The organism is Brevundimonas lenta (genome assembly GCF_014196335.1).
Lineage (GTDB): Bacteria > Pseudomonadota > Alphaproteobacteria > Caulobacterales > Caulobacteraceae > Brevundimonas > Brevundimonas lenta.
Genome location: NZ_JACIDM010000001.1, coordinates 834069 through 1218188, shown reverse-complemented (window position 1 = coordinate 1218188; position 384120 = coordinate 834069). Strand labels below are relative to the sequence as shown.

Annotated in this window: 371 protein-coding genes, 3 tRNA genes, 1 other RNA gene and 2 riboswitches (1 of these 377 cut by a window edge); of the genes, 152 read left to right on the top strand and 223 right to left on the bottom strand. The window is 69.2% G+C overall.

Annotated elements, in window-relative coordinates:
- Positions 1 to 158: 158 nt before the first annotated feature.
- On the bottom strand, positions 159 to 875 hold the full coding sequence (locus GGR12_RS06015; protein WP_183203436.1) for a WecB/TagA/CpsF family glycosyltransferase: 717 nt from the start codon (positions 873 to 875) through the stop codon (positions 159 to 161).
- A 47-nt stretch (positions 876 to 922) separates the two neighbouring features.
- Between GGR12_RS06015 and GGR12_RS06010 the strand changes: the two genes are divergently transcribed.
- On the top strand, positions 923 to 1369 hold the full coding sequence (locus GGR12_RS06010) for a hypothetical protein (RefSeq protein WP_246328739.1): 447 nt from the start codon (positions 923 to 925) through the stop codon (positions 1367 to 1369).
- A 224-nt stretch (positions 1370 to 1593) separates the two neighbouring features.
- Here the strand turns inward: GGR12_RS06010 and murG are convergent, their stop codons facing one another.
- The 14 genes from murG to sppA all read right to left on the bottom strand — a co-directional run bounded on the left by murG (position 1594) and on the right by sppA (position 16759).
- The gene (murG, locus tag GGR12_RS06005; RefSeq protein ID WP_183203435.1) at positions 1594 to 2679 is read right to left on the bottom strand and encodes an undecaprenyldiphospho-muramoylpentapeptide beta-N-acetylglucosaminyltransferase; all 1086 of its coding nucleotides are present in this window, start codon (positions 2677 to 2679) and stop codon (positions 1594 to 1596) included.
- 7 nt (positions 2680 to 2686) lie between these two features.
- A complete protein-coding gene (gene ftsW, locus GGR12_RS06000) occupies positions 2687 to 3865 on the bottom strand; it encodes a putative lipid II flippase FtsW (protein ID WP_183203434.1) in 1179 nt (392 codons plus the stop codon).
- The gene (gene murD, locus GGR12_RS05995) at positions 3862 to 5370 is read right to left on the bottom strand and encodes a UDP-N-acetylmuramoyl-L-alanine--D-glutamate ligase (protein WP_183203433.1); all 1509 of its coding nucleotides are present in this window, start codon (positions 5368 to 5370) and stop codon (positions 3862 to 3864) included. Before murD ends, ftsW begins: the two co-directional genes overlap by 4 nt.
- 4 nt (positions 5371 to 5374) lie before the next feature.
- Positions 5375 to 6484, bottom strand: coding sequence for a phospho-N-acetylmuramoyl-pentapeptide-transferase (gene mraY / locus GGR12_RS05990; protein WP_183203432.1), 1110 nt, complete (start codon positions 6482 to 6484; stop codon positions 5375 to 5377).
- Positions 6484 to 7884 carry a UDP-N-acetylmuramoyl-tripeptide--D-alanyl-D-alanine ligase gene (locus GGR12_RS05985; protein WP_183203431.1) on the bottom strand — a complete coding sequence of 467 codons (1401 nt, stop codon included), beginning with the start codon at positions 7882 to 7884 and terminating at the stop codon, positions 6484 to 6486. The genes mraY and GGR12_RS05985 overlap by 1 nt, the downstream gene beginning before the upstream one ends.
- The gene (locus GGR12_RS05980) at positions 7877 to 9331 is read right to left on the bottom strand and encodes a UDP-N-acetylmuramoyl-L-alanyl-D-glutamate--2,6-diaminopimelate ligase (RefSeq protein ID WP_183203430.1); all 1455 of its coding nucleotides are present in this window, start codon (positions 9329 to 9331) and stop codon (positions 7877 to 7879) included. The genes GGR12_RS05985 and GGR12_RS05980 overlap by 8 nt, the downstream gene beginning before the upstream one ends.
- Positions 9328 to 11037, bottom strand: a complete 1710-nt coding sequence (locus GGR12_RS05975) for a peptidoglycan D,D-transpeptidase FtsI family protein (protein WP_246328806.1) — start codon at positions 11035 to 11037, stop codon at positions 9328 to 9330. Before GGR12_RS05975 ends, GGR12_RS05980 begins: the two co-directional genes overlap by 4 nt.
- Before the next feature lie 41 nt (positions 11038 to 11078).
- Positions 11079 to 11525 (bottom strand): cell division protein FtsL, encoded by a 447-nt coding sequence (ftsL, locus tag GGR12_RS05970; protein ID WP_246328738.1) that lies wholly within the window; start codon positions 11523 to 11525, stop codon positions 11079 to 11081.
- Positions 11522 to 12472, bottom strand: a complete 951-nt coding sequence (rsmH, locus tag GGR12_RS05965; protein WP_183203428.1) for a 16S rRNA (cytosine(1402)-N(4))-methyltransferase RsmH — start codon at positions 12470 to 12472, stop codon at positions 11522 to 11524. Before rsmH ends, ftsL begins: the two co-directional genes overlap by 4 nt.
- The gene (locus GGR12_RS05960) at positions 12469 to 12954 is read right to left on the bottom strand and encodes a division/cell wall cluster transcriptional repressor MraZ (protein WP_183203427.1); all 486 of its coding nucleotides are present in this window, start codon (positions 12952 to 12954) and stop codon (positions 12469 to 12471) included. The genes rsmH and GGR12_RS05960 overlap by 4 nt, the downstream gene beginning before the upstream one ends.
- A gap of 345 nt (positions 12955 to 13299) precedes the next feature.
- Positions 13300 to 13712, bottom strand: an RNA gene (rnpB, locus tag GGR12_RS05955) — RNase P RNA component class A.
- Positions 13713 to 13780: 68 nt separating this feature from the next.
- Positions 13781 to 14482, bottom strand: coding sequence for an N-acetylmuramoyl-L-alanine amidase (locus GGR12_RS05950; RefSeq protein WP_183203796.1), 702 nt, complete (start codon positions 14480 to 14482; stop codon positions 13781 to 13783).
- Positions 14483 to 14551: 69 nt separating this feature from the next.
- The gene (locus tag GGR12_RS05945) at positions 14552 to 14872 is read right to left on the bottom strand and encodes a hypothetical protein (RefSeq protein WP_183203426.1); all 321 of its coding nucleotides are present in this window, start codon (positions 14870 to 14872) and stop codon (positions 14552 to 14554) included.
- 105 nt (positions 14873 to 14977) lie between these two features.
- Positions 14978 to 16759 carry a signal peptide peptidase SppA gene (sppA, locus tag GGR12_RS05940; protein ID WP_183203425.1) on the bottom strand — a complete coding sequence of 594 codons (1782 nt, stop codon included), beginning with the start codon at positions 16757 to 16759 and terminating at the stop codon, positions 14978 to 14980.
- A gap of 224 nt (positions 16760 to 16983) precedes the next feature.
- Between sppA and panD the strand changes: the two genes are divergently transcribed.
- Positions 16984 to 17340 (top strand): aspartate 1-decarboxylase, encoded by a 357-nt coding sequence (panD, locus tag GGR12_RS05935; RefSeq protein WP_183203424.1) that lies wholly within the window; start codon positions 16984 to 16986, stop codon positions 17338 to 17340.
- An 85-nt stretch (positions 17341 to 17425) separates the two neighbouring features.
- Positions 17426 to 17701 (top strand): hypothetical protein, encoded by a 276-nt coding sequence (locus GGR12_RS05930; protein ID WP_183203423.1) that lies wholly within the window; start codon positions 17426 to 17428, stop codon positions 17699 to 17701.
- 43 nt (positions 17702 to 17744) lie between these two features.
- Here the strand turns inward: GGR12_RS05930 and GGR12_RS05925 are convergent, their stop codons facing one another.
- Positions 17745 to 18539, bottom strand: coding sequence for an SIMPL domain-containing protein (locus GGR12_RS05925; RefSeq protein WP_183203422.1), 795 nt, complete (start codon positions 18537 to 18539; stop codon positions 17745 to 17747).
- A 208-nt stretch (positions 18540 to 18747) separates the two neighbouring features.
- On the opposite strand from GGR12_RS05925, the gene GGR12_RS05920 reads away from it, so the two are divergent.
- Together GGR12_RS05920 and GGR12_RS05915 are read left to right on the top strand one after the other, a co-directional pair.
- A tRNA-Ile gene (locus tag GGR12_RS05920) sits at positions 18748 to 18823 on the top strand.
- Between the two features lie 163 nt (positions 18824 to 18986).
- Positions 18987 to 19421: a hypothetical protein gene (locus GGR12_RS05915; RefSeq protein ID WP_183203421.1), complete on the top strand. Its 435-nt coding sequence runs from the start codon at positions 18987 to 18989 to the stop codon at positions 19419 to 19421.
- Between the two features lie 13 nt (positions 19422 to 19434).
- Here GGR12_RS05915 and GGR12_RS05910 read toward each other — a convergent pair whose 3' ends face one another.
- The 15 genes from GGR12_RS05910 to GGR12_RS05840 all read right to left on the bottom strand — a co-directional run bounded on the left by GGR12_RS05910 (position 19435) and on the right by GGR12_RS05840 (position 33522).
- Positions 19435 to 20349, bottom strand: a complete 915-nt coding sequence (locus GGR12_RS05910; protein WP_183203420.1) for a hypothetical protein — start codon at positions 20347 to 20349, stop codon at positions 19435 to 19437.
- Between the two features lie 11 nt (positions 20350 to 20360).
- Positions 20361 to 22994, bottom strand: coding sequence for a fimbrial biogenesis outer membrane usher protein (locus tag GGR12_RS05905; RefSeq protein WP_183203419.1), 2634 nt, complete (start codon positions 22992 to 22994; stop codon positions 20361 to 20363).
- A gap of 4 nt (positions 22995 to 22998) precedes the next feature.
- A complete protein-coding gene (locus GGR12_RS05900; RefSeq protein WP_183203418.1) occupies positions 22999 to 23751 on the bottom strand; it encodes a molecular chaperone in 753 nt (250 codons plus the stop codon).
- Positions 23752 to 23772: 21 nt separating this feature from the next.
- On the bottom strand, positions 23773 to 24303 hold the full coding sequence (locus GGR12_RS05895; RefSeq protein WP_183203417.1) for a hypothetical protein: 531 nt from the start codon (positions 24301 to 24303) through the stop codon (positions 23773 to 23775).
- Between the two features lie 99 nt (positions 24304 to 24402).
- On the bottom strand, positions 24403 to 25029 hold the full coding sequence (locus GGR12_RS05890) for a hypothetical protein (RefSeq protein WP_183203416.1): 627 nt from the start codon (positions 25027 to 25029) through the stop codon (positions 24403 to 24405).
- Between the two features lie 86 nt (positions 25030 to 25115).
- Positions 25116 to 25691, bottom strand: coding sequence for a hypothetical protein (locus GGR12_RS05885; protein WP_183203415.1), 576 nt, complete (start codon positions 25689 to 25691; stop codon positions 25116 to 25118).
- Positions 25691 to 26284 (bottom strand): hypothetical protein, encoded by a 594-nt coding sequence (locus GGR12_RS05880; protein ID WP_183203414.1) that lies wholly within the window; start codon positions 26282 to 26284, stop codon positions 25691 to 25693. Before GGR12_RS05880 ends, GGR12_RS05885 begins: the two co-directional genes overlap by 1 nt.
- Complete coding sequence (locus GGR12_RS05875) at positions 26284 to 26859, bottom strand: hypothetical protein (RefSeq protein WP_183203413.1); 576 nt, start codon at positions 26857 to 26859, stop codon at positions 26284 to 26286. The genes GGR12_RS05880 and GGR12_RS05875 overlap by 1 nt, the downstream gene beginning before the upstream one ends.
- Before the next feature lie 20 nt (positions 26860 to 26879).
- Positions 26880 to 27407 (bottom strand): hypothetical protein, encoded by a 528-nt coding sequence (locus GGR12_RS05870; RefSeq protein WP_183203412.1) that lies wholly within the window; start codon positions 27405 to 27407, stop codon positions 26880 to 26882.
- A gap of 86 nt (positions 27408 to 27493) precedes the next feature.
- Positions 27494 to 28123 (bottom strand): hypothetical protein, encoded by a 630-nt coding sequence (locus GGR12_RS05865; protein ID WP_183203411.1) that lies wholly within the window; start codon positions 28121 to 28123, stop codon positions 27494 to 27496.
- A gap of 40 nt (positions 28124 to 28163) precedes the next feature.
- Positions 28164 to 28670, bottom strand: coding sequence for a hypothetical protein (locus GGR12_RS05860; RefSeq protein WP_183203410.1), 507 nt, complete (start codon positions 28668 to 28670; stop codon positions 28164 to 28166).
- A 93-nt stretch (positions 28671 to 28763) separates the two neighbouring features.
- Entirely contained in the window at positions 28764 to 29333 is a 570-nt protein-coding gene (locus GGR12_RS05855) for a hypothetical protein (protein ID WP_183203409.1), read from the bottom strand.
- Positions 29334 to 29791: 458 nt separating this feature from the next.
- Entirely contained in the window at positions 29792 to 30406 is a 615-nt protein-coding gene (locus GGR12_RS05850) for a helix-turn-helix transcriptional regulator (protein ID WP_183203408.1), read from the bottom strand.
- A 149-nt stretch (positions 30407 to 30555) separates the two neighbouring features.
- On the bottom strand, positions 30556 to 32028 hold the full coding sequence (locus tag GGR12_RS05845) for a hypothetical protein (protein ID WP_183203407.1): 1473 nt from the start codon (positions 32026 to 32028) through the stop codon (positions 30556 to 30558).
- Between the two features lie 15 nt (positions 32029 to 32043).
- Positions 32044 to 33522 carry a tetratricopeptide repeat protein gene (locus GGR12_RS05840; RefSeq protein WP_183203406.1) on the bottom strand — a complete coding sequence of 493 codons (1479 nt, stop codon included), beginning with the start codon at positions 33520 to 33522 and terminating at the stop codon, positions 32044 to 32046.
- 270 nt (positions 33523 to 33792) lie between these two features.
- Here GGR12_RS05840 and GGR12_RS05835 point away from each other — a divergent pair, with 270 nt between their 5' ends.
- The 5 genes from GGR12_RS05835 to GGR12_RS05815 all read left to right on the top strand — a co-directional run bounded on the left by GGR12_RS05835 (position 33793) and on the right by GGR12_RS05815 (position 37670).
- Positions 33793 to 34287, top strand: a complete 495-nt coding sequence (locus GGR12_RS05835; protein WP_183203405.1) for a GAF domain-containing protein — start codon at positions 33793 to 33795, stop codon at positions 34285 to 34287.
- A 37-nt stretch (positions 34288 to 34324) separates the two neighbouring features.
- The gene (locus GGR12_RS05830) at positions 34325 to 35002 is read left to right on the top strand and encodes an SDR family NAD(P)-dependent oxidoreductase (protein WP_183203404.1); all 678 of its coding nucleotides are present in this window, start codon (positions 34325 to 34327) and stop codon (positions 35000 to 35002) included.
- Positions 35003 to 35164: 162 nt separating this feature from the next.
- Positions 35165 to 36007, top strand: coding sequence for an HpcH/HpaI aldolase/citrate lyase family protein (locus GGR12_RS05825; RefSeq protein WP_183203403.1), 843 nt, complete (start codon positions 35165 to 35167; stop codon positions 36005 to 36007).
- Between the two features lie 86 nt (positions 36008 to 36093).
- Positions 36094 to 37239 carry a beta-ketoacyl-ACP synthase III gene (locus GGR12_RS05820; RefSeq protein ID WP_183203402.1) on the top strand — a complete coding sequence of 382 codons (1146 nt, stop codon included), beginning with the start codon at positions 36094 to 36096 and terminating at the stop codon, positions 37237 to 37239.
- The gene (locus GGR12_RS05815) at positions 37236 to 37670 is read left to right on the top strand and encodes a Cif family virulence factor (protein WP_183203401.1); all 435 of its coding nucleotides are present in this window, start codon (positions 37236 to 37238) and stop codon (positions 37668 to 37670) included. The genes GGR12_RS05820 and GGR12_RS05815 overlap by 4 nt, the downstream gene beginning before the upstream one ends.
- A 178-nt stretch (positions 37671 to 37848) precedes the next feature.
- Here the strand turns inward: GGR12_RS05815 and GGR12_RS05810 are convergent, their stop codons facing one another.
- The gene (locus tag GGR12_RS05810; RefSeq protein WP_183203400.1) at positions 37849 to 39036 is read right to left on the bottom strand and encodes a M48 family metallopeptidase; all 1188 of its coding nucleotides are present in this window, start codon (positions 39034 to 39036) and stop codon (positions 37849 to 37851) included.
- Positions 39037 to 39184: 148 nt separating this feature from the next.
- On the opposite strand from GGR12_RS05810, the gene GGR12_RS05805 reads away from it, so the two are divergent.
- Together GGR12_RS05805 and GGR12_RS05800 are read left to right on the top strand one after the other, a co-directional pair.
- Entirely contained in the window at positions 39185 to 41404 is a 2220-nt protein-coding gene (locus GGR12_RS05805) for a TonB-dependent hemoglobin/transferrin/lactoferrin family receptor (RefSeq protein WP_183203399.1), read from the top strand.
- A gap of 49 nt (positions 41405 to 41453) precedes the next feature.
- On the top strand, positions 41454 to 42452 hold the full coding sequence (locus GGR12_RS05800) for a DUF6607 family protein (RefSeq protein WP_246328737.1): 999 nt from the start codon (positions 41454 to 41456) through the stop codon (positions 42450 to 42452).
- Here GGR12_RS05800 and GGR12_RS05795 read toward each other — a convergent pair.
- The 8 genes from GGR12_RS05795 to petA all read right to left on the bottom strand — a co-directional run bounded on the left by GGR12_RS05795 (position 42449) and on the right by petA (position 51447).
- A complete protein-coding gene (locus GGR12_RS05795; RefSeq protein ID WP_221212206.1) occupies positions 42449 to 44089 on the bottom strand; it encodes a DUF4166 domain-containing protein in 1641 nt (546 codons plus the stop codon). The two genes, GGR12_RS05800 and GGR12_RS05795, sit on opposite strands and share 4 nt — an antisense overlap.
- Positions 44086 to 44514, bottom strand: a complete 429-nt coding sequence (locus GGR12_RS05790; protein ID WP_183203398.1) for a thiol-disulfide oxidoreductase DCC family protein — start codon at positions 44512 to 44514, stop codon at positions 44086 to 44088. Before GGR12_RS05790 ends, GGR12_RS05795 begins: the two co-directional genes overlap by 4 nt.
- Before the next feature lie 79 nt (positions 44515 to 44593).
- Positions 44594 to 44983, bottom strand: coding sequence for a RidA family protein (locus tag GGR12_RS05785; protein WP_343053108.1), 390 nt, complete (start codon positions 44981 to 44983; stop codon positions 44594 to 44596).
- Entirely contained in the window at positions 44980 to 46617 is a 1638-nt protein-coding gene (locus GGR12_RS05780) for a M28 family peptidase (protein WP_183203397.1), read from the bottom strand. The genes GGR12_RS05785 and GGR12_RS05780 overlap by 4 nt, the downstream gene beginning before the upstream one ends.
- A 246-nt stretch (positions 46618 to 46863) precedes the next feature.
- Positions 46864 to 48513 carry a M28 family metallopeptidase gene (locus GGR12_RS05775; RefSeq protein WP_183203396.1) on the bottom strand — a complete coding sequence of 550 codons (1650 nt, stop codon included), beginning with the start codon at positions 48511 to 48513 and terminating at the stop codon, positions 46864 to 46866.
- Positions 48514 to 48680: 167 nt separating this feature from the next.
- Positions 48681 to 49556, bottom strand: coding sequence for a cytochrome c1 (locus GGR12_RS05770; RefSeq protein WP_425486207.1), 876 nt, complete (start codon positions 49554 to 49556; stop codon positions 48681 to 48683).
- A gap of 8 nt (positions 49557 to 49564) precedes the next feature.
- Entirely contained in the window at positions 49565 to 50893 is a 1329-nt protein-coding gene (locus GGR12_RS05765; RefSeq protein ID WP_183203395.1) for a cytochrome b, read from the bottom strand.
- 17 nt (positions 50894 to 50910) lie between these two features.
- A complete protein-coding gene (petA, locus tag GGR12_RS05760) occupies positions 50911 to 51447 on the bottom strand; it encodes a ubiquinol-cytochrome c reductase iron-sulfur subunit (RefSeq protein ID WP_183203394.1) in 537 nt (178 codons plus the stop codon).
- Between the two features lie 197 nt (positions 51448 to 51644).
- On the opposite strand from petA, the gene GGR12_RS05755 reads away from it, so the two are divergent.
- From GGR12_RS05755 to GGR12_RS05745, 3 genes are read left to right on the top strand one after another with little or no spacing between them, the layout of a single operon-like run.
- Complete coding sequence (locus GGR12_RS05755; RefSeq protein ID WP_183203393.1) at positions 51645 to 52094, top strand: tRNA (cytidine(34)-2'-O)-methyltransferase; 450 nt, start codon at positions 51645 to 51647, stop codon at positions 52092 to 52094.
- A 44-nt stretch (positions 52095 to 52138) separates the two neighbouring features.
- Positions 52139 to 52939: an aspartyl/asparaginyl beta-hydroxylase domain-containing protein gene (locus GGR12_RS05750; protein ID WP_183203392.1), complete on the top strand. Its 801-nt coding sequence runs from the start codon at positions 52139 to 52141 to the stop codon at positions 52937 to 52939.
- Complete coding sequence (locus GGR12_RS05745; protein ID WP_183203391.1) at positions 52936 to 53883, top strand: sulfotransferase family protein; 948 nt, start codon at positions 52936 to 52938, stop codon at positions 53881 to 53883. The genes GGR12_RS05750 and GGR12_RS05745 overlap by 4 nt, the downstream gene beginning before the upstream one ends.
- A 1-nt stretch (position 53884) precedes the next feature.
- On the opposite strand, the gene GGR12_RS05740 is transcribed toward GGR12_RS05745, so the two are convergent.
- Positions 53885 to 55147, bottom strand: coding sequence for a dipeptidase (locus GGR12_RS05740; protein ID WP_183203390.1), 1263 nt, complete (start codon positions 55145 to 55147; stop codon positions 53885 to 53887).
- Positions 55148 to 55353: 206 nt separating this feature from the next.
- On the opposite strand from GGR12_RS05740, the gene GGR12_RS05735 reads away from it, so the two are divergent.
- Together GGR12_RS05735 and hemF are read left to right on the top strand one after the other, a co-directional pair.
- Positions 55354 to 56184, top strand: a complete 831-nt coding sequence (locus GGR12_RS05735; RefSeq protein ID WP_183203389.1) for an outer membrane beta-barrel protein — start codon at positions 55354 to 55356, stop codon at positions 56182 to 56184.
- Positions 56185 to 56244: 60 nt separating this feature from the next.
- Complete coding sequence (gene hemF / locus GGR12_RS05730; RefSeq protein ID WP_183203388.1) at positions 56245 to 57117, top strand: oxygen-dependent coproporphyrinogen oxidase; 873 nt, start codon at positions 56245 to 56247, stop codon at positions 57115 to 57117.
- 3 nt (positions 57118 to 57120) lie between these two features.
- Here hemF and GGR12_RS05725 read toward each other — a convergent pair whose 3' ends face one another.
- The gene (locus tag GGR12_RS05725) at positions 57121 to 59610 is read right to left on the bottom strand and encodes an ATP-binding protein (protein ID WP_246328736.1); all 2490 of its coding nucleotides are present in this window, start codon (positions 59608 to 59610) and stop codon (positions 57121 to 57123) included.
- A gap of 71 nt (positions 59611 to 59681) precedes the next feature.
- Positions 59682 to 60368: a type 1 glutamine amidotransferase gene (locus GGR12_RS05720; RefSeq protein ID WP_183203387.1), complete on the bottom strand. Its 687-nt coding sequence runs from the start codon at positions 60366 to 60368 to the stop codon at positions 59682 to 59684.
- A 73-nt stretch (positions 60369 to 60441) separates the two neighbouring features.
- On the opposite strand from GGR12_RS05720, the gene GGR12_RS05715 reads away from it, so the two are divergent.
- Positions 60442 to 60744, top strand: a complete 303-nt coding sequence (locus tag GGR12_RS05715) for an antibiotic biosynthesis monooxygenase family protein (RefSeq protein WP_183203386.1) — start codon at positions 60442 to 60444, stop codon at positions 60742 to 60744.
- On the opposite strand, the gene rlmJ is transcribed toward GGR12_RS05715, so the two are convergent.
- Positions 60741 to 61559, bottom strand: coding sequence for a 23S rRNA (adenine(2030)-N(6))-methyltransferase RlmJ (gene rlmJ / locus GGR12_RS05710; protein ID WP_183203385.1), 819 nt, complete (start codon positions 61557 to 61559; stop codon positions 60741 to 60743). The two genes, GGR12_RS05715 and rlmJ, sit on opposite strands and share 4 nt — an antisense overlap.
- Before the next feature lie 94 nt (positions 61560 to 61653).
- Between rlmJ and GGR12_RS05705 the strand changes: the two genes are divergently transcribed.
- The 3 genes from GGR12_RS05705 (at position 61654) to GGR12_RS05695 (ending at position 63450) form a co-directional block, all read left to right on the top strand.
- Entirely contained in the window at positions 61654 to 61998 is a 345-nt protein-coding gene (locus tag GGR12_RS05705; protein WP_183203384.1) for a hypothetical protein, read from the top strand.
- On the top strand, positions 61995 to 62996 hold the full coding sequence (locus tag GGR12_RS05700; RefSeq protein ID WP_343053106.1) for a DNA topoisomerase IB: 1002 nt from the start codon (positions 61995 to 61997) through the stop codon (positions 62994 to 62996). The genes GGR12_RS05705 and GGR12_RS05700 overlap by 4 nt, the downstream gene beginning before the upstream one ends.
- A gap of 67 nt (positions 62997 to 63063) precedes the next feature.
- Positions 63064 to 63450, top strand: a complete 387-nt coding sequence (locus GGR12_RS05695; protein WP_183203383.1) for a hypothetical protein — start codon at positions 63064 to 63066, stop codon at positions 63448 to 63450.
- Position 63451: 1 nt separating this feature from the next.
- On the opposite strand, the gene GGR12_RS05690 is transcribed toward GGR12_RS05695, so the two are convergent.
- The 5 genes from GGR12_RS05690 to ispH form a co-directional block, all read right to left on the bottom strand.
- Positions 63452 to 63907, bottom strand: a complete 456-nt coding sequence (locus tag GGR12_RS05690; protein WP_183203382.1) for an opioid growth factor receptor-related protein — start codon at positions 63905 to 63907, stop codon at positions 63452 to 63454.
- Positions 63908 to 63922: 15 nt separating this feature from the next.
- Positions 63923 to 64975 carry an L-threonine 3-dehydrogenase gene (tdh, locus tag GGR12_RS05685; protein ID WP_183203381.1) on the bottom strand — a complete coding sequence of 351 codons (1053 nt, stop codon included), beginning with the start codon at positions 64973 to 64975 and terminating at the stop codon, positions 63923 to 63925.
- A complete protein-coding gene (locus GGR12_RS05680; RefSeq protein WP_183203380.1) occupies positions 64975 to 66165 on the bottom strand; it encodes a glycine C-acetyltransferase in 1191 nt (396 codons plus the stop codon). The genes tdh and GGR12_RS05680 overlap by 1 nt, the downstream gene beginning before the upstream one ends.
- Positions 66166 to 66211: 46 nt before the next feature.
- Positions 66212 to 67036 (bottom strand): DUF4232 domain-containing protein, encoded by an 825-nt coding sequence (locus GGR12_RS05675; protein ID WP_343053105.1) that lies wholly within the window; start codon positions 67034 to 67036, stop codon positions 66212 to 66214.
- 163 nt (positions 67037 to 67199) lie between these two features.
- Positions 67200 to 68171, bottom strand: coding sequence for a 4-hydroxy-3-methylbut-2-enyl diphosphate reductase (ispH, locus tag GGR12_RS05670; protein ID WP_183203378.1), 972 nt, complete (start codon positions 68169 to 68171; stop codon positions 67200 to 67202).
- Between the two features lie 147 nt (positions 68172 to 68318).
- Between ispH and GGR12_RS05665 the strand changes: the two genes are divergently transcribed.
- The 8 genes from GGR12_RS05665 (at position 68319) to GGR12_RS05630 (ending at position 77269) form a co-directional block, all read left to right on the top strand.
- Positions 68319 to 69014 (top strand): Tat pathway signal sequence domain protein, encoded by a 696-nt coding sequence (locus GGR12_RS05665; protein WP_183203377.1) that lies wholly within the window; start codon positions 68319 to 68321, stop codon positions 69012 to 69014.
- The gene (argS, locus tag GGR12_RS05660) at positions 69014 to 70816 is read left to right on the top strand and encodes an arginine--tRNA ligase (protein ID WP_183203376.1); all 1803 of its coding nucleotides are present in this window, start codon (positions 69014 to 69016) and stop codon (positions 70814 to 70816) included. The genes GGR12_RS05665 and argS overlap by 1 nt, the downstream gene beginning before the upstream one ends.
- Before the next feature lie 36 nt (positions 70817 to 70852).
- Complete coding sequence (locus GGR12_RS05655; RefSeq protein ID WP_183203375.1) at positions 70853 to 71866, top strand: adenosine deaminase; 1014 nt, start codon at positions 70853 to 70855, stop codon at positions 71864 to 71866.
- A 29-nt stretch (positions 71867 to 71895) separates the two neighbouring features.
- A riboswitch (glycine riboswitch) is annotated at positions 71896 to 71993 on the top strand.
- 4 nt (positions 71994 to 71997) lie between these two features.
- Positions 71998 to 72074, top strand: a riboswitch (glycine riboswitch).
- A gap of 54 nt (positions 72075 to 72128) precedes the next feature.
- Positions 72129 to 73244 (top strand): glycine cleavage system aminomethyltransferase GcvT, encoded by a 1116-nt coding sequence (gene gcvT / locus GGR12_RS05650; protein WP_183203374.1) that lies wholly within the window; start codon positions 72129 to 72131, stop codon positions 73242 to 73244.
- A 10-nt stretch (positions 73245 to 73254) separates the two neighbouring features.
- On the top strand, positions 73255 to 73620 hold the full coding sequence (gene gcvH / locus GGR12_RS05645) for a glycine cleavage system protein GcvH (protein ID WP_183203373.1): 366 nt from the start codon (positions 73255 to 73257) through the stop codon (positions 73618 to 73620).
- Between the two features lie 28 nt (positions 73621 to 73648).
- Complete coding sequence (gene gcvPA / locus GGR12_RS05640; RefSeq protein WP_183203372.1) at positions 73649 to 74995, top strand: aminomethyl-transferring glycine dehydrogenase subunit GcvPA; 1347 nt, start codon at positions 73649 to 73651, stop codon at positions 74993 to 74995.
- Positions 74996 to 75009: 14 nt separating this feature from the next.
- Positions 75010 to 76593, top strand: a complete 1584-nt coding sequence (gene gcvPB, locus GGR12_RS05635; protein ID WP_183203371.1) for an aminomethyl-transferring glycine dehydrogenase subunit GcvPB — start codon at positions 75010 to 75012, stop codon at positions 76591 to 76593.
- Positions 76594 to 76792: 199 nt separating this feature from the next.
- The gene (locus GGR12_RS05630) at positions 76793 to 77269 is read left to right on the top strand and encodes a DUF6789 family protein (RefSeq protein WP_183203370.1); all 477 of its coding nucleotides are present in this window, start codon (positions 76793 to 76795) and stop codon (positions 77267 to 77269) included.
- Between the two features lie 74 nt (positions 77270 to 77343).
- Here the strand turns inward: GGR12_RS05630 and GGR12_RS05625 are convergent, their stop codons facing one another.
- From GGR12_RS05625 to GGR12_RS05565, 13 genes are all read right to left on the bottom strand, one after another.
- The gene (locus GGR12_RS05625) at positions 77344 to 77856 is read right to left on the bottom strand and encodes a F0F1 ATP synthase subunit B (protein ID WP_183203369.1); all 513 of its coding nucleotides are present in this window, start codon (positions 77854 to 77856) and stop codon (positions 77344 to 77346) included.
- Positions 77856 to 78449 carry a F0F1 ATP synthase subunit B family protein gene (locus tag GGR12_RS05620; RefSeq protein WP_246328735.1) on the bottom strand — a complete coding sequence of 198 codons (594 nt, stop codon included), beginning with the start codon at positions 78447 to 78449 and terminating at the stop codon, positions 77856 to 77858. The genes GGR12_RS05625 and GGR12_RS05620 overlap by 1 nt, the downstream gene beginning before the upstream one ends.
- 72 nt (positions 78450 to 78521) lie before the next feature.
- A complete protein-coding gene (locus tag GGR12_RS05615) occupies positions 78522 to 78746 on the bottom strand; it encodes a F0F1 ATP synthase subunit C (protein ID WP_056451155.1) in 225 nt (74 codons plus the stop codon).
- A 55-nt stretch (positions 78747 to 78801) separates the two neighbouring features.
- Entirely contained in the window at positions 78802 to 79581 is a 780-nt protein-coding gene (locus tag GGR12_RS05610) for a F0F1 ATP synthase subunit A (RefSeq protein WP_183203368.1), read from the bottom strand.
- Positions 79582 to 79588: 7 nt separating this feature from the next.
- Entirely contained in the window at positions 79589 to 79951 is a 363-nt protein-coding gene (locus tag GGR12_RS05605; protein WP_183203367.1) for an AtpZ/AtpI family protein, read from the bottom strand.
- A gap of 888 nt (positions 79952 to 80839) precedes the next feature.
- On the bottom strand, positions 80840 to 81331 hold the full coding sequence (locus tag GGR12_RS05600; protein WP_183203366.1) for a hypothetical protein: 492 nt from the start codon (positions 81329 to 81331) through the stop codon (positions 80840 to 80842).
- A gap of 252 nt (positions 81332 to 81583) precedes the next feature.
- Complete coding sequence (dxs, locus tag GGR12_RS05595) at positions 81584 to 83494, bottom strand: 1-deoxy-D-xylulose-5-phosphate synthase (protein ID WP_183203365.1); 1911 nt, start codon at positions 83492 to 83494, stop codon at positions 81584 to 81586.
- A 117-nt stretch (positions 83495 to 83611) separates the two neighbouring features.
- Entirely contained in the window at positions 83612 to 84484 is an 873-nt protein-coding gene (locus GGR12_RS05590) for a farnesyl diphosphate synthase (protein ID WP_183203364.1), read from the bottom strand.
- A 47-nt stretch (positions 84485 to 84531) separates the two neighbouring features.
- Positions 84532 to 84885: a tRNA-binding protein gene (locus tag GGR12_RS05585; RefSeq protein WP_183203363.1), complete on the bottom strand. Its 354-nt coding sequence runs from the start codon at positions 84883 to 84885 to the stop codon at positions 84532 to 84534.
- Positions 84885 to 85133 carry an exodeoxyribonuclease VII small subunit gene (locus GGR12_RS05580; protein ID WP_183203362.1) on the bottom strand — a complete coding sequence of 83 codons (249 nt, stop codon included), beginning with the start codon at positions 85131 to 85133 and terminating at the stop codon, positions 84885 to 84887. The genes GGR12_RS05585 and GGR12_RS05580 overlap by 1 nt, the downstream gene beginning before the upstream one ends.
- A gap of 69 nt (positions 85134 to 85202) precedes the next feature.
- On the bottom strand, positions 85203 to 85793 hold the full coding sequence (locus GGR12_RS05575) for a peptidylprolyl isomerase (RefSeq protein ID WP_183203361.1): 591 nt from the start codon (positions 85791 to 85793) through the stop codon (positions 85203 to 85205).
- Between the two features lie 16 nt (positions 85794 to 85809).
- Positions 85810 to 86463, bottom strand: coding sequence for a histidine phosphatase family protein (locus GGR12_RS05570; RefSeq protein WP_183203360.1), 654 nt, complete (start codon positions 86461 to 86463; stop codon positions 85810 to 85812).
- Between the two features lie 36 nt (positions 86464 to 86499).
- On the bottom strand, positions 86500 to 87420 hold the full coding sequence (locus GGR12_RS05565; RefSeq protein ID WP_183203359.1) for a histone deacetylase family protein: 921 nt from the start codon (positions 87418 to 87420) through the stop codon (positions 86500 to 86502).
- Positions 87421 to 87503: 83 nt separating this feature from the next.
- Between GGR12_RS05565 and GGR12_RS05560 the strand changes: the two genes are divergently transcribed.
- From GGR12_RS05560 to GGR12_RS05545, 4 genes are all read left to right on the top strand, one after another.
- Complete coding sequence (locus GGR12_RS05560; RefSeq protein WP_183203358.1) at positions 87504 to 88031, top strand: GNAT family N-acetyltransferase; 528 nt, start codon at positions 87504 to 87506, stop codon at positions 88029 to 88031.
- A gap of 301 nt (positions 88032 to 88332) precedes the next feature.
- Positions 88333 to 88992 carry a hypothetical protein gene (locus GGR12_RS05555; protein ID WP_183203357.1) on the top strand — a complete coding sequence of 220 codons (660 nt, stop codon included), beginning with the start codon at positions 88333 to 88335 and terminating at the stop codon, positions 88990 to 88992.
- A gap of 56 nt (positions 88993 to 89048) precedes the next feature.
- Complete coding sequence (locus GGR12_RS05550; RefSeq protein WP_183203356.1) at positions 89049 to 90251, top strand: vWA domain-containing protein; 1203 nt, start codon at positions 89049 to 89051, stop codon at positions 90249 to 90251.
- Between the two features lie 35 nt (positions 90252 to 90286).
- On the top strand, positions 90287 to 90796 hold the full coding sequence (locus tag GGR12_RS05545) for a hypothetical protein (RefSeq protein ID WP_183203355.1): 510 nt from the start codon (positions 90287 to 90289) through the stop codon (positions 90794 to 90796).
- Positions 90797 to 90857: 61 nt separating this feature from the next.
- Here the strand turns inward: GGR12_RS05545 and GGR12_RS05540 are convergent, their stop codons facing one another.
- The 5 genes from GGR12_RS05540 to GGR12_RS05520 form a co-directional block, all read right to left on the bottom strand.
- Positions 90858 to 91043, bottom strand: a complete 186-nt coding sequence (locus GGR12_RS05540) for a CsbD family protein (protein ID WP_183203354.1) — start codon at positions 91041 to 91043, stop codon at positions 90858 to 90860.
- A 96-nt stretch (positions 91044 to 91139) separates the two neighbouring features.
- Positions 91140 to 91577 carry an NUDIX domain-containing protein gene (locus tag GGR12_RS05535; protein ID WP_183203353.1) on the bottom strand — a complete coding sequence of 146 codons (438 nt, stop codon included), beginning with the start codon at positions 91575 to 91577 and terminating at the stop codon, positions 91140 to 91142.
- Positions 91578 to 91599: 22 nt separating this feature from the next.
- Positions 91600 to 92646: a histidine kinase dimerization/phosphoacceptor domain -containing protein gene (locus GGR12_RS05530; protein WP_183203352.1), complete on the bottom strand. Its 1047-nt coding sequence runs from the start codon at positions 92644 to 92646 to the stop codon at positions 91600 to 91602.
- 10 nt (positions 92647 to 92656) lie between these two features.
- The gene (locus tag GGR12_RS05525) at positions 92657 to 93082 is read right to left on the bottom strand and encodes a response regulator (RefSeq protein WP_183203351.1); all 426 of its coding nucleotides are present in this window, start codon (positions 93080 to 93082) and stop codon (positions 92657 to 92659) included.
- On the bottom strand, positions 93079 to 94608 hold the full coding sequence (locus tag GGR12_RS05520; RefSeq protein WP_246328734.1) for a sensor histidine kinase: 1530 nt from the start codon (positions 94606 to 94608) through the stop codon (positions 93079 to 93081). Before GGR12_RS05520 ends, GGR12_RS05525 begins: the two co-directional genes overlap by 4 nt.
- A gap of 148 nt (positions 94609 to 94756) precedes the next feature.
- Here GGR12_RS05520 and GGR12_RS05515 point away from each other — a divergent pair, with 148 nt between their 5' ends.
- Positions 94757 to 95431, top strand: coding sequence for a hypothetical protein (locus tag GGR12_RS05515; protein WP_343053100.1), 675 nt, complete (start codon positions 94757 to 94759; stop codon positions 95429 to 95431).
- A 66-nt stretch (positions 95432 to 95497) separates the two neighbouring features.
- Positions 95498 to 95932: an endonuclease domain-containing protein gene (locus GGR12_RS05510; protein WP_343053099.1), complete on the top strand. Its 435-nt coding sequence runs from the start codon at positions 95498 to 95500 to the stop codon at positions 95930 to 95932.
- On the opposite strand, the gene flhA is transcribed toward GGR12_RS05510, so the two are convergent.
- The 10 genes from flhA to fliQ all read right to left on the bottom strand — a co-directional run bounded on the left by flhA (position 95929) and on the right by fliQ (position 106278).
- Positions 95929 to 98019 (bottom strand): flagellar biosynthesis protein FlhA, encoded by a 2091-nt coding sequence (gene flhA / locus GGR12_RS05505; protein ID WP_221212275.1) that lies wholly within the window; start codon positions 98017 to 98019, stop codon positions 95929 to 95931. The genes GGR12_RS05510 and flhA overlap by 4 nt on opposite strands.
- Positions 98020 to 98032: 13 nt before the next feature.
- A complete protein-coding gene (gene bla / locus GGR12_RS05500; RefSeq protein ID WP_183203347.1) occupies positions 98033 to 98956 on the bottom strand; it encodes a class A beta-lactamase in 924 nt (307 codons plus the stop codon).
- A gap of 2 nt (positions 98957 to 98958) precedes the next feature.
- Positions 98959 to 100359: a sigma-54-dependent transcriptional regulator FlbD gene (gene flbD, locus GGR12_RS05495; protein ID WP_183203346.1), complete on the bottom strand. Its 1401-nt coding sequence runs from the start codon at positions 100357 to 100359 to the stop codon at positions 98959 to 98961.
- A gap of 38 nt (positions 100360 to 100397) precedes the next feature.
- Positions 100398 to 100730 (bottom strand): flagellar motor switch protein FliN, encoded by a 333-nt coding sequence (gene fliN, locus GGR12_RS05490; protein WP_183203345.1) that lies wholly within the window; start codon positions 100728 to 100730, stop codon positions 100398 to 100400.
- Positions 100730 to 101383 (bottom strand): FliH/SctL family protein, encoded by a 654-nt coding sequence (locus GGR12_RS05485; RefSeq protein WP_183203344.1) that lies wholly within the window; start codon positions 101381 to 101383, stop codon positions 100730 to 100732. Before GGR12_RS05485 ends, fliN begins: the two co-directional genes overlap by 1 nt.
- Positions 101383 to 102408 carry a flagellar motor switch protein FliG gene (gene fliG / locus GGR12_RS05480; RefSeq protein WP_183203787.1) on the bottom strand — a complete coding sequence of 342 codons (1026 nt, stop codon included), beginning with the start codon at positions 102406 to 102408 and terminating at the stop codon, positions 101383 to 101385. The genes GGR12_RS05485 and fliG overlap by 1 nt, the downstream gene beginning before the upstream one ends.
- A gap of 14 nt (positions 102409 to 102422) precedes the next feature.
- Positions 102423 to 104075: a flagellar basal-body MS-ring/collar protein FliF gene (gene fliF, locus GGR12_RS05475; RefSeq protein ID WP_183203343.1), complete on the bottom strand. Its 1653-nt coding sequence runs from the start codon at positions 104073 to 104075 to the stop codon at positions 102423 to 102425.
- 95 nt (positions 104076 to 104170) lie between these two features.
- Positions 104171 to 105247 carry a flagellar biosynthesis protein FlhB gene (gene flhB / locus GGR12_RS05470; RefSeq protein ID WP_183203342.1) on the bottom strand — a complete coding sequence of 359 codons (1077 nt, stop codon included), beginning with the start codon at positions 105245 to 105247 and terminating at the stop codon, positions 104171 to 104173.
- Positions 105240 to 106010 (bottom strand): flagellar biosynthetic protein FliR, encoded by a 771-nt coding sequence (fliR, locus tag GGR12_RS05465; protein WP_183203341.1) that lies wholly within the window; start codon positions 106008 to 106010, stop codon positions 105240 to 105242. The genes flhB and fliR overlap by 8 nt, the downstream gene beginning before the upstream one ends.
- Before the next feature lie 4 nt (positions 106011 to 106014).
- Complete coding sequence (gene fliQ / locus GGR12_RS05460; RefSeq protein WP_183203340.1) at positions 106015 to 106278, bottom strand: flagellar biosynthesis protein FliQ; 264 nt, start codon at positions 106276 to 106278, stop codon at positions 106015 to 106017.
- Between the two features lie 117 nt (positions 106279 to 106395).
- Between fliQ and GGR12_RS05455 the strand changes: the two genes are divergently transcribed.
- Together GGR12_RS05455 and folE are read left to right on the top strand one after the other, a co-directional pair.
- Entirely contained in the window at positions 106396 to 107481 is a 1086-nt protein-coding gene (locus GGR12_RS05455) for a hypothetical protein (protein ID WP_183203339.1), read from the top strand.
- A gap of 171 nt (positions 107482 to 107652) precedes the next feature.
- Entirely contained in the window at positions 107653 to 108216 is a 564-nt protein-coding gene (folE, locus tag GGR12_RS05450) for a GTP cyclohydrolase I FolE (protein WP_183203786.1), read from the top strand.
- Between the two features lie 53 nt (positions 108217 to 108269).
- Here the strand turns inward: folE and GGR12_RS05445 are convergent, their stop codons facing one another.
- Positions 108270 to 109094 (bottom strand): alpha/beta fold hydrolase, encoded by an 825-nt coding sequence (locus GGR12_RS05445; protein WP_183203338.1) that lies wholly within the window; start codon positions 109092 to 109094, stop codon positions 108270 to 108272.
- Positions 109095 to 109342: 248 nt separating this feature from the next.
- Between GGR12_RS05445 and GGR12_RS05440 the strand changes: the two genes are divergently transcribed.
- Positions 109343 to 111652 carry an arylsulfatase gene (locus GGR12_RS05440; protein WP_183203337.1) on the top strand — a complete coding sequence of 770 codons (2310 nt, stop codon included), beginning with the start codon at positions 109343 to 109345 and terminating at the stop codon, positions 111650 to 111652.
- A gap of 45 nt (positions 111653 to 111697) precedes the next feature.
- Positions 111698 to 112843: an acyltransferase family protein gene (locus GGR12_RS05435; RefSeq protein WP_183203336.1), complete on the top strand. Its 1146-nt coding sequence runs from the start codon at positions 111698 to 111700 to the stop codon at positions 112841 to 112843.
- Positions 112844 to 113057: 214 nt separating this feature from the next.
- On the opposite strand, the gene GGR12_RS05430 is transcribed toward GGR12_RS05435, so the two are convergent.
- The 3 genes from GGR12_RS05430 to GGR12_RS05420 are packed head-to-tail and all read right to left on the bottom strand — an operon-like array spanning position 113058 to position 115269.
- Positions 113058 to 113507 carry a GFA family protein gene (locus GGR12_RS05430; RefSeq protein WP_183203335.1) on the bottom strand — a complete coding sequence of 150 codons (450 nt, stop codon included), beginning with the start codon at positions 113505 to 113507 and terminating at the stop codon, positions 113058 to 113060.
- A complete protein-coding gene (locus GGR12_RS05425; protein WP_183203334.1) occupies positions 113507 to 113893 on the bottom strand; it encodes a VOC family protein in 387 nt (128 codons plus the stop codon). Before GGR12_RS05425 ends, GGR12_RS05430 begins: the two co-directional genes overlap by 1 nt.
- A 56-nt stretch (positions 113894 to 113949) precedes the next feature.
- Positions 113950 to 115269, bottom strand: a complete 1320-nt coding sequence (locus tag GGR12_RS05420) for an amidohydrolase family protein (protein WP_183203333.1) — start codon at positions 115267 to 115269, stop codon at positions 113950 to 113952.
- A 120-nt stretch (positions 115270 to 115389) separates the two neighbouring features.
- On the opposite strand from GGR12_RS05420, the gene GGR12_RS05415 reads away from it, so the two are divergent.
- Positions 115390 to 116223: a prolyl hydroxylase family protein gene (locus GGR12_RS05415; RefSeq protein ID WP_183203332.1), complete on the top strand. Its 834-nt coding sequence runs from the start codon at positions 115390 to 115392 to the stop codon at positions 116221 to 116223.
- Between the two features lie 10 nt (positions 116224 to 116233).
- Here GGR12_RS05415 and fliE read toward each other — a convergent pair whose 3' ends face one another.
- From fliE to flgB, 3 genes are read right to left on the bottom strand one after another with little or no spacing between them, the layout of a single operon-like run.
- The gene (fliE, locus tag GGR12_RS05410; protein ID WP_183203331.1) at positions 116234 to 116533 is read right to left on the bottom strand and encodes a flagellar hook-basal body complex protein FliE; all 300 of its coding nucleotides are present in this window, start codon (positions 116531 to 116533) and stop codon (positions 116234 to 116236) included.
- Positions 116534 to 116542: 9 nt separating this feature from the next.
- Positions 116543 to 116962, bottom strand: coding sequence for a flagellar basal body rod protein FlgC (flgC, locus tag GGR12_RS05405; protein WP_425486206.1), 420 nt, complete (start codon positions 116960 to 116962; stop codon positions 116543 to 116545).
- Between the two features lie 19 nt (positions 116963 to 116981).
- On the bottom strand, positions 116982 to 117386 hold the full coding sequence (gene flgB, locus GGR12_RS05400; RefSeq protein WP_183203330.1) for a flagellar basal body rod protein FlgB: 405 nt from the start codon (positions 117384 to 117386) through the stop codon (positions 116982 to 116984).
- A 149-nt stretch (positions 117387 to 117535) separates the two neighbouring features.
- Between flgB and GGR12_RS05395 the strand changes: the two genes are divergently transcribed.
- The 3 genes from GGR12_RS05395 (at position 117536) to GGR12_RS05385 (ending at position 119030) form a co-directional block, all read left to right on the top strand.
- Entirely contained in the window at positions 117536 to 117811 is a 276-nt protein-coding gene (locus tag GGR12_RS05395; protein WP_183203329.1) for a flagellar biosynthetic protein FliO, read from the top strand.
- Positions 117812 to 117831: 20 nt separating this feature from the next.
- The gene (gene fliP / locus GGR12_RS05390) at positions 117832 to 118632 is read left to right on the top strand and encodes a flagellar type III secretion system pore protein FliP (RefSeq protein WP_183203784.1); all 801 of its coding nucleotides are present in this window, start codon (positions 117832 to 117834) and stop codon (positions 118630 to 118632) included.
- Positions 118633 to 118751: 119 nt separating this feature from the next.
- On the top strand, positions 118752 to 119030 hold the full coding sequence (locus GGR12_RS05385; RefSeq protein WP_183203328.1) for an HU family DNA-binding protein: 279 nt from the start codon (positions 118752 to 118754) through the stop codon (positions 119028 to 119030).
- A gap of 12 nt (positions 119031 to 119042) precedes the next feature.
- Here GGR12_RS05385 and GGR12_RS05380 read toward each other — a convergent pair whose 3' ends face one another.
- Positions 119043 to 121931 (bottom strand): tetratricopeptide repeat protein, encoded by a 2889-nt coding sequence (locus GGR12_RS05380; RefSeq protein WP_343053097.1) that lies wholly within the window; start codon positions 121929 to 121931, stop codon positions 119043 to 119045.
- Between the two features lie 125 nt (positions 121932 to 122056).
- On the opposite strand from GGR12_RS05380, the gene GGR12_RS05375 reads away from it, so the two are divergent.
- Positions 122057 to 122464: a DUF983 domain-containing protein gene (locus tag GGR12_RS05375; protein ID WP_183203327.1), complete on the top strand. Its 408-nt coding sequence runs from the start codon at positions 122057 to 122059 to the stop codon at positions 122462 to 122464.
- Positions 122465 to 122607: 143 nt separating this feature from the next.
- On the opposite strand, the gene GGR12_RS05370 is transcribed toward GGR12_RS05375, so the two are convergent.
- The 8 genes from GGR12_RS05370 to GGR12_RS05335 all read right to left on the bottom strand — a co-directional run bounded on the left by GGR12_RS05370 (position 122608) and on the right by GGR12_RS05335 (position 136890).
- Positions 122608 to 123138 (bottom strand): hypothetical protein, encoded by a 531-nt coding sequence (locus GGR12_RS05370; protein ID WP_183203326.1) that lies wholly within the window; start codon positions 123136 to 123138, stop codon positions 122608 to 122610.
- A gap of 59 nt (positions 123139 to 123197) precedes the next feature.
- Positions 123198 to 124781, bottom strand: coding sequence for a histidine kinase dimerization/phospho-acceptor domain-containing protein (locus tag GGR12_RS05365; RefSeq protein WP_183203325.1), 1584 nt, complete (start codon positions 124779 to 124781; stop codon positions 123198 to 123200).
- Positions 124778 to 125488 carry a response regulator gene (locus GGR12_RS05360; protein WP_183203324.1) on the bottom strand — a complete coding sequence of 237 codons (711 nt, stop codon included), beginning with the start codon at positions 125486 to 125488 and terminating at the stop codon, positions 124778 to 124780. The genes GGR12_RS05365 and GGR12_RS05360 overlap by 4 nt, the downstream gene beginning before the upstream one ends.
- Positions 125489 to 125490: 2 nt before the next feature.
- The gene (locus GGR12_RS05355; RefSeq protein ID WP_183203323.1) at positions 125491 to 127086 is read right to left on the bottom strand and encodes a DUF4153 domain-containing protein; all 1596 of its coding nucleotides are present in this window, start codon (positions 127084 to 127086) and stop codon (positions 125491 to 125493) included.
- Between the two features lie 108 nt (positions 127087 to 127194).
- Positions 127195 to 128166 carry an NAD-dependent epimerase/dehydratase family protein gene (locus tag GGR12_RS05350; RefSeq protein WP_183203322.1) on the bottom strand — a complete coding sequence of 324 codons (972 nt, stop codon included), beginning with the start codon at positions 128164 to 128166 and terminating at the stop codon, positions 127195 to 127197.
- Between the two features lie 115 nt (positions 128167 to 128281).
- Positions 128282 to 128491, bottom strand: a complete 210-nt coding sequence (locus GGR12_RS05345) for a hypothetical protein (protein WP_183203321.1) — start codon at positions 128489 to 128491, stop codon at positions 128282 to 128284.
- 145 nt (positions 128492 to 128636) lie between these two features.
- Positions 128637 to 135881: a peroxidase family protein gene (locus GGR12_RS05340; protein ID WP_183203320.1), complete on the bottom strand. Its 7245-nt coding sequence runs from the start codon at positions 135879 to 135881 to the stop codon at positions 128637 to 128639.
- A 346-nt stretch (positions 135882 to 136227) separates the two neighbouring features.
- A complete protein-coding gene (locus tag GGR12_RS05335) occupies positions 136228 to 136890 on the bottom strand; it encodes a LuxR C-terminal-related transcriptional regulator (protein ID WP_281378523.1) in 663 nt (220 codons plus the stop codon).
- A 232-nt stretch (positions 136891 to 137122) separates the two neighbouring features.
- On the opposite strand from GGR12_RS05335, the gene GGR12_RS05330 reads away from it, so the two are divergent.
- From GGR12_RS05330 to GGR12_RS05320, 3 genes are all read left to right on the top strand, one after another.
- Positions 137123 to 137344: a hypothetical protein gene (locus GGR12_RS05330; RefSeq protein ID WP_183203318.1), complete on the top strand. Its 222-nt coding sequence runs from the start codon at positions 137123 to 137125 to the stop codon at positions 137342 to 137344.
- Positions 137345 to 137427: 83 nt separating this feature from the next.
- A complete protein-coding gene (locus tag GGR12_RS05325; protein WP_183203317.1) occupies positions 137428 to 138108 on the top strand; it encodes a response regulator in 681 nt (226 codons plus the stop codon).
- Positions 138105 to 139184, top strand: a complete 1080-nt coding sequence (locus tag GGR12_RS05320) for a sensor histidine kinase (protein ID WP_221212204.1) — start codon at positions 138105 to 138107, stop codon at positions 139182 to 139184. The genes GGR12_RS05325 and GGR12_RS05320 overlap by 4 nt, the downstream gene beginning before the upstream one ends.
- A 472-nt stretch (positions 139185 to 139656) precedes the next feature.
- Here GGR12_RS05320 and GGR12_RS05315 read toward each other — a convergent pair whose 3' ends face one another.
- The 6 genes from GGR12_RS05315 to GGR12_RS05290 all read right to left on the bottom strand — a co-directional run bounded on the left by GGR12_RS05315 (position 139657) and on the right by GGR12_RS05290 (position 144754).
- Entirely contained in the window at positions 139657 to 140679 is a 1023-nt protein-coding gene (locus tag GGR12_RS05315; protein ID WP_221212203.1) for a SphA family protein, read from the bottom strand.
- A gap of 131 nt (positions 140680 to 140810) precedes the next feature.
- Entirely contained in the window at positions 140811 to 141839 is a 1029-nt protein-coding gene (locus GGR12_RS05310) for a sulfate/molybdate ABC transporter ATP-binding protein (protein WP_183203316.1), read from the bottom strand.
- Between the two features lie 5 nt (positions 141840 to 141844).
- Positions 141845 to 142690 carry a sulfate ABC transporter permease subunit CysW gene (gene cysW / locus GGR12_RS05305; RefSeq protein WP_183203315.1) on the bottom strand — a complete coding sequence of 282 codons (846 nt, stop codon included), beginning with the start codon at positions 142688 to 142690 and terminating at the stop codon, positions 141845 to 141847.
- Positions 142687 to 143535: a sulfate ABC transporter permease subunit CysT gene (gene cysT / locus GGR12_RS05300; protein ID WP_183203314.1), complete on the bottom strand. Its 849-nt coding sequence runs from the start codon at positions 143533 to 143535 to the stop codon at positions 142687 to 142689. The genes cysW and cysT overlap by 4 nt, the downstream gene beginning before the upstream one ends.
- Positions 143532 to 144548 carry a sulfate ABC transporter substrate-binding protein gene (locus tag GGR12_RS05295; RefSeq protein ID WP_183203313.1) on the bottom strand — a complete coding sequence of 339 codons (1017 nt, stop codon included), beginning with the start codon at positions 144546 to 144548 and terminating at the stop codon, positions 143532 to 143534. Before GGR12_RS05295 ends, cysT begins: the two co-directional genes overlap by 4 nt.
- A gap of 129 nt (positions 144549 to 144677) precedes the next feature.
- Positions 144678 to 144754, bottom strand: a tRNA-Arg gene (locus GGR12_RS05290).
- A 299-nt stretch (positions 144755 to 145053) separates the two neighbouring features.
- Between GGR12_RS05290 and GGR12_RS05285 the strand changes: the two genes are divergently transcribed.
- Both GGR12_RS05285 and GGR12_RS05280 read left to right on the top strand, forming a co-directional pair.
- Positions 145054 to 147534, top strand: coding sequence for a helicase-related protein (locus tag GGR12_RS05285; RefSeq protein ID WP_183203312.1), 2481 nt, complete (start codon positions 145054 to 145056; stop codon positions 147532 to 147534).
- The gene (locus tag GGR12_RS05280) at positions 147531 to 147815 is read left to right on the top strand and encodes an RNA-binding S4 domain-containing protein (RefSeq protein WP_183203311.1); all 285 of its coding nucleotides are present in this window, start codon (positions 147531 to 147533) and stop codon (positions 147813 to 147815) included. Before GGR12_RS05285 ends, GGR12_RS05280 begins: the two co-directional genes overlap by 4 nt.
- Here GGR12_RS05280 and GGR12_RS05275 read toward each other — a convergent pair.
- Entirely contained in the window at positions 147799 to 148425 is a 627-nt protein-coding gene (locus GGR12_RS05275) for a YceI family protein (RefSeq protein WP_183203310.1), read from the bottom strand. The genes GGR12_RS05280 and GGR12_RS05275 overlap by 17 nt on opposite strands.
- Before the next feature lie 146 nt (positions 148426 to 148571).
- Here GGR12_RS05275 and fdxA point away from each other — a divergent pair, with 146 nt between their 5' ends.
- Complete coding sequence (fdxA, locus tag GGR12_RS05270) at positions 148572 to 148913, top strand: ferredoxin FdxA (RefSeq protein WP_183203309.1); 342 nt, start codon at positions 148572 to 148574, stop codon at positions 148911 to 148913.
- A 344-nt stretch (positions 148914 to 149257) separates the two neighbouring features.
- Positions 149258 to 149809, top strand: coding sequence for a CarD family transcriptional regulator (locus GGR12_RS05265; protein ID WP_183203308.1), 552 nt, complete (start codon positions 149258 to 149260; stop codon positions 149807 to 149809).
- 57 nt (positions 149810 to 149866) lie between these two features.
- Here GGR12_RS05265 and GGR12_RS05260 read toward each other — a convergent pair whose 3' ends face one another.
- Positions 149867 to 150154, bottom strand: a complete 288-nt coding sequence (locus GGR12_RS05260) for a hypothetical protein (protein WP_183203307.1) — start codon at positions 150152 to 150154, stop codon at positions 149867 to 149869.
- Positions 150155 to 150332: 178 nt separating this feature from the next.
- Between GGR12_RS05260 and GGR12_RS05255 the strand changes: the two genes are divergently transcribed.
- Entirely contained in the window at positions 150333 to 151280 is a 948-nt protein-coding gene (locus GGR12_RS05255) for a DUF808 domain-containing protein (RefSeq protein WP_183203306.1), read from the top strand.
- 6 nt (positions 151281 to 151286) lie between these two features.
- Here GGR12_RS05255 and GGR12_RS05250 read toward each other — a convergent pair whose 3' ends face one another.
- On the bottom strand, positions 151287 to 151757 hold the full coding sequence (locus tag GGR12_RS05250; RefSeq protein WP_183203305.1) for a DUF3617 domain-containing protein: 471 nt from the start codon (positions 151755 to 151757) through the stop codon (positions 151287 to 151289).
- A gap of 198 nt (positions 151758 to 151955) precedes the next feature.
- Here GGR12_RS05250 and rpmB point away from each other — a divergent pair, with 198 nt between their 5' ends.
- From rpmB to GGR12_RS05235, 3 genes are all read left to right on the top strand, one after another.
- A complete protein-coding gene (gene rpmB / locus GGR12_RS05245) occupies positions 151956 to 152255 on the top strand; it encodes a 50S ribosomal protein L28 (protein ID WP_183203304.1) in 300 nt (99 codons plus the stop codon).
- A gap of 274 nt (positions 152256 to 152529) precedes the next feature.
- The gene (locus tag GGR12_RS05240) at positions 152530 to 152868 is read left to right on the top strand and encodes an MmcQ/YjbR family DNA-binding protein (RefSeq protein ID WP_183203303.1); all 339 of its coding nucleotides are present in this window, start codon (positions 152530 to 152532) and stop codon (positions 152866 to 152868) included.
- 58 nt (positions 152869 to 152926) lie between these two features.
- Positions 152927 to 154693 (top strand): M1 family aminopeptidase, encoded by a 1767-nt coding sequence (locus GGR12_RS05235; RefSeq protein ID WP_343053096.1) that lies wholly within the window; start codon positions 152927 to 152929, stop codon positions 154691 to 154693.
- Here the strand turns inward: GGR12_RS05235 and GGR12_RS05230 are convergent.
- From GGR12_RS05230 to GGR12_RS05210, 5 genes are all read right to left on the bottom strand, one after another.
- Positions 154690 to 155454, bottom strand: coding sequence for a transglutaminase-like domain-containing protein (locus GGR12_RS05230; protein ID WP_343053095.1), 765 nt, complete (start codon positions 155452 to 155454; stop codon positions 154690 to 154692). The genes GGR12_RS05235 and GGR12_RS05230 overlap by 4 nt on opposite strands.
- A 60-nt stretch (positions 155455 to 155514) precedes the next feature.
- Entirely contained in the window at positions 155515 to 155742 is a 228-nt protein-coding gene (locus GGR12_RS05225) for a hypothetical protein (RefSeq protein ID WP_183203301.1), read from the bottom strand.
- A 78-nt stretch (positions 155743 to 155820) separates the two neighbouring features.
- Positions 155821 to 156381 carry an HNH endonuclease gene (locus tag GGR12_RS05220; RefSeq protein ID WP_183203300.1) on the bottom strand — a complete coding sequence of 187 codons (561 nt, stop codon included), beginning with the start codon at positions 156379 to 156381 and terminating at the stop codon, positions 155821 to 155823.
- Positions 156382 to 156514: 133 nt separating this feature from the next.
- Entirely contained in the window at positions 156515 to 157162 is a 648-nt protein-coding gene (locus GGR12_RS05215; protein ID WP_183203299.1) for a trimeric intracellular cation channel family protein, read from the bottom strand.
- On the bottom strand, positions 157159 to 157818 hold the full coding sequence (locus tag GGR12_RS05210; protein ID WP_183203298.1) for a DNA-3-methyladenine glycosylase family protein: 660 nt from the start codon (positions 157816 to 157818) through the stop codon (positions 157159 to 157161). Before GGR12_RS05210 ends, GGR12_RS05215 begins: the two co-directional genes overlap by 4 nt.
- A 127-nt stretch (positions 157819 to 157945) precedes the next feature.
- Between GGR12_RS05210 and gluQRS the strand changes: the two genes are divergently transcribed.
- Positions 157946 to 158788: a tRNA glutamyl-Q(34) synthetase GluQRS gene (gluQRS, locus tag GGR12_RS05205; protein ID WP_183203297.1), complete on the top strand. Its 843-nt coding sequence runs from the start codon at positions 157946 to 157948 to the stop codon at positions 158786 to 158788.
- Here the strand turns inward: gluQRS and ppk2 are convergent.
- Entirely contained in the window at positions 158785 to 159531 is a 747-nt protein-coding gene (ppk2, locus tag GGR12_RS05200; RefSeq protein ID WP_183203296.1) for a polyphosphate kinase 2, read from the bottom strand. The genes gluQRS and ppk2 overlap by 4 nt on opposite strands.
- 84 nt (positions 159532 to 159615) lie before the next feature.
- On the opposite strand from ppk2, the gene GGR12_RS05195 reads away from it, so the two are divergent.
- Together GGR12_RS05195 and GGR12_RS05190 are read left to right on the top strand one after the other, a co-directional pair.
- Positions 159616 to 160377 (top strand): extensin-like domain-containing protein, encoded by a 762-nt coding sequence (locus tag GGR12_RS05195; protein WP_183203295.1) that lies wholly within the window; start codon positions 159616 to 159618, stop codon positions 160375 to 160377.
- 210 nt (positions 160378 to 160587) lie between these two features.
- A complete protein-coding gene (locus tag GGR12_RS05190; RefSeq protein ID WP_183203294.1) occupies positions 160588 to 160791 on the top strand; it encodes a cold-shock protein in 204 nt (67 codons plus the stop codon).
- Between the two features lie 15 nt (positions 160792 to 160806).
- On the opposite strand, the gene GGR12_RS05185 is transcribed toward GGR12_RS05190, so the two are convergent.
- The 5 genes from GGR12_RS05185 to GGR12_RS05165 all read right to left on the bottom strand — a co-directional run bounded on the left by GGR12_RS05185 (position 160807) and on the right by GGR12_RS05165 (position 168935).
- Complete coding sequence (locus tag GGR12_RS05185) at positions 160807 to 161715, bottom strand: DMT family transporter (protein ID WP_183203293.1); 909 nt, start codon at positions 161713 to 161715, stop codon at positions 160807 to 160809.
- A 234-nt stretch (positions 161716 to 161949) separates the two neighbouring features.
- Positions 161950 to 162525, bottom strand: coding sequence for a hypothetical protein (locus GGR12_RS05180; RefSeq protein WP_183203292.1), 576 nt, complete (start codon positions 162523 to 162525; stop codon positions 161950 to 161952).
- Between the two features lie 417 nt (positions 162526 to 162942).
- Positions 162943 to 164961, bottom strand: a complete 2019-nt coding sequence (locus GGR12_RS05175) for a hypothetical protein (protein ID WP_183203291.1) — start codon at positions 164959 to 164961, stop codon at positions 162943 to 162945.
- Positions 164962 to 165580: 619 nt separating this feature from the next.
- Positions 165581 to 167908 carry an excinuclease ABC subunit UvrB gene (uvrB, locus tag GGR12_RS05170; RefSeq protein WP_246328732.1) on the bottom strand — a complete coding sequence of 776 codons (2328 nt, stop codon included), beginning with the start codon at positions 167906 to 167908 and terminating at the stop codon, positions 165581 to 165583.
- A gap of 103 nt (positions 167909 to 168011) precedes the next feature.
- On the bottom strand, positions 168012 to 168935 hold the full coding sequence (locus GGR12_RS05165; protein ID WP_183203290.1) for a hypothetical protein: 924 nt from the start codon (positions 168933 to 168935) through the stop codon (positions 168012 to 168014).
- A gap of 179 nt (positions 168936 to 169114) precedes the next feature.
- Between GGR12_RS05165 and GGR12_RS05160 the strand changes: the two genes are divergently transcribed.
- Complete coding sequence (locus GGR12_RS05160; RefSeq protein ID WP_183203289.1) at positions 169115 to 169894, top strand: isocitrate lyase/PEP mutase family protein; 780 nt, start codon at positions 169115 to 169117, stop codon at positions 169892 to 169894.
- Here the strand turns inward: GGR12_RS05160 and GGR12_RS05155 are convergent.
- Positions 169891 to 170934 carry a mechanosensitive ion channel family protein gene (locus GGR12_RS05155; protein ID WP_183203288.1) on the bottom strand — a complete coding sequence of 348 codons (1044 nt, stop codon included), beginning with the start codon at positions 170932 to 170934 and terminating at the stop codon, positions 169891 to 169893. The genes GGR12_RS05160 and GGR12_RS05155 overlap by 4 nt on opposite strands.
- Before the next feature lie 91 nt (positions 170935 to 171025).
- Here GGR12_RS05155 and GGR12_RS05150 point away from each other — a divergent pair, with 91 nt between their 5' ends.
- Positions 171026 to 171535 carry a methylated-DNA--[protein]-cysteine S-methyltransferase gene (locus tag GGR12_RS05150; protein WP_183203287.1) on the top strand — a complete coding sequence of 170 codons (510 nt, stop codon included), beginning with the start codon at positions 171026 to 171028 and terminating at the stop codon, positions 171533 to 171535.
- A gap of 12 nt (positions 171536 to 171547) precedes the next feature.
- On the opposite strand, the gene GGR12_RS05145 is transcribed toward GGR12_RS05150, so the two are convergent.
- On the bottom strand, positions 171548 to 173047 hold the full coding sequence (locus tag GGR12_RS05145; protein WP_183203286.1) for a tetratricopeptide repeat protein: 1500 nt from the start codon (positions 173045 to 173047) through the stop codon (positions 171548 to 171550).
- 108 nt (positions 173048 to 173155) lie between these two features.
- Between GGR12_RS05145 and GGR12_RS05140 the strand changes: the two genes are divergently transcribed.
- The gene (locus GGR12_RS05140) at positions 173156 to 173980 is read left to right on the top strand and encodes a sulfite exporter TauE/SafE family protein (RefSeq protein WP_183203285.1); all 825 of its coding nucleotides are present in this window, start codon (positions 173156 to 173158) and stop codon (positions 173978 to 173980) included.
- A 133-nt stretch (positions 173981 to 174113) separates the two neighbouring features.
- Here the strand turns inward: GGR12_RS05140 and GGR12_RS05135 are convergent, their stop codons facing one another.
- A complete protein-coding gene (locus tag GGR12_RS05135) occupies positions 174114 to 174620 on the bottom strand; it encodes a TIGR02281 family clan AA aspartic protease (RefSeq protein WP_246328731.1) in 507 nt (168 codons plus the stop codon).
- A gap of 120 nt (positions 174621 to 174740) precedes the next feature.
- Positions 174741 to 174968 carry a DUF1289 domain-containing protein gene (locus GGR12_RS05130; RefSeq protein WP_183203284.1) on the bottom strand — a complete coding sequence of 76 codons (228 nt, stop codon included), beginning with the start codon at positions 174966 to 174968 and terminating at the stop codon, positions 174741 to 174743.
- A gap of 154 nt (positions 174969 to 175122) precedes the next feature.
- On the opposite strand from GGR12_RS05130, the gene GGR12_RS05125 reads away from it, so the two are divergent.
- The 3 genes from GGR12_RS05125 (at position 175123) to GGR12_RS05115 (ending at position 176802) form a co-directional block, all read left to right on the top strand.
- Positions 175123 to 175281 (top strand): hypothetical protein, encoded by a 159-nt coding sequence (locus tag GGR12_RS05125; protein WP_183203283.1) that lies wholly within the window; start codon positions 175123 to 175125, stop codon positions 175279 to 175281.
- Between the two features lie 224 nt (positions 175282 to 175505).
- Entirely contained in the window at positions 175506 to 175961 is a 456-nt protein-coding gene (locus GGR12_RS05120) for a hypothetical protein (RefSeq protein ID WP_183203282.1), read from the top strand.
- Positions 175962 to 176004: 43 nt separating this feature from the next.
- Positions 176005 to 176802: a crotonase/enoyl-CoA hydratase family protein gene (locus GGR12_RS05115; RefSeq protein ID WP_183203281.1), complete on the top strand. Its 798-nt coding sequence runs from the start codon at positions 176005 to 176007 to the stop codon at positions 176800 to 176802.
- Here the strand turns inward: GGR12_RS05115 and GGR12_RS05110 are convergent.
- Positions 176742 to 177941, bottom strand: coding sequence for an MFS transporter (locus GGR12_RS05110; RefSeq protein WP_183203280.1), 1200 nt, complete (start codon positions 177939 to 177941; stop codon positions 176742 to 176744). The genes GGR12_RS05115 and GGR12_RS05110 overlap by 61 nt on opposite strands.
- Before the next feature lie 53 nt (positions 177942 to 177994).
- On the opposite strand from GGR12_RS05110, the gene GGR12_RS05105 reads away from it, so the two are divergent.
- Positions 177995 to 178876: a LysR substrate-binding domain-containing protein gene (locus GGR12_RS05105; RefSeq protein WP_246328730.1), complete on the top strand. Its 882-nt coding sequence runs from the start codon at positions 177995 to 177997 to the stop codon at positions 178874 to 178876.
- A gap of 19 nt (positions 178877 to 178895) precedes the next feature.
- Here GGR12_RS05105 and GGR12_RS05100 read toward each other — a convergent pair whose 3' ends face one another.
- Genes GGR12_RS05100 through GGR12_RS05090 form a run of 3 tightly spaced genes read right to left on the bottom strand, consistent with a single transcriptional unit; the run spans position 178896 to position 181866 of the window.
- Positions 178896 to 179915, bottom strand: a complete 1020-nt coding sequence (locus GGR12_RS05100; RefSeq protein ID WP_183203279.1) for an HlyD family secretion protein — start codon at positions 179913 to 179915, stop codon at positions 178896 to 178898.
- A gap of 26 nt (positions 179916 to 179941) precedes the next feature.
- Positions 179942 to 180697 carry an ABC transporter ATP-binding protein gene (locus tag GGR12_RS05095; RefSeq protein WP_183203278.1) on the bottom strand — a complete coding sequence of 252 codons (756 nt, stop codon included), beginning with the start codon at positions 180695 to 180697 and terminating at the stop codon, positions 179942 to 179944.
- Positions 180694 to 181866, bottom strand: coding sequence for an ABC transporter permease (locus tag GGR12_RS05090; protein WP_183203277.1), 1173 nt, complete (start codon positions 181864 to 181866; stop codon positions 180694 to 180696). The genes GGR12_RS05095 and GGR12_RS05090 overlap by 4 nt, the downstream gene beginning before the upstream one ends.
- A gap of 161 nt (positions 181867 to 182027) precedes the next feature.
- Between GGR12_RS05090 and GGR12_RS05085 the strand changes: the two genes are divergently transcribed.
- The 3 genes from GGR12_RS05085 to GGR12_RS05075 all read left to right on the top strand — a co-directional run bounded on the left by GGR12_RS05085 (position 182028) and on the right by GGR12_RS05075 (position 186690).
- Positions 182028 to 184097 (top strand): S46 family peptidase, encoded by a 2070-nt coding sequence (locus GGR12_RS05085; RefSeq protein WP_183203276.1) that lies wholly within the window; start codon positions 182028 to 182030, stop codon positions 184095 to 184097.
- Between the two features lie 113 nt (positions 184098 to 184210).
- A complete protein-coding gene (locus GGR12_RS05080; RefSeq protein WP_183203275.1) occupies positions 184211 to 186286 on the top strand; it encodes a S46 family peptidase in 2076 nt (691 codons plus the stop codon).
- Positions 186287 to 186465: 179 nt separating this feature from the next.
- Complete coding sequence (locus GGR12_RS05075) at positions 186466 to 186690, top strand: hypothetical protein (RefSeq protein ID WP_183203274.1); 225 nt, start codon at positions 186466 to 186468, stop codon at positions 186688 to 186690.
- 19 nt (positions 186691 to 186709) lie between these two features.
- On the opposite strand, the gene pgsA is transcribed toward GGR12_RS05075, so the two are convergent.
- Positions 186710 to 187345 (bottom strand): CDP-diacylglycerol--glycerol-3-phosphate 3-phosphatidyltransferase, encoded by a 636-nt coding sequence (pgsA, locus tag GGR12_RS05070; RefSeq protein ID WP_183203273.1) that lies wholly within the window; start codon positions 187343 to 187345, stop codon positions 186710 to 186712.
- 63 nt (positions 187346 to 187408) lie between these two features.
- Positions 187409 to 188032 (bottom strand): carbonic anhydrase, encoded by a 624-nt coding sequence (locus GGR12_RS05065; RefSeq protein WP_183203272.1) that lies wholly within the window; start codon positions 188030 to 188032, stop codon positions 187409 to 187411.
- Between the two features lie 167 nt (positions 188033 to 188199).
- On the opposite strand from GGR12_RS05065, the gene GGR12_RS05060 reads away from it, so the two are divergent.
- A complete protein-coding gene (locus tag GGR12_RS05060; protein WP_183203271.1) occupies positions 188200 to 188991 on the top strand; it encodes an OmpA family protein in 792 nt (263 codons plus the stop codon).
- 28 nt (positions 188992 to 189019) lie between these two features.
- Here GGR12_RS05060 and uvrC read toward each other — a convergent pair whose 3' ends face one another.
- The 3 genes from uvrC to GGR12_RS05045 form a co-directional block, all read right to left on the bottom strand.
- The gene (gene uvrC, locus GGR12_RS05055) at positions 189020 to 190906 is read right to left on the bottom strand and encodes an excinuclease ABC subunit UvrC (protein ID WP_183203776.1); all 1887 of its coding nucleotides are present in this window, start codon (positions 190904 to 190906) and stop codon (positions 189020 to 189022) included.
- 198 nt (positions 190907 to 191104) lie between these two features.
- Positions 191105 to 191551, bottom strand: a complete 447-nt coding sequence (locus GGR12_RS05050) for a DMT family transporter (RefSeq protein ID WP_183203270.1) — start codon at positions 191549 to 191551, stop codon at positions 191105 to 191107.
- A 5-nt stretch (positions 191552 to 191556) separates the two neighbouring features.
- Positions 191557 to 192030, bottom strand: a complete 474-nt coding sequence (locus GGR12_RS05045) for an NUDIX domain-containing protein (RefSeq protein ID WP_183203269.1) — start codon at positions 192028 to 192030, stop codon at positions 191557 to 191559.
- Positions 192031 to 192057: 27 nt separating this feature from the next.
- Between GGR12_RS05045 and GGR12_RS16705 the strand changes: the two genes are divergently transcribed.
- The 6 genes from GGR12_RS16705 (at position 192058) to GGR12_RS05020 (ending at position 194834) form a co-directional block, all read left to right on the top strand.
- Positions 192058 to 192189 carry a hypothetical protein gene (locus tag GGR12_RS16705; protein WP_281378522.1) on the top strand — a complete coding sequence of 44 codons (132 nt, stop codon included), beginning with the start codon at positions 192058 to 192060 and terminating at the stop codon, positions 192187 to 192189.
- On the top strand, positions 192182 to 192937 hold the full coding sequence (locus tag GGR12_RS05040; protein ID WP_183203268.1) for an SDR family oxidoreductase: 756 nt from the start codon (positions 192182 to 192184) through the stop codon (positions 192935 to 192937). Before GGR12_RS16705 ends, GGR12_RS05040 begins: the two co-directional genes overlap by 8 nt.
- A gap of 3 nt (positions 192938 to 192940) precedes the next feature.
- Positions 192941 to 193336 carry a dihydroneopterin aldolase gene (gene folB, locus GGR12_RS05035; RefSeq protein WP_425486205.1) on the top strand — a complete coding sequence of 132 codons (396 nt, stop codon included), beginning with the start codon at positions 192941 to 192943 and terminating at the stop codon, positions 193334 to 193336.
- 59 nt (positions 193337 to 193395) lie between these two features.
- Positions 193396 to 194022: a hypothetical protein gene (locus GGR12_RS16525; protein ID WP_246328729.1), complete on the top strand. Its 627-nt coding sequence runs from the start codon at positions 193396 to 193398 to the stop codon at positions 194020 to 194022.
- A 12-nt stretch (positions 194023 to 194034) separates the two neighbouring features.
- Positions 194035 to 194439 carry a hypothetical protein gene (locus GGR12_RS05025; RefSeq protein ID WP_183203267.1) on the top strand — a complete coding sequence of 135 codons (405 nt, stop codon included), beginning with the start codon at positions 194035 to 194037 and terminating at the stop codon, positions 194437 to 194439.
- A gap of 107 nt (positions 194440 to 194546) precedes the next feature.
- A complete protein-coding gene (locus GGR12_RS05020; protein ID WP_183203266.1) occupies positions 194547 to 194834 on the top strand; it encodes a GNAT family N-acetyltransferase in 288 nt (95 codons plus the stop codon).
- A 42-nt stretch (positions 194835 to 194876) separates the two neighbouring features.
- Here the strand turns inward: GGR12_RS05020 and GGR12_RS05015 are convergent, their stop codons facing one another.
- The gene (locus tag GGR12_RS05015; RefSeq protein ID WP_183203265.1) at positions 194877 to 195863 is read right to left on the bottom strand and encodes an SDR family oxidoreductase; all 987 of its coding nucleotides are present in this window, start codon (positions 195861 to 195863) and stop codon (positions 194877 to 194879) included.
- 100 nt (positions 195864 to 195963) lie between these two features.
- On the opposite strand from GGR12_RS05015, the gene GGR12_RS05010 reads away from it, so the two are divergent.
- The gene (locus tag GGR12_RS05010; RefSeq protein ID WP_221212201.1) at positions 195964 to 196602 is read left to right on the top strand and encodes a DUF4126 domain-containing protein; all 639 of its coding nucleotides are present in this window, start codon (positions 195964 to 195966) and stop codon (positions 196600 to 196602) included.
- Here GGR12_RS05010 and GGR12_RS05005 read toward each other — a convergent pair.
- Together GGR12_RS05005 and dusA are read right to left on the bottom strand one after the other, a co-directional pair.
- Positions 196586 to 196900, bottom strand: coding sequence for a hypothetical protein (locus GGR12_RS05005; protein WP_183203264.1), 315 nt, complete (start codon positions 196898 to 196900; stop codon positions 196586 to 196588). The genes GGR12_RS05010 and GGR12_RS05005 overlap by 17 nt on opposite strands.
- A 163-nt stretch (positions 196901 to 197063) precedes the next feature.
- Positions 197064 to 198098 (bottom strand): tRNA dihydrouridine(20/20a) synthase DusA, encoded by a 1035-nt coding sequence (gene dusA / locus GGR12_RS05000; protein WP_281378521.1) that lies wholly within the window; start codon positions 198096 to 198098, stop codon positions 197064 to 197066.
- A gap of 118 nt (positions 198099 to 198216) precedes the next feature.
- Between dusA and GGR12_RS04995 the strand changes: the two genes are divergently transcribed.
- Positions 198217 to 198522, top strand: a complete 306-nt coding sequence (locus GGR12_RS04995; protein WP_183203263.1) for a UBP-type zinc finger domain-containing protein — start codon at positions 198217 to 198219, stop codon at positions 198520 to 198522.
- Positions 198523 to 198585: 63 nt separating this feature from the next.
- Positions 198586 to 199164 carry a DUF4142 domain-containing protein gene (locus GGR12_RS04990; protein WP_183203262.1) on the top strand — a complete coding sequence of 193 codons (579 nt, stop codon included), beginning with the start codon at positions 198586 to 198588 and terminating at the stop codon, positions 199162 to 199164.
- A gap of 19 nt (positions 199165 to 199183) precedes the next feature.
- Here GGR12_RS04990 and GGR12_RS04985 read toward each other — a convergent pair whose 3' ends face one another.
- Positions 199184 to 201046 (bottom strand): monovalent cation:proton antiporter-2 (CPA2) family protein, encoded by a 1863-nt coding sequence (locus tag GGR12_RS04985; protein WP_183203261.1) that lies wholly within the window; start codon positions 201044 to 201046, stop codon positions 199184 to 199186.
- 183 nt (positions 201047 to 201229) lie between these two features.
- Here GGR12_RS04985 and GGR12_RS04980 point away from each other — a divergent pair, with 183 nt between their 5' ends.
- From GGR12_RS04980 to GGR12_RS04960, 5 genes are all read left to right on the top strand, one after another.
- Positions 201230 to 203017: a vWA domain-containing protein gene (locus GGR12_RS04980; protein ID WP_343053092.1), complete on the top strand. Its 1788-nt coding sequence runs from the start codon at positions 201230 to 201232 to the stop codon at positions 203015 to 203017.
- 218 nt (positions 203018 to 203235) lie between these two features.
- On the top strand, positions 203236 to 204426 hold the full coding sequence (locus GGR12_RS04975; protein WP_183203259.1) for a DNA glycosylase AlkZ-like family protein: 1191 nt from the start codon (positions 203236 to 203238) through the stop codon (positions 204424 to 204426).
- A 272-nt stretch (positions 204427 to 204698) separates the two neighbouring features.
- Positions 204699 to 205247: a TetR/AcrR family transcriptional regulator gene (locus tag GGR12_RS04970; protein ID WP_183203258.1), complete on the top strand. Its 549-nt coding sequence runs from the start codon at positions 204699 to 204701 to the stop codon at positions 205245 to 205247.
- A complete protein-coding gene (locus GGR12_RS04965) occupies positions 205247 to 206938 on the top strand; it encodes an MFS transporter (RefSeq protein ID WP_183203257.1) in 1692 nt (563 codons plus the stop codon). The genes GGR12_RS04970 and GGR12_RS04965 overlap by 1 nt, the downstream gene beginning before the upstream one ends.
- A 32-nt stretch (positions 206939 to 206970) precedes the next feature.
- Entirely contained in the window at positions 206971 to 208092 is a 1122-nt protein-coding gene (locus GGR12_RS04960) for an HlyD family secretion protein (protein WP_183203256.1), read from the top strand.
- On the opposite strand, the gene amaB is transcribed toward GGR12_RS04960, so the two are convergent.
- Positions 208089 to 209582, bottom strand: coding sequence for an L-piperidine-6-carboxylate dehydrogenase (gene amaB / locus GGR12_RS04955; protein WP_183203255.1), 1494 nt, complete (start codon positions 209580 to 209582; stop codon positions 208089 to 208091). The two genes, GGR12_RS04960 and amaB, sit on opposite strands and share 4 nt — an antisense overlap.
- Before the next feature lie 114 nt (positions 209583 to 209696).
- Here amaB and GGR12_RS04950 point away from each other — a divergent pair, with 114 nt between their 5' ends.
- From GGR12_RS04950 to GGR12_RS04940, 3 genes are all read left to right on the top strand, one after another.
- On the top strand, positions 209697 to 210107 hold the full coding sequence (locus GGR12_RS04950; protein WP_183203254.1) for a CBS domain-containing protein: 411 nt from the start codon (positions 209697 to 209699) through the stop codon (positions 210105 to 210107).
- Positions 210108 to 210203: 96 nt separating this feature from the next.
- Complete coding sequence (locus GGR12_RS04945) at positions 210204 to 210779, top strand: hypothetical protein (RefSeq protein ID WP_183203253.1); 576 nt, start codon at positions 210204 to 210206, stop codon at positions 210777 to 210779.
- A 90-nt stretch (positions 210780 to 210869) separates the two neighbouring features.
- The gene (locus tag GGR12_RS04940) at positions 210870 to 212711 is read left to right on the top strand and encodes a PAS domain-containing sensor histidine kinase (RefSeq protein WP_246328728.1); all 1842 of its coding nucleotides are present in this window, start codon (positions 210870 to 210872) and stop codon (positions 212709 to 212711) included.
- Here the strand turns inward: GGR12_RS04940 and GGR12_RS04935 are convergent.
- The 16 genes from GGR12_RS04935 to GGR12_RS04860 form a co-directional block, all read right to left on the bottom strand.
- On the bottom strand, positions 212708 to 213214 hold the full coding sequence (locus GGR12_RS04935) for a periplasmic heavy metal sensor (RefSeq protein ID WP_183203252.1): 507 nt from the start codon (positions 213212 to 213214) through the stop codon (positions 212708 to 212710). The two genes, GGR12_RS04940 and GGR12_RS04935, sit on opposite strands and share 4 nt — an antisense overlap.
- Positions 213211 to 213639, bottom strand: coding sequence for a hypothetical protein (locus tag GGR12_RS04930; protein WP_183203251.1), 429 nt, complete (start codon positions 213637 to 213639; stop codon positions 213211 to 213213). Before GGR12_RS04930 ends, GGR12_RS04935 begins: the two co-directional genes overlap by 4 nt.
- A 4-nt stretch (positions 213640 to 213643) precedes the next feature.
- Positions 213644 to 214207 (bottom strand): RNA polymerase sigma factor, encoded by a 564-nt coding sequence (locus GGR12_RS04925; protein ID WP_183203250.1) that lies wholly within the window; start codon positions 214205 to 214207, stop codon positions 213644 to 213646.
- A gap of 66 nt (positions 214208 to 214273) precedes the next feature.
- Positions 214274 to 214888 carry an EF-hand domain-containing protein gene (locus tag GGR12_RS04920; protein WP_221212200.1) on the bottom strand — a complete coding sequence of 205 codons (615 nt, stop codon included), beginning with the start codon at positions 214886 to 214888 and terminating at the stop codon, positions 214274 to 214276.
- Positions 214889 to 214950: 62 nt separating this feature from the next.
- The gene (locus tag GGR12_RS04915; RefSeq protein WP_183203249.1) at positions 214951 to 217839 is read right to left on the bottom strand and encodes a bifunctional [glutamine synthetase] adenylyltransferase/[glutamine synthetase]-adenylyl-L-tyrosine phosphorylase; all 2889 of its coding nucleotides are present in this window, start codon (positions 217837 to 217839) and stop codon (positions 214951 to 214953) included.
- The gene (locus tag GGR12_RS04910) at positions 217836 to 219248 is read right to left on the bottom strand and encodes a sensor histidine kinase (RefSeq protein WP_183203248.1); all 1413 of its coding nucleotides are present in this window, start codon (positions 219246 to 219248) and stop codon (positions 217836 to 217838) included. Before GGR12_RS04910 ends, GGR12_RS04915 begins: the two co-directional genes overlap by 4 nt.
- A 9-nt stretch (positions 219249 to 219257) precedes the next feature.
- Positions 219258 to 219929 (bottom strand): response regulator transcription factor, encoded by a 672-nt coding sequence (locus tag GGR12_RS04905; protein ID WP_183203247.1) that lies wholly within the window; start codon positions 219927 to 219929, stop codon positions 219258 to 219260.
- Between the two features lie 84 nt (positions 219930 to 220013).
- Entirely contained in the window at positions 220014 to 221555 is a 1542-nt protein-coding gene (locus GGR12_RS04900; protein WP_183203246.1) for a trypsin-like peptidase domain-containing protein, read from the bottom strand.
- Positions 221556 to 221668: 113 nt separating this feature from the next.
- On the bottom strand, positions 221669 to 222160 hold the full coding sequence (locus tag GGR12_RS04895) for a cytochrome c-type biogenesis protein (RefSeq protein ID WP_183203245.1): 492 nt from the start codon (positions 222158 to 222160) through the stop codon (positions 221669 to 221671).
- Entirely contained in the window at positions 222157 to 224136 is a 1980-nt protein-coding gene (locus GGR12_RS04890; RefSeq protein ID WP_183203244.1) for a heme lyase CcmF/NrfE family subunit, read from the bottom strand. The genes GGR12_RS04895 and GGR12_RS04890 overlap by 4 nt, the downstream gene beginning before the upstream one ends.
- Entirely contained in the window at positions 224133 to 224603 is a 471-nt protein-coding gene (ccmE, locus tag GGR12_RS04885; RefSeq protein ID WP_183203243.1) for a cytochrome c maturation protein CcmE, read from the bottom strand. Before ccmE ends, GGR12_RS04890 begins: the two co-directional genes overlap by 4 nt.
- The gene (ccmI, locus tag GGR12_RS04880) at positions 224600 to 225418 is read right to left on the bottom strand and encodes a c-type cytochrome biogenesis protein CcmI (protein WP_183203242.1); all 819 of its coding nucleotides are present in this window, start codon (positions 225416 to 225418) and stop codon (positions 224600 to 224602) included. Before ccmI ends, ccmE begins: the two co-directional genes overlap by 4 nt.
- A gap of 19 nt (positions 225419 to 225437) precedes the next feature.
- Positions 225438 to 226799 carry a hypothetical protein gene (locus tag GGR12_RS04875; RefSeq protein ID WP_183203241.1) on the bottom strand — a complete coding sequence of 454 codons (1362 nt, stop codon included), beginning with the start codon at positions 226797 to 226799 and terminating at the stop codon, positions 225438 to 225440.
- Positions 226800 to 226874: 75 nt separating this feature from the next.
- Positions 226875 to 228323, bottom strand: a complete 1449-nt coding sequence (locus GGR12_RS04870) for an ATP-binding protein (RefSeq protein ID WP_183203240.1) — start codon at positions 228321 to 228323, stop codon at positions 226875 to 226877.
- Positions 228324 to 228346: 23 nt separating this feature from the next.
- Complete coding sequence (locus GGR12_RS04865; protein WP_183203239.1) at positions 228347 to 229027, bottom strand: response regulator transcription factor; 681 nt, start codon at positions 229025 to 229027, stop codon at positions 228347 to 228349.
- Positions 229028 to 229327, bottom strand: a complete 300-nt coding sequence (locus GGR12_RS04860; protein ID WP_183203238.1) for a PepSY domain-containing protein — start codon at positions 229325 to 229327, stop codon at positions 229028 to 229030.
- Between the two features lie 262 nt (positions 229328 to 229589).
- On the opposite strand from GGR12_RS04860, the gene GGR12_RS04855 reads away from it, so the two are divergent.
- Complete coding sequence (locus tag GGR12_RS04855) at positions 229590 to 229979, top strand: hypothetical protein (protein WP_183203237.1); 390 nt, start codon at positions 229590 to 229592, stop codon at positions 229977 to 229979.
- Positions 229980 to 230042: 63 nt separating this feature from the next.
- Here GGR12_RS04855 and GGR12_RS04850 read toward each other — a convergent pair whose 3' ends face one another.
- From GGR12_RS04850 to thiD, 3 genes are all read right to left on the bottom strand, one after another.
- Complete coding sequence (locus GGR12_RS04850; protein ID WP_183203236.1) at positions 230043 to 230858, bottom strand: PhzF family phenazine biosynthesis protein; 816 nt, start codon at positions 230856 to 230858, stop codon at positions 230043 to 230045.
- Positions 230859 to 231110: 252 nt separating this feature from the next.
- Complete coding sequence (locus GGR12_RS04845) at positions 231111 to 231686, bottom strand: nucleotidyltransferase family protein (protein WP_183203235.1); 576 nt, start codon at positions 231684 to 231686, stop codon at positions 231111 to 231113.
- A 3-nt stretch (positions 231687 to 231689) separates the two neighbouring features.
- The gene (gene thiD / locus GGR12_RS04840; protein ID WP_183203234.1) at positions 231690 to 232487 is read right to left on the bottom strand and encodes a bifunctional hydroxymethylpyrimidine kinase/phosphomethylpyrimidine kinase; all 798 of its coding nucleotides are present in this window, start codon (positions 232485 to 232487) and stop codon (positions 231690 to 231692) included.
- Between the two features lie 84 nt (positions 232488 to 232571).
- Here thiD and GGR12_RS04835 point away from each other — a divergent pair, with 84 nt between their 5' ends.
- From GGR12_RS04835 to GGR12_RS04810, 6 genes are all read left to right on the top strand, one after another.
- On the top strand, positions 232572 to 232883 hold the full coding sequence (locus GGR12_RS04835) for an ArsR/SmtB family transcription factor (RefSeq protein WP_183203233.1): 312 nt from the start codon (positions 232572 to 232574) through the stop codon (positions 232881 to 232883).
- Complete coding sequence (locus GGR12_RS04830) at positions 232880 to 233443, top strand: SRPBCC family protein (RefSeq protein WP_183203232.1); 564 nt, start codon at positions 232880 to 232882, stop codon at positions 233441 to 233443. The genes GGR12_RS04835 and GGR12_RS04830 overlap by 4 nt, the downstream gene beginning before the upstream one ends.
- Positions 233440 to 233916 (top strand): SRPBCC family protein, encoded by a 477-nt coding sequence (locus tag GGR12_RS04825; protein WP_221212199.1) that lies wholly within the window; start codon positions 233440 to 233442, stop codon positions 233914 to 233916. The genes GGR12_RS04830 and GGR12_RS04825 overlap by 4 nt, the downstream gene beginning before the upstream one ends.
- Positions 233913 to 234350 carry an SRPBCC family protein gene (locus tag GGR12_RS04820; RefSeq protein ID WP_183203231.1) on the top strand — a complete coding sequence of 146 codons (438 nt, stop codon included), beginning with the start codon at positions 233913 to 233915 and terminating at the stop codon, positions 234348 to 234350. Before GGR12_RS04825 ends, GGR12_RS04820 begins: the two co-directional genes overlap by 4 nt.
- Positions 234351 to 234365: 15 nt before the next feature.
- Entirely contained in the window at positions 234366 to 234860 is a 495-nt protein-coding gene (locus GGR12_RS04815) for a DUF1579 domain-containing protein (protein WP_183203230.1), read from the top strand.
- Between the two features lie 75 nt (positions 234861 to 234935).
- Positions 234936 to 236183 (top strand): NAD(P)/FAD-dependent oxidoreductase, encoded by a 1248-nt coding sequence (locus tag GGR12_RS04810; RefSeq protein WP_183203229.1) that lies wholly within the window; start codon positions 234936 to 234938, stop codon positions 236181 to 236183.
- Here the strand turns inward: GGR12_RS04810 and folP are convergent.
- From folP to GGR12_RS04700, 22 genes are all read right to left on the bottom strand, one after another.
- Positions 236140 to 236955 carry a dihydropteroate synthase gene (gene folP, locus GGR12_RS04805; protein WP_183203768.1) on the bottom strand — a complete coding sequence of 272 codons (816 nt, stop codon included), beginning with the start codon at positions 236953 to 236955 and terminating at the stop codon, positions 236140 to 236142. The genes GGR12_RS04810 and folP overlap by 44 nt on opposite strands.
- Before the next feature lie 11 nt (positions 236956 to 236966).
- Positions 236967 to 237566, bottom strand: a complete 600-nt coding sequence (locus GGR12_RS04800) for a YdeI/OmpD-associated family protein (protein ID WP_183203228.1) — start codon at positions 237564 to 237566, stop codon at positions 236967 to 236969.
- A complete protein-coding gene (locus GGR12_RS04795; RefSeq protein ID WP_183203227.1) occupies positions 237566 to 237868 on the bottom strand; it encodes a winged helix-turn-helix domain-containing protein in 303 nt (100 codons plus the stop codon). The genes GGR12_RS04800 and GGR12_RS04795 overlap by 1 nt, the downstream gene beginning before the upstream one ends.
- A 3-nt stretch (positions 237869 to 237871) precedes the next feature.
- A complete protein-coding gene (locus GGR12_RS04790) occupies positions 237872 to 238516 on the bottom strand; it encodes a hypothetical protein (RefSeq protein ID WP_183203226.1) in 645 nt (214 codons plus the stop codon).
- Between the two features lie 61 nt (positions 238517 to 238577).
- Positions 238578 to 239798, bottom strand: coding sequence for an acyltransferase family protein (locus tag GGR12_RS04785; protein WP_183203225.1), 1221 nt, complete (start codon positions 239796 to 239798; stop codon positions 238578 to 238580).
- Between the two features lie 1018 nt (positions 239799 to 240816).
- A complete protein-coding gene (gene ftsH / locus GGR12_RS04780; RefSeq protein ID WP_183203224.1) occupies positions 240817 to 242751 on the bottom strand; it encodes an ATP-dependent zinc metalloprotease FtsH in 1935 nt (644 codons plus the stop codon).
- A 34-nt stretch (positions 242752 to 242785) separates the two neighbouring features.
- Complete coding sequence (locus GGR12_RS04775; RefSeq protein ID WP_246328798.1) at positions 242786 to 243952, bottom strand: PP-loop family protein; 1167 nt, start codon at positions 243950 to 243952, stop codon at positions 242786 to 242788.
- Positions 243953 to 244071: 119 nt separating this feature from the next.
- On the bottom strand, positions 244072 to 244974 hold the full coding sequence (locus tag GGR12_RS04770) for a tetratricopeptide repeat protein (RefSeq protein WP_183203223.1): 903 nt from the start codon (positions 244972 to 244974) through the stop codon (positions 244072 to 244074).
- Positions 244975 to 245170: 196 nt separating this feature from the next.
- Positions 245171 to 245728: a peptidoglycan-associated lipoprotein Pal gene (pal, locus tag GGR12_RS04765; protein WP_221212198.1), complete on the bottom strand. Its 558-nt coding sequence runs from the start codon at positions 245726 to 245728 to the stop codon at positions 245171 to 245173.
- A 124-nt stretch (positions 245729 to 245852) separates the two neighbouring features.
- Entirely contained in the window at positions 245853 to 247226 is a 1374-nt protein-coding gene (gene tolB, locus GGR12_RS04760) for a Tol-Pal system beta propeller repeat protein TolB (protein WP_183203222.1), read from the bottom strand.
- Positions 247227 to 247355: 129 nt separating this feature from the next.
- Positions 247356 to 248156: a hypothetical protein gene (locus GGR12_RS04755; protein ID WP_183203221.1), complete on the bottom strand. Its 801-nt coding sequence runs from the start codon at positions 248154 to 248156 to the stop codon at positions 247356 to 247358.
- Between the two features lie 4 nt (positions 248157 to 248160).
- Positions 248161 to 248616 carry a protein TolR gene (gene tolR / locus GGR12_RS04750; RefSeq protein ID WP_183203220.1) on the bottom strand — a complete coding sequence of 152 codons (456 nt, stop codon included), beginning with the start codon at positions 248614 to 248616 and terminating at the stop codon, positions 248161 to 248163.
- Between the two features lie 3 nt (positions 248617 to 248619).
- Positions 248620 to 249321 carry a protein TolQ gene (gene tolQ / locus GGR12_RS04745; protein ID WP_183203219.1) on the bottom strand — a complete coding sequence of 234 codons (702 nt, stop codon included), beginning with the start codon at positions 249319 to 249321 and terminating at the stop codon, positions 248620 to 248622.
- A gap of 149 nt (positions 249322 to 249470) precedes the next feature.
- Positions 249471 to 249896 (bottom strand): hypothetical protein, encoded by a 426-nt coding sequence (locus tag GGR12_RS04740; protein WP_183203218.1) that lies wholly within the window; start codon positions 249894 to 249896, stop codon positions 249471 to 249473.
- 34 nt (positions 249897 to 249930) lie between these two features.
- Positions 249931 to 250386 carry a tol-pal system-associated acyl-CoA thioesterase gene (ybgC, locus tag GGR12_RS04735; RefSeq protein ID WP_281378520.1) on the bottom strand — a complete coding sequence of 152 codons (456 nt, stop codon included), beginning with the start codon at positions 250384 to 250386 and terminating at the stop codon, positions 249931 to 249933.
- On the bottom strand, positions 250383 to 250748 hold the full coding sequence (locus GGR12_RS04730; RefSeq protein WP_183203217.1) for a hypothetical protein: 366 nt from the start codon (positions 250746 to 250748) through the stop codon (positions 250383 to 250385). Before GGR12_RS04730 ends, ybgC begins: the two co-directional genes overlap by 4 nt.
- 50 nt (positions 250749 to 250798) lie before the next feature.
- Positions 250799 to 251833, bottom strand: a complete 1035-nt coding sequence (gene ruvB, locus GGR12_RS04725) for a Holliday junction branch migration DNA helicase RuvB (protein ID WP_183203216.1) — start codon at positions 251831 to 251833, stop codon at positions 250799 to 250801.
- 145 nt (positions 251834 to 251978) lie between these two features.
- The gene (gene ruvA / locus GGR12_RS04720) at positions 251979 to 252596 is read right to left on the bottom strand and encodes a Holliday junction branch migration protein RuvA (protein ID WP_183203215.1); all 618 of its coding nucleotides are present in this window, start codon (positions 252594 to 252596) and stop codon (positions 251979 to 251981) included.
- A complete protein-coding gene (gene ruvC / locus GGR12_RS04715) occupies positions 252593 to 253105 on the bottom strand; it encodes a crossover junction endodeoxyribonuclease RuvC (protein ID WP_183203214.1) in 513 nt (170 codons plus the stop codon). The genes ruvA and ruvC overlap by 4 nt, the downstream gene beginning before the upstream one ends.
- 106 nt (positions 253106 to 253211) lie before the next feature.
- On the bottom strand, positions 253212 to 265925 hold the full coding sequence (locus GGR12_RS04710) for an autotransporter outer membrane beta-barrel domain-containing protein (RefSeq protein ID WP_183203213.1): 12714 nt from the start codon (positions 265923 to 265925) through the stop codon (positions 253212 to 253214).
- A gap of 242 nt (positions 265926 to 266167) precedes the next feature.
- Positions 266168 to 266854 (bottom strand): MgtC/SapB family protein, encoded by a 687-nt coding sequence (locus GGR12_RS04705; protein ID WP_183203212.1) that lies wholly within the window; start codon positions 266852 to 266854, stop codon positions 266168 to 266170.
- A 72-nt stretch (positions 266855 to 266926) separates the two neighbouring features.
- Positions 266927 to 267646 (bottom strand): MgtC/SapB family protein, encoded by a 720-nt coding sequence (locus GGR12_RS04700; protein ID WP_246328727.1) that lies wholly within the window; start codon positions 267644 to 267646, stop codon positions 266927 to 266929.
- A 78-nt stretch (positions 267647 to 267724) separates the two neighbouring features.
- Between GGR12_RS04700 and GGR12_RS04695 the strand changes: the two genes are divergently transcribed.
- On the top strand, positions 267725 to 269149 hold the full coding sequence (locus GGR12_RS04695; RefSeq protein WP_183203211.1) for a M20/M25/M40 family metallo-hydrolase: 1425 nt from the start codon (positions 267725 to 267727) through the stop codon (positions 269147 to 269149).
- Between the two features lie 13 nt (positions 269150 to 269162).
- On the opposite strand, the gene GGR12_RS04690 is transcribed toward GGR12_RS04695, so the two are convergent.
- Both GGR12_RS04690 and GGR12_RS04685 read right to left on the bottom strand, forming a co-directional pair.
- Positions 269163 to 269648, bottom strand: a complete 486-nt coding sequence (locus GGR12_RS04690; protein ID WP_183203210.1) for an energy transducer TonB — start codon at positions 269646 to 269648, stop codon at positions 269163 to 269165.
- Entirely contained in the window at positions 269648 to 270421 is a 774-nt protein-coding gene (locus tag GGR12_RS04685) for a YebC/PmpR family DNA-binding transcriptional regulator (protein ID WP_183203209.1), read from the bottom strand. Before GGR12_RS04685 ends, GGR12_RS04690 begins: the two co-directional genes overlap by 1 nt.
- A 194-nt stretch (positions 270422 to 270615) precedes the next feature.
- Between GGR12_RS04685 and GGR12_RS04680 the strand changes: the two genes are divergently transcribed.
- Positions 270616 to 270816, top strand: coding sequence for a hypothetical protein (locus tag GGR12_RS04680; RefSeq protein WP_183203208.1), 201 nt, complete (start codon positions 270616 to 270618; stop codon positions 270814 to 270816).
- 3 nt (positions 270817 to 270819) lie between these two features.
- Here GGR12_RS04680 and GGR12_RS04675 read toward each other — a convergent pair whose 3' ends face one another.
- Positions 270820 to 272112 carry an acetamidase/formamidase family protein gene (locus GGR12_RS04675; RefSeq protein ID WP_183203207.1) on the bottom strand — a complete coding sequence of 431 codons (1293 nt, stop codon included), beginning with the start codon at positions 272110 to 272112 and terminating at the stop codon, positions 270820 to 270822.
- Between the two features lie 80 nt (positions 272113 to 272192).
- Positions 272193 to 272630 carry an acyl-CoA thioesterase gene (locus GGR12_RS04670; RefSeq protein ID WP_183203206.1) on the bottom strand — a complete coding sequence of 146 codons (438 nt, stop codon included), beginning with the start codon at positions 272628 to 272630 and terminating at the stop codon, positions 272193 to 272195.
- A gap of 160 nt (positions 272631 to 272790) precedes the next feature.
- On the opposite strand from GGR12_RS04670, the gene GGR12_RS04665 reads away from it, so the two are divergent.
- Entirely contained in the window at positions 272791 to 273930 is a 1140-nt protein-coding gene (locus GGR12_RS04665; protein WP_183203205.1) for a zinc-dependent alcohol dehydrogenase family protein, read from the top strand.
- On the opposite strand, the gene GGR12_RS04660 is transcribed toward GGR12_RS04665, so the two are convergent.
- The gene (locus tag GGR12_RS04660; protein WP_183203204.1) at positions 273927 to 274676 is read right to left on the bottom strand and encodes an NYN domain-containing protein; all 750 of its coding nucleotides are present in this window, start codon (positions 274674 to 274676) and stop codon (positions 273927 to 273929) included. The genes GGR12_RS04665 and GGR12_RS04660 overlap by 4 nt on opposite strands.
- 105 nt (positions 274677 to 274781) lie before the next feature.
- Here GGR12_RS04660 and GGR12_RS04655 point away from each other — a divergent pair, with 105 nt between their 5' ends.
- Complete coding sequence (locus GGR12_RS04655) at positions 274782 to 275210, top strand: hypothetical protein (protein ID WP_183203203.1); 429 nt, start codon at positions 274782 to 274784, stop codon at positions 275208 to 275210.
- Positions 275211 to 275222: 12 nt separating this feature from the next.
- Here the strand turns inward: GGR12_RS04655 and GGR12_RS04650 are convergent, their stop codons facing one another.
- From GGR12_RS04650 to GGR12_RS04630, 5 genes are all read right to left on the bottom strand, one after another.
- Entirely contained in the window at positions 275223 to 276440 is a 1218-nt protein-coding gene (locus tag GGR12_RS04650; protein ID WP_183203202.1) for a type II restriction endonuclease, read from the bottom strand.
- Entirely contained in the window at positions 276391 to 276888 is a 498-nt protein-coding gene (locus tag GGR12_RS04645; protein WP_183203201.1) for a very short patch repair endonuclease, read from the bottom strand. The genes GGR12_RS04650 and GGR12_RS04645 overlap by 50 nt, the downstream gene beginning before the upstream one ends.
- Entirely contained in the window at positions 276881 to 278059 is a 1179-nt protein-coding gene (gene dcm, locus GGR12_RS04640; protein ID WP_183203200.1) for a DNA (cytosine-5-)-methyltransferase, read from the bottom strand. Before dcm ends, GGR12_RS04645 begins: the two co-directional genes overlap by 8 nt.
- Before the next feature lie 113 nt (positions 278060 to 278172).
- Positions 278173 to 278934 carry an SseB family protein gene (locus GGR12_RS04635; protein WP_183203199.1) on the bottom strand — a complete coding sequence of 254 codons (762 nt, stop codon included), beginning with the start codon at positions 278932 to 278934 and terminating at the stop codon, positions 278173 to 278175.
- Positions 278935 to 279068: 134 nt separating this feature from the next.
- Entirely contained in the window at positions 279069 to 279641 is a 573-nt protein-coding gene (locus GGR12_RS04630; protein WP_246328726.1) for an OmpA family protein, read from the bottom strand.
- 295 nt (positions 279642 to 279936) lie between these two features.
- On the opposite strand from GGR12_RS04630, the gene GGR12_RS04625 reads away from it, so the two are divergent.
- Both GGR12_RS04625 and GGR12_RS04620 read left to right on the top strand, forming a co-directional pair.
- The gene (locus GGR12_RS04625) at positions 279937 to 280749 is read left to right on the top strand and encodes a hypothetical protein (RefSeq protein ID WP_183203198.1); all 813 of its coding nucleotides are present in this window, start codon (positions 279937 to 279939) and stop codon (positions 280747 to 280749) included.
- Between the two features lie 109 nt (positions 280750 to 280858).
- Positions 280859 to 281458, top strand: a complete 600-nt coding sequence (locus tag GGR12_RS04620) for a beta/gamma crystallin-related protein (RefSeq protein ID WP_183203197.1) — start codon at positions 280859 to 280861, stop codon at positions 281456 to 281458.
- A 6-nt stretch (positions 281459 to 281464) separates the two neighbouring features.
- Here GGR12_RS04620 and GGR12_RS04615 read toward each other — a convergent pair whose 3' ends face one another.
- From GGR12_RS04615 to GGR12_RS04600, 4 genes are all read right to left on the bottom strand, one after another.
- Positions 281465 to 282298 carry an enhanced serine sensitivity protein SseB C-terminal domain-containing protein gene (locus GGR12_RS04615; RefSeq protein ID WP_183203196.1) on the bottom strand — a complete coding sequence of 278 codons (834 nt, stop codon included), beginning with the start codon at positions 282296 to 282298 and terminating at the stop codon, positions 281465 to 281467.
- A gap of 77 nt (positions 282299 to 282375) precedes the next feature.
- Entirely contained in the window at positions 282376 to 283818 is a 1443-nt protein-coding gene (locus tag GGR12_RS04610) for an efflux transporter outer membrane subunit (protein WP_183203195.1), read from the bottom strand.
- Positions 283815 to 285422 carry a DHA2 family efflux MFS transporter permease subunit gene (locus GGR12_RS04605; protein ID WP_183203194.1) on the bottom strand — a complete coding sequence of 536 codons (1608 nt, stop codon included), beginning with the start codon at positions 285420 to 285422 and terminating at the stop codon, positions 283815 to 283817. Before GGR12_RS04605 ends, GGR12_RS04610 begins: the two co-directional genes overlap by 4 nt.
- On the bottom strand, positions 285419 to 286450 hold the full coding sequence (locus GGR12_RS04600; protein WP_183203193.1) for an HlyD family secretion protein: 1032 nt from the start codon (positions 286448 to 286450) through the stop codon (positions 285419 to 285421). Before GGR12_RS04600 ends, GGR12_RS04605 begins: the two co-directional genes overlap by 4 nt.
- A gap of 102 nt (positions 286451 to 286552) precedes the next feature.
- Between GGR12_RS04600 and GGR12_RS04595 the strand changes: the two genes are divergently transcribed.
- Positions 286553 to 287170, top strand: a complete 618-nt coding sequence (locus tag GGR12_RS04595) for a TetR/AcrR family transcriptional regulator (RefSeq protein ID WP_343053147.1) — start codon at positions 286553 to 286555, stop codon at positions 287168 to 287170.
- A gap of 12 nt (positions 287171 to 287182) precedes the next feature.
- On the opposite strand, the gene lepA is transcribed toward GGR12_RS04595, so the two are convergent.
- Complete coding sequence (gene lepA, locus GGR12_RS04590) at positions 287183 to 288991, bottom strand: translation elongation factor 4 (protein WP_183203192.1); 1809 nt, start codon at positions 288989 to 288991, stop codon at positions 287183 to 287185.
- A 225-nt stretch (positions 288992 to 289216) separates the two neighbouring features.
- On the opposite strand from lepA, the gene GGR12_RS04585 reads away from it, so the two are divergent.
- Together GGR12_RS04585 and GGR12_RS04580 are read left to right on the top strand one after the other, a co-directional pair.
- A complete protein-coding gene (locus GGR12_RS04585) occupies positions 289217 to 290374 on the top strand; it encodes an efflux RND transporter periplasmic adaptor subunit (RefSeq protein WP_343053089.1) in 1158 nt (385 codons plus the stop codon).
- 9 nt (positions 290375 to 290383) lie between these two features.
- Positions 290384 to 293485 (top strand): efflux RND transporter permease subunit, encoded by a 3102-nt coding sequence (locus tag GGR12_RS04580; protein WP_183203191.1) that lies wholly within the window; start codon positions 290384 to 290386, stop codon positions 293483 to 293485.
- Between the two features lie 3 nt (positions 293486 to 293488).
- Here the strand turns inward: GGR12_RS04580 and GGR12_RS04575 are convergent, their stop codons facing one another.
- From GGR12_RS04575 to nhaA, 3 genes are all read right to left on the bottom strand, one after another.
- Positions 293489 to 293953 carry a surface-adhesin E family protein gene (locus tag GGR12_RS04575; RefSeq protein WP_183203190.1) on the bottom strand — a complete coding sequence of 155 codons (465 nt, stop codon included), beginning with the start codon at positions 293951 to 293953 and terminating at the stop codon, positions 293489 to 293491.
- Positions 293954 to 294027: 74 nt separating this feature from the next.
- A complete protein-coding gene (locus GGR12_RS04570; protein WP_183203189.1) occupies positions 294028 to 296652 on the bottom strand; it encodes a TonB-dependent receptor in 2625 nt (874 codons plus the stop codon).
- Positions 296653 to 296881: 229 nt separating this feature from the next.
- Positions 296882 to 298096: a Na+/H+ antiporter NhaA gene (nhaA, locus tag GGR12_RS04565; protein ID WP_183203188.1), complete on the bottom strand. Its 1215-nt coding sequence runs from the start codon at positions 298094 to 298096 to the stop codon at positions 296882 to 296884.
- Positions 298097 to 298281: 185 nt separating this feature from the next.
- Between nhaA and GGR12_RS04560 the strand changes: the two genes are divergently transcribed.
- Together GGR12_RS04560 and GGR12_RS04555 are read left to right on the top strand one after the other, a co-directional pair.
- On the top strand, positions 298282 to 299685 hold the full coding sequence (locus GGR12_RS04560; protein WP_183203187.1) for a protein adenylyltransferase SelO: 1404 nt from the start codon (positions 298282 to 298284) through the stop codon (positions 299683 to 299685).
- A 220-nt stretch (positions 299686 to 299905) separates the two neighbouring features.
- On the top strand, positions 299906 to 300328 hold the full coding sequence (locus tag GGR12_RS04555; protein WP_183203186.1) for a DoxX family protein: 423 nt from the start codon (positions 299906 to 299908) through the stop codon (positions 300326 to 300328).
- A gap of 8 nt (positions 300329 to 300336) precedes the next feature.
- Here the strand turns inward: GGR12_RS04555 and GGR12_RS04550 are convergent, their stop codons facing one another.
- Positions 300337 to 301806 carry a S41 family peptidase gene (locus tag GGR12_RS04550; protein ID WP_183203185.1) on the bottom strand — a complete coding sequence of 490 codons (1470 nt, stop codon included), beginning with the start codon at positions 301804 to 301806 and terminating at the stop codon, positions 300337 to 300339.
- A 128-nt stretch (positions 301807 to 301934) separates the two neighbouring features.
- Here GGR12_RS04550 and GGR12_RS04545 point away from each other — a divergent pair, with 128 nt between their 5' ends.
- The 3 genes from GGR12_RS04545 to GGR12_RS04535 all read left to right on the top strand — a co-directional run bounded on the left by GGR12_RS04545 (position 301935) and on the right by GGR12_RS04535 (position 305541).
- On the top strand, positions 301935 to 302420 hold the full coding sequence (locus GGR12_RS04545; protein ID WP_183203184.1) for a MerR family transcriptional regulator: 486 nt from the start codon (positions 301935 to 301937) through the stop codon (positions 302418 to 302420).
- Between the two features lie 4 nt (positions 302421 to 302424).
- Complete coding sequence (locus GGR12_RS04540) at positions 302425 to 304209, top strand: acyl-CoA dehydrogenase C-terminal domain-containing protein (protein WP_183203183.1); 1785 nt, start codon at positions 302425 to 302427, stop codon at positions 304207 to 304209.
- Between the two features lie 168 nt (positions 304210 to 304377).
- Positions 304378 to 305541 (top strand): acyl-CoA dehydrogenase family protein, encoded by a 1164-nt coding sequence (locus tag GGR12_RS04535; RefSeq protein WP_183203182.1) that lies wholly within the window; start codon positions 304378 to 304380, stop codon positions 305539 to 305541.
- A gap of 66 nt (positions 305542 to 305607) precedes the next feature.
- Here the strand turns inward: GGR12_RS04535 and GGR12_RS04530 are convergent, their stop codons facing one another.
- Positions 305608 to 305940, bottom strand: a complete 333-nt coding sequence (locus GGR12_RS04530) for a GIY-YIG nuclease family protein (protein WP_183203181.1) — start codon at positions 305938 to 305940, stop codon at positions 305608 to 305610.
- 126 nt (positions 305941 to 306066) lie between these two features.
- Between GGR12_RS04530 and GGR12_RS04525 the strand changes: the two genes are divergently transcribed.
- From GGR12_RS04525 to GGR12_RS04510, 4 genes are all read left to right on the top strand, one after another.
- Entirely contained in the window at positions 306067 to 306786 is a 720-nt protein-coding gene (locus GGR12_RS04525; RefSeq protein ID WP_183203180.1) for a 16S rRNA (uracil(1498)-N(3))-methyltransferase, read from the top strand.
- Between the two features lie 88 nt (positions 306787 to 306874).
- Positions 306875 to 308236: a glutamate--cysteine ligase gene (locus GGR12_RS04520; protein WP_183203179.1), complete on the top strand. Its 1362-nt coding sequence runs from the start codon at positions 306875 to 306877 to the stop codon at positions 308234 to 308236.
- A gap of 31 nt (positions 308237 to 308267) precedes the next feature.
- The gene (locus GGR12_RS04515) at positions 308268 to 308687 is read left to right on the top strand and encodes a hypothetical protein (RefSeq protein WP_183203178.1); all 420 of its coding nucleotides are present in this window, start codon (positions 308268 to 308270) and stop codon (positions 308685 to 308687) included.
- A gap of 53 nt (positions 308688 to 308740) precedes the next feature.
- Positions 308741 to 309229 carry an ion channel gene (locus tag GGR12_RS04510; protein ID WP_183203177.1) on the top strand — a complete coding sequence of 163 codons (489 nt, stop codon included), beginning with the start codon at positions 308741 to 308743 and terminating at the stop codon, positions 309227 to 309229.
- On the opposite strand, the gene GGR12_RS04505 is transcribed toward GGR12_RS04510, so the two are convergent.
- Complete coding sequence (locus tag GGR12_RS04505) at positions 309206 to 309526, bottom strand: CC_3452 family protein (RefSeq protein ID WP_183203176.1); 321 nt, start codon at positions 309524 to 309526, stop codon at positions 309206 to 309208. The genes GGR12_RS04510 and GGR12_RS04505 overlap by 24 nt on opposite strands.
- A 132-nt stretch (positions 309527 to 309658) precedes the next feature.
- Between GGR12_RS04505 and GGR12_RS04500 the strand changes: the two genes are divergently transcribed.
- From GGR12_RS04500 to GGR12_RS04485, 4 genes are all read left to right on the top strand, one after another.
- A complete protein-coding gene (locus GGR12_RS04500; RefSeq protein ID WP_183203175.1) occupies positions 309659 to 310231 on the top strand; it encodes a TetR/AcrR family transcriptional regulator in 573 nt (190 codons plus the stop codon).
- The gene (locus tag GGR12_RS04495) at positions 310231 to 310596 is read left to right on the top strand and encodes a VOC family protein (protein ID WP_183203174.1); all 366 of its coding nucleotides are present in this window, start codon (positions 310231 to 310233) and stop codon (positions 310594 to 310596) included. The genes GGR12_RS04500 and GGR12_RS04495 overlap by 1 nt, the downstream gene beginning before the upstream one ends.
- Before the next feature lie 9 nt (positions 310597 to 310605).
- A complete protein-coding gene (locus tag GGR12_RS04490; RefSeq protein ID WP_183203173.1) occupies positions 310606 to 311115 on the top strand; it encodes a CYTH domain-containing protein in 510 nt (169 codons plus the stop codon).
- Positions 311116 to 311212: 97 nt separating this feature from the next.
- Positions 311213 to 311962 (top strand): DUF72 domain-containing protein, encoded by a 750-nt coding sequence (locus GGR12_RS04485; protein WP_183203172.1) that lies wholly within the window; start codon positions 311213 to 311215, stop codon positions 311960 to 311962.
- Positions 311963 to 311965: 3 nt separating this feature from the next.
- On the opposite strand, the gene GGR12_RS04480 is transcribed toward GGR12_RS04485, so the two are convergent.
- Positions 311966 to 312565 (bottom strand): hypothetical protein, encoded by a 600-nt coding sequence (locus GGR12_RS04480; RefSeq protein ID WP_183203171.1) that lies wholly within the window; start codon positions 312563 to 312565, stop codon positions 311966 to 311968.
- Between the two features lie 127 nt (positions 312566 to 312692).
- On the opposite strand from GGR12_RS04480, the gene GGR12_RS04475 reads away from it, so the two are divergent.
- The 3 genes from GGR12_RS04475 to GGR12_RS04465 all read left to right on the top strand — a co-directional run bounded on the left by GGR12_RS04475 (position 312693) and on the right by GGR12_RS04465 (position 315447).
- Positions 312693 to 313763: an NAD(P)-dependent alcohol dehydrogenase gene (locus GGR12_RS04475; RefSeq protein WP_221212196.1), complete on the top strand. Its 1071-nt coding sequence runs from the start codon at positions 312693 to 312695 to the stop codon at positions 313761 to 313763.
- Between the two features lie 97 nt (positions 313764 to 313860).
- The gene (phbB, locus tag GGR12_RS04470) at positions 313861 to 314586 is read left to right on the top strand and encodes an acetoacetyl-CoA reductase (RefSeq protein WP_183203170.1); all 726 of its coding nucleotides are present in this window, start codon (positions 313861 to 313863) and stop codon (positions 314584 to 314586) included.
- A 99-nt stretch (positions 314587 to 314685) separates the two neighbouring features.
- Complete coding sequence (locus tag GGR12_RS04465) at positions 314686 to 315447, top strand: DUF4908 domain-containing protein (RefSeq protein WP_246328725.1); 762 nt, start codon at positions 314686 to 314688, stop codon at positions 315445 to 315447.
- Here the strand turns inward: GGR12_RS04465 and gloB are convergent.
- Complete coding sequence (gene gloB, locus GGR12_RS04460) at positions 315444 to 316166, bottom strand: hydroxyacylglutathione hydrolase (RefSeq protein WP_183203168.1); 723 nt, start codon at positions 316164 to 316166, stop codon at positions 315444 to 315446. The two genes, GGR12_RS04465 and gloB, sit on opposite strands and share 4 nt — an antisense overlap.
- A 44-nt stretch (positions 316167 to 316210) precedes the next feature.
- Between gloB and GGR12_RS04455 the strand changes: the two genes are divergently transcribed.
- From GGR12_RS04455 to GGR12_RS04435, 5 genes are all read left to right on the top strand, one after another.
- The gene (locus GGR12_RS04455) at positions 316211 to 316972 is read left to right on the top strand and encodes a class I SAM-dependent methyltransferase (protein WP_183203167.1); all 762 of its coding nucleotides are present in this window, start codon (positions 316211 to 316213) and stop codon (positions 316970 to 316972) included.
- A gap of 9 nt (positions 316973 to 316981) precedes the next feature.
- A complete protein-coding gene (locus tag GGR12_RS04450) occupies positions 316982 to 317485 on the top strand; it encodes a SixA phosphatase family protein (RefSeq protein WP_183203166.1) in 504 nt (167 codons plus the stop codon).
- Positions 317482 to 317838, top strand: a complete 357-nt coding sequence (locus GGR12_RS04445; RefSeq protein WP_183203165.1) for a DUF952 domain-containing protein — start codon at positions 317482 to 317484, stop codon at positions 317836 to 317838. The genes GGR12_RS04450 and GGR12_RS04445 overlap by 4 nt, the downstream gene beginning before the upstream one ends.
- Positions 317829 to 318866 carry a quinone-dependent dihydroorotate dehydrogenase gene (locus tag GGR12_RS04440; protein ID WP_183203164.1) on the top strand — a complete coding sequence of 346 codons (1038 nt, stop codon included), beginning with the start codon at positions 317829 to 317831 and terminating at the stop codon, positions 318864 to 318866. The genes GGR12_RS04445 and GGR12_RS04440 overlap by 10 nt, the downstream gene beginning before the upstream one ends.
- A 66-nt stretch (positions 318867 to 318932) precedes the next feature.
- Positions 318933 to 320879 carry an ATP-binding protein gene (locus GGR12_RS04435; RefSeq protein ID WP_246328724.1) on the top strand — a complete coding sequence of 649 codons (1947 nt, stop codon included), beginning with the start codon at positions 318933 to 318935 and terminating at the stop codon, positions 320877 to 320879.
- Here the strand turns inward: GGR12_RS04435 and GGR12_RS04430 are convergent.
- Complete coding sequence (locus GGR12_RS04430) at positions 320840 to 321292, bottom strand: very short patch repair endonuclease (protein WP_183203163.1); 453 nt, start codon at positions 321290 to 321292, stop codon at positions 320840 to 320842. The genes GGR12_RS04435 and GGR12_RS04430 overlap by 40 nt on opposite strands.
- Positions 321293 to 321345: 53 nt before the next feature.
- Positions 321346 to 321831 (bottom strand): peroxiredoxin, encoded by a 486-nt coding sequence (locus tag GGR12_RS04425; protein WP_183203162.1) that lies wholly within the window; start codon positions 321829 to 321831, stop codon positions 321346 to 321348.
- 127 nt (positions 321832 to 321958) lie between these two features.
- Here GGR12_RS04425 and GGR12_RS04420 point away from each other — a divergent pair, with 127 nt between their 5' ends.
- Complete coding sequence (locus GGR12_RS04420; protein ID WP_183203161.1) at positions 321959 to 322528, top strand: YqgE/AlgH family protein; 570 nt, start codon at positions 321959 to 321961, stop codon at positions 322526 to 322528.
- A gap of 377 nt (positions 322529 to 322905) precedes the next feature.
- Here the strand turns inward: GGR12_RS04420 and GGR12_RS04415 are convergent, their stop codons facing one another.
- From GGR12_RS04415 to coxB, 11 genes are all read right to left on the bottom strand, one after another.
- A complete protein-coding gene (locus GGR12_RS04415; RefSeq protein ID WP_183203160.1) occupies positions 322906 to 324573 on the bottom strand; it encodes a putative bifunctional diguanylate cyclase/phosphodiesterase in 1668 nt (555 codons plus the stop codon).
- Between the two features lie 27 nt (positions 324574 to 324600).
- Positions 324601 to 325191, bottom strand: coding sequence for a GNAT family N-acetyltransferase (locus GGR12_RS04410; RefSeq protein ID WP_183203159.1), 591 nt, complete (start codon positions 325189 to 325191; stop codon positions 324601 to 324603).
- A 24-nt stretch (positions 325192 to 325215) separates the two neighbouring features.
- The gene (locus GGR12_RS04405; protein ID WP_183203758.1) at positions 325216 to 326427 is read right to left on the bottom strand and encodes a M16 family metallopeptidase; all 1212 of its coding nucleotides are present in this window, start codon (positions 326425 to 326427) and stop codon (positions 325216 to 325218) included.
- Between the two features lie 50 nt (positions 326428 to 326477).
- Positions 326478 to 327230: an SURF1 family protein gene (locus GGR12_RS04400; RefSeq protein WP_183203158.1), complete on the bottom strand. Its 753-nt coding sequence runs from the start codon at positions 327228 to 327230 to the stop codon at positions 326478 to 326480.
- The gene (locus GGR12_RS04395) at positions 327223 to 327612 is read right to left on the bottom strand and encodes a DUF983 domain-containing protein (RefSeq protein ID WP_183203157.1); all 390 of its coding nucleotides are present in this window, start codon (positions 327610 to 327612) and stop codon (positions 327223 to 327225) included. The genes GGR12_RS04400 and GGR12_RS04395 overlap by 8 nt, the downstream gene beginning before the upstream one ends.
- Positions 327609 to 328532: a cytochrome c oxidase subunit 3 gene (locus tag GGR12_RS04390; protein WP_183203156.1), complete on the bottom strand. Its 924-nt coding sequence runs from the start codon at positions 328530 to 328532 to the stop codon at positions 327609 to 327611. The genes GGR12_RS04395 and GGR12_RS04390 overlap by 4 nt, the downstream gene beginning before the upstream one ends.
- A 48-nt stretch (positions 328533 to 328580) precedes the next feature.
- Positions 328581 to 329156, bottom strand: a complete 576-nt coding sequence (locus GGR12_RS04385; RefSeq protein ID WP_425486214.1) for a cytochrome c oxidase assembly protein — start codon at positions 329154 to 329156, stop codon at positions 328581 to 328583.
- Complete coding sequence (locus GGR12_RS04380) at positions 329144 to 329323, bottom strand: hypothetical protein (RefSeq protein WP_183203154.1); 180 nt, start codon at positions 329321 to 329323, stop codon at positions 329144 to 329146. The genes GGR12_RS04385 and GGR12_RS04380 overlap by 13 nt, the downstream gene beginning before the upstream one ends.
- 5 nt (positions 329324 to 329328) lie before the next feature.
- Positions 329329 to 330294: a heme o synthase gene (locus GGR12_RS04375; RefSeq protein WP_183203153.1), complete on the bottom strand. Its 966-nt coding sequence runs from the start codon at positions 330292 to 330294 to the stop codon at positions 329329 to 329331.
- Between the two features lie 78 nt (positions 330295 to 330372).
- Complete coding sequence (ctaD, locus tag GGR12_RS04370) at positions 330373 to 332037, bottom strand: cytochrome c oxidase subunit I (RefSeq protein WP_183203152.1); 1665 nt, start codon at positions 332035 to 332037, stop codon at positions 330373 to 330375.
- Between the two features lie 23 nt (positions 332038 to 332060).
- Positions 332061 to 333071 carry a cytochrome c oxidase subunit II gene (gene coxB, locus GGR12_RS04365; protein ID WP_183203151.1) on the bottom strand — a complete coding sequence of 337 codons (1011 nt, stop codon included), beginning with the start codon at positions 333069 to 333071 and terminating at the stop codon, positions 332061 to 332063.
- A gap of 245 nt (positions 333072 to 333316) precedes the next feature.
- On the opposite strand from coxB, the gene GGR12_RS04360 reads away from it, so the two are divergent.
- Genes GGR12_RS04360 through tldD form a run of 4 tightly spaced genes read left to right on the top strand, consistent with a single transcriptional unit; the run spans position 333317 to position 336513 of the window.
- Positions 333317 to 333682, top strand: a complete 366-nt coding sequence (locus GGR12_RS04360; RefSeq protein ID WP_183203150.1) for a helix-turn-helix transcriptional regulator — start codon at positions 333317 to 333319, stop codon at positions 333680 to 333682.
- The gene (locus tag GGR12_RS04355) at positions 333679 to 334251 is read left to right on the top strand and encodes a DUF1700 domain-containing protein (protein WP_183203149.1); all 573 of its coding nucleotides are present in this window, start codon (positions 333679 to 333681) and stop codon (positions 334249 to 334251) included. Before GGR12_RS04360 ends, GGR12_RS04355 begins: the two co-directional genes overlap by 4 nt.
- 13 nt (positions 334252 to 334264) lie before the next feature.
- Positions 334265 to 335044 carry a GIN domain-containing protein gene (locus tag GGR12_RS04350; protein WP_183203148.1) on the top strand — a complete coding sequence of 260 codons (780 nt, stop codon included), beginning with the start codon at positions 334265 to 334267 and terminating at the stop codon, positions 335042 to 335044.
- Positions 335045 to 335082: 38 nt separating this feature from the next.
- On the top strand, positions 335083 to 336513 hold the full coding sequence (gene tldD, locus GGR12_RS04345) for a metalloprotease TldD (protein ID WP_183203147.1): 1431 nt from the start codon (positions 335083 to 335085) through the stop codon (positions 336511 to 336513).
- Here the strand turns inward: tldD and GGR12_RS04340 are convergent.
- The gene (locus tag GGR12_RS04340) at positions 336510 to 337490 is read right to left on the bottom strand and encodes a TraB/GumN family protein (RefSeq protein WP_183203146.1); all 981 of its coding nucleotides are present in this window, start codon (positions 337488 to 337490) and stop codon (positions 336510 to 336512) included. The genes tldD and GGR12_RS04340 overlap by 4 nt on opposite strands.
- 170 nt (positions 337491 to 337660) lie before the next feature.
- Here GGR12_RS04340 and GGR12_RS04335 point away from each other — a divergent pair, with 170 nt between their 5' ends.
- Complete coding sequence (locus GGR12_RS04335) at positions 337661 to 339697, top strand: TonB-dependent receptor plug domain-containing protein (RefSeq protein ID WP_183203145.1); 2037 nt, start codon at positions 337661 to 337663, stop codon at positions 339695 to 339697.
- Positions 339698 to 339894: 197 nt separating this feature from the next.
- Positions 339895 to 342006, top strand: a complete 2112-nt coding sequence (locus GGR12_RS04330; RefSeq protein WP_183203144.1) for a TonB-dependent receptor plug domain-containing protein — start codon at positions 339895 to 339897, stop codon at positions 342004 to 342006.
- A gap of 107 nt (positions 342007 to 342113) precedes the next feature.
- Here the strand turns inward: GGR12_RS04330 and GGR12_RS04325 are convergent, their stop codons facing one another.
- Entirely contained in the window at positions 342114 to 344051 is a 1938-nt protein-coding gene (locus GGR12_RS04325) for a peptide MFS transporter (protein ID WP_183203143.1), read from the bottom strand.
- A gap of 234 nt (positions 344052 to 344285) precedes the next feature.
- On the opposite strand from GGR12_RS04325, the gene GGR12_RS04320 reads away from it, so the two are divergent.
- The 12 genes from GGR12_RS04320 (at position 344286) to GGR12_RS04265 (ending at position 352900) form a co-directional block, all read left to right on the top strand.
- A complete protein-coding gene (locus tag GGR12_RS04320; RefSeq protein WP_183203142.1) occupies positions 344286 to 345236 on the top strand; it encodes a TroA family protein in 951 nt (316 codons plus the stop codon).
- Positions 345224 to 346222, top strand: a complete 999-nt coding sequence (locus GGR12_RS04315; protein WP_183203141.1) for an iron chelate uptake ABC transporter family permease subunit — start codon at positions 345224 to 345226, stop codon at positions 346220 to 346222. Before GGR12_RS04320 ends, GGR12_RS04315 begins: the two co-directional genes overlap by 13 nt.
- Positions 346219 to 346926: an ATP-binding cassette domain-containing protein gene (locus GGR12_RS04310; protein WP_183203140.1), complete on the top strand. Its 708-nt coding sequence runs from the start codon at positions 346219 to 346221 to the stop codon at positions 346924 to 346926. The genes GGR12_RS04315 and GGR12_RS04310 overlap by 4 nt, the downstream gene beginning before the upstream one ends.
- 50 nt (positions 346927 to 346976) lie before the next feature.
- Positions 346977 to 348062, top strand: coding sequence for an isoaspartyl peptidase/L-asparaginase family protein (locus GGR12_RS04305; protein WP_183203139.1), 1086 nt, complete (start codon positions 346977 to 346979; stop codon positions 348060 to 348062).
- Complete coding sequence (locus tag GGR12_RS04300) at positions 348059 to 348424, top strand: cupin domain-containing protein (protein WP_183203138.1); 366 nt, start codon at positions 348059 to 348061, stop codon at positions 348422 to 348424. Before GGR12_RS04305 ends, GGR12_RS04300 begins: the two co-directional genes overlap by 4 nt.
- Complete coding sequence (locus GGR12_RS04295; protein ID WP_183203137.1) at positions 348421 to 348891, top strand: methyltransferase family protein; 471 nt, start codon at positions 348421 to 348423, stop codon at positions 348889 to 348891. Before GGR12_RS04300 ends, GGR12_RS04295 begins: the two co-directional genes overlap by 4 nt.
- Positions 348888 to 349148 (top strand): hypothetical protein, encoded by a 261-nt coding sequence (locus GGR12_RS04290; protein ID WP_343053146.1) that lies wholly within the window; start codon positions 348888 to 348890, stop codon positions 349146 to 349148. Before GGR12_RS04295 ends, GGR12_RS04290 begins: the two co-directional genes overlap by 4 nt.
- A 113-nt stretch (positions 349149 to 349261) precedes the next feature.
- The gene (locus GGR12_RS04285; protein WP_183203135.1) at positions 349262 to 349987 is read left to right on the top strand and encodes a hypothetical protein; all 726 of its coding nucleotides are present in this window, start codon (positions 349262 to 349264) and stop codon (positions 349985 to 349987) included.
- 59 nt (positions 349988 to 350046) lie between these two features.
- Positions 350047 to 351054 carry a fumarylacetoacetate hydrolase family protein gene (locus tag GGR12_RS04280; RefSeq protein ID WP_183203134.1) on the top strand — a complete coding sequence of 336 codons (1008 nt, stop codon included), beginning with the start codon at positions 350047 to 350049 and terminating at the stop codon, positions 351052 to 351054.
- 273 nt (positions 351055 to 351327) lie between these two features.
- Positions 351328 to 351864, top strand: coding sequence for a CcdC protein domain-containing protein (locus GGR12_RS04275; protein WP_183203133.1), 537 nt, complete (start codon positions 351328 to 351330; stop codon positions 351862 to 351864).
- Between the two features lie 19 nt (positions 351865 to 351883).
- Positions 351884 to 352759, top strand: a complete 876-nt coding sequence (locus GGR12_RS04270; protein ID WP_183203132.1) for a hypothetical protein — start codon at positions 351884 to 351886, stop codon at positions 352757 to 352759.
- A 56-nt stretch (positions 352760 to 352815) separates the two neighbouring features.
- Positions 352816 to 352900, top strand: a tRNA-Leu gene (locus tag GGR12_RS04265).
- A gap of 53 nt (positions 352901 to 352953) precedes the next feature.
- On the opposite strand, the gene GGR12_RS04260 is transcribed toward GGR12_RS04265, so the two are convergent.
- The 7 genes from GGR12_RS04260 to GGR12_RS04230 form a co-directional block, all read right to left on the bottom strand.
- Complete coding sequence (locus GGR12_RS04260; RefSeq protein WP_183203131.1) at positions 352954 to 354138, bottom strand: lipid-transfer protein; 1185 nt, start codon at positions 354136 to 354138, stop codon at positions 352954 to 352956.
- Between the two features lie 37 nt (positions 354139 to 354175).
- Positions 354176 to 354556 (bottom strand): MerR family transcriptional regulator, encoded by a 381-nt coding sequence (locus tag GGR12_RS04255; RefSeq protein ID WP_183203130.1) that lies wholly within the window; start codon positions 354554 to 354556, stop codon positions 354176 to 354178.
- Between the two features lie 3 nt (positions 354557 to 354559).
- Complete coding sequence (locus GGR12_RS04250) at positions 354560 to 355903, bottom strand: MFS transporter (protein WP_183203129.1); 1344 nt, start codon at positions 355901 to 355903, stop codon at positions 354560 to 354562.
- Complete coding sequence (locus GGR12_RS04245; RefSeq protein WP_183203128.1) at positions 355900 to 357174, bottom strand: serine hydrolase domain-containing protein; 1275 nt, start codon at positions 357172 to 357174, stop codon at positions 355900 to 355902. The genes GGR12_RS04250 and GGR12_RS04245 overlap by 4 nt, the downstream gene beginning before the upstream one ends.
- A complete protein-coding gene (locus GGR12_RS04240; protein ID WP_183203127.1) occupies positions 357167 to 357907 on the bottom strand; it encodes a TetR/AcrR family transcriptional regulator in 741 nt (246 codons plus the stop codon). The genes GGR12_RS04245 and GGR12_RS04240 overlap by 8 nt, the downstream gene beginning before the upstream one ends.
- A gap of 65 nt (positions 357908 to 357972) precedes the next feature.
- Positions 357973 to 359586 carry an AMP-binding protein gene (locus GGR12_RS04235; protein ID WP_343053084.1) on the bottom strand — a complete coding sequence of 538 codons (1614 nt, stop codon included), beginning with the start codon at positions 359584 to 359586 and terminating at the stop codon, positions 357973 to 357975.
- A 61-nt stretch (positions 359587 to 359647) separates the two neighbouring features.
- Positions 359648 to 361822, bottom strand: coding sequence for a TonB-dependent receptor (locus tag GGR12_RS04230; RefSeq protein WP_183203126.1), 2175 nt, complete (start codon positions 361820 to 361822; stop codon positions 359648 to 359650).
- 195 nt (positions 361823 to 362017) lie between these two features.
- Between GGR12_RS04230 and GGR12_RS04225 the strand changes: the two genes are divergently transcribed.
- Genes GGR12_RS04225 through GGR12_RS04215 form a run of 3 tightly spaced genes read left to right on the top strand, consistent with a single transcriptional unit; the run spans position 362018 to position 366152 of the window.
- A complete protein-coding gene (locus GGR12_RS04225) occupies positions 362018 to 362824 on the top strand; it encodes an alpha/beta fold hydrolase (protein ID WP_183203125.1) in 807 nt (268 codons plus the stop codon).
- 2 nt (positions 362825 to 362826) lie between these two features.
- Positions 362827 to 365337: a beta-mannosidase gene (locus GGR12_RS04220; RefSeq protein ID WP_183203124.1), complete on the top strand. Its 2511-nt coding sequence runs from the start codon at positions 362827 to 362829 to the stop codon at positions 365335 to 365337.
- Positions 365334 to 366152, top strand: a complete 819-nt coding sequence (locus GGR12_RS04215; protein ID WP_183203123.1) for a GDSL-type esterase/lipase family protein — start codon at positions 365334 to 365336, stop codon at positions 366150 to 366152. The genes GGR12_RS04220 and GGR12_RS04215 overlap by 4 nt, the downstream gene beginning before the upstream one ends.
- A 4-nt stretch (positions 366153 to 366156) precedes the next feature.
- Here the strand turns inward: GGR12_RS04215 and GGR12_RS04210 are convergent, their stop codons facing one another.
- The 4 genes from GGR12_RS04210 to GGR12_RS04195 all read right to left on the bottom strand — a co-directional run bounded on the left by GGR12_RS04210 (position 366157) and on the right by GGR12_RS04195 (position 371776).
- Positions 366157 to 367152: an ABC transporter permease gene (locus tag GGR12_RS04210; protein WP_183203122.1), complete on the bottom strand. Its 996-nt coding sequence runs from the start codon at positions 367150 to 367152 to the stop codon at positions 366157 to 366159.
- The gene (locus GGR12_RS04205; RefSeq protein WP_183203121.1) at positions 367149 to 368666 is read right to left on the bottom strand and encodes an ATP-binding cassette domain-containing protein; all 1518 of its coding nucleotides are present in this window, start codon (positions 368664 to 368666) and stop codon (positions 367149 to 367151) included. Before GGR12_RS04205 ends, GGR12_RS04210 begins: the two co-directional genes overlap by 4 nt.
- Complete coding sequence (locus tag GGR12_RS04200) at positions 368663 to 369619, bottom strand: substrate-binding domain-containing protein (RefSeq protein ID WP_246328723.1); 957 nt, start codon at positions 369617 to 369619, stop codon at positions 368663 to 368665. The genes GGR12_RS04205 and GGR12_RS04200 overlap by 4 nt, the downstream gene beginning before the upstream one ends.
- Before the next feature lie 63 nt (positions 369620 to 369682).
- Complete coding sequence (locus tag GGR12_RS04195) at positions 369683 to 371776, bottom strand: phytase (RefSeq protein ID WP_183203120.1); 2094 nt, start codon at positions 371774 to 371776, stop codon at positions 369683 to 369685.
- Between the two features lie 196 nt (positions 371777 to 371972).
- Between GGR12_RS04195 and GGR12_RS04190 the strand changes: the two genes are divergently transcribed.
- The gene (locus GGR12_RS04190; RefSeq protein ID WP_183203119.1) at positions 371973 to 374360 is read left to right on the top strand and encodes a TonB-dependent receptor plug domain-containing protein; all 2388 of its coding nucleotides are present in this window, start codon (positions 371973 to 371975) and stop codon (positions 374358 to 374360) included.
- 200 nt (positions 374361 to 374560) lie between these two features.
- On the opposite strand, the gene iolG (GGR12_RS04185) is transcribed toward GGR12_RS04190, so the two are convergent.
- On the bottom strand, positions 374561 to 375538 hold the full coding sequence (gene iolG / locus GGR12_RS04185) for an inositol 2-dehydrogenase (protein WP_183203118.1): 978 nt from the start codon (positions 375536 to 375538) through the stop codon (positions 374561 to 374563).
- The gene (gene iolG / locus GGR12_RS04180; protein ID WP_343053083.1) at positions 375531 to 376535 is read right to left on the bottom strand and encodes an inositol 2-dehydrogenase; all 1005 of its coding nucleotides are present in this window, start codon (positions 376533 to 376535) and stop codon (positions 375531 to 375533) included. The genes iolG (GGR12_RS04185) and iolG (GGR12_RS04180) overlap by 8 nt, the downstream gene beginning before the upstream one ends.
- Before the next feature lie 153 nt (positions 376536 to 376688).
- Between iolG (GGR12_RS04180) and GGR12_RS04175 the strand changes: the two genes are divergently transcribed.
- From GGR12_RS04175 to GGR12_RS04150, 6 genes are all read left to right on the top strand, one after another.
- Positions 376689 to 377576, top strand: a complete 888-nt coding sequence (locus tag GGR12_RS04175; RefSeq protein WP_183203117.1) for a MurR/RpiR family transcriptional regulator — start codon at positions 376689 to 376691, stop codon at positions 377574 to 377576.
- 89 nt (positions 377577 to 377665) lie between these two features.
- The gene (locus GGR12_RS04170) at positions 377666 to 379609 is read left to right on the top strand and encodes a bifunctional 5-dehydro-2-deoxygluconokinase/5-dehydro-2-deoxyphosphogluconate aldolase (RefSeq protein WP_183203116.1); all 1944 of its coding nucleotides are present in this window, start codon (positions 377666 to 377668) and stop codon (positions 379607 to 379609) included.
- Between the two features lies 1 nt (position 379610).
- Entirely contained in the window at positions 379611 to 381449 is a 1839-nt protein-coding gene (iolD, locus tag GGR12_RS04165; protein ID WP_183203115.1) for a 3D-(3,5/4)-trihydroxycyclohexane-1,2-dione acylhydrolase (decyclizing), read from the top strand.
- Positions 381446 to 382336, top strand: coding sequence for a myo-inosose-2 dehydratase (gene iolE, locus GGR12_RS04160; protein WP_183203114.1), 891 nt, complete (start codon positions 381446 to 381448; stop codon positions 382334 to 382336). The genes iolD and iolE overlap by 4 nt, the downstream gene beginning before the upstream one ends.
- Entirely contained in the window at positions 382336 to 383142 is an 807-nt protein-coding gene (iolB, locus tag GGR12_RS04155) for a 5-deoxy-glucuronate isomerase (protein ID WP_183203113.1), read from the top strand. Before iolE ends, iolB begins: the two co-directional genes overlap by 1 nt.
- A gap of 25 nt (positions 383143 to 383167) precedes the next feature.
- Positions 383168 to 384120, top strand: partial view of a CoA-acylating methylmalonate-semialdehyde dehydrogenase gene (locus GGR12_RS04150; protein WP_183203112.1) — the 5' portion only. The gene runs 547 nt beyond the window's last position; only the first 953 of its 1500 coding nucleotides appear in the window; it begins with the start codon at positions 383168 to 383170; its stop codon lies beyond the right edge, outside the window.

Below are 384120 nucleotides of genomic sequence, written 5' to 3'. Positions count from 1 at the left end.
TGGCCCGCGGCCCCGTCCCCCCGGCGGAGCCGGGGGTGGGTAAACTTTCATTGTTCCCCCCCCCGTGGGGGTGGGGGCGCCCCGGGTCTGGGTGGGGCGGGGGGGGGCGCCCCCCTCCACCATGCTTCGCATGGTCCCCCTCCCCCTGAGGGGGAGGATCAGGACTTCAGCACTTCCGTCCTGACGAACCAGCCGAAGATCGCCGGCCCCTCCACCACATAGCGCCTGAACATCCGCCGCGGCTGGCTCAGCAGGCGATGCAGCCATTCCAGAGACAGTTGTTGGAACAGCTTCGGCGCGCGCTGCTGGCGGCCGGTGAGGAAGTCGATCGAGGCCCCGACGCACAGGGTGACGCCCGTCTTGCGGCCGGCGGCGCTCAGGGCGTGGGCGAACAGCTCCTGTTTGGGGAAGGAGACGCAGGCCAGCAGAACGTCCCACTCCGCACGGGCGGCGACGTCGACGGCCTCGATCCACTGCGCCGAACCAGGCGTCAACATGGGGGCTTCAAGAAAAGTCAGACGCCGTCCCGGATAGCGGGCGACCAGGTCGTCGAAGGCGGCGCGGTCGGGGCCGAAGACGGCGATGGTCAGATCATGCTCCGCCGCCAGCAGATCGGCGGTCAGGTCAGAGCCCGGATAGACGTCCAGCCGCTTGCCGCGCAGGCGCGCCAGGTGGGCCAGGATGCGACTGTCGCAGATGTGCAGGGCGGCCCCGGTATAGACGTCCGCATCGACGCGGCCGTCCATCAGCTTGATGACGTGGTCGACGTTGGGCGTGACGACATAGCCGTAGGGTCCGCGCGCCATTTCGCGCACCCGCCCCAGCAGGGCGGCGCGGTCGCCGTCGGCGAAGTCCAGCGTCATGAAGCGCGTCATGGGCGAAGCCTACTCGCGGCGCCGTCAACGCCCGGTTACGATGCCGGATGATCCTCGCCGCCCTTTCGCTGCTGCTGACCGACCCGGCCCAGGCGGAGCCGCACCGCTTCGTCTTCCTCGGGGCCGGCCGGTTCGCCCAGTACGCCGATCTGGCCAGCCTCCACGCCGATGGATCCGGAGGCCGCATCCGCGTCTTCCAGGTGGTCGCGCCCGACTTCCGCGCCGGCGGCGACGCCTACTGGGGCGGTTGGTCGTGGTGGTCGTTCGACTGCCACAGCGGAACGGTCGACCGGCTGGACTTCGCCTCGGTGCGCGAAGGCGGCCACGAGGGACCGGCCACGCCGGATCCGGCGCCGGCCTATCAGGCGGCACGGGGCGGCGACGCCTTCGAGATGCTCGCCGCCGCCTGCAATCCGGACGACTACACGGCCGACGCCGCGACGCTGGAAGAGGCCGTGGCGCACGGCCGGGCCAATCTGGCCGCGCTGGATTAGGTCGCCTTGTCATCCCGGACGCCGCGTCAGCGGCGATCCGGGACGCTGGAACGCTGAACGCTCTCCTCCCGGAAGCTGCGTCAGCGGCTATCCGGGAGACAGGCAGAGACAGTGCTTGCGGTGACCCGCCTCCCGGACAATCGCGCTGCGATTTCCGGGAGGTTGCTGCGTGGGGACGCCCCGTCCCGGATCGCCGCTGCGCGGCGTCCGGGATGACAAAAATGCTAGCTCGCCACCGCCTCGACCATGTCCGCCAGCGCGGCTGTGGCGTCCGGCAGGGCGGCCGAGCGGGCGGCGGCGCTCATCGCAGACAGACGCGCCGGGTCCGACAGGATCGGCTGAATGGCGGCGGTCATGCCGTCCACGGTGACATCGTCCTCAAGGATCATCACCGCGCCGCCCGGCTGCACCAGACTGTCGGCGTTGAAGCGCTGGTGGTCGTCGGTGGCGATCTTCAGCGGGATCAGGACCGACGGCAGGCCCGCCACCGCCAGTTCCGAACAGGTCGACGCGCCGGCCCGGCCGATGACCAGATGGGCCTCCGACAGCCGCTGGGCCATGTCGCGGAAGAAGGGCGCGACCTCGGCGTCGATGCCGGCCTCCAGGTAGATCTGGCGAGCGGCCTCCAGCGTCTCGGGACGCGACTGCTGCTGCACCTTCAGACGACCGCGGATCGCCTCCGGCAGGGCCGCCAGCGCGCGCGGCGCGGTCTCGGACAGGATGCGCGCGCCCTGGCTGCCGCCGGTCACCAGAACCTGAATGGCGCCCTTGCCTTTCGGGGCCACGAAGGGGCGCTCGTACAGGGCGCGGATGTCCGCCCGCACCGGATTTCCGATCAGGCTGACCCGCGCGCCCACGCCCTGCGGCACGCGCTGCAGATTGGGGAAGGAGGCGGCGACAGCGCCCACGTAGGGCGACAGCCACCGGTTGGTGCGGCCCAGCACCGCGTTCTGCTCGTGCAGCAGCGTCGGACGCTTCTGGCTGAGAGCAGCCAGCAAAGCCGGCGCAGACGGATAGCCGCCGAAGCCGACGACCACGGCCGCGTCGAGACGCTTCAGCGCCTTGCGGGCCTGGAGGACACCCTTCGTAATCGCGACGCCCGCCCTGGCCATGCCGATCGGGCCCTTGCCGGTGGCGGCGTCCAGGGCGATGCGCTCCTCGGCCGGGAAGGCATGGGCGTACTGCTCGCCCCGATGGTCGGTCGCCAGCACGATGCGCCAGCCCCGGGCGGCCAGTTCGCGGGCCAGCGCCTCGGCCGGGAACATGTGCCCGCCGGTGCCTCCGGCGGCGACGACGCAGACTTTCGACATGGCTGGCCTAGGGCAGAATGCGCCGGCGATCCGGCAGGGATGTCCCGGGCTCGTAGGCGCCGGGGCGACGACGGGTCAAGGCGAGGGCGAAGCCCATGGTCAGCCCCATCGCCAGCATCGACGAGCCGCCGTAGCTGATGAAGGGCAGGGTCATACCCTTGGTCGGGATCAGGTTCAGGTTCACCGCGATGTTGATGCAGGCCTGCAGGCCGATCAGCATGAACAGGCCCGCCGCCGCCGTCTGCTCGAAGCTGTCGTTCAGCTTCATCGCCCGCTTCATGCCGCGCACGACGATGAAGGCGTAGAGGCAGATCATGGTCAGGCTCAACACCAGGCCGAACTCCTCGGCGCCGACCGAATATATGAAGTCGGTGTGCAGGTCGGGCACGTGGCGCTTCATCACCCCCTCGCCCACCCCGCGGCCGACCAGGCCGCCGGCGCGGATGGCCTCCGAGGCGCGGTCGATCTGGTGGGTGTCGGTGGTCTCGGGCGACAGGAAGCGGCTCAGGCGGTCGCGCATGTGGCTGAAGGCGAAATACAGGCCCACCACCCCCGCCGCGCCCGCCGCGGCCAGGGCCGCCACCCACTTCAGCGGCACCCCGGCCATGAAGAAGACCGCCATGAAGGTGGTGGTGATCAGCAGGGTCTGGCCGATGTCGGGCTGGATCAGCAGCAGGCCGACGGTCAGGGCCCAGAAGCCGAAGGCGATGCTGACGCCGGGCACGCCCTGCCCCTTCTGCGCCTCGGAGAACATCCAGGCGGCGAAGACGATCAGGCTGGGCTTGGCGAACTCGGACGGTTGCAGGCTGAACGGCCCCAGGTTGATCCAGCGCGCCGCGCCCTTCACCTCATCGCCGATGAAAGGCAGGGCCATCATGGTGACGATGGCGCCGAACAGGGCCAGCACCGCGATCCGCCGCACGCCGCGCGGCGACAGCAGCGAGGTGGTCAGCATGATGCCCAGGCCCATCGAGGCCCAGACGATCATCCGCCACGAATAGTGGAAGGGATCGCTGATCGACTGGTCGGCGAGGATGGCGGCGGGGCTGGAGGCGAAGCTCAGCGCCACGCCCAGGCCCATCAGGGTCAGGGCGGCGGCCAGCAGGCCGCGGTCGACCGTCCAGAACCATTTGGCGATGGGGCTCTGGTCGTTGCGCGAGAATGCGGGGCTGTAGCCGTCGGTCATGATGCACTCGCGGGCCCGGAGAACGGTTGGGCGCCCAGGGCCAGGACAGCGGCGCGGAACGCCTCTCCCCTCGCCTCGAAATCGGGATACTGGTCGAAGGAGGCGCAGGCGGGCGACAGCAGGACCACCTGCTCGCCCCGCTCGGCGGCCGCGCCGGCGGCGGCGGCGGCCACGGCGGTCGCCATGTCGCCGCACAGGTCGTGACGAACGCCGTCCAGGGTGTCGGCGAAATTGCTCGCGGCCTCGCCGATCAGATAGGCGTGGCGGATGCGCGGGAAGAGATCGGTCAGGCTCTCGATCCCCCCGTCCTTGGCCCGCCCGCCGGCGATCCAGAACACCCGGTCGTAGGAGGCCAGCGCCTGGCGCGCCGCATCCGCGTTGGTGGCCTTGGAGTCGTTGATGAAGCGCACGGCCCCGAGCCGGCCGACCTCTTCCATGCGATGGGCGAGACCGGGGAAGGTCAGGAGGCCTTCGACCGCGGCGTCATGCGACACGCCGAGCGCGCGAGCAGCCGCATAGGCGAAGGCGGCATTCTGGGCGTTGTGTCGCCCGGGGAGCGAGCGGGCCGCGCGCAGATCGGCCACGACCTGTCCATCGATCCGGATGGCGCCGGGTCTGGCTTCAATCTTTCCGCTCATCCCGGCGAAAGCCGGGACCCAGTCCTTTGGGCGATCCGGCGATGGCGATGCGGTCGGCGCGCGATCCAGCTCTATGCGTTCCCGCGACAGAACTGGGTCCCGGCTTTCGCCGGGATGAGCGGATGTGGAAATGGCGGTGACGGCACGGCCGCTATCGGTGAGCGCGGACAGGATCGCCGCCCCCCACCGCTCGTCCGTCCCTACAAGCGCCAGCGACGCATGCTCGAAGATCCGCTTCTTGGCCGCGACATAGCCGTCCATGCCGCCGTGGCGATCCAGATGGTCCGGGCTGACGTTCGTCAGGATCGCCACGTCCGGCGCGAAGCTCGTCGTCAGGTCCAGCTGATAGCTCGACACCTCGATCACATAGACCGCGCCCGGCGTCGGCGCCGGCAGGGCCAGCACGCCGATGCCGATGTTGCCGCCGACGTGGACCGTTAGCCCGGCCTGTTTCAGCACCCAGCCGATCAGGGCGGTCGTGGTCGACTTGCCGTTGGTGCCGGTGATGGCGACGACCTTGGGGCGTTCGGCGTCCGGCAGGACCGCGATGGCGCGGGCGAACAGCTCGATGTCGCCGATGACCGGCACGCCCGCCGCCTTCGCCTTCACCACGGTCCAGTGCGGCTTGGGGTGGGTCAGCGGCGCGCCGGGCGACAGCACAAGGGCGGCGAAGTCCGTCCAGTCGGCGCGGGTCAGGTCCTCGACCGCGAAGCTCTCGGCCTCGGCCTGCATGCGGCTGGAGACGCTGTCGTCCCACAGCACCGGCAGGGCGCCGCCGGCCTTGAGGGCGCGCGCGGCCGTCAGTCCCGACCTGCCGAGGCCGAAGACCGCGATCCTCCGCCCTTCGAAGCCGGGAACGGAGATCATGCGCCTATCGCAGTTTCAGGGTGGCGAGACCGGCCAGGGCCAGCATGGCCGAGACGATCCAGAAGCGGATCACCACGGTCGACTCCGGCCAGCCCATCTTCTCGAAATGGTGGTGGATCGGAGCCATCAGGAAGATGCGCTTCTTGGTGGCCTTGAAGTAGGCGACCTGGATCATGACCGAGGCGGCCTCGATGACGAACAGGCCACCGACGATGCCCAGCACCAGCTCGTGCTTGGTGGCCACGGCGATGGCGCCGAGCGCGCCGCCGAGGGCCAGCGAGCCCGTGTCGCCCATGAAGATCTTGGCCGGCGGGGCGTTGTACCAGAGGAAGCCCACGCCCCCGCCGATGATGGCGGCGCAGAAGATGGCCAGCTCGCCCGAGCCCGGCACGTGGTGCACGCCCAGGTACTGGGAGAAGATGAAGTTGCCGACCAGGTAGGCGATGATCCCGAACGCGGCGGCGGCCATCATCACCGGCACGATGGCCAGGCCGTCGAGGCCGTCCGTCAGGTTCACGGCGTTCGAGAAGCCGACCATCGTGAAGGCGGCGAAGATCACATAGAACCAGCCGACGTTCAGCAGCACGGCCTTGAAGAACGGGAAGGCGATCGAGGTCTCGAGGTTCGGCGTGGTCGGCGAGGCCGTCATCCACAGCACGGTCATGACCCCGGCGATCAGCGAAACGATGATCTGGGCCACCAGTTTCTGCTTCGAGGTCAGGCCGGCGGACGTCTGTTTCGACACCTTGGCGTAGTCGTCGATGAAGCCCAGCACGCCGAAGGCGGCGGTCACGAACGAGACGATCCAGATGTAGGGATTGGTCAGGTCGCCCCACAGGAACACCGCCACGGCGATGCCGGCGAGGATCATCAGCCCGCCCATGGTGGGCGTGCCGACCTTCGACAGGTGGGAGACCGGGCCGTCCGAGCGGATCGGCTGACCCTTGCCCTGCTTGACCCGCATCCAGGCGATGAAGCGGCTGCCCATGGCCACCGCGACGATCATGGCCGTGGCCATGGCCAGGGCGACGCGCACCGTCTGGTACTGGACCAGGTTCAGCAGCGGGTAGTCGTTCGCGATGTCCGCGTAATACAGATACAGCAGGTAAAACATCAGGCGCTTCCTCCCAGAGCCCCCAGCGCCTTCGCCACGAGCGACGCCTTCGATCCGTTCGATCCCTTGACCATGACGATGTCGCCCGGCCGCACCAGCTTCGCGGCCTCGGCGGCCAGTTCGGCGGCGGTCTCGCGCCACAGGCCCCGACGCGTCGGCGGCAGGGCGTCATGCAGGCGGCGCATCTCCATCCCGGCGGCATGGACCAGATCCAGACCGGCGGCAGCGATGGGCTGGATCAGCCCCTCATGCAGCGTCCGCGACTGGTCGCCCAGCTCCAGCATGTCGGTCAGCACGACGACGCGACGGCCGCCCTCGACCACCGGCTTCGCGCCCAGACTCCGGAAACCCGCCGCCATGGACAGCGGATTGGCGTTGTAGCTCTCGTCGATCAGGGTGAAGGCCCCGCCTGGCGCTTGCACCACCGTGACCTGACCGCGTCCCGCCAGCGGCTGGAAGTCGCCCAGCGCCTGCAGGGCGGTGTCCAGCGGCACGTCCAGCGCATCCAGCATCAACAGCACGCACAGGCTGTTCAGGCCCCAGTGGAAGCCCGACTGGCCCAGCGTGAAGTCCAGCGGCTTGCCGTAGAACTCGGCCTTGATGCGCGCGCCGCCCTCGATCGGCTGGAAGTCCAGCAGGCGGGCGTCGTGACCGGCGCTGGTGCCGAAGGTGGCCAGACGGGCCCCGGCCTTGCGGGCGGCGGCGTCCAGCACGACGGCGAAGTCGACCTCGCCGTTGATGACGGCCACGCCGTCGGGGACCAGGCCTTCGAAGATCGACGCCTTCTCGGCCGCCACTCCGGCCTCGCCGTTGGCGAAGGCCTCGATGTGCACCGGACCGACGGTCGTGACGCAAGCGGCGTGGGGACGGACGAATTTCGACAGCGGGGCGATCTCGCCCGGCGCGTTCATGCCGATCTCGAACACCGCGCGCTCGACCGTGCGCGGCATGCGCGCCAGCGTCAGCGGCACGCCGATGTGGTTGTTGTAGCTCTTGATCGAGGCGTGGGCCGGACCCGCGAGGTCGAGGCCGGCCTTGATCGCCTGGGTCACGCTGGTCTTGCCGACCGAGCCCGTGACCGCGCCCCGGCGGACGTGGGGGCTGCGCTCGCGCGAGGCGACGCCCAGGGCTTCCAGCGCACGCAAGGTGTCGGCGGTGACGACGGCGGGGCCGCCCTCGACCGGGCGGACGGTGATAGCGCCCGCGGCGCCGGCTCCGAAAGCCGAGCCGGCGAACTCATGTCCGTCGCGCGCGCCCTGCAGGGCGACGAACAGGTCACCGGGAACGATCTCGCGGCTGTTGTAGGTGATGCCCGTCGCCTCGAATGGCGATCCGGACAGCTTTCCTCCGGTCGCGGCCTCGATTTCGGCGGACGTCCAGAGGGGTTTTGAATCAGGCATGGATACGCAGGGCTTCGGCGGCTTCGGTCGCGTCGTCGAACGGGTGAGTCACCCCGCCGACGATCTGTCCCTGTTCATGCCCTTTTCCGGCGATGACCACCACATCTCCGTCGCTCATCAGCGCGATGGCGTGGCGAATAGCCTGGCGGCGGTCGCCGATTTCCTGCGCATCGGGGCACCCCTCGCGGACCGCCTTGCGGATAGAGGCCGGATCTTCCGAGCGGGGGTTGTCGTCGGTGACGATGGCGATGTCGGCCAGACGGCCGGCGATCTCGCCCATCAGGGGGCGTTTGGCCCGGTCGCGGTCGCCGCCGGCGCCGAACACCACGATCAGGCGGCCGCGCGCGTGCGGACGCAGGGCGTTCAGCACCGTCTCGAGCCCGTCCGGGGTGTGGGCGTAGTCGACGTAGACTTCGCCGTGGCCGCCGCCGGCGATCCGCTCCAGCCGGCCCTGCGCGCCCTCGATCGTCTCCAGCGCGGCCAACACGCGGCCCGGCTTTTCGCCCGCAGCGATGCACAGACCGGCTGCCACCAGGGCGTTCGATGCCTGGAAGGCGCCGGCCAGCGGCAGCAGCACCTCGTGGATCTCGCCGCCCGCGTCGATGGTCAGACGCTGGCCCTCGGGCACGGCGACGCGACCGATCAGGGCCAGGTCGCGGCCGCGTTCGCCCACGCCCATCACGCCCAGGCCCGACATGATGCTGGCCGAGGCGAAGCTGGAATAGGCGTCGGAGTCCGCGTTCAGCACGGCGGTCCGCCCGCGCGGCAGCAGGGTCTCGAACAGCCGCAGCTTGGCGGCGCGGTAGGCCTCCATGTCGCCGTGGTAGTCGAGGTGGTCCTGGGTCAGGTTGGTGAAGCCGGCGGCCTTCAGGGTCACGCCGTCGATGCGCCGCTGGTCGATGCCGTGCGACGAGGCCTCCAGCGCCAGGTGGGTCACCCCCTCCTCCGCCAGCTGGGCCAGCATTCGCGCGGCGTCGGCGGCGTCCGGGCTGGTCAGGCCGGGGCCGGTCAAGGCTCCGTTAACGTTACCTGTCTGTTTCAAAACCCCAAGCGTGCCCATGCTTGCGGAAGACAGTCCGAGGCCGGCCCAGATCTGGCGGCAGAAGGCGGCCACCGAAGTCTTGCCGTTGGTTCCGGTCACCGCGACGCAGTTGGCCGGCTGGGCGCCGTAGAAGCTGCGCGCCGCGATGGCGTAGGCGCGGCGCACGTCGCCCGAAGTCACCAGCACCGGCGCCAGGGCGGCGTCGGTGTCGGCCGGGGCCAGCACGGCTGCGGCGCCCTGCGACAGGGCCTGCGGAATGAAGGCGCGGCCGTCGGCGGCGTTGCCCGGCAGGGCCACGAACAGGGCGCCCGGCGCGACCTTGCGGCTGTCGGCCGTGACCCCGGTGATGACCGGGTCGGCGGCGACGTCGCGGCGCAGCAGTTCGGACAGGCGCACGGGGCTCATCGGCCGTCGCCCTCCACGTCCTCGAACTGGGGAACCAGTTCGCCCAGGGCGGTGCGGTAGGGATCGGCGCGACGCTCCACGCCGAGGAAGGGCGCGATGCGGTCGGCGATGCGGCCCACGGCCGGCGCGGCGACGAAGCCGCCGGTGCGCGGATAGGTGCCCGGCTCGTCGACCAGCACCAGGATAGAGTAGCGGCGCGCGTCGACCGGACCGTCGGCCGGGAAGACGGCGGCGAAGGTGCCCACGGCATGCGAGGGGTCATAGCGGCCGTTGACCAGCTTGTTGGCCGAACCGGTCTTGCCGCCGACGCGCAGGCCCGGAGCCTCGGCGCGCCCGCCCGAACCGCGCACCACATTGCGGCGCATCAGGTCCAGCAGGGTCAGCGAGGTCTCGGGGCTGACCACCTGGCGGGCCTGGACGTCGCGACGGCCGCCCTTGCGCAGGGACAGCGGGATGAAACGCCCGCCGTTGGTCAGGGCGCCCATGGCGGCGCTCATCTGCAGCGGCGTGATCATGATGCCGTAGCCGAACGACAGCGAGGCCAGGGTCGAGTCGTCCCATTTGCGCGGACGGCGCGGACGGGCCGACTCGTGGAGTTCAATCGGGGCGGCGTCCAGCAGGCCGAAGCGGGTGAAGTAGTCGCGCATCACCTGCGGACCCATCTCGACCGCCAGGCGCGAGGTGCCGATGTTGGACGAGTGCAGATAGACCTCTTCCAGCGTCAGCACCTGGTTGGTGGCGTGGAAGTCGGTGATGCGGCGGTTGCCGATCATGAAGGCCTGGGAGGCGTCGAACTTGGTGTCCATGTCCGCCCGGCCGGTGTCGAGACCGGCGGCGACGGTGAAGGTCTTGAACACCGAGCCCATCTCGTAGTGGGCGGAGACGGCGCGATTCAGGTCCTCGTTGGTCGGCCAGCTGGCCATGCCGAGGACTTCGCCGGTCTGCACGTCGGTGATGATGCCCACGGCGCCCTTGGCCTGGGTCTCCATGGCGGCCGCGGCCAGTTCGTTCTCCAGCACGCCCTGGACGCGCAGATCGATCGACAGCGGGAAGTTCTCGCCCTTGGCGCCGGCGGCGCGGATGTCCTCGTTGAAGGCCAGCTCGGCGCCCGAGACGCCCTGCCCGCCCGTGTCGGCCACGCCCAGCACGTGCGAGGCCGAGCCGCCCAGCGGATAGACGCGGCGATCTTCCGGCTCGAAGGTCACGCCACCCAGGGCCAGGGCGTGTACGGCGGCCTTCTCCTGCGGGGTCAGGCCCGGCAGCACGATCAGGCGGCGATCGCCGTTCAGGACCTTGCGCAGCTTGGCGACCGAGACGCGCGGCAGGGCGCGCTTCAACTGCTGGGCGGCCAGCGGCTTGTCCCAGACCTGGGCCGGATCGATGTACAGGCCGTAGTGGGTGATGTTGGTGGCCAGCAGCGCGCCGTTCCGGTCGACGATGTCGGCGCGGACCACGGCGTTGGGGTGGCTGACCGAGCCGACGCCGCCCTTCGGCGTCATCAGGGCCGCATGGGCCGCGCCCAGGGCCAGGCAGATGAACACCGCCGAGAAGGCCGACAGGATGACGAAGATGCGGACGCGGGTGTCTTCCTCGGGCCGCGCGTCGGCGCGGGCGCGGCCGAACGAATGCTCGACCCACCACATCGCCTCGGCCAGCCAGCGCCACGACGGCAGCAGGCGGCGCGGCGTGAAGGCCGGACGCGGCATCTGCGGCGCGGGGCGGCCCCAGGCGTGAGGATCGTGCACGCTCATTGACCGGTCTCCACAGCGGGAACGGCGGCGTCGGTCGTCGCATCGGCCGGAGCGGCGGGAGCTTCGGCCGGAACGGTCGGGGCGACGATCACCTTCGGCTCGGGAACCGGCGCGAGGGTCGGCAGGCTGGCTTCAGTGGCCTGGCGATGCACGTCGACCGGCCCCAGGCCTGCGCCGCGCGACAGGGCTTCCAGACGACCGGGCTGCTCAAGGCGGGCGACTTCGGCGCGCAGCAGGCGGACGCGCTGGCCGTTCTCGCCGATCTGGCGCTCCAGGTCCGCAATCTGCGCGCCCTCGCGGGCGGCGGCGGCCTTGGCCAGGTAGACGGAGAAGATCATGGCCGCGACCATCAGCACGCCGATGATCTCGATCCAGCGGACGCCCCGGACCTTCCAGGCGAACAGACGATGGACGGCGCCGTGGGCCATGGTGGAGGCGCTCATGCGGCGATCCTCCCCCAGGGCGCGGCGTCGGTGCGCACGGCGGCGCGCAGCTTGGCGGAACGGGCGCGCGGATTGCCGACAGTTTCGGCCTCGCCGGCCTCGCGCGCGCCCTTGAACGTCAGGGTGAAGCTGGGCTTGCGGGTCTCGACGGCGGTCGGGGCGTGACGCGAGCCGCCCGGAGCATTGCCCGTGCGTTCAGTCAGGAAGGCTTTCACGATGCGGTCTTCCAGCGAGTGGAAGGTGACCACAGCCAGACGCCCGCCGGGCGCCAGCGTCGCCTCGGCGGCCTCCAGCCCGGCGCGCAGCTCGCCCAGCTCGTCGTTGACGGCGATGCGCAGCGCCTGGAACACCCGGGTCGCAGGATGGATCGGCGCGCCGCGGCGGCCGCCCAGCGCCTTCTCCACGACCTCGGCCAGATCCAGCGTCCGCTCGAACGGACGCTCAACGCGGCGGCGCAGGATGGCGGTCGCCACCCGGCCCGACTGACGCTCGTCGCCGTACAGCTTGAAGATATGGGCCATCGGCCCGTGGTCCCAGGCGTTGACGATGTCGGCGGCGGTGACGCCCTCATCGGACATGCGCATGTCCAGCGGCCCGTCGCGCATGAAGGAGAAACCGCGCTCGGCCTGATCCAGCTGCATCGACGACACGCCGATGTCGAACACGACGCCGTCCAGCTTCGCCTCGCCCGACTGCGCGAAGGCCTCGGCCAGGCCTGAGAAGGGCGTACGGATCAGACGGAAGGTCTGCGGATAGTCATTGGCGACGGCGTCGGCGTGCGGCTGGACGGTGGGATCCCGGTCCAGGGCGATGACGGTCGCGCCGGTCTTCAGGATGGCGCGGGTGTAGCCGCCGGCGCCGAAGGTGGCGTCGATGATCACGTCGCCGGCCTGCGGGGCCAGCGCTTCCAGCACTTCATTCAGCAGGACCGGGGCGTGCGGACTCATGCGCCCTCCCCGCCGATGCGACGGCCGGCCAGCATGGCGCGGCGACCGGCTTCGCCGCGCTCGCGCACGGCCTGACGCGCCAGCGCGCGGCGCTCGTCGCGGCGGGCGTTCCAGCGGGCGCGGTCCCAGATCTGGAAACGCGAACCGAGACCGACGATGACCACGTCCTCGCCCAGGCCGGCGTCCTGGCACAGATGTTCCGGCAGGGTGATGCGGCCGCCGCCGTCATAGGCCAGCGGGCGCTGCCCGGCGTAGAAGGTCTCTTCCAGCGCCGTGCGCAGGTCGTCGCCGAACGGCAACTCCTCGATCATCGAGACGTATTCGGCCATCAGCTTGTCGCCGCCGGCCTCGAGGCAATCGGACTCGATCGAGAAGAAGCAGAACACGCCGTGCTCGGCGCCGTTATCAGCCGTGCGGAATTCCTGCGGGATCAGCAGGCGGCGCTTGCCGTCCAATTGTTTCTCATAGGTCGAGAGAAACACGCCTGCCCAATCGGACCTTTCGATCCGCCCTCTGATATCCCGCCGCGCCACGAAATCGGCGCACCCCAACTACCCTGATGGGATAGCATGGGACGAACTGGGGGACAATGGGATTGAAGGGGAAGATTAACGATCTGAACTCCCGCAAAGCTCGCAAAAACAGGAACATACAGAGAACAGACAACCTATCGACAGCCTGTGGAGCGATTCTGCGCCTCATTCCGGACCAAGGCGTTAACGGGAGATTGCGGTCACGCGAGGCTCCGCCCGGACCGACGGCGCCCGCCCGCGCCTCAAGCAGCGAGCGACCGCGTCGCGAGCGTTAGGCGCCCAAAAGAGAGAGAGAAGGTCAGACGGCCTGTAAGCCGGGTTCTGTTCCGCACCGGAGTGCGGCGACGATCATTCCTCTGGACCGCCCATTGCTGGACGGTTCTCGCGACCTACCCGGACGCCTCGGGCGGTGAACCCTGCGGCCGAAACCGCGCGACGTCCCTATTCGGTCTTGCTCCAGGCGGGGCTTGCCATGCCGTCGCTGTTGCCAGAGACGCGGTGGGCTCTTACCCCACCCTTTCACCCTTCCCTGCCCCGGAGGGCAGGCGGTTTGCTTTCTGTGGCGCTATCCCTCGGGTCGCCCCGGGCGGGAGTTACCCGCCGCCTCTTCACCGTGGAGCCCGGACTTTCCTCGCCCCTTCGCCGAGGTTCCGGAGCGCAAGCGCTGCGAAGCTTTAGCGTAGAAGCGCGACCGCCCGGCCGTCTGACGGGGGCTAAGTGCGCGCGATGACGGGCGGCGTCAAATTCTCCCTCCCCGGGACGGGGAGGGAAAAACCTACGCCAGCACGCCCGTCGCGCTCTCCGCCGTCGCCAGTTGCAGCACGCCCATCAGCGTCGCCCGGGTTTCGCCGTCGGCGACGCCATCGACCTTGGCCGGCCGCCAGTGGCGCTGGAAGGCTTCCACCGTCAGACGCGTTTCGTCGTCGTAATCGCCGCCCGGCTTCAGCCCGTAGCCCAGCCGGTGCAGCCCGGCGCGCAGGACGATGACGCCCAGCCCCTCGTCGCCGACGCCCAGCGGGGCGCCCAGGGCGGCGATCCGCTCGTGCGCCGGTTCGAACCACAGGCCGTGGCCGACCGAGGCCAGCCGCTTCCACGGGAACAGCTCGCCCGGGTCCTGCTTGCGCTCGGGGGCGAGGTCGGAATGGCCGATGATGCGAGCGTCAGGGATGGTCCAGCGCGTACGGATGTCGCTGATCAGGCTGATCACCGCGTCGATCTGCTCTTCGGGGAAGTCGCGGTAGCCGAACTCGTGGCCCGGATTGACGATCTCGATGCCGATCGAAGCGGCGTTGCAGTCGGTCTCGCCCTGCCAGACGCCGCGGCCGGCGTGCCAGGCGCGCCGTTCCTCGGGCACCAGACGCAGGATGGCTCCATCCTCGTCGACGACGTAGTGGGCCGAGACCTTGGCTTCCGGATCCCGCAGACGCGCCACGGCGGCCTTCGCCGTCTGCATGCCGGTGTAGTGCAGGACCAGCATGTCGGGCGGGCCCCGACGCGGATCGAAATTGGGAGAGGGAGCCTCTTTGACGCTCAGCACGGCTCTGGACTATCGGCCCTGCCGCTCCCAGCCATAGGTCACCCAGGCGCCGTCGACCTTGCGGGCCTCGATGACGCCGTCGTCCGAGCGGCGGTTGCGCACGGTCATGGTGCGGCGGGCGCGCATGGCGAGGCCGGCGAAGAAGACCAGCACGGCGGCGATCAGGGCGATCACGGCGACGGCCGCGGCGGTCACCACCGCCAGTACGGCGCCGACGGCCATGGCCACCAGGGTGGCGATCAGGCCGCCAAGCCACATGACCGGCGCAAGCAGTCCGCTGGTCGGGCGACGGGCGGCGGGACCGAAGATCAGACGTTCGGACTGGGTCATGGCGTTACCTCACTGGCGCTGCGAACAACGCCGAAGCTCCAATGTCGGTCCATCGCGATGAAGGGTCAATGAACTACCCCTTCACGCCTAGGTGTCCGCTACCGCTCAATATGGCTGCTCGGCCAGCACGGAAGCCCCACTGGCGCGGGCGCGGTCGGTCTGGATGCGGCGAACCGTCGCTTCGGCCGCGGGGTCGTTCATGACCCCGCCGATGCCCACCAGAACCTGCGCCGCCTCGCCCGACACGCCGAACATGCGCGACAGGGCCTCGAACGGCGACTTCGGCTGCGGATAGCGCTTCAGGCGGACATTGGCGTCGGCGTCGATGCGGGCCAGTTGCTTGGCCTTGGCCAGCGCCTCTTCCAGACCGCCCAACTGGTCGACCAGGCCGATGCGATGGGCCTGGGCGCCGGTCCAGACGCGGCCGCGGGCGATCTCGCGCACGCGGGCCGGCGGAAGACGGCGGCCGGTCGAGACGCGGGCCACGAACTCTTCGTAGGTGCGGTCGATCTGGGCGGCGAAGGCGGCGCGCTGGGCAGGGGTGAAGCTGGAGGACGGAGAGAAGGCGTCCGAGTACTCGCCGCCGACCGTCAGGTTGCGCATGTCGACGCCGAAGCGGCCCAGCGCGTCGGCCAGCACGAACTTGCCGCCGAACACGCCGATCGAGCCGGTCAGGGTCGAGGGCTGCGCCACGATCCAGCTGGCTTCCGAGCTGATCCAGTATCCGCCCGACGCGGCGTAGTCGCCCATCGACACCACCACCGGCTTGCCGGCGGCCTTGGCGGCGCGGACCGCGGCCAGGATCTGCTCCGACGCTTCCGGCGAGCCGCCGGGCGACGAGACGCGGAAGACGATGGCCTTCACCGACTTGTCCTCGATGGCGTCGTAGATGGCCTCGGCCGTGTCGTCGGACATGATCGCCGAGCCGCTGCCGAACGGATCGGCGCCGCCGCCGCGGCCGGTCATGATCGCACCCTCGCCGCCGACGATGGCGATGGCGTCAGAGCCCGAGCCGGTGCGCTCGCCCTGCGAAGCGGCGTAGTCGTGGAAGTCCATGATCTCGGCGCCGCGGCCGGCGCGACGCTTGATCTCGTTCTCGGCCTCCTCGACGTGACCGATCTTGTCGATCAGGCGGCGCTGCAGCGCCTGGCCGGAGGAGTACGGACCGGCCTCGATGGTCGCCTTCAGGGCCGGCAGGGTGGTCTTGCGGTCCTGGGCGGCGTTGGCCAGGGCGCTGTCATAGATGGAGGTCATCCACGCCGTCATCGCCTCGCGGTGGGCGGGGGTGAAGTCGCTCTGCGTGTATTCGTTGACGGCGTTCTTGTACTCGTAGCGCTGCTCGAACTCGGCCTCGACGCCGAACTTGTCGAAAGCGCGGCGCAGGAAGATCGCGTCCGCCGAGAAGCCGGTCAGCTGGAAGCTGGCGGTGTTCTGCATCCACAACTCCGACGCCGAGGCGCCGATCATGTAGCTGGAGACAGTCGTGCCCACCGGCTGGAAGCCCTGGCTGTGGGCGATGACGACCTTGCCCGAGCGGCGGAAGCGGCGAATGGCCTGGCGGATCTCGTCGGCGGCGGCGGGCGTGACGCCGGCCTCCGGCAGACGGATCAGAAGCGCCTTCACCCGGCTGTCGTCCTCGGCCTGGGCCAGGGTGTCGACGATCTGCATGGTCGACAGCCCGCCGCCGCCGAAGATGGCGAACGGATTGGTCGGCGTCTGGTCGGTCAGGCCCTCGCGCAGGTCCAGTTCCAGCACCGTATGCGCCGGCGCGGGCTCCCGCGACGTGGCCGAGCTGATCGCAATGGAGATCAGGATGAACGGCACGACGATGAGGAACAGGAACAGACCGGCGAACACGCCGCCCATGGTCAGGAAGAACTGCTTCATAGGGTTGGACGCCGTCCGGGAGCGCGGGCCGGTGGTGGCCCAGGTTGCAACCATAGAACGGTGAAGCCTCGCGTCAAATGAACGTCGCGTAACGGGCGAACGCGCCGCAACAACCGTTCGCTGCGCCGCAACAGAGATGATTGATGGCGGCCCCCGAAATCCCTATATGAGCCGTCTGCGAGCGGGGGCCGATCGCCCCGCGTCATGTCCGGACCGCACTCCCCATGCTGGTCACGCTTATGAAGGCCAAACTTCACCGCGCCACGGTGACCCAGGCCGATCTCGACTACGAAGGCTCGATCGCCATCGACGCCGACCTGCTGGATGCGGCGGGCATCTTCCCGCACGAGCAGGTGGATGTGCTGAACATCACCAACGGCGCTCGCTTCACAACCTACGCCATCGAAGCCCCCCGCGGCTCGAAGGTCATCGGCGTCAACGGCGCCGCGGCCCGGCTGGTGCAGAAGAACGACAAGGTCATCGTGGTCACCTACGGCCAGCTGCCGCAGGAAGAAGCCCGTCAGTGGTCGCCGACCGTGGTGCTGCTGGACGACAACAACGACATCAAGCACGCCGCCTGATCGACCGGCCGACGGCCATCCGCTCACCCATCACGGCTTGACGCCGGCCCAGCTCCGGCCTCCCCTTCCCGGCGGAGGACCTGCGATGAGCCGTGTCGTGCGCACATTCTGGTGGACGCTGTTCATCGCCTACGCGGTGGCGGGGGCGGTCGCGCTGATGATGGCGACGCCGGCAGGGCTGGCCTTCCTGGGTCAGCCGGTCGACGCCCTGACCTTCCTGCCCGCGCGCATTCTGGCCCTGCCGTGGAGCCTGCCGTTGTTCTTCATCAACGAGGGGCCGGTGGCGACGCTGGCGATGCTGGGCATCTGCTATGGCCTGAATTTCGGCGTCACCCTGATGCTGGCGCGGAACGCCGAATAGAAACGCCCCGGTCCGCGAACGAACCGGGGCGCTTGCCTCAACCTCAGCGGTTCAGGTCGTAGATGCCGGTGATATCGATCCGCACCGTCAGTTCGCCGGCGGCGACCGGGGTGTTGCCGGCGTCCATGGCCATTTCGGCGCGCGCGTACATCGGCATCGGCGGACGCGGGCTGTAGCCGCCGCCTTCGGTCAGCGAACGGATGCCGCCCAGATCGACGCCCAGGGCCTGGGCGTAGACCGCCGCCTTGGCCTGCAGATTGCGGACCGCCAGCTGGCGCGCCTGGTTCTCGGCCGCCGACGGATCCTTCAGGCCGAAGCCGATGCCGTCGATCTGGTTGACCCCGGCGGCGACCACGGCGTCGGCGGTCGAACCGACCTTGCTGATGTCGTTGATCACCACCGTGACGCGGTTGTTGGCCTGGTAGCCCCGCAGACGCGGCGGCTCGTTCTGGACGTAGTCGTATTGCGCCGACAGGTTCAGGCCCGAGGTCTGCACGTCGCGCTCGCTGATCCCGGCGCGGCGCAGGGCGGCCATGACCTGGTTCATGCGTGCGGCGTTCTGGCTCATGGCCTCGGCGGCGGTGGCCGCCTCGGTGACCACGCCGAAGCTGATGGTGGCCATGTCCGGCACGACCTTCACCTCGCCATAGGCCGACAGGTTCAGCGACGGACGCTCGGTCACCGCCTGGACGGTCAGGGGCGCGCCGCCTTGCGGCTGCGACTGGGCGTGGGCGGCGGGGGCGGCCACCGTCAGGGCTGCGGCGGCCATCAGGGCGCCGCCGATCATCAGGGCGCGATTGGACAAGGCCGGCAGGGCAGCGGCGGCGGTGCGGGGCATGGGGAGACTCCGTTGGGGGAAGCGAACGATCCTTACGATCGCCGTGTCGAGCGACCGTGTTCGAACCTTGGCCTTGAACGCCTGAACGAGGACGGGGCTGCTTTGGCAGGAATCGTTCATCGGCGTGAAATCGCCGACAGGTCGGCGGCGCCGCGATGGCGCTTGGCAAGCCGCCGGGCCGCCTGCTAGGCGGAACTGCCGCCACGGAGGGCGCGTAGCTCAATGGTTAGAGCCGACCGCTCATAACGGTCTGGTTGCAGGTTCGAGTCCTGCCGCGCCTACCACCCTCCCCCGACCTCTAGGCCTGAAGCACTAGCCCCGGAACGGCCCGCCCCCATTAACTCTTTGGGCACGAAGCGGTGACGTCTCGGAAAGCATGCCTGCTCGCGCAACCTTAAGAGGACCCGCCGTACACATCAGGAAATAACAACGTCCGGAGGGCGACTGATGGTGGTGAAGTTCAAGAAGGCGGCCGTGTTGGCTGCGGTGATGGCGATGGTGGGCGCTTCGGCTCATGCCCACAGCGGCTCCAACCGCGCCAGCACCACGTTCCGCATCTTCGGCATCGTGCCGGTGCTGTGCCGCGTGCAGCTCAGCAATTCGATGAGCGCGCCGGACGAGGAAGGTGTCGCCCAGCTCGGCGTCGCCAGCGAGTTCTGCAACGCGCCGCGCGGCTATCGCGTGGTGGTCAGCCACCCGTCGGATCTGGAGGGCGCAGCCCTGATCGCGGACGGCCAGCGCATCCCGCTGTCGGCCGGCGGCGAGACGGTCCTGACGGACTCCTCGCACCCCGACCTGCGTCAGCTTTCGGTCGCGCTGGACCTCGGCGAACAGCCGGAGCGGTTCTCGTCGCTGGGCCTGCGGATCGAAGCCAAGAGCTGATCCGCGCCCGCGGTCAGTTGACCGGCGACAGGGTCAGGAAAATCGTGTCGGCGTAATCGCCGGCGCGATTGGCGGCCACGTCCCCGACGGTCACGCCGAGCGAGAACTGGCGCCCCAGCAGACCCGCGCGCGGCATCGGCTGACCGCCGGCGCCGTCCAGAGACAGGGCCGCGTTGTCGAAGGTGACGTCGTAGTTGATGCGATCCGCCTGATCACCGGCGCCGCGCAGGTTGTCGCGCAGCATGACGCCGCCGTTCTGGCTGCGCGCCGTGACGCGGTACGGACCCGTGCTGCGGACCGAGACCTGCAGTTCGCGTTCGCGGACGGCGAAATCCATGAAATCGATCTCGCCGCGCGTGGACGCGCCGGCGATGTTGGCGCTGAGCACGTTGGGCACGGCGACCGAGACGGCGATTGCGCCCTGGGCCTCGTACGGCAGGCTGGCCTGGTCGGCGTCGCCGCACCAGTAGCGAACCGTGTACTGCTCGCGATAGACGCCCGACGACAGGTCCGAGCGCAGGTCGGTCAGGCGCATGAACAGCCGGGCCTGAACGGACTGGTCGTCCTCGCCCAGCGTCACCTGGCCGGTGCGCAGCAGCGGATAGGCCTCGCTCCGGAAGGCGCCGATGTCGCGCGTCGAATCCGACGACTGCCACACCAGTTGCGGGCCCTGCGACAGGCCGACGCGCGAGACCACGAACGAGTCCTCGTCGACGATCTGGTAGCGGATCGTGACCGCCGAGGTGTCGACGCCCGCCCGGTGGAACGACAGAACCAGAGGCTGCATCAGTTCGCCGGGACCGGCGGCGTCCAGTGGATCCAGACGGACCTGCGGCGCGATGACCGGTTCGACGTTGGCGCATTGGGCCGCGGCGGTTCCGGCCCACAGGGCGGCCGCCGAAAGGCTGATCATGAAGACGCTTTTCACGGGGGTAGCTCCTATGACGCCGGTCGCAGATCGCCGACCCGGGCGACGCCGTCCGGCGCATCCGGGACGATCAGATCGTACGCCAATGGGTTGTCTCCCGATAGCTCGATCCGCCAGCGCCCGGCTTTGAGGCCCGAAGCGCCGAACGTGCCCTGACGGTTGGTGAAGACCTCGACCCGGCGACCTTCGCCGCCCTGCTCGATGGCCACGCCCGCCAGCAGCGGCACCGGCTGGCCCTGACCGTCCAGCAGACGGCCGATGGCGGTGACGCCGTAGTCGGAGCCGACGGTGACCAGATAGCCTGCGCGATACGGCGGCAGGATGCGCACCGCTCCCTGGCCGACGTCGAAGCCTGCGGGCGCCTCGGGCGCGTCATAGGCGAGCGAGCGCGGCGAATAGGCGGTGACCTGTCCGTACAGGGCCGGCCCCATCGCGCCCGAGCGGGCGTAGAAGCCGTCGGGCGAAGGCTCGACCTCGATCATGACGTTGCGCGCGCCCTTGTAGGGCTCGACGATGACGAAGCCGTCCGACACCGGGCGGCCGACCGCGAACCGGCCGTCGGCGAAGGCGATGCCGGTGGCGGCGCGCAGCGAGGTGCGCTGGTCGCTGATGCTGTCCAGCGTCTGCGAATAGGCCGTGGTGTGCGCCAGCCCCAGGTCCGCGCGGTTGGCGGCGTAGGAGGCGGCGGCGTTCAGGCCGCTGACGCTGTCGTCCATGTCGACGTTGGCCGTGGCGCTCCAGGCGCCCACGCCGCGTCCGCCCGAGGTCTGGTAGCCCAGGCGGCCGCGCTCGCTCTCGCTGTCGTATTCGGCGCGGACCGAGCCGGTGTCGCCGAAGCGATGGACCAGGGCGACGCGGAAGCCGAGACCGTCGGCGAACCCGCCGTCCGCCCAGTCGGCGTCGAGGATGATGTTGGTGTTCTCGGTGATCCGCTGGCCGTAGCTGACGCGGATAGACTGCTGGTCCTCGGTGTTCCCGCGGCCGGCCGCGTAGCGCAGCTGCACGCCCGCGAAGGCGGAGTCGCCGAACGACTTGTTCACCCCGACTGAGGCCGTCATCTCATAGGGGTTGTCAGGCGCCAGAAGACCCGGCGCGCCGAAGCGGCGGCTGCGGGCCTCAAGGGTGGCCAGCAGCGAGAAGCCGCCGCCCGCATCCTGGATCAGGCGTTCGAACGACACGTTGGCGGCCCAGCCCCCGCCGACTGCGTCATTGTCGCTGACCGCGACGTCCGCGCCGAAGGTGCCGATCGGCGAGCCCCAGACCGCTTCACCCGCGACCATCGACGAGGCGACCGAGCCGGTCTCCGCGTACTGGAAGTTGGCGCCGAGGGTCAGGGTGTCGCTGACGCCGCGGCGGTAGAAGCCGGTAGCGACCAGGTCGTCGGAATATTCGATATCGCCGCCGGCGCGTTCGCTGCGCACGCCGCCGTAGAAGCCGTACTCGGACAGGCCCTGCGACAGCTGGGTGCGGTCGATGAACAGCGAGAACGAGATGGTCTCGCGCTGGCCGGTGCTGTCCGAAATGATCAGGTCGACGTCGTTCGAGCCCTGGACGAACGGGAAGTCGTTCAGGTCGTAGGTGCCCGGCTGCAGCCGGATGGTCCGGATCGACCGGCCGTTGATGTAGGCGTCCACCGTCGACTCGCGGTCGAGGGTGAAGCTGCGGCCGCCGCGCGGGACGATGTTCCGCTGCGGATCCATCAGCGAATAGGATTTCACGACGCCGACGCCGGCGACGTCCTGCACGCCCTGGAAGCCGCGGGTCTGGGTCTGCAGGTCGCCGACCGTCCAGCGGTTGAGCCTCTGGGTGTCGTCGTAGACGAAACGGGTGCCGTCGCGCTGGAACTGGCTGTCGCCGCCGTCCCAGGCGCCTTCGGATTCCAGCACGATGCTGCCGAAGCGGGCCGCGCCGTCCAGCACGACCAGGCCCTCGCCGAAGCCGTTGTCGGCCGGGCCCTGGTGCACATAGTCGACCGCGCCGCGCAGATTGACGTAGGCCGAGAACATCGCCGGAGCGGTGAAGTCGCCGTACAGCTCGCGGTCCAGATCGGCCAGGCCGATCGACTGGCGTCCGCGCGCCGCGGCCGGGATGTCGATCACCAGCTCGAGCGTGCGGGGATTGAAGTTCAGCGGCAGGCCCGCGGCGGAGAACCGGTCCAGCGGCACGAAGACGCCCGGATCGGCCACGGCGCGCAGCGGCTCCAGCGCGCTCGGGTCCAGTCCGCGCGACAGCAGTTCGAAGGCCTGGGCGGCGGACACCTGGATGGTGTCGTCGGCGCCGACCTGGACCTCGATGTCGCCCAGATAGATCTCGGCGTCCTTCAGCGGGACGATCATCGTCACCGTCCGGCCGGACGGATTGATGCGTGGCGCGGCCTGTTCCTGGATGGAGCGCACGCTGGCCGTCGTCGGGGTCGCCCACCACGGCGCCGAAGGGGTGCTGACGTCGGCCCCGTCGCGGTCGATGGCGACCACGGCGGTGTAGACGGGCAGCATCGCCCACGGCGGTTCGCCACCCAGCTCGGCGCCGGTGGTGAAGGTGTCATAGATGGCGGCCGCCGACGCCGGGGCGGGCGCATTGAGCGCGACCACCGCCGTCAGGCAGGCCCCCTTGGCCAGTAGATTCAGACGCCCCCCGGCAAACATCAGTTCATCGACCGCGCGAGGAGGCGAGCGAGACTTCAGCCTTGCCGTCGGCGGTATCGACCTCGATCGGCGAGATGAAGCGGCGCGACATTTCCGGTCCGACCAGGCCGAAGCCGATCATCTGCTGGATGTCGTTGCTGGTCAGGGTGCGACGCAGGACTTCCTGGCCCGCGGCGTCGCGGTACACGAAGGTCAGGCGGTTGGCGCTGAGGTAGCCGTAGTTGCGGGCGGCGTTGCGGACCGTGAAGGCGATCACGTTCTTGCCGGCGTCGTTCTGGACCACCGAGGCGTCCTCGATCGTCAGGACCGGGTCGCCGCCGATCGGCGAGGCGACGTTCACCATCACCTGGAAATTGTAGAGGATCTGGATCGCCGACTGGCCTTCCGGCAGCTCGACCGGCAGTTGGGCCACTTCGGCGTAGTAGTGCTTGCTCTTGAACGAGCCCGGATCGCCCAGGTACTGCAGGCGGAAGACCTGGGTCTCGCCCGGCGGGATGATGGCCTGCGGCGGGAAGGCGACGACGTCCTCGCTCAGACGGTCCGAGGCGCGGACGCTGTCCGGACCGAAGTCGGTCTCGACGATGCGAATTTCGACCGGCAGCGGGTTGGGGCCGTTGTTCTCGACACGCACGGGGGCGCTCATCTCGCGCCCCGTCATCTTCATGTCGACGACGACCGGCTGCACCGTCATGGCGGCGACCGCCGAGACGATGAACAGGCCGAGGACGACGCCCAGGCTGGCGAGGATACGACGCATTACTGGTCTCCGTTCACCCGGTCAGAGGACCGAGAGTGTGATGGTGACGACATCGGCGTACTCGCCGGCCATCATGACTTGCGAGCCCGGCGCGGGATTGAGCTGCATGCGCAGATCGAAGCGGCGGTTGTCGCCCGGCGCCGGGAGGGATCCCGAGACGGTGTAGGTTCCGACCACCGACTGACCGGGCGTTCCCGACGTCGTCAGGGTCACGTTGGGCCCCATGTTCGCGCCGCCGGCCGAGCCGTTCTGGCTCTGGTGCCACTGGGCCGTGTACTGCATCGAGCGAACGGCCAGGAAGCCGGACGCGGCGCCGCCGGTGCGACGCAGGCCGCCGTTCTGGCTGCTGACGCGGATGGTGTGCGAGGTGTTGCAGTCGCCCTGGGTGATGACGCGGATCGCCGGCGTGCCGGAATTGCGCGCATAGCCCTGACCGTCGACCAGCAGGGTTTCAGGCACGGCCCAGCCGCCGCCCGCGAATTGCGAAAGCACGGCGCCGCCGCCGACGCTGACCGCCGACCAGCTGCCGTCCAGGGTGCAGCTGGGAGGCACGCTTCCGCCCGACTGGGCCATAACCGGCCCAGCCGCGAGAACGAGCGCCGCGGCTCCAAGAACTGTCCTGATATTCAACACGTCCCCGCGTCCCAGCAACTACGGCGCCAGGGTGATGGTGACGGTCACGGTGTCCGAATAGACGCCGGCGACCAGCGGCGCGGCCAGGGCGCCGCGGTTCATGCCCAGGCGCAGGTCGAAGGTGCGCACCCCGGGAGGAGCCAGCGAGCCGCTGACCACATAGTTGGTGAGGTTCGACTGCTGGCCGGGCGTGCTCGCCGTCAGGGCCGTTTGCGGGCCGAAGGCGCCGCCGCCGACGCCGCCGCTCCAGTAGGCCTCGTAACGGATCGGACGACCGTTGGCGAAGCCGGCCGGGACCGGAGCCGACACGTCGCCGGCGCGCAGGCCGCCGCGCGAGCTCTGCAGGCGGATGGTGTGCGAGGCGTTGCACGAGCCGGTGCCGCGGATGCGGATGGCGTACTCGGAGCCGGTCACGGCCTGTGAGCTGCCGTCGGCGAAGGCCGTTTCCGGAATGGTCCAGGTGTTGCCGCTGAACTGGCTGCCGGCGGCGCCGGCGGCGCCGGACACGAACGCCCAGCTGGCCGGCAGGGTGCAGATCTTTTCGGCGACCCCCGAGACGGTGACGTTCTGCGGGTCCTGGGCCAGCGCCGACGAGGCGACGGCGACCGTGGCGATGGCGGTGATGAGGCCGATGGTGCTTTTCATGGTTCGCGTCCCTGGGTCCCGAAGGCTGCCGGAGGCCGGGCCTCCGTTGGCGGTCATGCTGTTGCGTTTGAACATTGGCTGATCCCTCACCCGGCCGCGCCGAGTTCGAGGACCAGTTCGTCGGAGTAGGAGCCGGCCGCGAGCGGCGCGCCTCCCGACGGAATCTCGATGGTTACGGTGACCGGTCCGGCCGCCGCATCGCCGATGGCGAACGACAGCGCGCCGTTTTCGGTCGCGAAGGATTGCGTTCCGCCCGCCCACGACACGGTGACGGCGTAGGGTACGTTCGAGCGGAATGGCCCGCCGGTCAGCTCGGGACCGTCGCCCTGCAGCCCGCCGTGCAGGCTGTTCAGGTTGATGGTGTGGGCCTGGTTGCAGGCCGCCGGCAGCACCAGGACCACCGTCGAGCCGATCACCTCGCCGTCGTCGGTGACGAGGCGGTTGATCGAAATGTCGGCCGAGCCGGGCGACACGGTCGAGACCTGGGCGTTGTCGCTGGTCTGGGCCGTCGGATTGCTGATGCGGCAACCGCCGGGCACCACGCCGCGGAAGGTGGCCTGGATCTCGGCCGAGCCGTCGACGGTCTGCTGTGCAGCCGCCGGCAGGGCCAGTCCGGCCGTCGCGGCCAGGACGATCGCGGGAATGAGGGTGCGAAGGGCCATCACTGGGGCTCCACCGTCACGCGCAGCACGTCGGAATAGTCGCCGGCCACCAGAGGCGCGCCGGATCCGGCGTTGGTCGCGCCGGCGTCGATGGCGAACTCGATCAGCAGGTCGCCGGTCGCCGGGCGGCCGATGATGACCTGTTCCTGGACGAAGCCGCGCGTGCTGGCGTCGGCGTTCATGCGGTACTGCTGGTCGGCCCAGACAAGGTTGGCCTTGTACGGAACCGCCGAGCCGAAGCCGGCCGGCTGGGCGCCCGCGCCCTGGCGCCACAGGCCGTTGTTGTCGCTGGCGATCGCCACCCGGTGCACGCCGTTGCACATGGCCGGCATGCCCAGCGTCATGTTGGCGGCCCGGGTCGACAAGCTGTCCGGATCGGCCAGGCGGGTGACCGCGAAGACCGAGCCCGAGGGCGTGTCGAAATTGACCAGGGCGCCGTCGGCCTGCGTCGGCTGGCCGAGGGTGCACACCTTCTCCGCGTCACCCGTTACGGTCACGGTCTGCTGGTCCTGGGCCATAGCGGAGCCGGCGGCCGAAACCGCGGCCGCCATGGCCAGAACCGTCAGGAGTTGGACCGGGGCGACGCGTGACATCAGGGGTTGATGCTGAGCGAGAGGACGATGGCGCCCGAGTAGGTGCCGGCTTCGACGACCATGCCCGAGGCGACGGCGGTGCCGGCCGAGTTCAGGGTGTCGAGGCCCGAGATCTCGAGCAGCAGCGATTCCGCGTGGGCGCCGACCGCTGCGGTCGAGACGCCGGTGTCGCCGTTGACGGGCGAGTCGACGACCGGCGACGGCCAGCCGGAGACGGCCGCGTCATAGGTCAGCAGGCGCGAGAAGCCGGCGGGCGTGGCGTAGGCCGGCGCCGACGTGCCCATGCTCAGCACTTCGGCGTTCACCGAGAGCGTGCTGGGCGCGTTGCACCAGGCGTTGTCGATCTGGGCCGAGACCAGCGCCGAGGCGCCCGTCATCGTGGAGGTCAGCTTGCCGTCCGGGCCGGTCATGTCGCCGAGGCTGAGGGTGGTCAGCGACGGCGAGCCGAGGACGCACTGTTCCTCGACGTCGGCCGACAGGCTGACGGTCGCGGAGTCCGACGATTGCGCATGCGCGGCGACCGGGGCGAGGCACAGGACGCTGGCGGTCAGTGCGGCGAAGAGTTTGCGGTTCATGGTGCTGGGTTCCCGGTTCATCAGGGCAGCAGGGCGATGGTGAGGGTCACCGAGCCGGCGTAGTCGCCGGCCACCGGGCGGCCGACGGCCGTGGGGCTGGAGACCGACAGGGTCAGGGCGCCGATGTTGGCTTCCGAGGTGCTGAAGACCTCATCGCCGGCGACCGCCGTGTTCTTGGTGCGGTTCACATCGTCCCACACCAGGCTGGCGGTGTAGTCGACGCGGGTGGTGAAGGAGGGGTCGCCGCCGTCGTCGACGACGTCGACGTTCTGCAGCGGCGTGGCGGCCAGGGTCAGGTTGGCCGGCGCGTTGCACCAGTAACCCGGCACCGAATAGCTGGTCGTGGTTCCGGCGAACACGGAGACGACTTCGCCCGTGCCCGACTGGACCAGTTCACCCAGCGCCAGCGGCGCGGACGCATCGTTCAGGGCCGCGCAGCGGGCCGTCACGGTGGAGGTGACATTGACCGAGTCGCTGTCCTGGGCCGCCGCGGCGCCGCCGATTGCCGCGACGCCAAGCGCGATGGCGCAAAGCATTTGGGTTTTCACAGCCTTCTCCTCGTATGTCCCGACGAGCGGAACGATTTCGGTGGACGCATCGCCGGGGCGGCGTCGGAAATTCGGGGCGCGGAGGATCACGAGCGGACCTCCAGTTCGATGACGACGGTGTCCTGGTAGGCGCCCAGCAGCGGACGCTCCGACTGGTTCTCGGTCCAGCGCAGACGCAGCGAGCCGCGCTGGCCGATGGCCGTGGCCTCGCCCGACGACCAGCCGCGCTCTGCGGCGGTCGGGGCGTAGATGCAGGCCGAGTCGGGCGTGTCGGTGAGGGCCGCGGCCTCGCACCAACCCAGATCCTGGCGGCCCATGTCGGTCTCGACCTCGACCGCCACTTCGTAGGGCAGCACGGGCTCGACGCCGACCGAGGCTTCTTCGTTGGTGAAGCCGCCGTGGTTCGAACGGACCCGCAGGACGAAGGGCGTATTGCAGTCCAGGGCGAAGCTGGCCTGGGCCTGGCCGGGATCGGTCAGGTGCAGCTGGGTCATCGCCGCCGGCGGGGTCACCAGTTCGCAACGCGCCTCGATGCGACCGCGCAGGTCGATCCGCAGCTCGGTCGGCGCGCCCAGCGGCGCGTCAGACGCGCTGTAGCCCGGACCGAACGCGGCCAGATCGGCGGCCGCGAAGGACTGGGCCGAAGCCGCACCCGCCGACGCAAGCGTCGCCGTCGCCACAAGGGCTACGGTCAGCGATGCGAAGGACTGGTTCATCTGGCTTCCTGGACTGTCGACGGGATGGGCTGCGAAGGGCTCAGATGCCCGGGGTGATCGTCAGGCGGATCGCGCCCGAATAGTCGCCGGCGATCGGGCGCTTGGAGCCCGCGACGGTCGTGATGGTGAACTGGTCGTAGGCGCCGGTGCCGGTTTCGAAGGCCGGGATGTCCGTCACGGTCACCGTCGGGTTCGAGACGGTGTGCCAGGTCATCGGCAGGCCCGGGTTGCTGGTGGTCAGCTGGAACTCGACCTGGTTGGTGAACGAATAGGTGTCGACCACGGCCTGGGCGTTCTCGAGCGGCTCGACCGAAACGGTGATCGTGTTGCTGCTGCCGTTGCACCAGATGTTGCCGAAGTGATGCGTGGACGACTGCGAGGCGACGTCGCCGTTCGCGTCGACGGCGATCTCGCCGATGTCCAGGGTCTGGCTCGGATTGGCGACGCTGCAGACGGCGGTGACGCTGGCGTTGACGGTGACGTCGCCGGCGAAGGCCGGGGCGGCGATCAGGCTGAGGGCCGTAGCGGCCAGGGCGATGCGCTTCATGACGTAGTCTCCAGGTGCGGCCTGCAGTGGCCGTTGGAAAAGCCGAAAGGCCGGACGGACCGCGGGGGTCCGCCCGACCTGACGGTGTGGTGCTTAGTTCGCGGCGATCGAGATCTTGAACGAGCCCGTGTAGCCGCCCGAAACCAGCTTCTTGCCGGTGTCGACGAAGGCGATGTTGCCGTCGAAGCTGCCCGAGAAGACGCGGTTGGTCGGGATGGCGCCGCTGCTGGCGGTGTTGCCGTTCGACGTCGTGACGGTCGGGATGGTGATGCCGTCAACCTGCCAGCCGGTCAGCGACAGATCGACGTAGTTGACGAAGTCCGTGTCACCGGCGGCGGCCGGGTTCGACAGGCCATCGGCTTCCAGGGTCACCGACGAGCTGACGCCGTTGCACCAGGCGGTCAGTTGGCTGGCTGCCGGGCCGGCGAAGGCGCTCAGGGCGGCCGGAACCGAGGTGTTGGCCTTCAGGGTGCCGTCGGCGTCGACGATCGAGCCGGCGTTGGCCGGAACGGTGTTGATGTCGAACGACGAGTCGCCGGCGACCATCGAGCACAGCGGCTGAACCGAGGCGGTCAGGTTGACAGTTGCGCTGTCCGACGATTGGGCGAAGGCCGGGCTGGCGATCATGGCCAGAGCCGAGGCGGCGATAAGCATGCGCTTCATAGAGTAGTCTCCAATATCTGGCCCGGCGGGGGCCCGGTTTGGCGACCGGCGAGCCGGTCTAGAGTGACGAGGTCGAGCGACCCCTGCTCCGGCGAACCGGCGCGCGAACAGGTGGACGCCGTCGCCACGGAGGGCGGCGGCACCCGGATCGGGATCGCCGACTGCGGCTGGCGGACGGTCGGAACCGGACCCCAGTCGTCGTCTTCAGATTTTGTATGAACGGCGGCTTCCCGCCCTTCCCCCGAGTCAGAAGCTTAACGCTTCCTTAACGCCACATTACCTTTGCGCGTATCGGGATTGCGTCCCCACATTTGGTGACCCGCGTTACTTTCAACCAGCGGGACGTATCTTAACCACTTAATATACCAGCGGTTTCTCTCGCAAAGCTAGAGCGACGTTGTATTCGCTCGGCTTTTTTATCTCACGCGTCCGAAAGATCGTACGGGCTCCCGTCGAAATCAGCCGATGCGGAAGCGGCTGATGACGGCAAACAACTTCTCGCGGCTATTGATGGACAACTTTGCGTAGAGTCGTCGGATGTGCGTGCGCACCGTCTCGATGGAGACTCCGAGCGTTTCAGCGATCGCCTCGGCCCCTGCCCCGCCCACCATCCGGCGCGCGACGACGGCCTCTGACTTGGTCAGACCGAAGGCCTTGATCAGGTCGGCCCAGACGTAGCGGTCCTCGGATTGGGCGGCGATCAGCATCAGGGCCACGCCCGGAGGCTCGCCCTCGGGCTGCAACGCCTCGGCGCGAGCGATGATGTGGCGGTCCTCGGCGGCCTGGTACACCCAGGCGTCCCGATGGGTGACCTTCTCCACGAACGCCCGGAACTCGCTCGCCTGGGATTTGTCCGCGCAGGTGAACACGCCGTTGACGACGCAGAAGTCCTCGGCCCGTTCGACCATGTCCAGCGCGGCGCGATTGGCCCAGAGGATCTTCTGGTCCAGCGTCATCAGCACGGTCGGAATGGCGAACTTCCCGGCCCAGTCCGTGAAATAGGCTTCGGCGACCGAGTGCGGCTGCAGGCCCTCGGGCCGCGCCTCCTCGGCGAGCTTCAAAAGTGCGTTCATAGTTCCCCCGCGCCCCCGTCCCCCCGATACGCGGAGCGGAAGCGGCGTCTTTCAAGCACGTGAAGCTAGACGGTTACACAAGCGACCTTAATCATCAGTTTTGGGGATATTGTCGCATTTTGGCACGGCGCGACGCCGCACCCGGGGCCTTAGCGGCCCCAGCGACCTCCCCAGCGATCCTCGCCGCGATACCGGTCGTTGCGGATGTAGCGGCCGTCACGGTCGTACCAGCCGTTGCCGTCCTGGTAGTCGTCCCAGCCGTCCAGACGGTAGCCGTCGTCGACGTATTCGACGCCCAGCATGCCGTCCTCGTCCGCCCACCAGTCGCGCGGATAGGGGTTGTTCGAGCAGCTCCAGCCGTCGCCCGGACGCCAGTAAGGCTCGTAGCGGCCGCGGTAGCGATCGCGGAACTGCGGGCGGCAGACATGCTGCGACCAGACGCGGTTGCCGCGGGCTTCGACGCTGGCGCGCGGCTCGCGATAGATGACCTCGCGCACACCGGCGAAGACGTTGTCGATGATCACCGCATGGCCCGCCGCGGCGGCGACGCCCACGGTCGAGGCGCGCACCCGCGTATCGGTCAGGCTCAGCTCGCCGCTGTACAGCACCACGCCCTTGTCGGAGCGGCAGACGCGGCTGTTGGCCACGGACACCGAAGCGCCCTCGACCACCACGCCCTCGACGAAGCCGCAGATGGCGGTGTTGTCGACCTCGACCCGGCCGTACTCGCGGCCGGAGCGGACGATCAGGCCGATCGAGCGCGGACCGAAGGCGTTCGGCGCGCCGGTGCCCTTCATCGTCGTGGCGGCGATGCGCGACACCTGACCGGCGCCCGGCACGACCTCCATGCCGGACTGCGCGCCCGTCACGGTCAGCTCCCAGGCGTTCAGCACCGCGCCGTCGGCGACGATGGCGGGGGCGATGGTCTGGGCGTCCAGCACGGCGTTGCGGATATCCAGCAGACCGCCGTCGGCGTAGATCGCCGCCTCGTCGCCCGCATGGCGGAAGCCGACGCGGTTCATGACGATCTCGGCGCCGTAGCCGACGATGCAGGCGGCGTCGCCGGCGCGGGGCGAGGCGAAGACCATGTCGCGTATCTCGACGCGGACGCCCTGCGACACCGTCATGCACGGCAGACCGTCAGGGGCCTGCAGCGTCGGTTCGGACTGGCGGGCCCAGTCGCGCGGATCGAAGCCGCCCTCGCCGATGATGGTCATCGGCTTGTCGATGTTCAGCCAGCCGACGCAGGCGCCCGCCCGCGAACGGATGATCAGGGTGCCGCCCGGCCGCACGCGGCGAACCGCATCCTCGACCGCGCCGGTGCCCGGATTGCCGCCGCAGTCGACCAGCACCACCTCCTCGCCGCCCGGACGCAGCGGCGGATAGCCGGGGTTCCAGTCGGGGCGGTGGCTGCGATAGTCGTAGCGCCGGTGCGAACCGCGATTGCGATAGCTGCGCGCGGGCGGATCCAGCAGCAGGCCGAAGTTCGGCCGCGTCTGGCTCTCCACCTTGGCGGCGGTCTGCGCATAGGCAGGCGGCGCGTCCGTGAGGGCGAAGCCGGCGACCGCCGCGGCGATCACCGCGACGCCGCCGATCAGGCCGAAGCGAGTACGGATCGACATGGGTTCACGCCCTCCTTAGCGGCGCTGCGAACGGGAAACCTGGGCGAGGACCGCCTGCAGGCGGCCGGCCGAGGGGCCGAAACCGGACAGGGCGGACTCGATGCGCAGGACCACAGCCTGGGCCTTGTCCTGATCCGCCACGCCGGCGACGCCGAGCGCGAAGTAGCTGGACATGGCGAACTTGGCCTCGGGGCTGCCCTGACGGGCCGCCTCCTCGAACCATTTGAAGGCGCGGGCGTAGTCGGCCGGCAGGCCGATGCCCTCGGCGTACATGACGGCCAGCACCAGCTGCGCCTCGGACGAACCGTTGATCGCCGCCAGCTGGATGGCGCGCACGCGCTCGACGTAGGACAGCCGGCCTTCCATCGGATGGCCCAGCATGGCCTCCAGCGTCTCGATCTGCCGCTTGGACAGGTCTTCCGGCCGCTGGGCCGCCGTATCGGTCACGCCGAGATAGCGCAGGGCCCGGCCGACGTGGATGAACGGCAGTTCGCTGCCCATCCGGCTGAGGGCGTATTCATAGGCGTCGCCGCGCGGACGGCTTTCGTCCGAGAAGGGCACGCCCGACTGCGGCGCGGTGTTCGGATAGAATTCGAACGGCGGCGTCCACTGGCGCGCCTTGACCTCGACGAAGCGCTGGTAGCCGGCCCGGCTCGGCGCCGAGCGCTCGAAATCGCGCATCAGCACATAGGCGCCGACGTCGCCGGTCTGCACCGCCAGATAGTTATAGAGGTAGGCGTCGACGTCGTTGCGCTGGAACAGGTTGGTGGCGGCGACATAGCCGCGGCGACGGCGCTGGTCGTTGCCGTTGTTCCCGTTGCCCTTGCCCCAGGCCTCGCGGGCCTCGCGGTTGTCCTCGGGCTCGCCGAACGGGCCGTACAGGCCGTCGTGCAGGCGGGCCAGGGTGCGATAGCCCTCGGCGTCCTGGGTCGACAGCACATAGATCACCCGGTCGCGGACCGCTTCCTGCTCCTCGCGGGTCATGGTCGAGAGCACGCGGTCCAGCTTCTGGTAGGCCGAGTGCCGCTCGAACGCGCGGCAGTCGTCGTACCGCGACAGCGGCTTCCAGCCGCCCAGGCCGCCGCGATTGACGCGGTTGATCGGGGCGTAGCCCTCGTCGTTGGCCAGCGCCATGGCGTACCAGGTGGCGCTTTCGATCGGATCCTCGATGTTCTTGTCGGTCGCCCGCACCGCGCTGTAGCGGCCGCCCAGCTCCAGCTGGGCGAAGAAATCACCCTGGAAGGCGGCGCGGCGAAGCGCGCGCAGACCCGATTCCTGGGCGTTGAATTCCGATCCGGTCATCGACGCCGGACGCGGGCAGCTGTTCGAGCGGGCGTCGTCGCCCTGCCAGAAGCGCACGCCGCCGCGGTCGCCGCACGAGGCCATGGCGACGGCCGTCACCGCCAGCACGCCGGCGATGGCGGCGATCGCCACCGGCCCGCGCGAGCGAGCGAAGGCCGAGCGTCCGTCCTGTGTGGATTCGCTGTCGCCCATACTCCCCTCGCACACCCTGAACGGGCGTTCCCGCCCTTAAGCCCGTTAACCTTTGCGCAACCGTGACAGTCCGGTCCAGTTAAGGTCCTGTCAAGGTTAACGCCGTTTTGCGACAAAGCGTTGCCGGATACTGGCCATTTTGTGACGCTTCCTGAGTTCCCCACCGGAATCAGCGGGTTGCGATTCCCCTCTCCGGGGAATTACCAGGCCCCTCGCCAGTTTGAGCGCGGGCACCTATATCCGGCGGCCCGCCCACCGGAGTCTGCGTCCATGGCCTATGTCGCCCGCGATGATCGCCCCGCCGACAAGGCCACCCGCTACGCCGAGGTCGAGGCCGAGATTCTGGCCGTCCTGGACGGCGAACCCAACCTTGGCGCGCGCATGGCGACGGTCTCGTCGATGCTGGCGGACGCCTTCCCCGTGTTTTTCTGGACCGGTTTCTACGTCGTCGACCTGACGAAGTCTGACGAACTGGTCGTCGGCCCCTACCAGGGCACCTTGGGCTGCCTGCGAATCGCGTTCGGCCGGGGCGTCTGCGGGACCGCCGCCTCGACCCGCCAGACCCAGATCGTCGAGGACGTCCACGCCTTCCCCGGCCACATCGCCTGCGACAGCCGCTCGGCCAGCGAGATCGTCGTGCCGGTGCTCGACGCCTCGGGCGCCCTGATCGCCGTCTTCGACATCGACGCCACCGAGAAGGCCGCCTTCGACGCGGTCGACGCCGGGGCGCTGGAGCGGCTGCTCGGCAAGGTGTTCGCAGCCTGATCATCTGCTAAGCCGTCCGCCGAACAGGGAGGACGCCATGTCGGATCGGGTCATCGCAATCACGGGCGGGCACGGGGTGCTCGGCTGCGCCGTGGTCAAGGCCGCCGTGGCCGACGGGCTCAAGGTCGCCGTCATCGATCATGCGAAGGGCCTGCCGGTCCCTGAGGGCGTGCTGGAGCTGGGCGGCGTCGATCTGACCGACCCGGCGAGCGCCGCGAAAGCCATCGACGCCATCGTCGCCCACTTCGGCCGTCTCGACGCCCTGCTGAACGTCGCCGGCGGCTTCGTCTGGCAGACCTTCGACGACGCCGAACCGGCGTGGGACAGGATGTTCGCCCTGAACCTGACCACCGCGGCCAACGCCACCCGCGCCGCCCTGCCCCACCTGAAGCAGTCGGACGAGGGCCGCGTCGTCAACGTCGGGGCCAACGGCGCGCTGAAGGCCGCCGCCGGCATGGGCGCCTACGCCGCCTCCAAATCCGGCCTGCACCGCATGACCGAGGCCCTGGCCGAGGAGCTCAAGAAGACCTCGGTGACGGTCAACGCCGTCCTGCCCTCGATCCTCGACACCGAGCAGAACCGCGCCGACATGCCCGACGCCGACCCGACCAAATGGGTCCAGCCGTCCGACCTCGCCCGCGTCATGCTGTTCCTCGCCTCGCCAGAAAGCCGCGCGATCACGGGAGCGCTCTTGCCGGTGACGGGCCGGGTCTGAGCCAATTTTCAAACCGCTCATCCCGGCGAAAGCCGGGACCCGGTTCTTTTGTGAGGCAGGCTGGCTGGGGATTGCCGTTGATGCGAACTCGGTGGGCGCCGATCATCCAAAGGACTGGGTCCCGGCTTTCGCCGGGATGAGCGGAAATGAAGGGATTCAGCGATGAATGAACTGAAGCCGACCCGCTCCGTCCTCTTCCTGCCCGCCAGCAACCCGCGGGCGATCGAGAAGGCGCGGACGCTGGCGTGCGACGTCGCCATCCTCGACCTCGAGGACGCGGTCGCGCCTGACGCCAAGGCCGAGGCCCGCGCCGCCGCCGTCGCCGCGGTCCAGGCCGGCGGTTTCGGCCCGCGCCTCGGCGTCCGCATCAACGCCCTCGACACGCCCTGGGGCGAGGCCGACCTGCAGGCCCTGCAAGGAGCCGGCGTCGACCTGATCGTCGCCCCCAAGGTCGAGCATCCGCAAATGATCCTCGCCCTGCAGGAGCAGATGCCCGAGGGCGCCCACCTGTGGGCCATGATCGAGACACCGCGCGCCGTCGTGCGCCTGGCCGCCATCGCCGACGCTGGCGGCCCGCTTCGCGGCCTCATGCTGGGCGTCAACGACCTGGCGGCAATGCTCGGCACGGGCCCCTCGCCAGACCGCGAACCGCTGAAGCCCTGGCTGGCCGCCGTGGTCGCCACCGCCCGCGCCTACGGCATGCTGGCCATCGACGGCGTCTACAACCGCTTCAAGGACATTGAGGGCTTCGCCGCCGAATGCGCCCAGGCCCGCCTGTACGGCTTCGACGGCAAGAGCCTGATCCACCCGTCGCAGATCGACCCCACGCACACCGCCTTCGCGCCTTCGGAGGATGAGGTCGTCCACGCCCGCGCCGTGATCGCAGCATTCGCCGCCCCGGACGCCGTCGGCAGGGGCGCGATCCAGATCGACGGCCAGATGGTGGAGCGCCTGCATCTGGTCGCCGCCGAACGCACGCTGGCGCGTCTCGACCCGCGCGCCTGACGCGCCTATCTAGTCAGTCCAGAAACAGAACGGGCGCTCGCTCAAGCAGCGAGGCGCCCGCGTCGAGTGTTAGGGACGACCTGCCAGTGACCAAAGCCGTCATCGCCGCCACGGGCCTTTTCACGCCCGAGCAGTCCATCTCGAACGAAGAGCTGGTCGCGGCCTACAATGCGTACGCCGAGCGCTTCAATGCCGCCCACGCCGCCGAAATCGCCGAGGGCGACGTCGCCGAACTGACCCCCTCTTCGGTCGAGTTCATCGAGAAGGCGTCCGGCATCAAGTCGCGCTTCGTGCTCGACAAGACCGGCATCCTCGATCCCGAGCGGATGGTCCCCCACCTGCCCGCGCGCTCCAACGACGAGCTGTCGATCCTCGCCGAAATGGCCGTGAAGGCCGCCGAACAGGCCATCAAGGCCTGGGGCAAGCCGGTGTCGGAGATCGGGGCCGTCCTGTGCGCCGCCTCGAACATGCAGCGCCCCTACCCGGCCATGGCCATCGAGGTGCAGCAGGCGCTGGGCATCGAGGGCTTCGCCTTCGACATGAACGTCGCCTGCTCCTCGGCCACCTTCGGCATCAAGACGGCGGCGGACTTCATCGCCTCGGGCTCGGTCAAGGCCGTGCTGATGGTGAACCCGGAAATCTGCTCGGCCCATCTGAACTTCAAGGATCGCGACAGCCACTTCATCTTCGGCGACGTGGCCACGGCCGTGATCGTCGAGGCCGAGGATCAGGCGGCCCCGGGCGGATGGGAGGTCCTCGGCACGCGGCTGAAGACCGTGATGTCCAACAACATCCGCAACAATTTCGGCTTCCTGAACAAGGCCGCCCTGCCCACCGACGCCGTCGAGCCGCTCCAGTCGAACGGCCTGACCGACAAGATGTTCGTCCAGCAGGGCCGCAAGGTCTTCAAGGACGTGGTGCCGATGGTCGCCGACATGATCGTCGACCACGCCGCCGAACTCGACATCGATCCCACCGGTCTGAAGCGCATGTGGCTGCACCAGGCCAACATCAACATGAACCAGTTCATCGGCCGCAAGGTGCTGGGCCGCGAGCCCGAGCCGCACGAGAACGTCATCATCCTGGACGAGTACGCCAACACTTCGTCCGCCGGCTCGATCATCGCCTTCCACCTGCACCAGGACGGCTTTGAGCCGGGCGAAACCGGCCTGATCTGCAGTTTCGGGGCGGGCTACTCCGCCGGCACCGTCTTCGTGAGTAAGCGCGCATGAGCATCGACCGCAGCGATATCGGGGCGGTCGTCGACGCCATGTACGCGTGCATCTCGGGCCCGGCCGGTCCGCGTGACTGGGCGACCCAGCGCGAGATCTTCCACGACGAGAGCCGTCAGGCCCGCACCGGCCTCGACGCCGACGGCCGCCCGACCATGATCGTGATGGGCCGCGAGGAATACGAGGCCAACGTCACGCCCTTCTTCGCCGCCAACGGCTTCTTCGAGGTCGAGATCAGCCGCCGCATCGAGATCTTCGGCAACATGGCACACGTGTGGAGCGTCTACGAAGCCCGCACGGCCCTGACCGACGTCGAGCCCGAGCGCCGCGGCATCAACTCCATCCAGCTGGCCCGCGACCCCGACGGCCTGTGGTCCATCCTGCACATGATCTGGGACAACGAGCGGCCGGGTTTGAAGGTCGGCGGCTGACCACCCACCTCACCTCCCCATTCCATGGGGAGGTGGCGCGCCGCGAATACGCGGCGTGACGGAGGGGGCGTCGCCGGAATCTGCCTGTCGAGCTCCAGATCCCTCCCGCCGGTGCCGCCCCCTCCACCGCCGTTCCGGCGGTCCCCCTCCCCATCTGTGATGGGGAGGTGAGCGGCGACTACCGTCGGTTATTCGCCCGCGCCTGCTCCGCCTTCCACTCCATCGCCCGGCGGACCCGGTTCTCCACCGACGGGTGGTCGTAGAACAGGAACTCCTCCACCGCCGACGGCGACGGCGCGCGGTATTCCGCCGTCTTGATCAGCGCCTTCGACAGGCCGTCCGGCTCATTGGCGTGAACCAGCGAGAAGTGGTCCGCGTCCGCCTCGATCGTCCGGATCATGGTGTTGAACGCCGGCGTGGCCAGCAGCCCCAGCACCACCCCGATCGCCGCCAGCACGGGCAGGCCGGCCGGGTCCTGGATGTCCCCCACCCGCTTGGCGCCCAGCAGGGTCCGGGCCAGCGGATAGAACAGGTCGATCAGCCAGAAGCCGACCGCCGCCATGATGATCACGATCCCGGTCATCCAGAGCGAATGCATGTGCACATAGTGGCCCATCTCGTGGCCCACGACGCCGCGCACCTCCGCGATGTCCGCGCCCTTGGCGAACATCACGTCGCTCATCGCCACCCGCGCCGAGCCGAACAGACCCGAGACATTGGCGGTGTAGCGGTCGGACTGTTTCGAGCCGTCGTAGATGTAGATCTTGTCATCCGGCGTCCCGGTCTTGTGGGCCAGCTCGACCACGGCGTCGCGCACCTCACCGTTCGGGGCCGGGGTGTAGGTGTTGAACAGGGGCTCGATCAGGATCGGCGAGATCAGCAGGCCGAACACCACGAACACCGCCGTCAGGCCCGCCGCCCACATCCACCACAGCCGCCGCGCCCGGCGGATCAGGAAGTAGATGCCGACCAGCAGCAGGGCCGTGAACAGGGTCGAGATCGCCCCGCTCATCAGCGCCTCGGTCAGCCAGCCCGTCAGAGGCTGTTCGGTCAGGCCGTACTGCTTCTCCCGCCACCAGTTCTCATAGATCGCCCACGGCAGGGTCAGCGCGAAGCTCAGCGCCAGATAGACGATCCCGACCACCAGCGAGACCAGCACCGGCCGTCCGCGGCGGCGCTCCAGCCGGTCGCGAATCGCGCTCAGCCAGCCCAGGCGGATGATCAGCCATGCGACCACGATCCCGACGATCGCGCCCCACAGCAGCAGCCAGTGGCCGCCCTGGGTGTAGCTGACGGCGCGCGCCGTCTCCTCGGGCGACATCGTCGCCAGCCAGCGTGCGGTCTCGGCCGCGGGATCAATGGTCATGGGAGCCCCTCCTGATGCGATCAGAAGACCCCCGGTTGGCGAGTCTGTCAGCTTAAATCCGCGTCACCTGAACCCGCGACACAATTGCGGTTGCGTCTGATAATCGTTCGCAGTAATTGCCCTGCCTCTCTCAAGCGGGGCAATAAGAATGCGTTCTCTCCTCCTCACCGCCGGGCTCGCCGCCCTGACCGTCGCCGCCTCCCCGGCGCTGGCCCTGGAAGGCCCCACGGGCCCCGTGACGACGGCCGAGGATCCCACCGAGCTCGCCCCGCTCAGCGTGCTGGCGACCCGCGTCGGCACCCAGGTCGATGAAGTCCCCGCCACGGTCACCGTCATCACCTCGGACCAGATCGAAGCGATGCTGGCCACCGACATCAAGGACCTCGTCCGCTTCGAGCCGGGCGTCAGCGTCGTCAGCCAGCCGGCCCGCTTCGGCGCGGCGCTGGGCACCACCGGCCGCGGCCGCAATGAAGGCTTCACCATCCGTGGCATGGGCGGCGACCGCGTGCTGATCATCGTCGACGGCGTGCGCGTGCCGGACGGCTTCGTCTTCGGCGCCCAGAGCGTCGGCCGCGGCGGCTACGCCGACCTCGACCTGATGCGCAGCGTCGAAATCCTGCGCGGTCCGGCCTCGGCCCTGTACGGCTCGGACGGCGTCGCCGGCGCCGTGGCCTTCACCACCAGGGACCCGTCCGACCTGCTCCGCTCGGGCGAGAGCTTCGACGCCCGCGCCCGCGTCGGCTACAACTCGGCCGACCAGGGCCTGACCACCGCCGCCAGCATCGCGGGCGAGGTCGGCGACTTCTCCGGCATGCTGGCCTGGACCGGGCGCGACAGCCAGGAGCAGGAAACCAACGGCGACGTCGGCGGCGCCGGCCCGGCCCGCACCATGGCCAACCCGGAAGAGAACAGCTCCGACGCCTTCCTCGCCAAGGGCGTCTGGAATTTCGCCCAGGGCCAGAGCCTGCGCGCCACCTGGGACTACTTTGAAGGCGAGATGTTCGCCGACGTGCTCAGCGGCCGCACCGCCACCGTGCTGCAGCTGACCGCCCACGACACCACCACCCGCAGCGGCGGCAGCCTGGCCTGGCGCGCCGAGGAGGTGCTGGGTCTGGATCGCGCCCAGGTCACCGCCTACGGCCAGCAGTCCGAGAGCCGCCAGTTCACCTTCGAGGACCGCACCCCGGCCGTCGACCGGACCCGCGACAACACCTTCGACAACGCCGTCGTCGGCCTCGCCGCAGACGCCACCACCACCTTCGGCATCAACCGCATCACCTTCGGCGGCGAGTGGTCCGAGACCACCCAGGAAGGCGTCCGCGGCGGCACCGTCCCGCCGATGGGCGAGACCTTCCCCACCAGCGCCTTCCCGAAGACCGACTACGTCCTCGCCGGCGTCTTCATCCAGGACGAGATCAGCCTGCTGAACGACTCCCTGCGCATCATCCCGGCGGTGCGCTGGGACAGCTACGACCTGTCGACCGCCAACGACCCGCTGTATCCGGGCGTCCGCGCCGACCAGTCGGACGACCATTTCTCGACCAAGCTGGGCGCCGTCTGGTGGGGCGACACGTTCGGCGTGTTCGCCAACTGGGGTGAAGGCTTCAAGGCCCCGACGCCCAGCCAGGTGAACAATTTCTTCTCCAACCCGGCCTTCGGCTACACCTCGATCCCGAACCCGAACCTGCGCCCCGAAACCAGCCAGAGCATCGAGTTCGGCGCGCGCGTCCGCAACGTCGTCCTCCCCGGCGCCGGCGCCCTGTCCGGCCAGGCCGTGGTCTTCAGGACCGACTACGAGGACTTCATCGCCCAGCAGGTGGTGTCGGGCTCGTTCACCCCGGCCGATCCGGCGGTCTACCAGTACGTCAACTTCACCGACGTCGAGATCTCGGGCTTCGAGGCCCGCGCCGACGCCTGGTGGGAGAACGGCGTGAACGCCCGCTTCGCCTTCGCGTACGCCGAGGGCGACACCACCAGCGCCGGCGTCACCACCGCCCTGCCGACCATCGATCCGATCAAGGTCGTCTTCGGCGTCGGCTATGACGAGCCCCAGGGCCGCTACGGCGTCTCGGCCATCGGCACCTGGTCGCAGGCCAAGGACCCGGCCGATACCGACGGCCTCGGCTGCTACAACGCCAATCCGGCGGTCAGCAGCTGCTACGTCGGCGACGACTTCGCCCTGCTGGACCTGACCGCATACTGGAACATGAACGACCAGGTCACGGCCCGTGTCGGCGTCTTCAACGTGTTCGACGAGAAATACAGCTGGTGGAGCGACATCCGCGGGGTCTCGAACGCCACGACGTTCAAGGACGCCTTCACCCAGCCCGGGCGTAACTTCGGTCTCTCTCTGTCCTTGCGTCTGTAAGACGCTCAGTTAATAACGCGACTGACTCGCATTTGTACGGAGCCGCACCATGCGCCGCCCTCTTATGATCTCCACCATCCTTGCGGCCGCGCTCGCGGTCGCGGCTCCGGCGTTCGCCGACACGACGCCGACCGTTTCGACCACCCAGGCTCCGGCCGGCCAGTTCGAGCGGGATCGCCAGTCGATTCTCGCCCAGGCCGGCCAATGGCGCGTGCGCTTCGACATGCGCGAAAACGTCAGCTTCCGCGAAGGCTACGAGCCGCTGGAAGAGAAGCTGTCGGCCGGCGATGAGATCGTCCGCGTCGTCTACGACGACGGCAATCGCATCAGCCTGCAGCACATCCTCGTCATGGATGATGACATGGGGAACCACTTCATCATCAAGCACTGGCGCCAGGACTGGGTCTACGAGCCCGAAACCGTCCTGACCTACGCCGGTCCGAACCAGTGGACCCTGACCCCGGTCCCGGCCGACGAGCGTCGCGGCGCCTGGTCGCAGACCGTCTGGCAGACCGACGATTCGCCCCGCTACGGCGGCGTCGGCCACTGGAGTTACGAGCATGACATGGCCGAGTGGACCTCGGGCGCGACCTGGCGTCCGCTGGCACGCCGCGACGCCATCCGCGACGTGCCCTACGACCGCTACCTGGGCTCCAACCGCCACGCCCTGACCCCGGTCGGCTGGGTGCACATCCAGGACAATATGAAGATGGGCCCGGCCCAGGGCGATGAAGGCGAACCCGTCGCCATCGTCCAGGAAGACGTGGTCAACACCTACCGCAAGGTCGACAACTACGATCCCAAGCCGGGCGACGACTACTGGGCCGCCACCAAGGACTACTGGGCCGGCGTCCGCGCCGCCTGGGACGAGCGCATCGTCGCCTCGGGCGGTCTGTATCTGGAAGAGGAAGCCAACCGCGGCGCCGTCACCGGCAAGCCGCTGATGGACTGGGCCGAGGAAGTCCAGGCCGGGACCCTGACCACGGAAGCCGCCATCGCCCGGGCGCGCGACCTGATCGCCCGCGCCACGGTCGCTCCGACGCACTAAACCTCGCGGACCAGCCAGCCGCGATACCGCACCAGCCGCCCGATCAGCGGCATGGATATTTCGACGTCGAAGACGAACCGGTCTTCGGCGTCGATCTGTTCGTGGGCCCGGGTTGAGGGGGCCAGAAAGCGCGGCAGCGGGATCGGTCCCAGCCGCCAGCCCTCCACGGAATAGACCAGCCGCTCGCCTTCCGGCGTCAGCCGCAGATCCATCGCCGTCGCGCCGAACCGCTCGCGCACCCGCCCGCCTTCGCGCGGATGCGACAGCACGCTGGAGAATGCGTGCCCGCCGATCCGGCGTCGCCACTCCGACCGATCCCCGTCCGCATCGATCGACACCTCGGCGGCACAGTCGGCCTGCGCGGTCGGGAAGCCGATGATCCGCGCGATGATCGCCGCCAGCGGCCCGGCCGCCCCTTCCGTCATCGCCCTGCCCCGCCACAGCGACCGTCCCGGCGTCTCATGCAGCGCCCGGATGGGCGGCGGCAGCGCGTCGAACGCCGGCCCGATGGCGCGAGCGAAGATCGCGCCCCGGTCCGTCACGCTCTCCGTCGCCAGGCCAAGCCCCGCCATGTCGACGGTGATCTCCTCCAGCGCCAGCACTCCGACGCAGGCGCGCGCGCCAGGCGCGATCCGCCCGGCATCGATGCTCCGGATCGCCGCCAGCGTCGGCAGGGTCGGCGTCACCGGCCCCTGCCCCTCCACCGCGGTCAGCCGCCAGACGCCCCGGACCGCCCGCCCGTCGGCGTCCACGCCGAGCGACGCCACCCGCATCGCCCCGCGGTCCGACCCCAGGGCCGACAGCCACTCCGACATCGCGATCAGCGGCTTCGCCAGCGCGACCGGATCGAACCGGAAGGCCTGCACTAGCCGCCCCAGAACCCACGCCCCCAGATGCGCCGGCCACGGCTCCAGTCCGGCCAGGAACATCGCCCGGTCCCGCGGCGCGAAACGGGCGGGGAAGACGTCCAGATCGGGCGTCTCGCACAAGGATACGCGCCGCCGTCCGGCCACGCCGAAATCCCGCAGATACAGCCCGCTCCAGCCCGGCCGCGTCGTCCAGCCGCCGTCCTCGAACACCCGCACCGGACGCCCCAGCCACGACAGAATGGCCTGCATCACCGACAGACCGCGCGGCGCCCGCGCCCCGGGCGAGATCGCCGCCTCGACCGAGACCACTTCGCGCCAGCCTTCCGTCAGCTGGTCCAGCACCGCGTTCGACAACGCCGGCGTCGAACTGCAGCCGGTCAGGGCGACCACGCCCGCCGCCTTCGCCGCCTCGTCCAGCGCCGGAAAGGCCGCCACGAAATCGCGACCGTCGGCCAGATCGACATAGTGCAGCCCGGCCTCGATGGCCGCCCGCGCCGTCGTCGGCTGTGCGCCCTGAAACGGCCCGGCCATGTCGGCGACGATCGTCGCGCCCGTCGCCTTCAGATCGGCGGCGGTCAGGGTGGCGGTGTCCAGCACCGCGAAACCGACCCGTCCTTCCGGAAGCTCGTACCCGTACCAGTCCGCCACGCCCTCGGCCCGCGCGCGGTCCCGACCGGCGACGACGACATCGAAGCCGTCCCGCAGCAGGCCTTCGACCAGGCGCGAGCCGAACACCCCGCCCGCCCCGATCACCAGAACCCGCGTCACGCGACGAACCGCGCCCGGTCCGCCTCTGAGGGAACCATGCAGGCGTCGGTGCGCCCGAAGATGCGATAGCGATTGCGCGCGATCAGGTCGTAGATCGGGTCACGCCAGCTCCTCGGCACGACCTTCAGCCCCGCCAACGGCGCCGTCTCGACCAGCTGCCCCAGCACCGTCAGCGCGGCGTCGGACTTGAAGAAAATCCGGCCGCCGGAAATCACGGCGTTGGTCTCGGGCATGTCCGGATCGATGCCGTAGCGGACGGCCAGGGCCCGCCCCTTCTCCGACTGGATCGGCAGAAACCGGAACCGCGCATCCCGGTCGAGGCGCAGCACGAACTGCACCCAGCGCGAGCAGAACACGCACACCCCGTCGAACAGGATCAGACCGTCAGGTTCATCGGGGGCGGGCTGCGGCGACCAGCGGCTCATACGGTGACAGTGCGGTGCTTGGCCGTACCCGGCAAGGCGACATTCCGTCCGTTCCTCCCCCGCAGGGGGAGGAACCCGATCAGGCCGCCGCCACGGCCTCGATCTCGACCAGCCAGGCCTCGTCGAAAATGCCGGTGACGATCACCGTCAGCGCCGTCTGCCGTCCGCCCAGCCGGCGGATGCGGACCTCGCGGTTCTCCAGCGCGTACTTCCGGTCGGACAGGAAGGTCGTGACCTTCACCAGGTTGTCCAGGGTCATGCCCGCGGCCTTCAGCTGCGTTTCGACATTGTCCCAGACCTGGTCGCACTGGCCGGTGAAATCCGCCGCCAGCGAGCCGTCGGGCGCGACCGGAATCTGGCCCGACAGGTACAGCCAGCGGGTCGCCCCGCTGACTTCCGCGGCCTGCGCATACGCCCCCTCGGCCGGCGGCGAGCCGTCAGCGGTGAAGGGGCGGATGCTCAGGGTCACGGGCGGTCCTGTTGACGGTCGGCGTCCGAGCGGGCGCGCACCTGGGCGAACTCCGACGTCGGCTTCCAGCCCGGCCAGTCCTCGCTGTTCGCGAGGTCCAGACCCAGGTGATACAGCAGCGCCAGGTTCTCGGTCGCCGAGGTCAGGTCCCAGTCCGCCGACCATTCGTCCGACGGCTGGTGGTAGTCGGCCTTGAACTTGGCGCGCCAGGCCGCTTCGCCGGCTTCACGGCCACCGTCCACCCAGTCCCAGCCATGCCACGGCATGATCGCCGGCACGCCCATGCGGGCGAACGGGAAGTGGTCCGAGCGGTAGTAGAAGCCCTCTTCCGGCATGTGGTCGTCGGACACGTAGCGGCCCAGCGGCTGCGCCAGCAGCTCCAGACGATCCTCGAGGTCGTTCTGGCCCTTGCCGAAGATCGGGATGTCTCGCGTCGGACCCGACAGCGGCAGCATGTCGATGTTGATGTCGGCGACCGTGGTCTCCAGCGGCCACACCGGGTTGGCGGCGTAACCGTAAGCGCCCATCAGGCCCATTTCCTCGGCCGCCATGTGGGCGAACACGATCGAGCGTTCCGGCGGGCCGGCCTGGCTGATCTGGCGCGCCATCTCAACGACCGCCGCGGTGCCCGAGGCGTTGTCCCAGGCGCCGTTCCAGATCTTGTCGGCGCCCTGCGCGTCCGGATGCTGGCCCTCGCCGCCGACGTGATCCCAGTGCGCCGAATAGATGATCGTCTCTTCCGGACGCTCGGCGCCCGGAATGCGGGCCAGCAGGTTGTGGGTCACCAGGGTGTCGATGGTCTCGCTGACGTCGACCGAAAGGCGCACGCCATCCAGTTCGACAGCCTTGAAGGTCCCGCTGCCGATGTTCGGCAGCGCGCCGATGTCCAGACCGGCCGCAGCCGCCCAGGCCGCCGCCGCGTCGTGATTGATCGCACCCGAGAACTCCAGGTTCGCGGCGCCCGGCGTCATGGTGCGCCGACGGCCCGCGTTGCGCAGCACGCCCTGCCAGGCCTGCGACGACGCCGGCTGGGCCACCAGGGTGATGATGCCCACCGCGCCGCGGCGGAAGGCCTCGTCGGCCTTGTACTCGCCGGACTCGTAGTTGGTGGAATAGTCGCCGTTGAACACCGGGCCGTCGGGCTCGCCCGGTACCACGACCACGACCTTGCCGCGCACGTCGACGTCGCCGTAGTCGTCCCAGTTCCGCTCGGGCGCATAGATGCCGTGGCCGACGAAGACCACGCCCGCATCGCGGATCGAGGCCTTCCCGTCATTGGTGATGGCGCGCAGCGTCATGTCGGTCCCGACCGTCAGCGGATGCACGGTCCCGTCGGGGCCGGTCCAACTGGCGGTCGCGCCGGCGACCGGGGTGAAGCGCTTCAGCTCGACCGGCTGCAGCCACTGGCCGTTCGGGCCGCCGGGTTGCAGGCCCATCTGCTCGTACTGCGCCTGCAGCCACGCCAGCGTCATGCGCTCGCCGTCGGTGCCCGGATAGCGGCCCTGAAACTCATCGGCGCTGATGGTGCGGATGTCGTTGCTGATGCGCTCGGCCGAGAAATTCTGGGCGTTCGCGGCGCCCGCGGCCAGCAGCACGGCGGCAAGGGCGACACCGCCCGTCAGTTTGCGAAACATATGAGAGGCTCCATCCCCGATCTGATGGCGCGCACTGTACGGCGGCCCCGGGGGACCGCCCGTTAAGTTTTGGTCATGTCGGGGCAAGATTCTCCCTCCCCTTCTGGGGAGGGTGGCTGTCGCGAAGCGACAGACGGGTGGGGAGGGCCACAATTGACAAGGGCGGCGTGCGTTGCCGCAGCCGCCCCCACCCTGTCGTCGCTGCGCGCCGACATCCCTCCCCGTACGGGGAGGGAGAAGCCTCGCCTACTGCCGCGCGTTGGCGCTCGCCGCACGGGCCGGACCGAACTCCGAGCCGTCCTTCCAGCCCGGCCAGTCGCGGCTGTTCGCCAGTTCCGAGCCGACCTCGTAGATCACCTGCAGATCCTCGACCTGACCGCGCAGGTCCCAGTCGGCCGACCATTCGTCGTCGGCCTGGTGGTAGCGGTGGCCGGTGTAGTCGTCGCGCGCGGCGTTGCGGGCGGCGATCGGCTCGTCGCGGAAGTCGCCGCCGCCGTCGACGTAGGCCATCGGCACGCCGCGCTTTGCCAGCGGGAAGTGGTCCGACCGGAAATAGCTGCCGCCGGCCGGGTTGGCTTCCGGACGGGCGACGCGGCCCTGGGACTCGGTCACCGCGGTGACCAGCTCGTCCAGCTCCGACTGGCCGTGACCGATGATGTCCACCGCCGACACGCGGCCATAGACGTTCATAGCGTCGATGTTGAAGCCGGCGACCGTCGTCTCCAGCGGATAGACCGGGTTGGCGGCGTAGAATTCCGACCCCAGCAGGCCGCTCTCTTCACCGGTGAAGCTGATCATGACGATCGAGCGCTCGGGGCGCGGGCCGGCGCCGTAGACGCGAGCCAGCTCCAGCAGGCCGGACGTGCCGGTCGCGTTGTCGACGGCGCCGTTGAAGATGGCGTCGCCGTTCGCATCCGGCGCGCCGACGCCGATGTGATCCCAGTGGCCGGTGTACAGGATGGTCTCGTCCGGATGGGTCGAGCCCGGCAGGCGGGCGATGACGTTATGCGTCGTGACCTGACTGGTGGCCAGATCGTACGAGGCGCTGAAGGTCGCGCCGGTCAGTTCGACAGGGCGGAAGTCGCGGCTGCGGGCCTGGGCCTTCAGGGCTTCGAAATCGAGGCCCGAGCGGCGGAACAGGTCCACGGCGACGTCGCGCTGGATCCACGCCTCGACGGCGGTGCGTTCGGCGGCCGGGTTCTCGCGGACGATGTCGAACTGCGGCGCCTGCCAGCTGTTCTGGACCGTGCCCCAGCCATACGACGCCGGTGCGGATTCGTGGACGATCAGAACGCCCGCCGCGCCCTTCCGGGCGGCTTCCTCATACTTGTACGTCCAGCGACCGTAGTAGGTCATGGCCCGGCCGTTGAAGGTGTTCAGCGACGCATCCTCGAAGTCGGCGTCATTGACCAGCACGACGATGATCTTGCCGCGGACGTCGACGTCCTTGAAGTCGTCCCAGTTACGCTCCGGCGCGTCGATGCCGTAGCCGACGAACACCAGCGGCTTGTCGGCCAGGTCGACGTGGCTGCCCGGCAGGCGGGTCGAGATGACGATCTGTTCGCCCTGGTTCAGCGGGATCGACTCGCCGCCGACCCTCAGGCCCGCCTGCACGTTCGAGGCGGTGAAGCGGTTCAGCGTCACGTCCTGGGTCCAGGCGCCGTTCGGACCGCCCGGCTGGAAGCCGGCGGCGGCGTACTGCTCGCTCAGATAGCCGATGACCATGTCCTCGGCCGGCGTGGCGATGCCGCGGCCCTGGAACTCGTCGCTAGCCAGCACGCGCACGTGCTCCGACAGCTTCGCGGTGTCGAAGGCGACCGGGCCTTCAGCGGCGGCGGCGGTCGCCGAAAGCAGGGCGCCGGCGATGAGCGCGGCGGCGGAAACAGTCAGACGCATGGACGGAGACACCCTCGACCTTGGACAGGAGGCCGGGACGTTAGGGCGCCGGTTCCGGGCTGTCGATTCGATCCGGTCTAACGCCGGATTCCGTCCGCACCGGGCACGAAAAACCCGCCGGAGCGGGGCTCCGGCGGGTCTGTCGTTCCGTCAATCGGATCAGGGCGTTAGTGCGCCACGCCCTTCCAGATCCGGCGGTAGCTCATGTAGGTGATGCCCGCGAACAGCAGCAGGAAGATCATCACGCCGACGCCGGCCTGCTTGCGCTGCACCTGCTTGGGATCGGACGCCCAGGCGATGTAGGCGGCCACGTCCTTGGACATCTGGTCGACCGAAGCCTCGGTGCCGTCGTCATAGGTGACCTGGCCGGCGCGCAGCGGGTTCGGCATGGCGATGAAGCCGCCGGCCGGCACGTGGGCCGCGTCGCCCTTCCAGAACGGGGTCAGATCGCCCGCCATATAGACGTTGTAGTTCTGGCCCGGGCGGATGGTCAGCTCGGCCGGCGGCGCATGGTAGCCGGTCAGCAGCGAGTAGATGTAGTTGGCGCCGCCGTGACGGGCCTTGGCCATCACCGACAGATCCGGCGGAGCCGCGCCGCCGTTCGCCGCGGCCGCAGCCGTGGCGTTCGGATACGGGTTCGGGAAGCGGTCGGCCGGCGTGGCGTCGCGCATCACCGGCTCGCCGGTTTCCGTGTCGATATCCGGAACCTGGATTTCCTTGGCCAGCGCCTTCACGAAGCGGTTCTCGGCCGGGTTGGCCTGGTGCGCGTCGAAGAAGGGACCGCCCGGCTCGGCCAGGGTGCGGAAATGCATGAGGTTCATGCTGTGGCAGGCCGAGCAGACCTCACGGTAGACCTTGTAGCCGCGCTGCAGCTGGCCCTGATCGAAGGTGCCGAACGGCCCTTCGAACGAGAAGCCGCCGTCGCGCAGGGCGTGCCCGCCGCCCGAAGCGAGGGCGGGACCGGCGGCCAGCGAAAGGCCGGCCGCGGCGGCGATCAGGACCAGGGTCTTCTTCATGGAGTGCATCGAAGTCTTGAGGGTCATGGTCGCGATCAGCCCTTCTTCTCGGCCGAGGCCGCAGCGGCTGCGGTCATGGCGTCGCCGCCCGACAGAACCGGCTCGGAGATGGTCGCCGGGATGGCCAGCGGCGTCTCCTTCAGGCCGACCACCGGCAGGATGATCAGGAAGAAGGCGAAGTAGTAGGCGGTGAACAGGCGGGTCAGCCACAGGTAGCTGTTCAGGTCGCCGTCGATCAGGATGAAGGTCTTGAACGAGCCGACCACCGGAGCGTCCGGCAGCTGCGCGCCGCACCAGCCGAGGCCCATGCCCACCAGCACGAAGATGATGAAGAAGGTCCGCATCGTCGGGCGGTAGCGCATCGAGCGCACCTTCGACGTGTCCAGCCACGGCAGGATGAACAGCACGCCGATGGAGCCGAACATCGCCACCACGCCGCCGAACTTGTCCGGGATGGCGCGCAGGATCGCGTAGAAGGGCAGCATGTACCACTCGGGCACGATGTGCGCCGGGGTCTGCAGCGGGTTGGCCGGGATGTAGTTGTCGGCGTGACCCAGGGCGTTCGGCATGAAGAAGACGAACAGCGCGAACAGGATCAGGAACAGGATGACCGCGAAGCCGTCCTTGACCGTGAAGTACGGGTGGAACGGAACCATGTCCTTCTTCTCCCGATCCTTCGGGATCAGAATGCCGACCGGGTTGCCCTGACCGGCATGGTGCAGGGCCCACAGGTGCAGAACCACGCAGCCGGCGATGACGAACGGCAGCAGGTAGTGCAGCGAGAAGAAGCGGTTCAGCGTCGCGTTGTCGATCGCCGGGCCGCCACGCAGCCAGATCAGGATCGGCTCGCCGATCAGGGGGATGGCCCCGATCAGGTTGGTGATCACCTCGGCGCCCCAGTAGGACATCTGGCCCCACGGCAGCACGTAGCCGAGGAAGGCGGTGGCGATCATCAGGAAGAAGATCACGCAACCGACGATCCAGATCATCTCGCGCGGCGCTTTGTACGAGCCGTAGTACAGCCCCCGCAGCATGTGCAGGTAGACCGCGACGAAGAACATCGAGGCCCCGTTGGCGTGGGTGTAGCGGATCAGGTCGCCGCTGTTGACGTCACGCATGATGCGTTCGACCGAGGCGAAGGCCAGTTCGGTGTTCGGCACATAGTGCATCGCCAGCACGATGCCGGTGGCGATCTGGGTGACCAGGCAGAGGGCGAGGATGCCCCCGAAGGTCCACCAGTAGTTCAGGTTCTTCGGCGTCGGCAGCGACATGTAGTCGGCGCCGAAGCGGACGATCGGAAGGCGGCTGTCGAGCCACTTCTCGACGCCGGTCTTGGGGACGTAGGTGGATTCGTGATCGCTCATTGTCTCTTCGTCCGTCCTCAGCCGATCTTGATGCGCGTGTCGGACACGAAGTCGTAGGTCGGCACGACCAGGTTCAGCGGAGCCGGGCCCTTACGGATACGGCCCGACGCGTCGTAGTGCGAACCGTGGCAGGGGCAGAACCAGCCGCCGAAATCGCCCGAACCGAAGGTCGGGATGCAGCCCAGGTGCGTGCAGTTGCCCAGCACGACCAGGAACTGCTGGTGGCCCGGCTTGGTGCGGTCCGCGTCGCTTTGCGGTTCCTTGAGGTCATGAGCGTGGTCGTCGGCGATCACGCGCTGCAGCTCGGCCGGGGTGCGGTAACGCACGAACACCGGCTTGCCCTGCCATTTGATGACGACCTGCTGGCCTTCCTGGACCTTGGTCATGTCGAACTCGATCGACGCCAGGGCCAGGGTGTCAGCGGCGGGGTTCATCTGGTTGATCAGCGGCCAGACGACCATTGCGCCGGCGCCCACCGCGGCCGCACCGGCCGCGATATGGATGAAATCCCGGCGGGTGGCGTCGCCGCCTTCAGTCACGACCGATTCGGTCACGTCTCACTCCTCGTACACCGCATTCCGCGCCCGGGGTGGAGCGCGGCTGATCGGTATGAATGCTCTAGCGAAAACCCCGGACATCCTGTCCCGGCCTTTCACTGCGGCTGTTGACCGCAAGCTGCTGACGCTTCTTGCGAAACGGTCGCAAAACAGGCCGCGACAAGCCTCCAGGCCGCGCGTATGAGGGCCTTAGAATGCGTCTCGCCCTTTTTCAACCAGCCATTCCGCAGAACGTAGGCGCCTGCATCAGGCTGAGCGCCTGCTTCGGCGTCGAACTGCACGTGATCGAACCCACCGGCTTCCGTTTCGACGACCGGGCCATGAAGCGCGCCGCGCTGGACTATGGGCCTCTCGGGCACATGACGCGGCACGCCGACTGGGACGCGTTTCAGGCGTCGCGGAACACCGGTCGGCTGGTGCTGTTCACCACCCGGGGTGCGACACCATTGACCCAATTCCGCTTCCATCCCGACGACACCCTCCTGTTCGGCAGCGAGCCCACGGGCGCACCCGAATACGTGCATGAGGCGGCCGACGCCCGCGTTGTGATCCCGATCCGGGCTGACGCGCGGTCGCTGAACCTCTCGGTCAGCGCCGGGATCGCGGTCTGGGAAGCCCTGCGACAGATCGCGCCGGAGGGCTGATCGCCCGGCTGGACGTGCGTACGGTCAAGCTGCACTGTCCACAGATGATCGATCGGCTCCGCCTGCCCTTCGCCTTCGACCCGGTCGCGCTGCAGGCGGATCTCGCGGTCCTGTCGGCCGAGGGCTGGCTGCCCCACTTCAACCGCGGATCCTACGACGGCGACTGGAGCGGTCTGGTGCTTCGCGGCCCGGCGTGGGGCGACGGCCTGTATCCCAACGGCGCGGACGTGGAGGACAAGCCCCTGCTGGCGATCTGCCCGGCCTTCCGCGCGGTGATGGCGGCCTTCCGCTGTCCGCTGCAGGCGGTCCGCCTGCTCCGGCTCGGCCCGGGCGCCGTGATCCGCGAGCATCGCGACTACGACCTCGACCACCGGCACGGCGACGTCCGTATCCATGTGCCCGTCCGCACCAACCCGTACGTCGCCTTCCACGTTCGCAACCGCCGGGTCGACATGGCCGAGGGCGAGACCTGGTACCTGGACCTCAGCCAGCCGCATCGGGTCGTCAACGCGGGCGCGACGGATCGCATCCACCTGGTCATCGACGCCACGGTGAATGACTGGCTGCGCGACCTCATCCCCTTCGATGCCCCCGATCCCTTCCGTCACACGCCCCCGGCCGACCTGAATCCGGATGCGGCCACGGCTGCGCTGGAACGGTTCCGCTTGCTGGTCGACGCCCGACCCGACCTCCACGCCGTCCTGCGCGACATCGCTGACCGCGACCTGTTCGCCGAAGAGACCATCCGCCTCGGCGCCGAGCACGGCTTCCTCTTCACAGGTCGCGAGGTCGCCGAGGCCTCCGCCCGCGAGCGGCGCCGCTGGAACGACCGGTGGATGGCGTGACCCTTCGCGACTGGCTGCCGGGCCGCATCTTCTGGAACGACGCCGACGTCGAGGCCTCGACCGTCGAGTGGCTGCACTGCGACCTGCCCCGCTTCGACGAACCCTTCCTCGACGACACCTACGCCCTGCTGACGCGCCGCCCGGCGAACGTCCTGTTCCGCCGCCGCACCAGCCTGGCCGAGCTCGAGGCCTGGGCCGCGGACAGCCCGGGCATCCCGCCCACCGGCTTCGTCTTCCACGTCTCGCGCTGCGGCTCGACCCTCCTGGCCCGGCTCCTCGGAAGCCTGGACCACGCCCTGGTCCTGTCCGAGCCGGGGCCCGTCGATTCCATCATCCGCGCCGGCGACCGCCTCGGCCGCGATCGCCAGATCTCCCTGCTCCGGGCCATCGTTTCAGCGCTCGGCCAGCCGCGAACGCCGGGTCAGAACCGGCTGTTCATCAAGTTCGACGCCTGGAACACCCTGCACCTGCCGCTCGTCCGCGCCGCCTTCCCTGAGGTCCCCTGGGTGTTTCTGCACCGCGATCCGGTCGAGGTGCTGGTCAGCGCCCTGACCCGGCGCGGCGTCCACACCGTTCCCGGCTTCCTGCCGCCGGCGCATTTCGGCCTCGCCGACGCCGATGCGCGCGATCCGCAGGCGTACGCCGCCCGCGTGCTCGGCGCGATCTATCAGGCGGGACTGGATCACCATGATCCGGCCCGCGGCCTGGCGCTGAACTACACCGCCCTGCCCGGCGCGGCCTGGACCATCGTGGCGCGGCATTTCGGCCTGACGCCGACAGCGGGAGAGGTCGAGGCGCTCAGGGCTGCGTCCGCCGTGAACCCCAAGCAGGGCGACGCCCCGTTCCAGGCTGACGGCGCCGCCAAACGGGACGCCGCCTCGCCCGAAGTCCGGGCCCTTGCCGACCGCTGGATGCGGCCGGCGTATCAGGCGCTGGAAGCCTGACCTACTCCGGCGCGCCGGCCGGGGCGATCTGCGCCAGGCTGGGGCGCTCGCCGCGCTTGCTCGCGGCCACGGCCTCGACGGCGCGCATGACCCGCAGCACGTTCTCTCCGGCCAGCTTGCGGATGTCCGCCTCGGTCCAGCCGTTGGCGATCAGGGCGGCCAGAATGGCCGGATAGGCGTCCACGCCCTCGATGCCGTCCGGCAGGGCGTCGACGCCGTCGAAGTCTCCGCCCAGACCCACGTGATCGACCCCCGCCACGTCACGGACGTGCTGGATGTGCGCGACCACGTCGGCGATCGTGGCGTGCGGGATCGGATTGGCGTCCATCCATGCGCCCACGCCGTCCGACACCACCTTCGGCGCGCCCGGGTTCAGCGCGGTCAGCCGCGTCTCCTCCGCCGCCCGGGCCGCGTTCCAGGTCCGCACGGTCTCGCTTACGAAGCCCGGCACGAAGGTGACCATCACCACCCCGCCGTCCTCCGGCATCATCCGCAGCACGCTGTCGGGCACGTTGCGCGAATGGCCTGTCACCGCCCGCGCGGACGAGTGCGAAAAGATCACCGGCGCTTCCGACACCCGCATGGCGTCCAGCATGGTCTCTTCCGAGACGTGGCTCAGATCGACCATCATCCCCAGCCGGTTCATCTCACGCACCACGTCCTCGCCGAAGGGCGACAGGCCGCCGAACTTCGGAGCGTCAGTGGCGCTGTCGGCCCAGGTCGTGGTCTTCGAGTGGGTCAGCGTCATGTAGCGCACGCCGGCCTGATGGAACTCGCGCAGCAGGCCCAGGGAGTCGTCGATCGAATAGCCGCCCTCGATCCCTATCAGGCTGGCGATCCTTCCGCGGCGATGGATGCGCACGATGTCGTCGGCCGTGGTCGCCAGTTCGAACGTCTCCGGATGGGCGGCGACGATGCGCCGGACCATGTCGATCTGTTCGAAGGTCTCACGCGCCGCGTCGGTCGGCGACAGCGTCGCGGGCACATAGACCGACCAGAACTGGCCGCCCACGCCCCCGGCGCGCAGACGCGGAATGTCCGTATGCAGCTCGGTCGTGGCGTCGAGGTTGGTCGTCAGGTCGACCGCGTACGGGTCGCTGGCGTGCCCTTCCCGCAGCGCCCAGGGCAGGTCGTTGTGCCCGTCGATCAGCGGCGTCCGCTCCAGGATCCGCCGCGCCTGAACCTCTCCTGCGCTGTCCTGCGCGATCGCCGGAACGGCCATCAGGCTGAGGGCGGCGGCGGTCATCAAGGCGGATCGGAACATGGCGCACTCCCGGGCGAGGAAAGCGGGACAGTGGCAGACCGCATCAGCAGGTCAAACCCTTCGGCGCATTTCCACGAAACGCCGGTGTTCCCGGACTGCCGCAGCGGGCGAGCAAGCTACGTCGGCTGAGGGTTTCACCTGATACCCGCAAGGGGGGCGCGGCATATCCTTGATGCACCGGAAGAGGGATGGTGGAGGCTGGTCGCATGCGCGTTCGGACGGGTTTGATCCTTGGCGCCGCGGGCGTCTTCGTCGGGCTGGCGGTCGCGCCGCAGGCTCAGGCGCAATCGCTCAACGACCGCTGGTGGATCCAGGGCGCAGGCTACTGGGCCTCCGTCGACAGCCATGCGCGCGTCACCTCCGTCGGCAACACCAGCCTTGGCACCGAAATCGACTTCGAGACCGATCTGGGCCTCGACGAGAACGAGGTCCTGCCTTCCTTCAGTGGCGGCTTCCGGGCCATGCGCCGTCTGATAATCGGCCTGGACTACTACAAGCTCGACCGCTCGGCGACGCGGACGCTGTCGCGGGACATCGTCTTCGACGATGTCACCTACCCGGCCTCTGTCAGCCTCAGCAGTTCGATGGACACCGACATCTACCGGCTGACCCTCGGCTACGCCTTCATCCAGAATGACACCTGGGAGGCGGGCGCCGCCCTTGGCTTGCATGCCACTGATTTCGAGACCGAGCTGGTCGGCGAAGCCAGCGTGGGTGGCGTAGGCGGCACCGCGACGCGGCGACAGAAGGACTTCCTCGCTCCCCTGCCGACGGTCGGCCTGTTCGCCAACTGGCAGGTCGCGCCGAAGGTCACGGTCAACGGGCGCGTCGACTACATGTCGCTCGAGGTCGGCGACTACGACGGCGGCGTCACCAATGCGCAGATTTCGGCCAGCTACCGCTTCACGGACCACGTCGGCGCCGGCGTGTTCTACCGCTTCGTCTCCTATGACGTCGACATCACCAAGGACGACTGGACCGGCGGCGCGGACTACGAGTTCAGCGGCCCCGGCGTCTTCCTCGAGGTCGCCTTCTAGGGGGCGGCCCGGCGTCGCAGGGAGATGACGCGGGCGGCCGGACATGGTTCAAGCGCGACCATGTCCGACGCCGATCCCCTCGCCTCCCGGAAAGCCGAAGCCCGCGCCTGGTTTGAAAGCCTGCGCGACCGCATCCACGCCGCCTTCGAGGCGCTGGAGGATCAGGCTCCGTCCGACCTCTTCCCGGGCGAACCCGGCCGTTTCGTCCGCACCCCCTGGGAGCGCAAGGAAGGCGGCGGCGGGGTCATGGGCATGATGCACGGCCGCCTGTTCGAGAAGGTCGGCGTCCACGTCTCCACCGTCCACGGAACCTTCCCGGAAGACTACGCCCGTTCGGTCCCCGGCGCGGACCAGGACCCCCGCTTCTACGCCACCGGCATCAGCCTGATCGCCCACCCGGTCAGCCCGCGCATCCCGGCGGTGCACATGAACACCCGCTTCATCGCCACCACAAAGAGCTGGTTCGGCGGCGGCGCCGACCTGACCCCGGTGCTCGACGTCGATCGCCGCGACGACGCGCCCGACACGGTCGCCTTCCACGCCGCCCTGAAGACCGCCTGCGACGCCCATCACCCGGACTGGCACGCCCGCTTCAAGGCCTGGTGCGACGAGTATTTCTGGCTGGCCCACCGCAACGAACCGCGCGGCACCGGCGGCATCTTCTACGACCACCACAACAGCGGCGATCCGGACGTCGACTTCGCCTTCACCCGCGACGTCGGCACGACCTTCCTCGACGTCTATTCCCGCATCGTCGCCGGCCGCATGGTCGAGCCCTGGACGCCGGAAGAGCGCGAGGAGCAACTCGTCCGCCGCGGCCGCTACGTCGAGTTCAACCTGCTCTACGACCGCGGCACCACCTTCGGCCTGAAGACCGGCGGCAACGTCGACTCGATCCTCAGCTCGATGCCGCCCATGGTGAAGTGGCCCTGAGGCTCAGGCCGCTTCCAGCTCGCCCTCGGCCTCCAGCGCGCCGCTGATCGCCTCGAACAGACTGGCCAGGGTCACCGGCTTGGTCAGGTGCCCGTCCGCGCCCGCCTGCCGCCCCGCCTCTACATGCTCGGCCATCGCATTGGCGGTCAGCATCAGCACCGGCGTCCGCCGAGCCCCCTGCCCGGACTCGAACGACCGGATCGCCCGCGTCGCCGTCAGCCCGTCCATGACCGGCATCTGCATGTCCATCAGCACCAGGTCGAACCCGCCTCCGACGAAGGCGTCGACCGCCTGCTGACCGTCCTCGACCGTCACCAGATCCATGGCCGTCGCCGCCAGCATGATCTCAATCACCTTCCGGTTGGCGGGGTGATCGTCGGCCAGCAGGATGCGGATCGGCGCAGTCGTAATATCCACAGCGTTATCCACAGGTGCCGGTTCTGCCGGAACATGCTCCGCCCGGGGCAGCGGAATGGCGAACCAGAAGGCCGAGCCCTCGCCCGGAACGCTCTCGCAATCCAGCGTCCCGCCCATCAGTTCGACCAGGGCGCTGGAGATCGCCAGACCCAGTCCGGTGCCCCCGTAGCGCCGCGTGATCGACCCGTCCGCCTGCTGGAAGCGACTGAAAATGCGGCTCTTCTGCTCCGCATCGAAGCCCACGCCCGTGTCGCTGACCTGGAACGTGACCCTATCGCCCTCACCCGCCTCGACCGACAGCCGCACCACGCCTTCCGACGTGAACTTCAGCGCATTGCTGACCAGATTGGTCAACACCTGCCGGATCCGGATGCCGTCACCCTCGACAAAGCCCGTCAGGGCGGGGTCGAAGGCCACTTCCAGCGCAACATGCCGGTCCTCCGCCTTCACCCGCCACAGGGCGGCGACGTCGCTGACCGTCTGCTCCAGATCGAAGGCGGCCGGCTCGATCGTCACCTGCCCGGACTCGATCTTGGCGCTGTCCAGAATGTCCGACAGCAGCCGCTCCAGCGTCGCCCCGGACGACCGGATCAGCTCGACCATCTCATGCTCCTGCGGGTCCAGGTCCCGCCGGGCCAGGGAGTCGGCCATGGAGACGACCCCGTTCAGGGGCGTGCGGATTTCGTGGCTCATATTGGCCAGGAACTCGCTCTTGGCCCGGTTCGCCTCCTCGGCCCGACGCTGCGCCGTGCGCAACCGCTCCGCCTGCCGCCACTGCCAGCCCAGGGTGCCGACGGCGAACAGCAGGAAGACGATGCCGATGCCGATCACCAGCCGTTGCAGTCGGGTGTTGGCGCGCGCGGTCTCCAGTTGCTGGCGGCGCTCGGTGAGCTGCTGCTGCATGTTCCCGGTGACCTGGTGAATGCCGGCGCTGAAGCGCTTCGCCGCGGTGGCTTCGCTCTCCAGCATATGGCTGCGCATGACGCGGTAAGCCTCGTCCGGACGGCCTTCGGCGAACAGGACCTCCGCCTCGACATGCGCCACCTGGGACTGGGCGTCGGACGAAGATTCCAGACCACGCAGCCGTTCCAGATCGCGGCGCGCGCCGGCGGTCTGGCCCGTGCGGGCGCGGGCGATCGCGCGCAGCGGCAGGACCTCGTCCGCCAGGAACGCCGCCTCGCCCAAGTCTTCGCCGTAAGGCGCCAGGCAGGCCAGCACGGCGCGGGGCCGCTCGCGCGCGTTGGCGACCGTGGCGCACAGACTGGCGTCGTAGATCTTCAGGCTCGGCATGTCCGAGCGAACCGCCAGCCGGTGATGCGCGGCGTAGTAGCGGGTGGCGCCGCTCTGGTCGCCGACCTGAACCGCCATCATGGTCAGATTATAGAGGCTGTCGAAGTCCGGGCGCGGATAAGCCGGATTTGAATAGTCGATCTCGAACTTCCGGAACGCGGTCGCGGCGCCCAGCACGTCATTGAGCTCCTTCAGCCCCATGCCGGCCAGTTCCCAGATGCCGGCGCGGGCGGTCGCCGCGAACGGATCGTTATCGGGAATATCGGCCTCGGCGCCCTCCAGCACCTCCAGCGCCTCCCCGACCTGCCCCTGATCGATCAGCGTCAGCGCCGTCAGTCGGGCGGCGTGGGCACGGACGAACCAGTCGCGGCCGGAGACCGCCATCCGGGCCATCTCGCGCGCCACGCTTTCATCGCCCTGGTCATAGCGGATGGTCAGGGCGTTCAGCCGGGCGATATCGATGTAGCGGGCGTCGTTCTGGCGACGCGCGGCCGCCGCCAGGCGCTGGTTCCACACTGTCGCGCGCTCGAACTCTCCCTGGTTCAGGGTGGTCCAGGTCACGTGATAGAGGCGGTTCAGACCCTCGCGGTCGCTGCGTTGCAGGGCCGTCTCGCCGAAGGCGTTGAGCGCTGCGAATGTGGTCGCCGACGCCCGGTGCTCGACAAAGCGCGCCAGCCGGAGCGCGTCGTCATCACCGCCGCTCTGCGGCTGCGCAGACGCCGATACAGCTCCGCACAGCATGACGAAGAGGGCGAAGACCGCCGGGACGAAACGGGAAAGCGACATGGGTCTTCCAGCGGAACCCACTCACATCACACGACATTCGTTGAATAAGGCTTACGCAGCGTCCGCCGGGCTCAGGTGAGGAAGTTGCGGATCCAGCCGCCGACCAGTGCGCGATCGTTCGGCTCGCGCAGGCTTTCCAACGCGCGATCGACCAGGGTTTCGTCGATCCGACCGCGCCGCCCGCCGGTCAGATCGCTGGTGTAGGCGGGCGTGAACTCCGGATGCCCCTGGATGCTGATCGCATCGTCGCCCCACGCCAGTCCCGCCAGCGGCGCGAACTCGCTGGTCAGGGTCACGCGGGCGTCCGCCGGCTTCTCAACCACCTGGTCCTGATGGGACACAGGAATGGCGATGGTCGCCGCCTCAGGACGCATCCAGGGTTCCTGCGAGACGACGTCATAGCGATGCAGTCCAACGCCCCAGCCGCGATCGGACTTCTCGACCCGCCCGCCCAGGGCCTGGGCCATCGCCTGGTGGCCGAAGCAAACCCCGACCATCTTCAGCTCGCCGCGGGCCATCCGGATCCAGTCGAACAAGGCGCCGATCCAGGCGTCGCCTTCGTACACGCCTGCTGACGACCCGGTGATGATGGCCCCGTCGAACGCAACCGGATCGGGCCATTCGCCGTGCTGGATGTCGAAGGCGGTCGTCGCGAAGGGGTCGCCCAGCATCGCGCGGAACATGGCCGGATAGTCGCCGTGAACTTCGATCAGCGGCGCGGGCGGCGCGCCGGTCTTCAGGATCGCGATACGGGTCATCCGGGTCTCCTCAGGCAACGGGATATGGCCGGTCGAGCAAGACACGCAAGGCGGGTTCGGCTAGAGGCCGCCCATGACCGACGTCGACCCCGTAGTCCTGATCAACGTCTATCGCTGCGAAGCGGACCGGCAGGACGCGCTCATGGAGCACCTCGCCATCATGGTGCGGGCCCAGCGCGATCTCGACGGTTTCGTCTCCGCGGCCATCCATCGCGGCCTCAACGGGCGGGTGGCGGCGGTGCACGCCGTCTGGCGATCCCGCGAGGACTGGAAGGCGATGGCGCGCCATCCCCTGGTCGCCGGGGCGATGGAGCCGATCCTCGCCATCGCGACCTTCGAGCCGCACTTGTACGAACCCGGCGAAGTGATCGACTAGCTGGTCCAGACCTCGGCGCGCGCACCGGCTTCGCCCAGCGTGTCCGTGACCCAGCCGCATACCTCACGCGCGGCCTCCTCCGCCCCCGCAGGCGGGTTGAGCACGACCAGGGCGCAGCCGTTCATCTTCATCGGATTTGCCAGCGGGCGCAGGCGCGCCTCGGCGATGAGCGCCCGCTTGGCGCCGGCCTGATCCAGACGACGCAGGAATCCGTCGAACGTCTCCAGATCCTTCAACGGCGTCCAGATGGCCACCATGGACCGGGGATCGGCGCGCACGATGGCCGCGGCCGTGTCAGCGGCGCGGATGTAGTCGTCGGGCTGTTCGAACGGCGGATCGATCAGGACGAAGGCGCCCTTGGTCCGGGCCGCCTCGGCGCGCGCCTGATCGTATCCGTCTCCGCCCCGCGCGGTCGCTTGCGGGAACGGCTCCAGCGCTTCGGTCAGGAGGGTCAGAACCGGCGGATTCAGTTCGAAGCCGATGTAGCGATCCTCGCGCCCAAGGCGTTCGGCGATCAACAGGGGCGAGCCCGGATACAGACGGGCTCCGCCGTGCGGGTTGAGCGCCGCCACTTCCTTCGCCAGGGCCTCGATCAGCGGCGGCCGCCCTTCGGCGACGACCAGTCGGGCGATGCCGGCCTCCGCCTCCTTCGAGCGAACCGCGTCGCCGCTAAGGTCGTAGACTCCAGCGCCGGCGTGGGTGTCGATCACGGTGACCGGGCCGGACGCCTGTCGGCGCTCCAGCAGCCACAGGACAAGAGCGTGCTTGACCAGGTCAGCGAAATTCCCGGCATGGAAGCTGTGGCGATAGTTCATCGCTGCTCGTTCCTCCGCCCCGGCCGCCGGGTCAAGGGCCGTCCGGAACCCCAAGCCCGCGGCGTCGTTGCGCAATCCCTGCCGGAGCCCGTAAATGATCGACCACCCTGCCCTTTCGGACGACCGGCGCACGCCGCCGAAGACCGTGGCTGAGGCCGCGCGCCGGGGCCTGGAACTACGCGAGGAGCACGGCCGCGGCGGCACCGACGTCGGCGTGCGCCGGGCCGAGCAACTGATGAACCGCGAGACCGTCAGCGATCGCGACATCAAGTCGATGTACAGCTATTTCGCGCGCCACGCTGTCGACAAGCTGGGCAGGCACTGGTCGGATCCCGCGAAGCCTTCGGCGGGCTACATCGCCTGGCAGCTCTGGGGCGGGGATGCAGGGCGCGACTGGATCAACGATCTGAGGGCCGTCCTGCGCGAGGTGCAGGGGTGACCCTCGCCCCGGACGCCGAAATTCCTGAAGGCCTGACCTGGTGCACTGACGAGGCCGCGGGCCTGTCGCGACGGCGATCGGGCAAGGGCTTCACCTACCTCGACCGGGCGGGCGAGGTCATTCGAGATCCAAAGACGCTGGACCGCATCCGGGCGCTGGCTATCCCGCCCGCCTGGTCGGACGTCTGGATCTGCCCCCGCGCCAGCGGCCACATCCAGGCGATCGGGCGCGACGTGAAGGGGCGCAAGCAGTACCGCTATCACGACGATTGGAGCCGCCATGCGTCGGAGTCCAAATTCGACCGCCTGCCGGATTTCGCCAGCAAGCTGCCCCGACTGAGGAAGCGGATCGACGGCGATCTGGAGACCCGCGGGGTCACGCGCGACAAGGTGTTGGCGACCGCCGTGCGCTTGCTGGAGATCACCCTGATCCGGGTCGGCAACGCTCAGTACGCGCGGCAGAACCGCTCCTACGGCCTGACGACGCTGAACAAGCGTCACCTCGATGTCGACGGAACCGCCCTGACCTTCGCCTTCAAGGGCAAGAGCGGGGTCGAGCATGAGGTCAGGGTGCGCGACCGACGATTGGCGACGGTTGTCCGATCCCTGCGAGAGCTGCCTGGACAGCAGCTGTTCAAATACCGGAGCGCCGACGGCGACCTGTGCGTGATCACCTCCGACGACGTGAACGCCTACATTCGCGACGCGATGGGCGATGGGTTCTCGGCCAAGGATTTCCGCACCTGGGCGGGCACGGTTTCCGTGGCGCGGGCGCTGCGCGAGACGGAGCCTCCAACCTCACCGACCGATGCGAAGCGCAAGATCACCGTCTGCGTGAAGGCCGTCGCCGGATTGCTTGGGAACACCCCGACCGTCTGCCGCTCGTCCTACGTCCATCCGAAGGTGTTCGAGCTTTTCGAGGCGGGCGAACTGCCCGGAGCCCTGCCCGGGCCGGACGCGGCGGGGTTCGAGAAAGCGCTGATCAAGACTTTGACCTAACGCTGTTGTATTTTGATTCCGGGGAGGACGGCGATCACAGGACCGTCCTCAGTCGGAGGGACTGATCTTGTCTATCGCGAATAATTTCATGCGGCTGGGCGTGCTCGCCGCGCTCGTCGGAATGACGCTGGGCGTCTGGATGGGCTCCAGCCAGGACTTCACGCTCAGGCCGGTGCACGCCCACATCAACCTGCTGGGCTTCGCCTCGATGATGCTGTTCGGCTTCTTCTACCGGGCCTACCCGGCGGTGGCCAAAACCCGGCTGGCGATGGCGCATTTCGTTCTGTCGGTGGCGGGCTTCCTGATCTCGATGCCGATGCTGACGCTCATCCTGCTCGGCAAGCCGGTCTTCATGCCGCTGCTTCCGGTGTCGGAAATCATGCTGGTCGGCTCGATGCTGATCTTCGTCGTCATCGTCTTCCAGGCGACGTCCGCGAAGGAAGCGACGGCCTAGGTCAGGCCGTTTCCCAATAGCCGCGGCTGCGGGCGCTCACGGGCGCCCGGGTCGCGGCGACCCGGGCCAGGATGGCGTCCCGGAACGCATCCGCCTCCGCCTCGCCACGCAGCAGCCGCAGCGAGCGGATGATCCGCGTGATGCGCAGGTGGTTGTGGTCGTTGGGCATCAGCCAGTCGTGGGTGGTCGCATAGAACAGCGCCATCCGGTCGGTTGCGGCCGCCATGGCGCATTGGGCCATGGTCGAGGCGCGGATGGCCTCGACGTCGTCTTGCGACAGCACCGGTGAACCGGGCACGGCGGCGGACGGCTCGGTCAGCGGGAACAGCCACTGAATGAAGTCGTGGGTCTGCTCCAGGGCGACATTGTCGAACCCCAGCACGTCGAACAGGGTGCGCCCGCGCGCGTCCGTCCCTTCGCCTTCCAGGAAGGCGAGGATCGAGCCTGACCCCGACATTCCGATTTAAGCCCCCTAGGCCGCCTTGTCCCAATTGAGCACGACCTTGCCCGACTGTCCGGACTTCATCGCCTCGAAGCCCTCCTGATAGCGCTCGTAGCTCATCTGGTGGGTGATCAGCGGCTGCAGATCGAGGCCAGCCTTCAGCAGACCCAGCATCTTGCGCCAGGTGGTGAACATCTCGCGGCCGTAGACGCCCTTGATCGTCAGCGCCTTGAGGATGATCGAGCCCCAGTCGGTCTCCATCGGCCTGGACGGAATGCCAAGCATGGCCAAACCGCCGCCCATGATCAGAGTGTCGACGCACTGTTTGAAGGCGATCGGCGAGCCCGACATCTCCAGCGCCACGTCGAAGCCGACCTTCATGCCCAACTCGGGAATGACGTCGTGCAGATCCTCGCGCAGCGTGTTCACCGTGCGCACGCCCGGCGCGACCTTGTGGGCCAGCTCGAGGCGGAAGTCGTTGATGTCGGTCAGCACGACGGTGCGGGCGCCGGCCTGGCGCGCGACGGCGGCGGCCATGATGCCGATCGGACCGGCGCCGGTGACCAGCACGTCCTCGCCCAGCAGATCGAACTGCTGCGCCGTGTGCACGGCGTTGCCGAACGGGTCGAGGATCGAGCCGATCTCGTAGGGCACGTCGTCGGGCAGCTCGATGACGTTGAAGGCCGGGGCCACGACGTATTCAGCGAAGGCGCCCTGACGGTTCACGCCGATGCCGCGGGTGTCGGGGTCGAGGTGGAAGTGGCCGGCGCGGGCGGCTTCCGAGTTCAGGTCGATGACGTGCCCTTCAGCCGAGACGCGCTGGCCGACCTTCAGGCGACGGTCGACATCCTTGCCGATGGCGACGATCTCGCCCGAGAACTCGTGGCCCGTGATCATCGGCACGGGCACGTTCTTCTGGGACCACTCGTCCCAGTTCCAGATGTGGATGTCGGTGCCGCAGACGGCGGTGCGCTTGACCTTGATCAGCACGTCCTCGTCGCCGGCGACCGGGATTGGAGCGTCGATCAGTTCGAGGCCCACGCCGGGCTTGGTCTTGGCCAGGGCCTTCATCATGTCCGCCATCAGATAACTCCCAGTTCCTTGCCGGCCGTCGTGAACGCCGCGACCACTTGATCAATCTGTTCGAAGGTATGCGCCGCCGACATCTGGGTGCGGATGCGCGCCTGCCCGCGGGGCACCACGGGGAAGCTGAAGCCGATGACGTAGACGCCGAGCTCCAGCAGGCGGGCGGCCATGTCCTGTGCCAGCTTGGCGTCACCCAGCATCACCGGAATGATCGGGTGCTCGCCCGGCTGCAAGGTGAAGCCGGCCTCGGTCATGGCGGCGCGATAGCGGGCGGCGTTGGCGAACAGCTGCTTGCGCAGCGCGTCCCCCTCCTCGCCGGCGGCGATGCGGATGGCCTCCAGCGACGAGCCGCAGACGGCGGGGCTCAATGCGTTGGAGAAGAGGTACGGCCGGGCGCGCTGCTTCAGAAGGGCCACGACGTTCGCCTTCGCGCAGATGAAGCCGCCCATGGCGCCGCCCAGGGCCTTGCCGAAGGTGCCGGTGACGAAGTCGACCTCAACGCCGTTCCAGGCGTAGGAGCCGCGCCCCTGCGGGCCGAGGAAGCCGGTGGCGTGGCAGTCGTCGACCATGATCAGGGCCGAGTACTTGTCCGCCAGCGCCCGGATGTCCTTCAGCTTCGCGATGTAGCCGTCCATCGAGAAGGCGCCGTCGGTGGCGATGATGATCTCCTTGGCGCCGTCAGCCCGGGCCTGCTTCAGCTGGGCTTCCAGGTCGGCCATGTCCGAGGTGGCGAAGCGGTAGCGCTTGGCCTTGCACAGCCGGACGCCGTCGATGATCGAGGCGTGGTTCAGGCTGTCGGAAATGATCGCGTCCTCGGCTCCGAACAGCGGCTCGAAGATGCCGCCGTTGGCGTCGAAGGCGGCGGCGAACAGGATGGTGTCCTCGAAACCGAGGTAGTCGGCGATGGCCCGCTCCAGCTCCTTGTGGATCTCCAGCGTGCCGCAGATGAAGCGGACGGAGGCCGTGCCCGCGCCCCACTTCTCCTGCGCCTTGATTCCCGCCTGGGTCACCCGCTCATCGCCGGCGAGGCCGAGGTAGTTGTTGGCGCAGAAGTTGAGCACGTCGCGCCCGCCGACCTTGATCACCGGCCCCTGTCGGGACGCGATGACCCGTTCCGGCTTGGTCAGGCCCTGGGCGTCGATGTCGGCGAGTTCCGCGGAGACACGGTCATAGAAGGTCGCTGTCATGCGCGCTCCGCTACGCCGTTTCCGCTCCGGTTTGAACCCCCGAGCTTCAGGTTGCCGCAGACGCGGGCGGAGGCGTCGGTTCGGCCACCGGACGGAACGGGCTGACGTTCACCCGGCCGCCACACGGCGTGAAGGTCTGGTCCAGCGAGACCGGCGAGGTGTCGCCCGGCGCCGTGACCCGGATACGGACCGCCGAGGGACAGGTCGTCTCGCCCTGCCCTTCGTTCGGCACGACGTTCCAGGCGATGTCGAAGAAGGCCTTGGCCTGCGGCGCCAGGTTCACGGGCGTCGGGGCCTGGTTCTGGCGGAAGTAGCTGCCGAGGCTCTGTTCGCTGCGGATGGCGGTCAGGTTGCGACCCTGCCGATCCTGCAGAACCACGCCGGGATAGCCGGTCAGGCTGCAGGGCTGGGCGCCGATGTTCTGGACGCCGATGGTCGACACGCGGTTGCCGGCGCCGGCGTCGCCGCCCTCAGCCGAGAGGCGCAGCTGGGGCCCGCGGCAGGGGGCGGAGGCGGGCAGCACGCCGCCGGACGCGGGCTGGGGCACAGGGACCGGGCCGGTCGGAACCGGGCCGGGCGATGGCCGGCTGCAGCGCTCAAGTACGGCGGAGCCGACGTCCTCATTCGGCCCCAGGCGGCTGAGGGTGGCGCTTTCGGTTCCGTCGCGGTTGGCGGTCCACCATTCCAGGCCCGAGCCGACGTAGCGCGCGCCGGAGCCGGTCTGGGCGGTGCGCAGAGTGAAGGCTTGTCCCTTGTACGTCAGCTGGGCCGTCGAGGTGTCGGGATAGGCCACCGTGATCGACTGCCCGCTTTCGCAAGCATAGCTGACCGGCGGCGTCACCGGCGCGGCTGTAGCGGGCGACGGGGTCACCGGCGCCGGCGGCGATTCGGCTTCCGGGGAGCAAGCCGCGGCAGCGAGGGCGAGGCAGGCAACAACCGTACAGGCAGGCGTCAGGCGCATGAGAAGCTTCCCGTTCTGGTCGCAGCATTAACGCGAGCGAACGGCAAAGGCTCCGCTTGTGCAAGGCCCGCCGTCAGGCGGTAAGCACCCGCGGCAGCTTGAAGGTCACGGTCTCCCGCTCACCGTCATCCTCGACCACCTGGGCGTCGAAGCGGTCGCAAACCGCCTGGACCAGGTCCTCGATCAGCCGCTCGGGGGCGGAGGCGCCGGCGGTGATGCCGAGGGTCGAGACGCCGTCCAGCCAGCTCCAGTCGACATGGCCGGCGTCATCCACCAGCCGGGCGTCACGGGCGCCGGCCCGCAGCGCCACCTCGACCAGCCGGGCGGAGTTGGACGAGTTCTTCGAACCGATGACCAGAACCAGCTCGCTCACCGCGCCCAGCCGCTTGACCGCTTCCTGTCGGTTGGTGGTGGCGTAACAGATGTCTTCCTTGTGCGGGTCAGGCAGCTCGGGGAACCGCCGCTTCAGGGTGGCGAGAATCTCGGCGGTGTCGTCGACCGACAGGGTGGTCTGGGTCGCATAGGCCAGCGGCGCCTCGCCCGGGCGCTGGAAGGCCTCGGCGTCCTCGACCGTCTCGACCAGCGAGATCGCATCGGCCGGCAGCTGACCCATGGTGCCCACGACCTCGGGGTGGCCGGCATGGCCGATCAGGATGATGTGGCGACCGGCGGCGTGATGCCGCTCGGCCTCGACGTGAACCTTTGACACCAGCGGGCAGGTGGCGTCGAGGAACAGCATCTCGCGCGCCCGGGCCGTCGCCGGCACCGACTTCGGCACGCCGTGCGCCGAGAAGACCACCGGGCGGTCGTCCGGGCAGTCGTCCAGTTCCTTGACGAACACCGCGCCCATCGACTTCAGGCGATCGACCACGTGCCGGTTATGCACGATCTCATGGCGCACATAGACGGGCGCGCCGAACTTCTCGAGCGCGCGCTCGACGATCTGGATGGCGCGATCGACGCCGGCGCAGAACCCGCGCGGGGTGGCGAGTCGTACGGTCAGCGGACGCTTTTCGGCCGGTCGGATCGGCTGGTGGACAGTCATGCTGCAAACCTAGTCGCCCCGAGCCCGCGCCGCCACCGTCGTTTCCTCTCGCGCGGGTTTGCCGCGCCTCCGTTTAGCCGCTATCAGCGGCAAGCGTGCTGACGGCGTCGGGCTGTCGCCGCCTCCTCGTTTCCGGAAGAGCATTTGATGCGTCGCGTCCTCAAGGTTTCCCTGGCTTCGGCTCTGGTCGCCGCCACCCTGTCGGTCGGCATTGCCTCCACGGCCAGCGCACAGGCCTATCCGACCGGCCGGCCGGGGCAGCAGCAGCAGCCCGGACAGGCGACCGCCGACCAGCAGCAGGCTCCGGCCGCACCGCGCATCGCGCCGCTGCGCCGCCGCGCCGCCGCCGGCCCCTGCCCCTATGTGAAGATTCTCTACGACGCCGCCCGCTATGTCGAACTGACCGGCGATCGGGTCACGGCCTCCAACGTCGGCTTCACCGGCGAGATCGAAGGCCTGAGCTCGGATTGCGGCTATCAGTTCGACGAGCCGATCACCGTCGAGACCCGTCTGCTCTTCAACCTGGGCCGCGGGCCGCAGGCGCAGGGCGACCAGCACACCTACCGCTACTGGGTCGCCGTCACCGAGCGGAACCGCGCGGTTCTCGACAAGGTCTATTTCGACCTGCCGGTGACCTTCGAGAACGGCGCCCAGACTGCGACGGTCACCCAGGAGCAGCGCATCGTGATCCCGCGCGCCGACGCCACCACCAGCGGCGACAATTTTGAAATCCTGGTCGGCTTCGACGTGACCCCGGCCATGGCCGAGTTCAACCGTTCGGGCAGCCGCTTCCGCGTCAACGCGGGCGCGCAACAGCCCACCACCCAGCCGCCGGCCCAGTAATGACCGATCTGAGAACGGAACTGGGCGAAGCGGTCGGGGCCGCCTTCGCCGCCGAAGGCGTGGACGCGTCGCTTGCGCGCGTCACGGCATCCGACCGGCCCGACCTGGCCGACTTCCAGTCGAACGGAGCCCTGGCCGCCGCCAAGGCGCTGAAGGCGAATCCGCGCGAACTGGCCGCGAAGATCGCCGCCCGGCTCGAAGGTGATCCGCGTCTGGCCTCGGTCGAGATCGCCGGCCCGGGCTTCATCAATCTGAAGGTCGCCGACGCCGCCCTGGCCGCGCGCGCCGCCGAGGTCGCCGCCGACGCCGACCACTCGGGCGCCGCCCTGGTGGCAGCGCCGCGCAAGGTGGTCATCGACTACGCCGGCCCGAACGTGGCCAAGCCGATGCACGTCGGCCACCTGCGCTCGTCGATCATCGGCGAGAGCCTGAAGCGCCTGTACCGCTTCCGCGGCGACCAGGTCTGGGGCGACGCCCACTTCGGCGACTGGGGCTTCCAGATGGGCCTGCTGATCACCGCCGTGGGCGATGAGGGCCAAGCCGACGCCTTCATGGTCGAGGGCGACGGCCCCTTCCCGGCCGAGAGCCCGGTCGCGCTGGAAGACCTCGAGCGCCTCTATCCGGCCGCCGCCGCCAAGGCCAAGGAAGACGCCGCCTTCCGCGACCGCGCCCGGAAGGCGACGGCCGAGCTGCAGGGCGGCCGCCCGGGCTACCGCGCGCTGTGGAAGCATATGCACGACGTCTCGATGAAGGCGTTGCAGCGCGAGTTCACCGCCCTGGGCGTGACCTTCGACCTGTGGAACGGCGAATCCGACGCGGATCCCCTGATCCCGGGCATGGTCGAGGAGCTGAAGGCCAAGGGCCTTCTGGTCGAGGACGCCGGCGCCCAGGTGGTGCACGTCGCCAGGCCGGGCGAGACCCGCAAGAAGAAGCTGGCCGACGGCTCGGTGATCGAGGCCCCCAGCCCGCCGCCGCTGCTGGTCATCTCGTCGGAAGGCTCGGCCATGTACGGCACGACCGACCTGGCCACGATCAAGCAGCGCCGCCGCGACCAGGATTTCGACCTCGTCCTCTATGTCGTCGACGAGCGTCAGGCCGAGCATTTCGAACAGGTGTTCCGCGGCGCCTATCTGGCCGGCTACGCCGCCGAGGGCCAGCTGGACCACCTCGGCTTCGGCACCATGAACGGCCCGGACGGCAAGCCTTTCAAGACCCGCGCGGGCGGCGTGCTGAAGCTGCACGACCTGATCAGCCAGGCCACCGACAAGGCGCGCGAGCGCCTGCATGAGGCCAAGCTGGGCGAGGCCCTGCCCGAGGCCGAGTTCGAGGACATCGCCCGCAAGGTCGCCGTCGCGGCGCTGAAGTTCGCTGATCTGTCGAACGCCCGGACCACCAGCTACATCTTCGACCTCGACCGCTTCATGAGCTTCGAGGGCAAGACCGGCCCCTACCTGCTGTACCAGGCGGTGCGGATCAAATCCTTGCTGCGCAAGGCCGCGGACCAGGGCGCCGACTTCGCCCCCGTGGTCATCGCCGAGCCGGCCGAACGCGACCTGGCCCTGACGCTGGACGCCTTCTCGCAGGCCGTTGCCGAGGCCTACGACAAGAAGATGCCGCACGTGGTGGCCGAGCACGCCTACCGCCTGGCCCAGTCGTTCTCGAAATTCTACGCCGCCTGCCCGGTGCTGATCGCCCCGGACGAGGCGACGAAGGGTTCGCGGCTGGCGCTGTCAAAAGCGGCGCTGGATCAGCTGGAGACCGCCCTGCGCCTGCTGGGAATCGACACACCGGAGCGGATGTAGGTTAAGCTCCGGCCCTGAACACGGGGACGATCGAACATGTCGCTGGACGCCTACATCGCCGGCCTGCCCAAGGCGGAGCTGCACCTGCACATCGAGGGCAGCCTCGAGCCCGAGCTGATGTTCGAACTGGCCCAGCGCAACGGCGTGTCCATTCCCTTCGACAGCGTCGAGGCGGTGCGTGCGGCCTACGACTTCTCGAACCTGCAGGACTTCCTGGACATCTATTACGCCGGGGCCAACGTGCTGCAGACCGAGGCGGACTTCCACGACCTGGCCATGGCCTATTTCCGGCGCGCGGCGGCGGACAACGTCCGGCACGCCGAGATCTTCTTCGACCCGCAGACGCATACCGACCGGGGCATCCCGTTCGGCGTGGTGGCCGAGGGCCTGCTGGCCGGGATGAAGCGGGCGGAGACCGAACTGGGCGTCACCTCAAAGCTGATCCTGTGCTTCCTGCGGCATCTCGACGAGCACGCCGCCTTCGAGACCCTGCATCAGGCCGAGCCGTGGCTGGGCAAGATCGCGGGCGTGGGACTGGACTCGTCCGAGGTCGGCCATCCGCCGTCGAAGTTCGAACGGGTGTTCGCCCGCGCCGGCGAACTGGGGTTGAAGCGCGTCGCCCACGCCGGTGAGGAAGGCCCGCCGGAGTATGTCTATGAGGCGTTGGACCTGCTGCACATCGACCGCATGGACCACGGCAACCGCTCGATGGAGGACGAGGCCCTGATCAAGCGGCTGGCGGCGTCGCAGATGACCCTGACCGTCTGCCCGCTGTCGAACCTGAAGCTCTGCGTGGTCAAGGACCTGAAGGATCACCCGGTGCCCGAGATGCTGCGCCGGGGCATCCATGTGACCCTGAACTCGGACGACCCGGCCTATTTCGGCGGCTATGTGAACGACAACTATCGCCGCCTGGCCGAGGCCGTGGGCCTGACCCGCGAGCAGGTCACGCAGATGGCGATCAACAGCTTCGAGGGGTCATTCCTTTCGCCGACCGAAAAGGCCGCCCGGATCGCCGAAGTGGACGCCTGGGCCGCCGCCCACGCTTGACTCCACGGCGGAGTCGGGGCCTAGGTCCCGGCGCTCTCGCGGGAGAGATCGGAGCCTCTTCGGAGGATCCGGAGCCGAAGGCGCAACCGCCCCGGAAACGCTCAGGCAAACGGACCGCGAGGACATTCGGACGCTGGAAAGTCGCCCCGCAGGGCGCGCCGACGGAGCAAGGTCGAAAGGCCGGAATCTCTCAGGCTTCAGGACAGCGGGGGCGCGACGACGGCGGAGCTTCCGCTGCAACACGCGACCGCGAGAGTCTGAGATGACCGACGAAACCCTGAAGACCACGCCCCTCAACGCCGCGCATCGCGCCGCCGGCGCCCGCATGGTCGGGTTCGGCGGCTATGACATGCCGGTGCAGTACGAAGGCGTGCTGGCCGAGCATCGCTGGACCCGCGAGCACGCCGGCCTGTTCGACGTCTCCCACATGGGCCAGTGCAAGATCACCGGCGACGACGCCATCGCCCAGTTCGAGCGCTTCGTGCCCGGCGACTATGAGATCCTGAAGACCGGCAAGCAGAAGTATTCGCTGCTGCTGAACGCCGAGGGCGGCATCATGGACGACCTGATGGCCGGCAAGCCCGACCATGACGGCCTCTATGTGGTGGTCAACGCCGGCAACAAGGACGCCGACTTCGCCTTCCTGCAGGCCAATCTGGCCGGCGACGCCAAACTGACCATCCTGGCCGACCGCGCCCTGCTGGCCATCCAGGGGCCGGAAGCCGCCGAGGTCATGGCCCAGCACGAGCCGCTGCTGGCCGAGATGGGCTTCATGGAATGCGCCCGGCTGATGCTGTTCGGCTGCGACTGCTTCATCTCGCGCTCGGGCTACACCGGCGAGGACGGCTACGAGATCTCCGTGCCGGCCGACCAGGCCGAGCGCGTCTGGAACACCCTGCTGCAGGACGCCCGCGTCAAGCCGATCGGCCTGGGCGCCCGCGACAGCCTGCGCCTGGAAGCCGGCCTGCCGCTGCACGGCCACGACATCGACGCCTCGACCAGCCCGGTCGAAGGCGCGCTTACGTTCGCCCTGTCCAAGTCGCGCAAGGAACGCGCCGACTTCAACGGCGCCGACCGCGTGCTCAAGGAACTGGCCGACGGCCCGTCGCGCATCCGCGTCGGCCTGAGCGTCAAGGAAGGCGCCCCGGCGCGCGAAGGCGCAGAGATCGCCGACGCTGACGGAAACATCATCGGCAATGTCACCTCGGGCGGCCCGTCGCCGACCCTGGGCCGCAACATCGCCATGGGCTACGTGCCGCCGGCCTTCGCCGGGCTGGGCACAGAGCTGAAGGTCGTGGTGCGCGGCAAGCCCGCCGCCGCCGAAGTCATCGCCACCCCGTTCGTGGCGCAACGCTATTACCGCAAACCCAAGGCCTGAGGATCAGACCATGAAGTTCACCAAGGATCACGAGTGGGTCAGCCTCGACGGTGACATCGCCACCGTCGGCATCTCCAAGCACGCCGCCGACGCCCTGGGCGACGTGGTGTTCGTCGAGACCCCGGACGCCGGCAAGACCGTCGCCCAGGGCGACAGCTTCGCCGTCGTCGAGAGCGTGAAGGCGGCTTCGGACGTCTACGCCCCCGTGTCGGGCGAAGTGGTCGAAGGCAACGCCGCCCTCGCCTCCGCCCCGGAAACCGTCAACGCCGACCCGGAAGGCGAAGGCTGGTTCGCCAAGATCAAGATCTCGGACGCATCGCAGCTCGACGCCCTGATGGACCGCGCCGCCTACGACGCTTTCCTGGCCACCCTGTAAGCCCTCTTACGCACGGACCTCCCCTGCCATGCGCTACCTCCCGCTGACCCCCGACGACCGCGCCGCCATGCTGACGGCCATCGGCGCCAAGTCGATTGACGATCTGTTTGTGGACGTTCCCGAAGCGGCGCGCCGCGAAGGCTTCGTCGACCTGCCCCGCGTAGCAGGCGAGCTGGAGGTGGAGCGCGCCCTGTCGGCCATGGCCGGCAAGAACGCGGCAGCGGGCTCCGTGCCCTTCTTCTGCGGCGCGGGCGCCTACAAGCATCACGTGCCGGCGACGGTGGACCACGTGATCCAGCGGTCGGAGTTCCTGACCAGCTACACGCCCTACCAGCCGGAAATCGCCCAGGGCACGCTGCAGTACCTGTACGAGTTCCAGACCCAGGTCGCGAACCTGACCGGCATGCCGGTGGCCAACGCCTCGCTCTATGACGGCTCGACCGCCATGGCCGAGGGCGTGCTGATGGCCACCCGCGTGACCCGCCGCAACAAGGCGGTGATCTCGGGCGGGGTGCACCCGCACTACGTCCGCGCCACCGAGACCGTGGTGCACGCGGTCGGCGTCGAGACAGAGGCCCTGGCCGCCGCGGTCGACGCCGAGGCCGCCGTCATCGACGCGATCGACAAGGACACGGCCTGCGTCGTCGTCCAGACCCCGAACGTGTTCGGCACCGCCACGGACGTGACGAAGATCGCGGAGGCGGCCCACGCCGCGGGCGCCCTGCTGATCGTCGTGGTCACCGAGGCCGTGTCGATGGGACTGCTGAAGTCGCCGGGCGAAATGGGGGCCGACATCGTCGCCGCCGAGGGCCAGTCGATCGGCAACGCCCTGAACTTCGGCGGACCCTACGTCGGCCTGTTCGCCTGCCGCGAAAAGCTGATCCGCCAGATGCCGGGCCGCCTGACCGGCGAGACCGTCGACGCCGACGGCGAACGCGGCTTCGTGCTGACCCTGTCGACCCGCGAGCAGCACATCCGCCGCGACAAGGCGACCTCGAACATCTGCACCAACTCGGGTCTGTGCACCCTGGCCTTCACCATCCACATGAGCCTGCTGGGCGAGACGGGGCTGCGCAAGCTGGCCCTGCTGAACCACGAGAAGGCCCTGGCCACGCGCGACGCCCTGGCGGCGATCCCGGGCGTGGAAGTGCTGACCCCGCGCTTCTTCAACGAGTTCGCGATCAAGCTGCCGAAGAACGCCGCCGAGGTGGTCGACACCCTGGCGGCCCACCACGTGCTGGCGGGCGTGCCCTACAGCCGCCTGGCCCCGGAAGCGGGCATGGACGACGTCCTGCTGGTGGCGGCGACCGAGACCACCCTGGATCACGACATCAAGTTCCTTGCGGGCGCGCTCCGCAAGGTTCTGGCGGCCTGAGCGGAGACGGACCAATGAGCAGCATGAACTCCGTCGGCCGTCCGACCGCCCCGTCGCCGCACCAGCCGACCCACGACTACAAGCACCCCACCCTGACCGGCGGCCGCGGCCTGCTGCAGGACGAACACCTGATCTTCGAGAGCGACGGCTGGGGCAAGACCGGCGTCGATCTGCCGGAGCCGAAGACCGACGGTTCGGACCTCGGCGACCTGGTGCGCAAGGATCCGATCGGCCTGCCCGGCCTGTCGGAGCCCGAGACCATGCGCCACTACGTGCGCCTGTCGCAGAAGAACCACGCCATCGACCTGGCCATCTATCCGCTCGGGTCGTGCACGATGAAGCACAACCCGCGCCTCAACGAGAAGATGGCGCGCCTGCCGGGCTTCTCGGACATCCACCCGCTGCAGCCGGTCTCGACCGTGCAGGGCGCGCTGGAGCTGATGGACCAGCTGGCCCACTGGCTGAAGACCCTGACCGGCATGCCGGCCGTGGCCCTGTCGCCCAAGGCGGGAGCGCATGGCGAGCTGTGCGGCCTGATGGCCATCCGCGCCGCGCATGAGGCCAAGGGCGAGCACGAGCAGCGCCGCAAGGTGCTGGTCCCGACCTCGGCCCACGGCACCAATCCGGCCACCGCCGCCTTCGTCGGCTATTCGGTGGTCGAGGTCGCCCAGACCGACGATGGCCGCGTCGACGTGGCCGACCTGGCCGCCAAGCTGGGTCCGGACGTGGCCGCCATCATGGTGACCAATCCGAACACCTGCGGCCTGTTCGAGCGCGACATCCTCGAGATCAGCCGCCTGACCCACGCGGCGGGCGCCTACTTCTACTGCGACGGCGCCAACTTCAACGCCATCGTCGGCCGGGTGCGCCCGGGCGACCTGGGCGTCGACGCCATGCACATCAACCTGCACAAGACCTTCTCGACCCCGCACGGCGGCGGCGGGCCGGGCGCGGGTCCGGTGGTGCTGTCGGAGGCCCTGGCTCCCTTCGCACCGGCCCCGTGGGTCGTGCACGACGCCAATGGCTACCGTCTGGTCGAGCGTGAGGAAGACGAGGCCGCCCAGGCCTTCGGCCGCCTGTGCGCCTTCCAGGGCCAGATGGGGATGTACGTCCGCGCCCTCAGCTACATGATGAGCCACGGCTCGGACGGCCTGCGCCAGGTGGCCGAGGACGCCGTCCTGAACGCCAACTACATCAAGGCCCGCCTGTCGGACCTGATGAGCCCGGCCTTCCCGGACGGTCCGTGCATGCACGAGGCCCTGTTCGACGACGAATGGCTGAAGGGCACGGAGATCACCACGCTCGACTTCGCCAAGGCGATGATCGACGAGGGCTTCCACCCGATGACCATGTATTTCCCGCTGGTCGTCCACGGGGCCATGCTGATCGAGCCGACCGAGACGGAGTCGAAGCAGGAGTTGGATCGCTTCATCGAGGCGATGCGTCTGCTGGCCCAGGCCGCGAAGGCCGGGGACGTCGACCGCTTCAAGGGCGCCCCGTTCCACGCGCCGCTGCGGCGTCTGGACGAGACCCGCGCGGCCCGCTCGCCGGTGCTGCGCTGGACCGCCCCGGAAGGTTCGAACATCGCGGCGGAATAGACCGACGCGCGCCCTCCTCCGCGCCGCCCAGGCGACGGGGGAGGCCGTGTTCCGGTGTGAAAACGGGACAGCCTTCTCGCAGCCGCGAAGCACGGCATCGTGAACCCCACCTCCCCCAACAGGCGTATGCTGGTTTTGCGTAATCAGAACCAGAAGAAGCGTTTGGGAGGCGCTACAGGTCATGAGGTCACGCGTACAAATGGGTTTGGCCGCCGGGTTCGCGGCCACGATCGCCGTCTCGATCCTGGAGGTGGCGAATGTAGTGTTGGGCCCATGGGCGGTCAGCTTCCCCCGGCTGCTCTCCTACGTCCTCCAGTCGCCGGACAATGTCGCGGTCGGCTGGATCGCCCACCTCGTCGTAGGCACGTTGGTGCTCGGACCGCTATTCGCGGTACTCTGTCCACGGCTGCCGACTGACACGGCGGAGTCCAAGGGCATCCTGTTCGCCGTGGGCGCCTTCATCATCATGGGCCTGACGGTCGCTCCGATGGCGGGCGTAGGCGTCTTCTTCATGAAGGCGGGCTTCGGCACCTTCGCCTGGATGGTCGCCACCCACGCGGTGTTCGGTCTCGTGCTCGGCAACGTCTACGGACGTCTGGCGGGTCACAGCAAGGAAGGCCACGACCTGATCTACGGCGCCAATGGTCACCACCGGCACGGTCCATACCACGCCTGAGGAGATCCTCTCTGAAACGACGAAGGCCCCGCTGGAAACAGCGGGGCCTTTGTTCTTTCAGCCGTGCGGCCCGACTAGTTCAGGCGCGTGCCCATCTGGGCGATGGCGGCGTCGAGGAGCGGGTCGCTCTTCTGGCCGGCCAGGCGGGCGGCGAGGATTTGCTCGGCGGCCTTGGCGGCGAGGTCGGCGGCGGCCGACTTCACTTCCGCGGCGGCCTGGGCTTCGGCCTGGGCGATGCGACGCTCGGCCAGCGCCTGACGGCGGGCGAGGGTCTCTTCCAGCTTGACCCTCGACTCTTCCTCGAGACGACGGGCGTCGGCCTCGGCGGTCTTGAGCATTTCGGCGGCCTGGGCTTCAGCCTCGGCCTTCTCGGCGCGGATCTGGGCCAGCAGGGCCTCGGCTTCCGAACGCAGGCGGGCGGCCTCGTCCAGTTCCGACTGGATCTTGGCGGCCTTGGCGTCGAGATGGCCGCCGACCAGCTTCGGCACGCCGGCGAAGGCGACGATGACGAAGAAGACGATCAGGCCGATGGCGACCCAGAGTTCCGGGTTGGCCAGGTCGTAGAGGTGGGGGTTGAAGAATTCCATCAGGCGGCGCCCTTCACGGCGGCGGTGGCTTCGGCGGCCGAAGGCGCCTTGCCGGTAAGACGTTCGACAATGGCCGCGGCCGTGTCCGAAGCGATGGACGAGACGTTGGTCATGGCGGCGTCGCGGGTTTTGGCGATGGCGGCCTCAGCCTCGGCGATGCGGGCGGAGACGGTCGCTTCTTCCGCGGCGGCGCGGGCGTTGGCTTCCTCGGTCACGCGAGCCTTGGCCGCGGCGGCCGTGGCGCGCGAGGCGGCGCGAGCCTCCTCGACTTCACGCTTGGCGGCGGCGGCCTGGTCGGCGGCTTCGGCCTGAACCTGACGGGCGGTGTTGACCGCCGTCGAGATGGTCGAGGCGCGCTCGTCGAACACGCGGCGCATGCGCGGCGCGAAGACCTTCGAGATCAGGAAGTAGAGAACTGCGAACAGGAAGATCAGATAAACGATCTGACCAAACCAGTGCTGGAACTCGAACTGGGGCAGGCCGCCGGACTCGTGTTCACCGCCGTGGGCGGCTTCGGTCGTGGCGTGCGTGTCCGCGACGGCCACCGGGGTGGTCGCGTCTTCGGGCATGACGGGCTGGGCTTGAACGGTCATCGATCGCCTGGGGGAGAGGTCTGGAGAAGCGTCAGCCGGCGGCGCGGATCATCCGCGCCGCCGAACAGGCGATTACGAGATCCAGATCAGGATGCCCATGACGAAGGCGAGGATGCCCAGGGCTTCAGCCAGGGCGGCGCCGACGAACAGGTTGCCGATTTGCGAGCCGGCGGCCGACGGGTTGCGCAGGGCGCCCGACAGGAAGTTGCCGAAGATGTTGCCGACGCCGATGCCGGCGCCGATCATGCCGCACATCGCGATGCCGGCGCCAATGAGCTTAGCGGCTTGAGGATCCATGGTCTTAAGTCCTGTTGGTCTAGGTTGGTTGGGTTGGAACTGACTGGTCCGGCCCTTAGTGGGCGTGGTCCAGGTTGACCACATCGTTGAGGTAGATGCAGGTCAGAACGGCGAAAACGAAGGCCTGAAGGAAGGCCACGAGGAACTCGAGCGCGGTCAGGCCGATGGTAATGCCCAGCGCCAGCGGGAAGATCAGCACGCCGAACCAGCCGGCGGCGCCGATGACCGCGGTGGCCACGAAGCCGGCGAACACCTTCAGGGCGATGTGGCCGCCCATCATGTTGCCGAACAGACGAAGGGTGAGGGTCAGCGGGCGGAGCAGGAACGAGAAGAACTCGATCAGGCCGACGATCGGGCGCATCAGCAGCGGAGCGCCGGTCGGCCAGAACAGCTTCAGGAAGTTGGCGCCGTTCTTCACGATGCCGACGATCACGACCAGGCCGAAGGTGATGACGCCGAAGGTGGCGGTCACGGCGAGCTGCGAGGTGGCGGTGAAGCTGAGGAACATGCCCAGCAGGTTCATGCCGAGGATGAAGGTGAAGATCGTGAAGACGAACGGGAAATACTTCTTGCCGTCGTGACCGATGATCGACTCCGTCAGGCCGTCGATCATGCCGAACAGGGTCTCGCCCACGGCCTGCAGACGGCCCGGAACGACCTTGGCGCCGTTGGTGACGAGCGTCAGGAAGAGGACCACGATCAGGAAGCCGATGGTCATCGCGAGGTGCGAATTGGTGAAGGCCAGATGCACCGTACCGACGACCGGCAGCGTGACTTCACCGAAGTCGAGGCCCGGCAGAGGCGTAACCTGAAACTGATGTAGCGGATCGGCCATCGGGCGATCAGGCTCCCTGGTCTTCGTCGTCATCGAAGGGAACCGACTTCGGCTCCCCATGCTTGTTGGCTTCGGCCATCAGACGTTGCGCCGTGCGCCACGCCATCCACACCGAAATGGCGAAGCCCAGCAGGACTCCGCCGATAATTCCCACCGGCGAGGTGCCGGCGAAGTGGTCGACCGCCCAACCGATCGCGAGGCCGACAAAAACCCCGCCGAACAGATCGGCGATGATCTTCCAGGCCTGACTGGCCGCCGCCTGACCCGCCATCTCGTGAGAGATTTGCGGAGTCGTGCGCGCCTCCAGATCAGATGCGCTCTTGTTGAGACGAGCGATCGCCTCTTCGCGCGATTCCGGTGGCAGGGACATAGCGGCCTCAGCGCTCCGACACGAATGCCGGAGGGGGTCTGAATTCGGCGCGGAACCTATAGGCGCGCCCCCCGCAGGTCAAGGCGGCTCAGGATTGCTTTAGAACATTGAAAATGCGCACGATTGTTTCTTCGTTTCGGAGGCGTGGCGAACGGTCGCTGCCTGGAGCGGAGGATTCGCGCTTTTCCGTCGTCCGGCGTGACGCGGACACGCGCATTCATCCCCGCCGGAGAGGCTCCGGCAAAGGTCGGGGAAGGCGCGGGGCGTCCGGGCCTCGCCCGGAATGCTTTGTGTTTTACCGTTTCGACGAGGTGGACGCCCCGCGTGGTCGTTGGTTTCGCGCGCCCTCCGGCTGGCGGCCCTGTTAGAGCCTTGACGGATCTCCGCCGCCGCCATTGCTGGAAGCGACGTGGGTGGGACATCGGCTGAGCCAGCGGTCCGCACCTTCGATGCGCGGCGAGCAAGCGGACAGCATCCATCGCTGTCCGACGAGGACCCCCGGACTACCCTTCGCCCGGGCTTCATCGCTCGACCACACCCCGTCGTCGTCGAGGCGCTGGATCCGACGCCCTCCCCATCGACGGGATGCCGGCATTATCGCCGCGGCGGATACCTCGCTGCGTAGAGGGAATTTAGCTGGGGGAAGTCAGCGGGTTGGCGAAAAGAGTTCGGGAATAGCCAGCAGATTCACCTCCCCATCGCCCCCGAGGCGATGGGGAGGACAGACCGCGCAGCGGTCAGGAGGGGGCGCCGCCGGCCTGGGCCGGTAGAGCTCTGATTATCATCCGCCGGCGACGCCCCCTCCACCATTCCGGCTGAGTCGCCGGAATGGTCCCCCTCCCCATCTGCGATGGGGAGGTGAATGGCGACGCACTCCGAGGGGAAACGCTAGCCTGGCTGGTTGGCGGGTAGCGGCGGGGCAGCGGGAGGCTGGACGGGGGCCGGCGGCGGAACCGGAGCAGCGGCGGCCGGAGCCGGCGTAACGGCCGGCGCAGGCGGGGCCGCGTCGGCCATGCAGTCGTTACCGGCGTAGAGGCCGTTCAGGTAGAACCAGCGGTTCTGGCGGGCGAGGGCTTCGGCGATGCGGCGGTCGCGGTCGCCCTGGGTCAGGGCGTCGGCGCCGGCGATCACAAGGCCCGCGAACGGAATGAAGGTGGAGGCCCCCGCCTTGGCGACGTCCGTCAGCGAACTGATGGTGCTGTTGCCGGGATTGCCGCCCATGGCCTGGCTGAGTTGCGCCGCCTCGTCGGCGATCTGAACGCAGGTCAGCGCTGAGTCCTCTGGGCGGATGATCTGCTGCGCGGGGGTCACCGGTTGCTGGGCGGACGCGGGTCCGGCCAGGGCCGCCGCGGCGGCGAGGGTGACGAGCATTGTCTTCATGACGGATCTCCGACCGGCCCCACCCGTCCGGATCAAAACGGGGACAGCCGGTTCGGGTTGCGTCTGCCCCTCACCACCGCTCATCCCCGCGAAAGCGGGGACCCAGTTCTGTCGGAGAAACGCCGGCGCTTCAGGACAACGGCCGCCGCGCGCCCGGCTTGAACCGATCACCCAAAGCACTGGGTCCCCGCTTTGGCTGCTACGCGCCGCCCTTCGGGTCGCGGGGATGAGCGGAAGAAAGAGAGCTGAGCTCTATGCCCGGACGGCGCGGCTGGCCTCGACGCCCAGGGCCTGGAGGGCGGCGGCGGCGATGTGGGCGGCGTTGAGACCGGCTGTGTCGTACTGGGCCACCGGGCTGTCCTGATCCTGGAAGACGTCGGGCAGGTGCAGGGTGCGGATCTTGAGGCCGGCGTCGAGCGCGCCCTTTTCGGCCAGCATCTGCAGCACGAAGCCGCCGAAGCCGCCCATGGCCCCCTCCTCCACCGTGATGAGGCATTCGTGCTCGCGGGCGAGACGGAGGATCAGGTCCGTATCCAGCGGCTTGGCGAAGCGGGCGTCGGCGACGGTGGCGGAGACGCCGCGGGCGGCCAGGGCATCGGCGGCCTTGAGCGATTCCTGCAGGCGCGTGCCGAGCGAGAGGATGGCGACGGTCGTGCCTTCGCGGACGATGCGGCCCTTGCCGATCTCGAGCGGGGCGGCGAACTCCGGGATTTCGACGCCGACGCCGTCGCCGCGCGGATAGCGGAAGGCGGAGGGGCGGTCGTCGATCTCGAGGCTGGTGGAGATCATGGCGGCCAGTTCGGCCTCGTCCGAGGCGGCCATCAGGACCATGCCCGGAAGCGCGCCCATGTAGCCGATGTCGAAGGAGCCGGCGTGGGTCGAGCCGTCGGCGCCGACCAGGCCGGCGCGGTCCATGGCGAAGCGGACCGGCAGATGCTGGATGGCGACGTCGTGAACGACCTGGTCGTAGCCGCGCTGGAGGAAGGTCGAATAGATGGCGCAGACCGGCTTCATGCCGTCGGCGGCGAGGCCGGCGGCGAAGGTGACGGCGTGCTGTTCGGCGATGCCGACGTCATAGGTGCGGTCCGGGAAGGCGGCGCCGAACAGGTCCAGGCCGGTGCCGGAGGGCATGGCGGCGGTGATGGCGACGACCTTGGGGTCGCGCTCCGCATGCTTGATCAGCTCCGTGCCGAAGACCTTGGTGTAGCTGGGGGCGTTGGAGACCGGCTTGGTCTGCTTGCCCGAGACGACGTCGAACTTGACCACGGCGTGGAGCTTGTCGGCGCTGCTCTCGGCCGGGGCGTAGCCCTTGCCCTTCTGGGTGACGACGTGGACCAGCACCGGGCGGTCGGTGATGGCCGCCGCGTTCTTCAGGATGGGGACCAGGTTGTCCATGTCGTGCCCATCGATGGGTCCGACGTAGTAGAAGCCGAGCTCCTCGAAGAAGGTGCCGCCGACGATCATGCCGCGGGCGTATTCCTCGGCCTTGCGGGCGGCGTTCTTGAACGGGCGCGGCAGGTGCTCGACGAATTTCTTGCCGATGTTGCGGACCTGGCGATAGGCGCCGCCCGAGACCTGGCGGGCCAGATAGGCGCTCATGCCGCCGACCGGCGGGGCGATCGACATATCGTTGTCGTTGAGGATCACCATCAGCTGGCCGTTGGTGGCCTCGGCGGCGTTGTTCATGGCCTCATAGGCCATGCCGGCGGAGATGGAGCCGTCGCCGATGACGGCGACCACGCGATTGGTCTCGCCCTTCTGGTCGCGGGCGGCGGCGAAGCCCAGCGCGGCGCTGATGGAGGTCGAGGCGTGGGCGGCGCCGAAGGGGTCGTATTCGCTCTCGGACCGCTTGGTGAAGCCGGACAGGCCGCCGCCCTGACGCAGGGTGCGGATGCGGTCGCGGCGACCGGTCAGGATCTTGTGCGGATAGCACTGGTGGCCGACGTCCCAGATCAGGATGTCCTTCGGCGTCTCGAACACATGGTGCAGGGCGACGGTCAGCTCGACCACGCCGAGGCCGGCCCCGAGGTGGCCGCCGGTGACGGAGACGGCGTCGATCGTCTCGGCCCGCAACTCCTCCGCCAGCTGCTTCAGCCGGGGGATGTCGAAGTCCCGCATGTCGGCGGGCAGCTTGACCTGATCGAGAAGGGGCGTGTCGGGCATGCGGGTAATTCGAACCTGGGCCTTTGGTCTTCCAACACGCTGTAGAGCATTTCGCTGCGGGTCGGGTCGATCTGTTCTGAAAAATCCGTGCAGGAACGGTGCAGGAGAACGTCGCGATCAGGACCGGCGTTGCAGCACGTAGTCCACGCTGGCCTTCAGAATCTCGGCGTCGGAGCCGAACACGTCCAGATGGGCGCGGGCCTGATCGGCGAGATGCGCGACCCTGTGCCGCGCCGCGTCGACGCCCAGCAGGGTGACGAAATTGGTCTTGCCCTGGGCGTGATCCTTGCGCGCGGCCTTGCCGAGGATGTCCTCATCGCCCTCGACGTCCAGCAGGTCGTCGACGATCTGGTAGGCCAGACCGATGTCGTGGGCGAAGCTGATCAGGGCCTGGCGGTGCATCTCGCGGGCGCGGGCGATGATCAGCGGGATTTCGAAGGCGTAGGTGAACAGGGCGCCGGTCTTGAGCCGCTGCATGCGGGCGACGCCGCCGAGGTCGTCGCGGACGCCGAGCAGGTCGATCATCTGGCCGCCGGCCATGCCGCGGGCGCCGGAGGCCATGGACAGGCGGGCCGCCAGCTCGCAGCGGACGGCGGGGTCCTCGTGGGTGTCCTCGTGCAGGACGATGTCGAAGGCCGCGGTCTGCAGGGCGTCGCCGGCGAGGATGGCGGTGGCCTCGTCATAGGCGCGGTGCAGGGTCGGGCGGCCGCGGCGCATGTCGTCGTTGTCCATGGCCGGCAGGTCGTCGTGGACGAGGCTGTAGGCGTGGACGCATTCGAGGGCGCAGGCGGCGCGCAGGACGGGCCGCTCCTCGATGTCGAAAAGCTCGGCCGCCTCCATGGCGAAGAAGGGACGCAGGCGCTTGCCGGGGCCCAGGGCGGCGTAGCGCATGGCCTCGGTAAGGCGCGACTCGGGGCCCTCGGCGCGGGGCAGCAGTTCGTCGAGGGCGACCGTGACCAGGTCGGCGATCTCGGAGACGCGGTCGACCACCGCCTGTTCGGGCGAGTTGGCGGCGTGCAGGCTGGACGGGGGGAGGTTCAGAACAGCCTCCCGCCCACAGGGACCTCGCGGTCGACGCCGACGAGGACGACCTTTCCGGCTTCGTCGGGGAAGCCCAGCGTCAGGACCTCGGACATGAAGGGCCCGATCTGGCGCGGCGGGAAATTGACCACGGCGGCGACCTTGCGGCCGACCAGCTGGTCGCGGGTGTAGTGTTCGGTGATCTGGGCCGAGGATTTCTTGACGCCGAGCGCCGGGCCGAAGTCGATGGTCAGCTTGAACGCCGGCTTGCGCGCTTCGGGGAAGTCGTCGGCAGAGAGGACCTGACCGACGCGGACGTCGACCTTCATGAAGTCGTCGAAGCCGATCGGCGCGGCGGCGGGGCCGGACATCAGTCGAACCCGGCCGGTTCGACGCCGCGGGCCTGGCCGTCGGGGCCGACCACGATCTTCTCAACGCGCAGCTGGGCCGCTTTCAGCCGGGCCTCGCAGTGCGATTTCAGGCGCGCGCCTTCCTCGTAGAGGGCGATCGATTCCTCGAGCGGGGCCTGTCCGGATTCGAGCTTCTGGACGATTTGCTCGAGGCGCTGGAGCGCGTCCTCGAAGCTGAGATCGGCGGGGATGGCGTGGGAGTCAGTCATCTGACCCGACCCTAGAGGGGCCGGTCACTCGCTTCAACGGGGAGAACTGGCGCTTTTCATGGTGAACGGTCAGTCGACCCGGCGGACCGAGATGATGCGGACGCGCGGGGAGAGCATCTGGCCGTGCATGACGCCCTCGCCCTCGGTGGGGGATTTCGGGGCGACGAGGATTCGGCGGACGACGTCCATGCCCTCGACCACATGGCCGAAGACGGCGAAGCCGGGGTCGTCGGGGCCGCCGTGGCCGGCGTTCAGCGAGGTCACGTCGCCGACGATGATGAAGAAGTCGCCGGTCGCCGTGCCGGGGTCGTAGCGCGCCATGGCGAGGGCGCCGTCCGTGTGGCTGAGGCCGGTCTGGCTGGTGGGCTCGTGGACGATGGGGGGCAGGATGCGGGCCGGGTCGCTGGCGGTGCCGCCCTGGATCAGGCCGAGGTTCGGGCCCAGCTCCATGCCGCGATAGAAGTTCACGCCGTCGAAGCGGCGCTCGTCGACATAGCGCAGGAAGTTGGCCGAGGTGACCGGCGCGCGGGGGTCGGTTTCGGCGACGATGGTTCCGGCGCTGGTCTCGATGCGCACGCGGACCGGAGCGACCTCGTCCTGGGCGAAGGCCGGGAACGCCATCAGGGCGACGATGCAGGACAGCAGGGTGCGGCGGAGCATGGGCCCTCCCCGGGGATCAGCGCTTTTCGTAGCGACGCTGCGACCAGTAGCGGAAGCCCTGGTTGTGGACGAGCTTCCAGCCGTCGGCCTTCAGGCGGCGTCCGACCATGTGGTTGAAATAGCCGTGGGCGAGAACCAGCACGTCCTGGCCGGTTTCGGCGCGGCCGATGAGGACCTGGGCGGCCTGTTCGGCGCGGGCCTCGGCCTCGACGCGGGTCTCCTGGCCTTCGTGGTGATTGAAGGCGTGCCACCAGAAGCGGGCGACGGCGCCCCAGTATTTCGGCGGCAGCTTGAACCACGAGGGGAAGTGCGGCGGCGGCAGCGGGGCCTCGATGAAGAGGGCGTCGGTCATCACCTCGCGGCCGGCGGCGGCGGCGGCGGCGGTTTCCTGGGCGCGCGGACGGGTCGAGGCGTAGATGGCGCCCGCGCCCTCGGCCGTGGCGAGGAGCTCAGGCGGCGGAGTCTGGCCGGCGCGCAGGCCGCCGACTTCGTACTTCGCCCACCAGTCCCGGTACTGGTCCGAGGTGAGCATGCATTTACGCGACAGGGCGGGCTCGCCGTGGCGGGCGAGGATGATGGCCCCCGGACGCACGGAAACGAGCGATGCGGCACGGGGAATCGGCGCGGGCGCGGGATGGTCGATCAGAGGTTCTCGAGCGTGGGCTGACATGCGTTACAGGACGGAAAAAGCAGTATCTTCCGGCCCTTAGTCCTCCCCCAAAGCCTGGACATGGGCGACCGCAGAGCGGCCTAGTCCTTCCAGGTCGTAACCGCCTTCGAGCGATGAGACAACCTTGCCTGACGCGCACGATCTCGCGACCTCAAGCACGGCGCGGGTCGCCCACGCGAAGTCTTCCGCCTCAAGACTTTGATGCGCCAGCGGATCGCGACGGTGCGCATCGAAGCCGGCGGAGATCAGGACGAGGTCCGGCCGGAAGGCTTCCAGCGCCGGCATGAGGCCGCCGGAGAAGGTCGCGCGCCAGGCCTCGCGGGCGGCGTGGGGCGGCACGGGCGCGTTGACGATGTTACCGACGCCGGTCTCGGACGCGGCGCCGGTGCCCGGATAGAGCGGCATCTGGTGGATGGAGCCGAGGAACAGGCTGTCGTCATCCTCGAAGGCGGCCTGGGTGCCGTTCCCGTGGTGAACGTCGAAATCGATGACGGCGACGCGGGACAGGCCCTCGGCCTGGGCGACGCGGGCGGCGACGGCGACGTTGGAGAACAGGCAGAAGCCCATGGCCTGGCCGGGCTCGCAGTGGTGGCCGGGCGGGCGGATGGCGGCGAAGGCGCGCTTCGTCTCGCCCCGGGCCACGGCGCGGACCGCATCGACGACGGCCCCGGCGGCCAGCCGGGCGGCGCGGACGCTGCCGGGGGACAGGACGGTGTCGGCGTCCAGCTGGTTCAGACCCGTGGAGGGCGAGGCGTCGAGGATGCGGGCGACGTAGGCGGCGGGATGCAGGCGTTCGAGATCGGCGACCGCGACCTCGCTCGCCGCGCGCCGCTCGAGGTCGAGGCGCGCGTCGTCGATCGCGTCCAGCACCGCCTTCAGCCGTTCGGGTCGTTCCGGGTGCCCGACGCCGGGCTGGTGGGACAGCATGTCGGGATGGGTGAAGAGAGCCACGCTCATCACGTCAGACTATGCCTGTCCCGCGCCAAACAACACGCGAAAAAGATGTTGAGCGGGACGCGGGATCGGCCGAAAGCGGCGGGATGACCGAGCCCGTGATCCGCCCCGCCACCGACGCCGACGCCCAGGGCCTGGCCGACCTGGGCCGCCAGACCTTCATCGACACCTTCGTCACCGGCTTCGGCATCCCCTACCCGAGCGACGACCTGACGGTTTACCTGGACGCCAGCTTCAGCGCCGAGGCGATCCGGACGAAGCTGAAGGAGCCGGGCGCGGCCTGGTGGGTGGCCGAGCGGGACGGCGAACTGCTGGCCTTCGCCAACACCGGGCCGAACACCCTGCCCCACCCCGACGGCCGTCCGAGCCATGCGGAGCTGCGGCGGCTGTACGTCTCGAAGGCGGCGCAGGGCCTGGGTCTGGGCACGAAACTGCTGAAGATCGCGCTGGACTGGATGGAGGCCAACGGCGACGGCCCGCTGTGGATCGGCGTCTGGAGCGGCAACGAGAAGGCCCAGAAGCTGTATGCGGCCTACGGGTTCGAGAAGGCGGGCGGATACCAGTATCCGGTCGGCCGGTGGATGGACGACGAGTTCATCCTGCGGCGGGGCTAGGCGTAGCGCGCCTTGTCATCCCGGACGCCGCGAATGCGGCGATCCGGGACGGAACGCGCTCTCCGGACTGACCTCCCGGAAATCGCGTCGCGATTGTCCGGGAGACAGCTGACCGCAGCATGTGTCCCTCCGCGTCTCCCGGATAGCCGCTGACGCAGCTTCCGGGAGGTCGAGCTCTCCGCGATCAGGCGTCCCGGATCGCCGCATTCGCGGCGTCCGGGATGACAAGGAGCTTCCGTTGTCGAAGGTAGAATTTGCGCGGCAAGCGTGGCTTTATCGCTCCCTGTACCCGGGAGATTTCATGCTTGCTCGACTGACCTTCATCGCGGCGCTGGCCGCGGCGCCGATGGCCATGGCCCAGGATGCGCCGAAGGAAGCGCCCGCGACGGCGGAAGAGGTGGCCGCCGCGAGAGCCATCGCCGATCGCCTGATCGCCGAAGCGGACGCCGAAGGCATCTTCGTCAACAGCACCGACAGCGGCTTGGCCGAGGTGACGCACGTCGCCAGCGGCATGACGTGCATGTTCGACGGCGGACAATACGACCGGATCGCGATCTTCCCTGTCAGCGACCCGAAGATTCCCCGCGGCTACGACGTGGGGTGCGTGTCGTATGACGAAGCCTTGAAGATCGATCTGTCGCTCTATGCGACGCGCTATCGTCCGCTGCCCAGCGAAAGGGCGGTGCTGGACAGCGCGCGGGGCGCGATCGAAAACCGCTGGCCGGACGCCCGCCCCTACACGGGAGATTTCATGACCGTCGAAGGGCAGACGCCGCCGCTGGCCGCCGCCTACAGGGTGCGGATCGACGGCGAGGACATGCTGACGCTGGCGCTGGTGACCCACCGTGACGAATGGGGGTTCAAGGCTCGCGCGACCGGCCCGTACAAGGAGGCCATGGGCGTCAGCCTGTATGCGGGCGTGATGCTGACAGGCGCGTTGCTGGAACGCGACACCGACTGACCCCCGCCGACATGAGACCGATTGGGCCGACCGTTCAGCCCTGCTAGGCTATCCGGATGCTCCTCCCCTTCTTCACCGCCCTGCGCGACGCGAAAGTACCCGTGTCGATGAAGGAATGGCTCCATCTGATGGAGGCCATGGAGAAGGACGTCCTGGGCTCTGGGCCGAGCCGGAAGGTGGATGATTTCTACCACCTGTCGCGGGCCGTGCTGGTCAAGGACGAGAAACACTACGACCGCTTCGACCAGGTGTTCGGCAAGGTGTTCGCCGGGATCGAGAGCGTGAGCGCGGGCGAGGACCTGACCACGGACATTCCCGAGGATTGGCTGCGGCTGCTGACCGAGAAATACCTGACCGACGAGGAGAAGGCGCAGATCGAGGCCCAATGGGCCTCCTTGGGCGGGTTCGAGAAGCTGATGGAGACGCTGAAGGAGCGTCTGGAAGAGCAGAAGGGCCGCCACGAGGGCGGCAACAAATGGATCGGCACGGGCGGGACCAGCCCGTTCGGGCACGGCGGCTACAATCCCGAAGGCGTGCGCATCGGCGGCCCCGGCAAACAGGGCCGCGCCGTGAAGGTGTGGGAGAAGCGCGAGTACCGTAACCTGGACGACCAGGTCGAACTGGGGACGCGGAACATCAAGGTGGCGCTGCGCCGCCTGCGCCGGTTCGCGCGGCAGGGCGCGCCGGACGAACTGGACATGGACGCCACCATCGACGGGACGGCGCGCCAGGGCTGGCTGGACATCCACATGCGGCCGGAGCGGCGCAACACGATCAAGGTGTTGATGTTTCTGGACATCGGCGGGTCGATGGATGCCCATGTGAAGATGTGCGAGGAGCTGTTCTCGGCCGCGAAGACCGAATTCAAGCACCTCGAATTCTTCTACTTCCACAACTGCCTGTACGAGGGCGTGTGGAAGGACAACCGGCGTCGCCACACCGAGAAGATCCCGACCTGGGAGCTGCTGCACAAATACCCGGCCGACTGGCGCGCCATCTTCGTCGGCGACGCCACCATGAGCCCGTACGAGGTGACCATGCCCGGCGGCTCGGTCGAGCACTGGAACGAGGAAGCGGGCGCGGTCTGGCTGAAACGGGCGACGCAGCAGTGGGACAAGGTGGCGTGGCTGAACCCGTCGCCGGAGCGATACTGGAACTACTCGCCGTCGGTGGCGATGATCCGCGAACTGGTGGACGAGCGGATGTATTCGCTGACGCTGGAAGGGTTGGAGAAGGCCATGCGGGCGCTGGCGAAATAGGCTAGCGTGAAGGCCGCCATACGGAGGGTCACCCGATGCTCGCCGCCGTCATGATGTCCGCCCTGATCCTGCAGCAGGCCAACCCCGGCCCGGTCGTCTGGGCGCCGCCGGCGGAGCTGCCGCCTCCGCCCGAAGTGGTGTCCCCGGTTCCCGCGATCCCGGACTCCGCCCGCGCGGACCCGTTCGGCTATGAGCGGGCGCAGTGCAGTCCGCTGATCCGCCCGGCGGCGGAGTCGCTGGAAGCCTGCCAGATCCGCATCCGCTCCATCCTGGCGGCGAACATGGGCGACGCCCTGCCCGCGGGGCTGGCGCCGGCGGGATCGCTGGACCGCTGCCGGCAGGAGGCGGCGGGCGATCGCTATGCGCTGCAATGCGGGACGCCGGGCCGGCCGGACCGGCCGTCGACGGGGCTGCAGGAGCAGACCTGCGAAAGCCGGCCGGAACCCCTGCCCCAGGGCGGGGTGGTGTGGACGGAGGAATGCCGGCCCGCGGGCGCAACCCGCGATTCCGGGCTGGGCCTCAAGATCCCGCTGGGCGGCGACTGACGCCGGACGCGCGAACGCCGCCCGTGCTGGCACGGACGGCGTCGCGTTTCGTCGGGGAGATCTAGTTGCGCTTGTCGTCGCGCAGGGTGTCCTTGAGGCCGCCCCAGGCGTTCTGGACCTTGCCTTCGACCTGATCGGCCTTGCCTTCAGCTTTCAGCTTTTCATCGCCGGTCACCTTGCCGGCGACTTCCTTGGCCTTGCCGCCGAGGTTTTTGGCGGCGCCTTCAATGCGGTCTGGATCGGGCATTCGAAACTCCTTCAGCCGGCGTCCGGGGAGGTGACGCCGTGGATGGAGTAAACGGGCCCAGGCTGAGCCCGTTCCCGTGGTGCGTCAAAGGGTTCTCTAGCGCCGCAGCCAGGCGGCCACGGCCCAGGCGTGGGCGTCGTGGCGGAGTTCGTTGAGGGCGGTGTGGGGGTGCAGCCAGACCAGTTCGTGGTCGGCCTCGACCTTGGCGGCAGGATCGAGCGAGAGTTGCTCGGCCACCCAGAAGCCGCCGATGTTGTTGATCGGCTGTCCGTCCGACTTGCGGAAATACTGCGATGCCTCGGCGATGCGCGCGAAGGGGCGGACGGACATGCCCGTCTCCTCGACGAACTCGCGGACCAGGGCCTGTTCCTCGGTCTCGTCGCCGTCGATGGCGCCGCCGGGGAGGTCGTAGTAGCTGCCCTCGCCGCGGTCGACGCGGACGCAGGCCAGCCTGCCGTCATGGAAGACCAGACCGAAGGCGGTCGGACGGCGGGCGTAGTCGAGGTCGGGTTCGCGCTGGCCGAACTGGAGCATGGGTCTGTAACGCGCCGGAGGCCTAGAGGTCGAAGGCGAGGCAGGCGCGGACGCCGTGGTGTTGAGGGTCGACCTCGACCGACGAGCGCAGGCCCGACGCCATGGCCGAGATGATCTTGCCGCCCAGGCCGGTGCCCTTGACGGCGCCGTCGCCGAGGCCGGGGCCGTCGTCCTCGACGATCAGGATGGCGCGGCCCTCGCCGTGGGCCTTGAGGACCACGCGGATCTCGCCGCCCTGGCCGGGCTCGTAGGCGTATTTGACGGCGTTGGTGACCAGTTCGGTGACGATGACGCCCAGCGACACGGCCTGGTCGGTGGAGACGTTCATGCGCTCGACGTCGAGCACGATGGACGGGGCGCCGCTGTCGGGGCCGAGCGACTTGCCGAGCTCGTCGACCAGGCCCTCGAGGTATTCGTCCATGGCCACAGAGGTCATGTCGTCGGAGGTGTAGAGGCGGCGGTGGACGTGGGCGACGGCCTCGATGCGGGCCTGGGATTCCTTCAGCGCGCGGCGGGCGCCTTCGTCGGCGAGGTGGCGCAGCTGGAGCGACATGAAGCTGGAGACCAGCTGCAGCGAGTTGCCGACGCGGTGGTTGACCTCGCGCAGCATGGCCTCGGCGCGGTCGCGGGCGAGCCGGACCATCTCCTGGGCCTCGTCGTTCTCGCGCTGGAGACGACGGCGTTGCAGGGCGTCCTCGGCGGCGTTGCGCAGCAGGGCGGTGAAGTCCTCGGACACGTCCTTGATGACGTAGTCGGCGGCCCCGGCGCGCAGGGCGGCGACGGCGATGCGCCCCTCCTGGGCGCCGGTCACATAGACCACCGGCGGCGGGTCGATCAGGGCGATGATGTCGGGCAGGACGTCCAGGCCCTCGCGGCCCGGCATGTAGTGATCCAGGGCGACGACGTCGAAATCGCCGCGACGCTTGACCAGCAGGTCCAGGCCCGCGTCGCCGTCGGGCGCGCAGGTGACGGCGTAGCCGTGACGGCCCAACTCCTTCTCGACCAGCCGCGAAAGACCGCGGTCGTCGTCGATGTAGAGCAGCCGGATGACCTCCCCCTCGGGCTTCACGTAGATCCTGTCACTCGATTTCGGGGGCCTGCATCACCGACAGGAAAAGCCCAAGCTGGCGGATGGCTCCCGCAAAGCTTTCATAATCGACCGGCTTGGTGATGTAGACGTTGCAGCCGAGGTCGTAGCAGCGCTGGATCTCGACCTTGTCGTCGGTGGTGGTCAGCACCACGACCGGAGCGCGGCGCAGGCGTTCGTCGTTCTTCACCCGGGACAGGATCTCGGTGCCGGACATGTCGGGCAGGTTCAGGTCCAGCAGGATCAGCAGCGGGCCGTTGGCCTTGACCGGTTCGCTGAACAGATAGTCGAGCGCGGAGTCGCCGTCGGCGAAATGCGCGATCTCATTGGCGATGTTGGCGCGCCGGATGTTCTTCTCGATCAGCTTGGCGTGGCCGAGGTCGTCCTCGATCATGACGATCTTGACGGAAGTGCTCATGCAAGGTCTCCGGCGTCCGCAAGCATCAGGCGTTTGGGGAATTTGAGGATGAATGTCGAGCCCTTACCGAGTTCTGACTCAAGCGTGATCTCTCCGCCCAGACGGCGAACGCTGTTGCGCACGAACGCCAGGCCCAGGCCCTCGCCGGGGCGGTCCTGACGGCCGGAGCGGCGGAACAGCTCGAAGATGCGCTCGTGGTCGCGGTCGGAGACGCCGCGGCCGTTGTCGGCGACGCGGTAGACGACGTCCCCGCCCCGCTCCTCGCCCGAGACGACGATGCGGCCGGGACGGCCGTGGTCGAGGTATTTGACGGCGTTGTCGACGAGGTTGCCGAAGATCTGCTCGACCGACAGGCGGTCGCTCTCCATCGGCGGCAGGGGTTCGATGATGATCTCGGCCGAGGCGGCCTCGGTCTGGTGGCGGACGCTGTCGGCGATCTTCTGGACCATCGAGACCATGTCGAGGTGCTCGGGCACAAGGTTGCGGCGGCCCTCGCGCGACAGCTTGAGGATGGCGTTGATCAGCCGGTCCATCTTCTCGGTCGATGTGCGGATGAAGCCGATGGCCTCCGGCACGTCCTCGCGAACGGCGACGACGGCTTCGGGATCGACGGCTTTGGGGGCACGGGCCTCGATGGCGGCGACCTGGCGCTCCAGCACCTTGCCGGCCTGCTCCAGCTCGGAGGTGTAGCCCATGACGTTGACCAGGGGCGCGCGCAGGTCGTGGCTGACGATGTAGGCGAAGCGCTGGATCTCCTCGTTGGCGCGGGTCAGGTCGGCGGTGCGGTGGCGGACCTGGTGTTCGAGGCCGGCGTTCAGGCGGTCGACGGCGCTGCGGGCGGCCTGGATCTCGATGACATAGCGCCGGATCAGCCAGGCGCTGGCCGCGGCCAGGATGATGATGAGCAGCGCGCCAAGGGCGTTCGCGAGGACGGTGACGCCGCCGGCCCATTCGGACTGTCGGCGGCGGAACTGCAGGCGTGTGGCCTGGACCTCGTCGATGGCGGCGATCTCGGCGCGCATCGCGTCCATCAGCGCCTTGCCCTGTCCGGCGCGAATGACCGAGACGGCCTCGCCGATGCGGCCGGTACGGGCCAGAACGATGCTGCGCTCCATCACGTCCAGGCGACGGTCGGACAGGTCGCGGATGCGCTCGACCCGGGGCTGGAGATCGGAATCGCCCTCGGTCAGCGCATTCAGTTCATTGAAGAGGTCCGGCATGGCCTGGATGGCCTCGTCGTGGACCGAGAGATATTCGGGCCGCGCGGTCAGCATGAAGCCGCGCTGGCCGGTCTCGGCGTCGACCAGGCGGGTCAGGATCTCACGGGCGGTGAAGCGGACCTGCTGGGCGTGTTCGACGGTGTCGTTGAACTCGGCCGTGCGCCGGATCATCACGAAGACGGCGATGTTGATGGCAAGCAGCAGGACGATGGCGAGCGCCAGAAGGCTGGCGATGCGTCGACCCAGGGTCGGCGTCCGCACAAAATGGCCGAAGGCTTCAAGCCATGGACGGAGAGCCAACATCATCAATCACGAGCATTAGCGGCGCCTTTCGCGCTGTCCAGTCGCGTCAGGGGAGAAACCCTCGCAAGCTTGAGGATTTACAGTAAAGATCGAGCGGTCAGGATCGGGGGAAAATGACATGGTGTGGTGGTGGTGGGTTGTACCGGCGGTCGTGGGCCTGATCGGGCTCGTTCTGCTGGTGAAGGGACTGGGCGCATTGTTCCGCGGCCGGTTCTTCGGCGGTTTGCTGGGCGGAGTCTGCGGCGCGGGCTTCATGGCCGTGGCCGCAATCGTTTCCCTGCTGGCCCTCGACGTTCAGACCTATTCCCGCCTGACGCATGAGCGGCCGGTGGCGACGATCCAGATCCGCCAGCTGGGCCCGCAGTATTTCGAGGCGACCCTGATCCAGCCCCCGCGCGGGGAGAACGCGGCGGCGGCGACCAATCTGTACCCGCTGCACGGCGACGAATGGCGGCTGGAGGCCCAGGTGCTGAAGTGGAAGCCGTGGGCCAATGTGCTGGGGCTGGACACCCAGTACCGGCTGGACCGGCTGTCGGGCCGCTACGCCTCGACCGAGCAGGAGATCAACGACGAGCGCAGCGTCCATCCGCTGTCGGGCGGCGATGAGACGAACGGTCTGCCGTGGAAGCTGAGCGCATGGGACATGGCGCGCAAGAACCGCAAATACATCGACGCCGTGGACACGCTGTACGGCGGGGCCGCCTACATGCCGATGGCGGACGGCGCCCGGTACGAGGTGTGGATCACCCAGTCGGGCCTGGTGGCGCGGCCGGCCAATGACGCGGCGCGCAATGCGTCGGCGGGGGGCTGGACGGAGGTTTCCTGATCTCCTCCCCATTCCATGGGGAGGTGGCGCGGCGCGGATACGCGCCGCGACGGAGGGGGCGACGCGGTGGCTGATGGAAAGAGCTACGAGCGTGCAAAAGCCTTTCGGAAGGCGCTCACGCCGCCCGAGGCGCGACTGTGGGTTCACCTCAAGAACCGCGGGCTGCGGGGACTGCGATTTCGCAAGCAGCACCCGGTCGGGCCCTACATCCTCGACTTCTACTGCGCCGAAGCATCGCTGGCGGTCGAAGTGGACGGCGCGAGCCATGATGACGCGGAGCGGATCGCGCATGATCGCCGAAGAACAGTCTGGCTGGGTCAGCTGGGTGTCCGGGTGATCCGGGTGGCCGCGCGAGACGTGAGGGACGAACTGGAGGGCGTGCTCGCCTTCATCGGGCGGGTGGGCGAGGAACGGCTGGGGTCCGTGTCGCCCCCTCCGTCTCGACGGCTGAGTCGCCGTCGAGCCACCTCCCCATCTGGCGATGGGGAGGAGAACAGTTAGACCGAGCCGATGGTCCGCAGCCGCGCCTTGGGGTGGACCTCGTTCTGGCTCATCACCACGGTCTGGCCGCGGAAGCGTTCGATGATCGAGCGGACGTAGGGGCGGACCTGGGGGCCTGTCAGCAGGACGGCGGTTTCGCCGGCCATGGCGGCGCGTTCGAAGACGTCGCGGACGGCGCGGATGAAGTCCTGCAGGCGCGACGGGGCCATGGCCAGCTGCTTCTCCTCGCCCTGGCCGATGAGGGCGTCGGCGAAGGCCTGCTCCCATTCCGGCGACAGGGTGACGATCGGCAGGGCGCCGTCGTCGCCCTTGTGCTGCCAGCACAGCTGACGGGCCAGGCGGGCGCGGACGTGTTCGACCAGGGTGGTGACCGAGGAGGTGTGCGGCGCGGCCTCGGCCAGGCCCTCGAGGATAGCGGCGAGGTCGCGGATCGAGACCTTCTCGCGCAGCAGCGACTGGAGCACGCGCTGCAGGGTGGTGACGGTGACTGTCGACGGGATCAGTTCGTCGACCAGCTTCTTCTCTTCCGCGCCCAGCTCCTTCAACAGCTTCTGGACCTCGGCGTAGGAGAGCAGGTCGGCCATGTTCTCCTTGAGGATTTCGGTCAGGTGGGTGGTCAGCACCGTCGACGGGTCGACGATGGTGTAGCCGCGGAAGGTGGCCTCCTCGCGCAGGCTCTCGTCGATCCAGGTGGCGGGCAGGCCGAAGGCGGGCTCGCGGGTGTGTTCGCCCGGCAGTTCGACCTGGCGGCCGGCCGGATCCATGGCCATCAGCGAGCCGAGACGGACCTCGCCCTGCCCGGCTTCCATCTCCTTGATGCGGATGGCGTAGCCCTGGGTGCCGAGGCGCATGTTGTCGAGGATGCGGACCGACGGCATGACGAAGCCGTACTCCTGGGCCAGCGACCGGCGAAGCGCCCGCACCTGATCGGTCAGGCGGCGACCTTCCAGGTCGTTGATCAGGGACAGAAGCGAATAGCCGAGCTCGATCTTGACCTCGTCGATGGTCAGGGCGGTGCCGATCGGCTCCTCGACGTCTTCCTTGGGCCCCGCGGCCGTGGCGGCCATTTCGGCCTCGGTCGGCTGGGGCTTGAGGCGTTCGCGACCCAGCTTCCAGGCCATGAAGCCCGAGCCCGCGGCCAGGGCGAAGAACGGGATCAGCGGCATGCCGGGAATGACGCCGATCAGGGCCGAGGCGGCCGAGACGACGCCCAGGCTGACCGGGTTGGTGGCCAGCTGGCTGACGAAGGCCTTGTCTGCCGTGCCCTCGACGCCCGCCTTCGACACCAGGAAGCCGGCGGCGATCGAGATGATGATGGCCGGGACCTGGGTCACCAGGCCGTCGCCGATGGTCAGCTGGACATAGGTGTTGGCGGCGTCGCCGATCGGCATGCCGTGCGAGATGACGCCGATCAGGATGCCGCCGATGGCGTTGATGAAGGTGATGATCAGGCCGGCGACGGCGTCGCCGCGGACAAACTTCGAGGCGCCGTCCATGGCCCCGAAGAAGGTCGATTCCTGCTCCAGCTCCTTGCGGCGCAGCTTGGCCTGGTCCTCGGTGATCAGACCCGACGACAGGTCGGCGTCGATGGCCATCTGCTTGCCCGGCATGGAGTCCAGGGTGAAGCGGGCGGACACTTCGGCGATCCGGGTCGAACCCTTGGTGATGACGACGAAGTTCACGACCAGGATGATCGCGAAGATGATCACCCCGATGATGAAATTGCCGCCCATCATCAGCTCGCCGAAGGCGGCGATGACCTGACCGGCGGACTCGTGGCCTTCCTGGCCGTGGGTCAGGATCAGGCGCGTCGAGGCCAGGTTGAGGCCCAGACGGAACAGGGTCGAGACCAGCAGCACGGTCGGGAAGATGGCGAAGTCCAGCGGCCGCTTCATCATCACGGCCGTCATCAGGATCAGCACCGACGACACCAGCGAGAAGGCCAGCAGCAGGTCCAGCAGGAATTTCGGCACCGGCAGGATCAGCAGCATGATCACGCCGATCACGCCGACCGCCATCAGCACCTCGCCGCGCATCAGCCAGCCGCGCATGTCCATCGCGGTCGGACGGGCGTAGCCGTCCTTCATCAGGATGGGGGCGTCAGTCATGTCCCAGCGCCTTCAGGGCCAGGCGGGTCGCCTCGGCGATGACGGCGGCGTTGGCGGCGTCCGGGGTGGTCGAGGTCGCGTGGTAGTAGGCGGCGACGACGATCGGGCCGCCCGACGGCGGATACAGGATGCCGATGTCGTTGGTCGGGCCGTAGCCGCCGGTGCCGGTCTTGTGCGCCACGCGCCAGCCGGCGGGGACGCCGCCCTTCAGGCGATCGGCGCCGGTCGGCGTGTCGGTCATCCAGCGCAGCAGCAGGGCCTTCGATTCCGCCGACAGCGGCGTGGTCGGCGAGATCAGCAGCCGGATGATGTTGCTCATGGAGCGGGACGGCGTGATCGTGTCCTTGTCGCCGTCGAGCCGGTTCATCGTCGGCTCCAGACGGTCGACCGTCGTGCTGGCGTCGCCGATGCCGCGATAGAAGGCGCGGAAGACGTCGAGCCCGCCCATCTCGCGGATCAGGATGTTGGCCGCCGGGTTGTCGCTCAGTTCGACCGTCGCCTGCATCAGCTGTTCGATGGTCAGGGACGATCCGACGGCCGGTCCGGTCGTGGGCGCATGATTGATCATATCGGCCTGGGTCACCGGCACAGCGCGGTCCAGCCGCTCGTCACCGGCCTGGACCCGAAGCAGGGTCGCCGCCGCCAGATACATCTTGAAGGTCGAGCAATAGACGAAGCGCTCGTCACCGCGCCAGGCGAGGTTTCTGCCGGTCGCCATATCCATCATGGCGAAACCCAGCCGGCCGCCGTTCCGGGCTTCAAGGGCCGAAAGATCGAGCGGCTCGATCGGGTGGATCATGACCGGGGGAGCGGGTTGTTCCTGCCCGCTTGCCGGATTCCCCTGTTGCGAACAGCCCATGACGCCGAGCGCGCCGAGGCCGGTCAGGACGCTTCTGCGGTCCGTTTCGGCGGTCATGCTCAGGCCGCCGCGTAGCCGGGGGCGGCGATGCCGGACTGGGGCGCCGGGATGGCCGTGCCCTCGTCGGCGTATTCGTTGAGCTTGTTGCGCAGGGTGCGGATCGAGATGCCGAGGATGTTGGCCGCGTGGGTGCGGTTGCCGAGGCAGTGCGACAGGGTGTCGAGGATCAGCGTCTTCTCCATCTGCGCCACCGTCTGGCCGACGTAGGCGCGGGTGACGGTGTCGGCCACCTGGGCGGCGCGGCCGGCGAAGCCCGCGTCCTGGGCGGCGGCGGCGCCGTGGCTGCCCATGGCCAGCGGCTGGCCGTCCGGCAGGCGGATGGCCTCGACGTCGATCTCGGGCCCGACCGCCAGCAGCACGGCCCGGTGCATGGCGTTTTCGAGCTCGCGGACGTTGCCGTTCCAGCGGTGCGAGACCAGGGCGCGTTTGGCGTCGGCCGAGATCGCACGGACCGGCACGCCGTTGGCGGCGGCGTACTTCTTGACGAAGTGATCGGCCAGGACGGCGATGTCGCCCGGACGCTCGCGCAGGGCCGGCAGGCGCAGGTTCACGACGTTCAGGCGATAGAGCAGATCCTCGCGGAAGCTGCCCTCGGCGACCGACTTGGCGAGGTCGCGGTTCGAGGTGGCGATGATGCGGATGTTGACCGGCACCGGCTTGGTGCCGCCGACGCGGTCGATGACCCGCTCCTGGATGGCGCGCAGCAGCTTGGCCTGCAGGCGGACGTCCATCTCGGAGATTTCGTCCAGCAGCAGGGTGCCGCCGTCGGCCTCCTCGAACTTGCCGATGCGGCGGGCCATGGCGCCGGTGAAGGCGCCCTTCTCATGCCCGAACAGCTCGGATTCCAGCAGATTGTCCGGGATGGCGGCGCAGTTGACGCTGATGAAGGGGCGTTCCGAACGCTTCGATCCGGCGTGCAGGTAGCGCGCCATGACTTCCTTACCGACGCCGCTTTCGCCTGTGATCAGGATCGAGGCTTCCGAGCGGGCGACCTGGTCGGCCAGCTGGACGACGGCCTTCATCGACGGATCGGCCGAGATCAGCGGGCGCTCGTCGTCGGCGACGGCCGAGAGGACGGCGGCGATCAGATCGGCTTCGGGCGGGAGCGGAATGAACTCCTTGGCGCCGGCGCGGATGGCGTTGGCGGCGTCGTTGGCGTCGGCGTCGACGCCGCAGGCCACGACGGGCACGTGGATGCGCTCGTTCTCGTTGTTCGAGATCAGGGCGGCGATGTCGACGCGATAGTCGACCATCAGCAGGTCGGCGCCCTGCCCGCGGCGGAGCTGTTCCGTCGCCTGATCGCCGCGCTCGACGTGCTGGACCTTGGCGCCGTGCGCCATGGCCATCTTCACCGCCGTCGCCAGCTGTCCGCTGAGCCTGCCAACCACCAGAAGCCGCATGGGTCTTCTCCCTTAATTCACTACAGCCGGTCGCCGCTTCAGGCGCCCGAGTCTTCCGTCTTGATGATTTCCGTCATGGTCACGCCGAGACGGTCCTCGACGACCACCACCTCGCCGCGAGCGACGAGACGGTTGTTGACGAAGATGTCGATCGCCTCGCCGACCTTGCGGTCCAGTTCGAGGACCGAGCCGCGGTTCAGCTTCAGCAGCTGGGCCACGGACATGTGGGCCTTGCCGAGGACGGCCGAGATGTTGACCGGCACGTCGAAGACCGTGGCCAGATCGTGGGCCGTCTTGTCGGTGTGCTCCTCGTGGGGAGTAATCGCGGTGGAGTCCGGAAACTCCTCCAGCGCCATGATGTCGGACGCCATCAGCGCCTCCCGTCGTTGAGGGTTTCAGCGTGCCCGGCTTCGGCTGCCAGGGCGGATTTCAGGGCCACGCCCATGCGGGCGAAGGCGTCGTCGGGATCGAAGGCGGCGCGGCCGTCGGCCCACTCGAGGCGGAAGGCGGCGGCGGCCAGGCCGGGCTCGTCGCGGAAGGCGACCACGCCCGAGAAGCCGGCGTCGGCGCACAGCTGCTCGAGGCGGGCGCGGGTCTCCTCGTTGACCTGGCCGGTGCGGATGACCAGGCGGGGCGAGGCGTCGATCTCCTGGCCCAGGGCCTCCAGCGCGGCCTGCAGCGGACCGCCGGGGAAGCGGTCGAGGGCGGCGGCGGCGACGACGCGGGCGGCGGACAGGGCGAGCTCGGCCGACTGCTCGCGGTGGGCCTGGGCGACCTGGGCGAGGGCCGGCGCGGCGTGGGCCAGGGCCTGGGCGATGGTCGAGAGGGCCATGGCCTGCATGCTCTCGATCTCGGCCAGGGCGGCCTCGCGCGCTTCCAGCCGGGCCTGGGCGACCAGGGCCTCGACCTCGGCCGGCATGTAGGTGCGCTTGATCGGACGGAAGGCCGAGGCCTGCACGACCGTGCCGGCCGCGTCGAACTCGGTGTCGAAGGCGAACGGGGTGCTGAGCGGTTGGACGGACATCAGTAGATCAACTCGTCGTCACCGCCCTGGCCGACCAGCATGATCTCGCCCTTGGCGGCGAGATCCTTGGCGACCTGGACCATGGCCATCTGGGCCTGATCGACGTCCTTGAGGCGGACGGGGCCCATCGACTCCATGTCCTCGCGCATGATCTTGGCGGCGCGCTCGGACATGTTGGAGAAGAACAGCTCGCGCAGGCTCTCGGACGCGCCTTTGAGGGCGAGGGCCAGGGAGTCCTTCTCGACCGCGCGGAGCAGGGTCTGGATGCCGCCGGGGTCCAGCTTGGACAGGTCCTCGAACACGAACATCAGGGCGCGGATGCGCTCGGCCGCCTCGCGGTTGCGCTCTTCCAGGGCCCCGATGAAGCGGGCCTCGGTCTGGCGGTCGAAGCTGTTGAAGATGTCGGCCATCAGCTCGTGGCTGTCGCGCTTGGAGGTGCGGGCCAGGTTGGACATGAACTCGGTGCGCAGGGTCTGCTCGATCTTGTCGAGGATGTCGCGCTGCACCGGCTCCATGCGCAGCATGCGCTGGACGCATTCGAGGGCGAAGTCCTCGGGCAGGCTGGTCAGGACGCGGGCGGCGTGGTCCGGCTTGATCTTGGACAGCACCACCGCGACGGTCTGCGGGTATTCGTTCTTCAGATAGTTGGCGAGGACGGCCTCGTTCACGTTGCCGAGCTTGTCCCACATGGTGCGGCCGGCGGGGCCGCGGATCTCTTCCATGAGGGCTTCGACGCGATCGCCGGGCATGAAGGCGGCCAGCAGGCGCTGGGTCTGCTCGTAGCTGCCCATGACGGCGCCCGAGCCGCTCATGCCCGAGACGAACTCGACCAGCAGCTCCTCGACCACCGCCGCGCTGACGGTGCCGAGGCCGGCCATGGCCTGGGAGATCTCCTTGATCTCGTCCTCGTCCAGACCCTGCCACAGACGGGTGTGGTCCTCGCCCAGCGACAGCAGGACGACGGCCGCCTTTTCGGGGCCGGTCAGCTTCCGGATGTCATCGACCGCCGGCTTCTTGGTGACCATCCGCGCGCCGGACATCAGCCTTCATGCACCCAGCTGCGGAGGATCGAGGTCGACTCCTCCGGGTGCTTCTCGACGAAGTCGGCGACCTTCTTGACCGAGGACGCCTTCACCTGACCCTCGATGCGGGCGATGTCGAGACGCTGCTCCATGTCCGAGGGGCCAGACAGTTGCGCCATGCCGCCGCCCGCGGCCGCGCCGACGAGGGTGGTCTGCAGGGCGGTGACGCCGCCCGGGCCGCCGGCCCCGGCCAGGGCGGGCATGCCCGAGGCCGCCGCACCGCCGCCCGTGGCGGTCTTCAGCAGGGGGCGCAGGACGAAGAAGATCAGCAGCATGCCGGTGATCAGCAGGACCAGCAGCTCGACCCCGCGCATGATGTCGTTCTTGGTGAAGTTGAACAGCGAGTTGCCCGCCTCCTCGCCGCCGACCGCGGCCACGTCGCGATTGAAGCGGACGTTGAGGACCTCGATCTTGTCGCCGCGGGTTTCGTCGATGCCGACGGCGGCGGCGACCAGCGACTTGATCTGGGCGATCTCCTCGGCGGTGCGCGGGGCGTAGGTCGGCTCGCCGCGGCCGTTGGCCGGGGGCGTCCATTTGCCGTCGACCGCGACCGAGACGGCCAGCTTCTTGATCTCGCCGGCTTCCTTCACCGTGGTCGTGGTGGTGTTGGAGATCTCGTAGTTCGTGGTCTCGGTGTTCTGGGTGTCGCGCGAACCAAGCGGGGTCGAGTTCGGCGCCTCGCCGCCCGGGATGTTGTTGGTGGCGGTCGCGCCGCCGTCGGCCACGCCCGAGGTGTCCTGGCTTTCCGAGCCGTTGGTCGAGGTTGAGCGGACGACCTGGCCGTCCGGATCGAACTTCTGCTCCTGGGTGGTCGAGCGGGCGTGGTCGATCTCGGCGGTGACCTGGACGCGCGCGCCGCCGACGCCGACGACGCCCTCGACGATATCCTTGATGCGGCCCTGCAGCTGGGCCTCGGTCTGGCCGCGAGCCTCTTCGGCCGAGGCGGCGCTGAAGCCCTCGCCGTCCGTGCCGGCGGCCAGGGTGCGGTTCGAGGTGTCGGTCAGGGTGACCTTTTCCGGCTTCAGGTTCGGCACCGACGAGGCGACGACGTTGCGGATGGCCTGGACCTGGGCGCCGGTCAGCTGGCCGCCGGTGACGCCGACGACGACCGAGGCGGTCGGCTCGGCGGCCTGGGCCTGGAACAGTTCGCGGCGCGGCAGGGCGATCATGACGCGGGCGGAGTTGATGCCGCGCATGGTCTGGATGGTGCGCGCCAGCTCGCCCTCGAGCGCGCGCTTCTCATTCAGGTTCTGCTGGAATTCGGTCTGACCCAGCACCGACTGGTTGTCGAAGATCTCGTAGCCGACCGAGCCGGAGGTCACGAGACCCTTGCCGGCGACCAGCATGCGGGCCTCGCCCACCTCGTCGCGGCTGACGAAGATGGTCGAGCCGTCGCCCCTGGAGCTGTATTTGATGCCGGCGCCGTCCAGCGCCGTGGTGACTTCCGAAGCCTCGCGCAGGTCGAGGTTGGAATAGAGAAGTGCATCGGGGGCCTGACCGATGCGCAGCATGACGGCGACCAGCACCGCCGCGACGCCGGCGGCGACGCCGAGCACCACGGTCAGGCGACCGATCCCGAATCTCTGCAACGCCGCCGTAAAGCCGCCCACGCGCCCCCGCCCCGATACTCGCGGAGTCCTCGAACGACCCGCTGGGCAGAAAATGCCGGGCGCGTGGTAAACGACCCGTTAAGGACGTTGACCGATCAGCGTTTTCCGCGCTTTTGCATGACGAAGCCGATGACCTTGGCGGCCGCTTCGAAATGTTCGCGCGGGATGGTCTCGTCGATATCGACGGCGGCGTAGAGGGCGCGGGCCAGGGGCACGTTCTCGACGATCGGGACATTGTGCTCGCGCGCCACTTCCCGGATGCGCAGGGCCAGGGCGTCGACGCCCTTGGCCACGCAGATCGGCGCCGGGTCGCCCTCGGACGGTTCGTAGCGCAGCGCGACCGAATAGTGGGTCGGGTTGGTGACGATGACCGTGGCCTTGGGGACGCTGGCCATCATGCGCTGGCGACTGCGCTGGGCGCGGATCTGCTTCAGCTTGGCCTTGACGTGCGGATCGCCCTCGGACTGCTTGTAGTCTTCCTTGATCTCTTCCTTGGTCATCTTCATCCGCTCGGCGAAGCGGAAGCGCTGCCAGAGGTAGTCAGCCCCGGCGGTGAAGGCGAGGAAGATCAGCGCCGAGGTCATCAGGGCGATGGCCAGGTCGCGGGCGAAGGGCAGCAAGGCGGCCGGATGCATGGCGGCGAGGTTCTCGAACTCGCGCACGTGGGGCTTGAGCACCATCCAGCAGAGGAAGCAGACGGCCAGCAGCTTGAGGAAGGTCTTGATGAACTGGACCAGGCCGTCCGGTCCGAAGATGCGCTTGAACCCCGCCATGGGGTTCAGCTTCGACCAGTCGGGCTTGAGCTTCTCGGCCGTGAAGATGAGGCCGGACTGGGCCAGGTTGCCGCCCGCGCCGCCGATGATGGTGGCCAGCATGACGGCGCCGAGGAAGGGCGTGATGGCCCACAGCGCCTGCATGCCGATCTCGACGCCGGCCCCGGTCTCAAGCCCGCCGATCATGGCGTGCGGCGCGGCGATGAAGGGCAGCAGTTGCTCCGCCATCGAGTTGGCGAACATGCCCCCGGCGCTGAGGATGACCGCGGCCGCGCCCAGCAGGGCGAGGGCTGAGCCGACGTCGGCGGATTTGGCGACGTCGCCCTTCTTGCGTGCGTCCGCAAGTTTTCGCGGTGTGGCCTCTTCTGTCTTCGACTCGGGATCGGCGCCTTCAGCCACCGGCGCCTCCCGCGAAGATCCGGGCGAGGGCCTGGTAGCGGTCGATGAAGACCGTACCCAGCACGCCGAGGCTCAGGGCGAAGACCGACAGGCCGAGGATGATCCCCAGCGGAGCGGCGGCGAAGAAGACCTGGAACTGCGGCATCACGCGGCCGACGAGGCCCGAGGCCAGGTTGAAGATGAGGGCGAAGACGATCACCGGCGCCGACAGCTGGACGCCCAGCATGAAGCTGTCGCCGAGGGTGCGGATGGCCAGTTCGGTGAAGTCGCCAGTGATCAGCGGCTTCGCCGGGGCGATGAGCTCGTAGGAGCCGACCAGGCCCGCGATGAACAGGTGATGGGTGTTGGTGGCGAAGATCAGGGTCGTGCCCAGCAGCATCAGGAAGGCCGAGATGGTCGTGCCCGGCTGGGCCTGAAGCGGGTTGGCGGTCTGGGCGAAACTGAGCGCGGTCTGCAGCGAGACGATCTCGCCGGCCGTCGACAGGGCGGTGGTGAAGGCGCGCAGCAGGGCGCCGATCATCAGGCCGACGATGACCTCGCGGATGATCCAGCCGGCCATGGCGCCGAGCGTCTCGGGAAGCGGCGGCAGGGCGCCGGACACCACCGGCCATAGCGCCAGGGTGACGACCAGGGCCAGCGACAGGCGGATGCGCGGCGGGACATAGCTTTCGCCGACGCCGGGCAGCATGAGCAGCACCGCGCCGATGCGTCCGAAGATCAGCGCGCCCTGCCAGACCTGGTCAGATGTGGCCCAGGGCTCCACCCGTTCACATGCCGGCGATGCGCGCGGCGATGGTCCGCATGAAGCCGCCCAGCAGCGCCCCCATCAGCGGCAGGAACAGCAGCAGCGAGACGAAGATGGCGATGATCTTGGGGGCGTAGACCAGGGTCTGTTCCTGGATCTGCGTCAGCGCCTGGACCAGGCCGATGACGACGCCGACGACCAGACCGACAAGCAGCACCGGCGCGCACAGCTGGATCGTCAGCCACAGGGCTTCACGCCCCACGTCCAGAACTTCGGCCCCGTTCATCCAATACGCTCCCCGGATACTGGGCAAGGAATGCCGGGTGTGTGGTTAATGAGACGTTAGCGAAGCGGCCGGAAGGAAGCTTGGCTGTGCGTGTGCAAGGCGTGTAGGCAGGCGGGTGTGACCGCGCTTCCCGACCCCGACCTGCCCGAACCGCTCGCCCGGCACGTGGTCGAGTTGAACGCCGCCATCGCCCGCGGGTGGGTGGAACCGGCGCGGGTGCAAGCGGTCATCGAGGCGCTGGCGGACCTGTCGCCGTCGATGGTCAGCCGCGTCAGTTCGCGCATGGCGATCCAGGGCGACGTCTTTTCGGTCGCCCGGCCCGCACTGCTGAAAGAAGCACCGAACCTCGACGAGACAACGCCCTGGTTCGACCCGGAACGGAACCGCCAGCGGCTCGCCGAACAGCCGGAGCTGGCTTACCTGCTGCTCTTTCACGTCAACGGCCATCTGCGCGAAGCGGCGCTGAACCAGATCAACGACGCCCTCGGCAGCCCCTTCTTCCTCGCCGCCATCGCACAACGCATCAACGACTGGGTTCCGGTGGTGCGACGGTCGGCCGTTCGCTGTGCGGAGCGGGTGTTCTTCACCGCCCCGCCCGCCGCCGTCGCGGAGGTGGCGATGTTCCTGATGGAGCGAACCTCGCACTGGCGGCGCGGCCGGGACGAGGCGCTCTGGCTGAAGCGCTTTTTCGCCAGCCCCCTGGTCGCCGAAGGGGTGGTCGACGGGATCCGGACTCTCCAGACCAGCATCGCGGCCCGCACCCTGCGCCACGCCCTGACCGGGCCGGGCCTGGACGACCGGCTGTTGGACCTCGCTCGCAACGCCGCAAGCCCGGCCGTGCGCCAGATCGCCTTCCGCACCCTGATCGATGGCGAGGCCTGCTGGCGGATCGGCGAAGATGTCGAGATGGGAGGCTGGCCGCCACGGGTGATCCGCCGCCTGCCCCGCTTTGAACGTCGTCCGGTGGCGCGGCCGATCAGTCTGGACGAAGCGATCGCCCTGGCCGCGGCCGACCGCTCGGCGGCCATCCGCCGCGTCGCCGCAGAAGGATTGGCGAAGCACCGGCGGGCCGTTGAGGCGCCGGAACGCCTGTTGTCCCTGCTGATGCAGGCGCCCTCGCCCGCCATCCTCCAGCGCCTTGAGTTCGTCGCGCAGGACCTCGGACTGGAACTCCCGGCCGCTTCAGGGTCTAAGGGCGCATAATCGCGACCACGGCCTCCCTGCGCGGAGCGCCCGCCACAGGATGCCCCCATGGACGACCACCGCCACACCGCCGATCACGACTGCGACGGCAGCTGGGTCGAGCGCGAGGCGCTGGCGCGGGCGGCGGGGACGCCGCTGCCCAGGCGGGGCGGCAACCGGCCGTCGCAGGACATGCCCGACGCCGATGAGGTTCGCGCCGCCGTCCGCACCCTGATCCGCTGGACCGGCGACAATCCGGACCGCGAGGGTCTGGTCGACACCCCGGACCGGGTGATGCGCAGCTATCGCGAGATGTACGCCGGCTACGACGTCGATCCGCGCGAATACCTCGAGCGGACCTTCGAGGAGGTCGGCGGCTATGACGAACTGATCGTGCTGAAGGACATCCGCTTCGTCAGCGTGTGCGAGCACCACATGCTGCCGGTGATCGGCAAGGCGCACGTCGCCTATCTGCCGACGGACCGGGTGGTCGGCATCTCCAAGCTGGCGCGGGTGGTGCGCGGCTATGCGCGGCGACTGCAGATCCAGGAGAAGATGACCGCCGAGATCGCGCGCGCCATCCAGGAGGTGCTGCAGCCCCAGGGCGTCGGCGTGGTCATCGAGGCCGAGCACAGCTGCATGACCCTGCGCGGGGTGAACGCGCCGGGCACCAGCCTGACGACCAGCCACCTGATCGGCGTGATCCGCGACGACGCCCGGACGCGGGAAGAGTTCCTGCGCTTCGTGCGGGGCTGAGAGGCGGCGTCCCTCCGCCCGTCCGCGCGAACGGACGAGCGGAGATCTGAAGCCTACGCCTTGATGAAGGCCAGCAGGTCCGCGTTGATGACGTCGGCGTGGGTGGTGCACATGCCGTGCGGGAAGCCGGGATAGACCTTGAGCGTGCCGTTCGGCAGCAGCTTGGACGACAGGGGCGCGGAGTCGGCGAAGGGGACGATCTGGTCGTCGTCGCCGTGCATGACCAGGGTCGGGACCTCGATCGCCTTCAGGTCCTCGGTGAAGTCGGTTTCCGAGAAGGCCTTGATGCATTCGTAGTGGGCGTTGGCGGCGCCCATCATGCCTTGCCGCCACCAGTTGTCGATGACGCCCTGGGAGACCTTCGCGCCCGGTCGATTGAAGCCGTAGAAGGGGCCGGTCGGGATGTCGATGAACTGCTGCGCGCGGTTGGCGGCGAGGCCGGCGCGAAAGCCGTCGAACACCTCGATGGGCAGACCGCCGGGGTTCTTCTCGGACTTGACCATGATGGGCGGGACCGCGCCGATCAGGACGGCCTTGGCCACCCGGCCCTTGCCGTGACGGGCGACGTAGCGGGTCGCCTCGCCGCCGCCGGTGGAATGGCCGATGTGGACGGCGTCGCTCAGGTCGAGGTGCGCAGCGAGCGCGGCGACGTCGGCGGCGTAGGTGTCCATTTCATGCCCGCCGGACGTCTGGCTGGAGCGGCCGTGGCCTCGGCGGTCGTGAGCGATCACGCGATAGCCCTGACTGAGGAAGAACAGCATCTGCGTATCCCAGTCGTCGCCGCTGAGCGGCCAGCCGTGGTGGAAGACGATCGGCTGTCCCGACCCCCAGTCCTTGTAGAAGATCTCGGCGCCGTCCTTGGTGGTGATCGTCGGCATCAGCTCAGCCTTTCGTTGCGGGCACGCGGGCCCTGGCGGGTCGGGGGAGAAGGCCGCCGGCGGACGCGCGGGCATGCGCGGACGTCCGCTGACGCGGCACCGTAGCATCCGGGGCGGGACCCGACAGTCAGCCGAAAGTCCAGGGAAAGGTCAGGACTACCGACCATCCGCCCCAGGGTAACCCCCGATGCCGGGGCGCGGGGGCGGTCAATACGGTGGCCCTCCCCGTTCCCGCCGGAGTTTCCGAGATGGCTTCCAAATCGCCCGCCAAACCCGCCAACGGCTCGACCCCCGACATCCTGCCGCGGCCCGACTTCCACTTCACGGGCGAAGTGGGGCGCACCTACCAGGACTCCGATCCCGCCCAGTTCCCGCAGCCGGTGCAGCCGCCCAAGGGGGCGCCGAACATCGTGCTGATCCTGCTGGACGACGTCGGCTTCGGCCAGTTCTCGACCTTCGGCGGCGGGGTGCCCTCGCCGACCATGGACCGGCTGGCCAAGGAGGGGGTGCGCTTCAACTGCTTCCACACCACGGCCCTGTGCAGCCCGACGCGGGCGGCGCTGATCACCGGCCGCAACCACCACTCGACCTCGTTCGCCGGCATCACCGAAGTGGCCACCGGCTACGACGGCTATTGCTGCGTGCTGCCCAAGGACTGCGGCACGGTCGGCGAGGTGCTGCGCCAGAACGGCTACATGACCGCCTGGGTCGGCAAGAACCACAACACCCCGACCTGGGAGACGAGCGCGGCGGGGCCGTTCGACCGCTGGGCCAACGGCCTGGGCTTCGATTATTTCTACGGGTTCAACGCCGGGGACATGAACCACTGGAACCCGCTGCTGTTCGAGAACCGCGACCTCGTCCCGGCCTCCGACGATCCCGACTATCACCTGACCGAAGACCTGGCCGACAAGGCCGTCGCCTGGGTGCGCAAGGTCAAGGCGATCGCGCCGGACAAGCCCTTCTTCCTCTACGTCGCCCCCGGCGCGACGCACGCGCCGCACCAGGCCCCGAAGGAATGGATCGACCGGTTCAAGGGGCAGTTCGACATGGGCTGGGACGCCTATCGCGAACAGACGCTGGAGCGGCAGAAGAAACTGGGCGTGGTTCCCAAGGAGACCAAACTGACCGAACGGTCCAAGGGTCTGCCCGCCTGGGAGGGACTGAACGCCGACCAGAAGCGGCTGTACGCCCGGATGATGGAGGTCTTCGCCGGCTACGGGGCCCAGGTGGACGACGCCATGGGCCGGGTCGTCGACGCAGTGAAGGCCCTGCCCGACGCCGACAACACCCTGATTATCTACATCGCCGGCGACAACGGCTCGAGCGCCGAGGGCGGGCTGGAGGGCTCGCTGAACGAGAACATGTTCTTCAACGGCTTCCCAGAGAAGTGGCAGGATAATCTGAAGGCCATCGACGAACTGGGCGGACCGAAGCATTTCAACCACTTCCCGTCGTCCTGGGCGCACGCGATGAACACGCCCTTCCAGTGGACCAAGCAGGTGGCCAGCCACTTCGGCGGCACGCGCAATCCGATGATCATCAGCTGGCCCGACCGCATCAAGGACAAGGGCGGGCTGCGGGAGCAGTTCCTGCACACCATCGACATCGTGCCGACCCTGTACGAGCTGTGCGGCGTCACCGCCCCGCGCGAACTGAACGGCGTGCCGCAGAAACCGATCGAGGGCATCAGCTTCGCTTTCGCCCTGGACGACGCCGACGCCCCCACCCGGCGGCGCACCCAATATTTCGAGCTGGGCTGCAACCGGGGCCTATACCACGACGGATGGATGGCCTCGGCCCCGTCGTTCGCGCCCTGGGAGGCGGTCCGGGACGAGAACTGGAACCCCGACAATGCGGTCTGGGAGCTCTACAAGCTCGACGGCGACTTCTCGCAAGCCGTCGACCTGGCCGCCGAGAACCCCGACAAGCTGCGCGAACTCCAGGATCTCTGGTGGGTCGAGGCCGCCAAATACAACGTGCTCCCGCTGGACTGGCGCGCCGGCATCCGAATGAACGCCGAACTGATGGGACGACCCAGCCTCGTCGGCAAGCGGTCCAGCGTGACCTATCACGAGGGCATGGTCGGCCTGCCCGACGCCGCCTGCCTGCCGATGCTCAACAAGTCGTGGAAAATCTCAGCCGAGGTCGATCTCCCGGACGACCATGCCGAGGGGATGATTGTCACCCAGGGCGGCTCGGAGGGCGGCTATGGCCTGTACCTGAAGGACGGCAGACCCACCTTCGTCTACAACTACCTCGGTCAGGAACGGCCCACCTTCGCGGCCGAGGAGCCCCTGCCGGCGGGCGACCACCGGCTGGAAGTCGAATTCGACTATGACGGCGGCGGCATGGGCAAGGGCGGCAAGGTCACCGTGAAGGCCGACGGGAAGAAGGTGGCCCAGGGTCGCCTGGAGCGGACAGTGCCGGTCCAGTTCTCGATCTGCGAGGGCTTGGACGTCGGCATGGACAACGGCTCGGCGGTGGACTGGACCTACCAGCTGCCGTTCGCCTTCACAGGCAGGATCGACCGGGTCGACGTGGAAATCCGGCCCTAGACCGGCCCGGTCCTTGCGGGAGGAGCCTCGAAGGAGGCCCTCCCCTTGGCCTGGACCGCAATTTCGACCCGGAATGAGACACCGCCCATCGTGCGCGGCGGGTGGCTCGACGCGCTGCGTTTCATCGTGGCCGGGTTGATCATTCTGCATCACTTCCAGGGCGCGGGTCCGGTTCCGCTGGCCGAGGGCCTGCATCCGGTGTTCGAGCGGGGCGGCTTCCTGCTGACCAATTTCTTCCTGATCGACAGCGGCTATGTGCTGATGCGCGTCTATGGCGCGTCGGTCGCGGGCGGCCGGATGTCGGCGGGCGACTTCTTCCTGAAGCGGATTCTGCGGGTCTGGCCGGCGCATCTGATGATGGGGGCGGCGCTGGCAGCCCTGGTCGTGGTGAGCGGATTGTTGGGCCTGGCGCCGCGGGCGCCCGAGTGGTTCCGCTGGGACCAGTTGCCGGCGCAGTTGACGCTGACCCAGGCGTTCGGGGTGCATGGCGGATACGGCTGGAACGCGCCGAGCTGGTCGATCTCGGCCCTGATCGGCTGCTACCTCGCCTTCCCGTGGATCCTGCGCGGCCTGATGCGGCTGGGGCCGTGGAGCGTGCTGGCGCTGGGCGTCGGCGGCTATCTGCTGGCCAACCAGCTGACCTGGAGCCTGTTCGGCTATCCCGTCTACCAGATGCCGATGGGCTTCGGCTTCTTCCGGGCGCTGCCGTTGTTCTTCCTCGGCATGGCGCTGGCGTGGTTCGCGCAAAAGGTCTGGATCGCGCCGAGGCTGGCGGGCTGGGCCGGGATCGGAGCGGCGCTGCTGCTCGCGTTCGTGCAGTATTTCGACAAGCACGCCCTGGTGTCGCTGGCCTGCATCTCGACCATCATCCTGGCGGCGGGCGCGATCCCGACGCCGCGGCCCTCGAAATGGATCGAGACGGCCGCGCAGGTCTCGTTCTCGATGTTCATCACCAACGAGGTGGTGCGGATCGCCTGGTTCGGCGTGGCCAATGTCCTGATCGCCCGGTTCGCCCTGCCGGTCGGGGCGCAATGGGCGCTGTGGGTCGCGGGCGTGGCGGCGGCGTTCGCCTTCGCCTTCCTGTTCCACTTCACCATCGACCAGCCGCTGCAGAACCGGATCCGCGACTGGCTGAAAGGGCGTTCGTCGCATCGTCGGGCTGCGAACCTGGAGCCGGCGCTGGAAGCTTAGTCTTGTCATCCCGGACGGCGCGAAGCGACGAGCCGGGACGGGCAGACCTTCGCGAGCACCTCCCGGAAATCGCGTCGCGATTATCCGGGAGCCGACCAACGCCGCGCGAAACTTCGCTGTCTCCCGGATAGCTGCTGACGCAGCTTCCGGGAGGCTCACAGGCCAGCCTCAGCGTCCCGGATCACCGCTGCGCGGTGTCCGGGATGACAATGACTCAGAGGTACCCCGTCACCGGCGGGGCGTGGTCCCAGTCGTCGCGGGCGCCGTCCTCGTAGCGGATCGGGGCCGCGTCCAGCACCTCGGGAGGCACATCCTCCAGACAGGCGACATTGATGCAGTAGAAGTCGCCGCCGAGCAGATCCATCGAGGCGCTGACGAAGGCATAGACGCCGCACGTCCTGCAGAAGGTGTGGTCGATCGCGCCTGAGCCGAAGCGGTAGTGGGTCAGGTTCTCCTCGCCCTGGATCAGGCGGAAGGCCTCCGCCGGGGTGTGGTTCTTCCACATGCGGGTCTTGCCGCAGAACGAGCAGTTGCACCGCAGGGTCGAGGCGAACCACGGGCCGGGCCGGAGCTGCGGAGAACGCTCGCCCTCCGGCGCCAGGTCGATGTCGCATTCGAACCGGACCGCGCCGCAGTGGCAGCCGCCACGCCAGGTCCGGATCATCACATGCCCTCGTTCAGGTGCAGGATGTTGCCGTCGGGGTCCTTGAACCAGGCCAGCTTCATCGGTCCGTCCGAGTAGACGCCGTCCTTGAAGTCGAGCCCCTGGAGTTCGTCGTACTGGTCGAAGACCACGCCCTTGGCGCGCAGCTCGTTCACCGTATCGACGAGATCGCCGTTCATGGTCCAGACGACGGCGTTGGCGCGGTTGGAGCCGGCGTAGTCGGACTTGTAGACGATCAGGAAGGTCTCGCCGGTGCGGAAGCCCAGGACGCCGGATTCGGCATAGGCCTCCTCCAGGGTCAGGCCGAGGATGTCCTGATAGAAGGCGCGGGCGCGGTCGATGTCGCCGACGGCGACGATGGCGGAGGAGTTGCGGTCCTTCAGCATGGCGATCTCCGGGTTGCAGGAGACCGAGCGTTTGGGCCCGGGGCGGAGTTCCCGGCTCAGCCCGAGCAGGCGGCGGCGTCGCCGGCCGCGACCTCGCCGCCCTTCATGACCAGGCGCGGCGTGCGAAGCGGTCCGAGGCCCTGCGTCGGGTCGCCATCGACCGCGACCAGATCGGCCCAGCTGCGCGGACGAAGCACGCCCAGCGCGTCATCGCCGAGCATCCGGCCCGCCTCCCAGGTCGCCGCCTGCAGGGCCTGCGCCGGCGTCAGTCCCGCCTCGACGTAGCCGTCGAGGGTCGCCCGGGAACCGGAGCCGCGCCCCGGGGCGTAAGGGAGGTAGAGGTCCGAGCCGAGGGCGATGCGCACGCCCGACCGATGGGCGCGCATCAGGCGATCGCGCCCGGCCTGCAGATGGCGATCGATTTCCTCCTGCGGGGGGCGCTCCGGCCAGCTGGAGGTGAACTCCATCGCCATTTCCAGGGACGGATCGGTGGGGACCAGCCAGACGCCCTTCGCGGCCATCAGGCGCAGGGTCTCGTCCGAGACCTCATAGGCGTGCTCGATCGAGGTGACGCCCGCCTCGACCGCCTCCCGGATCGAGGCGTCGGAGGTGGCGTGGGCGGCGACGGGGATATCGTGGCGGCGCGCCTCGGCGACGATGGCGGCCATCTCCTCGACCGACAGGCGCGTCCGCTGCGGCGTGGCCTCGGGATACATCTTGATGACGTCGGCCCCGCGCGCGATCGCGTCACGGACGGCGGCGCGGGCGTCATCGGCGCCGGTGATGATGCGGTACTCGCCGTTGACGAGGTCATGCGGATCGGCCGCCAGCGGCTCCATCTGCCCGCCGGCGGGGGCGAGGCCGGGTCCCGAGCCGTAGATGCGCGGCCCGGCGACGCGGCCGTCGTTGATCGCCCGCTCCAGCATCAGATCGAGGAACCGGCCGGAGTTGCCGAGGTCGCGCACGGCGGTGAAACCGGCGTCGAGATACTGGCGCGCGCGCTGGGCGCCGGTGAGGGCGCGGTAGACGTCGCCGTCCCGCGACTGATCGCGTGCGGCGACATCGGACAGACCCTGGCCATTCGGCTGCTCAAGCAGCAGGTGGGTATGGCCGTCGATCATGCCGGGGATGACCGAGCAGCGGGACAGGTCGATCACCGTCGCGCCTTCAGGCGCCGTCAGCCCCTGCCCCACTTCGACGACCCGCTCGCCGCGGATGAGCAGATCGCGCGGTCCGACCATGCGGCCGGCCGCGGAATCGAACAGATTGCCCGCCCGGACCAGAACCTGCGGCGGCGGCGCGCCCTGGGCCATGGCGACCGCGGGCAGGCAGACGGCCAGCGCCAGGGCGCTGACGGCGGACGCAAAACGGATCATGTGAACTCCCGATCTTCACCCTCTGGAGGCCGCGAGGCGCGCCGCCGGATGCGCAGCCTTGCATGAAAACGCCGTAAGCTTGGCCACCTGTCGTTCGCGGCCTAGAACGGGGCGGTGACGATGAACCCTCTCGACTTTGATCCGCAGACGCTGACGGCCGCCGCCACGACCGGCGATGGCGCGGCGATGCACCGGCTCGCGGTGCTGAACGCCATGGGGCTGGGCGTGCGGCAGGACTGGCGCGCGGCGCTGGAGTTGCTGGCGCGCTCCGCGGCAAGCGGGTTCGCCCCGGCGCGGGAGGAAATGCAGTTGCTCGACCCGGTCGACCTCGCGCGTTGGCTTACGCCGCCGCCGCCGGAGCGGCTCAGCGTGAGCCCGGCCATCCTCGCCATTCCGGGGTTCGTCCCGAGCGAGGTCTGCGACTGGCTGCGGGCGCGGGCGGAGGCCCTGACCGAGCCGGCGCTGGTTTATGACCGGGCGACCGGCGAGGGTCGGCGCGAGGGCGTGCGGACGAACGCCGCGGCGGTGTTCGAACTGCAGCGGATGAGCGTGACGCTGGCGCTTGTGCGCGAGCGGATCGCGCGGGCGGCGGGCCTGCCGGTTCCCGGCCTCGAATGGACGCAGGTGCTGCACTATTCGGTGGGACAGACGTTCGACTGGCACGTCGACTGGCTGGATCCCGCCTTGCCCGGCTATGCCGACGACCTGGCCCGGCGCGGGCAACGGATCGCCACCTGCCTCGTGTATCTGAACGACGATTTCGAGGGCGGCGAGACGGCGTTCGAGGCCGGGGACCTGCGCCATCGCGGCCGGAAGGGCGACGCCCTGCTGTGGGCCAACACCCTGCCGAACGGCGCGATCGACCAAGCGACCCGGCACGCGGGCCTGCCGCCGACAAGCGGTGAGAAATGGGTGCTGTCGCAGTGGCTGCGGGGGCGTGCGCCCACCGCCTGACGGTCTGCCGTCAGATCGGCATCCGCATGATTTCCTGGTAGGCCGAGATCACCTGGTCGCGCACGGCCATGACGGTTTCCAGCGAGGCCTCGGCGGAGCTGACGGCGGTGACGACGTCGATAAGGCTGCCCTGGCCCTGCACGGCGGTGGCCATCTGGCCCTCGGCGGCGCGGGTGGACTGGGTCATGTCGCCCATGACGCTGGTCAGCATCTCGGCGAAGCCGGACTGGGCCGCGCCGCCTACGGGCGAGGTCGGCATGTCGCCGCCCTGGATCGCCGCATAGGCCTTGGCCGCCATCAAGGGATTCATGCGTCAGCCCTACTTCTTGAGGATGTCGAGCGTGCGGGCGTCCATCGAACGCGCCGTCTCGATGACGTTGAGGTTGGCCTCGTAGGCCCGCTGGGCCTCGCGCATGTCCATGGCCTCGACGAGGGTGTCGACATTGGGACGCAGGACATAGCCCTCGGCGTTGGCGGCCGGGTGGGACGGGTCGTACTCGGAGCGGAAGTCGCCCATGTCGGGGCGAACCTCGGCGAGGGTGACGCCGGTGGCGCCGTCGATCTCACGCGCCTGGAAGACCGGGATCTGACGGCGGTAGGGATCGCCCCCGGCGGTCTGGGCCGTCGACTGGGCGTTGGCGATGTTCTCGGCGATGACGCGCATGCGCGACTGCTGGGCCTTGAGCGCGCTGGCGGCGACGGCCATGGCGCTGTTTCTCGGCGGAACGGGATCGGGCATCGGTTACTCCCCCTGTCGATCAGCGGCCGGGTGGCCGGGCGGCCATCCGGAGCATCTGCATGGACTTCTGGTAGAAGCCGATGGCCGCGTCGTAGGCCATGCGGCTCTCGGCCATCTTGAGCATCTGCTCCTCGACGACGACGGCGTTGCCGTCGAGCGTGGTCTCGGAGTCCGGCGCGGCGGTCGACTCGAAGCGCGCCGTCTGCCCCGCCGGAGCGATGTGCATGGCGCTGGTGCGCGTCATCTGCACGCCCCCGCCGCTGCGCATTGCGGCGGCGAAGTCGGTCGGCTGGTTCAGGTCGCGGGCGACGTAGCCCGGCGTGTCGGCGTTGGCGACGTTCTGGGCGACGACGCGCTGGCGTTCGTCCAGCCACGACAGGCGGCCCTTGATCTGGCCCAGCAGCGGAAGATCGGCGATGCCCACGGGCGACGGTCTCCGGGCGCGTATCGCCCACGATTCGATGGGCAGAAAATGCCGCCTGCATGGTTAATGAGGCGTTATCTCAACAGAGCGTTAACCATGATGACCGAAGGCTCGGTTGCCGGAATCAGTCTCCGGCGGGGCCTTTCCGCATGAACTTCCTCGATCTGCTCAGGGCCGTGTTCGCCCTGGCCTTCACTCTCGGCATCATCGGCCTGGCCGCATGGGCCGCGCGCCGCTACGCCCCGCAACTGCTGGCGAAGCTGAGCGCCGAGCGTGGCGAGAAGCGCATGCAGGTGGTCGAGACCCTGGTGCTGGATCCCGCCCGCCGGCTGGTGCTGGTGAAGATCGACGAGGAGGAGCGTCTGCTTCTGCTGGGCGAAGGCCGCGAACTGCTGGAGCCGCGCGGCCCGGGGGCTGAAAAGTGAGCCTCAAGGGCGTCTTCGTCATGCCGACGCGCGCCGAGCTGAAGCGCGCGGCGTTGCTGTCGCTGCTGACCACCGCCCTGTGCCTGATCTGGCCGCTGGCGGCGTTCGCGCAGGATGTGGCCGCGGCCGCAGCCAGCGGAGCGGCGATCAACGTCGACCTGGGCACCGGCGCGGGACTGACCGAGCGGGTGGTTCAGCTGGTCGGTCTGATGACCGTGCTGTCGCTGGCGCCGTCGATCGTCATCATGACCACCAGCTTCGTGCGCATCGTCGTGGTGCTTTCGCTGCTGCGGACGGCGCTGGGCATGCAGCAGTCGCCGCCGAACGCCGTGCTGGTGTCCCTGGCCCTGTTCCTGAGCGCCATCGTCATGGCTCCGACGTGGCAGGACGCCTATGATTCGGGCATCCGACCCCTGCTGGACCAGCAGATGGAGCTGCCCCAGGCCTTCGATGCGGCGTCGGAACCTGTGAAGACTTTCATGCTCGGACAGGTGGACCAGGACGACCTCGCGCTGTTCGTCCGGCTGTCCAACATCGAGGCCCCCGCGACGGCCGTGGACCTCCCTCTCAGGGTGGTCACTCCGGCCTTCATGATCAGTGAGCTGAAGCGGGCCTTCGAAATCGGATTTCTCCTTTTCGTTCCGTTCCTTGTGATCGATCTGGTGGTCGCCAGCGTGCTGATGTCGATGGGTATGATGATGCTGCCTCCGGTGGTGGTCTCCCTGCCCTTCAAGCTGATCTTTTTCGTGCTCGTGGACGGCTGGAGACTGGTCGCCGGAAGCCTCGTCGAGAGCTTCCAGCGAGCGTCCGGTACCGGATAAATCCCCACCCCGTGGGGCTTTCAGCGCCGAACCCGCTTGCCATGAGGCGAAAAAGCGGCGTTGATCCGTCCGTCATCGCCCTGAAATGGGGGGCGAGCTTCAATCGGGAAACGACCCACATGACCACCCAAGCCGAACTCATCGCCGCCGTCGCCAAGGACGCGGGTGTTTCGCAGGCCGACGCCGGCCGCGTCCTGGACGCCATCGTGAAGAACATTCACAAGTCGCTCACCTCGGGCGGCGATGTGCGCATCTCGAACCTCGGCGTGTTCGACACCGCGGCTCGCGCCGCCCGTGAAGGCCGCAACCCGGCCACCGGCGCGACCATCAAGATCGCCGCCTCGAAGGCTGTGCGCTTCCGCGTTTCGAAGCCGCTGAAGGATGCGGTCAACAGCTAAACCCGAAAGGGTTCAGGCGGCGGGCCTCGGGCTCGCCGCCGCAGCTTGCGGACGGGCGGGGGTCGCTGGGCGATTCCCGCCCGTTTTCGTTCTGAGCTCGGCCTTCATGGACGAGACCCAGCCGGCGAAGGTGTCGGCCTGGGCGGTCAGGCCGGCGAAGTCGGCGGGCGAGGCGCCGTCGCCGGTGTCGAGGGCGATAGCCAGCGCGGTCTTCGACCGGGCCCCGGCGATGAAGCCGCGGTAGTTGCGGGACAAACGGCCCAGCGCGGCGTTGTCCTGGGCCAGCGAATAGCCGACGCCGGCGCGAATCAGGCGGGCTTCCTCATCGGCCGAAAGGGCTGCCGGATTGCGGAAGCGGTCGCCGAGGCCGGCCTCGTAGATGGCAGCGGCCTCGGACCATTTCTGCTGCTTCCAGAACACTTCGGCGCGGACGCCGCGGGCGTCGGCGGACGAATCGGAGCCAAGGATTTCAAGGGCGTGGTCGTAGCGCCCGAGGTTCATCAGGGCCCGGGCCTCGAGCGCGCGGCGCTCGGCGTTCAGGGCGGACGGCAGCAGGGTGGTGCGCGAGCTCCAGATGGCCTGCAGGGCCTGTTCCGGCTGGCGATCCATCAGATAGACGGCGGCCAGATCGGTGGCGACCTGGGCCTTGGCGACGCCTTCCAGACGGGTGTCGACCTGGTGCTTGAGGAGCTCGGCGGCCTGATCGAGGAGGTCGACGTCGACCAGTCGGCGGGCCAGGCGGCGGACCATCTCGTCGCCATCTGCGCCCACGGGGGTCAGTTCGCGGAAATCGTAGAACAATCCCAGCGCCTGGACGGGCTGGAGGCCGTCCGCGCCGCCTTCGAGGAAGAGCATCCGGAAGGCTGTGGACAGGTCTGTGGACAGTTCAGCGTAGCCGGGAAGGCGCGACATGCGCGGTCCGGCGCCCTTCAGGGCGGTCAGAGCCTCGCGATAGAGACCTTGCGAGAGGTAGAGCTGGCCGAGCTGGCGGATGACGGCCAGTTCGGTGGCGTCGCCGCGCCAGCGCCAGCGGAGGGCTTCCAGCTCTTTGGCCGCGACGTCGGGCTTCATCGAGCCCTTGGCCAGCGAGAGGCGGACCAGGCCGAGCTTGGCGGGGACCGAGACGTTGTCGAGCGGGGCGCGGGCGACGGCGGTGTAGAGGGCCAGCGCGCGGTCGGTGCGGCCGTCCATTTCGAACAGGCGGGCCTGGACGATGCGGGCGGCGAGCTGGTCGGCGGCGGGGGCGTGCTGGCTGAAGGCGTAGGCCAGCAGGGCGCGGGCGGCCTCGGGGTCGCCGGACTCCAGCGCGGCCTCGGCATGGGCGGCGCCGAAGCGGGCGCGCCAGTCGGCGGGGAAGTCGTCAACGGCGGCGGCGCCGGCGGCGAAGGCCTGACGGGCCCCGGCCCAGTCGCCCTGTTTCGAGGCGATGTAGCCGCGCCAGACGGCGGAGGCCGGGTCGCCGGCGACGGCGGAGGAGGCGAAGTCGGCCGAGGCCTCCTCGAAGCGGCCGATGCCGGCGCGGGCGGCGCCGCGCAGGCCGCGCAGCTCCGGCTCGCCGGACATGTTCGGGGCCTGGTCGACGACGGCGTTGAGGACGCCGATGGCTTCATAGTTGAGGCCCGAGGCGATGAGGAAGCGGGCGAGGCCGAAGCGGGCCTCGACGGGCGCGCGGGGATCCTCGCCGGCGGCGACGGACTCGGCGGCGGCGGCGTTCTGGAGTTCGCGATAGCGGGCGCCGAAGCCCGCGTGGCCGGGATCGGCCCATTCGGCGAGGACCAGGGCCGGGAAGCGGGCCTTGCGCGGGGCGCCCGGCTCGACGTCGGCGGCGGCGAGGGCCGCGGACGGATCGGACAGGGTCAGGCCGCCCGGACGGCTGAGGGTGACCAGGTCGCCCTCGGCCTTGACGGCGAGGTCGGCGACGGCGGTCTCGATGGCCAGACCGTGGGCGGTCGGCAGCATGGCCATGTCGACGGTCTGGCGCAGGTCGGCGAACCCCTTGCCGGGCGCCAGGGCCGTGACGGCGGCGAAGCGGTCGCCGGCGAGGGGATCGGTCAGCCAGACGGCCCGGGTCGCGCCGGCCATGCGGGCGACAAGGGCGGGTTCGCCGGTGTCGTCGCGCTCGACCGCGACGCCTTCGACGACGGCGGCCGGCCCGCCGATGGTGACCGACCAGGTCGAGCCATCGGAAGCCGCGGAGACGGCGAGGCCGCGCGGGGCGGCGATGCGGACGGCGACGTGGTCCGGACCGGCGGTCCAGTGGGCGTCGGAGGCCGGGCCGAGGGCCTTGGCGCCGCTCATGTCGAAGCGGGCGGCGGTGTCGAAAACGATCCAGACGGCGTCGCCGCGACGGAAGACGGCGGCGCCGACCGGGGAGGCCCAGCGGAAGTCGAGGCGGACCTTGTCTGCGGTGGCGTGTGAGACGACCGGCACGGCGGCGACGACGGCGGCCGGGGTGGCGGCGGTCGGCGCGGGCGGAGCCTCGGCGTAGAGATTGACGAACACGGCGCCGTCGGCCGAGCCGGTGCGCACGTCGGCGCCCTCGGCGAGGGTCAGGACCAGTTCGGTGCCGCCGCGAACGGCGCGGGTCTCGACCTTCTCGACGCCGCGGGGCGGGTCGACGCGCAGGCGGGAGATGTCAGGGGCGGCGGTGGCGCCGATGCGGACGACGACGTCCCTGCCCTCGCGCCGGACCTGGGACCGGGCGCCGATGACGCCCGCGAACTCGAGGCGGGTGAAGGCGGCGTTGGCGCCGACGCGAATGGTGACCGGATCGTGGGCTGCGCCCGACTCCTGGGCCATCGGCGCCATGGGGGACAGCACGACGGCGCCGGCCGCGGCGGCTGCCACGGTCGCCCTGAGGATGCGCTTTGACGATACTGCCCCGGCCATACGCGCGCACACTCGCGCGATCCGTCTTTAGACACGGTTAACGGATAGTGACCGCGATGTTCCCGCGACAACACGACCGCTTGCGGCGGCGGGGCCGGAGGCCGACATCCGCAGCAAGCTTCCGACTGGAACCCGCCATGAGCGACCCCGAGTATCCGCCCCTCAGCACCCTTTCGACGGGCCTGCGCTGCCGCTGCCCGCGCTGCGGCAAGGGTCCGCTGCTGGAGGGGCTGCTGAAGATCCGCGACAAATGCCCGGCGTGCGGTCTGGACTACAGCTTCGCCGAACCGGCGGACGGCCCGGCCTTCTTCGGCATGAGCCTGGTGGGCGTGATCGGCATGGCCCTGTTCATGTGGTTCGAGTTCAGCGTCCACCCGCCCGTGTGGGTGCATATGGTCGTGACCATGCCGCTTCTGGTCATCGGCTGCATCGCGGTGCTGCCGCCGTTGAAGGGCTGGCTGGTCGCCGAACAGTACGTGCATAAGGCCGCGCCGCCCGAATGGGAGAGCATCGGCAAGCACGGCAAGGGCACGAAGTGGCGGTAGGGCCTCCCTGAGTCCGCTCATCCCGGCGAAAGCCGGGACCCCGTCCTTTGCAGCCCGGGTGTCCGGGATGATCTTCCCTGGGCCATCGGCGAGGTCGGATCGCCCAAATGACTGGGTCCCGGCTTTCGCCGGGATGAGCGGACTCAAGTTGCGGGGGCGAGGGACGCCAGGCAGGCGCGCCATTGCTGGTGGACCGAAGCGTCTCCGTCGATCGAGATGATAAACGCTCGGGGCTGCGCCTCGCCGAGGTCGTAACCGACGCGGATTCGACCATCTGTGGTCAGGGCGTCGACCGTGTCCGCCACATCCTCGTAGACGTAGTCGAAAGCCCTGAAGGGGCCGTCGGTGGTGTGGATCGCGCCCGACACGGGATGTCCGTTGCGAGAGATTATCCAGGCGTCGTCGGGGGCATGAAGCTCGCCATCGCGGCCTCCGGCGAACACCAGCGCGAAATGCCGGCCTCCGGCGGCGGCGGTGAAGACGGTGAGCGATCCGCGCTGCAGCACGCCGCTGCCCTGGGCCTCCTGATGGAAGGCCAGGGTGCAGCCGCGCGGGGTCTCATCCGCGTTGGTGAGGGCATGCACGCTAACCTCCGCGCGATCCTGGACCGCCATGACGGGGCTGGCCGACAGGCCCAGCGTGAGCGCGACAACTGGCAGAATGGACGTCCGCATGATCCCCCCCGGTCCGGCGTTCCTGAAACCAAGCCGCGTCGCGCGGCGGATGGCCAGCCTCACCCCGCCGCCAGCAGACCGATCTCGAACGTCGCGCCCTTGGCTGACGGCACGAGGTCCAGCGTCGCCTGGTTGGCGGCAAGCAAGGCGCGGGCGATGGAGAGGCCCAGACCGGCGCCGCCTTCGTCGCGGCGGGTGGTGAAGAAGGGCTCGAAGATGCGGCCGGCGTCGCCCGGCGCGATGCCCGGGCCGTCGTCGGAGATGGAGAGGATGACGGTGTCGCCGGCGCTGCGGGCGGCGAGGCGGACGGCGGCAGCGCCGGCCTGACGGCTGTTTTCCAGCATGGTGGACAGGACAACCTCGAGGCTGGCGGCGGGCGCAGCCACCGGCGGCAGGTCGTCGGGCAGGTCGAGGAAGATGCGCAGGTCGGGCGAGCGGGCGTCGACGGCCTTGAGCACCGGCGGGCGCAGGTCGACGGCGAGGCCGGCCTCGGGCCGGGCCATGTCGGCGCGGGCGAGATCCAGAAGGCGGCTGACGAGGGCGGACAGGCGGCGGCCGTCGGCGGCGATGTTGCCGAGGAAGCGCTGACGCTCGTCCGGCTGCATGTCGTCGTGATCCTGCAGCAGTTCGACGGCGCCCTGGATACCGGCGAGCGGGGTCTTGAACTCGTGGCTGACGGCGGCGGCGAAGTCGCGGAGGTAGCGGGAGCGGCGCTCGACCGCCTCGGCCATGCTGCCGAAATCCTCGTACAGGGTGCGGATCTCGACGGCGGCGGTCTGGGGCGGAGGGGGCATGACGCCGCCGCCGGCGGCGACCTCGCGCGCGGTGCGGCTGAGGGCCTCGATGGGCTTGGCGATGCCGCGCGAGACCAGCACGGCGAGGAAGGCGATGACGGCCAGGGCGCCGAACAGGCCGAGCGCGATCTTGATGCGGTCCTGGTAGATGCCGCGGAACAGGGCGCGGGGCGAGCGCGAGGTCAGGATGACGCCCTCGACCCGGCCGTTCACGACCACCGGGCGGGCGTGGTGGATGCGGAGCGCCGAGGCGCGGCTGAGCCACTCCCACGAATAGCGCGGATGGTAGGCGGCGTTGCGGCGCAGGACGGTGCGCGAGCGGCCGGCCAGGGCGTCGGAAACCTCGGGCAGGTCGCGCCATGAGCCGCCCTCGCCGTAGCCGCTGACCACCACGCCGTTGCGGTCGAGGAAGATGATCGAGGCCAGGGTGGTGCGGCTGGTCTCCTGCATGACGGCGTCGAGGCGGGCGCCGACGGCCTGGGCGGCGGGGTCAGGCGGACCGGCGGCGGTGGCCGGGGGTCGTGCGGGCAGGACCGGCGTGGAGCCGAGGTCGATGGTGGCGGTCTCGGGCCGGTACCAGTCGGGGGCGTCGCGCTGGGCGGCGGTGGGCGGGGCCAGTCGGGAGCCGGGCCACAGGGCCTCTGCCGTGGCCGACAGGGCCGCGGTCTGGGCGACCAGTTCGGCCTCCGTCTGGCGAACCAGGGTGTTCTCGTAGACGCGCAGGAAGACGGTCGTGGCGACCGGCAGGATGGCCGCGAACAGCAGCACGGACAGCAGAATGGTGCGCAGGCGGAGCGCCGGCCAGTGCGAGCGGACGAACTGGCGGAAGCGACCGGGCTGACCCGTCACGCCGCCTCGCCGATGCAGGGACCCAGCTGGTAGCCGAGACCGGCGCGGGTCTCGATGACGTCCGCGCCGCCGACGGCCGCGAACTTGCCGCGCAGGTTGCGGACGTGGCTGTCGATGGTCCGGTCGGTCATGGCGAAGCCCGGACCGTGGACGCGGTCGATGATGGCGTCGCGGGTGAAGACCATGCGCGGCTGGGCGGCGAGGACGCGGACGATGGCGAACTCGGTCACCGTCAGCGGCACGTCGGACCCGGCCCAGGCGGCGCGCCAGCCCTCGGCGTCGAGGGTCAGGCGGCCGTGAGCGACCGAGCCGGACGGCAGGGGCGCGGGCGTGCGGGCGGCGCGGCGCAGGATGGCGGCGACGCGGGCCACGACCTCACGCGGGCTGAAGGGCTTGGTGACATAGTCGTCGGCGCCCAGCTCGATGCCGAGGATGCGGTCGAACTCGTCGTCGCGCGAGGACAGGAACAGGACCGGGACGTCGCCCTTCGCGCGGATGCGGCGGCAGGTCTCGATGCCGTCCATGCGCGGCATGTTGATGTCGAGCACGACCAGGTCGGAGGGATATTCCGCGAGATCGGCCAGCGCCGCCTCGCCGTCCGCCGCCTCGCGCGTGGCGAGGCCCGCCTTGCGCAGGGCGAAGGTCAGAAGGTCACGGATGTGGGGGTCGTCGTCGACCACCAGGACGGTACTCTGCATGATCGCCATGTTCAGACTCCGGGGGGCGAGGTCAACGGTGCGACCTCGTAAGCGACAGGGGCGGATACGACGACGGGCGCGATCGCGGGCGGCGGCGGGGGCGGGCGAAGGCGGCCGTCCCATTCGCGCGGACCCGGCGTCGGGCGGGCCAGCGGGCGGCCGGCGGCGAGGCGATCGACGCGATCCAGGCGGCGGGCGTCGCGCCAGGTCCAGCTGCGCCAGTCGGCCTGTTCGGCCCGGACCTGGGCGTGGATTTCGGCGCGGACGGCGGCGGCGCGGTCGCGCAGGCCGGGATCGGGCGCGGTCTGCTCCAGCTCGACAAGGGAGACCAGCGCAGGCGCGCCGAGGGTGCGGAGGTAGCCGAGGTCGAGCTCGACGCCCCTGCCCCCGACCTCGCGGGCGTGGCGGACGTTCCACCAGGCCGCGACGGCGCCGAGATCGACGACGCTGACGATGACGAGGACGACCAGCACCAGGCGGACGTTGGCGTCGATCAGCCAGTGGCCGTCCTTGTCGCGGATCAGGCGCCAGCAGATCAACAGCAGGCCGATGGCGACCATGGCCATCCAGATCAGGGCGGCGATGCGGAAGCGGGTCAGGGCGTAGGACTCGATGTAATCGGCGGTGCGATAGATCGAGGAGGCGACCAGCAGCAGGGTCTGGCCGACCCAGACGATGACGAGGGCGCGGACCAGGGGCTTGCGGGCGGTCTCCGAGCCGGGCCGCAGGGCGACGAGGACGAAGACGCCGGCCAGCAGGGCGGTGGCCATCAGGGTCCAGGCGCCCTTGTGGGCGTAGTCGGACAGGCCGATGTCGCCGGGCAGGGGCGCGCCGCTCCAGAGGAAGGCGATGTCGAGCCCGTTCTGCAGGGCGAAGACGGCGTTGAAGACGATCAGCGACAGGGTGACGGAGGCGGCGCCGACGCCGGGCACGCCCGATCCGCGCAGGGACGGCAGGTCGATCAGCTTGCGGCGCCAGCGGGGACGCAGGGTGGCGCCGACCGTCACCAGGGCGACGGACCACCACAGGGCGCGCTGGACGCCGTCGAAGCCCGGGGCGGGCACGCGGACACTGTCCAGCGCGCCGGCGATGAGCGGGTTGGCGCTGGCGAACAGGCCGAGGAAGACCGCGCCGCCGATGAGGGGGACGATCAGCACCTTGAGCACGGCGACGGGCGATACGCCCGGGCGGCGGCTACGGCGGCGGGACAGGCGGATCATGTCCAGCGCGGGGCCGGCGAAGGCCACGGCGCTCTGGACGATCAGGCGCTGAAGCCAGCGCCAGGCGGGCTCGCCCTTGCGGACGCGGGCGGAGAGAACGGCGAGCGACAGCATCAGGCCGAACAGCAGCCAGGCCAGCACGCCCGGGCGATCGATCAGCACCACCGCCAGGCCCGCTGCGCCGGCCATGGCCGAGAGGGCGCGGGGATCCTTGAGCAGGCCGGGCCGGACAATGGCCACGACCAGGGCCCAGGTCAGGGCGAAGGCGCCGACGGTGGCGCCGACCGGATGGAAGAAGAACAGCGCGTCGGCCGCCGCGACCAGGGCGACGCCGGCCACGACCTTCAGCCAGAAGGACGATCGCGTGAACGGATGGGTCTGGAGCATGAAGCCTCCCCTTGTGAGGAGGCCGTTGTCGCGCCGTGCGGTTCAGGCGCGTGGGGGCGCCGGGAGGACGTTCGGCGCAGGCGATGTGCAGGACCGGTGCAGACGCCCTTAGTGGGTGGTGCTGGGGGCCGGACGCTCGTCCTCGCGCTCGATGTACCAGCGGGCGGTGCGTTCGATGCCCTCCTCCATGCCGATCAGGGTGCGGCCGTGGACCGCCTCGATCGGTGCGACGTCGTAGACGTACTCGGTCAGCATGTTGTCGAGGCGCTGGCTGGTCAGGGGGAAGCGGACGCCGCGCTTCGTCAGCACGTCGCCGGTGCGGGCCAGCGAGCGGGCCAGCGGGGTCGGCAGGGTGGCGATCGGCTTGTGGAACCACTTGCCGAAACCGCCCGCCCAGGCGCGCAGATCGATGGGGTCGCTGTCGGCGAGGTAGAAGGTGTGGCGGTTGACCTGCTCCGCCGGGGCGATGGCCAGGGTGATCAGCTGGTCGATCAGGTTGTCGATGTAGGAATAGGACTTCATCAGCGGGCGGCCGCCGACGTGGAAATAGAGCCCCTTGCGGATCATGCCGAGGATGCCGGCGTAGTGCTCGCTCATACCGGGGCCCCAGATGGTGGTGGAGCGGAAGATCACCCACTCCTTGCCGGCCCCGTCGCGCGAACGGACCATCTTCTCGCCCAGCACCTTGCTTTCGCCGTAGCCGCCTTCGGGGTGGTAGTCGGTGTCGTGGGCGGGGGTGACGCCGGGCTTGCAGACCAGCTGGGACGAGGCCCAGACCACGCGATGGACGGACTGCGAGGCGGCGACGGCGTCGAGGAGGTTCTTCACGCCCTCTGTGTTCACCGCATAGCCGTTGCGGGCCATGCCCTTCAGATCGGTTTCAGCCGCGAGATTGAAGACCACGTCCGGCTTGAAGGCCGACAGGGCGGCGCGGAGGGAGACCGGATCCATCAGGTCGCCGATGAAGGAGCGTTCGTGCTGCGCGCGGCTGAAGCCGCTGACGTGGTGGCCGCGGGCCGCCAATTCCCGCACGAGCGCCTTGCCGACAAAGCCGGAACTTCCGGTGACCAGTATCCGCATGTCGTCAAGCCCGCCTGAAGCCTAGTTTGCTTCTCAACCGGGCAACCGATGGGTTGTTCCCGGTCAGGGCGAAGAAATCGCGCGTTCGCCGAAAGGTGGCCTCAGTTGTGTGGACTCAGGGCACCAGTTGCCAGAGGCGCGTGACCTGAAGCGTGAAGGCGACGCCCGCGATCAGGGCCAGGACCACGACGCGAAATACGCCCGGCGCGCGTTCGGCCGGCGGATGCGCGTAATTGGGCCGGCGGCGGATGGCGACCGGGGCCGGCGCGAGAATCTGCCACAGATCGCGCTGGCTGCTGCTTTCGTTCTTTGGATGACTGGACATCGTCACTCCCCCTACAGGGGAAACATTCGCTTCAAACTGCCTATCTATCAATCTGGCCGGAAGTACTATGACCCCCTAATACAGCGCCGCCCGATACACGTTTCCGTGCACCGGGCGGCCGTTCCCTGGAGGAGGAACGTAGTAGCTAGATCAGCCAGTCGTCATGGCTGTTCACGTGGGTGTCGTTGAGGCTGGCCGAAGGCAGGTCGTCGACCAGCGACAGCATCCGTTCGAAGCGGCTGTAGAGACCGTCGTTCAGACCGCTGAAGTCGTACTCCTCGACAGTGCGAACCGAGGGAGACCAGTCGCTGACGCCCGACAGGGCCGGAAGAACGAAGGGATCGTCCTCCATCAACGGCTGGACCTCGGGCCCGGCCACCTTGGCGGTCGCGTCCAGACCGTACGGGAGCACCTCGGGACCGTCCGGAGCGGCCGTGGCCGCGGCGGGCAGGACGAGGGCGTCCGAGGCGGACTTGGCCGACAGGGTCGGCGCCGCGGCCGGGGCGGCGGCGAGGTCGGACAGCAGGGCCGTCTGGCCGTTGCTGAAGCGAACCCGCTCCACCCCGATCAGGGTGTCGATCCCGTCACGACCGGCGACGCTGTCGGTGATCCGGTAGCCGCCGTCGATGGCCACCACCGAATAGCTGGCGGCGAGGCCCTGCATCTGGGCCAGGTCGTTGCCGGAGCCGCCGACGAGGGTGTCGTCGCCGCCCTTGCCGGTCAGGGTGTCGTTGCCGATCCCGCCGGTGATGACGTTGGCGTCCGCGTTACCCACCCCGTTGAAGTTGCCGACGCCGGTGTAGGTGACGTTTTCGACGTTGGCCGCCAGCACGTGATAGCTGGACAGGCTTTCGACGTTGTCGATACCCCCGCCCGCCAGCTCGACGATGGTGTCGCCGGCTGCGGTGAGGACGTAGCGGTCATTGCCCGCGCCGCCCTGCAGCTGGTTGGCGGCGCCGGAGCCGCCGTGCAGGGTGTCGTCGCCGTCGAAGCCGAGCAGGACATCGTAACCCGTCCCGCCCCAGAGGACGTTGGCGCCCGCCGTGCCGGCCAGGACATCGTTGAACGCCGAGCCGATGACGTTCTCGAAGCCGATCAGGCTGTCGGACGCGCCGTCGCCGTCGTTGGAGGCGATGGAGCCGGTCAGGTTGACCGTGACGCCCGCCGCCGCCGCCGCATAGCTGGCGGTGTCGACGCCCTCGCCGCCGTTGAGAACATCCACGCCGCCGCGGCCGGAGAGGACGTCGTTGCCGGCGCCGCCCTCCATCGCATTGGCGAGCTCGTTGCCGACGCCGGTGAAGTCACCGGTTCCGACGAAGGCGAGGTTCTCGAGGTTGGCCTTCAGCGTCCACGCTGCGCGGGTGGTGAGGATCGAGTCCGTCCCCTCGCCCGCCAGCTCCAGCACCGTGTCGTTGGCTTCGACGAAGTAGATGTCGTTGCCGAGACCGCCCTGCATGGTGTTGGCCGCGCCGGCCCCGCCCCACAGGAAGTCGTCGCCGCCGAGACCGATCAGGGTGTCGACGCCCTCGCCGCCGAACAGGACGTTCGCCGCCGCGCTGCCGACGAGGGTGTCGGCGAAGGCCGAACCCACGACGTTCTCGATGCTGGTCAGGGAGGCGATGAAATCGCCGGCGCTGTCACCGTCGCGGGCATAGCCGCCGTTCAGGGAGACATGCACGGCCCGGGTCGCCGCCTCGAAGCTGAGACCGTCATTCCCCGCGCCGCCGACGTAGCTTTCCGCATCGCTGGTTCCATCCATGAGAACGTCGGAACCGATGGTTTCCAGCAACGCCGCCGCCGCGGGGCCGAAGGCTTCGACCACATCGTCCGGACGCAGCGTCCCGACCACGGTGTCGTTGCCGCCGTTCTGGCGGAACACGACGCGGTGGGCCGAGGTCAGGCCGGTGATGTCGACGACGTCGTCGTCGCCGGATCCCTCGATGGTGATGGTGCTGGTCAGCAGGCTGGTGCCGGCGAAGGTGCCGATCGGGATGAAGGTGTCGCCGCCGCCGAAGCCGGTGATGACGATCTCCTCGATGTTGTCGAGTTCGGCGATGACCGAGGCGTTGTTCGTCCCGTTACGCGTGATGACGATCTCGGTGTTGGCGTTCAGGCCGGTGATGCCCGCCGCCAAAGCCTCGGTCCGCGAGTAGATGCGATAGGTCTCCGCCGAAGCGTCGCCCTGGATCCGCACGGTGTCAGTGTTGGCCCCGCCATCGACGAAGTCACGGCCGTCGCCGACGCTCCAGATGATCTGGTCGTTGCCGGCGCCGCCCAGGGCGGTGTCGTTGCCGGCGCCGCCGACGAGGACGTCATTGCCGCCCGCGCCGTTGACCGTGTCCACACCACCATGTCCGAGGACGATGTCCGCACCCGTGCCGCCGTTCGAGGTGGCGCCGGCGTTCGTGCCGTTCACCAGGGCGTAGGTCGTCCCGGCGAAGCGCAGTTGCTCGATCGTCGTCAGGGTGTCGATCCCCTCGGCTCCGACCCGGTCTGTGACGGTCAGCTGACCGGCGCCGTTCAGGCCGAAGGAGAAGTTCCCCACGGCGCCCGCCCAGACGGCCACGTCGGAGCCGCCCGCGCCGCCGTCGAGTCGGTCGTTGCCGGCGCCGCCGTTGAGCGTATCCGTGCCGCCGGCGCCGCTGAGGATGTCGTCCCCGGCGTTGCCGTTCAGGGTGTCGTTGGCGCCCAGCAAACCGCCCAGGATGCCGTTGGTGCCGTCGGCGATATCGTCGCCGGCGGTGCCGTTGAAGGTGTTGGCGAGGACGGGGACGGCGTCCCAGTTGTCGCCGACCACGCCCGTCGGGGCGGAGTAGAGGACCTCGGCGTTGCCGCGAGCATCAGTGAAGCTGACCTCCGCACGAAGCAGGCCGCCGACCTGGCCGCCGATACCGAGAATGCCGTCAGTCGGCGTGAAGGATGCGCCGTTGGCGCCGACCAGGATGTCGGTCCAGGTCACGCCGCCGTTGGTGGACACCTGCCACTGGTAGGAGAAGGCGCCCAGGCCGTTGACGTCCTGGATCGACGACGTGTTCAGCGTCAGCGTCTGCCCTTCGGTCGGGGTCAGGTCGTTGATCACCGGCGCCCCGGTGGCGGGAGAGTTGACCAGCTGGTCGACATCAAATTCGCCGTTGGTGAAGCGCAGACGTTCGATGTTGAACAGTCGGTCGACGCCGTCCGAAACCGGACCCGGCACCGCCCCCTCGCCGGCGTCATCATCATCCACCGGTCCGGCGCCTTCATCGAAGCCGGTATGGGAGACGGTGATGCTGCCGTCCGCGTTGCGGGTGAAGGTGTAGTTCTCGACCACGTCCGTATAGACGGCCACGTCCACGTCGGTGTTGGCCAGGTCGCCGTCGATGATTTCGCGGACGATGACCAGTTGGCCGGGCTTGAGTTCGCCGGACAGCATCCGGGCGGCGATCTCGGTCATGCTGTCGACGCTGAACAGCTCCGGCCCGGTGCCGTCGTTGTTGGCGCGGACGCTGATGCGGACGTTCAGCCAACGGTCGCCGTCGATGATGTCATCACCGGCGAGGCCGGTGATCGTATCGCTGCCTCCCCCGCCGAGCAGGATGTCGGAGGCGTCCGCCGTATTGATGACGATCATCTCCTGATTGCCGTCGGCGTCGAGGACGGGATCACCGTCCTCATCCACCACCGGGATCCGGATTCTGTGGGCGACAAGGGCGGCGAGGCCGTCGATCAGGTCGACATTCTTCTGCAGCAGGTCGTTGGAATAGGAGTCGAGCGGCGAGTCGTCGGTCGCGATAGCGGCCGTGCCGGTCAGTTCGGCGCGAGAGTTCACCGGCGAAACGCGTCCGATCAGAACGTCGTTGTACTTCCAGCCCGACAGACCTTCGACCAGGTCGAAGCGGTCGCGCAGGATGAAGGCTTCCTGGGTCTCGAAGATCGGGATGCCCAGGTTCGAGTTGGCCGCATGGGCGTCGCCCTTGTGGATGGCCCAGTCGAAGCCGGCCATGCCGTTGGAGCGCTGGATGCCCTCGGCCTGGAACATGATGTCGTCGCCGGATTCACCGTCGTAGTCAGTGTCGCTGCCGCCGCCGTTCATGACGTCGTGGCCGACGATCCGCGAGTTGAAGAAGATCTCCGAATTCTCACCCGTCATGACGTCGAACCGGGCGCCGCCTTCCAGCCAGTCGTCACCCTCGTTGCCGAGCAGGGAGTCGCCCCCGTCGCCGCCGAGAATGAAGTCCGTGCCGGTGCCGCCGAAGGCCTCCTTGCCGTCCGGCCCGGTGATGATGAAGTCATTGCCGTCGTTGCCGAAGATCAGGGCGAGGCCAGAGCCGCCATGGATGACGTCGTTTCCCGCGTTGCCGTGCAGGAAGTCGGTCTCGCCGATGTCGGTGCCGGAGTTGGTGATGATGTCGTCGCCCGCGCCGCCGAAGACTTTGTCGACGCCATAGCCGGCCTCGATCCGGTCATCGCCGCCGTAGCCCCACAGGGCGTCGTCGCCGCCGCCTGCGATGATGGTGTCGGCGTTCTCGGTGCCGCCGACCACGAAGTGCTCGGGGCTGTTGATGCGGATGTAGGCCGCGTCGGTGGTGGTGTCGTTGATCAGATTGCCGGCGGCGTCGCGGCGTTCGACCAGCCGTGAGACGGCGGCCAGCATCGGATCGTCGTGGACCGGGTCAGCGCCCAGCTGCTTGCTGATGTCCATCTCGAGGATGGTCATCTGGAAGGCCGAGAACAGGTCGCCCGGCAGGGCGGTCGAGTCATGGCTGTCCAGGTCGGTGTTGCGCCGGGCCAGTTCGGCGAAGGTGTTGTTCTCCAGCTCATTGAGCAGGTTCAGGCCCTGGACGCGCGAGAGGTAGTAGAAGCGGTCGGCCTCCTGCAGGTTCTCCATCGTCATTTCGAAGACGAAGGCGAAGGACGAGCCGAGCATGCCGCCGAAGGGCATCTTCTTCTCGGCCAGGCCGCCGATCCAGAAGTCGACCGTGTTCAGGCCGCCCAACGATCCGCCGGCGTAGCTGCCGGAGGCGTTGAGGAAGTCGAGACGATCGGCAGGCGCCCCTGCCCCGCCCAGCACCAGCAGGGTGGCGGCGTCGCGCTTCTCATCGACGGTGGAGGCGCCGGTGATCGAGCTGTGGGTGCCGTAGGCGGCGATGAAGTTGATGACCGACGCCGGGTTCTTGAGGTTCACGGCGAAGTCGGCCCAGCTCTCATAGGGCTTGAGCTGGGTGTCGCCGGTCTCTTCGTAGAAGCGCGCGCGCGCCTCGTTCAGCGGCGGGGTGCCGACGTCGCGACCGCGGGCCAGGTTGATGGTGGCGAGGTCGAGCGGCAGGCCCAGCAGATTGTTGCGCAGGGCGCCGGTGACGAACTCGTCGATCTCGTTGCCGGTCTGGCGCGACATGCCGCGGATGATGGCGCCCGCGGCTTCATCGGCGTCGCCGGCGTTGGCGAACTCGATGGGATTCAGGAAACCCTGGATCAGGCTGATGTCGTTCTGGACCGGGTTGCCGTTCGCATCGAAGCTGATGCGGGCGATGTCCTCGGTCAGCATGGAGTGGCCGAAGCGATAGACGACGTGGGCGAACTCGGCCGCGATGGCCGGGTTGATGTCGGCCGAGGGCTCGAACACGAAGACGTCGATGTCCGGCTGCATCTTGCGGCCGAACTCCTCGAAGACGAGGTGCTGGTATTCCATCTCGTTGGTGAAGCGACCGACCTGGAACAGGCGCTCGCCGTCCCAGACCAGGGCGTCGATCTGGGCCTGGGTCGTCGGCATGGTGGTGACGTCGACCAGCAGCCACTCGTTCAGGAAGGCCAGGTCGCCGGACTGAAGCGCCAGATCCTTGGTGTGTTCGACCAGGCGGTTATGCTCGGAGTGGAAGACGTGGTGCACCGCCGTCAGGGCGATGTTCTCGTTCGCCCGGCCGTCACCGGCGATGTAGTGGGCGTCAAGCAGTTCGTTGTCGTACGAGGTCTGGTTGCCGCGGGCGTCGTAGCCGCCCGAATAGCCGACCGCCGTGTCGCCGTCGGCCTGCAGCACGCCGCCGACGACGACCGGACCGGCCGCGTGGGCGATGTCGTCGAGGAAGGCGTGGCCGGTCAGGATGGTGCTGGCCGGGATGTTGACGCCGAGGCCGCCGTTGGCCGCGGGATCACCTTCCAGCAGGACGTCGTCGGCCGTGCCCAGCTGACCATCCGCACCGAGGCCGATGACCAGTTGCGGCCGGCCGTTGGCGCCGGGGATGAAGTTGCCGTAGGCGTCCGCGGCGATCAGCGGGATCTTGCCGACGTGGGCGTCGGTCAGATTGATGCCCAGCACCTCGCGGGCCTGCTGCTTGATGTCGGCCCAGGTGGCGAGACCGCCGCCGACCGAACCTTCGAGCAGATGACCGGTGGCGATGGGGCCGCCGTCGGGTCCGGCGACGTACTCGCGCATGAAGACCTGCTTCGACGCGGTCGAGCCGTAGGTCTGGTTCTGGTCGACCCAGGGCGTGGTCAGGTTGGTCGGCGAGCGACCGTCGTCGGCGGTGCCGAGGCGACCGTCGGGACCGGCGTCGACGGTGACGCGGGTCAGGACCATGAAGTTGGTGTGGCTGCCCGGGACGTACAGCGGATCGTCCGGCTGGAGCGGCACATAGACGCTGCCGCTGCCGCCCTTGGCGACCAGGTCGAGACCGTGGTCGAAGAACTGGCCGAAGATGGTCATCCAGCCGTTGTACGGCGACGACAGGCCTTCATCCGGCGAGACGTTGGGCAGGAAGACGGAGTCGCCCTCCATCTGGATGCCGTAGCCTTCCAGCGCCACGCTGAGCTCCAGCTGGGCGGCGGTCAGGACGGTGGGATCGCCGCCCTCGGCGGCCTCGACGGCGGCGTGCAGGGCGCGGATGTCGGCCAGGGCGGCCATCAACTCGGCCCCGGGGACGCCCGCATGCTGAAGCGCCGCCATGATGACGGCGGGGTTGTTCAGCGACTGGTCGGCGACGAGGTTCGAGATCAGGCGCGGGTCGGCGTCGATGACCGTGCCGCTGCCCGGTCCGGGCATGGTGCCGGGGTTGGGGCCCGAGTTGCCGTAGTCGTTGTTGGTATAGACGATCGGCGTGTCCGGAATGCCGTCGCCGTTGGTGTCGACCATGCCGAAGACCATCTGGTCGCCGTCGGCGTCGTTGACGTAGGTCGGCGTGAACAGGCCGGGGAACGACTGGTCCGCCGCGCCCCACAGCTCGCGACCGGGCAGCAGGTTGTTGTAGCTGCCGTCGACGGTGCGAAGGCCGTAGGGCAGCAGGTGCGCCTGCGCCAGGCCGTCGTTGCCGCCATAGCCGGCCACCAGGGCCGCCAGATCACCGCCGGCGGCGTGCGCCTCGGCGATCTTGATTTGCCTGAGAATGAACTCGAGATCGTTCCGGACGAGCGTGACCATTGCATCTACCCCAGCAATAACGTGGTTGCACGCCGCACCCTCCGTGCGACGCGACGTTCTGCTCGAGGTGAAAACAGTCAGACACCGCGCCGAAGCTTGTAGCTACGACTATCGGCGGATTGCTTTATTAACGCCCCGGTTAGAACAGCAATACAACGTTATCTACTTCTGGACCTAGGTCGATTTAGGCTGATGGACTAGGACGAGTGCTATCGCGGCGGTAGCATTACCGAAGTAATAATACTTCTGAATTCTGTAATTATACTTCAGGAACGCAGGATTGTCCCGCGCGCCGTGGCGCGCGGGATTCAGGTCGTCGCGACCCCTGGGTTGTGAAAGGCCGGCTCTAGGCGCGGCCTCCGTAGACGCCGGGCAGCAGCGGCTGCCCGGATCGACCGTGCAGCGCGGTGACCGCCTGGACGCGATTGCGTACGCCCATCTGTCGGAAGGCCGCGAGCAGGTGGACCTTCACGGTCCCCTCGCAGATGCCGAGCAGATAGCCGATCTCCTTGTTGGAACGGCCGGACGCCAGCATCTCGACCACCGTGCGCTGGCGGCTGGTGAGGGCGTCGACCGGGTCGGCCGATCGCGCGCTGTCGACGGCGGCGGAGACGAAGGCCTGGCCCTGGAAGATGGCGCGCAGCACGGCGGAGATCTCGTCGTCGGGCCGGTCCTTCATCAGGCAGCCCCTGACTCCGGCGGCCGGCGCGGCGTCGACGCAGTCAAGACCGGCATGGGAGGCCATGACCACGACACCCAGTTCCGGGAAGGCCGACGTCAGTCGGCGCAGGCCCGCCGCCCCGTCGAGACCAGGCAGTTCGGCGTCCAGCACGACGAACTCGACCGATCGTCCGTTCCGCAACAACTCATGCAGACTGACGATGTCCTCGACACCGGCGACATCGGCGATGCCGAGGTCACGTTCGAGCAAGGCGATCAACCCGGCCCTGCAAAGCGTGTTGCCGTCAGCGACCAGCACACGCGCCTTTCTTGCCTTAAGCTTGTCCATTCCACCCCCGGCGTCGCCGCCGGCCCACTCAACCTATCCGTTATCGATTAGTATACCGGCGATCATTTGAGAGACTAGTAAGCCTAATGGACTAGTGGATTCAGGCGAATTATTACTCATCGCCGTCAGTAAACGGTCAGGTTCGTCAGGAAACGGTCAGTTTGACGTCAGGCTCCTGTCAGCTTCAACGTCTATTCTGTATTCAGACGAGTTGGATCACGGAGAGTTGGCGATGAGCGAACGCGAGCAACTTGAAGCGGCCGTAGAACGCGCGGCGGCGCACTCACTGCAACTCATAGAAACCGGGGCCGGCTGGACTCCGATCCGTAAGGCGCAGGATGACTGGAGTGCGGCGGTGGGCGATCTGGCGCGCTATCTCCTGACGACCGGAGAGCCCGGCTGGATCCCCGGCGCGGCCACCCGACGCGAGATGTCGCTGGACATGGCGAGCTGAAAAGCCGTCAGATAACGACGGCTTGCGCCTCCGCGCACAACCGACCATCCTCGATTTCAACACCTTACCGCATTGGTTGAGCCGTGCGCCTGTTGATCGTCGAGGACAATCTGCACCTGGCCCGGCTCATCGCGGAGCGGCTGACGGTGCACGGGTTCAGCTGCGATCAGGCCCACGACCTGCAAACCGCCCGCGAATGCCTCGGCGCCGCCAGCTATGACCTGATCATTCTGGACCTCGGCCTGCCGGACGGCGACGGGCTGAACTGGATCCAGACGCAGCGCAGCCGCAACCTGTTGCCGCCGATCCTGATCCTGACCGCCCGCAACGCCCTGGAGGACCGGGTCGCCGGCCTGGACGCGGGCGCCGACGACTACCTGGTCAAGCCGTTCGAGATCGACGAACTGCTGGCGCGGCTGAGGGCCCTGATGCGCCGGCCGGGCCTGCGCGACCAGCCGGTGATCGAGGTGGGGCCGCTGCGGTTCGAGGCGGCGAGCCGGGCCGGGAGCTATGGCGGCGTGCCGCTGGACCTGTCGCGGCGCGAGAGCGACCTGCTGGAACTGCTGATGCGCCATGCGGGGACGCTGGTGACGCGCCGGACCATCGAGGACGCTCTGTACAATATGGACGACACGGTCACGCCCAATGCGGTCGAGGCGGTGGTGTCGCGGGTCCGCCGCAAGATCGAGGGCGCCGGAGGGCAGTCGATCCTGCATACGGTGCGCGGCATCGGCTATCTGATCCGGTCCCAGCCGCAGCTATGAGCCGCAAGTCGATCTCACGCAGGCTTCAGGCGCGCCTGGCGTGGATCACCGGACTGGCGGCGCTGGCCCTGCTGGGGTTCGTGGCCTTCGACATCGACCGGATGTTCGACCAGCACTATTCGACCCTCGGCCTGACCGGTCTGGCCTACGAGATCGGCGACCACGTCGTGCTGCCGGTGCTGGTCATTCTGCTGCCGCTGCTGATCACCACGCCCTGGCTGGTGCGGCAGGGGCTGATGCCGCTGGAGACGGCGGCGGAGCGGGTCGATGCGACCAGCGGCAAGGACCGCGGCTTCCGCGTCGAGACTGAGGACCTGCCCGAAGAGGCCGTGCCCTTCGTCAACGCCGTCAACAACCTTCTGACCCGGCTGGACGAGGCGGCCGAGCGGCAGGAGGCGTTCGCCGCCGACATCGCCCATGAGCTGAAGACGCCGCTGGCCATCCTGAAGCTGGAGATGGACGTCTACGGCGACGAACTGGCCGACAAGGTGAAGGCGGACATCGGGGCGATGAACCGGCTGATCGACCAGTTGCTGCTGATCGCCCAGCTGGACGCCTCGGTCGCGGCGCGCTCGCCGTGGGACCGGGTGGCGCTGCGCGAGGTGGCGGAGGATGTGATCGGACGGCTGGCCGCCCGCGCCATCAACGACGACATCCGTCTGGAGCTGCAGGTGGTGGAGCCGGTGACCGTCTATGGCCGGCGCGAGGCGCTCGCCGCGGCCTTGCGGAACCTGATCGAGAACTCGCTGCGGGTGACGCCGGCGGGGCAGCGGGTCACCGTCTTCGTAGGCCCGTCGGCGCAGTTGCGCGTGCGCGACGGCGGCAAGGGCCTGAGCCCGGAACAATTGAGCCAGCTGAGCCGGCGCCATGCGCGGGCCGACCACGCCAGCAAGACAGGGGCCGGGCTGGGCCTGGCCATCGTGTCCAAGATCATGGGCAGCCACGGCGGACGACTGGAGACGCGGCCCGATCGCCGCGAGTTGTGCCTGGTGTTCGGGGAGGAGGCCGCCGCCGTCGCGCCGAAGCGGGCGCGCCGGAAGGCCAAGAGGCCCGATCCCATCCCCGGGGGGCAGTGAGGGGATCGGGCCCTGGAAAGGTCTTGCGACCCGCCACCCGCCGAACCGTTCGAGTGCCCGGCGAGCAAGACCACAGTGGAGGGCGTCGCCCTGCTCCGGCAATCCAGCCTGTCAGCCTACGACTAGTAGTAGGCCATCGGATCAGTATGCCCCGATCGCCCACGACAGCCTGAACGGTGGAACGGCAGGCCAGGCACGACTCCACCGTCGCCGGTGATCGACGTCAGTCCGCGGAAATCCATCAGGAAAAAGATGGCCCGGTCTCCAGCTGGGGGGCAATACGGAGACCGGGCCGGGAGGGCGGGCCCACCAAGGCCCGGCTTCGGGGGGAAGTTTCAAACCCGCAAAGCTTGAGCATAGTGATGACGGCTTGGCCGTGGGCACAACCAGGCCAATCGGGCTATGTCTGATGGCAGACGGCGGGACAGCCTGGCGGCTGCCCCGTCATCCGTCGATGCGCGCGACAGATTGGTCAGTGACCGCCGGCGCCGGGCGGCAGGACCATGTGGAGGGGGATGCTGAAGTCGAGCCAGATGGCGTCGCCCTCCAGCCGGTTGACGGCGTCGAACTCGGTCGCGGCGTGCAGGCGCAGGGTGGCGGGACGTCCGGCCATCTCGAAATTGTGGGCGACGGTGACGCCCAGGCCGGTCACCTCGCCCTTGAACGGCCCGAGGCGCGCGCCGGAGCCGGAGTCGCCGGTCAGCTGCTGGAAGCGGTAGGCCTGGACCCCGGCGGACCAGGCGGGTGAGAAGATCTTCTCGACCGAGGCCTCGGCGTGGAACTCCGTGCCGGTGTCGTAGTCGGTGACGTCGTTCTCGCCGTTGAAGGTGACGCCGACCTTGCCCGTGACGTCCCAGCCCTTGTCGCGCCAGGTGGTGGCGAACGAGAGGTCGGCGGCCCAGCGGTGGAAGGCCAGGTTGGCCAACTCGCCCTCGCGATAGTCGCCCGCCGGGATGTTCAGCAGGCCGCTGACCTGAAAGTGGGTGTTCCCCTCGCTCGTACCCCACATGGCCATCAGCACGGGATCGCCGACGACGAAGGCGGAGTCGTTGCGGGACACGCCGACGGAATTGCCCAGCGGACCGGTGATAACCGCGGACACGGTGACGTCCGGCTCGCCCGCCGGAATGATCGCGCCGAAGCCCAGCGCGCCGCCGAGGAAGTCGGTGCTGGGCACCCACAGGACGCTGGCGAAATTGGCGGTGATGTCGGCGTCCAGGCCGGCGACGAGGTTGCCGCCCACGAGGAAGTTCCGCTCGGCCTCGGCCGAGCCCTCGTAGTGGTAGAGGGTGTTGGCGAAGAACACGCCCTGCACCGGCGGCATGATCGCTGTTCCGGGCCCGCCCGATCCGAGCAGATAGAGGCTGGCCCCGCCCTCCGAGGCGCGTGCATCGCCCGCCTGGGCTGCGAGCGCCAGGCCGAGCCCGCAGCCGAGGGCGATCAATGAGCCCCGCATGCGCAGAGGATTGAACGAGTTGATGATCCGCTGACCCATGACCGCGCTCCATTCGCCCAAGGGCGGGACGATGGCCGGGGAGTCCGGGACGGGCTATCCGGTGAAACCCGGATTGGCCGGCGCCGACAGGCGTCGGAAGCGGCAGGATGGCGCCGACGCCACACTGAACCTCAGCGCGGGAACAGGTGGAAGGTTTGCGGCGCCAGGCGGATCGTCTCGCCCGGCCGGGCCCGCGCCAGCGGATCGTCCAGCCCGCGATCCGTATCGACCGTCTGCTTGCCGATCCGGCATTCGATGCGCACCCGGGCGCCGCGCGGGGAGACGGTGAGGACCCTCGCCTCCAGCCCCTGGTCCGCGGGCGTCAGGTCGTCCGGCCGGGTGCAGAACAGGACCTCGCCTTCGGGCGCGCCGGGCGGAGCCGCAGTCTCCCAGCCGTCGACCTGCAGTCGGCCCTGGCTGACCACGCCCGGTCGGTGCAGGGCGGCGCCGAGGAAGTCGTGGACGAAGGGATTGGCCGGGCGCTCGTACAGGGCCTGGGGCGTATCGAGCTGCTGCACCACGCCGTCCTTGAGGATCGCGACGCGGTCGGCGAGGTCGAGGGCCTCTTCCTGGTCGTGGGTGACGAAGACGGTGGTGATGCCGGTCTCGTTGTGGATGTGGCGCAGCCAGCGGCGGAGGTCGCGGCGCACCTTGGCGTCCAGGGCGCCGAACGGCTCATCCAGCAGCAGCATGCGCGGCTCGATGGCGAGGGCCCGGGCCAGCGCCACCCGCTGCCTCTGGCCGCCGGAGAGCTGCGCCGGATAGCGGCCGCCGAGGCCCTTCAGCTGGACGAGGGCCAGCAGCTCCTCGACGCGTTGGGCGATGACGGCGGGGGTGGGCCGGTCGCGGCGGGGGCGGACCTTGAGGCCGAAGGCGATGTTGCGGGCCACCGTCATGTGGCGGAACAGGGCGTAGTGCTGGAACACCAGGCCGATGCGGCGCTCGCGTGGCGTCTGTTTGAGGAAGTCCTCGTTGTCGAAGCGCACCGATCCCGCGTCCGGCGTTTCAAGTCCGGCGAGGATGCGCAGCAGGGTCGTCTTGCCGGAACCGGACGGACCCAGCAGGGCCAGGAACTCGCCGTCGGCGGCCTTGAGGCTGACGTCGTCCAGCGCCGCAAAGCGACCGAAGGATTTGGAGATGGCGGTGACTTCCAGCGGCATTCCGGTCACCGACGACGCGTGGCGGCCAGCTCGCCGGCGTAGCGCCACTCGAGCCCGCTCTTGATCAGCAGGGTGAACAGGGCGAGGCCCGCGAGGCCGGAAGCCACCGCGAACGCGCCGACGAAATTGTACTCGTTGTAGAGAATCTCGACATGCAGCGGCAGGGTGTTGGTCCGCCCGCGGATGTGGCCCGAGACCACCGAGACGGCCCCGAATTCACCCATCGCCCGGGCGTTGCACAGCAGGACGCCGTACAGCAGGGCCCAGCGGATATTGGGCAGGGTGACGGTGAAGAAGGTGGTCCATCCGCCGGCGCCGAGGGTGATGGCCGCCGCCTCCTCGTCCGCGCCCTGCTCCTGCATCAGGGGGATCAGCTCGCGCGCCACGAACGGCAGGGTGACGAGCACGGTCGCCAGCACCAGGCCGGTGGTCGTGAAGATGACCTGCACGCCCAGGTCCTGCATCAGGGGGGCGAACCAGCCGGCGGCCCCGAACAACAGGACCCAGACCAGGCCCGAGATCACCGGCGAGACCGAGAACGGCAGGTCGATCAGGGTGACCAGCAGGTTCTTCCCCTTGAACTCGAAGCGGGCGATGCACCAGGCGGCGGCCACGCCGAAGACGGTGTTCAGGGGCACGGCGATGGCGGCCACGACGAGGGTGAGACGGACCGCGGCCCAGGTGTCCGGCTGACGGAAGGCCTCCAGAAACGCCATGCCGCCCCGGCGGAAGGCCTCCACGAACACCGTGCCGAGGGGCAGCAGGACGATCAGCGCCATCCACGCCGTCGCCAGCCCGATGATCAGCGGGGCCCAGCCGCGTCCGGGCGAGAGACGGGCGGCCCGGCTCATGGCGCAGACCGCCGCACCAGGCGGCCCTGGATGATGTTGAGGATCAGCAGGATGATGAAGGACAGCACCAGCATGGCGAGGCCGATCGCCGCCGCGCCCGCGTAGTTGAACTGCTCCAGCTGGATGATGATCAGGAGCGGGGCGATCTCGGAGCGCAGGGGCATGTTGCCGGCGATGAAGATGACCGATCCGTACTCCCCGACCGCGCGGGCGAAGGCCAGGCCGCATCCGGCCAGCAGCGCCGGCGCGACGGCGGGAAGGATGACCAGCCGCGCGCGCTGAAAAGCGCCGGCGCCGAGCGTTTCGGCGGCCTCCTCGACCTCGCGGTCGACGTCCTCGAGCACGGGCTGCACCGTCCGGACCACGAACGGCAGGCCGACGAAGATCAGGGCGATCAGGACGCCGCGGGGCGTGTAGGCGATCTGCAGGCCCATATCCGCGAACCACGCGCCCAGCGGCCCGTTCGGCGCATAGATGGCGGTCAGGGCGATGCCGGCCACGGCCGTCGGCAGGGCGAACGGCAGATCGACCATCGCATCCAGCAGACGCTTGCCCGGAAAATCGTAGCGCACCAGGGCCCAGGCCACGATCAGGCCCATGACGGCGTTGACCACGGCGGCGACGGCCGCGGCGCCGAAACTGAGACGCAGGGCGGCGAGGGTGCGGGGGTCGGAGAGGACGCGCCAGACCGGCTCCCACCCGCCTTCCCAGGGCCGGACCACCAGGGCGGCGAGCGGGATCAGCACGATGACGGACAGGTAGAAGACGGTGAACCCGAAGGCGAGCGGGAAGCCCGGCAGGACGCCCGGCTCGCGAAAGCGCCAGGACGCCGTCGCCGACGTCACCTACGGCTCGGCTGATAAATGGCGTCGAACACGCCGCCGTCGTCGAAATGGATCTGCTGCACCTGCTGCCAGCCGCCGAAGTCGGCGATGGTGCTGAGCTCCAGCGTCGGGAAGCGGGTGGCGAACCGCGCCGCCGCGACCGGGTTGCGGGGGCGGTAGTAGTGCTCGCCCACCAGCACCTGGGAGGGCTCGGCGTAGAGGAACTCCAGATAGGCCTGCGCCACCGCCCGGCTGCCCTTCTGGTCCACCACGCGGTCGACGACCGCAACCGAGGGCTCGGCGAGGATCGAGTATGGGGGCACGACGATCTCGACCTTGCCGGGGCCCAGTTCCTCGACGGCGAGGAAGGCTTCGTTCTCCCAGGCCAGAAGCACGTCGCCGATGCCCCGCTGCACGAAGGTGGTGGTGGAGCCCCGCGCGCCGGTGTCCAGCACAGGGACGTGGCGGAACAGCTCGGTGACGAAGGCGCGCGCGGTCGCCGCAGACCCGCCCGGCCGGCGCAGGGCGTCGCCCCAGGCCGCGAGGTAGTTCCAGCGCGCGCCGCCGGAGGTCTTGGGATTGGGGGTGATGACCTGGACGCCTTCCTTGATCAGGTCGGGCCAGTCGCGAATGCCTTTCGGATTACCCTGGCGGACAAGGAAGACGATGGTCGAGGTGTAGGGCGCGGAGTTGAAAGGCAGCCGCTTTTCCCAGCCCGTGGCGATCAGCCCGCGCTTGGCGATCTGGTCGATATCTCCGGCGAGGGCGAGGGTGACGACGTCGGCCGCCAGTCCGTCGATGACCGATCGCGCCTGTCGTCCGGAGCCGCCGTGGGACTGCTCGACCGTGACGCCCGGATGCCCCTGCCGGCGCCATTCGGCGTCGAAGCGGGGGTTGTAGGCCTGGTAGAGCTCGCGGGTCGGATCGTAGGAGACGTTGAGCAGCCGGGCGCCGGGCTCCGGCTCCTGCTGGGGGGAGCATCCCGCGAGGACGAGCGCGCCGGATCCCAGGAGAACCTCTCGTCGGCCCAGCATGACCCGCCTCCGCGATGACAACGGAGGTTCAGGGACGTTGAAAATTCAACGTCAGGCAAGGAGGTAACAGGCGTATCGCCGAAAGGTGATCCCGCGCCGTCCCTGCGTGATCGGGCGACGAAAGGGCGATGGCGACCCCGGCAGGACTCCAACCTGCGACCTCGGCTTTAGGAAAGCCTTGCTCTATGCAGCTGAGCTACGGGGCCAACGCAGGGCTGACCTAGCCGAGGCGCGGGCGCTGGGGAAGCGGCCCGACGCCGCGATTTGCCGCCTGATCCGAAAAACCGTTGCCCGGCCTCGACAGGCTTCGCAATGTTGTTGTGGTTAATCCATCTTAAGATACAATATCTTGTAGGGAACAAATCCCGAATCGGGCCGTGTCATTGATTCGGTCCTGATTCGTTTCGTGCCTGTTCCGCCCCGACAGGCTTCGCCGTTTACCGCGGTCACGGCCGCGAGACTCCGGCTTGAGGAACGCGTCGGGAAACGCCACCTTTCCAGACAGATGAGTGATCGCGGCACAGGCCTGCCCCCGTCGCGCGTAACGGCGATCCTGGGGCCCACCAACACCGGCAAGACCCACCTGGCGGTCGAGCGGATGCTGGGTCACGCCTCGGGCATGATCGGCCTGCCGCTGCGGCTGCTGGCGCGCGAGATTTACGACCGGATCGTCAAACGGCGCGGGGCGGCGGCGGTGGCGCTGATCACCGGCGAGGAAAAGATCGTCCCGCCACGGCCGCACTATTTCGTCTGCACGGTCGAGGCGATGCCGCTGGAGCGGACGGTCGAGTTCCTGGCCGTGGACGAGATCCAGCTGATCGCCGACCCGGAGCGCGGGCACGTTTTCACCCAGCGGCTGCTGCATGCGCGCGGGCGGTTCGAGACGATGTTCCTGGGCGCGGGGACGGCGGCGGCGCTGATCCGCAAGCTGGTGCCGGACGTCGAGATCGTGTCGCGCGAGCGGCTGTCGACCCTGAGCTACGGCGGATCGAAGAAGCTGACCCGCCTGCCCCGGCGCAGCGCGATCGTCGCCTTCAGCACAGAGCAGGTCTACGCCATCGCCGAACTGATCCGGCGCCAGCGCGGCGGGGCGGCGGTGGTGATGGGCTCGCTGAGCCCGCGCACCCGCAACGCCCAGGTGGAACTGTTCCAGTCGGGCGAGGTGGACTTCCTGGTGGCGACCGACGCCATCGGCATGGGTCTGAACATGGACGTCGACCATGTGGCCTTCGCCGGTCTGCGGAAGTTCGACGGACGGCGGACGCGCTGGCTGCACGCGCATGAGATCGGCCAGATCGCCGGGCGGGCCGGGCGGCATCTGCGCGACGGGACCTTCGGGGTGACGGGCGAGTCGCTGGAGCTGGATCCCGACGTGGTCGAACAGGTGGTCGAGCACCGCTTCGATCCACTGGAGGCGGCGGAGTGGCGCAACGCCCGGCTGGACTTCGACACCCTGCCCGACCTGCTGCGCTCGCTGACGGTGTCGCCGAACACCTTCGGGCTGCGGCTGACCGAACCGGCGCTGGACGAGACCCTGCTGCGGCGGTTGTCAAAGGACGAGGACGTGGCGCGGGTGGGCCGTTCGCGCGGAGCGATCATGCGGCTGTGGGAGGCCTGCCAGCTGCCCGACTTCCAGAAGACGACGCTGGATGAGCACGGGCGGCTGGCCAAGGACATCTTCCAGGCGCTGACGGGCAAGCGGGGACGGCTGACCGACGACTGGATCGCGCCGCGCTTCGCCGCCCTGGATCGCGACGACGGCCAGATCGACCAACTGTCGGCGCGCCTGAGCGGGGTGCGGACACTGAGCTATATCGCCAACCGACCCGACTGGCTGGACCAGGCCCAGGGCTGGCGCGACCGGACCAGGGCGCTGGAGGAGCGGCTGTCCGACGTGCTGCACGAGCGGCTGACGGCGCGGTTCGTGGACCGGCGCACCACCGCCCTGATGCAGGCGCTGAACGTGCGCGGCGACGCCGTGGCCCAGGTCGAGGACGACGGCGAGGTGATCGTCGAGGGCCATGCGGTCGGGCGGCTGTCGGGCGTCGACTTCCAGATCGACAAGGGCTCGACCGCGCTGGAGGACAAGGCGCTGCGGCACGCGGCGCGGCAGGCGGTGACGCCCGAGATCGCGCGGCGGCTGGGCCATCTGGCGGCCGAGGCGGACGAGGCGTTCGCGGTGACGCCGGACGGGTCCGTGCTGTGGCGCGGGGTGATCGCCGGTCGGGTGATCGGCGGCGAGCCCTTCTCGCCGAAGGTCCGGCTGCCTGGAGACCTGGGCCCGCCGGCGGCGCGCGAGCGGGCGCAGAAGCGGCTGGAGGCCTGGCTGGCCGGCGAGGCCGGACGTGCGCTGCGGCCCCTGCGTCGGCTGAAGGGCGCGATCGAGGGCGGGACGATCAAGGGCCTGCCGCGCGGCGTGGCCTACCGGCTGGTCGAGGCCGGGGGCGTGCTGGACCGGCGCGACGTGGAACGCGACCTGGCGGCGCTGAGCCAGGCGGAGCGGCGGACGCTGAAGGCGTTCGGCGTGCGGCTGGGCGCGCATTCGGTGTGGCTGCCGGCGCTGCTGAAGGAGCGCGGCAAGGCGGTGGCCCAGGCCTTCGTGGCCGACGAGCCATTCCGGCCGAAGGCGTCAGGGCTGACCCTGCTGCCCTCCCCGCCCCCGTCGGTGAAGCTGATGTCGGCCTTCGGCCTGCGGACGGTGGGCCGGTTCGCGGCGCCGGTGGAGCTGCTGGAGAGCCTGACCGAGCGACGGGCGAAGGGCGAAGGGCGGCTGTCGGACGCCGACCTGGGCGAACTGGGTCTGACCGTCGAGGAGGCGAAGGCGCTGCTGGCCGGACTGAAGACGACTCGGGCGCAACAGCCCGACCGCGATGATCGCGCGCCGAAGGTCGTGAAGGACTCGCCGTTCGCGGCGCTGTCGGTCCTGACCCAGGCCAAGGCGGCGCCCGCGCGCCGCAAGCGGCCCCGCCGCCGGACCGCCGGATGAGCGATCCCGGCTGCCGCATAGACGTGTGGCTGTGGCGCGCGCGGTTCGCGAAGACGCGGTCGCTGGCGGCGGCGATGGTCGAAAACGGCGCGGTGCGGCTGACCCATCACGGCAGCCAGACCCGGCTCGACAAGCCCAGCCGCAGCGTTCACGTTGGCGACCGGCTGATGTTCGCGCTCGGCGGACGTCTGGTCGAGCTGGAGGTGTTGGCGCTGGGCGAAAGGCGCGGGCCCGCCGAAGAGGCCCGCGCCCTGTACGTCGCCCTTACGGCTGAAGGATGAACTCGCCTTCGATGTGCAGTTCGACCTCGTCGCCCAGGCCCATCGGGATGCCGTAGGTGATGCCGAAGTCAGAGCGTTTGATGGTCGCCTCGCCGTCGAAGCCGGCGCGATAGGTCCCGCCCATCGACGGACCGGCCTGGTTGAAGTCGACCTCCATGGTCACCGGACGGGTGACGCCGCGCAGGGTCAGGTCGCCGACGACGGTGGCCTCGGTCGGATCATCGGCGTCCACAGTCACCGAACGCGAGACGAAGGTCGCGGTCGGATGGTTGGCGGTGTCGAAGAAGTCCGGCGTCTGCAGGTGGCCGTTCAGGCCGTCGCTGCCCGAGTTCACGTCCGTCAGCGGGATGATGGCGGTCAGCGACGACGCCGACGGGTTGGCCGGATCCAGCTTCAGCTCGGCCTGCACGTTCACGAACTGGCCGGTGTAGGTCGAGAAGCCCAGGTGGCTGACGGACCAGGTGACCTTGCCGTGGTCGGAATCCAGCTTGTAGGCGCCGGCGGTGACTTCGGCCGGGACCTGGGTCAGGGCGGACTGGGCGACCACGCCACCCGCGGCGACGAGGACGAGGGAGGCGACGCCGACGGCGGCGAAACGGGAAAGGCGCATGGGGGCTCCGGCTATCTGTAATAGTGACAGATACCAAATAGCCGCAAATCGCCCCGCCGCAACCCCCGAACCGCCGTCAGGTTGACAGTTTGCGCCCGCAGGGTCATCTGCGCGTCCCGCGCCCTCACCGAACGCCCGCCCCGCCCATGACCTACATCGTCACCGACGCCTGCGTCCGCTGCAAGTTTATGGACTGCGTCGAGGTGTGCCCGGTCGACTGCTTCTATGAAGGCGAGAACTTCCTGGTCATCGCCCCGGACGAATGCATCGACTGCGGCGTCTGCGAGCCCGAGTGCCCGGTCGACGCCATCAAGCCGGACACCGAGGACGAGCCCGACGGCAAGTGGCTACAGGTCAACGCCGAATACGCCAAGGTCTGGCCGAACATCACGGTCAAGGGCACGCCCCCGGCCGACAAGGAGCAGTTCGAGCGCGAGACCGGCAAGTTCGAGAAATACTTCTCCGAGAAACCCGGCAAGGGTTCCTGAAACTCCGACGCGTACGGCGGCGCTGTCGCGAACGATTCACGGCCCGCTGTCGGAATCCGGAGAGGATTTCCAGCCTTCCCCACACTGACGCTGTGGACGTTTTGAAATTCTGCGGATTTGTGATAGGTTCCTGTCATTGGTTCGGGCGGTCTGCGATTTCTTCGCGCCGCCCGCGTTTGCGACAGAATCCCGGCCATGTAGTCGGGATCGGCCAGAGGTTTGGTGATCCGTTTCCGCATGTGACGATTGAATTGAACTCACCGACGGGAACCCCGGCGGCGTTCGTTCTATTGTCTATGCGCCTTCGCCTCGCCCTCCCCGCCTGAGCCGGGAAAGGAAGTGACATGACGAGCAAGTCCGGTCTGGAATTCAAGGTAGGCGACGCTGTGGTCTACCCGGCGCATGGCGTCGGCAAGGTGGCGGCGGTCGAGACGCAGGAAGTGGCGGGTATGTCGCTGGAAGTCTACGTCGTGACCTTCGACCACGAGAAGATGACCCTGCGCGTCCCCACCAAGAAGGCGAAGACCGCCGGCCTGCGTTCGCTGGCCGCCGACGACGTGGTGACCAAGGCGCTGACGACCCTGAAGGGCCGCGCTCGCATCAAGCGCACCATGTGGTCGCGTCGCGCCCAGGAATATGAAGCCAAGATCAACTCGGGCGACCTGATCTCGATCGCCGAAGTCGTTCGCGACCTGCACCGCGCCGAAAGCCAGCCGGAACAGTCGTACTCGGAGCGTCAACTGTACGAGTCGGCCCTGGACCGCATGGCCCGCGAAGTCGCCGCCGCCAACAAGATCGACAAGGACGCGGCCGTCGAGCTGCTCGGCAAGTCGCTGAGCGCCAAGAAGGCCGCCGCTCCGGCCGTCGCCGAGACGGAAGAAGCCGAAGCCGCCTGATCCGGCGACATCGCTGAATAAAGAAAGGCCCGGGAGCGATCCCGGGCCTTTTGTCTTTCAGGCGACCGCCCAGGCCCAGACGGCCAGGACGAGGGCGATGACCGCGAGGCCGACCACCGTCCGGTAGACCGGCGCGGAGATCCTCGAGGCCGCGACCTCGTACAGAAGACCGGCGCCGATCAGGACGCCGCCGGCGAACAGGAAGTCGAGCGTGGTCCAGTTGACCTCGCCGGTGAACTGCATGGCGACGGCCGGCAGGACAAGCAGGCCCGCGATCACGCCCCAGCGGAGGATCCGCCGGATGTTGGCGCCCTGACGCCCGTCGTGTCTCTCTACATTGGTCATCGCCTGCCCTGCCTCTGCATAAGTGAGGACGGCACCCTGCCCGGGCGCCCGGTGAGCGGCATGAGCAAAGCGTGAGGCTTTGCTGAGAAATCACGGACCGGGATGCGGGGCCCGGATCGACACGCGGGCGCGGGCGGCCTACCTCTGCAGCCTTCTCCCCTCTGATTGTGATTGCGCGATGCCCTCCGGACTTATGGCCCTGCTCGACGACGTGGCGGGGATCGCGAAGATGGCGGCGGCGTCGGTCGACGATGTCGGCGCGGCCGCGGGCAAGGCGGCCACCAAAGCCACGGGCGTGGTCATCGACGACGCGGCGGTGACGCCGAAATACGTCACCGGCCTGTCGCCCAGCCGCGAGCTGCCGATCATCTGGAAGATCGCGAAGGGATCCCTGCGCAACAAGCTGCTGCTGATCCTGCCGGTCGCCCTGCTGCTCACGTCCTTCGCGCCCTGGGCGATCACCCCGATCCTGATGCTGGGCGGCGCCTACCTCTGTTTCGAGGGGGCCGAGAAGGTGATGGAGGTCTTCGGCGGAGGGCATGGGCACGACGACACGCCCGTTACAGACGACCCGGCGCACCTGGAGAAGTCTACCGTCGCAGGCGCCGTGCGGACCGACCTGATCCTGTCTGCCGAGATCATGGCCATCGCCCTGGCCGACGTGGCCCACCAACACCTGGCGACCCAGGCCGGCGTGCTGATCGTCGTCGGCCTCGGCATGACGGTGGTGGTCTATGGCGCGGTGGCGCTGATCGTGAAGATGGACGACATCGGCCTGCACATGGTCGAGAAGCCGTCGCGCCTGTCGCAATCGATCGGCCGCGGGCTGGTCAAGGGCATGACGGTGGTCATGTCGTCCCTGTCCGTCATCGGCACCGCCGCCATGCTGTGGGTCGGCGGCGGCATCCTGCTGCACGGCTCCCATACGCTGGGCCTCGCCTGGCCGGCCGAGCCGGTCGAGCATCTGGCCCACGCCGTCGCAGGCGCGTTGGGCCCCGTCGGCGGCGTGGCCGGCTGGCTGACCACGGCGGTGATCTCGGCCATCCTCGGCCTGATCGTCGGCGCCGTGATCGCCCTGGTCATGCATCAGATCGCCCGGCTCAAGCCCGGCAAGGCCGCGCACTAGGCCGGATCAGAAATACTCGGCGTCGGCCGGGCACTGGGCGGCGATGCGGCGTGCGGTGATGCTGGCGGGCAGATAGGGCGTGCCGCGGGCCAGCTGGGCCCCGCCGGTGAAGCGGAAGCTTTCCTGCTGGTAGGTGCCGTTCAGACGCACCCGGACCTGGCGGCCCTTGCGGTCGGTGCAGGTGCCCTCGAAGCGCGCATTGCCGTTGCCGACCTGGCGCACCGGATATTCGCAGCGCCAGCGTCGCGTCGACAGGCCGCCGAAGAATCGGTTGATCTCGGACGGGCGCACGCATTTGGTTTCGGTGTCGCTGACGCCCACGGCGCTGGTCGTATATTCCCAGTAGCCGGGCAGGACGGTGTCGGCGCTGGCCTGCGCCTTCATGGCCGCCTGCGGCGTGGCGGGCGCGCCCAGGAACAGCGCGGCGGCGACCACAGGCGCGGCGACGGCGGCAGTACGGATCAGGACGGACTTCATTCGTGCCCCTTCAACGGAAACTCGCTTCGTGACTTGTAGCGATATATGGCCGGATTTGAACGGGGCCTGAACGGTCGGACGCCTTGACGGGGCGAGGACTCTTCATCTATACGCCCCACCTCTCGCGCGGGACGTCCTCCCGCGCGCACCTGTTTCACGCGTCCCCCCGCTTCCGGACGCCGCCTGAAGGATAGTCAGATGTCGCGTCGTTGCGAACTCACCGGTATCGGCCCGATGGTCGGCCACAGCGTGAGCCACTCGAACATCAAGACCAAGCGCCGGTTCCTGCCGTCGCTGAAGGCCGTCAAGGTGACCTCGGACTCCCTGGGTCAGACCTTCTCGCTGCGTATCTCGAACGCCGCGCTGCGCACCCTCGACTACAAGGGCGGCCTGGACGCCTTCATCGTCAAGGCTCGCGACGAGCAGCTGTCGATCGCCGCCCAGCGCATCAAGCGCCAGGTGAAGGCCAAGCTGGCCGAGCAAGCCGCCGCCGCCTGAGGCAGCGACTGCAGCAAGACTTGAAGGGCCGGTGGAAACACCGGCCCTTTTGCTTTGGGCGGCATCCGCCGCGAAGCGGCAAGCGACGGATAGCTGCGACGGCTGGTCAGTTGCTTCACAACGAACACGACGAGGCACAACGAGCACGTCGGGTTCCGTGCATGGCTCAGGCCCCGTTGTGCACGTTGTGCCTCGTCCTGTCCGTGGTGATGAACCTTTGAGGCCCGCTTCGCGGGATTTGGACTTTGCCGCCCGCGCCGTCACACTCGGCCCCATGACCCGCGACGAGATGTTCGCCTACGCCCTGACCCAGCCGGGCGCCGAGGACTCCACCCTGCACGGCGGGCGCTGCGTGCGGGTGCGCGGGCACTGGATCGTCAACGACAACGCCGACCCGACCGCCCTCGCCCTGGCGCTGGACCGGGCGACGGTGGACTTCCTGATGGCGACCGAGCCGCAGACCTATTTCCAGACCCCGCATTTCGAGGGCTGGCCCGCCGTGCTGGTGCATTTCGAGGCGGCGGACGACGCGCGGCTGAAGGAGCAGATCGACAAGGCCTGGGCGCGGCGGGCGACCAGGGCGCAGCGGAAGGCGCGCGGCCTCGAGGCGTGACAGTTGCGCGGGCGGCGGCGGACGGCCAGTCTGCGCCCCTGTCCGTCGGGAGCCGTCCGTGTCCGCCACCATTCGCAGCGCAGCCCTGATCGGCGCATCCGTCCTGACCCTTGCCGGCTGCGCCTCGGCCGAGCCCGACTATATGGCCGTCGTGCCGACCGGCCGGCCGGAGCCCGCGGCGGTGATCCAGACGCCGGTGCGCGAATCGACCGCCTTCACCCTCGGCACAGACCAGCCGCGCGCGCCCGAACAGCTGGCCATGCAGTTCGACAAGGCCGACCTGTCGATCAAGGTCCTGCCCGACCAGAAGGCGATCGACGCCGTGGCCGTGCTGGACTTCACCGCGACCAGCCGGCTGGAGGCCGTGGTGGTCGAGCTGGACACCCTGCTGGCCGTGTCCTCGGTCCAGGTCGACGGCCAGGAGATCGGCCCGGACGGCTGGAGCAATCCCGAAGGCCGCATGACCATCCGCCTGCCGCAGCCGGTCGAGGCCGACGGCAAGGTCTCGGTGCGCATCGCCTATGCCGGCCAGCCGCGCGTCGCGCCCCAGGCGCCGTGGGACGGCGGCTTCGTCTGGGCGACCGCCCCCTCGGGCGAGCCATGGATCGCCACCGCCATCCAGCCCGAGGGCTGCGACATCTTCTGGCCCTGCATCGACCATCCGGCGGCCGAGCCGAAGCGGGTGGACCTGCACATCACCGTGCCGTCGAACCTGTCGGCCCCGTCGAACGGCCGTTTCCTGGGGACGGTCGACCACGGCGACGGCTGGACCACCTGGAACTGGTCGGCGGCCAATCCGAACACCTATGCCATCGCGCTGAACATCGGGCCGTACGTCGAGCTGAAGGCCGACTACCGCAGCCGGTTCGGCAACACGGTGCCGATGTCGTTCTGGCATCTGCGCTCGGACGATCCGGTGAAGGCGCAGGCCCTGTTCGACCAGTTCACGCCGATGATGGACTTCTATGAAGCCACGGTCGGCCCCTTCCCGTTCGGCGACGAGAAGATGGGCGTGGTCGAGACGCCCCACCTGGGCATGGAGCACCAGACGATCAACGCCTACGGCAACGCCTACAAGCTGGACGGCAAGGGCTACGACTGGCTGCTGCACCACGAACTGGCGCACGAGTGGTTCGGCAACCAGATGACCAACCGCAACGCCGACGACATGTGGCTGCACGAGGGGCTGGGCAGCTATATGCAGCCGCTGTACCTGCGCTGGCTGCATGGCGACCGCTACATGCAGGCCGAACTGCTGGAGCAGCGCAACCAGCTGAAGAACCGGTTCCCGGTCGTGTCCGGCGAGGAGCGGACCGAGGACGAGGTCTACAAGGACGACGCCGGCCCCGGGCTGGACCTGTACAACAAGGGCTCGCTGATCGCGCACTCGCTGCGCATGCTGATCGGGGACGAGGCCTTCTTCCGCTCGGTGACGCGGCTGGTGTACGGGCGGCCCGATCCGCAGCCGGGCAATTTCACCACCCGCTCGGCCACAACCGACGAGTTCCTGGCCATCGTCAACGAGGAGTCAGGCCGCGATCTGACCTGGTTCTTCCAGGGCTATCTGTACCAGGCCGTCCTGCCCGACCTGCGCCAGACGCGCGACGGGAACACGCTGACGCTGGAGTGGATCACGGGCGACGGCGCGGCCTTCCCCATGCCGGTCGAGGTCGAGATCGACGGACGGCGCACGGTCGTGCCGATGACCGGCGGCCGCGGCCGGGTCACGGCGCCGGCCGGCGCCCATGTGCTGATCGACCCCGGGAACAAGATCCTGCGCCGCGACGTGTTCATCGAGGAATGGAAGGCCCAGCCCGGCGCCTAGACCGCCTCGGCGGTCACCGACTGGCGCACCAGGCGGACGTCGCCCTGGGTGGTCAGGAAGGCGATGTCGGCGGCGTCACGGCCGCAGGCGATGCGCACCAGCCCCTCGACCGGCGCCAGGCCCGTCGGATCGACCAGCCACCAGCCGTTCGACAGCCAGATTTCGAAGATGGCGTGAAAGTCGGGCGGGGTCAGCTGATGGGCGTAGGCGCTGACCGCCCGCGCGGGAATACCCGAGGCGCGGCAAAGGGTGATGCCCAGATGGGTGAAATCGCGGCATACGCCGGCGCGATCGATGAAGGTGCGCGAGGCCGTGGTCTCGGTGTCCGAGACGCCGGGCTCGTATTCGATGTTCTCGCGGATCCATTCTAGGATCTTCAGCACCCGGTCGCCGCCGGTGGTGCCGCCGAACGTGCGGTCGACGAACCGGCCGAACTGGTCGGACGGGCAATAGCGGCTGGGGTTCAGATAGGTCAGGACCTCGGCCGGAAGGTCGTTCCAGTCGTGCTGGACCGTGACGGCGGGCAGGCCTTTCAGCGAGCCGTTATCGACGACCGCCTCATAGGTCAGGGCGACCTCGCCGGACAGGTGGGCGCGCAGGGTCCTGGCGCCGAACTCATCGTCTTCGTTTTCGATGAAGTCGACGTGGGGAACCGTGACCAGCCGTTCCTCAAGGACGTGCTGACCCGGCCAGTGGGCGACCTGGATCTTGTAGATCGCGTCAGTGGGCGGTTCGAAGCGCCAGGTCAGATTGGCGCGCACACGGATTTTCATCGGCGCTGACTGGCCGACACCCGCGCGCGCGTCAATCGGTCTGCGACCTTAGTCGCTATCGGAATCGTCGCCACCGACAACCACGATCGTGGCCGCGATAATGCCGGCGATTGCGAGAATGCCTACGATCGGAATCCCACCAAACTCACTGGAAGCCTCGGCACGTGGGCCGACGCGATCACCGACACGGGCGACGCTGGTCGCCTGATTGGCGGCCACGGCTTGACCAGCCACCAGCAACAGGCCGGCGGTGACGGCTGCGATAACCTTCTTCATGTGTCCCTCCTTGCGGGGTGCGCGACAGGACCAACCGCGGAAGCGCTGCAAGGTTCCACCGGAGGGGGAAATTTTCGGTCAGGGCTCCAGCTCGATGTCCCAGTAGAGGTAGTCGAGCCAGCTCTGGTGAAGGTAGTGCGGCGGGAAGCGCCGACCCAGCTCCTGGAGCTGCCAGGCGTTGGGGCGGTGAGGTTCGCGGCGCATCGGCATGCCCGCCTGACCGGGGGTCCGGCCGCCCTTCCGCAGGTTGCAGGGGCTGCAGGCGGCGACGATGTTCTCCCACGTCGTGCGACCGCCCCGCGACCGCGGGATGACGTGGTCGAACGTCAGCTCGGCGCTGTCGCCGCAGTACTGGCAGGCGAAGCCGTCGCGCAGGAAGACGTTGAAGCGGGTGAAGGCGGGCTGGCGATCCTGGTCGATGTAGCTCTTCAGCGCGATCACGCTGGGCAGCTGCAGCTCCATCGAAGGACTGCGCACGACCTTGTCGTAGACGGACACGACGTCGACCCGGTCCTGATAGACGGCCTTGACCACTTCCTCCCACGGCCAGATCGACAGCGGATAGTAGGATAGCGGGCGAAAGTCGGCGTTCAGCACCAGCGCGGGCCAGCCGGACGGGGGGCGGGTCAGGACCTGCATCAGGCCCTCTCCGCCGGGAGCAGGGTTATCGACGCGACAGGACTGAAGACACGTCTCCTTCCCTAGTCTGTGGATGAATCCTAGTCCTGATTCGAACGCTTGGCGATGACCGCAAGGCGATGGTTTCGCGACATCAGCGGACCACGGTTCCCGGGAAGGCGGGCAGGCTCCAGCCCCAGGCGAGCGCCCCGGCGCGGAGAGCGAAACCGAGGCCGGCGCCGAGGAAGGCGGCCGGCCAGGCGTCGAGGCCGAGCACGCGGGCGACGACGAAGGCGGTCGCCGCCAGCAGGGCGGCGGAGACGGTGATCTCGCGTCGCAGCAGGATCGAGGGCTCGCCCGCCAGCAGGTCGCGCACGACGCCGCCGAAGCAGGCCGTCAGGGCGCCCATGACGATGCAGATCAGGGGCGCGATGCCCGCCGCCTCGGCCTTGGCGGCGCCGAGCACGCCGTAGGCGGCCAGGCCGATGGCGTCGAGCCACAGCAGGGCGCGGAAGCGCCAGGGGCGGGCGCCGACCAGCCAGACCGCGACCGAGGCCGCCAGACAGACGGCGATGTAGCGCCAGTCATGCACCCAGAAGACCGGCGAGCCGATCAGCAGGTCGCGCAGGGTGCCGCCGCCGACGCCGGTGATGGCGCCGAAGAAGGCGAAGGTGACCAGGTCGTGCTTCTGGCGCGCGGCCGCCAGCGCCCCGGTGGCCGCGAAGACGGCGACGCCGGCGAAATCCAGAACGCCGAGGACGGTCTCGGGGTTGGCGAGGGCGGGATCGACGATGGGGGTCAAGCGGGCGGGGTCTCCTCGAGCGCGATCTCGCCACGCTTCACCCCGCCATACCAGCCCCAAAGCAGATGCGCCGCAACGCTTCGATGCGGACGCCACGCTTCGGACCGCAGATAAGCCTCCTTCTCGCGCGGCCGCAGCGCCGCGCCGTCGGCCCAGCGCATCGCCTCCTGCAGGGCGATATCGCCGGCCGGAAAGACGTCCAGCCGTCCTTCGCAGAACATCAGGAAGGTCTCGGCCGTCCATTTGCCGACGCCCTTGATGGCCGTCAGCTTCGCCACCGCCTCCTCGTCCGACAGGCGCTCCAGATGGTCGAAATCGATCAGGCCCTCGACGTGGGCGCGGGCGATCTCATGGCCGTAGCGGGCCTTCTGGCCGGACAGGCCGAAGCTGCGCAGGGTCTCGAAATCCTTCGCCAGCACCGCCTCGGGCGTGACCACCCCGTCCAGGCCATCGACCACGCGCTTCCAGATCGCCGCGGCCGACGCCACCGAGACCTGCTGCTCCACGATCATGCGGAACAGGCCCTCGAAGCCACCCCTGCGCAGCCGCCATTCGAACGGCGGGGTCTGGGCGTGCGCGCGCGCCAGGGCCGGATCGAGGGCGGTCAGCGCGTCGCGGGCGGCGGCGATGTCCGAGAGCGTGGGGGTGGCGGGCATGGAACCTCGTCGACAGGCGAATGCGGCCGATCTAATCGTTCGGCATGGGCAATCTGGACGATCTTCCGGACCTGGGCACCCCCGCGTCGGGTCTACGATGTCCGGAAACCGCCGGGCGGGATCCGCGATGAACTTCATCACCCGCTTCGCCCCCTCGCCCACCGGACGCCTGCACAAGGGGCATGCCTTCTCGGCCCTGACCGCGTGGACCGCGGCGCAGGCGGCGGGCGGCCGCTTTCTGCTGCGGATCGAGGACATCGATCCGACCCGCTGCAAGCCGGAGTTCGACGCCGGGATCATCGAGGACCTGACCTGCCTGGGACTGGACTGGTACGGGCCGGTGCGGCGGCAGTCGGAGCACCTGCCCGACTATGCGACCGTGGTGGACGTGCTGGACCGGCGCGGCCTGCTCTATCGCTGCTTCCGGACCCGCAAGGAGATCCTCGACGCCATCGGCGACGCGCCGCACGGGCCGGCCGAGGCGGTTCGGCCGGGTCCCCATCTCGCCGACGAGGAAGCCGCCATGCTGGCGGAGGGCCGCGCCTTCGCCTGGCGGCTGTCGCTGGACCGGGCCCGCGAGGCGCTGGGCGACCGGGCATGGTCGGCGATGGCCTTTGTCGAGGAAGGCGATGGTGAGCGCGGCCTGATCCCGGCCCGGCCCGAGACCGCCGGAGACGTGGTCGTGGCCCGCAAGGACGCCGGCACGGCCTACCATGTGGCGGTGACCCACGACGACGCGCTGCAGGCCGTGACCCATGTGATCCGCGGCCAGGACCTGTTCGAGGCGACGCACATCCAGGTGCTGATCCAGACCCTGATGGGCTGGCCGACGCCGGTGTATCGCCACCACCGCCTGATCACCGGCGAGGACGGTCGGCGGTTCGCCAAACGGGACGGGTCGGTGACTCTGGCCCAGCTGCGGGCGGACGGGCTCAGCGCCGCGACGCTGAGGGCGGAACTGGGCTTCTAGCGGAACAGCTTCCCTCCATTGCCCGCGGCGGGGAAGACGACGTCGGGGTCGGGGGCCTCGGCCTTGGCGCCGGGACCGCCGATGGTGCGCAGGATGTGGCGGATGATGTTCAGCCGCGCCTGCTTCTTGCGGTCGGTGGCGACCACGGTCCATGGCGCATAGCGGTGGTCCGTCTCGGCCAGCATGCGGTCGCGGGCTTCGGTATAGGCGTCCCAGCGGGCCTGGGCCTCGGCGTCCAGCGAGGAGACCTTGAAGCGCTTCAGCGGGTCCTCGACGCGGGCGGCCAGGCGCTCGGCCTGCTCCTTCTTCGAGATGTCGAGCCACAGCTTGATCAGCACGATGCCGTCGTCGGCCAGCATGTGCTCGAACCGCGGCGCGTCCTTCAGGAATTGCTCGTGCTGCTCGGGCGTGCAGAAGCCCATCACCGGCTCGACGCCCGCCCGGTTGTACCAGGAGCGGTTGAACAGCACCGTCTCGCCCGCCGCCGGCAGAAGCGGCGTATAGCGCTGGAAATACCACTGGCTGAGGTCGTGGTCGGAGGGCTTGGGCAGGGCCACCACCCGCGTCTGCCGGGGCGACATGTATTCGGTCAGCCGCTTGATCGCGCCGTCCTTGCCGGCGGAGTCGCGGCCCTCGAAGACGATGACCGTGCGGCGGCCCTTGTCGATGGTCCAGGCCTGGGTTTCGACCATCAGAACCTGAAGCCGTTCCAGCGCGTCGTCGTAGTCGTCGGACTTGCCCATAGGCGGAACATGAGCCTCGCGGGACGAAGGGACAAGCCGCCCGCCCTTCCGTCCGCCGCCATGCATGGTTAAGCCTGTCGGACGATGGATCGGGACCTCGCGGATTTCTGGAACCTGATGTGGGAGCTGGCGCTGGGCCTGTGCGCCGGCTTCGCCCTGCTGAACGCCTTCGCGCCGAACCAGGACCTGCCGTGGAAGCCGCTCGATCTGAGCCACCCGATCGGCCAGGCGACGGCGGCCAAGATCGAGGATTTCGAGCTGACCCGCACCGCCGCGGCGGAGGAGGTCACCGCCGTCACCGACGCCTGCATCCAGCTGTTGCGCGACGCCGGGGTGCAGGTCGAGCGGGCCGAGGACCGGGACGACGGCGGCTTCTGCGTCGTGCGCGGCGCGGTCCGCATCACCGGCGGCGACGTCACCCCGCTGAGCCCCGGCGGCCTGGTCATGCAGTGCCCGCTGGCGGTGCGCTACGTCATCTGGGACCGCCAGGTGCTGCAGCCGGCGGCCGAGGCCGCGCTGGGCTCCCGCGTCGCCCGGGTCGAGAACTACGGGACCTATTCCTGCCGCCGCATCTACAACAGCAAGGACGCCGCCCACCGCCCGTCCGAGCACGCCCGGGCCAATGCGCTGGACGTCTCGGGCGTCGTCCTGGAGGACGGCCGCACCGTCTCCGTGGCCGACGACTGGAGCGGCCAGGGCCCCGCCGGGGCGGACGGCAAGACCTTCCTGCAGCGGGTTCGCGAGGGCGCCTGCCGGACCTACGCCACGGTTCTGAGCCCCGACTACAACGCCGCTCACCGCGACCACCTGCACCTGGACGGCTCCGCCACGGGCCTGTGTAGTTGACCCCGCGGTAACGACGTTCCCGTCGCGAGGGAATCGCATTGCCTGTTGACCGACCCGGAATTGCGCGAGAGAACTTCGCCGCAGTCCGGATTTCGCGCGGCCTCCACACCCGTGCACTGCTCCTTCTTACTGAACGAGCTTGTCCAGATGGGCTGACGGGCGTCCCTCACAGGGGCGTCTGCCTGGAAAGAGCGTTTAGGAGACGCAGACATGGCGACCGGCACGGTCAAGTGGTTCAACCCGACCAAGGGTTTCGGTTTCATCCAGCCTGATGGCGGCGGTCAGGACGTGTTCGTTCACGTCACGGCCGTTCAGAAGGCAGGCCTGCAAGGCCTGGATGAAAACGCCAAGGTTTCGTACGAGCTGGAATCCCAGCGCGGCAAGACCTCGGCGGTGGATCTGAAGATCCTCTAAGGTCGACACCACAATCTATGAGACGGGCGCGGCGGCTTCGGCTTCCGCGCCTTTCTTTTGCGCGCTCGCCCACTGCGCCAGCACGATCGCGGCCAGCACCACGGCGCCGCCGACCATCTGCACCGGCGTCATGGTCTCGTGGAAGATCAGCCAGCCGAGGCCGGCGGCGACGACCGGCTGGATCAGGATGGTCACGGCGGTCAGCGAGGCGGGCAGCTTGCCCAGCGACCAGGCCACTCCGCCCTGCCCGACCACATGCATGACGCCCATGGCGACGCAGGCGGCCCAGCCGTGCCAGGTCTCGGGCGTCAGGTCCTCGCGCAGCACCAGCGACACCACCAGCAGCAACGGCAGGCCCAGGCCCGTCGACCACAGCATCACCCGCATGGCCCCCGCCGTCCGCCGCGCCGCCTTCACCGCCAGGAAGTAGCCGGCGTACCAGAGCGCCACCGACAGCGAGAACAGGTCGCCCAGCCGCGGATTGCTGCCCTGGTTTCCGTCCGCCCCCGCCGACATGGCGAAGGCCCCGATCATGGCCAGGGCGATGGCCGCCACGAACAGCGCCTTCGGCCGCTCGCGGTACACGAACCAGCCGAACAGGGTCACCACGACCGGCGTCAGGTTGCAGAGCACGGTGGCGTTGGCCACCGAGGTCATGACGATGCCGTAGTGCCAGAACGACAGGTCCAGCACGAAGAACAGCCCCGCCAGGGCCATGAATTTCGACGGCGTCCCGATCCCCTCCCCGCCCGGCCGCGCCGTGAGGAACAGCAGCAGCGGCATGGCGAAGACGAAGCGCCAGAACCCCGCCGCGGCGGGCCCGGTCTCGGTCAGCCGCACCAGGATGGGCGCCAGGCCCAGCACGCAGGCGGCGATCAGCAGGACGATCAGGGCGAGGGTGCGGGACTGGGGTGCGGCGGGCATGGGGGAGATATATCGGATTCCTTCTCCCCTTGCGGGAGAAGGTGGCTCGCGAAGCGAGACGGATGAGGGGTGGCGTCCGGCGGGGGTCGGGTGGGGCGGATGGGGACGGGTCGGAGAGACCCCTCATCCGGCCCTCCGGGCCACCTTCTCCCGCAAGGGGAGAAGGACAAGAAGGACGGGAGTCCCCGCCCCGTGGAAAATCCCCAAACCCGCCACTTCGGAGACATTCGACCCTCATGCGGCGCCCTCCCCGGCGGCGGCGCGGACCGCGGCGAGGCGGGCGAGTTCGGTTTTGAGGTCCTGATACTCGGGCGGCAGGTCCCCGCCGGCGACAAGGGTCTCGGCCAGCGACAGGGCCTTCTCGCGCAGGAACATGCGCATCATGCCCTGATGCGCCTCGAACCGTTCCTCCTCCTGCGCCACGTCGCTGTCGGCCCAGTCGAGCAGGCCGTCGAGGCGGGCGATCTCGGAGGCGGCGCGGGCCAGCCGCACGGCGTTCAGCCCCTCGCCCGACTTCACCGCATGGGCCGCATTGGCCAGCGCCCGGCGGGCGAGGTCGGCGGGGCGGATGTGCAGGGGCGAGGTCCACGCCTCCATGACCTTGTCCTCGGTCAGGGCGTCGGGGTCGGCCTTGGGCTTCCGCGCCGGTTCAGGCGGGCGCGCGGCGGGCACGCCGCTCGCGCCGCCGGCCCAGACCGAGGCCGGTCCCCGCCAGGGCGTGGCCTGGGCGGCGTAGAGCCGCTTGGTCCAGCCCTCGCGCCGCGCCCGCTTGCGGATCGCCCCCTCCGACACCCCGAACCGCGCCCCCACCGTCGGCGCCGACAGCCCCGACAGATAGGCGCCCCGGATCAGGCTCCAGGTCTACGGACTGACGGTGCGGTAGGTGGTCGTCGGTCGTTTGCGACTGAAGTTTTGCGACATTCGCTCCCCTCCCCGGCCGCGCTCGCGCGGCGAAAGGCGGGGATTATGGAACGCCGGTACGTCAGTTGCGGACGTAGGCGGGGGCGGGTGGGACGGGCTGGGGGCGGGGTGTGGTGGGATGGGAGGGGGCGGGTTTCTCGGACACAACTTTCGTCATCCCGGCGAAAGCTGGGACCAGCGGCGCCGCAGGCGAAATCGTCGATGGCGGCCGCGCGCCGCTGAGTCTGGTCTGCGCGGCTGCGCGGCTGGCGGAGGATGACGAAAGCGGAGCGGCGAACGACTTCACCACTCCGCCTTAGTCCATCGTTATCCGGCCGCCTCTGGGTCCTCGCCCTCCCAGACGTCTTCGAGCGATGGATTGGCGTCGTACTCGTCATCAACGTCCGGTTGGGCAGGTTCCGGCCGCGTCCCATATGCCTTGCGATATGAACGCGCCCACACCACCAACTCTTCGTCGGTACGGCGAAGGATGCTGCGCCATTCTTCGGTCAATCGCGGTTCAACCCCCTTGCTTTCCACCAGAGGACTGCCGTCATGCCCCGTCACATTGCACAGCGCATGAAAGGCACCATCCAGAGCTTCGATGGCTCCGCTAAGCGCAGCTACCGCAGCGTTGTACCTGTCGGTAGGAGTGTCGCCGGAATCCACAGCCTTAGCCTTGCCGGGGGGCGGATACTCGTTCCGCAGGTAGACATCATTCAACGCAATGGCTGAACCGTCTTCCCGAGTACGAATAGTCCCAGCGTCGTCCACAGCACGAAGGCTCTCACGTCCCTCGGAATAGTCCTGCAATGCTTGGCCGAGCTGGACGACACCGTGGACGCTCCGACGCATCGCGTCGATAACTTCGCCCGGGGTCCGGCGATCGGGAAGCCCCGACGTCGAACCGCGCGAAGCGCTGAGGCGCTGTGTCACCACCAAGGGATAGGCGGCACGGACCGCGAGTTCCACGGTAGCCGGTCCTGGCTCGTCAGTATCGCCGCTACCGATCGCAGCGCGAACTTCGCTGACCGCGGCGTTCACCAGCGCCTCGGTTGTCCTTCCCGTCGCCGCCCAGTTTGCCTTATGGACGGGTTTGCCGAACGCGAAACGCAAATACCGGCGGATCTGGTCAACCTTCGCGGGCTCGTCAGACACAGCACGCAAGATCAATGCGGTGGCCAAATCATTGGTGAGCTTGGTCGTAATGTGTTTCCGAGTCGACTGGCTGGTCACGGCGACGCGAATAGCTTCGACGAACCTGGCATCGTCGTTCGCCAGAAGATCGACGATCTGCGCCGCGCGCAGAACGGGATCATCTGGCAGATGAGCTGCCCGTGCCTCATCACGCGTACACGATCCCGCAAAATACTCCTTCTGAGCCTTCGAAATCAGATGTCTGCGATACATCTCGTCCAACACTTCGTCGGCGAGCGACTCATTCTCGGGACCTTCTCCCCACGGTTTGGGGGGGTCTACATGGCGAAGAGCAACGAAGGATTTGACCGCCGTCGGAAAGCCCGTTGTTCCTCCGGTGTGAGGCAAGAAGCCAACCAAGATGAGTGCGGGGATGCGCTCGCACCGCAGGGCAACCGTAGCATTGGCATCATGTTCGCCGCGTTCGAACTGTTCATTCAGCCGTTTGATGTGCGCGCGGAACTTAGTGTCCTCCTCATCATACGGCACATCAGAAGATCGCACCTGAAGGATGTCATGGACAGCGGTCGTGCGAGAAGAGCCTTCTGCAGTCGTCAGCGAGGTCACTGGTGAGGTGCCGTCAGCATGAATATAGGTGGTTGCCACCAACCACACTGCCTCCATCACGCCCTGCGATGCGATAGAACGGCGCCAGTCGTTTTCTGCGAGCACGAAAGAGGCGGCTTGCTGCGAAGCCCACGTCAGGTGGTCCCGATTCTCGACATCCACAGCAAGTTCGGCCCCTTGGGGAGCGCCCTCATCCAGCGGTCGCGGCTCGGGCAGCGGCCGGAACTTGGAATCTTCCCCGCCACTGCCGGGGTCAACGGCAAACGGATGGCGCCGCCAAGGCAGAGTACGGGGATTGCGCGGATCGGGCATGCAGCGACGCGACCAGACGGCAGTGCGGATGCCAAAGAGGGTGCCGCCAGGCACAGAGATGCGCTCGACGTCAGGGTCATCTGGTTCGCCGATGGCCTTACGCACCTCCGACGGATCGACTACGGCGTTGGAGATAGCCCGCGCAGAGGCCTCGCTAAGAGCGAATGCGTTGATCAAGCGCTCCATCAAAGCGTTGCGAGATTTTGAATGCGCATATTCAGGCAGAGCTTCCACCGGACGGGGAAGTACGTGGTCATTGCTGTTGGACATGAGGTTTTTCCTCGGCGACCTTGTCGCCATGTTCATTCTGCGAAGAACCTGTGCGGGCTGCCGCAATGGACAGCCCGCACGGCCCTAGATTGAGGGCCTAGAGGGACTGGCTCTTGAGCCGGCGCTTGAGTTCGGCGAGAAAGTTACGCAGTCCCCGGTGATCCGAGGGAGTGTCGGGACCGAACACGGGACCGGCCATGGCAGGGTGTTCAAAACGCCAGTGGCCACCACGTGTTTTGGTGATCACAAAGCCGTCGCTCGCGAGAGCACGGCGAAGTTTCTTCATCTCAGAAGTAGCTGACATAACGGTTCCTTGGCGGGCGGCCGTCAGCGCACGACTAAACGGCCGCAACAGGGGTTGCAGGGCCGAGGTGCCAAGGAGTGAGGAGATCGCTCCATTGCGCATCCTCCTTCCGCTTACCGGGAAATCCCCGGCGTCACCGAAGGCGGCGACAGCTAAACAGGACGATCTCAAGACGTACGGAGCGCACTGGCTTAACAGTTTGCTCCGCGTTGCCGCCCCGCCCGAAATGGGAAGGTAGAGCGCCCGCATTGCTGCGTCGCGGAACCATCAATCAGACACACTTCAGACACAGAGTCAACTCGACTCCAAATTTTCTTACCGCCCCTTCCTGAACCGCTCATCCGCCGCCGCCTTCGCCGCCGCGCGATCCCGCTTCGGCGCGTCACGGTCGACCGCCTCCCCTTCCGGGGTCATGAGGTCGTTGGCGAACTCCAGGTCCATCAGCTTCATGCGCTTGATCTCGTCGCGCATGCGGGCGGCCTCCTCGAACTCGAGGTTGGCGGCGGCCTCGCGCATGCGGCCTTCCAGGTCCTTGAGGGCGGCCTGGAAGTTGGAGCCGGTGAAGGGTTTGGCCTCGTCCTTCTTGCCGGGGGCGGTGAGCTGGTCGAGGGCGCGGCTCTCGTAGGGGGAGGCCATGATCTCCTTGATGTCGCGCTTGACCGACTCCGGGGTGATGCCGTGGGCGGTGTTGTACTCGACCTGTTTCTCGCGGCGGCGGTTGGTCTCGGCGATGGCGCGCTCCATCGAGCCGGTCATGCGATCGGCGTACAGGATCACCCGGCCGTCGACGTTGCGGGCGGCGCGGCCGATGGTCTGGATCAGCGAGGTTTCGGAGCGCAGGAAGCCCTCCTTGTCGGCGTCGAGGATGGCGACCAGGCCGCACTCGGGGATGTCGAGGCCCTCGCGCAGCAGGTTGATGCCGATCAGGACGTCGAAGGCGCCGAGGCGCAGGTCGCGCAGGATCTCGATGCGTTCCAGCGTGTCGACGTCGGAGTGCATGTAGCGGACGCGGACGCCCTGCTCGTGCATGTATTCGGTCAGGTCCTCGGCCATCTTCTTGGTCAGGGTGGTGACCAGCGAGCGATAGCCCTGGCGGGCGACGGCCTTGACCTCGTCGATGACGTCGTCGACCTGGTTGCGGGTGGCGCCGCTGACCGGGCGGATCTCGACCGGCGGATCGATCAGGCCGGTGGGGCGGATGACCTGTTCGGTGAAGATCCCGCCGGTGCGCTCCATCTCCCATGAGCCGGGGGTGGCCGAGACGAGGACGGTCTGGGGGCGCATGGCGTCCCACTCGTCGAACTTCAGCGGGCGGTTGTCGATGCAGCTGGGCAGGCGGAAGCCGTACTCGGCCAGGGTCGATTTGCGGCGGTAGTCGCCGCGATACATGCCACCGATCTGGCCGACGGTGACGTGGCTCTCGTCGACGAACAGCAGGGCGTTGTCGGGGATGTATTCGAAGAAGGTGGGCGGCGGCTCGCCGGGGGCGCGGCCGGTGAGCCAGCGGCTGTAGTTCTCGATGCCGGCGCAGGAGCCGGTGGCCTCCATCATCTCCAGATCGAAGCGCACGCGCTGTTCGAGGCGCTGGGCCTCCAGCAGCTTGCCGTTCTCGACCATCCAGTCGAGCGTCTCCTTCAGCTCGGCCTTGATGCCGTTGATGGCCTGGTTCAGCGACGGGCGCGGGGTGACGTAGTGGCTGGCGGCGTAGACGGTGACCTCTTCCAGGTCGGCGGTCTTCTTGCCGGTCAGGGGGTCGAACTCCTGGATCGATTCCAGCTCGTCGCCGAACAGTTGGATGCGCCAGGCGCGGTCCTCCATGTGGACCGGGAAGATCTCCAGCACGTCGCCGCGCTTGCGGAACATGCCGCGCTCGAAATTCAGGTCGTTGCGCTTGTACTGCAGGGCGATGAGGTCGGCGCGGAGCTTTGACTCGTCGATCTGGTCGCCGACCTTCAGGGTGAAGGTCATGGCGGTGTAGGTCTCGACCGAGCCGATGCCGTAGATGCAGCTGACCGAGGCGACGACGATGACGTCGTCCCGCTCGAGGATCGCCCGCGTCGCCGAGTGGCGCATGCGGTCGATCTGCTCGTTTATGGACGAGTCTTTTTCGATGTAAGTGTCTGTTCTGGGTACATAAGCTTCCGGTTGATAGTAGTCGTAGTACGAGACGAAATACTCGACCGCATTGTCGGGGAAGAAGCTTTTGAACTCGGAATAGAGCTGGGCCGCGAGGGTCTTGTTGGGGGCCAGGATCAGGGCCGGGCGCTGGGTCTGTTCGATGACCTTGGCCATGGTGAAGGTCTTGCCAGAACCGGTGACGCCCAGCAGGACCTGATCGCGCTCGCCGGCTTCGGCGGTGGCGACGAGCTCGGCGATGGCGGCGGGCTGGTCGCCCGCTGGGGTGTATTTCGTCTCCAGCCGGAACGGGATGCGCTTGCGCGAGTCCGGACGGTCCGGGCGGTGCGGGACCCAGTCGGCGGGGGCGCCGGGGGCCTCTTCCGGCGTCAGGCGCGGGCCGGTGACCGGGGCGAACATCGGCATGCCCCTGCCCTTGCCCGCCGGCTCACGAACGAAGGGAGCGTGGGCCTCCGACATGCCGGGGGTATGCACCGGCTTGCCGGGCTTCGAGGGGGAACGGGCCATGACCGCAATCTAGGGGTGACGGGCCGTATTCGCCAGTGAAGGCGAGGGTCCGGATGGCGGCTGCTGACAGCAGGTGGCGGCAGCCGCCTCCGGGTGTGGTCCCTTAGTAGCGGCGACGGACGCCGGCGCGGGTCTCCAGCTCGCCGATGCGGCGATCCAGATAGGAACGGTCGTCGCTGGACGGGCTGGAGCGGCTGTAGGCGGCTTCCAGACGGGCCAGGTCGCCGGCCTCGACGCGGATCTGGGCGGCCTCGGTGCGGGAGACGGAGCCGCGGGCCAAAGCCGACTCGATGTCGGCCAGGCGGGTGCGGTTGTCGACATAGCCGCCGCCGGAGCCTGCGCCGTCGCCGACACGGGCGTCGAGGGCGTCGAGGCGGGCATCGAGGTCGTCACGCTCCTGCGAGGTCAGGCGACCGTCGCGCAGGTAGTTGGTCTCGACGCGGATGAGGTCCTGGTAGTCGGACTTGAGGCGGTTGGCCTCGGTGCGGGTGATACGGCGGCCGCGGAGAGAGGCGTCCACGCGGCTGTTGAACTCGGTGCGGCCGTCTGAGACCGAGGTGCGGCCCTCGGAGTAGTCCGAGCCGCCGGCTTCGACGCGCTGCGAGAACTCGCGGTACTGGGCGGCGAGGTCGTTGCGCTCGGTCGTGGTGACGCGGCCGTCGGCGGTGTAGCGGGCTTCCAGGCGGACGAGGTCGTCGAACTCGCCGCGCAGGCGGTTGCCCTCGCTGCTGGACAGGACGCCCGAGCGGACGTCGGCGTCGATGCGGCTTTCGAACTGGGTGCGCTGGGCGGCCAGCGGGCGACGGCCGCGGCTCCATTCGCTCTCCAGCGAGGTCGAGACGCCGTAGCGGTCGCCGAACAGGGCGCCGAGGATCGCGCCGATGGGATCCTGCTGCGGATACGACTGCTGTTGCTGGGTCGTGGTCGACTGGGTGGAGTTGTAGGGGACTTGCGCCGCCGCCAGCGGGGCGATGGAGAGGGCCAGGGCGCCGCTGGCGACGGCGGTGAGCATTCGGGTGCGGGTCATTGCAGGATGTCCGTCTGTTGCAGGAGGCCGGAAGAACGGCGCTCGACGGTTAAGGTTGCGGATGACGCCGGGCCACAGGATGCTGACAGCCGCTGTCAGCAGGGCGCCGTCGATGTCCGGAAACCGCCAGCGGGACGGTTGGGCCGTGCCTACATGACCCCGACACAGGGAGATCCGAGATGACCGCTTTCCACGACCTGCACCGCTCCGGCCTGCTGATCCTGCCGAACGCCTGGGACGGCGCGAGCGCGGCGCTGATGCGCTCGCTGGGGGCGAAGGCGATCGCCACGACGAGCGCGGGCTGCGCGTGGTCGCTGGGCTGGCCGGACGGGGACGTGCTGCCCACCGAACGGGCGGTGCAGATGTGCGCCGACGTGGTGCGGGCGGCGCAAGGCGTGCCGGTCAGCGTGGACTTCGAGGGCGGCTATTCCGACGACCCGGCCGAGGTGGCGGCGACGGCGCAACAGCTGGTCGAGGCGGGCGCCCAGGGGATCAATATCGAGGACGGCGGCGGGTCGCCGGAGCTGCTGGCGGCCAAGATCGCGGCGATCCGCGCTGCGGTCGGCGGCGCCCTGTTCATCAACGCCCGCTGCGACGTGTGGCTGAGGGGCGTGGGCGAGGCGGAGACGCGGGTGGCCGAGGCGCTGCGACGCGGGGCGATCTATCAGGCGGCGGGCGCGGACGGCCTGTTCACGCCGGGGCTGACGGACGCGGCCGGGATCGCCGAACTGACGGGCGGTACGGACATGCCGGTGAACCTGCTGGCCTACCCCGGCCTGCCGGGCGCCGCGGAGCTGGAACGGCTGGGCGTGCGGCGGCTGAGCGCCGGGTCGGGGTTGGCGAGCGCGGCCTATGGGCGGACGGCGGCGCTGGCGAAGGACTTCCTGCAGGACGGCGCCTCGGAGCCGATGGGCGACGGCGCGCTGTCGTGGGGCGAGATGAATGCGCTGATGCCCTAGTCCGGCGGCGGGGCTGGAGGAGCGCCGCCCGGCGGGACCTCCGGGCGGCTGGAGTGCGCCTCCGCCTGGACCACTTCGGGGTCCGGGGGCGACATGACGTCCTCGGCGGCGTCATTGACGGCCGGCGCACGGCGGACCTTGCGGGGGGGGGGCTCGGGCTCCTGCTCGACCCCGAGCGCGGCCAGAGCCGCGTCGCCTCGCTGGAGCCGCACGTCGATCTGCGGCGACGGGAGACGGACGCCGGCGCCCTCGAGCGCGTCGACGATGGTCCACATGTAGGCGGCGTGCATCGAGGCGGGGCGTTTGACCGCCTCCTTCGTCGGCCAGACCACCAGCTCGAAATCGACGCTCTGTTCGTCGTAGCCGATCAGCCAGACCTGGCTGCGGCGCGCCTCCGTCTCCGGCAGGGTGAAGGGGCTGGCCTTGACCGCCTTCAGGACCACATCGCGAACCAACGTCCGTTGCGCCCCCGGCTCGACGCGGAAGGGTATGTGAATGCGCCGCGTGTCGCCGCGGAGCGTGGTGTTGATCAGCGGACGCTCGATCAGGTGCGAGTTGGGGATCAGGATGTTGATGTTGTCGTTGGTGCGCAGCCGCGTGGCGCGGGGTCCGATCTCGACGATGATTCCGCGCTCGCCGTTCTCGACCTCGACATAGTCGCCGACCGACACGGTGGGGTCGAAGATCAGGAACAGGCCGGAGACGAACTCCTTGACCACACCCTGCAGACCCAGGCCGACTCCGAGACCGAGAGCGCCGGCGAAAACGCTGAACGATGACAGGTCGAGCCCGGCGGTGGAAAGGCCGGCGATAAGGCCGATGATGACCAGGCCGTAGGTGCTCACCTTCTCCAGCACATAGACCGACGAGGTGTCGTGCAGACCGCGGTGGCGGATGCGCTTGAACACCCGTCCGATCAGGGTGGAGAGGACGCAGGCGACGACGAAGACGACCACGCCAGTCGCGACGCCGCCAATGGTGATGACGTCCTCGCCGATGCGGATGAGTTCTCCCCGATCGAGATCCCCGGGCGCCACCATCGAGGGAGAGCGCGCGCCAGCGGGAGCGGTTCCCCACCCGGAACGTCCGAAAACCGCGAGCAGGCCGCGTCGGCGGGTCTAGAATGGCTTCATGATTCTGATCCGCTCCGCCCTGCCCTCGCCTGTCGGCCCGCTGGAACTGGCGTGCGACGAGGACGGCCGGCTGCGCGGCGTGTCGTTCGGCGACGGCCTGGAGCGGGCGATGCGGCGCGAATATCCCGGCGCAGAGCTGAGGGCCGGTGAGACGCCGGAAGCGGTGCGCGCGGGCCTTGAGGCCTATTTCGCCGGCGATCCGTCCGCATTGGCGCGCATCCCGTGGTCGCTGGACGGCGCGACGGCCGACGGCGGCTTCCAGGCGCGTGTCTGGCGGGTGCTGGCGGAGATCCCGGCGGGCGTGACCATCAGCTACGGCGAGATGGCGAAGCGGGCCGGCGAACCGGGCGCGGCGCAGGCGGCGGGGGTGGCCCTGAACCGCAATCCGATCCCGGTGGTCCTCGCCTGCCACCGGGTGGTCGGCGCCGACGGCGCCATGGTCGGCTTCGGCGGCGGGCTGGAACGGAAGACCTGGCTGCTACGCCACGAAGGCGCGCTGCTGATCTAGAACTGCGACGCCCTAGTAGGGCCCCACGATGGTCGGGAGGGTGAAGCTGCGGGCGACGCTGTCATGGGCGGCGACGACTTCGGGACGGACCTTCACGCGGTCATAGACGGCCGAAATCGCGAGCTCGTACGGGGTCTGATGGCCGATGTCCTGGTAGATGTGCATCCAGGAGACCGCCTGTTTGCGGTGCAGTGGGTCGGCGAGAACCTCGATGATCGCGGCGGCCATGGCGTCCTCGTCACCGATGCAGGCGAGCGCGTCGTAGTAGTCGGACGGTCCGTCACGCCAGTTTTCGCCCAGCTGGGCGACGCCCGCGCGAGCGGCGGCCGTGTCGCCCAGGGCCTGGGAGATGCAGGCCTGGACGTGGGTCACGCGCCGCGCGCCGTATTTGCCGAGGTCGCGATCCTTCAGCGTGTCGACGACGCGTTGGGCCTCGGCGGCCTTGTCGTTGCGGAGGTAGGACCAGGCCAGGCTGATCGTCTGGTTGAAGTTCGGGCCGCCGTATTCCGGCCGTTCGGCGGCGAGACGCTCCTGGGCCAGCCCCTCGTCGATGCGGCCGAGGGCCAGCAGCGAGCGGGCGCGGCCGTCAACGATCCAGTTCAGGTCGACGGCCTCGTCGATGTCCTCTTCCGCTGGAGCGGGCGCGGCCATGGCGGCGTCGGCGACGGCGACGGCCTCCTCATACCGGCCGAGGGCGTAGAGCGACTGCATGTAGGCGTTGCGCCGGGCCATGGTGGCGTCGGGGCCGGAGGCGGCCTTGCGCTCGGCGGCGAGCTGGGCGCCGATCATGGCGTTGAAGTCGGGCTCGACGCCGGCGGGACGCAGGGCGTCGTAGCGGCGCATGGCGAACAGCTGCACGCGGGCGTCGAAGTCGGTGACGCGGGCGTAGAGCGGACGCGCCTCCTCCAGACGGTCGCGGTCGATGAAGTCGTCGATCAGTTGCAGCCAGACCCAGGAGGCGTGCTCGAACTTCCAGTCGGCGCGAAACAGGGCGAGGCGGAGATCGAAGCCGACATCCTTGTCGAGCGCCGGATGGATGGCGAACTGGGCGCGGTAATCGAGGGTCAGGGCCTCGCGCGCGTCGGGGAAGCGGCGGGCGACGGTCGCCATGGTGCGGGCCGCGTCGTCGTACTGCTCGGCCGCGCCGTAGCCGTCCAGGAGCATGAGCCACTGTTCGGCCGTGGCGTCGGGCTTGGCCGCGACCTCGGCGAGATACGGGAGGGCGGCGGTGGACCGGCCCAGCTGCAGGTTCAGGACGCCGATCAGGTACTGGAGGTCGGTCTTCTCGGTCTCGGAGAAGGACTCGAAGCCGGGGTCGGCCGTCATGGCCTTGGCGAGGGCGAGGGCCTCGTCGAACCGCTCCTGCTCAAGGGCGCGGGACAGCTTCTGGCCGAGCGTCACCCAGGTCGGCGTCACGCCGGAATGCTGGGCGGCGACGGGCGTCGGCGCGGGCGTGGACGACGGGTCGGCCGAAAGCGCGGCCAGACCGATGAGAGCAAGCGAAACGTACATGGAACTGTATCCCCCGGCCGCGACCATAGGATGTGGGACGGAGGGGCGACAAGGGGCCGGAACTGCCTGCCTCTCCCCCTGCGGCGGCGGAATGGCTAAGGCAGGGGGATGACCGCCCTGCCCCTGAACGAATTGCTGATGCTGCTGGGCGCGCTGATCGCCGCAGGGCTGGCCGGAGGGCTGGTGGCCGGGCTGTTCGGCGTGGGTGGCGGCACGGTGATCGTGCCGGCGCTGTTCTATGCGTTCGAAGTGCTGGGCGTCGGCGGCGAGGGCAATCTGCACACCGCCATCGGCACCTCCCTGCTGACCATCGTGGCGACCAGCTGGCGCTCGCTGAAGGCGCACCGGTCGCACGGCGCGGTCGACGAGGTGGTGCTGAAGACCTGGACGCCGTGGGTGGGGTTCGGCGGGCTGGTCGGGGCCGCCGTCGCGGGGCTGACGTCGATGGAGGGGCTGGCGATCGTCTACGGCGTCTGTCTGGCGGCGATCGGGCTGCAGCTGGGGCTGATGCCGGAGCGGTTCGTGCTGCGGCAGGACATGCCGACGGGCTGGGGGCGGCGGGTGACCGGGACGGTGATCGGCGGGCTGTCGGCGATGATGGGCATCGGCGGCGGCAGCTTCGGCGGGCTGACGATGACCCTGTGCGGGCGGCCGATCCATCAGGCGGTGGCCACGGCCTCGGGCTTCGGCGTGGCGATCGGGGCGGCGGCGGCGCTGGGCTTCGTGGCGTTCGGCTGGGACGCGGCGGGACGGCCGCCGTTCTCGGTCGGCTACGTCAATGTGCCGGCGGCGATCGTGATGGGCGTGCTGACGACCGCGGTGGCGCCATGGGGCGCGAAGCTGGCGCACAGCCTGAACCGCAGACTGCTGCGCAAGGCGTTCGCCGTCTATCTGGTGGCGACGGCGCTGTCGGTGGTGGTGAAGGCGTTGTGAGTGGCTAGTGGCTAGTGGCTAGTGATTAGTGATTGCTGGCCCTTGTACCGGCATCCCGTCGGCGGCCGACGTTTGCGACGCCAACCACTAGCCACTAGCCACTAGCCACTAGCCACTAGCCACTAATCACTTCTCACGGCCGCAGCGTGAGAGCGGCCGGCGTCGCGGTGAAGGCCGACAGGCGCCCGAGGTAGCTCATGCCCAGCAGCGAGTGGGGCAGGCCTTCTTCGACGACGAGGGCCTGGACTTTTTCGACGCGGGCGCCGGCGACGGCGACGGCGGCCAGTTCGACCGGGGCGGCGCGGACCGGGCCCGAGGCGGTGACCACGGTGGCGGAGAAGTCGTCGGCCTTGAGAGTCATGCCGAGGCGGGCGGCGTCGTCGCGGGTCAGGGCCACGACGCTGGCGCCGGTGTCGACCATGACGCGGACGGCGCGGCCGTCGATCATGGCCTCGGCCCAGTAGTGGCCGTCGGCGGCCTTCAGGACCTGGGCCGGAGACGCCGCGGCGGCGTGAACGGCGGGGACTTCGGCGGCCTGGGCTTCGCCGCGCAGGCCGGCCTGATCCATCCACCACAGGACAGTCAGCGACGATGCGACGGCGGCGGCCATCACGACGACGGATGAGAGATCGACACGCATGGGGCGTACTCGCACGGACAGGGACGCGGCTCTGCGTCCCCTCTCTTTTTCCACAGGGCGGTTGGGATGCGGTGAAGGGAGATGGTTGGCGGAGTCTGAACAGGCTGCGCCGTGGGGACGCTAAACGGGGCCCAGTTTCGCGGGGTCGATGCGGCTGCGGCGGGACGGGAGTTCGGCCATGATGGCGGCGCGCTGATCGTCGCTGAGGCCGCTCCAGCCGCCGATCTCCTGCAGCGAGCGATAGCAGCCCAGGCACAGGCCGGTGGGGCCGTCGACGATGCAGACCTTCACGCACGGGGTGGCGATGGCGCGGGGTGGTTGTGGCGGTGGAGTTACAGTCGATGACATATGCGCGAAATATGGTCCGGTATCGGAGTAAAAACTATTGCGTTCGGGAGCGGGCGTTCGTACCTTCACCATGACGCGAAACGACTATGACGGTGAGATCCCCGATCAGCACGACGTGTCTCTTTTCATCGTTCAACGAAAGGAGACATCACAGATGAACGACAAGGACAGAAACCTGCAACACGCCATGATGAGCTTTGCGCTCTGGGGCGGGATGCTTGTGAACACGAAGAACACCAACGGAGCCGGCGATAGGGTGGTCAGTCACCCGTCGAACTTCGTACCGATCAGGATCGACAAGGCGCGCCGGTAGGGCGAGACCGTCGATCCAGTGGCAGAGCCCCGGACCCGCAAGGGCCGGGGCTTTGTCGTTTCTGGAGTGCGCTAACGCTCGCGACGCGGTCGCTCGCTGCATGAGCGCAGATTTGGGGCGCCAACGCTCGCGACGCGGTCGCTCGCTGCATGAGCGCGTCAGGTCCGGTGGGCTTGCGCGGCGCCGGTCCTTGCGCTGGATAGGGCGCATATCCGGGGGATGACATGATCGAAGTGATGTTGGCCGTGGTGGTTCTGGCCGCTTCGGGCGGGACGCAGGAGTTGCCGGCGCCGGTCGCGACCCTGCCCCCGCCGCCGGACGCCGGTATCTGTCGGCCCGATCCCTCCAGCGCTACGCGTCCGGTCGATCTGGCGTGGCGCTTTATGGAAACCCCGGCTGACGCGCATATGACCGCGTCCAACCGGCAGGCGGCGATGGCGGCCCTGCTGAAACCCGACGCCAGGCTGTTCAACGGCCACGACAATATCGTCCTGTCGAGCGAGGCCTTCCTGGCGCTCGTCGGCGTCAGCGGGCCCGGATCTCCGCCACAGGGGGCTGTGGTTTCGACCTCCGGCGGCACTGTGATGATCGTCTCGATGCTCGGAGGCGGACGGGAAATGGTGACCGTGGTGCGGACCGAAGGCGGCTGCATCGCCACGGTAGCGACGTTCTACGACTGACCACGCGCTTGAGCGTGGGCGCGGGTTGCGGCACTGGTCCCGCATGACCCTGATCCACAAACACCGCCATGGACCTGTCGAGCTCTGGACGCTTGAGCGGGCGGACCGGTTGAACGCCCTGCCCGATCCGGAGGACGGCGAGGCGTTTGCGGCGGCGTGCGAGGCCGTGAATGCGGACCGGTCGGTGCGCTGCGTGGTGCTGACGGGGGCCGGGCGGGCGTTTTCGGCCGGCGGCGATCTGAAGGCGATGCGCGAGCGGCGGGACCTGTTCCACGGCACGGGCGCCGATATCCGCGACAGCTATCGCCGCGTGGTGCACCGGATCGTGCGCTCGCTGTACGGGCTGGAGGTGCCGCTGGTGGCGGCGGTGAACGGGCCGGCGATGGGGCTGGGCTGCGATATCGCCGGGCTGGCCGACATCCGCATCGCCTCGGAAGCGGCGAGCTTCGGCGTGCCGTTCCTGAAGCTGGGCATCCTGCCGGGCGACGGCGGAGCGTGGCTGATGCCGCGCAACGTCGGCTATGCGCGGGCGGCCGAGATGCTGTTCACGGCGCGGACACTGGACGCGCAGACGGCGCTGGAATGGGGCCTGATCAACCGGGTGGTCCCGGCCGGGCAGTTGATGGACGAGGCGCTGAAGACGGCGGCGGAGATCGCCGCCCAGGCCCCGCACGCGCTGCGGATGACCAAGGCGCTGCTGCGTCAGGGCCGCGACGCGACCTTCGACCAGATCCTGGAAATGACGGCGTCGATGCAGGCGCTGGCGCACCTGACCGACGATCACGCCGAGGGCGTGTCGGCGGTGCTGGAGAAGCGGCCGGCGGACTTCACCGGGCGCTGAGCGGGCTGCAGGCCGAGGGTGAAGGCGAACATCGCCAGGCACACCAGGCTGGTGAGCGTCATGGCGACCGCGGGCGAGACGCCGAGCGCGAGCGCATAGACCGCCGGCGCGGCGGCCTGGACATAGCGGGCCGGCGTCAGGATCATCGATTGCCGGACCGCATAGCGATCGGGCCCGAAGACGTGGAGCGGGAGAACGCCGGAGGCGACGGACATCAGGCCGTTGCCCGCCCCCTGCCCGACCGCGACGGCCGCCGCCAGGCGTGGCCCGCCCAGTCCGGCGACCAGCGCCCCCAGCGGGTGGAACAGGGTCGCCAGCCGGGCCGTGGCGACGGGATGCGAGCGGTGCAGGAAGACCAGGTCGATGACGCGGGCGGCGACGGCGCTGGCCGCCATCAGGCCGGCCGCCCAGGCGGCCTGTTCCGCGCCGAGGCCGAGGTCGCCCAGCAGACGCGGCAGGTGGGCGCCCAGGGCCGTGGCGACCGCCCAGGCCCCGGCGAAATAAGCCGCCATGCGGATCATCCGCCCGTCCCACGCCACCTTCGCGACGGGCGCGTCCGCCGCGGCCGGGGCGGCCCGCCGGCGCGGCAGGACGGCTATAGCGAGGGGCAGGCAGAGCAGCAGGTGGGCCAGCGCCCAGACCAGGCAGGCCATGCGCCAGTCGCCCTGCTGGATAATCCAGCGGCTGACAGGCCAGCCCAGACCGCCGCCGAGGGCGCCCAGCAGGGAGACGGCGGTGATGGGGCGGCGCGCGGCGGCGCCGTGCAGTTCGACCAGGGCCGCGAAGGCGGTGCCGTACAGGCCCGTCGCCATGCCGACGCCCAGGCCCGCGATGCCGAGGTACAGAACCCAGGGACCGGGCGCGGCGGCCATGACGACGAGGGCGGCGGCGAAGAGGCCGTTGGAGACCATCAGCACGGCCCGCGCGCCGAACCGCTCGATCATACGCCCCGTCGGCGGCGTCATCACCGCCGAGATCAGCAAGGCGGCCGACAGCGCCATGAAGACGGCGGCAGGCGGGACGCCGAAGCTGAGGGCCATGGGGTCCGCCAGCACGCCCAGAAGGTAGTAGCTGGAGGCGAAGGCCACGATCTGACCCAGACCGAGGACGGCGACGATGGAGATGTTGCGCAGGGACATGCCGCGCCATGCGGCGATTGCCGCGCGCCGGAAAGCGACTTATCGAACACGGCATGTTCGATATTCTCACACCCCGTGAGTCCCTGCCGTCGCTGAACGGCTTGCGCGCCTTCGAGGCGATGGGGCGGACAGGCAGCGCGACCCAGGCCGGCGCCGAACTGGGCGTGACCCACAGCGCGGTCAGCCGGCAGGTGAAGGCGCTGGAGGCGGCGTTAGGGGTGCGGCTGTTCGAAGGACCCCGGCATCGTCTGCGGCTGACCGACAAGGGCCGCGAGCTTCTGGCCGGGCTGACGGCCGGTTTCGACGCCCTGGCCGTGGCCGTGCGGACGGTGCGCGACCGGGAGGAGCTGCACCTGGCGGTGCATCCCAGCCTGGCGGTCAAATGGCTGATCCCGCGACTGGCGGATTTCGAGGCGCGGCACCCGGGGATCGCCCTGCATCTGAGCGAACTGGCGCCTGAAGCCACACGGCAGCGCGGCGCCGACCTGCTGCTGCGTTACGTGGACGCCGGGGCGCTGGCCGACCCGATGATCGAAAGCCTGGATGCCAACCGGATCGGTCTGGTGTGCACCCCGGCGCTGGCCGCGGGCGACCTGTCCGGCGCGGCGCGTCTGACCGCCGGAACGCGCCAGGGCGCCTGGGCCGACTGGACGACGGCGTCGGGGCAAGCGATCCCGAAGGGACCGACACGGACCCTGACGCATCTGCATTTCGTGCTGGACGCGGCGCTGGCCGGGCTGGGCGTGGCGGTGTTGCCGCGCGCCATCGTCGCGGACGACCTGGCCGCCGGACGACTGGCCGCGCCCTACGGGTTCGTGCCGGACGGCGGCGCGCTGGCGGTCATCCGGATGAACAGCGAGACGGTTCGCAGCGAGAAGATCCTGATCCGCTGGCTGCGGGATCAGGCGAGGGAGACAGGCTCCGGTTCAGACTGAACCGGAGCCGTCTTTGTCATCAGCTGGCGGCGCGGGCCGGGGCGCGCATGGCGCGGTCGGCGGGGACGCCGGCGGCGGTGGCGCGGGCGGCGCCGGCGGTCTGGCCGGGCTTCATGAACTTGACCAGCACGCGCTGGCCGATCAGCAGCGGCGCGTCACCGGCGGTGACGACGACTTCCACGACGCGCTCGTCCGAACGCTGCGAGGGATCGTCCGAGGCCAGCTTGCGGGCGCCGAAGACGGCGGCGCGACGCAGGACGGCGCCGACGTAGACCTTGGACGGGTCGCCCTCGGGGGTGATCTCGACCGACTGACCGACAGCGACGTTGGGGATGTCGGACTCGACGATTTCGGCGCGGGCGATGCGCGGAGCGTCCGGCTCGAGGTCGAACATGTTGGACACGTTCAGGGTCGAGGCGCCGGCGCCCGGGTTGGCGTAGCGGCGCACGATGCGGCCGTTGGCCGGGGCGCGGATGACGGTCAGTTCGACGTTGTATTCAGCCTCGGACATGCGGGCGCGGGCGGTCTGCACGGCGGCCTGCTGGGCGCCGAGGCGGGCTTCGGCCATCGAGATCTGGTCGCGCGCCTGGTCCATGCGGGCGGCGGCGACATAGTTGCTTTCGACCAGGCGCTGGAGACGGGCGTGCTCGCGGCGGGCGGTGGTGATGTCGACCTGAATCTGACGCAGCTGGCTTTCGGCCTGGGCGACCTCGGCGCGGGCGCGCTGCAGGGCCAGACGGGGCTCGTCGTCTTCTTGGCGGGCGAGGATCTGGCCGGCGACGACGCGGTCGCCTTCCTGCACCAGAACCTCACGGACCACGCCGCCGCGGCGGGCCGCGATCTGGATGATGCCGCCCTCGATGTCGACCTTGCCGTTGGCGATGGCGGCGTAGGGGCTTTCGACCTTCGCGCTCGCGGCCTTCTTCTCTTCCTCGGCCTTCTTCTTCTCGTTGCCTTGCATGACGGAGAAGCCGACCCCGAGGACGACAATCAGGGCGATGCCTGCCCAGAGCCACTTGTTCTTGAAGATGCGGAGCATGTCGTTGCTGGTCCCGGGAAAGGCGTTCAGTGCGACGCCAGAGTGGCGTCAGGGTTGGGGATGCGGCGCTGGTCGTCGATGATGACGCCATCCTCGATGTGGATGACCCGGTCGGCCCAGGCTTCAAGGCGCGGGTCGTGGGTCACGCAGATGACGGCGGCGCCGTGTTCGGTGGCGGCGCGGCGCAGCAGGCGGATGACGACCTGACCGTTCTCGCCGTCGAGGGCGGAGGTCGGTTCGTCGGCGAACAGGATTTGCGGGTTCTTGGCCAGGGCGCGGGCGATGGCGACGCGCTGCTTTTCACCACCGGACAGGGCCGAGGGCTTCTGATGCAGGCGGTGGCCGAGGCCGACCTCTTCCAGCGTGATCTGGGCTTGACGGCGGGCGTCGGCCTTGGACAGGCCCTGGAATTTCAGCACCACCTCGACCTGCTGGATCGCCGACAGCGCCGGGAACAGGTTGAAGCCCTGGAAGATGAAGCCGCAGTGATCGAGGCGGAATTTGTCGATCCGGCTGCCCGACAGCTTCCACAGGTCGTCGACGTCGAGGGTGTCGACGCGGCCTTCCTCCGGACGCAGCAGGCCCGAGAGCGCGGCGATCAGCGTCGACTTGCCCGAGCCGGACGGGCCCATGACCATGGTCAGGTCGCCGTGGCGGGCGTCGAAGTCGACGTTCTTGAGAACCTCGACGAAGCTCTTGCCCGACTTGAAGCGCTTCACGAGACCCTTGGCCTCGATGGCGAAGTCGCCGTGTTTTCCGTGAACCCTGGTGTGGCCGGTCATCGCAGCAGGTCCGCGGGTTGGCTGTTCTTGAGGATGCCGAGCGACAGCAGGCCGGACAGCATGGCGATGACGATCAGGCCGCCGCCGACGATGATCAGAAGGATCAGCGGCAGGGCGATGATCACCGCGCCCATCAGGGCCAGCGCCTGCAGCAACAGTGTGAGCAGGATGGCGGCGATCACGCCGACGCAGCCGACCCAGAAGCTGAGCTCCATGACGATCCACTGCAGCGAGCCCATGCCGACGCCGAGGGCCCGCAGCGAGGCGAACTCCTTGATGTTGGCCATGATGGCGCCGCGCAGGGTCTGCCAGGTGATGGCCACGCCGATGATGGTGCCCAGCACCACGCAGCCGCCGATGATGATGACGAGGATGCCTTCCTCGAACATGGCGCCGGCGTTGGCGTCGGCCAGCTCCTGACGGGTCCATGCCTTCCACTGGCCGTCGCCCTGCTCATTGAGTTCGGCGGCGACGCGTTCGGCCTGGCTCGGATCGTTCAGCTTGACCATCAGGGGGCCGACGCGCGGACCGGTGTCGGCCTGGCCGACCATGCGCAGGGTGTCGCGCGACATGATGATCGTCGCCTGCATCATGTTCGGATAGCCGCGGGTGATGCCGACGACGGTGACGGTCTGGCCGTTGTAGAGGGCCCGGTCGCCCAGTTTGACGCCCAGCTTGCGGGTCGCGGTCTCGTCGATGGCGACCGTGTAGGGCTGGCGCAGGGCGTCGACCAGTTCCTGGGAATAGTCGGTCGGGATCGTCACCGCGCCGGGCGTGGTGTCGATGATGCTGGTCTGCACGAACTCCTGACGCGGCGCCCCCATCTTGGCGCGGTCCGCCTGGGACATGGTCGGGTCGACGTTCTTGACCGACTGGAAGGAGCCGCCGGCGCCGTCCAGCGGCTGGACCTCGACCACGGCGGGGTTGCGATAGGCCAGCGGGATAAATCGACGCGGCACGCCCGAGGGGCCGCCGATCAGGCTTTTAGCCCCCGGTTGCATGATGATGATGTCGGCGCTGGAGCGCTCGATCGTGGCGGTGAAGCCCTTGCCGATGCCGATGAACACGCCGGTCATGGCCAGCACGAGCAGGCCTGACAGGGCGAGCGCCATCACGGCGGCCATATAGCGGCGCCACTCATAGAGCAGCGTGGAGAGTGCAAGCGACATCGAAACGGACGGGCCCCTGACGTTCCCGGGTTATCTGAAGGACCATGGAACACCGGCCAAGTTAAATCGGGGTAAGGGGATCGGTGGACGCCGATTATTCATCCAGCTAATCCAGGCTCCACCGTTCCGGCCGGAGAACCGGCCGCCTGAGAGGAAACAGAATGCGCCTACGCTCGCTTCGCGCCGCCGTTACGGCGACCGCCTCAATCGCCGCTGTCTTCGGCGCCCTGGTCATGACGGCCGCGCCGACGGCGGCGAAGGCCGACGAGGGCATGTGGACCTTCGACAATTTCCCGATCCAGACGGTGAACCAGAAGTACGGCACGCATATCGACCAGGCGTGGCTGGACCGCGTTCGCAACGCCTCGGTGCGCATCCAGGGCTGCTCGGCCTCGTTCGTGTCGCCGGAAGGCCTGATCCTGACGAACTGGCACTGCGTCGTGGGCTGCGCCCAGGAGCTGTCGACCCCCGACCAGGACTTCGTGAAGAACGGCTTCACGGCCGCGACCCGCGAGGAAGAGCGTCGCTGCCCGGGCCAGACGGCCGAGGTGCTGACCGAGATCGTGGACGTGACCGACCGCGTGCTGGCGGCCGGCGAAGGCCTTGAGGGCGCCGCCTTCAACGCGGCCCGCACCGCCGAGATCAACAAGATCCAGACCGAAGCCTGCGCCGGCGATCCGAAGTTCAACTGCCAGGTGATCAGCTTCTACCGCGGCGGCCGCTACTCGCTGTACAAGTTCCGCAAGTTCGACGACGTGCGGCTGGTGTTCGCCCCCGAGAACCAGGCGGCCTTCTTCGGTGGGGACCCGGACAACTTCAACTTCCCGCGCTACGCCCTGGATGCCGGCTTCCTGCGCGCCTACGAGGACGGCAAGCCGGTCGAGTCGCCGAACTTCCTGAAGTGGAACCCGAACGCTCCGGCGGAAGGCGACGTGACCTTCGTGTCGGGCAACCCGGGCACCACCCAGCGCCTGCTGACGATGAGCCAGCTGGAGCGCCTGCGCGACCAGCAGCTGCCGGTCACCCTGATCCAGAACTCGGAACTGCGCGGTCGTCTGCTCGAGTACTCGCTGACCGGCGACGAGGCCAAGCGCGTGTCGTTCGACCCGGTGTTCGGCCTGGAGAACAGCTTCAAGGTCTATTACGGCCAGCAGGGCGCCCTGACCGATCCGGCCTTCATGGCCCGCAAGCGTGAGGAAGAGAACGAGCTGCGCGCCCGCGTGGCCGCCGATCCGGCGCTGGTGCAGAAGATCGGCGATCCGTGGGCCGACCTGGAGCGCGTGCAGGCGACGGCCCGCGACCTGTACCTGCCCTACCGCCAGCTGGAGCAATCGGCCGGCGGCGGCTCGCAGCTGTACGCCTACGCCCGCGCCATCGTGCGTGCGTCGAAGAACACGGCGATGACCGATGCGCAGCGCGCCCAGCTGACGACGGCGCTGACCACCGAGACGCCGATCTATGCGGACATGGAAGAGATCCGCATGCGCTACTGGCTGTCGAAGACGCGGGAGTACCTGACGGTCGACAATCCGGAAGTGAAGGCGATGCTGGGCCGCGAAAGCCCGGAGGCCCTGGCCGACCGTCTGATCACCGGCACCAAGCTGGCCGATCCGGCGTTCCGCGCCCAGGCGCTGACGATGACCACGGCGCAACTGGCCGAGGCCGATCCGCTGCTGGCCTTCGTGATCGCCAATGACGACGCCGCCAAGGCGATCGGCGACCGCTGGGCCGCCGCCGTCAACGCCCCGACCGCCCGTGCGGCCGAAAAGGTCGCCCAGGCCCGCTTCGCGGTCTACGGCACCAACCTGTACCCGGACGCCACCTTCAGCCTGCGCCTGTCGTACGGCCAGGTCGGCGGCTGGACCTACCGCGGCGTGACCGTGCCGGCCTTCACCTACATGGGCGGCCTGTACGAGCGGGCCACGGGCTCGGAGCCGTTCAACCTGGCCCAGGCCTTCGCCGACAACGAAAGCCGCGTGAACAAGGACGTGGTCTACGACTTCTCGTCGACCAACGACATCATCGGCGGCAACTCGGGCTCGCCCGTGATCAACGCCCAGGGTGAAGTCATCGGCGCCGCGTTCGACGGCAACATCCACTCGCTGGGCGGCTCGTTCGGTTACGACGGCGAGCTGAACCGGACGGTGACGGTGTCGACTGCGGCGATCACGGAAGCGCTGCGCAACGTCTATCCGAACCCGCGCATCCTCGAGGAGCTGGGGGTCAAGTAAGCCCCCTGCGAGGTTGAAGAGATGAAGGGCCGTCCGGACTTGCCGGGCGGCCCTTTCGTCATCCATGGTCCGCCGCAAAATCGGGGCGCGTCGCGCCTGCCCGGAGTTCAGATATGCGTCACCTCACGCCCGCCCTCGCCGCCGCCCTGCTGACCCTCGCCGCGGGCTCCGCCGCGAAGGCCGAGGAAGGGATGTGGACGTACGACAACTTCCCCATCGCGCGGGCCAACCAGACGCTGGGCACGAACATCGACCAGGCCTGGCTGGACAAGGTGCGGCTGAGCTCGGTGAAGTTCGGCGGCTGCTCGGCGGGCCTGGTGTCCGGCGAAGGCCTGGTGATGACCAACAACCACTGCGTCGCCACCTGCGTAGCCAATCTGTCGACGCAGGAAGTCAATTTCGCCGAGACCGGCTTCACCCCGCGGACGCGCGAGGAAGAACGCAAATGCCCGGGCGGGACGGCCGAGATCCTGACCGACATCACCGACGTGACCGAGCGGATGCATGCGGCCGGCGCCGGTCTGGAAGGCCAGGCCTTCACCCGCGCCCGTGACGCCGAGGCGGGCCGGATCGAGCAGGAAGCCTGCGGCGACGACGCGGCGAAGCGCTGCCAGGTGGTGAGCCTGTACCGCGGCGGGCAATTCAAGCTGTACACCTACAAGAAATACTCGGACGTGCGCCTGGCCTTCGCGCCGGAGGACCGGGCGGCGACGTTCGGCGGCGACCTGGACAATTTCAGCTTCCCCCGCTTCGCCATCGATGCAGCCTTCATCCGCCTGTACGAGAACGGCGCGCCGGCCGTGACGCCGACCCACTTCGTGTGGAACGCCGACAAGCCGGTCGAGGGGACGCCGGTGTTCGTGACGGGCAGCCCGGGCGCGACGCAGCGGCTGCTGACGCAGGACCAGCTGATGGCCGTCCGGGACGTGGTCCTGCCGCTGGACCAGCTGATCGCCTCGGAGCTGCGCGGGCGGCTGATCCGCTACTCCGAAGAGGGCGAGCGCCAGGCGTTCGAGGCGATGGACCCGATCGTGGGCCTGGAGAACACCTACAAGCGCGGCCTGGGTCGGATGCGGGCGCTGACCGATCCGCAGTTCCTGGCCATGAAGGCCGAGCAGGAGCGTGATTTCCGCAGCCGCGCGGAAGCCGGCGCGGGTTCGAACAATCCGTGGACGACGCTGTCGGGCGTGCAGCCGACGCTGCGCGAACTCTATCCCGCCATGGCCCTGCTGGAAGGCGGCACGGGCGTCGGCACGACGCCGGTGGCGGGCGGGTCGCAGCTGTTCCTGTGGGCGCGGGCGCTGGTGCGCGGGGCGCAGGAGCGGGCGAAGCCGTCGGCCGAGCGCCTGCCGGAGTTCGCCGACAGCCGTCTGTCGGCGCTGCAGGCCGGCCTGTTCGCCGAGCGGCCGGTCTATCCGGAGCTGGAACAGGTCCGGATGGAATGGTGGCTGTCCAAGACGCGCGAGTGGCTGACGGTCGATCATCCGGCAGTGCGCGGCCTGCTGGGCAAGGAGTCGCCCGAGCAGCTGTCGGCGCGCCTGATCGAGGGCACGACCCTGGCCGATCCGGCCGTGCGCCGGGCGCTGTGGGAGGGCGGTCTGGCGGCTGTCGAGGCCTCGAACGATCCGCTGATCCAGTACCTGTTGTCGATCCAGGACGAGACCCGCGCCATCCGCTCGGAATGGGAGGCGAAGGTGCAGGCCCCGACCGACAGGGCGTCGGAACGCCTCGCCGCACTGCGCTTCCAGACTTATGGCGACAGCGTCTATCCGGACGCGACGGGCACGCTGCGCCTGACCTACGGCCTGATCGAGGGTTCGGACGTGCCGGGGCAGCGCTGGGGTCCGTTCACGACCTTCGGCGGGCTGTATGACCGCGCCACGGGCGCCGCGCCGTTCGACGTGGCCCCGAAGCTGCTGGCCGCAAAGGACCGGATCGATCTGGATACGGTGATGAACATGACGGTGTCGTCGGACACCATCGGCGGGTCGTCGGGGTCGCCAGTGGTCAATGCGCAGGGCGAGATCCTGGGGGCGAATTTCGACTCCACCGTCCTGACCCAGCGCAACGCCTACGGCTACGACCGCAATGTGAACCGGTCGGTGATCGTGACCACGGGCGCGGTGACGACGGCGCTGCGGGACGTCTACGGCATGGACGGTCTCGTCGCGGAACTGGGCGTTCGCTGACGATAAAATCGGGGGCGGCGACGGGAGACCGGGCCGCCCCTGTTCACATTTTGCGGACTTTCCCGCCATGCGGGTGAAACGACGGGACGCCGCCTTTACAGCGTCGCCGATGCGTCAGAACCTCGCCCCGCGAAGCGCACCGACACAAAAATCCGGGCGCTGTCGGGGAAAATTTATCGATGGCTTACGATGCCGAACCGGGGGGTGATCCCCGCGGGCCCTGGTGCCCGAAATGTCGCCTGCCCGTGAAGAAGGGCGACCCGTCCACGAAGATGCATTTCGACCACGACCCGGACGGCTCGAAGGGCCTGTCCGGCCTGTGGCACGGCGAGTGCGCGCGCCCCTACTGGGACACGATCACGCCGGCGCTGGAGAAGCTGAAGAAGTGGAGCGGCGGCTTCTGACCGACGCCCCGGAGCCAGCCTAGAGCTGGCTCATCTTCTGCTGGGCCTTCGAGAAATACTGCCAGCCGGTCCACAGGGTGACGATGGCGGCGACCCAGATCAGGACGTAGGCGAAGGTCTGGAAGTGCGGCTGCCATTCCAGCGGCAGGCCGAAGCCGTCCCACAGCAGGGCGATCTGCAGGGCGCCCAGCGCGATCATCTGCAGCACCGTCTTCCACTTGGCCAGCAGGGTGACCGGCAGTTTGACCTTGCCGGCCACGGTCTCGCGCAGGGCCGAGACGGCGAACTCGCGGAAAAGGATCAGGCCGCAGGGGATGGCGATCTGCGGCAAGGCGCCCCAGGCCAGCACGCCGAGGATGGCGCCGGTGATCAGAACCTTGTCGGCGATGGGGTCGAGGATGGCGCCCCAGCGCGTCGTGGCGTGCCAGCGACGGGCGAGGAAGCCGTCGACCCAGTCGGTCGAGGCGGCGACGACGAAGATGATGAAGGCCGTGCGGCCGAAGCGGAACTGGTCGTCCGGGCTGAGATATTCCGACAGCAGCGGGATGCCCTGCGGCGCGGCGCCGGCCAGGATCAGGAACATCACCACCCCGGCGACGAGGCGCAGGCCCGTCAGGATGTTGGGGATGGGGTTGGCGTGAGGCGTCGGGGTCATCGCGGTCTTCCGTGAACTGGCGAACGGTTTGCCACGCTTCGCCGTGGGTGGCGAGGCGTGCCGTCAGCCGAGCGGTTCGAACCGCCCGGGCCCTGACAACGCGCGAAGCACGCCGTCGGCAATGCCGAAATGCAGACCGGTGAGGGTCAGCTCGCCCGCGGCCTCGCGCTCGGCGATCCACGGGAAGGTGCGCAGGTTCCGCAGCGACAGGCGCACCACGGCCTCCTCGGCGGCCTGTTCGGCCTCCTCCGGCGCGGCCTCCTCGCAGACGTGGCGTACGATGGGAGCGGCCTGCTCGACCCAGGGGGCGACGAAGTCCTGGCAATTGTCGGGCGCGCCGTTGCGCATGGCGCTGACGCCGCCGCAGTGGGCGTGGCCCATGACCACGATGCGCGAGACGTTCAGCACCTTGACCCCGAACTCCAGCGCCGCGGAGACGCCGTGCAGATGGCCGTCGGGCTGGTAGGGCGGCACCAGGTTGGCGACGTTGCGGACCACGAACAGCTGGCCGGGCGCGGCGTCGAAGATCAGGGCGGGATCGGCGCGGCTGTCGGAACAGGCGACGATCAGCGTGTGCGGCTTCTGGCCGGCGGCGAGGGCCTCGTATTCCGCCTTCGCCTCGGCCCAATGGCCCTCACGGAAGCGGCGGTAGCCGGAAAGAAGCGCGTCTGCGGATTCGTCTGACATGGCGTCCGTATAGGCAATCCTTCCCCTCCGGGGGAAGGGGGACGGCTGGACCGAACATGGGTCCCCGAAGTCGCTACCCTCAGGGCTGGACCCGATACCGGCCAGTGCGGCGCAGCAGTAGTCGAGCGTCGAGGCCGAGCGTCCTGGCCTCGGCAGAGGACAAGACAATGAAGAGGCTCCTTGCTGCAATCGCGATGCTGATGATGGTTCTGACGACCTCATTGGCGGCCGGGGGGGACGCGCAGGCCCAGGCGGGCAAGTTGAACGGCACGATCACGTCGAACGACGGGACGACCATCATCGTCAGGACGGGCGAGGGAGACATGCCCGTACTTCTCACCCCCTCAACAGCGATCCGCGGCACCTCGGGCATGCTGGGCATCCGGGGAGAGGACCACCCACCCAGCGACCTGATCCCCGGCCTGATCGTGGAAGTGACCATCGTCCCGGGCTCCGACCGCCTGACGGCCGGAGAAGTCACCTTCAAGAACGACGACCTGAGAACCGCCCGGCAGATCTCGGCCGGCCTAGTCGGCACCGATGCGCGGGTCGCTGAAAACACGGAACGCATCGATAATTTCGGCCAGCTTGTCTCGGCCGGGCGGACGCAGGTCTACTTTGATGTCGGGAGCGCCGTTCTGTCCAATCAGGGCAAGGCCGACCTGGACGCGATCGCGGCCCAGGCGAAGGGTCTGAATACGGCCTTCAGGCTCGCCGTCGTCGGACGGGCCGACCCCACCGGCAATGCTGCAGCCAATCAGCGACTGAGCGAGCGCCGTGCTGCGGCGGTGACGGACTACCTGATGCACTATGCCGGCATCACGCCCGACAAATTCATTCCGACGGCTGCGCTGGGCTCTGCACCGGTGGCCCAGGACCCCAACCCTCCGCAGAACAATGCGGAAGCCCGGCGGGTGACCGTGACCATCGCGGTCAGCGCGTCCGCCCGGCCTCAGTAAGCGCGGTTTCCCCTCCCCCTCGCGTCCACTAGCGCGGGGGGTGGAAGAAGCCGTGGATGCGCTCGGCGAGGGCCTGGTTGATGCCGTCGATTTTCACCAGGTCCACGACCGAGGCGCGACCGACGCCCTTGGCCGAGCCGAAGGCGTGCAGCAGGGCCTTCTTGCGTCCGGGACCGACGCCCTCGATCTCGTCGAGCGGGTTCTTCTTGATGTCCATCGAGCGGCGCTTGGCGTGCGCCCCGTTGGCGAAGCGGTGCGCCTCGTCGCGCAGGCGCTGGATGTAGTAGAGGGCCGGCGACTTGAGCGGCATCATGAAGGGCGGCTTGCCCGGCATGAAGAAATGCTCCTTGCCGGCGTCTCGGTCGGGGCCCTTGGCGACGCCGACGGCGAGGATGTCGTCGAGACCCAGATCGGCCAGCACGGCCTGGACCTCGGCCAGCTGACCGGCGCCGCCGTCGATGAGCAGCAGGTCGGGCCGTTCGACCTCCTCGCCCTCGTCCTCGTCCTTGACCAGGCGGCTGAAGCGGCGGCGCATGACCTCGCGCATCATGCCGTAGTCGTCGCCGGGCGTGAGGTCTTCGCCGCGGATGTTGAACTTGCGGTACTGGTTCTTGCGGAAACCCTCCGGTCCCGCGACGACCATGCCGCCGACGGCGTTGGAGCCGGAGATGTGGGCGTTGTCGTAGATCTCGATCCGTTCGGGCCGCGCCTCCAAGCCGAAGGCCTCGCAGACCTCGTCGAGGATTTTCCCCTGGGCGGAGCTCTCGGCCATCTTGCGGCCCAGCGCCTCGCGGGCGTTGGTCAGGGCGTGGTCGACGAGGGCCGCCTTGTCGCCGCGGCGGGGCAATTCGATCGAAACCACGCGTCGGCCGTCAACCGTGCGGGCCTTCATCGAGAAGGCCTCTTCCAGCAGCTCCAGCTCGTGCGGGCGGACGTTGGACAGGATCAGGCGCGGGACCGGCTTGTCCTCGTAGAACTGGCCGAGGAAGGCGGCGAGGATTTCGGGATCGGTGTCGGTGCGGTCGACGCGCGGGAAGTAGGCGCGGCCGCCCCAGTTCTGGCCGCCGCGATAAAAGAAGACCTGGACGCAAGCCTGGCCGCCCTCGCTGAACAGGGCGAAGACGTCGGCCTCCGGCACGCCCTCGGCGCTGACGGAGTTCTCCATCGAGATGGCCGACAGGGCGCGGATGCGGTCGCGAACGCGGGCGGCCTGTTCGAAATCCATGTCGTCGGAGGCGGCCTGCATCTCCTTAGACAGGCGGCCGATGACGGCGCGGGATTTGCCGCGCAGGAACTGTTCGGCCTCGGTGACCAGCTCGCCGTAGTCCTCCAGCGAGATCAGGCCGGTGCAGGGGGCCGAGCAGCGCTTGATCTGGTGCAGCATGCAGGGCCGGGTGCGGGTCTCGTAGACGCTGTCCGAGCACGAGCGGAGCAGGAAGGCCTTCTGCAGGGTGGTCAGCGTGCGGTTGACCGCCCAGGTCGAGGCGAAGGGACCGAAATAGTCGCCCTCGACGGTGTGGGCGCCGCGATGCTTGCGCACCTGGGGCGCGCGGTGGTCGCGGCGGATCATCAGCTCGGCGAACGACTTGTCGTCGCGCAGGACGACGTTGAAGCGCGGCTTGAGCTTCTTGATGAAGTTGGATTCGAGCAGCAGGGCCTCGGTCTCGGAGGCCGTTACGACCAGCTCCATCGAGCGGGTCAGCGAGACCATGAGGCCGATGCGCTGGGTGTGGAAACGGCCCTGGGCGTATTGGAGGATGCGCTTCTTGATGGAGCGCGCCTTGCCGACATAGAGGCAGGTCCCGTCCTCGCCGTACATGCGATAGACACCCGGCTTGTCAGGCGCGCGCCGGGCCTCGTCGCGGATCAGGTCGGCGGCCTTCAGCGAATCAGGGGCGAGCGTCTCCTCGGTCATCGGGGGCAATATAGGGGTCCGGGCCGTAACGCGAAGCGGCAACAGCCAGAGACGCCCCCTCCACCACCCTTCGGGTGGTCCCCCTCCCCATCTGCGATGGAGAGGTGATCAGGGCGCGGCCTCACCTCCCCATTCCATGGGGAGGTGGCTCGACGGCGAAGCCGGCGAGACGGAGGGGGCGACGCCGGCGGCGGAAGCTCAGAACCGCCGAACCATCACCACGCCGGCGATCACCAGCGCCACGCCGGCGATGCGGCCGGGGCTCATCGATACGCGCGGCACGCCCAGGGCGCCGAAATGGTCGAGGATCAGGCCGATGAGCAGCTGGCCGGCGACCATCAGAGTGATGGTCAGGGCGACGCCCAGCCGGGGCACGCCCCAGGCCGCCGCGACGACGAAGGTCGCGCCATAGAGGCCGCCGATCCAGGCCCACCAGGGCAGGGCGCGCACCGCGGTCATGTCCGGTCGCGTGTGAAGAGCCGCCACCGCAATGGCGAGGGCGACGGTCCCGACCGCGAACGAGACGAAGGCGGCGTTGACGGGCGAGGCGACGGCGGCCGCCAGCCGGGCGTTGGTCGGCGCCTGCAGGGCGGTCGCGCCTCCCGCGAGGACGACGGCGATCATCATGAGGACGGAAGGGTTCATGGGCTCTACCAGCTCACGGCGCGGTCGGCGCCGCCGAAGATTTCCGAAAGGCGATCGCGTGTGGCCCGGTGGGTGTCGTCCGGCAGGGCGGACGGATCGAACCAGCCGATGTCGGCGATCTCGCCGTGGGCGGTGCGGTCGGTGAGGGTGAAGCGGTCGATGCGGTAGAGCAGGACGTGATCGCCGCGGAAGAAGCGTTCGTTGGAGTGGACGCTGACCAGGACCGGTCGGCCCTCGACCAGAACGCCGGCCTCCTCGCGCATCTCGGCGATCAGGGCGTCCTCGGCGGTCTGGCCGCGCTCGACGCCGCCGCCGGGCAGCCACCAGCCGTGCAGATAGGTGTGTTTGACCAGCAGGACGCGGCCCTCTGCATCGACCGCCACGCCCCGCACGCCCAGCGTCATGCCGCGTGTGGCGCGCACGACGGCGAAGAACAGGGGGCGGGTGAAGGGCTCGATGCGGGCGCGCCACGTGGTCATGCGACAACGATACGGCCCCTCGCGCGCTTGAACAGCCGCGACGCTCGCTTTATTGGCGGGCGGATCAAGGAGCTTTCAATGCTGGCCCTCTACATCATCGTCGGTTTCGTCGTCGTCCTCGGCGTCATCAACTTCATCGAATTCGGCCGGGTTGACTAAGCCTGCCGTTCGCGGAGCCGCGCTGGTCACCGGCGGCGGCAAGCGGATCGGACGTGCGATCTGTCTGGAGCTGGCGAAGGCCGGCTTCGACGTCGCCATTCACTATCGCGGATCGAAGGACGCGGCCGAGGCCGTGGCCGAAGAGGTGCGCGCGCTGGGCCGCCGGGCGGCGACCGTAACCGGCGACCTGTCGGTCGAGAGCGAGGTTCGGGGGATCGTCCCCGCCGCCGTGGAGGCGATCGGGCCCCTGGCGGTGCTGGTCAACAACGCCTCCGTCTTCGAGGACGACCGGATCGGCGCGCTGGAGCGCGAGACCTGGGACGCGCATATCGAAACCAATCTGCGGGCCCCGATCGTACTGTCGGAGGCCTTCGCGGCCCAGGCGCCGGACGGGTCGGCGATCGTCAACCTGCTGGACCAGCGGGTGCTGAAGCCCGATCCGCGGTTCTTCTCCTACGCCCTGTCGCGAAATGGCCTGTGGTGGGCGACGCGGACGATGGCGCAGGCGCTGGCGCCGCGCATCCGGGTCAACGGCGTGGGGCCGGGACCGACGCTGCCGTCGATCCACCAGAGCCCGGAGGACTTCCAGGCCGAGGCCGACGGCGTGCTGCTGGAACGGGCCGGAAGCCCGGAGGCCGTGGCCGCCGCCGTGCGCTGGCTGGTTGAAGCCGACCTGGTGACGGGCCAGATGATAGCCGTCGACGGGGGCCAGCATCTTGCCTGGAAAACCCCGGACATCGTGGAGTAGGCCGTGGCCGTTTCATCCCCCCTGCCCTTCCCCGCCGCCGGCGCGCCCGTTCACGAGGGGCTGACGGTGTTCGTGCGCGGGCTGGAGGTCGAGGCCGGCATCGGCGTCTACGACCATGAGCAGAACCGCCTTCAGCGACTGGTGATCGACGTGACGCTGAGCCTGCAGCCGATGAAGGTCGAGCGGCTGGCCGATACGATCAACTACGAGACCGTAGCCGAGGCCGCGCGCGCCATCGTGGCGGACGGGCATGTGGGGCTGGTGGAGACGTTCGCCGAACGCCTCGCCACGGCCATGCTGGAAGACGTGCGGGTTCGGCGCTGCGCCGTGCGCATCGAAAAGCCGGGCGCGCTGGACGCGGCGGCGGCGGCCGGCTGCGAGGTCGTGCTGGCGCGCTGAACCGGTTGCGCCCCGGTTTCAGGGCCGTCATACCTGAGGACGGACTCGAAGGACCCCAGATGGCCGAACCCGGCGATCCCGAAAACCACAACGACCGTCCCGAGGACGATGACGACATGGTCGGCTTCGCCTCGGCCGCGGCCCTGCAAGGCCGTGTGCGCGACGCCGAGCCGGAACCTGAGCCCGAACCGGAGCCGGAGCCCGAGCCCGAGCCGGAACCCGATCTGTTCGACGACGAGCGGCTGGCCGCCGCCGCCGCGCTGGGCCGCCGGCCGAAACCCGATTCGATCTTCGAGCCGTCGCCCGGATTCACCGGCCGTTCGCGCCGCCGCGAGGAAACGCCTCCGCACGTGCCGGGCAGCATGACCCTGTACGCCGTCTATGCGCTGATCCTGTTCGCCGTGCCGACGCTGGGCGTGTCGGCCGCGATCGGCCTGCTGGCCGTGACCGGCCGTGAAGGCCCCGAAGACCCGCTGTCGCGCTCGCACTTCATCTATCAGCAGCGGACCCTGTGGGCCGCGGCGGTGGCGGCGGTGGCGGGGATGATCCTGCTGGCCGCGCCGTTCGCGCTGGGCGTGCCGCTGCTGTTCGTACTGGCGCTGTGGCTGGTGGTGCGCGGCGCCTGGGGCGTCTGGGCGTTGAAATCGGGCCGGGCCATCCCCGACCCGCGAAGCTGGTGGATCTAGGAGAGAACCCCGATGGCGCATGTCCCCCCCGAACAGCGTGACGGTCCCCGCTTCCAGTCAGGCGCTGAAGCCGAGGGCAAGGTTCCGGCGATGGTCGCCTGGGGGCTGTACATCCTGTCGATCCCCAGCGCGAACGTGCTGGTGCTGGTCGGCCTGATCGTCGCCTACGCCGCGCGGGACAATGCGACCGGCATCGCCCGCGAGCATATCGAGGCGCAGATCAAGCTGTTCTGGTCGGTGTTCTGGTGGACCATCGCCTGCTGGATCGCCATCGTGATCAGCATGGTGCTGTCGGTCGTCCTGATCGGCATTCCGTTCCTGATCATCTTCGGGATCCTGTGGTTCCTGATCAGCGTCTGGTTCACGGTGAAGAGCGTCTTCGGCCTGCTGAACCTGCTGGGCGACCGCGCGCCCTGAGGCGCCGCAGCTACGAAACCTGACGTTTCCCGGTTCGTCGTGGAACGGCCTCGCGGCCGCCGGGTTCGTGCTTGTATCGGGATGCCTGCACGACCTGGAGTTACCGCATGACTGAATTCAGGGACGTTCGCGGAGAGCAGCGTTTCGAGCAGGGATTCGTCGATGGCGACGGCGAGACGCGGACCGTCTTCGCCGACTATGCGCTGGACGGCGACACCCGGGTGATCCTGCATGTGGAGGCCGATCCGGCCCTGCGCGGCGGCGGGGCGGCGGGGCGTTTCATGCAGGCGATGGCCAGCCACGCGCGGGCCGAGGGGCTGAAGCTTCAGCCGCGCTGCAGCTACGCCGTGCTGTGGCACCGGCGGCATCCGGAGCATGACGACGTCCTCGCCTAGGCAGTGATCGTCGGCCCTGCGGGACTTCCCGCGGCCGGAGGGTCACCCTCCCCCGTAGCCGCCTATGATCGGCAGGACCTCGCCGGTGATGTAGCTGGAGCACTGGGGCGAGGCGAGGAAGACGAAGGCCGGGGCGATCTCCTCGGGCTGGGCCGGGCGTTTCATCACCGTCTTCGAGCCGAATTTCGCAACCTTCTCCGGCGTCTGGTCGGCGGGATTAAGCGGGGTCCAGACCGGGCCCGGCGCGACCACGTTCACGCGGATGCCCTTCGGCGCGAGATGCGTGCCCAGCGAGCGGGCGAAGGCGTGGATGCCGCCCTTGGTCAGCGAATAGTCGAGCAGGTTCTCATTGCCCAGGATGCCGGTGACCGAGCCGGTCATGACGATGGAGCCGCCCGGCTTCAGGTACGGCACGGCCGCCTTCACCAGATTGAAGTAGCCGTAGAGGTTGGTCTTCAGGGTGCGGTCGAAATGTTCGAGGGTCAGGTCCTCCAGCGCCTCGACATGCTCCTGGAATGCGGCGTTGGGGACGACCACGTCGAGGCGGCCGAAGGCCTTGAGCGTCGCCTTCACCGCGGCTTCCGAAAAAGCGGGATCGGCGACGTCGCCCTTGAGCACGATGGCCGTGCGCCCCTCGGCCTCGACAGCGGCCTTCGTGGTTTCGGCGTCGTCCTCTTCGTCGAGATGGCAGATGGCGACGTCGCAGCCCTCGCGGGCGAACAGTACGGCGACGGCGCGGCCGATGCCGCTGTCCCCGCCCGTGATGATCGCGGCCATACCGTCGAGCTTGCCGGAGCCTTTCCAGAAGGGGGCGTCGTACATCGGGGCGGGATCCAGGGCGTCCTCGTCGCCGGGTTTGCGCTGATGCTGTTCCGGAAAGGGCGGCTCGGGGTATTTGCGCGCGCCGGCCTGGACGGCCCCCTCCTCCTTCCCGCCGTCGCCCTTCGAGCCCTTCGCGTCGATCTCCGCCTGGATATTCCGTTCCTGATCGGCGATGCGGTCGGCGCGGTCTTTGAAGCGGTCGTCCATGACGGTCTCCTGGTGTTGAGGAGGGGAAAGCCGATGGAGCGGCACGGTGTTCCCGCGCATTATCGTGTTCGACGGCCGGAGAGGCCGGTGAGGAGCCGTCATGCCGGAGCTGGATATGGACGCCGTGGGCGCGGCCGTGGGGCCGCTGCAGATGTGGGTTCTGCCCGCGCTGCTGGGGCTGGGGCTGGCGTCGGCGACGGGCCTGCGGACCTTCCTGCCGCTGCTGATGCTGGCGCTGGCGGCGAAGTTCGAACTGTTCGGGGTGCGGCTGATCGACCAGATGGACTGGCTGGGCTCATGGCCGGCGATCGCGGCGCTGGCGACGGCGACGACGGCGGAGTTCCTGGGCGACAAGGTGCCGGCCATCGATCATGCGCTGAACATGGTCGGCTACGTCACGCGACCGATCGCGGGGGCCGTGGCGGCGGGGAGCGTGTTCTGGGCGGTCGATCCGACCATGGCGGCGGTCGCGGGGATCATCGTCGGCGCGCCGGCGGCCCTGGCCTTCAACGCGGCCCAGACCGGGGTGCGCGTGGGATCGACGGCGACAACCGGAGGGTTGGGCAATCCGGTGGTGTCCTTCGTCGAGGACCTACTGGCGTTCCTGACCGTCCTCGTGGCCTTCCTGGCGCCGATCATCATACCGATCGTGCTGATCGTGCTGGCGATCGTCGTCTTCCGGCTGGCCCGCCGCATTCGCGACGGGCGCGGCACGTCGAGCGTCAGAGCGTCCGGCTGACGATAGCCTTCAGCGTCTCGGCCTTGATCGGCAGGTCGGTGACCAGGCGCGAGGCCAGTTCGCGGGCGCCGACCGGATAGGCGTCGCCCCCTTCGGCGATTTCCCGGGCCACGACCGAGGCCTGAAGCAGGACCTTCTCGAGGACCTCGACCTGTTCGACGGCGAGGGCGCGCGCTTCCATCTGCAGACGGCGGACGCGGTCCGCCGTGGATTCCGGCAGCTTCATCAGATCATAGATTTCCGCTTCGGCGGCGACGAGACGCAGGTCGGGCGGCGACTGAGTTGTACGTTTGGGCATTGGTACTCCCTCCACTCAGCCAATGCGGAGCGAAGCGGCGTTGTTCCCGGTTCCGAACGGCGTGCGGCGAGTTAAGCGCCACTGTGTCTCCCGCGCCTCAGGTCGATTCCCTCAGGCCGTATTTTGATTTGCATAACAGCGGGTTTTGGGCGTGTGCGGCCGCTCAGGCGGCGGCTTCGGTCCGGTCGGCGATGCGCGCCTCGGCTTCGCGGACGGCGTCGACCGCGCGATCGACGACTTCGAGCCCCGCGCCGGCCTGGATCGCCTCGACAGTCAGGATGCGGCGGAAGGCGCGAGCGCCCGCGCGACCGTGCATGAGGCCCAGCATATGGCGGGTCATGGCGGGCAGATGGACGCCTTCCTCAAGGCGCGCGGCGAGGTAGGGCCGGTAGCGCTCGATGGCCTCGAAAGCGTCGACGTCGGACGTCGCGGCGCCGAACAGCCGGCGGTCGACCTGACCGAGTATGGCCGGCTCGTGATAGGCGGCGCGGCCCAGCATGACGCCGTCCAGCTTGACCCCGTCGGCGTCGTCCAGATGGACCTCGGCCTCGTCCAGCGAGGCGATGCCGCCGTTGATGCTGATCGACAGGTGCGGGCGCTCGCGCTTCAGGCGGCGGACCAGGGCGTAGTCGAGCGGCGGGACGTCGCGGTTCTCTTTCGGCGACAGGCCTTTCAGCCAGGCCTTGCGAGCGTGGACGATGAAGACCCCGACGCCGGCGGCGGCGCAGGCGTCGACCGTGGCGAACAGGGCGACCTCGGGATCCTGCTCGTCGACGCCGATGCGGCATTTGACGGTGGCGGGAATGGCGACCGCCTCCTGGATGGCGGCCATACAGTCGGCGACCAGGGCCGGCTCCTGCATCAGGCAGGCGCCGAAGCGTCCGGACTGAACCCGGTCGGACGGGCAGCCGACGTTGAGGTTGATCTCGTCGTAGCCGAAGGCGGCGCCGATGCGGGCGGCCTCGGCCAATTGCTCAGGATCGGAGCCGCCGAGCTGGAGCGCGACGGGATGCTCGACCGCGTCGAAGCCCAGCAGGCGCTGGTGGTCGCCGTGGATGACCGCCGGGGCTGTGACCATCTCGGTGTACAGCAGCGCCCGGCCCGTGAGGGCGCGGTGGAACGCCCGGCAATGCCGGTCGGTCCAGTCCATCATCGGCGCGACGGACAGTCTGCGGGAGGTGGCGAGCGGGTCGGTCAAGAGCGGGCCGGGTCGGTTGGAAAGCGGGCGGCTTGTACGCGATCAGGCCGTCGATGGCGACCGCCCCTTGTCCGGAGCCGTCCGAGGGGCGACCTTGCCGGGACAGGAGGACGTGAGGATGTCGAACGGCTGTGGCCACCTGATGACCGTCAACCGCGTGACGCCGGGCTCGCGCGGCTGCGAGGAATGCCTGAAGGCCGGAAGCTGGTGGGTGCACCTGCGCCTGTGCCGGAGCTGCGGACACGTGGGCTGCTGCGACGACTCCCCGAACCGGCATGCGACGGCGCATTTCCATGCGACGCACCATCCGGTCATCGAAGGCTACGACCCGCCGGAAGGCTGGGGCTGGTGCTACGTCGACGAGGTGTTCCTCGACCTGCCGGACCAGACGCCGCAGCTGGGGCCGATACCGCGGTTCGTCTGAGCGTCCCGAAAGGGAACCTCGGCCCCGGCCGGGAAGTTTTCAGGGCCTTCAAGGAGGTCTGTAATGATCAAACCGCTTCTCGCCGGCGCCGCGTGCGCCGTTCTGCTGGCCGCCTGTAATCAGGAGCGCGCGCCGGAACCTGTCGACAAGGCCCAGGACATGGCCTCCGCGCCCGTCGGCCAGATCACAGCCGCGACGGTCGGCGCCAACACCCAGGCCGGCTACATTCCCGCCGCCGCCGTGGGCGACATGTATGAGATCCAGTCCTCGGCTATCGCCCTGGAACGCTCACGCAACGAGCGGCTGAAGGCGCTGGCGACCATGATCCGGACGGATCACACCGCCGCCACCAACCTGTTGGCCAGCGAGGTTCATGAGGCCGCGCCCGCGACCGTCCTGCCGACCACGCTGGATCAGCGCCGGCAGGGGCTGATCGACAATCTGCGATCGGCCGCGGCGGAGAATTTCGACCGCGCCTGGCTGGACCAGCAGATCGCCGCCCATCAGGAGGCGCTGACGCTGCATCGCGGCTTCGCGGATCAGGACTCGCCGCTGGCGGCGCACGCCCGCTCGCTGATCCCCAAGATCGAGGCCCATCTGCGCGAGGCCGAGGCGATCAAGGCCTCCATGCCCGCCGCCTGATCGAAGGACCGGGGTCTGATCAGGCCCCGGTCTTCTCGCGCTCGTCCTCGTCCTCGAGCACGTCGGCCGTTTCCTCGTTGAGGGCGCGGCCTTCGTGGCGGGGCTTGATGTAGGGTTCGGGACGGGTGGTGCGGATGTTGCCGCGCATGAGCGAGCGGCCGGCCGTGATGCCCTCGACCAGCTGGATCGAAAGGCGCTCCTCGTCGCGCCGGCGGACGTCGTCGATGGTGTCACGCGCCTCCTCGGCGGTGAAGCCGAGATCGATCAGGACCTGGTAGCCGAACACCAGGGCGCTCTCGAAGGTCTCGCGGATCTGGTACTCGACACCCGCCTGGACGAGGCGGATGGCGTGGCCGCGATCGTAGGCGCGGACGAACAGCTTGGTCAGGGGGAACTCCGACTTGACCAGTTCGACGATGCGGTCGGCGACCTCCTGCTTGTCGACGCAGACGAGGATGGTTTCGGCGTTCTCGGCCCCCGAGGCGCGCAGAACGTCGAGGCGGGTCCCGTCGCCGTAGTAGACCTTGAAGCCGAAATTGCCGGCGGCCTGGATCATCTCGACGTCGGTGTCGATGATCGAGACGTCGACGTCGCGGGCCAGCAGGGGCTGGGACACGACCTGGGCGAAGCGGCCGAAGCCGATGATCAGGACGCGCTCGCGCAGGTTCCGGGCGCGATCGACGCCGTCGGCGGCGTCCGGATCGATGGTCTCGGCCGGCATCAGGCGGCTGACCACCAGGGTGGTGAGCGGGGTGAGGACCATGGACAGGATGACGATGGCCGTGGCGGTGGCGGAGATGTTCGCGTCGAAGACGCCCGCGGACAGGGCGGCGGCGTAGAGGACGAAGGCGAACTCGCCGCCCTGGGCGAACAGGACGGCCCGCTCGACGGCCTCGCGCTCGCGGTGTTTGAACAGCCGGGCGACGCCGTAGATGGCCACCGCCTTGACCGCCATGAAGGCGATGACGCCGCCGACGACGACGCGCCAGTCGGCGAGGACGACGCTGAGGTCCAGCGACATGCCGACGCTGAGGAAGAACACGCCCAGCAGGATGGCGCGGAACGGTTCGACGTCGGCCTCCAGCTGATGTCGGAAGGTGGACTCCGACAGCAGGACGCCGGCCAGGAAGGCGCCCAGGGCCATCGACAGACCGCCCAGGTTCATCAGCCAGGCCGCGCCGACCACGACCAGCAGGGCGGCGGCGGTCATCACCTCCCGGCCGCCGTAGCGGGCGAGAACCCGGAAGACCGGGTTGATCAGATATTTGCCGGCGAAGAAGACGACGGCGATGGCGGCGACGGCCAGGCCGATGGTGCGCCACAGGGGCGGCGAGGACTCGCCGCCGACGCCCATGGCCGACGCCATGATGGCGACGACCGCGAGCAGCGGGACGATGGCGAGGTCCTCGAGCAGCAGGATGGAGACGGCGCGCTGACCCTGGGGCGCCGACAGCTCGCCCCGCTCGTCCAGCATCTGCATGATGACGGCGGTGGAGCTGAGCACGAAGCCCATGGCGACGATGAAGGCGACCGGCACGGACAGGCCGCCCGCCATGCCGGTGAAGGTCAGCAGGATGCCGGCGGCCGCGACCTGGGCGGCGCCGAGGCCGAAGATGTCCTTGCGCAGGCTCCACAATCGGGTGGGCCGCATCTCCAGTCCGATGATGAACAGGAAGATGACCACGCCGAACTCTGCGACGTGGAGGATGATCTCCGGCTCCCGGAACAGGGCGATGCCGAAGGGGCCGATGGCCAGACCGGCGGCGAGGTAGCCGAGCACGGCGCCCAGCTGCAGGCGACGGAAGATCGGAACGGCGACGACGCCCGCCGCAAGAAGGGCGGCGATATGGCCCAGCCCCAGTCCGGCGGTCGGTTCGGCCATGACGATCCCCTCTCAGCTATGCCGTCCATAGTGGGGACGGAAGGCCCGAAGCGCCACCCCGCAAGGGCGTCAGGGTTCGTCAGGGCCAGCGCCACAGTTTCGCCTGACGACGGTCGGCCTGATACGCCGGTATTCGTAACGGGGAGATGCGTGATGAGGATTCATTCGTTGAGGTCGGCGGCCGTGGTGGCACTGAGCGCGCTGATGACCATGGGCGCTGCGCCGCCGCCGACCGTGCGGGGTCCGACGCAGCAACCTGACGACGGCGAAGCAACCCCTGCGGCGTGCGCGGCCCTGGGGTTCAACCTGCGCCGCCAGGAGGAGCGCAACTATCAGTACGCGCCGGCGGCGGTGGCGGCCGTGCAGCCTGCGCCGACCGCGGGGTACGCGCCGCCGCCTCCACCCCCGCCACCTCCGCCTCCGCCCCCACCTCCCCCGGCAAGACCGGCCATCGAAGGTGCCGTATCGCTGGACGAGATTGCGGTCACGGGAAGCCGCGCCCCCCAATCCCGCGTGACTTCGGCGTCGCCGGTGACGGTCGTGCCGGCCGACACCGAGCGCTATCCCGATGCGACGCCCAATCCGGTGCGGCGGGTGGCGGACGAGCCGGTGTCGACCTTCTCGATCGACGTCGACACGGCCAGCTATTCGAACGTGCGCCGCTTCATCGAGGACGGGCGCAGTCCGCCGGCCGACGCAGTGCGGGTCGAGGAGCTGATCAACTATTTCGACTACGGCTACGAGCGGCCCTCGGCTGCCAGCCAGCCGTTCGCCATCACCACCGCCGTGGCCGCCTCGCCGTGGTCGCCGGGGCGGCAGATCGTACACATCGGCCTGCAGGGCTATGAGTTGCCCGAGGGCGAGCGGCGGCCGCTGAACCTGACCTTCATGGTCGACGTGTCGGGCTCGATGCAGTCGCCGGACAAGCTGGCGTTGGCGCAGAAGGCGATGAACCTGATCATCGACCGGCTGCGGCCCGAGGACCGGGTGGCGGTGACCTTCTACGCCTCCGACGTCGGCACGGCCGTCGGGCCGACGCCGGGCGACCAGAAGCTGAAGCTGCGCTGCGCCGTGGCGGCCCTGAACGCCGGTGGTTCGACCGCGGGGGCGCAGGGGATGGTCAACGCCTATCAGCAGGCCGAGGCCGCCTTCGGGCGGAACAAGGTCAACCGGATTCTGATGTTCACGGACGGCGACTTCAACGTCGGCGTCACCGACGATGAGCGGCTGGAGGACTATGTCGCCGGCAAGCGCGAGAGCGGCATCTATCTGTCGGTCTACGGCTTCGGGCGCGGCAACTACCAGGACGCCCGGATGCAGACGATCGCCCAGGCCGGCAACGGCACTGCGGCGTACGTCGACGACCTGAACGAGGCGCGGCGGCTGTTCGGGCCGCAGTTCGAACGCGGCGCCTTCCCCATCGCCGACGACGTGAAGATCCAGGTCGAGTTCAATCCGGCGCGCGTCTCCGAATACCGGCTGATCGGCTACGAGACCCGGCTGCTGAACGAGGAGGACTTCAACAACGACCGCATCGACGCGGGCGAGGTGGGGTCGGGCGCGTCGGTGACGGCGCTGTACGAGATCACCCCGGTCGGCGGTCCGAGCTGGATCCCCGAGCGGCGCTACGACGACAACCGGGTCGGCGTGGGCGGCGGTGATCCGTCCGGCGAGGTCGGTTTCGTGCAGGTCCGCTACAAGCTGCCGGGCGAGCGGGACTCTCGGCTGATGCAGCAGGTGCTGGCCAACCGCGCCGACGGGCCGATGCCGGAGAGCACGCGCTGGGCGATCGCCGTGGCGGCCTTCGGCCAGAAGCTGCGCGGCGATCCGTGGATGACGGCCGACTACGGCTGGGGCTCCATCCTGGAGCAGGCGCAGGCCGCGCGCGGCGCCGACCCGTACGGCGACCGGGCGGAGTTCGTGCAGATGGTGCGTGCCGCAGAGGGCATGCCAGGTCGGGCGGCTCCGTAGGCGGACGCTTTCCTTCTCCCGACGGGAGAAGGTGGCGGGGCGGAGCCCCGTCGGATGAGGGTCGGCTGCAGCAGTCGGCGTAAGCCGCCGCCCATGCCGCGACACGGCTTGGGCCGACTGGACGGCTCGACCCTCACCCTTTCGCGCAAGGACGACGGCAGGGGCCGTCGTGCGCTCAAGCCCTCTCCCATCGGGAGAGGGATGATGCATGATGCGACGTGACCGAGACCCTTTCCCCCAACACTGCCCGCCGCATCGCGCTCGCCGCGCAAGGCTTCGGCCGGGCCCGCCCTGCGGCGCCCGGCCGTTCGCATGTCCGGGACGTCGTGCGGCGCCTGGGCGTGGTCCAGATCGACAGCGTCAATGTGGTGACGCGAACCCACTATCTGCCCGCCTTCTCACGGCTGGGCGCCTATCCGCGCGAGGCGCTGGAGGCGGAGGCGTGGGGGACGCGGCGCAGCCTGTTCGAATACTGGGGGCATGAGGCGTCGCTGATGCCGCTGGAGCTGCAGCCGCTGTTGCGCTGGCGGATGGAGCGGGCGCGCGACGGGGCGATGTGGACCGGGCTGGCGCGGTTCGGGCGCGAGCGGCGGGACTATATCGACAGCGTGCTGGCGGAGATCGAACGGCGCGGCCCGGTGACCGGCGGGGACTTCGCCGAGGGACCGCGGGGACAGCCGGGCTGGTGGTCGTGGTCGGAGGGCAAGCGGGCGCTGGAGTGGCTGTTCTGGGCCGGGCTGATCACCACGAAGACCCGGCGCGGGTTCGAGAGGATCTACGACCTGACCGAACGCGCCCTGCCCCGCCGGATCATCGACCTGCCGACACCGGACGAGGCTGATGCGCAGCGGGAGCTGGTGCGGATTTCGGCGCGGGCGATGGGCGTGGCGACCGAGGCGGACCTGCGGGACTATTTCCGCCTGCCGCTGGCGGATACGCGGGCGCGCGTGGCCGAGCTGGTCGAGGCCGGCGAGCTGACGCCTGTGACTGTGAAGGGCTGGCGGCAGACGGCGTATCTGGCGCCGGACGCGAAGCGACCGAGGAAGGTCGCGGGCGCGGCCCTGCTGTCGCCGTTCGACAACCTGATCTGGATGCGCGACCGGACCGAACGGCTGTTCGGCGTGAAGGTGCGGCTGGAGATCTACACTCCGGCGCACAAGCGGGCGCACGGCTACTATGTGCTGCCGTTCCTCGAGGACGAGGCGATCACCGCGCGGGTGGACCTGAAGGCGGACCGCAAGGCCGGCGTGCTGCTGGTGCAGGCGGCGTGGCGCGAGCCGGACGCGACGCCGGAGACGGCCGCGCGGCTGGCCGGCGAGCTGACGCTGATGGCCGGATGGTTGGGGCTGGAGCGGGCGGAGGTCGTCGGCAAGGGCGACCTGGCGGAAGAGCTGGAGCAGGCGCTCTGAAGCTTGCCTTGTCATCCCGGACGCCGCGCAGCGGCGATCCGGGACGCCGAAGATAGAAGAGTCGACCCTCCCGGAAGCTGCGTCAGCAGCTGTCCGGGAGACGAGGGGCGGCATCCTGTCTCCCGGATAATCGCATTGCGATTTCCGGGAGCTGCGAATGGGTTGCGCACCCGTCCCGGCTCTCGCTTCGCTCGGCCGGGATGACAAGGTGAGCGGAAAGTCTGGGGTCGGCCCTTGAACAAGTGGACACCAGTGTCCACTTACGCCTCACCATGGAACGTCCCCTCCGGAAAGACGCTGCCGATCGGCGGACTGCGCTGCTGCAGGCGGCGCGCGCCGTGTTCGCCGAGGAAGGCATCGACGCGCCGCTGGACCACATCGCCGAGCGGGCGGGGGTCGGGCGGGCGACGCTGTACCGGAACTTCCCCGGGCGCACCGAGATCGCCCTCGCCGTGCTGCTGGACGACGTCGCCGACCTGGGCGAGCGCTTCGCCGCGCCGACCGCCCCGGACGCCTTCCTGACCTTCCTGATCAGCCTGTCCGACCGTCTGGTGCGCAACACGGCCCTGGGCGGGGTGGTGCGGGCCGCGCCGTCCGACGAAATCCTGACCCCGCTGCGCGCAGCCATGATCGAAGCGGCGATGCCGTCGCTGAAGGTTTCGCAGGCCGCGGGGACGGTGCGGACCGATCTGACGGCCGCTGACATCCGCGTGCTGGCCTCGATGCTGGGCGCCGGTCTGCACAACGCCGCGCCGGCGGAACGGAACGCCATGGCCCGCCGCACGCTGGAGCTTGTGCTGGACGCCGTGAGGGCGCGCTGATGAGCCGCCGGAATTTCCATCTGCCGTGGGCGGAATACGTCGAGACGCTGAAGCCGCACGAGCGGCCGATGCTGCCCGGCTCGCCTGCCACGCCCGACCACACCCTGCGCTACCGGCTGGCCTATGCCGCCATCGGCCTGCTGGTGACCATGACCGGCGCCATCGGCTCGGCGATGATCAGCGCCAACACCCAGCTGCTGGCCGGGGCGCTGGGCGCGTCCGTGGTGGAGGCGGCGTGGCTGCCGGTCGTGTTCGTCATGACCAACGCCTGCATGAACCTGCTGCTGATCAAATTCCGGCAGCAGTACGGGCTGCGGTTGTTCGCCCAGATATTCCTCATCGCCTACGCCCTGATCGGCGTCGGCAACCTGTTCTTCGAGGGCTATCAGTCGACCCTGATCGTGCGCGCCTTCGCCGGCATGGTGTCGGCGGCGCTGTCGTCGCTGGGCATCCTGTATCTGATCCAGGCCTTCCCGGCGGCGCACCGGCTGAAGGGGCTGATCATCGGCATCGGCGCGTCCAGCGTGGCGATCCCGCTGGTGCGGCTGTTCTCGAACCAGTTGCTCGAACTGTCGGAATGGCAGGGCTTCCACGTGTTCGAACTGGGTCTGTCGCTGCTGTCGCTGGCGGCGGTGTTCGCGCTGCGCCTGCCGCCGTCGGAGAAGCTGAAGGTCTTCGAGAAGCTGGACTTCGTCACCTTCGCCCTCTTCGCGCCGGGCATCGCCCTGCTGTGCGCCGTGCTGGGCCTGGGACGGATCGTGTGGTGGACCGAGGCCGCGTGGATCGGCTGGGCCCTGATCGGCTCGATCGTGCTGCTGAGCGCCGCCCTGATCGTCGAGTACAATCGCAAGACGCCGCTGATTAATCTGAAATGGATGGCCGGGCCGGACATCGTCCGACTGGCGCTGGCCATCGTGGGCGTGCGGATCGTGCTGTCGGAACAGACTGCGGGCGCGGTCGGCCTGATGACCATCCTCGGCGTCGGACCGGACCAGATGCACGGCTTGTTCCTGTTGATCCTGCTGGCGACCATCGCCGGCACCCTGACCAGCGCCCTGACGCTGAACATGGCCAAGCTGAACAAGCCGATCGCCATCGCCCTGGGCCTGATCGCGATCGGGGCCTTCATGGACGCCCACGCGACCGTGCTGACGCGGCCCGCACAGCTGTATTTCAGCCAGGCGCTGATGGCCTTCGCAGCGTCCTTCTTCATCGGCCCGGCCATGATGCAGGGCATCGTTCAGGTCCTGCAGAAGGGGGCCCAGAACATGGTCAGCTTCATCGTCGTGTTCGGCCTCGGCCAGAACCTCGGCGGCCTGCTGGGTTCTGCCCTGATCGGCACCATCCAGACGGTGCGCGAGCGCTTTCACTTCAGCCAGCTGACTGAAGGGATCAACATGGGCGACCCGGACGTGGTGCTGCGGATGCAGCAGCTGTCCGGCGCCTACGCCCGCGTGATCGGCGACCCGGCCCTGCGCGCCATGGAGGGCCAGGCCCTGCTGCAGCAGCAGATCACCCAGCAGGCCCATGTGCTGGCCTACAACGACGTCTTCCTGCTGATCTCGGCTGCCGCCGCCGTCGGCTGCCTGTGGGTGACGTTCAACCACCTGAGACCCCGGATCGAGGCGCGCCGCGCGGAGCGGCTGGCCGCCAACGAAACCGCGGCCTCGGCCGCCGCCGCCATCGACTGAATCCCCCCTCCCCCTGTGACCGCTTTTCAAACATGACCGACACCGTCGCCCCCGCCCCGCCGCCTTCGGACCCCGCCCCTGCCGGGCCGCCCGCGCCCGCCGCCGCTGCGCCGCCGCCGCCGCGCAAGCGCGTGCTGTTCAGCGTGGTGCTGGCGATCGCCGCCATCGTAGGCGTGGTGCTGGTGCTGTGGGCCTGGCGGCTGCCGCCGTTCGCCTCGGGCGTTCAGCACACCGACAACGCCTATGTGCGCGGCCAGGTGACAGTCATCGCGCCGCAGGTGACCGGCTACGTCACTTCGGTCGAGGTGCAGGACTTCCAGACGGTGAAGGCCGGCGACCTGCTGGCCACCATCGACGACCGCATCTATCGCCAGCGGCTGGAGCAGGCGCGCGCCGCCCTGCACTCGGCCCAGGCGGCGCTGGCCAACTCGACCCAGACCCAGACCTCGGCGCGCGGCTCGGTGGCGCAGACCAACGCCTCGATCGCCGGCGCACGCGCAGCGGTCGCCAAGGCCCAGGCCGACCATGACCGGGCGCGCACCCTGTACGAGGGCGGCTGGGTGGCCCAGGCGCAGGTGGACGTGACGCGCACCGCCCTGCAGGCCGCCCAGGCCCAGCTGGCCGCCGCCCGCGCCGCCGAAGGCATCGCCGAAACCGGGGTGACTTCCGCCGTGGTCAGCCGCGGCACGCTGGAGGCGGCCGTCGAGAACGCCCAGGCCCAGGTGCATCTGGCCGAGATCGATCTGGCCAACACCCGCATCACCGCTCCGCGCGACGGGCGTCTGGGCGAGATCAGCGTGCGGCAGGGCCAGCAGGTGGCCGTCGGCACGCAGCTGATGGCGCTGGTGCCCGACCGCATCTGGGTGACGGCGAACTTCAAGGAGAACCAGCTCAAGGACATCCGCGTCGGCCAGAAGGTCGAGCTGGCGGTCGACGCCCTGGGCGGTCAGGTGCTGACCGGCCGCGTCGAGCAGATCGCCCCGGCGACCGGGTCAGAGTTCAGCGTCATTCGCCCGGATAACGCGACCGGCAACTTCACCAAGGTGGCGCAGCGCGTGCCGGTGCGCATCGCGCTGGATCCCGGCCAGGACGGTCTGGACCGCCTGCGGCCGGGTCTGTCGGTGACGGCGCGGGTGGATACGCGCGGCGACTAGACGTCGAACTTCACGCCCTGGGCCAGCGGCAGGTTGCGGCTGAAGTTCACGGTCTGGGTCTGGCGCCGCATGTAGGCCTTCCAGGCGTCGGAGCCGGATTCGCGACCGCCGCCGGTGTCCTTTTCGCCGCCGAAGGCCCCGCCGATCTCGGCACCCGAGGGGCCGATGTTGACGTTGGCGATGCCGCAGTCCGAGCCCCAGGCCGACAGGAATTGCTCGGCCTCACGGACGCTGTCGGTGAAGACGCAGGAGCTCAGGCCCTGGGGCACGGCGTTCTGCATCGCCACGGCGTCGTCGAAGTCCGACCAGGTCAGGACGTAGAGGATGGGGGCGAAGGTCTCGTGCTCGACCACCGCCGTCTGGGCCGGCATGCGGACGATGGCCGGAGTGACATAGACGCCGTCGCGCTCGACGCGAGCTCCGCCGACGACGATCTCGCCGCCCTGCTCCACCGCCTGTTTGAGTGCGGCGTCGAAACCCTGGGCGCTGGCTTCATCGATCAGCGGGCCGATCAGGGTGCCGGCCTCGCGCGGATCGCCGATGGGCAGGGTCTCGTAGGCCTTCTTCAGGCGGGCGACCAAGGCGTCGGCGACGGACTCATGGACCAGCAGGCGGCGCAGGGTGGTGCAGCGCTGGCCGGCGGTGCCGACGGCCGAGAAGGCGATGGCGCGGACGGCCATTTCGAGGTCCGCCGAAGGGGTGACGACCATGGCGTTGTTGCCGCCGAGCTCAAGCAGCGAGCGGCCGAGGCGGGCGGCGACGGTCTGGGCCACGGCCCGGCCCATGCGGGTGGAGCCGGTGGCGGAGACCAGCGGCACGCGCGGGTCCGACGCCAGCGCCTCGCCGGCCTCGCGGCCGCCGATGACGACCTGCGACAGGCCCTCGGGCGCATCCTCGAAACGGGCCAGGGCGCGGTCGAAGATGGCCTGGGTGGCGAGCGCGGTGAGCGGGGTCTTTTCGGACGGCTTCCAGATCACCGGATCGCCACAGACCAGGGCCAGGCAGGCGTTCCAGGCCCAGACGGCGACGGGGAAGTTGAAGGCCGAGATGACCAGCACCGGGCCCAGCGGCTGCCAGGTCTCGCGCATGTGGTGGCCGGGGCGTTCCGAGGCGAGCGTCAGGCCGTAGAGCTGGCGCGACAGACCGACGGCGAAATCGCAGATATCGATCATCTCCTGAACCTCGCCGAGGCCTTCGGAGACGATCTTGCCGGCTTCGAGCGTGACGACGCGGGCGAGGTCTTCCTTCGAGGCGCGCAGCTCCTCGCCCAGCAGACGGACCAGTTCGCCGCGGCGCGGGGCCGGAACGCGCTTCCAGGCATGGAAGGCCTCGACCGAGCGGGCGATCACGGCGTCGACGTTCGGGGTCTCGACGACGGGGCCGGCGGTGGAGCCGTCGATGGGCGAACGGGTCGGCATCGCGCCGCCCCACGCCGCCGGGGCCACGCCCAGCCGGTCCAGAATGGCCTTCGTCTCGTTCGCCGCCGTCATCGTCCTGCTCCGTATTCAGCGGGGCCGTGTAGCCCGACGGACTTCCCGACGAAAGCGGAACCGCGACGGAATGTGGGGGTTCTGTCCGGCGACCCGCCACAAGGAGAGTATCCGATGAAAGTACGCGATCTGATGAGCAAGGACGTCCAGGTGGCCCGTCCCGGCGACAGTCTGCAGGACGTCGCCCGCCGCATGCATGACGGCGATTTCGGCTTCATGCCCGTCGCCGACGGCGACACCCTGATCGGGACGATCACCGACCGCGACATCGTGGTGCGCGCGATCGCCGGCGGCGTGTCCGTTTCGGCCCCGGTGGTCGAGTTCATCACCCGCGACCCCTACACCGCCCGCGCCGACGACGAGCTGAAGACGGTGCTGGACGCCATGGGCTCGCGCCAGATCCGGCGCCTGCCGGTGCTGGACAAGGACGACCGCCTGGTCGGCGTCGTGTCGCTGGGCGACCTGTCGACGCGGGTGAAGGAGAAATACGCCGGCGAGGCGCTGGAGGACATTTCGCGCGCCTGACGCGGGGCTGCGGTTAACAGCCGCTTCACCCTGTCGCCAAACCCGCTGTTCATCGGCGGCGGTTCAACGTGTCCCCGAAATATCGGGGAGCAGACCATGGCGCGCGCGCAATTCCAGAAGGGCCAGAAGGTCTGGGTCGAATGCGTCGGCGCATGGGCCCAGATCGAAAAGGTCCAGCCTGTCTGGGCCAAGGGCTTCGAGGAGCCGGTGCGCGTCACCTATGACGTGGGCCTGGGCCGAGAGTTTCTGGGACACGAACTGCTGCTGCCGGTCGAGGATCCGGGCGCCAATTCGGAAGGCCAGGCCTGGCGTCTGATGCGGGCCCGTAACAAGTGGCAGAACGCCGAGGACTGCCCGCACCACCCCTTCCCGGGCACCTATCCCGTCGTCGTCACCGACAAGGCGGACTGGGGCGGCTGGCGCGTGCCGGGCGCCGAATACGACCGCGATCCGGAGCAGATCGAGTTCCAGGCCCGGCTGATCGCCGCCGCGCCGCGCCTGATGGCGCTGGCCGAGCAGATGGTCGCGGCCGTGGACGAGGCGCCCGACGACGCGCCGCCGGAAATGCGCAACCTGGCCCGCGAGGCGCGCGCCGCCCTGAAGGCGGTCAAGGACGTGCTGGCGGCCCCGGTCGCCGAAGGAAGTGCGACTCCTGCGACTCAGGCGGCGTGAAAGCGTTGATCAGGGGTTAAGCATCCTCGACACGAATCCGCGACGCAGCCTAGATTCGGCCATCGTTGTCGAATCGTCCGGGAGAGCGCCTTGCGGGGTGAGGAACGCCGCATAACACAGGGACGACGGGCCGCTGACCGCGAGAAAGGTCCGCCCGCGTGGCTTCGTATCGCCATCCTCGCCCTGGCGCTCGCCATCGCCGCCCACGTTCTGCTGGTCGCCCGCGACGTCACCCCCCGTGAAAACGGGCTGACGCTGAGCGATCTGTGGGTGCTGGGCCCGCCCATAGGCATCGGCCTGTTCACCCTCATCATCGTCTTCCTGATGCAGCGGCGTCAGATGGGCATCAGCAGGGAATGGGCGGCGTCGGAGCGGCGCTTCCGTGGGGCCGTCGAGGCCGCGCGCTGCGGCGTCTGGGACTGGGACGTCGAGGCCGGTCAGGTCACCGTCTCGGACTACATGGCCGATCTGATGGGGCTGGAGAACAGCGGGCCGGTGTCGGTCGAGGCGATGATGGAGCGTATCCATCCGCGCTATCGCGAGTCCGTCGAGCACGCCCTGCGGCAGGCCCAGACCTACGGCGCCTTCGAGGTCACCTTCGCGGTGCCGGACGAGAACGGCCGCGCGCGCTGGATCGACGCCCGCGGCCAGGCCCGCGGCGAGCGCGGCGACGAAGGCTACACCTCCATCGTCGGCGTGGCACTGGACACCACCGAGGCTCGCCGGGCGAAGGCCCAGGCGCAGTCCGCCGAGAGCCGTCTGCGCGACGGGATCGAGAGCGTGTCGGACGCTTTCGTGCTGTTCGACCGCCACGGGCGCCTGCTGCTGTCGAACCAGGCCTTCCAGGACGCCTTCGGTTTCGGCGAGGGCGTGGTGCGGCGCGGGGCGCTGAAGGCGGATCTGAACCGGATCGCGGCTCTGGCCATCAAGTCCGACCAGCCGGCGACGGGCGGACGCGCCGGCGCACGCGAAGTCGAACTGCACGACGGCCGCTGGCTGCAGCTGGTCGAGCGCTTCACCTCGGACGGCGGTTCGGTGGTCTCGGCCGCCGACATCACCGCCATCAAGCAGAAGGAAGCCGAGCGTCAGCGCGCGGTGGAACGCCTGCACGTGACCATCGCCGAACTGGAGGACCGCGAGGAGAAGCTGTCCCTGCTGGCCCGCAAGTACGAAGTGGCGATGACGCGCGCCGAGGCGGCCAACCAGGCCAAGTCCGAGTTCCTGGCCAATATGAGCCACGAGCTGCGCACCCCGCTGAACGCCATCAACGGCTTCTCGGAGATCATGGCCGGCGAGCTGTTCGGGCCGTTGGGGGACAACAAGTACAAGGGCTATGCGGCCGACATCCTGAAGTCGGGTCAGCACCTGCTGAGCCTGATCAACGACATCCTCGACATGGCCAAGATCGAGGCCGGCAAGCTGACGCTGCACTACGAGCGGGTATCGCTGAAGGAGGTCGTGGAGGATGCGGCGCGGCTGATGCGCGGCAAGATCCAGGAAGCCGGGCTGAACCTGGTGGTCGATGCGCCGGACCTGCCCGAGATCGAGGCCGACCATCGCGGCCTGAAGCAGGTGGTGCTGAACCTGATCTCGAACGCGGTGAAGTTCACGCCCGAGGGCGGCGACATCACCGTGGCCCTGTCACGGCTGGACGAGACCCGTCTGCGCGTAGCCGTGACCGACACCGGCATCGGCATCGCGCCCGAGGATCTGGCGCGGCTGGCGCGGCCGTTCGAACAGGTTGAGGGCCAGCATTCCAAGACGACGCAAGGCACCGGCCTGGGCCTGGCCCTGACCAAGTCGCTGATCGAGATGCACGGCGGCGAGCTGGTGCTGCAGAGCGAGCCCGGTCAGGGCACGACGGTCAGCTTCGACCTGCCGATCCGCCGTCCGGCCTCTCCGGTCGAGACGCGGACGGCGCAGGCCGCCTAGCGCGGCGGCGGCGGCGGGCCGCCCGGGTCGCGGCCGCGATCCCGCAGATCGACCCGGCCACGACGGGTCAGGATTTCCGAGAAGGCGGCGCGATCGTCCGCATCCAGCGTCGCCAGCAGGGCGACGGCGTCCCCCTCCAGCCGGGCGCGACCGCGCAGTTCGGCGGCGCGCGACTGATCCAGCAGGGCGCGGGCGAGGGCGGGATCGAACTCCGGAGAGCCGGCCAGGGCGACGGCCTGGCGCCGCTTCTGACGCGCTTCCTCGAAATCAGGTTTGACGGCGAGGGCGGAAGCCTTGAGGGCCGTGCGCACGCGTTCGCGGACCTCGGGGTCGAGACGGCTGACGACCATCATCGGCGAGCGGTCGCGGGGCGATCGACGCTCGGACTCAATGCGGTGTTCGACGCGCGACTTGCCGACCACCAGGGTGGCGCCGGCGGCGACGGCGAACAGGTTCAGCGCGACCGAGGCGGCGAGCGCGATCTTCAGGGCTTTGGGGCTCAACCGAGCACCTCCGTGTCGTCCACGCCGAGCAGCGAGGCCTGATAGAGGACCGCGTCAGCCTGGGCGTCGGCGGTGAAATGGCTGGTCATGAAGACGCCGGCGATGACGCCCGCACAGGCGGCGACGGCCCAGCCGGCGCCGAGCGCCAGGGCCAGACGATCCAGCCAGCGTCGACCTTCGCGACGGGCCTTGAGGCCGGCCTCGGACGCCGAGGCGATGACGCGGTCGCGCAGGGCCATCGACACGCGCGGCGTCGCCGAGGCGTGCAGCAGGGCGTCGACCGCGTCGGCTTCAGCGAGCGCGGCGCGCGCCGCCTCGGGCTGAGCCGCCATGAAGGCCTCGGCCGCAGCGCGTTCGTCGACCGGCCAACGCCGGGCATCCGCGCCATACGCTGCGATCAGGGCGAGAAACCGTTCCGCCGTCATCTCACTACACTCCTTCAGCATCCGGCCGCATATCGGCCAGAGCCAGTCTCAACGCCCGCCGCCCGCGCGACAGCAGGCTTTCCAGGGCTTCGACGCTGACCTCCATCAGGGCCGCAGCCTCGATATTGGTCAGTTCCTGATAATGGCACAGCACGATGGCCTCGCGCTGACGCTCGGGCAATCGGGCCAGGGCCGCATCGACGCGACGTCCGACGTCCGCGGCCAGAAGACCGCGATCCGGGGCCGCGCCCTCGTCCGGACGTTCCGGCGGCATGTCCGTCGCGATCTCGCGGCGGCGGCGCAGCCGGTCGTAACAGAGGTTCAGACCGACCCGGTGCAGCCAGGTGTCGAACTTCGCCTTGCCGGGCTGCCAGCGCGGCGCCTGCTTCCAGGCGCGCAGCAGGGCCTCCTGGGCCACGTCCTCGGCCTCGACCGCATCGCCCAGCATGCGCTGGGCCAGCGCCAGCATGCGCGGCAGCTTCCTCGCGACCATGGCCTGGATCGCCGCGGAGTCTCCCTGACCCACACGGCGCACCAGATCCTCGTCGGGGTCGGCGATCAGCGCCAATCCGGCCTCTTCCGTTCGTTACCGAAAGGGCTGAGCGGCGCATGACCGTCGTCCCCGACATCTTCCTTACTCCGAAGCGGGCGCCTTGGGCGACGCCTGCTCCGCCTGATACGCCGCGCGGCGTTCGCGATGTTGCTGACGCATCGCTTCCCGGCCGGCCCGGCGCTCCTCAGTCGTGACGTAGCCATCGCTGTCGGCGTCGAGGCGAGCGAAGGCCTGTTCCGTGCGGGTCTGGACGTCGGCGATCACGATCGGACCGCGGGCCTCCATGCGGTCGCCGCGATGGCCCCGGCCGGCGTAGCCGCGATGCGCGCGCGCCGGACGCGGACCGCGATCGGCGCGGGCCTCACGCGGGGCGTCGAACTCTTCACGGCTGATGGCGCCGTCGTCATTGGCGTCGAGACGGTCGAAGCGGGCCTCGACGCGCTGGGCGCGACGGGCCTGGCCGACGGCCTGCAGCTCCTCACGGGTGACCGAGCCGTCGCGGTTCGCGTCGGCGGCGGTCAGGCGTTCAATACGGCCGCCGACGAACTCGGCCTGGCTGATGCGGCCGTCGCCGTCCGCGTCGGCGCGCATGGCGCGGGTCGGCTGCTGTGCGTCGGGTTGCTGGGCGTTGGCGGCGCCGGCGGCGACGGTCAGCGCAAGGGCGGTTATTCCGCCGAGCAGGAAAGTCCTGTTCATGTCGATGATCTCCACGGCCGTTCGGCCAGTCGTCCCTGTCCGGAGATCAAACGCCCTGCGCGTCATACTCCGTCGCGGACCGGCGGGAGGGCCGTCTCGAAGGCGACGCGGGCGGCCTTGCGAACCTCGGCGAGGCGGGCCTGCAAGGCCTCGAAATCGGGGCTTCCGGCCACCTCGGCGAGGCGTTTGCGGAAGCCTTCGGGTTCGGCGGCCGGGTCGATGCGATCCTCGAAGGCGGCGGCCAGCACCTGATTCAGCGCCTGCTGAAGCGCCCATGATTCCGCGAGCGCCGGATCGCCGGACAGGGCGCCGAGGGTCGAAACCGTGAGTTCGCCGCCCTCCACGGCGGCGGCCAGTTGGCGGATCTGGGCGACGAACTCGGCGTCGACCTGACCGCCCGGGGTCAGTTTGAGATCCCAATAGCCCCGGCCCGGTCGTTCGCGGGCCATCAGGTCACGCATGCGCCGGGCGTCCTCCAGCACCTCGGCGTTCGGACGCGGCCGACGCAGGATGGCGTCCAGCGCCGTCGTGACGCGCGCGCCGAAGGCGGGATCGTCGGTCCAGACCACGCGGGCGCGGGTCAGGGCCATGAACTCCCAGGTGTCCGCCTCCTCGGCGTAGTACTCCTCGACCGCTGAGAGCCGCAGGGAGACGGGTCCCTTGGCCCCCGTGGGGCGCAGCCGCATGTCGACCTCGTACAGACCGCCCTCGGCCGTATGGGCGGACAGGGCGGCGATCAGGCGCTGGGTGAAGCGGGGATAGAAGACCCCGGCCGGCCAACCCTTCATGTCCGACGCAGCGTCTGCGGGCGCGTCATAGACGGTCATCAGGTCCAGATCGGAACTGGCCGTCATCTCGCGCGAACCGGCCTTGCCGAGCGCCACGACGGCGACCGCGCCGCCCGGGAAGGCACCGCCCTGGCGGACCGTCTCGGCCATGGCGGCGGGGGCGAGGGCGGCGAGGCAGGCGTCGGCCAGCATGGCATAGCCCCGGCCGGCGGCCTCGGCGTCGGCGCGGCCCGTGATGACCTGCACGCCGATGCGGAACATCTGCTCGCGGTGGACGCGGCGGACGACGTTCATGGCCGTCTCGAAGTCCGGCGCAGCGGCGGCGTCGGCCTGCATCTGGGCGATGACGCCGCTGTCCTCGTCGATGTAGCGGGCGAAACGGGCGTCCAGCATGCTGTCCAGCGCCGCCGGATAGCGGCCCAGGGTGCGCGCAAGACGGGGCGCGAAAGCCATGACGCCGACGACGAGGTCGAACAGCTTCGGCTGGGCCAGGAACAGCGACTGGACCTGGACCCCGCCGCTGAGGGCCGAAAAGAAGACGGCGAAGCGCCGAAAGGCGGCATCGGCCGCGCCGGTGTCGGCCATGGCGGTCAGCAGGCGCGGCGCCAGGCGCGTGAACAACTCGCGCCCCCGGGCGGTGCGGGTCGCCGGAATGCGGCCATGGTGCCAGCTGCGGATGGTGTCAGCGACCATGGACGGGTCGGTGAAGCCCATCCGCCCGAGCGTGATCAGGGTCTCCGGGTCGTTCTCGACGCCGGTGAAGACCAGGGAGCCATAGGGCGACGACAGCTGCTCCTCGCCCTCGAACAGCTCGCCGTAGCGGGTGTTGACCCCCACCAGCAGGGCCTCGACGCGGGCGTCGAAGACGGCGAGAGCGCCCTCGCCCGCTAACGCCGCGACGGCCAATCGACGGGCCGGGTCGAGCGGCAGGCTGTGGGTCTGCTCGTCGTCCAGCATCTGGACGCGGTGCTCCAGTCCGCGGAGCTCGGCGTAGGCGGCGGTCAGTTCGGCGCAGACCTCGGGACTAACGTGGCCGGCGTCTCGCAGGGCGGCGAGGGCGTCGACCGTCCGCCGCTCGCGGAGGGCCGGGTCGCGCCCGCCGAGGATCAACTGCTGGGTCTGGGCGAAGAACTCGATCTCGCGGATGCCGCCGCGACCGAGCTTGAGGTTGGCGCCGGCGGCCTCCAGCCCCTCGCCCGTCTTGTGGACGTGGATCTGCCGTTTGATCGACTGGATGTCGAGGATGGCGGGGTAGTCGAGCGTGCGCCGCCAGATGAAGGGCCGGAGCGCCTTCAGGAAGGCCTCGCCCTCGGCCTCGTCGCCCAACATCGCGCGGGCCTTGATGAAGGCGGCGCGCTCCCAGTTCTGACCGACACCCTCGTAGTAGGTCAGGGCGAAGGGGACGGCGACGACCGACGGGGTCGAGGACGGGTCGGGCCGCAGACGCAGGTCGACGCGGAAGACGTAGCCCTCGCCCGTCCGCTCCTGCATCAGGCTGGAGAAGGCGTGGGCGAGCCGGTCGACGAAGCGTTGCGCCTCGACGCCGTCGGCGAGGGCTGAGGCGAGGACCTCGGGCTCCCAGAACAGGCTGATGTCGATGTCGGACGAGTAGTTGAGCTCGTCCGCGCCGTGCTTGCCCATGGCCAGGCCGAACAGGCCGGGGACAGGGCCGCGCGGGTCGTCTTCAGGGGAGACCAGCTTGCCGCGCGTGCGCTGGTCATGGGCCACCGCGCGCAGGGCGGCGCGGCTGGAGGCGTCGGCGAAACGGCTGAGAGCCCCGGTGACGGCGTCCAGATCCCAGATGCCGCCGAGATCGGCCAGGGCGGTCAGCAGATGCAATTCGCCCTTCAGCCGTCGAAGCGGCGACCGCAGGTCCTCGGCGCCGCCGGTCAGGCCTTCGGTGCGGGCGAGGATGTCGGCGAGGCGGGCCTCCGGCGCGTCAGCGAGGATCGCCTGCAACCGGTCGGGCCAACGTCTGGCCAGGCCGAACAGATAGGGCGAGGCGGCGAAGACCGGGGCCAGGGCGGGCCAGGCTGCGTCCAGCGCCGCAGACCAGCCGCCTTCGGCCGCCGCCTCGGCCAGGCGCTCGTGCGCCCGCCCGGCGGCGTCGACGTCGACCACCGGGCCGCAGGGAGCGAGCCGGGACGCGAGCGGGCTGGTCATCCCGCCGCCGGCAGGACCAGGGCCACGCGCAGGCCCGGCCCGAAACCGCCGTACTCGCCGGGGCCTTCATCCAGAATGATGCGGCCGCCGTGCGCCTCCATGACCGCGCCGACCAGCGACAGGCCGAGGCCCGAGCCGGCCTCGGTGCGGCTGTTGTCGAGGCGGACGAAGCGCTGGATGACGCGCTCGCGGTCGCCCTCGGGCACGCCGGGGCCGGTGTCGGTGACCGAGAACTCGATTTCGCCCGACGAGCGGCGGCGGGCGCGCAGCATCACCGCGCCGCCGACCGGCGTATACTTGATGGCGTTGTCGATGATGTTGGCCAGGGCCTGGGCCAGGAAGGGCTGGTTGGCCTCGATCATCAGGCCGCGCTCGATCTCGGCCGAGAACTCCAGTCCCTTGTCCTCGCTGGCGGGCTCGTAGAGCTCGGCCATGTCGGCGGCGAGGTCGGCGGCGTCGAACAGGGCGGGGTCAGGGGTGCGGCCCGAACCGGCGGCGGCCTGCAGGCGGGCGATGGCCAGCACGGTGTTGAAGGTCTTGAGCAGGTCGTCGGCCTCGGACAGGGCCAGCTCCAGCGCTTCGGTGCCGTCGATCTTGCCGGCCTCGGCGTCGATCAGGGCGACCTCCAGCTTGGCCCGCATGCGGGTCAGCGGCGAGCGCAGGTCGTGGGCGATGGCGTCGCCGGCGTGCCGGATCGAGGCCATCGAGCCCTCCAGCCGGTCCAGCATGGTGTTGAGCCCCTGCCCCAGCTCGTCCAGTTCGTCACCGGAGTTGCGGACCGGGGCGCGGGCCTTGAGGTCGCCGTCCTGAACCGCCGTGACGACCTTGTTGAGACGGCCCATCGAGCGTTCGAGGTTGCGGCTGACCAACAGGCCGCCGGCGAGGCCGAGCAGAAGCACGATGCCCATGGCGGCCCACAGCGCCTGGGTCAGTCGGGCCAGATAGGCCTCGGTGTCGCCCATGGACTGGCCGACGAACAGCATGTCGCCGCCGCCCAGACGCACCTGCACGCCGCGCACCTGCGGGCGGGTGATACGGCCCTCGGCGTCGGTGTCGGTGAAGGGGAAGGTGACCCACTGCTCGGCGCCCTGCAGCTCCTCGATCGGCGAGATGCTGAGACTGCCGGTGATGCGGTTGCCCTCAGGGTCCATCAGCAGATAGACGAAGGAGCCGCCCGCCAGCGAGCGGTCGATCAGGGCGCGGTTCAGCGCGTTGAAGCCCCGCTCCTTGTAGATGCCGGTGAGGGTCTTCAGTTCGCTGCGGACGTCGGTCTCGGCCTTCGCCCGCGCCTCGGCGGCCGAGGCGACATAGACATAGCCGAGGATGGCGCTGGCCGCCGCGGCGAACAGGGCCAGGAACAACAGCGTCAGCCGGAACGGCGTGCGCCTGAGAAGCGAGGGCAGGCGCATCGGCAAGCGTTATGCCTCCAGCCTGTACCCCGCCCCGCGCACGGTCTGCAGCATGGCCTTGTCGAAGCCCTTGTCGATCTTGGCGCGCAGGCGGCTGATGTGGACGTCGATGACGTTGGTCTGTGGGTCGAAATGATATTCCCAGACCTTCTCCAGCAGCATGGTGCGGGTCACCGACTGGCCGGCGTGGCGCATCAGGAACTCGAGCAGCTGGAACTCGCGCGGCTGGAGGTCGATCTCCTGGCCGGCGCGGTGAACGGTGCGGGCGATGAGGTTCATCTCCAGATCACCGACCTTGAGCATGGTGGCGACCGAGCCGGTCTCGCGGCGGCGCGACAGGGCCTCGACGCGGGCGATCAGTTCGGAGAAGGCGTACGGCTTGACCAGATAGTCGTCGGCGCCGGCCTTGAGGCCCGCGACGCGGTCATCGACCTCGCCCAGGGCCGACAGGAACAGGACCGGGGTCTGGTCGCCGTCCTTGCGCAGGGTCTCGACCATGCCGATGCCGTCCAGACGGGGCATCATGCGATCGACGACATAGACGTCGTAACCACCCTTCTGGGCTTCGAGCAGGCCGAAGGCGCCGTCGACGGCGTGCGTGGTGTCGTGCCCGGCCTCGGAGAGGCCCCGGACCATGGCGGTCGCAGCTTCGGCGTCGTCCTCGACTACCAGAATGCGCATGAAGGCCCCTCCTAAAACGAGAATCGCCGCCGATGTTAGCGCATCGGCGGCGATCAAGTCAGTTACGCGTTGTTCAGACTGGAATCAGTCGCCTTCGGCGAACCGCAGGACTACGGGGGCCGCGCCCTGGCTGGTCCAGACGAACAGCAGGACGCCCGGACGACCGGCCCGCTTCACTTCGGCGACGGCATTGCGCAGATCGGCGGCCGAGGCCACCGGCCGGTTGTTGGCGCGGGTGATGACGAAACCGGCCTCCAGGCCCAGGCGGGCGGCCGGAGTGCGCGGCGTCACGCTGGTGATGATCACGCCCTCGACGGTTTCCGGCACGTCGAAGCGCGAGCGCAGGGCCGGGGTCAGCGGCGCGACGCTGACGCCCTCGACCGGCTCGCCCTGGGCGGCCGGCGGCGTTCCCGGAGCGGCAGGCGCCCCGCCCTGATCGTCGCCTTCACGCAGTTCGGCTTCCGAAGGACGCGTGCCCGAGCGCACGTTCAGGGTCTGGCGGCGGCCGTCGCGAAGGATGTCGAGGCGGATGGTGTCGCCCGGGCTGACCGCGCCGACCATGCGGGTGATCTCGGTGCTGTCGGAGACGGGGCGGCCGTTGACGCCGACGACCATGTCGCCGACCTGGAGGCCGGCGCGGGCGGCCGGACCGCCGGGGGTCACGCTCTCGACATTGGCGCCCTTGAAGTCGCGCGGCAGGCCGAGGGCCTCCCAGGCTTCGGGGCTGAGCGAACGCAGGCCGGCGCCGATGTAGCCGCGCTGGATCGCCTCGCCGCGCATCAGGCGGTCGGTGATCGGTTTGGCGACCGAGGCCGGGATGGCGAAGCCGATGCCGACGGAGTTGCCGGTCGGCGAGAAGATCGCCGAGTTCACGCCGATGACGCGGCCGTAGATGTCGAAGGTCGGGCCGCCCGAGTTGCCCCGGTTGATGGCGGCGTCGATCTGCAGGTAGTCGACATAGGCGCTGTCGATGCCGCGGCCCTGGGCCGAGACGATGCCGGCGGTGGCGGTGCCGCCGAGGCCGAACGGGTTGCCGACCGCGATGACCCAGTCGCCGACGCGGGGCTGGGCGGTCTCCTCGAAGGTGACGAACGGGAAGTTGTCGCCCTCGACCTTGATCACGGCCAGGTCGGTGTTCTCGTCGCGGCCGACCACGCGGGCGGTCAGTTCGCGCTCGTCGGCGAGACGGACGGTGATCTCCGTCGCGTCGGCGACGACGTGGTTGTTGGTGACGATGTAGCCGTCGGCCGAGATGAAGAAGCCCGAACCGGCGCCGAGGGCGGTCGCGCCCTCGTCATCGGGAGCGGCCTCTTCCTCGGGCGGGACGAGGCCGGGCGGCAGGCCGGGGATCTGGATGCCGCGCTGCGCGGGCACGCGGGTTTTGACGTCGATCTGGACGACAGCCGGCGCGACCTGCTGGAAGATGTCGGCGAAGCTGAGCGGCGCACCCTGCGGCGGGGCGAAGGCCAGACCGTTCCCGCCCGCATTGGGGGCGAGGCGGCCGCTGACGCCCGCGACAGGACCCGCGTTCGCCGACGGCCAGTCGATGACGCCGCCCGCGGTGGCGGCTGCGGCGAAGGCCAGGCCGGCGACGGCCCCGAGCATGAATTCCTTGCGCTTCATCATAGGCGGTCTTGCGATCCTGTTGTCGGGCGTCAGCCGCGCCCGTTACGACGATGATATAGGGCGGCGGCCGTCTTCACCAACGCCCATGGAGCGATGATGGGTCCGTCGCGGCGTCAGTCGTCGGACGGCTTTGCGTCAGGATCGCGGCGAAGCTGGTCGGCCGCGAGAATATCGGCGAGCCGGCGTTCTTCCTCATCCGAAAGAGGGGCTGTTTCGGGTTTGCGACGGCGTGCGAGGAAGGCGAAGCCGGCCACGGTGGCGAGCAGGGCCGCCAAAGGTCCGAACCACAACAGCCAGGTGCCGAGGCGCAGCGGCGGCTTGAACAGGACGAAGTCGCCGTAGCGGCGGACCAGGTCCTCGCGGATCTCGGCGTCGGAGCGGCCGGCGACGATCTCCTCGCGCACCAGACGGCGCATGTCGTGGGCCACGCCCGCGGGGCTGTCGGCGATCGCCTCGTGCTGGCAGACGACGCAGCGGATGTCGTCGAACAGGCGCTGGGCGCGGGCCTCCTGGGCGGTGTCGGGCAGCGGACGGTCCGGCGGCGGAACCGGTTCGGCGGCGACCAGGCCGACGGCTGCGACGGCGATCAGGAGAACGCGCTTCATGCCTTCTTCCTCGCGCCGACGCCCAGACGGAGGCGACGGTCCATCAGCGACAGCACGCCGCCGAGAGCCATGATGGCCGGGCCGAGAAAGATGAGCCGCGCCCAGGGATTCCACCAGACGCGGACGCTCCAGGCGGGCGCGCCGGCCTCGGTCCTCGTACGCTCCCCGAGCACGACATAGACGTCGTCCAGGCCGCGGAAATCGAGGCCGACCTCCGTCGTGGTCTGACCGCCGGCGGGGAAGAAACGACGTTCGGCGGTCACTTCGCGCGGACGCGCGCCCGATGCGCTGATGGTGACGCGGCCCTGTTCGGCCAGGTAGTTGGGGCCTTCGACGATACGGACGTCATCCAGACGGACTGTCCAGGGCCCGGCCTCGATCGACTGGCCGACAGCGATCGGGCGAGCCGCCTCGACGCGGTAGCCTGTCTCGACCACAGCCCCCAGGACGAAGACCCCGAGCCCGGCGTGGGCCAGCGTCATGCCCCACGCGCCCAGCGGCAAGCCCTTGGCGCGGCGCAGGGTCTCGCCCAACGGCGCGCGGAACAGGCGGGTGCGATCTGCGGTCTCGGCGAGGGCGCCGAGGATCAGCCAGGCCCCGAGACCTATACCGGCGGCGGACAGCGCCTTGCGCGGCTCGAACAGACCCCAGCCGATCAGGGCGAGGACGATGGCGAGGCCGGCGGCGACGGCCAGACGTTGGCCGACGCCCTTCAGGTCGCCACGCTTCCACGCCAGCAGGGGTCCGGCGGGCAGGATGATGAAGGCGACGGCCATCAGCGGGATGAAGGTCAGGGCGAAATAAGGCGGTCCGACCGAGATGGTCGCCCCCGACGCCGCCTCGAGGATCAGTGGATAGAGGGTGCCCAGCAGCACCGTCGCGGCGGCGGCGGTCAGGAACAGGTTGTTCAGAACCAGCGCGCCCTCGCGGCTGACCGGGGCGAACATGCCGCCGCCCTTCAGCTGCGGCGCACGCCAGGCGAACAGGGCGAAGGCCAGGCCCGCGGTGACGCCCAGGATGGCCAGCAGCATCGTGCCGCGCTCGGGATCGACGGCGAAGGCGTGGACGCTGGTCAGGACGCCCGAACGCACCAGGAAGGCGCCGAGCATGGAAAAGGTGAAGGCCAGCAAGGCCAGGAAGGTGGTCCAGCCGGCGAGCGCGCCGCGCCGTTCGGTGACGACGGCGGAGTGCAGCAGGGCCGCGCCCGCCAGCCAGGGCAGGAAGCTGGCGTTCTCGACCGGGTCCCAGAACCACCAGCCGCCCCAGCCCAGCTCATAGTAGGCCCAGAAGGCGCCGAGGGTGATGCCGACGGTCAGGAAGGCCCAGCTGGCGAGCGCCCACGGGCGGACCCAGCGGCCCCATGCCGGCCAGAAGGCGGCGTTGGCGCGTCCCTCGATCAGGGCTGCGACGGCCAGCGAGAAACAGACCGAGAAGCCGACGTAGCCGAGGTAGAGCAGAGGCGGATGGAAGGCGAGCGCGGGGTCCTGCAGCAGGGGGTTCAGCGACGCGCCCTGGAAGGGAGCCGGGTCCAGCCGTGCGAACGGGTTCGAGGTGAAGACGGCGAAGGCGAGGAACAGGGCCCCGAGGATGCCTTGGGTCGCCACCGCCGAGGTCTTCAGACCGAAGGGCAGATCCCGGGCCCGCGCCAGGGCGGCGCCGAAGCCGGTCATGACCAGGCACCACAGCACCAGCGAGCCCTCGTGGCTGCCCCAGGCCGCCGCGACCTTGTAGAGCATCGGCTTGTCGGTGTGGCTGTTGGCCGCGACGTTGGCGACCGAGAAGTCCGAGACCGCGAAGGCGTAGATCAGGGCCCCGAAGGCGACCACGACCGCCCCGGCGGCGCCGATGGCGGCGCCGTTGGCGGCTCCCGCCAGCACCGGGCTGCGACGGATGCGGCCGGCGACCGCCATGGCCGCCTGCAACGCCGACAGCGTCAGGGCGAGGATGAGGGCGAAGGCGCCCAGTTCAACGATCACGTGGCAGGACCCTCGACGGGACGCCACTCGCCCTTGGCCTTCAGGCTCTCGGCGACTTCGCGCGGCATGTAGTTTTCGTCGTGCTTGGCCAGCACCTGGGTGGCGCGGAACGAGCGGTCCGGCTGGAAGCTCCCCTGTGCGACGATCCCCTGCCCTTCCCGGAACAGGTCGGGCAGGTCGCCGCGGTAGACGACACGCGTGCTGGCGGCGTTGTCGGTGACCGAGAAGGCCACGTCGCCGGTTGTGGGGTCTCGGACCACGCTGCCGTTCTCGACCAGGCCGCCGAGACGGACCACGCGGCCTGCGGGGGCTTTTTCAGGTGTCGCTTCGGACGGCGAGAAGAAGAAGGTCACGCTGTCGCGCATGGCGAACAGGGACAGGCCGACGGCCAACGCCAGCACCGGGGCGACGGCGACGACGATCCAGAGGCGGCGGCGCGCCTTGGGCGATTTGGGCAGCCAGCTCACGACGCGCCTCCGGGCAGGCGGCGCTCGAGATCGGCGCGGCGGGGATCGGCGGGGTCGAGCGCTGCGATCAACGGCAGCCACATGGCGCGCACCTGGGCCGTGTCGCCCCGCGCCAGGGCGGCCTCGCCGAGGAAGTAGCGGGCGCCGAGTTGATCAGGGTCCCGGCGCAGGGCCTCGGTGAAGGCGGCTTCGGCGTCGGCGCCGACCGCGCCGTTCGAGGCGCGGACGAGGCTCTCGCCCAGCCGGGCCCAGCTCTGGGCGTCGTCGGGCTGCAGAACGAGGGCGCGACGGAAGGCGGAGGCGGCGCCGATGGCGTCCCCGGCCTCGAAGCGGGCGGCGCCCAGCATGGTCAGGGCGCGGTAGTTGTCGGGCTGTTCTTCAACCACACGGGCGATGACGGCGGCGGCCTGGATCGGCTGCAGCGGCTCATCGCCGGTCGACCAGGCGTCGACGCGACGTTCGAAGCCCTGATCCTCGAAGCCGGGCGCGCCGAAGGCGGCGTAGAGGCCCAGCGCGCCGAAGCCGGCGACGGCCAGGCCGCCCAGCACCCAGAAGCGGTCCTTCGATCCGGCACGAACCGGCGCGGCATGGCGCTCCGAGGTCAGGATGCGGCGGCCGGCCTCGGCGCGCGCGGCGGCCCAGCCGGCCTCGTCCAGCAGGCCGCGGGCCTTCAGCCGGTCCAGCTCGGCCAGTTCAGCGGCGGCGGTCGCGGTCTCGAGAGCCTCGCCGGCGTCGGCGCCGCGACGGGCGCCGGCGAGCACCAGCAGCCCGGCGAGAGCCGCCAGCAAGGCCGTCATGATCCAGAAGATTGTCATCGCCGCGCGATGTAGCCGATCAGGCCGCCCGCGACGAGGCCCCGTCCGCTGCCGCAGGCCCTCCGGCGACTGCGGCGCGGCGACGCACGGTGCGGGCGGCGTCGCGGGCGTCGAGCAGTTCGAGATAGCGCGCCGCGACCGAAACCAGCTTCAGGGCGTGGTCCTCATCGTCGACCTCGCCGTCGTTGATCATCACCAGCACCTGGTCGGCGTACTCGGACAGGCGCTCGGTCAGCCCGTCGACCAGGGTCTTGCGTTCGGCCTCGCAACCGAAAGTGCCGCTCATGCCGCGCGCCGCGCCGACCAGCTGAAGCAGGCTGAAGGCCGCCTCGGCCAGCTCGCCGCGGGCCGGAGCCGACATCAGGGGGGCCTTGCGGCTCATGCGGCCGGCGGTCTGGACGCGGGTCAGCGGCAGCGCCTTGTCGACCGCCTTGTCGGCGGCGCGCAGCAGGCCGGACAGCCAGGCCGCGACGCTGACGCGGGCGTCGCGCACGGACTTGCCCCAGTGGGAGTTGGGATCGAGCGTCAGGGTGACGTCCAGCTCGGCCAGGACGCTGCAGCACCAGTCGAGATCGGCGACGACGGCCTGCACCCCGCCCGGTTCCGCGCCCGGCTTGTAGGCGGCCAGACGGGCGGCGCGTTCGTCCACCCCCGCCAGCAGGCGGTCGACGAAGTCCGCCAGCTCGGAGGCGCTGAGGAAGCCTTCACGCTCGGCGACGCCGGATGTGCGGGTGATGATGCGCAGCACCAGGACGGCGTCCTGCAGATGCGCGAACAACATCTCAAGTACGCGGCGGGCGCCGTCGGAGTGGATGGCGGCGCAGTCCTTCACCAGCAGGCGCAGCTCGGCCAGCTGATCGCCGTCGGGGCGTTTCAGCCAGATCTCGATCGACGGAAGGCCGCTGCGGGCGAGGTGGGCGAGGTCCAGACAGGCGGCGAGATCCGACAGACCCTGCTCCCGCTGACCAGGGGCCAGATCGGGCGGCCAGACCACTTCCGGGCGATCCCGGACGGCCGCGGCGGCGGCGTGGCAGATGCGATTGGCGACGGCCACCACGTCAGGCCCGTCCTTGTCGAGACGGGGCAGCAGATGCGGCTCGCGCTCGATGGCGGCCTTCCACAGACGCGCCAGCACGGGGGCCGGGAAGGTCAGGGCCGCAATGCCGTCCGTCCGGGGCCGGAACATCGGCACGACAGGGGCCAGCACCATGGCGCGGCGGGCGCGGTCGCGCATCTCGTCGGCCAGGATCATGCGCAGTTCGGCGGCCCGTCCGCCCGGCATCGAGGCGATCGTCGTCGCCACCGTCCTGACGACAGTCTCGGAGCATCGCCCGAGAAGGGCGGCGAGCGCGGCGCGATGGGCGACGGACAGGCCCGCCATGAAGACACCTCAAGACCGGGGCTGGACGCCCGGACCACGGGTCAGAATGGAACAGTCAGGGTTAACAACGCGTACTCAGATTTCGGCGGTCGGCAATTCCAGCAGGACGCGCAGCCCGCCCATGTCGCTGTCCGCCAAGGTGATTTTGCCGCCGTAGGCGCGGACCAGCTCGACGACGATGGATAGACCCAGGCCGGAGCCCGGCGTTGTCTCATCCATGCGCATGCCGCGTTGCAGGGCCGCCTCGCGCTGCTCCTCGGGCAGGCCCGGGCCGTCATCCTCGACGACCACGACCATCTGTCCGAGACCGGTGGCGCCGGCGGAGATGCGCACCCGGCGCTTGGCCCATTTGCAGGCGTTCTCCATCAGGTTGCCGAGAATCTCCTGCAGGTCCTGCCGCTCGCCGCGGAAGCCGAGCTCGTCGGGCGCGCGCCAGTCGATCTCGACGCCCTTGGTCTCGAACACCCGCTCCAGCATGACCGCCATCTCGTCGAGCACCTCGGCGATGGGGGTGCGCTCGCCCAGCAGCTGGGCGCGGGCGGCGGCGCGGGCGCGGCGCAGGTGGTGATCGACCTGGGCCTTCATGACCTCGGTCTGCTTGCGCACCATGTCGGGCAGCACGCCCTTCTGGGTCCCCGCCTCGGCCAGCATGACCGACAGGGGCGTCTTGAGCGCATGGGCGAGGTTGCCGACGTGGGTGCGCTGGCGTTCGACGGTTTCCTGGTTGTGATCCAGCAGGCGGTTCACCTGCTCGGCCAGGGGCTGGATCTCGACCGGATAGATGTGCGCGATCCGGGCGGCGCGGCCCTTGCGGACGTCGGCGATCTCGTTGCGCAGGCTGTACAGCGGGCGCAGGCCAATCTGCACCTGCAGGAAGACGGCGATGACCAGGCCGACGCCGAGGACCAGCAGGGCTGTCCAGGTGAAGGTGGCGAACTGGCGCGTGTCGGCGTCGATGTTCGAGCGATCCAGACCGGCCAGGAAGACCAGCGGCTCGGTCCGTCCCGGAAGGTGCTTCATGCTGGCGGCGACACGGAGCGGACGGCCCAGCGGCCCCTCGCCGTTGGGGCGCAGGCCATCGAGGTCGTTGTAGCTGATGGTCTCACCGAAGGCTTCGTTCAGGCGTTCGGGCAGGTCGTGGGGGATGGTCAGGCTCTCGCCCGCCAACGACGGCGAGCGGACCAGCACCCGGAGCGATCCGTCGGCGCTCGGCTCGGCCACCGCCCAGTATTTTCCCGACAGCGGGCGCAGGGTGCGGGCGTCCTTGATCTCGGCCACGGTCACGCCGCCAGGTGCCCCCGCGTCGGTGGCGATCACCACCTCGTCGATGGTGTCGGCCAGCACATTGCCGAGCCGGCGCAGGGCGGTTTCCTGGTACTGCGTGGTCAGCGCCCAGCCGGTCACGACCAGGGCGACGATGATCCAGGCGGAGGCCAGCCAGATGAGGCGCCGCGTCAGGCTGCGGCCCGGGCGGCCGAACCAGCGCCCCCAGGTTTTCGGCTCGGCCGCGGCCGGCTCGTTCACGGACCCCGCCCCCGTCGTTTCGGTCACGCCGCCTCGGACTCCCCGGTCAGCGGCGTCAGACGGTAGCCGAGGCCGCGCACGGTCTCGATCCGGTCAGACCCGATTTTCTTGCGCAGGCGGCCGACGAACACCTCGATGGTGTTGGAGTCGCGGTCGAAGTCCTGATCGTACAGGTGCTCGACCAGCTCGGTACGGCTGATGACCCGGCCCTGGTGCATCATCATGTAGTGCAGCAGGCGGTACTCCAGCGAGGTCAGACGCAGCGGTTCGCCGTTGACGCTGGCGCGGGCCGCGCGCGGGTCGAGGCGCAGGCCGCCGCAGGACAGGGTCGCAGAGGCGATGCCGGCCGAGCGGCGCAGCAGGGCGCGCAGGCGGGCCAGCAGCTCCTCGGTGTGGAAAGGCTTGGTCAGATAGTCGTCGGCGCCGGCGTCGAAGCCCGACACCTTGTCGGACCAGGCGCCGCGCGCGGTGAGGATGAGAACAGGCGTCGTCTTGCCCTCGCGACGCCAGCGCTCCAGCACCGAGACGCCGTCGATCTTGGGCAGGCCGAGGTCCAGGACGATGACGTCGTACGGCTCGGTATCGCCGAGGTAGTGGGCTTCCTCGCCGTCGGCGGCGTGATCCACCGCATAGCCGGCGTCGCCAAGCGCCATCTTCAGCTGACGCGAAAGGTCAGCGTCGTCCTCGACAAGCAGTACGCGCATTCAGCGTTCTCCGATAACCCGGCCCGAGCGGCCATCCACCATGATGTCCGCGATGCGGCCGCCGGGATATTCCCAACGCACTACAATGGTTCCACCGCGCTCGCTGGCGCCCAGGAAACGGCCCGGACGACCCGATGAGGCGCGTTGCACAGCCTCGCCCACGCTGACGCTGGGGCGGAGCTGTTCCCGCGGCTGATCGCGGTCGGGATTGACCGGGCGCGGGCCGCGTTCCTGCGCATTCACCGTCAGGGGACTGACGGCCAGCAGGGCGGCGGCGATGATGGCGGACATCCGGATCATGGAGAGCGGTGTAATCCTGCGGCTCTGAACAGCGGCTGAACGAGCAGTCTAGACATATTTCACCGGCTGCGGCGCCCCGAACCCTCGCGCATATGCGCGCGTGCTGTTCCGGAGCCTGGATAACCGGCGCGGGTGCGTGACGCAGAATTCACGCAGATGAACGTTAACTGACTTGCGCTGTTCAGATCAGGCTCAGCCGTGGGGTGGTCTTTTGGGGTCAACGCAGCCGGATCGGTTGCGCCAAACGCCAAGGAGAGACCCGATGTTCAAGAAAGCCCTCATCCCCGCCCTCGTCCTGGCCGCGGCTTCCGTCGCGGTCCCGGCAGCAGCCCAATCGTACGGCGGCCACGACCGCGATGGTCGCGACAACCGCGGCGGCCGCTACGAGCAGAACTACCGCAACTGGCAGCCGATCTCGCAGCGCAAATACAATCTCGACCGTCGCATCGACGTCGGCCTGCGCAACGGCCAGCTGAGCCGCCGCGAGGCGACCCGCCTGAAGGCCGAGCTGAACCAGCTCGTCCGTCTCGAGTACAGCTACCAGCGCAACGGCCTGACGATACGCGAACGTCAGGAGCTGGACCGTCGCTACGATCGCCTGTCGAACCAGGTGCGTGAAGAGCGCCGCGACCGTGACGGCCGTCGCTACTAAGGCCTGACCCTTCCTCCCCGAAAGGTCCGAGGGGCGCGATCCGAAAGGGTCGCGCCCCTTTCCTTATGGGCGGAGCCTGAGCCGGCTTTCAATCACGGTGAACCCCTGTCCGCGGAGCAGGACGCGATCGCCTCGCGTTTCGGTGACGATATCGCCGCCCCGGCCGGGGAATATCTGGCGGAAACGAACCACCGACTGCCTGAGCTTGTCCGCATACAGCGGGCCGAGAATGCAGTGCGCCGAGCCCGTGGCCGGATCCTCGTCAATGCCGCATCCCGGGCCGAAGAAGCGGTCGACGACATCGACATCATCGGCGGCATCGGCGGCGGCGCAGACAATGACCTGTCCCGGTTCGCCCGCCTCGCCCTGGATCGCGACAAGCGCGCGGAGATCCGGCGAAACGGCGCGCACCGCCGCCGCGTCGGAGAGTACGGCCACGAGATAGCGGCCGGCCCAGACTTCGAGCGGTTCGCCCCCGAGGGCTTCGGCCAGTCCGGCGACGGCCCGTGTGCGGCGAGGCGGATCGGCCGGGAAGTCCATCTCGTAGCAGTCGGCATGCGCCTTCACGATCAACGGACCGGAGCGGGTGTCGAAGACGACGGCTTCGCTGCGAAGATCGAGTTCGACGAGCAGGACATGCGCAGCCGCGAGGGTCGCGTGGCCACACAGGTCCACTTCCATGCCCGGGGTGAACCAGCGCAGGTCGAAACGGGCGGGATCGACGGTGCGACGCAGGAAGGCGGTTTCAGCCTGATTATTCTCCTTCGCGAGCGCCTGCATCCAGTCGTCGCCGGGCCATTGCTCGAACGGCTCAACAACACAGGCGGGATTGCCCCGAAGGGGCGCGGCGGCGAAGGCGTCGACGGTCCATTGGCGCATGGGTCTGCTCCCGACTGATCTGACGCTCCAGACCTGGCGCTCCCGCGCCGCCTCGTCCAGCCCCGCAATAAGTCGAACTCGACGGCCTACGTCCGCTTCTGACGCAGCGCGCTGTCATGATGCCCGCCGTTGGGGGAGCAGATGAACCACAGAGTCCGCTATGTCCGGAAAGTCCGCTGTTTTTTGAATTCGGACTCTACGTCGATATCCAGTGTCTTCCGGCTGATCCGGAGTCCGGCGGTCCGTAGCGACCTAGGCCGGTTCGATGACCGTCAGCTCCGGCCAGCGTCCCAGCGCGTTCGTCACGGCCTTCGTCCATCCCCTCGCCAGCGGGCGATCCGGATTGGGGCGGAGGGTCAGGTTGAAGACGTCTTCCAGGCCGAACGGGGCGACGACGCTGATCGAGTCGTCGTGTTCCAGCCGCACGCCCACGGCGAAGGCGGGCGCGACGAAACGGGCGGGAGCTTCGTCGGTGTTGCGCAAGGCATCGTAGGGCTCACCGAACTTGCCCTCGAACCACAGGTGAACGCGGGCCTGGTTGCGGACCTCGACCATGTCGCGGAAGGGCGGCTCGAAGGCGGCGGCGACGCGCTTGATCACGACATCCTCGGCGTCCCAACTGGTGTCGGGATCGAAGTAACCGAGGTCGTAATCGCGGATGCCGTAGCCGGCCGGGCGTCCGGTCTGCGCGTTCCAGATGCTCTGGTAGACCGCGCCCGAAAAAACGCGCCAGTCAGGAATGTCCAGCGACCGGATCGTCGTCATCACATGCATCAGGCCGGAGTCCGCGCGAACGATGTCGGCGAGCCGGGCTTCGAGATCGCTCATTCGTCAGTTCCTGATCGGCCAGCCGTGATCGAGCGGGCCATGCCCCTGCCCCAGGCCCGGCGCGCGACGCAGCGCCTCGGCGACATAGGCCCAGGCTTCAGCGACGGCGACTTCCAGCGGCAGGCCTTTGGCGATGCCGGCGGCGCAGGCGCTGGCGAGCGTGCAGCCGGTGCCGTGAGTGTGGCGGGTGTCGATGCGTTCGCTCTCCAGCACGGTCTCGCCGGTGGGGGTGAGCAGCAGATCGATAAGGGTGTCGCCCGGGACGTGGCCGCCCTTCATCAACACCGCCCCGGCCCCGAGATGCAGCAAGGCCTCTCCGGCGCGGCGCTGGCCGTCGAGATCGACGACCGGCAGACCGGTCAGCGCCTCGGCCTCCGGCGCGTTGGGGGTCAGCAGGGCCGCGCGCGGGATCATCAGCGAACGCACGGCGGCGACGGCCTCGTCCAGCAGCAGGGGGTGACCGCCCTTGGCCACCATCACGGGGTCCACGACCGCCGGGGCCGAGGTGCTGTCCAGGATAGCGGCGACCCGCTCGACCACCTCGATGGAGCCCAGCATGCCGGTCTTGATGGCGTCGGCGCCGATGTCATCCAGCACGGCGCGGGCTTGGGCCTCGATGAGGTCCAGCGGCAGCGGATGCACGCCATGAACGCCGAGCGTGTTCTGGACGGTGATGGCGGTGATGGCCGTGGCCGCATAGCCGCCCAGCATGGTCACGGCCTTGATATCGGCCTGGATGCCCGCGCCGCCGCCCGAGTCCGAGCCGGCGATGATCAGGACGCGTCCGAGGGGGCTGGTCATCGCCGGTGGATGACGAATCCCGGACGCGGCCGCAAGCGCTCTCTTGATATTGCCATATGGCTATATTGCTGATATACGATTTACATGCACACTGCTCTCCAGGCCCTGTCCGACCCGCACCGTATGGCCATCGTCTCCATGCTGGCCGATGGCGAACGCCCCGCGGGCGACTTCGTCGACGCCCTGCCGATCGCCCAGCCGACGGTGTCGAAGCACCTGTCGGTGCTGCGTGAGGCTGGTCTGGTGACGGTGCGCAAGGACGCCCAGCGGCGTCTCTACAGCCTCAATCCCGCACCGCTCGCCGAACTGGACGCCTGGCTGGCCCGTTATCGTCGCTTCTGGACGGACCGGCTGGACGCGCTGGAGGCGCATCTGGACAAGGAGTTCCCCCAATGACCGACACCCTCGCACCCCAGGTTCGTCTGGGATCAGACGCCGGGACCCTGAATCGCATCGAGGGCGGCTGGGAGCTGCGCTACGAGCGCCGCCTGCGCCATTCGCCCGAGCGGGTCTGGAAGGCTCTGACCACCGGCGACGGCCTGGCCTGCTGGCTGGCCGAGGCCGACATCGAGCTGGAGCCCGGCGGGAAGATGGAGCTGAACTTCCACCAGCCCGACCATGAGTTCATGCCGGACACGCCCGAGAAGCGGCGGCAGTCGAACGAGGTGCTGACGGTTCGCCCCTTCACCCTGTTCGAACACACCTTCGGCAGCAATCCGGACTCAGTGGTGTCGTGGCGGCTGGAGCCGGACGGCGACGGCACGCATCTGACCCTGAGGCATCGCGTCCCGGAATCGTGGGCCGGGTCGCGCAACAGCGTGCTCAGCGGCTGGCACTACCACATGGAGGGCCTGGAAGACGCGATCCAGGGCGTTCGCCACCCGTGGGATTGGGATCAGTGGTTCGCCCTGCGTGACGCCTACGCCGCGCGGACGGAGCAGGAAGACCGCGGGTGAGCGGGCCGGTCGCCGCCGCCGGCATGTTGATCCGACGACCGGTCGGCGAGGTGTTCGAAGCCTTCGCCGACCCCGCCGTGACCTCTCGCTTCTGGTTCAGCCGCGGCTCCGGCCGACTGAAGCCCGGAGCCGAGGTGCGGTGGGACTGGGATATGTACGGCGTCGGCACCGACGTGGCGGTTCGTGAGGTCGAGCCCGGCCGCCGCATCCTGATGGTCTGGGACAACCGGTCGGATCCGACCGAGGTCGACTGGCGCTTCGAAGCCCGCGGCGACCACACCTGGGTGACGATCGAGAACCGCGGCTTCAGCGGCACGTTGGAGAAGCAGACAGCGAAGGCGCTCGATTCCACGGGCGGTTTCGCCCTGGTGCTGGCGGGAGCCAAGGTCTGGCTGGAACACGGGATCAATCCGCGCTTCGTGCCCGATCGCCATCCCGACCACCACGCCCCTGGCTGGAAGGACGATGCATGAGCGAGCCGGTCGAGGTTCGGGTGGAGAAACGGTTCCGGCATCCGCGAGAGCGGGTGTTCGACGCTTTCATCGATCCGGCGCACGTCGGCGACTGGCTGTTCCACACGCCCGAAGGGGTGATGGAGAAGACCGACTACGAGCCCCACCCCGGCGGAGCCTTCGCCATCTTCGAGCGGCGAGCGACGGGCCTGGCGCGGCATTTCGGGCGGTTCGTCGCCGTCGAATATCCCGACCGGATCGTGTTCGACTTCTGGGTCGATGAAGCGCCGGAGGAACCGACGCGGGTGACGGTGACTTTCGCCGTCGAGGACGAGGGTTGCCTCGTCGTCCTCACCCACGATCTCGCGCCGGCGTGGGCAGACTTCGCGGAACGCAGCGCGGCAGGCTGGATGATGATCCTGACCAGTCTGGAAGACGTGGTGGAGCGGACCTGAGGGAAGGAGAGCGACATGGGCGAAGCGACGGAACCGACCGAACAGCATCGTTGGCTGCAGGCGCTGGAGGGTGACTGGACCTGGGAAAGCTGGAGCATTCCGGAAGACCCCAAATGCCGCTGGAGCGGCGCCGAGACGGTCAGCCGCTACGGCGATCTATGGACGGTGTTCGAAGGCAAGGCGCAGACGCCGGAGGGAACGGACGCGTCGAGTCTGCGCATCACCCTCGGGTACGATCCCGACAAGGCGAAGTTCGTCGGCTCCTTCATCTCCACCATGATGGCCAGCTTCTGGGCCTATGAGGGGACGCTGGACCCGGATGGCCGCATCCTGCGGCTGAAGGCCCGCGGGCCGCGCTTCGACGGCAAGCCGGGCGAGGCCGACTACGAGGACCTGATCGAGGTCGTCTCGCCCGACGAACGCTACCTGCGCGGCACCATGCAGGCCGACGACGGGACGTGGACGGAGTTCATGGTCACCCGCTATCGCCGCAAGGGCGCGGCCGGATGATCCTGGATCGGACCTGAAGGGAGGCGTTCGTGACCGATCGTGCCTACATTGGAGCGTGGCAGGCAGGAGCTCCGAATGGCGCGAAAGACCGTGGTGATCGTGGGGGCCGGCTTCGGCGGCCTGGCGGCGGCGAAGGCCCTGAAGGGCGCCGACGTCGATGTGATCCTGATCGACCGGACCAATCACCACCTCTTCCAGCCCCTGCTCTACCAGGTCGCCACCGCCGCGCTGTCGCCAGCCGACATCGCGACGGCGACGCGGACCTTGCTGCGCCGCCAGCCGAACGCCACGACGCTGATGGGCGAGGTGACGGGCGTAGACGCCGAGGCGAAAACTGTGAGCCTGGCGGACGGGACGACGATCGCCTGGGACTGGCTGATCCTGGCGACTGGCGCGGCCTACAGTTTCTTCGGCCATCCGGAGTGGGCCGAGGACGCGCAGGTGCTGAAGTCGATGGAGGATGCGCTGGACATCCGTCGGCGGCTGCTGGGCGCATTCGAGCGGGCGGAGCTGGCGGGTGACGATCCGGACGAGGTGCGGCGGCTGACGACCTTCGTGGTGGTCGGCGCCGGGCCGACGGGCGTGGAGACGGCCGGCACGATCGCGGAAATGTCGCGCCAGACGTTGCGCCGGGACTTTCGCCGCATCGATCCGACGAAGGCGCGGGTGATCCTGTTCGAGGCCGGGCCGCGGGTGCTGACGGCGTTCACGGAGCCGCTGTCGGCCTATGCCGAGCGGGCGCTGGAGGAGCTGGGCGTCGAGGTGCGGACCGACACGATGGTCGAGGCGATCTCGGACGGCGTGGTGCGGGCGAACGGCGAGGACATCGAGGCTGGGGTGGTGCTGTGGAGCGCCGGTGTGGCGGCGCGGCCGGCGGCGCAGTGGCTGGGCGCTGCGGCGGCGCGGAACGGGGCGGTGGTGGTTCGGCCGGACTGCTCCGTGGATGGGTTCGAGGGGGTGTTCGCCATCGGCGACGTGGCCAGTTACGCGATGGACGGGAAGCCGTTGCCGGGGCTGGCGCCGGTGGCGAAGCAGCAGGGCATGTGGCTGGGCAAGCTGATCCGGGCGCGGCTGGAGGGGCGGCCGGAGCCGGCGCCGTTCCGGTATCGCGACTGGGGCACGATGGCGGTGATCGGGCGGTCGCGGGCGGTGGCCATGCTGGGCGGACTGAGGATGACGGGGCTGCTGGCCTGGCTGGCCTGGTCGATGGTCCACCTGATGCTGCTGATTGATTTCCGGAGCCGGCTGACGGTGTACGTCAACTGGACGTGGGCGTGGTTCACCCAGGGCCGGGGCGCGCGGCTGCTGGCCCGGCTTCCGTAAGCGCGGCCTGGACGGCGAGGGCCTGGACGGTTTCGCGGACATCGTGGACGCGGATGATGGCGGCACCGTTTCGGGCAGCCTGCAGCGCCAGGGCCAGCGAGCCGCCGAGGCGGTCGGCGGGGTCGGTCGCGGCTGGATCGATGGACTGGATCATGCGCTTGCGGCTGGCGCCGTAGAGCACCGGGAAGCCGGCGCCGAGCAGGGCGTCGAGGCGGGCGGTCAGGACCAGGTTGTGGTCGACGGTCTTGCCGAAGCCGATGCCGGGGTCGAGCCAGATGCGGTCGCGCGACACGCCGGCGGCCATGGCGGCGTCGGCGCGGGCGGCCAGCCAGTCGGACACTTCGGACAACACGTCGTCGTAGTGGGGGGCGTCCTGCATGGTGCGGGGCTCGCCCTTCATGTGCATGAGGACGACGTCGCAACCGAGGTCGGCGGCGGTCTCCAGCGCGTCCGGGGACCAGGTCAGGGCGGCGACGTCGTTCCACATGGTCGCGCCGGCGGCGACGGCGGCGCGGGCGACAGCGGGCTTCATGGTGTCGATGCTGATGGGGCCGTCCCAGGCGGCGCGGAGGCCGGCGATCACGGGGGCGGTGCGGGCGATCTCTTCCGCCGCGTCGACGGGATCGGCGCCGGGGCGGGTGCTTTCGCCGCCGATGTCGAGGATGTCGGCCCCCTGCCCCGCCAGCGCCAGGCCGTGGGCCACGGCGGCCTCGACCGAGGCCAGGCGGCCGCCGTCGGAGAAGCTGTCCGGCGTGACGTTGACGATGCCCATGACGCGGGGGGTCACGAGGCCTTCCCCTGCGGATGGATGGTCTCGCCGCGGCGGAGCATGTCGACGAAACCGGCGACCTTTCTGGCGCGACCGGCGTCGGTTTTCATCGCTTCGGTGCGGAAGATGAGGGCGAAGCGGTTCTGGGCCGACAGGGTCGCGAACATGGCCTTCGCGGCCGGGTCGGCGTCGATGGCCGCCTGGAGGTCATCGGGCACGGTCGCCCCCTTGACGCGGTAGGCGGCGTCCCAGCGGCCGTCGGCCTTTGCGGCCTCGACCTGAGCCAGGCCGTGTGCGGTCATGCGGCCTTCGGCGATCAGGCGGGCGACGTTGTCGACGTTGATCTGGCTCCAGACGCTCTTGCGGCCGCGGGGCGAGTAGCGCTGGAGGAAGCTCTTTTCGTCCAGGGATTTGCGGATGCCGTCGATCCAGCCCCAGCACAGGACGACGTCGATGGCTTCGGTCGGGGTGATCGACGTCAGGCCGGAGGCCTTCTTGTGGACCTTGATCCAGACTTCCGGCTCGCGGTCGTGATTGCGGGCCAGCCAGGCGTGGAAGGCGTCGGCGTCCTCGAACGGATGGACGCGGGCCGGGTCGATGACCACGGGGGCCATCAGTCCTTGCTCCCGATCAGGCGGCTGATGGCCTCGAGGTAGCCGGCGAAGGCGCGGCGGCCCTCGTTGGTGATCGAGACGCGGGTCAGCGGCTTGTTGTCCCGGAAGCTCTTGTCGATGGCGACGTAACCCGCCTCCTCCAGCTTCTTGAGGTGGACGGAGAGGTTGCCCTGGGTGGCCTCGAGGACGGTCTTCAGCTCGGTGAATTCGGCGGCGTCGACGTCGGCGAGATAGACCATGATCCCCAGCCGCATGCGGCCGTGGATGACGTCGTCGATCTTGCCGAGATCGGCCAGCCCCATGGGTCAGCCCGCCTTCGCCGGGGCCCGGGCTTCGCGGAACATGACCCAGCCCGGCAGGGCGAACAGCAGGAACAGGGCGACCGTGCAGACGCCGAGGTACAGCACGGGTTCGCGCACGAGTACGCCGAGCGCCACGGCCGTGGCCCAGCCGCCGAGCGCCGTGGCCAGCATCCAGCCCTTCCGCTTGAGCGTCCAGGCCATGTACCAGGCGGCGGCCTGGAGGGCGAAGACGATGGAGGCGTAGTAAAGCCAGATCGCGAAGTCCTGGTCGCGGATGGCGCCGACGCCGAAGATGATGATGACGGCGCCGTTGGCCATGCCGGTGGCGCTGAAGGCCGCGCTGAGGGTGCGGGTGGCGAGCGCGCCGCGGTTGGCGACGCCGTCCTTCCGATCGCGCAGGATGGCCCAGGTCAGGATCGCCAGGAAGGTGACGGTGATCATGACGACGAAGATCAGGTTGGCCAGGTCCGGCCAGCGGATCAGGCCGATGACCTGACCGACGTGGAACAGGCACTGCAGGCCGTACAACAGACCGCCGGCCAGATAGCAGATCGCCAGGGTCAGCGGCGGCCTGCCTCCGCCCTCGACGATAGAGCGCATGAAGGCCAGGTCGGCCTCGGCGGACTGGACGCGGGGATTGGCAGGCATATGCGATTCTCCGGAACCGGCTCGTCCGCTTGGGGTGGACGAGCCGGCTGGTATTGGCAAGCTATTCGGCGGGGACCGCCAGAGGGTTCCGCGAGCGCCGCCAGGGGATGCGGCGGCCGTTCAGGGCCTTGCCCACGAAGGTGTGGCGGACGAGCAGTTCATAGCTGAGCAGCGAGACCGCCATGACGCCGGCGACGACCGCGGCCATCTTGCCCCACCACGGCAGGGGCGCGTCCAGCATCAGCACCTGGCCGGCCATGACCAGCGGCAGGTGGACGATGTAGATCCAGTAGGAGGCGTCGGCGAGGTAGCGGCGCACGGCGCTGTAGCCCGACATGAAGCGGAGCGAGAGCGCCGTGACGGCGAAGGAGGAGGTGAAGACGGCGAAGGCGTAGACGGCGGCCGTGAACGCCTTGAGCGAGGGGTCGGTCACCGGTTCGAGCGAGAAGTCCGCGCCGCCCGACAGGACGAAGGCGCCGGCGCCGGTGCCGAGGGCGACGATGGTGAACATCGGCCACAGGCGCTCGATGCGATCCAGCAGGTCACGGCGGCGGTCCAACAGGACGCCGAGGCCGAAAGCCATGCCGAAGGCGGTGACGGCCGCGGGATTGGGCACGAAGCCCTTGTCCGGGGTGGGGATGCCGAAGAAGGCGATCCAGTCGGGCGTCAGCCACAGGGCGACCGCCAACGGCGCGGCCATGAGGAGGGGCGTCCAGGGACCGATCAGGGCGCCGGTCAGGCGATCGACGAGGCGACCGAAGGCGCCGTTGCGGTCGAGGGCGGCGAAGGGCGCGCGCAGGATCAGCCAGGCGGCGTAGAAGAGCAGCAGCACCCACAGGAACCAGAGGTGCAGCAGGGGGAAGGTCTCGAGCGTCAGGGGCGGCGGCGGGGGACCGTCGGTGGGGATGGCGCCGCCGTTGTCCATGGCGGCCTTCCAGACGATGACGCCGATGACGGCGGGGAAGACCACCCACCACATGCCGAACAGCGGGTTGGCGATGCGGCCGAGACGGTTGCGGATGAAGCCCCACGTACCCTTCCGCGCCAGCATCATGTGGGCGAACAGGCCGGCGATGAGGAAGAAGGCCGTCATCCGGAACAGGTGGATGACGAAGAAGATGATCGAGGCCGCGGGCGAGGTCTGCTCGTCCGGGAACAGCCAGATTTGGGTCGGCAGATAGCTGAGAGACGCGTGCAGCACGACGCCGAGCAGCAGGGCGCCGCCGCGCAGGGCATCGAGCCCGTGCAGGCGGTCGGGTTGGTGGAAATCGGATGACGACATGACAGTCCTCCCTCTTGATGGAACGCGTGTACGCCAGACTTGTTTGAATTGCAAACTTGTTTGCATGAAGGAGATTGTCGAAGGGAACGGGGAAGGCGCGGGGCGTCCGGGCCTCGCCCGGAATGCTTTGTGTTTTACCGTTTCGACGAGACAGGCCGCCCCGCGTGGTCGTTGGTTTCGCGCGCCCTCCGGCTGGCGGCCCTGTTAGAGCCTTGACGGATCTCCGCCGCCGCCGTTGCCGGAAGCGACGTGGGTGGGACATCGGCTGAGCCAGCGGTCCGCACCTTCGATGCGCGGCGAGCAAGCAGGCAGCATCCATCGCTGCCCGACGAGGCCCCCCGGACTACCCTTCGCCCGGGCTTCATCGCTCGACCACACCCCGCCGTCGTCGAGGCGCTGGATCCGACGCCTTCCCCATCGACGGGATGAGGGGATTATGGGCGCGGCGGATACCTCGCTGCGTAGAGGGAATTTAGTCGGGGGAAGTCAGCGGGTTGGCGAAAACAATCGGAAAATAGCCGACACCTTTTCCCGCTATCGTCATCCTCCGGCGCCCGCAGGGCGACCGGGGGACCCAGCGGCGCCGAAGCGCCAGCGAAGGCGAAACCTGGCCGCCAGCGCTCCCGACCGGTTCGCGCTCACGCGCGCCGCTGGGTCCCCCGGTCTCCCCTCGCATGCGCGAGGCTCGCCGGAGGATGACGATAGCAGGAGGGAGTGGGCGCCGCCGGTACGACGAAAGGAAGTGGAGCGGTCGAGATTCACCTCGCCATCGCCCCCGAGGCGATGGGGAGGTGAGCGGCGGCGTTCGCCCTTCCCCCATTTCGGGGGAAGGTGGCTCGCGGAGCGAGACGGATGGGGGCTGGTTCCGCGATCAAGCCGGCTGGAATCTTGTCGCCGGCGACAGCCCCCATCCGGCCCTTCGGGCCACCTTCCCCCGAAATAGGGGAAGGAAGAGAAGGCGCGCAGGAAAAAGGGCGGCGCCCGGAAGCGCCGCCCTGATCCATTTTGACCTGTGACCCTAGTGGACCGTCGGTTGCTCCACCTCGACGCCGTCCGACACCGGGGTGATCGGCACCGAGACCGAGGGGCCGGAGTTGGGGAAGTTGTTCTCGTCGCGGTTCGGGGCGAGGCCCTTCTCCAGCAGGTCCTTGATCTCCTCGCCCGAGAGGGTTTCGAACTCGAGCAGGGCCTGGGACAGCTTCTCGTGGTCCTCGGCCTTTTCGGTGAGGATCTTGCGGGCCTCGTCCCAGCCGCTGGTGACCAGGGCCTTGACCTCCGCGTCGATGGTGCGGGCGGTCTCTTCCGAGATGTTCTGGGTGCGCGAGACCGAGTGGCCGAGGAAGACCTCTTCCTGGTTCTCGCCGTAGGCGACGGTGCCCAGCTTTTCCGAGAAGCCCCAGCGAGTGACCATGGCGCGGGCCAGTTTGGTGGCCTGTTCGATGTCGGAGCTGGCGCCCGAGGTGACGTTCTCCTTGCCGAAGATCAGCTCCTCGGCGACGCGGCCGCCGGCCATGATGGCGATGCGATCGACCATCTGCTGGTACTTCATCGAATAGCGGTCGCCTTCCGGCAGCTGCATGACCATGCCCAGGGCGCGGCCGCGCGGGACGATGGTCGCCTTGTGCACCGGGTCGGCCATCTTGACGTTCATGGCGACGATGGCGTGGCCGGCCTCGTGATAGGCGGTCAGGCGCTTCTCTTCCTCGTTCATGATCATCGACTTGCGCTCGGCGCCCATCATGACCTTGTCCTTGGCGTCCTCGAAGTCGCGGTGGGTGACCATGCGACGGTCCTTGCGGGCCGCCATCAGGGCCGCCTCGTTGACGAGGTTGGCCAGGTCGGCGCCCGAGAAACCGGGGGTGCCGCGGGCGATGGTCTTGACGTTGACGTCGGCCGCCAGGGGCACGTCCTTCATGTGGACGCGGAGGATCTTCTCGCGGCCGCCCACGTCGGGGTTCGGCACCACGACCTGACGGTCGAAGCGGCCGGGACGCAGCAGGGCCGGATCCAGCACGTCGGGGCGGTTGGTGGCGGCGATCAGGATGATGCCTTCGTTGGACTCGAAGCCGTCCATCTCGACCAGCAGCTGGTTGAGGGTCTGTTCGCGCTCGTCGTTGCCGCCGCCCAGGCCGGCGCCGCGGTGACGGCCGACGGCGTCGATTTCATCGATGAAGATGATGCAGGGAGCGTTCTTCTTGGCCTGTTCGAACATGTCGCGGACGCGGCTGGCGCCGACGCCGACGAACATCTCGACGAAGTCCGAGCCGGAGATCGAGAAGAAGGGCACGCCGGCCTCGCCTGCGACGGCGCGGGCCAGCAGCGTCTTGCCGGTGCCGGGAGGGCCGACCAGCAGGGCGCCCTTGGGAATCTTGCCGCCGAGGCGCTGGAATTTGGCCGGGTCCTTGAGGAAGTCGACGACCTCCTGAAGCTCTTCCTTGGCCTCGTCCACGCCGGCGACGTCGTCGAAGGTCTTGCGGCCCTTGTGCTCGGTCAGGAGCTTGGCCTTGGACTTGCCGAAGCCCATGGCGCCGCGGGCGCCGCCCTGCATCTGACGCATGATCAGGATCCACAGGCCGATGATCAGCAGGAAGGGCAGCAGGCCGATGACGGCGGTCAGCCACATGGGCTGGGCCGGGTCGTTCATCTTAACCGCCGCGCCCTTCTCGGCGATGCTGGTGACCAGGTCGGTGTTCGGCAGCGGGGCGACGGCGGTGAAGTTGGTGCCGTCCTGCAGCTTGCCGGTGATCTTGGCGTTGCGGGCCTCGATGGAGACGATCTTGCCGTCGTCCCGGGCCTTGAGCAGGTCGGAGAAGCTCAGCTCCACCGGTCGCTCGGCCGCGGCCTTGCCGGTGGCGGGCGCGCCGAGCGTCGTGCCGCTCCGGCTGAAATAGGCCCAACCGCCGAGGACCAGTGCGATGAGCAGGCCTGCGATGGCGAGATTGCGAAGATTCATTCTGGTTCGATCCTTCGGGACGCCGGACGCCCCGTCACTCTCTGATGTCAGCGCTCGAAAATAGGTGCTTCCAAGGCGTCGCGCCATGCGTGAACGCGCCTAGGTCGGTTTCGTGCGTCATTCCGTCCAGCGCCGAAGCCAGTCTCTGTGCGACCAGCGCCTGCGCCTTGTGCGCGTCCCCTGCAAGAACCGGGGCAGTCGCGTCGTTCCGGATCAGCACAGGGCGGGCGGCGCGGGCGGCGGGCGGCAGGGCGGAGAGGACGGCGCGGTCGGCGTCGGACAGCTGGTTGAGGCGGCCGGCGGCGGGGACGGCGACCCAGCCGGACTGCGGCGCGGTCAGGGCCCAGCGGCCGTCCCAGACGGTTTCGAGGCCTTGCGGGAGCGGGACGGGCGGGGTGGCGTGGCGGCGGTACTCGCCGGGCTCGCGCAGGACGAGGACGCGGTCGCCGGCGGCCTCCAGCCGGGCGCCAGAGAGGGCGGCGGTGAAATCCTCGCCGGAGCGGAGGCGGGTCAGGGCGTGGGCCAGACGGTCGCCGCGCGGGGGCCGCTCGCCGCCGCCGGCGCAGACCAGGGCGGCGGCGAGGGTGCGGGCGTCGGCGTGGCGGGACAGGCGGATGACGTCGTCCTCGACGGCGAGGAGGCCGCGGGCGGTTGCGGGGGCCGCGAGGGCGGTCGGCGGGGGGCTTGTTCCGGCGAGGGCCCGGCGGGCGCGGCTGCGGGCGAAGCGGGGGTCGTCGTTGGCGGGATCGTCGATCCAGGCGGCGTCGCGGGCGCGGAGCCAGTCTCGCAGGTCCTGACGGCGAACGTCCAGCAGGGGGCGCAGGAGCATCAGCCCCCTCCCCTCCGGCCAGACCGGCGACGGCGACCAGGCGCGCAGGCGGCCGAGGGAGGAGCCGTCGGCACGCATGAGCTCACCCTCGGCCACGTCGTCGGCGGTGTGGGCGAACAGGACGACGCGGGCCCCGGCGGCGCGGGCGGCGTCGGCGATCAGGCGGTGGCGGGCGGCGCGGGCGGCGGCGGGCAGGCCTGTGGCGGGATGCGGGCCGGTCCAGTGGAGAAGGCGCCAGTCGGCCCCGGCGCCGGCGGCGGCGCGGGCGGCGAGGTCGTTCCAGCGCGGGCTGTCGGGGTTGAGGCCGTGGTCGACGGTCAGGGCCAGCAGGCGGCGGCCGTTACGGCTGGCCCAGTCGGCGGCGAGATGCAGCAGGGCGACGGAGTCGCCGCCGCCGGACAGGGCGACGGCCAGGGGTCGGTCGACGGCGGTCTCCAGCCGGGCGGTCAGGCGGTCGTCGACCGCCCGGAGCCAGCCGGGCGGGGCCTGGATCAGCCCGCTCTCCGCGGCGGACGGGCCGGCGCCGGCGCGGCCGGGGCGGGACAGGCGAAGCGGGTGCGCATCTCGGTCGCACGGGTGCGCAAGGGAGCGGTGGCCGCCTGGGCGTAGCGGTTGGTGAACTCGGTCAGGGCGCCACAGGCCTCGGTCTTCTTGTCCTGGGCGAACAGGGCCTCGGCGAGGGCGAGGGTGGTGGACGGAGCCCAGGTGGCCGTCGGCCAGCCGCGCAGGGCCGAGGCGTAGGCGCGGACGGCGTTGTCGTAGTCGCGGCCGGAGACGCGCAGGTCACCGAGGCGCGCGTTGGCTTCGCGGGCCTGGGGGGTGTCGGGCCAGGCGAGGATGACGGTCTGCAGGGCGCGATCGCCGCGCTGCGGATCGGTGGCGGCCAGGCGGACGGCGGCGGCGAGGTCGCGGCCGGCGTCGCCGGTCGGCGAGGTCTCGGAAATGGGCGAGTTCAGCTCGGCCTCGCGGGCGGCGGCCTGTTCGATGGTGCGGACGCGGCCTTCGGCGTCGCGGACGCGGGTGGCGAGGCTTTCGTTGTCGCGGGCGGACTCGTCCAGGGCGAAGGTCAGGCGCTCGAGGTCGCCGTTCACGCGCTGGAGGGTGGCCTCCATGTCCTGCAGGCGGCGGTCCATGCCGGCGACGCGGCCTTGCAGGGCGATGACCTCGGGATCGGGCTCGACGATGACCGGCTGACCGGCGGCGTTGCGCTGGGTCAGGGCGCGTTCGAGGCGACGGACGTTGCGATCAAGCTGGTCGAGACGCTTCTTGTCCCACTGCACCGGCTCCATAGGCGTGGTCTGGGCCACCACGGTGGTCGTGCCGGCGATCAGGACGACGCCCAGCACCGTGACGAGGGCGTTGCGGGAGCGCATGGCGGAAGGGAGCTTGAGCATGTCGTTGTGGTCCCACCGATTTGAGGCCGGTTCAAGACAGAGCGAAATCGCTCTTGATGGACGAAGTCTATCAAGATCCAGATTTCGCTCCGTTTGATGCTGGACCATTTTCTGGATTCAGCTCGAGCCGAGCTGAAGCGAAAATGGTCGTGGGGGCCGACATGCGCCGGCCCCCTTCGCTAACTCACGTCGGGGATTAGCGCGTGGCGCCCGAGACGATGGCGGTGTGGGCGTTGCGGTTGCGGGCCCAGGCTTCCTCGTTCGAGCCGGCGGCGATCGGACGCTCCTTGCCGAAGCTGATCGTGTCGATGCGGCCGGCGTTGACGCCGCGCTCGACCAGATAGGTGCGGACCGACTCGGCGCGGCGGGCGCCCAGGGCCAGGTTGTACTCGCGCGTGCCGCGTTCGTCGGCGTTGCCTTCGATGCGGATGGTCACGTTCGGATAGCGCTGCAGCCAGGCGACCTGGGCGTCCAGGCGCGGGAAGGCTTCCGAGCGGATCGAATAGCTGTCGAGGTCGAAATAGACGCGGTCGCCGACGTTGACGACGAAGTCCTGCTCCGAACCCGGCGTCGCGGCGCCGAGGTTGCCGCCGTCCACCGGACCCGAGGGCGCGGTCGGATACTGCGGGCCGCTCGGGGGCGGCACGGTGTTGCCGGCGCCGGTGTCGGCGGCCGGGCGCGGGGTGCAGGCGGCGATCGCGGCGACGGCGACGCTCACGGCGGCCAGACGGGCGATGGTAGCGGGCTTCAGCATGAAAGGTCTCCTGTGGTCGCCCCGTCCGGGGCCTCAAGCTTTGCTATAAAAGGTCGATACTGTCGCGCCAGCACTTTCACCAGTCACGATAACGCGGGAGTGAGCGCAAAGGCTCCGCTTGTGATCAGGCCGGACAGGCGTCCGGGCCGCTACCGCCCAAACGTGACGGCTGGGCGTCCAGCAGCGGCGACCAGGCCGGATCGGAGCCGCGGCCGCCGTATCCGGCCTGGCTGACGACGCGGCCGGACAGGTCGACGGTCCAGAGGCGGGTGTCGCCGCCGGGGCTCTGACGCGCGAACATGATGTAGCGGCCGTTGGGGGCCCAGGTCGGGCCTTCCTCGAAATAGCTGGACGACAGGATGCGCTCGCCCGAGCCGTCGGTGGCCATGACGCCGGTCGAGAAGCGGCCGCCGCCCTGTTTGGTGAAGGCGATCAGGTCGCCGCGCGGGCTCCAGCTGGGGGCGGTGTACAGGCCGCCGCCACGCGAGATCGGGCGCTGGCCCGAGCCGTCGGCGCGCATGGTGTAGAGGCGCGGCGAGCCCGAGCGGTCCGAGGTGAAGACCAGCTGGCTGTTGTCGGGGCTGAACGACGGCGAGGTGTCGATGCCGGGATCGGTGGTCAGGCGGCGCAGCTGCCGGCTGGACAGCTCCATGACGTAGACGTCGGTGTTGCCGCCGCGGATGATCGAGAAGGCCAGTTTGGTGCCGTCGTTGGAGAAGCGCGGGGCCAGCACCTGACCGTCGAACTCGCCGATGCTTTCGCGGCGGCCGGTCGACAGGTTGAACAGGTAGATGCGGCTGTAATCCTTGCCCAGCGCGACGTAGGTGATCTCGTTGGGGTCGCTGAGCGAGAAGCGCGGCGACATGATGATCTCGTCGCCCTGGGTCAGGTAGACGGGGTTGTAGCCGTCCTGGTCCGAGATCGCCAGGCGCGACAGGCGGTTCAGCTGGGTGCCGCTTTCCGAGACGAAGACGACGCGGCTGTCGAACAGGCCGCTTTCACCGGTCATGCGCTGATAGACCAGGTCGGCGATCTTGTGGCCGATGCGGCGCCATTGCTCGGGCGTGGCGGTGAACTGGTAGGCGACCAGCTGGCACTGGCGGTAGGGGTCGTACAGGCGGAAGCCGAAGTCGTTGCGACCGTCCGGGCGCGCCGTCACCGAGCCGTACAGCACGGCCTGGGCGCCGATGGAGGTCCACTGCGGGAAGTTCGGCGCGTTCGACAGGCTGAGGCCGGTCTCGACGAAGCTGTTGGGGTCCAGCGGCTCGAAATAGCCCGAGCGGCGCAGGTCGGCGCGGATGACGTTGCCGAGATCGGAGCCGTTCTGGCCGTCGAAATTGGCCACGGCGATCTGGAACGGCCGCAGCACGCCCTGGTCGATGACGACCTCGACCGGCTCCTGCGACTGGGGCTGACCGGCGGGCGGCGTCTGGGCGGTGACCGCGCCGGCCGTCATCGCAAGGATGGCGGCGCTCGCCAGTAGTCGGTTCAGTCGCATCAGGGGCTCCCGCGAGTTCAGACGTCCGCCGGTTCTTGTCGCCGAACCAGTCGCATAAGGCCAGCATGGCGGCGAATGGGGCGACTTTCAGGCACTGTCAGGCTTGATCAGCCTGAACGGCGCCGGTTCCTAGCGGTTGCAGGCCCGATCTGTGAAGAAGGTCGGGCGGTAGCTCCCGCCGGTGAAGCCCGCCGGAACGTCGAAGGGGGCGGTGGCGCGGATGGCGCGCATCGCTTCGGCCGCGGCCGCCCGATAGACGTCCGAGTTCTGGGCCCCGATCAGCGTCGGGCCGGAAGTGATGCGGCCGGTGGGCGAGAGGGTCACGTCCATCTGGATGCGCAGGGCGTCGCCGCCGGGCATGTCGCACGTCGCCCGGATGCTCCAGTTTTGATAGACCTGCTCGAACATGGCCGTGACCACCGGTCCACGGGTTTGCTCGGCCGGTCCCGGGGTCCCCGGAGGGTTGGGGCGGCCGGGATTGGGACGCGTGTTCGGGCGCGTCGGACCCGCGAGTTCATCCAGATTCAGGCCCGGCGAGGGGCGCGGCGGCTGCGGACGGGGCGGCTGGGGGCGCGGCGCGGGACGCGCCGGCTCCGGCGGACGGGGCGTGGGTCGCGGCGCCGGTCGCGGCGGTTCAGGACGCGGCGGTGGCGGCGTCGGCGTGGGCTTCGGCGGCGTCGGTTCGGGCGGGGTCGGCTCAGGGATGTTCTCGACCTCGGCGCCGGCGGCTTCATCCTCGGTCGGGGTTTCGACGACGACTTCCTCGGCCCCGCCCAGTTCGAGCTGGTCGGAGACGATCTGGACCGGCACCGAGGTGACGGTCGGCAGCGGAGGACGCGCGCCGGTGATCAGCATCGCCAGGCAGGCGACGCCGATGACCACGCCGTGAACGACGACGGATCCGACCAGTGCTGCGCCGGGACGTTCCAAACCGCTACTCTCCGGTCGGGGCGGTGTCGGTGATCAGGTTCAGCTTGGTGAAGCCGGCGCCTGACAGACGCGCCATGACACGAGCCACGGCCTGATAGGGCGCGCGGCCGTCGGCGCGGACGAAGATCGGCGTCTCACGCGAGTTCTCGCCGGCTTCCTGGGCGACGCGGACGACCAGCTGCTCCCAACGGACCTCGCTCTCGCCGACGTACATGGCGCCGTTGCGGTCGATGGAGACCGACACGGGCTGGGCGTTGGTTTCGACGGCGCTGGCTTCGGTCTTGGGCAGTTCGACCTCGACGCCGGTCGTCAGCAGCGGAGCCGAGATCATGAAGATGATCAGCAGCACCAGCATGACGTCGACCAGCGGGGTGACGTTGATCTCGCTCAGCGGACGCTTGCGCGCCCGGCGGCGGCCGCGGACGTGTCCGCCCCCGCCGGCTGCTCCTCCGAGGGCCATGGCTCAGGCCTCCCGGCCGGACGAGGCGCCGAGGCGGCGCGCCACGGCGGCCTGCAGGTCGTCGGCGAAGGATTCGAGGCGGCCGGTGAACTTGCCCGCGTCGATCGAGAACTTGTTGTAGGCGATATAGGCCGGGATGGCGGCGGCCAGGCCGATGGCGGTGGCGAACAGGGCCTCGGCGATGGCGGGAGCCACGGTGGTCAGGTTGGTGTTGCCGGAAGCCGCGATGGCGCCGAAGGCGTTCATGATGCCCCAGACGGTGCCGAACAGGCCGATGAAGGGCGACGAGGTGGCGACGACCGAGAGGACGCCGAGGCCGTTCTCGACGCGCTGGCCTTCACGGGCGATCAGGCTGTCAAGGGCGCGGTCGATGCGGGCCATCAGCATGGCGCCCTGGCTTTCGGTCATCTGGCCCCGGGTGCGGGCCTCGCGCCAGTCGGTCAGGGCGATCACCAGCATGCGCGGCAGCGGGTGCGACGGGTTCGGACCGGCCTGATTGGCGATCTCTTCCAGCGAACGGCCCGAGCCGACGGCGTCCTCGAACGCCTTGGCCTGGCTGTTCAGGGACGAGAAGCGGACGGCCTTGTCGATGATCACCGCCCACGACCAGACCGAGGCGACCGCCAGGCCGATCATGATCGCCTTCACGACGATGTCCGCCTGCATGAACAGGAGCACGGGGTTGAGAATCGAGGCTTCGGTCATTCAGGCGTCCTTCCGTCTGTCCGTCCTTGTCCATCGGACGGGCGTGGCGGTTGTGTGGCGATTCTGGCGAGGATTATCGGGGTGTAGCGGGACGGTCACCTGTCTGCACGTGACAGGTTCGCAATGTCCGGCCGGTTTCGCCCGATCGACTATTCGGAAGCGCGATCCGTGCGGGGCTGAACCGCGACGGAGACAGGGGCGCCGACGCTGATGATGACGCCCTCGTGCCCTTCCTTGGCGATGGAATAGGTGGCGGCGTCGCGCAGCAGCTGATCCTCGCAGGCGCGGTCGTTGGCGCGGCCCAGATCGGCGCAACCGCGACGGGCGGCGTCGGCCCAGCCGCGGACGCGGCGGGTGGCGGCCTCGGCGCGCTTGATGGCGGCCTCGTCCTCGGCCGCGGCCTGGGCGACCAGGGCCTGACGCGCGCCCTGCTGGTACTGGAGCTCGGCCTGACCGGCCATCTTGCGCTCCCACACGCGGTAGTGCGGGCAGCCGACCAGGGCGCCGCCGCCCAGGATGATCAGCAGCAGGACGATGGTGACGAGCGCGCCGACGCTCATGCCGTTGCTATGCATTGGAAATCCCCTCGATGAATGTGCAGGCGGCCGTTCAACCGGTCGTCCCGGGGGCCAGCCAGGGCCCGATCTTTTCAAGCAGCGCCTTCGTCGGACGGCGCGGACGGCCGTCCATGTGGATGCAGACGACCTCGACATCCGCCTGGCAGAGGTCGTCTTCGCCGCGGGAGATGGTCTGGGAGATCAGCAGGCGCGGCCCTTTGGCGGCGTCGTAATGGGTGCGGACCACCAGTTCGTCGTCGATGCGGGCGGGCTTGAGGAAGCGCAGATCCATCTTCGAGACGACGAAGGCCATGGGCTGGTCGCCGTCCAGCAGTTCGGCGTGGCCGATCCCCATCAGGCGCAGGCAGTCGGAGCGGCCGCGCTCGAAATAGCGGACGTAGTTGGCGTGGTAGACCAGGCCGGTGAAGTCGGTGTCCTCGTAATAGACGCGGACCGGCAGGCGATGCTCGCGGCCCTCGAAGCGGCCGGGGGTGGGACGGTCAGTCATGGGATAGCCGGCGGACGGGTCAGGAAGCCGGGGCAGAGGTCGCGCTGGATCTGGCGGAACTCCTGCTTCAGCGGATCGGTCTCGAGCATCAGACGGTTGGGCCGCGAGATGAAGGCGATGACCTCGTCGCCGTCGGTGATGTAGCCGCAGACGGCGAGGCGACGGCCCTCCTCGGTGTAGCTGATGCGGGCCTGCCGGCCGAGATGTTCGCGGACCTGCACGCGGGCGCGGGCTTCGGGCGAGGGCTCGTCCGTGCCGAAGCCGCCGCGGGTGACCAGCCACAGGATCAGGGCGCCGAGCACGATGACGGCCACCCCGAGGATGGGGATCAGACGGTCAGTGCGGATCGAGCGTTGCGCCATGCGGCCTCCTCAAGCGGGACCATGCCGGGGTTCGGCGGCGAGGTGAAGGTCTACTTGCCGCCGAACAGGTCGCCGGCCTGGGGAGCCTTGGGCGGCTCGGTCAGGCCGAGGTGGCTGTAGGCGCGGGCGCAGGCCATGCGGCCGCGGGGGGTGCGCTGGATGAAGCCCTGCTGCAGCAGATAGGGCTCGATGACGTCCTCGACGGCGTCGCGGGCCTCGGCGATGGCGGCGGCGAGGGTGTCCATGCCGACGGGGCCGCCGCCGTAGTTCTCGATCAGGGCCTTGAGGAAGCGGCGGTCGTTGGCGTCGAGGCCGACCTCGTCGATCTCGAGCCGGGCCAGCGCGCGGGCGGCGACCAGTTTGTCGATGGAGGCCGCGCCCTCGGCGGTGGCGAAATCCCGGACGCGGCGCAGCAGACGGCCGGCGACACGCGGCGTGCCGCGGGCGCGCGAGGCGATCTCCATGGCCCCATCCTCGGTCAGGACCGCGCCCATCTTGCGGGCCGCGCCCATGACCACGCGGGTGAGTTCGGCCGGGGTGTAGAACTCCAGCCGCAGCGGAATGCCGAAGCGGTCGCGCAGCGGCGTGGCCAGCAGGCCGGCGCGGGTGGTGGCGCCGACGAGGGTGAAGGGGGCGAGGTCGATGCGGACCGAGCGGGCGGAGGGCCCCTCCCCGATGATCAGGTCCAGCACATGGTCTTCCATGGCCGGGTACAGGATCTCCTCGACCGCCGGGGCGAGGCGGTGGATCTCGTCGATGAACAGCACGTCGCGCGGTTCGAGATTGGTCAGGATGGCGGCCAGGTCGCCGGCCTTGGCGAGGATGGGGCCGGAGGTGGCGCGGAAGCCGACGCCCAGCTCGCGGGCGACGATCTGGGCCAGGGTGGTCTTGCCGAGGCCGGGCGGACCGAACAGCAGGACGTGATCCAGCGCCTCCTGACGGGCGCGGGCGGCGTCGATGAAGATCTTCAGATTGCCCTTGGCCTGCTCCTGGCCGACGAACTCGGACAGGGTCTGGGGCCGCAGGGCGCGGTCGTAGGGCTCGCCGGGCGCGGGGTGGCCGGAGACGATGCGGTCGTCGGTCATGCCGCCCTCCCCGGGCGAGGGTCGAGAGGCGAGGGTCGAGGGGCGAAGCGGGCGAGCGCCGGGTGCTGATCAGGCGCGACAAGGCGAGCGCCGTCCGTGCGGCAGGACGCTACCCCCTCGACCCTCGACCCTCGACCCTCGACCCTCACCGGCCCAGCTCCTGCAGGGCGGCGCGGATGACGGCGGAGAGGTCGGCGTCCTCGCCGAGGCGGATCAGGGCCTGATCGACGGCGCGGCGGGCGTTGACCTCGGCCACACCGAGACCCAGCAGGGCCGAGACGGCCTCGCCCGTGATGCTGGGCGGCGGCGGGGCGAGCTCGGCGTGGACGCCGGGCGCTGAGGGGGTGAAGGAGGTGTCGCCCAGCGACTTGCCCTTCAGCTCGGTGACGATGCGGAGGGCCAGTTTGGGGCCGACGCCGTTGGCGCGGGCGACGGCGGCCTTGTCCTCCCGCGCCACGGCGGCGGTCAACTCGGCCGGCGGCAGGACGTCCAGCACGCTGAGCGCCGCCTTGGGGCCGACGCCCTGGATGCCGGTCAGGGTGGTGAAGGCGCGGCGGTCGTCGCGGGTCAGGAAGCCGTACAGGCGCGGGCCGTTCTCGGCGTTCCAGAGGTGTTCGATATGCAGGGTCGCCTCGTCGCCGGGCGCAGGCAGGCGCTGGAGGGTGCGCGCCCCGCAGGCGACGACATAGCCGACGCCGGCGCAGTCGATCAGGCAGTGGTCCTGCTCGACCTCGGCGAGGACGCCGCGAAGACGGCCGATCATGCGGTGCCCCGGATCGCGAGGTGGTTCATCCTGCGCAGCTGGGCGTGGGTGATGGCGACGGCGAGGGCGTCGGCGGCGTCGGCCTTCACGTCTCCGGCGGCGGGCAGCAGGCGTTTGACCATGAAGGCGATCTGGCTCTTGTCGGCATGGCCGGCGCCGACGACGGCCTTCTTGATGAGGTTGGGCGAGTATTCGGCGACGCTGAGGCCGCAGCGGGCCGGGGCCAGCATGACGGCGGCGCGGGCGTGGCCCAGCTTGAGCGTCGAGGACGGATTGACGTTGACGAACACCTCCTCGACCGCCGCCTCGTCGCAAGCGTAGTCGGCGCAGACGGCGCCGAGCGCGTCGAGCAGATGCAGCAGGCGTTCGCTGAGCGGGGCGGTCTCGGGCGGGGTGACGACGCCGTGCGCGATCCAGCGCAGGCGCGAGCCTTCGGCCACGACGACGCCCCATCCGGTGCGCCTGAGGCCGGGATCCAGTCCCAGAATGCGAGTCGGTTCGTTCGCCATCCGTTCCGTTATTGCCGATAGAGGCCTAACGGACAATGACCGGCGTCGAGAGCCCTGAAACCAGCGCCCGGCCGCCGCCCGCGAGGGACGACGGCCGGGGCCGGTTCTAGAAGCGGATCCGCAGGTTCACGCCGGCCTGCTGGCTGTCGCTGCGATCGCCGAACTCGGCGCTGGCGGTGGCGCTGAGCTCGACGCCGTTGCCGGTGGCGAGACGGAGGTCAGCGCCGACGCGCCAGGCCTCCTGTTCCAGGGCGCTGCCGATCATGGCCGGGAAGGCGTCGGGGTTGGAACCGAGCAGGCGGTACGGCATGCGCACCTCGTCCTCGGAGCGGAACACGCCGCCGGCGGTGAAGACCAGCGTCGACTGGGCCGCGGTGTCGTCGCGCAGGACGAAGCCGAGCGAGACCTCCGGGGCCGCCGTGCCGAACACCTGGGTGTTGGACAGCGCCTGGACGCCGAGCCCCTCCAACCCCTCTTCCGAGAAGCTGTTCTGGCGCAGGGCCGTGGCCGAGAGGTTGATGGCCGGGCGCAGGAAGACGTTTCCGCTGCGCATCAGCCAGGCCGCATAGGCGTTGGCCTGGAGGTAGCCGCTCTCCGACCGCGACGTGCCGACCAGCGGTTCGAACACGTTCACGCCGCGAACCGCGTCCGCCCACTGGTAGCCGCCCGACAGCGACGTTCCGGCCTGCAGGCCTTCATAGTCGCGATGCTGGACGCCGAAGCTGCCGTGGAAGCCCTTGCCGTCGGTGCGGGCGCGGTCCTCGATGGTGATCGGGTCGAGCTTGTCGTAGCCGAGGGCGGCCGCGAACGACCAGCCGTCGGACAGCGGGGTTTCGAAGCCCGTGCGCAGGCGCATTTCCTGGCTGCGGATCCCGAAGTGCTCGAAATCGCCCTGACGCTCGAAGTTCGAGCCTTCGACGCGGGCCCAGACGCACTGTTCCGTGACCTCGAAGACCGGCGAGACGCAGCTGAACAGCTGGCCGGCGAAGCCTTCGGCGGCGTTCAGCTGGGTGACCAGCGGCGCCATCAGGGGTTCGGGGTTCAGTTCGTGGAATACGGCCGCGTAGGCGTCTTCGTCGCCGGCCTGCATGTTGCCGAGCAGGGCCATCAGCTGGCCGATGCCCGACGAACCGCCGGCCTGGATGGCGAAGTCCATGTGGCGGCCGAGGTTGCGCTCGTTCCGGTTCAGGAACGGCTGGCCGAAGTTGCTGACGAACGACAGGTGGACCCCGTCGGTGTCGGCGCTGACGCTGTAGTCCATCGCCAGGGTGTCGGCGATCTCCAGACCGTTGTCGAAGCCGTTGCCGCCCGTGGCGAACAGGGTGCGGCGGTCGTCGTTCTCCAGCCAGGTCAGGATGACCTCGCCGGTCCCGTCGACGGTGGCGTCGCCGGTGACGTTCACCCGATCCGAAGCATAGGGACCGAAGGCGATGTCGAAGGCCAGGTGGCCGCTGTTGGTCTGCACATAGTCGCCGTCGAGGGCGACCGTGTTGATGACGCGCGAGCCGTACATGATGTTGACCGACGGATCGCCCTCGAGGTCGAGGTTGGCGAAGGTCTCGCCCGCCGACAGGTCGATCGGCACCCGCGAGGCGCTGAGCCCCATCAGGAAGTCGCCCGAGTTGGTGTAGACGCCGCTGTCGCCGGCCGCATCGCGCAGGTCGATGGTGTTGAAGGCGACGAAGGTCGAGCCGAGGCGGTTGTTGAAGGCGTTGTCGCCGAGGCCGAGGTCGATGTTGCCGACGACCAGACCGTCGTTGTTGACGGTGTCCTGGCCGGTGGTGGCGTCGATCGCCAGGCCGGAGACGGCCGAGATCGAACCGGAGGTCGTGACGACGTTGTTCGCCCCGCCGTCGATCCGCACGCCGGCGCCGGTTCCCGTGCCGCCGCGGACGAAGCCGTTCGAGGCGATGGAGATGTCGCCGCCGCCGAGGCCGCCGAGGCTCTGGGCGAAGATCGCCACCGAGTTGGTCCCGGCCGAGAAGACCGCGCCCGAGAGGTCGAGGTCGATTGCGCCGCCCGCGCCGGCGCCGCCGGCCGTGCCGCGGAAGCCGCCCTCGATCCAGCCGCCGCCGCCGCCCAGGCTCTGGGCGATGACGCCGTAGGCGTTGTCGCCCTCGGTGATGACGTTGCCGACCTGGGTGAAGCTGATCGCCCCGCCGTCGCCGGTGTTGTCGCTGCTGAGCGCGACGGTCGGGGCGAAGGCGCCGAACACCGCGCCGCCGCCGCCGCCGATGGACTGCAGCATGACCGCGTGGGCGTGGTCGCCGACGGTGCCGATCTGGCCGGTGTTGGTCAGCGAGACCGAGCCGCCGTCGCCTTGCGCGCCCGCCGAGCCGCCCAGCGTCGCCGCCAGGGTCGAGACGCCGGACAGGCGGAGCTCGCCGCCGCCGCCGCCGACCGACTGGGCGAAGAGGCCCAGGGCGTAGTCGCCGAAGGTCTGGACGCCGCCGGTGAAGAGGCCGGTGACCGCGCCGCCGTTGAGGTTGGATCCGCCGTCGGCGCCGAGCACGCCGGTGAGCGCGACGTTGGTCGCCCCGGGGCCCTGCAGGACCACGCTGGCCGAGCCGCCGCCGCCGCCGATGCTCTGGATCACGGCCGCGGGCGACAGGTCGCCGGTGGTGACGATGCCGCCGGCGTTGGTGCGCGAGACCGCGCCGCCGGATTCGTTGAGGCCGCCCGAACCGCCGAGGGTGACGTCGAGCGGACCGACGAGGCCGCCGGCCGTGACCGTGAGGTCGAGCAGGCCGATGCCGCCGCCGCCGCCGACCGACTGCACCAGCACCGCCGGCGAGTTAAGGCCGGTGGTGAGCATGGCGCCGGAGTGGACGCTGTTGATGCCGCCGCCGTTGTTGTTGACGCCGTTGACGCCGCCGAGAACGAGCTCGAACGGAATGGCGACCGGATCACCCGGCGCCGCGAACGGATCGGCCATCGGAACCGCCAGCGGCGAGACCTCGGGGCCGGTGTCCTTGTCAGCGGCCTCAAGCGGCGAGACCAGGGGCGCCGGGGACGGCGAAACCGTCAGCGGCGCAATGACAGCGCGCATGATCAGCGAGCCGCCGCCGCCGCCGATGGCCTGGGTCAGGCTGGCGACGCCGTTGTTTCCGCCGACCTGGAAGGTGCCGGTGGTGTTGGTGTGGACCAGGCCCGAGCTCATGTTCACCGCGCCCGCGGCGCCCGCGCGGCCCAGGACCATGGGGTCCGGAGTCACGGTTGCGCCGTGCAGGTCGATGAAGGGCGAGCCGGTCAGGCCGGTGATGCCGCTGAAGTCGAAGGTCAGGTGACCGCCGCCGCCGTTCACGCTCTGGGCGATGATGGCCTGCGAGCCTTCGCCGAGGACGGTGATGTCGCCGGAGTGGTTGACGGTGACCGAGCCGCCGGTTCCGCCGGTTCCGCCGCCGAGGTTGCCGATCAGGGCCGAGACGGCGTGCGACAGGACCATGCTGCCGATGTCGGAGGTCAGGCCGAAGCCCATCTGGGCGTTGCCGCCGCCGCCGCCGATCGACTGGGCGAGGATGCCGTGGGCGCCCGCGCCGCGGGTGACGATGTCGCCCGAGTTGGTGACCGTGACCGAGCCGCCGTCGCCGCCGTCGCCGCCGAAGCCGCCGAGGGTGACGAGGGGCGCGTGGTTGAGGATCTGGGTCGTGGGCGAAATCAGCAGGTTGGCCGCGAAGGCGATGCCGCCGTTGCCGCCGCCGCCGCCGATCGACTGGGCGAGGATGCCGTGGGCGCCCGCGCCGGTGGTGTCGATCAGGCCCTCATTGAGGACGGTGACCGTGCCGCCGGTGTTGCCGGTGCCGCCGACGCCGCCGACGTTGAGGCCGACCAGGGCGCTGTCGCGGCCGGTGATCATGCCGGTCAGCGACAGGACGCTGGAGCCGTTGCCGCCGCCGCCGCCCAGGCTCTGGGCGAAGATGCCGTAGGCGCCCTCGCCCCGGGTGACGATCTCGCCCGTGTGGTCTTCGCCCGTGACCGGACGGTTGATGACCGAAACCGCGCCGCCGACGCCGCCGTCGCCGCCCGAGCCGCCGATGTTGACGACGAGGCGATGGGTCTGGTTGTCCATGCCGGCGTAGCCGAGCTGGACGTCGAGCACGAGGCCGGCGTCGCCGCCCCCGCCGCCGATGCTGTTGGCGCTGATGCCGGTGGCGAAGCGGCCTTCGGTGAAGATCAGGCCTTCGTTCAGGACGCTGACCGCGCCGCCGGCGCCGCCGGTTCCGCCCGAGCCGCCGAGGTTGAAGTCGATGTCGTCGCTGCCGCGGTACTGCAGGGCCGCGTTCAGGACCATGCCGCCGATGCCGCCGCCGCCGCCGACCGACTGGGCGCGGATGCCGTGCGAGTATTCGCCTTCGGTGGCGATGACGCCGGTGTTGGTGACGTCGACGCCGCCGCCGACCGCGCCGGTGCCGCCGGAGCCGCCGACGTTGACCGACAGGGTGCGGGTCGTAGTCGTGGGCGGCGGACCGCCGACCTGGAAGGCCAGGGTGCGGGCCACGCCGCCGGTGCCGCCGCCGCCGCCGATGGCCTGGGCGAGGATGCCGTCCGACCGGTGGCCGGTGGTGACGATGGTCGCGTCGCTGTCGACGGTGACGTCGCCGGAGATGGCTCCCGTGCCGCCGGTGCCGCCGACGGTGACCGTGGCTGCGCCCGCCGCACGGACGATGGCGTTGGCGGCCGAACCGCCGCGACCGCCGCCGCCGCCGATGGACTGGGCGAAGACGCCGCGCGCCTCATAGCCCGAGGTGGTGATGTGACCCGCGACATCGACGCTGACGTCGCCGGAGAAGGCGCCGACACCGCCGTCGAGGCCGACGGACACGCCCGCGCTGTAGGACTCGGCCTGGGGCGTGTTGGCGCCGCTGGTGGTCGAGGCCGAAACGGTGGTGGCGCTGCTGTCGCCGCCGCCGCCGCCGATGGACTGGGCCAGAATGCCGTCCGCGGTCTCGCCCGAGGTCTGGATGGTGCCGTCGGCGACGACCGAGACATCGCCCGACGATCCGCCGGTGCCGCCGTGGCGGCCGACGGTGATGCCGACCGAATGGTTGGCGAGGATGCCCAGCGCCAGATCCAGCACGGTGTCGCCGCCGCCGCCGCCCAGCGACTGGGCGTGGATGCCGGCCGAGGAGCGGCCCTCGGTGACGATGACGCCGTGGTGCTCGACAGAGACGTCGGCGCCGGTGCCGCCCGCGCCGGTGGCCCCGCCGACGGCGAGGTTCAGGGCGGTGGCGTTGCGCAGCACGCCGAAGCCGATGTTGTAGTTGGCGTCGCCGCCGCCGCCGCCGACCGACTGGGCGAAGATGCCGTCGGAATCGACGCCGGAGGTCATGATGTCGCCGGCGTGGCGGACGGTGACGTCCTCGCCGCTGCCGGCGCCCGCGCCCGAGCCGCCGACGGCGATCAGGGCCGCCATCGGGTTGTTGCCCGGCGAGTGCGTGGTCAGGGCGAAGACCGCATTGACGCCCGCGCGGCCGCCGCCGCCGCCGATCGACTGGGCGACGAGGCCGTCCGAGTGATCGCCGAAGGTGCGGATCAGCCGGCGCTGTTCGGTCTCGGCCGGGCCGGAGCCGACATAGCCGCGGACCACGTCGACCGTGCCGGCGTTGCCGCCGGAGCCGCCCGAACCGCCGACGCCGATGGCGGCCGGCTGGCCGAAGGGCGCGACCACGCCGGTGACGTTGACGCCGCCCACGCCGCCGCCGCCGCCGATCGACTGGACCAGGACGCCGGGCGCATCGGCTGCGAAATCAATGCCTTCGAAGGGCTGGCCGCCCACCGGCGGGCTGACCACCGGACGCGCGTTCATGAAGATGTTGCCGACGCTGTGCAGCGAGACGTCGCCCGCGTCCGCGCCGTCGCCGCCCGTGCCGCCGACGCCGACGCCGATGGCCACGCCCTCGGTGCGGGCGTTGGAGCCGCCCTCGCCGAGGTGGATGTCGGCCGTGACGTTGAGGCCGCCCGAGCCGCCGCCGCCGGCGACGCTCTGGACCAGCACGCCGATGGCGCCCGCGCCCTCGACCACGACCTGGCCGTGCTGGGTGGCGGTGACGTCGCCGCTGATGTTGCCCGCGCCGCCGAAGCCGCCGAGGCCGAAGGTCAGCGAGGGCTCGGTGCCGTTCGGATCGGCGCTGAGCCCGCCCGAGATGTTGATGGCGCCCGCGCCGCCGCCGCCGCCGATCGACTGGATCATCAGGCCGCGCGACAGGTTGCCCGAGGCGAAGATGTCGGCGTCGATGTTCGCCAGCACGTCGCGGCCGATGCCGCCCGAGCCGCCGAAGCCGCCGATGCCGGCGGTCAGGACGCCGTCCATGGCGATGCCGCCGGAGATGTTTATGCCGCCCGCGCCGCCGCCGCCGCCGACCGACTGGACGATGACCGCCGAGCGGTTGTCGCCGATGGCGCTGGCCTGGACGCGGGTCGCGTCCGGCGAGCCGAAGGTCATGGTGACGTTGCCGGCGTCGCCGCCGCCGCCGCCGAAGCCGCCGACGCCGAGGGTGACCGAGCGGGCCGCCTGGCTGCCGCCCGGAGGCGTCAGGGAGATCTGGCCGGAGACGTTCAGGCCGCCGTTGCCGCCGCCGCCGCCGATGCTCTGCACGACGATGCCGTTGGAGCCGTTCTCGCGGATGCGGTGCGGCGGGATATAGGTGTCGTCCCATGAGCCCGGCAGGATGCCGATGGTGGTCTCGGCCGGGATCAGCTCGTCGTTCGACAGGCCGCGGGCCCAGACGTTGCCGGTGATCGAGGCGGTCACATCGGAGGCGTTGCCGCCGTCGCCGCCGAAGCCGCCCAGACCGAAGGCGAGGCCGCCGGCCGTGCCGCTGGTGCTGGCCGCGATGCCGCCCGTGACGTTGATGGCGCCGTTGCCGCCGCCGCCCGCCAGGCTCTGGACGATCAGGCCGTCCGAGTTCGCGCCGTCGGTGTCGATGTCGCCGGTGTAGCTGAAGGTGACCACGCCGGAGTCGCCGCCGGCCCCGCCGAAGCCGCCGATGCCGATGCCGACCGTGCCGGCCGTGCCCGAGCTGAGCGAGATGTTGCCGGTGACGTTGAGGCCGCCGTTGCCGCCGCCGCCGCCGACCGACTGGGCCGTGACGCCGTCGGCGTTGTCGCCGCGGGTGACGTAGTCGCCGATGACGGTGCCGGTGACCGCGCCGGCGTCGCCGCCGCCGCCGCCGAAGCCGCCGATGCCGATGCCGACGGTGACCGCCGGGCTGCTGGTGACCGACAGGGCCACCGAGCCGGTGACGTTGAAGCCGCCGTTGCCGCCCGCGCCGCCGAGGCTCTGCAGCATGGCGCCGTAGGAGCCGTTGCCGAGCGTGCCGACGTCGCCGGTCAGCGAGGCGGTGACCGCGCCGGCATTGCCGCCGCCGCCGCCGAAGCCGCCGAGGCCGAAGCCGAGCGTGCCGCTCATGCTGCTGGAGGCGCTGAGGCCGCCGGTGATGTTGAAGCCGCCGTTGCCGCCGCCGCCGCCGACCGACTGGGCGAGCGCGCCCCAGGAATCGTCGCCGCGGGTCGAGATGCCGCCGGTGTAGGTGAGAGTGACCGTCGAGGCGTCGCCGCCGTCGCCGCCGAAGCCGCCGATGCCGACGCCGATATTGCCGGTGCCGCCGCCGCTGCCGGCCAGGGCGATACCGCCGGTGACGTTGAAGGCGCCGTTGCCGCCGCCGCCGCCGAGGCTCTGGTAGGTCAGGCCGGACGAGCGGTCGCTGAGGGTGGCGATGTGGCTGGTGACGGTCCCGCTGACCGCGCCGGAGTCGCCGCCCGCGCCGCCGAAGCCGCCGACGCCGACCATCAGATTGCCGGCGGTCGTCTGCGAGCCGGCGATGCCGCCCGAGATGTTGAAGCCGCCGTTGCCGCCGCCGCCGCCCACGCTCTGGACGAGGATGGCGGCCGACTCCAGGCCGTCGGTGCGGACGTCGCCGTTGATGTTGCCGATCACCGCGGCCGAGTCGCCGCCGTCGCCGCCGCCGCCGCCGATGCCGAAGCCGACGTTGCCCGCGGCCGTCTGGGCGCCGGACAGGCCGCCGGTGACGGTGAAGCCGCCGTTGCCGCCGCCGCCGCCGACCGACTGGGCCAGCACGCCGCGCGCATTGGCGCCGGTGGTCCAGGCCGCGATCAGGGTGTTGGAGGGGTCCGCGACGCCCGTGTTGAGGTTCAGGGTGACCGCGCCGCCGTCGCCGCCGTCGCCGCCCATGCCGCCGACGCCGATGCCCAGCGTGCCCGCGCCGCTCTGGGCGAAGGCGATGTTGCCGGTGACGTTGAAGCCGCCGTTGCCGCCGCCGCCGCCGACCGACTGGGCGATGACGCCGTCGCTGTCCGCGCCGGTGGTCGAGGTCGCGCCGGTGTGGGTCAGACTGACCGCGCCGGCCGAGCCGCCGCCGCCGCCCGAGCCGCCGACGCCGGCCGACATCGAGGCCGCGCCGGTCTGGGCGCCGGTGATGCTGCCGGCGACGTTGAAGCCGCCGTTGCCGCCGCCGCCGCCCACGCTCTGGGCGGTGATGGCGTCGGACTGGGCGCCCGTGGTGGAGACGTTGCCGGTGACCGTGGCGGTGACCGTGCCGCTGCTTCCGCCCGTGCCGCCCGAGCCGCCGACGCCGACCGTGAGGCCGAGGCCCGCGGTCTGGCCGCCGCCGATGCTGCCGGCGACGTTGAAGCCGCCGTTGCCGCCGCCGCCGCCGACGCTCTGCGCCAGGAAGCCGGCCGACTGGTCGCCGGAGGTCAGGATCCCGACCGAGGAGGCGGTGACGTCTCCGCCGGTCCCGCCGCCGCCGCCGGAGCCGCCGACGCCGACCGAGATCGCGCCGCCGACCGTGCCGCCGCCGCCGATGCCGCCCGAGACGTTGAAGGCGCCCGAGCCGCCGCCGCCGCCGATCGACTGGATGGTGACGCCCGCCGACTGGGCCCCGCGCGTCTCGACCGCGCCGAGGGCCGCGCCCGTGACAGCGCCGGCCGAACCGCCGCCGCCGCCCGCGCCGCCGACGCCGACGGACAGCGCGCCGCCGACCGTGCCGCCGCCGCCGATGCTGCCGGAAATGTTGAAGCCGCCCGAACCGCCGCCGCCGCCCACGCTCTGGACGATCAGGCCGCCGGACTGGTCGCCCGTGGTCAGGATGGTTCCGCCGGCCGTGCCGTTGACGACGCCCGACGCGCCGCCGCCGCCGCCGGAGCCGCCCACGCCGACGGACACGCCGCCGCCGAAGGTGCCGCCGCCGCCGATGCTGCCGGAGATGTTGAAGCCGCCCGAGCCGCCGCCGCCGCCCACGCTCTGGATGGTGACGCCCGCCGACCGGTCGCCCGTGGTCTGGACCGCCCCGCCGACGCTGCCGGTGACGTTTCCGCCCGCGCCGCCGCCGCCGCCGTAGCCGCCGACGCCGACCGCGCCGGCCACGCCGGCCGTGCCGGAGACCGAGACCGCGCCCGCGACGCTGAAGCCGCCGTTGCCGCCGCCGCCGCCGACCGACTGGATCAGGGCCGCCCGGGAGTCGTCGCCGCCGGTCAGAATCGTCCCGTCGAAGTGGGAGATGACTGTGCCGCCGATGCCGCCGTCACCACCCGAACCGCCGACGCCGACCGAGGCCGCGGCCGAGGCCACGCCCGCGCCGGAGCCGCTGAAGGCCACGGCGAAGCCGCCGTTGCCGCCGCCGCCGCCGACCGACTGGGTCAGGAAGCCGGTCGAGAAGTCGCCGGTGGTCTGGATCGAGCCGCCCGAGTTGACGGTGACCGCGCCCCCGGCGCCGCCTGTGCCGCCCGAACCGCCGACGGCCACGCCGAAGGCCGCCGCGGCGGTCTCGCCGGCCGCGAACGAGAAGGACATGGCGAAGCCGCCGTTGCCGCCGCCGCCGCCCACCGACTGGGCGAAGATGCCTTCGGAATAGTCGCCGGACGTCAGAATCGTGGCGTCGCCGTCCAGGGTGACGGTGTTGCCGATGCCGCCGCCGCCGCCCGAGCCGCCGACGGCGACGCTGGCGCTGATGCCGTAGCCGGCCGAGACCTGGGCCGCGAAGCCGCCGTTGCCGCCGCCGCCGCCCACGCTCTGGGCGAAGATGCCGCGCGACCGGTCGCCGGTCGTCATGATCAGGGGCGAGAAGGTCTGGCTGCCGCCGCCGACGGCCAGGGTGCGATCGAACAGGTTGACGTCGACCAGGCCGCCGTCGCCGCCAGCGCCGCCGGAGCCGCCGACCGCGGCGCCCGCGAAGGCGCTGATCGAGACGGTCGAGCCGCCGTTGCCGCCGCCGCCGCCGACCGACTGGGCGAAGATGCCGTGCGAGTCGTTGCCGCCGGTCGAAAGGTCGTGGTGGTTGTTGACCGTCACCAGTCCGGAGCGGCCGCCGCCGCCGCCGGCGCCGCCGATGGTCAGGAAGACGCCGCCGGAGGAGCCGCCGTCGCCGCCGCCGCCGCCGATCGACTGGACCTGCAGGGCGCTGGCGATGTCGCCGGCGGTGCTGACCGCGCCGCGGTTGGTGACGGTGACGTCGCCGCCGGTGCTCAGGCCCGAGCCGTTGCCGCCGAGGGTGACCAGGCCGCCGCTGTCGCCGCCGGCGCCGCCGCCGCCGCCGACCGACTGGGCGAAGACGCCGCGCGCGAAGTCGCCGGTGGTCGAGACCGAGCCGCCGTTGTCGACGGTGACCGTATTGCCGTTGCCGCCCACGCCGCCCGTGCCGCCGAGGGCGACGACGCCGCCGCTGGCCGAGCCGGAGCCGCCGCCGCCGCCGACCGACTGGGCGAAGATGCCGTCCGCGCCGACGCCCTGGGTCGAGATCACGCTCGCCCCGCTGGTGGTGACGTTGACCGTCCCCGCGCCGCCCGCGCCGCCGCCCGATCCGCCGAGCGACACCAGGCCGCCGGAGCCGAGGGCGTTGCCGCCGCCGCCGCCGATGGACTGGGCGAACAGGCCGCGCGAGCCGAGACCGGTGGTCGTGATCGTCGCCCCGGAACTGACCGTCACCGCGCCGCCGAGACCGCCGCTGGCGCCTTCGGAGCCGATGGCGACGACCAGGCCGCCGCTGATGCCGCCGTTGCCGCCGCCGCCGCCGATCGACTGGGCGAACAGGCCGTGGGACGAGACGCCGGTCGTCGAGACGATGGTCGAATCCCAGGCGTCGATCTGCGCCGAGCCGCCGGCGCCGCCGGTGCCGCCGCCCGAGCCGAGCGAGGCGAGACCGAGGCTGAGGCCGCCGTTTCCGCCGCCGCCGCCGATCGACTGGGCGAACAGGGCGTGGGCCGCATTGCCGCTGGTGTAGACCTCGGATCCGGTGCGGGCCCGGACAATGGCCGTGCCGCCGTCGCCGCCCGGGGCGCCGTCGTCGGAGAAGGTGACGAGGCCGACGGCGTTGCCGGCGTCGCCGCCGATGCCGCCCACGCTCTGGGCCGTGACGCCGAACGAGGCGTCGCCGGTCGTGGTCACACGCGCGTAGTTGATCGCCTCGGCATGGCCGCCCTGGCCGCCGCGGTTGCCCGCGCCGCCATCGCCGAACAGGCCGTAGCTGCCGCCGCCCGATCCGGCGCCGCCGCCCAGGCTTTGGGCGAACACGCCGTGGGAGCCCGCGCCCGTGGTGGAGATGGTGCTGTAGTTGATCGCCGTGGCCGTGCCGCCGGTGCTGCCCGAGCCGCCCGAACCGCCGCTGGAGAAGACGAAGCCCGAGCCGCCTTCGCCGCCGATGCCGGCGCGGCTCTGGGCCACGACGCCGTGCGAGGCGACGCCGGTGGTCGAGATGGTGCTGAAATTGGAGGTGACGGTGACATTGCCGCCGGCGCCGCCGTTGCCGCCCGAGGCGCCCGAGGCGCCCAGATAGCCGTCGCCGCCGTTGCCGCCGTTGCCGCCGATGCTGGCGCCCATGACGCCGGCCACGCCGTTGGAGACGGTGGTGACGCCGGAGCCCGAGGAGCCCGCGTTGACGTTGAAGGTCGGCCCGGCCTGGCCGTCGCCGCCGGAGTTGGCGGACACGAACAGCGCGCCGTCACGACCGCCGCCGCCGCCGTTGCCGCGACGGATGTCATGCACATAGCCGAGATCACCGGCTCCCGCCGGCAGGGTCAGCGGGCCGCCCGCAGGCGCGCCCGGGGCCGTGGTGATGGCCGAGACGCGCGCGAGGGTCGAGGCGACGCTGGCCGCATTGATGACGTTCAGGCTGACGACATGGCCGTCGCCGTCGAGGTTCACGGCGGTGACGGTGAAATTGCCCCCGGCCGGATTGGGGATGACGTCGCCCACGGTGTTGGCCAGCAGGATGACGTTGTTCAGGTTGGTGCGGACGGCGGTCGGATTCAGGATCTCGACCACGGTCTCGTTGGCGTTGGTGACCGGGTTGAAGATGGTGCCGCCGACGGCGGGCACCGGGAGCATCGCCTGCGGGCCGTCCGGCAGACCGGCCGTGGGCGAGGCCAGCGGGCTGAGGGCGGTGCCCGACAGAAGGGACGACTTGAAGGCCGAAGTGACGGGCGCGTCGTTGAACGAGGAGTCGTCGCTGCGATCGGCGGCTGCGGCGGCCATGGGGCTGGCGACCGCGCCGACGGCGGCGATGATCATGGCGATGCGGCGCAGGGTGCGACCGAGCTTGCGGTTGTTGGCGACGTCGGCGCGGCGTTCGCGCGCGCGCTTGCCGACCGAGGTCAGGGCGACCCGCAGCGTCAGCAGGGCGTCGGCGAGGGTGCGCGCGTCGCTGTCGCGTCGGCGGTCCAGCAGGGTGACCAGTTCGTCGATCTGTTCGCAGACCGCGTCGGCCTGGGCCTTCGGGAGACGAGAGGCCTCCGTCGATGCCGCGAGTTGATGAACCAGGGCCGCAGCCCGCACAAACCTCGACGCTTCGCGCGTAGTGTTCGACATCTCATCGCCCCCAATGGCTCGCGCGCGATGGAGGGGATCAGTGTCCCCTTTCGGCCAGCCGTTTCACCCCAGAGCAGAATTCACGCCACCCGCCTCTGCCCACGCGGCTGCAACCATTGGTCGGCGAACCGTAAACGGTCAAGGTTAAGAATCGCGACAGGCGTGTGGAGTGTGCCGTTTTGGCACTACTTTATCGGGCTACGGACGAACGATGTTCTGTGGTTTTGAGGGCGCGAAACGCCTCATTCGTCGCGGGGCAGAACCGAGAATCCGGCGAGGCCGGCTTCGGCCGAAAGGCGGGTCACCAGGCCGTCGATATCCATCGGCATGGGGCCCTTCACCTTCATGTGGTGCTCGTGCAGCGCGCCGTCCTGACAGATGACGTGGCCGAGGCGGACAGCCTTCATGCCGGAGCCGTTCAGCAGCTCGCGCACCTTCGGCTCACCGGGGGCGGCGCCGCGCTTCCAGCGCAGCACGACGTCGATGACCCCGATGTGGGGAAGCTTGGCGTCCAGCAGGCGCAGGACGGCGAGCACGGCCAGGGTCGACCCGGCGGCGAGCAGGGCGAGGTTCAGCATGCCGACGCCGAACAGGACGCCGATGGCCGAGGTCACCCAGAGCGACGCCGCCGTGGTCAGGCCGTGGACCGAGAAGCCTTCGCGGAAGATGACGCCGGCGCAGAGGAAGCCGATCCCGGTCAGCAGGCCGTGCGACATGCGGGTGGGGTCGATGACCACATTCTGTCCCGGCAGGGCGGTGAAGGCCCAGGTCGCCTGGTGCATGGCGGCGAGCATCAGAACGCAACTGGTCAGGCAGACGAGGATGTGGGTCCGGAAGCCCGCCGGATGCCCGTGGTAGGTGCGCTCGATCCCGATCAGCCCCCCGGCCGTCATGGCCGCGACGACCGGCCAGATCAGATCCCAGTTCATCAACCCAATTCGCTCCGCCGACTGACGAAAAGAGGAGCCTAGGCCGCTCCGGGCGAAACGATCAAGCCGCCGTCAGTCGTCGCGCGGGTCGAGGGTGTAGCCGGTGACGCCGTCGATGCTGCGGAAACGGGCGGCCAGAGCCTTCAGGGCCGGTTCGCCGTCGACCTTCAGCCGGAAGGTGCGGCGGAGGGATTCCCCGCCGTCGACCAGTTCGAAGCGATCCGCGCGGCGGGCGCGGTCCAGACCGCCCAGCGCGGCCTCGATACGGTCCTCGGCGCCGACGGCGTCGCGCCGCCAGTTCACCTCGACATCGACCACCGCCTTCTGCGGCAACTGCAGACTGACCAGCCGCAGGGCGACGAGGATGAGCATGGTCAGGATCGTGCCGACGCCGGCCAGGCCGTAGAGGCCGGCGCCGAACAGCAGGCCGATGGCCGCGGTGATCCACAATGAGGCCGCCGTGGTCAGGCCGTGGATAGAGAAGCCGGAGCGGAAGATGACGCCGGCGCAGAGGAAGCCGATGCCCGTCAGGACGCCGTGAGCCAGGCGGGCCGGATCGCTGACGATGTTCGCCCCCTCGACGCCGGCGAAGCGCCAGGCGGCCTGGGACACCGCCGCCTCCATCAGCAGGGCGGAGGCGAGGCAGACGAGGATATGGGTGCGGAAGCCCGCGGCGCGGCCGCGCCATTCGCGCTCGAAGCCGATGAGACCGCCGGCCAGCACGGCGGCGAGCAACGGCAGGGTGAAGCCGGGCAGGTCGTTCATGTCCATAAGCGGAGCAACGGCGGCCAAGCGTGGCGGTTCCGGCGCGGGAGGCGAGACACCGGCTGCAGGGCGCGCTAGCGTCCGCGCCGGACGGGAGATCCTTTCATGTCGAATTCAGCCGGGGCCCTGGCCGCCCTGACCCTCGTGGGCGCTAGCCTTGTCGGCGCCGGCGCGGCGCTGGCGCAGGCGCCGCGTCCCGATCAGACCGCCTTCCGGGCGCTGTACGAGGAGCTGGTCGAGACCAATACGACCCTGTCGGAAGGCAGCTGCACCCTGGCGTCAGAGCGGATGGCCGCGCGCCTGATCGCGGCCGGCCTGCCCGCCGCCGACGTGCGCGTGCTGGTTCCTGACGATCGGCCGAAGGACGGCAATCTGGCGGCGGTGCTGCGCGGCTCCGATCCGGCCGCCGAGCCGATCCTGCTGCTGGCTCACATCGACGTGGTCGAGGCGAAACGGGAGGACTGGGATCGCGACCCGTTCACCCTCGTCGAGGAGGACGGCTACTTCTACGCCCGCGGCGCGGCGGACGACAAAGCCCAGGCGGCGGTGTGGGTCGATACGCTGGTGCGGCTGAAGCAGCAGGGCTTCACGCCCCGCCGGGACATCAAGATCGCCCTGACCTGCGGCGAGGAGACCTCGGACACCTTCAACGGCGTGTCGTGGCTGCTGGAGAACCACCGCGACGCGCTGGCGGCGGCGTTCGCGCTGAACGAAGGCGCGCGCGGGCGGCTGGACGCCCAGGGGAACCGCGTGGCGCTGGAGATCCAGGCCGGCGAGAAGGTGTATCAGGACTACCGGCTGGAGATCACCAACCCGGGCGGGCACTCGTCGCGGCCGGTGCCGGACAACGCCATCTATCGCCTGTCGAACGCGCTTTCGCGGCTGGGGGCCTACGCCTTCCCGACCGAGCCGAATGCAGCGGTGCAGGCCTATTTCACGGCGCTGGCCGGAGTGACGCCGGTCCATGCGGACGACATGCGCGCGATCGCCGGGCCGCCCTCTGAGACGCGCGAGGCGGCGGCCGGGCGGCTGTCGGCGGCCGATGCGGCGTGGAACTCGGTGCTGCGGACGACCTGCGTGGCGACCATGGTCGATGCCGGTCACGCCCCGAACGCCCTGCCCCAGAGCGCGGTGGCCAATGTGAACTGCCGCATTCTGCCCGGGCACGATCCGCAGGAGGTCCGGGCCGAGCTGGACCGGGTGCTGGCCGATCCGGGCATCGCGGTGACCATTCCCGGCAATATCGATCCGACCTCGCCGCCGCCGCCGCTGACGCCCGCGATCCTCGATCCGATCGTGGCCGCGGCTGCACAGCAGTGGCCGGGCGTGCCCGTGGTGCCGTCCATGAGCACGGGCGCCACGGATGGGCGCTTCACCAATGCGGCGGGCGTGCCGACCTATGGCGTGACCGGCATGTTCGCCGATCCGGACGGCGGCGGCGTGCACGGGCTGAACGAACGCATCCGCGTACGCTCGCTGTACGAGGGCCGGGACTTCCTGTTCGAGCTGGTGAAGGCCTACGCGGAGTAGGCCGACCGGCGCCTCAGTCCCTGGGGGGCAGGTAGCGGATGGTGAACTGGACCCGTTCGCCGACGGCGTCGTCGCCGATGACGCGGGCCTTGCGCGCGGCGTCGAGGGCGCTCTGGCCGAAGCCGCGGTCGAGCGGCGCCTCTTCGACGATCCGGCAGTCGCCGAGGGTGCGGTCGCCCTGGATGACGCAGTTGATCATCACCCGGGCTTCAACAGATTGATCGACCCCGACGGGGTAGGTCGGCACAGGCACGGTCCCCCACCGGGGACCGCCGGGATTGCGCGCAGCAGCCTCGGCCGCCGCGGCGACCTGGGCCGGCGTCGCCTTGACCGGCTGCATCGTCGGTTCAGGCAGGCTGTCCGCCCAGCGGCCGAGCATGGCGAGCAGGATCCAGCCCGCCGCCACGCCTGCAATGAGGATCGCGAAGATCAGCGGCCACACCCAGCGGCGCGGCGTCTCGACCAGAACAGGCCGGCGCTGATCTCCGCCCAGATCCATCAGCCGGCGAATTTCGCCATGTCTTCGTCCGAGATGTCCTCGTTCGAATAGACGTTCTGGACGTCGTCCTCGGCGTCGAGGGCGTCGAGCAGCTTCATCAGGGTGCCGACGGTTTCGCCGGTGACGGCCACGTCCGACTGCGGACGCCAGACCAGGGCGGTGGACTTGGGATCGCCCAGCACCTTCGACATGGCCTCGGCCACCTCGTTGAGGTCCTCGAAGCTGGTCCAGATGGTGTGGCCGGGCGCATCCTCGTAGATGTCCGGCTTCACCAGATCGCTCTCGACGTCCTGGGCGCCGGCCTCGATGGCGGCTTCCATGACGGCGTCCTCGGTGCCCGCCTCGGCCTTGTAGATGATCTGGCCGACGCGATCCCACATGAAGGCGACCGAGTTGATCTCGCCCAGGGCCCCGCCGTTCTTGGAGAAGGCGGCGCGGATGTTGGAGCCGGCGCGGTTGCGGTTGTCGGTCAGGGCCTCGACGATGATGCCGACGCCGCCGGGGCCGCGGCCCTCGTAGCGGATCTCTTCCATCGTATCGACGTCGCCCGACGAGGCCTTGTTGATGGCGCGCTGGATGACGTCCTTGGGCAGGCTTTCGGCCTTGGCGTTGTTCACCGCGAGGCGCAGGCGCGGGTTCATCGCCGGGTCGGGCATCCCCGACTTGGCGGCGACGGTGATGTCGCGCGAGAGCTTGGAGAACAGCTTGGAACGCTGCGCATCGGCGCGTCCCTTGCGGTGCATGATGTTCTTGAACTTGGAATGGCCGGCCATGAAAGTCTCTTGTCTGGGCGCTGTCGCTCGCCGCGCGGCGGCTCGCTGGTTGAGCGCCACGGGGCGGAGTGGTCGAGCCGCGCATCTAGCCGATGCGGGGCACAGTGTCACCGGGCGGCGAATCTGTCTCAAAGAAACCCCGGAACCGGCGTAGCTTCGCGGGCATTTCGAAATCAGCAACGGGAGCGCCGCAAATGACCGCTGAAGACGCCATCTACGCCGCCGAAGGGTTTGCGGACGAGGACCTGCACGAGGCGGATATCGTGGAGTGGTACGAAGCCCGCCCCATGACGGTCTCGACCTATGTCGCCACCGGCGCCGTCATCGGCGCCTTCGCCCTGGGCGTGCTGACCGCCGTCGGCGCGCTGGCGCTGATGGGCCGGCTGGAAGACTAGACCTTATTTGCGAGGCAGGGCCGCCAGCACCGACTTGTCGAGGCTCAGCGCCATTCCCGCGTTTCGGCCCGCCAGGGTGACGACCCGGTACTGGGCCGCGGTTCCGAGCACCAGCGAGCTTTCCGAGACGCTCATCCCGTAGTCCTGGGCGAGCCACTGGATCATGCCGGCCGTCGCCGCCCTGAGCGCATCGTCCAGCGAGCCGGCCTGACCGATGACGGTGATGCGGTCCGCGGTCTCGATGCGCGGGCTCGACATGGGTCGTCCGGGCAGGACCTCGACGCTGAACTCGACGGCGAGCGAGGTCTCCAGCGCCCACTGGGTGGTTTCGCCGTCGCCCTGGAGGGCGTGGCCGTCGCCGAGGAACAGCAGGGCGCCGGGCTGGAACACGGGGAGATAGACCGTCGCCCCCTCGACCAGACCGTTGAAATCCATGTTGCCGCCGAACCGGCCGGTGTCGCCCGTCGAGAATGGCGCGAAGCCGAAGTCGGGGGCGACGCCGAGGCCGCCCAGCATGGGCCTGACCGGCACGACGTAGTCCCGGAGCCGTTCGGGCGGGTTCTCCAGCCGGGCCGTGCCGGCCTCGCGGTCGAGGCGCCAGCGCACCCGGTTGCCCAGTCCCGTCGCCTGCGCAGCGAGGCCGGTGGTCATGGCCTTGCCGACCACGCCGTCCAGACTGTCGGCCCAGTCCCGGGTCAGCTTCAGCCGATGAATGCGGACGGCCAGCACATCGCCGGGCCCCGCCCCCGCCACATAGAAGGGGCCGGTCTGCGGATTGCCGTACAGGGCCCGCGTCCGGCCGTGCTCGTCCACACCGCCGGAATCGAGGGTGGTGGTGGAGACGACGTCGCCCGGGCGGATGACCAGGACCGGCTCGCGGTGCGCGGTGAACTCGTTGGAGAAGGTTTGCGGCTCGAAGGTCAGGTGAGCCGGCGCGGGCCCGGCCGGAAGCTCGAGGCGGCGTCCGGTGACGGCATGGGTCGCGCGGACATCGTCGTCGTTGGGATCGGGATAGTCCGCCGAACCGTTGAGACGATCACCGTCCAGGGTCGCGGTGAACCGCCAGACGTTGTGGTCGGAGTCCGTCGCCGACACCGTGATCAGATCGCCCTGGCGGCGCCCGGCCAGCGGGACGTCGCCCAGATGGCCGGTGAGGACGCCGCCGTCATCCTCGATGACCATCTCGCTGTACTCGGCGTTGCCCCAGCGATCGACGGCGATCAGCCAGGTCTCGGGATCCGAGGCCAGGGCGGGGGTCGGGAGCATCAGCAAGCCGAGGAAAACCAAAGCCCGCATCACCGCCTCCGACTGCTACCGAAAACGCACGCTAGGTCGGGGGCGGGCCGGGCTCCAGTTAAGCTTTGGCAATACGGCCCTCAGGTTTTGAGGCTCTCCAGGAAGCCGCGCATCTTGTCGTCGACGGAGATCGGCCGCTTGGTGTCGCGGTCGACGTAGACGTGGACGAAATAGCCGACGGCGGCGGCTTCATCCTCGTTGTTGCGGAACAGGCCGATCTCGTAGCGGACCGAGCTGGTGCCGACGTGGGCGACGCGGACGCCGGCCTGGATCTCGTCCGGGAAGGCGGTCGGCGAGAAGTAGCGGCAGCCGGTTTCGGCGACCAGACCGATGGTCTTGCCCTCGTGGATGTCCAGCACCCCGTTGACGACCAGCAGCCGGTTCACCGCCGTGTCGAACCACGAATAATAGACCACGTTGTTCACGTGGCCGTAGACGTCGTTGTCCATCCAGCGCGTGGAAATGGCCTGGAAGCGGCGGTAGTCGCTGCGCTTCGTCCGCTCGATGGTGCCGGTCATCATCCCTCCATTTTGAGTACGCTAACGCTCGCGACGCGGTCGCTCGCTGCCTGAGCGTGTCTGGTGTGGTCGATTCTTCCCTCGGAGCCCGTCTGTGCGAACTTCCGATACCGACGCTCGGGCTTGGCGGACGCGGCGTCAAGCGCCTAGCGTCGGGTCCATGAGCACGATCCAGACACGCGCCGCCGTCCTTCACGCCATGGGCGCCGCCCGCCCCTATGCCGACAGCCGTCCGCTGGCGGTGGAGACGGTGACCCTGGATGCGCCGGGGCCGGGCGAGGTGCTGGTCGCCATCCGCGCGGCGGGGCTGTGCCACTCGGACCTGAGCGTGATCAACGGCGACCGGCCGCGGCCCATGCCGATGGCGCTGGGGCATGAGGCGGCGGGCGTGGTCGAGGCGGTCGGACCGGGCGTGGACGACCTGCAGGCCGGCGATCACGTGGTGATGGTCTTCATGCCGAGCTGCGGCCACTGCAATCCGTGCGCGGGCGGACGCCCCGCCCTGTGCGAGCCGGGCGCGGCCGCCAACGGCAAGGGCGAACTGCTGACCGGCGGGCGGCGCATCCGCGCCGAGGCAGGCGAGCTGCACCATCACCTGGGCTGCTCGGCCTTCGCCGAGCGGGCCGTGGTGTCGCGGCGGTCGCTGGTGAAGGTCCCGGCCGACCTGCCGTTCGAACATGCGGCCCTGTTCGGCTGTGCGGTGCTGACCGGCGTGGGGGCGGTGGTGAACACGGCCGGTGTGCGGGCCGGACAGTCGGCGGTCGTGGTCGGCCTGGGCGGGGTCGGTCTGGCCTCGGTGCTGGGCGCGCTGGCGTCGGGGGCCAGTCCGGTGGTGGCGGTGGACCTGAGTGAAGACAAGCTGGCGCTGGCGCGCAGCCTGGGGCCCGTGCTGACCGTCAACGCGGCGGATGCGGACGCCGTGGAGCAGGTGCGGGCGCTGACCGGCGGCGGGGCCGACTTCGTGTTCGAGATGGCGGGCTCGGCCCGGGCGCTGGAGGCGGCGTGGAAGATGACCCGGCGCGGCGGAACCACCGTGACCGCCGGCCTGCCGCCGCCCGAGGCCGTGCTGGCGGTGAACATCGTCTCACTGGTGGCCGAGGAGCGGACCCTGAAGGGCAGCTATATCGGCACCTGCGTGCCCGCGCGGGACATCCCCCGCTACATCGCCCTGTTCCGCGAGGGGCGGCTGCCGGTGGACCGGCTGCTGACCGGTACGATCGGGCTGGACGAGATCAACGCCGCCTTCGACCAGCTGGCCGACGGCAAGGCGGTGCGGACGGTGATCCGCTTCCCGGGCTAGGCCTTGTCGCGGATGCGCATGGCCCCGCCCGTGCCGGTCTCCACATCGAACCGGCCGGTCGCCCGGATCAGGTCCGACAGCTTGGCGTAGCCGTAGGTGCGCTGATCGAAGTCGGGATAGGCGTTGCGCAGCCGGTTGGCGATGCCGCCCGCGGGGACCCAGCCGTCGCCGTCCTCGTCCATGTCGGCCAGCACCGAGGCGATGAGGCGCGCGGCCTCCGACGGTTTGGACTTGCCCGCGGCCGGGGCCGAGGCGGCCACCGCCTTGCCGTCGCTCTTGCGCGGCTCGGCGCGCTCGTCCGGGGCGGTCAGGTTCTCGGTGTAGATGAAGCGGGTGCAGGCCTGGCGGAAGCTTTCGGGCGTCTTGCGCTCGCCGAAGCCGTAGACGTCGACCCCCTCCTCGCGGAAGCGCGAGGCCAGGCGCGTGAAGTCGGCGTCGGAAGAGACCAGGCAGAAGCCGTCGAACCGGCCCGAATGCAGCAGATCCATGCCGTCGATGACCAAGGCGATGTCGCCCGAGTTCTTGCCCTTGGTGTTGGCGAAATTCTGCTGCGGCTGGATGGCGAAATGGGCCAGCACCCGGGTCCAGCCGGCCAGCTGCGGACTGGAGAAGTCGCCATAGATGCGCCGGGCCGAGGCCTCGCCCAGGGTGGCGATTTCGGTGAACAGGGCCTCGGCGATACGCGCCGAGGCGTTCTCCGCGTCGATGAGCACGGCGAGACGGGGCGGCCTGGAGATGGGAGGCATGGAGCTCGGCCTTTCAGGCGCGGAGGGAGTTGCAGGGTCGGCCGCCGGGACGGTCGGGTCAACGGCCCGCGTGCGCCGTTGCGTGCGATGGTCTAGATCGTCGCCATGACCCAAGCTCCCCTGCGCCGCCTCATCGACCTGCCCGGCATCGACGATCTGGAGATGAAGGCGCTGATGAAGCCGCGCCACGCCGACCCCGACATGCGCGACGAATTCCCGGAGATCGACGCCACGGCGCGCGCCGCCTTCGGCCTGGGCCTGGACGAGGCGGAGGCCGTCGCCCTGCCCGACGACTGGGACGGGATCGAGCGCCTGTCGGCCGACGAACAGGTCGACGCCTTCGAGGCCGAGGGCTGGGACGTGCGGGACGCGCGGCGCAAGCCGCTTCGGATGCTGACGCACTGGGCCCTGCCGCTGGCCCTGGCCATGCGCGGCGTCGCCGGCGCCCTGCCCTTCCACGCCGAGCCGGACGCTCCGACGACGAACTGGGGCTCGAGCCTGGCGGCGGAAGCGACGCGGTTCAGGAAGCGGTAGCGGCCCTGGCCGTCAGAGAATGGTGCGAACCTCTGCGATAAACTGATCGAGGGTCATGAGGTTCGGGCGAACCGCCGCCGGATAGGCCTCAATCAGATTGGCAGGCACGACCAACTGAAGATTGGCAGCAGCCATCTCCGCGAACTGATTTTCAGATACACCTTCTTGAAGAGTCAGCAGGTGCTTTGTCGAGAGCCGGTCAGCTTCATTCAACACCTGCCGCCAACGATCACGAGCCGTAGTCTTGGCAGCCAACATTCTTAGCCGCGAAGTCGGGAACGCTGAGTCGCGATAGGCTGCTGATGAGGGAAAAAGAAAATCAGGCTTCTTGTCTCCCTCAGACGTTGCGCCGTGAGCGAAGTCTCGATCTTCAACAAGACCCTCCTCCAGGAATATCTCTCGAGCATGCAGTTCCAGCGATCTTCCCGAGCGGGACTTGCGCCGCTGCAGGACGGTCTGAGCTAAGACAAGAAAGTCGTCGAGCGACGCAAAGCCTGCCGACACCTTAGGCCCCTCCAAGGCCTGTTCGACCGACCGAAAAATCTCGAACTCACAAGTGCGGCGACGCATCAAACGATCATCAGGCGACTGACTTTGGAGGGGGCGCAACTCGACAGCCTTACGGACGATCTCCTTCGCTCCGGGAAACCTCACCAGCCAGTCCGAAGGCATCTCACCTAAACTGAACTGGCAACTGGCCGTGGGAAGTTTTCGGGCAAATAGGCCGGTTGCTTGTCCAGGCCGCCACACCACAGACTTTCCAGGATCCACGGGACCAACCAGGTCTTCGAGAGCCTCGTCCTGGTAGCCTTCACACACCCAGACATGCAGGGTGCTTGCACCGGTCGCAAGCGCACCATTCTCAAACACAAAGGCCGCCAAGGCACCGGTGCTATCGGGGTCCAGAAGCGCCGAAGCGCCGCCTCCCCAACCGGTAAGTCGCGTCTCATCGCGCGTCCCGCCTTGAAAGCGATTGTTGTACCAAATGGCCGTGACTTGGCGCACTTCGGGGTGCGAATCCACGAACGCGTCTAGTTTGACCCTAGGATTGGAGACGCCGGGATCGTGCAACGCCGGCAAGGCTTGGAAGAGCAGGTCCTTAGGAAAGTACGGTCCCGCCTGATGGGATTGGTTCGCCAAAGTGTCGTTGGCAGACAGGCGCTTGAGATACCAAAGATGGTCAGGCCGGGCGAATTCCCCGATCCAATCCGGCAAGCTGATCACCGGCATCATCCCCCCTGATATTCAGTTCTCGGCTGTCCGAGCGCAGCCATACAGAAAGCTTGTCGACAACCACCGGCAGAGACAAGCGATGTCGCCCTTTGATGGCACACTCCCAAACAACCGCCTGTCGCCACCCTTGAGCATCAAGCCGCGATCTCGCTTCTCCATCAACAACCCGGTTCCGCTCGATCTTCGTCCGCCAGAACTCCGATCGCGTCGACGGCCATTTAAATAGATGGCAGTCGTGGCCGTGCCAGAAGCAGCCGTGCACGAAGATTACCGCCCCGTGCTTCGGCAGACAGATGTCCGGCTTGCCGGGCAGGTCGCAGTGAAGTCGGTACCGGAAGCCGCGGGCGTGCAACGCCCTGCGGATCAGAAGTTCGGGCTTGGTGTTCTTGCCGCGAATGCCCGACATCATCCGGCTGCGCGTCGCCGGGTCGACGACGTCAGCCAACGGCGATCCTGCGGGCCTTGGCCAGGGCCGCGAACAAGTGGGGCTTCATGTGTTCGGCGACGGCCTTCACGGCGGGGACGACGACCGAGTTGCCGAACTGGCGATAAGCCTGGGTGTCGGACACCGGGATGATGAACTCGTTACCCTGCGGTTCGTCGAAGCCCATCAGGCGGGCGCATTCGCGCGGGGTCAGTCGGCGGGGGGCCTTGCCCTCCTCCCGCTTCACGAGGATTTCCGAGCCGTCCTTGTAGTAGCGGGCCGACAGGGTGCGGGCGACGTCGTCGGGACCGACCAGGCCGAAGCCGAAGCCGTTGCCGGCGGCCTGGTGCTTTTCCTTGTAGCGCTGGAGGTAGTTCCAGAGGTGGTCGGTCAGCGTGTACTTGTCCGATACGCGGCCCGAGTTGCCGACGGTGAAGCGCTGGTCGGGCGCCTCGGAGCCGTCGCCGGGATGGAGGATCTCAGCCAGTTTCGGCTTCGCGTCCGGCACCTTAAAGTCCTCAAAACTGAACCCGTGATCCTCTCGGAATCCGACAATGAATATCCGCTCCCGATGCTGTGGCGTCCAGTGTCGGCCATCGACCACCTTGAACTTGACGACGTAGCCAAGGTCTTTCTCGAGGACCTTCCTGATTGTCTTGAATGTTTCGCCCTTGTCGTGGCCAACCAAGTTGCGGACGTTCTCCAGCAGGAAGGCGGTTGGGCGATGGTGCGCGATGATGCGCGCCACGTCATAGAACAGGGTACCTTGGGTTTCGTCGGCAAAGCCGTGAGCACGGCCGAGCGCATTCTTCTTGGACACGCCGGCGATCGAAAATGGCTGGCAAGGGAAGCCTGCCAGCAATACGTCATGCGTCGGGACATCTCCGGCTTCGACCAATCGGATGTCGCCGTTGATCTCGTGATCATCGTCCGGGAAGTTCGCCCGGTAGGTCTTCTGACTGTACTTGTCCCATTCGGACGTGAAGACACAGCGGCCGCCGATCGACTCGAAGCCGCGGCGCAGGCCGCCGATGCCGGCGAACAGGTCGATGAAGGTGAACTCCCCCCCCTGTTCTTCCCTATCGCCAACCACCAGCTTGAGCGCGGAATTGGCCGCAGGCTCGGTTGGGCCGTCGATGTAGCCAAGGCTCACCGCCTCGTCCGCCATCGCGTGGCCTGCCTGCTCCATCATCCCCGCATACTCCGACACGCGTGATTCCTCCGCTTCTCAAGCGTGCCCTAGCTTGCCAGGGTTGAGCCAGGAGAACAAGTCGAGAACGAAGAAACTGTCCCCGACACGTTGCCTCAGACGATCTTGATGCCGATGCCGTCTTCACCGCCCGGTTTGGTCACCGAGAGGTCGAAGACCTCGCCGCCGAACGACAGGCCGCTGATCGCGCGGGTCACGAGGGCGTGGACCTCGTCGGAGGCGGCGTCGGTGCGGATGTCGAGGTACCAGCCGATCTGGGCAGCCTCCATCCATTGGGCCTTGGCCAGCCATGCGGCCTTGATGTCGACGTCGGCGAGTCCGTCCAGCAGGCGCTTGATCAGGACGATCGGGTGCTGGGCGACGGGCAGTTCGGTCAGCTCGACCGAGCCGGTCGGGCGGGGGGCGTAGGTCACGGGCGCGGCCTCGTGGCTGAGAACCGCGGCGATCTGGTCGGGGCCCATGATCAGGGCGCGACCGTCGGCCGGGTTCAGCAGGACGGTGGCGCCCTTGAACATGCCCAGCAGGGCGCGGCCCTTCATGGCGATGACGCGGGTGTCGTCGCCGAACATCATGACGGCGCGGCGGGGATCGGTGAACACGGCGATGGTCTTGCGGCCGTCTTCCAGCAGCAGGCCGCGCAGGATCATCTGCTCGCCCGGATTCAGCACCTTGGCGCCGTCGTCGCCGGGGGTGGCGCCGGGGCTGCCGGGCTCCGGAACGGCGAAGAGATCGTTCTCGAGCATCAGACGCTCGAACAGGCCCATCTTCGTGTGGTCGGCCATGCCCTCGTAGAGCGAGACCTCCAGCGGGTTCATCGGATTGTCGGTGAAGACGGGCGGCGGGCTGGCGTCGGTCATTGGTCAGGCTCGAAACAAACGGGCCGACACAAGAGGGGACCGGCGGCGCGGCGTCAATCGCCCGCACGCTTCGCAAGGCGCCTTCGTGGCGCCGGGGCCGGCGGCCGCCCGGTCAGGGACGGCCGCGCGGGGGATCAGGTGAGCACGATGATGGCGACGCGACGGTTCTGCGCGCGGCCTTCAGCGGTCTCGTTCGGGGCGATCGGAGCATCCTCGCCGTAGGAGATGGTCGCCATCCGATTCAGGGCGACGCCCTGACGGCTGAGCGAGCGGCGCACCGCTTCGGCGCGCGACTCGCCCAACTGTTCGTTGTGGGCGGCCGAACCGACCGAGTCCGTGTGTCCCTGAATTTCGAGATACACGTTCCGGTTCTCGGTGCGCAGGCGCTGGGCCAGCTCCGCGAGCCGGGCCTCGGCTTCCGGCGAGAGGGCGTGGACGTCGTTCGGGAACTTCACCGAGTCGTCCGAGAGAACCACCTCGTAGAGGAATTTGCCTTCGGCCAGCTTGTGGGCGTCATTGGCCCGCTGCAACGCCTGTCCGGCGGTGCCTTCCACCTGAGTGACGCGTGCGTCGACCGCACTCACCCGCGAGTCGACCATCGCCACCTGCTCATTGACGTAGCTCTCGGTGGCGCAGCCGCTCATGGCCAGCCCCGCAGCAAGCGCAACGCCTGTCAGGGCAGCCTTTTTGAAAGTCGATCTGGTCAAGTTGCGTCTCCTTATTTCCGGGGCGCTGCTCCCGGTATTCGCGCGGCAAGAACGTGCCCGGAGAGGAAAGGCTGCGTCTGTTTTCACATACCGTTGGGCTTTACAGCCTTAACCATAACAACCGCCAAGCTTCAGCGGCGCCGTAACCCCCGGTAATCTTGAGAATTGATCCGATATCGGCGCCACGATCCTGACTCTGTATGATGTTCTTCAGGGACAAGCCGGATGAATGCTCCGGCGTCGGGGACCTCATGAATAACAGCGGTCGGAAACGGAAAGCGGAAGGATCCGCCGCGTGAGCGCGGCGCGGAGAGCGAGCCGACGGCGGGCGCTGGCGGTCGTGCTGAGCGTGGCGCTGCATGTGCCGATCGCGGCGCTGCTGGCCCTGCGCGCCGCCCCGCCGATTCCGCCGATGCTTCCCGAACCGCCGGCGATCGAGGTGACCCTGGTCGACCCCTTCCGGGCGCCGGACGTCAGCCCTCCCCCCGGGCCTGAGCAGGCGAAGCCGGAACCGGCCGCCGAGGCCGCGCCTGCAGCGCCCGCTGCAGCCCAGGCGGCGCCGAAGCCGGCTCCGCCGCGACCGGTGCGTCCGGCGCGACGCCCTCCCCCCGCAAACGTCGAGACCGTGGTCGCCGGCGGTGCGCCCCAGCCGGCCCCGGTTCCCGTCATGGCGACGGTGGGCGAGGCGCAACTGGCCGGCGCCCTGACCGCGGGCTCGGGATCGGGCACGGGGTCCGGCGCAGGATCGGCCGGCGGCGGCGGGGGCGGAGGCTCGGGCGGCGGCTGCGACATGGTGCGGTCGCTGCAGGAAGCCCTGCGGACCGATCCGGACGTGCAGGCGGCGATGGCCCGGGCGCACCGCACGGTCGCGCCGGGACGGGCGATTCTGGTGTGGGACGGCGACTGGGTGCTGACCCCCGGCCAGTCCGGCAAGGGTCTGGCCGGCGTGCGCCAGGCCATCGCCCTGGAAGTCGCCTTCGCGCCCCAGGCGTGCCGCGCCCAGACCATGCGCGGTCTGGTTCTGATCACCTTCAGCGACGCGCCCGGCGCGCCCCGGCTGGTGCTCGGCTCCAGCCAGTGGCGCTGGACCGATCTGCTGACCCGCTAGCGCGACCGGAACCGGCGCGCGCCTGTGCCGTTTCGCGTCCGTGAGCCGTTTCGACGGCCGCCGGCGTACGAGCGCCGCCTGATCCGGGGGTCAACTGACGGAGGGTCGCATGCGCTCGATTTCTGCAGTTCTGGTCGCCGCGCTGATCGCGCTGCCCCTGCCCGGCATGGCGCAGGAAGAGCCCGCGGCGATGTCGCAGCAGCAGGAAGAGCGCTTCCGTCCGCCGCCCGGAGCGGGAAATCTTGAGGCGATCGTGCACCGCGACGCCTTCTTCGCCGGGCCGTTCATCTCGGTGACCAACGCCCGTCCCGACCTCAACCTGGGCTGGGACGCGCGCTCGATCCGGGTGCGCAGCGGCGAATGGCAGATCTGCACAGGCCGCAACTACACCGGACGCTGCACCACGATCGACCGCGATCAGCCGTCGCTGAGCAGCCAGTTCCGCTCTATCGCCTCGATGCGTCCGACGGGCGGCTGGGACACCGGCGTGGGCCAGTCGCTGCGCGGCGCGGCGTCGGAGTTCTTCCCCTCCCCGCTGCGCAACGGCCAGAGGATCGAGTGCCGCGGCGGGTCATCGAGCTGCGCACGGTCGGAAGCGAACTCGTTCTGCCGCTCGATGGGCTGGATCATGGCGCGCAGCCAGGGGATCGAATCCACGGGCGGACGCTCGTTCGTGGCGGACGTGCTCTGCGCCCGCTCGCTGTTCTAGACGGGTTCAGCCGCCGAACAGGCGACCCAGCAGCCCCTTGCCGTTCGTCTTTTTCGGCTTGCCGTTGACCATTCCGGCAGGGACGGCGCGGGCGCGCGGCGCGACGACCACCAGGCCGACCCCCTCGTCGCCGCCCGGGGCGTTGATGACCATGTCGAGCTTGCGGTCGCCGTTAAGCTGGCCGTCCATCAGGCTTCCGAGCGCCCGGCGAATGGCGTCCTGCCCCTCGCCGGCGCGGACATCGAGATGCCAGACGGTGCTGGTCGCGCCGGGCCAGTACGCCAGGCCCAGCCACGCGGCGCGGACCTCCGGCACCGGCTCCAACGCGGCCTTCAGGGCGGCGAGCAGTTCGGTCGGAATCTCCTTGGGCGTGCCCAGCATGACCTGGGTCTCCTTCTCGACCACCCGCTCGACCGGCATGCCGGCCAGGGCGTGAAGGACGTCCGGCTCCCACACGACGCCGTACATCTGGCCGGGATTGAGCACCGCCGGATCGGCGCGGATCATGCCGAACAGGGTGCGGGCCGGCATGCTGAGGCAGCCGGTGCCCTCGCCGAAGGCCGCCATGACGCGCCCGGGCGAGGTGAACACCGCCGTGGCGCGGCGCCCGTCCTTCAGCGAGATCGACAGCAACCGGACCGGCGTATCGGTATCCAGCTCGCGCCGCCCCTCGGGCATGGCGTCGGGCGTGGCGACATAGAGAGTCTCATTGGGCAGCTCGCGCTCGAAGGCGAACTGCTGCGCCCGATCGCCCTGCGCGGCGGCCACCAGCCGCTCCTCCAGCGCGTTGACGGGCCTGAACGCGGCAGCGGCGGCTGCGGCGGAGACGGGGTCGGTCATTGCACGCCCTCCCATGCCGGATCGGCGAAGGAATGAGGCGCGCGGCGGGTGGGGATGTCAAACCCCCGCTCTGCGGGTCACGGCTGGCCGCTCGCCGTCTCCGCCGCTTCCCAACCGCCGCCGAGGGCCTTGTAGAGCGCGGCCAGTTGCTGGAGCTCCGCGGTCCTCGCCTGGATGCTGCCGCGCTCCGCCAGGCTGTAGGCGGACTCGGCCTGCAGCAGGACGGTCAGGTCGTCTTCCCCGGCGAGGTACCTTTGACGCGCGAGACGAACGGCGTCGCCGGCCTCGTCGCGGGCGCCGTCGCGCTGGCTGCGGGTGCGCGTGGACGAGGCGAAGCGATTGATCGCGGTCTCGCTGTCGGACAATGCCGTCAGCACGGCCCGTTCGTAGCGGATGGCGGCGGCGTCGGCCCGGGCGTCCGCCGCCCGGATCTGCGCGCGGATGCGGCCGCCCGAGAAGATCGGCCAGCGCAGCGACGGCCCGACCTGGAAACGCAGACTGTCGCTCGAGAACAGGTCGCCCGTGTCGCGGGCCTGCTGGCCGACCCCGCCGAGAAGGCTGATGCGCGGGAACAGGTCGGCTGTCGCCACGCCGACATCCGCCGTCGCCGCCGCCAGGTCGCGCTCCGCCTGCCGGATATCCGGGCGGCGGAGAAGCAGGTCGGACCGGAGGCCGACGGAGACCTCCAGGTTCGCGGCGGGCAGCGGCCGGAACTCGCGCAGTCGCGCCATGAGCGCTTCCGGCGGCTGGCCGGTCAGGAGCGCGAGACGGTAGACCGCCGCCGTTGCATCGGCTTCGAAACCGGGAATTGCCGCCGCGGTCGTCCGGGCCTGGGCGCGCGCCCGCGTGACGTCGAAGCGGGAGGCGATCCCGGCCTGGTGGCGCTGCTCCACGATGCCGGCGATTTCGAGCTGGGCGGTCGCGTCGTCGAACGCGCTTCGCCGCAGGCTCTGGGCCGCACGCAGGTCGACATAGGCGCGTACCACCTCGGCCGTGATCTGCAGGATGACGCCGCGCCGGGCCTCCTCGGCCGCGGCCGCCCGCGCGTCGGCGCTCTCCACCGCTCGCCGGGTGGCTCCCCAGAGGTCGATCTCCCACGAAGCGTCGAAGCCGATGTCGTGAATCGGAAACTCCGCGTCGAAGCCGGGGATGTTGGCGACCGGCAGTGCGCCGTTGGCGCTGAGCCGGTTCTCCGTCGCACCGGCCGACAGGGCGGCCTGGGGACGGCCTCTTCCCTCGACGGCGTCGCGATTGGCGCGGACTTCGCGCAGGCGCGCCCCGGCCTCCTGAATGTCCATGTTGCCGGCGATGGCCGCGTCGACCAGGTCCGTCAGCACGGGATCATTCAGCTTGCGCCACCAGAGGCCGCCGACCCCGGCGACGCTGACGTCGGCGATCCAGGGGCCGCTGACGGCGGGCGTCGGCGCGGGTCGGGCGTAGTCGGGTCCGACGGCGCAGCCGCCCAGAACGAGAGCCAATGCGGCCAGGGAGACCGGAGCAGTCCGCAGGGAAAAGGTCATGCAGGGGTTTCCTGATGCTGTTGGCGACGGGCGCGGCGCTTCGCCGTCTTCGCCAGGACGATCTTGATCGCGACGACGACCGGGGCGGCGAAGACGAAGAGCAGGGCGACGGCGTTGAAGGCGGTTTCGAAGGCGATGACGGTGGACTGGCCGAGCACGGCCCGACCGAGGAGACCGGCGGCCGCCCGGCCGGCGGCGGCGGCGTCCATGCCGCCGGCGACGAGGAAGCGGGTGGTGGCCGCGAGCCGGTCGGCGACCGCGGGGACGCCGGGCGTCAGGTGGGCGCCCAGCACGGCCTGGTTGGCGGCGATGTGGTGGTTGATCAGGGTCTGAAGCGCGGCGACGCCCATCAGCCCGCCCAGCTGGCGGCCGGTGTTGAACAGGGCGATGCCCGAGGGAAGCGTGGGCCGGGTCAGGGCCCCGAAGGCCACCAGGGTGATGGAGAGGAACAGGAAGCCGAGCCCGCAACCTCGCAGCAGGAGAGCCCACATCATGTCGGCGGGACCGCTCTCATGGGTCGAGTGCGAAAGCATCCACATGGCGATCATGACCATCAGGATGCCGAAGGGGGCGGTGGCGATCGGGGGCAGGCGGCGCGTCTGCATCAGGAAGGCGGCCAGCAGCAGGGCGAGGATGAAGACCCCGCCGCCCGGCAACAGCAGACGACCGGCCTCCGTGGGCGTCATCTGCAGCACGCTGACCGCGAAGGACGGGATCAGGAAAGCGCTGCCGAACAGGGCGGCGCCGGCGACGAAGCTGACCACGAAGGCGAAGGCGAAATCGTCGGTGCGGAAGGCCGTGTAATCGAGAAGACCGTTGCGACCGGCCCGGACCTGCTGAACGACGAAGGCGATCAACGCGCCCACGCCGACAGTGGTCAGCCACACGATCCGCGGGGCCTCGAACCAGTCCCACCGCGCGCCCTGGCCGAGGACATAGGTCAGGCAGAAGAGCGAGATGCTGATCAGAGAGAGGCCCAGCGGGTCGAAGGGCCGGGTATCGGTCGCCAGCGGTTCGTTTCCGTCGGCGAGCAACAGCAGGCCGGCCGCGGCCAGGCCCAGGGGCACGACGGCGAGGAAGATCCAGGTCCAGTCCTGGCTGTCGATCAGCCAGCCCTGGAGGGCGGGCGCGAGGGTCGCGGGGGCGACGACCGACCCCATGGCGAACAGGGCCTGAATGAAGGGCTGGCGTTCGCGCGGATACGCCTGGAACAGCATGACCTGGCCGGCGATCAGAAGCAGGCCGCCGGAGAGGCCCTGCACGACCCGCAGGGCGACGAGCAGGTCGAGGCTGGCGGTGAAGGCGGACAGGGCGCAGGCGGCGGCCATGATCAGTGGGGCGGCGATCATCAGGCCGCGCGGATTGAAACGGCCGAGGAGCCAGGGCGCGAGCAGGAAGCCGGTGAACTTCATCGCCGTGTAGCCGATGTCCAGCCAGGCGAACTCGTCCGGCGTCGCATGGACATCGCCGATGATGTCGATGCGGCCCAGCGACAGGACGGTGCCGGCGATCGCCTCGGTCAGGGCGGCGAGGATGATGCCGGCGACCAGCAGGCCGCCGCCCCGCGCCGCCGCCGTGGAGGACTCCGCCGTCGTCGCGGTCATGACGCGCGTCCCGGCTCGACCTCCACGCGGGCGGAGAGGCCGGGGACGAGGCGCGCCGGAGGCAGGGCGCCGGTGAAGCGGATCTTCACGGGCACTCGCTGGACGACGCGGACGTAGTTGCCCGTGGCGTTGTCGGGCGGCAGCAGGCTGAAGGAGGCGCCGCTGCCTGGGGCGAAGCTGTCGACCACGCCCTCGAAGACCTCGTCGCGATAGCCGTCGACGCGGATGCGGACGCGCTGTCCCGGACGGATGCGATCGAGCTGGGTCTCCTTGAAGTTGGCGACGACCCAGACGCCGCGGGCGGGGACGATGTCGAGCAGCGGCGTGCCCGGCGCGACCAGACGGCCGACGCGGACCTGGCGGTTGCCGACCACGCCGGCGACCGGCGCCTTGACCACGGTGCTCTCCAGATCGATGCGGGCCAGATCGCGCGCGGCCTCCGCCTGGGCGATGGCGGCGATGGCGGCCTCGCGCTGGGCGGCGAGGACGCCGATCCTCTGGCGCTGGGCCTCGACGCTGGCGCCGGCCGCCGAGACGCCGGCTTCGGCGCGGGACCGGGCGGCCTGGCTTTCGTCCAGGGCGGCCTGACTGATGGCCCCGCCCTCGACCAGGGCGCGCCGGCGATCATGAACCCTGGCGGCGAGCACGAGATCGGCCGAGTTCGAACGACCCTGGGCCTCGGCCTGGCGGATCAGGGAGAGCTGCAGCGCCTCCTCGGCGTCGATGTTGCGCAGACGGGCGGTCGCCGCCTCGACGTTGGCCTCGGCCTGGGCCAGCCGCGCGCGGTAGTCGGCGTCGTCGATGCGGAACAGCACGTCGCCCGCCCGGACGGACTGGTTGTCGCGCACCTCGACCACGGTGACGTAGCCCGCGACCTTGGGGGCCATGGAGGTCACGTCGCCCCGCACATAGGCGTTGTCGGTCTCGATCGGACCGCCGGATCGCGCCCAGAACCAGGCGGCGCCGATAATCATGACGGAGAGGACGACGAGGCCGCCGCCGATGAGTTTCTTGCCTGGACGAGCCATGGCCTTGCTCCGGTAATTGCCGTTACCGTTGACAGATATGGTAATGGACGTTACCAGTCAAGCGATGAGTGGCGTGTACCCGGAGAAGTGATTTTGGACGCAGTGAATCCGGCCCGGCCGGGCGGCCGCCGGGAGGCGCTTGTGAAGGCCGCCGCGGAGATGTTTTTCGAGCAGGGCTACGCAGCGACGAGCATCGACGCGATCATCGCCCGGGCGGGCGGCTCCAAGCGGAACATCTACAACGAGTTCGGCAACAAGGAGGGGCTGTTCGCCTCGATCGTCAGCGAGAACGCCGAACGCATCCTGTCGGCCCTGCGCATCGACGAGATCGAGGGGCGCGACCTGCGCGAGACCCTGATGGTGTTCGGGACGCGGCTGATGGACGGCTACATGTCCCCGGCCCTGATCGGCGCCTACCGGACCGTGGTCACCGAGGCCGACCGCTTCCCCGGTCTGGTCCGCTCATTCTACGAACAAGGTCCGGGCCGGGCGACGGCGCGCCTCGCCGAGGTGCTGGAGGAAGCCCGCGACCGGGGCGAAATCCAGACGGACGACTGCGCCCGCGTGGCGGGGCATTTCGTCGGCATGGTGCGCGACAACCTGCATCTGCAGGTCGTGCTGGGCCTGCGGCCGCCCCCGTCGGAGGATGAGACGAAAGTGGCCGTGGCTTCGGCGGTTCAGGTGTTCCTGAGAGGGGTCAGGGCCGATCCGGCGGGCTGACTCCGGGCGACCTCAGTCCTCATCCATCTTCAGGGCGGCGATGAAGGCTTCCTGCGGGATTTCGACCTTGCCGAACTGGCGCATGCGCTTCTTGCCGGCCTTCTGCTTCTCAAGGAGCTTCTTCTTCCGGGTCGCGTCGCCGCCGTAGCATTTGCTGGTCACGTCCTTGCGCAGGGCGCGGACGGTTTCGCGGGCGATGATCTTGCCGCCGATGGCGGCCTGGATCGGGATCTGGAAGAGGTGCGGAGGGATCAGCTCCTTCATCTTCTCGACCATGCCGCGGCCGCGGGTCTCGGCCCGGCCGCGGTGGACCAGCATCGACAAGGCGTCGACGGGCTCGGCGTTGACGAGGATGCTCATCTTCACGAGGTCGCCGGCCTTGTAGTCGGTCAGCTCGTAGTCGAACGAGGCGTAGCCCTTCGAGATCGACTTCAGGCGGTCGTAGAAGTCGAAGACGACCTCGTTGAGCGGCAGTTCATAAACGACCAGGGCGCGCGAGCCGACGTAGGACAACTCGACCTGCGAGCCGCGACGGTCCTGACACAGCTTGATGACGCCGCCGAGGTATTCGTCGGGGGTCAGGATGGTCGCCTTGATCCACGGCTCGCTGATTTCCATGATCTGCATCACGTCCGGCAGGTCGGCAGGGTTGTGCAGATCGATCTGGGAGCCGTCGCGCAGGTCGATCTTGTAGACGACCGAGGGGGCCGTCGCGATCAGGTCGAGGTTGAACTCGCGGCTCAGGCGCTCCTGGATGATCTCCAGGTGCAGCAGGCCGAGGAAGCCGCAGCGGAAGCCGAAGCCCAGCGCCGCCGAGGACTCCATCTCATAGGTGAAGCTGGCGTCGTTCAGGCGCAGGCGGCCGATGGCGGCGCGCAGATCCTCGAAGTCGGCGGCGTCGACGGGGAACAGGCCGCAGAAGACCACCGACTGGACTTCCTTGAAGCCCTTCAGCGGTTCGGACGTCGGCTTCTTCTCGTCGGTGATGGTGTCGCCGACGGCGGCGTGGGCGACTTCCTTGATCTGGGCGGTGATGAAGCCGACCTCACCCGGGCCGAGCTCCTCGACCGGGGTGTTCTTGGGCAGGAAGACGCCGACGCGGTCGACCAGGTGGGTCGAGCCGTGCTGCATCATCTTGATGCGCTGGCCGGTCTTGAGCACGCCGTCGAAGACGCGGACCAGCAGCACGACGCCGAGGTAGGGGTCGTACCAGGCGTCGACCAGCATGGCCTTCAGCGGCGCGTCGCGGTCGCCCTTCGGGGCCGGCAGGCGGGTGACGATGGCTTCCAGCACGTCCTCGATGCCGATGCCGGACTTGGCCGAGCACATGACGGCTTCGGAAGCGTCGATGCCGATGACGTCCTCGATCTGCTGGCGCACGCGCTCGGGCTCGGCGGCCGGCAGGTCGATCTTGTTGAGGACCGGGACGATCTCGTGATTGTTGTCGATGGCCTGGTAGACGTTGGCCAGGGTCTGGGCCTCGACGCCCTGGGAGGCGTCGACGACCAGCAGCGACCCTTCGCAGGCGGCCAGCGAGCGGGAGACCTCATAGGCGAAGTCGACGTGCCCCGGGGTGTCCATCAGGTTGAGGACGTAGTCGAGCCCGTCCTTCGCCTTGTAGTTCAGGCGCACGGTCTGCGCCTTGATGGTGATCCCGCGCTCCTTTTCGATGTCCATGTTATCAAGGACTTGAGCGGACATTTCGCGCGCGGTCAGGCCGCCGGTGAACTGAATCAGCCGGTCGGAAAGCGTGGACTTGCCGTGGTCGATGTGCGCGACAACGGAGAAGTTGCGGATGCGGTCTGTGGGAGGGGTCGTCATTGTCCGGCGCGCCTAGCACGGCAGGCGGAAAAGCGCCAACGCGACAGCGGCGATCGAACTGTCCGTCACTGATTTCGTTACCGATTACTTCGCCGTAACGCGATGCTTTGAAGGTTTCGGAAAACAGCCGGAAACGGTATTCAACGACGGATGACAATGGGCGCGCGAACCGCAGCGCCGTTTTCGGCCGGTCCCCTCCCCCACCGGCCGCCAAGGGGATAAGACGTGGCGATCAACACCCGCAGCACCTGGACCGGCTTGGCCGTCGCCCTGATGACCGCCTCGGTGGCGCTGTCCGCCTGCGGCGGCGGCGAAAAGAAGGACGACGCCAAGGCGGCCGAGAAGACCGGCGGCGGCGCCAGCACCCAGACCGTGAGCGTGCAGACCGCGACGACCATGAACCTGGCCCGCACCGTCACCGCCTCGGGCACCGTGACGGCATGGGAAGAGGTGCCGGTGGGCGCCGAGACCGGCGGCCTGACGGCCACGGCGGTGCACGTCGACGAAGGCTCCTATGTCCGTCAGGGCCAGCCCCTTGTGCAGATGAACGACGCCCTGCTGCGCGCCCAGCTGCGCCAGCAACAGGCCGCGGTGCAGACCGCCGAGGCCAACGCCGCGCGCGACGACGCCGCGCTGAGCCGGGCGGAGGAACTGAAGGGACGCGGCTTCCTGAGCCAGGCGGGCCTGGATACCGCCCTGGCCAACCAGCGCGCCTCGCGCGCCAACCTGGCGTCGGCCCGAGCTTCGCTGTCCGAGACCCAGACCCGGCTGGCGCAGGCGACCGTGCGCGCGCCCGTCTCGGGCCTGGTCATCAGCCGCAGCGTGACCCGCGGCCAGATCATTTCGGCCGGGACGGAGCTGTTCCGCATCGTCCGCGACGGCCGCCTGGAGCTGGACGCCCAGGTGCCGGAGACCGAACTGGCGCTGGTGCGCGCCGGGCAGACGGCGACGGTGTCCTCCGATCAGGTCGGCGAGGCGCCCGGCCGGGTCCGGATCGTGACGCCCGAGGTCAACACCGAGACCCGCCTGGGCATCGCCCGCATCGCCCTGAACGGCGGTTCGTTCCGGCCGGGCATGTTCGCCCGCGCCCGCATCGAGGTCGGCGCCCAGCCGTCCGTGACCGTGCCGACCGCCGCCGTCCTGTATCGTGAGAACCGGGCCGGCGTGTTCGTGCTGGACGCCCAGAACCGCGCCCACTTCCGGGTCGTCACCGTGCTCTCGCGCAACGCTGACCGCACCGCAGTCGCCGGCATCGAGGCGGGCGTCCGCGTCGTGGTCGACGGCGCCGGCTTCCTCGGCGAAGGCGACCGGGTGACCGTCGCCGGGCCCGCCGCGGCGCGTCCGGCCCCCGCCCGCGCGGCGGCCGCTCCGGCCCGGAAGTAAGGTAGCGTCATGCGCAATATTTCATCCTGGTCGATCCGGAATCCCATTCCGATCATCCTGATGTTCATTCTGCTGACCCTGGCCGGGATCAACGGCTTCCTGGGGATGCGGATCAACAACAATCCGGACATCGACTTCCCGCTGGTCAACGTCACGGCCGTGCGGCCGGGCGCGGCGCCGAGCGAGATGGAGGTGCAGGTCACCCGGCTGGTCGAGGACTCGCTGGCCGGCCTGTCGGGCGTCCGCCACATCAATTCGCAGATCTCCGACGGGGTCTCGAACACCCAGATCGAGTTCGAACTGGGCACCGACACCGAGCGCGCGACCAATGACGTGCGCAATGCGATGAGCAACCTGCGCGCCGACCTGCCGCAGGACATGCAGGAACCCAGCGTCCAGCGCATCGACATCACCGGCGACGCCCTGATCACCTGGGTGGTCCGCTCGGGCACGATGACGCCGGAGCAGATCAGCTGGTTCATCGACAACGAGGTCAGCCGGTCGCTGCTGTCGATCGGCGGCGTCGGCGAGGTCAACCGCTCGGGCGGCGTGGATCGCGAGATCCGCGTCGAGCTGGATCCCGACCGCCTGAACTCGGTCGGCCTGACGGCGGCCGAAGTCAGCCAGGCGCTGCGCTCCGTGAACAACGACCTGCCGGGCGGGCGGGTGACGGTGTCGGGCTCCGAACGCTCGATCCGCACCCTCGGCGCGGCCGGCTCGGTCGAGCAGTTGCGCGAGACGATGATCCCGCTGGGCGGCGGCCGCACCGTGCGCCTGGGCGATCTGGGCACGGTCGAGGACAAGTGGACCGAGCCGCGCCGTCTGGCCCGCTTCAACGGCCAGGAAGCGGTGACCTTCAACTTCCTGCGTTCGCGCACGGCGAGCGAGGTCAAGGTCGCCGACAAGGTGCGTGAACGCGTCGCGCTGCTGGACGAGGAACATCCCGAGCTGACCATCGAGCAGGTCACGGCCAGCGTCGAATACATCGAGGAAAGCTACATCGCCTCGCTGGAAGCGCTGGGCCTGGGCGCCCTGCTGGCGGTGATCGTGGTGTTCATCTTCCTGCGCGACTGGCGGGCGACGATCATCACCGCCATGGCCATGCCCCTGTCGCTGATACCGACCTTCGCCATCCTGGGGCCATTGGACCAGTCGCTGAACGTGGTGACGCTGCTGGCCCTGTCGCTGACCGTGGGCATCCTGGTCGACGACGCGATCGTGGAGATCGAGAACATCGTCCGGCACATGCGGGACGGCAAATCGCCCTACGCCGCTTCGATGGAGGCCGCCGACGAGATCGGCCTGGCCGTCGTGGCGACGACCGCGACCATCCTGGCCGTGTTCGCGCCGGTGGGCTTCATGCCCGGCATCATCGGCCAGTTCTTCAAGGCCTTCGCCCTGGCGGCGTGCGTCTCGGTGGCCTTCTCGCTGGTCGTGGCGCGGACCCTGACGCCGCTGATGGCGGCCTACATGCTGAAGCACAGCAAGCACGAGGACTCCGATCCGTTCTGGATGAGCGGCTACCTCAGCGCCCTGCGCTGGTCGCTGTCGAACCGCTGGAAAGTGTTCGCCATCGGGACCGTCCTGTTCGTCGGCTGCGGCTTCCTGGCCACCAAGGTGCCGTTCGAATTCTCGCCGTCGGGCGACCAGTCGCGCGCCGCCTTCTCGATCGAGCTGCCGCCGGGCGCGACGCTGCGCCAGACGGACGCCATCGCGCAGCGGATGATCCGCGATCTGCAGGAACGACCCGAGGTGACCTCGGTCTACGCCTCGATCGGCGGATCGGAAGTGAACGCCGCCAACATCTACGCCGACATGGTCGACAAGGGCGACCGGGCGCTGAGCCAGCAGGAGTTCCAGCGCCTGATGGTCGATCGCTGGAAGTCCATTCCGGGGGCCCGTATCGGCTCCGGTACCGGCAACTCGGGCGGCGGACCGTCGGACGGCACCAGCTACGCCTTCTCGATCCTGAGCGACAGCCCGGATCAGCTGGAAGCGGCGGCCCGGAAGATCGAGGCCGAGATGCGCACGGTTCCGGGTCTGGCCAATGTGGTCAACACGGCCTCGATCGCGCGGCCTGAAATCCTCGTCACGCCGCGGCCCGACCAGGCCGCCCTGATGGGCGTGTCGACCAGCGACATCTCGCAGACGATCCGCGTGGCCACCATCGGCGACATCGATCAGAACCTGCCGAAGTTCAATCTGGGCGACCGGCAGGTGCCGATCCGGCTGCAACTGACGTCGGCGGCGCGGGAGGATCTGGCGGTGCTGGAGAATCTGCGCGTGCCGACCGCCACCGGCGGAGCGGTGCCGTTGAGCTCGGTCGCCGACATCCAGTTCGGCGCCGGCCCGTCACAGGTGCAGCGCCAGGATCGCGCCCGCATCGCCACGATCACGGCCGAACTGGACGGCGTCCGCTCGGGCGAGGCCGATGCGGCGGTGAAGAAGCTGCCGTCGGTGAAGAACCTGCCGACGGGCGTGCGTCAGACGCCGGCCGGGGACCAGGAGTTCATCCAGGAGATGATCACCGGCTTCGCGGTCGCCTTCCTGACCGGCATCCTGCTGATGTACGCCGTGCTGGTGCTGCTGTTCCGCAGCTTCGCCTATCCGGTCACCATCATGGCCTCGCTGCCGCTGGCCATCGGGGGCGCGTTCATCGCGCTGAAGATCGGCGGCTCCAGCTTCTCGATCTCCTCGCTGATCGGGGTGCTGATGCTGATGGGCATCGCGGCCAAGAACTCGATCCTGCTGGTCGACTATATCGTCATGGCCGAGAAGGACGGGATGAAGCGGCACAGCGCCATCATGGACGCCGCCCACAAGCGGGCGCGGCCGATCCTGATGACCACCTTCGCCATGGGCGCCGGCATGCTGCCCGTGGCCATGGGCTGGGGCGCGGACGTCGAGTTCCGGCAACCGATGGCCATCGCGGTCGTCGGCGGTCTGATCTCTTCCACCTTCCTGTCGCTGCTGTTCATCCCGCCGATCTTCACGATCGTGGACGACATCGCGGGCTGGATCGTGCGCAAGTTCGGCGGCGGCTTCATCGCCCGCCGCAGCGAACCGAACCGCACCGTGGAGCCGCGTCCGGAACCGTCGCTGGCGGAATAGGGCCTAGTCGGCTCCGGCGTTCATCGAATCGAGGCCGCGGCGCATGCGTGCAGCGGCCTCGACATGGTTACGGGCGAACGGCGCGTCGTCCATGAAGACGCCTTCGCAGAGGGCGAGGGCGATACTTTCCACCGCCGTACCCGGCGAGATCGGCGCCCACGGATTGTCCGGAGCCGGCGCCTCGCCGCGCAAGACGCCTTCCCGGGACCAGGCCGCCATTCGCGTCTGACGAATGCGATTTCCGGGGCAGTCGGCCTGAAAGTGCAGAACGAAATCGTCGGCAATCGGCGATGAGGAAGCGCCGGCCAGGAGAACCTCTCCGGCCCGCCAGTCGCCCTCCGTCGTGATCGACGCCGCATCGACTGCAAACGCGGACGTCTCCCCCAGGGACACGACCCGCCACGCCCCGCCCGAAGCCTGCGTCGAAAGGATAGCGACCGCGACTACGGCCAGAATGTTCGCGCTCATGATGTCTCCCCCAAAACAAAACCGGCCGGGGTTTCCCCCGGCCGGCTCGTTCGATCCGCCGTGAGGCGAAGCGATCAGTATTTGAAGCGCAGGGTCGCGCCGTAGGTGCGCGGGTTGCCCAGGAAGGCGTTGTAGGTCTGGGTGTCCAGCGCCGGGTTGTAGAAGGTGCCGTTCGGCTGCTGGGTCGTCTGGAACGCCGAGCCTTGCAGCGGGGCGTTGAAGGCGACCTGGGTGTACTCTTCGTCCGTGATGTTCTGGCCCCAGACCTCGAAGGTCCAGGCTTCATCCTCGGCGCCGATCATGATGCGGCCGTTCACCGTCGTGTAGGCGCTCTGCTCCTTGTACGGCAGCAGGTCCGAGCCGGTGTTGTAGTCCGACATGTACTTGGCCGCGAGGCTGAAGCCGGCGCGCATGCCGTTGCCGATGCTGCGGTCGAAGTTGACCGAGCCCGAGACCGACCATTCCGGAGCGAACGAGGCGCGGGCGCCCGGCAGCAGCGACAGCTGCGGGAAGTTGCCGGGGCTGACCAGGTCGGCGGCGATGAAGTTGCCGTACTCGGCGTCGGTCCAGGTCACGCCGCCCTGCAGGCTCAGGCCGTCGACCGGCGTGAACCACAGCATGTCGGCGTCAACGCCGCGCGACTTCAGCTCGGGGATCGATTCCACCACGAAGGCGGTGCCGAGGAAGGTGTTGAGCTGGAAGTCCTCGAACGTCTGGTCGAAGTAGGTGGCGTTCAGCAGCAGGGTGCGGTCCAGCAGCGTCATCTTCACGCCGGCTTCCCAGCTGTCCACGGTTTCCGACGGGAACAGCAGCGAGGCGTTCGGCGTGATGCCGGTCTGCACGCGGTCGAGGTTGTAGCCGAAGCTCTTGTAGCCGCGGGCGTACGACACATAGGTCATGACCGAGTCGTTGATCCGGTACGCGCCCTTGATGGTGCCGCTCAGCTCGCCGTCGTCGAAGCTTTCGTTGACGGCGCGGAAGCCGCCCGGGCCGTTGTAGAAGGCGTTCGACCAGGGCAGGCAGAAGTTGCCAAGCAGGGTCGCGGTCGGGTTGGCCGGGTTGGCCGCGCCGCCGAAGGCCGTGAAGATGGCGCCCTGGTTGGCGAGGGCCGCGGCGCAGGTGCCGCCGTTGCCGTTCACGTTGCGCTGACGGCCGTCGACGCTCTTCTCGTCCATCGTATAGCGAAGGCCGAGGGTGATATCGAACTGGTCGGTGACGTGCCAGGTGTTGTTGGTGAACAGGGCGACCGAGGTCGACTCCTGATCGTAGACGTCCTCATAGCCCTGGCCGACCGTGAAGCCGGGGCCACCGCCGCCGACAGCGCCGCCGGTGCCGAGGCAGCCCTGGAAGCCCGCAGCGGTCTGACCGGCGACCGTGTAGCAGCCGATGGTCGACGGGCTGATCGGGAAGGCCGGGACGGCCGCGTTCAGTCGGGCGCTGAGCAGGAACGACAGGAACGGCGTGTAGTCGGCGCCGAAATACCAGCTGTCGTTACGGCCGATGTCTTCCTTGGTGGCGAAGAAGCCGACCAGCCAGTCGAGCTTGTCGGTCTGACCGGCGAGGCGGAATTCCTGGGTCAGGTTCTCGACGGTGTAGCCGAAGTCGCCGTCCTGGACTCGGTAGGCGATGTCGGCGCCGGTGTAGTCGATGTCGGTGCCCAGGACGCCTTCCCAGTTACGCCACGAGGTGACGGAGGTCAGGGTCGCGTCGAGCGACGGGATGTCGATGTTGGCCTCGACGGACACGCCCATGTCCTCGATTTCCTGGCCGGTCGCGCGGTTGGCGAAGGCCTGGCGCGAGAAGGGCAGGCGACCGAAGCCCGGAGCCGGAGGCATCTGGCCGGTGCCGTTCGACAGACCGTCGACGAACGGGAAGGTCGGGCCGGTGCGCAGCTGGACGGCGGCGCAGCAGTATTCGTCGCGGTGCGTGTAGTCGGCGATCAGGCGGATCGAGGTCGCGTCGTTCGGCAGCCACAGCAGCTGGCCGCGGAAGGTCTCGAAGTCCTGGTTGGCGTCGTCCGTTTCGGTGCGCGGGCCGTCACCGGTGTCCACGTCATAGAAGCCGTCGCGGACGCGGCGGCCGGCGTACACGCGGTAGGCCAGCTGATCGGTGATCGGGCCGGTGAGCGAACCCGAGACGCCGACGGCGCCGTAGTTGCCGCCCGTGATCTCGGCGTTGAAGCCCGGCGTGAACGACGGGGCCTCGGTGATGATGTTGATGACGCCGGCCGAGGTGTTCTTGCCGAACAGGGTGCCTTGCGGGCCCTTCAGCACTTCGATGCGGCTCAGTTCGCCCAGGTCGCCGAAGCCGACCGAGTTGCGCGAGCGGTAGACGCCGTCGATCACGACGCCGACCGAGCTTTCCAGGCCAGGGTTGTCGCCGACGGTGCCGACGCCGCGGATACGGGCGGTGGTCGAGGCTTCCGACGCCGTCGAGGTGACGGTCATGCCGGGGGTCAGGATCTGCAGATCCTTGATGTCGCGGACGCCCGCGTCGTTCAGGATCTCAGCCGGCAGGCTGGTGACCACGATCGGCACGTCCTGCAGGTTCTGTTCACGCTTCTGGGCGGTGACGATGATGTCGTCGATCGTCGCCGGACCTTCCTGGTCCTGGGCGGCGGCGGCGCCGGCGAAGCCGAACGCACAGGCGCCGACCACAGCGGCCGACACGGTAGTGCGAAGAATATTGGTAAAGCGCATGCACGGCTCCCCGACGTTGGCGCGGGACCGTTCTCGACGGGGCACCGCGGCGTTTCCTGATCCCTGGTCCGCGCCCTTATCGTGGAGCGCGGAACTCCACCATTCGGGGTAACGCAGGCCGGACTCACCGACAAGGAGCGCCGGTCGATCACGCCTCATTTCAGCCGTGGCCGAAGCCATACTGTGACGCAAAAGCGACAGATATCGATGACCTTACGTCAATATTCAGTCAAGCTGACCCAGTATCCGGCACCTGTGAGGCGAATTTCTTGCGCCGGGCCGCCGCAACTCCAAGAACGACGGCGCCGGTGATCGCCGACAGGAAAGACCCGCCCAGGACGCCCAGCTTCACTTCTACCTGTTGCGGCGAATCGATTGCACCGGGGAAGGCGAGCACGCCGATGAACAGACTCATGGTGAAGCCGACGCCGCACAGCAGGGCGATGCCGTAAAGCTCCAGCCATGTGGCGCCAGAGGGGCGCCGCCCTATTCCAAGGCCTGAAGCGAGGGCGGCCGCGCCGAAGACGCCCAGTTGCTTGCCGATGAACAGGCCCAGCGCGATCTCGATGACCAGCGGCGCGAACGCCTGCTGCAGCGACAGACCGGCGAAGCTGACGCCCGCCTTGGCGAAGGCGAACAGGGGCAGGATCAGGAAGGCGACCCACGGGTGAAGGTCGTGCATCGCCTCGCGAAGCGGACTCTGGCCATCGGTGCGGCGCGGCTGCACCGGCACGATGGCGGCGAAGGCCACGGCAGTCAGCGAGGTGGACAGGCCGGACAGGACAGTCAGGTACCAGACGGCGCCGAAACCGATCGCCCAGAAGGGGGCCGGGATCTTGCGCCAGCGCCCGACCACCGCGCCGACAGCCAGCAGACCGATGGCCCACAGCAGGGGCAGCCAGTCGACGCCGCTGGAGAACAGGATGGCGATCAGGGCGATGGCCCCGAGGTCGTCGACGATGGCGAGAGTCAGGAGGAAGACGCGCAGTGACGACGGCAGACCTCGCGCCACCATGGCGAAGACGGCCAGGGCGAAGGCGATGTCCGTGGCCAGGGGGATCGGCCAGCCCTGGGCCGGACCGTGCAACGCGCCGGCGAACGCCGTGTAGACCAGCGCCGGAACGATCATCCCGCCCGCGGCGGCCAGCACCGGCGTGGCCAGCTTGCGGGGATCGCTGAGTTCTCCGCGCAGGATCTCGTATTTGATCTCCAGCCCGACGACCAGGAAGAAGACCGCCATCAGGCCTTCCTTGATCCACTCGGACACCGTCAGCTCCAGCATCAGGGGGCCGAGCTGGACGACGTGCTCGCTTTTCAGCCAGCCGAAATAGTCCGCCGACCAGGGCGAGTTGGCGACGATCAACGCCGTCAGCGCGGCGAGGCCGAGGACAGCGCCCGAGCCGGCTTCGGTCTTGAGGAAGTCGAGAGTGAATTTGCGCGCCACGGCGGCCTCCAGGCTGGAAGAACGGTCGTGGCGTCAGGTTATCGACGGACGCCGGACCGGATTCGCCAGAGGCGCCGGCCTGGCCGGGCGAACCCGGCCTGATAGCTGCCGACAGAATACGGGGCCGGCCGCGTCATTCAAGCCGCGCGGTTGCGTCCGGGCCCGCGAGGCCGCATCTGGCGGCGATGCCTCCCTCCCCCGCCTATCGCCCCGAACCGCATTTCTTCGATCTGGGCGAGGAGTATGGCGACGCCGTCCAGGCGGCGGCGTTTCCGCAGTCGATCCTGCGCTTCCGCAACGACAGGGCGGCGGCCACGGTCGGGCTGGAGACGCTGAGCGACGCCGAATGGACCGCCCATTTCGCCCGCTTCGAGCCCCTGCCCGGCCAGCCGGGGCCGATCGCCATGCGCTATCACGGGCATCAATTCCGCACCTACAACCCGGACCTGGGCGACGGCCGCGGCTTCCTGGCCGCCCAATTGCGCGACGATCAGGGCCGGCTGCTGGACCTGGGCACCAAGGGGTCGGGCCAGACGCCGTGGTCGCGCACCGCCGACGGGCGGCTGACACTGAAGGGCGGGCTGCGCGAGGTGCTGGCGGCCGAGATGCTGGAGACCCTGGGCGTTCCGACCAGCCGCGCCTTCAGCCTGATCGAGACCGGCGAGGCGCTGGAGCGGGGCGACGAGCCGTCGCCGACGCGGTCGGCGGTGCTTGTGCGCCTGTCACACAGCCACATCCGTTTCGGCACCTTCCAGCGCCCGGCCTTCTTCGGCCGCGCCGACATGGTCGAGGCGATGGTGGAGCACGCCCGCGCGCTCTATCACCCGACGGTCGCCGCGGGGGACGTCCCCGGCTTCCTGCGCGCCGTGGTCGAGGCGTCGGCGCGGCTGATGGCCCGCTGGATCGCCGCCGGCTTCGTGCACGGGGTGCTGAACACCGACAATCTGAACGTCACCGGCGAGAGCTTCGACTACGGCCCGTGGCGGTTCCTGCCATATTACGAGCCGGGCTTCACGGCCGCCTATTTCGATCAGACGGGGCTGTACGCCTACGCCCGCCAGCCGGAGGCGGTGTTCTGGGCGCTGACGCAGTTGGGCGGCGCGCTGAAGCTGGTCGCGGACGTCGAGCCGCTGACCGAGGCGCTGAACGGATTCGGCCCGGCCTATATCCGCGAACTGCGCACCGCCTTCCTGAACCGGCTGGGCGTGAAGAGCGTGGGCGAGGCTGCGGACCAGCGACTGCTGGACACGACGCTGGCGCTGCTGCGCGAGGGTGGCGAGGCGATGCGGTGGGAGCCGCTGTTCTTCGACTGGTTCGGCGGCTTCGCCTCCTCGGCGCGGGCGCTCGGCGGAACACGGGGCAGGCTGTACCAGGGCGAGGCCTTCGACGCCTTCCGCTTCGCCCTGTTCGAGCACGAGCCCGACCGGCCCGAGCGGCTGGAGAATGCGGTGTTCGCAAAGCCGGAGCCCGAGGAGATGCTGATCGACGAGGTCGAGGCGATCTGGGCGGCCATCGACGCCGGCGACGACTGGGGGCCGTTCGAGGCCAAGATCGCGGGACTGCGGGCGGCGGGCGACGCCTACTGCTGACAGCAGGCTGGCAGCAGGCCCGGCGCATTCTCTCCGTGTCAGCCGTGAGGCGCTCGCATTACGGAGATTTATGAATATCGCCATGCTTCGGCCGGGTCGTCCGGGCACGAAGCAATCACGGATCGTTTCGGCCGGCCGGCTTCCTCTTGCGGAGCCGGAAGTCCATTCCGATATCGCGACTGTTACAAATAAGAGCGTTCCTCCCCGAACGTCGGAAACAATGACTTCTCAGGTCCTCACCTCCCCCCGCTCGCGCCTCAGCGCCAGCTATCGCAACCTGACCCTGTGGACGCTGCAGGGCTGGCTCGCGATGTTCTTCATCGCCGCCGGTTACGCCAAGCTGACCGAGCCCATGACCAATCTCGTCGAGCTGATGCGATGGCCGGCGCTCGTCTCCGACAGCTTCGTGCGCGGGCTGGGCGTGGCCGAAATCACCCTGGCCGTGCTGGTTCTGGCGCCGCTGGTGTCGTGGAAGTTCGGCCGCCCGCTGCTGCTCGTCGCCGCCGCAGGACTGCTGCTGCTTGAGACCGCGATGCTGGCCATCCACGTCACCGGCGCGGACGTCGGCCTGGCTGTGACCAACGTCATCCTGATGGCGATGACGGCCGGCGTGCTGTGGAAGCGGTGGGCCGAGGCTCGCTGATCTGACCTCTATTCGCCGCGGTCCGCCCGGATCGCGGCGATCGTCTGCGCGAGGACCACATCCTCGCCTGTTCCGATGGGTTCGCGCGGCAGAACCCGGTCCGGCACCACCCCCGCCACCGCTTCACTCCCGTTCGGCCGCACGATGCGGCTCTTGGGGAAGGTGACGGTGAAGCCGGTGCGCGGCAGATCGAACGAGATGATCGAGGCGTAGGTGGTGGGCACGTCCGCCGTCTCCTCGCCGACGACCTCGCCAAACCCGTAGTCCTGAATCAGGGCGGCGACCGACGTCGCGTTCGAATACGAGTGCCGGTTGACCAGCACATGGACCCGGCCGTGGAAGCGCGGCTCCGGTCGAGGCGCGTTCATGCCCAGTTCGAACGGATAGCGGACGCCGTCCGGCTGCGCGGCTTCGGCGGCGGCCAGCCGGGCCAGGATGTCGTCGGGCGCCCCCTCTCCCTCCAGACGCGCGTACCAGGCCTTCGCCTGCGGGCTGGCGCGGAGGGTGAAGCTGGAGGCGAACCGGAAGGGCCGGTCCGCGAACCACGCCACCATCGGATCGCTGAAGCTGTTGTCGCCGCCGGCGTTGTTGCGCAGGTCGATGATCATGTCCGTCGAACCGGCCTGGATGGCGCGGCCGAAGGCGTCGTCGACGAAGGCGGTGAAGCCCGGGCCGCCTGAAGCCGCATCCGGATGCTCCTCGAACGGACCGGGACGCAGGTAGGCCACCCCGTCGCCGAGCAGACGAAACTCGCGACCGGACAGGTCGAGCGCAGGCGTCGGCCAGGCGGTTCTGAGGGCCTGACGCCCTGCGAGGGTGACGGCCGGAATCCGCCCTTCGACGATGGCGCCGTCGGGGCGACGTCCGACGACGTCGATCCCGTCGGCGTCGGGAAGCGCGAAGCCGAGCAGGACCGGGAAGGACTGCTCCATCAGGGCATGGGTCATGTACGGCCGCTCGGCCGAAACCCATGCGCCCAGGCGCTCCAGCCAGACCGACGCGTCCTCGCCATTCAGGGACACGATCTCCGTGCCGGCGGGAAACCGCCCTTCGACATCGGCGGCCGCGGTCAGGAGGACGCGCCCGCCGTCGATGCGGACGAACAGCGGCAGCAGGCGTCCGCCGCCGCGCAGACGGGTGACGAAGGCCGTGGTGGGGGCGTCGATGCGCGCGTGCCCGATCCGGCCATAGGCCGTGAACTGCTGGAACAACTCCGCCGCCTCGTCACGGGTGATGGGACCGGTGATCCCCGCCCGCATGTCGGCGTGCAGTCGGTCGTAGTCGGCGCGCGACCGGTGGGCGAACAGGTCGTAGTGGGCCTGTTCAAGCCCGGCGTAGAGGGCGTCGAGGTCCGCCCGCGCATCCTCCGCGGACAGCACGGGAGCCGGATCCTGGACGTCGGCCACGACGACGGTCGGCGCGAGGCCCAGCGCAAGCGCGGCCGCAAGGCTGACAACCCATCTTCTCGAAACCGCCATGCGCACCCACCGCTCCCCGCCTGGGGCGAGGTTCTGCGCGTCAAGGCCTGATTGCCAAGTTACTTCGGCGTCAGGACCCTCGAAAGCTTCCCTTTACGTGCGCGTCAAGTTCGGGCTAGGTATCGCCCATGGCGACCGCCGACGATCACCGCACCTATTCGATCCGCCAGCTGTGCCGCGAGTTCAGCGCCACGGCGCGGGCCCTGCGCTTCTATGAGGACAAGGGCCTGTTGACCCCGGCGCGCAAAGGCCAGACGCGGGTCTATGACGCCCGCGACCGGGCCCGCCTGAAGCTGATCCTGCGGGGCCGACGCATCGGCTTCAGCCTTCAGGAGATCCAGGACATGCTGGATCTGTACGATCGCAAGGATCACAACGCCCATCAGATGGCCGTGGCGCTGCGTCGCCACCGGGCCCAGATCGCGGCGCTGAAGCAGCAACTCGAAGACATCGAAGGCGCTATCCAGACAGCCGAGGACGCCTGTCAGTGGATGGAGGAGAAGCTGGGCGAGTACCGCCCCGACCTGCTTCCCGGCGCCGAAGAATACGCGAACCTGATGAAGGCTCGCCTGAACACCGACCACAACCACCAGCCCTTCAAAGCGAGAGCCTGAGCGCATGGCGTACAAAGCCCCCGTCCGCGACCTGACGTTCATCCTGAACGAGGTGCTGGAGATCGACCGCTATACGAACCAGCCCGGCTTCCAGGACGTGTCGTCCGAACTGGCGCAACAGATCCTCGAGGAAGCCGCGCGCTTCTCGGACGAGGTCATCGCGCCGATCAACAACCCCGGCGACAAGGAAGGCTGCCACTGGGCCGAAGGCGGCGTGGTCACGACGCCCAAGGGCTGGAAAGAGGCTTATCACCAGATGGTCGAGGCCGGCTGGCCCGCCCTGATGATGGACCCGGCCTACGGCGGCCAGGGCATGCCGTCGGTGATCGGCTCGGCCGTGGGCCAGTTCACGGCGGGCGCCTCGGCGGCCTTCTCGATGTATCCGGGCCTGACGGCAGGCGCCTGGGCGGGCATCCACGCCAACGCCTCGGAAGAGATCAAGCAGAAATACCTGCCCAAGATGACGTCGGGCGAATGGACCGGCACGATGAACCTGACCGAGCCGCAATGCGGCACCGATCTGGGCATGGTGCGGACCAAGGCCGTGCCGAACGGCGACGGCTCCTATTCGATCACCGGCCAGAAGATCTGGATCTCGGCCGGCGAGCACGACTTCGCCGACAACATCATCCACACCGTGCTGGCCCGCGTCGAAGGCGCGGTCCCGGGCATCAAGGGCCTGTCGCTGTTCGTGGTGCCGAAATTCCTCGTCAACGAGGACGGCTCGCTCGGTGAGCGCAACACGCTGGAATGCGCCGGCCTCGAGCACAAGATGGGCATCCACGGCAACGCCACGGCCGTCATGCAGTACGACGGCGCCAGGGGCTGGCTGATCGGCGAGGAAGGCCGGGGCATGAACAACATGTTCGTGGTCATGAACGAGGCCCGCCTCGGCACCGGCCTGCAGGGCCTGGCCATCGGCACCGCCGCCTACCAGGCCGCCGCCGAGTTCGCCAAGGATCGCCTGCAGGGCCGCAGCCTGACCGGTCCGAAGAACCCGGACGGCCCGGCCGATCCGATCATCGTCCACCCCGACGTGCGCCGCATGCTGCTGGAGGCCCGCGCCTTCGTCGAAGGCGGCCAGGCCTTCATCCTGTGGACCGCGCTGCAGGCCGACCTCGAGAAGTCCGAGGACGAGGCCGTGGCGACCAAGGCCAAGGACTACATGGGTCTGCTGACGCCCGTGCTGAAAGCCTATCTGACCGACAAGGGCTTCCACGCCGCCTCGCTGGCCATGCAGGTCCACGGCGGCTCGGGCTACACCGAGCATTTCCCGGCCTCGCAGTATCTGCGCGATGCGCGGATCACCATGATCTACGAGGGCACAAACGGCATCCAGGCGCTGGATCTCGTGGGCCGCAAGCTGCCCGCGCAGGGCGGCCGCGCCATCATGAGCTGGTTCGGAGACATCGACGCCTTCGTGGCCGAAAACGGCTCGAACGAAGCCGTGAAGCCCTTCATCGACGGCCTGGCCGACGCCAAGAAGAAGCTGCAGGAAGGCACGATGTGGCTGATGCAGAACGGCATGGCCAATCCGGACAACGCCGGCGCCGCCTCGACCGACTATCTGAACATCTTCGGCCTGACCGCCCTGGCCTATGTCTGGTCGCAGATGGCCATCGCGGCGCAGAAGCAGATCGACGCCGGTTCGACCGACCCGTTCTACGCCGCCAAGCTGCAGACCGGCCGTTACTTCGTGGAGCGCATCCTGCCGGACGCCGGCGCGCACCTGACCAAGCTGAAGACCGGCGCCGACGTGCTGATGGCCATGCCGGCGGACGCGTTCTGATCTGAGTTCTCCCTCCCCGTCCCGGGGAGGGTGGTCGGCGCGTCAGCGACGACCGGGTGGGGCGGGCCGATCCATCAGGACGCGGCGCCCGCTTCATCGAGCCGTCCCCACCCGGTCGCTTCGCGACCACCCTCCCCGGGACGGGGAGGGAGATGACGAGTAGCCCCGATGAACGTCCTCAACGTCCCCGAACCCGCCTTCATGCAGGAAGAAGAGATCACCCTCTTCTCCGACAGCGTCGCCAAATGGATCGACGAGCATGCGCCGCCGGAGAAGTTCCAGCAGTGGATCGCCGACTCGTCGGTGCCGCGGCAGCTGTGGAACGACGCCGGGGACGCCGGTCTGCTGGGCCTGTCGATGCCCGAGGCCGACGGCGGCATGGGCGGCGACTACCGCCATGAGGTGGTGCTGATGCGCCAGCTGGGCTGGAAGGGCGCGGACCATTTCGGCATCTCGCTGCACAACGCGATCGTCATGCCGTACATCTGGCATTACGGCACCGAGGAGCAGAAGCAGCGTTGGCTGCCCCGCCTGCAGTCCGGCGAACTGGTCGGCGCCATCGCTATGACCGAACCGGGGGCGGGCAGCGACCTGCAGGGCGTGAAAACCACCGCCATCAAGCGCGGCGACCACTACGTCGTGAACGGCTCCAAGACCTTCATCACCAACGGCCAGCTGGCCAATTTCGTCATCGTGGTGGCCAAGACCGATCCGGCCGAAGGCGCCAAGGGCACCAGCCTGATCGTGGTCGAGACCGACGGCGCCGAGGGCTTCGAGCGCGGCCGGAACCTGCACAAGATCGGCATGGAGGCGAACGACACCTCCGAGCTGTTCTTCAACGACGTGAAGGTCCCGCTGGAGAACGTCATCGGCGGCGGCGAAGGCCAGGGCTTCATCCAGCTGATGCAGCAGCTGCCGCAGGAGCGGCTGAACATCGCCGTTCAGGGCGTGGCCGCGGCCGAGCGCGGGCTCAAGGAGACGCTGGCCTACGTCAAGGAGCGCAAGGCCTTCGGCAAGCGGGTGATCGACTTCCAGAACACCCAGTTCAAGCTGGCCGAGGTGAAGACGAAATTGACCGTCGCCAAGGTCTTCGTCGACCACTGCCTGGGCCTGCACCTGCAGGGCAAGCTGGACGCCGCCACCGCCTCGATGGCCAAATACTGGGTCACCGACATCCAGGGCGAGGTCATCGACGAGATGCTGCAACTGCACGGCGGCTACGGCTACATGAACGAGTACCCGATCGCCCAGCTGTACAAGGACGCCCGCGTCCAGCGCATCTACGGCGGTACGAACGAGATCATGAAGCTCTTGATCGCGCGGACGCTGTAGGGGTTAGCACTGCACTCTTGTCATCCCGGACGAGCGCAGCGAGATCCGGGACGGGCTGACAAGCCATCACTCCTGGCCCGGTCGGCTTGCCGAACCGGGCCCAGGGGTGGCTCGTAACTCTCCATAGAGATCGGCCCAACGCGGATTATTCTCCTCGACCAGCGCGAACTTCCATTCGCGCAGCCAGCGCTTGATCCGCTTTTCGCGCAGGATCGCCTGATCGATGTACCGGTGGGTTTCGTACCAGACCAGGCGATCGATCCCTCGCTCGGCCGTGTAGCCTGGGACCAGGCCTTCCTTGTGCTCGGCGACGCGCCGCACGAGGTCGTTGGTGACGCCAACATACAGCCAGCCGCACGGCCCGCTGGCGAGCAGATAGACATAGAAGCGCTGGGTCATGACCGCCTCCCGGCGCAACCCTCACGGGTTGTCCGGGAGCAGTCAAGGTTGTGGCCCATCCCGTCCCGGATCTCGCTTCGCTCGTCCGGGATGACAAGGCCGACGGGGAGGCTATGACGTAGGCCCATGATCCGCCTCCACGTCACCACCGACCTGTCCCCCGGCGCCGCGGCTGCGCCGACGCTCGATCAGTCGCGCTATCTGACGCAGGTGATGCGGCTGAAGGCGGGCGACGAGCTGCTGGTGTTCAACGGGCGCGACGGGGAGTGGCGGGCGACGATCGCCGAGGTGCTGAAGAAGGGCGTGATCCTGCGCGCCGAGGCGCAGGTGCGGGCGCAGATCAATCCACCGGACGTGCATCTGCTGATCGCCACGGTGAAGAAATCTGCGCTGGAGTTCGCGGTCGAGAAAGCCACCGAACTGGGCGCGGCGCGGATCAGCCTTGTGACGACGCAGCGGACCCAGGCGCAGCACCTGCGCCTCGACCGGCTGGACGCCATCGCCGAGGAAAGCGCCGAACAGACCGGGCGGCTGGACGTGCCGCTGGTCGATGCGCCGAGGAAGCTGGATGCGATCCTGGACGGCTGGGACGCGTCGCGACGGCTGATGTTCTGCGACGAGACCGGCGGCGCGCCGGCGATCCCGGCGCTGCAGGCGGCGGGCGGGTCGTCCTGGGCCATCCTGATCGGGCCGGAGGGCGGATTCTCGCCCGAGGAAGGCGAGCGTCTGCGGTCCCTCCCCTTCGCCACCTCCGTGTCCCTGGGCCCGCGGATCCTGCGCGCCGACACCGCCGCCACGACCGCCCTGACCCTGTGGCAGGCGGCGATCGGCGACTGGGATCGGTAACCCCCACACGCACGGAAATATTCCGGCCCCTTGAGCGTTGCCGTCTCGTCGCCCATCTAGCCGCGACAAGAGGGGCTGAAAGAACAAGATGGCCGACGCCGCACCGCTTTCCCGGGAAGACCTGATCGGCGCCATGTCCAAGGGCGAGAAGCCCAAGGACCAATGGCGTATCGGCGCCGAGCACGAGAAGTTCGGTTTCGACAAGTCGACCCTGCGCCGCCCGGCCTATGAGGGCCCGAACGGCATCAAGGCGATGCTGGATGGCCTGACCCGTTTCGGCTGGCGACCGGTGCTGGAGGGCGATCACGTCATCGCCCTGGAGCGCGAGAACGCCGAAGGCTTCACCGCCTCGATCAGCCTGGAGCCGGGCGGCCAGTTCGAGCTGTCGGGCGCGCCGCTGAAGGACATCCACGACATCTGCACCGAGACGGGCCAGCACCTGATGGAGGTCAAACAGGTGGCCGACCAGCTGCACCTCGGCTTCCTCGGCGTCGGGTTCGATCCTGAGTGGCGGCGCGAGGACGTGCCGGTCATGCCCAAGGGCCGCTACGACATCATGCGCGCCTACATGCCGAAGCGGGGCAAGCTCGGCCTCGATATGATGCTGCGCACCTGCACCATCCAGGCGAACCTCGACTTCGAAAGCGAGGCGGACATGGTGGCCAAATTCCGCACCTCGCTGGCGCTGCAGCCGATCGCGACGGCGCTGTTCGCCTGTTCGCCCTTCACCGAGGGCAAGCCGAACGGCTTCCTGACCGCCCGCGCCAACGTCTGGACCGATACCGATCCGGACCGCACCGGCATGCTGGACTTCGTCTTCCAGGACGGCTTCGGCTACGAGCGCTACGCCGACTATGCGCTGGATACGCCGATGTATTTCGTGAAGCGCGACGGCAAGTACGTCGATGCTTCGGGCCAATCGTTCCGTGACTTCCTGGACGGAAAACTGCCTGCCCTGCCCGGCGAACTGCCGAACAGGAAGGACTGGCTGGATCACCTGACCACCCTGTTCCCCGAGGTGCGGCTGAAATCCTATCTGGAGATGCGCGGCGCCGACGGCGGGCCGTGGAGCCGCATCTGCGGCCTGCCCGCCCTGTGGGCCGGGGTGCTGTACGACGCGCCGTCGCTGGCGGCCGCCTGGGACCTGGTCAAGGACTGGGACGTCGAGGACCACGAGCGTCTGCGCCGCGACGTGACGCGCCTGGGCCTGAAGGCCGAGGTCGCCGGCCGCACGGTGCAGGACGTGGCGAAGGACATGGTCCACATCGCCCGCGAAGGCCTGAAGAATCGGGCCCGCTTCTCGGGCGGCATGGTCGACGAGCGCGGCTACCTGTCCGAGCTTGAGGACATCGCCGACAGCGGCATCACCCCCGCCGACCGGCTGCTGTCGCTTTATCACGGCGAGTGGAAGGGCGACCTGAGCCGCCTGTACCGCGATTTCGCCTACTGATTGTTAGGGCCGGTCCGGCAGGATCGGTCCCATGAGCCCGTCCATCCTCGACAAATTCCTCGACTGGAACAGTCCGACCCGGGACATGCTGGTGTTCGCCGGGGCAGGGATCGTCGCCCTGATCGCCGCCCTGTGGCTGTTCGGCTCGGACAGCTCGTCGCCGATCCGCGCAACGGAAGCAGCCGTGCGGGAGGCTCTCGACGATCCTGACGTCAGGATCAGCGGAACCCGGCTCGAGTATACGTCAGGCTACCGCCAACGGCTGGTTTGCGGCCGTGTGGCCGACGACCCGAACCGTCCGTTCGCCGCGCTGGTCCGCGAGAGCGAGGATCAGAGCCCGCTGTCGCTGATCGGCTCCGGCGACCGGGTCCAGCGCCTCGCACTGCCTGAGGTTCGCTCGCCGACGCCGGAACAGGCGGAACTGCTGGCCGCCTGCGCCCGGAAGGGCTGACAAGGCCGCAACCCCGGGTCGTCCGCCGCCGCTCCGTCTGTTATGACGGGGTCATGATCCTCGAACTGGTCATCGCGACGATCATGGTGCTGATCACGGTCGCGATGCACGCGTCCGGATTGCTGCTGATGGCGCGCGGCATCAAGCATCATGACCACCGGACCGGCCGGGTGCGGCTGAATGCGGTGTCGATCGAGGCGGCCTTGCTGACCGTGCTGATCATCCTGGGACTGTTCGTCCTGCACGGCGCCCAGATCTGGCTCTACGCCGTGCTGTTCCACGGCCTGGGGGCGGTCGCGAACTTCCGCGACGCCATCTATTTCTCGACCATCAGTTACGGGGCCATCGGCTACGGCGACGCCGAGATCGCCGAACAATGGAAGCTGCTGGGGGCGATCGAGGGGATCAACGGGGTGATCCTGCTGGGCTGGTCGGTCGCCTTCTTCGTCACCGTGATGGCGCGGATCGTGCCGACGCCCCACCGCCGCGTGGCGCGCGGCGGTGGGAGCGACGCCCGGTCAGGCGGCGGGGGCGCGGGGTGAGCGGGCCAGGCTGTCGGTGTTGCATTGGCCGATCTCGGCCTCGGTCAGGGCCAGGCCTTCGCGGCTGAAGGCCGAGACCGGACCGAAGCGGGTCACGAAGCGCCGGCATTCGCGCATCAGCGGCTGGGTGGTGCCGCCGCCGCGGCCGACACACTCGCCGCCGCCGTTGCAGTTCCAGTTGCGGCCGTCGAGGTTCAGGCGGATTTCGCGGGGCTGAACCAGGGTGGCGGTCGCGCCGGCGCCCTGGACGGGCTGGGCGACCGCAAGGGCCGCGGTCATCAGGGTCATGAGAAGCATCGTCGCCTCCTGGGGCTGTTCAAAACGGCCGATCCGTGCAAAAGTGACCGACCGTGCACATATGAGTGACCGACCGGTCACTTTGAGTCAATCGAAAAATTCGCCGTTCGGTCACTTTTATTGGAGACGCAGATGCCGCCCAAAGGCGCCGCCACCCGGGCCCGACTGGTCGACGAGGCGATGAGACAGGTCACCGTGCGCGGTCTGGCCGCCGTCAGCCTGCAGGACGTCGCCGGCGCCTCGGGCGTGTCGAAGAGCGCGGTGCTGAAGCATTTCCAGTCCAAGGAATCGCTGCAGATCGAGCTGGTCGACGCCATGATCGATCGCTTCAAGGTCGCCGTCTGGGACCCGGCCGAGCCGCTGGAGCCGGGCCGCGAACGGCTGGACCGGATCATTCAGGGAGAGCTGGACTGGATCGACGGCGAGGATCGCCCCGGGGGCTGTCCGCTGATGGCCGCCGCCGCCGAACTGGACGACCAGCCGGGGCCGCTGCGGGATGCGCTGAAGGCCAGCCAGATCCGCTGGGCCAGGGTGCTGAAGCGCGAGTTCCGGACGATCCATCCCGACCGTGACGAGGCGGCGCTGGACACCCTGGTGTTCCAGTTCAAGGGCCTGGTGCTGGCCTACAGCCACTCCCGCCGGCTGCTGGACGACGAGACGGCGCGCAACCAGGCCATGGCGGCCTACCGGATGCTGGTCGCCTGATGACCACCGTCACGCCGATGATCCATGTGCCGGACGTCGCGGCGACGGCCCGGTGGTACGAGGGCATCGGCTTCGAGGTGCTGGCCACGGCCGAGGACGGTGTTGAGACGACGTGGGCGCAGCTGGCCCTGGGCGCGACCCGGGTGATGCTGAACTGCGGCGGCCGACCCGCCACGCATGACCGTCGGGACGTGGACCTCTATGTCGAGACCGACGACGTCGAGGCGTTCCGACGCCGGTTCGACGGACGCGCCGACCTGGACCTGGTCGAGGACCTGCACGACACCTTCTACGGCATGCGCGAGTTCATCATCCGCGACCCGAACGGATTCTGGATCACCTTCGGCCAGACGGTTTCCGGCTAGAAGACTTCGATGCCGACCGAGAACGAGCGCAAATACGTCCTGTCCGATCCGGAGGCCGTCCTGGCCCTGTGGGATCGCGAGACATGGAGCGAGATCCGCCAGGGCTATCTGCCCGGCGACGCGCGCATCCGGAGGCGCGTCGACAGCGGGGTCCACGAGGACAGCTTCACCTACAAGATCACCGCGGCCGGACGCCTGATCGAGATCGAAACGGCCATCGAGGACGCCCGCGACTTCGACGACCTGTGGCCGAAGACGACGCGGCGCATCCACAAGCTGCGGCGGACGGTGACGGACCGACACGGCCTGCAGTGGGACGTCGACCTGCTGATGAACGACGACGGCGAAATCTACTTCGCGATGGCGGAGTGCGAGATGCCCGAGGGCATGGACGCGCCGCCGAAAATCCTGCCCGCGCTGGCGCCGTACATCCGGTTCGCGGTGCCGCGCGCGCGGCAGGCGGAGTTCGTCAACGCCCGGCTGGCCGATCCGGCCTATGCGGCGTCGCTGGTCTTCTAGGCGTCGCGGACTATCAGGCGGATTCCGGATGCGACAGCGGCGTCGCCCGTAGCGGCGGGCGGGACTTCCTGCGACAACCCCCGGTACGGAGGTGACCATGTCAGGCAACATCCATATCGGCGTCGGCGGCTGGACCTTTGAGCCGTGGCGCGGCGTCTTCTATCCGGAGAAGCTGAGCCAGAAGAAGGAGCTGGAGTTCGCCTCACGGGCTCTGACCTCCATCGAGATCAACGGCACCTACTATTCGACCTTCAAGCCTGACAGCTGGATGAAGTGGCGCGACGAGACGCCCGAGGGGTTCGTCTTCTCGGTCAAGGCCAGCCGCTACTGCACCAACCGCAAGGTCCTGTCCGACATGGGCGAATCCATGGGCCGGTTCCTGGATCAGGGACTGACGGCGCTGGGCGACAAGCTGGGGCCCATCAACTGGCAGTTCATGGGGACCAAGAAGTTCGACGCCGAGGACTTCGAGGGCTTCCTGAAGCTGCTGCCGCACGAGAAGGACGGCCTGCGGCTGCGCCATGCGCTGGAGGTGCGGAACCCGAGCTTCGACACGCAACAGTTCTACGATCTGGCTGCGAAGTACGGCGTGGCCATCGTCTATGCGGTCGACGACGAGGAGCCGAACTGGCCGAAGATCGACCAGCCGACCGCCGACTTCACCTATGCCCGATTGATGTCGAGCCGCGAGGACGAGCCGACCGGGATGACGTCGCAGGAACTTGACGCCATCGCCGGGCAGACCCGCGACTGGGCGAAGCGGGGCGAGGTGTTCGCGTACTTCATCTCGGGTGCGAAGGTCCGCAACCCGGCCGCCGCCCAGGCGCTGATCGCCAAGCTGGGCTGAGCGTCAGCCGGCGGTCCGGGCCACGAGATCGCGGTACGAGCAGAAGCGATCCGGCAGGGGTTCCGGGGCGACTTCGGCGACCTCGAGCCGCTTGATCTTCCAGGCGCCGAAGAAGTCGCGCTCCAGGTCCACGGTGGCGTAGCGAGTCGACGCGCCGTCGGGGCCGAACGCCCAACGCCCCTGGGCCGACTGATAGTCGCCGCCCATGATCAGCTCGGTCTGGCGCAGCACCGGCGTCCCCTCCTGACCGGGGATGCTGAAGGGCGACAGTTCGAAGGGGTTCTGGACGGCGCCCGAGGCGTCGATCCATTGCCGGCTCTTGAAGACGCTGCGGGCCTTGCGCCGGTCGCCCGTCGCCATCGCCCCGGCATAGGTGTTCAGCACGCCGTCAATGAGCGGGCTGCTGGACGCTTTCCAGTCCACCATGGCTTCGGGGCCGGCGCCGCAGCCGTTGCCGCTGTTGGCGGTGATGTTGCCGACCGTCGCCCCGATCACGCTGGGGATGAACGTCTGGGCCTGCGCAGGCGCGCCGGTCAGGGCGAGGCCCAGTGCGAGTCCGGCAGCCGTCATCCAGCGCCGTTGAACGCGAGTCGTCGTCATCATGTGTATTTCCCCCTGAGGTGCGGAACGCTCTAGCGCGCGCCTGGAAAGGGTCAAGCGGGCTGACCGCTTGCGGCGACGCGCATGAGGGCGCAACTGGAGTTTGTCGCAGAGCCCGAGGAGCCTCCCCATGCCCATCGCCACACGCGCCTTCGCCGCCACCGCCGCCGACGCGCCGCTGAGCCCGTATAGCTTCGATCGACGCGATCCCGGCCCCGACGATGTGGCGATCGAGATCAAATACTGCGGCGTCTGCCACTCGGACCTGCACGTGGCGAAGAACGATCTGGGCAACAGCCGCTATCCCATCGTGGTCGGCCACGAGATCGCCGGCGTGGTCACGGCCGTGGGCGCCAACGTCAGCCGCTTCAAGGAAGGCGACCGGGTCGGCGTCGGCTGCATGGTCGATAGCTGTCGCACCTGCGAGGCCTGCCGCGAGGGGCTGGAGCAGTACTGCGTCCCCGGCATGACCCAGACCTATGGCTCGCCCGATCCGAAGGGCAAGGAGGTCGGCCAGGCCATCACCCAGGGCGGCTATTCCGACCGCATCACGGTCGATCAGAACTATGTCCTGTCGATCCCCGACAGCATTCCGCTGGACGCCGCTGCGCCCCTGCTGTGCGCCGGCATCACCACCTACAGCCCGCTGAAGACCTGGGGCGTCGGTCCCGGCTCGAAGGTGGCGGTGATCGGCCTCGGCGGCCTGGGTCATATGGCGGTCAAGCTGGCCGCGGCGATGGGGGCGGAAGTCACCGTCCTGTCGACCTCGGACCGCAAGAAGGCCGACGCCGAACGCATGGGCGCGAAGCATTTCCTGATCAACTCGGACAAGGCGGCCATGCAGGCGGCGGCCGAGAAGTTCAATCTGATCATCAACACCGTCTCGGCCACGCATGAGATCTCCAGCCACATCAACCTGCTGGCCCGCGACGGCACGATGGTGATGCTGGGCCTGTCGACCGAGGGCATGCCGGTGTTCGCGGTGCCGCTGCTGTGGCGCCGGCGCCGCGTGGCGGGCAGCCTGATCGGCGGCATCCGCGAGACCCAGGAGATGCTGGACTTCTGCGCCGAGCACGGCGTCGCCTGCGAGATCGAGGTCATCGCCCCCGACCAGATCAACGAGGCCTACCAGCGGATGGAGAAGTCCGACGTCCGCTACCGCTTCGTCATCGACATGGGCCGGTTCGATAAAGCTGCGTAACGCCGTCTTTCCGCGCAACGGCGCGCGAGCTAAAGCGTATCCGTAAGGCATGCGGCCCGCCCCCAGAGGCCGCAGCACCTGGGACAAGGAAGCGCTCATGGCTCGCGTCGCATTCGTGACCGGCGGAACCCGCGGTATCGGCAAGGCTATCGTTCAGCGGCTGAAGGAAGACGGCATGGCCGTCGCCGCCGGCTACTCGGGCAACACCGAGGCGGCCGAGGCGACCGCGGCCGAGCTGGGCGTGATGGTGGTGAAGGGCAATGTCGGCTCGTTCGACGACTGCGCCCGCGCCGTGGCCGAGGTGGAGGCGCAGTTCGGTCCGATCGACGTGCTGGTGAACAACGCCGGCATCACCCGCGACGGCTTCTTCCACAAGATGAGCTCGGATCAGTGGTCCGACGTGATCCGGGTGAACATGGACAGCGTGTTCAATATGACGCGCCAGGTCATCAACGGCATGCGCGACCGCAGCTTCGGCCGGATCGTCAACATCAGCTCGATCAACGGCCAGAAGGGCCAGATCGGTCAAACCAACTATTCGGCCGCAAAGGCCGGTATGATCGGCTTCACCAAGGCGCTGGCGCTGGAAAACGCGCGCAAGGGCGTCACCGTGAACTGCATCGCGCCGGGCTACATCGACACCGAAATGGTGGGGGCGATGGACGAGAAGGTTCTGGCCGGAATCATCTCCCAGATCCCGGTCGGAAGGCTCGGAAAAGGCGAGGAAATCGCCGACATGGTGTCCTGGCTGGCCGGCGAGCGTGCCGGATATGTCACAGGCTGTACCCTGTCGCTGAACGGCGGTCAGTATCTGGTCGGTTGACGGGGCCCCGCCCAAAATCCGCCGTGTGACGATTCCACCTAGGCCGCCATGGAGTTGACGGCGAGGGTCAGAACGGCGCGGACGCCGATTCCGACTGCGATGGCGATTGCCCTCGCGGCCGTCACGCTGTCGTTGGCTCCGCTGTTCGCCGAGGCCGCCGCCCAGGAGCGGGGCAATGTGCAGGCGGAGCAGAGCCGCTCGCTGCGCAACCGCACGGCCCCCACGACCAGCCTTCCGGCGCCCGGCCGCTACGTCGCCGATTCGGGCGATGCGTTCACGCTGGACCGCTCGGGCCAGCGTCCGCTGCTGCGCTTCGATCGCCGGGACGAGACCTGGGTGCTGCGTCCGACGGCCGCGCCGCGCGGCGACGTCATCTATCGCAACGACGCCGGCCAGCAGATCCTGCGGGTGACCCAGGGCGGCGGCATCACCGTCTACACCGCCCGCGCGCCGGGCGGTTCGCCGGCCTCGTTCTCTGGTCCGGGCGAAACCCTGTCCCTGCCCCGCCTCGGGCCGACCCAGCTGTTCCAGCTGATGACCCGCCGCAGCGCCATGATCAGCCAGACCATGGGCCGGCTGATCGAGATCAACGTCGACACCAACCAGGCCGCCGAAGGTCTGACGGTCGAGGCGCTGATCCTGTCGACCGACGCCGTCATGCGCATCGCCCGCTCCCCGAGCGGGCGTTCTTCGCTGAACCAGCTGCGCCGCATCGTCATCACCCAGGGAGCTACCGCCGGGGTGACCTACAACCGCGGCGAACTGCGGATCGTGGTGGCCCCCTCGCAGGGCGTGGCCGGACGTCCGTCCTCGGCCCGCGTGATCCGCGCCTTCCTGCCGGCCGAAAACGCCAGCCGCTAGAAGCTGTCCTTGGCGGCGCGGCGGGTGGCGAAGTCGCCGGCGTCGGCGGCGCGCAGGAACGGATTGAAGGCCTTCTCCGCCCCGATCGTCGTCGGCACCGTCGGCTCGCCGCGCTCGCGCATGGCGAAGACCCCGGCGGCCCGTGCTTCCATCTCCGGCCGATCATCGATGCTCAGCGCAAAGCGGGCGTTCGAGGCGGTGTATTCATGCGCGCACCAGACGACCGTCTCGTCCGGCCAGGCGGCCAGTTTCTGAAGGCTGGACCACATCTGGTCGGGCGTGCCCTCGAACAGGCGGCCGCAGCCCATGACGAACAGCACGTCGCCGACGAAGGCCTGGGCGTCCGTCGGGGAGCGGTAGACGATATGGCCGAGGGTATGGCCCGGCGCGTCCGTGACCTCGAGCCGGGTCTCACCCAGCATGACCTCGTCGCCGCCGCGAACGACGCGGTCCAGCGGCGCGGCCTTGCGCACCTCTTCCGGCCCGACGATCTCGCAGCCGGTCTCGGCCTGCAGGCGGGCATTTCCCTGGGTGTGGTCGGGATGCCAGTGGGTGTTCAGGATCAGGTCCAGCCGACCCCAGCCGGATCGCTCCAGCTCGGCCAGGATGGCGTCGGCGTCCGGGGTGTCGATGGTCGCGACCGTCCCGGCAGCCGCGTCGCGGACGAGGATGCCGTAGTTGTCGGACAGGCAGGGAAAAAGGCGGACATCCAGGGACATGCCCCATTGTGGCAGCGGCCCCGTTGCGGGTCTATGCTGACCCCATGCGGCGCAGCATCGAGGAACTGAGGATCTTCTACGGCGAACCGGCCGGGGCGCTGGCGCGTCGTCTGCTGGCGCGACGGCTGGAGGACGCCTGGGGCGAAGCCTCCGACTGCGACGTGCTGGGACTGGGCTACGCCACGCCGTGGCTGGACACCTTCGTCGGCGCGCGACGGGTGGTCGCCGCCATGCCGGGCGGTCAGGGCGTCGAGATGTGGCCGCCGGTCGGCCGCAACCGCACGGTGCTGGTCGACGACCGCCGCCTGCCGTTCGCCGCGGGCTCATTCGACCGCATCCTGCTGGTGCACGCCCTGGAAGAGGCGGACGACGCCCAGGCGCTGATGCTGGAGGCCGTGCGGGCGCTGGCGCCGGCGGGACGGATCATCCTGATCGCGGCCGCGCGCGGCGGCCTGTGGTCCCGGTCCGAGGCGACGCCGTTCGGGCATGGCCGCCCGTTCACCCGCCGCCAGCTGGAGCGGCTGGTGCGCGAGGCGGGCCTTGAGCCGACCGCCTGGACCCAGACCCTGTACGTGCCGCCGTGGACGCCGCTGCTGCCGCTGGCGGATGGTCTGGAGCAGGTCGGCAAGCGTATCGCGCCGGGCGCGGCGGGCGTCATCCTGCTGGAGGCGACGCGTCAGGCCTATGCGCGGCTGCATCCCGGAACGGCGGCGGCCACCGCCCCGGCGCTGGCGCCCGCGCTGCAGCCCCAGCCCGCATCCAGAAGCAGCCGACGCGGTCTGGCGGGACCCGCAAAACACCCCTAAAGGGCGCGCATGCAGCGACTGATCCTGATGCGCCACGCCGAGGCGGAACGGGCGAGCGGCTCCGGCCGTGACCGTGACCGCAATCTTTCGGCGCGGGGCCGGGCCGACGCCGCCCTGATGGGCCGTGCGCTCGCCGCGCGCGGGGTCCGCCCCGACCTGGCGCTGGTGTCGCCCGCCAACCGCACGCGCCAGACCTGGGAACTGGTCCACGACGCCCTCGGCGACGTGCAGGTGCGCGAGGACGAGCCCCTCTACAACGGCTCGGCCGACACCCTGCGCCGCCATATCCAGGCCGCCGAGGACGAGGCGGGCTCCCTGCTGGTCGTCGCCCACAATCCGGGGGTCCATCTGCTGGCGGTGGAATATCTGATCGAGAGCGCGGCCTCGCCGTCGGTGCTGGACCGGATGAGCGGCGGCTTCCCGCCCGGCGCCGCGGCGCTGTTCCAGGTGGATGTCGCCGGGCGCTGCACCTTCGAAGGCTTCCTGCAGCCGCGCGACGTGGCCGGCGCATGAGCGACATCGCCTACAAACTGGTCGACCGGGTCGAATGGGACGCGGCGAAGGCCGCGGGCGCCTATGCCGGATCGGCCGTCGATCTGGCGGACGGCTACATCCACATGTCGGCGGACGGGCAACTGGCCGAGACGGCGCGGCGCCACTACGCCGGGCGGAGCGACCTGGTGCTGGTCAGCGTCGATCTTTCCGGGCTGGGCGAGGCGTTGAAATGGGAGGCGTCGCGCGGCGGCGACCTGTTCCCGCACCTGTTCGCCCCCCTGCCCGTCAGCGCCGCCGTCGAGGAGCGCGGGCTGTCGGTGGATGCGGACGGGGTGATGCGTTTCGAGGATGGAGCCGTCGGATGGGGCTGACCGATATCGGCGCGAGCCTGCTGCGCAACATCGACCCCGAGACCGCCCACGGCTTGGCGATCCGCGCGCTGCAGATGGTCCCCCTGCCCGCCCCGGCCGCCGACGATCCGGTGCTGCGCACCCGCATCGGCGCGCTGGAGCTGCCCAATCCGGTCGGCCTGGCCGCCGGCCTGGACAAGAACGGCGAGGCCCTGCACGGGCTGGCGCGCCTGGGCTTCGGCTTCGTGGAATGCGGCTCGGTCACGCCGGTGGCGCAGCCGGGCAATCCGAAGCCGCGTCTGTTCCGCCTGACCGAGGACCGGGCGGTGATCAACCGCATGGGCTTCAACAACGCCGGGCTTGAGGCCTTCGCGGAGCGGCTGACGCTGCGGCCCACCTCGGTCGCCATCGGCGCCAACCTGGGGGCCAACAAGGACACCGAGGACAAGGCGGCGGACTATGTCGCCGGCCTGCTGCGCCTGAAGGGGCTGGCCGACTATGTGACGGTCAACGTCTCGTCGCCGAACACGCCCGGCCTGCGGGCGCTGCAGGGCCGCGCCGCGCTGGACGATCTTCTGGGCCGTCTGGCCGAGGCGCGCGGGGCCGACCCGACGCCCGTATTCCTGAAGATCGCTCCGGACCTGACGTCGGACGAGATCGCCATGATCGTCGAGGCCAGCCTGGATCACGGCCTCGACGCCCTGATCGTGTCCAACACCACCCTCGATCGGCCGGACAGCCTGCGCGCCTCGGCCAAGGGCGAAGCCGGCGGCCTGTCGGGCGCGCCTCTGAAAGCCCGCGCGACCGCGGCGCTACAGGCAGCGGCCGAGGCTTCGCAGGGTCGCCTGCCCCTGGTCGCCGTGGGCGGGATCGATTCCGGCGCCGAGGCCTGGGCCCGCATTCGCGCCGGCGCCTGCGCCGTCCAGTTGTACTCCTCGCTGATCTACGAAGGCCCCGGCCTGATCGGCCGCATCAAGCGCGATCTGGCCGCCCGACTGCACGCCGAGGGCTTCTCCACCGTGGCGGAAGCGGCTTCAACCGGCCGTTGACGGAGCGTTAGGGCAAGCACGCCATAGTGTCCCGAAGGGCGAAAACGCCCAGCCCCGGGGAGACGCATGGCGGCCGCCAAAGACCACATGCCAGACGCCGCGCCTGAAGCATGGGCCGGCGCTATCCGCCAGCGACGCAAGGCGTTGCTGCAGCGGTTGGGCATGGGCGCGGCCAGCGCCCTGGTGTTCAGCCCCCTGATCGGCTGGGACCTCAGCGTCGCCTGGGTGCTGGGCTATTTCATCGTCCAGGCTCTGGACCTTTGGACCTTCGCCCCGGTCGTCAGCGGCAAGACGACGCGTCTGACGGGATTCCGCGCGGCCGCGGGCAATTTCCTGCTGGTCCTGAACGCGAGCTATTTCGGCAGCCTGTCGGTCCCGCTGTGGCTGGTCGGCGGTCCGATGGGCGGCATCTGCGCGGCCATGCTGCTGTCGGCCGGCGCCATCTATTCGATGATCAACGCCCCGCGGTCGATGTCCGTGCTGGTGCTGACGGTCGCGCCGCAGTTCCTCTATCTGACCTCGATCCCCTTCTTCATGGCGATGTTCGGAGCCTCGACCGGCTTCGTGACGGCCGCGGCGATCGCCGTCGGCGTCTTCATCACCTACTGCCTGTCGACGTGGCAGCGCATGAATGACGCGCGCACGGCCGAAAGCGCCGCCCGCGTCGAGGCCGAGCAGAAGCGCATTGACGCTGAACGCATCATGGAAGGCCGCAGCGCCTTCCTGGCCACCGTCGGCCACGACCTGCGCACCCCGATCAGCGCCATCCTGACCGGCGCGGCCGAGCTGGAACGCGGCGCCGGCGACGGCGCGGCCCGCGCCCAGGCCCGACTTATCAGCGACGCCGGCTTCATGATGAAGGCGCTGCTGGACGACCTGCTCGACCACGCCAAGCTCGAAGCCGGTCACATGACGGTCGATACGGTCGATTTCGACCTGCGCGAGCTGCTGAACCAGACGGTGCGCCTGTGGCGCGGCCCGGCCCGCGCCAAGGGACTGAAGTTCCGCGTCGAGGGTGCGGCGACCATGCCCGCCTCGGTCTGCGGCGACCCGATGCGCCTGCGTCAGGTGCTGAACAACCTGCTGTCCAACGCCATGAAGTTCACGCCGCGGGGTTCGATCACCCTGCGCCTGAACGGCTGGATGGAAGAGCCCGGCGGCCATGCGCTGCTGATCGAGGTTTCGGACACCGGTCCGGGCATGACGGCCGCCCAGGTCGCGCGCCTGTTCACCCCCTTCGACCAGACCGCGGACGGCGTCAGCGCCCGCCACGGCGGCACCGGCCTGGGCCTGTCGATCAGTCGCCAGCTGGCCGAGCTGATGGGCGGTCGCCTGACCGCGCGCAGCCGCCCCGGCGAAGGCGCCCGCTTCACCCTGGCCCTGCGTCTGCAGCCGGGCGAGATGGTCGAGGCGACGACGCCCGGTCTGGATCAGGAAAGCCGCGACGCGGTGGCCCGCGTGCTGGCCGCCCGGCCGGCCGGCGCCGCCCCGCTGCCGACGCCCCAGGCGCTCGAGGCCGCTGTCGCCGCCACGCCCGCCCCCGCGCCTGCCCCGACGCCTGTCGCCACCGAGGTGGAAGAGGCTCCAGACGAGGACGAAGGCCGTCCGATGCGTGTGCTGGTGGTCGACGACCACGACATCAACCGTCGCGCCATTCAGCTGATCCTGCAGCCGCTGGGCTGCGACATCGCCACGGCCGCCGACGGCATGGCGGCGCTCAAGATCTGCGAGACGGCCGACTTCGACCTCATCTTCATGGACGTGCGGATGCCCGAGCTGGACGGTCGCGAGACGACCCGCCGCATCCGCGCCGGGGGCGGCCCGAACATGCATGTGCCGGTCATCGCCGTGACCGCCGACACCTCGCCGGAAGACATCGCGGCCTGCACCGCGGCAGGCATGACCTATTTCGTGCCCAAGCCGATCACTCCGCCGATGCTGCTGGGGGCCATCACCCACGTGATGACCATGGCTCAGGACGGGGTCGAGGAAATCGAGACCGCCGCGGCCTGACCGCGCACCGCGTCGATCAGGCGGTCGGGGAAGTCCGCCGCCTTCATCGCGCACTCCCAGACGGTGATCACCCGCCAGCCCGCGGACGCGAGAGCGTCCGCCGAAGCCGCGTCGCGCGCCCGGTTGCGATCGATCTTGGCGGTCCAGTAGGCGGCGTTGGCTTTCGGCTGACGCGCGCCGCGGGGGCAGTCGTGTCCGTGCCAGAAGCAGCCGTGCACGAAGACGACGGCGCGACGGCCCTTCATCACGACATCAGGTCGACCGGGCAGACCGGAGCCGCCCAGCCGGTAGCCAATACCGGCCGCGCGCAGGATTCGGCGCGCGGCCAGTTCAGGTTTGGTGTCGCGGCCCTTCACGCGGCTCATGACCGCGCTGCGCTGTTCCGGGGAGAAGACGTCGCTCGAAACAGCCATCGGTCGCGAGGCCCTCAAGTAGCCAGGAGGCGATAGGGCCTCGCGGCCAACGCCTAGAGCTGCGCCAGCAGATGCTCGGCGGAGGAGACCTTGAACTCACCGGGCTGCTCGATGTTCAGCTGGGTGACGACGCCGTCGGTGACGATCATCGAATAGCGCTGCGAGCGCTCGCCCATGCCGAAGCCCTTGGCGTCCAGCGTCAGGCCGAGCTGGCGGGTGAAGTCGCCGTTGCCGTCGCCCAGCATGACGATGTCGTCCTTGCCGATGCCCTGGCTGTCCGCCCACGCGCCCATGACGAAGGCGTCGTTGACCGAGACGCAGGCGACGGTGTCGACGCCCTTGGCGGCCAGGTCGGCGCGGTGGTCCTTGAAGCCCGGCAGGTGGCGAACCGAGCAGGTCGGGGTGAAGGCGCCCGGAACGGCGAACAGGGCCACGGTCTTGCCCGCGAAGATGTCGTCGGTGGACACCGGCTTGGGACCATCGTCGGTGGCGCGGGTCAGGGTGGCCGAGGGGATGCGGTCGCCGATCTGGACGGTCATGGCAGGCTCCGGTGGAGGATTGGGTTCAAACGCCCGGTCCAGATAGGCGTTGCGGCGACGCTCGCCAACCGCTGATCAGGCGTGGGCCTGACTTGCGTCCGGGCGAGACGATCCCGATCATAGGATTATGGACGACTTCCAATCCCTCGTCGGGCGGCTGCTGGTGGCCATGCCCGGGATCAACGATCCGCGTTTCGAACATGCGGTGATCCTGGTCTGCGCCCACGGGCCGGACCATGCGATGGGCCTGAGGCTGGATCGCCCCGCCCCCGGCGTGGATCTGAAGGCCGTGTTGTCGAAGCTGGCGACCCCGGCGCCGGAGTCCGCCGCCACGCGCGCGGTGCTGGTCGGCGGGCCGGTGGAGCGCGAGCGCGGCTTCGTCCTGCACACCGACGACTGGATGGCCGCGGAGGCGTCGATGCCCTTCGGCGAAGGCCTGGCGATGACCGGCACGCGCGAGGCGCTGGCGGCGATGGTGGACCCGGTCTCGGGTCCGCGCCGGTCGGTGCTGCTGCTGGGCTACGCGGGCTGGGGCGACGGCCAGCTGGAGGACGAGCTGGGCGAAAACGTCTGGCTGACGGCCGAGGCCGACACCGGCCTGATCTTCGATACCGACTACCCCGACAAGTGGAGCCGTGCGCTGGCGACCCTGGGCGTGGATCCGGCCCTGCTGTCAGGGCAGAGCGGGCGGGCCTAGGCGCTCCGAACACTGGGCGATCATCCGCCGCTCGGCGTCCGAGCGCGGCGCCCAGGCCAGGGCGGAACCCAGTAGCATTGGCCTTCCGCGCCTAGTGTGGCGCGTCACAGCAGCGACGCTCCGATCAACTTCCTCGTTGATGCGACCGCACCAGAGCGTCGTGCCGCTTCGAGTCGACCCATCTTCGCCCAGCAACATCCCGGTGTTGGTGAGCACGAGTCGATCCTCGGCAGAAAGGCGGGCGCGATCGCGGAGGGCCGACACGTACAGCGGGTCCCCAGGGTGGAGGACGCCGAACCAGACAATGCCGGCCACCACGACGACGCCAAGCGCTGCGAGAAGCCACTCGAGAAGCGAGAGCTTCGGATACAGCTGCATTACGCAGAGCGTTGTTTGATCGGGGCTGTGCCGTCGGCGAGCGACTCGTTCAGATACACCTCGGCCTCCTGCGCAGGCAGGGCCTGGGCGTAGCCGAAGCCCTGTCCGTAGTGACATTGGGCCTCAAGCAGGAGTTTGGCCAGACCGGCGTTCTCGACGCCCTCGGCGACGACTTCCAGCGACAGGTCACGGCCGAGATTGACGACCGATTTGACGATCTTCGCCGAGCCCTCGTCCTTGTCCATGGTCAGAACGAAGTAGCGGTCGATCTTCAGGGTGTCGAAGGGCAGACGCGCCAGATAGCTGAGCGACGAGAAGCCGGTGCCGAAGTCGTCCAGCGCCAGCGAGGCCCCGGCGTCGCGCAGCTGCTTGAGCGTTTCGGCGGCGCGCGTGGTGTCGCGCATGATGTCGCCTTCGGTGACCTCGAGCTTCAGCGCGCCCTTGGGCAGGCCGGCGTCCGAAATGATCCGGGCGACGTCCTCGACCAGATTCGCTCGCTCGATCTCGCCGACCGACAGGTTGACGCTGCAGAACAGCTTGCCGGCCGAGGGATGGCGCTGAAGCCATTCGGACAGCTGACGCGCCGACTGACGCATCATCAGCAGGCCGAGATCGTTCATCAGGCCCATTTCGGCGGTCAGGCCCAGGAACTCGTCCGGCGGCACCAGGCCACGCTTGGGGTGACGCCAGCGGGCCAGGGCCTCGAAGCCGGCCACCGCGCCGGTGTTGAGGTTCACGATGGGCTGGTAGAAGGGCTCGATCTCGCCGCGCAAGAAGGCGTTGCGCAGGTCGGCCTCCAGCGCCAGGCGCGACAGGCTGTCGCTCTCCAGCGCGCGGCCATAGGCGGCGACCCCGCCGCGACCGGCGGTCTTGGCCTGTTCGACAGCCAGCTCGACCCGGCGCAGAAGTTCGGCCGGATCGGCGGCGTCCGGCCCGCCATCGACCGCCACAGCGCCGATGGAGACGGTCGGATAGATATCGAAGCCGGCGACGCGCAGCGGCTGCTCCAGCGCCTCACGCATGCGTTCAGAGGCGGCCACGGCGCCGCGCGGCACCAGCAGGGCGAACTCATCCTCGCCAATGCGGGCGGCCGAGGCCTCCTGCGCGAAGGCGGCGTTCAGGCGCGAGCCGAGGGCGGCCAGCACCAGATCGGCGCGCTCGTGGCCCAGGGCCTCGTTCAGACGGCGCAGACGGTCGACGTCGGCGACGACCAGCTCATAGGCGCCCGGCTGGGTCAGGGTCTCGCCGGCACGGGTCAGGAAGGTGCGGCGATCCAGCAGACCGGTCAGGTGGTCGCGGTGCGACGCGGCGAATTTGGTCTCCAGCGCCACGACGCCGGCGGCGCGCAGGCCGTCCTCCAGCCAGACGCCGCGCCAGATGCAGGTCTCGGCGTCGCGCATGCGCAGACGGACGGCGACTTCGGTCCCCTCCTCCTGCGGCTTCAGAATCTTTTCGGCCAGGGCGCGGTCCTGCGGGATCGCCACGGCGGTGAAGGCGGCGCCCGAGCATTCCGGCGCAAGCGGACCCAGGCCCAGCGCGCGGGTCGCGCCGGTGAAGCGCATCTGGTCCTCGGCGGGGGTCCAGATCCACAGGGCCGTATCCGCGGCGGCAAGCGCCTCAATGGCGGTCGTCGCGTCCCAGGCCAGACTTCTGGAGCGAGTATTCAAGCGCCTGCGGTTCTCCGGTGGACAGCGTCAGCCGTCTCGCCCGGCCCCGTCATTCACGCAGCCGAACAACAGATGGTCTGCCCATCCGCCGTTAATTTTGAGATAAGCCCGCGCCCGACCTTCGAGCTCGAAGCCCGCTTTTTCGAGCACGCGTCGCGAGGGGGCGTTGTCGGGCACGCAGGCGGCCTCGACCCGATGCAGATTCAGCTCGTCGAAGGCGAAGGCCTTCATCGCCCGCACGGCCGCCGTAGCGTAGCCGTGCCCCGCGAACGGCTCTCCGATCCAGTAGCCCAGGGTGCCCGTCTCGGCGACGCCGCGACGGACGTTGGACAGGGTGATGGCGCCGACCAGGGTGTGGCCGGATCCCGCGAAGATGAAGAACGGCCAGGCGTTCCCGGCGTCCTGCTCGCGCGCATAGATCGACAGGCGGCGTTTGAAGGCGGCCTTGGTCAGATCGTCCTCGGGCCAGGTCGGCTCCCACGGCTGGAGATAGCGGTAGGAATCCTGACGCAGTGTGGCCCAGGCTTCATGGTCGCCGGGACGCGGCGAGCGCAGCAGCACGCCCTCGCCATTGATGACGGGACCCGTCGCCTCGCTGATCCAGTCCAGTAGAGCCATGGGCGCAGAATAACCGGGCGACGATCAGCCGAACAGGGCGTCGCGGAAGGCGCGACCGGCCGGAGCCGCCGCCTTCGGACCCAGAACGGCGGTCGCCGCCTTGCCTGCCGCCAGAGAGGCCGCCGCGGCGGCGCGCACGTCGTTGGCGGTCTGGGCCAGGTTGCGTTCGGCCATGACGTCAGAGGGGATCAGGCGGCCGAAGATCAGCACCTGCGCCGCTGCACGCCCCGCGCGCGAGGCCGGGCTTTCGTCCGACATCCACAGGCCGGCGTTCATCACCGCCTTGGCGCGCGACAGCTCGACGGCGGTCGGGCCCGTTTCGGCCAGGGCCTTCAGCTCGGCGGCGCACACCTGGGCCAGTTCGACCGAACGCTCGGCCGCGGCTCCGGCGTAAATGCCGAGGATGCCCGCGTCCTCATAGGGTTCGTGATAGGCGTCGATGGCGTAGGCGAGGCCGCGCTCCTCGCGGGCGCTCTGGAACAGGCGCGAGGCCATGCCGCCGCCGAGGATTTCGGTCATCAGCCGGGCGGCCGGATACAGCGGGTCGACCGCCGACGGGGCCGGCAGCTGGAAGACGATGTTGGCCTGCTCGATGCGGCGAGTCAGGGCCGCATCGCCGCCGGTGAAGTGCGGCACGTCGGGCACGGCGGCCGGCGTCGCGGATTCGGCGCCGAACCAGCGCTCGGCCAGGGCCAGAAGCTCGGCCTCATCGACGGCGCCCGACGCCGCGACCACCATGCGGTCGGGCGAATACAGACGGGCGCGCCAGTCGCCGATCGTGGCGCGGGTGATGGGTTTCAGGCTGGCGACGGAGCCGAGGATCGGGCGGCCCAGCGGCTGGCCGGTGAAGGCGCGCGTCTGGGCCATTTCGAACACGTGGTCGTCGGGCGTGTCGAAGGCCTCGGCGATCTCCTGGGCGACGACGTCCTTCTCGCGCACGATCTCGTCGGGATCGAGGGTCGGGCGGAAGACCAGGTCCGACACCACCTGCATGGCCAGCGGCAGGGAACCCTGCAGGGCGCGGACCTCGAAGCTGGTGCGCTCATAGCCGGTGGCGGCGTTCAGGGATCCGCCCTCGGCCTCGATGCGCTCGACGATCTCGCGCGCGCCCATGTCGCCGGCGCCCTTGAACACCAGATGCTCGAGACAATGCGACCACCCGGACTGGCCCTCGTCCTCCCACTTGGCCCCGCCGCGCACGGCGACGGTCAGGGCGAGGGTGCGCAGGCCCGGCATGGGATCGCAGACCACGCGGACGCCGTTCGACAGGGTGTGGAGGGTGGCGGTCAGGACTTTTCCTTCCCTGACGCCTCGCTCGCGGAGCGAGGCTGCTTAAGGGACAGCTTTCTGCGAAGCAGGGCGATGTAGAAGCCGGCCAGCGCCAGCGCCAGCCCGAACCAGGTCAGCGCATAGCCGAGGTGGTTGTTCGAGAAGGCGGCGGGCGGTGCGGACGGCGTCAGCGCCTGCCATTCCGGGTTGGACGAGGTGACGGCGAAGAAGGTTTCGGGGGCGACGGAACCGGCGACACCGAGGACCTTGGCCATCGCGTTGTTGTCGCGAGCGTAGAAGTGCGAGCCGTTCGGCGCTGCTGCCATAGGGCCTGCGGCCGGCGTCTGGCGGACCTCGGCGACGATCCGGACGGGCGCTTCCGACGCGGCCGCCGGCGGCCGGGCCGAAATGATGTCGGCGACGAAGCCGCGGTCGAGCAGCAGGGTCTCTCCGCTACCCGCCGGGCGACAGGCGGAAATCAGGCGGACGCCGGCCTGACCGTCATGGATAGACTGCAGCTCGACGAAGGGCGCGGTGGCCAGGCCGGGACAAACCAGCGCGACCTTGCGGAACTCGGGAACGCCGCGTTCGGCGCGCAGGGCGGCGAGGGCGACCGGCGGATGGGCTGCGGCGGCCTCCGCCTCCGCGATCAGCCCGGTCTTCCAGTGCAGCCGCTGCACCTGCCAGACGCCGAGCGAGATCAGCAGGGCGAGAGCCAGGGCGGACACGATGGTCAGCCCCCAGGGGAACCGAACGCGCGACTCAGTCATGGCCGGCCTGTCCGGCGCGGTTGCGCATCTGGAGCGCGATCATGACGCCCTTGCCGGGCCGCATCAGGCCCAGCGACAACCCCGCGACCAGCGGCAGGGTGACCAGCAGCAGCAACCAGATGGGCGGGTTGTAGGCGATCATCACGAACAGGGCTCCGAACACCACGATGCCGCCGGCGATCTGCATGATGAAGATGGCCGCTCCATCGCCCGTGTTCAGGCGGGTGAAGTCGAAACCGCAGGCCGGGCAGCGCTCGACCACCTTCAGGAAGCCTTCGAACAGCGGTCCCTGCCCGCAATGAGGACAGCGACAACGCAGACCGGCGCGGATCGGGTCGATCCGCGCCGGTTGATTGTCTTGACCTGTGGGGCCTTCGATCACCCGAAGGTGACGTAGACGAAGGCGAACAGGAACAGCCAGACCACGTCCACGAAGTGCCAGTACCAGGCCGCCGCCTCGAAGCCGAAATGCTTCTCCGGGGTGAACTGGCCGGCCAGCAGACGCAGCAGGCAGACGGTCAGGAAGATGGTGCCGACGAGGACGTGGAAGCCGTGGAAGCCGGTCGCCATGAAGAAGATCGAACCGTACAGGCCCGAGTTGGCGGCCGCCTCGTTGAAGAACAGGTGCTCGTGGATGATGTGGTGGTACTCGTAGGCCTGCACCGAGGTGAACAGGACGCCGAGGGCGACGGTGATGATCAGGCCGATCTTGGTCGCGTTGCGGTCGCCGTGGGCCAGGGCGTGGTGCGCCCAGGTGACGGTCGTGCCCGAGAGCAGCAGGATGACGGTGTTCAGCAGCGGCAGCTGCCAGGCGTCCAGGGTCTCAATGCCGCGCGGCGGCCACAGCGACGAGCCGTCAGCATTGGTCCAGGCCTTGGCCGTGTCGGCCCAGGCGCCGACTTCCGGAATGTGAGCGCGCGCTTCGTTGAAGATGCTCATCTCGAAGAACACCCAGAAGAAGGCGACGAAGAACATCACTTCCGAGGCGATGAAGAGCATCATGCCGTAGCGCAGGCCGATCGAGACGACCGGGGTGTGATCACCCGCGCGGCTTTCCTTGATGACGTCGGCCCACCAGCCGAACATCGACACCAGCACGCCGGCCAGACCGGCGAAGAAGACCGCCGGATGACCCTTGGCGAACATGGCGGCCACCGGGCCGGCGTCGCCGCTGACCAGGCCCTTCATCCAGACCACGGCGCCGATCATCATGATCGTAGTCGCGATCGAGGCGACCAGCGGCCAGGGGCTGGGGTTCACCAGGTGGTAGTCGTGATGCGGTGTCGCGTGGGCGTCGGCCATCGGGGTCTCTTAAACGGTCGAGAGTCGTTAGGGGGGCTATAGCGTCCGCTATCCGGCCGCGCCAGAGGCAGTCTCGCCGTTAACGGCCTGCTGGAAGCGATCCGTGGGATAGAAGGTGTAGCTGAGGGTGATTTCCTGCACGCCCTTGCTCTCGCGATCGGTCGCCATCTCGGGCGCCACGAAATACTGGACGGGGAATTTCATCGTTTCGCCGGGCTGGATGATCTGCTCGTCGAAGCAGAAGCACTGCAGCTTCTGGAAATACGGTCCGGCGCGCTCGGGCACGACGTTGTAGGCGGCCTTGGCGCTGATCGGCTTGTCCGAGGTGTTGGTCACGTCGAAGAAGGCCATGCCGGTTTCGCCGATGCGGACCCGCTGGGTTACCTGTTCGGCGTGGAAGGTCATCGGCAGATCGCGGACGTTGGTGTCGAAGCGGATCAGCACCGTCTGGTCCAGCTGGACGTCCGGCGCCTTGTCGGCCTTCTTCACCGTGCCGTCGAAGCCGGTGACCTGACAGAACATGCGGTACAGCGGCACGGCGGCGAACGCCGCACCGGTCATGAACATCACGCCCAGCACGCAGGCGATGGCGACGGCGTTCCGCGACAGCTTCACTGGGCGTATCCCACCGGCTCGCCCGCCGCGATGGCTTCGGCGCGGGCGTCGAGGTTGCGCTTCAGGTTCAGCACGGTCACGCCGAACACCAGCACGATGAAGACGACCAGGGCGCCGGCGATGGCGAGATTGCGCTTCTTGCGGGCGGAGAGTTCTTCGGGAGTCAGGCGGCGCATGGCGGTTACAGTCCGGGGACGGCGGTGAAGCTCTCGACCAGCAGCGCGGCGAACAGGGCCATCAGGTACAGGATCGAGAAAGCGAACAGGTTGCGGGCCGGTTTGGCCTCAGCGCGCACGTCATACAATGCGGCCTCTCGCCCCACGGCCTCGGCCTTGTCCGGCTGATCGCCGGCGCGCGAGCGCCACAGGCGGAAGGCCAGCAGCAGGAAGCCCAGGCCGCCGACGATCGAAACGCCGAGATAGACGTAGCCGCCCATGCCGGTCAGGCCGGGCGCGATGGCCACCGGCACGAACACGAGCGTGTAGAGCAGGATCTGCAGGCGGGTGCTTTTTGCGCCACGCGCCACCGGCATCATCGGGATGCCGGCCTTGGCGTAGTCGCCGGCCGAATAGAGCGCGAGCGCCCAGCTGTGCGGCGGGGTCCACAGGAAGATGATCAGGAACAGCAGCCACGCCTGCCACGGCGCCTGGCCGGTCGCCGCGGCCCAGCCGATCACCGGCGGGAAGGCGCCCGCGGCGCCGCCGATGACGATGTTCTGGGGCGTCCGGCGCTTCAGCAGCAGGGTGTAGAAGACGGCGTAGTACAGGATGGTCAGCAGCAGCAGGCCGCCGGCCAGCCAGTTGGTGGCCATGCCCAGCAGCATGACCGAGAAGATCGACAGGATGACGCCGAAGGTCATGGCGTCGTTCTTGCGGACGCGTCCGGCCGCGACGGGGCGTCCGCGCGTGCGGCGCATCAGGGCGTCGGTCTCGCCTTCCAGGGCCATGTTCAGCGCCCCGGCCGCGCCGGCGCCGACGGCGATGCACAGGATGGCGATCGCCGACGAGATCCAGTCCAGATCGCCCTTGGCCACGACCAGGCCGGTCACGGCGGTGAAGATCACCAGCGACATCACGCGCGGCTTCAGCAGCTGGAAGAAGTCTTCCGGCTGGGCCGTGGAGATCGCGGGTGCGGCGGGTTCGGTCATGGCTCTTCTAACGCTTGAGGGCCGCTCCCTGTGCAGGAGCGGCCCCCGATTTTGGCAGGTCCGGCCAGGCCGGGCCCCTTAGTGCTCGTCGTTCTTGACCACCGGCAGTTCGTTGAACTGGTGGTGCGGCGGCGGCGAGGACAGGGTCCATTCCAGCGTCGTGGCGCCTTCGCCCCACGGGTTGTCGACACCCTTGCGGCGACGGATGGCGGCTTCAGCCAGCATGACCAGGAAGACGACGACGCCGGCCATGGTGATGAGGTAGCCGACCGACGACACGTGGTTCCAGAGGGTGAAGGCCTCCGGATAGTCGACGTAGCGGCGCGGCATGCCCTGCAGGCCCAGGAAGTGCTGCGGGAAGAACACGAGGTTCACGCCCACGAACATGATCCAGAAGTGCGCGGCGCCGAGGAACTCGTTGTACTTCACGCCGAACATCTTCTCGAACCAGTAGTAGAAGCCCGCGAAGATGGCGAAGACGGCGCCCAGCGACAGCACGTAGTGGAAGTGCGCCACGACGTAGTAGGTGTCGTGCAGGCTGTAATCGATGCCGGCGTTCGACAGGACCACGCCGGTCACGCCGCCGACGGTGAACAGGAAGATGAAGCCCATCGCCCACAGCATGGGCGTCTTGAAGCTGATCGAACCGCCCCACATCGTCGCGATCCACGAGAAGATCTTAACGCCGGTGGGAACCGCGATGATCATGGTCGCGGCCACGAAGTAGGCGCGCAGGTTCACCGACATGCCGACGGTGTACATGTGGTGCGCCCACACGATGAAGCCGATGAAGCCGATGGCGACCATGGCGTAGGCCATGGCGAGGTAGCCGAAGACAGGCTTCTTCGAGAAGGTCGAGACGATGTGCGAGATGATGCCGAAGCCCGGCAGGATCAGGATGTACACCTCGGGGTGGCCGAAGAACCAGAACAGGTGCTGGAACATGACGGGGTCGCCGCCGCCGGCCGGATTGAAGAAGCTGGTGCCGAAGTTGCGGTCGGCCAGCAGCATGGTGATGGCGCCGGCCAGAACGGGCAGCGACAGCAGCAGCAGGAAGGCGGTGATCAGCACCGACCAGGCGAACAGCGGCATCCGGTGCAGGGTCATGCCCGGCGCGCGCATGTTGAAGATGGTGGTGATGAAGTTGATGGCGCCGAGGATCGACGAGGCGCCCGCGACGTGCAGCGAGAAGATCGCCAGATCCATCGCCGGTCCGGTGTGGCCTGTCGTCGAGAGCGGCGGATAGATCGTCCAGCCCCCGCCGAAGCCCTTGCCCGGGCCGCCGTCGACGAACATCGACAGGCACAGCAGCACCCAGGCCGCGACCAGCAGCCAGAAGGAGATGTTGTTCATGCGCGGGAAGGCCATGTCCGGCGCGCCGATCATGATCGGAACGAACCAGTTGCCGAAGCCGCCGATCATGGCGGGCATGACCATGAAGAAGATCATGATCAGGGCGTGCGCCGTGACGGTGACGTTGTAGCCGTGCTTGGAGGCTTCAACGAGACCCAGCTGCTGGATCACGGAGCCTTCCTTGAAGATCTGGATGCCCGGCTCGGCCAGTTCCCAGCGGATCAGGCCGGACAGGATGCCGCCGACCAGGCCCGCCATGATGGCGAACAGCAGGTACAGCGTGCCGATGTCCTTGTGGTTGGTCGACAGGAACCAGCGGGTGAAGAAACCCGGCTTATGGTCGTGGTGCCCATCGTGGTCGAAGGCGAGGTTTTCGGCTGCGGTGGCCATGTTCTTGGGGCTCTCGCGGATCGTTACTGGGCGGCGGCGGGCGCGGCGGGGGCCGCGGCCGGAGCCGGCGTGGCGGCGGCGGGCGCCGCGGGATTGACGGACGGGACCGAGACCGGGGCGGCGACGGCGCCCTGGGCGACGGTCGGGGCGCCGGTGGTGCCGGCGACGGCCTGGGCGGACGAGCCGCCCGGAACCTGCTCCGGGGTCTTCGGGGTCATCGAGCCGCCCTTGGAGACGACCCAGGCTTCAAACTCGGCCTGGGTGACGACGCGGATCTCGATCGGCATGAAGGCGTGGTCGACGCCGCACAGTTCCGAGCACTGGCCGTAGAAGACGCCGGTGCGGTCGGCCCGGAACCAGGTTTCGTTGACCCGGCCCGGGACGGCGTCGGTCTTCAGACCGAAGGCCGGCAGGGCGAAGGCGTGAATGACGTCGGCGGCGGTGACCAGAACGCGGACGGTCTTGCCGACCGGCACCACGATCGGCTGATCAGCGGCCAGACGGTACGGGACGTTCTGCGCGCGGGCTTCGTCTTCCGGCAGCATGTTCGAGGTGTACTCGGCGATGCCCTGGTCCGGATATTCGTAGGCCCAGTTCCACTGGTTGCCGGTGGCCTTAACCGTCAGGTCCGGGGTCGGCATGTCGTGGTAGTTGAACAGGAGCCGGAACGAGAACAGCGAGATGAACACCAGGATCAGCACCGGGACGACCGTCCAGATGATCTCGATCAGGGTGTTGTGGCTCCACTTGGCCGGAACCGGGTTGGCCTTCTTGTTGTAGCGGATCGCGATCCAGATCAGCAGACCGAGCACGAACACCGAGATGCCGACGATGAGCGGCAACAGGATCCAGTCGTGGAAATGGTGTGCTTCCACCTTCAACGGCGACGCGGCCGGTTGAAGGCCGATGCCGCCCGGCGTCGGCTGGCCCATCCGTTCCGGCTCCGTCGGGCTGCACCCGGCGGCGAGTAGAGCCAGGCTCAGTGCGGCCACGCCGCTACCGATAATCGCCCGGGCCCGCGTGCCCATCCCCATGCGAGACATCCTCATTAAATCCGTTTCGTCGCAATCGCTTGCGAGTGAATCGCAAACAAGCGCCGGGACTCTCGGCCCGCGGCGGTACTTCGCGGGGTCCATATCGCCCCCTCCCTCGCTTGCCAAGCGATTGAGCGCAGCCGCGACATTCGGGCGGCGGATTAAATCGCATTCATGTTTCGCCAGCTACCTTGCGCCGCAAGATACCTTGCGATACCCCTTGAGCCATCAGAGGAGACCTTGATGTGCCCGAAACCATAGAGATCCAGCTGAAGAAGGGGGTGCTGACGCTATGCGTCCTGGCCTTGCTGAACCGGCGCGACAGCTACGCCTACGAGATCGCCTCGACCCTGTCGGATGCGATCGATATGGGCGAAGGGACGATCTACCCGCTCATGCGGCGGATGCAGTCCGATCGCCTCGTCGAGACCTATCTCGTCGAATCGGCCGCCGGGCCTTCCCGTAAATATTACCGACTGACCGATGCCGGCCGTGGAGCGCTCGACGCCCAGACCAGCGAATGGCGGGCCTTCGCCCGCGCGGTCGAATCCATCGTGGACGCTCCGGCTGAACCGGTCGCCGCGCCTGCTGAAGAGGGAGCTGCCCAATGACCCGTGCCGAATTCATGGCCCGGTTGAAGCAAGGCCTTGTGGGCCTGCCCATGACCACCGCCGCGGAAATCGCCTCGGACTATGAGTCGCATTTCGAGGACGGCGTGGCCGCGGGGCGTTCGGAGGCCGAAGTGGCCGCCGCGCTCGGCGATCCGGGCCGCCTGGCCCGCGAACTCCGCGCCGAGGCCGGCGCCCGCCGCTGGAGCCAGGAACAAAGCGCCTCTTCGGCCGCCGGCGCCGTGCTGGGCACCATAGGCCTGGGCGCGCTCGACATCCTTGTCCTGCTGCCCTTCCTGTCATCGGTCCTGGGCGTTCTGCTGGCCATCCTGATGAGCGGCATCGCCGTCTTCGTCGCCGGCGGCTTCGTGCTGGTCAGCGGCCCGTTCTTCGGACCTCCGGGCGGCGCGCTCGCAGCCATCCTGCTGGGCATCGGCCTGATCGGCCTCAGCGTCTTCCTGATCGGGATCACCGCGATCCTCGGCAAATGGCTGGTCGACGCCGTCGTCTGGTTCGCCCGCCTGCACTACCGCGTGCTGAAGCCCGCGCTCGAACCGCAAGTCCAGGCCTGAGGGAGGACCTGACATGATCCGCAATCTACTGGTCATCACCGGCGTCGGCGGCGTGATCGCCCTGGCCGGCATCACCGGCGCCTTCGCCCTGGCGGGCAATGACGTCAGCCACAACGACTGGACCTGGGTCGTCACCGACGACGAGGCGGGCGGCAACTCCCACTTCCGCGTCGAACGGGGCCCGGCCGCCGCCGACACCGTCCGCACCATCAACTGGAACGGCGGCGACAGCCTGTCGGTCGACGTGCCCGGCCGCGTCACCTACGTCCAGGGTTCCGAGGCGGGCATCAGGATCACCGGTCCCAAATCGCTGGTGGACCGCGTCCGCTTCGAGGACGGCCGCCTGTCCGTGGCCTACTCCGACGAGCCGGAACGCAGCTATGTGCGTCTGAACCGCAACGGCGTGAATGTGTGGAGCGACACCGAAGCGCTGCGCATCACCGTTACGGCACCGGCGGTGAAAACCTTCCAGATGGCCGAGCCGGGCCAGCTGAACATCCGGGACTACGACCAGCCGACCCTGACAGTGACCGCCAACGGTTCGGGCAAGGTTGTAGCCGAGGGCCGGGCGGACCGGGCGGATGTGACCGTCAACGGTTCCGGCCGGGTCGATCTGGACGATCTGGAGGTGACCGACGCCACCGTCGACATCTCCGGCAGCGGCGATGTCGTGGTCGGTCCGACCGGTCGCGCCGACGTGCAGATCTCCGGCTCGGGCGACGCCGTCCTGACGCGTCGTCCCAGCCGCCTGCAGCAGACGATCGACGGCTCGGGCGAAGTCGAGCAGTTCTGACCCGTGACGCGGGGACGGTCAGCGCCTACTTAGGCGAGATGACTGTCCCCGTTTCCACGCCCGCCATCCTCGACAGCGCCGAGGTCGGCGCCGACGAAGCCCTCTCGATCCTGCAGGACGCCCTGACCGGAGCCGATGACGGCGAACTGTTCCTCGAACGCTCTGAATCCGAATCGCTCGTCTTCGACGACGGCCGCCTGAAGTCCGCGGCCTATGACGCGACCGAAGGCTTCGGCCTGCGCGTCGTGGCCGGCGAGACGGCCGGCTTCGCCCACGCCAATGAAATCAGCGGCCCCGCCCTGCGCCGCGCCGCCGACAGCGCGGCACTGGCCCGCTCGGGACATTCCGGCGTCGCCGCCGAGGCCCCGCAGGCGACCAACCGCAAGCTCTATGACGAGGTCGATCCCCTCGCCTCGCCCGCCTTCTCCGACAAGATCGCCCTGCTGGCCGAGATCGACGCCTGGGCCCGCGCCCGCGATCCGCGGGTGGTGCAGGTCTCGGCCTCGCTGGTCGGCGAGCATCGCCAGATCGAAATCCTGCGCGGCGACGGCCGGTTGGTGCGCGACATGCGCCCGCTGGTGCGCCTGAACGTCTCGGTCACCGTCGAGAAGGACGGCAAGCGCGAGGGCGCCTCTTCGGGCGCCGGCGGCCGCGCCGGGTTCGAGACCTGGATCGCACCCGATCGCTGGCAATGGCAGGTCGACGAAGCCCTGCGTCAGGCCCTGGTCAATCTGGAAGCCGTCGACTGTCCCGCAGGCGAAATGGACGTGGTTCTGGGCGCCGGCTGGCCGGGCGTGCTGCTTCATGAAGCGATCGGCCACGGCTTCGAGGGCGACTTCCACCGCAAGGGCTCGTCGGCCTTCACCGGCCTGATGGGCAAGCGCGTGGCGGCGCCGGGCGTGACCGTCGTCGACGACGGCTCCATCGCCGGCCGCCGCGGCTCCCTGACCATCGACGACGAAGGCACGCCGACCTCGCGCACCGTGCTGATCGAGGACGGCATCATGGTCGGGCTGATGCACGACCGCCTGTCGGCGCGTCAGCTGGGCGCGAAAGCGACCGGCAACGGCCGGCGTCAGTCGTTCGCCCACATGCCCATGCCGCGCATGACCAACACCTTCATGGAAGGCGGCAAGGATTCGAAGGCCGACATGATCGCCTCGACGAAGCGCGGCCTCTACGCCGCGAACTTCGGCGGTGGCCAGGTGGACATCACCAACGGCAAATTCGTCTTCCAGTGCACCGAGGCCTACCTCATCGAGGACGGCCGGATCACCGCGCCCGTCCGCGGCGCCACCCTGATCGGCGACGGGGCCACGGCCTTGACCCGTATCGAGGCCATCGGCGACGATTTCGAGTTCGATCCGGGCGTCGGCGTCTGCGGCAAGGGCGGCCAGGGGGTCCCGGTCGGCATCGGGCAGCCCAGCCTGAAGATCGGCGGCCTGACCGTCGGCGGCACCGCCGTCTAGGGCGCGGCCTCGGCCGGCGCGTCTCGCCAATCGGGGCCCACAACCTCGAAGCCGCGGGCCTTCAGCCCGTCCAGCACGCCGCCCTCCTCGGCCAGCAGACGGATGGGCGCCACGCCCATAGTGACGCCGGGCTGGATCAGGGAGGTCTCGATCGCCGCCGCCCACTGCTGGCGCAGCTGCGGTCCGATATCGGGATCGGCCCACGGCCAGCACCGGTTCACGGCCAGATCGACCGGCGAGGCCAGCACCTCCGGCACCTGGAGCGCACGCCAGGCCTCCGCCCGCTCGCGGCTGGCGTCCGGGCCCAGCTCGGCGGCGGCGATGGCCGCCTCGACGCAGGGCACATGGGTGGATTGCGGCGCCGAGATCAGACTTTCGACCATGTCGTCGCCGCGCACGGTTCCCACCGGACGCACGGGCACCCGCGCGCGGTTGGCGGCGCGCTTGATGACGTCGGCGGCGTTGACGCCGTCACTCGCGTTGTAGCCGGCCTTGTCCTTCATCAGGTCGAAGCCGAGGATCAGCAGGCTGGACCGGCGCCAGTCCTGATTCCGCTCGCTCGCCATCACCGCATCCAGCCGCGCCTGAAAGTCCGGCGACAGATAGTCGGCGCTGGTCTGGCCCTGAGGCATCTGGGAGATCGTCCGGATCCGCCAGAGCACCCGCAGCAGGTCGGTGACCGAGGCGCGTCCCTCCGTCGGGAACAGGATCATGTCCGACCGGGCGGCCGCCGCCTCCAGATCGTCCGGACGCCAGGACAGGTCCCGCGGCACGCCGCGAATGGCGCCGACGAGGATCAGGGTGCTGTCGCCCCGGGTGACCGTCCACATCGGCGCGCCCGAACGGCGGGCGAGGACGACGATCTCATCCAGCTCCGTGGCCTGGGCGGTCGGCCCGGGACCGGTCTGCGCCTGCACGCCGGATGCAGGCAGGGACAGGGCGAGAGCGGCGGACAGTAAGACAGCGACGGCTTTCACGAACTCACCCGTTCAACTTGAGAGAGGCAGTATTGATCAACCCAGATGAGAACACAAAGATGACGGCGCTGTAATGCTGTCTGCGATTTAATCCACCTGTCCGTCTTGTAACTGGAGACGGTTGCGTCACGCGGTCACACCTTGCGTCACACGACGAGGGGAATCCTGCAATGACGAAGACCATCCTGCTGGCGACGACAGCCCTGCTGCTGACCGCCGGCGCAGCGGCCGCGCAAACGCCCGAAGAGGCGCCGCCACAGGCCGAAGCCGGACAAACCGGCGTACTGGTCTTCGAACCCGCCTTCTTCGCCGAAGCCCGCCCCAACACCGCGCTGGACATGGTCGAGCGGGTCCCCGGCTTCTCCGTCAACGACGGCTCCGGCGCCCGCGGCTTCGAAGGCGCGGTCGGCAATATCCTGATCAACGGCTCCCGTCCGGCGTCGAAGAATGACACCGGTTCCAACGTTCTGGCCCGCACCATCGCCGCCAACGTCGAGCGGATCGAGCTGATCCGCGGCGGGGCCCCCGGCATCGACATGCAGGGCTATTCGGTCGTCGTGAACGTGATCCTGAAGTCCACGTCCAGCCGCGAGCACGTGGTCAACCTGTACGGCACCCTGTTCGAGGGCGGTCAGGACCTCTACGGTGCCTCCTACCAGTTCACCGCCCGCGAGGGTGAGCGCACCTGGGGCGTGACGCTGAGCGACGGCATTTCGTCCAGCGACTCCAACGGCCGGGGCCGCGTCATCCGCACGGACGCCAACGGCAACATCACGCGCGACGAGGACTACTACAACGACGGCTACGGCGGCGGCACCTCGATCCGGGGCAACTACGCCGGCCCGCTGATGGGCGGCAAGATCGACCTGACCGCGCGCTACGGCATCAACGACTGGAACGAATTCCAGCTTCAGACCGGCCCGGACGTGATCCGTGACAGCCGGTACAACGAGGACGTCACGGGCGGCGAGTTCGGGGTGGTCTACACCCGCCCGCTGAACTCCAAGATGAGCCTCGAGACCCGCCTGATCCACGAGTGGGACGAGTTCGACGGCCTGTCGAGCGCCCAGACCACCCTCGTCGGCGTGCCCGGACCCGAACAGCTGTTCGGCTCGGAAGGCACGAGCTCGGAATCAATCCTGCGCAGCCTGGTACGCTGGGAGCGCTCGGCGACCTGGACCTTCGAGATGGGCGGCGAAGTCGCCTACAACATGCTCGACACGACCCAGGCCTTCACCGTCGGCGGCGTGCCGGTGCCGCTGCCGTCGGCCTCGGTGAAGGTCGAGGAGATTCGCGGCGAAGCCTTCGGCAAAGCCCTGTGGCGCTATAGCGACCAGCTGACCCTGGAAGGCGGCCTGCGTCTTGAGGCCTCGACCATCAGCCAGTCGGGCGACGCCGCCCAGGAGGAGAGCTTCTTCTTCCCGAAGCCGCGCTTCCTGGCCACCTGGACGCCGATGGAGAACAACCAGCTGCGCGTTCGCTTCGAGCGTGAAGTCGGCCAGCTGGACTTCGGCGACTTCGCCGCCTCCGCCGATCTGGAGGACGAAAACGTCCTCGGCGGCAACGTCAACCTGGTGCCCGAGCAGCGCTGGATCATGGAAGCGATTTACGAGCGCCGCTTCTGGTCCGACGGCATCATCAGCATCGGTCTGCGCCACGACGAGATCACCGACGCCATCGACGTCATCCCGCTGGACGACGGCCTGTCGGCGGTCGGCAACATCGGCGACGGCACGCTGGACCAGCTGGCGCTGAACATCACCATCCCGACCACCAAACTGGGCATCTCGGGCGGCCGCTTCGGCTTCCGCAACACCTGGAACCACACCGAGGTCACCGATCCGACCACCGGCGAGATCCGCCCGATCTCCGGCGTGCGCCCGAGCCAGGCCGTGGTCAGCTTCGAGCAGGACATCACGTCCTGGAAGTTCCAGTGGGGCACCGCCTGGATCCCCAAACTCAGCCAGACCAGCTTCGACCCCGACCAGCGCGTCGGCTGGCAGGGCACCGACTATTTCGAGCTGTGGGGCGAGTACAAGCCGCAGCCCGGCCTGTCGCTGCGCGCCCAGGTCAACATCTGGAACGACTTCGACATCGAGCGGACGGTCTACGCCGACCGCGACGTGCCGCGGAACATCCTGTTCGTCGAGGATCGCCTGATCGATCCGCGCACCTTCTGGTCGCTGCGCCTGCGCAAGACCTTCTGAGAAACGTCCTCGCTCACCCCCCGTGCGAGGGCGCCCGGTGGTGGAGGCGGCGATCCGAATGCAGTCGGATCGTTCGCCTCCACCCCAACGGGCCCATCCGTCGCCAGTAAGCGTCCTCGATTAACACACCTGTCGGGCTTGTAACTGGAGCCGCCGACGCCGTGCGGGCACCGTTCCCGCAACAGGGAGAGGGTTTCATGCGCAAGGCGTTCTGGCTGGCGAGCGTCGCCGCCGCGGTTCTGGCCGCGCCCGCGATGGCCCAGACGCCCCCGCCGCAAACGCCTCCTACCACGGCCGATCCGGAAACCGCCGCCGAAGCGCCGGTCCCGACCGGTCCCGTGACGTCAGCGCCCGAGGTCGATACGGTCCAGCAGGGCGTGCTGGTCTTCGAACCCGCCTTCTTCGCCGACAGCCGCCCCGATACGGCGCTGGACATGATCTTCCGCCTGCCCGGGTTCGCCTTCAATCCGGGCGACAGCGGCACGCGCGGCCTGGCCGGCACGGCCGGCAACGTCCTGATCGACGGCCAGCCGCCCTCGACAAAGAGCGACAGCGTCGAACAGGTCCTGCGCCGCATCTCCGCCGCCGGCGTGGCGCGGATCGAGCTGATCCGCGGCGGCGCTCCGGGCATCGACATGCAGGGCCATCCGGTTGTCGCCAACGTCGTTCTGGTGCGGACCGCGATCACCGAACGGGTGCTGGAATTCAACGCCTACACCTACCCCGACGGCTATGTCGGTCCGGTGGTGTCCGGCCGCTATTCCCGGCGCGAGGGCGACAACCAGATCGAGGGCTCGATCAGCGCCACCACCGACCGCACCGACGGCACCGGCGACGGCTATCGCCGCCGCTACGATCCGGCGGGCGACCTGATCCAGGACGCCGATCTGGAGCTGTGGGACCGGTTCCGCAACGTGCGCGCCACCGGCGCGGTCCAGCGCCGCGTCGCCGACGGCCTGCTCCGCGTAAACGGCCTGCTCGGCTGGTTCGGCAGCGAGAACACCCAGGACCTGCGCGTCCGCTCCGGCGCCGGGATCGACAGTTTCAACGACGAGACGTCCGATCAGTACAGCGGCGAACTCGGGGTCAACTGGGTTCGCGACTTCAGCCCGCGCACGGCGCTGGAGATCACCGGCCTGCAGCGCGTCCAGACTGAAGACTACACCGGCATTTCCGAAGCGGCGGGCGACAGCTCGACCTTCACCGAGGACTCCACCGCGGGCGAGTCCGTCCTTCGCGCCGAACTGCGCTACCGGCCCGCCGACGAGTGGGCCGTCGAGAGCGGCGGCGAGGTCGCCTACAACTTCCTCGACAGCGCCACGGCGTTTGAGGAGAACGGCGTGGTCATTCCGCTGCCGTCGTCGGCGGTCAAGGTCGAGGAGCTGCGCGGCGAGGTGTTCGGCCAGACGACCTGGCGGCCCAATCCGGAATTCACGCTCGAGTTCGGCCTGCGGGTCGAGGTCTCCGAAATCAGCCAGTCGGGCGACAGCGATCTCAGCAAGTCGTTCGTCTATCCCAAGCCCCGGGTGCAGGCGACGTGGACCCCGTGGTCGGGCCAGCAGTTCCGCTTCCGCGTCGAGCGGGAGGTCAGCCAGCTGGACTTCGGCGATTTCGTCGCCTCGGCCGACATCGACATCGGCGAGGTCGAGGGCGGCAACCCCGACCTGGTGCCGTCGCAGTCGACGCTGTTCGAGGCCTTCTACGAGCGCAGGTTCTGGGGCGAAGGCGTCCTCGACTTCACCCTGCAGCACGCCGAGATCGAGGACGTCGTCGACGTCATTCCGCTGAGCGGCGGCTTCGACGGCGTGGGCAATATCGGCGACGGCACGTCCGACTTCTTCCAGGTCCGCCTGACCCTGCCGATGGACAAGCTGGGCATGCCCAACGCGCGCTTCCAGGCCCGCGGCAGCTGGGCGGACTCCAGCGTCATCGACCCGGTCACCGGCGAGGAGCGCCGTCTGCAGGGGCAGCAGCCGTTCGGCTGCGGCATCGCCTTCAACCAGGACCTGCAGGGCGGGAAGTGGTCGTACGGCTTCGACCATGGCTGCAACACCGACCGCAATCCGAACTACCGGGTGCGCGAGATCCGCACCTTCGTGTCCGAGCCGTTCGTGAACATCTACGGCCAGTGGAAGCCGCGTCCGGACCTGACCGTGCGGCTGGACCTCGGCAACGCCACGAACCGGGCCATCGGCTACGACCGGGACATCTATTCCGGTCCCCGTGACGTGGCCCCGCTGTCGTTCCGGGAGGTCCGCCGCACGCGCATGAGCCAGTGGCTCTTCGTCCAGATAAGGAAGACCTTCTGAAGAAGGCGTCTTGAGTGTTTCCAGACTGGATGCGCTCTCCCCCGGGCGCATGAAAAAAGGGCGGAGCCGCGAGGCCCCGCCCTTCTTTTTTGCGGTGATCCGCCTGGTTAGCCGAGCGTCGTGGCGCCCGGCTTGGCGACGTTGCCGTCTTCCGAACCGCGGTCCGTCAGCGACGGTCCGGGGTGGTTGGCGGCGTCATTGGCCCCATGCGACCAGCCCTTGATGAAGAAGCTGATCAGGATGAAGAAGGCGCCGATCGCCATGCCGCCCCAGCCGAGCTTCTCGAAGATCTCGAGCGAGGTGCGCAGCGCCAGACCCGGATCCAGCACCTGACCACCGACGGTCTCGGTGCCGGCCAGACCGGCGATCCAGCCGCCCACGAACTGGGCGATGGAGCTGGCCAGGAACCACACGGCCATCATGAAGCTGACCACGGCCGGCATCGACAGCTTGGTGATTTCCGACAGACCCACCGGCGACAGGAACAGCTCGCCGGTCGTGTGGAACATGTAGAGCAGGCCCAGCAGCACGATCGGCAGCTGGAAGGCCGAGTTGGCCATGCCTGCGCCCCACACCACGATCATGAAGCCGAGACCGACCTGCAGCAGGCCGAGGCCGAACTTCAGGGTCGGGTTCGGATCGAGGTTGCGCTTGGCCAGGAAGGCCCACAGCGCGGCCATGATCGGCGCGAACAGCAGGATGAAGCCGGCGTTGAACGACTGGGTCTGCGCCGCCGTGATGGTGGCGTCGATCCAGAAGCCGGTCGGCGTCGCGATGCCGGCCGCTGCAAGCTGCGCCGGCGTGCCGACGGTGATGCCGAAGATCTGGAACGCGGCCGGCGTCAGGCTGAGGTCGACGTTACGGTCGGCGAACAGGTTGAGCGAGGTGCCGGCCTGTTCGAACAGGGTGAAGAACACCACCGAGCCGAAGATCAGCACGACGGCGAGCATCATCCGCTCGCGCTGCGCCCGGGTCTTGCAGACCGCGACGATGACGTAGCCGATGAAGGCCAGCGAGGCGAGGGTCGCGGCGGTCAGCACGGTGCCGACCAGCGCGTTGCGCTGCACCAGGAACCACACCAGGCCGACGCCCAGAGTGGCCAGCAGATAGATCGACCATTCGCGGTTCAGCGGACCCAGCAGGGGACGCTTGAGCATCTCCGGGTTAGGCGGCTCGCCCTTGCCCTCAAGCAGGGGCTTGCCGAGCATGAAGACCACCCAGCCCAGCGCCATGCCGACGCCGGCGAGGCCGAAGCCCGCCCACCAGCCGACGGTCTGTCCCAGATAGCCGCAGAGCACGGCGGCCCAGAAGGCGCCGAGGTTGATGCCGTAGTAGTAGAGGGTGAAGCCGGAATCCCGCCGCGGGTCGCCCTGCGGATAGAGCTGTCCGACGATCGTGGAGATGTTCGGCTTCAGGAAGCCGACCCCCATGATGATCAGCGAAACCGCCAGATAGAAGACGTTCACGCCCATCAGGTCGCGGGTCTGCTTCATCTCGTACGACCCTTCCGCCAGGGTGGCGGGCAGGGGCGAACCGGCCGGCAGATCGGCGATGGCGATGCCGCCGCCCTCGGCCGGACCGAAGGCGAACTTCTGGCCGTTGACGACGATGCCCACGTCGCGCTCGGCGCCGCGGCCTTCAGCCGAGATCTCGTAGGTCTGACCGGCGTAGGTCAGGGTTTCGGTCGCGGGACGGCCCTCGAAAGCCATCAGGCCGTGGCCGGCCACCAGCAACAGGGCGCCGAAGGCGATGGCCTTGCGGGTGCCGATGAAGCGGTCGGCCATGATGCCGCCGATCAGCGGCAACAGGTACACCAGCGAGGTGTAGGAACCGTAGGTCGACCCCGCCATGGCGTCGTCGAACAGGAAATGCTGGGTCAGGAAGAAGATCAGGATCCCGCGCATGCCGTAGTAGGAGAAGCGCTCCCACATTTCGGCGAAGAACAGGATGATCAGTCCCCGCGGATGGTTCTTCAGAATCTGAAGCAGCACGGGGATGCCCGTGAGCAGGGTGATGATCAGCCCCGCGATAATTACGATATTCATGCCTGGTCTCCACCGATCCGGCCGGCAGTCCCCCGGCCACGAGCGGCGACAGCGCTCCCTGCGTCCGTCTTACTCAACGGCTCACTCCCATATTGTTTTGCGCCCCACCTGACGCGCGTGCGGCATAAGCAGCACGCGGAGCAAGACCGGACAAGAGTTAAGGGTAAATTGGTTCCTTGGTGGCTTGTGGCGCCACAGCGCGGCACAGTGCCGCAACGGTGTATGGAAGAGTTAATGACCACGACGCGGCGGACAGCCCTGGTCGGCCTTGGCGGCGCGCTCGGCGTAGCGGCCTGCGGACCTGACCGCGTCCCCGGCCCGGCCCCCGCCGCCGACGTGGTGGCGGCCGGACAGCCCGCCGCCCTGCTCATCTGGGCGGTGGCCCGCGACCGCCTCGCCGGCTGGCCGCGCAAGCCGGCGCCGGACATGCTGACCGCCCTCCCCGCCCGCGCCGCCGCCCTGCCCGAACTGGGCGGTCTCAGCGGCATCGGACGGCAGGCCAATCTGGAGGCGGTGGCGGCGCTGCGGCCGTCGCTGATCATCGACTACGGCGACACCGACCCGGAGAACCGCGCCGTCGGCGAACGTATGCAGGCCCGCCTGGGCGGCGAGTGGCGACTCATCGACGGCGCGCTTGAGAAGATTCCCGAGGCGCTGCGCGAGGCCGGACGACTGCTGGACGCCGTCGAAACCGGCGATGCCCTCGCGGGCCGCGCCGACGCCATCCTCGACAGCTGGCGGCGATCACCCCCCGGCCCGGCCTTCTACTACGCCCGGGGCGGGGACGGGCTGGAGACCGGCTTCCGCGGCGCCCTGGCGACCGAGGTTCTCGAAGGCGCCGGGTGGCGCAATGTCGCCGAGGGCTCGAAAGACATCGGCCGCGTGACGCTGGAACAGGTCAACGCCTGGGATCCGGGCGTCATCGTCACCCTCGATCCCGGCTTCGCGCGCGCGGCCTATGAAAGCTACGCCTGGCGCAAGCGGCGGGACGGATCGTTCCGCCGCATCCTGCTGGTTCCCGATCTGCCGTTCGGATGGATCGACCGGCCGCCGTCGGTCAACCGGCTGCTGGGTTGCGCCTGGCTGGCCGAGCCGCAGGGCGGATCGGTGGCCCTGGCGGTGCTGAGCCGACGGCTGTACGGCATGGCGCCGGCCGAGATCGTCGGCCCGCGGTGGCTCGGCTGAGCGCGGCGCGGACGACGGCGGCGACGTTCGCGATCGCCCTCTTCGCCCTCGCTGCGGCCGTCGCGGTCATGGCGACCGGCCCTCTGGGTGTCGCGCCCGACCAGTTGGCGGCGGCGCTGTTCGGTCACGGATCGCCCGACGCCGAACTGGCCCTGACCCTGCGCGGCCCCCGCCTGCTGGCGGCGATGACCTGCGGCGCAGCCCTGGCCGGCGCCGGAGCCGGGTTCCAGATCCTGTTTCGCAATCCGCTGGCCGCGCCCGACTTGCTGGGCGTCTCGTCCGGCGCCGGCCTCGGCGCTGCGCTGGCCCTGCTGCTGGGCGCCGGCGCGGCCCTGGTCCAGGGCGCAGCCTTCGCGGGCGGGCTGGCGACCGGGGCGATCGCCCTCGCCTGCGCCGCCATGACCCGCAGCGGCGACGGACGGCTGGCCCTGATCCTGTGCGGCGTCGTGGCGGGCGCCCTGGCCGCCGCCGGCCTGGGCCTGGTGGTCGTGGTCGCCGAACCCTATTCGCAGCTGCCGTCGATCACCTGGTGGCTGCTGGGTTCATTTACCCGCGCGACGATGGCCGAGGCCCTGATGGCGGTGATCCCGGCCGGGATCGGCGCGGCCATTCTGATCTGGCTCGGCTTCCGGCTCGATATCCTGTCGCTGGGCGACGAGCAGGCGCAGTCGCTCGGCCTGCCCGCCCGCCCCTTGCGCATCCTCGCCCTGTGCGCCGCCGCCCTGATGACCTCGGCCGCCGTGGCCGTAGCGGGTCTGGTCGGCTGGATCGGTCTGCTGGCGCCCCACGCCGCGCGTCTGGTCGTGGGCGAGCAGGCCGGACGTCTGCTGCCCGCCGCCATGGCCACGGGCGCGCTGTTCGCCCTGCTGATCGACCGGCTGGCGACCGCCTTCGGACCGGCGGAGCTGCCTGTCGGGTTGCTGTCGGCCGCGGTCGGCGCCCCCGCCTTCCTGTTCCTGTTCGTCGTCTCATCGAGGCGATCGTGAGCGGCCTGCTGCTGGAGCGGCTCGTCGCCGGCCGGAAGGGCTTCCGCCTGCCGCCGCTGGATCTGCTGGTCCGACCGGGCGAGGTCGTGGCCCTGATCGGCCCCAATGGCGCGGGCAAGACGACCCTGCTGAAGACCCTCGCCGGCCTGTTGCCCCCGCTGCAAGGCCAGGTCGCCCGCCCTGGCAAGGCGGCGTATCTGTCGCCGCCGGGCTCGGTCGCCGCCGGATTTTCCGCCCTCCACCTGACCGCGCTGGGTCGGGCGGCCCTGCGCCGCTGGTCCCCGGGTCTGGCGCTCGCGGATTTCGAAGCCGCCCGGGCCGCGCTGGATCGCCTGGACGTCGGCCACCTCGCCGACCGCCCGTTCGACCGGCTGTCCAGCGGTCAGCAGCAGCTGGTTCTGATCGCCCGCCTGTTCGTTCAGGACGCCCCCATCTGTCTGCTCGACGAACCCCTCGCCCTGCTGGACCCCGCCCACGGCCAGGCGGTCGAGGCGGCCGTGCGGGCGCTGGCCGCGGAGGGGCGCATGGTCATCGCCTCGACCCACCACCTTCCGTTCGCGGCCCAGGCGGACCGGGTGGTGGCGATCGGCCCGGACTGGATCGACATCTCCGCCCCGGCGCGCGCGCTGGGCCCCGATCGCATCCGGGCCCTGTTCGGCATCGAGGCGCCGGCCTGTCCGTGCTGCGGCCAGGCCGTGGGATAGGCGCCGCTCCGGCCTTGAGTCGGGGCCGAGTCTGGCCGAGGTTGCGGCCCATGACCCGCACCCGCATCGTCCTCGCCGCCACCCTGTCCCTGTTCGCCGCGCCGGCGCTCGCCCAGGAGGCGCCGCAGTGGTCGTTCGCCATCCACGGCGGCGCCGGGGTGATCGAACGCAGCAGTCTGACGCCGGAACAGGACGCCGCCTATCGCGCCGCCCTGCACCGCGCGCTCCAGGCCGGACAGCAGGTGCTGGCCGGCGGCGGCTCGGCCATGGACGCGGTCCAGGCCGCCATCGAGGTGATGGAGGACGATCCCCTGTTCAACGCCGGACGCGGCGCCGTCTTCACCGCCGAAGGCCGCAACGAACTGGACGCCGCGGTCATGAACGGAACCGACCTGACCGCCGGCTCGGTCGCCGGCCTGACCACGACGCGCCACCCGATCGCCGCCGCGCGCGCCGTGATGGAGAAGTCGCCCCACGTCATGCTGATCGGTCCGGGCGCCGACAGCTTCGCCGCCTCCGTCGGCCTGGAGCAGGTCGATCCATCCTGGTTCTTCACCGAGCGCCGCTGGCAGGGCCTTGAGACCGAACTGCGCCGCCAGAACCTGCCGATCCCGCCGCGCCCTGCGGGGGCTCCGGGCGCCCAGGCCGCCAACGACGCCGTCATCCTCGGGCTTGACCCGAGGACCGCCCCGCCGCTGAACGAGCGCAAATTCGGCACCGTCGGGGCTGTGGCGCTGGACAGCCAGGGCCGTCTGGCCGCCGGCACCTCCACCGGAGGCATGACCGCAAAGCGTTGGGGCCGCGTCGGCGACGTGCCGGTCATCGGCGCCGGCACCTACGCCTCCAACGCCGACGGCTGCGCCGTCTCGGCGACCGGCTCGGGCGAGTACTTCATCCGCTCCACCGTGGCGCGGGACATCTGCTACCGCACCCGCGAGGGCGCGACCGTGCAGGCCGCGGCCGACGCCGAGATCGCCGACGTCGGCTCGATCCGCGGCGACGGCGGGGTCATCGTCATGGGCCTGAACGGTACGCCCGCCTTCGCCATGAACACCTCCGGCATGTACCGCGGCGCGGTGTCCAGCACGGAGCCGGCCGAGGTCGCCATCTACGCCGACGAGGACCTGCGGCCGTGACCCAGGCCGTCGACCTGACGGAGAAGTTCGCGGCCTTCTCCGATCACTGGCGGCCGCGCGTGGCGGCGCAGCTGAACGGTCAGGACGTGCGGCTGGTGAAGGTCCAGGGCGTCTTCCCGTGGCACAGTCACGCCGACGCCGACGAAATGTTCCTGGTCTGGAAGGGCCGCTTCCGGGTCGAGTTCCGCGACCGCGTCGTCGCGCTTGAGCCGGGCCAATTCATCGTCGTGCCGCGCGGCGTAGAGCATCGCACCGCCGCCGACGAAGAGGCCGAGGTGCTGATCTTCGAACCGTCCGAGGTGATCAACACCGGCGACGCCCCCGTCTCGGACTTCACTGCGCCGCAGGGCCAGACGGTATGACCGCGCCCGACCGCCCCGGCGTCCTCGCGCCGCCGCCCCTCATCTATCTCAGCTTCCTGCTGGTCGGCTGGCTGCTGACGCACGTCGTCGCCGACCCCGGCCTCGGCCTGGAGCCGCAGGTCCGCCGCTACGCCGCCTTCGCCCTGATCATCGGCGGCCTGGTTCTGGAGGGCGTAGCCGTCGGCCAGTTCCGCAGCATCGGCACCCGTCCGGAGCCGTGGAAGCCGACGACGGCGCTCGTGACAAACGGCCTGTACCGGTTCAGCCGCAACCCGATCTACATCGGCTTCGCCCTGATGTACGCCGGCTTCGCCACCGCCATGGATAGTCTGATCGCCCTGGCCCTGGTGCTGCCCTGCCTGGTGGTCGTCGACCGGTTCGTCATCCTGCCCGAGGAGCGCTATCTGTCGGGGAAATTCGGCGCCGACTACGACGCCTACCGCTCAAAGGTGCGCCGTTGGCTGTGAATGATGACGAACTCTCGGTCGTGGCCCTTGAGGAGCTGGACGCCGCCTGCGCCCTGCCGTGGCCGGACATCAAGAAGATCACCCCCTGGGGCGACACCTTCACCGGCGTCGCACCCTCTGGCCGCGAGGTCGAGATCGAGCGCCGCTACCTGTGGGCTCACGATCCCGAGGGCTCCGTCTCGGTCGAGATCGAGGTCCGCGATGTCGGCGGGACCCGAAGCGCGGAAGCGCGCGCGCTGATCACGCCCCACGGCTGACCGCTCGCCCGGCGCGCGAATTCGCGTCGTCGTTAACCTTTTCCATTGCCAAGCGGGGCCGTCGGATCAGAATGCGTTCGCCGCACGCTGCGGTCGCATCAGCGGGGAGTCCCATGTCCTACGGCGCAGACTTCGCCACGGCCGATCCTGCCAACGCCCCGCTCGACGCCCCGATCCTGCTCGGCGCCGACCCGGTGCTATGGGTCGCCGGCCTCCTGATCCTGCTGGCCGCCCTGATGGCGGGCTACTGGTACGGCGCCCGCTCGCGCCGGGACGAGGGCGACGCCACCCCCGCCATCTGGAAGGTCATCGACAAGGCCGCCAAGGACGCGATGAAGGCCGACGACAACGCCCTGAAGGCGCGGGCCGAGGACCTGCTCGGCGTCATCAAGCGCCGTCTGGGTCACACGATCGCGTTCGTCTCCGATTCAGGCCTGGCGGACAGCGTCAGCGCCCTGCGCGCCGCCGTCGCCGGCCGTCGCCACGCCCCCCATGGCCATGGCCACGACCACGATCATGGCCACGATGAGCACCACGATCACGGAGACGACCACGGTCACGGCGATCACGACGACGCGCATCACGACAGCGCTTCCGCCGCCTCGGCCGCGGCGGCCGGCAACATCACCATCGTCAACGTGGCCCCCGCCGCGCCCGCAAAGGCGGACAAGCCGGAAAAGCCCGGTGCCCAACCGCGCGACATGACCGCGCGCGAACAGACCGACGCCCTGCGCCTGGCCGTCGCCGCCTTCAACCAGCACTGGCGCGATGAACGCGCCCGGGTCGGCGAGATGCGCGCGGCCCTGGCGGAGCTGTCGGGCCGCGCCGCGCGCGGTTAGCGCCTCGATAACGCGACTGACGGTTTCCCCCTCCGCCGAAACCGCCTAAGCCTTGAGGCATGAAACTCGCCTCGCTCAAGCACGGCCGCGACGGCCGTCTCGTTCTCGTCTCCAGCGACCTCGCCTGGTTCACCGACGCCTTCCTGATCGCCCCGACCCTGCAGGCGGCGCTGGATAATTGGGATCGGGTCGAACCCGATCTGCGCGCCCTGGCCGAGAGCCTCGAGCACGGCGGCGTGCCGCAGGGCCGCTTCCACGAACGCGAAGCCGCCTCGCCCCTGCCCCGCGCCTACCAGTGGGCCGACGGCTCGGCCTATGTGAACCACGTCGCCCTCGTGCGTCAGGCCCGCAACGCCGAGATGCCCGACAGCTTCTGGACCGACCCCCTGATGTACCAGGGCGGCTCCGATTCCTTCCTCGCCCCCCGCGACGCGATCCCGCTGGCCGACGAGGCCTGGGGCTGCGATCTGGAAGCCGAGATCGTCGTGGTCGTCGGCGACGTGCCGCAGGGCGTGACGCGCGAAGAGGCTCTCGCCAGCATCCGCCTCGTCGGTCTGGTCAACGACGTCTCCCTGCGCAATCTGATCCCGGCCGAACTGGCCAAGGGCTTCGGCTTCGTCCAGTCCAAGCCCGCGTCGGCCCTGTCCCCGGTGTTCGTCACGCCGGACGCGCTCGGCGACCGCTGGAAGGACGGCAAGCTACACGGGACCCTGTCGGTGCAGCTGAACGGCGAGGACTTCGGCAAGGCCGACGCCGGCGTCGACATGACCTTCGACTTCGGCACCCTGATCGCCCACCTGGCGAAGACCCGCAGCCTGTGCGCGGGCACTATCATCGGGTCGGGCACGGTCTCGAACCGCGACGCCGACGGCGGCCCCGGCAAGCCGGTCGCCGAAGGCGGCCTCGGCTACTCCTGCATCGCCGAGGTCCGCACCGTCGAGACGATCCTGCGCGGCAAGGCCGAGACCGGCTTCCTGAAAGCCGGCGACACCGTCCGCATCGAAATGCTGGACGACAAGCACCACTCGATCTTCGGCGCCATCGAGCAGACGGTCGAGAAGGTCTAGGCCGCCGGCCTGTTCGCTTTGCCCAGCGTCCACGCGCGATCCGCGTGAGAGCCTGCGACCGCCTCGATCGCAGCCTCCTGGGCCAATACCGCCGCCGGCCCCTGGCAGGACAGCAGAACGCCGCCCAGGGCGGCCGCCATCAGTCGTCGGATCCGCATCGTCTTCTCCTTGCGACAGGAAGAGGCGACGAGCGCGCTTTACGGATGCGCGGACCGTATTAAGCTTTGGCAAGGTCCACGCCCGTTCAAGGGCGCGGGGGGGGGCGTCGCACGCATGACCAACGAACAGATGATTCCGCTCATCGCGGTGGCGGTCGCCGTGCCGTTGATGCTGCTGCGGAACCGACGCCCGCGTCCGCTGCATCCGAACCGCATGTGGATCATGCCCCTGGTGATCGTCGCCCTGATCAGCCTGGGTCTGTGGGCCAGCATGACCTACGGCCAACCGGCGGCCGCGCCGTTCGGCCCCTTGTCGTGGCTTATCCTCGCCGTCGGGCTCGCGCTCGGCGCCGCGCTCGGCTGGCAGCGGGGCCGCATGGTGGTGATCCATCGCCTGGCGGACGGATCGTTAACCGCCCAGGCCTCGCCCCTGGGTCTGATCCTGATCGTCGCCCTCCTGCTCAGCCGCCAGGCCCTGCGCCCGTGGATGGAACAACACGCGGCCGACTGGCACGTGAACCCGCTGGCCATCCAGGACGCCTTCATGCTGTTCGCGATGGGGCTGGTCGTCGTGCAGCGCATCGAAATGTGGATCCGCGCCCGCCGCATCCTGGCGGGCGGAACCGATGAACACCTGGCTGTCGAAGCCTGATCTTACGGGGGACCTCAACATGAAGAAGATCATTGTTGCGCTGTGCATCAGCGCCGTCGCCCTGCCCGCCCTCGCCCAGGACACGGGCGACTGGAGCCTGTACCGCAACCACCGCGAAAAGCTGGTGATGGCCTACACGCTCTTCGACAACGGCCTCAGCCTGACGACCCGCTGCGTCGACGGCGGCTTCGAGGCCATCGTCGGCGGCCTGCCGGAACCGACCGACGCGGACGCACCCACGCGCACGATCGGCCTCGCCTTCGGCGACGCGCCCATGTCCATGCAGAACTGGAACGTCGCCATCAACCGGGCGATGGCGGTCAGCGAACGCCCCGCGCCCCTCGCACGCCAGATGCGCCAGGGCGGCCGTCTGCAGGTGCTGGTGCCCAACGGCGCAGGACCGGGCCGCAATCTGCGATACGACGTGACCCTGCCCGCCTCCACGACCGCCATCGACGACACGCTGTTCGCCTGTCGTCGACCGTTGACCGATCCGCGCGACGCCCAGCTGGCGGCCCTCCCCGATGGCGGCCTGCCCGCAGGACTGACCTGGGTCCGGACGCCCGTCGTGGAATACCCGTCCACCCGCTACGCCCGCGGCTTCGCCGTGGTCTCCTGCCTGACCAATCCGGACGGCCGCCTGCGCGACTGCGCGGTGGAGTCGGAGCATCCGGTGAAGGGCGGCTTCGGCGAGGCCGCGCGCCGCGCCGTCGTCGGCTCCCGTGTCCGCCGCGGCGACGGCTCCACCGGCCCGATCCCCCAGGTCATGGTCACCTTCCGCGCCAACTTCGTCACCGAGGGCTACGAGACCCGCAGCGAACGCGACGCGTCGCGCGACCAGGATCGCCGCACCCGCGAGGAGAGCCGCAACGCCCGGGAAGCCGACGGCGGCTGATCCGGCCATCCTGCCGAGTTGCAATCCCGGCCTCGTCCCTGTAGGCGCACACCCACGCGGGCGTGGTGGAATTGGTAGACGCGCCGGACTCAAAATCCGGTTCCGAAAGGAGTGTCGGTTCGAGCCCGACCGCCCGCACCATCTCTTTCGGGATCAGGCCCCCGAGGCTGTTCCGCCGGGCTTGTCCGCAGACCTCAGCCCGCCGCTCCATAGAGCGTGACCACGCAGGCGCCGCCGAGGCCGAGGTTGTGCTGCAGGCCGAACCGCATGCCGTCGACCTGTCGCGCGCCCGCCTGACCGCGCAGCTGCTGCGTGAGCTCGAAACACTGGGCGAGGCCGGTCGCGCCGAGCGGATGCCCCTTGGACAGGAGGCCGCCGGACGGGTTCACCACATGCCGGCCGCCATAGGTGTTCTGCTGGTCGCGGATGTAGGCCTCGGCCCCGCCTTCCGGGCACAGGCCGATGGCTTCGTAGGTGATCAGTTCGTTGGCCGTGAAGCAGTCGTGCAGCTCGACGGCCTGGATTTCATCCGGTCCGACGCCCGCCTGTTCATAGACCGACCGCGCGGCCTCGCGGCTCATCTCATAGCCGACGACGCTCATCATCGAACGGCCCTGGAAGGTCTCGGCGTAGTCGGTGGTCATGGCCTGGCCGAGAATGGCCACGCGCGCATCCAGCCCGTGCCGCGCGGCGAACGCCGGGGACACCAGGACGCCGGCGGCGGCTCCGCAGGTCGGCGGGCAGGCCTGGAAGCGCGTCAGCGGGCCGTACAGATGCTTCGACTCCATCACCTGCTCCAGGCTGATCGGGTCGCGAAACAGGGCCAGCGGATTGTTGGCGGCGTGGCGACGCGCCTTGACCGCCACCATGCCGAACACCTCGTCGGCCGCGCCGTAGCGGGCCTGATAGTCCAGACCGGCGCCGCCGAACTGCTGCGCCACCAGCGGCGACGCATCGTCCTTGCCGAGGATTTCCTCCTGCTTCGTCAGGTGGTGATCCAGCGTCCGCTTGCGATCGTTGAAGACCGCCCCGAGGGCGCCGGGCAACATCTGCTCGAAGCCGAAGGCCAGGACGCAATCGGCGGCGCCCGCCTCGATCATCTGGCGGGCGAGGTACAGCGCCGTCGATCCGGTCGAGCAGTTGTTGTTGACGTTGACGATCGGGATGCCCGTGCAGCCGACCCGGTACAGCGCCGACTGGCCGGCGGTGGAGTCGGCGTAGACGTAGCCTGCGTAGGCCTGCTGGATCTGCTCATAGCCGACACCCGCGTCCGTCAGGGCCAGGCGAATGGCTTCCTCCGCCATCACGTCCCAGTCGGCGCTCTGGCCGGGCTTGGCGAAGGGGATCATGCCCACGCCGGCGATCAGGGCTTTGGTCATGGCAGGCCTCGGAATTGGGTTTGGAAGGAGCGAAAGCTCAGGCCGCCTGTCGGCGGTCCTGCGTCTCGACAGGGCTGTTCCCGGCGAGGGCGGCGTTCACGACCTCGAGCGTGCGGCTGAGGTCGGCGGCCTTTCGCTCCAGGACGTCTCGCAGGCGGGTCGCTCGGTCGTCCTCCGACGGCGCGCCCGCCAGCACATCGCGGATCTCGTCCAGCGACAGGTCGCAGCGGCGCAGCAGCACGATGCGCGAGGCCAGTTCGCACTGGTCCGGCGTGAACAGGCGGACGCCGGCGGCTGACCTGAGCGGCCGGATCAGGCCGACGTCCTCGTAGTGCCGCAGGGCCCGGGGCGTGACGCCGGTGATCTCCGCGAGACGGGAGATGCTGACCACGGCGTGGACGGGGCCGCACGACGCCACGGCTCAGACCGCCTCGGCCGGAGCGGTTTCCGGCGCGGTCGCGGCGACCGGCCGGGGCGCATAGCGCATCGCCAGCCAGTATCCGGCCAGGGAGATGAAGCCGGTGACGACGCCCAGCCAGGTCAGGGTCACGCCGAGCCCCATCGGTCCCTTGAACAGCATCGTCATCCCGGCGATGACCGCCGCCGTCACCGGTCCGCCGACGATCTTGCCGATGATGGCCAGGGCCGCCAGGCTGGTCGCGCGCTCCTCGTTCGGCAGCAGGACGGCGATCGCCGCCGAGTTCACCAGATTGATGATCACCCCGCCCAGCAGAAGGGCGAACAGGACCCATGCGAAGAGCGTGACGTTCGGCATGATCGGATAGGCGCTGGCCGGAATGCTCAGGGCCGTGGCGATCAGCGCCGGCAGCAGGATGGCGCCACGGATCTTCAGCTTCTGGCTGATGTCCGCGGTGAAGCCGCCGATGATCGAGCCGAGAATCCCCGACCCCAGGATCACCAGACCGACCCAGCCGCCGAACTCGCCGGGCGACTGACCGTATTGCCGGACCAGCACGGATCCCAGCCACAGGGCCGCGGCGCCCTCGGCGAAACCGCCCGCGAAATTCCCGACATAGAGCCAGCCCAGAAATGCCCGGCGGCGCCAGAAGGCTTTCAGCGCCTCCCGCAGGGGCGGGTTGGCCTGTTCGACCTCGTGACGCGCGGGCTCCCGGATCAGGAACAGCGGAAGGACCAGAATGGCGGCGGCGATGCCGACCAGCAGATGCGCCTCACGCCACGGCGGCATGTTCGCAATGAACGCCGTCGGGTTGGCTTCCAGCCAGCCGAACAGGGTGCCGCCGATCGCGAAGGCCGCGGCCACGCCGGCCCAGGCGCCAATGGAGATGAGCAGCATCGAACGACCGCGCCGCTCGGGCATGCACACGTCCGCCAGGATGGAGACGAGCACGGGGAAGGCCGTCGCGGCGCCGATGCCGGAGACCAGCTTCGCCGCGAACAGCCCATAGAAGTCCTGCGCGAAAGCCGTTCCGATCGTGCCGATCGCCCAGAACGAGGCGAGAATGATCAACAGCCGCGTGCGCGTGTGGTGGTCCACCAGCCACGCGATGGGCAGGGACAGGATGGCCGCGGGAATCGCCGTGGCGCTGCCGACGATCATGGCCAGCTGAAAGTCGCTGAGGCCGAGGTCGATCTTCACCGCCTCCTGGATCGGCGCCATCAGCCCGCCCACCGTGAGCGCGGAGAAGATGGTCAGCGTCAGCAGCCAGATGACGCTCCATTTGGTCTTGCGGAACGCGGACTGCAGCGGCGCCGGAGCGGCCGCCGTGACGACGGTGTCGGTCATTTTGTTTCCCCGGGGTGGGCCGCGCCGCGATGGGTCAGGGCCTCGTATGTCAGCTTGCGGGCCACGGCCCGGAACTCGGCGCTCACCGGATCCGCGAGACGCTGGATCAGGCCGATGAAGACGATGTCGTGTTCGGGATCGATCCAGAACCAGGTGCCGCCCGCCCCGCCCCAGGCCAGGGTGCCGCGCCCCTCGAAGGCGCCCAGCGCCGCCGGATCGCGGACGATGGAGAAGCCCAGGCCGAAAGCGAAGGCTGGACTGAACGGCAGCAGGCGCGCCGGGTTCTCCACCGCCAGCACCTCTTCCGCGACCATGTTGGTCGCCATCAGGTCGATGCTCTCCGGCGCCAGGATGCGGACGCCGTCCAGCTCGCCCCGGTTCAGCACCATCTGGCAGAAGCGGGCGTAGTCGCCGGCCGTCGAGACCAGGCCCCCGCCGCCCATCTCCATCGCCGGGGCGCGGGTGAAGTCGTTGATCGGCAGGCCGAGCATATGCGTCGCCTCGGCGAGGCGGCCGTCCGGCTGGGCCGCGTACATGGCCGCCAGCCGATCCACGTTCCCGGCGGGCACGTGGAACGCAGTATCCTTCATGCCCAGAGGCTCGAAGATGACGCGTCCCAGATAGTCGCCCAGCCGCTCGCCGGAGATGATCTCCACCAGCCGCCCCTGGATGTCCGAGGCGACGGAATAGGACCACTCCGTCCCCGGCTGGAACATCAGCGGGATGTCGGCGATGCGGTCGATCAGATCGACCAGACCCTTCGACTGCAGCACCCCTCGCCTGGCCACCAGCCGGTCCACCGGATGCAGGTCGAACAGGCCGTAGCCGAAGCCGGCGGTGTGGCTCATCACCTCCCGCATCGTCGGCGCGCGGTGGGCCGGCTCGGTGATCATCTCGCCGTCGGGACCTTCGCCGACGAAGACGCGCAGCCGCTCGAACTCGGGGATGAACCGCGTCACCGGATCGTCCAGCGACCACAGCCCCTGCTCGTACAGGGTCATCAGGGCGACCGAGACGATCGGCTTGGTCATCGAATAGATGCGGTAGATCGTGTCCGGCGACACCGGCTGGCCGGTGTCGAGCCGCGCCGCGCCGAAGGTGTCGAAGGTGACCATCTGGCCGTGGCGCATCAGCAGGATGGCGCCCCCGGCGATCCGTTCGGCCTCGACCATCCCCGCCATATAGTCCCGCAGCCGGTCCAGACCGGCGGCGGCGAAGCCCGAGGCTTCGGGCGAGCGGGTGAAGGGGAAGCCGCCCGGGCCGTCAGCCATGATCCGTCTCTCGTCGTTCCTGGGCGCGCTCGGCGCAAATGGCGTGGAAGCCGCCGGCCATGAATTTGGCCATCCGCGCCTTCACGGCCTCGAAATCCTCGGATCGGCACAGGCCGTCCGACAGCTTGTCGATCCGTCCGGTCCGCGCCAGCGTCATCATCAGGGCGCCCGAGACGAAGTGGTAACCCCAGAAGATGTCCTCGTCCGGCGTGTCGGGCATGGCCTTGCGCAGCAGGTCGATCAGCCGCTTCACGACCGGGTCCATCAGCCGGTTCATGATCTCCGAACCCCATTCAGGGGTGTTGGCGACCTGGGCGCCCAGCGCCGCATAGTTCCGCCACGGCTCGCCGCCGGCGATGTAGGAATCCAGGTCGGTATCCAGATAGGCGTGCAGCGCGCCCTCGACCGTCACCTTGCCGCCGACCGATGCCTCATAGGCGTCCATCGCCGCCATCCGCCGTCCGGAGGTGACGGGCGCCCGACGCTCCATGACGGCGTCGAACAGGGCTTTCTTGTCCGCGAAATAGTAGTGCATCAGCGTGGTGTGCACGCCGACCCGCTTGGCCACGTCCTTCAGCGTCACGCCGTGCAGGCCGTGCTTCGAGAACAGGAACTCCGCCTCGTTGAGGATCTGTTCCTGCGTCTCGGCGCGCTGCTCGGCCTTCGAGCGGCCCTTCGGCCGGGCGTCGGCGGTCGTGGTCTTGCGGCGGGTCGAAGCGGGCTTGGCGGTCATGGCGGCCTCCGGCGGAATCAGTTCCGCAGAGGATCGAACGGCGGCACGCGAGTTGGAAGCCGCCATCACGCCTGCCCGAACTCGGCGCGCAGCCGGGCCTTGTCGATCTTGCCGGTCGCAGCCAGCGGCATGCGCTCCACACGCTGCATCCGGTCCGGGATCCACCAGTCCGCCACCCGCCCCTTCAGGGCCGCACGGAAGGTCTCGTCAGACACCGGCTCGCGCAGTTCGACGACCAGCACCGGCCGTTCGCCCCACTTCGCGTCCGGCCGCCCGACGACGGCCGCCAGCACGACGGCGTCCAGCGCGCCGATGATCTCCTCGATCTCGACCGGATTGATCCACTCGCCGCCCGACTTGATCAGGTCCTTGGAGCGTCCGGCGATGGTCAGGGCGCCGGTCTCGTCGATCACAGCCAGGTCGCCGGTGTCGAACCAGCCGTCGGCGTCGACCGCCGGCCGGTCGGCGCCGAGGTAGCGATGCACCACGCTGGCGCCCTTGACCTTCAGATGGCCGACGACGCCGCGCTGCTGCGGCAGCGCCGCGCCTTCGGCGTCGGTCAGCAGCATGTCCAGACCGATCGAGGTCCAACCCGACGCGACCGCCGTCTCGCCCGGCGACGACAGGGTGCCGGTCGGCGACAGCTCGGTCATGCCCCAGCTGGTCTGGACGCGAACGCCCAGGGTCTGTTCGAGGCGTTTCATCAGGCTTTCCGGGCAGCCGGCGCCGCCCAGCACGATGCGCTCGAGCGACGGCACGCCCTCCGCGCCCGCATCGACGTGATCGACCAGGCCGAGCCAGACGGTCGGCACGCCCGCGGTGACGGTGACGCCCTCCTCGCGGATCAGCCGCGCCAGCCGTTCGCCGTCGGTGACCCGTCCCGGCAGAACCAGCTTCGCTCCCACGGCCGGCGCCGAGAACGGGAAGCCCCAGGCGTTGGCGTGGAACATCGGCACGGCGACAAGAACCACGTCCCGGCGGGTCAGGCCGAGCGAGTCCGCCTGCACCGAGCGCAGGGTGATGAGGTAGTTGGAACGGTGGGTGTAGACCACGCCCTTGGGCGCGCCCGTCGTACCGGAGGTGAAGCACAGCCCCGCCGGCGTCCGTTCGTCGAACCCGCCCCACGGCGCCGGGCGGCCGGATTCGATCAAGGCCTCGACGTCGAGGGTCGCGCCTGAGACGCGCTCGTCGAGGGAGATGAGGCGCAGGCCCGGACGTCCTGCGGCGATCCCGGCTGCCAGCGGCTCAAGACCCGCCCCATAGGCCAGAACGGTCGCGCCGGACTGCTCCAGCATCGCGATCAGCTGGACGGCGGTCAGTCGCGGATTCAGCGTGTGGCAGACGATGCCCACGCCCATCGCCGCGTACCACAGCTCCATGTGCGGACGGGTGTTCCAGGCCAGGGTCGCCACGACGTCGCCCTTGCCCAGACCGAGGTCCAGCAAGGCGCCGGACAGGCGCTGGCTGCGCGCCAGCACCTGCCCGTAGCCCATGCGGCTGACGTCGCCGTCGATATCGCAGGAGACGACCTCGACATCGGCATGCCACCGCGCCGCATGGCTCAGGAATTTATCGACCGTCAGCTCATACGGCTGCATGGCGTCCAGCATCGCGTCCAAGGGACGGGCGCGCTCTGTGACGGCCTCGGCCGGCTGATCGATGGTCTGGTGAAAGGTCATCAGGGAACTTGAAACAGGGGAAAGCGGTGGGGCGGACCCGAAGGCCCGCCCCGGGACGGCGCTAGAAGTTGCGCGTGATCCGGATGCCGTACTGGCGCGGCGGACCGGCGTAGCGCTGGCCGCTCTTCACCGAACCGACGTACTCCTCGTCGAACACGTTGGTGCCGTAGGCCTGCAGGACCCAGTCGCCGTTACCCGGCTCGTAGGTCAGCAGGGCGTTGACGATGTCGCGCGCCTCCAGCCGGTCGCCGCGAGCTTCGTTGGCGAAGATCGTGGTCCAGGTTTCCGAGATGTGGCTGTAGTCCACCCGCGGCGTCAGTCGGCCGCCGCCCACCGCGAAGTCGTACTCGACGCCGAAGTTGAAGGTCAGTTCCGGCGCATAGGTCTGGGCGTTGCCGCCCACATTGGTGCAGGTGGCCGAGGCCGGCCCCGTCGCCGCATTGCAGCCGCCGGTCAGCGTGCCGCGCGGATCGATGGCGTAGAAATCACCCAGTTCCGAATGCGCCAGGGACAGGCCGATATCGAAGCCCAGGGCGTCGAAACGACCCTGAGCCGTCGCTTCCAGACCGTAGATCTTCGTCTCGCCCGGCACGTTCGAGATCGTGGTGATCGTCGGCGTCGTCGGATCGCCGATGATGACCTGGAAGTTTTCGTAGATGTTGTAGTAGCCGCCGATCTGGGTGCGCAGCCGGCCGTCGAAGGCGGTGGCCTTCCAGCCCGCTTCGAAGTCCAGGACCTCTTCACCGTCGAACGGGCCGGGCGGCACGCCGAGGATGTTCGGCCCGTTCAGACCGCCCGCCTTGTAGCCGGTGGCCACGAAGCCATAGAGGAAGTTGTTGTCGTCGAGGGTGTAGTTCAGGGCGACCTTGCCGGTGAGCTTGTCCTCCTCGACCTTGTCGTTCTGGCTGATCGACAGACCCAGGGCCGGAATGGCGCTGACGGCGTGGTTCTCGACCGTTGAGCGCGAGAAGCGGGCGCCGACCTGCAGCTCCAGCGAGTCGGTGAAGTCGTAGCTGACCTGACCGAAGGCCGCCGCCGTGGTTTTCGGGTTCTCGCCCTGGAGCGTGAGGGCGACCAGCAGCGGCAGGGTCGGCGACAGATATTGGGTGGTTGTGAACTGACCCGGCGGGAAGGTGATCAGGTCGTCCTGGTAGTAGGCGCCCACGACCCACCGCAGCGGACCCTCGTCCGGCGAGATCAGGTTGAACTCCTGCGACCACAGGCGCTGATCGACCTTGATGTTCGAGGTGAACGGCAGGGTCGCCGTGCCGTCGGTGTCGGCGCGCACCGAGGTGGTGCCGTCCTGGTAGCCGGTGATCGACCGCAGCACCATGCCGTTGTCGAACTCGTAGTTGATGTTCAGCACCGAGCGCACGGTCTCGTCGATGCCGCGGAACGGCCCGTTGGTGCGGATGTCGAACAGGCTGTCGGGCGAGCCCACCGGCGTGGTCGGATAGCCACCGAGGTCGATGTGGCTGTAGTCGTTCTTCCACAGGATGCGCAGGGCGTCGGTCGGCTGCCACAGCAGGCTGGCGCGGTAGCTTTCAATGTTCACGACGCCGGGGTCGCCCACGGTCGGCGCGCCCTGGATGACCTCGTAGAAGCTGTCGCGCTGCTCGATATTGCCGGCCAGGCGCAGCGCCACGGTGTCGCCCAGCGGCACGTTCACCGCGCCTTGCAGACGCAGGTGATCATAGCTGCCGTACTGGCCTGTGACGTAGCCGTTGACGCCCGTCAGGTCCGGATTGCGCTCGGTGATGAACACGGCGCCGCCGGTGGCGTTCTGGCCGGCGAAGGTGCCTTGCGGACCGCGCAGCAGTTCAAGGCTGGCGATGTCGTAGAAGGGTTCGTTCTGGAAATAGGCGGGGAAGACAGCGACGCCGTCGCGGTAGGTGATGACGCCCACGCCGATGCTGGACGAATTCTCCGTCTTGCCGATGCCGCGGATGTTGAAGCTGTTGCCCTGGCCGGAGTTCTGCACCGTCACCGACGGCATGGCGAACTGCAGGGTCTCGATGTTGGTGACGCCCTTGTTCTGCAGCTGCTCGCCGCTGAAGACCGAGGCCGCGATCGGCGTTTCCTGCAGGTTCGTCGTGCGGCGCTCAGCCGTGACGACGACCTCGCCCAGCGTGGTCGCCTCGTTGTCCTGCGGGGCCGGAGCGGCCTGTTGTGCTTGAGCTGCGCCGCACCAGAGCAGCGCGACGGCGGACGTCGTAATCCAGATGCTACGGCCCATGAGGGTCCCCCTTATCCGTTGCGTTTCCTCGGCGATCTCCGTCGCCATGGCGCAAAGGTGTTCCACCGAAGCAGGGGATCGTCAACACTCATTCTATCGCGAATGAATATCTTGCATCCGAAGCGCGTCGGGTGAAATGTGTAGGAAAGCGGCGCTCCATCGAGGGCGAACAAGCCGCGTGTAAGGGAGGCGATTATGCGGTTTCTGGATCGTGGCGGCGTGCGTCTGGCGTGGGACGAAAGCGGCTCGGGCGTGCCCATCCTGCTGATCATGGGGCACCGCTACAGCTCCGGCATGTGGTACCCGCTGAAGGAAGCCCTGGGCGATCGCTACCATCTGCTTTCCTTCGACAATCGCGGCACGGGCCAGAGCGGCGCCCCGCGCCGGACCAGCGTCGAGGAGATGACCGCCGACGCGCTCGCGGTGCTCGATGCGGCCGGAGTCCAGTCGGCCCATGTCTACGGCGTCTCGATGGGCGGCGGCATCGCGCTGGAGTTCGGCATCCGGTACCCGGAACGGGCCCGCTCGCTGATCCTCGGCTGCACCATGGCCAAGACGCCGGACATCAAGCCCCGGCCCGACTGGCTGATCAAACTGCTCTACAACGCCCTGCCGCTGCTCAAACTGCTGGCGAAGCCGAAACACAAGAACGGCTATGGCGACGCCGCGCCGGACGACGTCATCGCCCGCGACATGAAGGTCCTGGCGAAGGACCCCTACGACCTGAACGGCGTCATCGCCCAGGCCATCGCCATCTCCCACTACAGCGTCGATCCCGCCGACGTCCGCGCCGTGAAACTGCCGACCCTGGTGCTGCACGGCACCCAGGATCTGGCCGTGCCCTATGAGGCCGGAAAGGCGATGGCGGAAATGATCCCCGACGCCCGGCTCGTGACCTTCCAGGACATCGGCCACAACTATTTCATCGGCGCGGGCGAACGCGCCAACGCCGAGGTCGAACGCTTCATCGGCGAGGTCGAGGCCGCCCGGGCGGGGGCCTGATCATGATCGAACTCGACCGTTGGGAGCTCCGGGACTTCGCGCCCGGAGAAGGGTCTGCGCACGATGAGGGGGAAGCCTGGCTTCCCGTCTCGGCTCCCGGTGACACCTACGTCGCCCTCATCGCCGCCGGCCGGCTGCAGCACCCGTTCGACGGCCGCGGCGAGGACGAAGCCGCCTGGGTGCGCGATCGGGAGTGGTGGTGGCGCACCACCTTCGAGGCTCCGGCCCATGCGGCGACGGAAACGGTCGAACTGGTCTTCGAAGGCCTCGACACCTTCGCCACGATTTATCTCGACGGCGAGCTCATCGGCCGGACGGACAACATGTTCCGCCGCTACGCCTTCGATGTCCGCGATCGCCTGAAGCCGGGCGCCCGGCACGCCCTCGCCGTGCGTTTCGATCCGCCCGCCCGGGCCGTCGAGGCCCGCCCCCTCCCCGTGTGGAGCGCCTTCACTGATCGGGTCAGCCGCTCGCAGCGCAACCTGATGCGCAAGGCCCAGTTCGGCTGGGGTTGGGACTGGGGTCCCGACCTGCCCACCGTCGGCGTCTGGCAGCCCGTGCGCCTGAACGTCCGCCCCCGCGCCCGCATCGCCGGCGCCCACTACATCAACCTCGTGGTTTCCGCCGAGCACGCCGGCGGCCAGATCGAGGTCGAACTCGAAAACCCCGCCGCCGACGCCTCGATCGAAATCACCCTGACCGATCCGCACGGCGCCGTCGTGTTCCGGCGCGAGGCCCCGGCCGCCGACCGCATCCTCACCCCCGTCGACATCCACGACCCGCAACTCTGGTGGACTGCGGACCTCGGCGACCAGCCGCTCTACGCCCTCGCCGTGCGCCTCATCGCGAACGGCCGGACCGTCGACGAAACCCGGCGCGCCATCGGCCTGCGCACCGTCCATCTGGACCAGTCGCCCGATCCCGACGAGCCCGGCGCGACCTTCTTCCGCTTCGTCCTGAACGGCGTGCCGATCTTCGCGAAGGGCGCCTGCTGGGTGCCCTCGACCTCCTTCGTCGCCGAGCCCGACGCCGAAGCCTATGAGCGCCTGCTGGACCAGGCGGTTCGCGCCAACATGAACATGATCCGGGTCTGGGGCGGGGGCATCTACGAGCCCGACCTGTTCTACGACCTGTGCGACCGGCGCGGCCTGCTGGTCTGGCAGGACTTCATGTTCGCCTGCGCCCACTATCCCGAGGACGACGCCTTCGCCGCCTCGGTCGGGGCCGAGATCGAGGACCAGGTGCGCCGCCTGCGCCATCACCCGTCCCTCGCCCTGTGGTGCGGCAACAACGAATCCCAGGCCATGCACCGGATCAACAACGACAAGTCCGGCGAGGACGGCCTGCTGTCCGGCACGCGCCTCTACGACGAACTGATGCCTGCGTGGCTCAAGCGCCTCGACCCGGAGACGCCGTACTGGCCGGGCAGCCCCTGGGGTGGGCCCAACCCGAACAGCATGCGCGCCGGCGACGTCCACGACTGGACCGTCTGGCATGGCGTCCCGCCCATCCCCGACGCGGAGATGATCGAGCCCTTCCAGTCCTCGCCCGAAGGCGTCGCCTACACCCGCTACGCCGAGGACACGGCCCGCTTCGTCAGCGAGTTCGGCATCCAGGCCGCTCCCGCCCTCGCCACCCTGAAACGGTGGATGGACCCCGCCGACCTGACACTGGACAGCCCCGGCTTCCTGGCGCGGATCAAGGACGAGGCCCGCAAGGCCGACGCCCTGATGACCCCGGTCACCGGCCTGCCGACGACGCTGGAGCAGTACGTCGACTTCACCCAGTGGACTCAGGCCGAGGGGCTGAAGTTCGGCATCGAGCATTTCCGCCGCCGGCGTCCGCACTGCTCCGGCGCCCTGCTCTGGCAGTTCAACGACTGCTGGCCCTGCGTCAGCTGGAGCCTGGTCGACTACGACGGCGTCGAGAAGGCGTCCTTCCACGCCGTCCGCCGCGCCTTCGCCCCGGTGCTGGCCTCGTTCAGGGCGGCCCACGACGGAACCGTCGAGCTCTGGATCACCAACGACACGCTCGAACCCGTCGAAGGCGAGGCTGTCGTCACCCTGGAGGATTTCGACGGCCGGATCATTCAACGCTGGACGGCCATGTTTTCCGCGGCCGGCGGCGGTCACGCCCTCCCCTGGCGGGAGCCGCTCTCCGGTTCGGCCGATCAGGTGCTACGCGTGCGCTCGCCGGATCACGCCTTCGAGACCGCCCGGCATCTGTTCCGCCCGATCGCCGACCTGGCGCTGCGACCCGACGCACGGCCCCGGGTCGCCATCACCCAGCCTTCGGAGACCGAACTCCGCATCGACCTCGCGGCCGGGACCTGGCTCGCCTTCGTCCACATCATCTCCGACCGGCCGGACCTGCGCTTCAGCGACAACTATTTCGACCTGGCCGCCGGCGAGGAACGGACGGTCGTCGTCACCGCGGCGACCCCGTTGAGCGCCGCAGATATCGCCGTACGGTGCTGGAACGAGACCCTGGCCGAAGGACCACCCGCCGGATGACAGAGAGCGCCGCCGCCCCGATCGGCATGGTCGACAGCCTTGCAGACCTGTCCGGCGGTCCGACGGAGGAAGCGCTCGCCTTCGCCCGCGCCTATGTCGCCGATGGCGAGATGGACCCGGCCCTCCTGGCGCTGCTTCGCGACCCGGAACGGCTCGCCGAACGGGCGGTCGCCGACGCCGCGAAGAAGGCCCGCGACTGGCCGGCGCTCAGCCACTACCGCGCGGCCAACGCGGCCCTGGCCGGACAGCGGACGGACGTCGTCTTCATCGGCGATTCCATCACCGAGATGTGGCGCATCGCCCAGCCGGACCTGTTCCGAGATGGCGTCGTCAACCGCGGCATCAGCGGCCAGACCAGCCCGCAAATCCTGCTGCGGTTCATGCCCGACGTGATCGCCCTGAAGCCCCGGGCGGTGCATCTGATGTGCGGGATCAATGACGTCGCCGGCAACACCGGTCCGACGACGCCGGCGGACTACAAGGCCAATATCCTCGCCATGCTCGAACTCGCCCGGGCCAACGGCGTGACGGTGATCCTGGCCGGCCTGACGCCCATCAGCGGCCTGCCGTGGACGCCGGGCGTCCAGGATCCGAAGGGCCGCGCCGCGGAACTCAACGCCTGGCTGGCCGCCCTGGCCGCCGAACGCGGCCTGATCCACGCGGACTACGGTCCCGTCCTCGCCGACGCGCAGGGCGGCCTTCGCGCCGACTACACCCGCGACGGAGTCCACCCCGTCGGCCGCGGCTACGATGCCATGAGACCCGTGGCCGTCGCCGCGATGAACGCAGCGCTGCAAAAGCCCGCCGGCGATTGAGCCTTCAGCCCAGGCCCGCGCCCCGGTGTGATTTCGCATAGGTGTCGAAGGCCACGGCGGCGACGATGATCACGCCGATGATGATCTGCTGCAGGTAGGCCGAGACGTTCATCACCACCAGGCCGTTGGTCAGGACGCCGATCAGCAGCGCGCCGATGACGGTGCCGCCCACCCCGCCCATGCCGCCGAACAGGCTGGCGCCGCCGATGACCACCGAGGCGATGACGCGCAGCTCGTAGCCGGTACCGGCCACAGCCTCCGCCGAGCCGAGCCGCGCCGACAGCAGGAAGCCGGCGAGGCCGGACAGCAGACCGACCAGCACATAGACGCTCGAGACGATGCCCTTCACATCCAGCCCGGCCAGACGCGCCGCCGCCGGATTGCCGCCGACCGCATAGACATGGCGGCCGTAGCGGGTGTGGCGCAGCACGACATAGCCGGCCAGGGCGACCACAGCGAAGACAATGGCCGGCACGGGCACGCCGAACACCTGGCCTGAGCCCCACCAGCGGAACGCCTCGTCCAGCCCGCTGACGGGGGCGCCGTCGTTGACCATCAGCGTCGCCCCGCGCCAGACCGTCAGTCCGCCCAGGGTGACGATGAACGGCGGCACCGCGAACCAGGTCACCGCCTTGCCGTGGATCAGGCCGACCGCCGCGCCGGTCACGAGTGCGGAGACCAGGGCGATGATCCAGCCGGCCTGATACCCCGCGCCCAGCGAGGTCGCAGCGACGGCGGCGACGATGCCGCTGAAGCCGACCAGCGACCCGACCGCCAGATCGACGCCGCGCGTCAGGATGACGAAGGTCATGCCCACGGCGATCACGCCATAGATCGAAACCTCGGCGAGGATGTTCGACAGGTTCCGCGCCGACAGGAACCGCTCGTTCTGGCTGGCGAAGAACAGGGCCAGGGCGACCAGCACGATCGCCGAGCCGTAGCGCTCGAGGAACCTCAGCCAGTCGAAGCGGAAGCCGGCGGCGGGCGTGTCAGTGGTCATGTCATGGCCGCTGGTTGGGGGTTGGAGGAGTGGCCCATCATCATGACCATCAGGCGATGTTCGTTCGCTTCGGACCGTTCGAGTTCGCCGGCCACCCTGCCCTCGTGAAGCACCGCGATGCGGTCGCTGAGCTCCAGCAATTCGGGCATGTCGGAGGAGATGACGATCAGCCCCATGCCGGCGGCGGCGAGGTCGAACAGGATCTGGTGCACCTCGGCCTTGGCCCCGACATCGACGCCCCGCGTCGGCTCGTCGACGATCAGCACCTTCGGCTTCAGCGCCATGCAGCGCGCCAGCAGAACCTTCTGCTGGTTGCCGCCGGACAGCGAGCCGATCGGGGTCGCGTCGTTGGGCGTACGGATGCGCAGCCGCTTCACATAGTCGTCGACCATGGCCGCCTCGGCCCGGTCGTTGATGAAGCCGCCTGGGCCGCAAAGGCCGGCGAGTCCCGGCAGGCTCAGGTTCCAGCGCACCGGATGCGTCATGAAACAGCCGTGCGCCTTGCGGTCCTCGGGCGCCAGCGTCAGGCCCGCGGCCATCGCCTCGGCAGGAGAGCCGAACGGCTCGATCCTGCCGTCGCCCATCCAGAGAACGCCCGGCGCCCGGCCGTCGACGCCGAAGATCGCCCGCGCCAGTTCGGTGCGCCCCGCGCCGACCAGACCCGCCAGACCCAGCACCTCGCCCGCCCGCACGCCGATGGCGGCGCCGGCGAGCGGTCCGTTCGCCGCCCCTTCGAACTTCAACGCCCAGTCACCCGGCGACGCCGGAGCGCGACGGGCCGGCTGGACATCCCGACCGACCATGGCGGCGACCAGATCGTCGACGCCGACATCGGCCACCGCGCCCGTGGCCACGAAGCGCCCGTCGCGGAAGACGGTGTAGCGGTCGCAAACCGCCTTCACCTCGGCCAGCCGGTGGGTGACATAGATGACGCCGACGCCCGACGCCTTCAGCCCGCGCACGATGTCGTGGAGGACGCGCACCTCGCGGTCGCTCAGCGCCGCCGTCGGCTCGTCCATGATGATCAGGCGCGCCGCCAGCGTCAGCGCACGGGCGATCTCGACCATCTGCTGCAGCGCGACGCTCAGATCCGCGACGCGCGCCGCGGGCGCCAGATCGACCCCGAGCCGTTTGAGCACAGCCGCCGCGTCCGCGTTCAGACGCTTCCAGTCGACCAGGCCGTGCCGCCGCGGTTCGCGCCCCAGGTACAGGTTCTCCGCGACAGTCAGACCCGGCACCAGGTTGAACTCCTGATAGATGGTCACGACGCCCAGGGCCTGGCGGCGCGCCGGTGGATCGCCGGGGGCCAGCCGCTCGCCGTCGAGCAGCATCTCGCCCTCGTCCGGATCGATGGCGCCCGACAGGATGCGCAGCAGCGTCGACTTGCCGGCCCCGTTCTCACCCAGCAGGGCGTGGACTTCGCCCGCCGCGACGTCGAGCTGGACGCCGGCCAGGGCCTGGACGCCGGGAAACCGTCTGGAGAGGTTGCGAACCTGAAGCAGCGTGACGCTCACGCGACCTCGTTGAGCCGTTCGGCGCTGGACAGGGTTTCGCGGGTGATCACCACCGGCTCGATGCTGACCGAGGTCAGCGCGCCGCCGTCGCGGATCGATCCGACGATCTGGCGCAGGGCGGTTCTGATCTGGCGGCTCGGGCTCTGTTCGACGGTCAGGGCCATGGCGCCCGAGCGGATCATGCCCAGCGCTTCCGGCGTGGCGTCGAAGCCCAGCACGGAGACGCCGGTCACGCCCGCGGTCCGCAGCGCCTCGATCGCACCGAAGGCCATGTCGTCGTTCTCGGCCAGGATCACATCCGGGCGGGACCCGCCCAGCGAGGTCAGGATGTTCTGGGTCACGGTCAGCCCCTGGTCCCGCGACCAGTTCGCCGACTGCTCGGCGACCAGCGCATACGACGGCCCCGCCTTCGCCAGCGCTTCCTTGACGCCACGCGTCCGGTCGATCGCCGAGCTGCTGCCCGGCTGCCCGGTCAGCAGGACGATGCGCGCGCCCTGCGGCCGGGTGCGGACGATCCATTCCACCATCAGCCGGCCGCCGGCGACATTGTCGGCGCCGACATGGGCGACCGGCGCCGACGCGCCCTCGATGCGCCGGTCGACCGTGATGATCGGCAGCGACTCTTTCAGCACCGAGTTCACGGCGGGCGCGAGCGCATTGACGTCGGTGGGAGCCAGGATGACCCCCTTCACGCCCTGCACCAGCGCCGCCTCGATATCGGCCGACTGCTTGGCCGAGTTCGCCTGACCGTCGAGGACCGAGACCTCCACGCCCAGCGTCTCCGCCTCGTCCATCAGCTCGCGCCGCATGACCACGAAGAAGGGCTCGGCCATGTTGTGGAAGCTGACCGCGATCCGGTCGCGCCCGCCCCCGCGATTGCACGCCGCCAGCCCCGCGACGGGCAGGACTGCGGCGGCCAGCACAAGACTGCGACGTGACAGACGAACCATCATGCTTCCCCTAACCCCAGGCGAGCCTACGGCGCCGCGCGGAACCGCGCGAGAGCTCTCGGCCGCTCATCGCATTTCGAGGTTGAGGGCCTCCGCGATCCGCTGCCACGGCACGTATTTGTAGTTCTGCAGCTCGCCCGGCAGGACGTTGCGACCGTCCTGGGCGATCAGGGCCCCGTGCTCGAAGCCCGGCCCCAGATTGGCGCTGGAGACCTCCAGACCGTCCGTCTCCGAGATGCCGTCGATGCCGCGCTGCGGATCGGCGACCACGGCGAAGGAGCCCAGATATTCCTGCGTCCCCTCGCGCCGGTAGACGGCATAGGTGTTGTTGCCCTGGCTCGACACGATCAGATAGCCGCGGCCGCCGGCCAGGTCGTACAGGCCGATGCCTTCCAGATCGTCCTTGATCGCCGGATTGGCCTCGACCGTGTCGACCGACGTCATCACGGAACCGGCGTCGGGCTCCGCGCCGATGCGCCAGATGCCGATGTCTTCCTCATCCGCGAACAGGATGCCGGCGGCGTCATCGGCGACGCAGCCCTCGGCCTGGGAGTTGAAGGCGAAGTCCCGAACCCGCTGGGCCCGCACACGGCCGTTGCCGGCGTCGATCAACTCCCACTGGCGCATCTCGCCGTTGCTGTCGTTGATGAAGACATAGGTCTTCCCGGTCGTCGCGCTGCGGTACATGCACTGGCCGTACGGATCGGCCTGTTCGGCGGCCTGGACGCCGTCGCTGATGTTCACCAGCTGACGCGCTTCCGTATCCAGCCGGTAGATGGCGACCGCCTTGTGCGTCCGGTCGCTGGCGGTGACCAGAACGATCGGCTGACCGCCCAGCATGAAGCCGGTGCGCAGGTCGACGTTGTTCATCTTGCCGTCGGGCAGATGCTGCAGAACCCGGCCCTGCATGTCGTAGAGATACAGGCCCGACTTCTTGTCGGTCGCCACAATCAGGCTGGCGGCCGGATCGTTCGGATTGGCCCAGATGGCGGGATCGTCCGCGGCGTCCCCGGCGCTGAGCACCGGCGTGGTTTCATACAACGGCGTGACCGCCACCACAGGAGAGGCGACGACGCGCGCCGGGTCCTGGGCCGTACCGACCGGCACGCCAAAGCCCGTGGTCAGGGCCGCGCCCGACACGACCTTATAGTTGGCGCCGCCTTCCGCATCCTCATCGGTCGCGATCAGCGCCCCGCCCGGAAGACCCGATCCCAATGCGGCGTTCAGGGCGAACAGTCCGCCCGGCTCGCCGACGGCGACCCCGTCCTTGCCCGCCAGCGAGACCGCGCCGATCCAGGCGTCGTCATTACCGCGGTCGTAGGCGAACAGCCGTCCGCTGGAGGCGTCCGAAACGATCAGATACCGCGCGCCCTCGCCGCCATCGAACAGGGCGACCCCGCCCAGCTCCTCGGTCACGCGGCCCAGACGCGGCGCGTCGATCAGAACCGGCGTCGCATCGGTTTCCGGGTCCCCGTTGAAGCGCCACAGACCGACCGCCTGCTCCGACACGAAGATCTGGCCCGTGACGTCGTCGCCGACGCAGTGCTCGGCCGGCGACGGCAGGCCCAGCCGCCGCGACTGGCGGCTGTCCACGCGACCGTCGGCGTCGACGAACACCATCCGCTGGTCGAACTCGCCGCCGTCGCCCACGGCGACGACATAGAGGCCGCCGTCCGCGGCGTTGCGGAAGAAGCAGACGCCCTCGACCGCGAAGCCCAGCGGCGCGGCGCGCGCGCCGACCTCGCTCAGCACGCCGTCGGACATGGCGAAGAAGCGCAGGGAGTTGTCCGTGGTGTCGCTGGCGGCCAGAAGCGCCGTGGGACGCCCATTCAATATAAAGCCGTGACGCACATCCAGGCTGCCCGCCTCCCCGGCCGGCACAGCGCCCTGTCGGCGGCCTTCCAGATCATAGACCTCAAGCCCGCCCAGACCGGCCGTCGCCACGATACGGCTGGCGGCGGGATTGGCCGGGTTCACGACGATGACCGCCTTGCCCGCCTCGCCGCGCGCCGTCGGCATGGTGTCGACCGAGGCCGTGACCTGGACGGTCGCCGGGGCCGCCGCCTCTGCGGGCGTCTGCGCCGTCGCACAGGAAACAAGGCCGAACGAACCCGCCAGGGCCGTGGCTGCAAGCAGCAGTCTCACCGAGCTGCGTCCCATGATCATCTCCCTATGCCCCGTGCGGCCGCTGCGATGGCGGGCGCATCCCTGCCGCAAACGATAGCCCACGGCCTCCATTCTGCAAGGTATATTCCAACCCTATTGCAAGATGGAACGTTTGTTCGTAGCGTCTGCGACAACAAGCCGCCCCTGGGTCCAATCACGGTCCAAGGAGGGGGCATCGGGGAGGAAGAAGATGCGCGCCTATCGTAGGACGGCCTTCAAGGCCGCGTTGCTTGGTACTTGCCTGATGACGCCGTTCGCGGCGTTCGCGCAGGAAGCCCCGCAGCAGGGGGAGACCACGCTCGACGAAATCGTCGTCACCGGTCAGATTCTGTACCGGGACCGCACCGACACGGTGGCTCCCGAGCTGGTCTACGACCAGGAGTTCTTCGCCAAATTCGAACCCACCTCGGTCGGCGACCAGCTGCGCCGCGTACCGGGGGTGGCCTTCACCAGCGACGTCGGCGAGGCCGATGCGCCGCAGCTGCGCGGTCTGGGCCAGGGCTTCACCCAGGTGCTCGTCAACGGTCGCCCGATCCCGGGCGCCGGCAATGACCGCACCGTCTTCGTCGACCGCATCCCCGCCGAAATCATCGACCGCATCGAGATCGTCCGGTCGCCGAGCGCCGACATCGACAGTCAGGGCGTCGGCGGCACCATCAACATCATCCTCAAGGACGGCGAGAGCCTGCCGCCGGGCGTGATCGCCCGCGTCGGCGCCACCTACGACGTCGACATGTCCAAGACCCGGCCCAACGCCTCGGTGTCCTGGTCGGGCCGCAACGACGCCGAGACCCTGCTGTTCTCGGTCACCCTCGATGCGCAACAACGCTATAACAACAAGGACGTCGTCCAGGAGGTCTTCGAGGAAGACTCCGAAGGCTTCGCCGCCGAGGTCGCCGCCCGCGGCATGGGCCGCAGCCTCGCCCGCTTCGACGATCCTTCGCAGTCCGTGGCGGTCGAACGCACCGAAGAGCAGGACAGCCGCGACTCCACCGACCTGTCGTTCAACGGCGACCTGACGTGGATGATCAACGACCACACCAGCCTGCGCGTCGACGCCTTCGTGCTCAGCACGGCGCGTGACGAGCACCAGGACACCGTCATCTACGAAGGCGACGGAAGCGTCGGCGGTCTGGACCTGGCCAATCCGGAACTCGAGTTCCAGGACGCCGACTTCAACCAGGACAGCATGGGCGCCTCGGCCCTGTACGAAACCGAACTGTCCGAGACCATGGATTTCGAGGCCCAGGTCCGGGTCAACAATTTCCAGGACGACAGCACCGAAGAGTCCTTCGAGGAAACGCCGACGAACCTCGTCGAGCGCGAGTCCATCGACGCGGACGACACCGAGTGGACGGCCGACGCCGCCATCACCCAGGAGCTCCCCGGCCTCGCCGAGGCGATGGGCATCCAGAACGTGGAGATGAAGTACGGCATCTCCGGCAAGATCAAGGACCGCGAGTTCAACCAGGTCGTCGACGAGGACCTCGGCGATCCGGACTACGGCACCACCGACGGCCGGTTCACCTATGAGGAAACCCGCCTCGACGCCTACCTCCGCGTCGAATGGGAGATCAACGACGCCGTCACCCTGCAGACCGGCCTGCGCGCCGAAAGCACGAAGACCGAGATCACCTTCCTGAACCGCTTCCTCGAAGGCGGCGTGCTTGAGGACGAAGTCTCGGGCGCCGCCGACAACGACGAGTTCATGCTCAACCCGTCGGCCCACCTGGTCTGGAAGCTGGGCGAAAACGATCAGCTGCGCTTCAGCGCCGCCAAGACGGTCCGCCGTCCCTCGATCGACCAGATGATCCCGGCCCTGGCGCTGGAATCGCCGGGCGACGAGGACGTGACCATCGGCAACCCGGACCTCGCCTTCGAAACCGCGATCGGCTTCGACGTCGGCTACGAGCACCGCTTCTCGGGCCGCGGCATCGTCGGCGTGAACGTCTTCTCACGCCAGATCTCGGACCTGATCGGCCTGGTCAACACGGGTGAGGACGTCGACGTCGTCGGCCTCGATCCCGCCGACTATCCGGGCAATCTCTACTCGTTCCGCAACATCGGCGACGCCGACGTCTACGGCATCGAGCTGGACCTGTCCGCGCCGCTCAGCTTCATCGGCCTCGACGAAACCGGCGTCTTCGCCAACTTCACCCGCATGTGGTCGAACCGTGCGGACCCGGCCGGCGGCCCGGACGTCATGATCGATTTCCAGCCTGAGTACGTCTACAACTTCGGCGTCACCCACAACATTCCCAGCTGGGACGCCAGCCTCGGCTTCAGCTACCAGAAGCAGGGTGAATCGCGCTTCGTCACCTACGGCGAAATCGAAAGCCAGCTGTACGATGGCAACCTCGAAATCTTCCTCGAGAAGCGCCTCGGCAGCAACATGGTGCTGCGTCTGACCGGGACGAACCTCCTCGACGCCGACAGCAACCAGGCCGAAGCCAACTTCGACGGCGACAACGGCGCGGAGATCCTCGCCAACCAGGCCGCCTTCAACGTCGACGCCTACGAGGTCGAACGCGAAGGCTCGTCGCCCAAGGTCACGCTGACGCTGCGGGCAGTCTTCTAGGCCTCACTCCTGAGAGACCTGAACACCTGGGGCGGCTTCTGACAGGAAGCCGCCCTTCTTCTTGTCCGGAATGCATCGCGCGGCCCGCGCCTCACGCCTGGGCAGCGCAAGAAAGAGGGGCGGCCTCCGATGGGAAGCCGCCCCTGTTCGTGTCCGGATGGATCACCGGCTCCGGGCGCTTCCGCCCGAAGCCGCGTGTCTCAGAGTTTGACCGCCGAGCCCCGCTGAACGGATTCCGCGGCGGCCTCGGCCAGGGCCAGCGCCGCAACGCCGTCCGCATAACCCACCGACGGCTTCGCGCCGTCGAGGATGTCGGCGAAATGCGCCATCTCGCGGCGGTAGGCCTCGGCGTAGCGATCGAGGAAGAAGTTCTGGAAACGGTCGGCCGAGGCGCCGGCCTCGTTCCACACCTGGACGGTGCTTTCGAGGACATTGTCCGCCCGCAGCATCCCGCCCGAGGCATAGGCCTCGATGCGCTGGTCGTAGCCGAAGCCCGACCGCCGGCTGTTGGAGATGACGCACAGACGGCCCGACGCGGTCTTCAGCACCGTGCGCGCCGTATCGACGTCGCCCAGCTTGCCGATCTCCGGATCCACCAGGCAGCTACCCGCCGCATAGACCTCGACCGGCTCCTCTCCCAGCAGCCAGCGGGCCATGTCGAAGTCGTGGATGGCCATGTCCTTGAACAGGCCGCCCGAGACCGCGACGTAGGACGGCGGCGGTGGCGACGGGTCGTTGGAGGTGATCTGCACCGACTCCAGAACGCCCACCTCGCCGCTGTCCAGCCGCGCCTTCAGCGCCTGGAAGTTCGGGTCGAAGCGCCGGTTGAAGGCCAGCAGCATGCGCGCATCGGCCAGGTCCGCGGCGCCCGACCGGGCCCGTTCCAGATCCTGGTCGATCGGCTTCTCGCAGAAGATCGCCTTGCCCGCCCGGGCGGCCCGGACGCTGTAGTCCAGGTGGGTGTCGGTCGAGCTGGCGATGATGACGCCGGCGATGGACGGATCGTCCATGGCTTCGTCCAGCGACATCACCGGCACGCCCCATTCGCCCGCCAGGGCGTCGGCGGCGGTCGCGACGGGATCGACGACCCCGGCCAGGGAGATGCGGTCGCTCAGGGCTGCGTTGCGCGCGTGAATGCGGCCGATCCGGCCCGCGCCGATCAGGGCGACCTTATGCATGGGTGTAGTCTCCCGGTTTCACGACATCGCCGGTTCGCACGGACTCGTCACAGGCTTCGGCAAGGGCCAGGGCGGCGAGGCCGTCCGCATAGCCGACCAGAGGTTCAGCCCTGCCGTGCAGGACGTCGGCGAAATGGTCCATCTCGGCGCGGTAGGCCTCCACATAGCGCTGCAGGAAGCCGTACTTGATCGGCGCGCCCGAAGAACCGGCCTCGGTCTGCGCGTGCACCATATCGACGGCGACGTTGCCGGCGCTGACCATGCCCGACGAGCCGAAGGCCTCGATGCGCTGGTCGTAGCCGTAGCCGCTGCGGCGGGTGTTGGAGATCACGCACAGCCGGCCTGAGTGGGTCTTCAGCACGGTGCGCGCGGTGTCGACATCGCCCAGGCGGCCGATCTCCGGGTCCACCAGACAGCTGGCCGCGGCGTAGACCTCGGCGATCTCCTCGCCCAGCAGCCAGCGCGCCAGGTCCAGATCGTGGATGGTGAAGTCCTTGAACAAACCCCCGCTCGTCGGAATGAAGCCGGGCGGCGGCGAGGCCGGGTCGTGATTGATCAGGTGCAGGCTTTCGATGCGCCCGACCGCGCCCGCGTCGACCTTCGCCTTCAGCGCCACGAAATGCGGATCGAAGCGGCGGTTGAAGGCCAGCACCAGCCGCGCCTTCGCCAGCTTCGGCGCCGCGGCGACGACCTTGCCCAGGTCGAGGTCCAGCGGCTTCTCGCAGAAGACCGCCTTGCCCGCTTCGACCGCGGCAAGGGTGTGCTCCAGATGCAGGTCCGTCGAACTGCAGACCAGCACGCCGCCGATCGCGGGGTCGGCCAGCGCCTCGTCCAGGCTGACATGGGCCGCCCCGAACGGACCACCGACCGCGGCCGCAGCCTCGGGCCGCGGGTCGATCACATACTTGAGGCGCATACCGGGATGCCGCCCCGCGTTCGGTCCGTGGATGGAGCCCATCCGGCCGGCGCCGATCAGCGCAACGTCGATTTTACTCACGCGATTCTCCGGAGTGGATTTGTCTCGCGAGACAGCATGGAACCGTTATTCTGTCTATCTATGAAATAGAATTTCTATCGATCAGGCTCGCATTCCATTGAGCGGCCGCCGCGACCCCGCTAGGTTGCAGCCGACAACTGACTGCGAGACTTCATGGCTGACACCGTCCCGACCACCGCCGAGGAACTGCGCGCCGCGATCCTCGAGCGATACGAGTCGCTCAGCAAGCGCCTGCAGCAGATCGCCCGCTATGTGCTGGACGAGCCCAACGCCGTGGCGCTGGAGACCCTGGCCGTCCTCGCCGAGCGCAGCGGCGTGCAGCCGTCGGCCATCGTCCGCTTCGCCAAATCCTTCGGCTTCGACGGCGCCACCCAGATGCAGCGCCTGTTCCGCGACGGCCTGCTGTCGGGCAACGCCGCCCTCGCCTACGGCGAACGCGTCCGCCAGTTCAGCGAGACGGTGGACGGCAAGGCGGTCGGCGATCCCGGCCAGGTGCTGGCCGAGTTCATCGAGGGCAACACCCTGGCCCTGCAGAACCTCGGCGAGATCGTCGGCTCGCCGGATATGGCGGCGGCGGTCCGGCTGATGGCCGAGGCGGACACCATCTATGTCGCGGGCTTCCGGCGGTCGTTCCCGGTCGCCGCCTACATCGCCTACTCGCTCCACCAGGTCGACAAGAAGACGGTCTTCATCGACAGCATCGGCGGCATGACGCGTCAGCAGGTCCACGGCATCACCGCCAACGATCTGCTCATCGTCGTCAGCTACCACCCCTACGCCGAGGAAGCGGTCCAGATCATCGACGCGGCCGTCGAACGGAACTGCCGCGTCCTCTCGATCAGCGACAGCCTCGTCAGCCCGGTGGCCAAGCCGGCGACCCTGGTGCTGCAGGTGCGTGAAGCCGAGATCCGCAAATTCCGCTCCCTGTCGGCCTCCATGTGCCTCGCCCAGGCGCTGGTGATTTCCTTCGCCTTCTCAACGGCCCAGACCACCCAGAACCGCTCTGCGCTTGGCTCCGGCGGAAAGCGCGAAGCGGGTTGAAACAAGCGTTGCGAACGTTCCATACTTAGAATACACGTTACATTCTCTCGCGGCGAAGGGTCGCGGGACGTGGGGTGGAATAGGTCTGGATGGCGAGGTCAAAAGGTCGACTCGATCTGATCACCATCGGCCGTTCGTGCATCGATCTGTACGGCCAGCAGGTCGGCGGCCGGCTCGAGGACATGGCCTCCTTCGCCAAATACGTCGGCGGCAGCCCGACCAATACGGCGGTCGGCGCATCGCGCCTGGGCCTGAACACAGGCCTCCTCACCCGCGTCGGCGCGGACCATTTCGGACGCTTCATTCGTGAGCAGCTGACCCGCGAGGGCGTGGCCGTCGACGGCGTCCTGACCGACGCGGAACGCCTGACCGCCCTGGTCTTCCTCGGCATCCGCGATCCGGACACCTTCCCGCTGATCTTCTACCGCGAGAACTGCGCCGACATGGCGCTGACGGTCGCGGACATAGATCCGGAATTCATCCAGTCGGCCTCGGCCGTGCTGATCAACGGCACCCACCTGTCGCAGCCCGGCGTGTTCGACGCCTCCATCCGCGCCTGCGAACTGGCGAAGGCCGCGGGCGGCAAGGTGGTGTTCGACATCGACTACCGGCCGGTCCTCTGGGGCCTGACCGGCAAGGACCGCGGCGAGGACCGCTTCGTCTCCCACGAGGGCGTCACCGCCCGCCTGCAGCAGGTGCTGCCGCTGTGCGACCTGATCGTCGGCACCGAGGAAGAGGTCCACATCCTCGGCGGCACGACCGACACCATCGCCGCCCTGAAAGCCATCCGCCAGCGCACCGACGCCCTGCTGGTGTGCAAGCGCGGCCCCGACGGGTGCTCGGCCTTCCCGGCAGCCATTCCCGACCATCTGGACGACGGCGTCGTCGGCCGCGGCTTCCGGGTCGAGGTGTTCAACGTGCTGGGCGCCGGCGACGCCTTCATGGCCGGCTTCCTGCGCGGCTGGCTGCGCGGCGAGCCGCTGAATGTCTGCTGCGAGTTCGCCAACGCCTGCGGCGCCATCGTCGTGTCGCGACACGGCTGCGCCCCGGCCATGGCCACCTGGGAGGAGCTGCAGAGCTTCCTGACCGGCGGAGCCCGCCCGTTCCGCCTGCGCGAGGACGCCGCGCTGGAACACCTGCACCGCGTCACCACCCGCACCGGCGACTACGAGGAACTGACCGTCCTCGCGATGGACCATCGCAGCCAGTTCGAGGAAATCTGCCAGCGCATCGGCGCCGATCCCGCGCTCATTCCGGTGTTCAAGACCTTGGCCCTCAAGGCGGTGGACCGGCTGGCCCACGGCGATCCGCGCTACGGCGTCCTGCTGGACGGCCGCTTCGGCATGCGAGGCCTGGAGGCCGCCGCCGACAGCCCCTACTGGATCGGTCGCCCCATCGAACTGCCCGGCTCCTGCCCGCTCGAATTCGAGAGCTCGGCCGACGTCGCGACCGAGCTGGCCACCTGGCCCGCCAACCACGTCGTCAAATGCCTCGCCTTCTACCATCCGGACGACGCCCAGGACCTGCGCGAGCGTCAGGAGCGCCAGCTGCTGCGCCTGCAGGACGCCTGCCTGAAGACCGGCCACGAACTGCTGGTCGAGATCATCGCCTCCCGCAACGGACCGGTGGACTCGCACACGGTTTCCCGCGCCATCCAGCGGCTCTACGATCTCGGCATGAAACCTGACTGGTGGAAGCTGGAGCCGATCGACGATCCCGCCGCCTGGGCCAACGTCGAGAAGGCGATTCTGGACAACGATCCGCACTGCCGCGGCGTGCTGCTGCTCGGCCTCTCCGCGCCGCAGGACGAGCTGATCGCCTCCTTCGCGGCCGCCGCCTCGGCCCCGATCGTCAAGGGCTTCGCCGTCGGTCGCACCATCTTCGCCGAGGCCGCTGAGGAGTGGCTGTCCGGTCGTATCGACGACGAGACCGCCATCGCCGACCTGTCGTCGCGCTTCTCGGTTCTGGTCGACGCCTGGAACGCGGCTCGCGCCACCGCCGGCAACGCCCCCGTCATTCGCGAGGCGGTCTGACGTGTCCACCATCCGCCTGACCGCCGCCCAGGCCGCCGTGCGCTGGCTGGCCGCCCAGCACGTCGTCGTCGATGGCGTGGAGGTTCCCTATTTCGCCGGCTGCTGGGCCATCTTCGGCCACGGCAACGTCGCCGGCCTGGGCGAGGCCCTGCACGCCTCCCGCGCCGAGCTGCCGACCTGGCGCGCCCATAACGAACAGGGCATGGCCCACGCCGCCATCGCCTACGCCAAACAGATGCGCCGCCGCCGCGCCATGGTCTGCACCACCTCGATTGGGCCGGGCGCGACCAATATGGTCACGGCCGCCGCGCTCGCCCATGTGAACCGCCTGCCGGTGCTGTTCCTGCCCGGCGACGTCTACGCCAGCCGCCGCCCCGATCCGGTGTTGCAGCAGGTCGAGGACTGGGGCGACGGCACGGTCAGCGCCAACGACTGCTTCCGCCCGGTGTCGCGCTATTTCGACCGCATCACCCGCCCCGAGCAGGTTCTCGACGCCCTGCCCCGCGCCCTGGCGACCATGCTGGACCCGGCCACCTGCGGCCCGGCGACCCTCGCCTTCTGCCAGGACGTCCAGGCCGAGGCCTTCGACTGCCCCGCGGAGTTCCTCGAACGCCGCGTCTGGCGCGAACGCCGCCAGCCCGCCGACGCCGGTGAACTGGCCCGGCTGGTCGAGGCCCTGAAGACCGCCAAACGCCCGCTCATCGTTTCCGGCGGCGGCGTCCTCTACAGCCAGGCCGAGACTGAACTCGCCGCCTTCGCCGAGGCGACCGGTCTGCCCGTGGCCGAGACCCAGGCCGGCAAGGGCGCCCTGCCCTGGTTCCACCCGGCCGCGCTCGGATCCATCGGCGTCACCGGGTCCGCCTCGGCCAACGCCGCCGCCGACGACGCCGACCTGATCATCGGCATCGGCACCCGCCTGCAGGACTTCACCACCGGCTCGCGCAGCCTGTTCCCGAACCGCCGCCTGTTCCAGGTCAACGTTCAGGCCTTCGACGCGCACAAGCACGGGGCCGAGCCCGTCGTCGGCGACGCCCGCGTGGTGATCGCCGCCCTGTCCGACACCCTCAAGGGCTGGCGCACGCCCGAGGCCGGCGCGTACGCCGCCGCCACGGCCGACTGGAACGACGCCGTGTCCGCCGCCGTCGCCGGCGCGCCCGACACCGCCCTGCCCAGCGACGCCCAGGTCATCGGCGCCGTGCAGCGCGCCACCGGCGAGGACGCCATCGTCGTATGCGCCGCCGGCGGCCTGCCTGGCGAACTGCACAAGCTGTGGCGCACCGCGCGCCCCGGCGGCTACCACCTCGAATACGGCTTCTCCTGCATGGGCTACGAGATCGCCGGCGGGCTCGGCGTGAAGATGGCCGAGCCGGATCGCGACGTCGTCGTCATGGTCGGCGACGGGTCCTACCTGATGCTCAACTCCGAGCTCGCCACCTCGGTGATGATGGGCAGGAAGCTGATCGTCACCGTCCTCGACAACCGCGGCTTCGGCTGCATCAACCGTCTGCAGCAGGCCACCGGCAGCCCCGGCTTCAACAACCTGCTGGCCGACAGCGCGCACGAGACCCTGCCCGAGATCGACTTCGCCGCCCACGCCCGCAGTCTGGGCGCCCTGGCCGAGCACGTGGCGAACCTCGGAGAGTTCGAGGCCGCCATGGCGCGCGCCCGCGCCGCCGACCGCACCAGCGTCATCGTCATCGACACCGACCCGCTGAAGACCACCGAAGCCGGCGGCTGGTGGTGGGACGTGGCCGTGCCCGAGGTCTCTGACCGCCCGCAGGTGAACGCCGCCCGCCGCGACTACGAAGACCGCATCCGCCTGAAGAGAGACCTGTCATGAGTATCCGTTGGGGCGTCAGCCCGATCGCCTGGGCCAACGACGACATGCCCGAACTGGGTGGCGACACGCCGCTGGAGTCGATCCTCGCCGACATCCGCGACGTCGGCTTCGAGGGCGTCGAACTCGGCGGCAAATTCCCGCGCGACCCGGCGACCCTGAAGCCGCTGCTGGCGCAGTACGGCATCGACCTGATCGGGGGCTGGTACTCCGGCTCGCTGCTGGTCCAGGACGCCGAAGCCGAGATCGAGGCGCTGCAGGAGCACCTCGCCCTGCTCAAGGCCATGGGCTCGACCGTCTTCGTCTTCGCCGAGACCTCCAACGCCGTGCACGGCGACCGGGGCACGCCACTGACCGGCGCGCCGCGCATGAGCGCCGGCGACTGGGCCACCTTCGGCGCGCGCATGACCGTCGTCGCCGACTACATCCAGGGCGAGGGCCTGAAGTTCGCCTACCACCACCATCTCGGCACCGTGGTCGAGACCGCCGACGACGTGGACGCCTTCCTCGCCAACACCGGCGCCTCGGTCGGCCTGACGCTCGACACCGGCCACGCGGCCCTCGGCGGCGTGAACTCCCTGGCCATCATCCGCGACCATCCGGAACGCGTCGCCCACGTCCACTGCAAGGACGTGCGCTGGGACGTGTTCAAGGCCGAGCGCGCGGGCGGCTCCAGCTTCCTCGACGGCGTCCTGGCCGGCATGTTCACAGTCCCCGGTGACGGCGGCATCGACTATGCCGAGGTCATGGCCGCGCTGAAGCGCATGGACTACTCGGGCTGGATCGTCATCGAGGCCGAGCAGGATCCGGCCAAGGCCGATCCGCGCGCCTACGCCGAGCTGGGCCTCGGCACGCTCAAGGCTCGCGCGGCCGAGGCGGGACTGGTCTGATGTCCGGCCTGCGCGTCCGCCCCCACGCTCCCGACGCCGACGGCGCGGTGCTGGAGGTCACGCCCGAAAGCGCCGGCTGGGACCACGTCGGCTTCAAGGTCGTCCACCTGACCGACGGCCAGGTTCACGCCGGCGGCCAGGCCGGCCGCGAGGTCTGCCTCGTGGTCGTCGCCGGGACCGCCGACATCAAGGCCGGCGACCACCGCTTCGACGGCGTCGGCGGCCGCGCCACCCCGTTCGAGGACAAGGCCCCGGGCGCCGTCTACGCGCCCGCCGGCGTGACATGGACTGTCACAGCACAGGGACCCGTCGAACTCGCCGTCTGCACCGCGCCTGGCAAGGGCCAGGGCGAACCCCGTATGATCGACGCCGCCGACATGTCGCGCGAGACCCGCGGGACCGGGACCAACACCCGCTACGTCCGCAACATCCTGCCCGAGACCCAGCCCGCCGAGGGCCTGCTGGTGGTCGAGGTCATCACCCCCGGCGGCCACTGGTCCAGCTATCCGCCGCACAAGCACGACACCGCCACGCCGACCGAAGAGACGGCGCTGGAGGAAACCTACTACCACCGCATCGACCCGCCCCAGGGCTTCGCTATCCAGCGCGTCTACACCGACGACCGCAGCCTCGATGAGACGGTCAGCGTCGAGGACGGCGACGTCGTCATGGTGCCGCGCGGCTACCATCCCGTCGGCGCCCCGCACGGGTACGACGTCTATTATCTGAACGTCATGGCGGGCCCGAAACGGAACTGGATCTTCCGCAACGACCCGGCCCACGACTGGATCGTCCGCAAGACCTGACGCCTTCCTCCCCACGGAACATCCCATGCGCAACATCAGCCATTTCATCGGCGGCCAGTCGGTCGCCGGCTCCTCCGGCCGTTTCGGCGACGTCTTCGACCCCAACACCGGCGAGGTGCAGGCGCGCGTCCAGCTGGGCACGATCGACGAGCTGGACCGGGCCGTGGCCAACGCGGTCGCGGCGCAGAAGGGCTGGGCCGCCACCAACCCGCAGCGCCGCGCGCGGGTGATGTTCGAGTTCAAGCGCCTGCTCGAGGTCCACATGGACGAGCTGGCCCACCTGCTGTCGTCCGAGCACGGCAAGGTCATCGCCGACTCGAAGGGCGACATCCAGCGCGGGCTTGAGGTGATCGAGTTCGCCTGCGGCATCCCCCACCTGCTGAAGGGCGAATACACCCAGGGCGCCGGGCCCGGCATCGACGTGTATTCCGCGCGTCAGCCGCTCGGCGTCGTCGCCGGCGTCACCCCGTTCAACTTCCCGGCCATGATCCCGATGTGGATGTTCGGCCCGGCCATCGCCTGCGGCAACGCCTTCATCCTCAAGCCGTCCGAGCGCGATCCGTCCGTGCCGGTCCGCCTCGCCGAACTGATGATCGAGGCGGGCCTGCCCGAAGGCGTGCTGAACGTCGTCCAGGGCGACAAGGATATCGTCGAGGCCATCCTGACCCACCCGCTGATCAAGGCGGTCAGCTTCGTCGGCTCGTCCGACATCGCCCAGTCCGTCTATGCGCTCGGCGCCGCGAACGGGAAGCGGGTCCAGGCCATGGGCGGGGCCAAGAACCACGGCATCGTCATGCCGGACGCCGACCTCGACCAGACCGTCGCCGATCTGATGGGCGCGGCCTACGGTTCGGCGGGCGAGCGTTGCATGGCCCTGCCGGTCGTCGTCCCGGTCGGTGACGACACGGCCGAGCGCCTGCGCGCCAAACTGCTCCCGGCCATCGAGGCCCTGCGCGTCGGCGTCTCCACCGACGCCGA

Coding starts and splice junctions, on each gene's coding strand:
- uvrB (WP_246328732.1), bottom strand. CDS start 167,908: ATGGCCCGTTCCCCCTCGAAGCCCGGCAAGCCGGTGCATACCCCCGGC.
- GGR12_RS04910 (WP_183203248.1), bottom strand. CDS start 219,248: ATGCGCCTGCCCTCGCTTCTCAGGCGCACGCCGTTCCGGCTGACGCTG.
- GGR12_RS05625 (WP_183203369.1), bottom strand. CDS start 77,856: ATGGAATTCTTCAACCCCCACCTCTACGACCTGGCCAACCCGGAACTC.
- GGR12_RS05315 (WP_221212203.1), bottom strand. CDS start 140,679: ATGGGTCAGCGGATCATCAACTCGTTCAATCCTCTGCGCATGCGGGGC.
- GGR12_RS05125 (WP_183203283.1), top strand. CDS start 175,123: ATGAACGACAAGGACAGAAACCTGCAACACGCCATGATGAGCTTTGCG.
- ruvA (WP_183203215.1), bottom strand. CDS start 252,596: ATGATCGGCCGTCTTCGCGGCGTCCTCGCCGAGGTCGAGCAGGACCAC.
- GGR12_RS05105 (WP_246328730.1), top strand. CDS start 177,995: ATGTTCGATATTCTCACACCCCGTGAGTCCCTGCCGTCGCTGAACGGC.
- GGR12_RS04260 (WP_183203131.1), bottom strand. CDS start 354,138: ATGACCAAAGCCCTGATCGCCGGCGTGGGCATGATCCCCTTCGCCAAG.
- GGR12_RS04790 (WP_183203226.1), bottom strand. CDS start 238,516: ATGCCTGCCAATCCCCGCGTCCAGTCCGCCGAGGCCGACCTGGCCTTC.
- GGR12_RS05980 (WP_183203430.1), bottom strand. CDS start 9,331: ATGAGCCCCGTGCGCCTGTCCGAACTGCTGCGCCGCGACGTCGCCGCC.
- GGR12_RS05115 (WP_183203281.1), top strand. CDS start 176,005: ATGACCCTGATCCACAAACACCGCCATGGACCTGTCGAGCTCTGGACG.
- GGR12_RS05155 (WP_183203288.1), bottom strand. CDS start 170,934: ATGGTGGCGCCCGGGGATCTCGATCGGGGAGAACTCATCCGCATCGGC.
- GGR12_RS05945 (WP_183203426.1), bottom strand. CDS start 14,872: ATGACCCAGTCCGAACGTCTGATCTTCGGTCCCGCCGCCCGTCGCCCG.
- GGR12_RS05195 (WP_183203295.1), top strand. CDS start 159,616: ATGGATCGGGACCTCGCGGATTTCTGGAACCTGATGTGGGAGCTGGCG.
- GGR12_RS04920 (WP_221212200.1), bottom strand. CDS start 214,888: ATGAACAGGACTTTCCTGCTCGGCGGAATAACCGCCCTTGCGCTGACC.
- GGR12_RS05810 (WP_183203400.1), bottom strand. CDS start 39,036: ATGACCATTGATCCCGCGGCCGAGACCGCACGCTGGCTGGCGACGATG.
- GGR12_RS04200 (WP_246328723.1), bottom strand. CDS start 369,619: ATGATGGTTCGTCTGTCACGTCGCAGTCTTGTGCTGGCCGCCGCAGTC.
- GGR12_RS05295 (WP_183203313.1), bottom strand. CDS start 144,548: ATGCTGGGCCGACGAGAGGTTCTCCTGGGATCCGGCGCGCTCGTCCTC.
- GGR12_RS04970 (WP_183203258.1), top strand. CDS start 204,699: ATGGAACGTCCCCTCCGGAAAGACGCTGCCGATCGGCGGACTGCGCTG.
- gluQRS (WP_183203297.1), top strand. CDS start 157,946: ATGAACTTCATCACCCGCTTCGCCCCCTCGCCCACCGGACGCCTGCAC.
- GGR12_RS05740 (WP_183203390.1), bottom strand. CDS start 55,147: ATGTTCCGATCCGCCTTGATGACCGCCGCCGCCCTCAGCCTGATGGCC.
- GGR12_RS05665 (WP_183203377.1), top strand. CDS start 68,319: ATGCGTCGCGTCCTCAAGGTTTCCCTGGCTTCGGCTCTGGTCGCCGCC.
- GGR12_RS05615 (WP_056451155.1), bottom strand. CDS start 78,746: ATGGATCCTCAAGCCGCTAAGCTCATTGGCGCCGGCATCGCGATGTGC.
- tdh (WP_183203381.1), bottom strand. CDS start 64,975: ATGGCGGACATGATGAAGGCCCTGGCCAAGACCAAGCCCGGCGTGGGC.
- GGR12_RS05825 (WP_183203403.1), top strand. CDS start 35,165: ATGAATGAACTGAAGCCGACCCGCTCCGTCCTCTTCCTGCCCGCCAGC.
- GGR12_RS05580 (WP_183203362.1), bottom strand. CDS start 85,133: ATGACTGACTCCCACGCCATCCCCGCCGATCTCAGCTTCGAGGACGCG.
- thiD (WP_183203234.1), bottom strand. CDS start 232,487: ATGACCAGCCCCCTCGGACGCGTCCTGATCATCGCCGGCTCGGACTCG.
- GGR12_RS04530 (WP_183203181.1), bottom strand. CDS start 305,940: ATGACCCAGCGCTTCTATGTCTATCTGCTCGCCAGCGGGCCGTGCGGC.
- GGR12_RS04250 (WP_183203129.1), bottom strand. CDS start 355,903: ATGACCGACACCGTCGTCACGGCGGCCGCTCCGGCGCCGCTGCAGTCC.
- ybgC (WP_281378520.1), bottom strand. CDS start 250,386: ATGACTGACCGTCCCACCCCCGGCCGCTTCGAGGGCCGCGAGCATCGC.
- GGR12_RS04795 (WP_183203227.1), bottom strand. CDS start 237,868: ATGGGGCTGGCCGATCTCGGCAAGATCGACGACGTCATCCACGGCCGC.
- GGR12_RS05250 (WP_183203305.1), bottom strand. CDS start 151,757: ATGAAGTCCGTCCTGATCCGTACTGCCGCCGTCGCCGCGCCTGTGGTC.
- GGR12_RS05225 (WP_183203301.1), bottom strand. CDS start 155,742: ATGAAGAAGGTTATCGCAGCCGTCACCGCCGGCCTGTTGCTGGTGGCT.
- iolE (WP_183203114.1), top strand. CDS start 381,446: ATGAGTATCCGTTGGGGCGTCAGCCCGATCGCCTGGGCCAACGACGAC.
- GGR12_RS04435 (WP_246328724.1), top strand. CDS start 318,933: ATGGCGGCCGCCAAAGACCACATGCCAGACGCCGCGCCTGAAGCATGG.
- GGR12_RS05850 (WP_183203408.1), bottom strand. CDS start 30,406: ATGAACGCACTTTTGAAGCTCGCCGAGGAGGCGCGGCCCGAGGGCCTG.
- GGR12_RS05060 (WP_183203271.1), top strand. CDS start 188,200: ATGAAGAGGCTCCTTGCTGCAATCGCGATGCTGATGATGGTTCTGACG.
- GGR12_RS05220 (WP_183203300.1), bottom strand. CDS start 156,381: ATGCAGGTCCTGACCCGCCCCCCGTCCGGCTGGCCCGCGCTGGTGCTG.
- GGR12_RS04815 (WP_183203230.1), top strand. CDS start 234,366: ATGGGCGAAGCGACGGAACCGACCGAACAGCATCGTTGGCTGCAGGCG.
- GGR12_RS04400 (WP_183203158.1), bottom strand. CDS start 327,230: ATGACTGAGTCGCGCGTTCGGTTCCCCTGGGGGCTGACCATCGTGTCC.
- GGR12_RS05370 (WP_183203326.1), bottom strand. CDS start 123,138: ATGCGGACGTCCATTCTGCCAGTTGTCGCGCTCACGCTGGGCCTGTCG.
- GGR12_RS04455 (WP_183203167.1), top strand. CDS start 316,211: ATGCGGCGCAGCATCGAGGAACTGAGGATCTTCTACGGCGAACCGGCC.
- GGR12_RS04960 (WP_183203256.1), top strand. CDS start 206,971: ATGACCGACACCGTCGCCCCCGCCCCGCCGCCTTCGGACCCCGCCCCT.
- GGR12_RS04465 (WP_246328725.1), top strand. CDS start 314,686: ATGGCGATTGCCCTCGCGGCCGTCACGCTGTCGTTGGCTCCGCTGTTC.
- GGR12_RS05815 (WP_183203401.1), top strand. CDS start 37,236: ATGAGCATCGACCGCAGCGATATCGGGGCGGTCGTCGACGCCATGTAC.
- GGR12_RS04450 (WP_183203166.1), top strand. CDS start 316,982: ATGCAGCGACTGATCCTGATGCGCCACGCCGAGGCGGAACGGGCGAGC.
- GGR12_RS05630 (WP_183203370.1), top strand. CDS start 76,793: ATGGGTTTGGCCGCCGGGTTCGCGGCCACGATCGCCGTCTCGATCCTG.
- GGR12_RS05190 (WP_183203294.1), top strand. CDS start 160,588: ATGGCGACCGGCACGGTCAAGTGGTTCAACCCGACCAAGGGTTTCGGT.
- GGR12_RS04325 (WP_183203143.1), bottom strand. CDS start 344,051: ATGAATATCGTAATTATCGCGGGGCTGATCATCACCCTGCTCACGGGC.
- GGR12_RS04560 (WP_183203187.1), top strand. CDS start 298,282: ATGCCTCCCTCCCCCGCCTATCGCCCCGAACCGCATTTCTTCGATCTG.
- GGR12_RS04950 (WP_183203254.1), top strand. CDS start 209,697: ATGAAAGTACGCGATCTGATGAGCAAGGACGTCCAGGTGGCCCGTCCC.
- amaB (WP_183203255.1), bottom strand. CDS start 209,582: ATGACGGCGGCGAACGAGACGAAGGCCATTCTGGACCGGCTGGGCGTG.
- gcvT (WP_183203374.1), top strand. CDS start 72,129: ATGACCGACGAAACCCTGAAGACCACGCCCCTCAACGCCGCGCATCGC.
- GGR12_RS05425 (WP_183203334.1), bottom strand. CDS start 113,893: ATGCTGAAGGACCGCAACTCCTCCGCCATCGTCGCCGTCGGCGACATC.
- GGR12_RS05720 (WP_183203387.1), bottom strand. CDS start 60,368: ATGACCCGTATCGCGATCCTGAAGACCGGCGCGCCGCCCGCGCCGCTG.
- iolB (WP_183203113.1), top strand. CDS start 382,336: ATGTCCGGCCTGCGCGTCCGCCCCCACGCTCCCGACGCCGACGGCGCG.
- dcm (WP_183203200.1), bottom strand. CDS start 278,059: ATGATGGAGCAGGCAGGCCACGCGATGGCGGACGAGGCGGTGAGCCTT.
- GGR12_RS05775 (WP_183203396.1), bottom strand. CDS start 48,513: ATGCGTCTGACTGTTTCCGCCGCCGCGCTCATCGCCGGCGCCCTGCTT.
- tldD (WP_183203147.1), top strand. CDS start 335,083: ATGACTGTCCCCGTTTCCACGCCCGCCATCCTCGACAGCGCCGAGGTC.
- ispH (WP_183203378.1), bottom strand. CDS start 68,171: ATGACTGTCCACCAGCCGATCCGACCGGCCGAAAAGCGTCCGCTGACC.
- murG (WP_183203435.1), bottom strand. CDS start 2,679: ATGTCGAAAGTCTGCGTCGTCGCCGCCGGAGGCACCGGCGGGCACATG.
- GGR12_RS04425 (WP_183203162.1), bottom strand. CDS start 321,831: ATGACCGTCCAGATCGGCGACCGCATCCCCTCGGCCACCCTGACCCGC.
- GGR12_RS05555 (WP_183203357.1), top strand. CDS start 88,333: ATGCTTGCTCGACTGACCTTCATCGCGGCGCTGGCCGCGGCGCCGATG.
- GGR12_RS04615 (WP_183203196.1), bottom strand. CDS start 282,298: ATGACCGACCCCGTCTCCGCCGCAGCCGCCGCTGCCGCGTTCAGGCCC.
- folP (WP_183203768.1), bottom strand. CDS start 236,955: ATGGGCATCGTCAACGTCACGCCGGACAGCTTCTCCGACGGCGGCCGC.
- GGR12_RS05355 (WP_183203323.1), bottom strand. CDS start 127,086: ATGCTCCAGACCCATCCGTTCACGCGATCGTCCTTCTGGCTGAAGGTC.
- GGR12_RS04335 (WP_183203145.1), top strand. CDS start 337,661: ATGACGAAGACCATCCTGCTGGCGACGACAGCCCTGCTGCTGACCGCC.
- fdxA (WP_183203309.1), top strand. CDS start 148,572: ATGACCTACATCGTCACCGACGCCTGCGTCCGCTGCAAGTTTATGGAC.
- GGR12_RS04240 (WP_183203127.1), bottom strand. CDS start 357,907: ATGACCGCCAAGCCCGCTTCGACCCGCCGCAAGACCACGACCGCCGAC.
- GGR12_RS05520 (WP_246328734.1), bottom strand. CDS start 94,608: ATGATGTTGGCTCTCCGTCCATGGCTTGAAGCCTTCGGCCATTTTGTG.
- GGR12_RS05835 (WP_183203405.1), top strand. CDS start 33,793: ATGGCCTATGTCGCCCGCGATGATCGCCCCGCCGACAAGGCCACCCGC.
- GGR12_RS04600 (WP_183203193.1), bottom strand. CDS start 286,450: ATGGCTCGTCCAGGCAAGAAACTCATCGGCGGCGGCCTCGTCGTCCTC.
- GGR12_RS04580 (WP_183203191.1), top strand. CDS start 290,384: ATGCGCAATATTTCATCCTGGTCGATCCGGAATCCCATTCCGATCATC.
- GGR12_RS05075 (WP_183203274.1), top strand. CDS start 186,466: ATGGCTTACGATGCCGAACCGGGGGGTGATCCCCGCGGGCCCTGGTGC.
- GGR12_RS05535 (WP_183203353.1), bottom strand. CDS start 91,577: ATGCTCCAGTTCGGCCAGCGCGAACCCGACCTCGACTACGCCCGCCGT.
- murD (WP_183203433.1), bottom strand. CDS start 5,370: ATGATCTCCGTTCCCGGCTTCGAAGGGCGGAGGATCGCGGTCTTCGGC.
- GGR12_RS04575 (WP_183203190.1), bottom strand. CDS start 293,953: ATGAGCGCGAACATTCTGGCCGTAGTCGCGGTCGCTATCCTTTCGACG.
- GGR12_RS04420 (WP_183203161.1), top strand. CDS start 321,959: ATGGACGACTTCCAATCCCTCGTCGGGCGGCTGCTGGTGGCCATGCCC.
- GGR12_RS04930 (WP_183203251.1), bottom strand. CDS start 213,639: ATGACGGCGGAACGGTTTCTCGCCCTGATCGCAGCGTATGGCGCGGAT.
- GGR12_RS04215 (WP_183203123.1), top strand. CDS start 365,334: ATGACAGAGAGCGCCGCCGCCCCGATCGGCATGGTCGACAGCCTTGCA.
- GGR12_RS04545 (WP_183203184.1), top strand. CDS start 301,935: ATGGCGACCGCCGACGATCACCGCACCTATTCGATCCGCCAGCTGTGC.
- GGR12_RS05440 (WP_183203337.1), top strand. CDS start 109,343: ATGGCTTCCAAATCGCCCGCCAAACCCGCCAACGGCTCGACCCCCGAC.
- folE (WP_183203786.1), top strand. CDS start 107,653: ATGCCCGACGCCGATGAGGTTCGCGCCGCCGTCCGCACCCTGATCCGC.
- GGR12_RS04510 (WP_183203177.1), top strand. CDS start 308,741: ATGATCCTCGAACTGGTCATCGCGACGATCATGGTGCTGATCACGGTC.
- GGR12_RS05805 (WP_183203399.1), top strand. CDS start 39,185: ATGCGTTCTCTCCTCCTCACCGCCGGGCTCGCCGCCCTGACCGTCGCC.
- GGR12_RS04655 (WP_183203203.1), top strand. CDS start 274,782: ATGACCCAAGCTCCCCTGCGCCGCCTCATCGACCTGCCCGGCATCGAC.
- GGR12_RS04965 (WP_183203257.1), top strand. CDS start 205,247: ATGAGCCGCCGGAATTTCCATCTGCCGTGGGCGGAATACGTCGAGACG.
- GGR12_RS05545 (WP_183203355.1), top strand. CDS start 90,287: ATGCTCGCCGCCGTCATGATGTCCGCCCTGATCCTGCAGCAGGCCAAC.
- fliE (WP_183203331.1), bottom strand. CDS start 116,533: ATGAATCCCTTGATGGCGGCCAAGGCCTATGCGGCGATCCAGGGCGGC.
- GGR12_RS04555 (WP_183203186.1), top strand. CDS start 299,906: ATGACTTCTCAGGTCCTCACCTCCCCCCGCTCGCGCCTCAGCGCCAGC.
- GGR12_RS04520 (WP_183203179.1), top strand. CDS start 306,875: ATGGCCGACGCCGCACCGCTTTCCCGGGAAGACCTGATCGGCGCCATG.
- GGR12_RS04740 (WP_183203218.1), bottom strand. CDS start 249,896: ATGCATAGCAACGGCATGAGCGTCGGCGCGCTCGTCACCATCGTCCTG.
- GGR12_RS05330 (WP_183203318.1), top strand. CDS start 137,123: ATGAGCGAACGCGAGCAACTTGAAGCGGCCGTAGAACGCGCGGCGGCG.
- GGR12_RS04895 (WP_183203245.1), bottom strand. CDS start 222,160: ATGAAGCGCGTTCTCCTGATCGCCGTCGCAGCCGTCGGCCTGGTCGCC.
- GGR12_RS04375 (WP_183203153.1), bottom strand. CDS start 330,294: ATGACCGAACCCGCCGCACCCGCGATCTCCACGGCCCAGCCGGAAGAC.
- GGR12_RS05925 (WP_183203422.1), bottom strand. CDS start 18,539: ATGCCCCGCACCGCCGCCGCTGCCCTGCCGGCCTTGTCCAATCGCGCC.
- lepA (WP_183203192.1), bottom strand. CDS start 288,991: ATGACGACCCCTCCCACAGACCGCATCCGCAACTTCTCCGTTGTCGCG.
- GGR12_RS05605 (WP_183203367.1), bottom strand. CDS start 79,951: ATGTCCCTGCCACCGGAATCGCGCGAAGAGGCGATCGCTCGTCTCAAC.
- cysW (WP_183203315.1), bottom strand. CDS start 142,690: ATGAGCCGGGCCGCCCGTCTCTCGCCCGGACGCGGCTGGGCCCCGCTG.
- GGR12_RS06010 (WP_246328739.1), top strand. CDS start 923: ATGATCCTCGCCGCCCTTTCGCTGCTGCTGACCGACCCGGCCCAGGCG.
- GGR12_RS04860 (WP_183203238.1), bottom strand. CDS start 229,327: ATGATCCGGATGTCCGCCATCATCGCCGCCGCCCTGCTGGCCGTCAGT.
- GGR12_RS05485 (WP_183203344.1), bottom strand. CDS start 101,383: ATGTCCGTCCAACCGCTCAGCACCCCGTTCGCCTTCGACACCGAGTTC.
- GGR12_RS05335 (WP_281378523.1), bottom strand. CDS start 136,890: ATGGACAAGCTTAAGGCAAGAAAGGCGCGTGTGCTGGTCGCTGACGGC.
- GGR12_RS04535 (WP_183203182.1), top strand. CDS start 304,378: ATGAACGTCCTCAACGTCCCCGAACCCGCCTTCATGCAGGAAGAAGAG.
- tolB (WP_183203222.1), bottom strand. CDS start 247,226: ATGCGACTGAACCGACTACTGGCGAGCGCCGCCATCCTTGCGATGACG.
- GGR12_RS05790 (WP_183203398.1), bottom strand. CDS start 44,514: ATGAGCCGCTGGTCGCCGCAGCCCGCCCCCGATGAACCTGACGGTCTG.
- GGR12_RS04850 (WP_183203236.1), bottom strand. CDS start 230,858: ATGCGCCAATGGACCGTCGACGCCTTCGCCGCCGCGCCCCTTCGGGGC.
- GGR12_RS04900 (WP_183203246.1), bottom strand. CDS start 221,555: ATGATGAAGCGCAAGGAATTCATGCTCGGGGCCGTCGCCGGCCTGGCC.
- ftsW (WP_183203434.1), bottom strand. CDS start 3,865: ATGACCGACGGCTACAGCCCCGCATTCTCGCGCAACGACCAGAGCCCC.
- GGR12_RS05915 (WP_183203421.1), top strand. CDS start 18,987: ATGGTGGTGAAGTTCAAGAAGGCGGCCGTGTTGGCTGCGGTGATGGCG.
- ccmI (WP_183203242.1), bottom strand. CDS start 225,418: ATGACAATCTTCTGGATCATGACGGCCTTGCTGGCGGCTCTCGCCGGG.
- GGR12_RS04285 (WP_183203135.1), top strand. CDS start 349,262: ATGTCCTACGGCGCAGACTTCGCCACGGCCGATCCTGCCAACGCCCCG.
- GGR12_RS05280 (WP_183203311.1), top strand. CDS start 147,531: ATGAGCGATCCCGGCTGCCGCATAGACGTGTGGCTGTGGCGCGCGCGG.
- GGR12_RS05350 (WP_183203322.1), bottom strand. CDS start 128,166: ATGCGGATACTGGTCACCGGAAGTTCCGGCTTTGTCGGCAAGGCGCTC.
- GGR12_RS04305 (WP_183203139.1), top strand. CDS start 346,977: ATGACCCGCACCCGCATCGTCCTCGCCGCCACCCTGTCCCTGTTCGCC.
- fliP (WP_183203784.1), top strand. CDS start 117,832: ATGCCGACGCGCGCCGAGCTGAAGCGCGCGGCGTTGCTGTCGCTGCTG.
- GGR12_RS04190 (WP_183203119.1), top strand. CDS start 371,973: ATGCGCGCCTATCGTAGGACGGCCTTCAAGGCCGCGTTGCTTGGTACT.
- GGR12_RS04710 (WP_183203213.1), bottom strand. CDS start 265,925: ATGTCGAACACTACGCGCGAAGCGTCGAGGTTTGTGCGGGCTGCGGCC.
- GGR12_RS04170 (WP_183203116.1), top strand. CDS start 377,666: ATGGCGAGGTCAAAAGGTCGACTCGATCTGATCACCATCGGCCGTTCG.
- GGR12_RS05705 (WP_183203384.1), top strand. CDS start 61,654: ATGATCGACCACCCTGCCCTTTCGGACGACCGGCGCACGCCGCCGAAG.
- GGR12_RS04650 (WP_183203202.1), bottom strand. CDS start 276,440: ATGCCGGTGATCAGCTTGCCGGATTGGATCGGGGAATTCGCCCGGCCT.
- GGR12_RS04500 (WP_183203175.1), top strand. CDS start 309,659: ATGCCGCCCAAAGGCGCCGCCACCCGGGCCCGACTGGTCGACGAGGCG.
- ftsH (WP_183203224.1), bottom strand. CDS start 242,751: ATGAATCTTCGCAATCTCGCCATCGCAGGCCTGCTCATCGCACTGGTC.
- GGR12_RS04270 (WP_183203132.1), top strand. CDS start 351,884: ATGAAGAAGATCATTGTTGCGCTGTGCATCAGCGCCGTCGCCCTGCCC.
- fliG (WP_183203787.1), bottom strand. CDS start 102,408: ATGGTCACCAAGAAGCCGGCGGTCGATGACATCCGGAAGCTGACCGGC.
- GGR12_RS04280 (WP_183203134.1), top strand. CDS start 350,047: ATGAAACTCGCCTCGCTCAAGCACGGCCGCGACGGCCGTCTCGTTCTC.
- GGR12_RS04845 (WP_183203235.1), bottom strand. CDS start 231,686: ATGAGCGATCTCGAAGCCCGGCTCGCCGACATCGTTCGCGCGGACTCC.
- GGR12_RS04990 (WP_183203262.1), top strand. CDS start 198,586: ATGATCAAACCGCTTCTCGCCGGCGCCGCGTGCGCCGTTCTGCTGGCC.
- GGR12_RS05770 (WP_425486207.1), bottom strand. CDS start 49,556: ATGACCCTCAAGACTTCGATGCACTCCATGAAGAAGACCCTGGTCCTG.
- ruvC (WP_183203214.1), bottom strand. CDS start 253,105: ATGGCGAACGAACCGACTCGCATTCTGGGACTGGATCCCGGCCTCAGG.
- GGR12_RS05860 (WP_183203410.1), bottom strand. CDS start 28,670: ATGAAGCGCATCGCCCTGGCCGCTACGGCCCTCAGCCTGATCGCCGCC.
- GGR12_RS04225 (WP_183203125.1), top strand. CDS start 362,018: ATGCGGTTTCTGGATCGTGGCGGCGTGCGTCTGGCGTGGGACGAAAGC.
- GGR12_RS04635 (WP_183203199.1), bottom strand. CDS start 278,934: ATGACCGACGCCAGCCCGCCGCCCGTCTTCACCGACAATCCGATGAAC.
- GGR12_RS05610 (WP_183203368.1), bottom strand. CDS start 79,581: ATGGCCGATCCGCTACATCAGTTTCAGGTTACGCCTCTGCCGGGCCTC.
- GGR12_RS04830 (WP_183203232.1), top strand. CDS start 232,880: ATGACCGACACCCTCGCACCCCAGGTTCGTCTGGGATCAGACGCCGGG.
- GGR12_RS05975 (WP_246328806.1), bottom strand. CDS start 11,037: ATGCCGCGTCCGGCCTTCACGCCGCGCCGCCTGCTGCCGTCGTGGCGC.
- tolR (WP_183203220.1), bottom strand. CDS start 248,616: ATGGCCCTCGGAGGAGCAGCCGGCGGGGGCGGACACGTCCGCGGCCGC.
- GGR12_RS04915 (WP_183203249.1), bottom strand. CDS start 217,839: ATGACCAGCCCGCTCGCGTCCCGGCTCGCTCCCTGCGGCCCGGTGGTC.
- GGR12_RS05175 (WP_183203291.1), bottom strand. CDS start 164,961: ATGTCCAACAGCAATGACCACGTACTTCCCCGTCCGGTGGAAGCTCTG.
- phbB (WP_183203170.1), top strand. CDS start 313,861: ATGGCTCGCGTCGCATTCGTGACCGGCGGAACCCGCGGTATCGGCAAG.
- GGR12_RS05110 (WP_183203280.1), bottom strand. CDS start 177,941: ATGTCCCTGCGCAACATCTCCATCGTCGCCGTCCTCGGTCTGGGTCAG.
- GGR12_RS05985 (WP_183203431.1), bottom strand. CDS start 7,884: ATGCCTGATTCAAAACCCCTCTGGACGTCCGCCGAAATCGAGGCCGCG.
- GGR12_RS04505 (WP_183203176.1), bottom strand. CDS start 309,526: ATGCTTCTCATGACCCTGATGACCGCGGCCCTTGCGGTCGCCCAGCCC.
- GGR12_RS05885 (WP_183203415.1), bottom strand. CDS start 25,691: ATGGCCCTTCGCACCCTCATTCCCGCGATCGTCCTGGCCGCGACGGCC.
- gcvPB (WP_183203371.1), top strand. CDS start 75,010: ATGAGCAGCATGAACTCCGTCGGCCGTCCGACCGCCCCGTCGCCGCAC.
- GGR12_RS04855 (WP_183203237.1), top strand. CDS start 229,590: ATGTTCAAGAAAGCCCTCATCCCCGCCCTCGTCCTGGCCGCGGCTTCC.
- GGR12_RS04540 (WP_183203183.1), top strand. CDS start 302,425: ATGGCGTACAAAGCCCCCGTCCGCGACCTGACGTTCATCCTGAACGAG.
- GGR12_RS04195 (WP_183203120.1), bottom strand. CDS start 371,776: ATGGGACGCAGCTCGGTGAGACTGCTGCTTGCAGCCACGGCCCTGGCG.
- GGR12_RS05800 (WP_246328737.1), top strand. CDS start 41,454: ATGCGCCGCCCTCTTATGATCTCCACCATCCTTGCGGCCGCGCTCGCG.
- rlmJ (WP_183203385.1), bottom strand. CDS start 61,559: ATGAACTATCGCCACAGCTTCCATGCCGGGAATTTCGCTGACCTGGTC.
- GGR12_RS05415 (WP_183203332.1), top strand. CDS start 115,390: ATGAACCCTCTCGACTTTGATCCGCAGACGCTGACGGCCGCCGCCACG.
- GGR12_RS05210 (WP_183203298.1), bottom strand. CDS start 157,818: ATGCCCGCCACCCCCACGCTCTCGGACATCGCCGCCGCCCGCGACGCG.
- GGR12_RS05345 (WP_183203321.1), bottom strand. CDS start 128,491: ATGTCCAGTCATCCAAAGAACGAAAGCAGCAGCCAGCGCGATCTGTGG.
- GGR12_RS05570 (WP_183203360.1), bottom strand. CDS start 86,463: ATGTCAGCCCACGCTCGAGAACCTCTGATCGACCATCCCGCGCCCGCG.
- GGR12_RS04730 (WP_183203217.1), bottom strand. CDS start 250,748: ATGGCGCAACGCTCGATCCGCACTGACCGTCTGATCCCCATCCTCGGG.
- GGR12_RS16525 (WP_246328729.1), top strand. CDS start 193,396: ATGGCCGAACCCGGCGATCCCGAAAACCACAACGACCGTCCCGAGGAC.
- GGR12_RS05310 (WP_183203316.1), bottom strand. CDS start 141,839: ATGCCGCTGGAAGTCACCGCCATCTCCAAATCCTTCGGTCGCTTTGCG.
- GGR12_RS04525 (WP_183203180.1), top strand. CDS start 306,067: ATGATCCGCCTCCACGTCACCACCGACCTGTCCCCCGGCGCCGCGGCT.
- GGR12_RS05865 (WP_183203411.1), bottom strand. CDS start 28,123: ATGAACCAGTCCTTCGCATCGCTGACCGTAGCCCTTGTGGCGACGGCG.
- mraY (WP_183203432.1), bottom strand. CDS start 6,484: ATGTTTTACCTGCTGTATCTGTATTACGCGGACATCGCGAACGACTAC.
- argS (WP_183203376.1), top strand. CDS start 69,014: ATGACCGATCTGAGAACGGAACTGGGCGAAGCGGTCGGGGCCGCCTTC.
- GGR12_RS04230 (WP_183203126.1), bottom strand. CDS start 361,822: ATGGGCCGTAGCATCTGGATTACGACGTCCGCCGTCGCGCTGCTCTGG.
- GGR12_RS05150 (WP_183203287.1), top strand. CDS start 171,026: ATGATTCTGATCCGCTCCGCCCTGCCCTCGCCTGTCGGCCCGCTGGAA.
- GGR12_RS04550 (WP_183203185.1), bottom strand. CDS start 301,806: ATGGCGGTTTCGAGAAGATGGGTTGTCAGCCTTGCGGCCGCGCTTGCG.
- GGR12_RS05025 (WP_183203267.1), top strand. CDS start 194,035: ATGGCGCATGTCCCCCCCGAACAGCGTGACGGTCCCCGCTTCCAGTCA.
- GGR12_RS05930 (WP_183203423.1), top strand. CDS start 17,426: ATGAGCCGTGTCGTGCGCACATTCTGGTGGACGCTGTTCATCGCCTAC.
- GGR12_RS04620 (WP_183203197.1), top strand. CDS start 280,859: ATGCGCTCGATTTCTGCAGTTCTGGTCGCCGCGCTGATCGCGCTGCCC.
- GGR12_RS04605 (WP_183203194.1), bottom strand. CDS start 285,422: ATGACCGCGACGACGGCGGAGTCCTCCACGGCGGCGGCGCGGGGCGGC.
- GGR12_RS05145 (WP_183203286.1), bottom strand. CDS start 173,047: ATGTACGTTTCGCTTGCTCTCATCGGTCTGGCCGCGCTTTCGGCCGAC.
- GGR12_RS04490 (WP_183203173.1), top strand. CDS start 310,606: ATGCCGACCGAGAACGAGCGCAAATACGTCCTGTCCGATCCGGAGGCC.
- GGR12_RS05385 (WP_183203328.1), top strand. CDS start 118,752: ATGACCACCCAAGCCGAACTCATCGCCGCCGTCGCCAAGGACGCGGGT.
- GGR12_RS05275 (WP_183203310.1), bottom strand. CDS start 148,425: ATGCGCCTTTCCCGTTTCGCCGCCGTCGGCGTCGCCTCCCTCGTCCTC.
- flbD (WP_183203346.1), bottom strand. CDS start 100,359: ATGCGGCTTCTGGTGGTTGGCAGGCTCAGCGGACAGCTGGCGACGGCG.
- GGR12_RS05690 (WP_183203382.1), bottom strand. CDS start 63,907: ATGTCGGGGTCAGGCTCGATCCTCGCCTTCCTGGAAGGCGAAGGGACG.
- GGR12_RS05120 (WP_183203282.1), top strand. CDS start 175,506: ATGATCGAAGTGATGTTGGCCGTGGTGGTTCTGGCCGCTTCGGGCGGG.
- ruvB (WP_183203216.1), bottom strand. CDS start 251,833: ATGACCGACGACCGCATCGTCTCCGGCCACCCCGCGCCCGGCGAGCCC.
- GGR12_RS05340 (WP_183203320.1), bottom strand. CDS start 135,881: ATGGTCACGCTCGTCCGGAACGATCTCGAGTTCATTCTCAGGCAAATC.
- GGR12_RS05020 (WP_183203266.1), top strand. CDS start 194,547: ATGACTGAATTCAGGGACGTTCGCGGAGAGCAGCGTTTCGAGCAGGGA.
- GGR12_RS05255 (WP_183203306.1), top strand. CDS start 150,333: ATGCCCTCCGGACTTATGGCCCTGCTCGACGACGTGGCGGGGATCGCG.
- GGR12_RS05260 (WP_183203307.1), bottom strand. CDS start 150,154: ATGACCAATGTAGAGAGACACGACGGGCGTCAGGGCGCCAACATCCGG.
- GGR12_RS05755 (WP_183203393.1), top strand. CDS start 51,645: ATGCGTCTCGCCCTTTTTCAACCAGCCATTCCGCAGAACGTAGGCGCC.
- GGR12_RS04210 (WP_183203122.1), bottom strand. CDS start 367,152: ATGACCACTGACACGCCCGCCGCCGGCTTCCGCTTCGACTGGCTGAGG.
- GGR12_RS05585 (WP_183203363.1), bottom strand. CDS start 84,885: ATGTCCGGCCCCGCCGCCGCGCCGATCGGCTTCGACGACTTCATGAAG.
- GGR12_RS04355 (WP_183203149.1), top strand. CDS start 333,679: ATGACCCGTGCCGAATTCATGGCCCGGTTGAAGCAAGGCCTTGTGGGC.
- GGR12_RS05430 (WP_183203335.1), bottom strand. CDS start 113,507: ATGATCCGGACCTGGCGTGGCGGCTGCCACTGCGGCGCGGTCCGGTTC.
- hemF (WP_183203388.1), top strand. CDS start 56,245: ATGTCCGACGCCGATCCCCTCGCCTCCCGGAAAGCCGAAGCCCGCGCC.
- GGR12_RS05735 (WP_183203389.1), top strand. CDS start 55,354: ATGCGCGTTCGGACGGGTTTGATCCTTGGCGCCGCGGGCGTCTTCGTC.
- GGR12_RS04985 (WP_183203261.1), bottom strand. CDS start 201,046: ATGGCCGAACCGACCGCCGGACTGGGGCTGGGCCATATCGCCGCCCTT.
- GGR12_RS04820 (WP_183203231.1), top strand. CDS start 233,913: ATGAGCGAGCCGGTCGAGGTTCGGGTGGAGAAACGGTTCCGGCATCCG.
- GGR12_RS04235 (WP_343053084.1), bottom strand. CDS start 359,586: ATGACCTTTCACCAGACCATCGATCAGCCGGCCGAGGCCGTCACAGAG.
- pal (WP_221212198.1), bottom strand. CDS start 245,728: ATGCTGAAGCCCGCTACCATCGCCCGTCTGGCCGCCGTGAGCGTCGCC.
- GGR12_RS04800 (WP_183203228.1), bottom strand. CDS start 237,566: ATGGCCCCCGTGGTCATCGACCCGGCCCGCGTCCATCCGTTCGAGGAC.
- GGR12_RS05950 (WP_183203796.1), bottom strand. CDS start 14,482: ATGCTGGTCCTGCACTACACCGGCATGCAGACGGCGAAGGCCGCCGTG.
- panD (WP_183203424.1), top strand. CDS start 16,984: ATGCTGGTCACGCTTATGAAGGCCAAACTTCACCGCGCCACGGTGACC.
- GGR12_RS04515 (WP_183203178.1), top strand. CDS start 308,268: ATGAGCCCGTCCATCCTCGACAAATTCCTCGACTGGAACAGTCCGACC.
- GGR12_RS04440 (WP_183203164.1), top strand. CDS start 317,829: ATGGGGCTGACCGATATCGGCGCGAGCCTGCTGCGCAACATCGACCCC.
- GGR12_RS05750 (WP_183203392.1), top strand. CDS start 52,139: ATGATCGATCGGCTCCGCCTGCCCTTCGCCTTCGACCCGGTCGCGCTG.
- uvrC (WP_183203776.1), bottom strand. CDS start 190,906: ATGACCGAGGAGACGCTCGCCCCTGATTCGCTGAAGGCCGCCGACCTG.
- coxB (WP_183203151.1), bottom strand. CDS start 333,071: ATGGGGATGGGCACGCGGGCCCGGGCGATTATCGGTAGCGGCGTGGCC.
- flgC (WP_425486206.1), bottom strand. CDS start 116,962: ATGCCCGATCCCGTTCCGCCGAGAAACAGCGCCATGGCCGTCGCCGCC.
- GGR12_RS04660 (WP_183203204.1), bottom strand. CDS start 274,676: ATGCCTCCCATCTCCAGGCCGCCCCGTCTCGCCGTGCTCATCGACGCG.
- rsmH (WP_183203428.1), bottom strand. CDS start 12,472: ATGAGTCCGCACGCCCCGGTCCTGCTGAATGAAGTGCTGGAAGCGCTG.
- GGR12_RS04785 (WP_183203225.1), bottom strand. CDS start 239,798: ATGTCGTCATCCGATTTCCACCAACCCGACCGCCTGCACGGGCTCGAT.
- GGR12_RS04675 (WP_183203207.1), bottom strand. CDS start 272,112: ATGCGGGCTTTGGTTTTCCTCGGCTTGCTGATGCTCCCGACCCCCGCC.
- pgsA (WP_183203273.1), bottom strand. CDS start 187,345: ATGACCCCGACGCCTCACGCCAACCCCATCCCCAACATCCTGACGGGC.
- ftsL (WP_246328738.1), bottom strand. CDS start 11,525: ATGAGCGCCTCCACCATGGCCCACGGCGCCGTCCATCGTCTGTTCGCC.
- GGR12_RS04995 (WP_183203263.1), top strand. CDS start 198,217: ATGTCGAACGGCTGTGGCCACCTGATGACCGTCAACCGCGTGACGCCG.
- GGR12_RS05620 (WP_246328735.1), bottom strand. CDS start 78,449: ATGACCGTTCAAGCCCAGCCCGTCATGCCCGAAGACGCGACCACCCCG.
- GGR12_RS05420 (WP_183203333.1), bottom strand. CDS start 115,269: ATGATCCGTTTTGCGTCCGCCGTCAGCGCCCTGGCGCTGGCCGTCTGC.
- GGR12_RS04875 (WP_183203241.1), bottom strand. CDS start 226,799: ATGGCGGGCCTGTCCGTCGCCCATCGCGCCGCGCTCGCCGCCCTTCTC.
- GGR12_RS05880 (WP_183203414.1), bottom strand. CDS start 26,284: ATGTCACGCGTCGCCCCGGTCCAACTCCTGACGGTTCTGGCCATGGCG.
- GGR12_RS04330 (WP_183203144.1), top strand. CDS start 339,895: ATGCGCAAGGCGTTCTGGCTGGCGAGCGTCGCCGCCGCGGTTCTGGCC.
- GGR12_RS05360 (WP_183203324.1), bottom strand. CDS start 125,488: ATGGCGATCATGCAGAGTACCGTCCTGGTGGTCGACGACGACCCCCAC.
- GGR12_RS05680 (WP_183203380.1), bottom strand. CDS start 66,165: ATGACAGCGACCTTCTATGACCGTGTCTCCGCGGAACTCGCCGACATC.
- ctaD (WP_183203152.1), bottom strand. CDS start 332,037: ATGGCCACCGCAGCCGAAAACCTCGCCTTCGACCACGATGGGCACCAC.
- rpmB (WP_183203304.1), top strand. CDS start 151,956: ATGTCGCGTCGTTGCGAACTCACCGGTATCGGCCCGATGGTCGGCCAC.
- bla (WP_183203347.1), bottom strand. CDS start 98,956: ATGACCGCCGAAACGGACCGCAGAAGCGTCCTGACCGGCCTCGGCGCG.
- GGR12_RS05725 (WP_246328736.1), bottom strand. CDS start 59,610: ATGTCGCTTTCCCGTTTCGTCCCGGCGGTCTTCGCCCTCTTCGTCATG.
- GGR12_RS04350 (WP_183203148.1), top strand. CDS start 334,265: ATGATCCGCAATCTACTGGTCATCACCGGCGTCGGCGGCGTGATCGCC.
- GGR12_RS05100 (WP_183203279.1), bottom strand. CDS start 179,915: ATGCTCCGCATCTTCAAGAACAAGTGGCTCTGGGCAGGCATCGCCCTG.
- sppA (WP_183203425.1), bottom strand. CDS start 16,759: ATGAAGCAGTTCTTCCTGACCATGGGCGGCGTGTTCGCCGGTCTGTTC.
- GGR12_RS05830 (WP_183203404.1), top strand. CDS start 34,325: ATGTCGGATCGGGTCATCGCAATCACGGGCGGGCACGGGGTGCTCGGC.
- GGR12_RS05130 (WP_183203284.1), bottom strand. CDS start 174,968: ATGTCATCGACTGTAACTCCACCGCCACAACCACCCCGCGCCATCGCC.
- gcvPA (WP_183203372.1), top strand. CDS start 73,649: ATGCGCTACCTCCCGCTGACCCCCGACGACCGCGCCGCCATGCTGACG.
- GGR12_RS04770 (WP_183203223.1), bottom strand. CDS start 244,974: ATGCTCAAGCTCCCTTCCGCCATGCGCTCCCGCAACGCCCTCGTCACG.
- fliQ (WP_183203340.1), bottom strand. CDS start 106,278: ATGAACGGGGCCGAAGTTCTGGACGTGGGGCGTGAAGCCCTGTGGCTG.
- GGR12_RS05285 (WP_183203312.1), top strand. CDS start 145,054: ATGAGTGATCGCGGCACAGGCCTGCCCCCGTCGCGCGTAACGGCGATC.
- GGR12_RS05525 (WP_183203351.1), bottom strand. CDS start 93,082: ATGAGCACTTCCGTCAAGATCGTCATGATCGAGGACGACCTCGGCCAC.
- GGR12_RS05600 (WP_183203366.1), bottom strand. CDS start 81,331: ATGAAGACAATGCTCGTCACCCTCGCCGCCGCGGCGGCCCTGGCCGGA.
- GGR12_RS04695 (WP_183203211.1), top strand. CDS start 267,725: ATGTCGAATTCAGCCGGGGCCCTGGCCGCCCTGACCCTCGTGGGCGCT.
- GGR12_RS04945 (WP_183203253.1), top strand. CDS start 210,204: ATGGCGCGCGCGCAATTCCAGAAGGGCCAGAAGGTCTGGGTCGAATGC.
- GGR12_RS05900 (WP_183203418.1), bottom strand. CDS start 23,751: ATGCGTCGTATCCTCGCCAGCCTGGGCGTCGTCCTCGGCCTGTTCATC.
- GGR12_RS05320 (WP_221212204.1), top strand. CDS start 138,105: ATGAGCCGCAAGTCGATCTCACGCAGGCTTCAGGCGCGCCTGGCGTGG.
- GGR12_RS04220 (WP_183203124.1), top strand. CDS start 362,827: ATGATCGAACTCGACCGTTGGGAGCTCCGGGACTTCGCGCCCGGAGAA.
- fliN (WP_183203345.1), bottom strand. CDS start 100,730: ATGGCGTCCGACATCATGGCGCTGGAGGAGTTTCCGGACTCCACCGCG.
- GGR12_RS05045 (WP_183203269.1), bottom strand. CDS start 192,030: ATGACCACGTGGCGCGCCCGCATCGAGCCCTTCACCCGCCCCCTGTTC.
- GGR12_RS05840 (WP_183203406.1), bottom strand. CDS start 33,522: ATGGGCGACAGCGAATCCACACAGGACGGACGCTCGGCCTTCGCTCGC.
- GGR12_RS05395 (WP_183203329.1), top strand. CDS start 117,536: ATGAACTTCCTCGATCTGCTCAGGGCCGTGTTCGCCCTGGCCTTCACT.
- GGR12_RS04905 (WP_183203247.1), bottom strand. CDS start 219,929: ATGCGCATTCTGGTAGTCGAGGACGACGCCGAAGCTGCGACCGCCATG.
- GGR12_RS04175 (WP_183203117.1), top strand. CDS start 376,689: ATGGCTGACACCGTCCCGACCACCGCCGAGGAACTGCGCGCCGCGATC.
- dxs (WP_183203365.1), bottom strand. CDS start 83,494: ATGCCCGACACGCCCCTTCTCGATCAGGTCAAGCTGCCCGCCGACATG.
- iolG (WP_183203118.1), bottom strand. CDS start 375,538: ATGCATAAGGTCGCCCTGATCGGCGCGGGCCGGATCGGCCGCATTCAC.
- flhA (WP_221212275.1), bottom strand. CDS start 98,019: ATGAAGGACGGCTACGCCCGTCCGACCGCGATGGACATGCGCGGCTGG.
- GGR12_RS04810 (WP_183203229.1), top strand. CDS start 234,936: ATGGCGCGAAAGACCGTGGTGATCGTGGGGGCCGGCTTCGGCGGCCTG.
- GGR12_RS04245 (WP_183203128.1), bottom strand. CDS start 357,174: ATGGCTGACGGCCCGGGCGGCTTCCCCTTCACCCGCTCGCCCGAAGCC.
- GGR12_RS04610 (WP_183203195.1), bottom strand. CDS start 283,818: ATGACCTTTTCCCTGCGGACTGCTCCGGTCTCCCTGGCCGCATTGGCT.
- GGR12_RS05265 (WP_183203308.1), top strand. CDS start 149,258: ATGACGAGCAAGTCCGGTCTGGAATTCAAGGTAGGCGACGCTGTGGTC.
- GGR12_RS05905 (WP_183203419.1), bottom strand. CDS start 22,994: ATGTTTGCCGGGGGGCGTCTGAATCTACTGGCCAAGGGGGCCTGCCTG.
- GGR12_RS04680 (WP_183203208.1), top strand. CDS start 270,616: ATGACCGCTGAAGACGCCATCTACGCCGCCGAAGGGTTTGCGGACGAG.
- GGR12_RS04295 (WP_183203137.1), top strand. CDS start 348,421: ATGACCGCGCCCGACCGCCCCGGCGTCCTCGCGCCGCCGCCCCTCATC.
- GGR12_RS05090 (WP_183203277.1), bottom strand. CDS start 181,866: ATGTCGCTTGCACTCTCCACGCTGCTCTATGAGTGGCGCCGCTATATG.
- gloB (WP_183203168.1), bottom strand. CDS start 316,166: ATGTCCCTGGATGTCCGCCTTTTTCCCTGCCTGTCCGACAACTACGGC.
- GGR12_RS04865 (WP_183203239.1), bottom strand. CDS start 229,027: ATGCGCGTACTGCTTGTCGAGGACGACGCTGACCTTTCGCGTCAGCTG.
- GGR12_RS04275 (WP_183203133.1), top strand. CDS start 351,328: ATGACCAACGAACAGATGATTCCGCTCATCGCGGTGGCGGTCGCCGTG.
- GGR12_RS06015 (WP_183203436.1), bottom strand. CDS start 875: ATGACGCGCTTCATGACGCTGGACTTCGCCGACGGCGACCGCGCCGCC.
- GGR12_RS04390 (WP_183203156.1), bottom strand. CDS start 328,532: ATGGCCGACGCCCACGCGACACCGCATCACGACTACCACCTGGTGAAC.
- GGR12_RS05135 (WP_246328731.1), bottom strand. CDS start 174,620: ATGCGTGTCGATCTCTCATCCGTCGTCGTGATGGCCGCCGCCGTCGCA.
- GGR12_RS04430 (WP_183203163.1), bottom strand. CDS start 321,292: ATGGCTGTTTCGAGCGACGTCTTCTCCCCGGAACAGCGCAGCGCGGTC.
- GGR12_RS05375 (WP_183203327.1), top strand. CDS start 122,057: ATGAGCGACCCCGAGTATCCGCCCCTCAGCACCCTTTCGACGGGCCTG.
- GGR12_RS05765 (WP_183203395.1), bottom strand. CDS start 50,893: ATGAGCGATCACGAATCCACCTACGTCCCCAAGACCGGCGTCGAGAAG.
- GGR12_RS04495 (WP_183203174.1), top strand. CDS start 310,231: ATGACCACCGTCACGCCGATGATCCATGTGCCGGACGTCGCGGCGACG.
- GGR12_RS04475 (WP_221212196.1), top strand. CDS start 312,693: ATGCCCATCGCCACACGCGCCTTCGCCGCCACCGCCGCCGACGCGCCG.
- GGR12_RS05240 (WP_183203303.1), top strand. CDS start 152,530: ATGACCCGCGACGAGATGTTCGCCTACGCCCTGACCCAGCCGGGCGCC.
- GGR12_RS05005 (WP_183203264.1), bottom strand. CDS start 196,900: ATGCCCAAACGTACAACTCAGTCGCCGCCCGACCTGCGTCTCGTCGCC.
- GGR12_RS05855 (WP_183203409.1), bottom strand. CDS start 29,333: ATGAAGCGCATGCTTATCGCCGCCTCGGCTCTGGCCATGATCGCCAGC.
- GGR12_RS05550 (WP_183203356.1), top strand. CDS start 89,049: ATGCTCCTCCCCTTCTTCACCGCCCTGCGCGACGCGAAAGTACCCGTG.
- GGR12_RS05010 (WP_221212201.1), top strand. CDS start 195,964: ATGCCGGAGCTGGATATGGACGCCGTGGGCGCGGCCGTGGGGCCGCTG.
- GGR12_RS05655 (WP_183203375.1), top strand. CDS start 70,853: ATGTCGCTGGACGCCTACATCGCCGGCCTGCCCAAGGCGGAGCTGCAC.
- GGR12_RS04405 (WP_183203758.1), bottom strand. CDS start 326,427: ATGCCGGGCCTGCGCACCCTCGCCCTGACCGTCGCCGTGCGCGGCGGG.
- tolQ (WP_183203219.1), bottom strand. CDS start 249,321: ATGACCGAAGCCTCGATTCTCAACCCCGTGCTCCTGTTCATGCAGGCG.
- GGR12_RS05095 (WP_183203278.1), bottom strand. CDS start 180,697: ATGACCGGCCACACCAGGGTTCACGGAAAACACGGCGACTTCGCCATC.
- GGR12_RS04685 (WP_183203209.1), bottom strand. CDS start 270,421: ATGGCCGGCCATTCCAAGTTCAAGAACATCATGCACCGCAAGGGACGC.
- GGR12_RS05185 (WP_183203293.1), bottom strand. CDS start 161,715: ATGCCCGCCGCACCCCAGTCCCGCACCCTCGCCCTGATCGTCCTGCTG.
- GGR12_RS05565 (WP_183203359.1), bottom strand. CDS start 87,420: ATGAGCGTGGCTCTCTTCACCCATCCCGACATGCTGTCCCACCAGCCC.
- GGR12_RS04570 (WP_183203189.1), bottom strand. CDS start 296,652: ATGCGCTTTACCAATATTCTTCGCACTACCGTGTCGGCCGCTGTGGTC.
- GGR12_RS04445 (WP_183203165.1), top strand. CDS start 317,482: ATGAGCGACATCGCCTACAAACTGGTCGACCGGGTCGAATGGGACGCG.
- GGR12_RS04485 (WP_183203172.1), top strand. CDS start 311,213: ATGTCAGGCAACATCCATATCGGCGTCGGCGGCTGGACCTTTGAGCCG.
- GGR12_RS05080 (WP_183203275.1), top strand. CDS start 184,211: ATGCGTCACCTCACGCCCGCCCTCGCCGCCGCCCTGCTGACCCTCGCC.
- gcvH (WP_183203373.1), top strand. CDS start 73,255: ATGAAGTTCACCAAGGATCACGAGTGGGTCAGCCTCGACGGTGACATC.
- GGR12_RS05715 (WP_183203386.1), top strand. CDS start 60,442: ATGACCGACGTCGACCCCGTAGTCCTGATCAACGTCTATCGCTGCGAA.
- GGR12_RS05140 (WP_183203285.1), top strand. CDS start 173,156: ATGACCGCCCTGCCCCTGAACGAATTGCTGATGCTGCTGGGCGCGCTG.
- GGR12_RS04410 (WP_183203159.1), bottom strand. CDS start 325,191: ATGGCTCTACTGGACTGGATCAGCGAGGCGACGGGTCCCGTCATCAAT.
- GGR12_RS05575 (WP_183203361.1), bottom strand. CDS start 85,793: ATGCTCCGCCGCACCCTGCTGTCCTGCATCGTCGCCCTGATGGCGTTC.
- GGR12_RS05890 (WP_183203416.1), bottom strand. CDS start 25,029: ATGAAAAGCACCATCGGCCTCATCACCGCCATCGCCACGGTCGCCGTC.
- GGR12_RS05875 (WP_183203413.1), bottom strand. CDS start 26,859: ATGAACCGCAAACTCTTCGCCGCACTGACCGCCAGCGTCCTGTGCCTC.
- GGR12_RS05050 (WP_183203270.1), bottom strand. CDS start 191,551: ATGAACCCTTCCGTCCTCATGATGATCGCCGTCGTCCTCGCGGGAGGC.
- GGR12_RS04835 (WP_183203233.1), top strand. CDS start 232,572: ATGCACACTGCTCTCCAGGCCCTGTCCGACCCGCACCGTATGGCCATC.
- GGR12_RS04480 (WP_183203171.1), bottom strand. CDS start 312,565: ATGATGACGACGACTCGCGTTCAACGGCGCTGGATGACGGCTGCCGGA.
- GGR12_RS05015 (WP_183203265.1), bottom strand. CDS start 195,863: ATGGACGACCGCTTCAAAGACCGCGCCGACCGCATCGCCGATCAGGAA.
- GGR12_RS05560 (WP_183203358.1), top strand. CDS start 87,504: ATGACCGAGCCCGTGATCCGCCCCGCCACCGACGCCGACGCCCAGGGC.
- GGR12_RS05065 (WP_183203272.1), bottom strand. CDS start 188,032: ATGTCAGACGAATCCGCAGACGCGCTTCTTTCCGGCTACCGCCGCTTC.
- GGR12_RS05085 (WP_183203276.1), top strand. CDS start 182,028: ATGCGCCTACGCTCGCTTCGCGCCGCCGTTACGGCGACCGCCTCAATC.
- GGR12_RS04380 (WP_183203154.1), bottom strand. CDS start 329,323: ATGCGCCGCCTGACTCCCGAAGAACTCTCCGCCCGCAAGAAGCGCAAT.
- GGR12_RS04690 (WP_183203210.1), bottom strand. CDS start 269,648: ATGGATCTGGGCGGAGATCAGCGCCGGCCTGTTCTGGTCGAGACGCCG.
- GGR12_RS04670 (WP_183203206.1), bottom strand. CDS start 272,630: ATGACCGGCACCATCGAGCGGACGAAGCGCAGCGACTACCGCCGCTTC.
- GGR12_RS05780 (WP_183203397.1), bottom strand. CDS start 46,617: ATGTTTCGCAAACTGACGGGCGGTGTCGCCCTTGCCGCCGTGCTGCTG.
- GGR12_RS05160 (WP_183203289.1), top strand. CDS start 169,115: ATGACCGCTTTCCACGACCTGCACCGCTCCGGCCTGCTGATCCTGCCG.
- GGR12_RS04665 (WP_183203205.1), top strand. CDS start 272,791: ATGAGCACGATCCAGACACGCGCCGCCGTCCTTCACGCCATGGGCGCC.
- GGR12_RS05165 (WP_183203290.1), bottom strand. CDS start 168,935: ATGACCCGCACCCGAATGCTCACCGCCGTCGCCAGCGGCGCCCTGGCC.
- GGR12_RS05445 (WP_183203338.1), bottom strand. CDS start 109,094: ATGCCGACGATCACCACCAAGGACGGCGCCGAGATCTTCTACAAGGAC.
- GGR12_RS04705 (WP_183203212.1), bottom strand. CDS start 266,854: ATGAACTGGGATCTGATCTGGCCGGTCGTCGCGGCCATGACGGCCGGG.
- GGR12_RS05845 (WP_183203407.1), bottom strand. CDS start 32,028: ATGTCGATCCGTACTCGCTTCGGCCTGATCGGCGGCGTCGCGGTGATC.
- ppk2 (WP_183203296.1), bottom strand. CDS start 159,531: ATGGGCAAGTCCGACGACTACGACGACGCGCTGGAACGGCTTCAGGTT.
- GGR12_RS04320 (WP_183203142.1), top strand. CDS start 344,286: ATGACCACGACGCGGCGGACAGCCCTGGTCGGCCTTGGCGGCGCGCTC.
- GGR12_RS05540 (WP_183203354.1), bottom strand. CDS start 91,043: ATGCCCGATCCAGACCGCATTGAAGGCGCCGCCAAAAACCTCGGCGGC.